The organism is Chitinophaga ginsengisoli, from assembly GCF_003014595.1.
Taxonomy (GTDB): domain Bacteria; phylum Bacteroidota; class Bacteroidia; order Chitinophagales; family Chitinophagaceae; genus Chitinophaga; species Chitinophaga ginsengisoli.
The window spans coordinates 173,015-634,387 of sequence record NZ_PYGK01000004.1 but is presented as its reverse complement, the minus strand read 5'-3'; the positions used below and the strand labels follow the sequence as shown (position 1 = coordinate 634,387).

Here is a 461,373-nt window from a genome sequence, read left to right as displayed (position 1 = left end):
TGCTGTTATCCTGGTATTAAACTCCTTCACCATATACATCACCTGTAATAAACAAAAGACCACAATACCCAAAGGGGTTGCTGTGGAAGATATTCACTGGATCTTTTATTATATATGCTGAACTACCACTCCATGGCATAGCATCCCAAGCTGAAGACAGGAGAGGATCATTCAAATATTACGTTTTATGAAAAAAGTCACAACTCAGAAAAAACTCCAACTGAAAAAGGTGAAGATTGCAAATCTCAGCAAATTAAGAGAGGACGCACTAAAAGGAGACCGCATCTGTTTAACCTCCCTCGCTGAGACCTCCTGCCCTACCTGCTCCCGTGGAGAAACCCTTTGTGATTGCTAAACTCTGACTAGCTTCCGCGTACAAACACGACACGGCAAGCGTAACGTTACAATTCATAAAAATGCTCCGTTACAACGGAGCATTTTTATTATACCCAAACTTATTTGACAGCATTTCTCATGGCTTGCTCCTGCTCATACGTCGGACCATACATGCCCGGAACAACATTTCCCGTCGCGCGTAGATAAACCATCATTTCACCGCGATGGTGATAGATATGATTAAAGAGAAAGCCCCTTAAAACACCACCACGGGGAAGCGGCCCCAACACGGTACGTTCGCCTACTTTCATCGTCCATTGTGTTTGCAGACTTTCCTCCGTCACTGTTTTCAACGCGGCCCTTGCCTTCTCAACATTCGCTTCGAACAAGGCAAGCGTTGCCTGGATATCGGCTGGATCACCACGCTCCAAACGATCAGACGCCATATCATAAACATCTTTAGTGAGCGCACCGACATACCAGTAGTAAATAGTTGCAATATGCTGTGCCAGTTGACCCATTGTCCACGAAATAGGCGAAGGTTTAAAGTCAATGTCCTTTGCGGGCACTGCCTGCAATAGTTTCCTGGTGCTGGTCACTTCATGCTCAAACTCCTGTAACAAGGCTTGTATAATCATATGCAAAATTTTGATGAAGATACAAAGTGATGGGGTAAAGATTTTTTAAACCGCGTGGCGGCTCCACTAAGATCATCCCCTGTTCTTGACTATCCGGGTGATTGTCTTTTTATCTATTCGTTGTAAGACGATCACCTCATAAGGCTCCCGCTCACCTGCTTCATACAGACAGACCACCTCGCCATGCGGCAGCAGGGCCATACAAGAGTAAGCAGAAGGCCCCGCATAAAGCAGCTGTACCTGTCGCCACATACGCCCCTCATCGGTGCTGGCCTTCAGCGTCATGTTATCCCGCTTATTCTTACTGGCGGGATTCAGGAACAACAGGCAACCCGCATGTTTCTTAACAGGCCATGTATAACGGATGATACTTGCCTGGCAAACAGGGTCCTCCAGCCCGGATACATCTTCAGGGGCTGACCAGTTACCACCTCCGTCGTGACTCACAGCATGTGTCCGACATCCATGGCCAAAATAAGAACGCATGTTCATCAATAAGCCCCCTTTGCCATCGGCCAGTTCAGTCACCTGGCATTCATTCACTTTCGGTCGTATTACACCACCTTTCTGCCAGGTAACACCATGGTCATCGCTGTAAATGACATGCGCGCCGTACTCATAGCCTCCTTTGAGCCTGCCATTAGCATCAGCATAGCCATGGTCGCAGGGAACGATCAACCGCCCCTTATACGGTCCGTACTGCACCTGTATGCCTATACCCGGGCCGGTAGCATACCATCCCCAGGAAGTGTCTTTCGCACTATTCGTGACATTGACGGGGACAGACCAACCGAGACCATCATCTTCGCTTTTAGCCGCCCATACAGTACGCGAGGATTGTGCCGTTCTACGGATAAGATCTCCCTCCTTGTCGGAACCCAGGTTGTGTGTCATTAAAAGCCAGATTGCGCCTGTTACGCCATCCACCACCGGACAAGGATTTCCGCAGGTATTGGTGCTATCGCTCCATATCACCATTACCTTACTCCATGTACGTCCTCCATCCGTCGACCGCTTAAGTACAATGTCAATATTACCCGCATCATGAGGACCATCCTTTCTTCCTTCACAGAAAGCTAGCAAAGTACCCTTTACCGTTGTTACAATAGCCGGAATACGGTATGTATGATAGCCACCCTCACCTGCGCTGAACAGGTGAAGAGTATCATTACCGGCCTGGGCTTTGAACGGCATAAAGACGGAAACAACAACCAGCAGCCAACTACCCAGCCATAGTAAACATGGCAGATGCTTACCTTTCATAACCTTGTGTAATTCCTTGTTAAAATACTATCAAAAAAGCATTATTCCCATACCCTTGAAGCGACTTCTGTTGTACTGCTGCTTGCAACAAATGGATATATCACCGGACAGACATTTAATGTAAACGGTGGCTGGTATATGAGCGCTTAATTATGAACCAAAATATGGTCAAAATATGGTTTCGTAAGACGCGAAACACGTAAACGGGTATCCCCTTGGGTTAGATACTTTACCCCTATCATGCGAAATACTGTATATGAATTATCTTATTAAGATGAGCACGCAAAGTATGTGAGCTGATGGCCACATGTGTTACTTTAAAAAGAGCAGCAAAGATTATACCTGCAAAACAAAAAGAGCACTGGCAGTGTTATCCTATTATTAACGCCGATATGAAGCTGAAGGCAGCGGCCATGGTGTATTGTCAATGAAACTGCCCAGTTGGGCATCCAATCCAGGGAAAGAACATGCTTCTTTTTTATGCACGTATCCGAACCACTGAGACTAAAATAACATATATGATACAGGATCTATCGAATATCGATAATATTAATTCAAAGGAATATTGGGATGATAGGTTTAGCTCAACTAACGGGAAGTCATGGCGGGCAAATTCGGGAGAAAATCAAACGAAGCTCTTTGCCTATGAAATAGTAAAAAGATTAAAGATGGATACCGATTTCCACGGAACTATTCTTGATTTTGGCTGTGCATTAGGGGATGCAATACCCATTTATAAAGAACGCTATCCTAACGCTCAGTTTATTGGCATCGATATTTCAACGTCAGCCATAAATATTTGCAATCAAAAGTTTGGGAACATCGCCACATTTCTGACCGAAGATGTCGATAGTATCCCTTCAGTAGATGTAATCGTTATGTCCAATGTATTGGAACATTTGTCTGATGATAAAGATTTTGTTAAAAGACTGCTGCGTAAATGTAAAGACCTGTACATTGCTGTTCCGTATGAGGAGAAAGCGCCTTTACATGAAGAGCATGTCAATTCATATAATCTTCACACATTCGATTACCTGAACGCTGAGAAGGAAGTTTACCTCTGCAGGGGCTATACCTTTAGCCAGATATTGAAATCGTATATCTACATTGAACTGAAAAACATAATACGCCCTTTTTTCAAAGTTCCTTTATATAAAGGAGGACTTAACAGGCAGATCTTATTTCATATAAAAAGTCAGGAAGCTTCCGTCTTACACTAACAAAGACGACCCTTCAATTAAATGATTACTATTCTCTTTGAGCCATTCAATATGTGTGCAGAACTCCCCTTTCTGCTGCAGGTACTGCAGAAAGCCATTTAACCGCTGTTGCATTTTGCTGCCGGAAACACGGCGGATATAGCCTGGCAGTGTATAGCCGCTAAGGTCAGCCAATTCCCACGGATGGAAGTAGCAGGCCAGCATACGATCCTTTCGCAGAATTGTGTTGCTGAAATGCCGGGTAACAAAACCAGGCATGTTCTTAATGCTTAGCCAGAAAACAGGATAACGGCACAGCGGTGACACGGAGGAGGGCATTACCCAGAGGTCGTTCTTCAGGAACGGCGTTCTTGGCTTATCCCAGTTATTATAACGTCCCGGCAGCCAGGTAGGGTTCAGGGAAGCGTCATACAGGTAGCCTGCATTTTTTAATGCTGTTGTGCTAACAGGCTTGAGGCGCGGCATACGGAAACCATATACGGGCATGCCCGTTATTTCCTGCAATGCCAGCCGGGAGCTTTCCAGGTGCTCCGGCTCGAATTGGCTATGGTAGTAGGTGTGTGATGCTATTTCATGCCGGGCCGCCAACTGGCGAATCAGCTCGGGGTACTGCTGCGCCCAGTAAGCTGTTACAAAAAATGTAGCCCGTACCTGGTACTGCTCAAACAGGTCCAACACCCTCATCAGGCCATCATGGGAAACAGACATTTGCTCTTGCAGCGGCACCTGCCCCCCAAATTCCAAAGGAATATCAAATTCCTCCACATCTACGCTTATCAATAGCCTGTTCACCTTACTCATAACTCATTTTTAAGATACTCAGATAGTTCCGCAACTCCCGCAGCAGTACCTTCAACCTGAAGGAAGAAAAGCTGATGCCGGGACGACAGATAATATCCAGTGATTCCATGGTAATCAGCGGGTCCTGCCCTGCCTTGTAAATAAATTCACTATCATACAAAAACCCGTCTATACGGGTAGACAGCAATACGCGGCGTCCCTGCCGGTTAAAACCTTTCAGACCAGCCTGCGCATCGTTTATCTTCAGCCCCAGCAGGAAACGGTTCATATACCGGCTTATCTGTGTGATGACCTTCCGCCTGGTGGGCAACAGCTTCAGGTAAGCAGCCCCCCTCTCTCCTGCCACAACATCTGTTCCCGTCAGTAGCTGTTCGTATACCCTTTTTATAACGGCCACACCAAAAGGGAAATCCAGGTCTGTATATATCTGGAGGTCAAAACGGGTCCTCTTTGAGCCTTCCCGTACGGCATGCCCCTTCCCGCAGTTCACCGGGTAGCTGACAATGATAATGTCCGGCACAGCCGACTGGAGCTGCGCAATATGCTGCGCTCCAAAGTTACGTGTAGATCCATCATTCACCAGTATAAGCTGTATCGGCGCTGGCGCCAGCATGCGCTTCACTTCTTCATAATGTTGTAGCAATGTTCCCACCCAGTTTTCGGGGGGATTGCAGCAGGGCAGAATAAGATCAAGACCGGTCGTTTCGGTCAATACCTTCCCTACCCTTATATTAACTGCGGCGGGAGTTAATAAAGGTTGTACAGACATATAAGCGGTTATGTTATGTATTGTAGAAAGTAACGCTGGATTTTCTCCATCCCCCTATGCTTGCCTGTAAAAAAAGCAATGCAACTGTACAAGGCAATGCTTTGATATGCCAGGCAATGGCATATTGATTAATAAACTTCGGTACCAGGTCTGTCGGTGAAAGGGACACTACCACTAACGTAAACCATAACAGGCCCTTGCGCCATCCCTGGGGTAACGGCATAGCATAGCATCCAATAGCTACACCGGTAACGGCCATAATATAGGTGGGAGATTCCGTGCTTTGATTAAAGACCACGATCCATATCAACAGGTAAGCCAACAGCATCCAGGGATACCCCTGCACGCGCTTTACCAGTCCACAGATCAATACATGCAGCAACAGCGCTACGGCTATCAATAATGCGATCTTGTCGAATAGCTCAATAACAGCTGGTTGAAGCCCGAGCATCACATGCAACATCCCGAGCAGAGAGCCATCCTCCTTAATGGTGGAGCTTGTCAGCAGCTGGAACCAATCAACATAATGCTGCCAGAGCAGCTGCGGGGAAATGAACAGCAGCGGGAGTGCGGAACCAGCTATGGTCCATACCAGGCCCCAACCGATAAATGCTCCTTTCCGCGGAAAGAACAGGAATGCCAGGCCTGTAATAGCTCCATACCCCTTTATGAAAAAACACAAGGCTGCGAACAGCGCGGCGCGCATTGACTGCTGCCGGTGCAGGCTTACTACCGTCAGCACCATTAATGCCGCCATAGCAGGGTTGGTTTGTTCGGATTGTATGGCGTTACTCAGCTCAATGAGCAGGAACCAGGCAATGACGTATTTAATATTGTCCGCAAATGGCAGCTGCCGGACCATATAGAGGAAAATGGCTGTACTGGCCAACAACCAACCCAATAGCCCCACCTCCTGTGGCAATAACGCAAAAGGCGCAAATAACACCGGAAACGATGGATGATACAGGAAATAATCATAATATTCCGCCGGGTACAGCTGGTATAACGGCAGCCCGTGTACGAGATGGTAAAAAGACGTACGGAAAATGATGAAATTATTATAGCGGCCCGTAGTAACCGCCTGTATGTATAATATAATGGTGGCAACAAAATATAGGGCGGCAATAACTGCCGGTTGTCTTAACCATCCTGGGATTTTATTGCGCCATAACGGGCTGGCGTCAGGTACAGCTGTTGTTGTCATAAATAAACTATAGGTATCCCCCAGATAAATATCTGCCTTATCGCGGTGTAGCGCTTAACAGTATTTAACACTATTTAACACTATTTAACGTGCAAATATGTATAATGTTACAATATGGTACAAAGGAAACAGAAAATTTAAGCCGTTTTTAATTCTGCTATCTTAGACGATTTTTTGGCCCATTACCCCTAAAACACTATCTGCAAACACACCTACAATAACAACTAACAAATTGATATACAAATATATAGCCCAGTGGAAAATATCCCTGGGCTATATATTTGTCTCTAACGGAGTATGTGCTAAACTGATCAAGTCCACCGATACGTCGGGTATACGTCGGGTATACTCCCGGTATAGAGCGTATATGAACTATATCTGTAGCCACTCGTTCTTTCCCATCCGACCTCCCTCCCGGGTGAAAGACGTGCTGTTTTGTTAATACTTAATAACCTTATTGTTATACGTCTTCTTACCAGCGGTGGTCTTGATAATATACATACCGGCAGGAAGATACGATAGACTCAGCTTTGCACCGTTCTGTACTCTCTTAGCCGGAAGCACCTGTGTCCCATTGCTGTTAAAGATCTCCACTATAACATGCTGATCTTTAATCCCTTCCGCCTTTACGGTAATATCCGATGTAAACGGATTAGGCGCTACCGTCAGACTGCTGCTACTTGCCAGCGCAGTAACGGTACATCCGGCGTCAAATGTCCATGCTCCGGAAGACACCCTGAATTTTACGTATTGCGCATCCTCTCCATAGAATGTTACACCCGGCACAGTGGTGACTGTCGAACCGTTTCTCCAGATAACAGTACCATTGACCCTGATCTGCTGTAACCCACAAGTAACGGCGCTCTTTAGAATGCCTACGATACCTGTTGTACCGGACGGCGATGTAACAGACTGTGTAAGACCGGCGCTACCACGGGCAAGACTTACACTGATATTGCCTCTCACAGTCGGGATCACGCCTGAGATGTTGGTAAGATCTCCTGGCTGCGGCAGGAAGAAATACTCCTCGTATGCAGGCAATGAAGGACGCACCCCGAGCACGTAAGCACTCATCACATACAGTGGTCCTGCGGCCCAGGCATGGTTATTACTATTGCTGGCAGGAAACTCCTCCCATAAGGTGGGTGACCAGCTATCGATCATGCTTGCATAGCGGTCTTTCATTCTTTTAATGCCAGCCGCCGGATCTAACTGCACCATCGCCTGTTCTACATACATTTCCTGGTACGGACTTGCATTGTACCTGGTCTTAAGCACATTCAGTATCCCCGCTTTCTGCGCGTCATTAGCTACACCGGCAAGGAAAGCCCAGGCATTGCTTCTGTCATCTATTATCTGCGATTGTGTACCATCGGCTGTACGATGATATACATAGGCGTTTGCACTGTTGTTCCAGAAATAATTATTATAGTTACTTCTGACCTTATTCAGTAATTGCTCGTAGTAACGTTTATCTGTCACGTATCCCAGCGAATTGGCTATACTGGCTGCCGATTCAAGGAACGTGATATAAATACCATTATAAATCGCATTAGCGGCTCCTGCAGGAGTGGCATCCTTGTTATCGCCCCAGTCAATCCAGTTCCAGGGGCCATCCTGCCATACAAGCATACCATCACTGTTCGAAGAGTTGACACAGTAGGCTGCAAATTTCTTTATAGAAGGATACAGCTCTTCTAACAAAGCTATGTCGCCCGTATAGGTATAATATTTCCCTAACATCGTGATCGCGGCCAGGTTCTGGTCAGGTAAGTGGAACGCAGTACCAGGGCCAGTAGTATATAATGAACCGTCGCTTTTCTGCGTCCGCAGCAACTCCCGGTAGCCTTTGCGGGCCAGCAGATTGGCGGATGCATCATAGAGGTACTGTGAGTAAAGGATCTGCTGGGATACATCACCCCACCATTGTCCTCTCTCCCGGTTAGGACAATCATAGAAGATATCTCTCATGCAAACACGGGAGGTGGCTTTGGATTTAGTCCACAATGAATTCAGCGATCCGTCATTGGACGAGAAGCTACCAGGTATGGTTGTATTATAGCTCGTTTCACGATACCTTAATATCATTACCTGTACAGGGCCTGTTACGTTGGAGAACTGATAACTCACCGTATCTCCGCTGGAATTCTGCCAGGCAAAGCACTCAAACTCCTGCTCTCCTGCCTTGGTAATGTATTCCTGCCAGTAAAACCGGTTCACTTCTATCCTGATCTTAACACCGGCTGGTGCATTCACTTTCAGATATGGCCTCAGCTGTATATTGGCACCGACTTTCCCTGTTACGATGCGATTGGAAGTGATGGTGGCAGGGAATGTGCCTGCATTGGTATAAGCGCCAAGGTCATATTCTTTCCACATCGGTATGGTTCTGGGTACCAGCTGATTCCATGGCGCTACACCTGCTACACCTTTCTGAACTGCAGATGACCAGCCGCTATCATCATAACCTGCAGACGTCCAGGCACCGGGTTCTGCCTGTGCATTATAAGAAACAGGCCAGGCGATCCATTTGTAGTCACTATTGTCGAGAATAAGTTGTGTAGTCGCATTAAACGAGGGATGTACCTTCGCCTTCCAGGAGGCATCTGAAGCAATCGACGAAGGACTGCTGCCATCCAGGGATGATTCAAACAGGAACCCACCATTGTTGGTTACACGCTGTGAATAGGAGTTATTCCCTCCTTTATGCCACACAAGCACGGCGATCGTATTTTCTCCTGCCGTGAGATAAGGGGCAAGATCTACTTCATCGTAATAAGTATTTAACAGATCAGGACGTACATCCAGTCCGCCGTCTTTTACGACCAGCTGATTATTAACATACAGCCAGTATTTATTTTCCGCAGCAATCTTCGTGAGCGCACGGCTTGGCTTAGCGGAAAGCGTTACCTTCTTTCTCAGTGAGAGCCATGTATTGGCCGGTCCTGCGGCAGATGTCCATATCCAGTTAGCCTGCCATGAGGAAGGATTGATCTTTGCTATGACCAGGGACGTCACCTTATCATTCCAGTCAGGGCCGATCCAGGGTTCTGATACGGTTCTCGTCAGGCTGCTGCCGGAGAAATTGTCATCCCAATATACCGTCACCTGATAACCAGCAGGTACAGTAAAGGAAGAAACAGCATCGTCAGGCAGACCATACGCTATCATTTGCACCCGTGTATAGTTACCCGGAGAAAGCGGGATCGCCTTGCCCTGGTAGGATGCATCTGTATAGAAGATGGCCTGCTCCTCTGGTGCTACTTTGGTAACGATGAGTGAGGTGACCTTATCATTCCAGTCAGGGCCGATCCAGGACTCTGATGCGGTCTTCGTAAGACTGGCGCCAGTGAAATTATCATCCCAGAAAAAGGTGACCTGGTAACCCGCTGGAATCACATAAGAGGTGATAGCATCATCCGGAAGGCCATTAGCAATCATCTGCGCCCGGGTATATGTACCGGCGGATAATGCGACAGCTGTGCCTCCATAGTTGAGATCCGTATAGAAAATGGCCTGTCCTCCCGGCGGTACCCTTGAAACAATAAGAGAGGTAACCTTATCATTCCAGTCAAGGCCAATAAAAGACTCTGATGCCGTCTTGGTAAGACTGGCGCCGGTGAAATTGTCATCCCAGAAAAACGTTACCTGGTAACCCGCCGGAATGGTGTAAGAAGAAATTGCGTCATCCGGAAGGCCATTCGCAATCATCTGCGCCCGGGTGTAGGTACCGGCAGACAGTGCAATGGCACTTCCTCCATAATTGATATCCGTATAGAAAACGGCCTGGTTTGAGGGATCATTACCGGCTGCTCGTGCGGATGTGTGACAGATAAACAGGAGGGATTGGGCCAGAAAGACAAGCATATGCCTTTTGAGCCACTTCATAGGTCGCTTTAATGGTCTCATACTGTGTGGATTAAATAGATTTGACTTAATAAATTCTACGCCTGTAATGGATTGGGTGAGTTAACTCGTCGTTATGACACACAATGTCATGCTTTTTGTGGTAAATAAAAATAATATGAGACAATTTTATTGCATTCAGCGTAATATATGAGCAAACTAAATGGTGTCGGGACGTATAGCCCTCAGCATCTCTCTTTTACGGGGAGGTCCGGGCACCTTCTTCTCCACAATAAACCCAACGGCTTTCATGGCGCGCCTGACATTCCCTTTACTGCAATAGGTTACCAGTATTCCTCCGGGAGTGAGACAATGATACAGCTTCTCAAAAATGTCTTCCGTCCAGAGCTCTGGCTGAGCAGTGGGTGCAAAGGCATCATAGTAAATAATGTCGAACGACCGGGTGAATGATACATCCTGTAATGCAGCATGCGTTTTATGCAGGCAGTAATAAGGATTTATCTGAACGTCTGTATTCCAGGGAACGCTGTGTAAGGTTGTCAGAACAGATTGTAAGATCGGCTCATTGAGCTGGTCAGCATAGTTGAGTGGGCCTACCTCTTTCCAGGTTAAAGGATATTGTTCAATAGTTTGATAATAGAGGTTCTTCCGTTCCCGGACAGCCTCCCGGAAAGTCAGTAACGCATTCAGCCCTGTACCGAATCCCATCTCGAGTATCGATAAAGTATCAGCGGGCTTTTTTGACTGCTGATACTTCAATCCTGCATCAATAAATACATGCACACTTTCCCGGATAGCACCATGAATGCTATGATACGTTACATTCCATGCAGGAACGCTCACCGTATGAGATCCATCTGCCGTGACTTGTATCGTTCTTTCCATCAGTACAAAGGTCGGTATCTTGCTATTACCGGCAAAGGGAGTATGCAACTTGTTCCTAGTATTTATCCCAGAAATACATCATCAATTTATTAAAGGAAAATAACGCTGCTGCAGATACTAATCCGACAGCTATAATGCCCGTTCTCTCACTGATCGGTTCTCCCAGCACATAAGCAAATGTCCGTAACAGTAACAGAAAATTGGCAATCAGCAGAATGATCAGTTGTGTCTTCTTGGATAATTTCATTTCACTATAGGTTTAGGTTATTAAACAAATAACTTTCACAGGCGAATATGATAACATACCTGCAAAGGCTTTGTCAATATACTTTTTTATTTCATTTATACTGATATAACTTCAGCCGTTGAATGCCCCAGTCATCAATAGCTGACCACTGTTGTTTCCACTGGCTTATCCGTACACGCTATTGAAAAAGGAGAAAAACCTATTGCCTGCCATCAACCAAAATAAAGACAATCCCTAAAATTGCAACCGATTGTGTTATTTATTTTCTAAAAAAGTTTACTTTAGCTGTACAGTACAATTACACAAACGATTGTGCTGTACTTTCCACGATTATGAGTGCCTTAAATTGCTCTCTCATTTTACATTTTATCGATACAGACATTTATGGCTAACGACAGAGAGGTGACCATATATGATATTGCCAGGGAGTTGAATATATCTGCAACTACGGTCAGCCGTGGCTTGCAGGATCATCCTACCATCAGCAAGAAGACGAAGAAAAAGATATTCGATCTGGCTGAACGGCTGGGCTATCGCAGCAATCATTTTGCCCGCAGCCTCCGTAACCAGAAGACGAATACCCTGGGCATCATCGTGCCCCGGCTGAATAGTCATTTTATGTCATCAGTGATTGCCGGCATTGAAAATGCAGCCAACGAACAGGGCTTCTCTCTGCTCATAGCACAATCTTCGGAATCTTCCGTAAAAGAGGCTGCCAGCGTCAGGACGATGTTCGACAGTCGCGTGGACGGCTTACTCGTTTCGCTGGCAGTTGATACCGCCGAACTCAGTCACTTCGAACATTTCTTCAAAAAGAACATTCCTGTTATCTTCTTTGACCGCGTAATGCCCCATGAGAACTCCGTCAATATCCTGATAGATAATCGCCAGGCAGCCTACAATGCAACCAGGCACCTGATAGAACAGGGCTGCCGCAGAATTATGCATCTCACGGCCCCTATCCTGCAGAATGTGTATAAGGATCGCCTTAAAGGCTATAAAGAAGCCCTTGGCGAGTATAAGATCAAGTTCCGGGAGGATTATGTCGTTATTACGAATTTAAGCCAGGAAGCAGGCGCAGAAGTGGCAAAAACGATTTTGAAGATGAAAACACTCCCGGATGGCATCTTTGCGGCTAACGACACCTGTGCCATAGGCTGTATGCTGGCCATGAAGGAACAGGGCATCCGCATCCCGGAGGATATTGCCTTCGCCGGGTTTAACAACGATCCGGTGACACAGGTCATAGAGCCTCACCTGACCACCATCAACTATTCAGGGTATGAAATGGGACAGGTAGCTGCCAGACACCTGATCGATCATGTCAGGGACGTCTCTTTCGTAAGCAGCACCAATACCATCATTCTGCGTTCAGAACTGATCGTACGGGCTTCTTCCCTGAAAAAAGGCCGTAAGTAGCTATTTAACACACTAAACATATGCGCTCATCACAATTACCCATTTTAACCTTCCCCGTTGCCCTGGCATGCATGTTCTGCAGCTGCGGACAGTCCGGTTCTACGAACACGACAGACAGCACCCAGGCTACCGTTACGGCTGACAGCAGTGCAAAGAAGTATCTTTCCCAGCCGCTCGTCAACCACATCTACACAGCAGATCCTTCTGCTCATGTGTTTAACGGCAGATTCTATATCTACCCTTCACATGATACCGCTACCGGTATACCCGAAGATGACCTGGGAAGCCACTTTGATATGAAAGACTATCATATTCTTTCCATGGACTCCATCGGTGGTAAGGTAACCGACCACGGTGTTGCGCTCGACATCAAAGACATCCCCTGGGCACATCGCCAGCTGTGGGCGCCAGACGCAGCATTCACCAACGGCACCTACTATCTTTACTTTCCTGTAAAGGACAGCCTGGATATATTCCATATCGGCGTGGCTACCAGCAGCAAACCGGAAGGTCCTTTCAAAGCGGAAAAAGCGCCTATTCCCGGCAGCTACAGTATTGATCCATGTGTATTCACAGATGATGATGGCAAATCCTATATGTACTTCGGAGGTATCTGGGGCGGCCAGCTACAGCGATGGAACAACAATCGCTACGATTCCACCAAGGGTAACAGAAAGCCGGAAGAACTGGCTATACAGCCAAGAATGGCTAAGCTGGAAACCAATATGAAGTATTTCGACGGACCAGTAAAAGAAGTACAGATACTGGATGAAAAAGGCCAGCCATTCCATGAAAAAGATAACGAGAAACGCTTCTTTGAAGCATCCTGGATGCATAAGTATAAAGGGAAATACTATTTCTCCTACTCTACCGGCGACACGCATAACCTGTGTTATGCCACCGGCGACAGCCCATATGGTCCCTTCACCTACAGAGGTGTGATCCTGACACCTGTTGAAGGATGGACCAGTCACCACTCAATCGTTGAAAAAGACGGAAAATGGTACCTGTTCTACCATGATGTACAGCTGTCAGGTAAAACCTACCTGCGCAACGTCAAGGTAACAGCATTGCATTACAATGAAGATGGCAGCATCCAAACCATTCATCCTACTTTATAACTTATCACACCCACATGTAAAAAGGGGAGCCTTGCGGTCTCCCCTTTTGTTTGTGCTACCATTTATCAACAACTAGTATTGTATTTCCGAACGCCTAATAGCCGGGATTCTGTGCATCTACACCTCCTGTTCCCAGTTTAGGGTTGTTATCAATTTCCTGCTGTGGAATAGGCAACAGTTCATCTCTTTTCGCCCTGAAATAACTGATCGGATCTGTAGTGAAATATCCCTTTTTCCTCCATCTGAGGATGTCACGGTTCCTGACTTCCTCTCCTCCCAGTTCCACCATCTTTTCATGCATAATCGCCTTCGTTACCTGATCTTTATTACCTACCGGGAATTGCATGGTCGGATAATGCGGCATCATTACAGAAGGCCTGTCCCTTATCTGGTTGAGATAACCTACCGCAGCTCCTGTATTGCCCAGTTCATTCTCGCATTCTGCCAGCATCAGCAATACTTCCGCATAGCGGATGATTCGCTGGTTATTTCCTCCGGGATGATAAGATGCAGTAGATACGCTCTGCTTATAGATCAGCATGAACTTGCGCCAGCTGATCTTTTTTGTTACACCTCGTACGGTGGAAGCATTGCCGTTCTGCAAAGCATCTGTCAGTACGTCTGCATCATTGTTGAACTTATCGCCGGTTTCATATACAGACCAATGATAGCGTGGATCTGTCTTGGCAGCACCACTCGCCGTATTTTCAAATTCATTGAGGTATTTGTCGGAAGGAATGAGGTTCCTCCACGCCAGCGGACAATACTCCTGATTACGGATAGTGGATTGAGCTGTACCTGAACCATCGCCGGTGCCATTCCAGTCAAAGCTGTTGTCACCCCTGTCGAAGTACACGGCTTCCCATATAGACTCCGCATTAAATTCTGTTTCTTCAATGAAGTTGTCGTTGTAATTATCCACCAGGCGATACAGCCCTGCACCCGTTACTTTCAACAATGCAGCCTTTGCAGCCGTATAATCCCCCTTTTGCATGTTCACCCTGCCCAGCATCGCATTCGCAGCACCGGATGTTATGCGGCCCAGGTCAGCGTTGCCATATGAAGGTTTTAATACACCAGCTGCTTCTGTCAGGTCTTTGATGATCTGCGTATAGACAGCATCTTCAGTAGCTCTGGCCTGAAACTGGTCGGGGCCACTTACAACATTAGTATACACCGGCACCGGCCCCCACAGGCTCACCAGCTCAAAATAAGCCCATGCCCTGAAAAACTTAGCCTCAGCAAGACATTGGTCCCTTACGGCATCATCGTCAGTCACATTAGGGGCGCTTCCAATCACAGTATTGGCGCGATGGATGACAGTATAAAGCCCTCTCCAAACGCTGTTCATCACTGAGTTATCTGACGTGGTTGCACCATTCAGCATCTGTGCCCTTGGCAATTCCAGCTGTCCGCCGCCGGAAGCAACGTCGTCGCTCCTGAGATCTTCCACGAAGAACCATTCACGGCCAACGAGATTACCTGCGTGAAAAGATGAATAAATGGCATTGGTCCCCTTCTGCATTTCAACACTATTCTTAAAGTACTTGTCCAGTGTGGCATAACTGGGATTTGTTTTATCCAGGTCCTTGTTACAGGCGGTGCTGAATACTGCCGCCATTACCGCGGCTATAATGATCTTATTGGAAATATGCTTTTTCATGTCTGATTTTTTTGCTGCTCATTAGAAACCTACCTGCAGGCCAAACTGGAAAGACCTTGCAGCGGGATACTGACCATAATCGATACCATTGGTGAGTGTTGTGTTCTTAGAACCAATCTCAGGGTCCCATCCTTTATAGCCGGTGAACGTCAGCAGGTTCTGGGAAGAAACATATACCCTGAAACTGCTGAACGCGCCATGAGCAAAGGTGCGCAGCGCTGAAGACGGGATAGTATAACCCAGGATCACATTTTTTAGTCGCAGGTAAGAACCGTTCTCGATCCAGCGGTCTGACACACGGGCATTCTGGTTAGGATCGCCACTGATAGCCCTTGGCATATCGGTATTGGTGTGCTGAGGCGTCCATGCATTCAGCACTTCTACACCAGCACCAAACAAACGGGCCATCCCCTCACGCAGTACCCTGGTACCATTGAAGATCTTGTTGCCCTGTACGCCCTGGAAGAAGAGTGAAAGGTCGAAGTTCTTGTAGTTGCCACTGGCATTGAGTGCATAAGTGAATTTAGGAATATAGGAGCCCAGGAATGTACGGTCAGCCGCCGTGATCTTACCATCATTGTTAAGGTCTTTGAACTTGATATCGCCCGCGGCAGTTGATTTAGCCGGATTAGTACCTGCTATCTGTACAGGGCTCTTGTTCACCTCATCCTGGCTCTGAAAAATACCGTCTACTACATATCCGTAGAATGACTGGATAGGCTGACCAGCTACCGTACGGGTGATGCTACCATTACCAAAATCAGCATCAGCACCATCATCGATAGTAGCGCCAGGCGTATTCAGACTCAGTATTTTGTTTGTGATGAAACCAATGTTACCAGTCACGTTCCACTTAAAGCTACCGCTTGTCTTGTTATACCCTAATTGCAGATCCACACCGGTATTTTTCATGGCGGCAGCATTCAGCTGGGAACCTGTTCCTCCGAAACCAAAACTGTAAGGAGTAGGAATAGTCAGGATCAGGTTATCTGTTTGACGGCGGTACCATTCTGCCGTAAAAGTGATGCGGTTATTGAACAATCCGAGGTCCAGACCCACGTTGATCTGTTTGGTCTTTTCCCATTCCAGGTTAGCGCTGGCCAGCTGATTGTAATAAGAGGCGTTACCCACAGTAATGGTATTCCCAAAAGGATAAGAAGCACCATTCGCCTGCACCACAGCCTGCCATGGATACTCATTTGGCAGCACAGCGTTTTGCAGGGCGGGGAAAATGCCGATCGCATTCAGCCCCGTGATACCCCATCCTCCACGCAGTTTTAACTCGGAGATGGCAGCCACCTGTTTGATAAAGGGCTCCTGATCCATCTTCCAGCCTGCAGACACCGAAGGGAAGTTCTCAAATTTCCTGCCGGGCGCCCATACAGAAAGTCCATCACGGCGGATAGCACCACTCAGCAGGTACTTACCTGCGAAGTCGTAACTCACACGACCGATATAAGATTGTATCAATGTAGCGGTGCGTGAAGAAAATGCTGTCACATTAGTAGCACCTACAAGGGTCTCTCTGTCGTTGGAACTCTGGTTACCCGTCTGCGACTCACCAAAGTTATTCGCCTGCTGCCGCTCATATACTGCTACTGCGTTGATGTGATGATTGCCGAACGTCTTGTCAAAGGTGAACTGTTCTGTGAACAGTAATGTCGTCATGTTCGTCCGCTGATCCGTAATGGTAGCGACAGTGGCATTCCTGCCCTTATCATTGTAGATAGGTGCAAATTGGTGCTGAAACTGCGTAACATAGTCAGCCCCGAATGTAGAACGGAAATTAAGCCAGGGAGTAAGGTTCACCTGTGTGTATACTGTGCCTAGCAGCTTAAAAGTCTGACGGTGCGCATCTCCCAGCAGCGTTGCATCTTCTACAGGGTTGGTAGGGTCTGCACCGTCCACACTGTTTTCCGCATTCCGGTAGCCACCGTTTGTGGTCGGATCATGTACCGGCAGGTAAGGTATCGCCCTGACTATATTCGCCAGGCGGGTCCTGTTGCCGGAAGTATTGTCATAGCGCTGTTTGGAATAAGAGAACAGGAGGTTCTCTCCTATCGTAAACACCTTGCTGAGATTATGCTCGGAGTTGATGCGGAAATTACCACGCTGATAATTCACACCCTGTGTAATACCGTCCTGTTTCAGATGACCGGCAGACAAATAGTACCGGGAATTATCATTACCGCCGCTTACAGACACATTAGACTGCGAGATCAGAGCTTTCCTGAAATAGGCATCCTGCCAGTCCGTATTTGTCTGTGCATAGGTCTGTGAAGTACCTGTATATAAAGGCTGATTGAAATTGGCATCTTCCAGGCGCGGAGGCTTCGCAATGCCGGCAGCGCCGTTCAGTGCACGCTCATACTGCAGGTATTGCTGGGTATTGAGCAGGTCAACGGTTTTCCAGGCTGACTGAACACCTACGTAAGAATCAAAGTTTACGTGTGGTTTACCATCTCGGGATCCCTTTTTGGTAGTGATGATGATCACCCCATTGGTAGCGCGGGAACCATAAATAGCGGCTGCACTGGCATCTTTCAATACCTCTACCGATTGTACATCCCTGCTGTCAAAATTTGACAGGTTAGAAGTAGGGAAACCATCTATTACATACAAAGGATCGGACGCATAGCTGATAGAGCTGATACCCCTGATCCTCACAATAGCATCAGAGCCAGGTGTACCATTGTTGGTAACAGTTACACCAGCTACTCTTCCCTGCAGGGCTTGTTGCACGCTGACAACCGGCAGTTCGCTGATGGTTTTACTGCTTACTGAAGCTACAGAACCGGTAAGGGAACTTTTCTTCTGCGCACCATATCCTATCACCACCATCTGTTCCAGTGACTGCATATTAGGAGCAAGGTTTACGTCATAATTGGCCCCACTGCCCACTGTCAGGTGGCTGGACGTATAACCGATAAAACTGAATTGTAATACTTCTCCCGGGGCGGCATTGATACTATAGGCCCCTTCGGCATTGGTCACCGTACCGCGGCTGGTATTTTTGACGGAAACAGTAACGCCAGACAGTGGCTTTCCGGTCTCGTCGATGACTTTACCTTTTATTGTCTGACCGTTCTGACCGTACACTACCGTAAACAGTAATAATGCCAGTACAGTCAGCAATGCCGGAAGTAAGCGCTGCCTCCTGCCGACAGCCAGACGTCTCCGGAAAAAAACTCGTAGAGCAAGTTTCATAACGCGTGAATTGATAGTTTTTTAAATGATTAAATGGTAACAAAACAAAAAAATGTCAATTTAACACCTATAAGTATTTCCATGACGGTGTAAAGCCAACTCCGGGGAACACAGTATTTCAAACGGGAATCAAATCAGGTCTTACTTATCTTGGTTTTTAAGCTAAATTGTAGCGTGAAGTACTTACATAATTATCAGATTTTTTGGTTTAAGCTTATCAATAATTGGTTGATATTTCTCAAATCACAATCGGTTGCGTAAATTGTGCCCGTAAACCCGGAAGAATAAACAAAAAGAATAAACAAAAGAATAAACAAAACGAGCAGGGAACAGAAACAAGTATCAGTAGTACTGATACATTAACTATTGTATTCATTTTACAGACCACGTATGCAAGACACACTATTATTAGTAGATGGTGATAAGGATAAACTGCAAGTCCTATCAGAAAACCTCGCTGAAGATTATCTTATTTTCACTGCAGATAACGGGCAACAGGCGCTCGACATGATAGAAAGACACTCGGTCCGCATGATCATTTCCGACAGCCACACACCACTTGTCAACGGCTTCGATCTTTGCACCCGATTGAAAACGAGCCTGAACTACTCACACATTCCTTTCATACTACTCACAACACCTATGCAATCCAGGCTGGATGCCCTGAAAGCAGGTGCAGATGCCTGTATTGAGACACCCTACTCTCCTGAACATCTGAAAGTCCAGATCAGTAACCTGCTGAATAACCATAAGAAGATCAGGGCGTACTATACCAGCTATCCTTTGGCACATATCAGTACGATGGCATACTCCAGGACGGACGAAGATTTCCTGATCGCGCTGAATAACCTGATCATGGAAAACATGGAAAACCCCGAACTGGATGTCGAGCTGCTGGCGAAACTGATGAACATCAGCGTACCTACTTTATATAGGAAGATCAAAACCCTGTCAGATCTTACCCCCAATGAGCTGCTGACAGTAACGAGAATGAAAAAGGCTGCGGAGCTGTTAGCCGGTACAGGCTATAAAATATTCGAGGTGGCCATTATGGTAGGATTTAACTCGCAGAGCAGCTTTGGCAAGGCCTTCTTAAAACAGTTCAATATGACGCCCACTGCATTCCAGCATATAAAAAAAGAAGAAAAATTTTCAGCAGGTAAATCTACCTTATAGTTATTTCCTCAACCATCTGATCATTGCGGGATATGGCTGCGCGCCATTTTTCTCTGCATTGCTGGCATCATAACAAAACCCGGCCCATTGCAATAGGGGCAGGTATAACATGTTTCCGGAACCGTATTGTTCCAGGTACCAGTCGGAGGAACCTTTGTAACCATAAGGATGAAAAACAATGGCGGGATCAATGTTGAGGTGAACACAGGCTGCATAACTCCAGGCAATAGCCATCATTTCCTCTCCATCTGATTGATTCTTCTCTGTCATTGCACCTATATCCCCATACATTACCTCCCTATCCGCAGGGAATGCAACGGCGATATGTCCTGCTTCATGTAAAAGGTCGCCCGGGTACAGCAACCGGTCTTCATCAACAACAAGGGTTCCTTTATTTATCAGGATGCCAGGAACGAAAGTTTCTGCTTTGATAGTTTCAAAAACTACCGGGATGCCAATAGATGCAATAAACTGAGTGATCGTATGAATAAGGTGTTCTGACATAAGAAGTGCTATAAAATCGCTGCAAATTACTTTTTTTGCACTAAGGGAAGGCTGATGGTCATAGCTCAGCAGCCCTCCCGACTTTCACAGTGATTTTAAGGCACCCGTATAAAACGGATGCCCTTGTTTCCCCTTTATATAAAACAATCACAGCAAACTTTCCAGTAATGGCTTCAACTCTGGCATGGAAGGCCTGGGAGCATCTACAGAAACGATATTACCCTGTTTATCAAATACCATAAAACGGGGAATACCTGTAACGCCATAGAACTTCGCCATATCAGACCAGCCACTGGCAAACAGCTGAATGCCTCCCAATTGTTTTTCCTTTACAAAGCTTTTCCATTTTTCCATATCTTTTGCCTCATCTACAGAAATGCTTACGAAGGCAACGTTTTTACCTTCCATAGCAGCTTCCAGCTCCTGCAGATATGGCAGCTCTTTTTTGCAGGGGCCACACCACGTTGCCCACATATCCACCAGCACTACTTTACCTTTCAGACTGCGAAGACTAACGGTGTCACCTGCCATATCCGGATAGGCAAAGTTATACCCTGCTGTGCCCCTTTTAAAAGTGCTAAGGCCCTTACGGGTATCAAAAAGCGCTTTCTGCATATTGGAGGTCATAAGATATTGCTGATAGAGAGTGAATACCTCATCAAATTTCTCCAGAGATTTGTAGGATTTGAAGTCATTGACCAGCCATACGCCCTTGAGCGTATCATTACAGATCCGGGAAATGGATAATTGGACACGGTTACCGAGGGTCATACTGTCGTGCGCTATTGCCGACAGTAACGCGTAACGTTGTATAATATCGCGCCCTTCTCCTAAAGCAAGAATATCTGCAGAACAGTATCTGCCAGGTTGCAGAATACCCGCGTAATAGCCGGGATAATACCCTTTAGGAGGCAAGGCACTACGGGGCACTAACAGTATGCTCATTGCGGTGAGTTCGAGATCTGCATCTACAGTCATTGTCAGCAGGCGATTAAACACAGCGTTCTTTGTCCGGATAGTCTTCTTAAAAGCGTCTGCCGATGGCCGGAATGCATCTAATGCCGGGAAGAAAGCCCGGTAAGTAGTAGTGTCATTCAGGCTTGTCTTATTCTTCAGGGGCGTGATCATCTGCTGCCAGCTATAAAGCAGCTGGTTCTCTGTACTGCCTTTGGTCAGAGAATAGCCTCCGCGATCATCGCGGATATCCAGTTCTATCTGCTCGCCCGCCTGCAAATAGACACGGATATAGTTTTTGCTGGCCTTGTCGTCAACAGACATAGCGAGGTAATAATAACCAGTTACAGGTACAGGGATAGCAAATGCAAAATTATGTTGTTCGTCAAGGCTGGTGCTGGCAAATTCCAGTAACCTGCCTTCTTTAACGTTATAAAGCTTCATGCCGGTAGCCTTCTCAGGTCCGCATTTACCGCTGATCGTAGCCGGTGAAGCATAGGTTGCCTGCATACCTGCCAGTATTGCCAGCAGGAAGAATATTTTTCTCATGTATAAAAGATTTAACGTTCTCTGTAAGTGATGCTTTTTATTTTACCGAAGCCGGTATATGATTCGTTCAGGATCAGGTTACCATTTACACCAGGTACTGTATATAGTTCAAAAGTTCCACAACTGTCCGCCGGTAATGATGGGTCATATACCCCCACCTGCAATTTGTTATAGTAGCTCTTTGCCCCTGTAAGACCGGTGGCCATGAAGCCGTCAAATTTGAGAAAGGTGACTGATCTCTCGCCGTAGTCGATCATCAGCTTGCTTTGTTTGGTGCTGGCATCGTATTCATACAGCTTCCCTCCTACATTGTAAAACACATATCCCATATCAGGGCTTACTGCAAAGTTTTCTGCCTGTGAAATAGCAGTAGCAGGCATCTCATCGTAATAAGTCTGTACTATATTGGCAGCGATATTAAATCTTGCGAGATAGTATTTCGCATGTGCAGAGTCGAGTATGGCATAAGTATCCCCATTATTGAAACGGGTAGTTTCCATATACACCAGGTCCTTCCCTGTTTTGTAGTTAAACATTGTTCCTGCAGGCATTTCCGTACAGTAGGCAGGCAGACTGTAAATATGCTTTACAAAGCGCTTCCCCTCCATATCATACAGAATATGTGTATTTGTAGAATTGGAAACATCGTTATAGTAAGCTACAAAGGGAGATACTTTGAATGGCATAGACTGTCCATACATCACATTAACAGGCAAGCCGAAGTAGATAGAGAATGTATACATATAGTAGTACATATTGCCATCATTGCCATGCAGGTATACCAGCGTTGCTGTACGGGAAGTAATTTTATCGGCATAAAAGCCGGCAGGCAAATCACTGAAGAAATCTGTCTGCAAAGGAGATTTCCATTTTAATGTTTCGCCATCCAGCCGGTGCGTGCCTGTCGTTGTACTTACATAAATGGTATGTCCGGAAGCTGCCGAAGTCAACCTGGCAAACTTCACCTCCACCGGTAGCCCGCTGAGCGTAAGACCAGCGCCGATAGTTCCCAGCAGGTCATAAGTGGGTTTATAACCTTCAGTACCTTTAGACAGCATATCCAGCCTGCTTTTGCCATTCACTTCCGACAACAGCAACCATCCTTCATATACACTGGTAACAACCGTCATCATAAAATGCCTGCCGAAAGTAACCCCTGTCTTTTTATCAGTCACACGATAAAAAACATCATATTTACCCGAAGTGAGGGTGATCCGCTCTTCCAGGTCCCGGCTGTAAGACAGGGTATCTACATTGGCGGTCTGTCCTGTATTGTCAAGGGAAGCCAGCCACATATATCTGTAAGCGCTTGTATCAGCACCATTGTCTTTTGTAAAGGCGAGTGTTGGTTTGACCGAGAATACGCTTCCGTAATTAACGGTATACAAGCTGTCAATGCCAGTAATGCTTACCTCGTTAATATCAACGTAGTCATAGTTGCCTTTGTCTTTATAACAACTACTCAATGCGAATACAGAGAGGATATATAAAAGTAGTTTCTTCATGTTAAGGAGATAAAATGATGATAAAAGTTTGCCCTATCCTATCCGGATCATTGTGATAAAGAACCCATGATCATTTCAGTGCCGTCTTCTTCGTAGACTGTATTACCACCAGCCATTTGCTGGTTAAGGTAACGCTGCATCGCCTTTCCGATGTAGATCACTTCTGCTACAGCTATTGTTGTAAAATCGTTCACCGTCATGTTCAGCTGACTGCAGATCAGCAGTATCTTTTTGCGGGAGAAAGTACCAAGATAGCCGTCCAGCCATCGGGTGGGCTTGGCAATCTGATCGTCGATATATAATGTGAACGTTGAGGTGGATATGCCTTTCTTGCTGTCGGGCTGTGTGATGGTCGTATCGAAGTCTTTGTTAGGCCGTAATTGCAGTTGCAACCTGTATTGCTGTTGCGACATGTCGTCAGTACGGTAAATATGCACCGGTATATACACCACCGACTGATGAGCCGGCAGTACATATGTCATTGCCAGTGGCTCATAATGTGTACCTGCCACCGCCGTAGTAGCACTATCTATCACCTGTATATTAATGGCTCTGTCGTGATCTGCCTGTTTACCCATCAGGGATATCTGTATATTGAATGTACTGTCAGTGACCTGTTCATTGGCCAGCGAAAAAGTAAACAGCGAAGTATCTATACGTTCAGGATTCCTTTGGTTGCTGGTATGCAATGAATAGTCAAAGTACAACAGCGACTTACCACTGTAAAGATCTATGGTTTCTTTTCTGCAGCCAAGTAGTGCGAAATAGCATAGAGCTGCGATATAAAATCCTTTCATGATGTCAGTAATAAGAAGATTAACGATAATCCGTTTCACTTTTAGGAAGCGGCATGACATAAGTAGCGGCAGTCATAGTAAAATTACCGCTGGTGGCTCCACCTTTCGGTATAGTGGCCTGGTTCTTCCTTTTATAGTAAAAGAACAGCTGTCCTTCCCCATAAAACTCTTTCTGATATTCTTTCCTGATCTCAGTTTCCAGTGTAACGGTTTCAGGCAGATCTGTCAGACCACGGTTATATCTGATTGTATTGAGATACCCCAACGCCAGCACCGGATCTGTTTCACACTCTGCGGCGATATAATACATTTCACTGAGGCGTAGCATAGGAACCCGGTAACGGAACATATCGGAGCTATCCTTGTTCGTTACATCGGCATATTTATAGAAGCAGCGATAGGTTTTATTACCTACAGTTGGAATGATCCAGCTTGGATTATACCGATAATCGCTTTCCAGTCCTTCAAAAGTAGCCGTGAGCCTTGTGGGATGCGCTGCCAGTATCCCTCTGTCGGCTACATCCGGAGAAAAATTGGTATTATAGGACTGGTATAATTTGGGACAATAAATATCAAACAGATGTTCTGTAGAGAATGTACGGTCGGGGAAATCAGCATTACCGCTGGCTTTTTTCAGGGTAGTCCAGGGAAACCAGGGCCCTGCGCCATCAATAACTGCCTTTGCCTGTAACAATGCATTTGCCTTATCTCTCCGATAAAGTAGCACCCTTGCTTTGAGGGCTTTCACTGCATAGTAATTGAGCCTTCCGTTACGCTGCTGATAAAAGAAATCCACCTCTTCAGCACCGGGAATACGCGATGGCCCGCCTGAGATAACAGGATCTGTTTGCAGGCACCTTTCCGCATGATCAAGGTCTGCCAGTATGCTGTCCATCACATTATTGGCGGGCAGCAACGGGCGGGTAGTAATATCTGCATGGGTAACATACGGGATACTCTTCGCAGCAGAATCTGTTGCATAAACCGGTCCATATAGCCGTAGCAGATCAAAGTGCATATATGCCCTGATAGCCAGCGCCTCTCCCCTGATAATGGAATCTCTGAAAGGTTTAAGCACCCCTGTATACCTGTCCATATTCTGCAGCAGCTTGTTGGTAGACATTACCACCTCGTAAGCATTTCGCCACACCTCTGCTATCGCAGGTTCCACCAGGGAGTTGGTATAGGCATAGTTTGCATGCTGATACCAGTCGTGAGAACTGTTGGCAGAGATATTGTACTCCTGCCCGAGTACGCTTACCAGGGTAAAAGTGAGATCTCCTCCATACAATGCCCCCTGCCCCATATCCAGGTAGATACCATTCAGGTGGTTGATGAACCCTTTCTCAGTGGCGTATACAGCACTTTCCACAAACTGGTCTTCTGGTTTTACGTCCAGGTATTTGTTACAGGAAAAAAGGCCTGCAGACAACATCGTTATAATCGCAGAGATCTGTAATGATCTTTTCATAGTAATACTTTTAGAAAGTTGCCCTTACGCTAAAGGAATAAGAATTGGAGAAAGGATATTCCGTTCCCCGCTCACTTTTAATCGTAGCCAGCCGGAACACATCGTTGGTATAACCGGAGAAACGTAATACCGACAATCCCGCATGACGCATCCAGGGCTTATTCAGCAGCTCGTAACTGACATTGATCGATTCTCCCGACAGGTAGTTATTCCGCTGTACGTACCTTGAAGTCATTTTAACTGTAGAGAAATTGTTGATTGCCTTGAACTGCGCCACATCACCCGGTTGTTTCCAGCGTTCATATAGCGCGCGTTTGTCAAGATTCTCTTCTGCTACTTTCCTGGTGGAGATATTCTCTATACGATCATAAAGAGCGGAATTAAAGGCATCTCCGCCATAAGTATATCTGATATTAGCGCCAAAAGAAAAGGCACTGACGCGCAGATTAGCACTTAATACACCTTCCATTTTAGGTTGCAGGTTGCCTACTACTACCTCGTCAGATGCGTCATAGTCAAAAGTCTGTGTACCATTCTTTTTGATGAATACTTCTGCTCCCGTACCAGGATCTATACCTGCAGAGCGTACCGCCCATATGGCATCCGGACTGTTTCCATCACGGAAGCGCTGCAGTGAATTACTAGTCCTTGCCAGCTCGTTCTGTTTCTCAAGCATGTTGTTAAACCCACCATATATACTTTCCTGGTAGCGGCCTGTAAAGCCGAGTACGAGATAGATATTTTTCTTTGCGTTGAATATAGGCGTCACTTTGAAATTCCAGTCTACGCCCTTTGTATGCTGGTATCCGATATTGAAAGGATAGGCTGAAATACCGGTGGAAGACGGTGTTGTTATCATCGCGATCAATGGATCTGTATTCTTCTTGTAATAATCAACCGTCAGGGAAATGCGGTTCTGCAGAAAAGCCATATCAGCGCCAATATCTACCGCGAGGGAATTCTGCCATTTCAGATTGGGATTACCAAGGCTGCTCACGTTGTATCCCTGTCCGAACTGGTTATTGGCAGCATTGATGGCGTAAATGGTTTCGGAAGACAGGTTCTGAAAATTCTGATTTCCTGTCAAACCGATGTTGGCACGTATCTTCAGCAGGTTGATCCACCTGTATTGTTTGAACATTATGTCATTGTGCAGGTTATAACCAATACCTGCCGACCAGAAAGGAGAATATTTATTGTTGGTACCAAATGAAGTGGAGCCATCTATACGCCAGGAAGCGTCGAGCAGCAGGCGGCGGTCAAACATATAACTGGCGGTTGCCAGGGCTGCTACGCTGCGTTTGGTGGTTTTTGAATATCCGGGAATACCATCTTTCTCATAGCCGTAAGCAAAGGCCGGATTACCCACTGCACCTACAGGAAAGCCGGTGGCTTTGAAGGAAGTAAGATTGTAGTCATCCTCCCTGATCTCTCCACGGGCATTCAGGTTCAACTGGTGCATATTGCTGATCAGCTTTCCGTAAGAGAACATCAGGTTACTATTGTAACCAAATGTTCTCTCATTGGTGTAATCATAAGTGCCCCTGCTCTCTGCCGTTTTTCCAATAAAAGCAGTGTTGGAAGGAGACAGAAAAGCAGTGGTGGTAGTATTGCCGCCGGTGATGTTCACCCCTCCTGTTATACGCATATCGGTATTGATATCGTAGATCAGCTGAAGGTTGTTGCTGATAGCCTGTTCCTTTGTATAATTATAACTATTGAGTGTTGCATTATACAGGGGGTTCCCTGCAGTATCCCGCTGGTTTTGGGACGTGATGTAGATATCAAGATATGGACTGATAGTGCCATCATCCTGCGTCTTCTTGAAATAAGGCAATACTTTCACCCAGTCGGAGAAAGAACCATAGGGAGATTCGTCTGCCCGGTAACCGTTGAGATATAATTTATTGCTGATATTGAATTTTCCTTTCCGGTATTGAAGGTCAACGTTCGCGCCCCAGGTATTACGCCCGGAACCTTTCATCACACCATCCAGGTCTTTATAATTGAGCCCTACGCCATAACGCATCTGGTTGTCGCCACCTTCTGCATAAAGTGCATGCCCATTGGTGATCCCTGTGCGAAGCGGTTCACTCAGCCAGTAAGTATTTACACCTCTTCTCACAGCAGCGAGGCGCTTTGCATAGAGTTCGTCCAGTGTATTTTGCGCATCAAACAGGACAACCGAGCTTTTATTGGCGATATATCTGCCTGCCAGTCGCTCATATTCGAGCTTTTCGGCGGCATTCATCATGTTATAACTGGTAAGGTCTGGCGCTTCTACGCGGAAGTCGTAGGTATAACTTACACGCATAGCACCTGGCCTTGGTTTCAGTGTTTCGATCACCACCACGCCATTTGCAGCACGGGCGCCATACAGGGCGGTGGAGGCAGCATCCTTTAAAACAGTGATTGCTGCCACCCGGTTCATGTCCAGGTCATTCACCACCTGCAGGGTTGTTTCAAAACCGTCTAATATAAATAATGGTTGGTTGGCATCAGTACCGGTCTGTGTTTGCACAGATATAAGGCTGCTCTTGCCACGCACTTCTATACTGGGCAGTGCGTTTGGATTGGCGCCTTTCACATTATTCTCCACTATTCTGAAAGAGGGGTCCAGCGTTTTAAGGCTTTGTAATATATTCTGGTTGCCCACGGTCTTCAGCTCGCCACCTGTGAAGCTGGCAGCAGCTCCTGTGAAGCTTTCCCTCTTCCGCGTGAACATCCCGGTCACCACTACTTCTTTTGTGTTGTTCTTTGCCGCCAGCGCTATACGTAGCGCGTTACGACCTTTTACGGGAATGACCTGCGGCTCCATACCGATATAGGATATTTGCAGCGTAGCATCTGCGGAAGTAGCTATCTCGAAATTGCCTTTTTCATCAGTGAATACCCCTATACGGGCTTTCAGGTCCTGAATAGTAACTTTTTCCAATGGCTGTCTATTTTCGTCGGTAACGGTTCCGTGGACGGTGAACTGTTGCTGTGCGGGTTGCTGAGGTGCCTCCGGCGTAAAGACCCGGCGTCTGATCATCAGCACACCGCCTTCCATGCTCCAGGAGAGCGGAGCGTTACCTAATATTTTGTTCAGTACATCATCCAGCGATGCGTTTTTCACACGCATTGATACAGGTGGTAGTTTTTTCAGCTCTTCCAGGTCGTAGATGAAGCGCAGCCCTGCCTGTTTACGGATTTCCTGCAGTACTGCAGGCACACTCATATTCCGCACATCGAGTGTGATACCGGGAGTTGCCGGCGACTGTGCATATACTCCCGAGGGCAACAGGGATAGTGAAGACAAAAACCCAGCGGGAGTGGCGGCGAGTAATATGCATACGGACGCCCGCCACAAATGACTCCCATAACAATACCTTTTTTTCATTACTTTTAAAGCGATTTTAGATAATAGAACCCCATCCCTTGTCTCCAACAAGGAACAGGTTTTATTAAGGCGGGTCTTGTTGCAACCAGGACCCGTCTTTCATTTTAGTTGATAAATGTTTTACTTGTTGACTACATACCCTGCTATTGTTCTCTCTTTTTGGTTGATGTTAAAATGAACATCTGTCATTTTCTCCAGTAATTGTAATATGGTGCTGATATTCTTGTATTGTGGCAAGTTGGCTGCTATTTTACGCTCTCTGACCTTTCCTTCGGGCAGCGTGATCGTATAATTATATATCCGCTCCAGGCGGTGGCAGATGTCTTCCAGTGTGGTGCCGGCAAAAACCAATTCTCCATCTTTCCATGCTGTATATATTTCAGTGTCCACTACCTGCACCTGTACATTATTGTAAGGCGCTCCACTGTTCAACTGCTGGCCGGGTTGCAGATAAGTACTGTCCCCCCCATGCAATACCATTATTTTTCCCTGTACCAGTGTGGCCGCAATATTGTTGTCGTAAGTATTAATATTGAAAGCTGTACCCAATACCTTTACAGATGCGTGCGCATTTTGCACGATGAAGGGCCTGGAGGCATCATGAGCCACCTCAAAATAGGCTTCCCCTTCTATGGTTACCAGACGGTCATCTTCCGAAAACCGGGAAGGATAGCGCAGACGGCTGTCTGCGTTCAGCCACACTTTTGTACCGTCTGACAGTACAAGGTGGTAAGTATAGCCTCTTGGTACGATCAGGGTGTTATAGGATACATGCGACATTGTTCCCTGCCCTTTTTCATATATCAGTTCCTCATTGCTGGCGGTGGTAGTCCCTTGTAAATGCCTGAGCGTGTCGAGTACTACTTCACTGCCTTCTGCAGTCAGCAATGTAATAGCTGAAGGGGCTTTCTTTTGCGTTATATCTGCAGCCATCCGTTCAGGATGCCTGCCCGCATCCCGGAAATAAAACCAGCCGGCTCCGGCCAGCAGTAATACAGCTGCAGCAGCCGCATAGCGCCAGATATGCAGTACCCGGGGTTTCCGGATCATTGCCCAGTCGGAATCCTGCCCTTCCAGTCGCTGAGAAAGCGTCTGCCAGCCTTCTTCCACATCAGCCTTCGCCCATTCTTTCAGATCCAATCCCTCTTTTATTGCCTGGTATTCACGCAACAACTCCTGCTCAGATTCATTCAGAGCGGCATAATCCGGTATCTGACCATTTTCCAGATAGCGGAGCAGTTTATCGTTGTCGATATGTTTTTTAGTGTTTCCCATGGGCTGCTACTATAATGACAGGTAAGGTTCAAAAAAGGGTGACTGGCTTGCGCTATTTTTTTTAAAAAAATAGTGATGTATAAAAGATCCGGAATATCAGCAGTGAGATGAGGAGCTTTTCCAGGCGTTCACGTTCCAATCTCAGCGTCTCGTAGGCTTTACGCAGCTGTGTTTTCACGGTATTGACGGAAATATTCAGCTTATCTGCTACTTCACTGTATTTATAGCCTTCACCATTACTGAGCAGGAATATTTTACGGCGTTGGTCGGGCAGACTTTGTATAGCGAGCAGGAGGCCCGCCTTCAGCTGGTCTTCCCGCTGAAGGGTGGATGCATCGCTCTGGGGATCGTACATATCGGCAGCGGTGGCTTGTACATTATGCCGGTTACGGGTGGCTGCGCTTTGCTGGTAATTAATAACACTGTTACGGATGGCGCGGAAAGCATATCTCTCAAAACTATCAGGCGTACGAAGAGCATCGCGCTTTCCCCAGTAACGGAAAAAGAAATCCTGCACTACATCTTTCGCAGCATCCATATCTTTCAGATAGCTGTAAGCAAAAAGGCATAATGGTTGATAATGGTCCCTGAACAATTGTTCATACCGTTGCTTGTCTGTCCACGACTCATGCATCAATATCGAATGTTGTAATCCTGACTTAGCGGAGGCACAAAATAAAAACAAAATCGGAATTTATTCCAGGAGAAAAAAATGTTCCTTTATCACCCGCCCTGGTGAAAATTATAGTTAAACACCCTCCATTCATCGATATTTATTGTCAATCTGACGAATGTTTATCATGATCACATCATATAACCGTGTATATCCCCTTTTTCAGTAGCTCTCCTTAAAAACATACATCGAATTATTAAATCATACTTAAAATTTCGCCCTTTTATTATTTAAGATAAACTTTCTGCTAATTTTGTTCCCCGATGACGAGGTTGTTAATAAATTTTTTCCTTTCACTCTGCTTTTTCCTGTTTAAAGGACATAGCCATCTATACGCGAGTGTAGATCAGAACTATGTATACAGGTCTATGCTGCAGCACTCGGAAAATACTGTACATATACGCATTGCAGATGTACGGAGCGACCAGGCTATGATCAATAACAAACCTGCCTCCGGCGCCAAAAAAGAAAAGATCAAGGCCACGGAAGTTGAAGACGAAGAAGAAAGTCTTTCAGGCAGAAAGCACTTAGAGATCAGCCACTACTACCATTTTGACCCGCTTGAACCCGCAGTTTATTATAACTATCTCAAGAACCCATTACCTTTCTGCAACCATTTTTCCTATCTGTTTTCTGACAAGTTCATTGTACACCGTGTAATCAGGGTGTGATCTTCCACTGTAGCTACGCAGGCAAATCATGATTGCCTGACCATTTGAAACATATTTCTGTCGCTTGCCGTCGTAGCACCTGCTATTGAGGTTACAGCGCTATACACTTTATAAACCACCATTACCCGGCAAACCAGCATCTTATTTAAAACATATAAACTACTATGAAGAGAATTGTCATGCTCATGGGCTTATGTGCCTTGTTGTGCCATATAGGCTGTAAATCAGCAAAAGAAGAAAAGGAAGGAGATACCAAACTGCTCGTTACCAGTCCTCTGAAAATGGACACGACAATCACCAGTGAATACGTGTGTCAGATTCGTTCCATGCGTAATATCGAACTGAGAGCCCAGGAGAAGGGCTATCTGCAAGGCATCTTTGTAGATGAAGGCCAGTTCGTAAAAAAAGGGCAGCTCCTGTTCAAGATCATGCCTACACTCTACGAAGCTGAGCAACAACGGGCAGAGGCGGAAGTGAATATCGCAGAGATCGAGGTACAGAATACAAAACCGCTTGCCGATAAAAACGTCGTATCAAAAAATGAACTGGCGATGGCGCAGGCCAAGCTGGTGAAAGCAAAGGCTGAATTAGCACTCGCTAAGGCACACCTCGCCTTCACAGATATCAAAGCGCCATTTGATGGCCTGGTGGATCTCCTGCACCTGAAACTGGGAAGTCTTGTAGAAGAAGGAGAACTGCTTACTACTTTAAGTGATAATAACAAAATGTGGGTTTACTTCAACGTATCTGAACCTGAATACCTCGCTTATAAAGCACAGGCCAATACCGGCAAGAAACTGGAAGTGAACCTCATCACAGCCGATAAACAACAGTTCAAATACCCTGGTGTTGTGGAAACCATCGAAAGTGAGTTCAACAATGAAACAGGAAACATCGCATTCAGGGCTACATTCCCTAATACAGAAGGCCTGCTCAGACATGGTGAAACAGGCACTATCCTGATCAAAAGACCGATCAAGGATGCACTGATCATTCCGCAGAAAGCCACCCTCGAGATCATGGATAAAAAATATGTCTATGTAGTAGGTAAGGATAATGTGGTGAAATTAAGACCCATCTCCATCGCTGCTGAAATACCAGACCTGTATGTAATAAAAGACGGAATAGCCGACGGTGACAAGATACTGCTTGAAGGATTGAGAAAGGTGAAGAACGACGATAAGATCGCATACGAATATGAGGAGCCAAAGACTGTACTCTCTCATTTAATCCTGGCATCCGAATAAAGTATCTAAAAAAAGAAAGAGAATGTTTAACATATTCATGAAAAGGCCTGTCTTTGCGATAGTGATATCCCTGATCATTGTCTTCATGGGCGTACTGGCCATTAATACTTTACCTACCTCACAGTTCCCGTCGATCGCACCTCCGAGGGTTATTGTGAGCGTAGCCTATCCCGGCGCCAGTGCGGATGTACTGGTCCAGTCCGTTCTCATTCCGATGGAAAAGGCTGTAAACGGTGTGCCGGGTATGAAATACATGACCTCCGATGCTACCAGTGCCGGTGAAGCCAATATACAGGTAGTATTCGATCTCGGTACAGATCCGAATCAGGCCGTAGTAAACGTAAAGAACAGGATCGAACAGGTAACGAGCAGGCTCCCGCCACTCGTACAACGTGAAGGTATCACGGTGAACATCCTGCAGCCAAACATGCTGATGTATGTGAACGTATACAGTACAGATAAAAATGCGGATGAGAACTTCCTGTATAACTACGCCAACATCAATATCTTAAATGAGCTCAAAAGGGTAAAAGGTATCGGTAACGCACAGATCCTCGGTAGCCGCCAGTATGCGATGCGTATCTGGCTGAAACCTGACCGTATGCGCGCTTACAATGTGTCTACAGATGAAGTGATGGAAGCATTGAGCAATCAGAGTATCATCGGCTCTCCCGGTCGTCTGGGAAGAAGTGATGGTAAACGTTCTGAGTCACTCGAATACGTGTTGACATACCAGGGCCGTTACAATAAACCGGAACAATACCAGGAGGTGATTATCCGCGCTAATCCGAATGGTGAGCTTCTTTATCTGAAAGACATTGCAGATGTTGAATTCGGAAGTGAGTTCTACGACATCTACTCCAACCTGAACGGTCACCCTTCAGCGGCGATCGTATTGAAACAGACTTACGGTAGTAATGCGAGTGATGTAATTAAAGCCATCAAGGCCAAACTGGAAGAAATTAAAAAGAGCTCTTTCCCTCCGGGAATGAATTATGAGATCGACTATGACGTATCCAGCTTCCTGAATGCCTCTATTGAAAAAGTAGTGCATACATTGGGAGAAGCCTTCATACTGGTGGCGATCGTGGTGTTCATCTTCCTTGGCGACTGGCGTTCTACCCTCATCCCGACACTGGCGGTGCCTGTGTCACTCGTGGGTGCGTTCTTCTTCATGCAGCTGTTCGGACTGACCATCAACCTCATTACACTGTTTGCACTCGTACTGGCTATCGGTATCGTGGTGGACAACGCCATTGTGGTGATAGAGGCCGTCCATGCGAAGATGGAGGAAGAACATCTGTCGCCTTATCAGGCAACGATAAAGGTGATACACGAGATCAGCGGGGCGATTGTCGCTATTACCTTCGTAATGACGGCAGTGTTCATTCCGGTGGCATTCATGTCGGGACCTGTAGGTATCTTCTACCGGCAGTTCGCGATTACCATGGCTACGTCCATCGTACTCTCCGGTGTGGTAGCACTCACACTGACGCCTGTACTTTGTGCAATCATCCTGAAGAATAACCACGGACAGCCAAGGAAGAAAACGCTGATGAACAGGTTCCTCGATGGTTTCAACTACCAGTTCGAGAAACTGACCGGCAAATATGCCAGCTTGCTGAAACTGATCGTGAACCGCAGAGTGATCACCTTTGGTATCCTGCTGGCTTTCGGCGCCGGTATAGTAGGCATCAACGGTAATCTTGCCTCAGGCTTCATTCCCAACGAAGACCAGGGTATGATCTATGCGATCATCCAGACGCCTCCGGGTGCCACACTGGAAAGGACCAATGATCTGGCCAAAAGAGTACAGGAAATTGCTGAACATATAGAAGGTATCCAGTCCGTATCAGCACTGGCAGGTTATGAGGTGTTGACAGAAGGTAGGGGTTCCAATGCAGGTACCTGTCTGATCAGTCTGAAAGACTGGTCTGAGCGTAAGCATAATGTAACACAGATCATCGAAGAACTGGAGGAAAAATCAAAAGATATTCCGGGAGCAACGATAGAGTTCTTCGGTCCTCCGGCTGTACCAGGTTATGGTGCTGCGGGTGGTTTCGCATTACGTCTGCTCGATAAAACAAACAGTGATGATTATAAGGAGCTGGAAAAAGTGAATGATCAGTTTATGGCTGCCCTGGGCAAACGCAAGGAGCTGACAGGTCTCTTCACCTTCTTCAGTGCCAACTATCCTCAGTATGAGCTGGTGATCGACAACAAGGCTGCCATGCAGAAGGGGGTATCTATCGGTAAAGCGATGGACAACCTCTCCATCCTGATCGGTAGTACCTATGAACTTGGTTTCATCAGGTTCGGTACTTCTCTCAAAGTGTATGTACAGTCATCTCCTGAATACAGACGACTGCCAGACGATCTGATGAAGCTGTACGTAAAGAACAACAGAGATGAGATGGTGCCTTATTCAGCGTTCATGTCTATCAGAAAAACACATGGATTGAATGAGATCACCAGGTACAACATGTACACTTCTTCAGCTATCAGGGGTGAGCCGGCAGCCGGTTACAGCAGTGGTGAAGCGACCAAAGCGATCCAGGAAGTAGCCAAACAGACACTGCCACGCGGATATGATATTGACTGGGAAGGTTTGTCGAAAGATGAGGTAGAACGTGGAAATGAAGCGCTTTACATCTTCCTGGTGGTACTGGCCTTCGTATACCTGATCCTCGCAGCCCAATATGAAAGCTTCCTGCTACCACTGGCGGTGATCCTCTCCCTCCCTGCGGGTATTTTCGGGGCATTCCTGCTCGTGAAGATAATGGGACTGGCAAACGATATCTATGCACAGGTGGGTCTGGTAATGCTTGTTGGTTTGCTGGGTAAGAACGCCGTATTGATCGTGGAATTTGCCGTGCAGAAACATCGTGCAGGTGCAACAGTAATTGATGCTGCGATAGAAGGTGCGAGAACACGTTTCCGTCCGATCCTGATGACATCACTCGCGTTTATTGCCGGTCTGATCCCACTGTTATTTGCAACGGGCCCGGGTGCTATCGGTAACCATACCATTGGTGCTGCATCAGCCGGCGGTATGCTGTTGGGAACAGTTTTCGGTGTGATCGTCATCCCGGGACTGTACTACATATTCGGCGGTCTTGCGGCAAAACGCAAGCTCATTAAAGACGAAGACGGAAACCCCTTAACAGAAGAAATCGATCACAATGTTTAGAAAAAAAGTATATAAGTATATAGGAATAACCTGTGTTTCCTTAGCTGCTGCGGCTTGTGGCGTACCGGCTTTAACGGAAAAGACAGAGAACAGAACAGTACCTGCGAGTTATAATAACTCGCAGGACACTGTCAATATAGCGAAGCTGAAGTGGAAGGAATACTTCACAGATCCTTACCTCGCTACGCTGATAGATACTGCTTTAAAGAACAACCAGGAACTGAATATCACCTTAGAGGAGATAGAGATCGCCAGGAATGAGATCAGGGCCAGAAAGGGTGAGTATCTGCCATTTGTAGGTGTCAGAGGCGCCGCCGGAGTAGAGAAGGTAGGTCGCTATACCAGCCAGGGTGCCGGTGATGCTACTACCGAGATCGAGCCTGGAAAGGAAATGCCAGACCCATTGCCAGATTTCCTCTTGGGCGTATATGCAAACTGGGAAGTGGATATCTGGCACAAACTGCACAACGCTAAAAAAGCAGCAGTGACCAGGTACCTCTCAACGGTGGAAGGAAGGAACTTCATCGTGACTACCCTGATAGCAGAAATAGCGAACTCCTACTATGAGTTATTGGCGCTGGATAATCAGCTGGGCATTGTAAAACAGAATATCGACATCCTGAACAATGCGCTGGAAGTAGTAAAACTGCAGAAGGAAGCTACCCGGGTCACCGAACTGGCTGTACGTAAATTTGAGGCCGAGGTGCTGAACACCAAAAGCCTGCAGTACGATATTCAGCAGAAGATCACCGAAACAGAGAACAGGATCAACTTCCTGCTGGGTAGATATCCGCAGCCGATCCAAAGAAATCTCCAGACTTTCGACAGTCCGATGCCGGAGATCATTCATTCCGGTATCCCCTCTCAGTTGCTGGCGAACCGTCCTGATATCAAACAGGCTGAACTCGACCTGGTGGCGTCCAAACTGGATATAAAGGTCGCTAAAGCCCAGTTCTACCCTTCCCTGGGTATTTCTGCCGGTTTTGGTTATAACGCCTTCAATCCGACATACCTGTTCAGGACGCCTAAATCGCTGATGTATTCCCTGGCAGGTGACCTGATCGCGCCGTTGGTCAACAAAAATGCGATCAAGGCCAACTATGCTACTGCCAATGCGAAACAGGTACAGGCGGCTTACAACTACGAGCGGACCATCTTAAACGCCTATGTTGAAGTGGCCAACCAGATGATCAAGATCGGTAACCTGGCTAAAAGCTATGAGCTGAAATCACAGCAGGTACAGACCCTCTCCGAGTCAATCGCGATTTCCAATAGTCTCTTCCAGTCAGCAAGGGCTGATTACATGGAGGTGCTGCTTACCCAAAGGGATGCGCTGGAATCGAAATTTGAGCTGATTGAGACCAAAAAGCAACAGCTGAACGCCATGGTCAATATTTACCAGGCCCTGGGCGGCGGATGGAATTAAGATACCCAATAAACCGAAGAAACGGGGAAAGATCGTCCTGATATTGGTCAGTGTTCGATCTTTTCCCGTTTCTTCCATATCACTATACCGTCATTTCCATATCACTTTACCGTCATCTCTATATCGAATCGATATAGAGATGACGGTAAAGTGATATGGAAATGACGTTGTAGCGATATGGAGATATAGGAATCAGACCGAAACCAGATCCTTATCAAGACCTGGTAAGTACTGACTGGCAAGGCCTTAGCCAGGTAATCCCATAAATACAAAAGGAATTCGACTGCAGCTGTGAAGTATCACCTTCATTTATTATTTTAGCGACAACCCGTTCATTATCATATGAGAAATCCACGTTTATTGCTTCTGTTCCTGTTATCCATTCATTCTCAGCTATTTGCGCAGCAACCCATCCACCGGCTTCCCGACTGGGCGCTGGGACCATTCGTGAGACCTCCAGGCGCCAATCCTATCATTTCGCCGGACTCAGGCAGTCGTTTTTATGATCCCATGCGGCAGCAACAGCTGGACTGGGAGAGCAATGATACCTTCAACCCTGCCGCCGCGGTAAAGGACCGGAAGGTATATGTGCTTTACCGTGCCGAGGACAAATCCGGCATAGGTATAGGCCACCGTACCTCCAGGATCGGGTTGGCAGAAAGCACAGATGGCATTGCCATGAAGCGTATGGGCAAGCCGGTACTCTTCCCCGGGAAAGACGACCAGCAGGAGTTCGAATGGACAGGCGGCTGCGAGGATCCCAGGGTGGCTGTAACGGAAGATGGCACTTATCTGATGTTATATACCCAATGGAACAAAAAAGTGCCCCGTTTGGGCGCCGCAACGTCAAAAGACCTGGTACACTGGAAGAAGCATGGTCCCATTTTCCAGGATGCTTATAATGGCAGGTTCCATAATATCCCTTCTAAATCAGCCTCCGTGTTAACGAAGCTGAAGGACGGACAGCTCCGGATCACGAAATATAAGGGGAAGTACTGGATGTACTGGGGAGAATACCACGTTTATGCAGCCACTTCGGATAATCTCGTTGACTGGGTACCGGTAGTGGATGAAAAAGGTGCCCTTAAACCGCTCATATCTCCCCGTAAAGGCTACTTCGACAGTAACCTGACCGAGTGTGGCCCTCCAGCAATTCTGACCGATAAAGGCATCGTATTGCTATATAACGGGAAAAATTTGGGCGGCAAGGACAGGGATACCAACTATACAGCCAATTCCTACTGTGCCGGGCAAATGCTGTTTAGTGCAGATGACCCGTCAAAGTTCATTACCCGGCTTGACCAGCCATTTATGGTTCCCACCGAACCATTTGAAAAAAGCGGGCAGTATCCTGCGGGAACGGTGTTTATCGAGGGACTGGTCTATTTTAAGGGCAAATACCTGCTTTATTACGGATGTGCCGACTCCAGGGTGGCAGTGGCGGTGTATGACCCTGCAAAGGCTAATTAGATGGATAGATTTCCTGATATTTGTTGCCTGCTACACAAAGGATCAATCAACGGAAACCATGGAAGAAATACTGGAGAAGAAGATACTGATCAATGCCCCTGCAGATAAAGTATGGGCATCACTGACTGACACCGCATCCATGCAGGCATGGATGGGAACCCCTGAAATGGGACTGGAAATTACCACCAGCTGGGAAGTAGGTGCGCCTATACTTGTCAAGGGGTTTCATCATGTTACATTTGAGAACAGGGGGATTGTGCTGGCGTATTTACCTGGTAGTGTAGTGAGTTATAATTTCCTGAGTTCTATCTCCCGGCTACCGGACGATCAGAAGAATTATTCAGTGCTCCGGTTTGAGTTAGGGCCAGCAGAAGGACATACGGCCTTATCTTTGACGATCAGTAATTTTCCTACTGAGACGATCTACCATCATCTGAATTTCTATTGGAATGGCACATTGGCCATGCTGAAACAGTATATAGAGGCTGGTATACCGTCTTAAGCGCCGTCTATTTTCCTACCAAAACATTCAAGCCATCACTATCCGGACTTTGATAAGTTACCTTGTCAACGCGATGATCTTTCATTGTAACAATCATCGGATAGATCTCTTTTTCCTTATCAGGATATTCAATCCTGTCAGCTGTATCCAGTAAGACCTTATTGCTGGCCATTACATCAGTCCCCAGTTTTATCTTCAGTAATTTGGCAGATTGTATCCGGGTGAAGATATACCTGATATTACCCGACTTACTGATATTATTCTTTACAAATGCTTCGGCTGTACTGATACAACCTTCACAACCCTGATTAGGAATAATAACATAACTGCCTGTGCTAAGTTTGTCTTTATCCAATACCCCTATGGTGTTGTTGAGGGTTGCATATTTGTCAGTACAGGATGTTATCAGTAGTGTAATGCATAGAAACAGCAGATTATAATTCAATCTTACATTGTACATATTGCGCGATGTTTTGGTCCTTGTTATTGGCATTCAGAAAATATACCCCTTCGTGTGTAACAAAGAAGTTGTCCAGTGCCAATGCATCAGGCAGGGGGGCTTCTCCCAGGTAAGTAAAGTCTTTATCAAATGCGATAAGGCTGGCTTGTTTTCCTCTTAATTTACCGGTGATCGATACATGATCAGCAGGAGGTAGTTCCAGTAGCCTGTAATACCTGTCATGGTACTGATCATAAATGATATTACGATAGGAAGGCGTACTGCTGTAATAGGCCAGGGCCAGATTCGGATCCAGTATTTGTTTATCATCTTTAGATAATGACATGGATGTGATACAGATGTTATTCCTGCTTCCGGCATACAACTCTTTCGTCTGCCAGCTACTGTCAATGACCTGTATGTTATGATCAGCCGGGAGACTGATGACCAGGTGTTTTGTCCCTTCATTATATGTGGCATATGGCGTGCGCATATGCGATCCTCCCCAGTTATGCTGCCAGTACACTTTTGAATACGATTGATGATGACTGATATTGCCTGCAGGCAGATCGATCGTTGTGCAGATAGTACGGCCCTTAACATGCTCTCCATCCTTCTCCCCCAACAGGAATCCCGTACCGATGATCCTGTTGCCCAGAAAGAAAACAGGTGATGCCGCATTGGCGTAAGGCCAGGCAGCGGCGGTCCCTTTCATACGGGGTGCTTCACGGTTGATGAAATCAATACTCCTGTATACAGTATCATGGATCAGGGAATAATAGGACAGCCTTGCACTACCATAGGTATAAAGAATAAGACTATCCGCAGAGAGATATTTCATATAAGATATCTTCTGCCTGATGTTCACCGGGTAGATACTATCCGGATGTACCGGTCCGGCTTTTCCAAGTGGATATTGCAGCAGGCGTTTGTTGTAGCTGTCAAATGCATACAATATATTTTCCGCTGCATGATAATCTATAGGTGTTGAAATACCCATTACCATGAGACTATCCAGGTAAAGATTCAGCGTATCGTTAGTGGATATGGTCAGTGGGATAATGGTACCGGCAGTATTACAATTAGACCAGGGCTTCTCCGTTTTGCTGTTACAGGCATATAGAGAGATAACGGCGCCCCATAATAATAACAAGGATCTTCCTGACATAGCTCCGTTTAGACTTGACAATAATAAAAATAAACAGGGCGGGTTACGCCCTGTTTATCATTCGCTATTCTACATAATACGTACAATTGGTTTCATCCGGATTAATGGCAGATACGCAGTCGTAGTGGTATACACCACCTACAACAGTGATCCTGCATTTTCCGCGCAGACCATGATGATCGTCCTGGCAGGCGCTTCCGGAAGATGAACCGGATACGAACAAAACAATTGCTGTAACAGCAATACCAAAAAGCATGAGGGATCTTTTCATCTTGTATTGTTTTAAATGAAGGAAAAGCAACGTAGCAGCACTGACGTTAACAAAATCACAACCGGGTATAACACATTACTGATTACAGGATATTGGCATCAGCGGGTATTCATAATTTTCAGTACGTGAATAAATTTAAGTAAAAAAACTTTAATTCATCACAACTGTTCTGAAATAGCTACGGCTTATTCTTCTAAAATTGTCAAGATGACATGTAGACAGTGCTTCGTTCTGCGTCCTTTTTCTTACAATCCCACATGGATGATAACGGATAGCCTTTATAGTACTGCTTTCTGCGCATTATCCAGTGCCGTGTCCCGGACGCCTTTGCTTTGGTGAATAGTAAATTGTTGTACCTGCTTTAAACTGATAAGCGACGCTTCCGGCATTTTTTGTGCGTCAATGTAATACATGGTTACCCCGCTTACATTATCCAATATAAAAGCTGGACGTAACTCATCTTTCATGAAACCGACCTTTACATCATGCATGTTTAGTCCTTTAACATGGCGGACGAAAAAACCATAGGCGGGCATCATTCCAAAGCGGTAAGGTTCAGGATAATCCTTTTCATATTCAGGCACGTCCCTTCCGGCCATTTCCCGGCTACCTCCACCCTTATAACTGATACTGATATTACTTAATTGCAGGTCTTCAATAGCATGTCCCGGAATTCCGCTGATGATAGCCCCATAGCGGGAGTCGGCATTAGACACCACAATATTGCTGAGGATGATCCGCCGGCAGGTTCCCACCGCAAGACTGTCCGGTCCTCTCATTCTTGCACCTAAACGGATAAAAATAGGTGCATTGACAATATCCCGCATGGTGATATTGCTGATGGTCACGTCTTCCAGCGGACCTCCATCCACTGTTTCCAGTGCAAGTCCGCGGGAATAATCAAATACACAATTGGAAATAGTTACATTCTTAAATCCACCGTTTGATTCTGTTCCCATCTTTATACGACCGGTGGTAGTATTATCTGAGTATTTCCTGTACTCTCTTTTGAAAGTACCATCCAGCAAGGTTCCCTCATCATACCCGCTTACCTGGCAATTGGTGATCGTCACGTTCTCGGTAGCCTTCGCATATCCCAGTGCAAAAGAGCTTTTCAGGCAGATACCATCATCGAAGGGAGAGTTCACCGTACAATCTGATATCCTTACATTTTTGCAGCAGTCTATATCAAAGCCATCCCTGTCTGTATCCACTTTCACACCGCGTATATTGAGGTTATCAACACCTGTTGCCAACAACCCGAAATGTCCGCCATGTAATATGGAAATATCACTTATCGTTACATTACGGCACAGTTTCAGCGCAATCGCTTTATTACCACCTCCCGGAGGTTGGTTTGTACTGCGTGTCAATCCTTTGCCCCATATCATCCCTGTACCGATAATAGCAATATCATGCAATCCTTCGCCATAGATCAGGCTATTTTGCCAATGGCTATGACCGAAATCCTGGTAAGCCTCATGGGGATTAGGTTCCGGCTCATCATAACCGATACCATTCACTTCTTTTGCTGCGATAATAGTAGCTCCATGATCAATATACAGGGCGATATTACTTTTTAACCGGATGGTGTAAGAGAGATAATTCCCTGCCGGGAAATAAACCGTTCCTCCGGTAACTGCAGCCGCCGTTATTGCATTGTTAATGGCATCTCCATCCAGCGCGTATCCATCTCCTTTTGCACCGAAATCGCGTACATTATATACACTCTTTTCCGGAGAGGACGCAAGGAACATCGCTACATACCCGCCACCCGGCGTCAGTTGCAGCGAGATCACATCTTTCTGTGTATAGGTTACTTCCTCCACCTTTACAGCACCTGTACTATCAGGAATGTCTTTCACTACAGACACCTTGTAATTCGTTTTCTGCAGGAAAGAGAGCGGGATGTTTATCTGCTGCGGCGTATCTCCATTCATCACTGCCAGGAACCAGGTATCACCTTTACGCCGGGCAAATACGGCCAGTTCACCTATTTCAGATGGCGGCAATACGATGGTTTCATCCCAGGTGGAAGGAATGCGTTTTATCAGGTCGTGGGCAGGGTTCTCAATGATATGTTGTGGTTGAGCAGCATAGGTAAGCAAAGGCGCACTCAGGATAGCGGCGCTGGCTATCTGGTGAGCCCAGGAAGTATTCTTCCTGCGTTCTCCGAAATGCACAACCGTATATTCTGCCGGACCAGCCAGAAAGCGTGTGAATGGCAGCGTAGTTTCATGTACGGCTCTATCAGCCAGCTTACTGGCTTCCATGCCTTTCACGGCTTCCCTTGTCATTTCATTGGGCCAGGTACGGGCCAGACCTGTTGGTTTGTTAGCCCCGTGGAAATCCGTTAACAGGTGATACACGGCCGTTTCCTGCAGAATAGCCGTATAGAGGTCTATCACTTCCTTTGCTTCACTATCAAAGAAGTCGATCTTGACACCTGTTATACCCAGGTCATGACAGCGTTTGAAAAAGGCCTGCCGTACCGTTTTATCACGCAATGCTTTAGAGTGCTTCCAGACCCAGATGCCTACATGATGGCTTTTAGCATCGTTGACCACATCCCTGATCTGATCGTCTGTCCATTTATCCCAGAAGCCTTCCAGGATATTGTGTTCAAATCCCAGCGCACCTGCTTCTGCGGAGAATTGCTTCATGACAACGGGTGTACCTTCTCCGCCACCATCAAGGTATTTCCATACTGCACGCCCGGGTCTGATCCAGTCAGTGTGTATGCCTTGAGGAAAGAGTTTCGGATCGGGCGGCGGACAAAGATTCTGCACCATGTCATTGTTGACCATTGTATTCAGGTCAGCGCCGACCATTACTACCCGCCAGGGAGTAGTAATGGTGCCACTGATCGCCGCAGGTTTGAGAGAACGTTGTACATCCTCTTCGCTGTAGCGTAGTTTATAGGGATAAGAAACCGGTTGATGTTGTGCCAGGCGTACCACCAGTCCCTGCTTGCCATTTGCTTCCAACGCCATGCCACTATAGTTCACGAGATCTGCTTCTGTAATGGACGCGTAAATACCCGTTGGCAATTTAACCGTAGCTGGTGGCGCTACCCACTCTCCTGCCTGTAAAGCGGATATCTCTTTTTTTGCATACACACTTTCATAGTGCATGCTCAGGTCATGATACCATATCTCACTTCCCGCAGGGATATTGAATACCGTTGCCTCATCAGGAACGCGATTAACACCTGCAGCGCCAGGCACTACTGTGCGGAAAGCGATACCGTTGTTAAATACACGTACATCCAGGGTATAAGCGGTGGAGCCTTGCTTCAGGGCTATACTGGCGCCCTGGCAGTTATTGACAGCCACGGCATGTACCCCATTCCAGGGATAACGTTCGTCAATGCTATACCGCTTTACCGTTCCCGTTGTTACGTCGTCAGTCAGCAGATGATCATCCACAGATAATACCATCGGTGATGCAGCAATAACCGGGGTATTCCGGCAGGTAACTGAATAGTATAACTGATGATGATCAGTAAATAACCTGAACCGGATCTGCCCGTCCGGACTGGTCACCAATGTAGTATCGGCAGCAAAAGCTTTTGCCGCCAGCAGCAGCGTGCAAAGAAGGGCCTGTATCTTCATAACATATCTTTATTGATGTAACCTATCTTAATAAGGCGGCAGCACACCATAACAATGGCGCCTGTCCATGCATATCGCCGGTAATACGTTTACGGTCGAGGTAATACTGCCGATCGTTCTTCTTGTTGGTGCCTTCACATACTTCACGGACATCACCATTGCCATCAATGTAAGTGACCAATGCCAGCCACGCCTTACGTGCGGCAGGTCCATACATTTTTGCGTCAAGCCATCCCTGCTTCACCCCTGTGATCATGGCAAAGGTGAACATACCGGTACTGGACGTCTCCGGCCAGGAAGCCGGATCATCTATCAGCTGCCGCCACATACCGTCTTCCGCCTGGTATTTCAGTAATGCCGCCATCATCTTTTTGTATCCTTCCATGATGCGTGGCCTGTCGGGATTATTGGCAGGCAATGAACGTAACAACTCACTCATACCTGCTGCCATCCAGCCATCACCTCTGCCCCAGAAGAAAGGAACATCCGGCGCATGATAAAACAGTCCGTTAGGCTGTTGCAGGGAATCGAGATAGACTACCATTTCCTTCGCAGCGCGATCTATGTATGCTTTGTTTCCTGTAGCCCGATAAGCCTGTGCCTGTACAGCGGTGATCATGAACATGTCATCGATCCACATACGCGTCTGCCAGCTAAGTCCCTGTTTGTAATGAGCAAGGCCTTCAGGTTTCACATGCGGTCCTTCCGGTGTTCCCCACTGTTTATCTGCGATCTTTTTTCCCATCTCCAGGTAACGCGGATCTTTCGTTTGCTGGTATAGCTCTAAGGGCACAGACCCAAACACGGCATGGTCCACGTGGTCTGACTTAGGCACCAGTGCCGTATCTGCCCCGAAAAGCGGTTCAAAGCGCTCAGCAAGTTTTGTCGTCAGTGCCTTGTCCTTACTTTCCTTTGCGAATGCCAATGCACCATACCAGGTACAGACCTCCGGATAGGTGATAACAGAAGGAGGCGTTGGCCTGCCGAAATTAGGATGTGGGGATGCAATGAACCGGTTGGCTACCCGTTTTCCTACCTCCTGCGGAGAGCTGCCGTTCGGAAAATTCTTTAGTGTGCTGGTTTGCGCATAAGCCACACTGCAATGGACTAAGACCGTCATGGACAGGAGCATGCCTGCAGGCTTTCTTTTCATATGTTTGTTTTTACGGTTAATAGCAATCATTTACCACCCCGGGTTCTGTGGGTACTTAGGACCAGTTGTTGTTGCATCTATCTGCGTTTGCGGAATAGGACGGAGTTTATGTTTCTCCTGTATATTCTTTTGTCCGTCTGTATTATGCAATCTTACCCGTGTCAGTAATTGTCCTGTTCTTATCAGGTCCTGCCATCTTGTTAGTTCTCCGCATAATTCACGTGCACGTTCATCCAGGATAAAATCAAGCGACAGATCTGACGCCTGTACTTCCATTGCCTGCGGATTACCTGTAGGATAAGCCGCCCTTCTGCGGATGGCGTTGATGAAGCCCACAGCATCGCCCGGCCTTCCATCCATGAGTGCCGCTTCGGCAGCTATCAGGTAGGTATCTGCCAGCCGGTATACAATGATAGGCCTGATGGATGGAGCATTCATATCAGTACGTTTGGTATCGAAATATTTCGTCAAAGTAGGTGCGAGAGCCGGCACATATTTATTGGGCGTGATGACCTGGTAAGGCTTCGCCTGTATTTGTGCATCAGGCATTTCGTAACCGGGCATAAATATCGCAGTATCTCCTGGTCCGAATTTTGGCTTTCCTGGCTGCGCATTAACCGGTGCTCCCGGTGGTAAAGGGCTAGGCCAGTTAGGGATCAGTTTTCGGGCATTACAGATCCAGGCAATCTGAAAGCTTTTATTATAGCGGGTATCATTGACCTTGTCGGCAAACACCGTATCTGTCAGCCAGCGGGTAGGAATCACCCGTATATAAGGTCGTCCATAGAAAACATCCCGTTGCATACCGGGTTGGTTCTCATACTGAGGTACCCACAGGTGGCATAAGAGGTTATCTGCATCACGGTTATCCTGTTTGGGAGAGCCATTGTAGGCAAGATTGGAAGTATGCTGCACCGTCCACAACACTTCCATATTCGCTTCATTTCCTTCCTGGAATACCTTTGCGAAATCAGATAGCAGCCCTACTCCTGCCGCACTGTTGCTGATCAATCCAGCGGCGGTTGTATATGCATTTTTGTAATCATCTGCTTTCTTAGCAAGGGAACCGGCTCTGGTAAGATAGACCTTTGCCAGGAGATGAGAGGCAGCAGCAGCTGTAGCCCGGCCTGGTTGTACACCGGCAGTAAGAGGACCTGGCGGCAGACTGGCTATAGCGGCAGTCAGATCTTCAATAATGAAATCATATACGTTCGCCAAAGGATCGCGTACCGCCGAGGTAGTGGGCGTGTTCTGGAAATGCTTGTTCAGTGTTACATCTCCCCACAGTTGTACGAGAATAAAATAATAATTGGCCCGCAGGAACCTGGCTTCACCTACCATCCTTTTTTTGATCGTTGAATCCATCCCTGGTATCTGCGAGGCATTATCCACAAGGCCATTGCAGGTATTGATATACGTGTAACAATACTTCCAGACATTGGTCACATTACCATTTGTGGCCGTATAATTACTGGAATAGCTATTGAGATCGCTATTGCCGTCCACTCCTCTTTTAAATTCATCAGTGCCACATACCGTCAGACTATAAAAGTCCTGCGGTCCCCATATCCAGCGGGTACCTGCATAGGCAGCATTCAGACCGGCTTCAAAGCCCTGCGCTGTGGTGAAGAAATCGGGTGTAAGCACAGAATGAGGTTCTTCTTCCAGCTTCTTCTGACAGCCATAAAACAAGCCTGTTATAAACAGGAGATTGATGATATATATACTGACCTTTTTCATAACTGATAGTTTTTGTAATTCTTCCGGAACTATTGTCCGGATTACACTATATGCATCACAGTGACACGTTGACGCCAAATATCATTGACCAGGTACCAGGTGTATCCACATTCAATGCTCCCTGGTTATTGGTGCCGGAACCTGAGTCCATCGCTGTTTCCGGATCTATCCCCTTGTATTTGTTCCGGTAGGGAGAAAAGAGAATAAAAGGATTCTGCGCAGTCGTATATATCCTTATGGCACCTACGCCCCATCGTTTCGCAATAGCGGGCGTGAGGCTATAACCAAGGCTGAGTGTCCTGATTTTCAGATAGCTTCCATCGAAATAACTTAACAGGGAACTATTGGGTGTATTGGTGTTGGCATGGTTGGGTTTAGGATAAAAATTCTCACCACTGCCGGGCGTCCAGTAATCTACATCCAGGTTGTTGTAATTACTCTGATAGGTGTTGATAAAACTACCGCTCTGGTGCATCTTGCTCACAATCATTCCGCCCATTCTTACGAAGGCAACGATGGTAAGATCAAATCCTTTAAAGCTAAAACGGTTGGTAATACCACCCTCCCATTTCGGCTGATTAGAGCCTAATATCACCCTATCGTCTGCATTGATCAGGGAATCTCCGTTTGTATTCGCCAGCCTTAACTGGCCTATTACAGAGCCGGGATTTGTTACGGTCAGTCCATATCCTTTGGCGATCAGGGAATCTTCTTTTGTATTCTGCCAGATCCCTTGTTTCTTATAATCGAAAATGACACCTATCGGATATCCTACAAACCAGTTGTTATTGATATCCCTGGTAACGCCATTCGCCAGTTGGGTGATCTTACCACGGTTAATGAATACGTTGAGGTTTGTCGTCCAGGTGAAGCCGCTACGGGCATCGCGGATGTTCACGGTGCTGAGCTGTAACTCGATTCCCCTGTTGGAAGTCTTTCCCACATTTGTCACAATCGCATTGGGAATACCGGAAGTGGGCGGCAAAGTTTGTGGTAATAACAGGGAGCGTGTTTGTTGTTTATACACATCTATTGATCCCGTTACACGATTGTCCCACAGGCCGATGTCGATCCCTGCATTTAAAGTGGCTGTGTATTCCCAGGTTAGGGCCGGGTTGGCCACAGTCGTAGGATAAGCACCGGTAACATTGCTGGAGCCAAAGTTGTATGTAACAGGTGATAAGGCTCCTAAAGTCTGATAAGGAGAGATGGCGGTATTACCTACAGAACCATATCCTACTCTTAGCTTCAGGTTGGTGAGTGCGTGTGCCTTTGACAGGAAGCGCTCCTTATATAGGTTCCAGGCGGCAGATACAGATGGGAATACATGGTATTTATTGCCTGGCGCCAGACGGGAAGAACCATCTGAACGCATGGTCAGCGTAAGCAGGTATCTTTCATCATAGTTATAGTTGAGTCTTGCCATGTAAGAGAGGATGTCCCATTTCTCATATTTGCCTTGTCCTGTAAGGTTGGCTGAATACTGTGGATTAAAGTACTGCAGGAAGTCTGCAAGGATGGTGTTGTTATTGAAGGTATTGGACTGTAATGCCGATTCCTGTAAGCTGTATAAACCGGTGAAGTTGATGTTATGTTTCCGGGCAATCGTCTTCTCGTAGATCAGCAGGTTTTCGAGGGTATAATCGATGTTCATTTTTGTCTGATTGCTGGAAGTAGACAAAGTACCCTGGTTGTACGTTGTTTTGCTGGCATAGAAGTTCCCGTATACATCATTCCTTATTTCTGCCCCTGCATTGAACCGGTATTTCAGACCTTTTGCCAGACTAACCTCTGCATATAAAGTCGTGAAGGTACCTGATCTTTTACGCGTCTCTACAGCTGCACCAGGCAGGAAATTAGACAATGGATTCCATACCTGGTTAGCAGTACCTGGTACATATGCATTAATCAATGCGCCAGTACTATCGTATGGCGATACCAGCGGATTAGCACGTAATACCTGCCCCATCGGATTGGCATTTTCTCCATTCGTGACGGAATAGGTGTTCAGTGTACTGAGCCCAACTTTGACTGATTTTCCAAGCTGCTGATCAACGCTCGCTTTCACGGAAAAACGTCCGAAAGACTGACCTGAGTAGATGCCCGTCTCTTTGTAATATCCACCTGACAAGGCGTATTGCGTCGTCTCTGATCCTCCGGTAATGCCCAGTTGGTGATTTGTTGTTATCCCGCTCTTATAGATCAGTTTCTGCCAGTCAACACTGCGCCCCATTTTGATACCCTGTACTTCTTCCTGGCTGAAGCTTCCGTTGGTATAAAAAGATGGATCGTCCAAACCGGTATATTTACCGGGTGTTTCATTAATAAGCGCCCATTTTTTAAAGTTGGTGAATTGTGGTCCGTCCATTACATCGTATTCACCTATATTCTTCACAAATCCGGCATAGGCACTGTAGGTAATAACGGGTCTGCCTGTTTTACCTCTTCGGGTACTGACGAGGATCACGCCGTTGGCACCTCTTGAACCATAGATAGCCGTAGCAGAAGCATCTTTCAATACTTCGACAGACACTACATCGTCAGGGTTCAGGTCGTTTATGTCCCCGTTAAAAGGAATACCATCTACAACGAATAATGGATCATTGGAAGCATTCACTGACCGGGTACCTCTTACCAGTATTTTGGGTTTTGCACCGGGCTTGCTGTTACCACCGTTTTTCTGTACGTCGATGCCGGCGCCCTGTCCCTGTAACGCCTGGCTCAGATTGGCCACAGGTACCTCTCTGAGGGACTGTTCTTTGATGGAAACGATGGAACCTGTTACGTCTGATTTCTTTTGGGTACCATATCCCACTACCACTACTTCATTCAGCCCCTTGTTATCCAGTTGTAGTGGAACGATCATCCCGGACTGATGATCATTGCCGACAATGATCTCTTTACGGATATACCCTGTAAAGGAGATGCTGAGTATAGATTTTTTCGGGACGGTGATGCTGAACTGCCCTCCGGCTGTTGCTGCTGTTCCATGAGTACCTCCTTTTACTCTGATGATAGCCCCAGGCAGGGATTCTCCCTGCTCATTGGTGACTACCCCTTTTATCTCTACCTCCTCTTTATCCTGTGCATATACACTCCCCGATAAACAAATGAAGTAATACCATATGGCAATAGCCCATATCTTCCTGCTGCTGCAACTATTGCATGTAATTGCAGTGATCAGATTTTTCATAACGGAATTTTTAATTGTTAGGCGGAACTTATACTGATGGAAGCTGGATAAACGCTAAGCGGCACTGACACTACCAGTCTTGATTGAATAATAGATACATGCAAACGATTGCACAAATAGAGAATAGAATTCCCTTCCCATATATTTCAATGAGAGTTACCAACGTTGACAATTTATTTCTAAATCATGCAAACGTTTGCATGTATTGACAATAAAAAACTGTTACAGAATAATTAAGCTCATATTTGATTAATTGGATTTTGGTGAAGAAGATGAGTAACGCTACCGGGCCAGGAACAGTCAAACTTTCATAACGGACTAACTTAAGAGACTAAGTTATCAACTGTGGAACACTGTTTTAAAGTTAAACAAAAGGCATTGAAAAAAAGCTTCATACCACTTGTCTAATTTTACCATTTACTTATACTTTTTTCTCATCATTGGAGGTATTCCGCTTATCAGAATGAGAATATCCTGTTGCCACTCAGAGTTTCTGCAGCTTCTTTGTGTCTGCTTTTCCGTTGTGGTGCAACTCCAGCAGGTACATACCGGCGGGGGTATTGTCAGCCTTATAGGGCACTGTGTATTTTCCTGCCGACAGATATGCATTAATCAGCACTGCAACCACTTTGCCGTTCATATCATATACTGCCAGGCGGGTCTTGCCAGCGTCTGGCAGTGTAAAGTGTATGGTTGCCTGGTCCGAGAACGGATTAGGAGAAGTATTTAAGGTCATTTCAGAGGCCGTACTACTCTTAACCGCTGCTAATGACTGCCGGCTGCTGCTACCTGTCTGTATCTTCACTTCTGTATAACTATTCCAGGCATTCACACTATTGCCATGGCCCAGTATCCGCACATATTTTGCCTGACGGGCAGTGAAGGTGAAAGTCTCCAGATTGAGGGAGGTACCACTGCTGACCCGGCCGGTAGAGGCATTCGTCCAGGTAGTACCATTGTTGCCTGTCTGTATATCAAAAGTGGAAGTACGGGTATTGCCGCTATAAAATGCGATCTGTACCCCGGAAACAGACACAGTATCGTCCAGACAAAATTGAATCCATTGTCCGTCGCCATTGGCTGACCAACGGGTGTTCAGGTTATTGTCCAGTACATTGGCGGGTACATTTCCGTCATCGCCACTGGCGGATACAGGTTGGCAGGCATTACCCGTGTCATTACTTCCATTAACACCTACCATATCTGGTGTAAGTATCCGTGCTGTAACGGCTGCAGTAGACACCTCGTCTGCTCCTATCTCCAGGGGAGCCGTACGTGCCTGCCCGTCCATATCTGTTGTTACAGATGGATAAGATCCGGTAGCGGCGCCTATCGCAGGACTGCCAGACTGCAAATGGAAGGTACCTGTTGCATCTCTTGCCAGTAAAGGATTCGCTGTGGTGTATCCACTGGAAGGCATGTCACCGTCACCGTTGGTATTATATAGCATATTACCGCTCCATACAGCGCCTGTGTAGGGCCCGGCGATGGTAGCTGCAGCTCCTCCACCTTGTATAATGTTGTTAGCGATGGTAATAGCCGTTGCACCCAGCCCATTGGTACGTCCCGCCTGGACGATATTGACGGTATTGTTCACCAGCGTATTAAAGGCAATCAATACACGGTCGGGACGATCGTGGACAGTCAGCGCATCTCCATTGGCTACTTCTCCGTCGCCGTTCCCCACATTGATAGCGGGATTACAGTTTTCAAAATGATTGCTGAAGACTTTATGATCATCTCCAAAGATGCGGACACCCGGCGTATTGATAAAATAATTACCGTAGATGACATTGAAATTACCATGCCGCAAGGTGAGATGCGCCGGGCAATTACGGATCGTGTTAAAGCGGAATGTGACTGCGGATGCTTTGATGGAAACCAGCTCGTTCTCTCCTGCGCAATCCTCAAAAAGATTATGTTCCACAATGCTATTGCTGGAAGATAAGCTATAACCGCTAAGGCCAAACTGTACTGACTCTGCCCCGTTGCCTGTCTGGGGATTGTGATCAAGGAAATAGTTGTGATGGATATTTATGCGCTGACAGATCTGGCTGCCGGTACCGCGCATCGCAATAAACCTTCCCAATGCATTCTTGTGCTGGAATGTATTGTAATCTATTTCATGGTCATTCCCGTTGACGGTCAGGTTCTCTCCTTCTCCGGGCGTTTCAAAGACATTACGCGTCCAGCGACAGAAACTCGTACCGCTGGCCATTGTTGCCTGAGAAGCATTAAAAGTAAATTTAAAGCCGCGGATGATGATATACTTCGCCGGACTCACAATACTAAAACCAGCAGTACCATTGATTGTAGCCCCTCCTATTGTCTGGGCAGCAATGGTGATAGGCTGGGTAGCAGTCCCCTGCTTACTGATCGTAATGTCGGTGCTGGCGGTATACGTACCATTAGCCAGGATGATCACGTCACCGGGAGCAGCGTTGTTGATAGCGGTTTGCAAAGCGGATAAGGAAGATACGTTAATGGTGGCCGCGTGCAGTTTCAGGTGTCCCGACAGACATAGGAAAAAAAACAGGGCCCAGGTTTTCAGGTTGCCCGATGGGCACGAAAAGGGTGCAAATAGCTGTTTCATTTGGAATGTTTTAAAATAATTGATTAAGGGAATGATGAAAACAGGTTATAAAATGTGGGAATTCTCACCTGCTTTTTTAGTAAGCGGAGTCAACGTGGTATTTGTAAGATAGGAATTTTTTGGTAACAAACAATCGGTGCCTTGCAATTTACCAAGGTCATGGCAGAATAAATAACTGGGATCACTCAGTCAGTAAAAGCTTACTGCTGATCCGTCTTATAATAACTCAATTTCACATGATACACCCCATCCCTATATTTACGTGTATAAGTCCCTGCAATATGATGATACGTCCCCGAACCACCGGTAACCGGAAAATCATGATCCGGCGCTATTGTATCTCCAGGAGTCAGATTAAATGACCCTATTGCTGAAATAGAACCATCAGGTAACTGGAAAACAGTCGTTGTAACACAATCATACTGTTTACTATGCAGATTGTAATACATGCTGGAAAATACATCTTGTGTAATAGCGCCTCCTTTGCCTGTGCTGTCGTGACATATGGCCAGCGCCTGCTCTATCAGACCGCTGTATACACCGGAATCTGCCTGCTGGTGATTATATAAGGTATCAAACTGTTTCTGTATATCTGTTTGTTGGTAAGTAAGATCGATGACCGCGGGATTTGGGTCCTTATGTTGTTTACAGGCGGTAAAGGCAAGTAATATTGTACAAACGACAAGAATGGGCTTCATAGCTGGCATTTTGGTAAATCTATGGCTAAAATATCGTATTTTCATGAACAGACTGATGCCTATTCCATGTTGATGAAACTACTACTGATTCCACTGCTTTTGCTGGTGAGCTATGCCTATCCACAACAGTCATCTTACCAGTTCTCTTCTTTGAATGTCAATAATGGCCTGTCACACAACCAGGTCAATTACATCTACAAAGACGCTAAGGGATTTATGTGGTTCGGAACAATGAGCGGATTGAACCGTTATGACGGATATTCCTTTAAAATATTCCGCCATAACGTAGCAGACTCTAATTCCATAAGCGATGACTATATTATGGGCATTTATCCTGCTCCGGATAATCGTCTGTATATCAAAACCCGCAATGGCGACGATATCTATGACCCTGTCAAAGAACAATTCTCGAGTGCTGCCAAATGGCTGCAAAAGAAAGGCCTGTCGGGACTCTATGTGAACAGTATTGCACAAACCGGCAATACCTGGTGGGTGTCTTATACAGGCGGCGGATTATATAAAATAGACAGTACCGGGCATGCTACTAAAATACTCATCCCCGGCTCCAGCAATATTCCTGTTTCAGATCTGAAAAAAGATGCACAGAACAGGCTTGTCATCCTTTATAATAATGGCCGGGTGGAGAAGCTGGATGTTGGCAGTAACAGGGTCATCTATCGCAATAATCATATCATCCCCATGATAGAAAGGCAGCCTGCTTCACTGCGCTTTTTTATAGATACACAGGATGATATCTGGATATATATGCCGGAGAATGATTTTGGCGTCATCTACCTGAATCCTGCAAAAGGGACGATAAGGCAGTTGTCAAGCCGGAATGGCGCCTTAAATAATGACATTGTCAACAGCATCGTACAGGATGATAAAAATATGATATGGATAGGGACTGACCATGGGGGCGTCAACCTTGTCAATAAAAGTGACTTCTCTTCCCACTTCCTGCTCAACAAGGAAGAAGACCCTAAAAGCGTTGCGGAAAATGCCATTTACGCGCTCTATAAAGATAACTTCGGCATCGTATGGTGCGGTACCTATAAAAGGGGCATCAGCTATTTCACAGAGAACATGCTGAAATTCCCCCTCTTTAAACATAGCACTACTGATAAGCAGAGCCTCAGCTACAATGATGTAAACTGCTTTGCCGAAGACAAAAAGGGGAATATATGGATCGGTACTAATGGCGGTGGTCTCATATATTACGATCGTGGCGCCGGTACCTTCACCCGGCTTCAACACAATCCGGCTGATGACAATAGCATCAGTAAAGATGTTATTGTCAGCCTGTATGTAGATGAACACGACAACCTCTGGATCGGATATTATTTCGGAGGAATGGACTACTACAACAAAGGCAGGATCACCCATTATCAGCACAATGACAAGAACCCCAACAGCCTCGCCAATAAGACTGTCTGGAAGATCTACAGAGATAAACGCAACAATTTCTGGGCAGGCACGCTCGGCGGAGGACTGGATAGGTTTGATCCCGGTAACAGCATCTTTTACCATAACAACGTCAATCAACCGGCCTCCGTTCACTCCAACTTCATCACCGCCTTTGCAGAAGATAAAAAAGGGAATCTCTGGATTGCCACTGCTTATGGTATTGATGTGCTGGACAACTCCAAAGGCATCTTTGTGCATTACCTGGCTGCCACCCACCAGCTGAGCAATGACAACGTGTTCTCCCTCCTGTACGACAGGAATGGGCACATGTGGGCAGGTACCCGGTCAGGTCTGAATGTATTTGATGAAACAACACAGACATTTAAGTCATTTACAGTAAAAGACGGGCTGCCGGACAACAATATCATCAGCATACTGGAAGACAACCAGGGATATCTCTGGGTCAGTACTTCCAACGGGCTGAGTAAGGTTACCGTGAAAGAGGAGCCGGAAGGACAGCTTAGTATCAGTTGCCGGAATTATGATGACAAAGACGGCCTGCAGGGCAATGCCTTCAACGTGAATGCTGCCTGTAAGCTCCGGTCGGGAGAACTCATTTTTGGCGGTGCTGACGGATTTAACCTGTTCAATCCTGCGTCGCTGCCTCAGAACACCAACAAGCCGGCGATTGTGCTGACAGGTTTGCAGCTGTCCAACAAAATAGTAGAGGTCAATGAAAAGGTAGGGCACCGCATCATCCTGCCTAGCTCCCTGTCCGAGATCAAAGAGATCGTGCTGAAATACAATGAAAATGATTTCTCCATTGATTTTGCGGCCTTAAACTTTACCAATACCGACAAAAACCAGTATGCCTACAAGCTGACCGGTTTTAACAAGGAATGGCTGACCACCGACGGTAAAACAAGGCGTATCACTTATACCAATATCAACCCGGGCACTTACACCCTGATGCTGAAAGCCGCCAATGAAGACGGCTACTGGAACGAAGAAGGTATCTCCCTGACCATCCGCATCAAACCTCCGTTCTGGAAAACGCCACTGGCCTATATCATCTACATCGTACTGGCGGTTTCCATATTGCTGCTGTTAAGAAGAAGGGTGATCAAACGCGCCCATACCCAGTTCGTACTCCAGCAGGAAAGAAGGGAAGCGCAACGCATGCATGAACTGGATATGATGAAGATCAAACTGTTTACCAATGTCAGCCATGAATTCCGTACACCGGTGTCACTGATACTGTCGCCCATAGAAGAGATCATCCAGCAGACGAAGGAGCAGGAAGATAAAAACAAGTTCCAGTTGATCTATCGCAACGCCAAACGCCTATTGAACCTGGTCAACCAGCTGATGGACTTCCGTAGAATGGAAATGCACGAACTGAAGCTGGACCCTGTCAGGGGAGACATTGCCGGTTTTATCAAAGATGTTGCCTGCTCCTTTACAGATCTGGCGGAGAGAAAACAGATCAATTTCTCCTACCAGAGTAGCTGCAGCCAGTTATATACCAGTTTTGACCACGATAAGATAGAGCGGATCCTGTTCAACCTCTTATCCAATGCTTTCAAATTTACGCCCCAGGGAGGCACGGTAAGCGTTGAAATGATTACCAGCTCCAGGGACGATAAAACATGGCTGGAAATAAGGGTTAAAGACACGGGAATCGGTATCCCGCCGGAGAGACATGAGAAAGTCTTTGAACAGTTCTTCCAGAGTGATATGCCAGGAGGATTTGTGAACCGGGGCAGCGGTATAGGGTTGGCTATCACGAAGGAGTTTGTAAAGCTGAACAACGGCACCATCACCGTAGAAAGTGAGGTGAACAAGGGGAGTTGTTTTATTGTGCAACTGCCCTTTGAGCCATCCGGCGAACCTGTTCCTCAGGCTGAACCAGTCCTGGTCTCTTCGCCGGTTCCTGCCATCACAGCGGAGGAAGAGGTCCTCCCCTCACCTGCCGGCTTACATGAACCTGCCACCGAAAAGCAGACCATCCTCCTGATTGAAGACAATGACGACTTCCGATTCTACCTGAAAGAGAACCTGAAGGCCTATTATAATATCATCGAAGCGGCAGATGGTGGCGCCGGATGGCAGAAGACATTGTCCGGTCACCCTGACCTGGTGGTCAGCGACATCAATATGCCGGTCATGGACGGTGTTGAACTGTGCGGCAAGATCAAACATGACAACCGTACCCGCCACATCCCGGTCATACTGCTCACAGCCATGGCGGGAGAAGAAGAACAGTTAAAAGGACTGGAAACCGGTGCGGCAGATTATATGGTGAAGCCTTTCAACTTCGAGATCATGCTGTCCAGGATCCGTAATCTCCTGGTAAGACAGACCCTGGTAAAACACATTATAGGCTCCCTGGAAACGGCAGATGAAGGGCATGTCCCCTCCCCGAACGAGAAATTCCTGGAGAAAGTGCTGGCCATCGTGGAAAAGAACCTGTCCAATGCCGGCTTCTCTGTGGAAGAACTGAGCCGGGAGCTCTGTATGAACCGGGTGTCTGTTTACAGGCGTATTTTCTCTCTCACGGGACAAACGCCGGTGGAATTTATCCGCACCGTACGTCTCAAAAAGGCAGCCCAGCTATTGTCTAAAACAGAAATGAACGTGACAGAGGTAGCCTATGAGGTAGGGTTCAATAATCCTAAATACTTCGCTAAATATTTCAAAATGGCCTATAATATGCTGCCTTCCGCATACGTTGCCAGCATGAGAAAATAGGTCCTGCAAAGAGCTATACCCATCCATGTAACATTTGATACCCCTGCTGCAACATTTTATCCTATTTAATAAACATTGTACGACCCTCGCTTTCCCCTCATAACGATAATTTTATCCCATCGTTATGAGGGACATCATGCCGTTATTTGACAAACCAAAATCAAACAATCGCGCATTAATTTAAACACTTAATCTCCACGCTATGAAACAAGCCAGTACGACTGGAAGATCATGCCTGATGGTATGGGTTATGATCTTCTTATGGGCTTTTAGTATGCCTACCCGGGCGCAGAACCAATCCGACAACGAGCGGACTGTTTCCGGCACAATCACTTCAAAGGAGACCGGCAATCCTGTTCCCGGTGCCTCTATTCTTATTAAGGGGACGAAAAAAGGAACCACAACTGATGACAAAGGACATTTTACTATTAAGGCTGCTCCAGGCCAGGTAATCAGTATTGCCTCTATGGGATTTATGCCCCGGGACTTTAAAGTCGGCAATGCCGGTAATGTCAACGTTGACTTACAGGACGATTACCGTAAGCTGAACGATGTGGTCGTAGTTGGTTACGGTACCATGAAGAAAAGGGACCAGAGCAGCGCCCAGGTATCCATCAGCGCTGCGGATGCAGACCGTACCATCAATACAACCATCGACCAGGCCATCCAGGGTCGTGCAGCTGGCGTATATGTTACCCAGAACTCAGGGCAACCGGGTGGAGGTATCTCTGTAAATATCCGGGGGGTCAATACCCTGAGTGGCACCAATGAGCCTTTATACGTAGTGGATGGAGTACAGATCCAGCCGTCTACCGTATCCTATGGCAACACCAGCTCTGTGAATGCGCTGGCTGGTATCAATCCGGCAGACATTGCTTCGTACGACATCCTGCAGGGACCTTCCGCCACCGCGATATATGGCTCCCGCGCTACCAACGGTGTGGTACTGATCACTACCAAAAGGGGAAAATCAGGTCAGGTAAAGCTGTCCTATAATTATCTCTATACCCTTCAGGACAAGCCTGACGACATTACCACTATGAGCCTCTCGCAGTTCGCTGAGATGAACAATGAAATTGCGAGACTGCTGAACCGCACCCCTACCCCTGAGTTCCAGAATCCAAGTGTGTTAGGACAGGGTACCAACTGGCAAAACGCACTCTTTAAAAGAGCTCCCCTGCAGAAACACCAGGTAAACCTGAGCGGAGGTTCCGACAAAACCACTTATTATATGTCGGGCGAATACTTCAAACAGGACGGTGTGGCTGTCGGCTCCAACTTCAACCGCTACTCTTTCCGCCTCAACCTGGACAACCAGGCATTCAAATGGCTGAAACTGAGCACTTCCCTGAACTTCTACCAGACAAAGGAAAAACTGTCTGCCACCAGTGAAGATGTAGTAAGGAACGCGATCAACCTGGCCCCCAACATCCCGGTAAAAAATCCGGATGGCAGCTGGGGTGGCGCTACGGAAAATGAATACGGCGGCAATGCAAAATACGCACCGCTCAATCCTGTAGCTATCGCCAACCTGGTACGCAATGATTATAAACGTACCGGCGGATTGGGAGGTGCTGCTGCAGAAATAAATATCATAAAAGGACTGACCTTCCGCACCAGCTTCAATGGCAACTTTGAATATGCGGATGGCAGCAAATTTACGCCCACCTACCGATTAGGGTATAATGTCAATGAGAAAGCCTCTTTAGCCATCAGCAATAACAGGAACTTCTACTGGAACCTGAACGAACTGTTACAATATAACAGGGACATGGGTAAACACAGCTTCAGTGTAATGGTCAGCCACGAAGCACAGGCATGGAACAACCAGGGCTTCTCTGCACAACGTGTCGGATTTGCCAGCAATGACATTCCTTCCCTGAACCTGGGCGACGCATTGGGACAAACTACCGGTAGCTATAAAAGTTCAGGCGCACTGGAATCCTACCTGGGCCGTATCAACTATACCTACGATAACAAATATATCCTGCAACTGGCAGGAAGGGCAGACGGTTCCTCCAACTTTGGTGTGGACAACAGGTGGGGATATTTCCCTTCCGTGTCTGTTGCCTGGAGACTGACCGGAGAAAACTTCATGAAGGAATTGCCATTTATCAATGAACTGAAGATCCGTGCGGAAATCGGTACTACCGGTAATAATGGCAGCGGAGGTGCACAATATTCCTCCCTGACTGCTGTAACCACTCCATGGGGAGCAGGCTTCCGTACCGGACAATATGGTAACGCCGGCCTCAAATGGGAATCGACCGAAACAAAGAACATAGGCTTTAACCTGAGTATACTGAAAGACAGGGTACAGTTGGAAGGCGACTACTACATCAAGAAAACAGACAACCTGCTGATGCCTAACCCGCTCCCCGCCTATATGGGTACACAGGGCGAAGGAGCTATCAATCCTCCGATAGTGAATATTGGCGCCATGCAGAATAAAGGCTTCGGCATCACGCTGAATACGGTGAACATTGATAACCGTAGTGGTTTCTCCTGGAGAACAAACTTCAACATCTCGTCCTTCAAGACCAAGATCACCAAGTTCTATTCTGATGCAGCCTTCCTGTCCCGCTCCGCCTGGTACATGAATAACTTCACCTCACGCTCTGCTATAGGCATCGCACCATGGCAGTTCTATGGTTACATTTCTGATGGCCTGTTCCAGTCGGTAGACGAGATCAATAACAGCGCTATTCCGGCACAATCGGATGGTACCCGCTTACCGGTATCAAAAGATGGTGGCGTATGGGTTGGAGATGTGAAATATAAAGACCTCAATGGAGACAAGATCATCGACTCACGTGACCAGACCTATATTGGTAATCCATGGCCCAAGCTGACATTCGGTTTCACCAATACCTTCTCTTACAAAGGATTTGATCTCAGCATATTGGTAACTGGCGTACAGGGTAATGATATTTTCAACTACCTGCGTTTTGAAACTACCAATCCTAATAACATCAACCTGGGCCGCAACCTGCTGCAGGAATCATTTGGCTATGCCCGTGTCTCCGACGATGGAAGCAAAACGGTATTGTTGAATCCTGGTACAAAGGTGCCGAGAATTGTAGGGAACGATGTAAATGGGAACGGCAACCGCTTTACTAACCTCTTCGTGGAAGACGGCTCCTATATCAGGATCAAAAATGTACAACTGGGATACACCATTCCGTCATCGCTCATCAGGCATCAGTCTGTTATAAGAAGTATCCGCTTGTCTGCAGGCGTGCAGAACCTTGCCACTTTCACAAAGTATAAAGGATATGACCCTGAAGTAGGCGCCTACCTGGGAAAAGAAGTACAGTTGAATAGTCAACTGATAGGTGTGGACGCTGGACGCTATCCTTTAACCAGGTTATATTCTGCCAGTGTTGCTGTTGATTTTTAATGAGCCTTTAAACTATCACCATGAAAAAGAGAAACTATAATAAATACCTGATCACGTTTATATGCCTGCTTGCGCTGTCTGCCTGTAGTAAGGACTTTCTGAACAGGCCACCGGAAGATGCGATCGTAGACGTGAACTTCTATAAATCGTCAGACCAGGTGCTGGCAGGTACTGCACCGTTGTACAACATCGTATGGTTTGCCTATAATGATAAAGCCTCTCACGGTATCGGAGATGGCAGGGCCGGTGTCCTGATGTCCGGGTCTTACCAGGTGGACAATATCAGGATGCAGACGACAGATGTAACGCCTGAAGTATATAGTTCCTGGACTGCCTTCTTTAATGTTGTGGCACAGTCCAATATGGTTATCGGCAATCTCGCAAAATATACCGCCTCCAGTGTGCCTGAATCTGTTAAACAGGCAGGTATTGCAGAAGGCCGTTTCATGAGAGGACTGGCTTATTCCTACCTGGTGCAGAACTGGGGGCCTGTTCCCATCATCGTTGATAACAATGTGCTGCTGACCGATACTTCCATTACCAGGAATACAGTAGCATCCGTATGGGAATTCATTATCCGTGATCTACGTTTTGCTGCGCAGAATCTGCCTGCTACACCACTACAGAAAGGACGATTAACCAAATGGGCCGCAGAAGGTATGTTGGCCAAAGCATTCCTCACACGCGCCGGTGTTTCCGGTTCCCGCAACCAGGCAGACCTTGACAGTGCCGCCTGGTATGCCAATGACGTGATCGTAAATAGCGGCGCTGCTTTAATGAGCAATTACGAAGACCTGTTCATGATGAAGAACAACAACAATCCTGAAAGCCTGTTTGCCCTGCAATGGAAATATGACGGCGACTGGGGTACACAAAACAGTGTGCAGGCATTCCTGGCTTTTGGTTCTGAAATAACAGGTTTCGGAGATGGATGGGGCGGTGACCTTGGCGCCTCTCTCTACCAGCTGCAGTTATACCGGGTGGATGATAAACGCCGTAAAGGTACATTCATGTTCCCCGGCGATCACTATTCCTACATTCATCAGTCAGTAGACGATCCAAACAATCCTGGTAAGAAGATCATCCAGGAACTGCAGGTACCCTGGAACTTTGTCGGTACAGAAAGATATAATACAAGGGCCTGGGTGAAGAAATATGTGGTAGGACGTCCTGAAGACAATGATGGCAAGGTTACACAGCAACATACGGAGATGAACACCTATATGCTTCGCCTGGCAGACGTATACCTGGTGTATGCGGAAGCAGTGCTGGGTAACTCGCCATCTACCAGTGACAACAAAGCACTACAGTATTTCAATGCTGTTCGTACCAGGGCCGGCGTGCCAACAAAAACCAGCATCACCTGGGATGATATCTATGTGGAAAGAAGACTGGAACTGGCTATGGAAGGACAGGCATGGTATGACATCGTAAGGCTGCATTATTATGATCCGGCAAAAGCGATCACTATACTGAACAACCAGAACAGGGGTACTTACAGGATCGTTGCTAATGCTGCCACCAATGCTACTTCCTGGACAGTGAGCTCAGATACGCCTGCATTCTACCCGGTAACGGAAAGCAATTTCCAGCTGCCCTACCCTGCCGCGGAAATGACAGCAGCGCCTAATCTGAGAAAACCACCGGTGCCATACAAGTTTAACTAAAAAAGAAAACGTTATGACTCACTATATATCAGCCACTATCAGAAACATGAAATGGATACTTTTTTTCATCCTGCCGGTGGCGCTTTCCCTGTTCGTATCCTGTTCAAAAGATGATAACCATGCAGGTGTACCTATTGTCAGCAGCGTTACACTACTGGATTCCACTAAACAGGACAGCGCCTTTGTAAGGGCCTTACCGGGTACACTGATACTCGTCACTGGTCAGAACCTGGGCGGTATAACCCAGGTAGCTTTCAACGGACAAAGCGCATATTTCAATCCGACATACAACACCGATACACGCCTGATCATTACCATACCGGACAATGCGCCGACAGAGGCCACTGATCCGAAGGTGCCAAATACGATCCGCATTGTGACCACTCATGGTGAAACATCCTACTCTTTTGTAGTGGATATACCGCCGCCGTCTATTGCCGTTATTTCAAACGAGAACGCACTTCCTGGCGATTCCCTGATCATTTACGGGTCCAGCTTATGGCTGATCGACAAGATCGTTCTTCCCGGCGGCAGAGAGATCACAGCATTTGCAGGGAATGAAGCGGGTACCAGGGTCGGACTGATCATGCCAGACCTGGGCACTGATACTGGTAGATTGGTTATTCATGCAAAGTATGGCACTACCATGTCTGACGGGCCGTTGAATGATCACGAGAGCGGCGACGTGATCAGCAACCTGACCAACGCCGGTGAAACAGGAGAGACACCGGTATTTAACTGGGCATGGTGGGGCGCTAACAGGACAAGCGATGCCTCGCTCTTTCCGGGTACAAGGGGCGGCTATCTGCAGAATATCTTCGGCGGTGTTGGTGCAAGCGACGGGGCATGGTGGAATGGCAACCGCTCCGGCAACTTCTCAGATATAACAAACATGTTCACCGCCGCCATCATGACACAGCAGGCATCCAACTATGTATTGAAATTTGAGATCAACACCAAGGAACCATGGACTGCCGGTATCAACGTGATCCGCTTTGGCGATAACTATGCTTACCGCTTTATGCCCTGGTCAGGAGCGCCTAACAACAAATTCGATACTGAAGGTAAATGGAGAACCGTTACCATCAATTTAGCGCTCTTTAAAGCGGTGGCAGATGGTAAAGAAGGTACAGGCGCAGGTGCTGTTACCATGGGAGATCTGTTAAAAACAGGCGGCGTAGTAGCCTTTGGTTATCGTTTCATAACAGAAGATGCACCTGTAGATGTGTACAATGCTGCCTATGACAATTTCAGAATTATTAAGATAAAATAGAAGACGTTAGTTTTTACGGGAAAAGATCAGGTCTGCGGAAGCAATTCTGCGGGCCTGTCTTAAAAATGTATCACTCAATAAAATTTCTCGGGATGAAGAGAATATCAGCTATCTGTTCGATATGTATGGGACTGTTGATAGCAAATGCATGCAGCAAGAACGGTACAGAAAAATATGATGATGAAAAGAACGGCAGTGATACAACAGATGTGGTCGTAAAACCTGATGATCCTTCAGTGGCAACCAGCATAGGTTTTTTCATGGATGCATGGACGCCAAAGAACTTCACAGCACCGTCTTATACTGAAGTTACACCGCCTGCATCAACAACATATACAGTGAACGTGGATGCTTCTGCTATACTGACAAAGATATCACCTACATTATTTGGCAATAATAGTAATCCCTACATGAGCCAGATCGTGACAGAGCCGGTGTTGTTGCAGCGTCTCACCAACCTGCATCCCCGTATTATCAGATTTCCCGGCGGCAATATCAGCAGCGTCTATTTCTGGAACAGACAGCCTGGCAATCCACCTGCTGATGCTCCTGCCAAGCTCCTGAATGGCGACGGTTACCAGACAGATCCCGGATACTGGTATGGAGGCAATACCGTTGACTGGACATTGTCAGTAGAGAACTATTACAAGATGTTACAGACCACGGGCAATGAAGGGATCATCACCGTCAATTACGGCTATGCAAGATATGGTACCGGCACTGACCCTGTTGCTGCTGCAGCTCACCTGGCGGCAGACTGGGTAAGGTATGACAACGGGCGTACCAAATATTGGGAAATAGGCAACGAAAGCAATGGCAACTGGCAGGCTGGCTACCGGATAGATGTATCACAGAATAAAGATGGTCAGCCGGAATATGTAAGCGGAGAGCTGTATGGCCGTCACTATAAAGTATTTGCGGACTCCATGCGTAAGGCAGCTGCTGAGAAGGGTAAAACTATCTATATAGGTGCACAGATGCTGGAACATGAACCAGCTTTCTGGGCCAATAATGTTGATAAACAATGGAACGCCGGCGTACTGCAACAGGCAGGTGCTGCCACGGATTTCTTTATCGTACACAGCTATTATACACCCTATAATACCAATTCTAATCCGCAGGAGGTACTGGCATCCGCGACCACTGTTACCAAGGCGATATACGACTATCTGTCCACTACTATCGGCACCGCCATGAAGCCGATAGCCCTGACAGAGTGGAACATCTTCGCAGTTGGCTCCCAACAGATGGTATCGCAGGTAGCAGGTATGCATGCAGTAATGGTATGGGGTGAACTCATGAAGAACAAATTCGGCATGTCCAGTCGCTGGGACCTTGCCAATAGCTGGGAGAACGGTAATGACATGGGGCTTTTCAGCCAGGGAGAAGCAGCTTCGGGCGAAACAAAATGGGCGCCCAGGCCTGCCTTTTATTACCAGTATTTCCTGCAGAAATTCCTGGGTGACAGATGTATCAATGCAACGGTATCTGACAGTAATGCCAATATCAATGCTTATGCATCCACCTTCACTTCCGGAGAGGTATCTGTAACACTGGTCAACAGAGCTGCTATGACGCAGAATGTGGTCCTTACATTCAAGAATTTCAACCCCGGCGCCCGTTTTTACTGGTATGTATTAAACGGTGGAGAAGGCAGTACCGGCTTCTCCCGCAAGGTATTTATAAATGGCGCAGGCCCTTCAGGTGTTGCAGGTGGTCCTGACGGATACACAACATTGAAGGCATATGCTGCCAATACCGGCAATGGCGTAAAGATCGCATTACCGCCTATGTCTGTCATCAATTTGGTTGTGGATAAAAAATAGGCATATCAAAAGCCGGTATCGTTTCAACGATGCCGGCCTTTTCTGTAATACCGCGGGAATGAAATTTGTAATAAACGCTGAAGCATGAAACACTAACAGCGGGCTTATGAATTTAAAACCGAAAGAAGTATTGACAGAAAGAGAAGTCCGGCGGGGAATGAGCGTAGTGATATGGGACGGGCTTGCTTCTGAAATGATGACTACTTTTACCGGTAGCGCCTTCCTCGTAGCAATGGCGCTTCTAATGGGTGCAAATAATGTGCAGATCGGGATACTAGCTGCATTACCAACATTCACCAATATATTCCAACTCATCTCTATATGGCTGGTCCGCAAGTTTAACAACAGGCGGGCCATTGCTGTTTTCTGTGCCTTTCTGGCGAGGTTTCCATTGGTATGTATCGGTCTCAGCGCCCTGTTGTTTTCAGGCAGTTCTATCAGCATACTTATTTTCTTCCTTTTTTTTTATTACCTGTTTGGATCTATTGCCGGCCCTGCCTGGAACTCGTGGATGAAAGACCTCATCCCTGAAAATATGTTGGGTGGGTACTTCTCCCGGCGCAGTCGTTATAACCAGATACTGGATGTGGTGTTTAGTATTCTGTTGGCTACGTTGCTGGATTTCGTCAAAAGCAGGTATCCGGAATATGAACTACACGTGTATGCCATTTTCTTTATCATTGCGGGTGTTGTCGGCACCATAGGAGGTTATGTGCTATCCTTTGCTCCCGAGCCACAGTCATACCTCTCCAATGCCAACATCCTTTCACTTTTTAAGCAGCCGTTAAAAGACAATAATTTCCGCAGATTGCTGATATTTAACTCCGCCTGGGTATTTGCACTGAATATCGCCACTCCTTTCTTTATTGTATTTATGATGAAAGCCATGGGACTGGCCATTTCCTACATCATCATTCTTTCTATCATCAGCCAGCTATCGAGTATTATGACCATACGTATATGGGGAACATTTGCCGACCGGTACAGCAATAAAACCATTATAGCGCTCAGCGCTCCGATATATATCACCTGTATCCTGGCATGGTGCTTTATAGGCGTCTACTCCTACCTGTATATAAACCTGATCCTGCTGGCGGGCATTCATATATTCACCGGTATTTCCACAGCAGGCATCAATCTTTCGCTCACCAACATCGGGTTGAAACTGGCCCCCAGGGAAGACGCCATTGTGTATCTGTCAGTCAAGAATATCATTACCGCTTTTTTCTCTTCTATTGGCCCACTGGTGGGCGGTGTACTGGCAGATTATTTCGCCAACAGAAGTCTGCTGATCACGGCACAATGGAGCTCCTCCGGGATTACCAAAGTGGGGAAGCTGGTAGCCTTACACCAATGGAACTTCCTGTTCCTGATAGGTGCGCTGTTAGCCCTGCTGTCAATGGAATTATTAGCCCATGTAAATGAAGTGGGTGAAGTGGATAAAGATGTCGTGAAAAAGGTCATGCGCAAAAGCATCAAAAGAGACCTCAAGGAGTATTTCCTGATTGGCAACATCATCAGCTGGCATGAGCAGTTACGGACGATTATCAAGCTGAAAAAGAGAAATGTCTAAACGCGTGTTTCCTTAAGGCTGATAAGGACCGCCGGGAACGCCCCAGCCCCATTTAGGCATTGGTTCATCTGTATTGATAGTCGGGTCATCCAGGTTGGAGTTGATCACTGCCAACCGGGTGCCCCATTCCAGGTAAGCCATGAAAGCAGACCTGAATTCAGGATCATCTGGCAGGCACAGTTCATCGGCCGTCTCTACCAGTAGTTTCAACCATTGTTTGCGGTGCTGTTCTGTCAGGTGTTTGCCGATGTGTTTCTGTATCATGCGGAAATGGCTTCCTTCATTGGTACTGTAAAACGCTGGCCCACCAAATACTTCGGCAATAAAATGAGCCACATGTAGTTGATGCTCTTTGGACATATGCCTGAATACAGGTTCCAGCAGCTCGTCCTGCAATACTTTAGCGTAAAAGCGGTCTGTCAGTTTTTCGAATACGGGCATTCCACCGGCCCATTCATATAACGTAGGTATATTACTCATAGTGATCGTTCCTTATTGTTTTTTCCAGTTTACCAATGGTGGATGATAATGTTTCATCTCAGCTATATTACTATAAAATGGTTTAACAAGCTGAAAAAAACCGGTAAACTGTTCACTTTTACGGAACTTTTGCAGATGATCTTCTTCTGACGTCCAGTAAATCGTTACAATGTAATGATCCGGTTCATCGCTGCCCTTGATAATATGATACCCTTTACAATAAGGGGATGCTTCCAATAACCTACCGGCTTCAAGATAAGCTTTTTCAAAAGTGTCATAGTCTGATGAAGGGATATTGTACCTGATAATTTCAATACTGTAGTACTGGTTGTCTTCCATATTTTCTTTAGTTTGTGCAAAGGATTGAACTGTTGTAAACAAGGTAAAAACAGCAATAATGAGAGATAACTTTTTCATGCCCTCAAGTTGCTACATTTTAACGGCACGGGCAATAACTTACCAAAAAGTAAGCCCGGCGAGTATCGTTTCATTATCTAATTTTATACACCTATGATCAAACTAAATAATAAAACATATACCTGTCCGGTTGATGTGACATTGAGCTTTATTGGTGGCAAATGGAAGATACTGATCCTTTCGCATCTCAACATTTTTAACGACAGGGGATTCAGTGAGATAAGGGACAATCTGCCGGGTATATCAGAAAAGATGCTGGTACAGCAACTCAAAGAACTGGAAAGAGATCAGCTCATTGAGAAGAAGGTGCTCTCGTTAAAGCCTTACCGGGTGCAATACAATATTACGCCAACAGGTAAGTCTCTATCGCCCTTGTTTGAGTTTCTGAGCGAGTATGGCATTAACTACCTCAAAGAGCACGGTATAGACTACATGAAAGATCAACAGCTGTATAAATAAAAGAGTCAAAGGATAACAGTAACTTAACATATCGCCACATTGATTTTTGCAAACTTGCCGGTTTATAATTGGAAACTATGAGGAATATTGTTGCTTTTCTTATTGCATTGTTACACGTCACATCCAGCTTTGCTCAAACAGCTGCACAACTGGAGTCAAGCGTTGTTCATTTACCCAATGGGTGGTCGCTGACGCCTGTGGGAGAACACTTACAACTGGGAGATCTTCCACTGAACATTGCCGTGTCTTCTTCTAAAAAGTACATGGCTGTTACTAACAACGGACAAAGCGTTCAGAGCATTCAGCTCATTGACGTAAAATCACAACAGGTAACGGACGCTGTGGTGATCCCGAAAAGCTGGTTCGGACTGAAGTTCAGCGCTGATGGTAATAACCTGTATGCTTCCGGCGGGAATGATAACCGCATCCTGCAGTATGGGGTGCGACAAGGTAAGCTGTTGCTGAAGGATAGTATTATCCTCGGACCTAAATGGCCTGAAAAGATCTCACCTTCCGGTATTGAAATAGATGACAGCAGGAAGTTACTATATGTGCTGACAAAGGAAAATAACTCCCTTTATATCATAGACCTTGCTACGAAGAATATCATCAAACAATTACCGCTCGGCGGGGAAGGGTATAACTGCTTATTATCTTCTGATAAAAAGCTACTGTATATCACCTGCTGGGGATGTGATAAAGTATTGATACTCGACACAAAACAACAGACTTTCCAGAGAGAGATTAAAGTGGGCGACAATCCCAATGATCTTTGTATGTCGAAGAATGGTAAATACCTCTATGTTGCTAATGCTAACGACAACGCTGTTTCAGTAATAGACCTGACTAAAAACGCGGTCATAGAAACCCTGAACACGGCGCTCTATCCTAATGCGCCTAACGGTTCTACTACAAACGGCCTGGCATTAAGCGAAAACGGGAAAACGATCTACATCGCTAATGCAGATAACAACTGTCTTTCTGTATTTGATGTAAGTACGCCGGGCGCCAGCAAAAGCAAAGGATTTATTCCTGTGGGCTGGTATCCTACCAATGTAAAAGTGATCGGTAAAAAGATCTATGTGGCTAATGGTAAGGGCTTCTCATCTATGGCGAATCCCTTTGGTCCTAATCCGATGCGGAAAAAGGAAGATGTGGAATACCAGGCGGGAGACAAGAACCGGCCAAAGGAAGTACAGTATATCGCAGGGCTGTTCAAAGGCACGATGAGCATTATTCCCGAGCCAACAGCACAACAGCTGACTGTCTATTCACAGCAGGTGTATAAGAACACCCCTTATACCAAAGAGAAAGAGAGTATTACGGCAGGCGAAGCGGGTAATCCTATTCCAATGAAAACAGGCGCCTCCTCTCCTATTAAATACGTGTTTTATGTTATTAAGGAGAACCGCACTTACGACCAGGTACTGGGAGACATGAAGGAAGGCAATGGCGATTCCAGCCTGGTGCTTTTCGGTGAGCGCATCACTCCCAACCTGCATAAGCTGGCAAGGGAATTTGTACTGCTGGACAACTTTTATGTGGATGCAGAAGTGAGCGCGGATGGTCACAACTGGAGTATGGCGGGTTATGCAACTGACTACCTGGAGAAAACATGGCCTACCAGCTATGGCGGTCGTGGCGGCTCTTATGATGCAGAAGGTAACCGGGCTATTGCCAATGCACCTAAAGGATTTATATGGGACCACTGTAAACGCGCAGGTATCAGTTACCGTACATATGGAGAATTTGCTGATAATTCAAGGCCTAACATCCCGGTGCTGAAAGATCATTATTGCCCCTACTATACAGGCTGGGATATGAACACATATGATACCACCCGTTTCTATCAATGGAGAAGAGAATTTGATTCCCTGTTGGCGATAGGTCAGGTACCACGTTTCAACACGGTGCGTATGGGCAATGACCATACTGAAGGATTACGCAAAGGTAAACGTTCGCCACTGGCACATGTGGCAGATAATGACCTTGCAGTAGGCCTGTTCATCGAATATCTCAGTAAGAGCCCTATCTGGCAGGAAAGCGCCGTTTTTGTGGTTGAAGATGATGCGCAGAACGGCGCCGATCATGTGGATGCTCACCGCAGTACTGCTTATGTGGCAGGAGGTTTTGTAAAGCAGGGATATGTGGATCACACGATGTACTCTACTACTTCCATGCTCCGTACAATGGAGCTCATACTCGGTATACCGCCGATGAGCCAATATGATGCTGCGGCTATGCCGATGTGGAATTGTTTTTCAGCGGATGCCCGTCATGCATCCTTCCAGTCAGTACCTGCACAGGTAGACCTTAAAGAAAAGAATGTGGCTGTAAATGAATGGCAACGCCGTTCCGAACATTTTGATCTTTCCAAAGAAGACAATGTACCTGACCTGGAATTCAATACGGTATTGTGGAGTGGATTGAAAGGCACTCCTTTCCCGGCACCTAAACGGGCTGCTTTTGTAAACCTGGTGAAGAAATCAGGTGATGACGATGATGATGATTGATCCTAAAGCGTAACTATTCAATTAAATAGTAAACAGAACCCTGATAAGGGCATCTTATGCTGTAAAATACCAGACAGAATAGGATGCCCTTTATCAATTTTTTTTATTTATTTTTATATTGTCATTGGAACACTTTTACATCCCGGTTTGCGCCCGTTAAAGATATCAATGACCCGCCCGGAAAATAACCCACGAGATAAGTGAAGCCCAAAATTTTGTATGTAAACAATCCACCGGATATTGAATATTAGTTATTTTATTATCGTTCATCAACCAAAGAAAACATTGTTATGACCTGATGTAATGCTACACAACTCATTCCATGTTATGTAGGGATAGCCCTATCAGTACAATTCCTGACCTGAAAAATAACGTGCCGGGTACGGCTCAGGGCACCGGTATGTATTCTTCCACCGTTTAATGAAAAACATATGAAACCAAACAAATGGGGCGCCCCGCTGTGCAAGGGACTGTCCTCAATCCTGCTGCTTATTTTGCTGATTTGCAACCGGATACCGGTCTATGCCAGGTATGTGCCTGTTGTCCATTCTTTTCAGCAGGCGGCCAACTTAAAAGGCATTATCAGAAACGCAAAAGGGGAATTCCTTGCCGGTGTAACGATCAAAATAAAAGGTAGTACAAGCGGCACGGTATCCAAAGAAGACGGTACTTTTCAACTACCGGTGCCCGAGCCGGATAAGGCCATCCTGGAGATCAGTTATATGGGGTATCAGTCGCAGGAAATTGCACTGGGAGGCCGTAAGACGCTGGAAATCACACTAACTGAAAGTGCCAGCGGATTGAATGAAGTACTGGTGATCGGATATGGCACACAGAAAAAAGTATCCTCCACTGCTGCCATCTCTACAGTGGGTGGTAAAGAACTGGCTAAATCAACAGTACCCAATATCTCCAACTCACTGGCGGGAAGAGTAGCAGGCGTCAGTATGCGACCGAATGGCGGTCGGCCGGGAGCTGACAATCCTGATATTCACATCCGGGGTATCGCTACTACCGGCAACAACGGAGCGCTCATTGTAGTGGATGGTATTATCCGCAATAACATCAACGAAATACCCGCCAGCTCCATAGCTTCTGTCACCGTCCTGAAAGATGCTGCTGCCGTAGCACCTTACGGCTTAGGTGGCGCCAACGGAGTGCTCCTCATCACCACAAAGAAAGGGGCAGCCGGCCAGCCCCAGTTATCGCTCAATGCCTATTACGGCGTACAGTCGCCCACCTATTATCCGAAGATGCTGAATGCACAGGATTATATGCGCCTGCACAATGAGGCCTATCTGAACGAGAACCCTACCGGTGCACAGTTACCTTATGCCCAGACCCTCATAGATCAATATGCGGAGCTCAACGCAAAAGATCCTGACAAATACCCTATCAGCAATACCAAAGACCTTGTACGGATGCATGCTCCTATGCAGAACTACTCCTTACAGCTGAGCGGTGGTGCCTCTTCGGTAAAGTATTTCGTATCACTGGGCTATCTGAACCAGGCAGGTATGTTCGACCCGGTTAAATATCAACGGTACGACTATGCCATAAACCTGGATATACAGGCCACCAAAACCACTACGGTGAATGTTTCTATGCTTGGCGCTTTCCAGCAGACCCGTTCTGTGGATGCCGCCACAACTGTCAACATACTTTTCCGCAGTGGCTACAAATTCATTCCTATCGCCAACCTGCGTTACAGTAATGGCCTATGGGGAGAATTTGCCGGTAACTCGCCTATCGGTATCCTGAAGGCAGGATATCAGCGGGACAATAAGAGCACTATGTTGTCGACCATTGCGGTAAACCAGGAACTGCCTTTTATACCCGGTTTAAGCATCAAGGGAAGCTTCAGCTTTGACCCTATGCAGACGACCCGCAAAGGGTGGCATACGCCGTTCTATTTCTATTCCCAGAACCTTTCTACAACACCCTATAGTTATACCAGGCAGGTCTCCACTTCGGAGGGTAATGCCGCCTCCTATACATGGCTGAACCAGGAGTATGCCCAACAAAGAACTTTTACTTATCAAGGCTATCTGAATTACAAACGCAGCTTCGGTAAACATGATATCACAGGCCTGGTGGTAGCGGAAGCACGCGACAGCGATTCCAGCGCCTTTTCTGCACGCAGGAATAATTTTGGAGTGAGCATCGATGAACTGAGTATGGGAAGCTCCAATAAGAACGATTTTGATAACAGTGGGTCTTCTTCTACCGGTAGCCAGATCGGCTTTGTATATCGTGTGGGATATAGCTATGCCAATAAATACCTGGTAGAAGCATCCGGACGTTATGATGGCCACTACTATTTTGCGCCAGGCAAACGCTGGGGCTATTTCCCTGCGGTGTCCCTGGGCTGGGTAGTATCAAGTGAAAACTTCATGCACAGGCTGCCGTTTATCAATTATCTGAAACTAAGAGGATCATGGGGTAAATCCGGTAACCTGGCGGGTACCTCTTTCCAATACTTACAGGGATATTCATTGTACGGCAATGCCTATGCCTGGGGCAATGGTACCATGGTGCAGGGGTCCTTTGTACCCCGGGAAGCCAACAGGAACATCACCTGGGAGATCTCTACCAAAACTGATATCGGTTTTGAAGCATCCTTATGGAATGGCTTGCTGGACCTTGAAGTAGATTATTTCCGTGAAAGAAGGACGGGCATGTTGCTCCCTCCTGCCGTTACTATACCTATCGAATACGGCCTCAGTCTATCTGACGAGAACGAAGGTATTATGCAAAACCATGGGATTGAAATTACTGCCGGTACCAATCACCAGTTTGCCAATGGCCTCCGCGTAGGCATCAGTGGTAACTTCAGTTATGCCCGTAATAAGATGCTGCAGATCTTCGAGACTTCCGCTACGCATAATAATCCTAACAGGAGCCGTACAGGCAGGGCATTGGGCACTCCCTTCGGCTATCATGCATTAGGTTTGTTCACCACTGCAGATGATAAAAATAATGATGGGGTTATTAATCCTGCGGATGGTTATAATGTCATACAGTTCGGTAACCTGCATCCAGGCGATATTAAGTATGCAGACCTTAGCGGTCCGGATGGCAAACCGGATGGGAAGATCGATGCCAATGATGAGATCCATACCGGCTATCCTACCTATCCGCTGATCACTTATGGTTTCACGCCAACAGCTTCCTGGAAAGGGCTGGACCTTAGCTTATTCTTCCAGGGCTCTGCCATGTCGAGCTTTAATATATCTGGCTTCCAGACCATTCCTTTTAATAATAACAACAGTAATTCCGCGTATGAATATTACAACCACCGCTGGACGCCCGATCACCAGGATGCGAAGTATCCAAGGGCGAATCAATCCCCCTATGCTAACAATACACAGACGTCTGATTTCTGGATGGCAAGTACTTCCTTACTCCGTCTGAAGACTGCTGTGCTGGGCTATACCTTGCCATCGCAATTGACACAGCGCTGGAAGATGCAATCTGTGCGTGTATATGTATCAGGACAGAATGTATTCACCATCAGCAAACTGAATTTCATGGATCCCGAAGTAGGCTATACTGATGGCGAAGTGGCTTACCCCAATCAGAAGGTATATGTAGCTGGATTGAATGTAACTTTTTAGATCACACGTTAACAGGACTTACTATGAAACGTATAATATATTGCATACTGCTCATCATACTGATGCCGTTTTTCTCCTGTACCAAAGACTTCCTGGAGAATACGGACAAAACAAAACTGACGGATGAAATGCAGTGGTCGTCGGAAGGTAACGCCGATATCTTCCTCAATGATGTTTATGGCGCTCTGCCCAATTACTGGAATCAGCCGGAAAACCTGGATAATTTCACTGATGACAATGATGCGGGTTTCTACTACACCTCCTATAACTGGAAGCAGGGTATTGTATCTCCTGCAGGCACAGACTATACAGTATGGGGTGGCATTACAGGATCAGGAGATCTTACCAACTGGCCTGCTACTTTTACAGCCATCAGGAAGTGTAATACCTTCATCGCAAAGGTGCAGACTTATGCCACCAACTTTTCCGAAACATGGAGGAAGAAACGCCTGGACGAAGCGAGGTTCCTGCGGGCATTCTTCTATAGTGAGCTCTGGATGCATCTGGGCGGACTTCCCATTATCACCACTGTACCTGACCGTAGCAACGGCGATAGCAGCCAGCTCTATTATCCACGCAGCACATTCGCAGAGACAGTAGATTTCATTACCAGTGATCTGGACACTGTCGTGCGTAATGGTAATCTGTCTGCTAAATACAACCATGGCGACGCCGATGCAGGTCGCGCTACACTGGGTGCGGCACTCGCTTTAAAAGGTTGGATACAATTATATGCTGCCAGTCCGGCGTTCAATACAGCGCAACCAGCCGTTGGCGTCGATCCGTATCATGTGGCAGGCTATGGCCAGTTTGATGTAAACAGGTGGGCTGTTGCAGCGGCTACGCTTAAACAGTTTATCGATCAATATGGTAATGGACATCCTTATAGCTTATTCCCCGATCTCTCAGCATTATGGTATGAGGCCAATGAATACAATAGTGAAGTACTGTGGGACAGGCAGGTAGTGGCTGTTACTATGGGTTCTTCATTCGAACAATATGGTGGTCCGGTATGGATCAATGGTGCTTATTATACCTGGGGTAATTACAATCCCACACAAGAGCTGGTAGACCAGTTCCGGATGGCTAATGGTAAGCGTATTGAAGACCCAGCATCAGGTTATAACCCTCAAAATCCGTATGTCGGAAGAGAACCCAGGTTTTATCAGTGGATCGTATATGATGGCGCTCCTTATAAAATGACCTGGATGGATAAACAGGATACGATCTATACCCGCATCGATAAGGTACATCCATCGAAAAACCAGATAGACTTTGGAACGGATGATGTGAGCAATACAGGCTATTATTTCAAGAAAAGGCTGAATCCATTGGTAAGACCTGGCGGCGGTACTATCAGCGGTGCCAACTTCATTTATTACCGTTATACGGAGATCCTGCTGGGATATGCTGAAGCACAAAATGAAGCAGTAGGACCAGATGCAAGCGTATACGATGCAGTAAACCAGGTGCGTGCAAGAGGTGGCCTTCCTGCCTTGCCTGCATCACTCAGCCAGGATGAGATGCGTACGGCTATTTCTCAGGAACGGCGTGTAGAATTATGTTTTGAGAACAAACGTTTCTATGATCTCATCCGCTGGAAAACAGCAGAACAGGTGCTGATTCATGACCGGCACGGCATGAAGATCACAAACACTGTTCCGGAGAATAACAGCGGCGTATGGAAATATGAGCCAGTGCTTTTGAACCATCCGCATGTATTTCTTCCGAAGATGTACCTGAATCCTATTCCACAGGATGTAATAGACCGCAACCCGCGGGTCACACAGAATCCGGGATATTAGGGAAATAACGAGGGCGTGTCAAAGCTGATCTGACACGCCCTTTTTTTGTTCTATATAAAACGATATTATCGTTTATTTCCCAGGCCGGCGATGAGTGTAAGTGCGGCTACCAGGTTACCATCTTTTGCGATGATACCATCGAAGTTCCGTCCAAATGAGAAAGTCAGTTTCTGGTTTCTGAAGATGGAATAATCTGCATTGAAGATCAATCTCCAGGAAGGATCGATGGTATTGGAAGATAGTACACTGCGGTACACGCCTTCAATGCTGCAGTTAAATCGTCCGCCATTCGGAGAATAGACGGCTCTGGCGCCTCCGTCAAGCGTAGAAATACTTCCCATTTTGTTCAACTCGTTATCCTTTGCAAAGATCTTTTCCGGATTATGGAGAAAGCGGACCAGGCCTAATATAGCAAGACCATTCTCTGTAGTGTAACCCAATGTTGTCCAGATGCCAGCATTGTGTACACGGGAATTGTTGAATTGTTTGTTTAAGAATTCGCCGCTTATACCACCGGCTACCTCCCAGGAAAAGCCGCTACGGGTACCATCGAAGGAGGCTGCTGTCTTTTGTAATTCTTCGGTAATAGCTTCCTTTGATTCTTCAGTCTCGATACCAAAGTTGGAAGCTGAATCAGCTGCCATTTTTTCCTTCAACTTTTCCCCTGCCATTTTTTCTACCTTGTGAAACTCGTTGGTAGAATCACTCAATAATTCAAGATGACCTGTCCGCACTGCTTCTCTTGCCAATTCCTCCATTTTATTCCTTAACTCACGTAACTCTGTATCTGTCTCCAACTGCTGGAGGGTTCTCATATTCTTCTTATTCAAACTTTTCTGCAAGACATGAATTCTTCTCAATGCCATATCTGCTTTGTAGCTATATTTTGGGCGTACCAACGAAAATTTAAATCCAAGACCAGCGTAAGTACTTGTGGACACAAAATCGCTCGCAGTAGAATCAGGGTTTCTAATAGCAACTGAAATGACAAAGGTCTGTCTGAACACATCGGCAAACTTTCCGGAGTTAAGTTCTGTTGTTGTAGTCCCACTTTTCTTGTTGATCAAAAAGTACGGCGCCAGATCGACCGCATAACTGGATGGCAATCTCATAAACGAACCGCTTGCCGACTGCAGTGACATCATCAAAGCAGAAATGTCGGTAGGTTTATCCACGTCAGAAGTGGCAAATCCGAGGAGATTAGAGGCAGGTGAACTGGGCGCCTTCAGGAGATCCAGCGTCGTACCTTCATTTTCATTTTCCTGTGCGTAACCCTGCGCGACCGCCATAACAGTGCAGAGAACGAGGAATAATTTTTTCAGGATCATACATTCAGGAATTTAATTCGACATGCATAAGGAACAGACTGATGATCTTCTTCAACTGTTTTAGACAAATGGAACTCACGGAAAACAAGTCCTCCTCTCAGGCGGATGATCATCTCCGTAAAATTTGACAATTCAGATGTATCCGTGATAGTCGTAGTGATAAACAGGACTTTATTACTCAACTCTCTGTTCGTCCCCAAAGGAGTTTCTGACAGGGAGCCTTCGTGGTCTTTAGGTTCCTCCTGATCAATTGCAATCAGGCTGCTGGCGGTCTGTCCAACATCGCCAATAATAATTTCCAGTGAAACATTTTTATCTGTATCACTCACCAGATAGAGGGTATCAAGCGTAGTTTGATCTGCCATAGTTTGGGGTTTATGGGGTTCGGGTAACTAAAGCAGTTACTTGTTCAAAGATGGCAGATTTGAGCTGGATGAAAAATACCAACTAGTTTGTATTTTTCATAGGGGGTGTAACTATATTCTCTTGTTATCAAACTTATATTACTTTCCGAGATGCATGTTGATAAAGGGCAGCCGTCTCAATCTTCTGGGATTATTTAAAGCCACATTGTATAATCCTATCTGTATACCTTTCAAGCGGGAGCTCTTGTTAACAGCACCGACAACAAGTCCATTATGGGCCTGAGCACGATTATATATGGAAATAGCTATTCCATTCATCTTGCCTACATCTATTCTGAAAACAGATACTACCACGCCACGGATAACGCTTCGCGCCGAATCCGCGAGATGTTTGTCCAATAACAAAGTATTCATTACCAATCCATTCAATGTATCGGGAATCAGCACGCTCCCAATTCCTATTCCATTCAACCTCCCTACTCTACTGATAACAGGGCCCACCATTATTCCGTTTGCTCTGTCCAAAGCATTAACGATACCGCCAATGGAAAGGCCATTATTCTGATGCTGTGTTTTCGCAATAATACCCACTGAAATACCATTACTCTTTCCATCCTCGTCATCGTCAAGCAATGTAAAATCGAACCCATTTAATGTTCTGATCCTTTTGTTCATCACATTAAATCTGAATCCTGTATAAGCAGGTGAATTACCGAAACAGATACCCACCTTTTTCGATCCAAGACTAAAATATCTTGCTGGTAATGAGTCAGTTTCTGCGAACGCCCGGACAGCGAACAACAGTACAAAAAGAAGGGTTAAGAAAGTGGACCTGGGCATAGTTATAGGTTTATTTTTATCAACGCCGTTACTTCCCAAAATGCATATTGATCAACGGTAGGCGCCTAAATCCTTTAGGATTGTTCAGCGCTATATTGTAAAATCCGATTTGTATTCCTTTTAATCGTTTTGTATTATTATAAACACCGATAGCCAGGCCCCTATGCTTATCAGAGAGATTCTCTAAGGAAACGGCTAATCCATTCATCGTCCCGGTTATCGTCCCGCCAATAGCCAAGGCCATCCCGTTGATAGCGCCTAATGAATCCATTCTGGCCACTTCCCATGCCCCTATGGCGAATCCATTCACCGTATCGCAGACAAAAAGTATCCCAGCCCCCATCCCGTTAAGCCGGTTGCCTACGTTATACAAAAGTCCCAGCATTATACCATTTTCACGGTTTACAGCGTTCAAAAGACCACCTATTGCAAGACCATTATTCTGATACTGCGCATTAGCGCCGACAGCAAGCGAAATACCATTAGACGCACTTTTTCCGTCCGCGTTAAGCAGCGTGAGATCGACCCCATTTAATCTGCTGACATTTTTATTCAATCCATTCAATCTAAACCCGGTATATACAGGTGAATTACCGAAACAGATCCCTGCCTTTTTCGATCCGATGCTTAAATATCTTGCTGGTAATGAGTCAGTTTCTGCGAATGAGCGTATAGGGAACAGTACCACAAACAGAAGAGTTAGAAAAGTGGGCCTGGGCATAGTTATAGGTTTAGTATCAAACTTAGCCCTTTTGGCCGGAAATTCAAATTTTTTGACATAGATCAAATCTTAACCCTTACGGCTAATGCAACTTTGCAGCGTTAATTAAAAACAACAACAATGAAACAACGACATTTCAAGTACATCAACACACTCTTCGTAGTCATTCCCATGACCCTGATCATGGCATTTGTAGGGCTGATCCGTAATTATGGTTTCGGTGAAGACTGGTTCATCAAATTCCTGAAAGCCTGGAGCATTATGGTACCTGTTGCTTATCTGGCGGCCTTCATCATCATTCCCAATGCACGTAAATTAGCTGAAAGGGTCACGGCAAAGTCGTAATTTGCGCAGGAAATACGATTGCATGTACGAACAACTGGCTAATTACATCAAAGAAAAGATCAAGGTTAGTGAAGAGGAATTAACGACTATCCTCTCTTACTACAAGCCATTGAAGCCGAAAAAAAATGAGCTCCTGTTAGCACAGGGACAAACCAGCCAACGATCTTATTTCGTTGGCAAAGGTTGTTTGAGGGTATATTTTATCAATGAAGACGGACAGGATGCCACCCGTTATATTGCATTTGAAAACCAGTTTACTACAGCGTTAATGAGTTTCACTACTGGTGAACCTTCTGAGGAATTTATTCAGGCCGTTGAGGATACTGAACTGCTCTATATCAGTCATAAGGATTTCTTTCATTTACTGGATATTATACCACAGTGGGAAAAGTTTTACCGGAGTTATTTAGAACATGCTTACGTTACTAATACCAGGCGTCTGATGTCATTTCTCACATTGGATGCTGTAGAGCGCTATCGCCAGTTACTTGAACGCAATCCTGCCATTGTACAAAGGCTGCCGAATAAAATGGTTGCTTCTTACCTCAATATCTCACAGGAGACATTAAGCCGTTTGAAGTCTAAAGTCTGATGGCTGTTTATCTTTTCGCCCCTGCAGTATAGGGACCGGAAAGGGACCTTTTGCTTTTACAGGGTTAGTCGGGATATACCCGAGACATACACGGCGCATACACGACGTATACACGACGCATCTCGGGAAAAAATACCCCTGTTGGCATTTAAAACACCGCTATCAAGCCCCTCTTTAGTCAACCAGATTAACTAAAAGCAGCCCGCCTAATCCAGGTAATAAAACTTTCTGATACTGCTCTCTTCCATTTTTCCCCCATCCACTATTCTATAGCTAATAGTAAACTCCAACTGCGACTTCTCATTATACTCATTCCGGAAAAACGCGCTGCCAAATGTCTCCCGGCTATGAGGATCCACATACTTAATTTCGGTTACGTTTCCCTTGTCATCATACTTTTCAATAGTACAACTTTGCGCATCAAATGTAGCAGTCTCCGCATACCTTTTGTCATATGTCGGGATAGCCCATTCCATACCTCTTTCTTTCAGCGTCTCGTGTAGTGCTGCCAGGTCATAATAACCAATCATATGCTCAATAGCTGAAACAGACGCTTCTTTTTTAGTCAGTGTATTTCCCTGACGGATGGCCTCTTCCCTTCTATACAGCACCATTTTGCCATCGTATCTGCCATAATACTCGGTTTTCTCCACCTCCTTTTGCGCATTGTAGAAGAATTTCTTCTGGGACGCCATATACTGCGTATCCTTATGCTTATAAAACCGCTGCTCTTCCAATAATACTTCGTCATTCCCGTAGACGTAAATGATCTGTTCGGAAAACCGGTTATTACTAAGCAAAAGCTTTGATTGCAGTATACCGTTCTTATAGAGATAGTCAGTTTTCAATACAGTACCGTCTTCCGTTACTTTAGTTTCCGATACTTTCAATCCATTCTGATAAGTGTAAGTCACAGACTCTTTCGTACCATGGCGGGCGTTATGATAATGCTCGGCCACCAGCAATTTATTTTCAAACTTATACTCATGTGTGGAAAATGCCTCATCAACAGCATACCAGTTACCTGTAGTTAGTATCGTATGGCCTTTGGCAATAAAAGCAGCATAACTTTTTGTTTCATGATCGTATTTAATTATACGGTAGTTATCCCCGGTATATGCATAGACACTCAAAAGACCATGTCCCCCGGAGGAGTTCTTTCCGGTCTCCAGTATGCCGGTTACCTGCTTTTTGTCGTTATAGAATATCTGTTTTGTATTGCTCGAATGATCATCGCGGTAAATTTCTTTGGATAAATGCATGGGTATAGATTTTATCATTATTGTCCGGCTAAAAACATTTCAATTGAGTAGTCAATATACAGTAAATCTGCGGTTTTAAGTAAATGCTGCCATTGATACAGGCGAAAAAAAGCACCGACTTCTGTCAGTGCTTTTTGAAATGCGTTACTCAGTATCTGGCCTGAAAGGCAAGGCTGGCAGATCAACAACTGTAGCCTTAGCAGCTACAGTTGTTCCAGGTATAAAAAAAGCAGTTAAAGCGTTCTTTAACATAGTGTGTTATCATCAGGACAAGTGAATTATTTCACCAGCGCAGGATCATACAATTTCACATTCGCCTCGTGCAGTTTGTCAACAGGCATTTTATCTACCTGACGGTCGTATGTCATAAAACCATTCACCTCTCCTTCAACATCGGTTGTCTGTGTGTATACAGCTGCAGATAAGCCCAGGGGTATCAGCTGAGCAATCCTTTCAGTGAAGGCCTCGTACTTTTTGAACATCTCTTCAGATGTTTTGAAAGACTGGTATCCCCAGTTTTTGTTCTTCTGCCAGGTATGGCCTTCCAGTGGTAATCCAAGTCCGCCGAATTCTCCCAATACGAGCACCTGCTTCTGACCAAACACGTCTGGTCTCGGCATAGCAGGATGAGGATAGTTGTGCAGATCAATGATATGTCCTGTAGGATAGAAGTTACCACCACTAGCACTGTTCACCAGTCTTGACGGATCTTTTTTCATCGTCCATTCGGTGATCTCTGTTGTTTTGAATTGTCCCCAGGCTTCGTTGAATGGTATCCATACTACAATACTCGGATAGTTATACAGCGCATCTATAATGGCATTCCATTCTTTGCGGTAATACCCTTCTGATTCCGGTGTACGGTTTTTGTCAGTTCCATGATCCAATATGCCCGGACGGTTCTCCCATCCGTTACCTCTGTCGCCACTGGGCATATCCTGCCACAGCAGCATACCCACCTTATCGCAATAGGCATAATAGGTAGCTGGTTCCACCTTGATATGTTTACGGATCATATTAAAGCCCATTTTCTTCAGCTGGTCAATGTCATATACCATAGCTTCGTAAGTAGGCGGTGTATACAGACCATCAGGCCACCAGCCCTGGTCCAGCGGACCATACTGAAAAAGGAATTTATTATTCAGCAGCATGCGCTGTATGCCATTAGCATCGGGCGCCATGGATATTTTGCGCATGGCGAAATAACTTTTTATCTCGTCTACGGGCCTATTATTACGTACCAGCGTCACTTTCAGATCATACAGGAAAGGAGCTGAAGGCGACCATAATTTCTCATTGTTAACCGTGATCACCGCAGTTTCTCTAGCGCCTACCTGCTGCTGCGCGACCACTGTAATACCGTCTAATACTTCAATTTTCAGGTTATCGCCTTCCTGCAGGTTCTCTACATCTGCAGCCACTGATATGGTGTGTTTATCGATATCAGGTGTATTTTTTGTAGATCTGATATATGATTTACCCACCGCTTCCAACCATACTGTCTGCCAGATACCCGTTACAGGCGTATACCAGATACCTTCAGGTTTTACCACCTGTTTGCCGGCAGGCTGGGGACCATCATCCGTAGGATCCCATACGCGTACGGTGATGTCCTGCTTTGCACCTTTCTTCAGATACGATGTAATGTTGATAGAAAATGGATCATAACCACCTTCATGTTTACCTGCACTCTTTCCGTTTACAAACACTTCTGTCTGCCAGTCTACCGCACCAAAATGTAACAGGATGTCTTTATTCTTCATGGAAGAAGGAATGCTGATGGTATTCCTGTACCACAGCAAACTATCTTTTCCAACGTTGCGGCCTACTCCTGATAAAGCAGATTCTACTGCAAAAGGTACCAGGATGTTGCCTTCATAATTGGTAGGTTCCGCCTGCGACTTCGGCGTAATAGCGTAACTCCAGAGACCATTTAAATTTATCCAGTTATTACTTCTTACCAGTAGCGGACGTGGATATTCTGGTAGCGGGGCTTTTGGATCGACCTGAGTTGCCCATCGGGTTACAATTCTTTCTTTAATAACGTGCCATTGTGTTCCCTGGGCGTTTGCAGCGGATGCTATGCCAAGAGACACAACAAAACAGGATAATAATTTCTTCATTTCTTGATTATTAGAGTTCGGTTGTTAGAAGCTTGAATTTACTCAAATGTTTGGTTAATCTATAGTGGTTTCCTTATTGCTTCAGTTCCTGCAAAAACTGTATAGGTGTTTTCCAAGGACATAGCATAAACCGCTTTCTTCAACAGGATAGTGTGTACGACATCGCCGGCTGACATTTCTGTCAGTTATCTGATCTTATGGTATAAATTTGTCTTGCCCATTCCCAGGCTGCTTCGCAGCAAACTGATATCAAATAGTTTTGCTGTCTATATCCTATCCTGGTAACCGTATTCTTCATCTTCTGCCAGTTCCCGGCCGGTGTATACGCCGTATTTCAATACGGTATACACCATCCATATAACCAGCAGCGGCGAGAAAAGGAACATACGGACAGCTATCCATTGTGTATGTTCGATCTGTAGCAGGATACAATACAGTAACAGGTACGCCGTGACGGCTATTACTGAGAAAGTGGAATTCGTAAGCATAACACCCGTTTAGCAGTTATGTCACAAAATATGCGCCAGCAATGGTCTGATCTTTTGAGGAAATTTCCGGTACTGTTTTATATCTTAGAGAAAACGTCGATATAAAACATGTACCGGTTCCTCATTTTATTCATGCTTCTTCCTGCACTGGCATTCTCACAGCAAGACCGCAAACTTGAAAAGGGATTGCAGGAACTCATTAAGGGCTTCAACGGAGATATCGGCATCTACGTCCGGAACCTCAAAACCGGCCGTTATGTGGGCATTCACGAAGATACCATCTTCCCCACGGCCAGTATTGTAAAGATCCCCATCCTGGTGGGTGTGTTTGATAAGATCGAGAAAGGGGAACTGACATACCATCAGCCGCTCATTTACCGGGATTCTATCAAATACGGTGGCTCAGGATTGATGCAGTTCTTCAAAGACAGTACTGAGACAGATCTCAGCGTATTGCTGGCATTGATGATGTCGTACAGCGACAATACCTCTTCTTTATGGAACCAGGCACTGGCCGGCGGCGGACAGCGTATTAATGAGCTGATGGCACAATACGGTCTTTCCGTTACCCGGGTGAATTCCCGTACACCTGGACGTGAGGATATCAGGAATGTATATGGCTGGGGCATGACCACCCCACGTGAGATGGCGGAGTTAGTAGTGAAGATCCGGCAGGGGGAAATTGTCAGTAAAGCAGCTTCTGCGCGGATGTACCGTCTTATGACACACGGATACTACGATGAAACAGGGCTTTCCCAGATTCCTCCCTATGTGCAGGCGGCACACAAAACAGGTTCTGTAGATGCTTCAAGGTCAGAGGTGATACTGGTAAATGCCCCGCATGGGGATTATGTGTTCTATGTAGGCACAAAGAATAACAAAGATCAGCGCTGGACAGATGAAAATGAGGCAGAGAATCTGATCAGGAAGATTTCGAAGTATTTATGGGAGTACTTTGAGCCTTCGGGACGCCCGAAGAGGTCCTAACCCATTTTGGCCTTAAAACGCCTCATTTAGACCAAGAAAGAACCCTCTGGCACCATATTGTCCCCAGGCATAGTCCAGACAAAGATTGGTACGCGTATGCTTGTTAAACAGTATCCGCAACCCGGCACCTCCTCCCGGACGGAATGTCTGGAACAATTTGGAGCCTATTTCATCGCTGGCAGTCTGTAGATGGAAGAAAGCCACACCACTGATAAAGTTATTCCTCAATATCGGGAAGCGGTATTCTACCTCTGAATAGTTGTAGTTCTCTCCTTTGAAATAACCTACAACATATCCCCTGCCACTGCGTGAGCCTGGGTCTTTGGCTGTACCGGGCAGTTCGAAATAAGGTATTGCTCCGCTGAGCAGGTAAGAGCCCCAGTTCCAGAATGCGATTACATGTGCCGGGTTCCGGGCGGAAAGACTGACGTACTTCCTGAAATCTGTTGTGAACTGCAATCCACTTCGCGTACTTCCCATCCAGGTCTGGTTCGCACGGAAACCAGCGTCTATATACATGCCTTTATATGCACGGTTCTGATTGTCACGGGTGGTATACTGGATGTTCAGCAGCAATCCGTTCGCCATATAGTGATCTCTTGGAAATCCGTGCCGATCGCTGTAAATATTGAATGGCGTCAGGTCAGTGGTAGTGTCTTTGTTTTCAAGTCTGCGCCTGATGTCAAATGACACCCCCATCCCTACGAAAAGGTTCTTGCTGACCTCTTTATAGACCTTCTCCCTGAAGTTATAAAACTGCCCTTTCACCGCACGGGGTTTGCGTGCCGCATTGGCGAGTATAATGTCGGCTTCACTCTTCCCTCCTTCATTCGCTATACCCAGTCCGAAATCGGGCGTCACGGTTCTGGCAGCGACCAGGCTTCCCTGCAGGTTCCACTTGTTGCCGGGAGTATACACATTGTGAGAGATGTAAAAATATATAATACCTTTTGTCGTAATGGATGCAGATGTTGCAGCTACTGAAAGAAGGGTCCTGGGATCACCGCCCAGCTTCTTTCCTGCAACAGCCTTAATACCGATCTGCGAGCCTATGCTGGGGTTAGAGGCTATATTGGGAATGACAATAATACCGGAACGTGTTCTTGCCGGCCCCGGCGGTCTCTTCGGATGTAAAATATATCTCGCCAGGTCTCCGAGATCAAATTGCTCGAACAGGTTCTCTTCTGCCCGTATTTGAGCGGGCGCTGGTACAGTATCCCGTTTTAGCGTGTCTGCAGGAGCTTGTACCTGGCTATAGGCAGTTCCATGTATAATGGCAAAGGCTGCCAATAATAAGATACGCCATAGCGCACGGCTATTTATCCGGATATGGGTTTCTCTACGGTTTAGCAAAGCTTGAAGTTGTTTTGTCTACAGATAGGATCAAAACAAATTTCAAACCAAGTATGCTCATTAAATGCCAGTGTCTGGTGCCGGGCCTGCTTTTTTCATGGCAAATTCTACTGACCATATTGCCATAAAATTTCTAATGCTGTCTTTTCTTCGTCTGAAATCGTTGAGCATAGAATCGCCTCAAGCCCACCATTATGATCGGCCTTTACACTGGCTACTTCGTGAAAGAGTCGAATGAAATGAGGAGTATTACAGTCGCTTATCTCCCTGCCTATTTCCGATTTACAAGAGCAGATCAGATTAGGTAATCCTTCATTGCTCGGACCACAACAGCCTATCATCCTATTGTCATCAGGATGATATTTCAGGCCATGCTTGTCAGTAATAGCGATGTAAAAATCGCCGTCTGAATCAATACAATATTGGCCGCTTGCCAACAATGGCTCACCTCCGAGTCCGCGAAAGTCGGGTAGGACAATGTTGCTTAAAAGCACGGTCACTCTTTTCCCACAGAATTTACAAGTAATAAAATGTTTCATTAGGACAGATTTTAAACTAACTCCATATCATACCTTCTCTCGACCAGCTCCTTATCAAACGTATTCGACTTCTTCTCTTCTGTTAATGTGAAACCATACCGTGAATATAATGCAATCGCTTCTTCCTGCTCATTCGTCGTCCACAGATATGCCTTAGTAATCCCAATCTCCTTCATATAACTGATGAATTCATTCATCAGCTTTTTCCCCAATCCTATTCCCCTGTACTCCGGCAAAAAGATAAAGTAGCGCAACTGCACACTATCTACCCTGTTTAATCCCATCAGGAAACCGATGATCTTCCCTTCATGTTCACAGATCCAGATCCTATCCTTTGACGGATCATACCGGTGGGCGAACTCCCCTAATCCATCCAGTACATAACCTTCAAAATTAAGCCCATAACCGCGTTCCTTTGCATACAATAACCCGTGGAGGTAAGCTACATAGCCAAGATCTCCCGGTAACAGCTCGTTACGCAGCCTGATATCATTTATACTCATTGTAGTTGTCATAGCATTCCCAATTATTTATGTTGTAATATCTCCTGTATTGCCTGCATATGATTTACCAGTTGCTCCAGCTTCCTTGGAGACAGGCTGCTGATCAGTCCATCTATCTGTTCGTCTGATGCTTTATTAAGTGTTTTAAACACTTTCAATCCCTCTTCTGTCAAAGAGATCAATGATGCCCTTGCATCCTCCTCTGATGGTGTTTTGGAGATCAATCCTTCCTGGGTCAGCTTTTTTAATATGCGGCTTAGATAACTCTTATCAATATGCATGGCCGTCATGATCTGTGAAGCCTGTACACTTTTACCTGTATATATTTCATACATGGTACGCACTTCCGACAGCGAATAAGCACTGTTCAGCAAATGCGCATCCAGCAGTCCGATGATGTCAGTATAGAAACGGTTGAACGCACGGATCTCCTGGACCGCTATTTTAGTGTCCTTCATTTTTTCTGATTATAAGTTTATCTGTGAATTCAATGCGAATATAGGATACTTAGTGGACAAAGTCCACTATTTAGTATTAAATAATTTAAGGAAGAATATAGGCAGAGAACAATTATTCCATTGACCTTTTAAACAAACCAATTTGACCCATTCAACAAACTGAAGAAGACCTAAAGTCGCGAACTTTGTGTTCTAATTTAAATCAATGGCAGCCGACAGATATATGAATAGCCTTAGTGGGCCCCGTATCCTTGTCAATAACTATGACAAGGAGTTATTGGAAAATGAGGCTTTTGTTACGGATCATATATTCAGTTATATCGTTGCCGGCTTCCATGAAGTATGGTCAGGTAATCATCTATACACTTTTAAAGCGGGAGACTATAGACTCTTTAAAAGAAACCAATTGACTAAATCAGCGAAACGTGCCGGACAACAGGGCTTCAAATCAATTGCCGTCCATATTGACCAGGGTACGTTGAAGGAAATGGCAACTTCCAGCCGTGGCGCTATACACCAGATCTACATAGGCAAGGACATAGAACTGCTAAAGCCAAATGGATATTTGGAAAGTTATATTGATAGTCTGACACCTTACCTGGGAGCAACAGGTAAATATAATGAAGAGATCATTGCGCTAAAGACGAAGGAGCTCACATTAATTCTCCTGCAAACGAATCCACTCTTAAGAGGTGCGTTGTTTGATTTTAATGATCCAGGCAAAATTGACCTGATTGCTTTCATGAATGCACACTATCGATATAATGTTGGATTGGATCGAATGGCGTTCCTTTCCGGCCGCAGTTTGTCCACTTTTAAAAGAGACTTCAAAAGAGCCTTTAATGCTACTGCCGGTCGCTGGCTTACACAAAAGCGACTGGAAGAAGCCCATTATCTGATCCATCAGAAAGGAAAAACAGCTTCAGAGATCTATCTGGATCTGGGGTTTGAAGATCTTTCACATTTTTCTTTCGCTTATAAAAAGGCGTTTGGCAACGCGCCTTCAAAAAAGACTGATTAATACTTAAACATTTATATTATGAATTACAAATTAGCGGGAAAGCGGGCCCTGGTAACAGGTTCCAGCGCTGGCCTTGGCGAAGCCATTGCAAAAATGCTTGCAGACGAAGGCGTACATGTAATTGTGCATGGCAGAAATGCAGATCGTACAACTGCAGTAGTAACCAGCATCATTGAAAGTGGCGGCAGCGCAGAAGCAGTGTTAGGTGACCTTTCTTCTGATGAGGGAGCTGATATGGTGGCAAACAGTGCGCTGAAATCCGGCCCGGTAGACATCCTGGTAAACAATGCAGGGTTCTATGCTCACACAGGCTGGTCAAATACAACATGCGTCGATTGGATGGAGGTATTTAATGTCAATGTAGTGTCTTATGTACGCATGATTCAAAGATTTGTGCCGGATATGAAAAAACAAGGATGGGGAAGGGTCATCAATATTGGTGGCGGACTAGGCATACAGCCTATAAATGATTTACCACATTATAATGCCAGCCTTGCTGCCCGTCACAATATGAGCGTATCGCTGGCAAGGCAACTTAATGGAACAGGCATCACTTCAAATGTTGTCGCGCCTGGCGCGATTATGAACCCTGGTGTTGAGCAATGGCTACGCAATGCCGCGCCCCAACGAGGTTGGGGAACAGATTTAGCAGCTATCGAACGTAATGCAGTTAAAGACATTGTACCGAATGACACCAACAGGTTTGGCCGGCAGGAAGAAGTAGCCGCTGCTGTCGCCTACCTCGCCAGTCCTTATGCGGATTATATCAGCGGGGCACTTCTACGTGTAGATGGAGGCACCGTTCGTAGTATCTAGTCAGCAACAGACAGACAATCTTAACATTCAGAATAATCAGAAGAGAAGGTACCATTCACAGCATACAACTTGTCAATCCTGATCTCTGTCTGATCTTCCAGCTTTAACCACTGATGACCATCGCGCTCAAAAAGACTTTCTATCAGACCGTTGGCACGGGTCACACCATTATCATCGTACAGAATGCCTGCCTTCTGTTTCTTTTCGAAGAGTTCTTTTACTATAGGGTAAAAAGTACCGCCGGTGGGGATTGTTTCTCTCTTGTCCATGGTTAATCATTTTAGAAAGACAAAGTTACAGGTTACGCTGTTCATTTACAATGATCCGCAAAACACAGCGGGCGCCTCCGTAGAGAAATGCCCGGTCACCAATGCTGATGCTGTACATATCATAGAAAAAGCCGCTTGTACAGCGGCTTTTCTCACATGTTCAATAGTTATATTATCAGGGGTATAAAGCCGATGCTGCCTGTTTATCTTTTGTAGACAATACAGTAGCACCACTGCCACACTGTCCGCCGTTCATGATGGAAGAAGCGTCAGTACCGCCTACGCCAGGAACAGGTGTAGCGCTGGACTCTCCAATAGCAGACCAGTTAGTATGTCTGAAGGACACGTTATGTCCCATTTCATGGCAGATGGTGCGCGCACGTTGTGCAAAGCTGTTACCTGCTATCTGTGCTTTGTTGATCCGGATCGTGTTACCTGCTCTTCCGCCGGAAGGGAAAGTACCCTGTCCGCAAACACCTGATCCCAGGTTACTGTTTGTGATCAATACATCGTAAGTGCCGGAGGTAACCACCGTCCAGTTAATGGAACAATTAGCTACACCATTCCACTGTGCAATAGCAGAGTTAATTTCTGACAGCATAGAAGTCATAGAGGCATCTACCATCAGGCGGATATTTGTTACATTACCTGATGACACCAGACTGCCGGTATAGAACTGTTCTGTTTTCACTTTCGCATCAGGTACCTGCATGTTTTTAGGGAATATGATATCCTCTTCTACAATAAATTCATTCGCATTTTCAACAATCTTGTCGGATGGGAATCCCAGGTCATGGATGTAGGCCAGTACTTTTTTAGCGTTGTCATATTCAGTTTGCGGATCACCTGCTGGTAAGTCGGCCGACTTCTTACAGGCTGCAAAACAAATACACAATAGCAATAGGGGGAAAAGCATGTTCTTCATGTTTCATTTGGGTTTTAAAGTGAAAGATTAGGGTAATGAATAAAGACGACAATAGTGCTCTCAGTACGTTTTACGTATATATAGGATTTTGAAAACGGATTTAGATTTTGGTTGACAGATCAGGGTTTTAACAATAATACAAATATTTCTTTATCATTAAAAGACTTTTAATTATCTCCCTGTGGCAGGATATCAGTAGAAATTATTACCGGCCGGTAATGCTAAATATTAAATCTCCGGAAGAATAGAAAAGAAGGAAGAAGCAGCAAACGATCAGATCAGTACTGCGCCGCCGTCAACCGTTAATATATGCCCTGTGGCAAACTGTTGTTTCATCATATAAAGAAACGCTTGTGCAATATCTTCCGCTTCGCCTACACGTTTTACCAACAGGGAATTTCCTACTGAGGTATACAGGTTGTCGCGGTCTTCTGCGGACATACTGTTCCACAGATTCGTCCTGATAACACCAGGCGATACCTGGTTCACACGGATAGGTGCCAGCTCTACCGCCATTGCCCTGGTGAAGCCTTCCATTGCACCACAGATGCTGGCGGCTATCCCCCATCCTGTATTGGGCCGCGGACTGGCAATGCCACCGATAAGATTGATAGAACCACCTTTGTTAATGTGCGGCGCGCTATATTTTACCGCCGCCAAAGCACCCCAGTAACGCAGATTGAAGAAGGAATGCGCCTGTTCCAGGTTGATGTCGCTCATGGTGTTCAATACAATGTTTTCACCGGCTGTATATACCAGGTGATCAAAGCTACCGATCTGTTCAAAGAAAGATTGAATGTTCCTTTCCTGCGACAGATCTACTGCATATCCTTCACTACCTGCTGGCAGCCCACTCAGCGCTTCATTGATACGCTGCTGATTGCCAGATACAATAACTACCTTAGCGCCTTCCGCAGCAGCCGCGATGGCTGTTGCCAGTCCGATTCCGGAACTACCGCCCAATACAATTACCCTCTTTCCTGTTAATGCCGTTTTGTTTGTTTGTTGACTTTCCATAATTCTTTGTTTTGAGACATCAAAGGTCCGAAGCCCGCAAACGGGACTATTTAACAAATGGTAAAAAACGATTTCAATTCCGATATTTGTTACATGGACAATCAGCTGCTCAATCATCTGCAACTTGGTAAATCACTGTCAGCAAGCGACCAGGGCGTGATCCTGGATGCCTTTGAACACCGCACATATAAAGAGGGAGCTACCTTGTTTCAATCAGATCATATCTGCAGACAATTGTTCTTTGTATGTAAAGGAATACTCCGGATACTGGTGCAAAATGAGAACGGCCATGAAGTAACACATTTCTTCACAAGCGAAAACCGTTTCTGTACTATCCTGAACAGCTTTATTAACCAGGTGATAGCACATGAAACGATCCAGGCTGCCTGCGATGCGGAAGTGCTTTGTATAGACCGTGCAGCACTGATGGAATTGTATGAGCAATATCCGGCACTGAAAACTGCTATCGACCAGTCCATCCAAAAGACCCTGCTGGAGAAGATCAATACCCGTAATGCCTATCTGGGGTATGATTCCAGCGAGCGATATCGTTTATTCCTGGAACGCCAGCCCGACATCGCCAGCAGGGTACCGCTGGGCGATATTGCCTCTTACCTGGGCATTACGCCCCAGTCGCTGAGCCGTATCAGAAGGAAACATTAATACCCCGTTGGTCCTTTTCAGGCGGCCGTTCATCTAAAATGAAATGTTAATATTTATCTCATTCTTGCTTATATATTACTCCTGTCTTAGATTGTTCCCGAAATGAATAATAGCCTCTTCCTGAAAATAGCCCTGTTTGTGGTATTGGTCCTGCTGGCCGGGATCACCAAAGCACAGGTCCGTACTATCTACGGAACGGTATATGAGCGTTCTGCCCGTTACGGACTGTCGGGAGTAAGCGTGATGAGTACTTCGGGCGCAGGCACTGTTACTGATTCTTTGGGACGCTATACTATCAGGCTGCCACTCACCGACTCTATCAGCTTTTCGTACCTGGGCAAAGCCACGATGAAGATCCCTGTAAAGGAGGCGCCGCTCAACCGTGCCTTTGATATGAGCCTGCATGTAGATGTCACTACACTCCCTACCGTAGAGATCCAGGAAAAAAGGAAAAGTTACCAGTTAGACTCTATCGCCAACCGGGAAGAGTACCGCAAGGTGTTTGATTTTTCGCCGGAATATATTTCCTCCGCAGGTGGTGGCGTGGGTGTTAACCTGGATGCCCTGTTCAGCATGAGAAAGATTAAAAGAATGGAGGCCTTCAGAGAACATCTTATAGTGCTGGAACACGAGAAATACGTAGATCACCGGTTTAACAAGGTGCTGATACAAAAACTGACAGGCTTACAATCGCCCGCCCTGGATAGTTTTATGGTAGAATACCGTCCTACGTATGAAATGCTGCAGAACTTCGACACTGAATACGAATACTACAAATACATCCGGGACTCGGGCAGCTATTTCCAACAGGTATGGAAACAGGATCATCCTCAATTATGATTCATCTCTTCGTCCTCTTTCATCAAAAAGCCATCTATACAGATTCGGGAGTGGATCAGCAGCTATGATCAAAATCATACATGCAGGCTTGCCATATATAGCGGATAGTCACTATATTTATGTACCAAAAGGGACTAAAGAATAATTACTACAGACTATGAAATGGCTTAAGAATCTCCTGGCCAGGTTGTACGCTACATATGCATTGCTTCTGTTTATTTGTACTATGCTAATCATGCTACTGCCTATGTGGCTGGTATCGCTGCTACCGTCTCCCCGTAATATCCGTTATTTTATGGCATTGGGCCGTGCCTGGATGCATGTTTACATGCCGCTGATATTCTGCCCGGTGCGTAGAAAGGGAGTTGAATATTTCAGATCAAAAGACCCCTATATCATCGTTTGCAATCATAACTCGATGATGGATATCCACACTACGACCTATGCCATCCCGGCAGGCAGCAAAAGCCTGGGTAAAAAGGAACTTGAAAAGGCGCCTATTTTTGGTATCATGTACAAGGTGGGTACCGTGCTGGTAGACAGAACTGATCCGGAAAGCCGTAAAAGAACGCTGCCTGAAATGAAAAAAGTGTTGCAGGAGGGGATACACATGCTGTTATATCCTGAAGGTACCCGCAATAAAACAGATCAGCCCCTCAAATCTTTTTATGATGGCGCCTTTATCCTGGCCGTTGAAACCGGGCGTCCCATTCTGCCGGCAGTTATTTTTAATACCCGGAAGATATTGCCTCCCGGCAAGTTTTTCTATGCCCTTCCGCACGCCATAGATATCCATTTTTTGCCTCCAATATATCCCGAAGGAAATAGTGAGGAAGATATGCAATTATTGAAAGAAAGGGTGTTTAAAACGATGTGGGAGCATATTGAGCAACATTAGTAACGAGCACCTATGCTGACATGTCAGCACTACTATGGTGATACTATTTTATCGCCTCTTCTATGCTTTGCCTGTGCGTCTTCGCTGCGTCTTCTCCGCTTCTTCTCTGCTTGTTCTCCCAGGAAAAAAGGGGGAATAAAAACATAATAAACTGTTAAACAATCAGTTAATACTCCAATCGGCGATCCGGGGCTAAAAATGCCTTGTTAAAAAAGTATCAGGTTGTTACATTCCTTCGGAGTTCATTCGCCCGACCTCTCCCCAACATTCGGTGGAGGCTATATCCTATAGGCTCTCTACTATAGCATTACAGGCACTTTGTATAGCCATCGCTATAGAATAGTGCCTGTAATGTAGGACTACAGTGCCTATAGGTAGGAACCTCCACTATAGTCGAAGCGAATGTCAACCGAAGCCAGACGGGAATAAAGATAGGAACACCTACCCTTTCAGGGGGCAATCTGGTCATTTATATTGGAGTGATATCGCTTAGATACTGCTTAGATACCGCTTATCCTCCCTTCATCCTCCCTTCGGAAGGGAGGATGAAGGGAGGATAAGCGGTATCTAAGCAGTATTAATACGGTAAGAGTCCCGGACGCTATAAGTCGTAGAACGTTCGCGACCTGTTGAGACGGAGGTCACGGAGGATACCTGATTTCGGACTGATCGTGATACTGAACTGACGGTAAGTACCGATCGGGATCAGGTTGATAGACATCTGCCAGCAATGGAGGTCGCGGGAGATGTATACATTCGTATAGGCCAGTTTATTATCAATGAAGTTATAACCACTGTTCACCCCTATCTTCCACTTAGGCGTCAGGCTGAAGTCACCGTTAAAGGCAAGGTACTGGGTAATAGTCTTTACCACACCTCCGGAATCGGGAATGATATTTTTACTATAGGTTAAGCTATAGGAAAGGTCCAGTTTCCATGGAATATCGAAGTCCACATATTCTCCAGGGTTCTTTCTGACAGCCTGTAGCTGACGCTGTTGCGCCTGGAAGGCAGCATCGTTACTCTGTTCATTCTCAATGTTCTGGATTTCCTGTTCTTTTTGTTTGCTTTTCTTGTCGGACGACTGGAAAGAGGTGCTCAACGCAATATTGGCGCTGGTAAGACGGCCTATGCTGAATTTACCATCCTGCCATACGTACTTCTCTATCCTGTTACCCCTGGCATTCACCACATAAGGATCGATAGTACCACCTGCCGTGATATTCAGTTTATCAAAGAGGTTTGTACGGGCATAGATATTAAAATTGGACAACTGGAAGCTGTCTGCCAGGAAGTTATAGGAACCATTGATACCAAAACCATCCAGTAGTTTGATCTTTTTCTCCTTATTGGCAGAGGTATCCTTTTTCGAGAACACCTTCATTTCGAGGTTGTTATCTATCCCAAAGGAAATAGACCCCGATCGTCCTTCCGAAGGCACCCCGACGGAGGAACTGGTGAAATATGACTGCCTTACTTTCTGGCTATCCCTGGTGTAATAAAGGTCATAGTAAGCGTTCTTCGCAAGATCAGGAGCGAGGGAGGCGCTGATAGTTGGCCTCATCACGTGCCTGATAGCCTTGATCTTTGAATCCTTGCCAAACTGGTACATACCATACAATGCGGTAGACAATGAAACGCCCGCACTGGCTTGTCTGGCAGAGAAAAAGCCTGACTGATAAGTTGTATCTATACCTCCCAGTGAGTCAATACTAACACGCTTATTCCGGTTAAATGTCCTTATCGTCTTCTTGGTAAACCAATATTCCGAATAGCTGATTGACGGAGAAAAGGTAAAGTTCTTAAATACCGGTATGGAGAATGAAATAGGAATAGCATGTTTCATACCGGACTGTAAGGCGTCAAACATCTTTGACTTACCGAACACAGAATCCTTAAAGGTGACACTGTTTTGCAATGTACCATTATAGCCTATCCCCAGTTTATGATACCACTTCGCCCTGCCTACCACTTCTTTTGGCTGGAAAGGATAGATGGTATTCATCGTAAAGGTGGCAGACGGGAATGATATATTGACGTCGCGGGTGGTCAGGTTCTGTGAGTGGGTAAGGCTGGAGGTAAAGTTGAACGGCTTTCCCTGCCAGGTTTTCGAGAAACTGATGGACGATCCCAGGTTATTGTTCACACGGGAAGAGTAATCATACACGTTGAACTTATTATAACTGGATGTACCAAAGTTTACACTGGCCCCGAAAGTAACGCCGGGACGCGCCTTACTGTCCATACTATGGTTCCACATGACGCGGAAGTCACGTGAGCGGCTAAACTCAGTTTTAACGGATGGATCGCCGAAACGGGTATTGGCAAAACTCAGCGTCATACCACCATTATAATGGTAGCGCTTCCGGTAGGTAGGGCTGGCCGTAAGGGACCAGCTACCGTAAGAGTAGACCTCACCACGGAGGGTCAGGTCGAAATTGTCGCCCAGACCTATATAATAACCGCCATTTTCCAGACCCATACCCTTCTGTGCATTCACTACGTAGCCAGGTACCAGGATACCGGATTGTTGGCCGTGGGTGATGGGGAAGATAGCAAACGGTATAAATAATGGCGTAGGCACGCCTTCGATCTCCAGGTTGGCCGGACCGGAGATAACCAGTTTATCCGGTATCACCTTGATCTTTTTGGCCCTGAACTGGAAGTGAGGCGTATCCAGGTTACAGGTAGTATATCCATTCCTGAAACCGAAGATGCTGTTATCCGGCTCACGTTTGGTCTGCTGGCTGGCCACAAAGCCCTCCCCATATTGGGAACGGGTATTGTAGATTTTTGCCCGCTGTGTGGTAATATTATATCTGAGCGTATCTGAGTCGAAGGCCTGCCCGTTATCGTCCAGCTGCGGACGGCCATAAGGCTTACCGGCAGTATCCTGGGCCGTGGTAGCTTCCATGATACCTGTAGACTGGGTATAATTCATACGTTCCGCAGAAAGGGTCGTTTTCTTATACTTGGTATTGGCGGTACCATAAAAATAAAAACGTTTATCCGGCACTACGAGAACGATCGAATCCTTAGCTTTATAGGTAATAGGCGCGTCCAGACTGTCTTTGGAAAGCTTAGGGACAAACATACTGTCGGTACCTGTATAATCTGTTGATACCGGAACACTGTCAGTCACCTCTTCCGCAGGTGCTGTAACTGGCCTTAATGTTGTATCTTTTCCCTTTGAGGAACTATCAGTTTTGGGAATAGGCACCGTATCTTTGGGTACGCCATCTGTGAAACTTTTGTTAAAACTCTCATAGGCATCCGGCGCAGGAGTAGCGACAGCTGTTATTATGAAGGGAATGACAATTAATATACCGGCAAAAACCAGGTATATCTGTCGCAAAAACTTTTTATAATTATTTTTGTGATTCAGGTGCATGTGTTAAGCGGGCACAAACCTACATGTTTTTAGACAAATTATTATCAATTGTAAAACGAAAATGAGTGCCAGGCCAAACAAAGCATACGGTCATTTATCAGGGCCAAAATACGAACGACATTTTAACGGTCAAAGCGGACGCTGCGATCTACGAACAATTTAACATACTACTAACGCCCACTAAAATATAATAAAAACTGAGTCATGCGCTGGAACCGATTTTGGATCTTTTTGGGATGTGCCATCTTTTTAGGGACTATCCTTCTTTATGCAACGAACCGAACTGTCATTGGAAAAAAGCAAAATCCTCCCCTCAGAACTATCATCATCGATCCTGGTCATAGTGCCCAGACACCGGGCGCCAGGGGTAAATATTCCACCGAAGAGGGAGTAGTGCTGGATGTGGCGATGCAACTTGGAAAGCTGATTGAAGCGAATATGAAAGACGTACGTGTAGTGTATACGCGTAAAACCAGGAATGCCCTGGGTTCTACCCTTCGTGCCGATCTGAATGAAAGAGCGATCATAGCTAACAGGGAAAAAGGAGATCTTTTTATTTCAATTCACTGTAACTCAGCGGGTCCGACCCGTCACGTTGTTGGTTACAAAACTGCTTACATCAAAAAAGGTAAACGTAAGGTACCCGTAAAAAGGGCCATCTATGCTACCTCTCCCAGTACCGCCCAGGGTACCGAAACCTATGTATGGGCTACCGGAAAGAACAATGCCAAGACCGAATCGCTGAAAGAAAGCTCCTCCGTGATCATGCTGGATGCCAACTCCGAAGATGCAAATTCCGTACTGGACATGTCTGATCCTGAAACCTTTATATTATTAAATACCCTCCGCAACGCCTACTTTGACCAGAGCCTCCGTCTGTCCACACTCATTGAAGACGAGTTTTCCAGCGTAGGCCGCATCAGCCGTGGTGCGCGCCAGCGTGATGAAAAAGGTATCTGGGTACTCCAGGCTACCGCTATGCCAAGCGTACTGGTGGAGCTGGGCTTCATCAGCAATCCTGAAGAAGAAGATTACCTGAACTCGGCCTCCGGCCAGCAGGAAGCCGCCAACTGCATCTTTAAAGCCATCAAACGTTATAAAGATGAACTGGGCCGTTACAGCACACCGGAAGAACGCCAGGCCACTCCTGCATCAGAGCAGTCTACCATGGAAGCAGCGCCGATCAGTTATAATTCCCCTAAGTCAAGGAACAAATCCAAGACGCCTGTTGTCGCTACAAAAACGCAGACAACTACCAGAACCGTTGCCCGGGAGGTAACTTTCTCCGGCAAATCAGCTAAATCAACAGCACCTACCAGTCAAAATCCATATAAATATGATGTACAGTTGCTGGTCAGCGATAAAAAATATACCCGCGACGCCTCCATTTTCAATAAACTGAGAGGCACCATCCGGAAGGAACAGGTCGTGATGAACAGTAAGAAAGTAAATAAATACAAATACATCTGGGGCAGTTTTAAGTCCCGTTCTGAAGCTAATGCTGCTTTGCGACAAGCAAAGCAGCTTGGCTTCAGGAAAGCTGCGCTGATGGGTCAGGGTGATGAAGAAGTGCAGCTGGCAGCGGCGAAAGCCCCCTCTCCTACCCGGACAACCGTCCCCAAGGTCAGCTTCAAATATGATGTACAATTGCTGGTCACCGACAAGAGATATACACGTAGCGCCCCTATTTTCAACGGCTTACGCGGCACTATCATCCGTGAAACCGTTGTGATCAACCGCAAGTCCCTTAATAAATATATATGGGTGAATTTCAAGACTGAGAAAGAAGCCAATGCTGCACTGACCAAAGCTAAAAAAGCAGGATTCTGGAATGCTTCCCTGGTATCCGCAGATAATATTGCCAGCCGCTAAGAGCCCCCCAACGGAACATTACCCCGTTATTACCCCGACCCCGTCGTTTCCTTTTAACATTTAATTACTTTACTTTTTCTGCTGAAAAGCTGCATATTTGTCTGCCGTTAAAAAACAGGCAACGGATTCCGTGTTCGCCCCAGGGGGCATGAGCATGATTGCCCGCAACCTTTTTTGATTATTTTTGCAGCAACGTATAACGTATTCTATGTTTAAAGTATCAAACGAAACCAAAGTAGGCATTCTTGCAGCAGTCTCGATTGCTATGCTGATTTTGGGTTTTAATTTGTTAAAGGGTAAAAGCCTTTTTTCAAAAACGAAGAAAATCTATGCCATATATAGCCAGGTAAATGGTCTTCAGCCCTCTAACCCTGTACAGGTGAATGGCCTCGTAGTCGGTAACGTGTCCAATCTGGAAATTATGGATAAGAATGCCGGCAAGATCCTGGTTGAGCTCAGGATCACCAAAAAAATCGATATTCCCCAGAACTCTGTGGCCCGTATAGCAAGCGATCTCTTAGGTACTAAATCTGTACAGATTGACTTTGGTAACGCCAATGCCTATCTTGAAGACGGCGATACGATCTATGCCGCTGTGGATGGCTCTATTACCGATGCACTCAAGGAACAGCTGAGCCCATTGGTAAAGAAACTGGAGGGAACACTCGGATCCGTGGACTCCGTACTCCTGACTGTCAACTCCATCTTCGATCCTTCCACTAAAGGGAATCTGCGTGAAGCCATCGCTCACCTGAACACCACCATGAACAATTTCACACGTACTTCTGCTTCCCTGAACAGTATGCTGGATCCTCAGCACGGGAACGTAAAAGCTACGTTTGATAACCTGGAGTCACTGACCGCCAATCTGAAAAATAATAACGACAAGATTAACGCCATCCTGGGCAATGCGGAAAAAACAACTGCCGCCCTGGCAAATGGCCAGCTCGATAAAACATTGCTGGAACTGCAGCAGATGGCAACACGCCTGAACGAAACAATTGCTAAATTAAACAGTACGGATGGGTCTATCGGCTTGATGCTGAACGACAAGAAAGTATATAATAACCTGCAAAATTCGCTCAATAGCCTGAATAAATTACTGGAAGACCTGCGCGTAAACCCAAAACGTTATGTGCATTTCTCCCTGTTTGGCAAAAAGGCCAAAGTACAGCCCATACCATCTGATACCGCAAAGACACTATGACCTTGAAAATGCAGCAATTAGTAAAATGCGGGCTTATCCTGACAGGGCTCTTTCTCGGCAGGCTATTTCCGGCTACCGCGCAGGAGGTACAACCCGCGGCAAGAGACTCGAACAATGTGATACATATCATTCAGTCAGATAAACTGAATGTACTCACCAAGGACAGCATCCAGCTGAACCGGTTCATTGGCAATGCCATTTTCCGCCAGGGTAGCACCTTATTTTATTGTGATAGTGCATTGATCAACAGGGCTTCCAATATACTGGACGCCTACGGTCATATTCATATTAACCAGGCAGACAGTATCCACATCTACGGAGAATACCTTCACTATGAAGGTAATACCAGGATGGCTACCCTGCGGGATAATGCCCGGCTGACCGATGGTAAGGTGACCCTTAGCGGGCCCGAACTGCAATATGACATGAATGCCAGGATAGGTACTTATGTGAAAGGGGGAAAACTGGTAAACGGCAGCAGTGTGCTGACCAGCCAGGAAGGCTACTACTATGCTGATACCAAGGATGTATATTTCAATTACAATGTACTGCTGGTAGATCCGGAATACACACTCAGCACCGATACCTTATTATATAATACCCAGACCAAAATAGCAACTATCGTGGCCCCTACCACCATCAATGATGGGAAGACAGTCATGTATGCTACTTCGGGAGAATATAATACCGAAACAGGACAGGGTAATTTCGATAGCAGGCCTACTATTGAAGATAGTACTGCTACCATTACTGCCGACAGGATCACGATGGACAAACGCACCGGACTGGCCTATGCTACCGGTAACATGGTGTATCGCGATACAGCGCAGCATATGACCCTCCTGTCCAACTACGGTACGGTAAATCAGACGGAAAAGACGATACTCGCTACCCAGCATCCGCTCATGATCCTGGAACGGGAAAAAGATACGCTCTACCTTGCAGCAGACACGCTCTTTTCGGGCGTACTGAAAAGGGACACTTTCACCGTAGCGCCGGTCCGTAGCTCGACAGACACCACGGTATCAGTAGACAGCACATCACATATCCCAGACTCCATACGGGCGCCATTACGGGATTCAACAGAAACCCTGCCGGCAGATACATCTGCCTTTGCGAAGAAACTGAAGAACGCACTGGCCCCGGGCGACAGCAGTAAATTGATCCCGGCCATGGTGGTGCCGAAAGATTCGGCACTTATTACACTCAAACGTAACGCCATCGGCATTATCAGCGATACTGCCAAGGCGATGGCCATTCTTCGGGATACTACCCGGGCATTAAAAGCTGACAGTATTCTATTGTCTAAAGATTCCGCAGTGGTCAGTCTGAAATCCAGGGCATTGGCTGCAAGAGATTCTATGCTGGCACAGCCACCTAAACTGGCGGTACAGACAGATACCAGCGCTACAAAAGATACCAGCGAAATCAGGTATATCCGTGCATGGCATCATGTACGCATCTATTCAGATTCCCTGCAGGGTGTAGCAGACAGCATCTATTATTCCAGTAAGGATTCTATCTTCCGCTTTTACAGGAACCCGATATTGTGGGCCAATGAAACACAGCTGAGTGGAGATACCATCTTCCTTTATACCAAAAATCAAAAGGCTGATAAACTGTTACTTGATCAGAATGCCCTGCTGGTGAAAGAATCCGATCCGCAGTTGTACAACCAGATCAAGGGTAACCAGATCACCGGCTATTTTGCAGGTCAGTCGCTGGACTGGATGCATGTGGATGGTAACGCAGAAAGCATCTATTACGTCCGGGATGATGATTCGGCCTATGTGAGTGTGAACAGGACCCTGAGTGGTATTATCAACATCTATTTCAGAGAAGGACAACTACATCATATTTCCTTTATTAAAGATCCGGAAGGAACGATGTATCCTTTCACGCAACGCCCGCTGGATCAGATGCAACTGGAGAATTTCCACTGGGATATCAGACGCAAGCCTAAGAGTAAATATGAGCTGATGGGCACTATGAGTGAGGCCAAAATAAAAGAAGAAGAAAAACCGGTACCAAAAGCGGAAGACGAGTTTTGATAAAGAAATTATTATCACCCATTTACGAGTTTTTACAGGATAGCCGGGCAGTAGGGATTGTATTGATCATCTGCACGGCTATCTCTCTTTTACTCGCTAATTCAGCCTGGCAACAGTCTTATGTTGCCAGCTGGGATACTGTTGTGCATATCCCAATCCCGCAGCTGCATCTGCCACATACTATCCTTCACTGGATCAATGATGGCCTGATGGTGCCTTTCTTTTTCCTGGTAGGGATGGAGATCAAAAGGGAAGTGACCATCGGTGAATTATCTTCTATCCGCCAGTCCATGTTACCCATACTTGCAGCCCTTGGTGGCATGATCTGCCCTGCCCTGATCTTTACGATATTTAATGGAGGAACCCCATACGCGAATGGTTGGGGTATTCCAATGGCTACGGATATTGCATTTTCACTGGGAATTCTTTCCCTGTTAGGTAACAGGGTGCCGCTATCGCTGAAGATCTTTCTGACGGCACTCGCCATCATTGATGATCTGGGTGCTATTCTTACTATTGCAGTTTTCTATACCGCCAGTATACAAGTGGGTTACCTGCTGGCCGCAGGTGTTATTCTTATCCTGTTGATCATCCTGAATCGTTGCAAAGTACGGCAGCTCTGGTGCTATTTTATTCCCGGCATTCTACTCTGGTATTGTATTTATAATTCCGGTATCCATGCCACCATTGCGGGCGTACTGTTGGCCGCGTGTATACCTTCGTCCAAAGTATCGCGGCTGATCCACCAACTGCATGATCCTGTCAATTTTGTGATCATGCCCATATTTGCACTATCCAATACGGCTATCGTTTTTCCACCGGACATGCTCCACACTTTCAACAGTAGTATCAGTTATGGTATAATGGCTGGTTTGGTGATTGGTAAACCCCTGGGGATCTTTCTTTTCTCTTATATAGCAGTGCGGTTTAAACTGGCTGCCTTGCCCGACCAGGCTACCTGGAAGCAACTGATTGGTATAGGGATGATTGCCGGTATTGGTTTTACCATGTCAATATTTATTTCGACCCTGGCTTATACCCATGCGGAGTGGCAGATTATCTCCAAAATAGCCGTCATTGCTGCATCTCTGCTGGCCGGCACCATAGGTTATTGCTATTTAAGGATAGCAAAATGACCAGTTATTTACAATACGAAAAATAATAATCTGTATCTTGGCATCGTTATTGCCATTGCATTGCAATAACTAATGAGAAAGCGCCTTTTCATATTCATAGCCCTGCTACTTGGAGTCGGTATTCAGATAGTGAATGCCCAGACAAAAAGTAATGCACAAGTGGGACTACGCCTTGGCCTGCCTTTGGGAGGCACCGTACGTTATTTCTTTGATGATGCGAATGCCGTCGAAGGTATTGCGGGCGTATATTCGGGGACCTTTACCGTGACTGGCCTTTATGAGCGCCATTTCGACCTTTCAGCGCTGACAACTGAAGGTTTCGCATGGTTTATCGGAGGCGGGGCACATATGGGAACACGGGAAACAGATGGGAATGTGAAATTTATCGCAGGCGTAGATGGTATCGGGGGAATTGACTATACCTTTCCAACGTTGCCGCTGAACCTAAGTCTTGACTGGAAACCGGCAATTCACTTCAATACCTCTTCCGACCTGACGGATTTCGCTGTGTCCGTGCGGTATACTTTTTGAAGATAACAGCATCGAAAAACCTAATCCGCAATTTCTAAACAGTAACAAATATGAAACAACTTGTGTTATTATTTAGCCTGTGTGCAATGATGGCAGTACAGGCAAATGCACAAAGACGTGGTGCTAGCGCATCATCCAACTATGAAACAGCTGTAGGTATACGCGTAAATCCCTGGCTGGTAGGTGGTACTATTAAGCACTTCATTGCAGGTCCGCATGCCATTGAAGGTTTGATCACCACAAACGTGAGCAACAGGAGTAACGTAACGTTCACAGCGCTGTATGAATATCATATTGCCCCATTCCCTAAACCAGAATTCCGCTTGTATTTTGGTGGTGGTGTACACCTGGGTATTTATGACCGTTTTGACTATGACCACGACCGCTGGCTCAGACATGGCAATGGTACCTATGTTACCCCAGGTATGGACGGTATCGTAGGTCTTGAATACAAATTCAAGAAAATTCCTCTAGTGGTGAGTGGCGACCTGAAACCTTTCTTCAACTTCACTGGCGAGACGAACTTCGTCGGAGAAGAGATCGGAGGTGCTTCTGTAAGATACACTTTCTAAACGGGGGGGACTGAAATATTAAAAAGCGATCATGCCTGACGGGGCATGGTCGCTTTTTTTTGCTTATATTTATAAGCTATGCCTCCGGCGGATATTGACTATGAAAATATTTACAGCCCAGCAAATACGCGACGCAGATGCCTATACAATAAGGCATACCCCCATCAGCAGCCTGGCACTGATGGAGAAGGCAGCCATTGCCTGCACAGCATGGATCTGCCGTCATTATAATGAAGATACGCCGGTCTATATATTCTGTGGAATGGGCAACAACGGCGGTGACGGACTCGCCATTACCCGGCTGTTGCGTAACAGGGGTTATAATGCAGTAGCCTACATCCTTCATCACAGTACTAAAGCATCTGATGATCATACTGCCAACCGGAATGCACTACAGCAGCAATACCATGCTGCGGTAAATGATATTCCTGACAACGGTCTCCTTCCCCAGTTAGACAGGAATGCCCTGATCGTAGATGCGATCCTCGGCACGGGACTGAGTCGTCCGGTGGAAGGCTGGATAGCGGGTATCATTCAGCAGCTGAACGATCTGAAACCACAGCACGAAATTGTAGCCATAGACATGCCTTCCGGATTACAGGCGGATGCTTCTTCCATAAATAATCCCGTCATAAAAGCTGATCAGACACTTAGTTTTGAGTTCTATAAGCTAGCCTTCCTTCTGCCTGAAAACGCAGCATTTGTGGGGGAAATATGCATTCTTTCCATAGATCTGTCACCGGATTATATTGCGCAAACGCCCTCCCGCTTCAATATTACAGACGCTTTCCAGGTACGGAGCATTTATCGGCCGCGTAAGCCCTTCTCCCATAAAGGCACATTCGGGCACGCCCTGCTGATAGCGGGTAGTGAAGGTAAGATCGGGGCGGCTGTATTAAGCGCTAAAGCCTGTCTGCGGGCCGGTGTAGGATTGCTGTCCTGCCATATTCCCCGATGCGGGTATCAGATCATGCAGATCTCAGCACCGGGAGCGATGTGTTTTATTGATGAACAACAGGACCATAGTTCCGGCTTCCATAATCATGTGCTCACACCCGAAGCAGCCGCTAAGTTTAAAGTCATTGGTATAGGTCCTGGGCTTGGCACTGCAGCAGGTACCTCCTGGGCATTGGAAAAACTATTGGACCATTACCGTCAGCCGATGGTGATAGATGCTGACGCGCTGAATATCCTTGCCTCCTCTCCTGCCCTGCTGAAAAAAGTACCGGCAGGTTCTTTACTGACGCCACATCCGAAGGAGTTTGAACGCCTTTTTGGTAAAACAGCCAATGATGAGGAAAGACTGAAAGTATTATCTCAGCATGCCGTTGAAAGACAACTGAATATCCTGTTGAAAGGCCGTTACACAGCCATGGCCTTTCCTGATGGTTCCATCTGGTTCAATGCCACTGGCAATCCCGGTATGGCCACCGGTGGCAGCGGGGATGTATTGACAGGTATACTCACTTCCCTGATGGCACAGGGGTATAGTTCGCAGGAGACCATGTTACTCGGCGTTTACCTGCATGGTCTTGCCGGCGATCATGCCGCAGCAGCCCTTTCACAGGAAGCCATGATAGCGGAAGATATTGTTGAGTTCCTCGGAAAGACCTTCCTGGAGTTACATAAACTAAAACCCTGCTGACCCTTTTTTTTACCCACAGTATGTCAGTAAAACCCCTCCTTTTATAAACCATAAAAGGTTATATTTATAGAATTGTTAAAATCACGTATATGAATATCGTTTACCTCGTTCCATGTTTTGGATTACTAGCTTTGCTATTTACCGCTATCCGGAGTTCCTGGGTATCCCGCCAGGAGGCCGGCAATGAAAAGATGAAAGAAATAGCCGCACATATTGCTGAAGGGGCAATGGCATTTCTCAAAGCTGAATATAAAATCCTCGCCTACTTTGTGATCATAGCCTCGCTATTGCTGGCTTATATGGGAGCAACAAACCATAACTCTGACTGGACCATCGCCCTGGCTTTTGTTGTCGGCGCCCTGTTCTCTGCCACAGCAGGTTTCATAGGTATGAAGATAGCCACCAAAGCTAACGTACGTACTGCACATGCGGCACGTACCAGTCTTTCCAGCGCATTGAAAGTGTCCTTTACAGGAGGTTCCGTAATGGGAATGGGGGTAGCCGGACTAGCCGTACTGGGTCTTGGCTCACTATTCATCATACTGAAATCATATTTTGGCGCCAACGCCAATACTGAAGAAATGATCCGTACCATTGAGGTATTGACGGGATTCTCTCTGGGTGCGGAAAGTATCGCCCTGTTTGCCCGTGTAGGCGGTGGTATCTACACCAAAGCTGCGGACGTAGGTGCTGACCTGGTGGGTAAAGTGGAAGCTGGCATCCCTGAGGATGATCCCCGCAACCCTGCTACCATAGCCGATAACGTGGGTGATAACGTAGGTGACGTAGCTGGTATGGGTGCTGACCTCTTCGGATCTTATGTAGCTACCGTACTGGCCACCATGGTACTGGGCAGTGAGATCATTTCCAATGACAATTTCGGCGGCGTCGGCCCTATCATATTGCCTATGCTCATTGCGGGCCTGGGTATTGTTTTCTCTATCATCGCTACTTTCTTTGTAAAAATATCTGATAGCGTAGGTTTAAGTACAGGCTCCGTGCAAAAAGCCCTGAACATGGGTAACTGGGGTTCTATCGTCCTCTCTGCTATCGCGAGTGCAGCGCTGGTATATTATATCCTGCCGGGCGAAGCGATCTACCTGAAACGTGACTTCGTAGCCGGTACCAGCGAACTCAAAGCCGGCACCAAAGCCATCACACAAAACGGTGTGGTGGGCGCCATCTTTGTAGGTCTTGGAGTAGGTACCTTAATGAGTCTTATTACTGAGTATTATACCGCTATGGGCAAACGTCCGGTGTTGTCTATCATCCGTCAGTCTTCCACTGGTCATGCTACCAACGTGATTGCGGGTCTGGCGATAGGTATGGAATCTACCCTCCTTCCCATCATCGTGCTGGCAGCGGGTATATATGGTTCATTCGCCTGTGCAGGTCTGTACGGTGTGGCGATTGCAGCCGCAGGTATGATGGCTACCACTGCTATGCAGCTGGCAATCGATGCTTTCGGTCCGATAGCTGATAATGCAGGTGGTATTGCTGAAATGAGTGAACTGCCTAAAGAAGTGCGTGAGAAAACAGATATCCTGGATGCGGTAGGTAATACCACCGCTGCCACCGGAAAGGGTTTCGCGATTGCTTCTGCAGCATTGACAGCGCTGGCACTCTTCGCCGCGTTCGTAGGTGTAGCCGGTATTGACGGTATTGATATTTATAAAGCCGATGTACTGGCAGGCCTTTTCATAGGTGCTATGATCCCTTTCATCTTCTCTTCCCTGGCTATCAGGGCAGTAGGTGAAGCGGCAATGGCGATGGTGGAAGAAGTACGCCGCCAGTTCAAGGAAATTCCGGGTATTATGGAAGGTACCGGCAAACCTGAGTATGATAAATGCGTGGCTATCTCCACACAGGCTTCTATCAGGAAAATGATGCTGCCGGGAAGTATTGCTATTCTGACGCCGCTCTTAGTAGGTTTCATCTTTGGACCAGAGGTACTGGGCGGATTCCTGGCAGGAGCTACTGTGAGTGGTGTACTGATGGGGATGTTCCAGAATAATGCCGGTGGTGCGTGGGATAATGCGAAGAAATCCTTTGAGAAAGGTGTGGAGATAAAAGGGCAGATCTATTATAAGAAATCAGAGCCGCATAAGGCTTCGGTTACAGGGGATACTGTGGGAGATCCGTTTAAGGATACTTCTGGTCCTTCGATGAATATCCTGATTAAACTGATGTCGATTGTGTCATTGGTGATAGCGCCTACGTTGGCGGGGATACATCATACTGGTGCGGTGGTTAGTAAAAAGACGCAGGCTACTGAGCAGGTGGCGCAGGTGAAAGTACGGCCTGTTGTACAGCACAATTGATTAGTTGTTTTTTATTTCGATAAAGAGGTGCATTCTTATTGGGAATGCACCTCTTTTGTTTTGTTTTACCTTGCTTTGCTTTTGCGGATCCGTGATTCATGCGCCGACCTTCTTGCTCGCGGTGCAGGTGGGATCGCTGGCTGAGTTCTTTGAAGTTCCCTGCTATCAGGCTTTGGGATGGCGGATCCGTGATTCTCGCGCCGACCTTCTTGCTCGCGGTGCAGGTGGGATCGCTGGCTGAGTTCTTTGAAGTTCCCTGCTATCAGGCTTTGCTTTTGCGGGTCCGTGATTATCGCGCCGACCTTCTTGCTCGCGGTGCAGGTGGGATCGCTGGCTGAGTTCTTTGAAGTTCCCTGCTATCAGGCTTTGGGATGGCGGTTTGGCTGTTGGATGTTTATTAACCCCCTGGTGGGGCGCGTCAGCAACTTCAAACAACTTAGGCCAGTGATTCCCACCTGCCGCGAGCTGCGTGCGGTCTCCAAACTAATGATAGGGCAGCCGCATTAAAAAGTATATTCGGTAGTATACATTTTTTATTGTCTTTTGTAATACTATAGCGATTATCGTCAGGATCTTCTCTGTATATCCATAAGCTAATTGTATAGATATGTAAGACATGTAGAACCTTTAGGCATGTAGGAGGTCTATGAACTAACAGTTGATTACTGCCTTGTGCTTTCTACTTATGCCTCAAATTAAGAACTGGGTTATTGAGGCCATTGGAGATAACTCCTGAAAATAAATAACTACAGAAAGACAGAAAGAAGAATCAGCCTGAAAAAGTAGCCGCTCTATTGTTAGTTTAGAGACCGTACGCAGCGAGCGGGCAGGTGGGAATCACTGGCCTAAGTTGTTTGAAGTTGCTGATACGCCCTCCCAGGGGTTTAATAAATATTCAACTGCCAAACCGCCTTCCCAAAGCCCCATGGCAAGAGACTTCAAAGAACTCAGCCAGTGATCCCATCCTGCACCGTGAGCAAGAAGGTCGGAGCATGAATCATTGCAAGCCAAACCGCCTTCCCAAAGCCCCATGGCAAGAGACTTCAAAGAACTCAGCCAGTGATCCCATCCTGCACCGTGAGCAAGAAGGTCGGCGCATGAATCATTGCAAGCCAAACCGCCTTCCCAAAACCCCATGGCAAGAGACTTCAAAGAACTCAGCCAGTGATCCCATCCTGCACCGTGAGCAAGAAGGTCGGCGCATGAATCATTGCAAGCCAAACCGCCTTCCCAAAACCCCATGGCAAGAGACTTCAAAGAACTCAGCCAGTGATCCCATCCTGCACCGTGAGCAAGAAGGTCGGCGCATGAATCATTGCAAGCCAAACCGCCTTCCCAAAACCCCATGGCAAGAGACTTCAAAGAACTCAGCCAGTGATCCCATCCTGCACCGTGAGCAAGAAGGTCGGCGCATGAATCACTGTAAGTTCGCATTCAATATAATAAGAATAACAAATGATCTCTATCACCTATAAAAACCGAAGGTAGGAATCAATACCCGAGCTCCCACTGGCCTATGTGCTAAAACATGGCAAAGGCGAAGGGGACAATTTGAGGCCATGTGAATGAAAGGCCCCTATCTGGTATTTCCTGTTATTTAATCTTGCTAGGACTGACGCCGAATTTCTTCTTGAAGGCGAGGCTGAAGTGTTGTATGGAAGAAAATCCCAGTTGCTCAGCTATTTCGGTCAGTGAATATTCCTGGGTGACAATCATCTTCCGGGCATAATCCATCCGGTGATCGTTCAGATAGCCAAATACTGTATTGTCAAAAACCTGGCGGAAGCCGTTCTTTAATTTGAACTCATTGAGTCCTGCCTGTCTTGATAACTCTGCCAGGGAGGGCGGGTTTTCCATATTTTTTAGTAAGAGGTCCTTCGCATAGTGGATCTTTTCTTTGTCGGCGGAGGATATTGCGCAGGAATCAGTCCGTACATGTTCTACACGCTCATATTGTTCACATTGCAGGGCCAGTAGCTCGAGGGCTTTGGATTGCAGGAACAACTTCTTGACGCCTCCGATGAACTGGCACTGGCGGATCTCTTCCAGTACCATCAACATACGGGTGGTGATGGGTGGATTGATCTTTTTGTTGAGGTAAGCACCTTTGCCTCCCGCTACTTCATTGGCCAGGCTATCCAGTACACGGCCTCCGTTTGCGGCGATGTCGAGGAAGCGGTCGGTGGAGAAAGCGAGAGCCATCAGTTCAAAGCCGCGCTGCTTGTCTACGTCTATATTTTCTGCCGGACTTGGATTAAAGAAAAGATTGTGTTCCAGGGATTGGTAGCGACGTTTGCCAAAATTGCCGGTAACCATATCGGGACCGGTTACAAACTGGCCGTTCAGCATGAAGATCAGGGATATAGTGGGGATATGCTCTGTGGTATAGATGTGCAGGTTCTCATAAACATGAACATCTCCAATGGCGATATGATATCCGTCGAAATAAATTTCCTGGAAATTAGCCTCTGCAAAATGGTAATTGAAGCGCTGTTTTTCCTCAATCAGGGAAGGAGACAGGAATTTCGGCATCGGAAATTTCATTTGTTCACTGAATATCAATTCGCTAGCATCATTTTTAATCTGGATGTCCATAAAAATCCTTTAAATATAAATTTTAATCCCTTTCATGTAACAGCTATCCGGATGAAGAGCAGCAATTTTGCACAAAAATATTCCTTAATATTTAATATCATAGTCATGGAGATCGGAATATTCCGTACAAATATATGCACCCATCAGGATAAGAAGGATGTCATACAGGCTATACAACAACACTTTAACGTTACTAATTGTAGTATCGATATTGAAGACTGTGATAAAGTAATGCGTATTGTAGCCGGTTCCGCCCCTGTAGCTGAGAATGATATTATACTTTTTATCCACTGCATGGGCTACCAGTGCGAAAGACTTGATTAATCCCCACTAAGTTATCCAGCCCAAAAAAATTCCCCTATAGCTTTATAGGGGTAACCCCTTCCCTCCACGTCATAGATGCGTAAATAAAAAATGTTATAGCAAGGCCAGCTATCCGCAATTAAAAATTACAAGAACCTTAACCTTATATGAAGACAAAATTATTTATGCTGCTTGGCGTATGCCTGCTGCTTATACAGGTCCGTCATGCTTGCGCACAACAGAAATATACTGTAAGCGGTTATGTAAAAGACCAACAGAATGGAGAAAGCCTGATTGGTATATCCGTATCGAAAGCAGGAACCAGCCTGGGCACAGTGACCAACGAATATGGCTTTTACTCTCTCACCCTGCCTGCGGGCGATCACGAAATCCAGTTCTCCTACATTGGTTATGCACCTATTAAAATGAGTGTATCGCTGAAGTCCAACAAGAACCTGGATATTAAAATGGAGAAATCCAGCAGCCAGTTAAGTACTGTAACCGTAACCGGCAACAAACAGGAAAAGGCGGTGAATACCTTGACTACAAGTCTTAACAGACTGGATATAGCCCAGATGAAGAAAATGCCCACATTCATGGGTGAAGTGGATGTACTCCGCTCTATCCAGACACTTCCCGGTGTGAATACAGTAGGTGAAGGCGCCAACGGCTTTAACGTGCGTGGTGGTGCGGCAGACGAGAACCTCATCCTGCTGGACGAGGCCCCTGTTTATAACTCTACACACATGATGGGTTTCTTCTCTGTGTTCAACCCGGATGCGGTGAAAAGTATCAATCTCCTTAAAGGCGGTTTTCCGGCCGAATACGGCGGTCGTACTTCCTCTGTACTAGATATACGCATGAAGGACGGAAACAACCAAAAATTCAACGTAAATGGCGGTATAAGCAATGTATTCAGCAGGCTGTCCCTCGAAGGACCGATTAAGAAAGATGAATCATCCTTCATTCTGGCGGCACGCCGTTCTTATATCGACATCCTGATGAAGCCTTTCCTGAAAGGAGACATGAAAGACACCAAACTGAATTTCTATGACCTGACCGGAAAGGTGAACTTCAAGCTGAATAAGAACAATACCCTGTTTGCCAGCGGTTATCTTGGAAGGGATGTGTTTGGTTTTGGTACCCGGATCAACATGAACTGGGGTAATAAAACAGCTACTGTACGCTGGAACCACGTATTCACCAACCGTACGTTCCTGAACCTGACCACCTTCTACAGTAACTATGACTATAGCCTTAAATTCAACAATGAAAGTGCGAAAGGCGCAGGGGAACAAAATCAGTCTTACGACTGGACTTCCAACATCATCAACTACGGTGTAAAACCTGCATTTACTTTCTACATCAATACACAAAACAGTCTGCACTTCGGTCTGCAGGGTATTTACTACACCTTCAAACCAGGTACCGGTACAGGTGTGGAAGGAAACGAAACCAGCGTACAGCAGCTGACACAGCAACATGGTCTTGAAGCAGCCGCCTACCTGGATCATGAGTGGAAGCCCAACGACAAGTTAGGTATCCAGTACGGTGTAAGGCTCTCCAACTATCAATACCTGGGTAAAGGCACTGCATACTACTACAATGACACAACTGCCGGTATCCGCAAAACACTTGTGGGAACAAAAGAATATGGCGCCAATGAGCTGATCAAGGCTTACAGCTACCTGGAACCAAGGATCACAGCGCGCTATGCGCTCACCCCGGACCATGCGATCAAGGCGTCTTATGCACGTACTACACAGTATATGCACCAGTTGTCCAACACCGCATCTCCTACTCCGCTGGATATATGGACGCCAAGCACCAACAATATACAGCCGCAGGTTGCTGACCAGTACACCGTAGGATATGTATATGATGCACCGTCCGGCATCTTTGAAATATCAGCAGAAGCTTTCTACAAAAAAATGGAGCATCAGCTGGATTATATCGACAACGCGAACCTGGAACTGAACCAGCAGATTGAAGCTGACCTGCTGCAGTCGCACAGCCGCTCTTATGGTCTGGAAGTGATGGCCAGAAAAGATATCGGCAGGACTACCGGATGGGTAAGTTATACACTGTCCCGCTCTGAAAGGCAAACCAATGGTATCAGCCTAAATGAATGGTTCCTGAACCGTTACGACCGTACACACAACCTGAACCTTGTTATTACACATGAACTGAACAAGCGTACCTCTCTTTCCGCCAACTGGGTTTACGCTTCCGGTACACCAGGTACATTTGCCGATAGCCGGCTTGAGTTCCAGGACTGGGACATTCCATACAACAGTACCGATAAACGCAACAACTACAGGCTGCCAGCCTTCCACCGTCTGGATATGTCTCTGACGCTGAAAGGAAAACAGCTGCGCCGCTGGAAAGGAGAATGGGTATTCTCTCTGTATAACGTATATGGTCGCAGAAATGCATATACCATCTACTTCAAACAGAATGATGATGATCCGTCCAAAAAAGAGGCCGTTCGTCTTTCCATCATCGGTTCTATCATTCCTGGTATCACCTACAATTTCAAATTCTAAACCATCCTTTAAAAAGAATACAGATGAAAAAGATCAGACTTAGCATATTAATAGCGATGGTAGCAGCTTTCACTGCCTGTGAAGATGCGATAGATATCAACGTTAAGAAGGGCACTTCCTATCCTGTACTGGATGCCTGGATCACCACTGAACCAGGTGTACAAAAGATTAAGTTCACCAAATCAGTACCATATACCGATCAGGCGCCGGCACCGGTTATAGACGATGCACGTATCACGCTCATCGATGAGACAGCAAACAAATCATATCTGTTCGCATTCGCCAACGGGGTTTATTCATATAATCCGGGAGACAATGAAACCCTCGGTGTGATCGGACATGCTTACAGATTAAGGATAGAATATAACACAGAAGTGTTTGAGGCGATAGATACCATCAAGAGAATAACACCGATCGATTCTATTTCTTACAAGTATGAAAAGCAAGGTGAGAGTTTTGTGGACAAAGATGGATATGTGGCAAAGTTCCATGCCATAGATATCAAAGGTGGCGTGGATTACTACTGGATGCGTTCCTACAGGAATGATCTGCAACATAAAGTAGGCGATGCCTTTTCTATAGATGGTTATTTTGATCAGAGCGTTAAAGATGGTTCAGCATTTATACTGCCTATCCAGGAAGCGGTGACTGACTTTGACAAACCATTCCAGAAGGGAGAAAAGGTGATCGTTAAGTTACGTTCACTCACTTCTCAGAGTCATTTCTTCCTGACACAGGTGGATAATCAGCTCAACTCAGGCGGTCTTTTCGCCAAAGTATTGGAAAATGTAAAATGTAATGCCATCAATGTTACGGCAGGTGGCGGAAAACAAAGGCTGTTAGGCTGGTTCGGAACTTCTGCTGTAAGCAGCAAAGAAAGGGTTATTGAATAATCTCTCACTATAATAACAAGCTGGCTAAAGAAACACGCTTTAGCCAGCTACACTCAAAACAACTTTAAGCAATTTTTATGAAAAAGATTTTATCAGCGCTGCTGGTGCTAGCTGCACAGCAGGCCTGGGCACAGCATGCCACCACCGAAACATTATTCTCTTCTAAAAGCGGTAAAAAAACAACTATCGGCGCATATGGCGCGCCTGCAGCCAAATTTACACCCATTGATGGTAAATTTGGATTGCTAACCGGTGGATACGGTGGTGTATTATTGAACGGCAAGATCATGCTCGGAGCAGGCGCCTATTCCCTGGTTAACAATGTAGATATGCCGGCTGTGAATGCCAATGCCCAGAAAGAATATCTGAATCTTTGGTATACCGGTTTTGTAGCAGAGTACATTCATAATTCCGATAAGCTGGTACACTGGACAGCAGGTGCTTTGATCGGCGGTGGTGCTGCAGGCAGGAGAAATAAGAATTGGTGGGATGGCGATGACCATGACCACACGTATGATAACCACGGTTTTTTCGTAGCAGAACCATATGCCAATGTTGAGCTAAATATTACAAAATTCCTGCGCCTGGATGTAGGAGCTTCATACCGTTATGTTGGGGGATCCAATACCACAGGCATCACTGACGGAAAGTTAGGCGGCCCGTCCCTTAATATTGGCCTCAAAGCAGGTAAGTTCTGATAGAACAGGTTTTACCGATGGCAGATCTAAACTGCCCGTCCGTTAAGTTGGCCTCAAAGCCAGTAAGTTCTAAGTAGTCATATTGATACAGGCATCGTTGCTCATCTCGCTGAACGATTTCATGCAGAGGAATAACATGCCTGTTTTTTTGTCCCCCGTTTACCCCTGATAATCACCGTTCCCCACCCTCCACTAAAAAAATATCCCCTCACATTTGGCAATTACGAAAACTGTCGTACATTTGTTACGAAAATATTCGTAGATCAATAATCATTGGAAATAAATGAGTACCGCCAAAAACATCAAGCCGACAGAAAGTGAGCTGGAGATCCTTGGGATTTTATGGGAGAAAGGTTCCGGTACTGTGAGGGATGTGCACGAAATACTGGAGAAAAGCAAAGATGCAGGTTATACTACTACCCTCAAGCTGATGCAGATCATGCATGAGAAAGGCTTACTAAAAAGGGATACCAGCAGCAAGACACATGTGTACGAAGCTGCCATTTCCCAGGAAAGTACACAGCAGCAACTACTCAACAAGATGATAGATACGGTGTTTAACGGTTCTGCCTCACAGCTTGTGTTGCAGGCATTGGGTAACCATCGTTCTTCGCAGGAAGAGCTGGATAAGATCAAACAGTATCTGAATGAGATAGAGCAGCAACAGAAAAAGTAAAACCGCGTCCACGCGTTTAATCTGTACAATCATGATTGCACAACTTCCTTTCACCGCAGACCTGATCCAGGCTTTCGGATGGGCCCTTCTACACTCAATCTGGCAGGCATTTTTCATCTTCGTCTGTCTGCGGATCGTTTTATTACTCTGGCCACAGGCAAGTTCCAGTATAAAATACAATCTGTCTTACATCTCTCTGGCAGGCATTTTTACCTGGTTCGCCGTGACGCTGTGGTTACAGATAGAAGCTGTAAGAAGAGTGCATCAGGCAGCTTATCTGATGATAGAAACCGGTATACGGCCGTCTGCAGCAGTCACCGTTCCGGCCATCTATAAAAGCCAGACAGAGCTTACAGATCTCTTCCCTGGCCTTGAAATGTGGTTTCCTGTATTAGTAGCCATCTACGTGGCCGGGGTTGCCGTCATGACCATCAAACTGACACTGGACCTGGTACAATTACAGCAGATAAAGAAGAAGCAGGTACTCCCTATTGACGAAGCATGGGAGAAACACCTGCAGAAACTTACTGCCCAACTCAGGATCCCACGCCGGGTGAAACTGTTGATATCACAGTACATCCAGGTACCGGTCATGATCGGGTTCCTCAAACCAGTCATTTTATTACCCGTAGCTATGTTCAACAACCTGACGGCAGAACAGCTGGAAGCTATCCTGTTGCATGAACTGGCACATATCAAACGTAATGATTATCTCCTGAATATTTTCCAATCCATTGTTGAAACCATCCTGTTTTTTAATCCTTTCGTGTGGTGGATATCAAAGAACATCCGTCTTGAAAGGGAACACTGTTGCGACGATCTTGTACTTACAAATCAGGTGCAACCGCTGCATTACGCCAAAGCCCTGGTAGCATTGGAAGAATACCGGTTAACAGTCAATGCTATGGCCATGGCGGCGGCAGACAATAAACAACATTTATTTCACCGCATCAAACGCATCATGGAAATGAAAACTAAAAATATTAACTATACGCAAAAATTATTGGCTGTCATGATCATTGCAGTAGGACTGGTGTCCATCGCATGGCTCAATCCCTCCAATAAAGAAGAGCAACGCGACAACAAAAAACCTGTTGTGAAGGAAGACGTCGCCAGTACTCCCATTGCGCCTGCTATAGTCACCCCAATTGTTTCACACGCACTCAGCATGGCGCGTTATTTCACAGACACCGTACCAGGAAGAAGTGAGAAAATCCGCGCTGAAAAATTAGCCGCTGAGAAGGCCGCACAAGAAGGTCTGGACGCTGCAGATGAAGCGATGAAAAACATAGACTGGAACCAGATCAATGCGGAGGTTTCCAATGCTATGAAGAATGTCGACTGGAAAAAGATCAACGAAGAGGTGTCCACCGCAATGAAAAACGTTGACTGGAAAAAGGTTAACGAAGAGGTCTCTACTGCGCTGAAGAATGTAGACTGGAAGAAGATCAACGATGAAGTTAAATCCAGCATGAAAAACATGCCAGACACACTGGTAGATCCAAAGATAATTGAAGAAAGTGTGCGCATGGGTATGGAAAGTGCTAAAGCTGCTATGGCTAACATCAATATCGATGACATCATTAAAAAGAGCATGGCGGAAGCCAGAGGCGCCATGGACAGCAAAGAGTATAAAGATGCCATGGAAAATGCCAGAAAAGAAATAGAAAAGGCAAAACAGGAAATTAAAGAAGCGCAGAGAAATGTCCGGAAAGAGATCAGTGTTTCTAAAAGAGCCCGTACATCTGATGAAATAAAATTAGATGAGCAGCATGTGGCCCTTGACAGAAAGATATCTGATAAATACAAAAATATGGTCAAAAGAATGGCCGAAGATAACCTCATCAATGTAGCAGAAGGATTCACCATAGAAAAGAAGAACGGTGTCCTCACTATTAACGGTGTGCAACAGTCTAACGATGTGTTAAAGAAATATGCTGACGCATTGGGCAAAGCCGATGAGGCCACCATCACAGGGAAGGGAGATAACCTAAGTGTCAACATCAACGAGAAATAACCTTCATTTTTCCGTCATTCTACGCGCCACTGCCGTTCATACAGCAGTGGCGCTTTTTATATGCCTTTACCCCTTATCTTTAGGAAGTAAATCTCCCTTTATATGAGATCATATCTAGTATTATCAGCGTTATTCCTCTGCTTACAGGTCCGTGCCCAGGAAACAAAAACCCTTGAAGAGATCCGGATCATCAGGAATAACCCAGTGACTTCAGTGAAAGACCAGGCGAATACCGGTACCTGCTGGTGTTTTTCCACCACCTCCATGATCGAATCGGAATGCCTCCATAAAGGCCAGCCAACGCTCGATCTTTCGGAAATGTTCACTGTGCGTAACATATACCTTGAAAAGGCAGAAAACTACATCCACAGGCAGGGATTTGCCCGTTTTGATGAAGGAGGGCTGGGGCATGATGTGCTTCACGCGGTAGCGGAGTATGGTATAGTGCCTGAAAACGTCTATAGTGGGCTGAGAGATGGCCATATGTCGCACGATCATGCGGAGTTGGTGTCTGAGATGAAAAGCTACCTGGATAGCATTCTGAAGCTTCCTAAGCCGATTCCCGCTGATTGGGAAACGGGGATCACTGCTATCATGGACAAACATCTGGGGACACCGCCGGCTAACTTCAGCTACAATGGACGTAACTATACTCCCAAAACATTTGCGAGGGATGTCATAAAGTTCAATCCTGATGACTATGTAAGCCTCACTTCCTTTACGCATCATCCTTTCTATAGTTCCTTCATCCTGGAGGTGCCGGACAACTTCTCCAACGGAGCTTATTATAATGTGCCTATCAATGAGTTGATCAACATTGCCAAAAGCACCCTTGAAAAGGGTTATACCGTGTTGTGGGATACAGACGTGAGCAACCGGGGCTTCATGGTTGGCAAGGGATATGCGATGCGCCCTATGGTAGATTCCCTGACGCGTGGCAACATCATCAATCCTGATCTGGAGGAAAAGAAATACACGCAGGATGAACGTCAGCAGTTATTTGACGGCTTAATCACCCAGGACGATCACCTGATGCATATCACTGGCATAGGAAAGACGGCGAAAGGAAAAGAGTTCTTTATTGTTAAGAACTCCTATGGCAGTAAGTCGGGACCTTTTGACGGGTTCATTAAAGTATCTGTTCCTTACTTTGCTATTAATACTATCACTATCATTGTACCTAAAGCTGCGCTGGACAAATCGTTCAACGGCAAGGTGGCGTTGAAGTGATCGACTTATAAGTGAACTATTATACAAAAGGGCAGCCCTGTGAACCCACAGGACTGCCCTTTTGCATGGTAATTTGTTTGAGGGAAAACACTTAGAGCCGCGGCAAATACTTGCTAACACTACCATTATTTGCAGTGGCTGCAGGTATTTGCAAACAAAAACCTATATGAAAGTTATTAAACAATAATAGCAGCAGCGGATCTTAATGCACTACATCAAACGCTTTGTAATCCTGTAAAGGGGCAACAGTAATAATAAGCTCAGTAACTTTAGCAAAAGGTGGTCCCTGTCTGCACCAGGCAATAAACGCCTCCATCTTACTCTCCTCTCCTTCTGCAGTGATCAGCACATTGCCATTAGGTAAATTCCTCACTTCTCCTGTAATGCCAAGATCATCTGCTGTGTGTTTCGTACTGGCTCTGAAATACACGCCCTGGACTTTTCCTTTTACCAGGATATGCTTATGTATCTTTTCCATATAACGCGGTGATGAAGGATGAGTAATTGTGTTTCTCAAATCTACAAACAGCCGTGTAAACGGAAAAATTAAAATCTGAATAAAAATGGGCTAACAAACATGGAATAAAAGCCAATAAGAAAAGTACTTTATGTATTTATGTTATATTGATAATACGGACTACGCAGTGTTATGCCAACTAACCGGCGCAGATTATGCTGTCTGATGAACTTATACAAACCTCGTCGCCTTCACAGACTATGCAACGTACACGGCTGATGCAGTTCGCAGAGCATATACATTCTACATAGCATTTACCACCTACACAACCGATGCAGTTTACACGGAATATGCAGTTCGCAGAGCCAATACAATCTACATCGCATATACAGCCTACACAACTGATACAGTTTACACGGGATATGCAGTTCCAGAGCCAATATAGTCTACACGGCATATACAGCCTACACAACTGATATAGCTTACACGGGCTGATACAATTGACACAGTAAATACAGCTTATATATTTTTAATACAATTTACGCGGCGTAATTAGCGTAGTTAAAGAGCGTAGCATCCTGCAGAACAGCTTCATCTCCGAATACAAACTCCTTCACGAGCTCGTAACTACCGCCACTGGCTGGCTTACGCAATAATGAAAAGCTCTTGCACTGGAAACTACGTACAAAAACCTGGTTGTAAAAGTGATCATATACTTTATCAAATTCAGGTGTACTGATAGCTCTTGCTATAGTGATATGTGGTTTGAATGAGGCTGGCTTTATATCAAACTCCTGTAGTACTTTTTTATGCAGCTCAACGAGAGGTTTGGGATTAGCTACATTGATATAAATGGTACGCTTGTCAGGACCATGTTCAAAATGATCAAACTTTGAGGTATATAACGTGAAGCCTGATTGTTTCTTTGCTACATCATCTAACAGATGAATGAAATCATCCTGAAATCTTGCAGGAAATACAGATCTGAAAAGACTGATATGGGCTTTGGAAAAGCGACTGCCATACATTCCCAATTCCTGGGCTACTAATTTCTTCAATGCTGTTACGTCATTGGTAATGTTAGTACCGGGACTTACTACCAACAAGTAATCATACAATGTTTCCTGTTCAAATGCAATGTTGTTATTTGTATGCATAACCAAGTAAGTTTTTAACTTAAGATGTATTGGTTATTTGAATATTGACAATACAAATATAAAGAAGATTCCCTGAAATACTAATTTTTTTAGCACAAAATACTAACTTTTTTTGCTCGCCGATATATCAAATTGGAACTGAAGCTGATAGACTTTCGCCATGCTTACCCGCGGTTCTCGTATGCATAAAAAAAGCAGCCTGCCTTCGGCAGACTGCTTTATAATGATATATTCTCTTACAATTATCCGAGCTTCTGAATAATAGCGAGGAAATCAGCAGCTACCAGAGAGGCCCCACCAATCAGACCACCGTCTACATCCGGACATGCGAACAGCTCTTCTGCATTGGAAGGTTTTGCGCTACCACCATACAGGATGCTGGTACGTAACGCTGCTTCCCTACCATATTTAGCAGCTATCTGTGCTCTGATGAAAGCATGCATATCCTGAGCCTGTGCTGCGCTGGCAGTCAGTCCGGTACCGATTGCCCAGATCGGCTCATAAGCGATCACCACATTCTTCAGTTGCTCTTCTGTTAAATGATACAGGCTTTCTTCCAGCTGTTTTGCTACATATTCATTCTGTGTTTCAGCTTTTCTCACTTCCAGTGGCTCACCGCAGCAGAAAATCGGTTTCAGGCCATTAGCAAGGGCCAGATCTATCTTCTTAGCCAGGGTAGCATTGCTTTCCTGGAAATATTCCCTTCTTTCGGAGTGGCCTAGTATCACATAATCAACACCTACAGACTGCAACATCTCAGCAGATACTTCACCGGTATAAGCGCCTGATTTTTCAGATGCGCTGTTCTGAGCTCCCAGGTAAAAACCAGGGGTATTTTTCAACAATGACTTTGCTTTCAACAGATATGGAAAAGGCGTGGCCATTACCACTTCCTGTCCATCCTTCAATCGCAGGCCAGCCTGCAATATGTCATTGATCAGCTGTTCTGCCTGGCCCAGGGTCAGGTTCATTTTCCAGTTTCCAGCAACGATTTTTTTTCTCATGTCTATCGCTATATTGATTTTTAAAAAGTGTTATTCACCTAAAATTGTAAAAAGGGTTTGCAGTATCTCTCTATCCACCTCTTCCATTTGCCGTCCTTTAAACTGCATCCACATGCCGGCATCTCTCATTGCCTGTTTCAGCCGGTAAGGTTCCAGTCCGGCTGCCCCACCCCAGGAAAAGGAAGGGATAAACTTAGGAGGCAGGCTTCCGCCAAAGATATTACAGGATACACCAATAACGGTTCCGGTATTCAACAGCGCCCCGATGCCACAGCGACTGTAATCACCCATTAATAGTCCACACTTCAGGCCAGCAGGCTCGGTCCTCTTATAGGCCTCTATCCATACTTTTACAGTGCTGGCATTGTTCTTCAGGTTGGAACTGGTTGCATTTGCTCCCAGGTTGCACCATTCCCCGATCACGGTATCCCCCAGATAGCCGTCGTGCCCCTTATTGGAATGGCCGAACATCACCACATTCTTGATCTCTCCCCCTCCTATGCTTCCCGGTCCCAGGGTTGTAGCCCCGTATACTTTACTACCCATCTTCAACACGGCTTTTTCTCCCAGTGCCAGCGCTCCCCTGATCAAACAGCCTTCCATGATCTCGGCATTTCTACCCACATAAATAGGGCCGGTACTGGCGTTGAGGATGCTATGCTCTACCACAGCCCCTTCTTCCAGGAAGATACGCTCTGGCGCCGTCACCTTATTCGTCTCGCTGATAGGAGCAGATACCCTCCCTTTTGTCAGCAGTTCAAAATCACTCCGGATAGCCTGATCGTTCAGTAAAAAGAAGTCCCAGGGCATCCTGATCCGTGAAACCGCACCAAGATACTCTTTTCGTTCTAGAGGTTCTGCATCCAGCTCATTTCCGGGAGTAACATTTGCCACCAGTTCATTGTCTTTATACAGCCCCTGACCAGGTTCCAGTTCATGAATAGCACGTACCAGCGCTTCATCAGGCAAAATACTGCCATCAACAAACACTGCCGGAACGGTCTCATTTTTTTTTAGTGGATATTTCCTTTGTAAGTAAGGAACGGTAAGGTGGCTGATACTGGCATTCAGCCAGTATTCCCATTTTTCTGCGATAGTCAGTATACCTGTTCGGCAGGCGGCGACCGGTCGTGTATGGGTGAAGGGATATAACAACTCTCGTGCAGGTGTGTCAAAAAGAATGTAATTCCGCTCCATAGGGGATAAAAATAAAAAATCCCACCGGAAATGCCGATGGGATTAATAAAATTATTTTAAAGGCCTTATTAGGCTTTCTTAGCGTAACGCTTGTTGAACTTGTCGATACGACCCGCTGTATCCACCAATACATTTTTCCCGGTATAGAATGGGTGGGAAGTATTGGAAATTTCCAGTTTAATTAACGGATACTCGTTACCATCTTCCCATTTGAGTGTTTCTTTAGAAGGAGCGGTAGAACGGCTCAAGAAAGTGTGTCCGTTAGACATATCTTTGAATATTACAAATCTGTAATTTTCTGGATGGATTCCCTGTTTCATCTGAATTTAAATTTTCTTTTTGTTACCAGATGCAACCCCGCATATTCATTCCTCTGATGCATGATGAATGCCATGCTTGGTTTCAACCAATATTATTAGACAGGGTGCAAAGGTAAAATAATTATTTCAAAAACAACAACAAAAGACTAAATATTTAGCTCTTCATGTTGGTGTATTGTAAAGGAATACCTAAGTTCGCTTCTTTGGTCTTTTGTATAACCTCTTGTAAATCATCTATTTTCTTTCCGGTTACCCGCACAATATCATCCATAATGGCGGCCTGCACCTTAACACCGGAATCCTTTATCAGTTTTACAATCTTCTTGGCGTCTTCCTGTTTGATTCCGTTTCTTATCGGAATCTCTTTTTTTACCACTTTCCCACTCTGATATGGCTCTTTGCTCAGGTCGTAGATAGTAGCATCCAGTCCATGGCGCATCGTACGGCTTATCAGTACATCTATGACCTGCGTCAGCTTCATTTCGCTTTCCACTTCCACATTTAAGGACAGGTCTTTTTTATTCAATTCCATGTTCACATGGGAATCTTTGAAGTCGAACCTGGTGGTAATCTCCTTTTTTACGGTATTTACCGCATTATCAAGTGTCTGAGTATCTACTTTGCTAACAATATCAAAGGACGGCATGATAAAATGTTTTATATCGTTAATCGCTTAAGGGAGACAAATATAAATCATACTGAGGAGTTATAAAAAAACCCCGGGACAATACCCGGGGTGTGTTAACGGAATGCCTTCCGGTAACCGGCTGCGTTGTATGTACAAGCAGCCAACAACTATCTTTAGTCTATTTTAGAGATCTTCGCCATACCGGAAGAAGACTGATTGATAACAGGTGATCCTTTATAGCGGACTTTACCCATTCCGGATACACTGAGATCCAGTTTTTTCTCAACTGCTATATCCAGCTTGCCAGAGCCTGAAATGGAGATATTAGCGTTATCAGCCTGCAGCTCCAATGCTTCCACATCAGCGGAACCGGATATGTCATACCTGGTAGCGGGAATAGTTCCTTTCAGGTTCAGATGGCTTGAACCGGATACTTCTACCTTCAGATCATTTGCATTCAGGTCCAGTTCAGTATTGGTAGAGCCGCTGAAGGAAAATTTCACATTGCCTCCTTTGAGTTTGCCTTTGCTATAGAAACCTCCGCTTCCACTGGAAGACAATTCTTCCAGCTGATCCAATGTCACATAAACATTAATGGTTTTGGAAGGCTTAATATCATATCCTTTTTTAGTATAGATCTCAAGATCATTGCCGCTCACTTTGGTGATGATCAAAGGCAGCAGGTTATCATCCGCCTCAATCCGTATATCGTGTTTCGCCCCCTGCGTGATGTATACATTGTATGAACCGGAAGTGCTGATACTTCTGAATGGTCCTTCAGTGCGGGCCTCTTCCTTAATGTTTCCACTCCCCCTTACTTTTTCATTGTTAATGATGGTGAATGCAGAAAATGTGAACACGGAAAAGACCAATAGTACTGGTAATAACCAGCCAAGACGTAACGTTTTCATAAATGAGATTTAGCGGTGAGAGTTTACATGTTTAACGAAGGAATTATATGCATCAACGGCTTTCGAAGTCAATGTCGCTGTATACCCCATTTACACTGATGGATGGAGATCTGTCGTCAGCTGAACTGGTAGAAGCCGTATATGTTAACTGTGAGTTTTTCTTGATGTTGACAACATTCTTCAATGACAGCTCTCCTGTTTTCACATCACCCCGGTTAAGCTGTACCTTTATGTGCAGGCCCAGCCGCTGCGGTACACCTAATTTCACATCTGTATATGTCAGCTGGAACTCTCCATTTTTAAATCCTGTACCCAATGTTTTGGCAGAGAAATCACCATACACCAGTTTTGAATTGATCTCTGTCTGCACTTCTGTAATACGGAAATTAGTGTATGTATTTTTGCCGCTGAAGGAACCTACTTTGTTCACATTATATTCATCGTAATTACCGGAAGTGCTCAGACTATTCACAGTTCCCAGGTTATATTCGCAATAGTTTGATCTGGTGACCAGTGATGAAATGGCATCACTTTTAAGATTGGAATAGTTAGCTCTTATGTTTACTGTTTCTGCTTTCCCTATACGGCCACGATCGCAATAATTCATACTGAGATCAAGCTGCCTCTCCGCCTCTTTAATGTCATAATTACAATAGTTCATACTGATGGATGTAGGAAAGGAAAGCACATCAGTGATAATATCTCCGAAATTATTCTCCAGCGATAGTCTGGCCAGTCTTTCAGGGATATACAATTCATAGTCTATGTTCACATAATCCTTAGAATCTTTTTTACCCCCCCAGGAGAACCATCTGTTTCCGGACGATGAAGGATTGTAGTCTGTTTGCAGGCTTGCGTTGTTCCCGCTATTGTTCATGGAAATATCCACCATATTGACAATTGCAGTAGCTTCTTCTACACTCTTACCGAAACCGGTAATTGTAATTGTTGCCTTCACTTCATTTTTCTGCCATGTGTGCACAACGATCTTACCGTATTTGTTAGAAATACTAAGGTTTGTACCGGGATTGGTGCTGAATTCTTTTACAATAACTTTTTTGAATTCACTATCGCCCTTTTTACCATAGGTAAGTATAGGTAACAATAAAAATAACAGAATACTAAATTTCTCTTTCATAATCAGATTGCTTTTGGCTTACGGGCTGTTTTTCTCTCAGCTCTTCTAATATTTTATCCAGCAGGTCCAGTTTAAGTTGATAGTAACGGACCATTGCTGCTTTAATTCTTTCATTACCTGGATTCTGTATCAGTTCGGCTTCGAGTACCTGATACGTATCATTGCGTAGTTCCAGTTCTTTACGCGCCATGCTGTCCAATCCCAGCAAAGCATCAGGATAGCTTTTGATAGTTTCCAGCCGCTGTTCGATCTGTGCAGTGTAATACATTTTGGCTTCCTGCATTTCGGGCGAAACATTTGTAAGATGTTGCGCTTTCTTCATCTGAATGAACTGGTAGATCATGACACTATTCACCATCAGCACCAGCACAGCTGCTGCCTTTAACCAGTGACGGCCCATCAGTTGTATTACTTTCCTTTTTTTACCGGGGGCAAGTTGCTGTTCTAACTGTGCCCATACTCTCGAATGGGGTCCGGCTTCTTCAAAATTCTGACGGTGTTGCCTGACAAAATCTTCAAAGCTACTTTCTGACATCAGCGTATTACTTTTTTTGTTTAATTATCTGTCTCACTTTATCCTTTGCACGCATATACTGTGTTTTCACTGTTGACTCAGAAATATCAAGCATGTTGGCTATTTCTTTATGCGAGTACTCTTCAAATATGTACAAGTTCAAAACGGTACGGTAACCAGGCGGTAAAACGTGTATGGCCTCTTTTATCGCTGCTACCGTCCATGCAAAATTATCTTCGTCTACGATTGCTTTATCTTCTTCTATGTCTATATTATCTACCTCTTCAAAATATACTTTCTTCCTCCTCAGGTGACTCAGGCAGTGGTTTACCACTATCCGTTTGATCCAGGCTGTCACACTTCCTGCATTTTCCAGGCGCTCAATGTTCCTGAATATCTGCATAAAAGCCTCCTGTAAAGTATCTTCAGCATCCGCCGTGTTCCCTGTCATACGCAAACAGATGTTATACATTGCACCAGAATAGGCATTGTATAGGTCACGGAATGCGTGCACATCTCCCTTTTTACACCGGGATACCAGGTGGTCTGTTATGGTTGTATTATTCAAGTTGTTGGCTGATGCTTGCATATTAAAGACATTATTTCAGAAAAAGGTTGCATACAAAGGGGTATATTTTTGGAGACAAGAGGGGTTAAAAACACTCAAAACATCACAACTATATAATTTTCAATAATTTACTAATTCAAGAAAGGACGCGACCCAAGAATAGGTCACGTCCCGTTCCATCCTTATATATACCTAAAAACAGGTCATATCAGTTTCCGTCTTTTACGCGGTTCTGTTCATCTTCCAGACCGGTCTTACGGGCGCGGGCAGCTTTGATGCTGGTATTTCCAAAGCGGTAGTTGAAAGTGAGCCTGAACTGCTGGCTTTCCCATTTGCTTCTTACAGCAGTATAGCGGCCTCCATTTTCAAAACTTCCACGGAAACGCTGCATATTAAAAACGTCGCCTACGTTGAATTTAATACTTCCCTTTTTGTGCATGATCTGTTTGGATACACCCATGTCAACAGCAGCCATCGATTTCATTCTGAACAGACCTTCATCAGCGATCTGTGGAGAGAGATAGAAGATGCTTACTTCAGCACCGATACCTGCGGGTAAAGTGAAAGTCTGTTGGGTACGTCCCATAAATCCACCACCCGAAACAGTTACCAGGCGGGAGTCAACCATAGTCTGGAATTTGTTGTAGTATGCTGACAGATAAGTAAAGCTGCTCCACCATTTAGTGATCGTCACCGGGAAAGAAACATTCAGGTTTACGATGTCAGATTTCGCAATGTTCAGGTATTTATAACGGAGTGTCAGTGTATCTCCTGTGATCACATCCTTATCGGCTTCAATGATCTGCGTGATCTTGTCTTTGGTATGTGTATAGCCAACTGAGGTAGTCAGGAAATGTTTAAATGTATGTGTCAGCTCAATATTGTTAGAGTAAGAAGGTTTCAGATAAGGATTACCAGCCACGATAGTATATCTGTCCAGGTATATCTGAAATGGATTCAGATCTTCATAATCAGGTCTCTGTAAACGACGGCTGTAAGAGATTCCCAGCTGATGATCCTTTGCTGCGTCATAGCTGACAAAGACACTTGGAAAGAGATTAAAGTAGCTGGTATCAGTCACCTGGTTGATGGTAATGGAATTACCTTTCACATTGCTTTGTTCAGCACGTAAACCTAATTGTACATTGACCTTTTTGAACTGTTTCTGGAAGTTGATGTACGCCGCATTTACATTCTCTTTGTAAATAAAATGATTGGAGCGGTTCTTATCATATATCCAGTTACCGTTGCGCAGTGAATCAAATTTCACGTCGTTGTCTGTTTTTACAAAGCTCAGTTTAACGCCGGCTTCGAATTTAGCCTGGTGAGGCAAAGGATGAATATAGTCAGCTTTGAACGTTTTAATATCGATCGTATTAGGCTGATTGTTACGTGACGTATCACCATGCATATAGTTCTTACCAGCTGCGTCCCAAATAGTAGAGTAAATGCTGTTTCCCTGTTTATCTGTATTGCGTGCATAGTCCAGGTCCATGTTCAACTCCTTGCCGGTTGTATCAAGAATAGCCCTGTAGTTCACATTGTAAGCCCATCTTCTCCAGGTTCCTTTATTGTATGTATGTGTCTTCAATGTTGAATCTACAGTTTCTCTACCTCCTATCAGGGTCGTAGATTCTGCGGGTTCATCGGAGTTCCTGAAACCTGCATCTACCATTACGCCAATCGTGTTATTTTTATTGAGGAAATAGTCCATACCAACTTTAGCGCCGTGATAATCTGATTTCCTGTCGCGGATATTCTGCTGATCGAATACGGTATACTGACCATCGGTAGTACCGGTGCGATATAATCCCAGATGCTGTTGATTCTCTCTATGATTATAGTTATAAGATCCGAAGAGATTGAACTTCTCATTGCGATGGTTCAGGTTCAATGATCCGCCCCATTTGGGAGTCAGACCATAGGCTCCGGATATTGACACGTTACCGTTGGTGCCGACTGTTTTATTTTTCTTCAGTTTGATGTTGATGATCCCGGCGTTGCCCGCTGCATCGTATTTGGCGGAAGGATTGGTGATCAGTTCAATTTGCTCAATATTGCTACTGGGCATACTTTTCAGCAGCTGGGCAACGTCCTGGGAACTCATGTTAGTGGGCTTGCCATCGATCATAATAATGACACCACTCTTATTTTTCAGGTTGATATTGTCATCTTTATCTATTGTAACACCGGGCGACTTTTCCAGTACGTCCATCGCCGTACCACCAGCACCGATAATACTGGCTTCAACATTCACCACCATTTTATCGGCCCGTTGCTCTACGAATGGCTTTTTAGCGGTTACATTTACTTCCTTGAGATTCTTTGCATCTGTACCCAGTGAAAGTGTCTCTATTGTTACCGGGGTACTTCCCTTAATCTCAAAAGGTTTGCTAAAAGCTTTTGTCATACCGACATAGGCAGCGGCGATCAGGTACTTACCTTGTTTCACCTGTTCGAATTCATACTTTCCGTTGATGTCGGCAATAGCTCCTTTCACCAGGGAGGAATCTTTTGCTTTTAATAAGGTAATGGTGGCAAATTCAACAGGCTTGTTCCCTGTTTGTGTTACGCTGCCAATGACTCTGGCAGTCTCAATGGTCTGTGCCTGGATGGTTTTAATGCTGCACATTAATAAGAAAGAGGCCAACAATGTAGTAGTCGATTTCATATAAGGATGATTTAAATTTATTATAAGCTTCTTTTCAATTTTTTGTTGTTATAGAACCGTTTTTAGTACAGAACCTTTCTTAAACAACTACAGTGTAAAGGTAGGTATTGTGCATTGCATAGTACATAGTTTTACACAAGCGGTATCCTGGCAGGGATGATTGGCAAAAGTTTAAGAAAGGTGACAGGGAGTTTTTTATAAAGACGATCAGAAAAGGATTTCGTTACAGGGTAAAACAATAAAAAAGGCATTGCCTCTAAAAAGCAATGCCTTGATAATTATAAGGTTACCGGGCTCAGGCCCATTTAATAGCTTCCAATACTTCCGGGAGTTCTGTCTGCAATTTCTCAAAGAATACCCTTTCCTCTTTTCTTATGTGCTCTTCCAGGCTCCTGGCCAGCACATCCATCGCGGAAATAAGGTCGGTATTCTCAGTGAGTGCACTATACATGCGGGAGATCTGCTGATGCTCCTGTATCAGTTCTTTTATGATGTCGTCTATCTCGGGATGGCGGCCGGCACATACTTCAAAAAGATACTCTTCTTTCTGGATGTGAGGGACCATTACTTCCTGGAAGACATTTACAATATAGGCGAGCTTCGCATTGGTTTCCAAAGGGAATCCTTCATAAGCTGCTGCATCTTTCTTTAAGTACCTGCACACGAACAGTAAACGCTTGTGTTCATGTGACAACGGTATCAGGACCGGGTGTCTTTGCATGTTCAGGCTACTGGTTTTGGCGCTTTATATATTTTACGGCAATACCAGACTAATGCGGCGCCACCTATTATCATTAAGGAAGAGATTATTTCGGCCTGGGTAGGACGAAATCCGAAGATGTCATATTTCGTGTTTACCCTGATCTTTTCGATGAAGAAACGCTCCAAACCGTTCATTATCAGGTAGACGCCAAAAATAACACCTGGAACGGTGATCTTTTTACGCAGGCTCCATAAAACAACAAAGAGTAAAAGACAGGCAATGATTTCATAGAGAGCAGTGGGATAAACGGCTATAGGCAGTACACTGCAGTACTTACCTGTGCAACCTGCCATCTGTATGCCTTCATTGATCACGTTATGAGGATATCCGTAGGCAAAGAACCAATCCGGCAGAAAGCTTAAGCCGCCTGGTTTAGCAAATGCCGCATGAGGTATATGCTCCAGGCTTCCATACTGTCGCATGAAAAACTGTTCGTTTGCTTTCAGTACTTCCTGGAACTTTGATGGATCCACAGAAAGCACCTTGCCTGTGGCATCTGTGATATAACCGCTGTTATAAATACCCCAGTCACCATCACCGGAAAAGTGACATCCCATACGTCCTACACCATAAGCCAGCATCAATGCGGGAGCAGCACTGTCTATCAGGTGCCAGATGTTGATCCCTTTTTTAGCGGCGTAGCGGATAATAACTATGGATGCGAGGATAAGTCCACCGTAGAATGTAAGACCACTGAAAGATAAGAGTGAGCCTATCGGGTCCTGTACAAAATCTCCCCAGTTCTCCAGGTTATGAAAGATCTTGGCACCCAGCAGACCGGCAACAGCTGCCATGACTGTAAAATCCGGTACCCGCTGATGGGGCATGATCGTAATAGTCTCTTCTTTCGGCTTGGGCAGCTCCTGTTTTTTAGCAGATCTGTATTTCAGGTAAGCAAAAAAGCCACCCAAGGCAATTCCTCCCAGCAGGTTTCCGCGGGAGGATAATATATATGACTGGAGATCCTGGGAAGCTTCCGCCCAGTCAGAGGCTAATCCTAATATCTTGTATCCTAACACAAAACCCAGCACACCATGGATCAATACTTCTGTCATGTTAACCGGCTTACCCGTTATCACTTTTTCAGGCACTCCTGTCAGCCATCCCAATTGCTCTCTTCTTTTTAGCTCGCTTGTCAATACATAAGCGGCCGCCAGAAAAGCAACGGCAACGAAAAAACCGAATGTCTGCAGAAGTTTAAGTAAAGGGATGTCTACACCGAATAGATCGTGAAACGCGTAATATAAATTAGGATACATAGCCAAAAAAAATTGGTGATCTGAATTTTCCTATGAACAAAGCCGAATTAGTCAAATGGAAAATCAAACCACCAAAGTAAGCTGTAAAAATCACAAATTCCAAATCATAATTCCTTTTTCTATTGCGCATACAATATGATAACAGTAGAAAAAAGAATTACGATCCGGATAAATTTTAGCAGTATTGCTCAAACGCGTCAACCAGGTTTGCAGCAATCATCTGTGCAGGACGACCTTCGATCATATGACGCTCAATAAAGTGTACCAACTGACCATCTTTAAATAAAGCGATCGCAGGTGAAGATGGAGGGTAAGGTAACAGATGTGAACGGATCTGTTGTACAGCAGCCATATCAAATCCTGCAAAGCTGGTTGTTAACCTGTCGGGTTTCTTCTCACTATGAGCTACAGCTAATAAAACACCCGGACGAGCAGTACCTGCAGAGCAACCACAAACTGAATTGATCATTACAAGTGTTGTTCCTTCCTGCTTTAAAGTCTCATCCACTTTTTGTGGTGTGAGCAATTCTTCAAAACCATTATCTGTCAACTCTGCCTTCATTGGCAGTACAAGTTCTGCTGGATACATATACTACAATTTTTTTTGTTCGATAGTTTTCACAAAGTTAATCATAAGCTGATAAATAGAAAAACATGAATGAATATGCCATAATGACATTTCAAAACAAATAGAAACGACAAAAAGTCCACTGTATAAGCCCATATTATAGCAAAATAGCAGGTTTAATGCCATGGTATTCTGTTTGCATATACCTCCACGAACAAATTTTTAAAACAAACACTAAAATTTATAAACTATGACATTCGTAAAATTCAATCAGGCACCTGCAGTAAAATCCTTTGGAGGCTTAGTAGAAGAAATTTTTAACAATGCCGGTTTCAACAAGGCCTGGAAAGACGATTTCCACACGCATGATTTTTATGGCGCTTATCCCCCTGTGAACATCACAGAGACTAAAGATGCCTACCAGGTAGACTTGCTGGTTCCGGGATTATCCAAAGAAGACTTTAAGATTAATCTTGAAAACAAGACCTTGACTATCAGTGCAGAGAAAGTTGCAGAAAGCAAAGATGAAAACCAGAAACAATTACGCAGAGAGTTCAGCTTCCGTTCATTCAAACGTTCCTTTACCTTGAATGAACAGGTAGATGCTGAAAAGATCCAGGCTAAATATGACAATGGAGTACTGAAACTGCAGCTGGCGAAGAAAGAAAATGTGCAGGACGCGGCTAAAGTGATTGTTGTAGAATAAGAGAAAGGTTGAATAAGTGTGATTCCCCTCCCTTCGCCGGGAGGGGATTTTTTATTTTAGCCCGTTCATTAAATTCCCCAATAATTCACACAAACGTTTAAGAACGAAACTGTTTTTAAAGGATAATTTGCCATACAACTATATGGGCCATGCCGCAACTGTTCAAAAAAATATCTACACTGGCAGTTAAAGTCTACCGCAACGCTGAAGATGCGGTGATTGGCAATGCGTTATATATTTGTACCGACTCCAGGGAACGATGCAATGTGCGGTTGTTATTTGATTATCTGTTCTTTCACCTGCTGCTTTTAATACCGGTTGCCCTCATTGGCCTGTATACACATAATACAACGGAACTGTTACTAATTGTTGCCTTTCTGATCTCCCTCGGGGGATGTCTTATAATGGTCCGGACGGGTGTACCAGTCAAAACCGTGAGTATCATCGCGGCCTTTGTTACATTTATCATTCCGGCAGCCTGTTCCTTTTTCAATAATCAGGACCTGTCCCTCAGATATTCCATGATCTGGGTACTGAGTCTTCTGTTTTGTTACATTACCACTAATATAGCTGCGACGCTCTCCCTCGGCGGATTGCTCTGCAGTTACCTGAGTCTGGTGGCCTGGATGAAAGTGAATAATGTAGCGACCTACGTAATGCCTGGGTTCACTCCGGAGCAAAGTTTTATTTTTACTCCGGTGCTCACCGGTTTTTATATCATATTTCTTATCAGGGTGTTAGGCGCCCATTACCGGAATATCTTCCGGTCAGAACATGAGCGTACGCTGCAGAAACAAAGACAACACTCCTCTTTGCTGAGCCAGCACCTGACTAAACAATTCATTATTCTGAAAGGACTTTCCCGCTCCGGGAAGTCCAAGTACCTCGATGGTAACAGGGAACTGCTGGAAGCCTGCCTGATAGAAATCGAAAAACAGTGTGAAAGCGCTATAGACTACCTGGATAATAGTCCGCACCTGGAAAGTTAAGGCCAAGTCCGGCGGGTACACGTCCGTGTGAGGGCTGTGAAATTATGGTAAGGAACCTATTGAAAAATTACAACTTTCGGGTATTTCCCACCTTACGGAACGCTCTTACCTTTGTTATGTAAACAAACAGGGTCCTATTCTCCCTATACACCGACTGATTCTTTTTCTCCCTATACACCACAAACCTTTTTATCCCTTCTCAGTCTTATTTTCCTATATGCTTTTGACGGTAAACCTATGCCATGGAATGACCCAGGGATAAAACCCCGGGCCGCAAACACACGATCCGCCACGGCGGGTCAAATGCCCAGGACATATAATTCGCTGCATTTCAGCCCGCCTCTGGCGGGCTGTGTGTTTTTTGGTACAATGATAACCGCAAAAGATATGGTAACAGCATATACCCGACACGCACCGGACGTATACCAGACGTATACCAGAGGTATACCAGACGCATCCCGGGACAAACACGAGATATATACGACGTATACACGGCGCATACACGACGCATCTCCGCTTAAAGACAATACCTAAATGGTATAAAATAAAAAACCCCGCGAGAAATCGCGGGGTGTGTCAGTGGATTACTAACCCATTTTTTTAATAACCCAAAATCTTTAACATACTCTGGGCGGTTTGCTCCTTGGCATACAGCCAGTCTTTCAGCTGCCCATTTTTGTCATATCCTACGATCACATGCTTCGGTGATGGTATCAGACAGTGCTTAATACCTCCATAACCGCTCAGCTGGTCCTGGTAAGCGCCAGTATGGAAAAAGCCGATATAGAGTGGCTCTTCTCCGGCTAACTTCGGCAGGAATACCGCATTTATGTGTTCTTCAGAAGTGTAAAAGTCATAACCGTCACAAGTCAGCCCCCCAAGGTGTACCTCCTGGTATTCCTGATCCCATTTATTGATCGGGAGCATCAGGAACTTCTCACCTATTCCCCAGGTATCCGGCAAGGTGGTAATGAAAGAGCTATCGATCATATACCAGTTTTCCCTGTCGTTCTGCATCTTTTCCCCTACCACGCTATAGATCACTGCACCGCTTTCGCCTACGGTAAAGGAACCGAACTCAGTATAGATATCAGGTACCGGTACCTTGTTCTTCTTACAAACGCTCTTGATGTTGGCAACGATCTCATTTACAATGTAGTTGTAATCGTAATCGAAGCCCAGGGAATGCTTGATCGGGAATCCGCCACCTATGTTGATGCTATCCAGCTCAGGACAGATCTTCTTTAACTGGCAATACAGGTTCAACACACGGTTAAACTGGCTCCAGTAATAGATATCGTCCTTAATACCCTTGTTCATGAAAAAATGGAGCATTTTCAGCTCAAATTTGTCATTTCCCTTCAGCTTGTCCACGTAGAACTCCAGCACATCGCGGGAACGGATACCTAATCTGGACGTATAAAAGTCAAAGGTAGGTTCCTCTTCAGCCGCAATACGCAGCCCCAGTTTCACCCTATCCTTTGAACGGATAAATTTCTGGTAATCTTCCAGTTCCTCTTTGTTATCCAGCACGGGGATCACATTGCGGAATCCGGAGTTGATCAACTTGGCGATCGCTTTTGTATACGGCTTGGTCTTGTAACCGTTACATATCACGAACGTGTCCTTATTGATCTTCTTCCTCTCGTACAACTTGGTAATGATATCAATATCATACGCGAAGGAGGTCTCGATATGTATATTATGTTTCAGCGTTTCCTCCATTATAAAGGAGAAATGCGAACTTTTGGTGCAATAACAATAATAGTAGTTCCCATCGTATCTGTTCTTCTTAATTGCATCCTGGAACATTTTCTTAGCCTTGTTTATCTGCATTCCGATCTTTGGCAAATAAGTCAGCTTGAATGGTGTCCCGTACTTGTCGATTAAAGCCTTGATATTAACCCCGTTAAACTCCAGGTAACTGTCCTGTACGTCAAATCCTTCCTGTGGGAACTCGAAGGTCTGGTTAACGAGATCTGTGTAGGTGCTGTTCATTTAAACCTATGAAACATTTTAAGGATTAGTAAAAAGCAATCACAACCCTCGCTGGAAAACTCCTGGTTTACACACCTACGTCAGTTCGAAACCCAGCAAAATTGGTTGCAAAGCTAAATATTTTGTCCAATTGGCCGGGCAAAAACTTTCAATTTTTTTTAAATGGTTAGATATTATGCTAAAACGTTACATATCAAGCAATTGATGCTAAATACATATGTCAATTTTATACTATCTGAGCAGCTCAATGCTTCGCTTTCCTTCACAGAAAATTAAGTCCAGAATACTCATATCCGGAAGGAAACCAGTCCTTTCCTGGAAGACCTGGGTATAACGAACGGTGTCTTCATCTACTTCCTTTGGAGAAGGCTGCATGGTATCCCTTGCATCAGTAATATCCTTACCGGCCTCATATATCTTATGATACTCATCCGTAAAGATGACAGGGGTAGTAATACCGATTATCTTATTAGCCCATTCCAGGCACATAAGGTTCCAGTCCAGGAGGTAAGTTACCTCTCTGGTGAAAAGCCTGCCCAGCTCATCCTCATAATATTCAAACCAGGGAGAACGACGGTAAGCAGATACTAGCGTCTTCCAGTGCAGGGCTTGCCACTTTTCATCGTTGCTGATTCTGACATCCTTCATGACAGTTCTCTGGTTCTTTCCGCGGGCCAGGGGAACACTCAACAGTATGCTTCCGTTCGGTCCGGCTATATAACACCGGTTACGAAAACTCACCTTCTGGTAGTGTTCATATCTTTCAATCAATAATATATCATGGTTAATTAAAGTTTTATAAAAGGAAATATTCGGAAAGTATTGTGATTCAATAAGTAGTGTTGTCTTATTTGTCTCAGCTGCCATATCGTCAAAAATTGGTGTTTTTAAGCTAAAAATGTATGTTTCAAGCAGTTGAAAGGTTTATCTTTAATTAACTGACAAACAGACTTAATTTCCTGATAAACAATTCATAGAAAAATTATAAATATGCTATTTTCATTAGCAATGAGGCATTTAAAGTAAATAATTAAATGCACGCAAATTTACTAAACTCTTTAGTAGCTTTTTCAGGCATTTTTATCCTTTTTTGGGCTTAAAGTAAAATATTAAGTTATGGTTTTGAGGCCGTTAAAACTTTCCTAATTCCTTTTTATCCCTTGGCGTTCTATTCAGTTTGCCGTAGGTTTGATAAAAATTTGTCATGAGATTTTTCAGACTGGGTATACTTATTATGACAATCTGGGGCGTAGTTAGTTCATGCGAAAAGGCAAAAGATCTGGAATTTGTCAGGGTTGCAGGAATCAATTTTGACAACCTCGGCTTTTCCAAAAGTGTCGTACGGCTGACCCTGGCTTACTATAATCCGAATAACTTTAAACTGAAACTGAAGGATGCTTCCTTCGATCTTTTCTTTGACGATACCCCAGTCGGACATTCCGTTCAGGATACCATGATCGCCATACCGGCAAGGGATACTTTTTACTTTCCGGTGAAACTGGAGGTGAACATGGATAACGTCTTTAAAAATGCTTTAGGCGCCCTCATGAATAAAGAGGTTACCATTAAGGCAACGGGAAATTGTAAAGTAGGTAAAGGAGGAGTTTATCTGCCGTTCCCGATAAAATGTGAAACAAAACAGCCACTCAAGTTTTTCTGATCATAACCGTGTAAAAACTAAAAAGGCCTCGTTGCGATGCAACCGAGGCCTTTTCGTTAATACGCTTTTCCAATGGGCTTAGTGTTTCTTGTTTTCACCACCACCATCTTCCGGCTTTTTACAGCAGGTAGGTAATTTGGCGTAAGCCTCCTCATTTGCAGTTACATTGTCTGCATCATACCCCGCATTCGCAATTGCCGTCTTCACATTTTCTATATTGGTACGATCACTGAAAAATTTCACGGTCGTAATACCTTTTTTGAAGTCCACTTTAGAGGATTGCACTCCCTCTTCTCTGGAAAGGTATCTTTCTATGCGATTTTTACATTGTTCGCACTGCACTGTCGGGGTGCTTATTTTGGCAGTTACCATGGTGCCTTTCTTTGTCTGGCCCATTGTAATACCAATACCCGCAAATAATAATACCATTACAAGTTTAACGATACGCATAAGTTACTTTTTACGATCCTAATATAGTAAATACTTGTTAACTGAAATATCTTTTGGTAAGAACGGCATCCTATATGGCAGGCGTTGCATTCCATTTATCAGGAGCGCTTCTCCAGGCTTCCAGGGTAGCCTGCTCTTCTGCTGATACCAATCCTTTTTCAACCGCCAGCTCGATCAATGCACTGTAATTGCTCAGGGAATAGAAAGGCACCTTTGCCGCTTCAAATGCTTTTACCGCCACATCAAAACCGTAGTTAAAAACAGAGACCATTCCGATCACTTCCCCACCAGCCGCACGGATAGCATTTACCGCTTCCAGGCTGCTCTTGCCGGTCGAGATCAGGTCTTCCACTACCACTACCGGCTGACCCGGCTGTAATACGCCTTCTATCAGGTTGCCCATGCCATGCTCTTTTGCCTTCGCCCTTACATAGATAAAAGGCAGCTTCAGCTGGTCAGCTACCAGTGCACCCAGAGGAATACCTCCTGTGGCTACGCCGGCCAGTACCGCTGCATCAGCAAATGTTTCAAATACCACATTACACATCTCGGATTTTACATAGTCACGTACATATGGATAGGACAAAATCTTACGATTGTCGCAATAAATAGGCGACTTCCAGCCGGATGCCCATGTAAAAGGTTCTGACGGACGCAACTTTACCGCCTGTATCTGTAGTAGCTTCTCTGCTATCTGTTTTTCGCTGATCTTACTCATATGAAGCAAAAATACTTAATTACGGTTTATTTTTGCCCCATGCAAAAAGATACAGTCATTTATCTCAACGAGCGTCCACTGGTCATTATGGCCACCCACCAGGGTATTCCTGCTAAATATAAAGACGCGACATTATATACAGAACCCGATACCACCACTATAGAGGCGATATTGCAATCGCTTGAAACGGGCAAAATGGAAGCGGCGATCTTTGTCCACCCGGATACTGAGCAGCTGCTCGAAACCATCAAAGGATATTTCCAGGTATTGGTAGCTGCCGGTGGTCTGATCACCAACCTGGAAGAGGAAGTGCTGCTGATGTTCCGCCGTGGGAAGTGGGACCTGCCCAAAGGCAAACAGGATGATGGGGAAAGCCTGGAAAGGGCTGCTGTCAGAGAAGTAGCGGAAGAAACAGGGTTACACACAATCACGCTTGAACATAAGATCGGGGAAACCTTCCATTTTTATACCTGGAAGGAAAAGAAGACCCTGAAACATACTTACTGGTACAAGATGAAGTTTACCGGTACAGAACTGACCGTTCCACAGATAGAAGAAGATATTATTGATATTCAGTGGATCAAACCCGAACATCTATCCAAATACCTCAAATTCTCTTACCAAAATATCATAGACGTATTTGAAAAAGATGGTTACGCTGTCTGATCCCCCAGGGCTTAATGCTATATGCTCATACCGGCATCCGGCATTAAGCCTTTTTATCTCTGATGGCCACTGTTAAACGACTGATACACACCAGTTTATTATCATCATCACAAATACGGATATCCCATACATGGGTGGTTGACCCGATATGCAGCGGCCTGGCGATGGCATGCACATACCCTTCCGTAACGCCTTTTATATGATTGGCATTGATATCCAATCCCACAGCTATCTGTTTCTTATGATCGATAATCAATGAAGAGGCCACACTACCCACTGTCTCCGCAAGGGCTGCAGATGCTCCTCCGTGTAGAAGTCCATATGGCTGCTTGGTCCGCCCGTTTACAGGCATGATCATCCGCAGATAATCGGGCCCGATCTCTGTAAACTCCATACCAAGAAAACTTGCCATGGTATTTGCGCCGGTTTCATTCAATTGGTCCAGGGAAACATCCAGAGAGTGCCAGATCGGTTTCATGGGTGATGACTCATTAAAGGTTTAAAATGGATTCTGCGAACTTACGCTTTCTTTAATTCCCTGAGAATATTTTCAGGCAATAACTGGGAGGCATCTCCGTCATATTTCAGCACGTCCCGTACCAGTGAGGAAGCCAATGTGGAATAACGGGGCGAACAGCTCAGGAAAATAGTTTCAATGCTACTGTCCATCATACGGTTTACATCAGCGATTGCTTTTTCATATTCAAAATCGCCGATACTGCGAATACCCCGTAATATAAACTGAGCGCCAACTTCCTTACAACTCTTAATGGTCAGTCCCTCGTAAGAGATCACTTTCACTTTAGGTGTATGACTGTAAATATCCCGGATCCATTGCATTCTCTGCTCCAGGGAAAACATAGGTGTTTTGGCTGAATTGACTCCTATCCCTACCACTATTTCATCAAAAAGGTCCAGCGAACGGTCTATAACATCAGTATGCCCCAGTGTGATCGGATCGAATGTACCGGGGAATAAACAAATACGTTTCATGCCAGTTTATTTTTTCAGCTCCTCTCTGTTTATAAAGATCGAAAAGATGGTGGTACCATAATTACGCTCTGTACGGTAGTACGCGTAATTTTTATAGTTATTGCGGGGAGTATGTTCCAGCACAAACCATCCTTCGGGCTCCAGCAACTGCCTTTCAAAAATGATCAGTGGCAACTGGTCTATGGTAGTCAGCGCATATGGCGGTCCCGCAAATATAAAATTGAACTTTTCTGTACACTGCTCCAGGTATTTGAACACGTCCATACGCTGCAGCTTCAATGGTACGTCAAGTGTCTTGGCTGTTTTCTTGATGAAATCGGCCATCTCAGGATCTTTCTCCACGATTGTCAGATCCGTTACTCCCCTTGATGCCAGTTCGTAACTGATGCTGCCTGTTCCGCCGAAAATATCCAGGGTTTTCAGTGTAGGAAAGTCCAGGTTATTCTCCAGGATGTTAAACAGCCCACCTTTTGCGATATCGGTTGTTGGCCGGGTATGCGGCATATGTGCCGGCGGCTGGAACCGCAATCCTCCCTTTTCTCCACCGATTATACGCATAATGCCATTGCATAAAGGTTATTGAAATAATAGCCGGGGATCTCTTCCATCTTGGGAATATATCCAAAGCCCGGCAGGCGCGGCATCCATTCCAGCTTGGGAATAAAGCGGCGTAATTCTTCATGGATCTGGGAATCGGAAGTGACCGCCCCTCCCACTTTCACTTTCACCAGCTGCTCATCCAGGCCTGTCTGACGCAGGATGTTCACCAGGTGATATACCACGTCCAGCCCTGTCTGGCTGGTTACGTCCTGTTGTATCAACAGTTTGCCGAACCGGAAGATGGTCAGCGAGAATTTATGCTGCTGAATGTCAACATAGGCCACCCCGTTCAGCTCCAGGAAGTCGCTGTCAAAACGGTATGACTTCAGTAATCCCGTGTTGGCGTGGATCACTTTATCAGTAGAAAATTCTTTTCTCAGGTATCCCATCACATCCTTGTCAACAGCGTAGATATTCACTAGTTGCTGGTCCGTCAGCACGTCTGCCAGCACCAGTTCCTGCGTTTGTTCAGGATAGATGACATGCAGGTAATCTTTCTTTAAGGATGGATTGTAGTGTTGCTCCGGTACCAGTGTGTTGTTGACTCCGTCAAACGCCAACTGTACCAGGTTAAAGTTGGTAAATAACAACTTGTCGGCATCGAATATCTGTTCGATCATCTGCAGGTCTGCTGTGGCTGTCTTCTGCGGCAGGAAGTGGTAAGACTTCAGGGCCAGGAACTTTTTAATGGCCGGATTATATACCACATAACTGAACGTTCCCTTTCCAATAAGCACCAGCAGCTGGCAGGAGGTAAGATCAGTTTCAAGCAGAGAAGTATCATCAGCTGCAAAGGCAGGATGAATATTGTACGTCACAGACATTAGTAATACATTAGATATGGCACAATAATAACCAAAAAACGTGACTTTTGCTGCTATGCAATTTGAAGTAACAACCCGACAGATCATAAAAATAGCTGCTCCTATATGCCTGGCTCTCATTATTCCACAAATAAATCACATGACAAATACCGCTTTCCTGGGACGCCTGGGGGAGTTTGAACTGGCTGCCAATGGCATTGCCGGTATTTATTATCTTGTCATGTACATGGTGGCCTATGGCCTTAATAATGGTTTACAGGTACTGATAGCCCGCCGTGCCGGACAATTAAACACCAAAGGCATCGGGCAGTTATTCTCCAACGGACTGGAACTCGGGCTGTGTTCTTCTTTCTTCGTGATTGCTATTACCTTGTTCCTGGCGCCCTGGTTTTTTGCCCATAGTCTTCATAACCAGCAGATCTATGAGGCAGCGGTGTCTTTCATCCGTATCCGGATATGGGGATTGTCCTTTCTGATGATGCTCAGTATGGCCAATGCCTTTTATATTGGCAGTGGCAACTCTAAAGTATTGGCTGTCACCTCCCTTTGCCAGGAAATGGTCAATATTGGCTTTGATTATGTGCTGATCTTCGGGAAGTTCGGACTCCCCGCCCTGGGACTGAACGGCGCAGCTTTTGCTTCTGTAATTGCAGAAAGTACCGGTATGCTGGTGGCTTACGGTATCCTTTTCGGGAAAGGGTTTCACAAACGTTTCCATCTCTTTGAATATCTCAAACCCTCCTGGCAGATCTTCCGCAGTATCCTGTCCATATCTGCCCCACTGATCGTTCAGTTCCTGTTCAGCATCGGCAGCTGGTTTGTGTTCTTCATTTTTATCGAGCACCTGGGAGAACGGCCGTTGGCCATTTCCAATATGCTGAGGAGCATCTTCGGGTTCTTTGGTGTATTCACCTGGGCACTGAGCGCCACCTGCAACACGCTGGTCAGCAATGTGATCGGTCAGGGGAAAGAGGACCAGGTATTCAGCGCCATCCGCAAGATAGCGACTATCAGCCTGTTATGCGCTTTTATAGTTTGTATACTGGTGAACCTTTTCCCATCCACTATCTTGCAGATCTATACAACAGACAGGGAGCTTATCAGGGAGGCCATTCCCTCTGTGCGGATCATCACCCTGAGCACCCTGTTGATGGCTATTTCGGGCGTATCGCTGAGCGGGGTGACAGGCACGGGCAATACCCGGGTGAACCTGGGTATAGAGTTCGCGGCAGTGATCGGGTACTTGCTGTATTGCAGTATTGTAGTAGAACGCTGGCGCAGCCCCCTGCATATCGCCTGGCTGGCAGATTTCATCTACTGGATCATTATTTTCGGATTGAGCGCCTGGTACCTGAAAAGTGGAAAATGGAAGGCAAAGTCGATCTGATCGACTATTCAAGATCTTCCAGCATCTTTTTACAAGATGATTTGATACCGAGATCGTCCTGGTAGATAGGACGTAAGGTTACTGCTTTGCGTAACACTTCGATGCACTTATCCAGTTCATCGTTCTCTTTATAGGCTTTGGCCAGTTCGAGATAATTAGGCAGAAAGGATGGGTCCATCTTACGACATTTCTCATAATTGGTAATGGCATCCTGTAAGGTGGCCGGGGGCATACCGCCAAACAGCATTTTGGCAGCGGCCTTTTCCAGGGCATTCATATTAGCCACTTCATAATTCCATTTGCCCAATACATGATAGGCCTTGGCATATTTGGGATTGAATTTGATGGCCAGTTCAGCATATCTTTTCACTTCCTTGGAAGCAGCTACTTTCTCTTTTGCCCCTGAAGACAGGGCTATACGACCAATGGCCACTGCCATTACATAGTTGGCGTCTGCATTTTCCGGCGCGAGTTTCAGCGCCTGTTCTGCGTAACTTTTTGCCTCGGTATAGATACGGCTTTTTTCTTCCTTCTCCGTGGCACGGAATCCTTCCCGTGAGCACAGTTCACTCGCGCCTGTCAGGGCGGCGATGTTGTCAGGTTGCACTTTGAGTGCGTCTTTATACATAGAAAGGGCAGCGTCGTCCTTCATTTGTTTTTCCAGTTGCCTGGCCTGTTCAACCATCTCGTCGGCAGTCTGGGCGAAAGATACAGCGGAGACAAGGAATAAAGCAGCAGATGCAAATACCTTAATAAACATAGGGCAGAAATTTACACATATTAAAATAACTAAATTTAATGCTTTATTGACACATAATTTATACCGGAAATCCGTGAATCTGTGAAAGAAGGGGCTATTACTATTTAGTAGTTCTTTTCGAGGCTCACCACCGAATTCCGGATGGAAGCACCCATGGGAGGGTTCATTTTACGCAGGGAAACGATAGACTTTTGGATTTCGGGATACTTGTTCTTGATGGCGTCGCTCATATTATATACCACCTGCTCGAGCAATGGCTGGGGAACGGCCATGATCTTCTTTACAATATTGTAAAGACCCTGATAGTTAACTGTTTCGGCGATACTGTCAATATGGTGCGTACCGGGGATGGTCACATACACATCTACAATAAAATCATTTCCGATAATTCTTTCTTCCGGGTATAAACCGTGGAAGGCATGAAAATGTGCTTGTTCTACTCCAATGGTAAGCATACAGATTAAAATTAGAAATCAGGAATGTACGGACTTGGAAAGATCCCGTCTGTTCATTCCTGATCCCTTATGAAGTATTTTGATTATTGATGTTCTAAGGCAGATAAATATCTTTCTGCGTCCAGTGCAGCCATACATCCGCTGCCGGCAGCAGTTACCGCCTGACGGTAGATCTTATCCTGTACGTCGCCGCAGGCGAATACACCCTCCACGTTAGTACGGGAGGTACCCGGTACAGTTATGATATACCCCTGCTCATCCAGATCGAGATAATCCTGGAAGATGCCCGAGTTGGGCTGGTGACCGATAGCTACGAAGAATGCGCTGACAGGAACGGTTGTTTCCTCGTTCTTGACAGTGTTCAGCAGGCGCACGGCTTCTACTTTATTTTCTCCCAGTACTTCCTGTGTTTCTGTATTCCAGTAAACCATGATATTGGAAGTTTTCAGTACACGGTCCTGCATTACCTTAGACGCACGCATTTCGTGGCGGCGTACGATCATATGAACGTTGGTACACATTTTAGACAGGTAGAGCGCTTCTTCGGCGGCAGTATCACCTGCACCTACGATAGCTACTTCTTTACCACGGAAGAAGAATCCGTCGCAAACAGCGCAGGCAGAAACACCGCTACCGTTCAGACGTTGTTCAGAAGGCATTCCCAGCCATTTGGCGGAAGCGCCGGTAGCAATGATCACAGCATCTGCGGTCATTACTTTTGATTCATCGATCGTTACTTTATATGGTTTGCTGCTGAAATCTACGGAAGTTGCCAGGCCGAAACGGATGTCCGCTCCCATACGGGTTGCCTGTTTTTCGAAGTCTACCATCATTTCCGGTCCCTGGATGCCTTCGGGATAACCTGGATAGTTTTCTACTTCTGTTGTGATGGTTAGCTGCCCTCCCGGCTGGATACCCTGGTACAATACCGGTTTAAGATTCGCTCTGGCGGCATATATGGCGGCAGTATAACCTGCCGGTCCGGAACCTATAATCAAGAGATGTACATGTTCCTGTTGGTTAGTTTCCATGCTTACTATGTAATGTTAGAATGATCGTTTATTAATTCCCGTATCCCGAATGCGTACATGACAAGCAAAGATATATGCGGAGTCATGTGGCATGCAAAAATACATATCCCCATAAAATAAAAAACACCGGCTATAAAATATACAGCCGGTGCGTCTATAGGAATGATATAGATCTATGATTTGAATGGCAACTGTGATTGCCTCTCTCTTCGTTTGAAGCCTTCCGGGGATTAACCCAGGTAAGATTTCAGTGCTCCGCTGTAGCGGGCTTTTTGCAGCCTTTTGATGGCGCGTTCTTTGATTTGACGAATTCTTTCTTTTGTAAGATCGTACTTCTGACCAATCTGCTCGATCGTTGCTCCGTTCTCACCATCCAGACCAAAGTATGCATTTACGATTTCCGCTTCACGTGGGCTGAGTGATTTCAGTACACGGCGAATCTCTTCACGCAATGAATCACGCATCACATCATCATCAGTAATATCTCCACCTTCCAGCAGATCACCCATGGCCACATCTTCTGCTTCGTGTACCGGAGCATCGAGTGACATGTGACGGGTATTGCTTTGGAAGATGTTATTGATTTCTGATTCTGACATTTCCAGGATCTCTGCTAACTCCTCAGTAGAAGGCTCTCTTTCATTCTCCTGTTCAAATGCCATATAGGCTTTGTTAGCTTTATTGTAAGTGCCGATTTTATTCTGCGGCAGACGAACCAGACGGCCCTGTTCTGCTAAAGCCTGTAGTATGGATTGACGAATCCACCAAACAGCATAAGAAATGAATTTGAACCCTTTCGTTTCATCGAATCTCTGCGCAGCCTTGATCAAGCCTAGATTGCCCTCGTTAATGAGGTCGCTGAGGCTAAGCCCCTGGTGCTGATATTGCTTTGCTACTGATACTACGAAACGAAGGTTTCCTGTAGTTAAACGTTCAAGAGCCTTTTGGTCACCCATCTTAATGCGCTGCGCCAAAACGGTCTCTTCCTCAGGTGTTAACAAAGGGATCTTTGAAATCTCCTGCAGGTATTTTTCTACCGCCTGCGAATCACGGTTTGTGATCTGGGTGGCAATTTTAAGTTGCCTCATATTGAAAGTTTATTAGTTTATAAATTGAATAACATCAAAAGATTTATTTTGTTGAGATATTTTAAATAATTATCTTACAACCTATTCCACTCTCTCAATATTATCGTTTTAACAAATTAGCCTGCAAAGATCGTGCTAATACCCCACACTGCCAAATACTTCTTAGGCTTTCTTTCCGTATAACAAAGTACTCCATATAAACGATATTTAATAGCCCTTTATTAGGTATTTTTACGGCTTTAGTTAAATTTTAACAATTGAAAAGTAATCTACTTCAAATTAGTAACTTCACTAATTTATTGTTCAATACATTGCAAATTCTTCAATGATGATTATCGATTTCAGGAGTGATACATTCACCCGGCCCACCCCCGGTATGCTCCGGGCTATGTCTGCTGCTTCTACCGGTGATGATGTATACGGGGAAGATCCAAGTGTAAACCAACTCGAAGCCACTATGGCAGCCTATTTCGGCAAAGAAGCAGCCTTATACTGCCCTTCAGGCACCATGAGTAATCAGATAGCCATTAAAGTACATACCCAGCCTGGCGATGAGGTTATCTGCAGCGATCTTGCTCATGTCTATATATACGAAGGCGGTGGTATCGCATTCAATGCCGGCGCCCAGGTACGCGCACTCGAAGGCGACCGCGGCATGATCACCGCAGCACAGGTAGCCGCCGCCATCAATCCCGATGATGTACACAAAGCCGCTACCAGCCTGGTTTGCCTGGAAAACACCTCTAACCGTGGGGGCGGTTGCTGTTATGATATGGAAGAGATCCACAGGATCAAAAATGTATGCCGCGACAATAACCTCAAACTCCATCTCGACGGCGCCCGCCTATTCAATGCACTGGTTGCAACCGGCGAGAACCCAAAGACTTATGGCGAACTGTTTGACAGTATTTCCGTATGCCTGAATAAAGGAATGGGCTGCCCCATGGGCTCCGTGTTACTGGGAAGCGCTGCCTTTATCAAGTCTGCCAGAAGGATCAGGAAAAAGTTAGGTGGCGGTTTACGTCAGGCTGGCTATATGGCAGCTACCGGACTTTATGCCATGGAACATCACATTGCCAGATTGGCAGAAGATCATCATAGCGCTAAACAGATTGCCAAATATCTCCTGCAGAAGACCTTCGTTGGACATATGCTGCCGGTAGAAACCAATATCCTCATCTTCGATGTACAGGACGGCTGGAGTCCAAAACGCTTTGCCGACTACCTGAAAAAAGAAGGTATTCTCGTAACACCGATCTCTGAAACACAGGTGAGAATGGTAACCCACCTGGATATCACCCCCGAGATGGTAGAAAAGACCTGTGCTGCTATTTCCCAGATGGAATAACAATAAGCGGATATCGTTCTAATCGGTTATTCTCTTATTTTTGCACACTTATATAAATGACATATCGCTAGCATGGAACTTTCAAAAAATTATACGCCTGCTGCTGTTGAAGGCAAATGGTACCAGCATTGGATGGACAAAGGTTATTTCCGTAGCAAACCGGACAACCGTCCCCCCTTTACCATTGTGATCCCTCCACCTAACGTCACCGGTGTGCTGCACATGGGCCATACCCTGAACGAAACCGTGCAGGATATCCTCGTGCGCCGTGCCCGTATGAGTGGCTATAATACCTGCTGGGTACCCGGCTCCGACCATGCTTCCATCGCTACTGAGGCCAAAGTGGTGAATATGCTCAAAACCGAAAAAGGTATTGAGAAATCACAGCTTACCCGTGAAGAGTTCCTCAAATATGCTTTTGAGTGGAAAGAGAAGTATGGTGGCATCATTTATAGCCAGATCAAGAAGTTAGGCTGCTCTTGCGACTGGGACAGGGTAACCTTTACTATGGATGATCATTATTATCAGGCAGTTATAAAGGTATTCGTTGACCTGTACAATAAAGGAAAGATCTATCGTGGCGCCCGTATGATCAACTGGGACCCGAAGGCTAAAACAGCCCTCAGCGATGAAGAAGTACAGTACAAAGACCTGCAGGGTAAATTGTACCATGTGCAGTATGCTATTACTGACTCAGAAGATCATCTGACGGGTGAATACATCACCATCGCTACACAACGTCCTGAAACCATCATGGGAGATACCGCCATCTGCGTAAATCCTGATGATGAACGTTATAAACACCTGGTAGGTCATTATGCCATTGTGCCACTGGTGAACCGCAGAGTGCCTGTCATCTTCGATACTTATGTAGATAAGGAATTCGGTACAGGCGCCTTGAAAGTAACACCTGCGCACGACATTAATGACTATAACCTGGGTCTGAAACATAACCTGGAAGTGGTAGATACCCTCAATGATGATGGTACCCTCAGCCCTGCTGCCGGTGTATTCATTGGCGAAGACCGCTTCAAGGCCCGTAAACTGGTTATAGCTGCTCTCCAGGAACAGGGTTTGCTGGTAAAAGAACAGGAATATACTACCCGTCTTGGTTACAGCGAACGCAACCCGGATACAGTAGTGGAGCCCCGTATCAGTACCCAGTGGTTCGTGAAGATGGCTGAACTGGCCAAACCAGCCCTGGATGCTGTGGTAAGTGGTGATGTAAACATACACCCCGGCGATCGCTTCCTGGCTACCTACAAATACTGGATGGAGAATGTGAAAGACTGGTGTATTTCCCGCCAGCTCTGGTGGGGACAGCAGATCCCGGCCTTCTACGCTCCGGATGGTACTTTTGAAGTAGCGCAGAACGTGGACGCCGCTATTGCACAGTTTAAAGCAAAAGGTGCTAATTACACGGCTGCCGACCTCCGTCAGGATGAAGACTGTCTAGATACCTGGTTCTCCTCCTGGCTGTGGCCGATGGAAGTATTCAATGGTATTTCCCAGCCCGGTAATGAAGACATTAACTACTACTACCCTACCAATGTACTGGTAACCGGACAGGATATCATATTCTTCTGGGTGGCCCGTATGATCATGGCAGGTTTGGAATATAAACAGGTAAAGCCTTTCAGTGATGTATACTTTACCGGAATGGTAAGGGATAAGCAAGGCCGTAAAATGAGTAAGCAGCTGGGGAACTCACCAGACCTGCTGGAACTGATCGACAAGTTTGGTGCTGATGCCGTTCGTTGTGGCATCATGATCTCCTCTCCTGCCGGTAATGACCTGCTGTTTGACGAATCCAGCTGTGAACAGGGAAGTAAGTTCTGTAACAAGATCTGGAACGCCCTGAAACTGGTGAAAATGTGGGAAAGCAATCAGGCAGCGAACACCAATGCTACTATCGATCATTTCGCGATACAGTGGTTCGAAAGCAGACTGAATGAAGTACAACAAGAGGTAGCAGAACTGTTCAAGGATTTCAAACTGAGCGAAGCCTTGAAAACCATCTACAGCCTGATCTGGGATGATTTCTGTAGCTGGTACCTGGAATGGGTGAAACCTGGTTTCGAACAGCCTTGTGATGCTGCCATCTATACTAAAACTGTTTATTTCTTCGAACAGCTGATGCAGCTGCTGCACCCTTTCATGCCGTTTGTGTCAGAAGAGATCTACCAGCAACTGCGTGAGCGCAGCGAAGGTGATGACCTGGTGATAAAACAGTACACCGCTCCTGCTGCTTCAGATGCCAACATCCTGGTACAGGGCAATTTGCTGAAAGAAGTGATCAGCAGCATCCGTGACTCCCGTAATAAGAATCAGATCAAACCGAAAGACGAAATAGTCCTGCATATCGATACATTGCAGGAAGCCACTTTCAAACAGATCGAAAGCATGCTGGGCAAACAGGTGAACGCGAAAGCCATCAACTATACCAAAGAACCGGTTGGCGGTTGCATTACCCTGGTGGTGCAAAAAGACAAGTTCTATCTCGAAACAGAAACAGCGCTGAACACTACGGTACAGAAAGAAGATCTGGAGAAAGACCTGGCCCGCCTGCAAGGCTTCCTGGCAGGAGTAGATAAAAAGCTGAGCAACGAAAAGTTTGTTCAGAATGCCAAGCCAGAAGTGCTTGAATTAGAGCGGAGAAAGAAAGAAGATGCGGAGGCCAAGATAGCAGCCATAACGGAAAGTTTGAAATCATTATAATTTTCAGGATCGCCCGGACGTTAACTATTCCGGGCGATTTTTTTATATCCCTTATTCTACTATGCGTAAATGTTATTTAATATCAGGTATGTTCTTGCTGTTTACCAGTCTTCCTGCACTGGCCCAGACCGGCAAACCTAAAACACCTGCTGCTAAAAAACCAGCTGCTGCTACAACGAAAACCACCACCACAGCACTTCGTTTCAGAAGCACCTGGGGCATTTTCCTGAGCGATTCCCTTCCCCGTCCGGAGATTATGAAACTGCTGGACTCACCACTGGTAGTAAGGGATCAGAAGAATAACAAATATCCTGTGGTATCCTTTGACTTTACTTATGAAAGAAAGGAACCCTACCTCAATGATACTACCGGCAAACCCGGCTTCTATACCGAATTTGTAGGCGACTCTTTTAAAGGGGATAAACTGCCTTCCCTGTGGGTAGAGCGTATCAAAGAAATGCTGGAAAGAAACGAGGTATTCTACTTTGATAATATCATCATCAACTATACAGGCGATAAGCTGTACAGGGCACCTAAATTAAAATTCAACGTTCGCTAATAATTGAACAGCTGCTGTAATGGCAGAATGAACGCAAACCTTTGGGTAGCATTATCCTGCGGATCTTTATCAAAGAGATGGCTGTAACGCACACCGAAGGTGAATGGGATTTCATTGCCTACTTTGGTATCAAAGAACAGTTCCCCGCCGGCAGATTTATACTGTGTATTTACCTTAGAGATAAAATTATAAGCCCTGCTGTAATCGTAGAACACGTTACCACGGATCCGCATGAAATACAGCAACTGCGCAAAGCCCCAGTCGGGATATGCGATAGGGAAATGATAGTTCACGCCCAGTTTATAGATATGCTCGTAGAACGGCTCATTGTACCCTCTTGCATAAGCGAAATTATCCGTAAAAGAATAATTCCTGGCCGTATCCCGTTGCTGCCAGGCCGCCTGCAATACAAAGTTATGATTGGCTGACAGGCCAGGCAGGTACAGATCCAACCGTGCAAACAGTTGCTCTGCAAACACCGTTGTCAGCGAGCGGTTGTACTGCAAAGCAATATATTGTCCGAAATGGGAATAGATATTTTGTCTTGCCTTGATGCGCTGGTTATTAAACACCAGCGTATTGCTGATGTATTGTACAGACGGATGGATAAAGCGGAAATTGCCTTGCGGATATCTTTCCAGGTAATGATACAGGGAAGACAATGACAGGCTGCGGCTGTACAAGCCGGATGACAGGTTCAGCGGAATATTGAATCCTCCGTGCAGATCCATTTCCTTCCAGTACAAGCGCCCTTTTCCTGCGTAAACATCTGAACGATCGAATGTATATTTTGCGCCTGCCTGCAGGTAAGGGAACCAGGCACCGTAAATGAAATCGCCTGTAAATCCAGAGCTTCCTTCATTACGGTTATACGTATACCCTATTGCGGTAGACGCCGTATTCAGGATATTATCTCCATACAAAGTGACGCTGTAATCAGGATCATCAAACGTGGGTAACCAGCTGTGAAAGTTGAACAGGCGGGTTCCCTTGGCGTATTTCTTTATGTCATATTGCTCTTGTGGTACCTTGTCGAGAATGTTGCCGCCCTCCTGAAAATCAGGCTTCAGCCAGGCGCTGTGGTAATTCCTGGCAGTATCGATCCGCTGCCAGCTATTCTGTGTCAGCGGTGTGGTGTACAAAGCATATCCTTTTGTACCAAAAGCACTGTATATAACCTGCTGTGATTGATTGTCAACAGCAGCATGCACAACACTATTAGGATGAGCTGTCACCTGATAGATCTGCTTGTCAGAGAGTGTAAGGGCATACACATTATCGACATCCCTATACGCAGCTGTGTAGTATACAGTATCATTTCTAACAATCGGAATGCCCAGCACGATATAACTGAAAGGTGTCAGCTCTTCTACTTCTCCTGTAACCAATGACTGACGGATCATAGCCATTTGTCCACGGTCATTGCGGACATTGCTGATCACCGATTGCTCATCCGCAGAAAATTTAGGATAGGTATAATACCAGTTATGCGGATTGGGCAATGTTGATATTACAGCGCCCGTCCGTCCGTCCAGCAACTGCAGGCCGTATTGCTCTGAAGTCAATGTCCTGGCCACAATGATCCGTTTGCCATCTGCACTGATATCAGGCGAGAAATAACGTGTCAGATGTGTCAGTGTGCTGGTATGACCCGTAGCCATATCATAGGTCTTCACCACCGAATAATCTTTCCATGACCAACGGGGATGGAAACGCGCTTCTGTCCATACCAGCCTGCCATTGCGGTAACTGAAGTAGTCGTCGAAGTTCATGCCGGGACGGGTCACCAGTTGTTGATTACCGGTGCTGTCCAGCAGATAGAACCCTGGTACTTTGTTATAAGCATCTTTGTATACGATCCATTCACCCTGCTTCACAGGATAAATATATTTGTAATTAGTAACCGTGTGAGGGGCTTCCAGTAAAGCTTTACCAGGTTTACTTTCCTGTGTGGCGTAAGTATTCCAGAGCGGCTGATACTCCTGCAGCATGGCTTTGTAAAAATCAGTCACATTATGCCCGGTACGTCTTTTCAGGCTTTGGGAGAATGGATAGAATATACCCCGGTAGCGTACTGCATCAGTGGTCACATCTTTCCAGAACGTGCGGCCATAATGTTCACGACCATATACAGACATCAGGTACCCCAGCGGATAATGATTAGGTGTGAAGTCTATATAAGAACCGTTCCTTATTTTCATGTAGCTATAGTTCCTGTGTTCCAGTGACAGGGCCCTGAAGCCGTCAAAGAAAGCAGGTAGCCTACCCCTGCCCTGCGCGCTTAAAGCCGTTTCCATGGTAACGGCATCTCCTTCCCAGAACCAGTTAGGCACTGCTATACTGGTAGCTGCTGCCAGTCCCATTTCTCCCAATACAACGGATACCACTTTGGATACTCCCTGGTTGAAGTTACGATTCTGTAATACGTGCCGGTATTCATGTATCGCCAGCTGGTCTTCCCATTTCAGCGATCCGAGATCGGAGGAGTTGGGTGGCGGTGTGAGATAAAACTCTGAACGGAAAGGACCGAGTTGTACATAACCGTTGGATTCCAATGTCTGGTTCTGTAGTACGATGCTGACTTTTTTATTTCTGTCCCCGATAGAATATCGGGTATATCGATCTATATAATGCACGAGATCTGCCACTCTCCGGCCTTGTTTTTCCAGTCCTTCCGGGAATATGATACGTGCAGTATCGTTATTGATCTGGCGCCATTTTAAAGAAGGAGGATTGCCTCCGAATGTTTGTGCCAAAGCAGTAAAGGGGAATACTAATAAGAGTAGGCACGTGAAAGTTCTCATAATCAATTGGAGGTATAATCAAACAAGATACGTAAATAATGCAGAACGCTGCATGCAAAACAAAGGATACTTTATTATTGCATGCAGCGCCGCCGGTAATCAGCATTCAGGCAGGCTGATTGGTATGTTTACTGCCAGTCCGCCGTCAGAGGTCTCTTTGTATTTGCTGTTCATATCCAGTGCAGTATCCCACATGGTTTTCACCACGGCGTCCAGGGAAACCTTTGCCAGTTCTGGGTTACTTTGCAGGGCCAGCTGAGAAGCAGTAATGGCCTTGATAGCACCCATGGTATTTCTTTCAATACAGGGCACCTGTACCAGTCCGCCGATAGGATCGCAGGTAAGGCCCAGGTGATGTTCCATGGCTATTTCAGCAGCCATCAGCACCTGTCGTTGTGAGCCACCGAGGCACTCTGTAAGGGCTGCCGCTGCCATTGCAGAAGACACGCCTATCTCTGCCTGACAGCCACCCATCGCGGCTGAGATGGTCGAGCGTTTTTTGAAGATGCTGCCGATCTCAGAAGCAGTGAGCATAAACTGCATGATCTTTTCCTCCTGATAGCCGTCGCAGAAAGTGATGAAGTACTGTAATACCGCCGGTATCACACCAGCAGCGCCATTAGTGGGAGCAGTTACTACTCTGCCGAAAGAGGCATTCTCTTCATTCACAGCCAGCGCAAAACAACTTACCCAATCCAGCGTATAGGCAAAGTGGTTGCCGCCCTGCCTGATAGCAGTGATCCAGGAATCGTAGTCTGTATAAGTATTTCCCTTTAATAATTTCTTGTTCAAAGCAGCAGCACGTCTTGCTACGCGCAGTCCACCGGGCAGTTCTCCGGCTGTATGACAACCACGGTAAATGCATTCTTTCATCACACGCCAGATGTTCATCACGCCAGCTCTTGTTTCTGCTTCAGAGCGCCAGGCCTGTTCATTCTCCATGACCAGTTCTGAAATGGAATAACCCGTTTTAATACACCACTGTAGCAACTGCCGGGCCGTGTCTATGGGAAATGGAAGATCTACCTGAGAAGCGGCACTGCCCTGTGTTTCGCCTTCTCTTACAACGAAACCGCCACCGATGGAATAGTAGGTGGCTGCCTGCTGCTCACCATCTTCAAAGGTGACGAGGAATGTAAGCGCATTCGGGTGAAAAGGTAAAGATTCATCATACAGGAAAGAGATATCCTGTAAGGGATCAAAAGGAATAGCATGACTTCCTCCCACTAACATAGTCTTGTTACGGCGGATATCATCCATTTTACTATTGATCTGGTTGACATCGAAAGTAACGGGATCATCTCCGCAAAGTCCTAATTGTACTGCGATGTCTGTACCATGGCCATGCCCTGTTTTTGCGAGGGAGCCATATAATAAAACGCTGACTTGTTTAATAGTACTGAGTTTTCGCCCTGCGGCCTGCACTTCCCGGAGGAACTGTAGCGCTGCCCGCCATGGGCCTAAGGTGTGTGAGCTGGAAGGACCTACGCCTATCTTGAAGATGTCAAATACCGATATGCATTCGTGTGCCACTACTTATAATTTGAGCAAATTTAAGGGATTCCACATATCCAAAAATCCATGCATGGGGGCTAAAAAACAAGTCCCGCCTGAGCTGGTCAGAACGGGACTTAATATAAGTGTAGCGTACAATACTATGGATTGGTGACGTCGGTCAGCTCGACATCGAAGATCAGTACGGAGTTGGCAGGAATGTCCTTATTCTCAGCCGGACCGTATCCGTAGTAGGAAGGAAGATACACCCTGATCTTACCGCCTTTGGTGATCCTTGTCAAAGCAAATTGAAATCCTTTGATCAGGCCACCTGCATATCCCAGGTCGCGCGGAGTAGTGCCGGTAGAATCGAACACCTTACCGGACAGCAGCTGTCCTGTATATAATGCTTTTATCTGGCTCATGGTGCTTTTAACACTGTCTACACCATTTCCGATCTTTGAAATGTTATAGAAAATACCTGAAACCGTATCCTGCTTGGCCACCAGGTTGTTCTTAGCCAGGTATGCTTTAATACTGTCCACGTCTCTGTTGAACTGTGGCACAGGATCATAAGTTTGGCTATCCTTACTGCAGGCTGCGAACAAAGCCATCATCAATACTGCTCCCAGCAGGAAAAATTTCCTCATGCTTACTTTTTTCATTGAAATGCTCAGATTTTTATAATAGTTCAGTGATAAGATACGGAAGGATTTTATTTAAAATCAACTAATTCAACATCGCATACCAGCACGGTATTGGCGGGAATGATGTTACCTACAGCGATACTGCCGAAAGCCAGCCGTGAAGGGATGATCATAAAGATCTTACCTCCCTTGCCTATTTTCTGCAGTCCGATCTGCCAGCCTAAAATATGATCTTTCAGGGCGCGGCCATCGAAGTCGGTATCTCCGAAAGAGGCGTCCAGTAAAGAGTCGTTCAGGTTGCTGCGGGTATAATTGAGGGTAGGTATAGAATTTAGGTCAGGATGGTCGGAATCGCCCGGTTCCTCTATTTTGAAATAGAGTCCGTTGAAGTCGTGTTCCATTGTGAGATTATGATCGCTGATATATTCCTGGATAAGGCTATCCTGTAGGATTGATTTTTCTACATCAAAGTTTACATCGGCGCCGGAATATTCATCCTTCGCACAGGCTGTGAGCAGGAATACTGGCAATAAAAAACAAAAGGTGGCGCGTAAAAAGGCGTTCATACAGTTATAACGGAGAAATAGGGCTAAAGTTACAGGAAAGGGAATAAAAAAGGAAAGGGTATCTGCCTTTTGGCAGACACCCTTTCGCTATATTTTTGGATACTATTTTTATTAATAGTCCATACCCATACCGTGACCACCATGCGGAGCAGGAGCAGCGGATTTAGGTTCAGGTTTGTCAGCGATCACACACTCGGTGGTCAGCAGCATACCTGCGATAGAAGAAGCGTTTTCCAGTGCAATACGGGTAACCTTAGCAGGGTCGATAACGCCAGCTGCCAGCAGGTTTTCATATACCTCAGAACGGGCATTGAAACCGAAATCACCTTTACCTTCTTTTACTTTCTGTACTACGATAGAACCTTCGATACCAGCGTTTGCAGTGATCTGACGCAGTGGCTCTTCGATAGCGCGTTTAACGATAGCGATACCTGTCTGCTCGTCTTCGTTCTCACCTTTCAGTGTTTCCAGGCTTTCGATAGCGCGGATGTAAGCAACACCACCACCTGGTACGATACCTTCTTCAACAGCAGCGCGGGTAGCGTGCAGGGCATCGTCAACGCGGTCTTTCTTCTCTTTCATTTCTACTTCAGTAGCAGCACCTACGTACAGTACAGCCACACCACCGCTCAATTTAGCAAGACGTTCCTGCAGTTTTTCGCGATCGTAGTCGGAAGTAGTTACCTCTATCTGGGCTTTGATCTGGTTGATACGAGCCTGGATATTATCTTTTTCACCTTTACCACCAACGATAATAGTGTTGTCTTTATCGATAGTTACGGATTCTGCACGACCCAGGTAGCTGAGGTCAGCATTTTCCAGTTTGTAACCTTGTTCTTCGCTGATAACAACACCACCGGTCAGGGTTGCGATGTCCTGCAGCATTTCTTTTCTTCTGTCGCCAAAGCCTGGAGCTTTCACTGCAGCAACTTTCAGCTGACCACGTAGTCTGTTCACTACCAGGGTAGCGAGTGCTTCACCTTCCAGATCTTCAGAGATGATCAGCAGCTGCTGGCCGTTCTGAACGATTTTTTCCAGGATGTGCAGGATGTCCTTCAGGGTGCTGATCTTTTTGTCATAGATCAGGATGTAAGGATTCTGCAGTTCAGCGTGCATTTTCTCGCTGTTGGTGATGAAGTATGGAGACAGGTAACCACGGTCAAATTGCATACCTTCTACTACTTCTACAGTAGTATCGGTGCCTTTTGCTTCCTCAACGGTGATAACACCATCTTTGGTTACTTTATTCATTGCTTCAGCGATCAGTTTACCGATCTCAGCGTCGTTGTTAGCAGAGATAGCAGCTACCTGCTCAATCTTTTTGTTGTCGCTACCAACTTTCTCAGCCTGTTTGCTGATGTTCTCAACGATAGCTTTAACAGCCTTGTCGATACCACGTTTCAGGTCCATTGGGTTAGCACCGGCAGCAACGTTTTTCAGTCCTTCGCCGATGATAGCCTGTGCCAGCACAGTAGCGGTAGTAGTACCGTCACCTGCGATGTCAGCGGTTTTGGAAGCAACTTCCTTTACCATCTGAGCTCCCATGTTCTCGATAGGATCTTCCAGTTCAATTTCTTTAGCAACGCTCACACCATCTTTTGTTAAGCTAGGAGCGCCAAATTTCTTCTCAATAACTACGTTACGACCTTTAGGACCCAGGGTCACTTTCACTGCATCTGCCAGGGTATCAACGCCCTTCTTCATCTTGTTGCGGGCATCAGTGCTAAAAAATATCTGCTTTGCCATAATAGCTTGTGTGTTTTTTTAATTTGTGTTTTGGTTTGCCTGTAATTATCAGCGTGATTGATTAAACAATAGCTAAAATGTCAGACTCACGCATGATTAAGTAATCGCCACCTTCAATGCTGATCTCTGTACCAGAGTATTTACCATACAATACAGTATCGCCCACCTTTACAGTCACCGGCTCATCTTTCTTACCAGGACCGGCAGCTACAACCGTACCTCTTTGTGGTTTTTCTTTTGCAGTATCAGGGATGATGATACCACCAGCTGTTTTTTCTTCTGCTGCTGCGGGTTTCACGATCACCCTGTCAGCTAAGGGTTTAATACTTAAATCTTTTGCCATATAATTATACTTTTTTAAAAAGGTAAGATGAAGATTTATTGTGTCATGGGACCTCGATAATTGTGCCAAGGCAGTTTTGATAGTCAAATTTTCAGTTACCAACAGATAGCTTATCGGGCACACTGACAAAAATGCCATTTTTTCAGCAAAAACATGACAGAATCTGTCGTAAGATAGGAAATAGGAAATTAAGAATTCCTAATTCCCCAATTTTCCCATAGCTTTGCGGCCTCATACAGTTCTTGATTATAAGATGATTAGCAGAAGAAATATCCGGGTAAAGGTCATGCAGACCCTTTATGCCCTGGAAACGATGGAACAGGGTGCCATTAAGCCGGGCACGGCTACCAGTTTACTGACCGAGAAACTGGACCAGACCAGTCAGATCTTTACATACTTATTATACTGCCTGACACAGGTAGCACAGTATGCAGAAATTGACGCTCAGACACGGGCATCCAAACATCTTCCCTCAGCAGCCGACCTGCAGGTAAATACCAAGATCGCCGGAAATGAATTTATTTTCCAGATAATCAACGACAAAGGCTTTCAGGTAAACCTCGAACAATGGAAACTCAAACACCTTCCTGAGCAGGACCTGATGCGTAAACTCTACAATACGCTCACCGCCACAGATATTTACCAGCACTACATAAAAGATCCTACCCGCAACAAAGCCAGCGAGAAGGAGATCATGGAATACGTCTACAAAGAGATCCTGTCCAAAAATGAGCTGTTCGTTCAGCACATGGAAGACAATTTCCTGCACTGGGGCGACGATGCAGATATGATGGACCTCCTGGTAGCCAATTACATGCACAAACCGCACCTCTTTAACTTCCTGCAGCTGATCAGCAAAGAGAAACTGGAATATGCCCGCGAGCTGCTGCTGACCGTAATGGATAAGAAGGAATACTGCCTGGAGCTTATCAAGCCCAAATTACAGAACTGGGATCCCGAACGTATCGCTGCAGTGGATATGTTGCTGATGGAAATGGGCGTATGCGAGTTCCTGTACTTCCCTACCATCCCTACCAAGGTGACAATCAATGAGTATATTGACCTGGCCAAGGCTTACAGCACCCCGCAGAGCGGACAGTTTGTGAATGGTATCCTGGACAATATATTGAAAGACCTGGATCAGGCGAATCTGATAAAGAAGGTAGACCGTACAAAAAAATAGCTATTTTTGGGTCGAACCCTTAACAATATGAAAAAAATATTCTTTTACCTGATAGCCGGAAGCCTCGTGGCAGGTGCCTGTAATTCAAAGAGCAGTAAAACTGCTGGCCAGGAAACAGCAACTGCTGCCAGTACTGACAACCAGAAAGGTACTCCGGTGATCTCTTTTGATGAAATGGTCCATAACTTCGGTAACGTTACAGAAGGTGAAAAAGTAGAATATGATTTCAAATTCACCAATACGGGCGACAAAGACCTGCTAATCACAGACGCTACCTCCAGTTGTGGCTGCACAGTGCCTGACTGGCCTAAAGAGCCGATCAAACCAGGACAGAGCAGCTACATGAAAGTGGTTTTCAACAGCGCAGGGAAAGAAGGATATACCGAGAAGGAGATCATTATCAGGGCCAATACGAAACCAGAACAGGTGCAGGGGCCTAAGATCCAGTGTACTATCCTGAAGCAGAAATAAGCTGACGGGACATTTGGAGGCCGGTATCAACATTGTGGGACAACAAGAACAAGAAACAACTAAACAACAAAATACAACTTAATACGATGTACACTAACATGCTGAACGTTTTACTGATGGGTGGTGGTGCAGCTGGCGCACAAGGCGGTGGCGGCTTCCAGTTCATATTTATTGGCGGTATGATCCTGGTGATGTGGTTATTTATGATCCGCCCTCAGACCAAAAAAGCAAAAGCGCAGAAAGATTTCATCAGCAATCTGCGTGAAGGCGACAAAATCGTTACTATCGCAGGTATCCATGGTACTGTGAAAAAGATCAACGAAGATGGTACCCTCAAAATCGAGGTGAGCGCTGGTACTTACTTAACCATCGAGCGTTCTGCTATAAGCATGGAATATACTACTGCTCAACAGAAAGCAGCAGCAACTCCTGCAAAATAATTGCTGTCTACAGATAGCGCATCCCAAATTCCCGACGGAGTTTGGGATTTTTTTTGGAATTTGGATGTATGTTAAAAATTGGTATTACAGGCGGCATAGGCTCAGGCAAAAGCACAGTAGCGAAGATCTTCGCACTATTGGGCGTTCCTGTCTATTATGCTGATGATGCAGCCAAAACGATCATGCAGACCGATGCGCTGCTGATCCAGCAGGTAAAAGCACACTTCGGCGACCATATGTACGATAGCAACAATGTGCTGGACAGGGCTGCATTGGGAAAGATCGTTTTTAATGACAAGGATAAACTGGAGTTGCTTAACTCCCTCGTACATCCTGCCACTATCCGGCATAGCGACGAATGGGCAGACCGGCAAACAGCACCCTATGTGCTGAAGGAAGCCGCCCTCCTGTTCGAATCAGGCTCATTTCAGTTCCTGGACAAATGTATCGGCGTATCCGCACCTCAGCCATTACGCATACTGCGGGTCATGAGGCGTGATAACATCAGCCGTAATGATGTACTGGCACGGATGTACAAACAGATCGATGATAACATCAAGATGAAACTATGCGATTATGTGATCCGCAATGATGAACAGGAAATGGTCATCCCCCAGGTGCTGGCACTACATAAAACACTGCTGCAACTGGCTGCAGAGGCTTAACCCGATCAATTTATAACCATATTATTTACATGGGGAAAACCATCACACAAGGCAATAACAACAAAAATAAAGCAACGCCTGTATTGCTGCTGGAATTACAGTCCAATCACCCTACCCCGGTGAAGATCAGTGCAGGCATACTGAAAGAAGACGCCGGCGGCCGTACCTGCCAGCGCATGCCCCTGAACGATAAAAAGTCATTGTCCATCTTCAACACCCTGCCTGCCGGTGTGCAACACCTGTTACAGCCCTGCACGCAGGAAGCGATGGTCTATAAAGAACTGCAACTCAAGGAGAAATTCCGGGACAATCCCGTGAAATCCCTTACCCTGCAACAATACGTGCAGGAAGGTATGCAGCAATACCTCTACCACACACTCCAGCAACTGCGGCCACTGACACCGGTATTACCCTGGTATACCATGATCACGGACGACAGTATGCTGCTGAAACATACCAGGCCAGCCACGGTGAACAACTTTCCACCAGTACTCTCCTTTGAACTGCAACGCAGCGCTACAGGCGCATTGAGAGTGCTTGCGCTGGTCACTATCAACGGACAGGCTTTTCCCCTTTCCGATTTTGAGCACTACGGATTTGTGCTCCGCAGCCGCGGAGAACTGTTCATCCTCCCTCCTGCCACAGCAACCACGCTGGAGCAGTTTCCCGGAGGATTTATGGACGTTCCATCCCATGAGGAAGCCGCCTTCATTGAACATACCCTGCCCGCCCTCAGTGAGCAGTACAGCGTGAATAAAAGCATCCTCCTGCAGAAAGAGGTTATTGATACGCCGCCGGAATGTAATATCTGGCTGAGCGAACTGAATAAATCCTTCCTGGTACTGACACCGCAGTGGCAGTACGGGAACTTCAGCATTGAGGATACCAATGAATCGGTCATCCTCAAAGCGGAAGGCGATATCCAGTACGAGATCAGGCGTCATGCAGAAGCTGAAAAGGAACTGATTGCCTTCATCCGCGCCCTGCATCCCCGCTTTGCCCAGCAACGGAATGGTTATTTCTACCTGCCTTTCGCAGATGCAGAAAAGAGCCAGTGGCTGGTAAAATGCTATCGCAAGCTGACTGACAGGAACATCGGTGTGTATGGCATGGACCAGCTGCAACATTTCAGGTACAATACCAACGTTCCCGTCATGGACGTTCGCTGGCACGGTGATGATAAGGATAGTTTTGACCTGGAAATAGACGTCCGCTATGGCGATATCCCGGTAGCACTGACAGATATCCAGAAAGCATTATTGCACCGGCAACCGCACCTGCTGCTGAAAGACGGTACCATCGGTGTTATTCCTGATGAGTGGCTGCACAGGTATGACCTGCTCTGGAAACTCGGCCAGGTCAATAAAGACAAGCTGAAACTGTCAAGATTGCACTTTACCCTGGCCCAGGAAATGATGGAGGCCAAAGGCACTGTGGTAAAGGAAAATGACCTGGAGCAATTACAGCGCCTGCAGGCAAAATCGTCCGAGCACTTCCCTGTGCCATCAGCCATTCAGGCACAATTACGTACTTACCAGCAGGCAGGCTTTGAGTGGATGTGCCTACTCGACGTTATGCGCTGGGGTGGCTGCCTGGCGGATGATATGGGTCTTGGTAAGACCCTCCAAACCATCACCTTCCTGCAGCATCTTTGTGAGAAATATCCCGGAGAAACACACCTCGTGGTGTGCCCTACCTCCCTTATCTATAACTGGCAGGCAGAACTGCAGAAATTTGCTCCCGGACTGCGTTATGCCGTGTATCACGGCGGCAACAGGCAGTATGATGCGGAACAATGGAAACAGCATCAGCTCATTATCACCAGCTATGGCACGGTGCGTAGTGATACCGCCGTTTTCACCACGCATGTATTCGGATATGTAGTGTTGGATGAAAGCCAGGTGATCAAGAATCCCTCGTCCCAGACCACAAGAGCCTTGCAGGTCATGCAATGCCGTAACCGCCTGATCCTAAGTGGTACGCCTATCCAGAACAACACGATGGACCTCTATGCGCAGATGAATTTTGCCAATCCCGGACTGCTGGGTAACCAGGCCTTCTTCCGCTCGGAATTTGCCATGCCTATTGACAAATATGCTGATGCCGAAAAGGCGGGCCGTCTGCGTAAACTGATCTATCCCTTCCTGCTAAGGCGCACCAAGGAACAAATTGCACAGGATTTGCCGGATAAGACCGAGATCATTATGTGGTGTGAGATGGGGGATGAACAACGGAAGGCTTACAACCGCATCCGCGACCTGTATAAAGCAAAGTTGATGCAACGCATTAATGAGGAAGGTATGGCAGCCAGCACCATCTATGTACTGGAAGGCCTGACCCGCCTGCGGCAGGCATGTAATGCCCCTCAGCTGATAGCGGAAGAATCGGATGTGACCAGCTCTGTCAAACTGGATGAACTCATGCGTGAGATCAGCGAGAACACCGGTACACATAAAGTGCTGGTATTCTCACAGTTTACCGGTATGTTGCAGCTTATTGCGAAGTCGATGGAAGGTGAAGGGATCCCTTTCTTTTACCTGGATGGCAGTACCAAAGCAGAGCACCGGCAGCAGCTGGTGAACCAGTTCCAGGAAGATGAAAATATCCGGGTATTCCTTATCAGCCTGAAAGCGGGTGGTGTAGGTCTCACCCTGACCGCCGCCGATTATGTGTATCTTGTAGACCCCTGGTGGAACCCCGCGGCAGAGCAGCAGGCTATTGACCGTACACACCGTATCGGGCAACAGAATAAGGTCTTCGCCTATAAGATGATCTGTAAAGACAGTGTGGAGGAAAAGATCCTGGCTTTGCAAGAGCGGAAGAAGATGATTGCGGATGACCTGATCAGTGAAGATACCGGTTTCGTGAAAAAGCTGACAGAAGAAGATGTGGCATTCCTGTTCAGCTAGTAACAATGCCTTTTCGCCTGAAAACGAGTTCCTTCGGGCGAAGCCCCTTGAACGTGAACACTAATTTTCGAATATTTGTACTATGTTAAATATCTACAAATCACTTGTTGCCACATTGCTCATTCTCATGCTGGCTGCCCCTTCTGCCATTGTTTTTGCGCAAGATGCACCCAGAATGCCTGAGGGATTTAACATTCAACGTGGTGTGAACATCAGTCACTGGTTGTCGCAATCCGGAGGTCGTAATGGTGTAGCCCAGGCTGATTATTTTACGGAAAAAGACGTATCCCTGCTGGCGGATAAAGGGTTTGACCATATCCGCATTCCTGTAGAGGAAGCTGAACTATGGGATTATCGTGAAGAAAAGTACAAAGATGCCTGGGCGCTTTTACATAAAGCGATCGGCTGGTGTAAACAATACCATCTGCGGGCGATAGTAGACATGCATATTCTCCGTAGTCATCATTTCAATTCCAAAAACATAGCACTCTGGGATCAATCTGCCGCACAGGAGCGTTTCCTGCAATGCTGGCGGGAGCTGAGCGCAGAGCTAAAAAAATACCCTTCCAATCTTGTTGCTTATGAGTTGCTGAATGAACCTGTGGCTGACAGTGCTTCCCAATGGAATGACCTCGCGGCACGCGGGATTGCCCTGATCCGGGAGCTGGAGCCCAAGCGGGTCATCGTGATCGGCAGCAACCATTACCAGTCCTATAGCACTTTTCCTCAGCTGAAAGTGCCTACAGGAGACAACCGCCTGATCCTCAGTTTTCATTACTATAATCCTTTCTACTTTACACATTATAAAGCCAGCTGGACCGCTCACAAGGACTACAGCGGCCCTGTACATTATCCCGGTGCTACCATTACATCCAAAGAGATCGCACAGCAACCGGCTACTATCCGTAACCTGTTGGCCGGTAGTTCGGAAGAATATGATGCTGACATCATCGAGCAACAGATCATGACCGCAGTGAGAGTGGCTAAGAAACTCAAATTGCCGCTTTACTGCGGGGAGTGGGGCTGTCTGAATACCGTTAACCGCAAGGACAGGCTGCATTGGTACAAGGATGTAAAAAAGGTCCTGGAAAAGAACGGCATCGCCTGGACTATCTGGGATTATAAGGGCAGTTTCGGCATCCTTGATGACAATGGTGAGCCGGATGATAAGCTGATAAAGCTGCTGACCCGGGATTAATAACCTTTTTTCACTATCATATAATTTCTGATCCCGCCAGGGATGGCTACAGTATTTCTTTCCAGAGGCATCTGTGTAGGGTGTTTTATCGCTTTGGTTTCGTCACTTCATCGGCATTTCCATATCACTTCACCAACATTTCCATATCATTTCACCGACATGTCTATATCGATTGGATATAGATATGTCGGTAAAGTGATATCTAGATGACGGTATGGTGATATGGAGATATAGAGAATCAATCGAACACAGAGTACGTTTGAGTCGATTTGACTGCCATGATGGAATGCATGAGGGCGCTGATTATGAATGATCTGGAAGATACAGGCTGCAGAAAGGTGCTTAAAATCCTCATTTAAAGTGTTTCCCTTCGCTTGTCTACCTGTAAGCACTTATCTACACGTTTAGCGGCGATAAGCCCTGTAAAAGGTTCCAAAGGGGCAGAAAAATAGATTTATGGGAATACAAACTAAGGATCAAACATCCCTAACAAAACACAATAGGACTCCGGCAGGAGTCCCGTTGCTTGTAGCCCTGGGTGATAACCCCGGGTCCAGGATGATCCCCCGTCCGAAGGGTAACAACCAGGGTCGAGGAGGTGCCCCGGGTTCATAAGGTCCCCCCGGGTCCAGATATAATCGCCGCGGAACCCAACATGTGAATGCCTCCCGCGTCCGACATGATACCCATAGATAGTTTACAATCCTATGCAACAAACCATACCACGACATTCCCACATGAAAAAAGCCCCTCGGTTGGACCGAAGGGCTTTTTCATTATCAAACATTTTAGTTGAACACTATTTTTTCGCAGTAGCCGGAGCAGCTGTTTCTTTTACAGGAACCACTTCGCTTTCGTTAGCAAGCTCGTTTTTCTTGTCGAAATCTACCAGTACCGGAGCCGCCACGAAGATGGAGGAGTAAGTACCGGTTACTACACCGATCAGCATTGCGAAGGCGAAACCGCGGGTTACTTCACCACCGAAGATGAACAGGATCAGGATGGTCAGGAACACGGTCAGGGAAGTCATTACGGTACGGCTCAGCGTATCGTTGATGGCTTTGTTGATCACCTGGTCTCTGCTTGCGCCTTTCATTACACCTGTACGGAAGTATTCGCGGATACGGTCAAACACGATCACGGTATCGTTCATGGAGAAACCGATCACGGTCAGGATCGCAGCGATGAAGTGCTGGTCAACTTCCAGTGCGAACGGAACGAAGTCACGGCAGTAAGAGAACACTGCCAGTGTTACCATCACGTCATGCAGCAGGGAGAAGATAGTACCGATTGAATATTGCCATTTGCTGAAACGCAGCAGGATGTACAGGAAGATTACGATCAGGGACAGCACGGTTGCTTTCACGGCACCTGCACGTAAGTCGTCAGAAATAGTCGGAGACACTGTCTGAGACGCTACGATGAACCTTGGTGAAGAGAATATCTCATAAGTCACTCCCGGATCATAGAATTTCTTCAGACCATTGTACAGTTTCTCAGTCACTTCTTTATCTACTGTTTCACTCTGCTCGTCAATCTTATAGTTGGTAGTGATGCTCAGCTGATTGCTGGTACCGATTGTCTTAACATAAGGTTCGCTACCGAATTCTTTTTCCAACGCGTTACGTACTTCATCCGCCTTCATTGGCTGTTCGAAACGCACAGTGAAGTTACGGCCACCGTCGAAGTCAACACCGTGACGGAAACCATGGAAGAAAGAGGATGCGCCTAATGCGATCATCACGAATGAGATGATATAAGCGTATTTTCTCTTTCCTACGAAGTCGAAGGAAGCGTGTTTGAAGATCTTTTTAGAGATCGGCGTGAAGTATTCGAAGTGTCTTTTCTTGTTAGTCCACCAGTCAGTAACGATACGGGAAACCATGATACCACAGAACAGAGACAGCAGCAAGCCGATGATCTGTGTGGTAGCGAAGCCCAGTACCGGACCGAGACCGAAGTAGAACAGGATGATCGCGGTGAGCAGGGAGGTAATGTGACCATCCAGTACAGGTGCGTAGGAGCGTTTGTAACCGTCTTCTACTGCCTGTTGATAGTTCTTACCGTGTGTCAGTTCATCTTTAATACGTTCGAATATGATTACGTTCGTATCCACAGCCATACCTACGGTGAGCACCAGACCTGCGATACCTGCCATCGTCAGCGTAGCGCCGAGGGAAGCGAGGATACCAAAGGTGAACAGCAGGTTGAGTATCAGTGCGATATTCGCCACCCAACCGGCAGAGTTATAGTACACCAGCATCAGGATGAAGATCACCACGAAGGAGATGATGAAGGATTTAGCACCTGCTGCGATAGATTCAGCACCCAGGGATGGTCCGACGATCTGCTCAGAAACGATCTTGGCAGGAGCCGGCATTTTACCGGATTTCAGGATGTTTGCCAGGTCATTTGCTTCTTCCAGGGTAAAGCTACCGGAGATAGAAGAACGGCCACCACCAATTTCACCCTGAATGGATGGAGCGGAATAAACGATGTTATCCAGTACAACGGCAACATAGTTCAGTGTAGCAGGATTGCTTGGATCTGTAGGAGCCAGTTCGCCGGTCAGTTTTTTCCATTCTTTAGCACCAATCTGGTCCATGGTCATGGAAATTTCCGGACGACCGCTCTGGTCGTAGTCCTGTCTTGCGTCCACTACCCTTTCACCACTTACACGTGGAGCCGGGTTGATCGGATTTATTTTGATAGCATATACCGGCAGCGGTGCATGTTTATTTTCTTTGTCTTCAGTACCGTATACAAACACCAGATCTTTAGGCAGTACATTTCTTACTGCAGGGATCTTGAGGTAACGGCTGAAGGTAGCAGTATCAGTAGGAAGGATATTACCTATAACCGGGCCATAAGCGATACCCTGCTGAGGATGATATCTTGGGGCAAAAATGCTGAAGAAAGGCTCAGCTTTTGCCAGTTCAGCCCTGCGCTCGGCTTCTGTCTTCAGGGAGTCAGCTTTGCCGGATTTTGCAGAGTCGTTTAATATAGAAGAGAGACTACCCGTAGCAGCGGTATCACCGGCAGTTTTTGCTTTTGCTACAGCAGCAGCGCTATCATTAGCCTGTTTTGCGGTAGTGTCGGCAGCAGCCTTTGCAGGCGTAACACCTACAGCGGCTTTGATTGCCTCGTTCATTGGCTGGAGAATAGTGGAGATGAATTGCTCATCATTCCTGTATACCTCACGGAATTCCAGGTTAGCGCTGGCCTGGAGGTATTTTCTCACACGCTCAGGATTGTCAACACCTGCCAGTTCAACAGAGATGATACCTTTGTTCTCATCCAGGCTGATGTTTGGAGATGACACCCCGAATTTATCGATACGTTTCTGCAACACGAGGTAGGTATTTTTGATGGCTGCGTTTGCCTCACGGCGGATCACATCCAGTACCTTGCTGTTGCTTGTATTAAAATCAATGTCTCTCTGGTATGCGTTGGCAAAGATGGTAGAAAGACGGCCTTGCGGCTGTACTTCTTCATATGCCTTCCCGAACAATGTAACGAAGTCAGACTGACTGGCTTTCTTGCGCTGTATAGCGAGATCCAGGGCTTTATTGAAAGCCGCATCCTGTGAATGGCCGCTCAGTGAACGGATCACATCTTCCACACTTACGTCCAGTACGACGTTCATCCCACCCTGAAGGTCAAGCCCCAGGTTCAGCTCTTTTTCTTTGGCTTTTTCATACGTTACATACCAAGGAAAACCCGCCATTTCTTTGTTACTGGTACTATCCAGAATCCGTTGTCTTCTTTCTTTCACCAGGTCTGCCAGTGAATCCTCATAAACAGCCTGCAGCTCTTTATTACCAGGATACTTCTGTTCAGCAGTCGGGAATGATTTGCTAATATCACTCTGGGCTTGTGCAGCTACTTTCTTCTCGTAGCCACGTACCAAAAACGTGAACGACAAATAATACACAGAGATAAGGATCAATGCACCGGCAAAAAATCTAACCAGTCCTTTAAGTTGCATATTGTTTCGGGTTTATAAAAATTTTTTAAGAGTTGCAAAGATAGAATTTAAATTGATATATTAAAGCCGTTCGAAGGTAGAAAAGGAAAAAGGTAGAAATAATTGATTATCAGCACATAAACTCTTTACTTTCCTGCCAAAAATTAATCTTTTTTTATGCGTCGTTCTATTTTTCTCTGGTTGATGCTATTCTTTGCAGCCTGCAATACTAATAAAAATATGGGAACAAGGCATTATCCGGTTAAAGACTCTTTCCTCTATACCCTTTTAAGTGCGCATGCGGACAGGCTGGGCCCTGTGTTCCAGCAACCGCAGGATTTTGGTTTACAGATCATTTACACACAGATAGACCGGGATGCGGCGAACCGGCCTCATTTCACCGACTATTATTACCGGGTGGATACCGGCCGGTATTTTTACCCGGCATCCACAGTAAAGCTGGCGGCAGCAGCCCTTGCCCTGGAAAAACTGAATGACCTGAACATCCGGGGGCTGGACAGGCATACACCTATGTTCACCGACAGCCTGCAGGATATTACTCCTGAAGTACTGTCAGACACTACAGCTTCCGACGGACTACCTTCAGTAGGGCAATATATAAAAAAAATATTATTGGTAAGTGACAATGATGCATACAACCGGCTTTATGAGTTCATCGGGCAGGAGACCTTTAATAAGAGATTGTGGGAGAATGGTTTCACGGATGTCCAGATAAAACACCGGGTGGGGATCACGGGAGTAGATCCCGAGGGCAACCGGCATACCAACCCGGTCACCTTCCGCCGGGGCGACCGGGTGATATACAGTCAGCCGGAAGGCTATAGCCGTCTCTCCTTCTCTCCCCGGCATGACCTGATAGGGAAGAGTTACTATAACGACGATGAGCAGCTGGTGAACAGTCCTATGGACGCCTCCCAGAAGAACAGGGTACCACTTGCAGACCTCCATGGGATACTCAGGCAGATAATTTTTCCGGAAGCTGTAACAAAAAAACATCGATTCCGTTTAAAGGGTAGCGATTACCAGTTTTTATATCACTGTATGTCTGCTCAACCGGAAGAATCCGTATATCCCCGTTATGATACAGCCGAATTTCATCACAATTATGTGAAATTCCTGTTATTCGGAGGGGTACAAAGCGACAGCCTTCATGCGAACGTACGTAGTTTCAATAAACCTGGCTGGGCATATGGATTCCTGACAGACGTGGCCTATATAGCGGACTTCACACATCATGTAGAATTCATGCTGTCGGCTACCGTATATGTAAATAAAGACGGCATTTTAAGCGACAAACATTATCAGTTCGACGAAACAGGGAAGCCATTCTTAAAAGCATTGGGCGAAATCATTTACGAGTATGAACTACAACGCGCGAAAAAACATCTTCCGGACCTGTCTAAATTCAGGTTCGATTATACCGGGCAACTTGAATAACCTTTTATAACCAAATCAACATTCGCACTAAAAGATAGAAAAATGACAACTAAAAAAACTCGCGTGTGGGCAATAGCGGCCCTTGTGACAGTGGTAACCAGCTTCAGCGCCTGCTTAAAAAGCGACAACGTAACACCTCAGCGGGATAGGGCTGCGGTAGCAATTATCAATGGTATCCTCACCAATGGTGACCTGGATTTCTATGATAACAGCACTAAAGTAAATAGCAACGCCCTTTCCATTGGTTTTACCTATATCGGATACCCTATTTACGGAGGCGTTCGTACGTTCAGCTTTAAAAAGGCTGGCCAGACTACTGACTATGTAGCCGTAACAAACCTGTATGATTCCCTGACATACAATACTGTGGTAGCTTATGGCGACTCCACTGCTCCGCAGATGAGAAGCATTAAAGACGATTTCACCGGCGCTAAAGAAACAGCTGTGAACATCCGTTTCTTCCACCTGAGCCCTTCTGCCGGCCCTGTTGACCTGTACATCGATGATGTAAAAGTAGACAGCAACCGCACATATGTGGGCACCAGTGGTTTCAGAACAGCTTTCACACCGCTGAGCAAACCAGTTTATACCAACAATATCAAGATAAAAGCTGCAGGTACAAGTACTGTGCTGGTAGAAAATTCTTCTCCAAGCGCCAGCTTCTCCAACGGCAGGGTTTATACTATTACCCTGATAGGTTCGAAAGATTATACCGACAAGAGAAAATTAGCTGTAAATAGTTTGTACAGCCTTTACTAGTCTGTAAAAACTGCGTATATACACACCCAGGCAGCCGGGATCAACAGCAAAGTTGGTCCCGGCTGCTTTTTTGTTACAGTGTATCTCTGTACATCGCATTTCTCCATTATAGCTTTCTTTTTTTTATACTATGACACTTGCAAATTTATTGTAGGTTTGTCTCCAAGTTAACCCTATAAAACAGTTATTGTATATGAAGGAAATGGAACTCGCCGAAAGGCTGTCGAGGATTTCCGAGCCTCAGACGATTAAGATGGCTAAATTAAGCCGTGAGCTGAAAGCCCAGGGTATAGACATTGTAGATCTGAGCATAGGAGAGCCCGATTTTGATACACCTGCCCATATCAGGGAGGCAGCAAAGAAAGCCATTGATGAAGGCTTTACACATTATACGCCTGTTGCCGGTATTCCGGAACTGCGTAAGGCTGTAGTGTACAAGCTGCAGCGCGATAACGGCCTGGAATATACGCCTGAACAGATAGTAGTATCAACAGGTGCCAAGCAGAGCATTGCCAACGCTGTACTGAGTATCATCAATCCTGGCGACGAAGTGATCATCCCTACCCCCTACTGGGTTACTTACTCAGAATTGGTGAAACTTTGCCAGGGTGAAGTGGTATTCGTTCCATGCAGTATCGAAAACAAATATAAAATCACGCCTGCCCAGCTGGAAGCAGCTATTACACCAAAGACGAAACTATTTATGTTCTCTTCTCCGTGTAATCCAACCGGCTCCGTCTATAGCAAGGAAGAGCTGAAAGCGCTGGCGGATGTATTTGCAAAGCATCCCCAGATCTATATCATGGCAGACGAGATCTATGAATATATCAACTATGTTGGTAAACATGAAAGCATTGCCCAGTTTGAAGGCATGCAGGAACGTACCATCATCATCAACGGTCTCAGTAAAGGTTTTGCCATGACCGGATGGCGTCTGGGTTACCTGGCCGCTCCGAAGTCAGTAGCTAAAGCCGCCGAGAATATCCAGAGCCAGTTCACTTCTGCCACCAGCTCCATCACCCAGCGAGCCGCTGTTACCGCGCTCAATGGCGATCTGAGCACTGCACATGCTATGGTAGACGAGTTCAGGAAAAGACGTGCCTTTGTTTTCGAACAGCTCAGCAACATTCCTGGTCTGCAACTGATCGAGCCGGACGGCGCCTTCTATATGTTCCCGGATGTAAGCGCATTCTTTGGTAAATCTTACGACGGTGAGGTGATCAATAATGCAGATGATGTCTGCATGTACCTGCTGCATAAGGTGAACGTATCTACCGTGACCGGCGCAGCATTTGAACAACCCAACTGTATCCGTCTCTCCTATGCCACTTCCATGGCGAAACTGGAGGAAGGTATGAAACGCCTGAAAGCAGGATTTGCACAATTAAGCTGATCGTTGAATCATCATTTATATTTGAAGCTCCGGTATCACGAATACCGGAGCTTTCTATTTTGGGAAACCCTTGCATATTAATTCATTTCCATATATTTGCACCTGTAATAATCAATCTGAATGGGCAACATTTCTAATAGCACTTTGCTATTTATCGTACTGGGCGCCGGCGTACTGGCCATCCTTTATATGACCTTAAAAGACATGATCCGCAAACCAGAGGCGACTCCTGCGCCAGGAGAAAAGGCATCAAAACCGGTTGTCGACAAATCTATCCTGCCATTACAGTTACAGGCCTATGAGCGCCTGGTATTGCTGGTAGAGCGTATTAATCTGCAGAACCTGATAGGACGTATATTCCAGCCGGGATTAACAGCCATTGATATGCAGGTGGGACTGATACAAACCATCAAAGCTGAATACGAGCATAACATCGCGCAGCAGATATATGTGTCTCCTATGGCCTGGGAAGCGGTAAAAACGCTGAAAGAACAAACCATCACCATTATCAATCAGGTAGCCAGCCAGCTTCCTCCTGATGCTACGGCAATGGACCTCAACAAACAGATACTCGAAATATTCCTGCAGGCGGAGACATCTCCTTCCGAACTGACTTCACAGATATTAAATGCAGAAGCTAAACGGTTATTTTAACCGCTTAGCTTCTGTACAATTACTTCTTTACCATCTGTACCCGCTGTGGCCTTATCACTTCATACAGCAGATACCCTCTTCCGTTAAAATGAATATAGCGGGGCGGCGACAAATACCAGGGTATACCCGGCACTTTAACATGCGCCTGTATATGTAAATGCGGTTCTGAACTGAATCCCGAGTTACCCACACATCCCAGGGGATCGCCCTGTTTTACCACATCTCCTTCTTTCACGATCACACTGCCCTGTTTCAGATGGGCGAGGAATACGTAACTGTTCACCGTTTCTATCAGTACCTGGTTGGTGTTGTGTGGTCCCCTGATCATATCCGGCGGAATATTATCAGGATCAGACCCGATAGCCTTGATAATACGGCCGGCACAGGGACTGTACAGTGTATCTCCGTATATTTCATAGTCCTCCAGACGGCTGCTGAATATTGCCTTCGCCCGGCTACCATTGGGCCTTAGCTTCACGATATCCATAGCATATATTGCGCCACGCAGGCTGAAGTGGAACAGGTTTGTGGGCAATCCCTTTCCTCCCTGCAACACAAAATACCGGCCTGTCTTCAGCGGGAAAGCCAGGTCTATGGCTCTCGCCTTTCCAGTCGTACCGGTAAAGTACAGAATGCTGAGCGTCAGGAACAATGCGGAAAAGAACATATTACCGATAAAACGCCATACACGAGGCACGGGCGTATCTTTCTTTTTTCGAAAGAAACCCAATAACAGGGTTAGCAGCAGACATATGCCAAATCCCCATTTGGCATCGACACTCAGATAGATCCAGGTGCCATAGAGATAAATGAACAAACCGAGAGAGAGGCCCAGGATAAACAGGGACCAACCATGCCGGAAAATCCTGCCGGATGCAACAAAGACCAGGAAAATGCTTAGCAGAGCCAGGGCGAATGTAAGTAGTAACAAAGCGTAAATAAACATGGCTTATCAGAAAAAAACTTTTTGCAAATTATCAAATTTGTGCTCCACCGCAATAACGTAATAATTATGTAACATTGCTTTTGCTACGACATCATTCCACGAAAATCAGAATATGAAAGATAGTATCAAAACAGATGCCGGTATCACAATAGCACCTGTATATACCGAACCAGTGCCGATGCAGGAGTTACCTGGTGAGTTTCCTTTTACAAGGGGTGTACACGCTTCCATGTACCGGGATAAGCTGTGGACAATGCGGCAGTATGCAGGATTCAGCACAGCGGAGGCCTCCAATGAACGTTATCACTACTTACTACAACAAGGGGTAATGGGCCTCAGCGTGGCGTTTGACCTGCCTACCCAGATCGGTTATGATTCTGATCACGCCATGTCGGAGGGTGAAGTGGGGAAAGTCGGTGTGGCTATCGACTCCCTCGAGGATATGGAGCGCCTGTTCAAAGGCATCCAGCTGGAAGAGATATCCACGTCCATGACCATCAACGCTACCGGCTTTATCTTACTTGCGCTATATATTGCCCTGGCGAAAAAGCAGGGCGCTGATCTCAAGAAGATCTCAGGTACTATTCAGAATGATATTCTCAAGGAATATGCTGCCCGGGGTACCTTCATCTACCCGCCCAAACCGTCTATGCGGCTGATTACCGACATCTTTGCTTATTGCAGTCGTGAGGTACCAAAATGGAATACCATCTCTATTTCCGGCTATCATATCCGCGAAGCGGGTGCCAATGCGGTGCAGGAGCTGGCATTCACGCTGGCTAACGGTAAGGCGTATCTAAAAGCAGCACTCGACAAGGGACTGGATATAAACGTCTTTGCCCGCCGTCTTTCTTTCTTCTTTAACGCGCATAATCATCTGTTTGAGGAAGTGGCCAAATTCCGCGCTGCCCGTCGCATGTGGGCGCATATTACCAAAGAAATGGGGGCGACGGATCCTAAGGCGCAGATGTTGCGTTTCCATACACAGACGGGCGGTAGCACGCTGACAGCCCAGCAGCCGCACAATAATATTGTCCGCGTCACGGTGCAGACACTTGCTGCAACACTTGGCGGAACACAATCCCTGCATACCAATGGTTACGATGAGGCACTGTCTCTTCCTACAGAAGCGGCGGCGCGTATAGCTTTGCGCACGCAGCAGATCGTAGGATACGAAAGCGGTATTGCGGATACAGTAGATCCGCTGGCAGGGTCTTTCTATGTAGAAGCGCTGACGAATGAAGTGGAGTCCCGTGCCTGGGAACTGATTGAGCGGATAGATGTGATGGGGGGCGCTGTTAGTGCAATTGAACAAGGCTTTATGCAGGATGAGATAGCAAGGAGTGCTTATCGTTATCAGCAGGAGATTGAGAATGGTGAAAAGATCATTGTGGGGATGAATAAATTCGCCGTGCGCGAGGATGTGGGCACGGAGGTGTTCCGGATCGATGATAGTATCAGGCAGGTGCAGACCGAACGGCTGCAGGCGCTGCGGGCGAAGCGGGATAATGCAGCGGTGGCTGTGTTGTTGCAGCGACTGGAGAATGCGGCGCAGACGGATGAGAATCTCATGCCGATTGTCGTGGAGGCTGTGGAGGCGTATTGTACGCTGGGAGAGATTGCGGATACGCTGAGGAAGGTATGGGGAGAATATAAAGGGGTTTGATGTTTTGTCGATGATATTGCTTCCAGACTATAGGGATGTTGATGGCATCGCTTTGGTTCCAGGTGGGATCACTGGCTCTTTCTACATTGACGTTCCGGGACCTTTGCTGACGTAACGTCAATACGCCAGGGTTAGTGCAATTATCATTTCGTTATCTGTAATTCATAATAGTATTGTATTTTTAGGCCATGTCTTCTATTTATTATAACGCCTGCCCGGTGTGTGGGGCAGGCAATATACACAAGGTACTGACTGCCAAGGATTATACTGTATCGGGCGAATCGTTTGACATCTATCATTGCGGGCATTGCAGCGGAAGGTTTACCCAACATGTTCCGGGCCCTGCGGAGATAGGCCGTTACTATCAATCACAGGATTATATTTCCCATTCTGAGACCCGCAAGGGATTGATCAACCGCTTATACCACAGCGTGAGAAAGATCACCATGCGCTCCAAACAGAACTGGGTGAAGGCTGCTACAGGACTCAAACAAGGTACGCTCCTGGATATAGGTTGCGGTACCGGCGCCTTCCTTCACTATATGAAACAACTTGGCTGGCAGATCACCGGCCTGGAACCTGACGACATCGCCAGGAATAACGCCAAGACACTTTATAATATTGAACCGCTGCCATCATCCGAACTGTTCTCCCTTCCGGCGCAACAGTTTGATGCGATCACCATGTGGCACGTACTTGAACATGTGCATTCCCTGCACGACTACTTAAGACAGATCCGCACTTTGCTGAAACCGGAAGGTTCCCTCATCATTGCTGTGCCGAATTATACATCTCCGGATGCAGAACATTATCAGGCCTTCTGGGCCGCCTATGATGTGCCGCGCCATCTGTACCACTTCTCCCCTTCCTCTATGGAAGTCCTACTGAAACAACATAAGATCCGGATCGTACGGAAGCATCCTATGGTGTTTGATGGATTCTATGTGAGCCTGCTCAGTGAGAAATACAAAACCGGTGGTAATGGTTTATTTAAAGGTTTCTGGAACGGATTTATTTCTTACAGGAAAGGACTGAAAAATGTAGATAGATGTAGTTCTGTTGTGTATGAGTGTAAAGCGGAATAGATAGCATCTTCAGTCATCTAAATTATCCATATAAAAAAAGCAGAGACGTAGTGAATAACTACGTCTCTGCTTTTTTATGGACGATAGTCACAGCAACAGTACCTGAAAGTATGCTGCCATGTACTATCGTCATTGCTCATGCTTCAGCTAATAAGTGATCTTATGAATTAATACAGATAGTTGAGTGCAATAAGGTCGTTTGCATTGAATGTACGATTACCGCCATTGGAACATGCCAGCATCCAGGAGTTGGCATCAAATCCTGTTGGTGTTCCGGGGATATGGATAGCACCTATACCAGCATCGCCTTCATTTACATTCTGATTACAGCTGACACGCGTGTCGTAGTCTGTATGACGGAAGCCTATACAGTGACCGATCTCGTGCTGGATCACAGATCCTACATACAATACATTCGGATTTGAACCATATGCCTGAGGATGTGTGTTCATCAGGATTGAGTTATATGGATTGCCTGCTGCTGTCGGGAAACCAGAAGATCCCAATGTGATAAAACCACCGCTGGGCCCCTGATAGAAACCCTGGATAGTAATATCAGCTGTACCACTGGTAATACGGGAGAAAGTGATACTCAGACCTGCTCTGTTATAACGGGCAATCGCCGTATCAGCACCTGTCTGATAAGCAGTGCCAAGACCGCTCACCAGCACCGTAATGTTACGGGTACCTGATACAGATACCAGGTTGGTAGTGCGATACTGCTCGCTTTCAGCGATCCTTAAAAAAGGGCTGTTGACTTTTGTATTCAGGTTTTCTTCTGTCAACACGATATCATTTTCCACGAGATAACCGCCTGCTACTTTCCTTACATTTTCAGTACCAAATCCCAGGGCATAGATCTTCGCTTTTGTTTCGTCAGAGATCTCTGATGCCGTCGTCGATTTTACCGCATCTTTTTTACAGGAGACCATCAATGTGCCTGCCAGCAGGCAGATGAAGGCGCCTATTACGTGCTTACGCATATCGTTTAAATGTTTTAATATTTTATACAGATTGTGCTCATGCATCAGGGGGTTAATGATGTAATACCAGTTTGCCTGATATCAAATGCTGTTCTCCTGATAGCGGGATTAATACAAATAGTTCAATGCAGTGATATCGTTCGCATTGAAGGTGCGGTTGCCACCGTTAGAGCAGGACAGCATCCAGGAGTTGGCGCTCAAACCGCTTGGTGTGCCAGGGATCAGGATCGCGCCTACGCCTGCAGAACCTTCGTTCGTAGCAGTACCTCCGCAGCTGAGTGCGCGGTTAAAGTAATCGGTATGACGGAACCCGATACAGTGACCAATTTCGTGCTGGATCACAGATCCTACATACAATACATTTGGATTGGAACCGTATGCTGCTGCGTTGGTGTTCATCTGAATAGAGTTGTAAGGATTACCACTGCTGGTAGGGAAACCGGAAGATCCCAGGGTGATGAAACCACCACTTGGTCCCTGGTTGAAACCAGAGATAGTGATATTAGCAGTACCGCTGGTGATACGTCTGAAGCTGATGGTCAGTCCTAACCTGTTATAACGTGCAATAGCGGTATCTGTACCTGCTACGAAAGCAGTGCCCAGGTTGGATACCTTGATGGTGATCACGCGTGGTAAACCGGTCACCAGGTTGTTGGTGCGATATTGCTCTTCTTTAGCAGTACGCAGGAAGGGACTGTTCACCTTTGTGGTAAGGTCGTTTTCGCTTAGTAAGATGTCGCCTTCTACGAGATAACCGCCATCTACTTTACGTACTTCAGCAGTGCTGAATCCGAGGGCACTGATCTGGTCGAGTGTTGTCTGTGACACACCTGCTTCATTAGTGCTCTTAGCGGGTGCGTTTTCTTTTTTACAGGAAACGATACAGGCGCTTGCTCCTGCCACCAGGCAAAAGAGGGCCGTTAATGTGTGTTTGCGCATACATTATAAGATTTAGATTTCGATAAAATGAAGATATTATTAGCTGATCAGCTGATGATAAATGTGCTGGCCACAGGCGACTTATTCAGCGCCGGCTGACGACAATTATCAGTGGCCGTACTACAGTGGGTGGGGCTGTGTACCGTCACGACATATCATCCCCCGGAGACCGAAGGCAAAAGATTAACTCTTTGTAGCGTTCATGGAATACGTACATTGTTCATCAGTAGATATAGCTAACCTGACAGATAAATTTGCTTAACTCATGCGTTCATTTTTGTAACTGCAAGACATGCGGCAACTCGCGATTTACCGCGTCATTACTGGATTTCCAACTCTTTGATTACTCGGGTAACACCGGGTGTGCCCGGTTGTAGATTTTCGACTTTTAGTGCTCGATTTTTAGTGTTTAGATTTCAGTTGCTCTATATCAATATTACAACTTTCCATGATACTCAGGAAATAAAAGTTAAACGGAAATTAAAGAACAGGGATTAACGAAGTTGGTGCCAGGATATACATGCAGAAAGGTGTGAAGGATTACGAATTGACTGCTGCTACTCGTGTATTGAGGGCTGTTTGATTATCTGCTTTGCGTGGTTTATATACTGAAGACTGTAATACATGTTTTGCTCATAGCCATACCTCGGTTTCAGGCTGGGATCACTGGCTGAGTTCTTTGAAGCTACGTGCTATTGGGCTTTGGCAATCGTATGGGCTTTGGAACATGTATTAAACCCCTATCAATCGTGGGGGCAGCTTCAAACAACTTAGGCCAGCGATTCCCACCTGAAACCTCGATGCTTATTGCCTTCCGCTTGTAAGTTGAGTGCTGTAGTACTTGTGTTTGGGATTAGTGATACTCACAATATTTAAGTACGGAAAGGATGAAAAATTAGTCGGCATAAATGAGTAGGAAGCTCCGAAGTAACGGCGGTTCCAGGTGGAGATCACTGGCCTAAGTTGTTTGAAGTAGCTGATACGCCCTACCAAGGGTTTAAAAGATATTCAACTGCTAAATACGACCTACTATCGCTCCATAGCAGGAAAACTTCAAAGAACTAAGCCAGTGGTCCCACCTGGAACCGAAGCAATGACAATCAGCAAATAACAATCAACAAAAAAGCCCTCCTGCAATGCAGAAGGGCTTTTCACTATAGGAAAGTTAATTATTACAGGTGAATCGCTTCGCCATAAGCAACCTCGATCGCGTCTTTTACAGATTCGCTCATGGTTGGGTGAGGATGGATAGAATTCAGTACTTCCTGATAAGTAGTCTCCAGTGTACGGGCAGTTACTGTCTGAGCAATGATCTCGGTAACGTTAGCACCGATCATGTGTGTACCCAGCCACTCACCGTATTTAGCGTCGAAGATCACTTTAATGAAACCTTCTGGCGCACTGGCAGCAGTTGCTTTACCGGAAGCAGAGAATGGGAATTTACCTACTTTCACTTCGTAACCTGCTTCTTTAGCAGCTTTCTCAGTATAACCTACAGATGCGATTTCCGGAGCACAATAAGTACAACCAGGAATGTTCATATAATCGATAGGCGCTGGTAAATGCGCGTATTTCTTTTCGTTGTAAGCGATCGCTTCTACACAAACGATACCTTCTTTAGAGGCAACGTGAGCAAGCGCCTGACCAGGAACCATGTCGCCGATAGCGTAAACACCTGCAACGTTGGTCTGGTAGAATTTGTCAACCAGAACCTTACCCTTGTCGGTTTTAACACCCAGTGCTTCCAGACCGAGGTTCTCGATGTTAGCAGCGATACCAACAGCGCTCAGTACTACGTCAGCTTCCAGGAAGATCTCGCCGGTAGCAGTTTTCACTTTCGCCTTCACGCCTTCGCCTGCAGCTTCTACAGCTTCAACGGAAGCATTGGTCATAATCTCAATGCCTTTCTTCTTGTAGATCTTTTCCAGTTCTTTAGAGATATCCTCATCTTCAACCGGAACGATGCGTGGCATGAACTCAACGATGGTCACTTTAGTGCCCAGGGTTGCATAGAAGTAGGCAAACTCAACGCCGATAGCGCCGGAACCTACAACGATCATGGATTTAGGCTGCTTTGGCAGTACCATTGCTTCACGGTAGCCAATTACCTTTTTACCATCTATTTTCAGGTTTGGCAGTTCACGGGAACGAGCACCGGTTGCCAGGATAACATATTTTGCTTCGTGTACGGCAACTTTACCGTCTTTATCAGTTACTTCTACCTGGCTTTTGGATTTCATTTTAGCCGTTCCCATCAGCACCTCGATCTTGTTTTTCTTCATCAGGAACTGAACGCCCTTGCTCATCTTATCAGCTACACCACGACTACGCTTGATCACAGCGTCAAAATCAGCACTACCTTCGCCTACGTTAATTCCGTAAGTCTTAGCGTGCTGTATATATTCCAGGACCTGTGCAGACTTCAGCAATGCTTTCGTGGGAATACAACCCCAGTTCAAACAAATACCGCCCAGGCTCTCTCTTTCAACGATTGCCGTCTTAAATCCCAGCTGAGAAGCACGGATAGCAGCCACATATCCGCCAGGGCCACTACCAATTACGATTACGTCGTATGCCATATTGCTTAATTTTAATTTAAACTTGCCAAAGGTAATAATAAAATGGAAAAAGCCCGGTCAAAAATAGCCGGGCTTTTATTGTCTCCGATTGTACGAAGACCCTTCAATATTTTAGCGGAGGTCTACCACTTCTACGCCAGGATACTTTTTAGGATCGAAGCTGAAAGTTGCGTCTGATACGTTTGTATTAGGCGTAAAGCTGGTGATCTCATATGTATAGTGATTGCCGTTCTTTTCAAAAACCTTCATTTTAGAGATGTTCTGGTTCTTTTTGTCGATGGAGACGATCACTTTAAATACGTTCTTGGACTTGTCTGTAGGCGTCATTTCAATGTTCTGCAGCACCTTACCTTTCTCGGTAATTTCTCCATCCAGGCGGTACAGATAGTCTTTATCGTAGAAATTGGTGAACAGTTTAGCTGGCGACAGGGTAGAGCTGTTAGGATCTACATTATTGATTGTTACCTCGTTAGCATCTTTCGCATATGTCCAGGAGGTTTTATTATCGCTGATGATTTCCTGACCATCCAGGTTCACTTTATATTTTGCACCTTTCAGGTACACGGTACCTTTCTTAGCATCTGTTACACTATTGTTAGCACCTTCTATTTTCAATACAAAATTGGCCACCACTGATTTCAACTGTGAAAATTTCTTGCTTACACCATCCAGGATCGCTTTCGCCTTAGGATCATTCTTTCCCAGGCTGTTCAGGTTTCCTTTGGACTGAGCCATTCCATTCGTTACTACTCCGCCTGCTAATATGGCCAATAATAAAATTCTCTTCATTTTTCGTAAGTTTTATTTTCTGCTGTTTGTAAAGACAAATGTTATGCCGATACCCCTTCGTTTTAAGTTAATATAAAGCCAAATGTACTACGATCAGCCGATATCGTTCAGGATCTCTTCAAGATCGGCCTCTGTCTTGACATTGACCTCCCTGGCCTTGCTTCCCATATTCGGACCGACGATGCCGGCTGCTTCCAGCTGGTCCATCAGTCTGCCGGCCCTGTTATAGCCGAGCTTCATACGGCGTTGTAAGAGCGAGGTAGAGCCCTGCTGATTCTGTACAATGACGCGGGCAGCCTCTTCAAAGAGCGGATCCCTGTCCTGCAGACTGATCTCTTTGCCCTCCATTTCTTTCTCGTCCACATATTCCGGTAACAGATAGGCTTCAGGATAAGCCCGCTGCTCGCCGATATATTCTGCCACTTTTTCCACTTCCGGTGTATCCACAAAGGCACATTGCAGACGTACCAGCTCACCGTTAAAGGAGACAAGCATGTCACCCTGACCGATCAGCTGTTCAGCGCCGCCGATATCCAGGATAGTACGGGAGTCGATCTTGGAAGATACCTTGAAGGCGATACGTGCCGGGAAGTTTGCCTTGATGGTACCGGTAATAATATTGACAGATGGACGTTGTGTAGCGATGATCAGGTGGATACCTACCGCACGGGCCAGCTGGGCCAGACGGGCGATCGGCATTTCCACTTCCTTACCAGCTGTCATGATCAGGTCGGCAAACTCGTCTATCACCAGTACCACGAATGGCAGGTAACGGTGTCCCCTTTGCGGGTTCAGCCTTCTCTGAACGAATTTGTGGTTGTATTCCTTGATATTACGGGTACCGGCCTCTTTCAGGAGGTCGTAGCGGAGGTCCATTTCAATACAGAGTGCATTGAGGGTATGGATCACCTTTTTGGTATCGGTAATAATGGCTTCTTCTTCACCCGGCAATTTGGCCAGGAAGTGTTTTTCTATCAGCTTATAAAGCGACAACTCCACCTTTTTAGGATCCACCAACACGAACTTCAGCTGCGAAGGATGCTTTTTATAGAGGAGGGATACAAGTAATGTATTGATACCTACCGATTTACCCTGTCCGGTAGCACCCGCCATGAGCAAGTGTGGCATTTTGGCCAGGTCTGCAATAAAGTTCTCATTATCAATCTTTTTACCAATAGCGATAGGAAGTTCCATGCTACTTTGCTGGAACTTTTCAGAGGCCAGCAGGTTCCTGAGTGATACGATACTCTTTTTCACGTTAGGCACCTCGATACCGATGGTACCCTTACCAGGTATCGGTGCAATAATGCGGATACCCAGTGCGGAGAGGCTGAGGGCGATATCATCTTCCAGGTTCTTGATACGGGAAATGCGCACACCGGCAGCGGGTACGATCTCGTATAAGGTGACGGTCGGTCCTACGGTAGCGCTGATCTTCTGGATCGAAATATCATAGTTCTTCAGGGTGTCGATGATCTGGTTCTTGTTCCGGTCCAGCTCACTGGCATCCTGTACGATCTTTTCGGTACTGTGGTTGTCCAGCAGCTCCAGGGATGGGTATTTATAATCACGCAGGTCGAGGGTAGGCTCGTAAGGGTCCATCTGAACGGGCTGTCTTACGGGTTCCTCTTCTGTTTCATCTTCTGCTTCTTCTACCGGCGGTTTGATTTCCCAGGCCACATCCTCCGTATTAGGTTTCTTTTTATTGCGGGAAGCGGTCTGTTCGACAGTTTCTTCTATATATAATAACGGCCCGGCCTCTTCTTCTTCCAATTCCTCCTCTTCTTCTACTTCTTCCTCACTAGCTGACATATTAGCAGGCGGGATCAGGGTAATGGAAGCGTCCGCACGCTCAATGAGCTGCATTTCAGGCAGTTCGCCATTATCCGCAGGGGGAGGTATCACAGAAACACCAGATTCCCTGAGTCCGTTTTTCCTTCTGGGTTCTTTTTCCTTTGTATTGGCTGGCTGTTGCGGTGTAACGGCAATAACGGCGGGTTCCGGAACGGCTGCAGGCGCTACGGCCGGCTTGGGTTTGGCTTTCAGTTTCTCTTCCAGCCATTTGAAGTCAAAGTTATACTTCCAGATCAACCAGGACAGTCCGGCTACGAGCAGGAGCAATGCAGCACCGGCTCTTCCGAGGAAGCCGATCAGCCAGTTATTGACAGCGTCTCCCATGGCACCTCCCCAGGGGAAGTCGGACAGCATGGAAACGAAAGCAGCGGTAGTACTGATAAACAGCAGTCCGAAGAGGATATATTTAATGTTACGCCAGATGCGGAACACACGACGGCCCACCACAGCATTGACGCCAAGGATAAAAAACAGATAACAAAACAGATAGGAAGCTATACCGAATCCTTTATAGAAGAACCAATGGGAGACAAAGGCCCCTAACCTCCCGAGGAGGTTTTCCACTTTCACGCTATCCATGTCCATCAGCAGCAGACTGGCTGAATAACGGAATACCTTATCCTGGTCTTCTTCCCAGGTAAAGAGATAAGATGTAAACGCGATAAAACAGTAGAGCGACAACAACAGGCATATTACTCCCAAAACCTTATGGGTCCTTTCGTCTTTTACCAGTTCTTTTACTTTTACCTCTACTTCCTTGTCCTGCTTAAGTACGTTGGGGTCGTTGCCTCGAGGTTTTTTACTCTCCGGTTTTTCTGTTTTCAGTTTATTTTTAGACATACATTATAGCGCTCCAAAATTACGGTCGCCAGGTGATATATTAAGAATTTATTTTCAATTAAGAATCAGTAACTAAGAACGGGTAATTCTAGTATTCCCATTTCGGTCCCCTGCATTCTCAATATGGGTCCAGGCATTAATACAACAACTGTACCCATCTTGTGATAAACTCCAATACAGCAGGGTTTATTGTCTCGTCCAGGGTACCATATTCCTCCAATGTACAGGATTCGCAATGCTGGAACAGGTGATTCAATCCTGGGAAGCTCCTGACCGTAACCAGTTCATTTCCACCCTTTACCAGTCCGCTTTCCAGTCCTTTCAGGTTGGTGGTAGCGTCTGTGATCACGTCTTCGCTGCCATTGATCGCTAATACCGGACATTTTATTTTGGCCAGATAAGGAGCGGGATCATACTGGAGGAGGGACAATGCTTCCGCTTTATTGTCAGCCGCATAAGTCGCTTCCATAAAGTTTTGTCTGCCAATGGCATTGGTACTGTCTCCGAAGTGATTGTAGAGGGCTGACAGTTCTGCATAGGCTCTCCGTTGTCTTTCGGCAGGATCGGCAGTGAGGGTCATGACATTCAGGTAACGCTGGTAACTACCGACGTAGGCCTCTATATGGTTGTCCTTTTCTCCGAGCATTTTGGCCACCTGTGTCAGTTTCCGGTTATAGTACTCCCTGCCGTCCAGGCCTGGGGTGGCCATATTGATCATAAAAGCGATCTTAGGATCAGCGGCGGCGACTATCTGGGCGACTACTCCCCCTTCACTATATCCCAGCAGTCCGATAGCGGCAGTATCTGCATCGGCTCTTTTGCGTAAATAGCTGACAGCGGCTTTGACATCTTCGGCGAAGTTGAAGATACCGGAAGAGTCGTAGTTACCGGTGCTCTCCCCTACTCCACGGTCGTCGAACCTGAGCGTAGCGATGCCATGTTTTACGAGGTAGTCGGTAAGCACAGCGAATGAGCGGTGGTCGAACTGTTCGTTATCACGGTTTTGCTGACCGCTTCCGGAGATCATGACGATAACAGGATATGGTCCTTTCAGGCCTGGTTTGGTGAAGGTACCGCTTAGCAGGACCTTGTCTACCGGGTTCACGAATCTCACATCCAGCATGTCATATGCCGGGTGTTCGGATGGATCCTGGGGACGGGTTACAGGCAGGTCTTTGATCTCTTCCCTGGAGAAGTTCAGGGGCGTGCGGTTGCCGACCTGTTCAAAGTATCCTTCATAACGGTTGCGGATACTGTTCCAGTAGCCGGTGTATTTAAAGCTGATATTTTTAATTGTGAATGTCAGGGTATTGCCTCTGACAGCTGCTGTATCCAATGTTATCGCATCGGCTGCAATGTCTGTTTTCAATTGTCCTTTGAGCTGATTTCCCTGGCGTTGGAGTTGTAATTGCAGGCGTTGTTTCTGGCCCTGCGGATTGGTGAAGACGCCATACCAGTTGCCATTAATTTCTTGTGCTGTCACTGTTCCTGCGAGACTGAGGCAAATGATAATCAGGTATTTGAACATGCGTGTTGTTTTATTGTTTCTGCGTTACTGCTGAGGTGTTCGTCTCCTAAAATTACAGGGGCTAAACCATAAGGCAGCCCCTGGATCATTAAATGATATGTTAATGTTTGTTACTATTTCCTGATCAGCGCCAGCAGCAGGCAGATCCATCCGGCAATGAAGAATAAACCGCCGATTGGTGTAACGATGCCTATTTTGCTTAGTCCTACGGTTTCGGTCGCCTTTATTGCAGTTAATACATACAAAGAGCCGGAAAAGAGTATCACCCCTATCACGAAGCAACGTCCCGCCCATTCCAGCAGATTAGCGCCTGCAGGGAACTGGGCAAATAAAATACCTACCGCCAATAAAGCGAACGTGTGATAAAACTGATAAGTAACGCCTGTCTGAAATGTGCTTACTGTTTCCGGAGGAACCAGTTCCTTCAGCTTGTGAGCGCCAAATGCACCGAGTGTTACGGCCAGTGCGCCCAGTACTGCTGCGATAATGAGAAATCCTTTATGCATTGGTATACTGCTATTTGATTATTTGATGCAACAAATTAATGACAACAAATTGATGCAAAAAATGATTGATATCAACAAATGAATATCCCGGGGCATCCGGTTCCCGGGGGGCACCGTCCCGGGGTTTCACCGTCCCGGGGTTTCACCCCGCGCTACAAACAATAAGACCCCTAAAGGGGTCTAATGCCGTGATGATCATTGACCCAGTTTGCTTCCATCCCCCGGGTTATACCCCCGCGTTACAAACAGAAACCCTAAAGAGGTCTAATACCCCGATGATCATTGACCCAGTTTGCTTCCATACCGGGGTTATACCCCCGTGTTATAAACAAGAAACCCTAAAGAGGTCTAATGCCGTGATGATCATTGACCCAGTTTGCTTCCATCCCGGGGTTATACCCCCGTGTTATAAACAAGAAACCCTAAAGGGGTTTAATGCCCCGATGATCATTGCCCCAGTTTGCTTCCATACCGGGGTTGTCAGTACAACAAACGCACCCCGCTGTGGCGGGCGTATTGCCGTTTTGTTGATGACTCATTGATTTCAAAGAAAATTATCAGGCTTTGATATCCAAGCGCTGCATAAACGAATCGAGGCTAATGGTCTCGGATTCTGCAATGGTGATCTGGGCCTGTTCGTAGAACGGTACACGTTCTGCCAGTTTTTTCTCTACGAAGTCGAGCAGTTCATCATCGGCCAGGTCCTGGATGAGCGGGCGTTTAGACTTCTTACGTTTCAGACGCTCCACGATCAGGGACAGGTTTGGATTGAGCCAGATGGTAGTACCGCTGTTATTCATGATATCCATATTATCCTGGAAGCAGGGAGCACCACCGCCACAGGATATGAGGAAGTTTTCGTTGCGGGAAAGTTCTTTGAGCCAGTAGTTCTCCTGCTGGCGGAAATAATCTTCTCCTTTTGTGGCGAAGATGTCGCTGATGGACATTTCCTCCGATTCCACGATCACATCATCAAGATCATAGAACGGCAAAGACAGGTGTTCTGCCAGTTGTTTTCCCCAGTAAGTCTTGCCGGCGCCCATAAAGCCGAGTAGAAAGATTTTCAAATTGACTGTTTTTAAACTTTAATGTCATGTGTGTGCTGAACGGGCCGCATCTGTGTTCTCTGCTCCGACAGTGGAAAGTTCCTCAGATCCGCTCGTCCAGGTTAAGCATAACCCGTCTTCCATCAGGTATTGCAAATATAACCGTGCAATTTTATCTGCTTTGTTAAAATTACAGGTTAGAAAGCCTTTCTGGTGGAATATGAAGGGTGCAAGTTGCATATTTTCTTTAAAATCAACACCTCCCAGTCCATACCACTTATAAACAGCCTCTTTGGCACTCCAGCAGATGGTTTTATGAGGTAACGTATGTACGCGATCGATAAAAGACTGTTCCTCCGGCGACAAAAACTTATGCGATACTGCCTCTATCTTGTTTTTTATCTCTTCAATATCAATACCCACGGCACTGTCGCTGCTAACAATGGCAGCTACATTGTCGCCGCAATGCGAGATGGAAAAATGCAGGCTGGGGCTATCCAGGTAAGGCTTACGGCTCTGCATCACCTGAATTTTCTCTACCGGAAAGCCGGGGTATAGTTCCTGCAGCAGGTACCGCCCCGCAAAGTGCTGTAAACGCTTATGCGGATGGTGGATAGCAGGGGAAATATTGACCTTCTTCCGGAAAAATTCCTCCTCTTCTTCTATTTTCCACACTCCCAGGCGGCTGCCGGGATTGATTTGTATGGTACGTATTAATGGCATATCTTGCCAAATTAATGCAAAAAGCTGAATGCAGAATGCATTAACACGGAAGCGCAATACTAACACAACTATTACTACAAACTAATTACACCCGATCTATGATCCTGTCAGACAAAAGGATATTGGAGGAAATTGAAAAAGGCACTATCGTTATTTCGCCTTATGACCGGAAGTATCTCGGCACCAACTCTTACGATGTACACCTTGGTAAATACCTGGCCACCTACAAGGACAGGATACTGGATGCCCGCGCCCACAATGAAATTGAACATTTCGAGATCCCGGAAGAGGGATACGTGCTGCAACCCGGCACCCTTTACCTGGGCGTAACCCTGGAATACACAGAAACACATGCTCATGTACCTTTCCTGGAAGGTAAATCCAGCACCGGCCGCCTGGGTATCGATATCCATGCTACTGCCGGTAAGGGTGATGTGGGTTTCTGTAATACCTGGACGCTGGAGATCTCCTGCGCTCAACCCGTACGCGTGTATGCAGGTATGCCAATCGGACAGCTGATCTATTTCGTGGTGGAAGGAGAAGTGGAGACTTTCTACAATAAGAAAGGTAATGCCAAATACAATGGCCGTACCATCAAACCAGTAGAAAGCATGATGTGGAAGAACCAATTCTGATCATTCTGAGAAAATACTATCAATAAATAGACAGAAAAAGGCCCCCGGAATAATTCCGGGGGCCTTTTTTTAATCATCTTAATATTGATCTTCAACCAGTTAATATAAAAACACTATTCCGGTTCATTCCTTAATATACCCTGGTATGCCTCATACCCGACGTATACCGGGCGTATACACGACGCATACCCGACGCATAGTTGGACTTGAACAGATCAACGTACGTTTTAAAGCAATATTATTTTAACTGCTTCGTCAATCTTCATCCGAAAGCCCAAAATGATCCGGCGTTATATTTTACTTCAATGAGTTGATCCAGTTCGCAATCTTCAATGCATCGGCACGTGGTACCTGTGGCATTGGTGGCATTTCTGTTGCGTAATCAGGCCAGTTCTGTGGCTTTGGATTAGCAAGCAGTTTCAGGATCTGCTCAGCAGAATATTTACGTTTGGCAACATCTACGTAGGCTGGTCCTACCTGACGTTTGCTGGCGTTGTGGCAGGCCAGACAGGTATATTTTGCCAGCAGAGGTTTTACTTCATCGTAAGTAGGCGCTTTTGCAGTAGCAGCTGTTTTAGCTGTAGTTGCAGCAGCATCTTTTGCAGCAGCAGTCTTTCCTTTATCTGCCGCAGCAGAAGCAGCTGCAGCGGATTTAGCGGAATTGAAGGTGCTGGCCTGGCTTAAAGGCAGTTTATCGCCTTCAGGCAGGTTGTGCAGTGTATAGTAACCGGTTGGGTGTATCAGTGAATAAGCGTTATCTTTTTCACGTACGCCTTCCAGGGTAATGTTGTGTACATAATCCAGGCGCAGGCTATCTACAATCAGTCTTACTTTCAATCCGTCTTCAGATACTTTCACACCTTTTACCGGACATTTTGCAATGTTCACCATCGGGCTTCCGTATATAGAGTGGTATTTGTAAGTAAAGCTCTCTACTGAGTAAGAAGCGAGATCTTCTGCAGATTTCTTATTTACCGGCAGGGTAAACTCGATCTCAAAACCATCAGGTTTAGATCTGATCGTCTTCATTTCAAAAGGCATCTTTTCATTCCACACCAGACGCTGTAAACCTTCATTGGCTTCACCGGCAGAACCCCAGCCACGGTTGGTTTCACCTACGAACAGGGTAGAACCGTCTTTCGCCCATGCCATGCGCAGTACACCTGACTGGAAACCGCTACGGAAGTCGAAGGACACACCCTGGTATTCACCTTTCACTTTCTCCATTACTACACGCATGATCTTACTCTGACCCTGGTCGCCCACCAGCAGCTGGCCGGCAAAAGGACCGAAGGAGCCTTCAGGGATCTGCACGATCTCGGAGTTGGAGATACCCTGTATACCGTGTGGCAGCACTACAGCAGGCAGACGCAGTTCAGGGATCTTCTTTTTCACATCCATCAGTGTTACGAAAGGAGCAGTAACACTGTTCTCTGGCTTGGTGTAGTTGCCATTTGCGTCTTTAGGACGGCCTTCATCCACCAGTGAGAAGAAACGTTCCTGGGTCAGTTTTACGGGAGAATTAGGTTCTTTCGTCCAGCGTAAACCAGCAGGATGGCCAATGAAATCGCCCTGTTTAACCTGCCATACACCACCGGAACCGAACCAGTCGCCCTGGTTATCTGTATAGAACAATTCACCGTTAATCATACCCAGACCGCATGGAGAGCGGAAGCCGGTAGCATATGGTTCCATATGTCCGTCAGGGAAGATGTGCATCATCCAGCCTCTCCAGGGCACACGGCTTTCACCGCGCCACCATTCCTGGTTACCGAAAGCGACGTTACCAGATACGAAGAAAGAGCCATCAGGCGCGATCTTCGGACCAAAGCTGTACTCATGGTAGTGACCGGACAAAGGCCATGCGAATACTGTTTCATATACATCTGCCTTACCATCCATGTTGGTATCTACCAGTTTGGTCAATTCACCACGCTGTGCACAATAGAAAGCGCCATCTTTCCAGACGAGGCCCAGTATTTCATGCAGACCGGAAGCAAACTTGCGGAAGTAAGGTTTGCGGCTGGTAGGATTCTCTACTACATATACATCACCACGACGGGTAGATACGCCCAGATCACCATTCGGCAATACTGTCAAACCACCCACTTCCAACAGCGTACCTTCAGGGGAAGATACCTTCAGGATCTTATAAAAATCTTCTTCTTTAGGCGTTTCCTGGGCACGTACCCCGGAAGTCACACCCGTTGCCGCGGCTATTAACAGCGAATACAACGTGGTCTTTTTTATGAATGCCTTATAAATGTTTTTCATTTGTAATAGTCGAAAGGAATTAGAAAAGGATGGAATAGCTCAGTTTACTGTGTACAGGGATGATCAGCTCTTTTGTTGCACCTGCTTCACGGATCACAGGTTTTTCACCACCTGCATCATCTACCTGGAGATAGTAAGATTTTCCATCTATAATATACAGATCCTTTGAAGGTGTTTCTATCGTAGTACCTTCTGCGAGTTTAGCATACAGTCCTTCAACAGGAGCAGCTACCGTCAGTTCACGACGTACGCCATGTCCTTCAGGAAGTACACGCACCACATCAGAAACAGATGTACCATATACCTGGTAACGGAAAGTAGGCAGGTCATTCTCATCCAGTACATAACCTTTAGGACGGTATCCAGAACCGGTCGTATCAGTCATCCAGGCTGCCTGTGGAGAAGAGAGTTTGCTCAAGGTAAAGAATGGTTCACCCAGGAGTTGTACCGCGCCACGAGGACGGGAGCAGCCATTTCCTCTGTCATGCCACATAGGTGTTGCATCGAGGAATTCACCACGCCAAACCTGTGCTACCATACCTTTATCGAGATCGTAGGTATAATGCACTTTTTCAGGAGAGCCTACGGAAACAGCGTGTACAACACGTTTGTTGTTCTTCACATCCATGAAGCTGCGCAGAACAGTGTTTACCGGCGCATCAATCAGGATAGGATCTACTGTTCTGTCCCTTTCATTGCCAGTATGTGCAGCGGAAGGCTTGTTAATAGTAATATTGCGGAAGGCAACAGCACCGTGATCGCCCTGTAAACGGAGCGGGCCGGTTGCTTTTTCATCGCCGCCACCAATAGAGCCACGGGTAGGTCCCATCAGTTCTACGTTCTCGTGGATGGTCACACCGTTCAGTTCTACCAGCAGCATACGCGCATTGGCAATCTTTTTACCGGCAGCGTCAAAACGAGGCGCCTGGAAGGAGATCTTCATGTGCTGCCAGAGGCCTGGAGCACGGCTGGCATTTACGCGGGCAGCGTGGCCATCGTAACCCTGCTGACCATCAGGACGACTATCATCCCAACGCTCGTAGATACCACCATTATCGCCTGGTTTAGGCACTTTGGTATTCCAGCTGTCCAATAACTGGATCTCATACCTGCCCTGCAGGTAGATACCTGAATTGGAACCGGGCGCCATCATGTAGTCCAGTTCAATATCCACGTCACCATATTCTTCGGTGGAGAAAAGGTCTTTACCGGGATGTTTTTTGTCCGGCATGTTGAATAACACCCCTGTACCAGCTACAGCATCCAGTACGTGAGGGTTATCGAGTTTTGCGGAGGCATCGCTGGTAATACTCCAGCTCTGTCCTGGCTCGCGGAAGGCAGATAGGTCCTGCAATGGCAATTTGCCTGACTGCGCGGAAACCGGATGGGCAACTGCCATTCCTATACCATAGAGGCACAGAAAACCCATCAGAGACCGGCTTGCATGATTCTTCGATCTAAGTAACATAACGTTCAAATAAGATTAAGTCAAAAGTGGAATAATAGAAAGTTGAGACCTTTTGACGCCCGCTAATATAGATATAGTTTATCGCGGACACAAGTTAATACGAGAGAATTTAGGATGAACGGAAATATTTTATAGCCGAAATGTTAAACGAATTGTTAAGCAAATTTTTATTTTTGCTGTTTGGCACAGTCTATATCCTCGAACTATTAACCAGTAACCAATCGACAAAATCCTATATGCGCAAGATCTTTACATTTATGCTCTCATGCTCTGCCATTGGTGTTTATGCCCAAAACTACAGTGGCACTGTGTATGATCGTGAAAGACGTCCTTTGCAGGATGCAACTATCTATGACCTGCGTACAGGCAGTCATACACATACCAATGAAATAGGCGCTTTCCGCCTGAAAGAAGGACAGCTGGGAGACACTCTAAAAATATCACATGTGTCCTACAAGACACAGCTTGTAGTACTTCAAAAACCATCACAGCAAATTATACTGGAATCGTCCAACCTCGAGCTGAATGAGGTGGCCATCACCTCTTCCATCAGGCATTTGAACATTATATCAGATATTGATCTCAAAACTAACCCGGTAAAGTCTTCGCAGGAACTGCTACGCAAAGTACCCGGCCTGTTCATTGGTCAGCATGCAGGAGGAGGTAAAGCTGAACAGATCTTCCTGCGTGGGTTTGACGTTGATCATGGTACTGATATCAACATCAGTGTAGATGGTATGCCGGTCAATATGGTCAGCCATGCGCATGGACAGGGGTATGCAGACCTCCATTTCCTTATCCCGGAGATCGTTGAGAGCATTGATTTCGATAAAGGGCCCTATCATGCGGATAAGGGCAATCTTGCCACGGCAGGTTATGTGGCTTTTAAAACAAAAGAAAGGCTTGATAACAGCAGCATCACCCTGGAAGGAGGTAAATTCAATACTTACAGGACCATGGGGATGTTTAATCTTGTGAACGATAATAAACAATCTGCCTATGTGGCGGCAGATTACCAGATGACAGATGGTTACTTTATTTCTCCGCAAAACTTTAACCGCATTAACGTAATAGGTAAGTACACCGCTTACATGGAGAATAATGATAAATTGTCTGTCGCCGTTTCTCACTTCAACAGTAAATGGGATGCCAGCGGACAGATACCACAGAGAGCCGTTGATGAAGGACTGATCACACGTTTTGGCGCTATTGACAATACGGAAGGTGGTCATACACAACGCACCAATGTGAACCTTCAATACCTCAAACATGTGGATGCGAATACCTTTGTAAGAAGCACTGCATTTTACAGTCGTTATAATTTTGAGTTGTATTCCAACTTTACTTTCTTCCTTGAAGATCCTGTGAATGGTGATCAGATCAGGCAGAAAGAAGACAGGAATATCTTTGGATTTGAATCTGAGTTGAACAAGAGTTTTTATCCCGGGGAAAATCCATTGGAATTAAAAGTAGCGGCAGGATTACGCAATGATGATGTGAATAACATTGAGCTGTCACATACTGTGAACAGGAAGACCACACTGGAACAATTAAAGCTGGGAGATGTGAATGAAACCAACCTGTATGCTTATGCGAGTGCGGAATACAAAGCAGGTAAATGGCTGATCAATCCGGCAGTACGTGTGGATCACTTCAAATTTGATTATGTAGATAAACTGGCGGCTGCTTATGCTACACAAACACAGGGCAAATCTATTGTGAGCCCTAAGCTTAACTTCCTGTATAATCCTAATAACAAGATCCAGTATTTCCTGAAATTAGGTAAAGGATTTCACAGCAATGATACCCGTGTCGTCGTTACAGAGAAAGGACTTAAAACATTGCCGGCAGCTTATGGCGCAGATCTTGGGCTGGTATGGAAACCTGTACCAAAACTGGTGTTGAACACGGCTTTGTGGTATCTGTTTCTTGAGCAGGAATTTGTATATGTTGGTGATGCAGGCATTGTAGAGCCAAGTGGTAAAACTACCCGTAAGGGAATTGATCTGGGCGCTCGTTATCAGTTAGGGAAATGGATCTTTATCAATGGTGATTTTACTTATACGCATGGCCGTTCTAATGAGGCAGCAAAAGGCGAAGACCGTATTCCGCTGGCGCCGGTAATTACCGCAGTTGGTGGGGTGAGTATTCATCATCCGTCTGGGATTAATGCAGGTATTAATACCAGATATTTAGGGCACCGTCCGGCTAATGAAGATAACAGCATTGTAGCGAAGGGATATTGTGTGACTGATGCAAATGTTAGTTATCAGCATAAACAGTTTACTATTGGATTGATCACGGAGAATATCTTCAATACGGCGTGGAATGAGACACAGTTTGCGACAGAGAGCAGGTTGAAGAATGAGGCCGCACCGGTGACGGAGATACATTTTACACCGGGTACTCCGTTTAATATCAGGGGGACGGTGACGTATAGGTTTTAATGACAGTGAATCGTATTTTTCAGGGGGTTGAACTAAAGTAAAATGTGCTTTAGTTTAACCCCTTTTTATATTTCTAAAGTTGTACTTCTCTCCTGTTCATTTTGTTCACTTCTGATAATCTCCAGCCATTACATTCGTTTTAGCACTGTTAACTAGCCATTAACGCAAGTATGAATAGAAAATTGGAATTTCGATTTTATATGGCATTGAATGTTGCCATGTAAAATTTGCATCTGTTCTGTCAATCTCTGGTATGTGTATTCACGTAGTTAATCCACACATTTAAACAGAGATAAATGGCAATAGCAGTTAAAATCAACTTCGACGATGTTTACGATATTAATACAACATCCTGCGAAATGAAATCGGCCAGTTTTGACACAGAACTTGCAGACGGAAATAAGAAAAAGCTAATGGTAGCAATAAGCGATCAAGCGCATGAATTAATGCCTAATGTCTATAATTTAGCATTTGGTCCGTTAAATGCAAACGGCAAGATCGACGATAAAGCGCAAATAAAACACAGGGACTATTCGAAAGCCTTTTCCACCATCCTTTTGCATGCGCGAACATATCTGGCCAAAAATCCCGCTCATTATCTGGGAATTGACGGTTCCAACAATTCACGGGCCTTGTTGTACTATAGAATTATCCTGGACAATTTCGAGTATCTAAGCAACTATTTCAATATAGGGGCTATGAAATATTATGTAAGAATCGCCAGATTTGGTAAACACCAATATGAGAATCCATTTGATTTTAAGGATGTCAAATCCTCTGTCGTAAAAATCACACGGGATAGTCCAAGGTACCCCGAATTCTTATATAACTATTTCATTTTTACAAAAAAATAAATTGCTTATCAACACTAATTCTATAAAAAAATAACTTTACTATCATGGAAGATGAAAAAGTAGAAGAAAAGATCAGGAGCTTAATTGAACAAGCCCGGACAACTGGCAAACCAACTAAGCCGCCAAGACTTGTAAGTGGCAAATCATCGCTGGCTCAGTTCATTAGAACCAAAGAACAGGCAGATGAACTTATGGAAGAGTTAGATAGAGTTTTTAACAAAGTTCCATAAAAGAATCATTGAATGTTGACGTATAGGTTTTGATGTAAACATTAATGAATCAATAGCAGCATTAATTTTTAGGAACTATTTTAGTTGTAGTTAATGCTGGTATTATCTTATTTAACTTAAAAAAGCAACAGGGGAATGTCTGAAACTCAATTTGAGGCTATAATGGCCGGTATTCAAGTATTAACTGTCAAGGTTGATTCATTTGATGCTCGATTTGATAAGGTTGAAAGTAGATTGGATAGAGTTGAGAATCGATTGGATAGAGTTGAAAATCGATTGGATGGAGTTGAGAGCCGATTAGATAAAGTTGAGAGTCGGTTAGATAATGTTGAAACGCAATTAGGTGATATCAATCAACATCTAAAAAGGATTGAACATTGGACACCATATCATGCAAATCACGACAAAATGGCTAGATTAGAAGCCCTTGAAAACAGTTAATTAAGTTATCTTTCAGAACATTATCTCTCCTAATGACTTGAACCTTATCAGAACCTGGTAAGGTTTCCTTTTACCTGCTCTTCTCCACAAACCTTTTCGTTGCCTCCTGATAGACATTCACAAAATGCGTACGCACCATATCCGCTTCCACGGTTGATTCATTCGCCAGCTTCAGGGTTATTTTCTTCGATGGTAACAAGGGCATATGACAGTCAACACAATTATCTGCCAGTATTATTCCTGTTGGTGGTTTATAGGAACAGGAATCATGGGCAACGCCATTTACATTATGACAGCTCATACAGCGCTGAGAAAATGCTGTCATATTCTGTCGCTCGCTGACATGTACATTATGACAGGAAGAACAGTCCAGTTGTGCCGTCATTTTGAAACATCTGCAGGCAGTCAGTAAACCATACTGGTTACCGTGCACGTCCAGATTTCCGACGGTATCGACATCATAATTTGGTGTAGAAAAGTCATCCAGTTTTTGTCCTACCGTAAAACTAAAAGCGGGCTGTGTATGTTTCCTTAATCCTGAATGACATTGGGCACAGGCATCCAGTCGTTGCTGACGGGAGAGGTTTTTCGCACTGATGATGTTACTGGCAGTTTTTGCCTCCGGATGTTGTGTATGGAATGCGACGTGTGCCGCACCGGGACCATGACATCTTTCACAATCGACACCATACAGGATCGATTTTTTGTTGAAAACAGTGCCTCCATCTTTCTTTTCTTTTGATTCCGCATAAGTGGAATGGCATTCCAGGCAGGTCGCAGGAATAGGCCTGTCAAAGCGGATGTAATTTTCCGAATAGCCCGGACTATTGCACCAATCATTCGCTGGTGTGTAATAAGATACCGGCAGTTGGTAAAGACTATTCTTATCCCAGTAAAGGTACGTCTGCCCTTTTCTTCCGGAGCCCACCACAATACCGAAGGCCCTTTGTTCCGTAGGGATACCGTTCATATAGGCTGTTTGCAGAAAGACGTCTTTCTTCTTTTCCAGCTCCACCACCATCCATTTATTGTACACAAACTGATTTTTACCGGGCATAAAGCTGCCTTTAATATGTTCGTCGTCTGGCAATGCGGAAGTCAGAAAATGAGCTGTATGGCGGCTGCTTTGGAAGATATCGCTATGGCAGGAAGCACATGCTGCTGATCCGGCGAAAGCCGGAGTGTCCCTGGCGGAGGACACAGGTCCGGGATTAAAGGCAGCGCATATAATACTGCCTGTGAATATCACAGATATGATTATTAAGAATATGAGCTCTTTCATTGTTACTGTATGATCATATAAGTAACAACAAGAAGACCGGTAAGGTTATACCTCCGGCCTTCTTTTCTCTAGCGCGCATGATAAATTACGGCATGTGCTTCAGTCAGATCAGGGATCTCCAGTTTGTTGATCAGCTTCTGCATGGCATTATGGGGTACGATTGCTTCACGGTTCCCATTCTGCCGGAATAGCTCCTTATAAGGCACTTCCACATATACGACGGTGACACCCGCGTCATACTGCATGCAGAGAGCAATCAGCTGTTCCCGCATCTGGTGGGTAGTATTGGTGGCGTTCCAGACAAATGAACGCTTATTTCTCAGGTACACCCTTGCCTGTTCTTTAGCAGCCTGTACTACTTTCCCTGTACCACTTTTATCCGTAGGGCTGATCTTCATCTGTATCCGGAGTTTATCCAGTGAGATGATCTCCCAATCCGGCTGCTGATAATGTTGCTGCACATAAGTATCCTTACCGGCGCCGGGCAGTCCACTCATGATCACCACCTGTACTGCCGGCGCTTTATAAGGCACATACCCCGGCGCAATATCACCTTTCCGCAAATAGTGCATACGGGCCTGTGCATTTTCGAAAGGCCAGGGTGTTCCCCAGCATTGATGCTCTTTACAATATTCCTCAAAGCAGTCAATGCGATACAACAGTTCAGCAGTATCAGGGGCCATCCGTCCGATCATATCAGCACGTGCCAGCAGGGCCAGGTGTGCTGTGTTTACCTGCAATGATGCATGAATGATCGTACGCAGCGGGTCCCTCCTTTCCAGCAACCATAAAGGCAGGCTGTGATATTTCACCAGTTGGGTGATCTGCTCGCGGATATGAAAAGGTGTTGGGATCTCCCTGTATAATATCTGCCTGGCGGTATCAGCGCCTTTTCTCGCATGACCTGCTGAAGTGATACGTCCATCCGGTTCCGTCACCGTAGTACTGCGTTTCTCCACGTCATGCAACAGCGCTGCGGCCCAGAGTATCTCTTTATCCTGCGGAGATAATGCCTGATAACCCGCTTGCTCCTGCAATGCAGCCAGCACCATTTGCGTGTGAATGGCTACATTCCCTTCTCCATGATGTATAGGATCCTGCGGTACATCCTGCATATCGCGTACCCAGTCGTAGGTCTGCTCCAGGTATGACCATGATTTATTTTCAGTGATTGTCCACATATTTACCTCCTTCATTTTTCAGGGCTGCCCGACGCCAGTTGCGCGTCCAATGTACGTCTGTTTTTACGTGCCCCTTTCTTACATATTTAAATACATTTTCTGCGAATGCCTGCATGGGGAAACCGGCGGCATTACGTGTAACGATCCCTTCCATTGTAGCAGGTGCGCCTGTAGCCGCATCATATGCATTCAAGCTGCCAGCACCTTTTACAATGTTCAAGATGTTACTTTCAAAATCAGCCTTCACCAATGGTGTGCGCAATTGTTGAATGACCGGCACTGTAGGGAGATCCAGCATAGCGGCATAAAAGCTGGTCTCTTCCCAGCTAAGCCAGCGGTCATGTTCTCTTACGGCGAACACATAGAAATGATGATCCAGGTTTTTGTATGCAATAGAGTGTATGGCATACAGGTTCTCGAGGAATATTTCCAGGTTGCCCAGGTCATTCTTTATCAGCTGCCAGTAACGGCGCAGGCTTTCCGTCCACGGAGAGGTAGTGGGCGCTACATGCGAGCGCGCAAACACACCATAGCGGGACAGGCAATTATTTTCACCGTCCAGTTTTTCCGTATGCATCAGCGATGGTATGGCAGAAATATGCTGCCAATAATCATGCTGAATGCGGTCATCGCTGGTAGTGCCCGGCGAGAACGGAAAATGATAGGTACGGCCATATTTTTCTGAAATAGCCATATCGGGGTATTTTCATTTAACAAAAAGGATTCACAGGCCATTCCTGCAGAACGCAGGTGGCGTAGTTAACAATTGTATGCCTGTGATATTACATGACGCAAGGTTTGTCAGTTTTTATAATTGTTCGCAAAGGTAAGTATTTCCTTCACATATTTTATGAAGTGCTATATATTCAAATGCAATCCTCAAAAAACAGTAAATTACGTTTATGAGAAACTCACTATTCCTCTGCCTGCTTGGAGCAATAGTTCCGGCAGTAATGTCGTGTGGCAGCCCATCCACTCATCAGTCAACGAAAGACAGCACAGCTGTTGATACCGCTGCCTTATCCACAGATTCTATTTTCAATATTGTTGAAGCGCATACGTTCCAGTATTTCTGGGATGGCGCAGAACCTGCCAGTGGTATGGCAAGAGAACGTTATCATGTGGATGGCGATTATCCGGAGAATGATATGAACGTTGTTACTTCAGGAGGTAGTGGCTTTGGCGTGATGGCTATCCTTGCCGGCATTGAGAGAGGTTATATTACGCGTCAGCAGGGACTGGAGCGGCTGACGAAGATCGTATCTTTCCTTGAAAAGGCGGATCGCTTTCATGGCGCCTGGCCACACTGGATGTATGGAGAGAACGGAAAGGTAAAGCCCTTCGGACAGAAAGATAACGGTGGAGATCTTGTGGAGACGTCTTTTATGGTGCAGGGACTATTATGCGTACGCCAGTATTTTGCTACAGGTAATGACCAGGAAAAAGCGCTTGCTGCCCGGATTAATAAACTGTGGGAAGAGGTGGACTGGAGCTGGTACAGGAATGGCAAGAATGTGCTGTACTGGCACTGGTCGCCTAACTATCAATGGGAGATGAATTTCCCGGTGACAGGCTACAATGAATGCCTGATCATGTATGTGCTGGCAGCCTCCTCTCCTACGCATAGCATTCCGGCGGAAGTATATCATGAGGGATGGGCACGTAACGGTGCTATCAGAGATAGTATCAAAGCTTATGGCTATACGCTCTCATTATCGCACAACTATGCGAAACAATACGGTGGGCCCTTATTCTGGGCACACTATTCCTACCTGGGACTCGATCCGCATGGCTTAAAAGACAGGTATGCCGACTATTGGGAGCATAATACCAACCAGACATTGATCAACCGTCAATGGTGTATGGAGAACCCTAAAAAGTACAAAGGCTACGGTCCTGACAGTTGGGGATTAACTGCCAGTTATTCCGTAAACGGATATGCGGCACATGCGCCGGGCGAGAATACTGACCTGGGTGTCATCTCTCCTACTGCTGCGCTGTCTTCCATACCTTATACACCGGAATATTCGAAGCAGGCGATGGTGCACTGGTATAAAGGCATGCGCGATAAAATATTCGGCAAATATGGCTTTTACGATGCATTCAGCGAAACAAACAATTGGTATCCCAAGCGCTACCTCGCAATAGATCAGGGACCGGCAGTAGTGATGATGGAAAACTACCGTAGCGGTTTGCTCTGGAAACTGTTTATGAGTTGTCCCGAAGTGAAAGCAGGGTTGAAGAAACTGGACTTTCAGAGTCCTTATCTGAATAAATAATATCACCGGGGCTGTGTATCGGCACAGTCCCGGCGATATTTTACCAGTGTCAATTAGCGTCAACGGAACGCTTGCCTGCCTTACGCTGCTGGTTGGAAAAGACCGGGCGGGATGTTGTAAAAAGCAGGATACGTTGCCTGAGTTTCAGGAACGGTTTTTCAATGATCCTGTTCAACAACAAAGCCGCCAGTACACAGGTAGCCATGCAAATAATAAACATCACTGTACTCTCCTGCCCTATCCCCATATTGCCCACCCATAACTGCGTCAGGTGTATAATACCTTTATGCGAGAGATAGATGCCATAAGACAACATGGCCAATGTTGCTGTGAAACGCAGCTTCTTTTTGTACAGGAAACTGTTTTCACTGACTGCTCCTGCTACCATGGCGCCATAACCGATCGCGATCAGCGGAAAGCCAAAGATGGATGCATAGAATGTAGCAGGATCTTCACAAAGAAACCAGGCGCCTGTCAGCAATACCAATCCTATCAGCAGTAATTTATTCCCCAATGCCATAATCTTCTGTCTGATAACAGGCAGGAATTGGAAAATAGCAGCGATGGTTACACCGGTAAGCAATCCGTCAAGGCGTGTAAATGTTGGATAATACATCCACCTATACCAGCTTACCCAGAAATCGTCTGCACCCATGACAGGTTTCAAGACTACGAACCAGCAGTATAACCGGATCGCAAATCCCGCGGTAAATAAAATACCAAGCAACCAGGGTCCGACCTTCAATGCCTTCCAGCGGACCAGCATAATGAGGATAATGGGCAACAGGAAGTAGAACTGTTCTTCAATACACAATGACCAGGCGTGTGAGAAGGTACCCCTGTCCTTCAGATGCAGACCGATATTCTGCGTAAAGGTGAGGAACTTCCAGAGGGGAGGCAGGGCTTCTCTTTCACGGAAATCAGGCACCAGGAAATACAATGCCAGTACGGTGAGATAAGCAGGGATGATCCTGAAGAAACGTTTGATAAAGAACTCACGGAAGGAGATCTGTTCATTGTTGCCGATCTGTGCAAACAACTGCGATGAAATAAGGTAACCACTCAATACGAAAAACAAGTCTACGCCTGTCCATCCGAAGCTGCCGATGGTATCTATCCATTCAGGATGTTTGAAGATGCGGTAATGATAAATGAAAACAAAGGAGATGGCGAAGGCGCGCAAGTGGTCTAATCCGGCAAAATGCTTACCGGTTCCTGGTATCTGTGACATTAAAAAGGGGGGCTGCGGATTTTATGTTGCAGACAGCAAATTTAATGAGATCCTGATATCTTTTTGGGGACATTTATAAGCGGCTTTATAGCAGGATGATCCGCTAAAGGCCAGTGATAGCAATGCTTCGGAACGGCATGCATTTTGTTTCTATAATAGTGGATTAAAACGAACAACATGAGACAGATCAGCACCTTGTTTGCAGTGTTGGGATTGTTGTTGGCGGGAGCAAGTTGTGTAACACCTCATCATCCTCCTGCACCACCAAGACCACCGAGACCCCCACGTCCGCCACATGGCGCCGTGCAATTTAATATTCCTGACACCAGCTTCCAGCAAGCAACGCTGGTAATGCATTAAAAAGAAAGACCGGCAACCAGGCATTCTATCGAAGACGGACTCGCATTCAATTCCTGGTTACCGGTCCTTTATTATTATCGTTACTATTTTTTCCTCTTTTGTAATTTCCTCAGTACTGCTTCCAGTTTTACGGGATCATTTACAAATGGTTGCAAGTCGAACAATTCTACCTTCCTGAAGTCAACAGGGTGACTTTCACTCTGCAGGGAAATAGACCCTTCATTCAATAAACGTCCTTCCACCGTCAGGGTACTATCCGCGCCCGACACATTTCCGCCGCCAGTCTGTGGTTTATTGTATACGATCACAGTATCGTTGAACACAAAGTGTTTAATCACAGAATCGCCTATTACCAACGCTCCGGCCCGTACCCACTGCTCACCGTGATAAGTTTTCGAAGTAGAAGAGATGCAATGCTCTGTGATCAGTTTTCCGTTCATGACCACATTGGTACCTGGTGTGCAGAGATTGGAGGTAGAACGCGGGTCTTTCCCATTGCCGCCTAACAACTGTTCTTCCAGGGAGATAGGGAAATCCTGGTCTTTGCCCATACTGGCGGCAGTTTGTCCGTGCAGCATGATCCCACTATTACGCAGCGCCCATCCGGGACCACCTGCTACCTGTTCTCCTACAAAGCGGTATTCCACCACGATCACGTAAGCCGAGAAGTTCTTGTTGTAAAAGATATGACCGTACTGTTCATTGAAGTTGGTGTACTGATCATAACGTACCTTCAGCAGTCCATCTTCCACCCTGAAAGTGTTGCCATAGTTCTCATTCAGGTCATGTCCTTTGATCTTAATGTCCCAGCCGGTCAAGTCTTTTCCGTTGAACAGCTGGAGCCATCCGTTTACCTTTTTCTGGGCCATTCCGGTGAGTGTCAGCAGCAGCAATCCACACGTGAATAGTTTTTTCATACGTCAGTGATTTATGGCTTTAAGATAGGGAGTAAACGGTAATTATTTATCCGGAATTTTTATAAGGTGCATCTGAAGGCAACAAAGCGGCGGCATTATCTGTTTCTTATACGTCGGGAAGGTTGGCATATATTTAGAAATACTCACTGTAAAGACTATTATGAGGGCATTTACTACATTTCTATTGGCATTGCTGACAACCGGCTTTGTGGTACAGGGACAGACCAACTGGGAGCAATCTCTCAAAGAAGAACTGGCACAACTTGATAAGACAACAGACTTTACTATCTGGCAACAGGGCGCTGAAAAGATCGGTAACCTGGCAGCGGCACATCCGGAGGAGTGGCTGTTACAATATTATACCGGCTGGGCTTATACGCAATCTTCCTTCAGAGCGCCCGATGGAGAGGCAGATCCCTCTACAGAGAAGGCAGAGCCTTATGTAAAGAAAGCCCTGGCCCTGCAACCAGACAATACAGAGACGCTGACCTTAATGGCGTACTGGCTGTCTGCCCGTATCAACGCCAAAAGTTCCAGGGGAATGTCACTGGGCCCTGACAGCCGTAATTATTCAGACAAAGCCATTAAGGCGGATAGTGCCAATCCCAGGGCATACCTGATGAAGGCGCTGGTGGTCTATCACACCCCTGTCCTGTTCGGCGGTGGTAAGAAAAAGGCAGCGCCCATAGTGGAAGAAGCGGGTCAGCGGTTCGCTGATTTTAAACTGAAGGATGAGCTGGAGCCACATTGGGGGAATGATATATTCAAGGAGCTGGAAAAGGAATTACAAGCGCAGGATTAGCTCATCCGCCTCACCCATCTGGGCAATTTTATACGCAATTCCACAATGATGGAAACAACATAACATACTAATTATCAATACATTATTATTCAAGCAGGATTTTCGCTTATCTGATAACAAAAACCCGTTGTTTATGAGTACATATCAAAGTTTGAATGGACACGGCGAGCCCCGCGCTACTATGCTCTATGAGCAGTCGAATGTCCTGAATGTAAGCAAGCAGGGGCGTATTGCATCTATCGTCGGTGGCGCTCTTCTCACAAATTCCGCGATCAACAACGTTACTAAACATCCCATCCGAAGCTTATTGAGACTGGTAGCTGGTGGTTACCTCTTATACCGGGGAATATCAGGGAACTGTCCTATCACTGCCTATGCCGGCAGGAGAATGGGTGAAAAACACAGTCGTACGATAAAGGTCAGGACGAAATTTACGGTCGACAAACCCAGGGATGAGGTATATCATTTCTGGAGAAGGCTGGAAAATCTACCTCATTTTATGCGGCATCTGGCATCTATTACAGAACATGACGACTTCCATTCCCATTGGGTGGTAAAAGGCCCCGGTGGTGTCGGTACACTGGAATGGGATGCTGAGATCATCAAAGACGAGGCGGGGGCTTTTATAGGCTGGCGTTCGGCTCCTGGTTCCAATATCGCCACAGCGGGTAAAGTGATGTTTGAAGATGCTCCGGGCGGAGGAACCGAAATATCCGTAGTGATTGCTTACCGTCCGCCTGCAGGTTATGTAGGTACAGGACTTGCCTGGCTGCTGAATAGTGCGTTCTACAAAATGGTGGAGAAAGATGTGATGCGTTTCAAGCACTATGTGGAAACAGGCGAGATCACGGCTTAACTGGCCCAATATTTGGAAACTCTTTACAGCCTTTTTATTACATCTTTAAAAATCTTTTATTATGAGCACTGCTAAAATTTTATGTGGAGCCCTTGTTGGTGTAGCTGCAGGTCTGGTCATTGGTATTCTGACCGCTCCCGATAGTGGAGAAGAAACACGCAAAAAGATCAGGAAATCTGCCCATCACCTGCAGGGCCGTGTGAAGCGGATATTAGGCAAAGGCGCAGACGGATTAACTGAGCTGAAATATATCGTGGAGCACGAGGTTACGGGCATAAAAGATGATGTAAAACAAAGGATCCTCACCATCATAGATGAGGCTATTGAAACCTTTCACGAGTTTAAAAAAGAAGCTGTATAAAATTACATATAACGGATGACCAGCAATAAAGGAAAGTGGCGGTAGCTTAAAAAGCTTTACCGCCACTTAATGTATTGGGTTAGTTAGTATATACTATTTCTCTGTAAGCAAACCGTCAACCAGGTCATTAAACTCCTTCTTGAAGGTTTCAAAATGCTCTCCTGTACCAGGACCGGAAAATCCGGTATGTACTTCCCGCACGTTTCCTTTTTTATCTACAAAGATAGTGGTTGGGAAGCCTTTAATCTTCGTTATCTGTGGTAAAGTTTTTTCTGTTCTTTCAGGATCGCTGGTAGTAACGCCTGTGATCAGTACCGGATAACGCACATCAAAGCGTTTCAGGAAACCCTGGAGGCTTTTCTGTGATTTTGCAAAGTCGGTGGTACGTTCATATGACAGTCCTATCACTTCTACTCCACGCGCTTTGTTAGCCTTGTACCACTCTGACAGGAACCCTGTTTCATCCATACAGTTCGGACACCAGGACCCCATGATGGTGATCACTACTACTTTGTTCTGAAAACGTTTATCCTTAATGCTTACTTTCTTTCCGTTGATATCAGGGAATGTAAAATCCAGCTGGCTATTACCGGGTTTTACAGAAGCGAGCGCTTTCTCATCAGGCAAAGCTGCCTTGTCATCTTTTACGGCTGTCCACTGTTCTTTGCCATCGCCGATACCGGCATAAAAGATCCCGTTTTCCAGGGTATTGTTTTTTACCAGCGCGGTGAAATAGTACGCATGAGATCCATCAAAGGTGGAGAGTTTCAGTGTATCACCATCTACAATACCTTCGAGGAAGCGATAGTCGCCGGTAGGTGTCAGGAAAGTACCATGTACAATATTCCCCTGCTGTTTGAACTCGCCTACTGCATAGGAAGAGTCATTTTTACCGGGTGTGGTGAACCAGGTGGACCAGCGTCCGCTCACGTTCCCTTTTGCCGCCTCATGCTGTACAAAGCGCTGTCTCACATTGTGTGCAGCTGTAAAAGGAATACTTACGTCCCTGTCTGCCAGGTGACGGATCCAATTGCCCTGGATACCGCCTTCTTTGGTAAACGCGGCCCTGAATTCAGAGTCGAAGAAAGGCATTTTAATGAAAATAGAGTCTCCCTGGATCTTTACGTCATCCACCAGCATACGGTCGTTGGCATTTAGTACATATACCAGTTTCTGGCGGGCGCTGTCTTTTACTTCGAAGTTAAAAACAATGTTTGCCCCGTCTTTTCTGTGCAGGCTGGCTTGCCATACACCGGGTTCCAGGTCCCATTTTTCAAGTTGTGTTCCAAATATAAATGCCGGAAGGCATAATAAAAGCCAAAGTCTGTTCATAATACTGTTTACGTCTGTCTGATCTGTTTACGCTATTTACTCTACCATATTTGTAGAGTATAGCAAAGATAGTAAAAGAATCCACTTTCTATTACTTTATCAAATTTTCTACCAGTTCGACCTTCCGGCCGTCGGCATCTTTCACCACTGCTACATATCCCCACTCTGTACTGGCGGGCGCTTGTACAGTTTCGACACCCAGTTCTTCCAGGGTCTTCAGGGTCTCGTGCAGATTTTCCACGGTAAAACCGAGGCGGGTGGTTGTATCGGCGGCTGTTGCATCTTTAGGTAAAGGGTAAATTTCGAAAGTTAAGCCGTTCAAATCGCCTGAATAGTGGTATGGGCCATTTCCATGGCGGTGGTGTGTGAATGTGATCCCTAAAGTACTGTAAAATCTTACCTGCTCTTCCTGTCTGTCGGTCCGGATCACTACCAGATTTAAATGTATCATCCTTCCTTGCTTCCTGTTAAAGATATTCCTAAAGTAAAAAACTTATTCAGCATTACAAACTATCACTATATAGCACTTACCTTTGGTAGCACGCGCTACATGAATCATCATCGTTATCAAGCGGTTAAAGCAACGTCATGAAAAAATATAAGTTAGCCTTTTCAATTATTGGCAGTATATCTCCAAGGATTGCGGCAAAAACATTCCTTCATTTTTTCAGCAAACCTCCCAAAAGATCCTTTCGCCAGCATCATCTGACACTTAAGGAATCTGCTATAGAGACAGATACGCCGCTGACAGCCTATGCCTTCAGTAAACAGCAGATAAAAGTGAAGACCTATACATGGGGTACCGGTGACAAGAAGGTCCTGTTATTACATGGCTGGGGAGGTAGCGCGCTTGACTTCAGTCATCTGATCAAAACACTGGTGGAGCATCATTACCAGGTTATTTCCTTTGACCAGCCGGCCCATGGATTTACAGAAGGTAAAAACAGTAACCTTATTCAGTGGATGCATGTGGTTACTGCCTTTCTGGATACCTATAAGGACCTTTATGCCATTATCGGGCACTCCTTCGGTGGACTGGCCGCTAGCCTTACCCTCGCAAGGGAACAGGTACACATCCCGAAACTGATCATTATGACGCCCTCTGTTTCAGCGCCTGTTATTTTTGACGACGCTTATAATATGCTGGGCCTTAATGATAAGGTACGAAAAGCGGTACCTGGCATCGTGCAGGACACATTAAAAGATGACCTGATGGAAATGGATATGCATAAACACTTCAAGTCGATAAAGGTAGACCACATACTATTTATTTATGATGAGAATGATGAGGTCATTCCTCCCGAACGTTCCAAACATTTCTTAGCACAACATCCTGAGGTAGAGGAATTTAAGATCCAGGGAGAAGGGCATTACCGTATCATCAGGGACCCGCAGGTACTGGCAAAAATACTGGCCTTCCTGGCTGCTCAATAATTTTTTTTTAAAATCCTGTCACGTTTTTATTTCCTGTCCTGTCATATTACCGTAAGCGATTCAATTAACTTTAAAAACTACGAATATGACACAGAGAATTTCATTCCAGGAACTGCCTAAAGACTTATTTGCCGGACTATTTAAAACCGGTATGTATCTGCAAAATAGCGACATCGATCAGAAACTGCTCGACCTGCTGTACTACCGTGCATCACAGATCAATGGATGTGCTATGTGCCTTGATATGCACTCCAAAGAGGCTATTCATCATGGAGAAACACATGAGCGGCTGCATGGTGTGATCGCATGGAGAGAAACACCTTATTTTGATGAGAAGGAACGCGCTGCGCTGGCCTTCACAGAAGCACTCACCAATGCCAATCAGCAGGATATCAGTGATGATATTTATGCAGCACTGGAAGAACACTTCACCACTGCTCAAATAGCTACGCTGACCCTGGCTGTTGGCACTGTCAATGTATGGAACAGGCTTAATAAAACCTTCAGAACTGTACCAGGTCATTACCAGGTTGCCCAACACGCTTAAAAAAACTATTCTTATTTTTAGCACTGATCACTCAATAAGATATATGCTGCAAGATTATCAACGTACATTGTTTCCATACGCCTATAACATCCTTGGTTCTGTAGAAGATGCAAAGGATACGATACAGGATGTGCTGTCCAATTATATTTCCACTCAAAGAGAAGGGATAGAGAATGAGAAAGCCTACCTCGTACGCAGTGTTATTAACCAGTCGATCAATGCTAAAAATAAGCGTAAGACGGTCAACTATGAAGAGGTCTGGTTACCCGAACCTGTAGCAACAGGAGAGGAAGCGGATAAAGCGCTTCACCTGCAGGATATTGGCTCATATACAATGCTTATATTGATGGAAGCACTCAACCCTAAGGAAAGGGCTGTATTTATACTGAAAGAAGGCTTCGGTTATTCTCATGAAGAGATAGCCGAAGTCCTCTCAGGTACCGTTGAACAATCCCGGAAACTGCTCAGCCGTGCAAAGGGAAAACTGGATGAACATAAACAGGGAGCTCCTCTCGGCAACAAAACAGTTTCTGCGGCCTTATTGGATCAATACCTGCATGCCCTCCGCAAGGGGGATGTGCAAAGGCTGGAGAACATGTTGTCGCAGGATATTGTGTTCTATGCAGATGGCGGTGGTAAGGTTAATGTAGCGAAGAAGTTCTGTACCGGTTTACACGATGTATCCCAGCTGCTGGTCTTTGTATTCAATAAATATCAGCAGGATTTCACTTTTGAATTCACCGTGATCAATCACGAGCCGGCATTGCTGTTCTTCCGGGGCGAAAAGCTGTTTGGTTGCCAGGTATTTTCTATTTCTCCCGAGGATCATAAAATACTGCGGATCTCTACCGTACTTGATCCTGATAAGTTAAAGAATATGGGTAGATGATGAAGGAGATCATTTTTAGTAACGCGCGCCAAACAACATGCTACCAATGCGTACCATAGTACTGCCTTCCTCCAGCGCAATGGTATAGTCGCCACTCATGCCTGTTGATAATTCAGTCAAGGCATCCTGATCAGGGAAAAAGCGGGATTTAAAACGTTGTCTGAGGGTATCCAGCTGGCGGAATTCATTCCTTACCTGTTCCATATTTTCGGTGTTGCTGGCCATCCCCATTAAACCGGCAATACGAATATTCGTAAGGCGGGATTCCTGCTGTTTATACATTTCCAGCAGTTGTTCCAGCTCTTCTTCATTCAATCCGAATTTGGTTTCTTCTGTAGCGATATGTACCTGCAACAGGCAATGAATAGTGCGGTTATTTTTAGCAGCGTGTTTATTGATCTCTTCGAGTAGTTTGAAGCTATCTACTGCGTGTATCATCGATACAAACGGGGCGATATATTTTACTTTATTAGATTGCAGATGTCCGATAAAATGCCACTGTATGTCTGCAGGAAGGATCGGTTGTTTTTCCTGTAGTTCCTGTACATAGTTCTCACCGAAAATGCGTTGCCCGGCATCATACAATGCCTGAATATCTGCGGGTGGTTTAATTTTGGAAACAGCTACCAGTTTTGCATGATAGGGTTTCAGTTGTTCGTTGATTTGCTGATAAGCTGGTAAATTCACTGACATCCTGCAAAAATAGGAATTAATCCCCACCACCGCAACCTGGGCCATAGCGGAAGCTGATGCATCCGCTATGGTTACAGGCTTTTTTTACGATCATATAATGGCGTTATCAGCTCAATATGGATCGCCCTATCACGATACGCTGCACTTCGCTTGTCCCTTCATAGATCTGGGTTATTTTGGCATCGCGCATCAGGCGTTCTACATGGTATTCTTTTACATATCCGTAACCACCATGTACCTGTACGGCCTCTGTAGTTACCCACATTGCGGTTTCGGAGGCGAATACCTTCGCCATTGAACCGCTGAGGGTATAGTCCATGTGCAGGTCTTTTTCCCTGGCAGCTTTGAGGCATAATAACCGGGATGCCTCTATACGGGTAGCCATATCTGCCAGTTTGAACTGGATGGCCTGGTGTTGACTGATCTCTTTTCCGAAGGCTTTTCTTTCTTTGGCGTATTTAACCGCCAGTTCATACGCACCGCTGGCGATGCCCAGCGCCTGTGAGGCAATACCGATACGTCCTCCGGCCAGTGTTTTCATGGCGAATTTGAATCCGAAGCCATCCTCCCCTATCCTGTTCTGCTTCGGTACTTTTACATCCTGGAACATGATGCTATGGGTATCGCTACCGCGGATGCCCATCTTATTTTCCTTCGCTCCTATTGTTACACCGGGTGAGTTCTTTTCGACGATCAGGACGTTGATACCCTTACTACCCAGCCCGGGATGGGTTTGTGCGATCAACAGATACACACTGGCGCTGTTACCATTAGTGATCCAGTTTTTGGTACCGTTCACCAGGTAATGGTCGCCTTTATCTTCTGCCGTGGTTCGCTGGGAGGTCGCATCGGAACCGGCTTCCGGTTCGCTTAACAGGAAGGCTCCTGTGATCTCTCCTTTGGCCAGGGGCACCAGGTATTGCTGTTTTTGTTCTTCCGTACCGTAAGTTTCCAATCCCCAGCAAACCAGGGAGTTATTCACACTCATACATACCGAAGTGGAGGCATCTATTTTGGAGATCTCCTCCATGGCCAGTACATAGGATACGGTATCCAGTCCGGCGCCTCCATATTTCGGGTCCACCATCATGCCGAGGAAGCCCAGCTCTCCCAGTTTTTTGATCTGTTCTGCAGGATATTTTTGCTTTTCGTCACGTTCTATTACGCCGGGGAGTAGTTCATTCACGGCAAAATCGCGTGCCGCTTTCTGTATCATGAGGTGTTCTTCAGTGAGTTGAAAATCCATGGAATCTTTTTTTACTTGTTTTGGTACATAACTGTAACCAAATCTATTTTTTAATACCCATGTAAAAAAATACCTTCCTTAAAATTCATTGTTATCCATCATTCCCATCAAAACATTAAAGAATATTTGAAGATACAGCGTCCTTATTGCAATTGTTTTATCGTTTATGGCAAGTGGATATACGCCTCAATAGTAAGGGATGAAAACGGTTCTGTTAAAATCCTGTAGCTTGTAGCAGGATAACTTTCTTTTATGAAGAATATCAAGATCATTGAGGTCAAGTCGGAAATTGGAGCTGGCACACGCGGGGCCAGCCTTGGAGTGGAAGCTATTAAAATAGCTGCTCTGGACTTTATGAGCAACTTTTTCGTGCATTTCCCTACAGAGGCTATAGAAACAGAAAATAAGCTGCTTTTTGAACCCATAGAATCACCCTATGCCAAACGAATCAAAGGAACGCTGACACTATACGAAAGGATCAGTAAAAGTGTCTGCGAAACCGTGAAAACGAACTGGTTCCCGGTCATTCTCTCCGGCGACCATAGTACTGCAGGAGCTACCATTGCCGGCTTAAAAATGGCCCATCCAAAAGCCAAACTCGGCGCCATCTGGATCGATGCACATGCCGATCTGCATACGCCCTACACAACTCCTTCCGGTAATATGCATGGCATGCCGGTAGCCATTTCTATCGGGGAAGATAACCTGGAATGTAAGGTGCATGACCTGGATGATAATACTATCAAAACATGGGAAGCGCTGAAAAATATCGGGGGTATTTCGCCAAAGATATTGCCGGAGGATATCGTATTCATTTCTCTGCGGGATTATGAAAAGGAAGAGGAACACCTGATCAAGACCTATGGCATGAAGGTGATCTCTACCAACGAGGTACGCCGTAAAGGACCGGAGCAGATCGCCCGTTCGGTATTCCGTTACCTGAGCGACTGTGAATACATTTATGTTTCTTTTGATGTGGATAGCCTGGATGCATCCATCTCCAAAGGTACCGGTACCCCGGTTACAAACGGGTTAAGGGAGCGTGAAGTGGAAGACCTGATCTCCAAATTCATGCAGCATCGCAAGATCTGCTGCTTTGAGATCACAGAGGTAAACCCTACCCTGGATAAGGAGAACTTAATGGCGGAAATAGCCTTTAATATATTGCAGCGCAGTGTGAATGTGCTGTTGCTGAACTAGCACTTTGATCAGGTACAATCGCCGTTCTGATCCCGTACAAGCGCCGTCTTAACAATGTTTCTCGTATGTTCATCCTACGTTCATCCTACGTTCAAAGACGTAGGATGAACGTAGGATGAACATACGAGAAACATTGTTTGTACCTTATTACATCGAAGATTGTACGGGATTTAATGCGCTTTACATCAGGGATTATTCTTCATTTTAATCAGGTTAGCTACTAAGCCAGTCCATCCTGTCTGATGGGAGGCGCCAAGGCCTTTCCCTGTTTCCCCATGAAAATACTCAAAAAAGAGGATATTATCTCTGAAGTGAGGATCATTCTGCATCTTCTCATTATTGCCGAGCACGGCCCTTCTGCCATTTTCGTCTTTCAGGAAGATCTTCAGCAGACGGCCGGCCAACATGGTACCCACTTCTTTCAGGGAATAGAACTTACCACTACGACTGGGGTATTCTAACCTGAAATCATCAGAATAGAAATAGTGGAACTTCCGCAGGCTTTCTATCATCAGGAAATTCATCTGCATCCAGACAGGTCCCCGCCAGTTGGAGTTACCTCCATAGGTATAACTATCGCTTTCTCCCGGCAGGTATTTCACCCTCAGTTCCACCCCATCCTGACAAAATATGAAAGGATTGTGTTCATCATACTTTTTGGAAAGGGAACGTACACCATAAGGACTCAGAAATTCTGTTTCATCCAGCATCCTGGAGAGTAGTTTCTTCATACGATGACCACGTAGCAGACTAAGCAGGTGTTTATTTTCCTTTCCTTCCTCACTCCAACGGGATACCAGCTGTGCCAGATCGGGCCGGTGACGCAGGAACCAGGACATCCTCCTTTCGAAAGCAGGGTTGTTTTTTAGTGTTTCCGTCGAGATGACTTCTACGGCAAAGAGGGGTATCAGCCCTACCATACTGCGCAGGCGCAGCCTCTCTACTTTATTGTCCGGCATACGGATCTGGTCGTAATAAAATTCGTCCTTATCATCCCACAGGCCATGCTTGACATCGCCCATACTGGCCATGGCGCCAGCGATGTACATGAAGTGCTCAAAGAACTTGGTAGCCATGCCTGTATATACTTTATTGTAGCTGGCCAGTTCAAGCGCAATATGCAGCATGTTCAGGGCATAAATGGCCATCCAGCTGGTAGCATCCGCCTGTTCCTGCCTGATGCCGCCTGGAAGGGGCATACTACGGTCAAAGGCGCCCACGTTATCCAACCCCAGGAAACCACCTTCGAAAATATTGCTACCGTTGCTATCCTTACGGTTCACCCACCAGGTGAAGTTGATCATCAGTTTATGGAATACCGCCTCCAGGAACTCATAGTCTTTGCGGCCTTTAATAGCGGCATCCTGTTTAAAGATCCTGTAGGTGGCACCGGCATGTACGGGCGGGTTGACATCGCCAAAAGCCCATTCATAAGCAGGAAACTCGCCGGAGGCATTCATATACCATTCCTCGGTCAGCATTATTAACTGCTGCTTGGCGAAGTCGGGGTCTACCATGGCCAGCGTCACACAATGGAAGGCCAGGTCCCAGGCAGCGTACCAGGGGAATTCCCATTTGTCGGGTACGGAAATGATATCATCGTTATTCAGCTGTTTCCAGTTCTTATTACGCCCATTTTGCCTTTCGGGGGGCGGCGGCGGACTTGCAGGATCTCCATCCAGCCATTGCTGCACCTTATAAGAGTAGAATTGTTTGTTCCACAGCATACCGCTCAGCGCCTGGCGTTGTACCAGCTTTTCGTCTTCATCTTTGATGGTGGATTGGATATCGGCATAGAATTCATCTGCTTCAGCCAGACGTGTCTGGAACAGCGTGTCAAAGTCTGCAAAAGGGCTGGCAGCCTGTTTGTCTGACAGACGTAGGCGTACCGTAGCAGATCCTTTGGCAGGTATGGACAATTTATAGTGTACGGCAGCTTTGGTGCCTTTTCTCTCCGGATTGACAGTATTGGAACCGTAGGCAATATGATCGTGTATACCGTCTTTCGGATAAGATGTATTGCCTGTTACATGATAGAGGCGGGGGTAGTTAGTTTCATTTTCACAAAACAACAGCTGGCCATCGCCTTCCTGGTAGAGGTATTGTACATCTATTTTTTCATGGTGAAGGCGGATGGTACGATCATCTTCGGCCAACAAGGTCGGTTTATAATCGTGACGGCCCCATACCCAGGTATTACGGAACCAGACGGTAGGCGCCAGGTGCAGGTCGGCGGCTTCATTTCCCCTGTTATGTGCCGTGATCTTTATCAGGATATCATCTGTGCCGGCTTTGGCATATTCAACGAATACGTCGAAGTATTTATCCTCATTAAAGAGGCCGGTATCTATTATTTCAAATTCCTCTTCATGCTTGCCCCTGCGTGCATTCTCGTCTATCAGCCATTGATAGGGAAATGCCTGCTGCGGGTACTTATACAGCATTTTCATATAGGAATGCGTAGGCGTGGCGTCGAGGTAGTAGTATAGTTCTTTTACGTCCTCTCCATGATTGCCCTGTGCATTGGTAAGCCCGAAAAGGCGTTCTTTCATGATGGGATCTTTCCCGTTCCACAGGCCCAGGGAGAAGCATAATAACTGCTTATCGTCCGAGATACCTGCTATGCCGTCCTCCCCCCATCTCCAGGCCCTGCTGCGGGCCATATCGTGGGTAGTATAGTCCCAGGCGCTGCCATCGGCGCTATAATCTTCCCTGACAGTTCCCCATTGTCTGTCACTCACGTAAGATCCCCATTTCTTCCATCCGGTCTGTTGTAGTCTTTGTTGTTCGTTCGTCATATTTATCTGATCTTGAAGTAAGCGATTAGCCACCCTACCACTTCACTGTAGCTGTGGATGCCTTTTTCCTGTTTATTAGCCTTAAGATACTGGTCGTAGATCATCGCGGTGTAGTCGTCTACCGGGCTGCGGTAGCGATCATAAAAATCTCTCATTTGCCGCATATCGGCCCTGATGCCTGGTACTGTTTTACGCCAAAGCTCTCCCGCCAATGTGGTGTCCTGTCTTCTGAGCTGGCGTACGCTATACATAAACATCTCAAAGTTAGCAGCGTAACGAAAGCGGACATCGGGATAATTGTCTGCTACAAGATAACCCACAAAATTGGCTTCTTGTTCAGGTGCGTATCCTAACTGATGGGCCACCTCGTGGCAGATCGTAAAAGGGTGCAGGAAACCGGGTGTGGTTACATTGACCTGAGCCTCGCCGGTGAAGGGGTTCAGGTAGCCCCCTACCCCCATATAGTTCAGCAGCTGGCTGTAGAGGGTGGGTTTGATGCAGGTATTTTTATACTGCAGGCTGGGCCACTGCTTCCCGGCCAGATCGTAAGCCATGACAGCCTGGCTGAACATGGCAGCGCTGTCGGCACCGGGGTGGGTAGCATTAACACTATCTCCCAGGGCAATCTTATATTGATTTACCCGCAGCCGCAGGGTGTCTGCCAGCTGGTATAACTGGTTGGTTGTATACTCATCTACGTCCAGGCGGAGGTCTTTTTCCAGGGAATTGCGGTCATAATTGTACCCCCAGAATAACATAAATATAAGATATACAGTCAGTAAGGACTGAATTCCCCTTAAAATCAGTATCCCCAGGTTCCCCCATTGTCTTTTTATAATTTTATAACATATATTTAACAAATAAACAATCAGAGTTATAATCCAGGCGCCATAAATTACGTCGCCAACACTGAAAGGTACTTTCCCCAGTACCTGGCGGAGGAGTAAACTGATCCAACTGTATAACCTATGAAAGTAATAACCAGAAAACCTGTCACTGAATGTAAACAGCGCTTGCAAGACACAAATGCACAAAACGGTTATCAGTATACGTACTCCAATACCCTTTATCTTTATTTTAAAATCCATATCTACAAAACAAATGACCGATGAATTATTAATGGGTGAGCTGACATCTGCACTTTCCCTCCAGTCGGGAATGAAAATACATATTAATTACGCAGAAAAGCTACCTGGTGGAGATATAAATGAAACTTTTAAGCTGAATACAGACAGCGGTCTGCTGTTCCTGAAAATGAACGATGCGCGCAACTATCCTGATATGTTCGAACGGGAGTTTATGGGATTGGAGACGCTTTATGCCACGCATACGCTGGCAGTTCCACGTCCGCTGGCTACAGGCCGTTCAGGCGGTAAGGTCTTCCTGGTCACTGAATTTATAGAGAAAGGTGGCGCCAATCCTGATTTCTGGGAGAATTTTGCAGCGGGTTTGTCACGTATGCACCGGCATACGCAGGCACATTTCGGGTTACCGCAGGCCAATTATATCGGCACGATCAAACAATATAATACACCTTATACCAGCTGGCCTGTTTTTTATGCGTTCAACCGTTTACAGCCGCTGACGAGGGTAGCGTACGACCGTCATGTTATTGACAAAGAGATGGTAACGCAGATGGAGAAATTGTGGCGGCAGTTGCCTCAGATATTCCCCGATGAGCCGCCGGCATTACTGCATGGGGATATGTGGTCGGGTAATTTTATGGTAGGACCGGATGGCAGGGCGCGTGTGTACGACCCGGCGGTTTACTATGGCAACCGTGAAATGGACCTGGCTATGGCAAGGCTTTTCGGTGGATTTGACACCCGTTTTTATTACACCTATCAAAGTATGTTCCCGCTGGCTGACGAGTGGCAGCAACGGATCAGTATATGCCAGCTGTACCCGCTGATGGTACATCTGCTACTATTTGGCGGCAGTTATTACAATAGCGTGAAAGAAGTACTGCATACTTTCTGATCACTCAGAGCAGTTCTTTCATTCTTTCATACTCCTGTTCAATGATCGGATAGAATTTATCCAGGTCGCGGGAGATGCCTGCGAAGACTTCATCCACTTCTTCGGGAGGCGTGTGTGTGTTATTGTTAAGCGTATTTTCCAGCTGTTGCATTTTACTGGTGATCCAGGTAAGTCCCACCATGGCAAAATTTGGTTTCAGTTTATGTACCTGAAATTTGAGCTGTTCCCAGTCACGGGTTTCCACCAGTTTCCTCAATTTTACGACTTCCTCCCGGATAGTTTTCAGGAAGATCTCAAAGAGATCTGCGGCATAAGAGATATTGTTTTCATATAAAGCATTCAGGTACTTTACATCCAGCTCATTGTGGAATTCAAATCCGGAAAAGTTTGTAGAATCCTCCATTATTAGTTCTGTTTCATCATCATTCAGATACTTGTTCAATACCTGTAATAATTGGTCTGGTGTATAAGGTTTTGTTAAGATATCAGTAATACCTGCCTGCCTTGCCTGCGTAAAAGTGCTCTCCATGGCCAGGGCAGTGGTGGCTACAAGGGGGGTAGCAACGTTTGGTTTGGCTTCGTCCTGCCTGATCTTTTCAGCAAGTTCCAGACCATTCAGACCGGGAATACGGATATCCAGCAAAATCAGGTCATATAGTCTTGAATCCAGGAAATAGAGGGCATCGGGCCCATTTGTGGCCAGCTGGTGTTGTATGTTGTATTTCTCCAGCAAACTGATAATATACCTGAGGTTCATAGGATTGTCCTCGATGACCAGTACTTTGGCTGTTGAGAAATTGGGTTGCCTGCTCATATTTCCGGACCTTAAGTTTGTTACTGAGGGTTTACGGGTATCAATAAAGGGCAGGTTAAATGAAAAACAGGTGCTGTAGCCATGAGATTCCTCCACGAGGATACTTCCACCCTGTAGTTCCACCAGCTGTTTGGATATGGCTAAACCTAGTCCTGTGCCACCATATATCTCCCTGATCTCCTGTTCTGCCTGTTTATAGTTCTGAAAAATAAGTTCCAGTTTATCTTTCTGGATGCCGATACCGGTATCGCATACCTGGAATCGTACCCAGCGTTTATCTTCCTGCCAGGATTCGAGCTTTACGTTAATGGCAATTTCTCCTTCCCGGGTGAATTTCTCTGCATTACCTAACAAGTTCATAAGTATTTGGTTCAGCAGCATATCATCGCCTACCAGCCGGTTCTGCAACTGAGGGTCGATAGTGGCAGAGATCTTCACGGGTCGGTGGCCCATTTTCAGTTCAAAAGTGTGCCGCAGGGATTGCACCAGTTCGGTCAGGTTAAATTCCCTTTGGTTGACCTGTAGCGCCCCCGCCTCTATTTTGGAAAGGTCGAGGATATCCGAGATGAGTCCCATCAGGATACCTGATGAGTGCTTCAGGATGTTGATATAATCCCGTTGTTTGGCATCGAGGTTTGTTTCTTCCAGGAGATGGGTCATACCCACGATAACGTTCAGGGGTGTCCGGATCTCGTGACTCATGCTGGCCAGGAACTCTTTCTGGGCGCCCCGGGCCTCTTCGGCCTGCCGGCGGGCCAGGTCCATTTCGGAGCGGGGCATTTTGTGCCTGGATACATCCACTATCTGCCAGATACTGCCGATAAAGCGGCGCTTCTCTATCAGGGGATTATAGCTTACTTCATATATACGTCCATCTTTCAGAATCAGTTCCCAGCCGAAATAAGGTTTCTTTTTCTGGCGGAGGTCTTTCATTTTTTCCTCAAAGGTGTCGGGACGTTGTACAAGGCGGCTAAAGTATTTAATAACAGCGGAAAAGGACATTCCGGTGATGTGGGAAATGTCGGCCCCGGCATTTTCTTCAAAAACCCTGTTGACCCAGATAACGCGGTGCATTGCATTGGTAACCAATACCCCGGCATTACTATTTTGCAGGAATACGCTGATGGGGAGTGAAAATATAGCAAGACTGTCCGCAGATAAACTACGGCCTGTGGGATGTTTTCTCGTACCTTTGATCCGGGCTTTGGCCATTCTGTTTAGTCCTGATTGGGAGTTGGCGCTCCGATACATAATTTTATACAGTAATACAATATATAAATATTATGTTGGGAATCAACAAAATTAGGAAATTTTTGCAATTGGAAATATTTGGTTACCTTTGCATCCCTCTAAAAGTGAGGATTTTATTATGAAAGCACTCCGTCAATTTGATATTGCCTTTGTGGGACTGAAACCCGGAGAGCATACATTTGAGTACCAAATTACGGATAGTTTCTTTGAAAACTACGGACCGCAGGATTTCAGTAATTGTAACGCAACTGTTAAATTGCTGTTAGACAAGAAGAGTAATTTTTTCCTGTTAAAATTCGAAATTGGCGGAAAGGTGACAGTCAACTGCGACCGTTGCGGACAACCATTTGAGTTACAGCTCTGGGATGATTTTGACCAGGTTGTGAAGATGGTGGATAATCCGGACGAGATGAAAGAGGATGAGGATCCGGATGTAGCTTACATCTCTAAGACGGAGTCTCATCTGAATGTTGCGGAGTGGATCTATGAGTTCATTAATCTAAGTATCCCGATGCAACGTATTCATCCTAATGATAGTACGGGCAAAAGTGGTTGTGATCCGAAGGTACTGGACATGCTTGACCAGATGAACCGGCAGGCGAACGAAAAGGGAAATCCTATCTGGAAAGACCTGGATAAATTTCGTGACAACTGAGTATGGTGCACCTTCAAAGGCGGCGACTGATATAACTTATTAAACATTAAACACGGACAATTAAAACTTAAATACGATGCCAAATCCGAAACGCAGACATTCTCAGCAAAGATCAGCTAAGAGAAGGACGCATTACAAGGCCTTTGCGGATACTTTAAGCACAGATAGCGCAACTGGTGAAGTGCACCTGAGACATCGTGCTCACTGGGTAGAGAACAAACTGTACTACAGAGGTAAAGTAGTATTGGAAAAACAAAGTAGCGCTAAATAATTTTACTAATTTTACCCCGACCAAACAGACAAACCTAAACGTTCATGAGAATCGGGCTTGATATGATGGGTGGCGACTTCGCTCCCCTGGAAGCAGTAAAAGGAGTAAAATTATATTTAGACACTGTTGCTACAGACGCGCACCTGGTGCTGATTGGTGATGAAGCAGCTCTCAAGCCTTTGTTGTCAGATGCGCAGTTAGACCAATCAAAATATTCAGTTGTTCATTCATCCCAGGTAATCGGGATGAATGAACATCCTACCAAGGCACTGAAGGAAAAACCTCAGTCCTCTATTGGCATTGGTTTCCATCTGTTACAGAATGGCAAGATTGATGCATTTATCAGTGCCGGTAATACCGGTGCGATGATGGTGGGTACATTCTACTCCATCAAAGCAATAGATGGTATACAAAGGCCAACGATATCCACTCCCGTTCCCAGGGAAGATGGATCTTTCGGGCTTTTACTGGATGTTGGTATCAACGCGGACTGCAAACCTGAAAACCTGCTGCAATTTGCCATTCTCGGCTCCCTTTATTCCCAGCACATACTGAAGGTCAATAACCCTAAAGTAGGGCTGCTGAATATTGGAGAAGAGGAAGGTAAAGGCAATCTCCTGGCACAGGCAACTTATCCTTTGCTCAAAGACAATCCATTACTAAACTTCATCGGTAACGTAGAAGGAAGGGATGTTTTGACTGATAAGGCAGACGTGATAGTGTGCGAAGGATTTACCGGTAACATCGTGTTGAAAATGGCTGAATCTATCCATGAAATTGCGGTAAGACGCAAGATCAATGATGATTACATGAACAAATTCGACTTCGAAAGTTATGGTGGTACTCCTGTATTGGGAGTTTCCCAACCGGTGATCATCGGTCATGGTATTTCTAAAGGCCTGGCCTTTAAAAACATGATCGCACTGGCTCAACAGATGATCGAAAGCAAGCTGCTGGATAAAGTCCGGGAAAGCTTTGTGAAATAGTTTACTTCCTATTGGAAATGAAAGGTATTGATACCGTCTCGTTGAGACGGTATTTTTTTATTATTGCCGGTCCTGGGGGGCCGTTCCCGAGGGCGCCCGTTTGGGGGGGCATCCGTGCCCGGGGTTGAAACAACCCCGGGCTACAAACAAAACGACCCCTAAAGGGGTCGACCGAAACGATTGATATGCGCGGATCAGACAACATATCCAAGCCCGGTTGATCGACCCCGTTAGGGCCATGTGTTTGTCCCACCAGGGTGATAACCGTGGGGAACATAATGCGGTGTCGAAACGATTGATATATACGGATCAGACCTTTTCCAAAGGTAACCGTACATAGAAGGTCGTCCCTACCGTTAGCTGGGTTTCAAACCAGATCTCTCCCCTCGCCTGCTCTACTATGTTCTTACACATCGCGAGGCCAAGGCCGGTACCGGAGTTTTTGGTCGTGAAATTCGGTACAAAGATCTTGGGCTGGATCTCCGGTGGAATGCCTTCCCCGTTATCCTCCACACTCACCACCACCCAGCCTTCTTCAACCTGTTCCATGGCAATTGTGACATGCCCTACCCGGCCTTCCGGCAACGCCTGTACTGCGTTCTGTAAAAGGTTGGTGAACAGGCGGTTCATCTGCGTTTTATCTGCAAAAATATAATATGCACGTCCAGGCGGCGTGAAAAGGATATTACAGTTCTCATGGCTCTGGTACAGGTCCTTCAACGAATGCAGGACCTCATTCAGTAACAATACTTCGCTATTGGCCTCATCAATGCGTGAAAAGGCGGAGAAGTCGGATGCTATATTCGCCAGGTGCTCTATCTGCTCTACCAGAGTATGCGCTACGTTATGCGACAACTGCTTTACATTTGGTGCGTCATTGTCTATTGCACGCTGCAGGTATTGGATGCTCAGCTTCATAGGCGTGAGCGGGTTCTTGATCTCATGCGCCACCTGACGGGCCATTTCCCTCCAGGCACCTTCCCTTTCACTTTTTGCCAGCCTCGCGGCACTCACTTCCAGCTTACGTACCATCTTGTTGTATTCTTTCACCAACGCACCTATTTCATCATCCTTCTCCCACTCTATCTCGTCATTCTGTTGTCCCAGGCTGACATGACGTAGTTTCTCCGTTACGAGGGAGAATGATTTGGTAATGGAATTAGTGATCAGCAAGGCCAGCAAACCGGCTATCAGGAAAATGAAAGCATTGAAGTTGATCAGTGCTACCAGGAAGTTGGAGATCTGCTGATTCAACTCCGTCTGGGTGGCAAAATAAGGGACGTTCAGATAGGCAAAGATCTCCCCGTTATTACGCAGCGGCGCATAGCCTGACAGATATTTCATGGAGCCGATCTTTTCCTTCTGTATCCACTGGATCTTGGGTTCGCGGTACAATTGCATGAAGGCATCGGGATTGATCTTCTTCGACAACAACCCTTTTTCCGTGATCAGGGGCTGTGTGGTGACCTGCAGGTTTCCATCTCTGTCATAAACGTTGATATCCAGTGCACGTTCATCTGCAATCTCTCCGATGGCAGAGGTCAGGCTGGCCTGGAAAATAGGATCATAAAGGTCTTCCAGGTCATCAAACATGCGCTGATCTGCAAAGACCTTTTCCACATCGTGGGACACTTCATTGATGGTGCGGCTCAGTCTTTCCTTGTTCTCTCTTTCAGAACGATCGATAAAGAACAGGATAGTGGTCAGACCCAGTATGATAAAGGCGAATACCACGATAAAAATGATAGTGCCATGTACTTTTTTACGGATGCTGATATTGATCAGTGCCTTGAGGTTACCGATACGCATCCTGGCTTTCACGAGCAGGTCAAGCACCCTGTATATCGCGATGATGAGTAAAAAGAGGCAGAACATGTAGGCAAAGAGGGTGATGAATTCCACGAAGCTCCTGTTCTCTTTCACTACTATCACTACTTTGTCTTTAGATGCCTTGTAGATAAGCCGGGAGAATCCTTTTTCGGATTGTACCGTGATGTCCTCTTTAGGCATGTCTACTCCATATAACTTCACCGGAAATGCAAAGTCGTTGTTATTGCTCACCAGTTGTCCCTGGTCATAGATGGCATAGGAATAGGCGGTGGAGGATTCCTTCTCCGGATCATAGATCTCTCCATCCACCAACAGTTCCGGATACAGGCGCTGCGTATTGATCACTGCCGGCGTCAGTTCATATATCAGGTAGCCTGAGGGCATCCCGTTGCTATAGAAATCTTTACGGCCGATATAGCTGTAGTCATTGAAACTCCGCTCATTGTAATACAGCTCATTACCTATCAGTTCTGAGCCCATCAGCATACGCCGGCTCAGGGCAGGGAAAGTGGAAGTGTCTCCGCCGTAAATAGGTTCGAAGTATTCGTTAAAGGCATAGAAGCTTACGTTAAAGCGTCCCAGATAGCCTTTAAAGTATTTCTGTTTCAGTTCATTCTCCAGGGTGGATCTTGGCATGCTCCGTCCTGTGCTGCTGGTGCTTTGCTGAAAGAACAGCTGCAACAGTTCGTCTTCTTCCATTTGCCGGGTCACATCTGTGAGCAGCATTTCCACATAGGGGTCTTTCTGTTTGGATAGTTCCACTGCCATACGTTCTCTCAGGCTCAACTCCTTCTGATCATTGTAATACACCAGTACAGCCGAGGTAGTGATGGTCAGCAGGAATAGCCAGAACAGGAAAGGAACAGTAGCCAGGCTGTTCTCAAAGCGGTAGGACAAGGCATCCAGCAACACCACGTAGATGATCAGCCAGATTACCATGGCCACCGAGTAGTATATCTCCGGATTCTGCAGGCGGAACGTTAACCATACTATGCCCACGGCAGCGAGGAATATGTATTTCGTACGATGCCGGAAATTGGTCAGTTCATTCAGCAGGTAGTTGATGATCTGCGAGAAGAACAGGAAGCTGAAGGAGATAAAACCCAGGATCACAAAACCGATGATACTGTATTCATTCAGGCTGAAAGGGTTGGCCACATCGAACGAGATCCTGGAGTCTATCACCAGACTGCGGATCAGTTCAGACAGGAACTCCCCTACGATGTACATAATGAAACTTGCGAGGATGATCACCAGGCGTTGCTGCCAGTGATTTTTTACAACGGGTGGTTTGATGGTTTTTACGTGTTCACGGAAGAAGAGCAGGAGCCAGAATCCGAGCAGCACATTTATCAGCAGGTCGCCCAGGGAGCGGAATACTTCATCCTTGGCGTAAATGAGTGGTGTAAAGATATTGAGCGCACGCAGGTTAAAAGGGAAGGGATAGAAATAACTCAGCATCCGGCAGCATAAAATGACGGCCAGCAGGAAGAAAAAGCCATACATGGGATTCTTCTGCCTGGCCAGCATAGCGGCAAACAGGTTGATGAAGATCAGTACACAGATGCACCCCAGCACCCGCAGGATGACACTGAGCAGGTTTGGCGGTCCGGCATCGAGCGTACGGTCATAGTACAGATAGAACAGGATCAGGTCCTGCCCGTTCAGTACGGGGATACCGGGTGGTTTGAGATGGACGGTATATTCCAGGCCCAGGGCCGGTTTATCGTAAAAATGGTCTACCAGGTAAGTGTTGCTGATGCTGTATTCCATCATCACGGGAATCGCGCCGACGATATACCGATCATGCCCTGGTTGCTTACCGGGTAGCTTTTTACAGATCACTTCATAATACCCGTTCTTCAGTTTCAGGAAGCGGACACCTGGGGTAAGTGGTTCCTGCCATTCTTCGGGCAGCACGAGGTTAGTGCTCCAGGATACCAGCCAGCGGCTGGCAGTACTGCTGTCGTAGGCAAAGATGTAGAAGTCCTTTCTGCCCAGCAGCTTTATTTCCTCTTCATTCTGATCGCGGGAAAAGAGGTGCTCGATCAGGGAGGTATCACTTATCACATCCTGGAAGGCCAGCTCACGTTGCCGCAGACTTTTCTCCAGGCTGCGTTTTACACCCTGGGGAGAGGAATAGTACGACCAGTAATTGCTGAAAAGGAATGAAAAAGTAAATAACCAGGCAGCAATGATCAACAGATATCCATGGCGGATGAAAAAAAACCTTATTTCTTTGATATCCAGCAACTTCTTTATTTTTCTGATTTTTTCACTTCATTCCAGAGTCCGTCCATTTCCGTCAACGACATTTCATCGAGCGTTTTACCCTGCGCTGTTGCCATTTTTTCCATCTGTTGGAAGCGGCGCATAAACTTCTTATTGGTGCGTTCCAGGGCATTTTCAGCGTCGACTTTCAGGAAGCGGGAGTAGTTTACCAGGGAGAACAAAACATCGCCAAATTCGTCCTCTATTTCGTCAGGCTTCCCCTGTTGTACCACCTCATGCAGTTCCTCCATTTCTTCTTTGACCTTGTCCCATACCTGTTCGATATCGTCCCATTCAAAACCAACGGTTTTGGCTTTGGACTGGAGGCGCATAGCTTTCACGAGAGCAGGCAGGGATACGGGCACACCGCTGAGTACGGAGGTCTTTCCTTCCTTCAGTTTCAGTTTTTCCCAGTTCTGTTTGACCTCTTCTTCATTTTCCACCTTTATGTCGCCATAGATATGCGGGTGACGGTAGATGAGTTTTTCACAGATGCCGTTAATGACATCGTCTATGGTAAATTGCTGCTGCTCTTTACCGATCTTTGCATAGAATACGATATGCAGGAGCAGATCTCCCAGTTCTTCTTTGATTGATTTCCAGTCCTGATCAGTGATTGCGTCTGCCAGTTCGTACAATTCTTCTATGGTTTGCTGACGGAGTGTCTGGATGGTTTGTTTCCTGTCCCAGGGGCATTTTTCACGCAAATCATCCATGATTTCCAGCAGGCGGTTGAAGGCCGAATTATTTTCCATCTGTCAAATATAAAGAATTCCCGCAGGGGGACGTCTGTATGGGATTTATGTTAATTTCTTTTTGTTGACAGAAAGGGCAATTTAGTTACATTTGCCGCCGGTTTTGGTTAACCGGAAAACTACTAATTTTTAATTCATGAATAGCAAACACATTGCGCTAATTTCAGGAGAACTGAACATCTCAGCGCGACAAGCGGAGAACACCATGAATTTGCTGGCGGAAGGGTCTACTGTGCCTTTCATCAGTCGCTACCGTAAGGAAGTGACCGGTAGTCTGGACGAGGTGCAGATCGGGAAGATCGAAGATCTCCAGAAGCGCTACAAGGAAGTGGATGAACGCCGCGCTTTCATTATCAAAACCATTACAGACCAGGAGAAAATGACGCCTGAGCTGCTGGACAAACTTGAAAACACCTGGGCACTTACCGAACTGGAAGACATTTACCTCCCATATAAACCAAAACGCAAGACCAGAGGTACGCAAGCTATCGAAAAAGGTCTGGAGCCACTGGCTAAACTGATCTTCGAACAACAGGAGCATGCACCACAGAGCGCCGCAGAGCAATTCCTGAATGAGCAGGTAGCCTCCACAGAAGAAGCACTGAAAGGCGCCCGTGATATCATGGCAGAATGGATCAATGAAAATGCTGAACTGCGTGATAAACTGCGTAAACTCTTTACCCATACTGCTGTACTGACATCCAAAGTGATAGAAGGTAAAGAAGAAGAGGGTTCCAAATACAAAGATTATTTTGATTTCAGCGAAGAAATAAGCGCTATTCCATCCCACAGGATATTGGCGATCCTGCGTGGTGAATCAGAAGGATTCCTGTACGCCACTATCAGCCCTGCAGAAGAAGAAGCAACAAGCATCATCGATAAACAGTTCGTGACCGGTAACAACGCCAGCAGCGAACAGGTGAAAAAAGCGGGAGCTGACTCTTATAAACGCCTGCTCCGTCCATCCCTGGAAAACGAATTCCGTGCCCTGGGTAAGGAACATGCAGACGCCGAGGCGATAGAAGTATTTGCGGAGAACCTGCGTCAGCTATTGCTGGCAGCTCCGTTAGGGCCTAAAGCGGTCATTGCTATTGACCCGGGTTACAGAACCGGTTGTAAAGTGGTAGCACTTGACGACCAGGGTAACATGCTGGATAACGACGTTATTTATCCGCTGGAGAAAAACTACAAAAGAGACGATGCTGAAGCCCTGCTGAGAAGATGGGTGGAAAGATATGATACTGCCGCTATTGCTGTAGGCAATGGTACTGCAGGCCGTGAGACTGAGGAATTTGTGAAGAAAATCGACTTTGGCAAAAAGATCAACGTTTTCATGGTGAATGAAAGCGGTGCATCCGTGTATTCAGCTTCTGAGGTAGCGAGAGAAGAATTCCCTGATTTTGATGTAACTGTACGTGGCGCTGTATCTATTGGCCGCAGGCTGATAGATCCGCTGGCAGAACTGGTAAAAATAGATCCAAAGGCGATCGGCGTAGGCCAGTACCAGCACGACGTGAACCAATCCAGCCTGAAACAGAGCCTGGACAGAGTGGTAGTAAGCTGCGTGAACAATGTAGGTGTGAACCTGAACACTGCATCCAAACACCTGCTGGCGTATGTATCCGGTCTGGGGCCATCCCTGGCGGAAAACATCGTGAAATACCGCAAAGAGAATGGTGCGTTTAAGAATCGTTTACAGCTGAAGAAAGTAACCCGTCTGGGTGAAAAAGCGTTCGAACAGTGTGCAGGGTTCCTCCGTATTGAGAACGGCGACAACCCGCTGGATAACTCCGCAGTACACCCTGAGCGTTATTCCCTGATCGAGAACATGGCGGCCAAGCAGCAGTGTACCGTGCAGGACCTGATAGCGAAAGAAGACCTCCGTAAGAAGATCAATCCGAAGGAATATGTAAGCGAAGAAGTAGGTTTACTGACCCTGGAAGACATCCTGAAAGAGCTAGATAAACCAAGCCGTGACCCTCGTGACGAGATCGCTATCTTCGAATATGCAGAAGGCATCCGTACAATGGAAGACCTGAAGGTAGGTATGACCCTGCCAGGAGTGGTGACCAACATCACCAACTTCGGCGCTTTCGTGGATATTGGTGTTAAACAGGATGGCCTGGTACACATTTCTCACCTCAGCAACAAGTTTATCAGCAATCCTAATGAAGCGGTGAAACTGAACCAGAAAGTAACTGTGACAGTATTGGAGGTTGATCCTTCCCGCAAGCGTATTTCCCTATCCATGAAGGACAATGAAGCGCCAGCTGCCAGCGGTGGCGGTGGTGGTCAACGGAAAGAAAGAAGGGATGGTGGTAAGCCTGCTAAACAGGGCGCACCTGCTCCACTGAATGATTTCCAGGCGAAACTGGCAGAGCTGAAGAAAAAGTTCAACTAAGAAAATGAGAAAATAAAGAAAGCGGCCGTACCAATACCTGGTGCGGCCGCTTTTTATTTGTAATCCGCCACGGCGGACTATGTTATCAAACAGATCAGAACCTATCTTCCCTTCCTCTTAATTCAACGAAGGGAACTTTAGTTTCCAGCGTAATAACTTCTCAGGAAAAGCAGAGTCGTTCCTTTCGCTGAACATCTTCACGGTGCCATTCACGGCGATGCCTATGTAAATGACATCCCGGCGCATATCGATGGCTAGCGCAGCTTCATCACCACCACAGTAGTGCCTGCGGCATCCCTGGTTGTACAAGATATCGTTTTCCAGTTCTACGGGAGGAGTAACATCGAAGCGTTCTGCAAAGGAAGGGCTTTCTGTAGCCAGTAAAGCCTTAATACGCGACTTCAGCGGTTCTCTCCCCAACATACCTGTTTCCGCTACATACTTGCCTTCAAACTGTTCAAAAGATTGCCAGGAAGCTACCTGGGTGGGTTCAATGTTGTCGGTTACGGTCATCATTGTATCAGTTGTGGGCGGAGGCGCAGCTCCTTTTTCTTTGCTGTTACTTACAGGTGATTCTTTACATCCTAAAATACAGGCAGCTACTACATATAATGCTGCCAGGTGCTTGTTCATGGTCATGGTCTCTATTACGAATTGCTAATTGTGTATTACGGGAATATCGTGAGCATGATCCCGTCCGCGATACACAATGTTATTGTCCTTTAAATACAGGTGTTCTTTTATCAACAAAAGCCTGCATACCTTCTTTCTGATCTTCGGAAGCAAACAGGAGATAAAAGTTTTTACGTTCAAAATGCAGTCCCTCTTCCAGGGAACTATCAAATGATTTCAGTACGGATTCTTTGGCCATTTTCACTGCCAGCGGGCTGAGTGCAGCTACTTCTGAGGCCAGTTGGATGGCTTCTTTCAGGAAAAGTTCTACAGGTACTACCCGGTTGATAAGACCTGCTCGCAGTGCTTCCTCTGCGCTGATAAAACGGCCTGTCAATACCATCTCCATGGCGAGCGCCTTACCTACAGCACGGGTAAGGCGTTGTGTACCACCGGCGCCTGGCATGACGCCTATCTTTATTTCAGGTTGTCCGAAGCGCGCTGTTTCACTGGCTACGATCATATCGCAAAGCATAACCAGCTCACATCCCCCACCCAGCGCGAAACCGCTTACTGCCGCTATCAACGGCTTCTTTGTTTTTTTTATTGTGTCCCAGGTGCTGAACTGGTCTGTGTTATACATATCCATTGCAGTCTTACCGGCCATCTGTTTGATGTCTGCACCTGCGGCGAATGCCTTTTCATTACCGCTGATAATAACAACCCTTACGTTGTCGTCCGCGTCCAATGCTTTCAATGCGTCCCTGAGTTCAGCCATCAGTTCAAGGTTCAGCGCATTCAGTTCTTTGGGGCGGTTTAATTGTATATGTGCCACATAGGGGGCCACTTCCTGGTGTATGATAATAAATTCTGGTTGCATTCCCTAAGTTACGCAATTAATAGTGTCATCGTAAGGACAAAACAGATAAATACGATCAACAGTGTGATCAGGTATGCAAATGTCACCAAAGCTCCTTTCAGCAGCGATTTTCCCCAGGACTGCCCATACATGTTCTTCAGGGATATCACCAGGTATGCAAATATGACGAGAAGTCCCCAGCTGGTAAAGACCTCTATATGGAAAAGTGTATCCAGCGCCGTACATACCAGGAAGAATAAGAAGAAAAATACGTGGATATGTACGGAGAAGATAGCGTGATCTGCATAGAACCATTTTTTCTTGTCGTACATCCATCTCAGATACAGGGCAAAAAGTGGCAACAGCACAAACATCATTTTAGGATAATTGTGTTGGAACAGTTCTTCCTGGGCATGACTTTTCCCTTCCTTGGTCTGACCATCCTCAGTCTTGCTGGCATTAAAAAAATACCGGGCCATTTTACGTTGCATACGGTTGTCACGGTATTCCTTGGGCAGCGCATCCTGCAGGGAATCGTACTGTTCTTTGGAATCAACGGCGCTCAACCTTCTGAACCAGTCTCCTGTGGAGAGGCTGCCGCTCTTGATGGAATCGGGGAGGCTTGCGAAAACCTCTTTGTTCTGCCGGCGGGCAGTCTCGACCTGTTCTTTGGTATTTTTATCAAGTGACTCATCGTTCTGATGTGCTGTCAGTGTAAAGTACAGGAAGAAAAAGACGAAGGAGGCGAAAATATATAGTTTGATAGGGTGTACGAATTTCACCCGTTTACCGGCAATATATTCTTTGGTAATGAAGCCTGGTTTGGTGAATAAATACTTGAATGTCAGTAGTGTTTTTGAGTCATAGTGTACAAGGTCAGCGGCGAATTCCTTTACCAGGTGACCGAAACTTTCGTGAGGTACAATGTTTTCCTGTCCGCAGTTTGTACAATATCTGCCCGGAACATCCGTTCCACAGTTGAGGCAATTCGTTTCTTTCCTTAGAGGCTGTGTTTTCAAGTAACTATAGGTTATAGAAGGTAAATATAAAAATTATCTTTACAGAAATGAACTACCGAATGTTCCTGAATCATTATTTTTGTAGTTAATATGTACACGAGAAAGACCATTTTATTGCTTTTCACAGCATTGTTTGGGTTAAAGCTGTCTGTTTCCGCCCAATACTATTACCAGGATATCGTCAATACCGCCCGTACCGAGGCTAATATGGACCTGTTAAAAGAAAATAAGATCACTGTACAACTGGTTCAGAGCTTTGACGCCAACCAGGAATCCGATAACGATTTCCGCTGCCAGCGTGAGATATTGGCCAATTACCGGCAGATCCGGTCTACGACCGTTTCCCGTGCTACCGGCTATTCCGTAATGACTTCCTACTTTTCTGCCAAGGGCAAGCTGACAAAGACCATCGACAGTACACGCAGCGTTATTACGACGGTCATTTACATGCGTAATACCAATGATTCCAGTGCGAAGATCAGGGAAGTCTATCTGACCTCTTACGAGCCCAAAACCAAGTATAAATTCACCGAAACAAGGCGTTATCAGTATGACAGCCTTGGCCGGCTATCGCAAATGGTTCATTTCCACGGAGATAGAGTAGAAGATTCTACAACGGTCAAATTTACACTGGATTCACTGGGGCTGGTATCTGAAGAGATGGAAAGTGGCAAAGGAGCCAGCGGCAGGCGCATCTATTACAAGTACAACGACCAGAACTTATTGACAGATATTGTGCGCTACTCTCCTACCCGTAAGAAAATGCTGCCGGACTATATCTTCGACTATGATGCCAAGAACAGGATTGGCGCTATGACCACCGTGAACGGAGAAACGGCCAGCTATACCATCTGGCGGTATACTTACGACGACAAAGGGCTTCCTTTGCAGGAAGAATGTTACGGGAAGAAAAAGGAACTGATGGGAACCGTGCGGTACAAGTACCGGAGGTAATATTAAAATACTCAGAAAGGCGTTCTGTAAGGCACAGGACGCCTTTTTTATTTCCGGGAGATATTTGTACCGCCTCAATACAAAACCTGGCAATTGGGGCAGTAAAAGGTGCGGCGATTGGTGGTACCCATATATTCCTTAATGAACGGAATATGACAGCGCGGACAGATCTTCTTCGTATGCGCCAGCCAATGCTCTCTCAACTTATATTCCTTTTTCCACTCCAGGAAGTCAAAACTATAGTTCACCGCTTCCTTCACCAGTTCCCGCTTCTTTTTTAAGGGTAAATTGCCCACTTTACTGGCAGGATGTACTCTTATGCGGAACAATACCTCGTTCTTGATAATGTTGCCGGAACCGGCGAAGATATCCTGGTTCAACAAGGCATCTGCTACCAGCGTATCTGGTATCTTCTTCAGCTTGGCCATTGCTTTCGCCGGGTCCCAATGTTCATTCAATACATCAGCGCTCCAGTCATATACCTCATCCAAAGGTTCTTCAATGATCCTTACTGAGCACGTATAAAAATTCAGCTCTCCGTTATCAAACTGTAAATGCAGGGCAGGATTACTGTTCTTTTTTTCGTTGATGCGGTAGGTACCGAACATTAGTAAATGTATCCTGATAGTAAAGCCCGGGAAACAGATAAGGAAATGTTTACCCCAGCTTTTAAAAGCGATGACCTTCTTATTGCGGATCCTCTCCAGGTCAATTTTAGCATATCCGGCCACATCAATGACCTTCTTCCCGGTAAAGGGTATTACCGCCTCTTTTAATATCACAATGGATGGTCCTTCCGGCATAATGTATCCTGTTGATTATGCTGAAAGGATACAATATCTGCGCCGAACCGGGTGTAACGTTGGGTTGACGTCCGACAAATTGTTAATGGCAGAATATTGTGGATAATGATAAGTCTTATGATGCGGTTTGTTGCAGTGTATAGAGGTCAAAATAATCATACAGCGCAGCCAGTTTTTCGAGGTGGGCTGTATTGTATGGGTCAAAGTTCTCTTTCTGAACAACGAGGATGTAACCGCCATCCGGAAGCTTTTCTATTACTTCAAAGGCGGCCTGTTTTATTTTTTCCTCGCCGACTGTTTTTACCTGGTCTTCATTCCAGTAATTGAACCAGTAAATGGCAGGCGGTATTTCCAGCGGATCAAAGAGTCCCGGAGACACCACCTTTCCTATGCGGGCCGTGAGATGTTCGGGCGTTTCTGTAACGATATCCGGAGTAGATATTTCCTCATCCATTTCCACTTCTCCGTAGAAGGATGCAAAGGAGATCAGTGTTTCCAGTTCCGTATCATATACGGCGGCATACCTGGCCTTATAGGCATTAATAGCGGTAACAAAGAAATGATGGAATTCTTCGTAGCCGAAGTATCCTTCTGGCTGCAGTAATGGTCTGCCGTTATTGAAGCTAAAGGCAGCGTTGTCTTCATTGGTATACTCGAAGGGGTCTGTATGTACCAATGAAAATAAGGGTGTATCCTTATCCGTTGACAAGATCAGATCCCTGTCAAAATCCCCGTCACTCCAGTGTTTTTCCAGCTCCGCGAAAGCCTGCTCCAATTTTTCTGCCGAGACATAATCATTGAACTGACCTCCATCGAATACATAACGCAACCGGGTGGCGTGGCTGTGATCATTACAGGCTTGTACAAGGTCCAGAAAACGATAAAGGGATCCGGATTCCCTGGGACGGAACAGTTGTAAGGTGCTTATTTGCGGTGACATGAATAATGGGGTTGTTTCCTGTAAATCTAAATAAAAACCAGGTACAAAAAAGAGGGTATAGAAAAGTTAACATATACCCTCTTTTTATGTATTTATAATACCAGTTGTTCATGTAATCTAACCAGCGCTTTCGCCGGATCGTCGCAGAAACCGGGATGCACCTTTCCTGCCTGTACCACTGTACTCCGGGTAGCAGTCAGCCAGCGGAAGCGGGAAGCAAGATCGAGCTGACCTATCGGACCGGCCTGCTTACCTCCTTTTGCAATGCATTCAAAAGCCTCCAGGTATGTCTTTACTTCACTGACATCTGTTTCCGGAGCAAAAGCACGCAGGCGGTCCTCATTCAGCGTAATAATAGCCTGCAGGAACCTGTGTTGTTTGCAATAGAGAATGACACCGGCATTGAGAAACTCCTCCCGTTCCACTCTCGGCATAACGCGGATAACAGCGTACTCAAATAAGTGTTTTTCTTGCATTTTGCGCTTCATTTACAAATATTCCGGAATTGGCTATCCGGGTGATTAAAAAACCGGCATATACGTCTCTGATCTCATCTGGCGTGCCATGATGGGATAATGTCAACAACCACTCGTCAGGCACCACGGCAATGATAGCACGGATCTGTTCTGGCGTCAGGATTTCACGGAAGGCCTCATCCACTTTATCTATCCCTTCAGCCTGGGCCAGCAATACATGATCTTTCACCTGTACGAAAGGACGTTTGGCCTGTTCCTGCCAATTATCCCAGGAGTGATGGAAATACAGGGCAGCGCCATGATCGATGAGCCATAGTTCTTTATGCCACATCAGCATATTTGTGTTACGGGCAGTGCGGTCAACGTTGGTCAGCAGACAATCCAGCCATACGATACGGGCCGCCGTCAATGGGTCAATTACCGCAACTGTAGGATCATAGGTAATAGCACCTGACAAGTAATGCAGGGCCAGATTAAGCCCTTCGCTGGCCTTTAACAGGTCCTGGATCTCCTCATCCGGCTCGGTACGGCCAAAGGCATTGTCGAGGTTAGCAAAAACGATCTCCGGCACTTTAAGGCCTAGTCTGCGGGCGATCTCTCCTCCAATCAGTTCAGCGATCAATGCCTTGATGCCCTGTCCTGCGCCACGGAACTTCAGTACGTACAGGAACCCATCATCTGCCTCTGCGATAGCAGGTAAAGAGCCTCCTTCACGCAATGGAGTCACATACCTGGTCACATTGACAGTTCTCAGTTCGGGTTGTTTACTCATCATTGAATTCATATTTAGGCAAATAATAACCGGCAGTTTTTGACGCTGCCGGTTATCAAAGTCGCATAAAATTAAGCCTATTTAAGGTGCTGAGCAAGGCGCATAGAGAAAGGCGCTCCTTCGTTATTTCTGAACGCGGGTTTTCAGATAGTTGTAAATCTCCTTTTCTTCCTGGGTTTCTCCTTTATACAGCTGGATATAACGTTTATAATAGCGTGTGGCCATCGCGTCGTTCTTCAGGTGAGCATCGTAGATACGGCCGATACTATATTGTTTCAAGGGCTGATGGAACAGATAATAGGCTGTATCCAGGTTGGCAATTGCAGGCTTGTACTGGCCCAATGCCTCGTAGTTGACGGACATACCTGTATAATAGTTCTCCAGGCTGGCCGACCTCGCCATGGTAATACAGGTCTGTAGCAGCTCATTACTGTCCTGGTACCTCTTCAGTTGTGTACAGGCCATGGCGGCATAATAGATGATATTTTCAACGCTGGCGTTCCGTGCATTGAGATATTCATGTACGGCGATACAATCATCATATTTTTTGAGGTTAAAAGCGGCTGCAGAGACATAGATAAAAGTATTGGATGATAAGATGTTCAGTTGTTTCAGCTTCTGTCCGATGGTCAGGGTACGCTGATAGTCTTTCATGAGATAGGAGATCCTTGCGCCCGTCATCAGAACGATGGCAGACGAAGAATCTGTTGCCAGGAAAGTATTTATCAATGTGTCTGCCGCGCCAAAGCGTTTCCTTTCTATCCATTCTTCCGCCAGACGGGATACGACTCTAGGATCATAGGGATTCAGCGTATACGCTTTATTCAGCCAGACGAAACCTGAATCCTGCTGAAGAGCGGCGAGCGCTGTGAAACTCAGCTGCTTCCAGGCAACAGCGCTCTGGGGACGGAGTGCTACCACCTTTTTATAGTGTTCCATTGCAGTTAAGGGCCGATCCTGCTGGAGACTGATAGCAGCCAGGCATTGGTGGGCGGTCAGGTGACTACTGTCCAGCCGCAATACTTTTTCATAATAATTTACCGTCTCCGGGATCTTTCCAGCCTGGTAATAGGTATATGCCAGCAGGGCCACCTGGCGGGCGTCGGTAGTATCTACTGTTGGCCTGAGATAGGCAATAGCTTCATCATATTGCTGGTCCTGCAGGTATTCCATTACGCGGTTGCGGTTCACGGTAGATTGAGCAACGATCCTCGTCGCGCTGCATAACAAAAAAAGCAGACATAATATCCTGTTCAGGTTGTTCATCTTGCATTACTATTTTACCATAAAACTAATTATTTAGTTTTAAAAAGAAAAACTTAGTTGATATACTCAGCAGCCCAATTAATCAATTGATATTGAACAGATAAGATAATCCATAAAGGCGATTATTAAGGCAATGAGCCTTACCATATGAAGGGACGGAACTGGAAACCGCTTATCTGGGAAAGTCTTATACATATCATCAAAATAAATGACAGTGTGAGGCAACCCAACAGCTAATCTATCCGTATTAATAGAATAGATTCTCCAAGCATTAAAATTCCGTTATGAGAAGAAGCAACTGGCTACCTGCAATGCTATTATCTGCATTTATGCTTTCATGCAGCAATAATGATAAGGATACTAAGCCAACCGTGGACCGAACGGCGCCTACAACTGGTACATGGCGGGTAACACAGTTCACTGAACGGGGCAATAATGAAACCAGCGATTTCAACGGCTATACTTTCGTCTTTGACAGCAATGGATCAGTAACAGCATCTCTAAATAGTACCAACAAGCACGGGACATGGAGTATTAACAACAGTGCCACCGGATTTACACTGGATTTTGGCGCAAAAAGCGATGCCAATAAACCGTTGGGAGAACTGACAGATGATTGGGAGATTATATCAGTAACGAGTACAGAAATCAAACTGAAAGAGGACAACGATGCCAGTGGGGAATTTTTGACCTTTAACCAAAATTAACCCCTGCCCTATTCCTATCCGCGACAGGCTATCTGTGTAAAACAGATGGCCTGTTTCTTTTTCTCCACGACAACGCTGGACTAATTTTTGGAGCCTTTAAAATAAACCATTGTAATTATGCATGTCATTCTTGGAGCTTCAGGACAAGTTGGTTCAGCTATTGTCAACCAGCTTATAAAAAATGGAGAACAGGTTAAAGGTGTTGTCAGAGATGAAAAGAAAGCCGGGAAACTGAAAAAATCAGGCGCCGCTGTTGCGATTGCCGATGTCAGCGACCTCCCCTCACTAGTTGCTGCGCTTCAGGATGGCAGTACACTCTTCGCTCTTACTCCCGAAAGCGGGCACGAGCGGAATGTAATTGGTGAAACAAAAGACATTCTTGAAAACTACAGAAAGGCATTAGCCAGTTCACCCATTAAAAAAGTAGTAGGATTATCTTCCGTTGGCGCTCAGTTTGAAACAGGAACAGGTAACCTGATGATGTCCTATCTGCTGGAACATGCATTCACCGGTATGCCTATAAAACAGATCTTCATACGTCCGGCCTATTATTTCAGCAACTGGATGATGCATCTCGGATCTGTTGTAGAAAAAGGGATATTGCCTACCTTTTTCCCGCCAGACCTCTCCATTCCCATGGTTTCTCCCCAGGAGGTAGCTACTTATGTAGCAAATGTGATACAGAAAGAGGAAGAAGATGGGAAAATATTCGAACTGACCGGAACTGCTTACAGTAGTAAAGATGTGGCTAAAGCGTTTTCTGACGCGCTCGGGAAGGAAGTAAAAGCAGTAGAGACACCAAGAGAGCAGTGGGAAAGTACTTTACATGAGATCGGGTTCACACCGGATGCTATCAGGAATTTTATAGAAATGACAGACGTAGTGATCTCAGGAAAAGTAAAACCGGAAAAGAACGGTACTGTTCAGGCAAAACTGAAAACGACCCTGAAGGATTATGTGCAGGAGCATGTTCCTGCGGAAGAACCTACTACTGCAAAAAACAAGTCTGCCGGCAAGGAGGAACCTGCCACGACAAAAGGCAAGACCAATAGTAAAAGAACTAAAAGCAAAGTTTGATATAACAGGCAAGGGGGCAGGCATTCTGCGCTCCCTTGCCTGTTTTGACAGCTGTTATTTTAATGTAAAACTACGCGCTTTGGCAACGGCGCTAAAGAGGTTCGCCTCATCCTCCTTCGCTTCAGCCAGCACTTCTTTCTCTGCAAACAGCGATTTTGTTACTGTAGGCCGTTTCAGAATAACTGTCTGCAAGCCATAGCGTACGTCCAGTGAATAGTCCTCAGCACTGGTATAAAGCTGACCATTCAGGTTAACACCAAATGCACCTCCTTTAGCACCTGCAGTGAACTTTGTATATTTCCGCCGGATGATATATTTCTGCACAAAACCTATTACTGCATACACGTAGCATACAGCGGGATCTTCCAGGACGGCGGCCTTATTATCAGCCATCCAGGATTGCACGCCCTTATTCCATGAATCACTATCACGGTTCACCAGTCCTGTTGCCTGGTCAAATACCATCAGACTAAAAGATGATTCCTGCTCAAATTCGGCTGTCAGGTAGTTCAGAAAACTTACCTCCACAGACAGTTTCTGATCCACCAGGATAGATTGGCGTTTAATAGGTTCCTTTATCTTGGAGGTTTCATCAATCTCAATACCCGGGATCTTAAACGCGGAGAATTCTATGGATGCATTCTCTGTATTGGCAATGGAGGGGCAATCAGCCTGTGTTTTCCTGATCTCCAGTACTGTTCCCAGCAGGGCATATGGATTACCGATATACGCATCTGCTCCAACGTAAAGCATGTTATTCTGTAATGCCAGCATCTTTTGTGCTTCTATTACAGACGGGATCTTCTTTGATTCGGCAACTTCGTTGTTCATTGCCTCATTAATGTGTTCTGTGGAATTATTTCCCATGGTAAACTGATTTAAGTAAGTATGTGTCAAAAGGGGGCCCGTTTGGAGGTACATTTTCAATTGGGGTATAACTAAAGTACGGTTTTCCGGGGAGAAAACAAATGAAATACAAAAGCTAAAACAGTCGACAGTGTTGCTGAGCGTTTACAGATTTCATAGGTTATTAAAATTACGGACACACAAAATATCCTAGAGCTTTTCTTTGCGCCTGAATTGTTCATCAATCTCATCTTCTACTGGATCATCTTTCAGCAGTTTTCTCCGGTCCCTGCGATTCTTTACAATCAGGAAAACAATGAGTGCTATTGCAATCAGGGCAACAATGACAATTGTGGTCAGATTAATGTATTGCATGTCAGATGGTTAAAGTAGTAAAAACAGACAGCCTGGTATCAATATATATCTTCCTGACTGTATTCCAAGGTTATCGTTTTGTAATGAACTGCTGGCTCCGCCCTGATAATTCTCTTTCTCCTAAATAAAGTTATTGTCCATTCATTACCTTCATAAGGTCCCTTCATCAATACCATTACCATGTATCCATTTGTAGTAGCCCTTTATTGTTTGTTGTCGACCTCTCTTTTTGCACAACAACCTGTTGACAGCACCCGTCTCCGCGCTGAGAAAATGAATAAGATCTTCGGGGAAGAAGTCATTCCATATCTTGAGTCCCGTGATAGTACACCCGACTGGGCAAGCTTCGGGAAACATCTGATATCGCTTTATGGAGATACAGGCGAAGAAGTCCTCTTAATGAGTCAGACCATCTACAGTATGCAACGCGATGATTGGGCCAATTTTTCCACTGCTATTATCCCTTATGCAAAGAAGTATGGAAATAATATTCCTGCGAAGCAGCGTCATGCATTTAGCAAATATATGAGCCAGAATGCCCAGCTCTTATATCAGTCGGGGCGCCAGGAGGAAGGTATCAGATGGCAGATATTGGCGTTGCCGCTGGCGGCAGAAACAGAGCATGCGGGCATGCTCGATACTATAGAGAAAATGAAGAGAGGAGACTGAAGTTACTTCTTGTCTTTATTATAATCATCAAGCTCAAAATCAATGGTGACAGCTACATATGCCGCTACCCTTCTTCTTGGCTCAGGCTTTTGCTCAATAATAGCAGGATTCCATTCAGGCATCAGGCTTACAATTCGTAAAGCCTCCTCGGGCAACCCGTAACCTAAGTCTTCACCTTTAACAATTTTAGGTTCTGTGATATTACCCTCCTTGTCTATTCTTATTTCCACAATTACTTTCCCCTCTTTCTTATGTTTCAGCGCTTTTTTAGGATAGATCAGATGCTCACTGATAAATTTCTTCATAGCAACTGGGCCGCCTTTATATTCTGGCGCTATTTCTATTCTGGTAAAGATGTCGTTGTCCTGGGATTTAGCAATATTAATAACGCTAAAAAATAAAATAGAGATGAGTACTAAATGCTTAGGCATAGGGGATATATTATTAGAATACGAATCTAAGCATAACTCACTTTTTTAGGAAATTTTGAAGTACCTGTGAGCATTAAACAGGCTTAATAAACAAATTCTCTATTTGACTTGTTATTTTATGGCTGTAAGCCCGGTATTTCGCGGACTTAATTGCAAATCTCCTGCTAAAATAGTATTCACTGTTCAATAAAACCTACATTCGATGAAAGCACTCATGTTTCTCCAGGTATTCACACTGCTTATTGGATTATCAGGCATTACCAGGGCCCAGTCAACAGACGAAATGGTAAAAGAATGGGAACGGGCTAAAGCCTACACAAAAGAATATCTTGATGCTATGCCGGATAAAGACTATAGTCTGAAACCAACTCCTGAAATGCGCTCATTTGCAGAGCAGATGCTTCACATTACAGATGCAAACTACGGCTTCGCATCCACGGCTACCGGCGAAAAAAGCCCTTATGGTATGGGAGAAATGGAAAAATCAGCTGATAAATCAAAAGCTGCTGTAACCAAAGCTGTAATGGATGGATATGACTTTGTAATCAATAATATCAAAAAACTGTCTGCGGATAAGCTGAATGACAATGTCAATCTCTTTGGCAAATTTGATATGACCAGGAGAGTAGCGTTTGAAAAAGCGTTTGAACATCAGACACATCATCGCGGACAAACTACTGTCTATCTGCGCCTCGCCGGTGTTAAACCACCTGAAGAAAAACTGTTTTAATCTATATATGCTGCTATGGCGTTTTCAGTCCTGTCAATCACTGAAGGTAATCAGCACACGATGCATTCAGGTACGATCCGGCAGGACTGAAAAATATTTATATTGCATAACGAAGGCAAACCAGCAATACCTGCTATATTGTCAATAGCCCAAATAAAAAGTTATGCAGACATACGAAAGAAAGACGCCTGAAGACCTGGATTGTGGCGTTACTGTATTCATGAAAGTACTCGGGGCAAAATGGAAACCCTGCATTGTGGATCTTATCAACAGGGGTTATAAGCGGCCCAGCGAAATACATAAACAACTCATTACTGCTACCCCAAGAGTAGTTGACATGCAGCTGAGGGAACTTGAATCATATGGTATTGTCGCTAAGAAAGTACATAAAGGCTTTCCTTTACATGTTGATTACGCCCTTACCGATATGGGCAAAAGCCTTCTTCCTGTGATTGTCTCAATGGACCAATGGGGAGCAGCCTATTCAGGAAAGGTAAAAAAAGTAGCTACCGGCCGACAAACTTCCCGGCAACAGTCGTCCTGCCTGGCTCCCGCCACCGAATAATTTTTCGGTTATTGATTACAACGATCTCCTTCATGAATTTTGTGTTCAATTAATGACATATTGAACATGAAAAATTTATCTGCTGTAGCCTCTTCATGGAGCATAAATGATGTCTTTAAAATATTGATCTGGGCAGTCATTGTAGCGATCACCTGGTATTTCATGCATGGCGCTGATCATTTTCTCCAGCTCACGCCTGATGCATTGGGCAAATACTTCAAACTAAAATGGGTATTGCTGCTACATATTACCGCCGGAGGGGGAGCGCTCATTCTTGGTCCTTTACAATTCTGGGAACGGCTGAGAACCAAAAGCTGGCAGTTGCACCGCGTCATTGGCACCCTTTATCTGCTGGCTATCCTGGCAAGCAGTACCTGTGCCGTGATCCTGGCTTTTACCACCGCTTATGCCATCAACTGGGCGTATGCATTTTCATTACAGGTGTGGGTAAGTGTCTGGATATCCTCCTCCTTTATTGCCTGGTGGACCATCCGCAAAAGACAAATTAAACTCCATAAGGAGTGGATGACCAGAAGTTATATTGTCACGTTGGCCTTCGTCATATCGGGGCTGACGGCAAGACTGCCAGTTGTTCAATCGCTGGGAAGTTTCGCTGATTTTTCACCCTCTCTTTTCTGGATGGGCTGGGCTGTTCCGCTGTATATCTATGAAGTGATATTATCCCTCCGGCAGAGAAGGGCCGGCAGGATATGACAAACGAAAAGGGATGGTCCGAAGATCATCCCTTTTGCATGAACCAAATGTAAGATTTAAGATTTGTAGTAGTTCCTTTTGGCTTCAAGGACAGCCTGGTCACGGTCTCTCTTGAATTCCCTTATCTGTGCACGTCTTTCTTTACCGGTAAGATCTTTATCCATTTTTACGGATTCAATCTTATCCGCATAATCGTTTCTGATATTCGCTATCTGCATGTCCAGCTTTGTTGGCTGGTAAGGCACAGCAGCTGTATATGGATACGGGTAGCCATAATAAAAAGGAGAAAAGTAAGGGTTGTAGAAACCACCGCCCACAACTACGGTTGTTCTGGGGTAAAAACCACCACCATGAAAACCTCTTATAGGGCCATTAGGAACCATTGCTGAAGCGCTTTGAACCGTTACTGCAAGTAGCAGTATTGCTATTATCTTTTTCATGACCTTTAATTTTTTTTCTAATTCTTTGACGCTGGTTTAATTGAAAAATTTAAAGGCGAAAGTATGTTTAGCAAACTATTAACAGTTCTCTTCTATGCCCGGTTTAATGCCGTTTCTTGGCATTATCTTCCAAAGGTGGGGATTGGGGCCTGGCGATTCCCCCCTGTTAATGCACTTTATTTGGCGTTTATATCTACGTCTGCTGACGCGGTAAAGCCGGCATATTTTGCATTGTCTTTTATGGCCCAATCAGCCATTGCCATCAATACTGGCCCTAATTCCTCACCGGATGGCGTAAGGCTGTAAATAACATGCGGCGGAACAATATCCTCTGCCTTTCTGTTTATAAGATTATCTTCCTGTAATTGCTTTAAATGCTGTATCAGCATTTTCTCCGTAATGGCAGGTATCAAACGTTTCAGCTCACCGTAGCGTTTAGGGCCACTTATCAGGTAGTAGAGAATGATCGATTTCCAGTGGCCACCGATCTTATTCATGACATAAGTAATAGGACAGGTCATTTCAGCAATGCCCTTATTATAATTTCTTGTTGAGCTTTCTTTCACTTTAGTCATGCTACTTACTTTGGGGTAGGTACTTGTCAAAAAGTTTGTACAAAGATAGTTTTGCGTTGTAAAACAAACAAACATTTTAAAGTATGAAAATTATAGTAACAGGCTCTCTGGGACATATCAGCAAGCCGTTAGCAGAGATATTGACAGGCGCAGGCCATGACGTAACTATCATCAGCAGTGACTCTGGCAAAGTAGGCGCTATCGAAGCCTTAGGGGCAAAAGCAGCGATAGGGTCTGTAGCAGACCTTGCATTCCTGACCAAAACATTTACTGGTGCAGACGCAGTTTACACGATGGTGCCACCGAATTTCGGCGCTACCAATTACAGGCAATACATTAACGACATTGGTAAAAATTATACCGCCGCCATCAAAGCGTCTGGCGTAACACGCGTGGTAAACCTGAGCAGTATCGGCGCTCATCTTGAGAATAGTACTGGGCCTATAACAGGATTACATGATGTGGAACTGATGCTAAACACGCTGGATAATGTGGCCGTTAAACATCTGCGTGCCGGATTCTTTTATGTCAACTTCTTTGCCAATATAGACATGATTAAACACCAGGGTATTCTGGGCAACAACTATAGCAAAGAAGCAAGACTGGTAATGGTACATCCACGGGATATTGCAGAAGCAGCTGCACAGGAGTTACAAGGTTCCTTCAGCGGCAAAAGCTATCGTTATGTGATCAGTGATGAGCAAAAGATCTCAACGCTCGTTAAAACGCTGGGTACTGCAATAGGCAAGCCTGAATTGCCCTGGGTTGAATTCAGCGATGAAGATAGTCTGGCCGGCATGACCGGAGCAGGGTTACCCCCTGCTATTGCAAGCACCTTTGTTGAAATGGGTTCTGCTGTAAGGAGTGGTATTTTATGGGAGGATTATGACAAGAATAAACCTGCCGCCCTGGGCAGGATAAAGCTGGATGATTTTGCAAAGGAATTTGCTGCTGCATATAACAGTTGATGCTTCAATAAAAATGCCTTCCGGTCTCTCAACCGGAAGGCATTTTTTATCTGATAGTCTGCATTATTAAAACTCCACGTCGTCAGCTATATTGCCGCCGTTTTCATCAGCAAATCTCTTTGCATACTCCTGCCTTTTTGCATCCATATAATTCACATATTCCAGTGTTTCTTCAGAGCTTTCGTCTCGCTGTTGTTCCATCCACTGCATAGCTACCTGCTGGAAATCGCCAAGAGAGATGCCATAATTATCCTGTATCCATTTGGCGCCATCCAGACCGGCTTCATATGCCGCTGTACGCGCACCACTCAGTTCCTCATAGAAGTAGCGGTCAGTAGCCAGTCTATCCAGGTTCTGTGCATTTCCTGCGCCTGCTACCGGCTGGAGATGGCCTAATTTAGGGTGTTCACTGGCTTGTCCGAATAAAACGCCCATTTCAGAGATTACGATAAATTCGGAATCTTCCTGCATACGTTGTACCCAACCCTGGCTAGCTTCTTCCCATACAGGTGTTTCTACGCCAAGCGCGCTACAGATGGCATCAACGGCAACACCATTCGCAATCTTTGCGTTGGCAGCGGAGTAATCGTACAGGCTGATGCCATGAATAGGTTCAAATAAGGGGTTTTGTCCCATGGTCTGTTGTTTTTATAGTTAACTATAGATTCGTGCTTCTTTTACTTTCATATCTCTGATAATTGGCCTGCAGAGATTTGAAGAACTTTTCATGGTGTTCTTCCAGATCAGGCAATAGTTTTGTGAGCTCGTCAAAGATGTTTCTGTAGTACCTGTCAAGTAATTCAGGCGCTTCGCTTTCAGCCTGCAATCTTTTTGATTCCAGTGAAAGGAGCTGCTCATATTTAGGCCCACTCCTCTTCACCCGTTCCTCCATACTGAGTGTCAGCTGCAATTCATGCATCTGCTGGTAAAGACTTCTTTCTTCTCTCTTTCGCCGCTCATGCGCATCCATGAAATGTTTGCTGCGCTGTTCAGCCAGTTTCCTGGCAGTATGTTCAATGTCGCGGGCTATTGTTCCCGGCTCGAAGATGTTTTGCGTCTGACAATGGGAGCACGCCACGTAAGCACTGTAATAGTAGACTTGTTTTATGTTCAGATTAGCGCCACACTGGCGGCAATTGATCAACTGACACTGCTGCCAGTAATCATTCATCATTTGCGCAAAAACCGGCTCATAATCCTTTCTTTCTACCTGTTCTGTAGCCTCATCTACACGATGCTGTAACTGTTCCTCCCATTCGTCTGCCTTCCTGGCGCAACGATGCCTCCATTCATGAAGTATACTATACCCTTCGCTTCCTGCAGAGAGTGTATCTGAATATCGACTATAGACTGGCTCAATCTGCTTTTCAAGTACTTCCCGTAACTTTTCGCGCATGCTGCCTGCCTGTCCCTTCATAGCAGAGGAAAAGCGATAATATGCCTGCCCAAAGCGATCATCTTCTGCCATTACAGAAGGCGCTTCTTCTATGAAGCCGCTAAGCAATGCATCCACACGTTCATTCAGCTTGGCCAGGAAAGCATCCAGCCGGTTTTCCAGGGTCGCTAGTTCACTTTTCAACGCCTCATATTCCTGCTTGTCCTCCTGTGATTGTCCCCAATTAAATAAACCCATAATTATGTATTGGAATTATCTGACTTTTTGATGTATTTACCGTCAGTAAGCGTTGTTGTAATAAAAGGATGTCCACAGTAGGCGCAGTGCGTCAATCCATCCTGTTTTGCACGGCCTGCGCCACAATTGGGACAGGTAGCATTCTCTGTGTTGGCTCCTGAATTTTCAGCTTGTCCACCGTAACTTTGCTGTGAAACAGCACGCTGTTTCATGCGCTCAATGAACGACAATTTCTTATTTTCCTCCTGCATATAGGGTATTATAATTTGGCGATGATCTCTGCTTTTTTGGCCTTGTATTCCTCCGCATCTATCAATCCGTTATCGTGTAAAGACTTCAGTTGCTTCAGCCTGGATTCAATATCGTCCTGTTTTTCCGCAGGCTTGCTTTCTGACTTTTGTGCATTCATGGCATTCATCATATAGGCCATAGCAGCACCCTGTTGTGCAGCATCATTCAGGGCTGTTCCCTGTTGACCGATAGCTGTTGCCTGATTGAATTTGAGAAATGCATCCATATCCCCTACCATGTTCATGTTGGTAACGGTATCAAAATGCTTTGCCACTTCATCCGGCAGGGTAACACTGCTTACGGTAAATTCTGTTACATCAATACCGAATGCGTCAAAATAGGGCTGGATAAGGGGTCTGATCTTGCTATTCAGCGCACTCAGGTTACCGGCAATGTCCAATACCTGTATTTGCGCTTCTGCCAGTGCTTCTCCAAACTTAGGTGCAATAAAATCACGGAGTTTGTTCTGCAATTCAAATGCAGACAGGAATGGTAATGTGCCTGCATATTCCCGGAAGAATTTTGCCTGATCCGAAATGCGTACATTATAACTGCCAAAGGCTCTTACACGTACCTGACCAAACTGCTTGTCGGGTATCATGATCGGTGTTGGCGTGCCCCATTTCAGATTTACAAACTGTTTAGAAGAGAGATAGTAAACATCCACTTTAAAAGGGCCCTGGAAACCGTATTTCCAGCCTTTTAATTTCGTCAGGAATGGGATATTCTCTGTAGCCAGCGTATGTGTACCAGGATCGAATACATCAGCTAGTTTGCCTTCGCTTAGCAACAATGCTTTTTCGGATTCACGAACAATCAGCTTAGCACCATTTTTAATGTCGGCTTCGGGATATGGAAACTTCCACATTAACAAATTGGGGTCTTTCTCAAACCACTCAATGATTTCAATAAAAGGTAAATGCATGGTTCTCAATTGTCACTATTAATCAGGGTTACCTTTGTCCATTAGGTTAACGTATATCACTATGCGTAACTGATAGTAAAGGATGCGGAAAATTAGTTATTTTTTGTTAAACCATTTAGCAAATTTTTAGTAGGTGCCTCTCTCTTGATCTGTACGCCATTCCGGACAATAAAATTATCATGAAAAAATGCAACCGAATGGCCGGGAACTATTTTTTTATATTTAGTATATGGAAAAGATTACACCCAATGACGTACGTTATTCCGATCTTGCCGGAAAGAGATTTAACAAACGTTTTACCGGAAAGCCTGAATATATTCGCCTGCCAACATCTACAAAAGATGTGATAGCGGCAGTACAGGATGCCGTGGACAGCAAACGGCGACCGGTAGTACGCAGTGGAGGACATTGCCTGGAAGGCTTCGTATCAGATCCAACTGTACAGGTACTTATCGATGTGTCCCTGATGACTGATATCTACTTTGACAATGAGAGAGCAGCCTTTGTAGTAGAGGCTGGCGCCACTGTTGGTGAAATGTATCGCAGGTTATTCCTGGGTTGGGGTGTGGTGCTTCCTGCAGGAGAACATCCGGGCATCGGTGTGGGCGGACATATATTAGGTGGGGCCTTCGGCTTTCTTTGCCGGGAATATGGGCTTGCGGCAGACTATCTCTATGCCGTCGAACTGGTCACTGTCGATGCATCCGGCAAGACGTATAGTGTCATTGCCACACGGGAGGCAGATGATCCTAATCGTGAGCTCTGGTGGGCACACACCGGCGGCGGCGGTGGTAACTTTGGTATTGTAACACGCTACTGGCTGCGATCGCCGGATGCCACAGGCGCTGATCCTTTTTCAGCGTTGCCCAAGGCACCGGCGTCTGTTACCACCTTCCGGGTGGCATGGGATTGGAAGGACTTTGATGAATCAGCGTTTTCCCGTCTGGTACGGGGTTTCGGAGCATGGAGCCAGCAGAATAGTGCACCCGATTCTCCTTATACACAATTGTTCAGCATACTCTTTCTAAATCACCGTAACATCGGAAAGCTGGAAATAAAAGGGCTTTCTACAGGATCAAATGCTGCACAGCTGATAGATGCACATCTGGCGGCCATCGCAAAGCCGGTAGGTTTGCCTTATAAATTGCAAATTGAGGAAAGCGCATGGTTACGCTTTGCGCTTAACCCTTTTCCTGAATTGTTTCAACCAGGCTTCGATAATGTACAGGCAAAAATTAAAGACGCTTTCTTCAGAAGCCCCTTCACTGATAGCCAGATAGCAACCGCTTATAAGTATCTCACAGCAGATGTACAAATAGGTGGGCTGTTGGGTATGGCCACCTATGGAGGTAAGGTGAATACAATATCACCTGATACCACTGCATCGGCTCAACGGGATTGCATCCTGGATGTTGCCTGCAATACCGGCTGGATTGATCCGGAAGGTGCAACCCCCAGTATGGACTGGGTACGCAATTTCTACAAGGACCTTTTCCCAGACTCCGGCGGTGTACCTGTACCCAATCAACAAACAGACGGAAGCATGATCAATCATCCGGATACAGATCTTGCCAGTGCAGAATGGAACCAGTCAGGCGTTCCATGGCATACCCTTTATTACAAGGAAAGCTATCCACGGCTGCAACAAGTGAAAGCTAAATGGGATCCTTTGAATATATTTTATCATGCCTTGTCCATACGGGCAGCCGATTAGGCAGCTCAAAGGAATATAAAAGCTGTTTGCTGATGGTGGTATGTTTTCGCCGCATACCGGAAGGCCTATTATCTGGAAGAATGTGCTAATTTTGCACCAGTCATATACTTCCTTATGAACGAACATGCTTTGCCTCTTAATACATCACCGGTACAACGAGATGCCGAATATGTTTCTATTCTCCGTTACCGCACCAATAAGCCCGCTCCCAGAGCAAGCATCATGCTGCAACAAAACCTGTTCACCTTTTTGCTTGAAGGTGAAAAAACCGTGCATTTTGCAGGCACACATATTACGGTAAAACCGCACCAGTTTGTAATGTTAGCCGCCGGAAATTGCCTTATGAGTGAAAAGATAGCGGCTGAGAATGCAGATTATCATAGTATTCTTATTTTCTTTGATAGCAAATTATTGTCTGATTTTTTTGACCGTCATGCTTCATTACTCGGTAAACAAACAAAACAATCCGGCAGTCATCCATTTTTGTTATTGGAAAAGGACGAGTTCCTGATAAATTTCACTCGTTCTCTTGATTGCATGCTTTGCGATGATAAGCCTATATACCACGATCTGCAAAAGGTAAAACTGGAAGAACTGTTCTTATACCTTGCAGTACAATATCCGGGACAGATACAGCAAATCAGGAACATGAGCTATGAAGCCAATGACGACCTGATAGTCCGCCAGGCAGTTACATCACATATAAACAGCAATATCACGGTTGAAGAACTTGCCTTTTTATGCAATATGAGCCTGTCCTCTTTTAAACGCAGGTTTGCCAGCATTTATGGCAATAGCCCTAACAGATGGCTGTTGGAAAAAAGAATGGAAAGAGCGGCTAAAATGCTCCGGCAGGATAACCGCAAGGCGAGTGAAATCTATTATGAACTCGGTTATGAAAACCTCTCCAGCTTCATTCAATCTTTTAAGCAGATTCATGGCATAACGCCTAAACAGTACCAGTTAACAAATTGAACGTCTGGCCATACTTTCTGGACGAGTACCTATTATTTGCCACCTGTCTTCGCATCTACCTTTGAGCCATCATTCAAACAAAAAATGGAAAAGATGATGGCAACAGAAAGCAGTGCTTTTGCACAAACATTTACATTAAAAAGCAAAGAGCTTGGCGGTCAGCTGACCAATAAGCAATATGCAAAGGGAATGGGGTTCAATGGTGAAAACCAATCTCCACAACTGTATTGGGAAAATCCTCCAAAGGATACACAAAGCTTTGCAGTAACAGTCTATGACCTGGACGCTCCCACGGGTAGCGGATTCTGGCACTGGATCGTTTTTAACATCCCGCAAAATACCTACGAGTTAGTCTCCGGTGCCGGTGATCCAAACAAAGACCTCCTTCCCGGAGGAGCGATACAAAGCAATACAGATGCAGGTGTACCCGGTTACATAGGTGCTGCTCCTCCCGAAGGCCCTGCTCACCGTTATCTGATCACGGTATATGCTCTCAGCAAAAAACTGGAATTGGATAAAAATGCCACGCCCGCTTTTGTAGGTTTTAACATGCACTTTGCGACATTAGCGAAAGCATCGCTGATTGTTTACGGACAAAAGCACTAGATGTAAACAACTTGCCCCGACACATAAAAAATGTCGGGGCAAATATATACCAGAGTACTGAACACTTTTATCAAGCAATGCACGCGATCAAAATGAGATAGCATCTTATGCCAGCCCATCCACATTTATTTTTTGTGGATTCCTTAATATTTCCTAGCTTCATCATCCCAAACCCCATATATCCAAACGATTCATTAAATGTTCTCTTGACCATAGCACGGGGTTTGTATACTTCTCATCTAAACTTAAATATCATTACTATTCGAATCTGCTGCTACCTCGGCAACAGATGGCATGTGTTGTAGCAAAGAATGAAAAACTTATTATTTATTTACCCCAAATGTTGATGCACGTCAACAAGTATTGGTTATTGCCCCTAACTCAGAAATGTTGCATATGCATTTATGAAAGAGCATATCATCATAAAAGTTGTCAAAGAAGTGCTGGATCAGCTACCTGCACCTATTCCATATTGGATGGACTTTATCAACGATAAAACTATTGTCGTTGAACGTTTCCATCCGGATGTGGACAGGTTGTTTGCTGAAGCGAACTATAAATTCTGGGTTACCAGAGAATATAAATCTCAATCCAAAGACAGGGTATGGAGTGCCGATGAAATGAATGCTAACCTGCATTGTACCTTCCGTCTTATTTTGCAGCGTGATGGGGCTTTACCTGAACAAATTATCAAACGCCTGGAACAACTTCCCTTCATTGCAGAAGTAAGGACATTGTTACTGGGCACTACTGAATTTCCCGGAGAAGTTGCCGGCGCTATGGCTGTTGTTTCTACTGATCCAGGCGAAATGATCTATCTCCCTTATGCTAAAGAATGGACCAAGGGCGTAAATAACGTACGTGTGGCGGTGCTGGATACCGGTGCAAATTTCAGTCATCCGGAACTGGAAAACAAAATCGTCCTCCGTAGAAATTTTGTAGATCTCCAGGGGCTTGATACTTCTTCCTTCATAGGAGACGTATTAAACATCAATGCACTCCCGGAAGACCAGGTGGGGCATGGTACTCATGTGTCGGGCATACTGGCTGCAAAAGGCCTGCGCATGAATGAAGGCGTTTGTCCTTCCTGTTCACTGATGGTAATCAGAGTGCTGGCTGCCATGAAGAGCGGCAACAAAGTAGTAGGTGCCGGTATCGTAGATAATATCAACAATGGAATAAAATGGGCGGTGGATAATGGTGCTGATGTGATTAATATGAGTCTTGGCATTAAACACTCAGGCGGTGGGCTTCCTCATGAAGATATTGTCAAATATGCAATCAGTAAGAACGTTACTATTGTAGCAGCCAGTGGCAATGATGGTAGTCCTGAGAAATATTATCCCGGCGCGCTGGATGATGTAATAGCCGTTGGTGCGGTAGACAATACCGGGCAGATAACCGGATTCTCCTCTTATGGCGCCAGTATCACGGTAGTAGCCCCGGGTACTAACATTTACAGCTCTTATCTGAATAATGGCTACGCACTTTCCTCCGGCACTTCCCAGGCATCTCCTTTTGTAAGTGGTGCTGTGGCACTGCTAAAGTCGTACGCCTATGAAAGGGGTAAAAAAATCACAAATACTGACATCACCCATATACTTCGGAACACATCAGACAGGCTCACCAGCAAAGTAAGGGATCAAAAAGCCGGATACGGTTTGCTCAACCTGGCAGATTCATTCAAACTGTTAAACGATATGTTATCATAAATTCTTTAAACATTATGTAATGGCAACGCTAAATTTCTTCCCTTCCACCAATGGCGTTAAAATACGCAGAACTAACATTACAACTAATGGTATCACTGCTGACATTGACAGTCATGTGAAAGAGCAGCTGACATACCTGAACGATTTGCTGGGTACTCCGATCTATATCAAAGAAGGAGATGACTTTCAGACCGTAGACGGCACGTCAATAAGCGAACTTGTTCAGCTGCCATTGAAAGCCAGAATGTATGGCAATAGCCATAGGAAAGAACAACAATGGCAGGAGGATAGTCTGCTGAATGTTATATACAAAACGATCAATAATTCCAAATATGATAAGATCTACAGCATTGAGGAATATATTGACGCGGAAGATAAGCTGTCATTACTCAAATTCGATTTTAAGGACCGGCTTAACAATAACTGGAACAACCTGGATCTGAACACCCGCAGCATCCTCAGTTATCCAAATATCGTCAACTACCTGCTGGCGTTTGGCTATAACGCAGGATATACTGAAATCAACGGGCTTACCAACTTTATCTTTGGTAATAAATACGGCAACCGCAATGTGATCATCTATACACAGATCAGTGCCTCCCGCCAGTATATCCATGAAGAAAGAGTGAGTGTAGAGTTTAATAACGAAAAAAATCCCGTTATTACGGATATTCTCAAAGGTAATCCCTCCTTCTCGTCTCTTTCTTTCGGCGCGTTCGTAAAGAAAACACTGGAAAACTATGTAGACAACAGTACCGAACTGGATATACTGAAAGATTCCAAATATTATCCGGTCATCCCACCCAGTATGATCCCGAAGCTGATCAAACAGATCAAAGCTTCTATTCTTCCCGTGACAGACAGCAATATTGACATCCTGCTGCCGATCTTTATGAATGAAATAGAAAACACCCCGGGGTGGGAAGACGATACGACCGACACAGACGGGAGCGCACCGGACTATAGTGTAACCTTCCTGGATGATGATGCCGCTACTGTACAGGTTGTCTCTGATAATATCCGCTGCGCTGCACAGATGTTCTACTCCATGACCCTGGGCGAAGAACTTGATATCTTCAGTGTGGTTAATTTCTTCACACATAAATTTATGGTGAGAGGAAATATCCAGATTTCAGATGCGCAGTTACGGGAAGATCTTCAGATGTATGTATTCTCCAACAAATTCACACATCCAAAAACCGGTAAGATCATTGAACGTACCCGTCCTGCAGAACGTCGTATGTTCTATAAACAGGTGTTCAACTACGGCAATGCTCCTGTAACAGATGATGTGGTAGTCAACAAGGAATTCCCTAAATACTGGCGTATACTGATCATGGAAGTAGCACGTTATATACAACGTGCACAGGACAGTCCTAATCCTGAAAGCTATGTATCCCGCCAGAACGTTATGCAGGCAGTGGAAGATCTGCAATACAACCTGTCTACGCATTGCTCTGGTATGGCCAATGTGATATCACCGATCATCTACGACGAATTGTACTTCGTTATCAAGCGTATACTGAACCACCCTGAAGTAGTGAAACAACTTGTTCCTGCTGGTGGTAACTGGTGGAAAGTTGTAGAAATGCTTTACGAAGGCATGAAACATCAGCGTCCGAAAACAACTATTCAATACAACAAGGCTAAACTGGGCTACGAAATCCTTAACTCCATCGCTGACTATAATCCTACTACGTTTGAAGATGATAAACGCTTCTCCGCATTTATCAGCAATGTGGATGCCTTCATCATCAGCCAGGCGCAACTGCAGCAGAAAGAAGAAGATGAGAATGAAGACAAGGACAACAGGGAATATCGTCGCAGGGAAAAGCGTGTTGAAAAAGAAGATGATGAAGAACCTGCTGAAAAACTACCTGCTCCTTCCCCTTCAGCAGGTAAAGATGAATGGGACTTTTAATTCAATTGCTAACTAACAAAACGTATTATCAGCTATGGCTATAAATGTAATACCTTCCAGGGCACAGATCAAAGAACTCGCCCGTGCACAGGCAAGAGAAGTGTTGGGTAGCAGTGATGTATTTAAGACGATGTCCCTCGATGATCAGAAAAGTATCTATCTGTCACTCATAGATGACTATACTTCCAGACAAATGAAAAAGCATGGACTGGAAGAAAGTATGGCAACCGATAGTGGCAAACAAATGGGATACAAAGGTTATGACCCTGGTTTCCAGGGTGACACCAGATCATTTAAAGAACTGGTGGATGCTGTCGACTTTCCCAAATTCGTGGCCGATCTGTTGAAAGCTGTATTTGATGCGAACCTCAAGGTGATGAAACAACAGACCGATAGTTACATCAAACTAATGAAGGAAGCTACCAAGTCTACCGCAGATTTCATCAAAAAGATAAAGGATGATGATGCATTTGCCACACTGGCGGAATCCCGTGGAGACAAGTATAATGTGGTCACCGAGAAACAGGCAGACGGCAGCTCCAAGCTGGCGCTCACTAACCCTGAAGGTGAAAAACATGACCTGGAAGACGCAGAAGTGAAGAAACACATACTGGAGGCAAAGATCAATATGGCGAAAGAACACCGTGCTGCATTGCGGGAAGTGCTGCTTATGGGTGTAACCCGTCTGGTTGTGGAAAAAGGTGAAATTGATGCGCAGGTGGAATTTTCCATTAAAGCTACCCGCGCCAGTACAGCCCATCATGATGATCAGAACATCAACACTGTTAATACCCACATTGAAGCTGACGGCGGCATACTGGGTGCTATATTTGGCGGCCCTTCCATGAGCACAGACATTACCAATACCAACATCCAGGTAAATACGTCTGATAAAAAGGCGACAGACGATATGACAGCTACCCTGAAGGGGCATGTCAATATCAAGTTCAAAACAGATTATTTCAAACTGGACAATTTCGCCAATATGTATGCTGATGGTGGTGTAGCCGCACTAAAACCGGCAGGTAATACACCAGGTATAGCCGCACCGGCAGCTCCTGTTGCAGCACGTTAATTAATAATTACTTGCTATGGCCCTGGCAATTTTACAATGGGAATCCGCAGACAGCCAAAACTATCGTTTCACGATAGATATTGGTACCAATAACTGGTATCGTTTTAAAATAGGCAGGCAGATAATTGACAGGGCAGGAATCAAGTGGGTGGATGAGATCCATAAGGTCACTCCTTTTCAACAAAAGAAAAAACTCACTTTTCTGGGCGACAGTCAGGAGGAAATCAGGATACCGAAAAACTACTTTGACGGCGAGAACTGTTACATACAATTGCTCAGTGCGAAAGACAGGGATGGGACTTCTCCTGCTGTATCTAACGTGATCAGAGTCCCGGTAGGATTCCAGCATGTAAATACAGGACGTCTTAATATTTCATCTTCAGCAAGTATTGATATGCAAACTACAGCCTTCAACCCCATCAGGAATATCTCTCATGAGCAGCAATACCTCTCTCAACAGGCGTCTATAGAAGATATACTGGGTAGTCTGGTGCGCGCGGTATTGCCTGCGGCAATCAGTCTGCTGACTCCCGCAGCTAATGCGGGAAGCAATACCCCTGCATCTGGAGGAAATGCTTCGCCACAGAGTCCTACCAATATGCTGACTGGCCTGTTGGGCGCCATCATGCGGGCTGTAGCTCCCACTATTCCCGGACTCAGCGGACAACAATCCATCAGCACAGCTCAAGCATACGACAACAGGTTTTGTGCTGATATTTGTTCTGATCGCGACAAGTCCCGGGGAGACAACCAATTTTCTAAACCATTTGTTTTCGGCATCGATGATGCCTTGCTGGCATCTCTGGCAGGGCCACTTATCCAGCAGGGTGTACAGCTGCTACCGCAACTGATCAATGCCGCGAATCAACATAAACTGCAAACATTGCAGGCGAATAATCAGCTCATGACCACCCTGGCAGGTGATGTGCAAAAACGGTTAATGCTGCAACAACTCCTGCAAAATCAGCAACCCGGAGCAGCACCCAATATTGATCCTGCGGTATTGGCCCAACTGATTGCACAATTGCAGAATGCACAACCTGCTGCTACGCCTGCAGCACCGCCTGCGGGAGTAGCTACCGCACATTCACTGATGCAGAACAACACGGCTTATACATTGAGCAATGGAGTCATACTTACATTCGAATCATTGAAACTTTCTTCTTACAATGGAAAGCAGCAGCTGCTGCTGCAACAGGCAGACAAACTGTTGTTTAAAATAAAGTTGAACGTCGGACAAGCACCGAAAAATCCCCTGCCCAAAGCAATCTATACTTTCTATTTTAAAGATCCCGTCAGCCATCAGCTGTTGCTGGAAAAAACTTTTAAAAAGAAAGATATTCAGGCCAATACAAGTGTGGATTTTGAATTCATGAAAAACGAGTTATTGAATCTGCCGCTTTATAAAGACCTGGAAATATTCGCAGAAATACGCTGGAGAACTTCCAGTGGAAAAGAATACAAAGCCATCGGCAATACTCCTGCCGTGTTCGTACAAAATTATTTTGTGCAGCAACAGGGAGAAGCAGTATCCGCAGAAAAAGAGCTGACAGACATGAAGGTCTACCGCTCCTTCTGGAACAAGATATGGCAGTCTCCTTCCCTCGGTAAATCAAAATCTCTTTGGGAATTAAATGCAGACACCCGTTATACAGTATCACTTTCCGCAGAACATACTGCGAATGGTATTACCGGTACTAAAATGTCGGTTGATACAAAAGATAAGGAAAGCCTGACGGATACTACATCCGGCAGAATGAAAGCTGGTATAGAACTTAGCATCACAGAATTAAATAAGCTGCTGGACGGATGGGATGGTAACAAACCACTGGACAATGAGCAACTGACAGCGCTTAAAAACACAGGCTTCGCAAAGTCTAATCTTGCGGAGATGATCTATAACATTAAGATGAAAGGCAGGACTTATGAACAGGGTATGGTATGGGTCGTTCCTGTCTTCAAACTGTTCGAGATCACACTGGGCAAAGTTGATTCACTTACACCGGACGGGTATGTAAATGAAATCAGCAGCACGAAAGTGAAATTCCCCCTGCCTGTCAGTGTAAGAATACTTGGTATTAAATCTAATAATCAATAACGCTTATGCAATATCCATTTTACTATGGTATGTCGGAAGACGACAGCGAAGAAACACCGGCAAAAGAAGCACATACAGCTCCTGATGTTGAATATGTATTTGATGGATATGATATAGAACTGAATGTCAAGGTTGTGCTGAATCCTGTTACCAAAACCAATCCGTCATGATGGATGAAGCCTTTCTGCCACTGAACAGTATCATTGATAAGATACTGGATATTCCTGGTGACTTCAAAGACGAGGATAGCGGGGTGCATAGCTATATATACGAAATAGAAATCGGTACTCCCATAGAACTGGACATCAGCACAAATGAGGATGGAACAGTGAGGATCGGTACTGTACCTCCCTTGTACAGGGTAGATACGAGCTTCCGTCCATCCTATCACAGCATTACTATAAATGCTGAAAAATATACAGCATCTGAAGATGGCGAATGATAACAAATACTGGAACCTGGAAGATTTTGTCGACTCTCTTGTAGTAGAGTTGGACAAAACGCGTGAAACACTGGCTATCAAAGCTATCAATAAACCTTTGACCTATACAGTCAAGGACCTCGCTATCGACCTTAATATCTTCCCCACCTTTGATGGAGATCAGATCAGGTTCATTACAGCCCAACCAGGTCAGGAAGGTGCATCCAAAGTCAACATCCAACTCGGCTCTATTACCGATCAGCAGGTAAGGGCCACCACCAAAATGTCAGGACTGAAAAACGATACCAAGATAGAAGAGATCGGGATAGATACTAAAACCCAGAAGAAGCTACGTAAACTGGGTGTGAGCTCTGTAGATGATCTGCAGGCTGTAGAGAAGAAACAGGTAGATATACAACGCGCTACCGACAACGAGATCGATTATAAAACACTGGCTAACCAGATACAGAAATCAAGAAGAAATCAAACACCCCCCAAAGTGACGGCGGTAAGTCTTTCGCTGGATGAAGATAAGAGGCCATATTTGCATGTGCGGGGAGAGAATCTGACGTTAGACAAACAGTATGCACCGGTAACCGTCATCAATAATACACTTGCTGAAGTGATGGAGTTCAGTGCCAATGAACTGAAAATATTGTTGAATAAAGATCACATCACGCAGCAGGAATCTGAACTGATCATGACTTTCGATCCTTACACCCTCGTGAAAATGAATATCAGACTTTAAACGTACAGGCATATGAAGAAGAAACATACTCCTTACTCCTGCTATGAAGATCTGCTCCGTGATTATTACGGCGGGCATCATCGTCCTAAAAAGAAAAAGCAGAAATCGCTGACACAAAGCTTTGACAACGGTGAAGTGCTCACCGTTAAAGACAATGTTCCGTTTGAAGAATATGTTGTGGCGGCATCTACAGATAGTAACGGAGAGATCTTCGAAGAGTATGTAGTACAGGCATCTGCTGTGAATGATGAAACTTATTTTGAAGAGTATGTGTTACAATCATCGACAGCCGAAGAGAATACATACGTTCCAGTATATACACCTCCTACTCCATCACCGGTGAGCGAGAATCAGGACCTGTTAACGAATGTACTCGACCCCTTCTCAACGGAAAAGGCTATTTCAGACCAGGCTGTTTCGTCGTCAACAACACCGGCTGTTTCAGGGGCAGATTATGCTGATGGAGCGCCGGATACAGCATCTTTACTGGAAGACATCAAACAAATGCGGGGGCATGACGCACCTGAATCACCGACGCAGGGCAGTGGTTCTCTTTCCTCAAGGGAAGAAGAGATCGTAAATGATCTGCAGGCCATTCTTTCCGGTAAGAAGGTCTATGATCCTTCCGCAAAGAAGACTGTCAACCGGGAAGATGTAGGTAAACAACAATCAATTGAGGAACCTTCAACGCCGAAAGGTAATGATCCCGCTTCTAAGAATGAACACGCCATATTTGACCGCATTGCGCAAAATATGAAGTTTGCCAATGCGTACAATCTGGGTACTATCCAGGTAGATGCACAGGAACTTACTAACCGGTTCGACGATTTTGACAAGATCCCGGAAACCCCACCTCCGCCTGCTCCTGCCAGAAAAAACGCTCCGGCGCCAGTCAATAAGAAAAGTGAAGAAGAACCAAACCCTTTGGAGTTTCTGAATGACCTTGACGATATCCACAGGTACCACAGCCAGCAACCAGTAGCTACCGTTACTCCGGAACAAGCGCCCAGTTTGCAGATGAGTCCTCCGGATACCAGTGGCCCCAACTGGCCGCCGCGGCCTACTAGTATCCGTCCGTTAACCACTGCGGAACGTGCCGCCACATTCGGCACATTCACTTATGAACCAGATCCTTCCACCTTCGGTGGAGACGGCATCCGGGTAACGAACAACTGGGCTGCAGATAACATTGTAAGGGTAAGCATCCCTCAATTGAATGGCAAAAAGATCGGCAACCAGGTCATCCAAAATGGCATCATCAACTTCCATAAAGCCGGAGAAGAAAGATTAAAAGCCCTGTGGGCGGCATGGGAAGCGGCAGGACTACTGGACAGGATCCTGACCTTTGAAGGAGGTTATGCTGCAAGATTTATCCGGGGCACACAGAACAGATCTCCGAGACCACTCAGTAATCATGCCTGGGGTACCGCTTTTGATATCAATGCAGGCACCAATGGCTTTGGTCAGGAACCTGCCCTGATGGGACAAAAAGGATGTGTAAGAGAGCTGGTAGCCATCGCTAATCAGCAGGGCTTCTTCTGGGGCGGGCATTTCAAAGGCAAGAAGGATGGGATGCATTTTGAACTAGGTAAAACACTGTAATTTTTTCACGATACTCAATCCGATCTAAAATGGAAAATCGTTTCTTCGAAGTAAGCAACCTACTTGGCGCCGGAAGACGCAGACAAAATGGTTATGCCAGATCTGCTTCTATTGTGGAAAGATTTGCTAATTCATTCGATGCAGTGGATTATGAGATCCCCGGCACAGTGGATGTCATTAAACAGCCTTCCGGGCTTGTTTGCTGGGCTACAGTGGCAACAATGATGATTTCCTGGCGGGACCACCGTTCTACTGCTATTGAGACTGCAATAGGCGCAATCGGGGCGACCTATCTTGCAAAGTTCAAAGCCAATCAGTGGTTATTGGCTACAGAAAAGGTGCCTTTTCTGAATGCAGCCGGCTTCGAATTCAAATATCCCCAGAGTTTAACCATTTCTGGCTGGGAACAACTTATGCGTAATGTTGGTCCCTTATGGGTCACTACCGCAGAAGGTTCTGATGCCAAATTTGGCATTCATGCCCGCATCATGACCGCTATCAAAGGCGATGGTACTCCTCAGGGTACTACGCTGACCATCATAGATCCAGCTACAGGCACTACCTATCCGGAGAAATTTGCTGACTTCCTTGTGAAATTCGAACGGGAGGTACGCGTCAGCCAGGACTGGGATGGCAGGATACAGATCGTACACTGGCCGGCAGGCGTATCCGCAGCTCATTCTCTCTCTGCTTTTAATACAGCCATATCATTCTCTACCTTGTCTACCAGTGGTGTTGATCTTATCAAAAGACTGGAAGGCTTCAGGGCAAGAAAGTACAATGATCAGGCAGGCCATTGCACCATCGGCTATGGTACGTTGATACATAAAGGGAACTGTAACGGCGCTGCTTCAGAACAGCCTTACGACAATGGTGTCACAGATCAGCGGGCGACCGAACTGCTGATGGATAGAGTAAGTGCATTCCAGACAACGATCAATCAACAGGTATCTGTAACACTGAACCAAAATCAGTTTGATGCACTTGTCAGCTTTGTCTATAATATCGGATCTGCTAACTTTAAGCAATCCACTTTACGCAGGCTGCTTAATGAAGGGAACTACGGTGCAGTTCCAACAGAAATGAGGAAATGGGTGAAGATCAGACAGAACGGGGCCTTGGTGGACTCCCAGGGACTGATTAACCGCCGTAATGCGGAGATAGAAATGTGGAACGGTGGCGCCAGCAGCTCACAATCATTCTCATTGGAAAACCGTGCATTCTTCTCCAATGATCTTACTGTGCAGGATGATTTTATACAGCAATATGCACAGAATGCAACAGACAGCATGCGACAGACCCGTGTACCTGCTTCAGTAACACTGGCGCAGGCCGCGCTGGAATCTGGCTGGGGCAGACATGCTCCCCGCTTTAATTTCTTCGGTATCAAGGCCGGTGCGTCATGGACCGGGGAAAAACAGCTCCTGACCACTACCGAGATCCATAGTGACAACGATCGGAGTCGTCATCCTTATCCCGAGATCATATCCATTGAACAATTTACAGATGGTAACGGCAACACACGCTATCGCTGGAGAGTAAAAGATAATTTCAGGGCTTATGCCAATGCAGTGGAAAGTTTCAATGACCATGGCAATTTCCTCGTCAACAATAGCAGATACCGCGAAGCCTTCAATCATACCGATGACGGACGTCAGTTTGCCCGTGAGATTGCACGTGCAGGCTATGCGACTGATCCTAACTATGCGAATGTTCTCATCTCCATCATAGAACATAATAATCTCCTGCGTTTCGATGCCGCTACTCCTGCGCCATCAGCAGCACAAAGCATCAATGGCTTTGCCACTGCCAAAGGACTTACCGTACAGGACGCGGCGGGGGATATACTGTCCAATCCCGGAAGAGTCCTTATTCCGGCCAATATCCGGCAACAACTGGAACAGATAAGGGCTAATGGCACATATACACTTAACAATAACACATTTACGCCGTCATTGAGCCTGCTGCAAAGTATTTCACAGATGCTCTATTTCTCTCTGGACCATAATAGCAGCGCCAATCCGGCCTTTGGCATTCTCAGTTATATCCGGCCGGCATCTTCTCATCATTCCAATGGCACTGCTGTTGATCTTACTCATATTGATGGCAAGCGAATTGACGTTCGTAATCAGCAGCAATGCCTGGATGCCGTAGTAGCAGCTATTAATAACCTGGCTCCGGGCAGTTATGCATTGGGATTGCCAAGACCGCCTTACGCGGATGGTGCAGGTGCAGACCATGACTTTGCTACCTATAACAGGCATATCACCGTATATGCCAATACGCAGCCGCCTACCCTTCTTCCGGAATACCAGAACCTGAATACCACCGGCAATTTCTTCCTGCCCAATCAATGGAATGAACACTCCCCTACCGGTAGCACAAACGGTGATCTCGGACATATTACCAATGAAACGTCCAGGAACACCCTGCGTACAGCTATCAGCAATGCTCAGGCAAGAGGTGCAAATATCAGGTACCTGTTTGCTGATGCGTTGGATCATTTGCATATACAGGCGTTGTAGCAATACTTTTCCACTGGAATTGATGCCATTGGCACCCGGCAGTATTTGCCGTTTATAATCTTTTTAAGCACATCTGACAGGAGGATTAATTTCTCATCCCGGGAATTTAATCCTCCAATTCTATTTTTAAATCACGACATGTTACATTGTGAGTGCCCTTATTTATATCATTGGCGTTTCCTAAAGACACGATTGATCAAGGCTGATCTTATTTTTAAACTGATACACTCAATAACGGCTACGGCTGACAACAACATTCAATAGCTTTTCTTAAATTGAACCGGTATTCAATCAACAGCTTATGACACGCGAGGAAATGATCACCTTTAAAACCAGGTTAAAAAAGACTGGAGAGCTACTGATAACAGAACGAATCACCATAGCGAAATCGGCTGTTGATAGTGCACAGGAGGCAGCTAATAGCGAAGACAAAAGTTCAGCGGGTGATAAATACGAAACTGGAAGAGCGATGGGCCACCTGGAAAAGGATATGTATGCAAGGCAACTGGCTGAAAACATCAGGGAGCTTGACAAATTACAGAAAGTAAATACAGATATCGTTTATACTACCGCTCAAACGGGAGCATTGGTAAAATGTCAGCAATATGCTTTCTTTATTGCAGCGGGATTGGGTAAACAGGTGATTGATGATCAGATTATTTTCTTTCTTTCACCGGATGCCCCGCTTGCGAAATTACTGTTACATAAGAAAGCGGAGGATACTTTCCTGTTCAATAAAGTGGATATGGTGATTGTTGAAATTTATTAATCCCTGGATGTTCCGTTAAAGAAATTATCTATAAAAAAAACTTTCAAGCATACCTTGAAAGTTTTTTTATAGGACTTCACTATTTTACAAACAAGTTGAAATCGACCATTCTTTTACCCTCTGACAATGTCCCGGGTGTTGGATCAAGCGCAAATCCGGATATTCTCATTGTATAACTTCCGTTCTGCAAACCACTAATTTGATACGCTGTAGTGTCTCCAGCTGTATTCAATACCGGTGTTTGCCGAAATCGAATATAGTGCTCATCCTTATCAACAATGCGGATGTCCTGAACAAAACCCTTTATTACATAGTTGGTCACACGAAGGCTGCCGTCGGTCGAAACTATTTCTTTATCACGAGGGAATGGTTTTTCTGAATAACTGAAGTAGTCAGGCCAAACCGGTGGAAATCTATCAACTTCGTCCCGCGTAGGATTTTTTTCGAGCAAAGTCCATTTTATATCATTCGGCAAATGCGAAGCGATTAGATATTCTGGTGGTGTCAGAAAGTAAAAATAATTTATCTTATTATAATTGTTCACCCCTCCCCATGTACAATCAAACAGGAACCATTTTCCCGACAGGTACACGGCATTCCAGGCGTGATCAAAAGGCCCACTACTAAAATAGGTTCTTGTTTCGCCATAAATGTCCTCACATTTCAATCCTGCCCTACCAAACATTTCTTTAGCAAGACTACTTATTTCTGAACAAATTGCAATTCTCCTCTTTAGTACCTCGTCTGGCATTTTAAACGGATAAGCTTCGGGATTCTCCAGACTTGCCTCAAATCCAGCATGATCGTAGTGAATATTAAGGCAAATCCAATCAAAAATAGCCCTTGCTTTACGATGCTCATCATTGAACGGCCGCGTAATCAGCTTAACAAGATTGTCCATCTTCATTGTAGTATCGACATTCATGTTAGCCACATAGTCGTCCACAGAAGAATAATTAACCTTTTGTGCTTTGGTCTCGCTGGCAATGAGAAGAAAGACACATAATAGTAAAGCGTATCCTTTCATAATACAAATATCACAAATATTTTGCTGTTAAATCATTGTATTGTCGCGTCATACCTATTACTAGAAGCATCCGGTACAAAATTGACTGTCGGCGTCATTCCTCTACTCCGGAGATAATTCGCCATTCTCACCGTCTGTTGGATCAGATTACTCCATCCATTAGTTCCATATTGCTGGTCAAGAACCATAGGCCTTGACCTGGATGGTCCCTTGTAGATTCGCATATTCTCAATGCGCAGTCCGGTTCGGGGATTAATGGTTTCTTCCATTGTTGCTCTTGGACTAAAATTAGTACCTATTTTCAGATTTCCTTCGCCCATAGTTGAATTGTAATTAATTGTAATTTGGGTTCTTCCTGCCGACCTTGCTATTGCGATTATCTGATCCAGCATAGTCACTTGCTCCTGAGACAATGTAATCCAGGCAGTTTGAGTAGGCCCGGGCGCAGCAAACGGTGGGAGTGTAATTGGTGGTAAGCGTCTGGGCCGGGGACGCACTACTCTTCTTGGAACGGGCGTTGTCATAGTACCCCCAGGTGTCGATGTCGGCCTTGGTGGCGCTTGTGGTGTTGCTGTCAACTGCACTAACGGCCGGACAGGCAACACCGGTATATTGATCAGCCCCATATCTACATTTATCCGAAGCCTTTCCGGCGCACGTTTAGGAATATAACTTGCTTTAAACCTGAACATCAGGTTGGACGCATCATCTATTCCTATTTCACTTCGTTCAAAAATCCTTTTTGCCGCTCCGCTTATTTTCTGAAAGAAATTTGGATCATCAATCCAGCGTTTTCCGAAATTATCGAAACATTTCAGCACACTGTTATCTCCGGAAAGAATTGACCCTCCATATTGTCCCCCAAGTCCGCCTAAAACCGCCCCTATAACAGCGCCTGTCGCCGTCACCGTCTTCTTATCATAGCCATTATTACTTGCAATTAGATAGCCAGCAGTTGCACCTACCACCATGCCTCCTGTAGCGCCCAGAAACGCACCTAATGGTGAATCTCCATTAGGGTCTGAAAAATTCACCGGATCGTTGAAGTTACTATTGTAAGGAGAATAATTCACCATGCTTTCCTGCAAAGGATCTGGCTGCCACCATCTGCCTATCTGTGGGTCAAGATTACGGTAAGCTGCGTCATAGATATCAAGATCAAACTCCGAAATCTTCTCGATGCCATTATAGAGATAATTATTCTCCAACCGGCTTAATGCCTGACTACTCAGGCCTCTTATCTGCAATCCAAAAGGATAATAAGAATCTTCCTGTAACAAATGACCACTGGTATGTTTTACAACAAGATCGTCAAAATAAACGTCTGTATTGCTTTCATTAGACAAATAGACGTACAGGTAACCATTCTTCTGAACATCCAGCTGCCCTACCAGCGGAACAATTTCACCGGGGACAGATACTCTTAGCGGGCTGCCATCAATCATCTTAAAATTGTCGTCAAACAACACATAGTTAAGGTATGCCTTGGGAACATCTGACGGCGGATTAGCCGTATTTTTATCCTGCAGGAAGGTCTTCATGTCATCCTTATTCAAAATAAGCCCGTTTCCCGTTCCCTGCAGAATATTGTCGTGTCCATTAGGGATTATCGCAACTGGTCCGAGCAAAGAGTTGATAAGCTGGTTTAAAATCAACTCGGGAAGATCATTTGGGGTGTTGTTGGATGAAGAGTTGTTTGCATAATAAGACTGTACGCCCACCTCCACTTTATCACCTGCCATTACTCTGAGTACCTTGGCTGTACCGATCTTTCTGTCAGGATCACTGTTATTTAATTTCACAAACTGTCTGTTACTACCAGCTCCCAGGTAGTCATAAAACTTATTCCCTGCCGGTATTCCATCCACGTATTTTGGAAAAATGAAACTTTCCTTTTCCGGAATAGCAGGTATTGGCTGAGGGTTAACCTCATGCGATGCTTTATAGTATACTTCATTCGTTTCTTCTGTAATTACAGTACGGATATTCCCTCTGTTATCAGCAATGAAATAGTCATACATCATTTGACCATTACTATTTACACGAACCCTACCTTGCGGCTGTGGGAACAACAGTAATTTATCATTTTTATAAATATACCCACTGTTGTATGTGTAGGTGTATGTATTAGCTCCATCTGTAACAATTCGCTGTAATCTTTCACCCTGGGCATTATATACAAAACTTATACTTCTGGTAGCATCATTATCGAAAGTGATCTTCCCCGGTTTATTCAGCCATGCATTATATACAATATTAATACCTTTATTAAGATCTCTGATAAGATTCCCATTTGCATCATAGATATACTCCGTTACCGTATGAGCTGCATCCTTAAAGTCGCCCTGCTGTTTGTCTCCATTGCCATCAGCTACGGCCAGCAAGGTATTACTCCAACCATTGTTGTCATAAGTATACTGCAGATCATCTATTCCTGATTTCACCTTTCCGAGTAACATACCGTCCTGCTTCATTTTTTCGACATTTCCGTTCTCATCATATTCCAGACCAGAAACCTTATAATCAACGTCTGCATTACTCCAGCTAATACCAGTATTCTGTGTGTAATCTGCTTTTGCTAGTCCTCCACCACTGTGATATCCAAAACCATAAGCATGCCATTCATCAGGATCACCTTTTCGACGCCAGGTCACACCAGATAATTTATCGTCAGTCCTTCCATTCTGGAATCCATTATCGTAGGAGAGCTCCATACCAAAGTAGTTAGCCGCTGACTTATCCCTTGCATACGCCGCATTAATACCCGTCAACCTTCCCTGAAAATCGTAGTCATACTGCAATGCTTCAATGCTCCCAAGTTTATTCTGTATGACGCGTCCCCATTCATCATAATCATACTCACCTACTAGTTTTGATACCGTCTGCCCGTTCATGATTTCGTGATATACCTGCTTTACCCTGCCATTTTCATATTCATTACGGACGCGCGTCCTTACTTCATTTAACGTAGCTGCCTGGGGATTTTTTACTATACTATATGCGGAAAGCACGTTGCCAGCAAAATCGTATTGTAATGTAAGGATATCTTTTCCGCCACTGATGTTGTCAGACTGGGACTGAATAGCATTTCCATATCGATCATAAAAGAATGTTGTTGCTAACCATTGATTTCTGTCTAGTACTTTCACCTTATACCCTGTGACTGTTCCCTTTACTGCATAATCGGGTTCTACGTTAATCGGGTATTTATTATTCCCCGCACTTACCTGAAAGTCAGAGCTAAATGCTGCGGCTCCGGACCACGTATAGTCATCATAATAAGCAATTACCAATGGTTCGTAATTACCGTAGTCAAAATTGGAGATTGTACTTACTGGTATAGATTCAATCGTTCCGGGTGCATTGGGATCTATAATAGTAGTGAATTCATCATTTGCAGTCGTTTCAAAGCCCTCGATAAACTGAATTGAGTTCTTTGCAATATAATTTAGTGTTCCTCCTTCACGCTTATCCACATATAAATCTGAAATTGCAGGTGTGGTAATAGATTGTGTTCTCGTAGAAGCAGTCGCAGCATCAATCTGGGATTGAAGACTTGCCCTTGTGGCACTTGTATTCTTATATATCGCCTGTATTATCTGGCGGTCAATGTTGTCATAAAAGAAAAGTATCCATTCACCTTTATTATTGGCGCGCAACTTAGCGTCCTGAGTAAATATCAGTCGGTCCCTGTTATCATAAACCATGTATGTTGGTTCACTAGCCCCAGGTTGTTGTATACTGATCACGCGGCCCTTGGCATCGTATAAATATCTGGTAGAAAGCTGATCCAATACAGTGCCTGCTCCTGAAAAATTCCAGCTGTTATTAGCTACACAATATGCAGTTGCCAATGGGGAAAGAATATAACGAAGATTGCCAATAACATCATACACGAAATAGGTCCTTGCACCCTCCCCAGGCTTATCCGACCCATCTCTTTGTATTGATTCGAGCACTTTACGTCCTTCATTATCAACATAGTTATACACTTTATTTCCTTCATCATTCGTATAAACACTTACAGTAAGCGCGCCAGCGTCATACATACTGCTGCTGGATGGCGCGTCGGCGTCATTATCCCCAATGGTCCATATTCTTACCTTGTCAGCAGCAGTATTCACTCTTAATTCAGATCTGGCGCCTTTATTTATTCCTGCAGATCTTTTACCCGGTCCACTTCCGATGCTGCTTCTTGGAGATACGGCATTCTCTTCGCTATACTGAGAGTAAAAATAGCCTTCCTTTCCCGCGGTCAACGTGTTATAATAGGCTGGTTGTTCTGCAGCAGCGTTGGTACGAAATTGACCTGCACTATTTGCATCGGTAGCGGCTACGTACGGTAAAGGTGTTATATTCTCAATACCAAATTTGTCGTAAACAGATACCGACACTATATCTTTTCCAGTCTTACTACGTTTGTAATACACCTCCTGTATCGGACGAGAAATGCCATCCTGATAAGTTATTTGTTTTCTGTAATCATTATCAGAAAGCGGCGAGTTAGGGTTCTCCCAGCTCACAACATTGGGCTTGAGGATATCCACCGCTGTTGTTTTCCGCAAATTAGCCGCCACAAGGCCACTGTATCCGGGCAAACTTGCAACCAAAGCCGTGGTATTAACCGTAGTAGTAGCTGGCGCATTCTGCGCGCTATTCTTATTAACAAAAATCTGTATCGTATTGGAATAACTTTCCTGATCACCTGAAGTTACCTTACGATGGTAATACTTCGTTGCAGTATTGGCTCCTGGTTGATAGGTAATTGCCGTGGCGCCATTAATAATTGTCCAGTTAGTTTCATCGTCGGAAGATTCCCATTGATAAGTATACCCACCAGCACCTCCGCTGCTACCCGTCACATTTCCCAATGCTGCAGGAGTACTGCCGGGAGTGATGTACTGTGCACCGGATATTTCGCCTCCCGTTAACCGTTCCACAACAGATATTATAACTTCATTAGAGTTCATGGAAAACTTTCTCCTGTAGTAAAAAGTCCCGGCAATGGTCGCTATCTCATGCAGTTCATTACTACCAGTTGCACTTGTAATTGTAGTCCAGTTTGTGCCATCAGTAGACTTTTCCCAGATCTGGACAGGCATAGGATTTTGTATACTTGTGGGAGACTTGATATTCTTTATATAGATAATATCCCCTTTTACAAAAACAGATTTTTCCTGGGCAATTGTACCTGGATCGACGCTTATAGTCTGCGCCTCTGATTTTAAAAGAAAAACGCACCAAACAGATATAAGGAGTAAAATAGCTTTATTTATAAATCGCATACTAATCTCATTAATTAAGGAACATCAATCAATAGTTATACTCATAGTGCTTCAGCATATTGCTATACTGGTCAAACAAGTTGGCAGGACGATTCTGACTGTCATACTGATAAATTAATATCTTGTTGTTTGCATCTATTGAAGAAATAACATTCCCTTTATTGTCGTAGTCATAGGTTTGCATGGTGGCATCAGACGGATACAGACGTAGATTGTCAAGCGTAATAGATCCCGAAAGAACAATATCTGATGTACCCATCGTAAACTCGTGTTCAAAATAGGTATATCCGTTATACGTATTAAGCTTTTTAAACGTATTGGCGTAATTCAGAGTGACGGGCTGCGGATCCTGTGCAATTGGTCCTGTTGTTACCCAGTAGCTTATCTTATATTTCTTTCCTGCTATAAGACCCGTTGCGCTTTTGGTAATGGTTCTGTTGGTAAGCTTATAATAATAAGTACCGGTCATTGGCTTAGGGGTTTGTATAGTGGAATTACTTCCATCTATGGCCATACCGGCCAACGAATATTGCCATGTTCCGTTTACAGATCGCTCAAATCCGGTATAGGCAGTTTCCAAATAAGCCGCATTCGTCGTGAGCGCCAGCATTCTACGCCAATAATCATAAACATAGCTGTTGACCGCTCCTTTTGTCTCGACCTGGGATACGTTGCCAAAAATATCGTATGCATATCTGACATCTTCTTTAAAATAGGCAGGCGCCCTGTTCAATACACCATTAAACACACCAATAGCACTTTCTGCAATTGGTTTATTACTAAAAAACCGGTAGGAAGATGATGGGAAAATATCTCCGTTGGACTGCACTGCAAAATCAGAGAATGTTCCATCTATCATCTTTCGTTCCGTACCATTTATTATCCAGTTTTCAGTAGCAACAGGAGTATTGATCTGGTTATTGCTGACCATAGAAGCAAGAACTGTATTAGAACTATAATCGTAAGGATAATAAATCCTTTTCTCGATGGTTTCGTTCATGCTTGTTGATGTCGTTACTTTCCTTAAATTGTAATAATTGGGATCATACTCATAATTGACAACATTTGTTTTAATATTTCCATTCAGATCAAAAAATCGTTCCGTTACTTTTACCAGTTCTGCTCTTCCTGTAACAGGATAATAAGTTTCTGAATAAAAATTGATCTTATTTCTCAAATCATCTTCCAGTGTCCATGGTGATACACTATTGTATTCATCACATTTACAGGAAACCAATACGGAATCAACGAATAACCTTGAGATGAATTTATATTCATTAAAAACATCCTTTACAACTTTACCCCCGGCATTGTATGTGGTAATGTTTCTTGGCAACCCTAGCGCCCAGTTCTGAACACGCTGTGCACCAGAATAAGGAGGATTCAGTTTAGTGGTAAATGGTTCCCGGTCACCGAAGTTCGTATATTGGTATACCACTTTTCCTTTGTTAACTGCGTCTGTACCTTGTATGATTTCAACCCTGCTGTAAAAAAATGGGAGCGGATTTATTTGAAATAAGGGATAAGCCGCCCATGAACGTGTATTATAGGTAACTGTCTCTGCCTTGTTGCCTATGAAAAAGGAAATAATATCATCTATCAGTTTAAGTAAACCCGATCCCTGAATAGCCATGCTCATAGCAGGGCTACCAGAATAAGAATAGACGGCACTATTAACTGCATAATAGATAATTTTGCTGGCCAGGTGAGTTCCGGTAGACACATAGTAAGATGAATTATCTTTCGTGTACAGCGCTGTTTCATATCCTGTACCGGACGAGGTGCCATCAGCATTCCTGTATTTATAGGTAACCACCTGGTCATTAGCATGGTCTATCCCATCGTACAACGTCGAACTGGCAACTCTCACTCCTCCATAATATTGTTCCGTGCCATTGCTGTAGTAGCTATTATTCTCATAATTATATTGCAGGTACCCTCCCGCTGCATAATTAACCCTATCAAGCATTCCAATTTGTGCACCCATCCTGGCAGTGGATGACAGCGGATTAGAGGCCGCAGGTAACCTGTACTGATCATTAAAGAAATCTTCCAGGTTACGCCCGTACGCGAATACACCTATGAAATAGCCGTACATATCCTGCCACATACTTCCCCGTCCCGGTACAAGTCCAGGCTTGTAATCAAAAGACATGAAAGGTTTCGGAGTCCCACCCATAATGTTCTCAATGGACATTAAAGACAATCGGAGATTGGCTTTTGTGGTAGATGTTGCTGAAGGTGCAGCTGCATAGTCCATAAAAAGAGCCAGATTATGATACCGGTAGTTGAATTTGTAATTGGCTATCACCGCGTCATCCTCAAGTGCCACTACTTTCAGCTCTGTCAGAGCGGGCTCCCCCGGGAGGTCCTGCCTTGTATTGTCATAAGTAAAGGTCACTACTGCATTACCACCCGCATATATGCTTGATAAGCGCTTCCTAACTGCCGCAAATTGTTGATTTATAACTGTATAGTTAATATTATCAACCTCATTAGCTGCATTCAGCGTAGCAGTTTTTACCGGCAGGTTGAGATAGGGATAGTCTACATTATAGCTATTATAAAAATAATTGATTGCCTTTAGTGTCCGTGGATTCTTAACCTCTGTCAGATACCAGTTGTTGACAATATATTTGCCAGTGTGATAGGGAGTAAGGGTCACCTGATCGGATTCCGGAACCGGATCTCCCGGCCGTACTATTATAATTGACCCTTCAAGTGGCGGTGGACTCACAGCTTCATCCCTATCCGTTGTGAATACTTCACTCAACTCTTTATCACTAAAAGTATATTGGATACCTTCTTCAGTAGTTATCTCAAACTTTGTAATTCTTGTAATGATATTTGATGATGACATATCCTCTTCAAACAACCTTACTTTCACTTTTGAATCACCAAGTACTGTTATCGGGTATTCCGTGTCTCCTGATTTCTTTCGGCCTATTACAAAGCTGCCCGAACCGCCACTAAAGTTAAAAGTAAAAATATCCGCCTCTCTGTCCCATCCATTGTATTCCCGTTTTAGTTTTGCAATATCACTATAACAGTCTGTCAGCAGCGACGTATAAGGCGCATACATTCTTCCGGTACCTATTTTATTGATCCCAAGGTTTCCGTACTGATCGTCAGGCTTCCCCATCGCAATCCTGCTAATGGATCCCCCGGTGTTTAACTTCCATCCAAGACCTACTTCCGAAGCTAATTCATTTACCTTCACACCATTTCCAGCTGTATAAGCAACATTTACATTTAATGAAAGCTTATCCCCATCGCTGTAGCTATACAACGGAATGCTGAGATCCACTGCCCCTGTAGCCGGGCCAACCTGCGCCCTTAGTTTAGTTGTGGAAAAAATAAGAATAAACAGGAGAACATGTTTCCATCCCCTTGACTTTGCCTTTTTACCGTAGTACATTATTTGACGCACTTTATTATTGAGACTTATTGTTCAGAACATTTGCAGATATACGATTACCTTTCTCCGGAGTCAGAATTGGACAATTCGGAACACCAGATTAAAAGTTAATTCCATTAAACCATTAAGAAGATACAGGATTTATAGCCACTATAAGGGAAAACAATATTAATAGGCATATAGGGAATCTAATATATTCTATATGTACAAATTTAGTGTTATAACAAGAAATACTATATAACACATTTGTTGTAGTAAAGGGCTTCGCGAAAGCAATTTAAAAATCATTGCCTACAAAGATTTAAAAGGATTGTTACCTGCAGGCAATAAGCTCGAAGCGCTGTATGACACATCTAAAGACAAAACTCAGTTTGATGAGAGTCTTTTCCCAGTTTTCGACGTCGATATAGAAAACAAAGAGCCTCAATCTTTTAATGAAATTTATTGGGGAGTTCATTACAAATATGTAAATGAAAACGAAAACCTGCGTCTATCCCAGGCGGTTGTATTAGGCAATGTATATTGCAAAGTTTTTAAGTTTTTATGAAGGGTTGATTGCAGGAAACGTCCAAACCCAAAATATGTGGACGCGATACCCTGACAAGAAAGACAACCTGGCCCAGATTACCGGTTGAAATCCATGAACTGATCGTGTGAGATCAGTACCAGGCTATCCCTGGAAATGACACAGTCCATTTCCAGGGTATTTACGCCCAGTTTTACAGCATTCATAAATGATAACATTGTATTGCAAGGCATCAACCCACAACCGCCCTGTGTGCTTCCAGGTCGGTTTGCCCTTGTTTTACAAAGGGAGTATGATTAACTTTCTTATATGCCGCAGGTTGTACGTATGCCGCATCTTTGGATTCAACCTTCTCCCCTTCTACGTTTATGTTACCTGCAGGAATATCAATCTTGATACCAGATATCTTATTACCAGTACGTTTGAATATTACCTGACCACCATACTGTTCTACGTTGAAGGTATCCGTTTTCTGACGGCTCAGATCTGCGCTGCCGGCACGACCACTAACGGTAAGGATACCATCTTTCAAAGTTACCTTTGCCTCATCCGCATCATCGCCAACGCCCAATTTATAGGTACCGACATATTCTGTCAGATCTTCTACACGGACTCCCTCCACATCGATGTTACCCGCAGGGATATTTACTTTAATACCTGAAATTCTTTTAGCGGAATTACGGAGGAAGATAACTTCACCACCGTATTCATCCACAGAGAAAGTATCGGCTTTTTGCATACTGAGATCAGCACTACCTCTGGTACCAGTGATAGTCAATTTGTCCTCTTTCAACTCCACTTTTGCATCTTCTGCGGCATCTCCCGTACCCAATTTATAAGTACCTGGATATTCTGTCAAGGACCTTTTCTGCGCATGCACAGCGAGTGTCATGAAAAGTCCTGCAAACAATAAAGCATGTTTCATAAAATGAATAGTTTAAACAGGAAAATTAGTCTGGTGGCATGATTCATGCAACAACCTGAATGTGAAATAATTGTTATAAAAGGGTCCTGCAAACATAAAACATGCCGCTGCACTGTATTCGCGGGGATAGACCAATAAACAGCGTCTCCACGTAACACTACTATTTATTTTAATAGTTATATATTTCAAGATATCAGACAACACATTATCGATCCCTTACTTTGGAATATCATTCTTTATAAAGCATTCAGGAAATCCAGGTATAGAGGAACGCTTCTCTCAATCCATTCCTTTGAGGAATTTAACTCAATCCCGTAATACGCAAAAAGTGGCTGATAATCCGCCTTAACATACTCAAAGCTTAATTCGAAAGGACGTGTTAATTCAGTCAAGGTGTATTTGTATCTTTCTGATCGGCTATATTCATGCTCATCCACTCCTACTGACATGGCCAGTGCAATTTTCTTTCCCGACATTTTGTAACCGCTTTTACTGCCATAGGCCCAGCCATAAGTCAACACCTCATCTAACCATTTTTTGAAAAGCGAAGGACAATTGAACCAATAATAAGGGAATTGAAACACGATCTTGTTATACTGCTCAACCAGCTTTTGTTCTGCCAACACATCAATTCTTTCATCAGGATACACTTCATATAATTGATGAACGACATATTTTTCAGGATACTTATTAAGCTCTTCAATCCATCTTCTGTTAACAGCCGAGCCTTTAATGTCGGGATGGGTAACGATTATCAATGTTTTCATCTCATTAAAATTTTCTGGTCGCAATATTAAAGTGCTTAGCCTAAATTTGGCGCATCAACGACCCATTGTGCGGTACTATAAAAAATGTCAGTATGTCAAAGGTAAAAGAAACATCCACCAACTTTGCCAACAAACAAGCCTTATCTGATGAATGCTCAGAGGTATATGCCGCTAACATTATCGGCGGACAATGGGCTTTGGCTATTTGTTCCTGGTTGATAAACGGAAAACTCAGGTTTGGAGAATTACGCAAATTACTGCCCAACATCACTGAGCGAATGCTAACGTTGCAACTGCGCAAATTAGAGGAGAATAAGATTGTGACGCGGACTGTTTATGCGGGAGTGCCACCAAAGGTGGAATATGAGCTGACGCCGATTGGGTATGAGCTGAAAGATGTTATTAAACACCTGGAGAAATGGGGAGAGAAACATAAGAAGTTGAAGTAAAAGAAGTTCCCTGACAAAGCAATTTCAACACCCGGCTTAGGGTCTGCCAGCAGGTCAACGCCGTTTTATTTTGTTTATCTTGCAAATTATGAAAAATGAAAAAACGTATGTTTTTGTTCCCGGAGGATGGCACGGTGGTTGGGCTTACGATCCAATATCTAACAAACTGGTGCAGCAAGGGAAAAAATGTATTTCGTTAACCTTACCAGGTCTTGAAGCGCAACCGGAGAAACAAGACAAGATAATAAATTTAGATACCCATATTCAGTTCGTAACAGACATTTTCGTAAAAGAGAATATCACTGACGCAATCTTATGCGGTCATAGTTATGCCGGCTTGGTTATTACAGGTGTAGCAGATAAAATTCCGGAGAGAATACATGCACTTGTTTACATTGATGCTTATATTCCTAAAGATGGAGATTCCTGCTGGAGTCTTACCAGTGAAGTATATCGGGATCGTTTTGTAACTGGGGCAGGTAATGATGGCTTTACTGTTGCAGTTCCACCGGGAGCAGATGATCGAAGAAGACCACATCCCCTGGCTACATTCATGCAAAGTTTACGCTTGAATGGGAGTTATGAACGAATTCTTAATCGTACATTCATCTACCTCAGTGGATGGGAACAAAGCCCCTTCGTTAAACAATATGCGGAACTCAAAGATTCTCCCGATTGGAATGTTGAAACAATTCATTGCGGGCATAATGTGATGAAAGAATGTCCAGATAGATTGGTTGATATTTTATATAGGCTAGAAGATAAATATAGTTAAATAACATTGTCCCCAATGCCCCTCCTTTTTGTCACAAAAGCCCCTCATAATATCCAGTGCCTCACTTATTTTTGGCATATAGGCTTGAAAAATAAAAACTAATAACATGAGAACTGTATCGTTCGGTATAAACATTAGCGTAGATGGCTATTGCGATCACACTGCTTTTAATCCAAGTGAAGAGCTGATGGATTATTTTACAGCAATGATGGATGACGTCGACCTGTTCTTTTTCGGCCGTGTCATGTACCAGCTCATGTTTCCCTATTGGAACGATGTCGCGAAAAATCAATCCGGCACAGCGGGTGAAAATAAATTTGCTCAAAGGCTTAGTGCTATCGATAACGTTGTTGTTTCACGATCATTGAGCAATGATGACGTGAATGTAAATACGCGGATTATCCGTAGCAGCCCTGCAGCAGAACTCTTGAAACTCAAACAACAGCCCGGTAAAAAAATTGCGGTTGACAGCGTAAGCTTGCTGCCAGAATTGATTGCAGCTGGCCTTATCGATGAGTTTAAGCTGGTTATCCATCCCGGAATCGTAGGAAAGGGAAGACCATTGCTCGAGGCCGGAAGCCTTCAGGAAAAACTTGATTTAAAGCTGGTCGATACCATAAGTTTTAAATCCGGATGTGTGGCTCTTCATTATTTGAAACAGTGAGGGAAAAACCATATTAGTATATATATTAGCGAATATATTTAAGCTCCAATGAAAATCCCGACAATACACGGATATATTGACCGTCGAATTTTAATAAACTTTACTGCGGATCCAAAAGCTGTAGAGAAAATTATCCCCTTTCCGTTTAGGCCTAAAATTTATAAGGGAAAAGCAATGGTTGGTATTTGCCTGATCAGACTGAAAAATATAAAGCCTAAGGGATTACCTTCATTTATGGGACTACATTCAGAAAATGGAGCGCACAGAATCGCAGTTGAATGGGATGAAAACGGCGAAACTAAGACAGGTGTTTATATTCCCCGCAGGGATACATCCCTGAGATTCAACGCATTGGTAGGCGGAAGGCTATTTCCGGGCAAACATTACCATGCAAAATTCAATGTGAAAGAGGAAAGCGGGAATTATCATATAGACTTTATTAGCTCAGATGGCACAGAAACACTGATTGACGCGATTGAAACGACTACCTTCAGCAACAAATCTGTTTTTGAGACCCTGGATAACGCGTCTGCTTTTTTTCGGAGTGGCGACCTGGGATATTCGCCTAATAAAGCCAAATTTGAAGGTCTCAGATTAAATACCTTTAAATGGGCAGTCCGACCACTTGAGGTACTAAACGTAAAATCGAGCTTTTTTGAAAATGAAACTATTTTTCCCAAAGGCTCAGTAGCTTTTGACAATGCGCTGTTAATGACCAACATTGAGCATGAATGGAACGCTGAAACTCACTTAAGCGCTATAATTCGGTAAACGTACTCCCTTATTTTGGGCCAAGTGACCAGCAGTTTATTTAGTTAACCGGCTTTATGGGCGGTGGTTGCATACCGCGCATACGCATTAAATTTATCACCTTTCTGCGCCAGCTGCTACGCGCCAATCTCCAATTTTTACTTGCAGGTAAGATATCGATTAAATCATGCGAGTGATTAGGTCTACGAGGCAATGCAGTATAATCTACCTCATCAAATGCGAGCAATAAGTTAATATCCTCAACAGGGCTATGCTCCCTGTCCAAATCAAATAATGATTTAAAAGTATCCTCTTTATATTTATTTTGTTTTTCTTCTAACATCACCATAAGACCGGACAATTCAATTTGCTCTGTAATAAAGTCCAGATCATAGATATCCTTCTTGGCTTTTCTGTTGCTTGCACTTACCAGCTTCAAAAGTCCGATATCTCTAAGGGACAGCGTTCGAATTCCATTATATTGTTCAAAAGGATCCAGGATGGCAATATTTTGAATTACTTCAACTTTAATTATTAACTCTTTAGATTTTCGGATAAATGCCCTTAGGAAATAAAATTGATCTCCCGCTTCCGGATCAATAATCTCTAAATGCATTAAGTCATTCCCATAGAATGTTTTAAGTTCTGAGATAATAGTTTCTAACCCAGCTTTACCAACTGCCTGATTTGAGAATAAATCAATATCGATTGACCTGCGATGATTGAATCGAAGAGCCAGGCTCGCACCTCCTGCCAAAGCAAATGCAGAAAGGCTTGGTAAAGATTGAAGTTCAACAATGGCATCTACAAGCTCTTGTGAAAGGGCTTGCTCAAATTGATCATCTAACATATATTAATTGGAATATCTGCGGAATACGGGTATATGGTATCTATGAGCAACCATTTCACAAACCTTATTACTGATTCGTTCTTTAGTTGTTTTGAGTGTATCAATAATTTCAGCGTTTGAATAAATCAACTCTAATTTTTCGATATCGTGAATAAAGGATTGTTCATCTGTCATGAAAAGAGCTCTCGGAATAATTAAATCCTGATCTACCTCAGCATCTAATTGCTCCATCCTTACATCCCAAAACAAGTGTTTAGGAAAAACAGATGATATTTTAATGGACTTATTCACACGATGAAGTTACTAAATAAGCCAAAAACAAAAAAGGCACAGCTTCTGCGATGCCTTTAATTCTTTCTGATCGTCTGCTCTTTCTGTACTCTGGAACGGACAATTATCTAACCAGTTTGTTCGGGATTTGCTGAATTTTAATGATTTTCCAGCAATCATTTGCAATTTCATTAGTTAACCGGCTTTACGGAAGGCGGTTTCATACCAAATAGGATCCAATATTTCGTCCGTTATTTAAACTCTTTTAGTTGTAACACACAAATAAATCCGGGTTACCATGGAGATCATTGACTATCGTAAATAAAAATATTTCCATCATAATGTCGTAATGTTTCTTGAAGTTCCTTTATATGGAAAAACATTTCTGGTGCAACATAATAATGCATTCTATCTCTTGATCTGCCATAGTTCGACTCTTTGCCTTCAATCATATCCTCGCGTTCATTATCCTCCCTGATCCAGATTAAGGCCTGGTTTGTTTGTTCATCTAAAATGTCATCTATGTCATTATCGTTAAGGGGTAATTCAGTCTCTGAAAAATAGGCGCGACGGCCCTTATATTGAGCATCCACACTTATTTTCCCTAGTAAAATCAACAGATAATTTAGATAATGTTTAAAAAAATCACTTGTATATAGAAAGTACGTGCCATGATATACATGATCTAAATCATTCATGTTTTCAAACTCGTGTATCTGATTTACATAAACCCAGCATTTATCTTTGGTGTAAAGTTCATAGATCGATTCAAACCCTAGATGGTCTAAAAGGGAATCAAAACCGTCTTCTGAATAATGGTTATCCCATATCCAATCAAAAACTAATCCCCAGGCAGTAACAGAGTAGTAGTCTATATGGCTACCTTGTAAAGTTTCAATAATTTCTAAAGGGTCAAATGGAGGATATCTATCTGGGTTTATTTTGTTAAAAATATAATTAGAAAAGGATTTGACATTATCCTTTTCATCTTTCAATCTTGGGAGCAAATTGTCTCTTATCTTATCTTTATTAATTTTATAGGTATATGTCTGCCTACTCATATATTGTCATTTTATTCAAAACTCAACTAATTAAATTAGTTATAAAACTAATATTTTGCAACGATTTATCTTTAGCTATATACCTGGAACTGCTAAAATTTGAGCGGACATAGCGTTAAGCTCTTTACTTAACTTTGATATTAATGAGTAAATGAGGAGAGAGAGAGAGAGTTATCCAAGAATGGCCAACTCACCGAGTAGTAACAAAAAAAGCACCGCCTTCGCGATGCCTTTAATTCTTTCCGAGCGTCATGCTCCTTTGTACCCAGGAACGGAGTTGAACCGTCACTCCCCTTGCGGAGAACAGGATTTTAAGTCCGGCGTGTCTACCAATTCCACCACCTGGGTATCCCGTAAACAAAAAATCCAAACTGCCTGGCAATTTGGAAGCTTTGTACTGAGCGGAAGACCGGGCTCGAACCGGCCACCCCGACCTTGGCAAGGTCGTGCTCTACCAAATGAGCTACTTCCGCTTGTATTGAAGAACTTTCCCGCTGATCAACAACCCGTTGTTTTTTCGTTGGGATTGCAAAGATAGGATTTGTTTTCAAATAACCAACGAAGCCATCCACTTTTTTTCAAATTTATTTAAAATTATAAATGTACATCCCTCTCCTGTAAAGAAACAGAAGAAGGATGTTGTGTACTATTCAGTACAATATAGGTTACGCGATATTATTCACAGTCAGAAAACGGTCTATCAGCCCAGCGATCTTCGTCCCCTCCTCTTCCAAAGCAAAGTGCCCCGTATCCAGTATATGCAGCTCCGCAGCAGGCAGATCTTTCAGATAAGCTTTCGCACCACTGGCAGGAAATATCTCGTCATTTGCTCCCCAGGTGATTAGCGTTGGCGGCTGATAAGTACGGAAATAATGCTGCCATTCGGCGTAATGCTCCGGGTTTGTCCTATAGGAATAAAACATGGCCATCTGTATATCCGCATTACCCGGGCGATCCAGCTTACTCTGATCGTGCTGCCATGCATCAGGACTGATCCTGCTGGGATCTTTAACACCTGTCAGATACTGCCATTTTGTGCCTTCCAAAGAAAGCATCCCTGCTACAACTTTCCTCTTCTCCTCATTGTCAGGGTCAGCCCAGAATGCATACAACGGTTCCCAGAAAGGAGACAGCCCTTCCTTGTACGCGTTACCATTCTGCACCAGCAAAGCCTGTACTTTCTCCGGATGTTTGGTCGCAATACGGTAGCCAACAGGAGCACCATAGTCCATCACATACAGGCTGTATTTTTGCAGCCCTTTCGCCACAATAAACTGATCCACTATCTCAGCCATATGATCGAAAGTATACTCAAACTGATTCACCAGCGGCATGCTGCTATTACCAAAACCAGGATAATCCGGCGCTACCAGGTGATACTTATCTCCCAAAGCGATCATCAGATTACGGAACATAAAAGAAGACGTCGGATAACCATGCAACAATAAGATCGTAGGCTTGTCCGGAGATCCCGCTTCACGATAAAATATCTCCTGTCCTTCAATGGTCAGTGTTTTATACTGCACCTGGTTAATATCAATACTCTTTGTCATTGTGATAGATTTTATTTGCTTATGATATTATGTACTAATTAGTACAAAAAGGAATAAAAAAATTTAATGGAGCACCTGCAAACTCATCTCCAGCACTTCCCTGAGATGTTCATACCCCGGATTGCTTCTCCTCGTCACATTCACACCATTCCAGAGATTGATCAGGTACTTCCCCAGCACCTCCGGCTTTGCTTTATTCTTCAGCTTCTTCTCTTCCTGTGCCTTCCTGATCACATCTGTGAAAATACTTTCCACACTTCCTAACAGTTCAGCTGCAATCAATTTAGTGTCGACATCTCCATCCGATAACTGCACCAGCGCATTCCCGATATAACACCCCTTCATCTGTTTGCTCTTAGGATCATCTGCAAGGGCCATAAAGAAGTCTTTAATCAGCTGTACCGGGTCTTTACTCACAGATAGATCATGCAGCAATTGCTTGTCAAAACGGTCAGCATATTGCCTTAATGATTTCTCATACAATTCCTTCTTCCCTCCTTTAAATGCCAGGTAAAAACTACCCTTACCGATTCCCATGGCATCAAGCAATTCATCCGCAGAAGCAGTTTCATACCCCTTCGTCCAGAATACATCCACCGCCTTTTCCACTACTTCCCGCTCGTCAAATATTTTCGGTCTTCCAGCCATCTTGTTATCATTTACAATACGAAGATACATACTGTACTAATCAGTACAAAATATATCCGCCTTTTTATTTCAAAAGAATTTCCGTACCTATTTATACAATGTGTAGTGCTTCCGTCTCCGCTATCAGCCGGGTGAAAATATCTGCTGATGAACGAATCTCAGCGCCTGCAGATGCCTGACCTGCCCATAAATTAGTGAACTCCTTCCGGTCTGCCTGCCGCGCATTAGCCCTTAAACCAGCTGTAAGAATATTCTGTATCGGGTACGGCGGAATAGTCAGACCAGACTCCTCCACGGCATCCATAAACTGATTCCTCAATCCCCTTGCCCACCGGCCTGAATAAACCCGGGTCACCGCACTATCAGTCGCCTGTGCCCGTTGTAAAGCAGTTTTATAGGAAGGAAATGCCAGACTCTCATTGCTTGCAATAAACGCTGTCCCTACCTGCACCGCCTTCGCCCCCAGCTGAAATGCCGCCCTGATAGTAACGCCACTCTTAATCCCACCCGCCGCTATTACAGACTTACCGATACGCCCCACCATCTCAGGCACTAATACAAAGGTGCTCACCTGTGGCAGCGGCCCGTCATCCAGGAAACTTCCCCTGTGCCCTCCTGCTTCTATCCCCTGTGCCACCACGGCATCTACGCCTGCCTTCTCCAGTAATACAGCTTCTTTCAGGCAGGTTGCGGTTCCCACTAACGTAATGCCATTTTGTTTAAAAGCGGCTATGGTTTCTTCATCAGGTATCCCAAACGTAAAACTGATCACAGGAATATTCTCGGCTATCAATATCTCCACCTGCTCCCGATAGTTGTAAAAACGTAAAGCATCTAACGACTGTCGCTCGAATACCAGCTGATTTTCTGCGCTGAACTTTTCCAGGAAGTCCTGCATCGCTTCTGCATCATCGCGGTTGTATTCCGGTACCTCATTAACAAACAGATTTACTGCGAAAGGTTTTCCGGTGATTGATTTTATTTTGTGAATCAGCTCCCTTGTTCTGTCCGGCGATAAACCACCAACAGGCAAAGAGCCTAATCCACCCTGCTCTGCCACAGCAGCTACCATCTCCGGAGTTGTTGTACCAAGCATAGGCGCCTGTATAACAGGATAAGTAATCTTCAGTAAGTCAGTTATTTCGTTTTTCCATTCCATAAACGATCTTTTGGGGAATTATAAAAGTACACCAAATAAAAAGGCGGATATCATCTTACTGATACCCGCCCGGATCGTCGATTGTTCTATTGTGCTATGATCTCTTTTCCTCTCTGTAAAGTACCATACCTGCATGATAAAGTACCCCCTCACGAAAATCCCCGTCTGCTGTAAATCCTGTATCATCTTTATAATCGATATGATCTCCGGTTAACTTGTAACTTCCCTGGTATGCACTCTTCCTGTTCCCTCTTGCTTCATCGTATCTTCCTCCTGGCAACAACTCATGACGGATATAACCATCAGCAGTTACCCATACCCCTACATATTTGTTGTTATCTTCCATTGTACCTTCCTTTTTTAAGTGCAAAATGAATTAACTCAGTAACATAATTCCTTAACAGATCGTATTTATACAAATAGTCTGAAGACAGCTCATCCAGCATACGACCAAAAATCCCACTCACCACTCCTTCCTGTTCCTTTGTCAGCAAACAGCACGGCTCTCCGCCTGCCATGAACATAGGCAACCTGTTGATATTCGCCTTCATCTTCTCTGTAAAAAACGGTTCCCTGAACATACATAAGAAACCAGTCTGCTCTTCTGATAATGTCTCGCATACATAAGTCACCTGCGGATTGAAAAAGACCAGTGTCGCTCCTGAAATACCGACACTTCTATCAGCATCACGGCAAAGATTATTTCCTCTTATCAGACCGATCTTATAATAGTCCGGGCGATAGGCTTTAACATGCGTGCGCTCCGATTGCACCACCTCCTCCCATCTTAATACATCAAAATGTTCACTCCCTTCCTCCAGACTATCGGCGCCACGCCTGTAAAACCTTTCCCGATCTGCCATAAAGCAACATATTATTGTTAATGATAGTGCTGCTTACGCTTCCACTCCTGTTGACACCGTCAATTCCTTCCAGCTTTCCAGTTCATTCTTCACCGCTTCCATTTTGGCGTAAGCCAGGTTATATGCATCTTCTCCCAGGTATAAATGCAACGGCGGCTGTTGTTCTCCCGCGATGCGGATAATAGCTGCTGCTCCTTTCTCAGGATCGCCGGGCTGGTTACCATTGTAAGAATGCTGGTGTACATGCAGTGCTTCACGAACATTGGTATACTCCTCAATAATATTTTTTGGTGTAACCAATGAATCAGCGGTCAGGAAGTCTGTTCTGAAATACCCCGGACCTACAATCGTTGTATGTATGCCCATTGGTTTCACTTCTACAGATAATGCTTCACTCAGTCCATCCAATGCAAACTTGGTAGCGCAATAAATACCAAAACCGGGGAAAGTACCAATGAATCCGGCAATGGAAGAAATATTGATAATATGCCCGGAACCTTGTATCCTCAGATAAGGTAACACCTTCCTGATCACATTCAATACGCCGAAAACATTCACATTAAAGTTCTCGCGGCTTTCTTCATCTGTCAGCTCTTCCAGTGCACCTGCTACGCTATATCCTGCATTATTCACAACTACGTCTATACGTCCAAACTTCATAACAGTTGCATCAATAGCATCTGACACACTTTTTTCTGACGTAAGGTCCACACTGAGTGGAAGGAAATTATCATCACTGCCTACTGCTTTACTAAGCGCGTCGATACTTCTTGATGTTGCTGCTACGGGCAAACCATTTGCCAGCAACTGTTTTACAATAGAGAGGCCTAATCCTTTAGAGGCGCCTGTTACGAACCAAACTTTTTTCTGTTCCATAGTTTCTTTTGTTTGATACAAAGTTACTGCGACTAACAGGTGCGCTCATTATACCTTTCAAAGCGATACTTATCTCTTTCAAACATCTGGTAAAAACTATACTGATCTATATGCAGAAGGTGTGGTATCCACCAGTCTCCTGAAGAACTTATTGAAGTGCGCAGGCTCTTCAAATCCAAGGCAGTAGCTGATCTCAGATATATTCCAGTCCGTATGTTTCAGTAATACTTTAGCTTCACTGACAAGGCGTTCAAAGATATGTTCAGTAGTAGTACGCCCCGTAGTTTCTTTCACTGCCCTGTTCAGATGATTCACATGAATAGATAACTGTCGTGCAAAATCATTGGCAGAACGTAATTCAAAACGTTGATCAGTCGACTCGATGGGAAACTGCCGCTCCAGCAATTCCGTGAATACAGACGTAATACGTGACTTGGCATCACTCTGATGATACAATTTCTCTGAAGGAGTTAACTTCAATGCATAATGAATAACTTCTGCCACATAATTTGTTAACAGATCATACTTATACACGTAGTCAGATCCGATCTCTTCCACCATCTTTCTAAAGATAGCACTCACTTCCGCATACTGCTTCTCATCCAGGAAATAGGCGGGTTTACCATCGCGCGCAAACATGGGAAAATCGCTAATACTCCCCCGCATCCTCTCTGAGAAAAAGCCCTCCTTAAAAATGCAGAAAAAGCCAGTGGTATCCCGGGATATTGAATTCCATGTATAGGGTACGTGTGGATTAAAGAACATCAGCGTAGGGCCCGACACTTCCGTTGTCTTATCTGCATAGTGATAGAAACCGTGACCACGGGAAAGACTAATTTTATAAAATGCCCTGCGACTATAACGGGGTGCATTTTCCCCCAAATGATCCTCTAAAGTAAACACATTAAAATGCCCCACTTCCTGTTTTAGATTAGCGGGTACTGCTATCGTCTTGCTCTGGTAAAATTCTTCCAACGTTTGTGTTTGCATAAGTTACATTATTAACTTAATAAATGATCTGAACTATCAAGGGGTAAATTCCACGCTACGAAATATTCATCAGTCCTTCCACAAATTTACACCTGCCATTTTTCCCGGTCGTTACACTAAACAAAGTGTTACTTGTAAAATTCAAACAATGCCCTTCCGGAAAAGCAAGTTCCGGGTTTTCCGGGGCGCCCTCCTGCCCTACTTTTGTCAAAAAACAGGATATGAAGACTATCATAGAACGCCTGCAGGAAAAGGACTGGCAGCAAGTAAGCAGCCATATGCATGAGCAGGGATATGCGCTCGTCAGCAGAGTGCTCAGCCGGAAAGAATGTGATGAACTGATCACTGCATATAATGCCGATAATACTTATCGTAAAACGATCTCCATGGAGCGCTACCGCTTCGGCGCAGGAGAATATAAATACTTCCGGTATCCCCTCCCGGATCTCATCACACAGATCAGAGAAACTGTATACAGCCACCTGGCGCCCATTGCCAATAAATGGATGGAAGTATTGCAGATAGAACAGCGCTTCCCCCGCACACATGAGGAATTGAAGCAGCAATGCCGGGAAAAACAACAGGATAAACCCACCATCCTGATATTAAAATATGGCATCGGCGGATTTAATACTTTACACCAGGACCTGTACGGCGATATATGGTTCCCGATGCAAGCCGTACTATTCCTCAATGAGCCGGGAGAGGATTATACAGGCGGTGAATTTGTATTGACAGAACAGATCCCCAGGGCTCAATCCAAGGCCAATGTAATGCAACCCAAAAGAGGCGACATGCTGCTGTTCACGACCAACTTCAGACCCGCAAAAGGCAGCCGCGGGTATTACCGGATAAACATGAAACATGGGGTCAGCCCTCTACATAGCGGCCACAGACACACCTTAGGCATCATTTTTCACGACGCCCTTAGCTAATACAAAACATCATTAACAAAACATAATAGGACTCCATAGGAGTCCCATTGTTTGTAGCGCGGGGTTGAAAACCCCGGGGTGTTTGTAGCGCGGGTTTTCAACCCCGGGGTGTTTGTAGCGCGGGGTTTCAACCCCGGGGTGTTTGTAGCCCGGGGTTTCAACCCCGGGGCGTTTGTAACGCGGGGTTGCCCCCCGGGAACGTTGGGGCGATAATCCCGGGGAAACGTTGGGATGCCCCCAATCAAAAAAGGGATCAGATGCGAATAACCACACCTGATCCCTTGTCTATAATTCTAATTAGACCTATATCTCCACTACAATCTTACCTGTCGCACTACGGTTCACAATCAGCGTATGCGCCTGTTCTGCGGTCTGCAGATGGAAGTGACGTGGATCCAGCAGTGGTAATATCTGACCTGCTTCCGCCATTCTCGTTGCTTCCCTTAAGATCGCTGCATGATGTTCTCTTCCCATCCCTGTCAGCATCGGCAGTAATGTGAAGATGCCCGAGTATGTTGCACCTTTGGAAGACAATGGCGCAAGACTATGTGAGCCCCATCCGAGAGAACTGATCACATGTCCGTCTTTAGACTTTACTGCTTCAAAAGATGCATCCAGTGTAACACCACCTACCGTATCAAACACAATGTCAAAACCAGCACCACGGGTGTACTTATCCACATATTCAGCCACGCTCATTGTTTCATAGTCGATATGTGTAGCACCCAACCATTCAATGACTGCCTTCTTACCATCATTATCCGTAGCATATACATCTGCGCCAAAGGCACATGCAATCTGTATCGCCATCTGTCCTACACCTCCGGATCCTCCATGTATCAGTACTTTCTGTCCGGCAAATACTTTCGCCTTATCTACCAGTCCTTCCCAGGCGGTAATGAATCCCAGCGGGATAGCTGCTGCTTCACGCATAGTTAAGTTTACCGGTTTCCTGGCAACGAGTTCCGCATCTACTGCCACATACTCCGCCAGAGAACCCTGTAATCCGGCTACTCCTCCGGTCATGCCATACACCCTATCACCGGGAGCAAAATCGGTCACACCTTCGCCGACTTCCATGACGATGCCCGCCATATCAATCCCCAAAACGGCAGGTAATGGCTGCTCCACAAGTTCTGCCTTTCCTGCCTTAATTTTCGCGTCCAGCGGATTTAAACCACTGGCCTTTACTCTTACCAGTACTTCACCATAATCTGGTCTGGGCCTGTCTATTTGTGCATATACAAACGGATCGCCATAATTCTCCAGAATGAGCGCGTGCATGTGATCTTTTTTCATAGTCTTAGCCGGTTAATCTTTTTTACTATCTGTTGTTTATAAACTCAAATTACGTGACACACCATCCGGAAGCTGCAGTTTTGGTTGAACAGGTTGGAAATGCTGCCTGACAGGCAAAAAGAACCGTCAAATGATGTAATAGCCATTCTCTATACTAAAAAGCGTTCCATTCATTAACTAATTGATCATCAGCAATTTAAAACCAATGCCAAGATGACATTATAACCATATATCGCGAATCTCCCGGTGTTTTAACGATATATAACATATCAGAAAGATCACTATCTTACCTGCATGAAACACCTGTTGCTTTCCCTCCTGCTGTTAAGTACTACCACACTGCTTTCCGCACAGTCGAAGACCAGTAAAAACACGGCCTATTTTCCCACAAAAGATAATTGGCAGCATCGCGCTCCGGCTGACATGGGACTAGACGCTGCAAAACTGGCAGCTGCCATACAATTCGCGAAAGACAATGAGACAAAAGCACCCCGCAATATGGAGATCGCGCAGGCACTGAGTTTCGGAAAAGAGCCTTTCAGCGCGGGTATCGGGCCTTTTTCAACAAGAGGAGATGCTACCGGCGTGATTGTGTATAAAGGTTATATCGTGGCAGAATGGGGCGAACCGACACGTGTTGACATGACACATAGCGTGACTAAAAGTTTTCTTTCTGTAGTCGTAGGACTGGCAGTGGATAGAGGTCTTATCTGCAGCGTACTCGATATCGTGTCACATTATGTGCCACCCATTGAAGTGTATAATCCGGCAGCCATTGGCCCGGGCGCTGAACAACTGGGACAACCACAGTTGCTGTATCCTTTTGCAGGCGCGCATAACAGTACACTCACCTGGGATGTCATGTTACGGCAAACAAGCGATTGGGAAGGTACATTGTGGGGTAAACCCGATTGGGCTGACAGACCAGAAGGAAATGCGTCAGAATGGATGACAAGAAAACGGAATATTCCCGGCACGGTATGGAAATATAATGACGTGCGAGTAAACGCCCTGGCCCTCGCCGCTACCAGCGTATGGCGTAAGCCATTGCCACAGGTGCTGAAAACAAATATCATGGACGAAATCGGCGCCTCTGATACCTGGAGATGGAATGGTTACCGTAATTCCTGGATAGTGCTGGATGGTGCTGCTGTACAATCTGTCAGTGGCGGCGGACACTGGGGAGGCGGTATGTTCATCCATGCCTATGACATGGCCCGTTTCGGACTGCTGACATTACACAGAGGGAACTGGAACGGAAAACAACTCATCTCCGAACAATGGGTAAAACAATCCCTTACACCTACTGCTGCAAAGCCCACATATGGGTATATGAACTGGTTCCTGAATACAGGAAAAGAGTTATTGCCCAGCGCCCCTGCAGATGCTTTTGTACATATCGGTAATGGTACAAACCTCATCTACGTAGACCCTAGTCATGAACTTGTTGCGGTAGTAAGATGGATAGAAAATAAATCCATGGATGATATGATCAGACATATCCTGGCCGCCTTCAGACAATAACGCGCATTACGCGTTTATTGCTTCCAGCGGAAAGAGCCGGCCTATACTGATCCGGGCAATCCTGAAATTGCGCCATTGCTGGCTATTGCATTCCAATGGAGAGATGCGATCAATGAAGGTTTCAAGCCGCTCAAAATATATTCTGTTGTTCGCTGTATTTTCTGCAAATGCAGAGATGATGCTTCCCACTTCTGTATCGCTAACGGCCTGTTTCAATTGCTCAATTACTAATAACGCCTGTTCGCTAATTCTCATTTGTACAGTTTTTATTACCTGGCTTACCCATCCTGCGAAAGCGGATAGATGTTTCATTTGCTGTAATTCCGGCCGCAAATATACCTTCTACAATTTAACATACCAACAACACATTAAAGAGAAGCTGAATATATTCATAAAAACTTTATATTTGCCCATAACACCAATCCTATACTTTATGAAAACCATCTTTTTCCTGCCTGTTCTCCTGATCAGCTTATGGTGCAATGCCCAGGACGGCCTATATCCTTATGCTGAAAAAGACAAATGGGGCCTCACCAATAAAAAACACACGGTTGTCATGGAACCTCAATTCGACAGTATACACCTGTTTGAAGGTGAATACGCCCGGGTTGAGAATAATAAAAAAGTGGGCGTGATACATTCTTCCGGTAGAATTGTATACCCCTGCTCCTATACTGATATTCCTTTTATATCTCCCAATGGCATGGCCATCGCTAAAGTGCAGAAAGGATACATTCTGTTGGATCCATCCACCGGTAAGCAAAAAGGAACGCTTCTATTTGAATTACCCGGTATGACGCCCATCTCAAAAACAGCTAACCTGCTGCTCGCAAAAAAAGAAGGGAGTGTTGGTATCGTGAATATGACCACTGGTGAACCTGTCTCTAAAAAATTCCCTTACGACGACGCAGAATTCTTTGATGAAAAATCATTAAAGGACTATGTGATCGTTAACATCAGCGATAAATACGGTGTAGTAGAAGCCCTGACCGGCAAAGAGATCATCCCCGCATCTTATAGTGAAATAAAGGGTGCTTCTGATGGTACACAAGACCTGATCAAAGCTACCACAGATGATGAACGTGTCGTTTATTTTGACGCCCGGGGTAAACAGGTATCGGCGGCAGTTGCCAAAGCAGCGAAAAAAGTGGAAGATGATATGGATAAAACCAGCAGTGAGGGCGGACTGAAAGATGACTCCAAAAAAGACCTGCACATTTATAAACTGGCAAATGAAAAGTGGCGGATCACACTGGAAGAACGCATATTCCAGCATCCGAAAGTGCTGGATAGTATCGACATCAACGGATATACAACGCTGGTGTATATGTCCTATCACCCACAGCTGGCTAAATACCCAGGTAAGATAAAAGCGGTGAAAAACGGAAAGGCAGGTGTGATCGATATGAAGGGTAATGTGCTTATCCCATTGATCTATGATGATGTGACCTACCGGGAAGACAACATCGGCCACTATGCTTTCGTAGAAACAAAAGTGGGTAACAGGGTCGGTGTAATCCCCGCTGAATCTATGAAAGAACTGAAAAAGCCGGTGCTGGCACGTGTAATTGACGAAGACGTAAACCGCCAGGCATTACTGATACAGGTAGCCAGTGGTACGAGAGGTTATATGGATAAAATAACCGGAGAGGTCTACATCCCGGGATATAAGGAATAGTTGCTTCAACAACGATACAAGGAAGCCGCCTCATCGATTTGAGGCGGCTTTTCTATTGCAGATACTTCAAGTCCCACCATCATCTGTTCCGTACAGGCTGCTGAAAGCGTCTCATTTCGCTCCGTTCTTTCCTGTTATTCATAAATAAACCATCGTCTACCCATATATAACCCATATATAACCCATACCTCTTAGATATGGATTATATATGGGTTGTATATGGCTTATATATGGGTTATATATGGGTTATCTCCCTGAATGCACTAGGATAGCGACTTCACAAGGAGTATATAAATATCTTATTGTGTATACCCTTAGTAAATAATAGTTTCTGAAATAAATAAAAGTATTATATCAGCCTTAAATGCCTGTTTTGAGGTTATTGAACATCTATTTTGAGGACTTCATCCTATGGCATATTAATCTTCCAGCAGTGATTTCACCAGCGCCTTCCATTGTAATTTTGAAATACCGATGGCTCCGCCGACACCTATTACGGCATTGCGGATCTTATCTTTCGTTTCCTCAGCCTCAGTATTTGGTACTTCATTCCTTCCATATACGGTAGCTGTCACCTCTTCCCCGTCCCTGGTGATCACAAATGAACTGGTCGCTTCATCTTTCAGGAAATGGGCTGTGCCGGCATGTTTCTGCAGCGGATGGCCTGTGGGCCTTGCCCGGATGAAAAATACCTGTTGCCGGTCGTTCAGCCGCACGTCTTCCATCTGCTCTATCAATACCCAGTCATAGCCCTTACCTACACTGTTGCCCGGACCGGGTATATCAATGCGGATGTGTAGTCCGGCATTGGCAGGGCCCTCTACTTCTTCTCCCAGTTTATCCACCAGCTGAAATTCTGAAGATAAAGCTCCACATAAATTTCCCCACTCGTTAACATGCTGCAGCCTGCTGACTGCACGCTCAAAAATTGCAATAGCGGCCTGTTCGTTGCCGGCCTGCCTTTCTGCGAACGTTTCCGTCTCCTCTCCTGTGTACTGTACAGGAATGAACGGCGCTGAAATATGATCTGGCATACAATTGATTTAAGGTAATATACTGTCAAAATTTTATGCCAGAACAAACACAGCTGATATGGACAATCCATCACCCGTTATTTTAACGATCAATTGTGGCTCTTCCAGTCTCAAGTTTGCACTTTTCGAGCTGTCTTCTTTGCGCTTGATCAGCCAGGGAAACATCCAGGACATTGGCGGCGAAAGCAGTATCCGCCTGATGGACAGAGCCGGTCATGAAGAGCGTGTCACACAGTCCGTTACTGACCTGGATGCGGCTATCACCTTCCTGGTGGAACTGCTGAAAGAAAGTTACAGCCCATATGCTATTCATGCCATCGGCCACAGAATTGTACAGGGGGGCAGGGAACACTATCTGCCTGAATTGATAACCACCCAGCTGCTGCAAACATTTGAAACACTGATCCCATTGGCCCCGGGTCATTTACCTGCAGAAATAAAGGCGATACATGCATTTGAAAACGCTTATCCCGGTACGCCGCAGGTAGCCTGCTTTGATACAGCCTTCCACAAAGACATGCCTTTCAGCGCCCGGCATTTTGCCATTCCCAGGCACCTGTGGAATGATGGTGTGATCAGGTACGGCTTTCATGGATTATCATATGAGTACATTTATCAACAACTGATGCAAGTAGCGCCCCAGGAAGCCAACGGAAGGATCGTTATTGCCCATCTTGGTAATGGAGCCAGTATGGCTGTGATAAAAGATGGCAGAAGCCTGGATACAACAATGGGACTGACGCCCGCTGGCGGACTGGTCATGAGTACCCGCTCCGGCGATCTTGATCCCGGCGTGATCCTTTATCTGCTGAAAGAAAAACATTTCATCAGTGAAAGAGCTTTGAACGAACTGCTCAACAAACAATCCGGATTAAAAGGCGTTTCCGGTAATTCATCAGACATCAAAACCTTACTTGAACAGGAGGCCAAAGATTACCGGGCTGCTGAAGCCATTCAGCTATTCTGCTACCAGGCAAAGAAATATATCGGCGCATTAACAGCAGCTGCCGGCGGTATCGATACACTGGTATTCACCGGTGGTATCGGGATACATGCACCGGTCATCAGAGAGAGGATCTGTGAGGATCTTGAATACCTGGGCATCGTGGTAGATCCTTTCCTGAATAATGACAAGAACGATATCATCTCTCCTTCCGGCAACCGGGTCACGGTTCGCGTGATGGCGACCAATGAAGAACTCATTATTGCGCAGCATACACAAGCATGCCTGCAGTCACATAAAACCATACAATATGGCAATACTCACACCTGAACAGATCCATGATATGCATGCCTATTGGGAGGCATCCAACTATCTCGCCGCCGCCCAGATCTACCTGCAAGCTAACCCATTACTGAAAGAGCCCTTGTTACCCGAACACATTAAACCCCGTCTGCTAGGGCATTGGGGTACTTCTCCCGGTCTCAACTTCATCTATGTACATCTTAACCGGCTGATCAGGGATACAAATGCCAGCATCCTGTTTGTATGCGGGCCCGGACATGGCGCTCCGGCCGTAATGGCCAATGTTTACATGGAAGGCACTTATACAGAAACCTATCCTGATATCACACAAGACGAGAAAGGCCTGAAACAATTTTTCCGGCAGTTCTCCTCTCCCGGCGGTATTCCCAGTCATGTGAGCCCGCATACACCCGGCTCCATACACGAAGGCGGGGAGTTAGGCTATTCCCTCGCACATGCTGCCGGGGCTGTAATGGATAATCCCGATCTTATAACCGCGTGTGTGGTGGGCGACGGAGAAGCGGAAACAGGACCATTGGCGGGAAGCTGGAAACTCAATAGTTTTCTCAATCCGGTACGCGACGGCGCGGTACTGCCTATACTGCATCTGAACGGTTACAAGATATCCGGGCCTACTGTAATGGGACGTATGTCAGACACCAGACTGGCTACACTTTTTGCAGGATATGGTTATATGCCCCTGTTTGTAAAAGCAAAAGAGACGGAGGAGGTTCACCAGGAAATGGCTGCTGCGCTGGATACTGCTTATCAGCAGATCAGGGAGATACAGGACAATGCCAGAAGCAGTAAGAAACACACGGAATCCCTTCACTGGCCAATGATCATATTACGTTCCCCCAAAGGATGGACAGGCCCTGTCATGTGGAAAGGGAAACGTATAGAGGGCACCTTCCGCTCCCACCAGGTGCCACTGATGGATGTAAAGGAAGACCAGGACCAGCTGGCCTTGCTGGAACAATGGTTGCGCAGTTATAAACCGGAAACACACTTCACCCCCGAGGGCCGCCTGCTGCCTTCACTGGCACAGCTGGCGCCTACAGGCGATAAACGCATGGGGGCAAATCCCTATGCCAATGGAGGAAAGACGGTGCAACCACTGGACATGCCCGACTTTAGCCTATATGCGGTAGAAGTGACAAAGCCGGGTGTTACTATTGCAGAATGTACAAGGGAACTGGGAAAGATGCTGAGAGACGTCTTTAAACTGAATGCTGAGAGTAGCAACTTCCGCCTGTTCTGTCCTGATGAAACCACCTCCAACCGGCTGAATGCTGTATTCGAAGCTACGGACCGCTGTTTTATGGAACCGCTGCTGGACGACGATGACCATCTCTCTCCTGATGGCAGGGTCCTGGAAGTACTAAGTGAGCACCTTTGCCAGGGATGGCTGGAAGGATATCTACTCACGGGCAGACACGGCATATTTCCCTGTTATGAGGCTTTTGTTACCATTGTGGACTCGATGTTCAACCAGCATGCGAAATGGCTGAAAATGTGCCTGGAAATCCCCTGGAGGAATGATCTCCCCTCACTCAACTACCTGATCACCTCTCATAGCTGGCGACAGGACCATAATGGGTACAGTCATCAGGGACCTGGGTTCATTGATACCGTCGTGAATAAAAAGAGTTCCGTCATCCGCATTTACCTGCCCCCGGATGCCAACTGCCTCTTATCGGTGATGGATCATTGCCTGAAGAGTAAAAATTATGTCAACCTTGTTGTGGCAGGCAAGCAACCGGCTTTACAATGGCTGAACATTGCCCAGGCTACAGCGCACTGTGCACAGGGAGCATCCGTCTGGGATTGGGCCAGCAATGACAATCATGAGAAACCGGATGTCGTGCTTGCATGTGCAGGTGATGTACCTACATTAGAAACAATTGCAGCCGCATGGTTACTTCGGAAGCATATTCCCGACTTAAAGGTGAGAGTGGTAAATGTGGTGGACCTGATGTCGCTTTCCCCGAAAGACTATCATTCGCACGGACTGGAAACTGCACTTTTCACGGAGTTGTTCACAGATGATGCGCCGGTAATATTTGCCTTTCACGGCTATGTGAGGATCGTGCACGACCTGGTACACGGACGGCCCGATCCGGCCCGCTTCCATGTAAGAGGATTTATCGAAGAAGGTACTACCACCACACCATTCGATATGGTGGTGCTCAACAAAATAAGCCGCTTTCATCTGGCCATCGCAGCCATAGAAAGAACAGAAAAGACGCTGGAAAAAGGTGATGCTGTGATCAGTCTTTTTGAAAATAAACTACGTATGCATAGTATCTACATCCGGGAATGCCTGGAAGACATGCCCGATATCAAAAACTGGAAGTGGGAAGATCTAAAATAAAAACACCGGAATAGGACTATTCCGGTGTGCTGCTTAAACCTACAACTGTTACATTATCTGTAATCAAATATTTTTCTGTTACAAAAGTAAGCGAGCATTTTTGTATCGTCACTGTACGAAAGCTGGATTTTATTGGACAAATCGCGGTTTTTTATCAAAACCATTTCATTCTCACAGATATTATGACCTTTTATAAATGAAAACACCGGAATAGGAATACTCCGGTGCACTACTTAAAACCTACAACTGTTACACTGTATGTAACAAAATCTTGAGATCATTATTAGTTAAACATTCAACTATTAGGTCAAAAAAAAGCTACTCTTCTTCGAGATTGCTTTTAATAACTAGTAATGATTTGGTTACGTTCCTGATATAGTCTGCAGACAGCCCTTTGCTGACTTGTGCATGTAATTCGTGAATGATAGGGATGAGCAGGTCGGTTACTTCCCGGCCTGCTTCCGTCATGTGTATAATTTTATTCCTTCTGTCGTTGGGATCTTCTACCCGCAGCACCAGTCCTCTTTTAGAAAGATTGTCGAGCAGGTAAGTAATACTCGTCTTATCCTTGTTCAACAGGTTCGCTATTTCCTGCTGATTGATCTCTCCACGCTCCATCAATGTGCTGATCACCTGCAGCATTTCAAAGGTGAGGTCAATATTCTGTTCCCGCAATCTACGTTGTACAAAATGCCGCATGGCGTCTCTTACAACCGATACAGCCTCTCCCAATGCCTTTATATGAACAATATCTTCAGGTGATTTCACATGCTAAAGTAATCATTAAATAGTTAAACCTACAACTATTTCTCAAAATCTTCCGCCACCATCTGCCCATTGCACATACCGCCTGCCTTGAGGCCACCTGCGGCCGCAGCCATCACCTGGTGAAACATGGGATGGGCCACATCGCCGGCAGCAAAAACACCCGGTATAGTTGTCTGCTGAAACTCATCTACTTTAACAGAGCCCGCTTCCTCCAGTTCACATCCCAGCTGAACAGCCAACGCTGTATGATACTCCATGCGAACAGCCCTGACATAAGCGCCATGCTTATGATGTACCATTCCATCTGCCAGTATCAACCTGATACCATCTGCAGCATCTTCCACTGCCGTTACGGGTGTTTCTATCAGTCCAATACCGCGTTGCTGTAACTTTGCCTGCTGTTCGGCAGAAAATGCGCATTGCCCGTTGGTAAATACAGTCAGGTCTTTGTTCAGATTATAGATCGTGGTAATCAGATGATAAGCCATATCATCATTACCGATCAGTGCCATAGGCGTATCCTTCATTTCCCACCCATGACAATAAGGGCAATGGACCACCTTATCTCCCCATAAAGCATGAATACCTTTTATCTCCGGCAGAATATCCTTTACGCCTGTAGCCAGAATCACCTTACGGGCGATATAGCTCTCTCCTGATGCAGTTTCCAGCCGGAAACCACCCTCTTCTTTCGCAGCCGAGATCACTTTGTCCTGCGCGATCGTAACAGATGGATATGCTTTCAGCTGTTCCCTTCCAATGTGAAGGATCTCTAACGGTGATACACCGTCCCGTGTAAATACATTATGTGCACGTGCTGCCGGTTTGTTACGTGGTTCACCTGTGTCGAATACTACTGTTTTACGTATAGAGCGACCAAGTATTAATGCGGCGGCAAGCCCCGCTGATGCTCCGCCTACAATGGCGACGTCTAATTGCTGTATATTCTTCATGCAATAAAAGTACGCAGGAAGCATTTTGCTGCAATAGGATTAACTGCGGATTTTATAGGACAAATCAAGGGTTATCAGAAATACCTTGGACATCTTGTATTGTCCACTTTATTATTGTGTGGAAATAAAATACCGATGGATAACTCATGAGAACCTCTCTGGTAGCTGGATATCCCATTTGTAGAAAGATCATAGGAATAACCCAGCCGCATATTATCTGATATGAATACTTCTGTCATCAGGCTGACAGCCGTACCTGGATCTACCGATGAGGTCAACGCAGGTTTTCCCCACAGGTTCACACCTGCACGATAGGAAGCGCCCAGCCACAGCCGCTCCTGCAATAATACAAACACGTTAAGGTCGATATTGGTAGGTCCCTTCAGGTCTTCTTTGATCATCAGTGAAGGCTTCAGTTTTATATCATCTGAAAGATATACCACAGTACCACCACTGAGATAGATATGCCGGGACTTACGTAAAGTTGAATACAGTGTGCCGTTACCAAAATACATCTTACCACCGGTATAGGCAGAGAACAGGTCCATAATGGAAAAGCCTATAAAGGTCCTGTAAGTATTGTAATAAATACCGAAACGCGCATCCGGTACAAGTGTACTTTGTTTACCCAGTGTCAATGCCGGATCGTCTGCATCTACATATTTACGCGAACTACCATCTACTGCATATTGTGTTACGCCCACACCCAGACCGATACACAAACGGCTGTCATTCGGCATAGGTATACGGTAAGCATAAGAGCCATACAGGGAAATAGACTCCTGCGGACCGAGACGATCCCATGTTGCCTGTGCGCCTAGTCCCACCCTTTTAGTGTATACATCAGTAACACCATCCAATGCAACAGTACCTGTTTGTGGTGCACCCTGGAAACCGGCCCATTGCTGGCGGTAGGTACTGTGCAGGTATAACTCTTCCCTATATCCTGCATAAGCAGGATTTACACTCAGACCATTAAAAACATACTGACTGAACTGCACATCCTGCTGTGCCTGTGCCATGCAGGTCAGTAGCAGAAAGATGAACAGTAAGCAACCACTTTTCATAACATTATTTTTGGATCAGCTCTATGTATCCCTTATATACTTTTACAGCACGGGACATATTGATCTTCAACACATAATAATAGATCCCTGCGGATAATCCTGCGCCACCCCAGTTGTTACTATAGTTACCGGAGTAATATACCTGATTGCCCCAACGGTTATATATTTCAAGTACAGAACCCGGATACTGTTCTATTCCTCTCACAATGAAATAATCGTTCTTACCGTCGCCATTGGCTGTTACCACATTAGGAATATAGAGATCAGGAGAAACCTCCACCGGCTTGGTGCTTGCAGTATTATTATCCGGATCAGGATCTGTTTCCTGACCGGATACAACGGCGGTATTCTCCAGCCATCCACCTCTTGTAATACGTGTAGTGAATGATAACTGCAAAGGTTTATTTACATAGACCGCATCAATCGTCCATACCACCTGTCGTGTACGGGTATTGAATGTAGTATTACCACCAGTAGTAGTAATGTTCACGACATCTTCCAGCATATTGGAAATGTCATCTGTCACAATAACCCGTGTAGCATGATCCAGGCCCTTGTTGTTCACCGTAATGGTGAAGGTCACTTCATCTCCTATTGTCGGTGCATCTGCAATGGCAATGCTCTTAATGATAGACAGGTCAGCAACAGTACTGTTGCTGTAGTGAATGCTTTTTGAGCAGGTGCCTTTTGTGTAAGGATCGGTTACCGCAATGGTAATTGTTCCTGTACCCACTACATCCGGAGAAAGTGTACTGAAATTACCCTTACTATCTGTATGTGTTGTAGTAATACTGCCATCAGGATAAGTCACCAGGATATCAGCACGTGGCATTGCCTTTCCTGTAATGGTCAGTAAACCGCCATCTTTTTTTACAGGAGCGTCGACAAGGAATACAGGAAATAACTCTGTCAGTGATACATTGACAGATGATGTACATCCGTTCTTATCTGTCACTGTTACACTATAGTTGCCGGCCGGCAGATTAGCGATCTTAATGCTGCTGGCACCGGTGCTCCATGCTATACGGTAAGGCGGTGTACCACCTACGGCATTCAGTGCAAGAGAGCCTGAATTTTCACCGTGGCAGGTGATATCTTTTGGTGTTACGATCAGCCCTATAGCAGCAGGGGCTGATACGGTAACGATTTCCGGCGCTGATATACAACTCTTCTCATCCGTCACCTGTACGCTGTAATCACCTGCTTTTAGATTGGAAAAGGTATTCTCTGTTTTCCAGTCGCCACCGTTCAAAGCGTATGTATAATTATTGCCTGACGATTGTACAATGATACTTCCATCACTACCATAACTACAGGAAGCGGGAGTGCTTGATGCAGTGAATGTCGGCAATGGCGGCATCACCATTGTGAAATCTGTTTTATTAGTGCAGCCATTGGGAGAAGTGATCTCATAGCTGACAACAGCTGTACCGGGTGCTATTCCGGTGGCATGCCCGACTGCATCTATCACCAATACACTGGCATCGCTGCTGCTCCATACACCACCGCTGGTGGCGTTGCTCAGGGTAGTGCCCCGACTATCAACACATATCATATTGACTCCCGTGATAGGCGCTACAACGGGCTTTCCTTCTACTGTCACTGTTGTTGTTGTCGTATTCGCGCATGAACCATTTGTGAACGCATAGTTTACTGTATACACACCGGGTACACTGGCAGCGAGATCCAATTGTCCTGTCCGTGCATCAATGGCCAGTCCGGCGCCGGCGCTGAATGTACCACCGGTAGTGCCGGTCTGAATGATATCAGCAGTACCTGTATAACAGTATACCGCACGTCCGTAGGCAATCGTTGCCCTTGGTAACGCGTTTACTATGATGCTGATATCTGTAGCGTTGGTACAGCCATAATTATCTGTTACGGTATAACTCACCACCGCTGTTCCTGCTGTTATACCAGTTACTGTACCAGCAGCATCTATTGTAGCAATGCCTGTATTGTCACTGCTCCATGTACCGGTTGCAGTAGTGTTGTTCAGGGTTATCTTTTGTCCTTCGCATACTACAGGACCACCGGTAATAGCGGCAATTAAGGGCAGACCATGAATATTGATAGTCGCAGTAGCTGTATTCGTACACTGTCCGTCAGTGAATGTATATGTGATAGTATGTATACCTGTTGTACTTTTCTGCAGGTCAATGATACCGGTAGCCGCATCAATGATCAATCCGGCAGTACCACTGTATGTACCACCTGTTGTACCGGTCTGGGTTACAGTAGCGATACCTGCGGCACAATTATCTGCCGGATAGCTGATAGTAGCAACAGGCAATGCATTAACAGTCACAAGGGCGGTAGCAGCTGAAGATGTGCATCCGCGCCCGTCAACCGCAGCAACAACATATGTATAACTGCTTCCGGCAGAAGCAGGAACTGCGGTAGTGTTCTGCGCCTTGTCATCGGTAAAAGTTCCACCGGTAGCAGGTAAGGATGACCATTGATAAGTATAAGGGGGCAGTGTATTACCCGCTGTTGCAGACAAGCTCAGGGAGTCTCCTGCGCAAATGCTGGTGCTGCCTGCTGTTGCAGTAACAGTTGGCCGCCCATATATTGTCATGGTAGTAATAGCGGTAGCCTGGCATCCTGTAGCATCTGTCACAGCATAGGTGATATCTGCATATCCTTCGCTTACCGCTGTTATTTTCCCTGTAGCATCTACAGTAGCTGCCGTGGCATTATTGGTGGACCATACACCTCCGGCGGTAGAATTCGCGATGATACAGGCCGTGCCTGCACATATACCCGGTGTTGCAGGTGTTAGCGTGCTGGAAGGCAGTACCCCTGCCATAGGAATGATGGAGATATCGTCCAGGGCGAGATCGTTCCCGTTGCTGCCACTGGCATTATTCTGCAGGAAGATATCAGCAGTATTGCCAGGCGCATTAAATGTAAATGTATATGCTGTCCAGCTGCTGCTGGTCACAGCTCCTGTGCTGAAAGAAGAGATCACAACACCATCTGTACCCGCCAGTCCAGCAAGGACATCCGGCTTAACAGGCGCCGCGGGATTGGTATTCGCCACCCAGAAACTCAGCTTGTAAGGTTGTCCGGGAAGCAGGTTGGTCAGCCTTTTTCGATAAAAAACTTCTTTCTGCGCAGTACCATTCACCAGCATCATATTACCCGTGCTGGTAGTATGGTCCGTCAGTGTTCCGGTATTGTCTGCTGTAGCGATGGCATAGTAACCATCACCAATATTGTTGTTATTCTGATAGTGATAAGATGTAGTAACAACAGGGGCTGTTGCTGCCGTACCAAAATCTTCTGTCGATATCACACCACAGGCCTGCGATATGGCTATTGGCGCCAGCAATGCTTCACGTACCACAACATGCACCACTTCTCCTGCTGTTACATTGATGTTAGCCTGTGCAGTGCTGATGGATGCAGTTGAATTATTTGCAGGATCATATAGTGTGATGCTTTCAAGGTTCCAGCCTGCAGGGGTTATTGCGGACAACGTATAACTACCTGCATCCACAGGCAGTATAATTCCATTTCCTTTATCAGGAAGACGCGGCCTTTCATCATCTATCCAGATACCCTGAGATGTGCGCGCATAAATTGTTCCCGCAGTATAAGTTGCTACAGATGTACACCATGCCTGGCCCGCAGGACCAGCAGTAATATGGCTGAAGAAGGTATTAACTGTTGCATCGGGTATCCAGGTAAAGCCCCCGCCCCATTTATAACCATTGGCATAGATGGTTCCATCATCGTCAAACGCAACATCTGTCGCACCAGGACTGCCAATATTAGTGGCTGCTCCTCCTGTAAATGGTAATGTAAATACAGTACCGCTGGTGCTGTAATAAACAAGCTGTCCGGACGAAGGTAATATGTCCAACCGGCTGGCACCAGTACCTGCAGACGCCAGTACTGTCCAGGCATCCGTATAAGGCGCTGCTACTGCGTCATTTTTCCAGATACTGCCATCGTCCGTCACGACTGCAATACGTCCGGCACCATACGTAATATCTGTTGCTTTCAGACCACCATGTGCAGTTGGCGTGTATATAAGTTGCTGATTACTACCATCAAAGAAGTATGCGTTGCCGTTAGGATCTACGCTAACAAACTGTCCGGGCCCTGCGCCATCCAGCGAGGTACCCGTCAATCCGGTGGCCGTCCACTGGCTGCTGCCAGCTGTCCTGTGATAAATATCTCCGGAAGTTTCCAATGAAGCCCATAACTCTCCGTCTCCCAGCCCGTTAGCAGTAATGCCATGACTGGCACCTATATCATAGGTACGGTCGGACATAAACGGCTGATCATTCAGGTAAAAGTCAGGAATGACCGTAGGGCCTCCATTCATAGTGAACTGAAAATCAGGAGACGATTCTTCATTTAATGCGCTGACATGTACGTAGATATATCCTTTTTGTGCTATTGCTGTTGATACAAAAAAAAATACCGGCGACAAAGTTTTCAATAATGCAATGGCAATTCGATTCATAAGTAATTGGGAACTAGATGGATGCCAACGTGTGGTCATCCACTAAAAAGCACAATCCTGTTCCTAATATAGAGATATTTACAATATAAATATAATATGATCGGAAATTAATATAGTTATAACCGGAATAGCCTACACGAAACCATTGAGTTATATTACTTTCTGTAAAAACAGGTAATTATAAAAGCCCGCCATCCCGTTGCAGGGAACGGCCTGAATATTGCAGTTATATATTAGCCGGTTTGACCGGTTTCCCTAAAACACTTTTTTAAACATTTAATGATGAAAAAGCTCACTCTTCTCCTGCTGATATTACTGGTTGCCACCGGCAGCATTTTCGCACAAACTAATGCGGGAGACAAGATACTTGGTACATGGTTGAACGAAGAAAAAGATGGTAAGATCGAGATCTATAAAAACGGCAGCAAATATTTTGGGAAGCTGATTTGGGGGAAGAACATGTATGAACCAGATGGCAGCTCCAGAACGGATATCAAGAACCCTGATCCGAAATTGAGAAGTCGTAAACTACAGGACCTGGTGCTGCTGACCAATTTCACTTACGACGATGGAGAATGGGAAGGTGGAAGGATCTATGATCCGAAAAGTGGAAAGACATATAGCTGTGTAATGAAGTTCAAAGGAAATATATTACAGATCAAGGGTTATGTAGGCATTACATTATTTGGCCGTACTACCGTGTGGACAAAGGCATAAACCCCTGAAAAAAGCCGGGCAGGCCAGGGAAGGCGGTGTCTGATGAACAACCGCTTTCCTCAACCTGCCGGCCAAACCCGTTGGCATAGGTTTGTTATTCTATCTGTCCCTGAATGGTATTCTCTTAGAACACGCTATGCTTTTAGCTGCCGTGAAGCAGTGATCAATTCCTTTCTGTTACTTTCTGAAGTTGAAATTCCTTGAGATATTGAATCCGAAGAAGATATCTCCTTTACCCCAGCTACCATTTGTTTTAGACAGATAATAAGGTCCGATCATTCCATTGGAGTTGGTGAATACCAGCTGAAATACGTGTCCGCCGGTCTCAATGTCCACGCCCATGGAAAGTGAATTATATACTTTAGTTGACACTACCTGGTTATCTAACAGATAGCTGTATTCGGCTGTAAAACTCATTCTCTTGGTGAACTTCATTCTGCCGCCTGCGCTGATGGCAAAGAGGTCATTCTTGTCCTGAGGCGTAGCTACCAGGTTGTAATGTGTCCATGATGGCGCCACCTGCAGAGAAAGGTTTCGTGAAAACTTCCTGGCTATGAGTAGCTGGGAAGTATAACTGGTACGGTAACGCGTATTCAGAAAAGATTTATCCGTATAACGCTGTGTATAGTGTGTTACAAGTTCATACAAACTGATGGAAACAGGAATGGCGCCTGCACCTTCCGTCTGACGTAATAGCTTGTACTTGATGTTACCATCAAATGCTTTGTCAACAGAACTTCTGCCTACGCCTACGGATAACCTGTCAGTTATGCCATAATCCAGTCCAAAGCGGATAGAAGCGTTGTCCAGTCCGAATAGCTCATAAGCGCCCTGATTCAGCTTACCAAAACGGTGCATAATGAGGAACTGCAGGTTTTGTTTACCAGGCGATTCTACAGTAGGCATATTGACCAGCTGTGTGGCTTTGAACGTACCGGTTACGATATGCGCCCTATCGGCAGCATTCTCCGAATTGTTCAACATATTCAGCAGACTTGTATCCTGCGCGATGGCAGCTACATTTCCAAGTAATAAACACAATATGATATAACAGGCTATCTTTTGCATATTCAAACTATTTTGCCGGCAGACACACCGCGACTATTTTTACATTTATTTGTGACGCAATCTTATCTTTTACCAGAGACGGGATCTTGATGTCGAAGTCAGAAGGTTTGACTGCAAAAGCAGATTTTGCAGTTAACTTTCCATCCTGTACTTCCAGCTCTCCAGGCACAGTAACTTGCTGGGTAACGCCGTGCAGCGTCAGTTGCCCGCTTACCTGCACCTTGTAGATACCAGGCTTAGTGGGCACGTCACCGGTAAAAGTACCGCTGAATTGTGCCTTAGGAAACTTATCGCTTTCCACATAGTTCTCATTATAGTGCTCCTGCATCAACTCTTTAGGAAACAGGAAATTCCGCTGCAACAATGTAAACGCTACGGATTTCTTTGTGAGATCTACAGCTGCGAAAGCCTGTGTGTTCTCAGCCTTGATATCCTCCAGTGGTGTTTTGGAGAAGAAGCTGACATTTCCGTTTCTGGTCATAAATGTCTGGGCCTGCATAGGCAGGTAAGACAGACACACCAGTACAATAAAGCATATGGTTCTCATCTTCACTACAGTTTTAGTTGTTCAATGCACCATGATTGATCCAGGATCTGATCTTATTGATATTACAATCAGACAGTTTAGAACCTCCCTGTGGCATAGCAGGATAACCAGCATCATGATTGATCACGTGCAGGAGATTACCATTATCGGCCTGTGTTTTCAGTCCGGCATAGTTGCCTAATGATACGCCACCGCTTACATTACCATTACCATGACAGCTATAGCAACTGCCGCTGATGATAGGCAATACGTCTCTTGTATACTGCATATTTGCGGTATCGCAGCTGTTATTACCGCCATCAGGAGGGTTAGGATTATTGTTGGTGATATCCTGTTCATTGTCTTTCGAGCAGGAAACGATGGTTGTTGTGCATGCAATAGCAATTGCAAATAAAGGGAACAGTAGTTTTTTCATGATCAGTGTTGTTACTTGTTATTTATAATAGTTGCGTCGACAATACTTACATCCATCAGCATTCCGGTACACAGTCCTTTAATGAGTACGGACTCTCCTATTTTAGGAAGCTGTTCCTCTTCGCCCGGTGCTATGCTACAATTCACACCACCATTTCCCTGTCCTGCGAGTAATACGGATATTGATGCGCCTGTTTTTTGTATATCAGTTACAGTGCCTTTTACTTCCACTACCTTATTCACATAATTGCTGTTGGCCTGCTGTTCATTACTGGAAAATTCCTCATACAGTTGCTGTGCACTGATATGTTTATCCGTATGGGACTCCGCTGCAGAAGTCCTTGGTTTGTTATACAAATAGTATCCTGTTCCCGCTGCTATAAGGCAAAGTAATGCCCCTGCGAGAATGATCAATTTTCTTCGCGTCATGTTATTAGTCTTATTAAGTACGGTTCTTATTTAAGCCGTAATGGCCGGGTGAGGCCAATGTTCATGCCTACACTCGTTACAGGCAGTTTTCCAACACCAATACCTTTTACAGGTATCATTGCATATGGTTCTACCCGCAGGGTTCCCAATATTCCCAGAGGGCGTTCATACCCCACGCCCAGGTGTACATTTGCGAACCAGTCTTTCGTAGCTTTTTTATACACCCAATCCCGGTCTCCATAAGTTCCATAGTATTCGTAACTATAGTTATAGCCCTGCTTTTTCATGATGTACGATGACATCCCTCCGTTGACATACCAGTTGCTCTTAGTACCGGTTGCAAAAGTATACCGCACATTCAGTGGTATTTCATACATATTACACCATCCGTTCACGTTTATCAGATTCATGTCAGTCGGCCATGGCGTCTTCTTTGTTTCGAAGTATTTACCGTCTGAATAGTAATATTTGCGTTCGTATATCACCCCGGTTTCCACTGCCAGTCGTTTACTGAACCGGTAACCTGCTATCAGCCCTACGTTATATCCTACATTGGAGGTACGCTGAAATTTCACTGTGGTAATATCGGGGCTTGCAATCAATCCATAATACAAGCCTTTTTTCAGCGATGCAGGTTCCTGTTTCACCTTTGGCGCCTGCACGGCAGCATTGCTGTCAGACTTTGCAAAAGCAGGTATCCTGATCCTGTTATTTGCATGCAGTATATGCATGTCAGCATGCATCTCCCTGTTCGCAGCTCCATGGATGCCATCAAGACTCAATGAAGTAGAATTAACAGCAGTTATCCCCCGCCTGGCAGCAGGATAACTGCTGGTGGGAATATCCTGTGTTACGCTGGCGCGTACAGTGTTATTCCCGGTGTTCCTGTTCACGGCGTATTGTTCACTGTTCTCTGTTGTTAACCGGTTGTGGCTATGTTGTGCTGTTTTTACTGTAACCTCCTGCCTATCATTCCTGACTACATGTTCATATGTGCCCTGATGATTACTACCGGTACCAACTTTGTTTACCGTTAACTGGCTTCCGTTTATAGCCTCTTTACTATGTTGATCTTTTTGTGTTTCGTTGTGATTTTCTTCCTGTACGATTTGAACACTGTCAGTGTAACTATCAACAGGCATCTGTTGCTGGTCAGGATGAAATAATGCCTTTCCCCCATCTCCTGAAAGAAGACGTTCCCCGTTATACAAGCCTTTAACAGCAGTAATCATCAGCATGGCGGTCATGATCCCAAAGAGACCATATCTGAACCACCAGCGACCCTTACGCTCGCCTGTAGCCGTCCCCTGCTGAGTATTCTCAGCCTGCTGCAATCTGTTCCGCATAGCTTCCCAGTCTCCTCCGCCTGTATTCAGGGGATAATCTGAGGCCGCATTGCGGAAAAGTTCGTCCATATCGTCGTCTAGGAGCTGCATACGTCTATTTCAGGTATATCTGTGTTTAATTTTTTCTGTAAATACGCCCTCGCTTTTGCCAGGTTTGACTTTGAGGTTCCAATACTGATATTGAGCTTATCAGCAATTTCCTGGTGGGAGAACCCATCTATTACATACATGTTGAATGCCACCTGATAGGATGGTGGTAATTCTTTGACCAGTACAATCAACTCCTTGTAATATAACTGCTGCTCTGCGGTCTGCCCTACGTCCGGCACTTCCCATACTTCTTCGGGTATGCCTCCGATCTCCGGTATCATATTTTTCCGTCTCAGTTCATCTATTGCTGTATTGACCATGATCTTCCTGATCCATCCCATCAACATCTTCTCCTGGTCTTCTGTTTCTTCACAACTGAACTTGTCAAAACGGGTAAATACCTTCACAAAGCCATCGTTGACCACATCCTTCGCATTCTCATACCGGTAAATGTACCTGAACACGATCTTAAAAGCATAGCCATAGTATTGCTCATACAATAACTTTTGGCATCTGGGCTGTTTATTAATGCACCCCTGTATTATGGTAGTCAGTTGTTCCAATGCTTATCAATCAATAGAGGCTCATGTGTGTCCTGTATACCTTCTAAATACGGAACCTTGAAAGAAAGGTTGCCTGAGGTATAAAATATTTTCCAGATAAGAATCCTACAGCTATATAAACAACTATAAACCAATGATTTTTAAAAGAAAATTATTCCTGGCTTTGGTATTATCTGGGGTAAAATTACGGTTTTATTGCCACCCGGGGGTGGAATCCCGCGTTACAAACAAAACGCCGATTCGGGGGGTGTGCCCCCCGGTTCCTGGGGTTGAAACCCCAGGCTACAAACAAAACGGCACCTACGGAGCCGATTGATGTTTTGTTGCTTAACGGGGTTGAAGCCCAATTATCAACCCGGGTGTGAAACCCCGATTATCCCCGCGGGTGAAACACCGTTTCCCGGGGTTGAAGCCCCGGGAAACAAACAAAACGGCACCTACGGAGCCGATGGATGTTTTGTTGCTACCGGGGTTGCCCCGCGCAGACACACGGTCGCGTCACCGGCGGACCGATTGACGTTTTGTTTTCCCTAACGGGTTCCCAATAATTATTTATTTGATTTCCTTTTTCCAGCTGGCAATAGCCGCTGTATCGGCCGGGGTGACCTTGAGGGGCCCCTCCTGGGTGATGTCTATCTGCTGACCCGACTGCAGGGACAGATCTTTACCTTCGGTCTGGACTCTGACCGTACTTCCCAGAGCGGTAATCACCATATGTGAAGGAGTGGTATAGGCATGTATATTAAAATGAGTCCCTGTTACGTCTGCATAAACCTCGTAACCGCGGATATGAAAAGGCTGCCCGGTGCTGGTGTTCGCCCGGAAGCTGGCCTCCCCTTCCACTTCTACCACCCTTCCTGCTACACTATACGTGGCGGGATATCTGACCGCACTGCCGGTATTCATCCACACTTCCGTGCCATCGGGCAGAGTACTCCTGGACTTATGCTGACCGGAAGAAGACATGGCCCTGAAAGAAGCAGATCTCTCTGACCGCATGATGATCAGATAAAGACCTGGCCCTACTATCAGGAACACCAATGCGACAATAGCGTACAGATAATTGAGGCGGTGAGAATAGAGCCGCCTGATCAGCGGGGTACTGTCTGCCGGTATGGGCCGGTCTATGGCCATAGCTTTTGATACAAACGGCATCCAATGTTCATTAAAGGGGGAAATAACCGGCGGGTACTCCTCCAGCAGCTTCGTTTTCTCTACCACCCACTGATTATGCCGGGATGATACGCTGCTGTGCGCCACCTCCTTCAAACATTGCCTTACTGACTGATGCACGGCATTGATAGCGCAAGTAACCGTATCTACAGACAACTGCATAGTGGCTGCTATCTGGGCGGACGACATTCCTTTCAGCCGGTGCATCTCATAGATCAGCCTCCGCTGCTCAGGCAGCGATAGGATCGTATCGTGAATCAGTGACTGGTAAGCTTTGTAATGCTGTATTTCAGGAGGAAGATCTTCCTCATACTGTGGTATGGGCAACAGCTCGGCAGAGGATGTATCCTGCAGATAATTATAACACTCCTGCAAGGTTACGGAGCGTAGATAAGCGTCCAGGTCTTTTACGAGCGGTAACTTATCCCTGTGCAGCCAGATGATAATGAAGGTTTCCTGCAATACGGCGTTAATACAACGGACATCTCCTTTCAGGACAACAGCCAGATCAGCATATACCAAAGGAGCCACCGCCCGGAAGAAGCGGACAAAAGAAGTTTCATTGCCATCTGCAATGTCCTGCAGCAGTTCTTTCTCGTGGTAATTTGTCTCCTCCATAACTCCAACGATAAGAACAGGAATATACGAAATATACAGCACCTGATCAAACCTCTTGCCTATTGCTGGCTTCAATGATCAATGGCAAATGTGTAGCTTTGCGGCACGGCCAAATCATCGGTAATATGAATTTCGAGCATAAAGTTATCTGGATCATTGGCGCCTCTTCCGGTATCGGGGCGGGCCTGGCGAAAGCACTAGCGGTACAAAAGGCACGCCTGATCATTACATCCCGTGAATATGCTGCGTTAAGATCACTGGAAGCGCAGCTGGAAGGCCACACAGGTTGTATGATACTGCCAGCTGATATGACTGACAACACAGCATTAACACAGGTGGTAGCGCATGCCATCAGCGCCTATGGACATATTGATATCGTTATTCATTCAGCGGGCGTAGGACAACGCTCCCTGGCCATCGATACACAGCTATCAGTATACCACCAGCTGATGAACGTTAACTTCTTTGGCCCCCTGACCATTACACAATACCTGTTGCCTCATTTCAAAAGGCAGGGACACGGACATGTAGTAGCCATTAGCAGCATGTCGGGCCTGATGGGCTTTCCTATGCGTAGTGGTTATGTTGCGTCCAAACATGCATTGAAAGGATATTTTGAAACGCTGCAGGTAGAGCATACCCTGAACAACTTTTATGTGACCATTGTAAGCCCCGGCAGGATCAAAACAGGACTATCCCTGTCTGCACTTACAGGAGACGGCGCGCCTTACGACAAGATGGATGAAGGCCAGCTGAATGGTATTCCAGTGAACGAATGTGCGGTCAAAATACTCACAGCTATCAGCCGTAAAAAGAAACATGTGATCATTGCCAGAAGCGAACGGCTGCTATACTGGCTGCGTATACTACTACCTCCTGCTTATTATCGCATTGCCAGAAAGAGAGGTATGGGTAATCAATAACAGCATATGCCATGTTCATGAGATTGCTGTAGTACATACTGGTAAGATCTTTGATCTTATCTATACATGCGTAAAAAGTCCTCATCTTCTACGCCTTCCGGACGTACACGGGCTCAATTCCCCGCTACGGTGTCACCCATGCTGGCCACACTGGTAGATAAACCAGTGGAGGAGCCGGGCTGGATGTATGAGGTAAAATGGGATGGGTATCGCGCAATAGCCTTGCTGAATAAAGGTGACGTACAACTCATCTCACGCAACAATAAACCATTCGATGAGAAATTCTATCCTGTTCATGATGCACTGAAAGCCTGGAACATCAACGCCGTAACAGATGGAGAAATAGTGGTACTCAATGAAAGCGGTACTTCCAGTTTCGGCGATTTGCAGAACTGGAGAAGTGAAGCGGATGGTGAATTGATCTATTATGTGTTTGATCTTTTGTGGCTGAATGGGTATGACCTTACACAGTTACCACTCATTCAACGCAGGCAGCTATTGGAAAAACTGTTTCCGGCGCCGGATATTATCCGGTTTAGCGCCGGCTTTACGACGTCTCCTACAGAATTCCTCGCAGCAGCACAATCACTGGGACTGGAGGGGATCATCGCTAAAAAGGAAGATAGCACCTACCATCCCGGCATACGCACAACTGATTGGTTAAAGATCAAGATCAATAAAAGACATGAAGTAGTGATAGGTGGTTATACCCGTAATGAAAACTCTTCCAAACCTTTCAGTTCATTACTGGTAGGCGTGTTTGAAGATGGTAAACTGCAATATACCGGTAAGATCGGTACAGGGTTTACTACCGCGAGACAGAAGGAGATGATGCAGTTATTCAAGCCACTGACCATCAAAAAATCTCCTTTTACCACTGTTCCCGATGTCAATAAACCTTCCCGCTTCAGGCCCAATCCTCCGAAGGCAGTAGCTACCTGGTTAAAGCCGGAGCTGGTATGTGAAGTAAGTTATGCAGAGATCACGTCGGATGGTGTGATGCGCCACCCCTCTTTCGAAGGGATGCGGGAAGATAAAGCAGCAAAAGACGTTATGAAAGAAGCGCCCCAGTCCGTTCAGAAAGCTGCAAAGAAAACAGGTACGGCTATTTCACAAAAGATGTTAACACCGGTAATTGGTGGCAACCGTAAAACATTACTCAATCCATCCGAAGATACACAGGTCAGGAAGATCAATAAACATGAACTGAAGTTCTCCAATCTAAATAAAGTATTCTGGCCGGAAGAGAAATTCACCAAACGGGACATGCTGAACTATTATTACCAGGTAGCGCCCTATATTATACCTTATCTGAAAGACCGGCCCCAGTCACTGAACAGGTTTCCCAACGGTATAAAAGGCAAGAGTTTTTATCAGAAAGATGTAACAGGCAAAGCACCCGACTGGATCAAGACCTTTCCCTATCATACCAGTGAAGGGGAAGACAAGAATTTTATGGTGGGTACAGACGAAGCCAGCCTGTTATATATGGCTAACCTGGGTAGTATTGAAATGAACCCATGGAACAGCAGGATACAAAAACCGGATCATCCGGATTGGTGTATTATTGACCTGGATCCAACAGAAAAGAATACCTTTGAGCAGGTAATACAAACAGCGCTTGTCACCAAAGAAGTTCTTGACAGTATCAAAGCCCCGGGATATTGCAAAACATCCGGTTCCACCGGCATACATATCTACATTCCTTTAAACGCTAAATATACTTACGATGAATGCCAGTTGTTCGGTAAGTGGATCGCTACACAGGTACATGCGGCATTACCTTCATTTACCAGTATAGAACGTATGACGCAGAACAGGCGGGGCAAAATATATGTTGACTACCTGCAGAACAGGCCCAAAGCTACACTGGCCGCCCCCTACTCCCTGCGACCAAAACCAGGTGCTACGGTGTCTATGCCGCTACATTGGGAGGAAGTAAAAAAGGGTTTAAAGATGAAAGACTTCAATATTACCAACGCTGTTGCCCGGATCAATGAAATGGGCGATATATTCAAACCTGTACTCGGCAAGGGAATTGATATGAAGAAGATACTACGTGATGTACAAGCATGAAGTATATTTATTAACCTTTAAATTCTACATTATGGCAAAGTATTCAAGAAAGAGCCAGGACAAAGTGGAAGAGAATATGCATGAAATGAAGGAAGGTAAACTGAAAAGCGGCAGAAGTGGTAAGAAGGTCACTAATCCCAAACAGGCTATCGCCATAGGCTTATCAGAAGCCAGGAAAGAAGGTGCTAAAGTACCAAAGAAAGCTGCTGCAAAGAAGAAAGCTGCACCTAAGAAAAAGGCTGCTGCAAAGAAGGCTACAACTAAGAAGGCAGCGCCTAAAAAGAAAGCAGCTGCAAAGAAACGGGCTACACCGAAGAAAGCGGCTGCTAAAAAAGCAGCTCCAAGGAAAAAAGCGGCTGCTAAAAAATCCACAGCGAAAAAAGCTACAGCGAAGAAGGCCGCACCTAAAAAGAAAGCGGCTGCAAAAAAACGGGCTACACCGAAGAAGAAAGCTGCTGCGAAGTCTTAAAATTGAAATCAGAGAGACTGTAAAATGTCTTGTAGCACTTAATTGATGGCAGCCATCAACTCATTTTATGGTCTCCATTTTATCAAACACAAGGATTAGCGTATAATCGGTATTGCTGGACATCAATTTGGACAGCTTTTCAGTTTAGTTCAATAACTGCTTTTGTTCCTTTCAAAAGAAATGTTACAATATTCCCAGCTAAGGGCGATTTTACGCTTAGCTCCAAACTCTCTTTAGCTCCTGGCGCAATCAATTTAGTTGCGGCTAAGGAAAAGTCATTTACCCCACCGACCGAATCTCGTATTTGGAGATATTGGCCAATATTAGTTTGATTAAAAACATACTGGCCATTAGACTTATTTTCAATCAGGATCGATAATACCAGCCCCTGATACTGAAGCGTGATTTGCAAATCTTCTACAGTTGTTTCAATTCCAATCCCCGACCAAATAAACACAGTTTCTATACCTAACAACCTTTTCACAAGTTTTCCCACGTTAGTATATGGATTCAGCTGATAAACGGGAGTATCAGGCAACAATCCGGAAGAGGTCTTTTGGTATTCCAACCATGCCGAATTTTCCAATGCAATTGCTGTTCTTTCCTGTAGTCGGGAAAAAGTATCAATATAAGTCTTCTTTTCGTACTCGGGAAAATATCCACACCCTGCTAATCTATCAATAATGTCTTTTGATTTAGGAAAAGCAGTATTTGACTTTTCAAAATGCAGCAGTACCCAATGTTCAAAAGAAATACTTGAGAATGCGATATTAACCTTCTTACCCAGCACCTGCTGATTGGCGAGATCAAATGCTTCGCGGTGTTTAGTATAACCATTTTTATCAAATACGGCCCAGACTTCATCAAATTCATCAATCCTTGATCTGGCCTCTTCAACTAAACCTAATGCGTGAGAAGAATGTGCTTCATCATTTTTATCTGGATAAATGGTTATCGCCAGGTTAAAATCCTCTTCGACAATTTCTTTTATCTTTTCAAAGTAGATAGGTTCGGTGTTTTTACCTTCACAAGCAATAAAAATTGAAGTAGGAGGAACTCTCTTTTTTTTACTCATGATCAAAAATAAATTCTATTTCTTTAATCTTTGGTTGTCCACCAAACTTTCCGTTCATATACCATTTATCAAAGGGAGTATCGTCCCTGACGCCCTCAAAGTCTTTCGCTGAAAAAAGATCAGTAACACCATATTTATTCTTTTCCGAAAACCAGATCTGATCTTTCCGAAATACTTCTTTATCCAATAAAGTCACTTCGTGTGTGGCAACGACAAGCTGGCTATTTTTCGGGTTGCTTATAGGATTATTAAAAAGTCTGACAAGGAACTTTGACAATCTTGGATGAAGACTGTTGTCTAACTCATCAAAAAATATTGCGCCCCCCCTTTCCAATCTTTTCAGGATAATTCCCCCCAATGCAAATAAAACATTTGTTCCGGCAGACTCTTCTCTCAAAGGAAGTTCTTTTACTCCTACCTCACTTCCATTTTTGTATACGGTGTGCTGCGCAGAAACTCTACTTCTACCTATGTTGTAGTTGGATTCGCTTGAATTATCATTTGCAAAATATACCCGATTATCATCTGAGGTCTCCCTGATGCTAATACCGCTGATTTTGGTATCAGCGATACGTAATAGCTTATTTATTCTTTTTCTCAAATTATCATTCTCAGGCAATAACAACTCATTGGCGATCTCTTCTCTTAAGCTATTTATTCTGATTACGTCAAGCGCATTCCAAACTTCTATACTATCAAAATATAGGTAAACCCCTGTTAACATTTCATGAGGCACATCCTTTCCAAATTTGGATAGCAGCAATTGGTTTTTGAAAACCGGATATTCTTTATATCCTAAATCTTTCGACAATTTTCCTGTATGTATAAACTCAATCTCTTTAACATTGCCTTTCTCCGGAGCAGTTCTTTTAAAGAGATTATGTTTCTGACCTTTAGGATAATAATCCAGTTCTTCTAACAAGACTTCTTGTCTCGTAAATTCAATTTGATACTTATACTTAATATAATTGGTTTCCCCTGGCAATGCAAATTCAATTGCCATTTTCGTTGGCGCCTGGTCTGTATCCTGATCGAATAAAAAAGGCTCATAATATCGGATACTACTTTCAACTCTTATATCCGTAGACTTTTTAATAAACTCCGTCAAATTGTATAGCGCCCTAATAAAATTAGTCTTTCCGGAAGCATTTGGACCATAGATCACTGCCGACTTTAACAACTTCACTTTCTGCTGATTAGCCAACTCAATTTCGAAGAAATTATCTGCTTTACTCTGACCTGATTCAGCCTCAAGAGTGAAGTCAAAAGTATCTTTAATTGATCGAAAATTGGTAATTGATACGCCTAAAATCATACCTAATATCTCCCATTTTTACGCAAAATACGCAAATTCGCCCAGTATTGGGAACAAAAACATAAAAAACACCTTATCAACCACCTGGCACTTTAGTTGTCCACGCACTATCTCCCAGCTTTAAGAACAAATTAAATAGCGTTGAACTAACAACAGATTGCGGGCAATTAAAGTCCCTTCTGGCATCTTTTACAATCCAACCTTGCGCCAAGGCTCGATCAGCCTTCCTCAATAATGTGCCTGTAAATACATTTACTGCCTGAAAATGTGGTATCCCCTTAACCGTTAAGGAATCTACCATATCCCGGACAGACTGCCATGATAAATTGAAGATTTGGGCAATAGAAAATTCCTCTAGTAATGCATCAAAGGCAGCTTTAGTTTTCTCCCCAACTTCTATCTCTTTAAAATGTCTGCTTTCCAAAAGATAAATTAAGTATTCAATGCACTCATCCAGAACGAGGGCCCGCCATAATACTTTACACTCAGTTTGCCAATGTTCCGGCCAATTACCAGAAACTATCATTTCCTGTAGCTTCGCGATATATGCTTTTTTCTCTTGAGCAGAGAATGAAGGTAAAAGCTCCCATTGAACTTCGGAAGGATAATAAGCAGTGATAGCTGTAACCTCTTCATTAAATGTAAAACAGTCTATTTTACTTTCAGGACTGACACTAATTAATCCACATTCTTTAAGACTAACTTGCATCTGCTTGATAAAATCGAAAGTAGGAGCAAGTTTTACCTGGGTTTTGTCGAAGAGAAAGAGAAATCTAAAATCCTCACTTATCGAATGCCTTGTCAAAGCCATTAAATAAACAGATGCTTCAAATGATAACTCCTGTACTTCATGTGGAGGGATAAATATTGAAGAGCATTTTTCCAATATAAGCGATCTTTGCTTATCTTTTTTCCTTTCCGCCCGTAAACGAGCATATTGTCGGCAGTTATCACACCGGCAATACTCGCCTGTAACATGGCCACAGCTTGGACAAAGGGGAGCTGACTTTATATTAAAACTATTTCTTGACTCATAATGGGAAATGAGGTTTATATTTTCACAATAGGGACAGTAAAGAGTTTCACATATCGTAGGAGGAAACAATTTATTGAGCATTGTAGTTTTCGTATCTATTCTAAATTCGGTAATAAGATCGCTCAACTTTTCCTTATTATAAAAACGTTGAATGAGCTGGCCAATTTCTTCTTTACTTAAATGTGATAATTTGGGATGCATAAACAAATCTCTTGAGGATAAATTTACTTTATACGAATTGTCGTCTCGAAATTCCTATGAATAAAATTACTATTATTTACTAGACATGCTTATTAACCAGATCTTTCAAATAGGATATTCGACATCAATGATGTCGACAATACCAACCCGGAATTTTAAACCCTAGCATTTCAAACACAACATTTTTGTAAGAAAAATACTTAAAAGAACGGACATGAAAAAATTGCCGTCTCCATTTACTTTCCCGACAACCAGGCGAGGAACTGAGGTGCTTTTTCTTTGCTGATGGTGATCACCTCTTTAAAAGGCACTGACAGGTTCACACTCAGCTTACGGGCTACATAGTGTGATGCGTCTTTTATAGCCTTACGGTTAACGAGGAATTGTCTGTTTACCCGGAAGAAATCATTACCACAAAGCTGCTCGGCTTCTTCAAGAGATTTCTTCAGGTAATAGTGTTGCCTGTCGAAGGTCATCAGGTATAAAGTCTCTTTCTCGATATAAAACAATACGATACTATCCAGCCTGACCGGCACTATCTTGTCTTTGTAGTATACCAGTATCGCCGCAGGTTTGGAGGTATGCTGCTGTACGGTTTCTGCGATTGTATTGGCGGGGTTGTCTGTGCCTGCTCCGGTGAACTGACGGCGCAGGTTATTATACTTTTTGATGGCATCTGCGATGGAGGCATTGGTGAATGGCTTCAGGATATACTCAATGCCATTGGTCTTAAATGCCTGCAGGGCGTATTCATCGTAGGCAGTACAGAAGATCACGGGCGCTGAGACTTCTACCGTTCTGTAGATGTCGAAGCTCTCTCCATCTCCCAGTTGTATATCACTAAAGATAAGATCCGGCATATCGTTCTGTTGAAAATAGGTCACGGCCTCTCTGACTGATTTCAGCATTGCTACAACTTCCACCGTATCATCCAGTTGCTGGATACTTTCTTTAAGATCCTCTGCCGTCAGCAACTCATCCTCTATAATCACTACCCGCATGCTGTAAGATTTTTATTTTTACGGTAAATGTTCTTCCATCGTCTTCAATCAGAATATCTTCTCCCGTCAGCATCTTATAACGTTCTGACAGGTTCATTAATCCGCTGCCGGTAGAAGCTTCTGTCTGATGTTTCACCTGCAGGTTATTCATCACTTTCAGATAATCACCTTCCTGGATCACATCGAGGTACAAAGGATCTTCACTGGTGAGTACATTATGTTTGATCGCATTTTCCAACAAGGGCTGCAATGAAAAGGCCGGCAGCCAGCGGTTGCCCAATGCCTGCTGATCGATATCGATGGAGAATTTCAGGGCTTCTCCTGCACGCATTTTCTGCATTTCCAGGTAGTCCACACTTAACTTTATTTCATCCTTCAGCGAAATAATATTCTTGTGTCCCTTCGAAATACTGGCGCGTAGAAAGTCTGACAAATGGATCAGGTATTCTTCTGCCTTATCCGGATGACGGCGTATGAGCGACTTCAAGGTATTCAGCGCATTGAAAAGAAAATGTGGATGGATCTGTTGTCGTAATAACTGATTGATAGCTTCTGTATTGGCAAACTTCAGCCGGGCATTCTCCAGTTCTGCATCATTTTTGGCATGTACCATGGTGATGTAGTTATGGACCATTAGTACAAAAGCGTTAAATACAGTGCCATGTAACATAAATAATAGAGGCCATATATCCCTGTTCCTCACCTGCTCATACCAATCAGGGATGACGAAGGTATGCAGGTTGGTAGATATTACCGTTCTGAACATCAGGAAATTGAAGAGCAATGCGCCTGAGAAACTGGCCATAAACCTGTAAAATCTGAACTGACGGGAGAAATAACTCCAACGCCTGGAAAGCCAGACCTGTACGCCCACATTGTACAAGCTAAGGAACAGAATAGCCACAAAGATCACGGTCGATTTGACCAGGACTGTAGTCAGTGAATATTCTTTGGCAGAAGAGGTCAGCCCCACCAGGATGGCGATACTTAGCGCTGCAATTAAACTTACGCGTACGAGACTTTTTACTGGTAATCTTTTCATGTGCTTCGGACTGCAAGTTAAGCACAAAGGTTGGGTAGCGTCAATTTTCGGGTGTCCATTTCAACCGTTATTTTGTCTGTTTCGGCCCCGCCACTTTTTGCATATCAGATAATTATTATTTGTTTCGCACTAAATTTTACACCTGATGAAATCAAAATTGTTGCTCATTGCTGTTTTGCTGACGGCCGGTAAAGCCATGGCACAGCAGAAACATACAATTAGCGGAACCATTAAATCCAAGGCCAAAGGAGAAACCCTCATCGGCGCTACCGTAAGAGTCAGCGGAGGCGGCGGTACTACAACAAATGAATATGGATTCTATTCCATTACCCTCACAGACGGCAACCACAAACTGGAATTCTCTTCTATGGGTCTCCAAACCAACCATTTAGAGTTTGTGCTCCGGAAAGACACCGTTGTTAACATCTCCCTGGAAGACGAATCTGTCAGCCTGGGAGCAGTCACCATTACCGGTACCAGTACCAAAAGAAGCCTTAGCACGCCTCAGATGGGACTGGAAAAGCTGACTACCAAAGAGATGAAGAATGTGCCCGTACTGCTGGGTGAAAGAGATGCCATTAAAGTCATCCAGTTGCTACCTGGTATTAAATCAGCGGGCGATGGTAACGCCGGTATGTACGTACGTGGTGGTGCTGCAGACCAGAACCTGATACTGCTGGATGAGGCGCCCGTATACAATGCCTCTCACCTGCTGGGTTTCTTCTCTACATTCAACTCTGATGCGATTAAAGACATCGCCGTGTACAAAGGTGGTATGCCTGCACAATATGGTGGACGTTTGTCCTCTGTGCTGGACATCAAGATGAATGACGGTAACAACCAGGATTTCGGCGTGAGCGGTGGTGTTGGTCTTATTTCTGCCAAACTGAACGTGGAAGGCCCTATTCAGAAGGATAAATCATCCTTCCTGGTTACGGGACGCAGAACATATGCTGATATGTTCCTCAAGCTGTCCAGCGATTCCAGCCTGAATAAAAATACACTGTACTTCTATGATATCAATGCCAAGATGAATTATGAGCTGGGTGAGAAAGATAAATTATACCTCTCCGGCTATTTCGGTAAAGATAAACTGGGTGTAGGCGATCTGTTCGGCCTGCAGTGGGGCAATACCACCGCTACCCTGCGCTGGAACCACATCTTCAATAATAAATTGTTCTCTAATACCTCCCTCATCTATAGTAATTACGACTATACTATCTCCATTAACAGCGGCTCTGTGAATGCAGATATTTATTCGAAGATCAGGGACTACAATCTGAAAGAAGAGTTACAATGGTACCCATCTTCCAGCCACAACATCCGTTTTGGTATCAATTCCATTTACCACACCATCACTCCGGGACAAGTCACTACTTCTGAAACTTCTCAGATCAACGCCAGGACATTGGAAGACCGTTATTCCTGGGAGAATGCATTGTATGTCACTGATAACTGGAAAATGTCTGACAAGCTGAGCGCGACCTATGGTCTGCGTGTGTCTGCTTTCAGCGTACTGGGTAAAGGCGACTTCTTTAACATAGACAAGGAGGGTAAGATACTCGATACCCTGCATTATAAGAGTGGTGATTTTGTAAAGACATACGTAAACCTGGAACCCAGACTGGCGCTCAGCTATAAGCTGAACAGCACCTCTTCACTGAAAGCATCTTATGTACGCAACACACAGAACCTGCACCTGATATCCAATAGTACTACCAGCAGTCCTACGGATAAATGGGTGGCCAGCACCAACATCATCAAACCTGAAATATCCGACCAGTACTCTATCGGTTACTATAAAGACCTTTTCGGCGGCGACTATGAACTGACTGTTGAAACTTATTACAAGTCTTTACAAAACCAGATCGACTACCGTGATGGTGCTGATGTGAATACTGTCAGCAACGCAATAGAATCGGAACTGCTGTTCGGTAAAGGACGTGCTTATGGTATTGAGTGGTTGTTCAAAAAGAGAGTAGGTAAATTCAGCGGATGGCTGAGTTATACACTCTCAAAAACGGAGAGACAGATAGATGGTATCAATAACAACAAATGGTACAATGCACGCCAGGACAGAACACATGATATAGCGATTGTAGCGATGTACCAGGTAAGTAAGAAATGGACATTATCTGCCAACTGGATCTATTACACCGGCGACGCCGTGACTTATCCTTCCGGTAAATACCAGATAGATGGTCAGACTGTATATTACTTCACCGGCCGTAATACTTACCGCATGCCGAACTATCACCGTCTGGACCTGGGTGCTACACTGCAGCTGAAGAAACGTAAACGCTGGTCATCAGAACTGGCCTTCAGTCTGTACAATGCTTATGGCAGAGAAAATGCATACACTATCACCTTCGAAGACAGTAAGGAAGATCCGAATAAGACGGTTGCAAAACAAACGGCACTGTTCAAATTCATTCCTTCTATCTCTTATAACTTTAAGTTTTAATGACCATGCGTAACAGTTTTATATATACCATACTAGGCGCGGCGCTGTTACTCGGCACCTCCTGTGAAAAAGAGATCGATCTTAATCTGAACGGCAATGACAACAAGCTGGTGATCGAGGCTGTGCTGACAGATACCAAAGGAGACTGTGTTGTGAAGCTCAGTCGCACCAAAGATTTTGCTGCAGACAACTCCTTTGCAGGCGTATCCGGCGCAAAGGTGCAGATCTATCATAACGGCGACACCACATTGCTGACTGAAACGTCAACAGGTGTATATGTTGCACCTGAACTATCCGGCACCAGCGGTAATACCTATGGATTGCTGGTTACCCTTGGCAATGAGCAGTATACCGCAACGTCTTATATGCCATCAAAGGTGCCGATGGATTCTTTGTCTATCGTAGAGGAAGATCTTTTCGGGGATATCACCAAAGTGGCCAATGTCAGCTTCAAAGATCCTGCAGGAGAAACAAATTACTACCGTTTCCAGCAGTTCATCAGGGGCACAAAAGTAAAACGCTACTATGTGCGTAATGATGATCTTACCAACGGTAACGATATCAATACCCGCTTGTACATCCTGGGGGAAGATGATGATGACCACGAGTATGACATTAACAGCGGGGATGAGATCACCGTGGAAATGCTGAATATTGATGCTGCGGTGTATAAGTATTTCTTCAGTCTTAGCAGCAGTGCTACCGGCGAGAGTGAGTCCGCTACACCTGCAAACCCTGTAAGTAATATTTCGGGGAATGCAATTGGGTATTTCAGTGCACAAACGGTAGAGAGGAAGACGATTAAAGTACCTTGATAACTTTTTTAGGGGCGCCGGCCACGATTTCTGTATGAGATCGTGGCCGGCGTCGTTTTTGAATGCAGGAAACAAACAAAGGCATCCCCGGTAATCGCCCCCTTTGGGGTCGTCTTGTTTGTAGCCCGGGGATAAATCCCCGGGAATCGATACGTTCCCCTCAAGTTGGTTTCCTGCGGGAATGTACCCGGTAGAGATCCAGTAGAGATTCGGTGGAGGCTATATCCTATAGGCCCATTACTATAGCATTATAGGCACTTCCTATAGCCACGGCTATAGAAAAGTGCCTGTAATGTAGGACCAGAGAGCCTATAGGATAAAGCCTCCACTGAATCTCCACTATACCTACAAGCCGCTGATCCCGGGTTGATTTATACTTTGTTATTTGTAAATTTGTGATCCGCAATCTGTTAACGTGAAGAAGACATCGCACCCAATACCCTTTTATTCGCTGGAGCCTTATGCCATTGGCGGAATGTATATAGAGGAACTGCCCGTAGATTTTCCGGAGGCCACCCAACCTCACCAGGATGATCACTACCTGTTCGTGTTACTGACGGCTGGAAAGGGTAAACTGGAAATAGAAAAGGAAACTTTTCAATGTGAAGCGCCGGCGCTGGTTGTGATTAAACCACTACAGGTCCATTTCTCAACGCGGCCGAGCGCACCGACTGGCTGGGCCATATCCTGTGCACCCTTTCTGATTCCCAATGCATTAGCCGCCGTTCTGCCGGGCCTGGACATCAGGCAGCAATATGTGCCACTGACAAATGCAGAAGACCTGTTCCAGATAGCTGCTGTGCTGCAGACAGCGTTCAACACTTCCTGTACAACCAACAAGCATAAACCGGCCATTCTGAAAGGATTGGGGGAGGCTTTCTTTCACCGCATCCTGCCGGAACTTGAAATGGCACAGGATAAGACGATACAACTGAAAGGACAACCAGCTGTTATTACCCGGCAGTTCATGCAACTATTGCAACAGCAGCCTACCGGACAGACGCCCGCCTACTTTGCCCGGCAGATGCATATTACAACCGCCCATCTGAATGACTGCGTGCGGGAGACTACAGGCTTCCCCGTTACCTACTGGCGCCAGTATGCCATGCTTCACGTAGCTAAAAGATTACTATACTATACGGATAAACCTGTCAAGACTATTGCCTGGGAGCTAGGATTTGAAGATCATACCTATTTTTCCCGCCTGTTCCGTAAACTGACAGGGGAAACTCCCGGGGCTTTCCGGAACAAATTCCACGAATAGTCCAATACCTTCCTTTTTGCCTCCAACTATTACCGCGTTTTCCGGCCTTTCTTTGCCCTAAAATCACAAGTATGGAAACACTACTTAGAAAGAGCTGTGAAGTCATAAAAGAAGCCGGAAAATCGCTCAAAAACGCACAGGTACCTTCTGCCAGAGCAGGAGACCGGGAGAAGCTGGTGCAGCAATTCAGGGCAATCAATGCATTTTCCACTCACATTATCCGTGCAGGACTGCTAACTATAGCACCCGATATTCCCTGGTCTGATGCGGAATTTGATACCACCAGGCAAAAAGATCCGGCCCTGGGCCGTATGTATTGGGTATGCGATCCCATGGACGGGGCCATACACTTCCTGCAGGGCTTTTCCCCCTGGTGCATCTCGCTGGTGCTCATGGAGAATGGCAGCGCTGCTTTTTCTATCGTTTATGATCCTGTAAGGGATGAAATGTTTACTGCCCTCCGGGGACAAGGCGCCTGGCTGAATGGAGAGAAGCTCAGGGTCAACGTCCGCAATACCATCCAGGACGCCATTCTGGCAACAGCTCATCCCAATCAGCCCCTGAAAGAGAAAAAGGAGACGACCCTGCTGCTGACCAGCCTGGGGAAACTATTGCCAAAAGCGGGTGCTGTCAGGATGCTGGGCCCCTCTTCCCTCCAACTGGCCTATGTAGCTGCTGGTAGACTGGACGCATTCTGGGAATATGGGGCGGATGTCTATGACTGGCTGGCAGGTGCCCTTATGGTGGAAGAAGCTGGCGGAAAGGTACAGACCATTGTAGGTGAGGCCTTCGGCTTGGAGACCAATACCGGTATACTGGCCGGCAATGAGGAGCTGGTAGGATTACTGGAGGAAGAAATGCCTGTAGAATGGGATATTTTCAGCTGTAAGATGTAACAAAATTAGCCCATTAACTATTACCGGGTCCTTGAAGCCTCCCAGCCTATCATTGCCAATTTACGGGTACTCCCCCAGTGATATTCACCAAATTCGCCATTGGACCTGATCACTCTGTGACAGGGAATGAGAAAAGCCACTGGATTATTTCCCACTGCTGTTCCAACCGCCTGGTAAGCCCGTTCTGCGTGGGCAGCAGCAGCCACCTGCCCATAGCTGGACAGTTCTCCCATAGGAATCTGCAGCAATGCTTCCCAGACCTTCAGCTGAAAAGGAGTGCCCTTCAGGTGCAGTTTCACCTGCTCCAGCGTATTCCAGTCCTGCGTAAAGAAGTACAATGCATTCTGCTGGATCAGATCCAGTATCTGCTGGAACCGGGCGTTGGGAAATTGTTCCTGCAGATGCCGGAAGGCCTGTTCCTGGTCTTCCTCAAATGCGAGGTAGCACAGTCCCTTGGGAGTGGCCGCCAGGATGAGGGGCCCAAAAGGGCTTTCGGCAAAACTGTAGTTGATGGACAGGGCTTCTCCCCCGTTTTTGTATTCGCCCGGGGTCATCCCTTCAATTTTCATAAAAAGATCATGTAACCTACCGGTTCCGGAAAGGCCTGTTTCCAGAGCAGTATCAAAAAGGGAAGCCTGTTTCTCTTTTAATAGCGACTTGGCATATTCCACACTGAGATATTGTGTGAATTTTTTGGGGCTGACACCTGCCCATTCGGTGAACATACGCTGAAAATGATATGGGCTGAGGTACACATTTTCAGCCACTTCCTCCAATGAAGGCTGGCTCTTAAAGTTCATTTTCAGGTATTCAATTGCCCTGGCAATCCGTTCATAATTTGTTAATTCCTGAGAAATCATATCTATTTCATTTACAATACAAAAATAGACATTCCGGTTTATGACATAAACCCGGTTCTTGCGGAGTTCATTACACTAATTTTACCGTAATTTTGCCCCCTGATTATGAACACGAACTTGCCAATATTCGATATTCCATCGACGATCCGCTATTACCTGTCGCTTGACAAAAAAGTGACACAGAGTTTCGGGATGGATAAATACGATGAGCTGCTTCACCCGAATAATTTTGCTGTACTGAGCAATGAGGGAAGCGTGAAGAGTGGTCCTCCCATCAGGACTGATCATTATGCGATTATTCTGTGCATCAGGGGCACCTGTCAGAAAACGATCGGCGCCTTTACTTTTGATGTAGGCCCAAAATCCCTGCACATCGTATCACCTAAACATACTACTTCTTTTGATAATGCTTCCGACGACCTGTTACTGTACATGGTGATGTTCAAGAAGGAGTTTATCACAGATGCTTTTATCAAGCAAAGCGCGCTTGATCCGCTGATAGATCTCAATCCTTCCTGTGCGCCGGTGTATACATTGTCAGAACCGCATTTCCAGAAGACAAAGTCACTCTTTGAAAGGATAGACCAGGAATACCGCGAAAGCAATCCATTCTTTCTGCAGATTGTACGCTTGCAGGTGGTGGAGCTGTTGTATGAAGTGAACCGCGCATTTGAAAAATGCCAGGAGAGCCGTCCTAACCATCAGCTGACAAGGCAGTATGCCACTTTTGTTAGTTTCCGGGACCTTGTGGAGGAGCACTTCCTGGATAAAAGAACGGTCCAGGAGTATGCTGATATGCTGCACATTACTGCCAAACATCTGAGTGAGATTGTTAAACAGGAAACCGGTAAAAATGCGTTGCAGATCATTCACAGCCGCTTATACCTGGAGGCGAAACTGCTGCTGTCTACTTCTACGCTCAGTGTGAAGGAAATATCTGATCAGCTGAACTTTGATACCAGCTCACACTTCAGCCGTTTCTTCAAGAAGTTTGCAGATGAGAATCCGTCTGATTTTAAAAAATTATCTGTCGCATAATACATCTTCTATCGCATAAAATACAAATAGGGCCTTTCAGACGAAAGGCCCTATTCCATTTGATTATAAACCCCTTAACAATTATGTCCTGTTTGTCCTATGCTTATCCTAAATTATCCTATGTTTCTGCTTATAATTTGAAAGTGTATGCTACTCTTAATCCTATCAGATTAGCTGCATCTCCCCCGTCAACAAACTTTGAGTTACCGTCAAACTTCACGCCTGCATCCAGGTAACTGCCTTTGCCAAGCGGGATCAGGTAACCAATTTGTGGGCTGTAGGTGAAGGCCGCTGTCTTATAACCGGTTGGACCATTTGTTATAAAATTGACACCGGCCTGTCCCTGTACATACAGATTATTACTCTGGAAAGGATAATACCTTAAGCCTGCTTTCACGGGAATCCACTGTAAATCATCGAGACCAGGTACATCATCCGCGAAGACATTTGCAAATCCTGCATTCAGGTTCACGTATAATGTTTTCTTGATGATGGCATAATCTGCCTGTACAGAACCGCCTAAAGACCACTTGTAAAAATCGCTAAAGTTCCCAACTGGTATTCCTGCTTCCGGACCAACACTCAAAGAGAATGAAGGTCTTTGTGGTTCACTGTTGCCTTTCGTTTGTGCCTTTACTCCTGCTGCTACTGCCAATACCAATGCTAATGTCGTAATGCCTGTCTTAATTATCTTTTTCATCGTCTTTCGTTTTAATCTTGTTCTGTTAATCTTTTGTTCTTCTATTGTTCTTCTGTCTATCTATTCTGTTTATCGCAGCGCTGTATAAATCTGATGACACAAAATTATGTCGCGATACATTGTGCATCAATCCCAAAAAGGCGGATAAAAAAACCAATTTTTCTGCTTCTAATAAAAATTTTAGATGAGCAGAAAAATTGGTTTCTTAAACCGTGATATTGGTTTTTAATATACCCTTCTGAGGTACTACATTTGTGACGCAAAACACGAAAAATAATTACAGTAATAAACAGTTGTAGGTTTAGGTAGAAACGGGTGTAATCATACATCCGTTTATTTTTTTTAGACGGTGTTATTCACCGGTTGGCACCGAAGGCTACGAACATACAGCCCTCCCTGAGGCGAGGCTAATCACCTGACCTTCTCTTCAGGTTTTAATCTCATCTTCATATGTAACGGTAATATCAGCTACTACCCCTATATCAATATGCTAAATTACAGGCCGTTATTCTTCCGGTCCTTTTCATCGTTCCCCTGGCGAGCACAATATTGATCTCTGCCAGTACTTCCTTTTCTGCAAAAAATCCGTCGACTTTCAGGGGCTGATAACCAGGCCGGGTAACAGTAAAGGTGTGTGTACTTTTCAGTCCCAGGTATAGGGTAAAGCTGCCTGAGGTGTCGGCAGTAACAGTCTTTGCTCCGTCTTCCATGGTGATGACTACCCCGGAAAGAGGCATAAGAGAATCTTTCCCCGGCAGGATCTTCTGTTCGAATACACGTCCTTTCAGAACAGCGATAGTGGTGTCCGGCTCCGGACCACAATTGAAAAAAGTTACCCTGCTTTCATAAACAGTTGAACAGCCAGGAAGGGTTGCCCCCAGGAAGATATAGGGGAGCAAGGAGCGAAATAGCATCATGACTTCATAAATTAATATACGAGGGCTTCCCTACGGTTTTTCCACCATAGCGTCCATTCCAAACGTAGAAGGGCGCACGCCTCTGTGCTTTGTTAAGATACGGTTGATGTGTTCTCTTGTCTACCGATTCCGGTTCACCTCCAGTCTCTCCGATAGCATATTACTGCGCAGCAGCCGGTTTTTTGATCAGTTTAAGCTTCTGGCTGATAATGTACTGCTGCCTTGTTTATTGGCATGTCTTTCAATTAGCTTTCTCCGTAGCTCTCCGAATGCCGGGCTACTGTTATAAAGGTACACTAAAAAGGATAACAAGGGGTCTTTATCTTTTCAGGCGGGAGGCTGCAAACAATATAAGAGCGATCACGAGCAGCGCCCACAATATTTCACGTAAGCTGCTTCTTTGCATGATGATCTGTTTTAACCTGGTCATTTTGATATTGCTGTTTGTTTGGGTGTTAAAAAAATAATGGTCTGGAAAAGGAGCGTCAGAAAGCTCCTTTCCCAGACCATCAAAATACATGTAAGCCATCAGATACTTGTCTTTACGGACTTATATCACAACCGAAATATCCGTACTTCTACGCAGCATCTTCAGCGTATCTACGCTTATTTAACTCATTATAAGAAAGTAATTTGCATACACATCGGACAGGAATTTCACTTTGGCAAGTTTCGCTCTGTGTATGTATGGAGCGGAACTTGTAAAGTGGAATTATCATTACCAGATAGTGATAAAAGAGGCGTTTCCGTTAGCTACCTGTGCATAAATGATACCCAGCTGGTTTTTGGGACCTGGAGCCTGATTGCCAGAGAAGGTATAAGGACCATAGGTCGTTCCGTTATTGGTGTACGTTACGGTTTGCGGAGCATTACCAATGTAAAAGATATGCCAGGCAATATCGCCATAAGGACTACCGGTTAGCACGCCATCAGTTTCATAAGCAAAAGGCTTTGCCGCTGCCTGTTTTGCAGGAACTTTTAATGAGTGGCTGTTGGCGGCATTCAGTCCGGAAAAAGAAAGGGTAAGGCACAATGAAAGTGCAAAGAGGAAAACTTTTTTCATAAGATAAAATGTAATTCGGGTTAAAAAATAATTCATATACAATATATGATTATTTCTTAATAATAACAAGGTTATTATATCAACAATACTCACATTTTTTTTTCTCCATTTCAGCTATATTTTTTCTTCGCTGCACTTGCAAGCAAAACGCCAATACCCACCACAGCAAGGACAACCGCAGCTTTCAGCAATGTATTTCTCTTAGTGGCAGCAGGAACAAATTCAACACCACTGATGCCGGCAACAGCAGGGTCCTGTGAATAACGGCCGCCTACCGGCACCGCTTTTTCCCTGAAATGATCTGCCAGTTCCTGCAATGCTTTCAGCGCTTCACCTTCCATAGGTTTTCCATGCCCGGTAGCTACAACTGATGGTTGTAAAGAGGCAAGCGTCTGAACGGATTTTTCTGCTGCGCCCCAGTCATACGTAAAGTAACGTGGAGGACCCGAAAGCTTCTTTTCCTGTTTCAGTACGGACAATAATGATTCCTGCTGTGTAGTCACGAAAGCATCTCCTGCCAGCAACACACCATCCTGTTCCCTGAACAGACTGATATGTCCCGGTGCATGGCCAGGTGTATGGAAATACTGCCACTCTTCCAGGCCCGGTATATTTCCTTGTTCCGGCAGCATTAGTAAACGGCCCCCAAGATCGATGGGGCCTGTTGGGTACAAAAACGAGAGAGTTGTAAACAATCCGCCGCCGGCGGTAGGATCTGGCGGCGGATAAGCAGAACGTCCGGTAAGGTAGGGCGCCTCCAGGTAGTGTGCATATACCGGGACATTCCATTCATCAGCAAGTTGCTTCACCGAGCCGGTATGGTCAAAATGTCCGTGTGTAAGGATAATAGCAACAGGTGTAGCCTGTGGCCAGAACAACTGCTTCGCCACTCTTTTGATCCTGCCTGCAGAAGTGGAGAGGCCCGTATCCAGTAGTACCCAGTGGTTGGTAGAGGCGTCATGTATAAAATAGACATTGACGATCTTGTCACGGAGTCCCCATACTCCCGGAGCTACATAAAACCATTCGTGCTTCGAGCATGCTTTGATTTTAACCAGCGTTTGTTGTTTTTTCATATTTAACGGAATTAACATGAACACTGGTTATTTCCTCTCAAAACTCATGCTGAGTCAGTCAGACACAGCCGTAATCAGTCCTCCGTACTTCCATCGTCCGCCATTCTCACCACTTTCGGGGAGAACTTAGCAACGATATCCACCAGGTCTTTCTGTGCTTCCATCACTACATTAATGTCCTTATAGGCCATAGGCGCTTCATCCAGACCAGCGCCGATCAATGTTACGCCATTGGCCTGCAATATAGCCTGCATTTCCTGTTGGGTAATATGCTGTATCGCGCTGGTACGGCTCATCTGCCGTCCGGCTCCATGTGAGGCGGAATTAATAGCCATTTCCTCTCCTTTACCTCTCACCAGGAATCCCGGAGCTGTCATTGATCCCGGAATGATCCCCATTACGCCCTTACCTGCCGGTGTGGCGCCCTTTCTATGCACGATCACTTCTTCTCCATTCCAGCTCTCTTTCCAGGCAAAGTTGTGATGGTTTTCCACTTTGGCCAACAGTTTACCTCCAATGGCCTTCGCCAGTTTATTGTGGATCACATCGTGGCAGGCGGAAGCATAATCACCGGCCAGATTCATTGCCAGCCAGTATTCCTGACCAGCCTGCGTATTCATATCCAGATAGGCAAGATTAGCTGCTTCCTTCGGTAGTTTACACAGTTCCTTGGCCAGCCGGGTATAATAACCGGCAATGGTGGCACCCATACCTCTGGAACCGGAGTGGGACAACAGTGCCAGGTATTTTCCTTTAGGTATGTTGAGTGGTTGATCGTCTGCTGCAAATTCAATGATACCCCATTCCACAAAGTGGTTACCTCCTCCGGAAGTGCCCAGCTGAGACCAGGCTTTATCTTTCAGGGTTTTGATGAAGGGGGTCATATTGAACTCATTCCGGTCCAGCACAGCATGTTCTGTCCTGTCCTTACCATGGTATCCGTGTCCTGCTCCAAAACGGGTATGGGCAATTAATTCCCGTTTATAGGTATCCGGGGTATGAAAGAAGTCTTCTTCAGTAATATCAAAGATGGACAAGGCCATACGGCAACCAATATCCACACCTACACCATAAGGGATCACCCCATTCTTTGTAGCCAGTACCCCTCCTATCGGTAACCCATATCCCTGATGCGCATCCGGCATCAAAGCCCCTCCTACCGTAACCGGCAGTCTCATGGCTGTTCTCATCTGTGTCAGCGCCCCTTCCGCAATATGTGCTGATCCATATACAGCGAATTCCTTCGCCGTATTGTTCAGAAAAATGGTTTCGTCAATCTCCTTTGCCTCTTCAATCATCTTTGTAGCCAGGTCTTCCAGTATCTCATGATCCAGGAAAGCTTCAGGTTTTTCAAGCAGGTCTTTCATCAGCGCCAGCACAGTTTCATATTCAGCTTCCTGATAATATTTTCCTATCACTTCAAGTGCTAAACCAAGTATTTTACTCTGCTGATAACCGATGGCCAACAGATCTTTACCGTTAATGCTGTTCATATGCATTTCTTATTAAGGTTATAATAATAATGCAATATTTGTGACTATATGCGCACTTTTTTTGCGCAGTTCCCAGCATTTTTGACATTCCTTTTAATCGATTTATTTTCAGCGCCTTATAGCAACTATATTCTGAAAGGCGAAGATCTCGAAAGCAGCCACATTATATTCTCCGAGGGCTTTCAGGCCATCGGGTAGCAGACGGTAGAATTCATATCCCGGCAATATATCTATGATATCCTTAAAGAAGGTGCGGGAAATCACATTCATCTCATTAAACTCAATTTGAATAACCTGGATCATTCCACTTTTAATGGCACGGCGGGCTCCTTTTAATACATTGAGTTCATTTCCTTCCGTATCTATTTTTAACAATGCAATCTCCGACAGCTGATAGTCTTCAATAAACTCATCAATAGTGGTCAGGTCAATGGTAATCTCTTCCACCTCACTCTTCCGAAAATCGGCGATCACCTCTTTATACATACTGGCATGCTCTGACCCCTTGTTCTCTATATAGTCGTAAATAAATGTGGTCTCAACATGCTCTCCCGCGCCCTTTTGAACAGGAATGAAATGGTGCATTGCCGCTGCCTCCTCCAGTTTATTATAAGCAACAGGATGCGGCTCAAACGCATATATAGGTAGCCGGACCTTTTTATTACGCAGCATGACAGAGTAATGACCAACATTAGCTCCTACGTCCAGGATCACACCTCTGCTGAACCGCCCGGTAGAGATCATATATTTCACAAAGGCATTCTCACCACTGATATGATCGTTTTCATGGTTCATGATACCCAGCCCTCTCATACTTAATTTATACAGTAGCAGGTTAATGGGATAAAGTGCCTTCCGGGCAAAAATAAAGACGTATACTTTTCTCAAAGCATCGGTAAATGGATTCATTGCTTAGTGTAGTTTTGTTGTGGTGGTGTTACAATTGTTCCTCCTGTCCTGTCATTATATTATATACAGGCAATCCTTTTATACATTCATATCTTTCAGATCCCGATAAGTAATTGAGGTTCCCTTTTCTATCCCGGCTTTCGCGAAAGCTGGAATAAACATACCCCTCTTCTGCACTGAGGGCCCTGAGAGCTCCCAGCCTGTTCTTCTTTACGAAATAAGCATTATTACCTATTGAATTGGAGCCTACAAAAGCATATCCCTTTTCTTCAGCTAATACGCATAATGCTTTCAGGGAGGCACCAAAATACAGGTGGCTATAATGGGCTTGCGCTCTTACAAAATCCGGTTTATAAGGCACCGTCACTGCTCTGTCAATACCGAATACACTATTATACTCCACTACGACTATTACAGGATCAACGATATTAATAGCCTTCCATACCCAATAGTCGTTACCATCAATGTCGACAGACAGTAGCCCTATTTCTCCCTTCAGCCCCTGCCTTTCGATCAGGTCATTGATATTTTCAGCTGTAATGAATGCCTGCACTGCTTTCAGGTCATGCTGATAATAGATATCATCAGACATGATATAACGGATACTCTTTCCCGATCCATCTATTACAAGCCCCGACCAGTTGTTATATTTTAACAGGAAGCGTGTATTGGACTCAACATAGTTTTCCACACCAAACTCAATAAAGGTAGTTTCGGGGATGTATACTTTATTAATGAGATATTGAATAATACCATCATCTCCTGTCTGGGAGAAGACTTTAAACTCAGCGGATGAAATATTGTCAATAACCGGCAATTCCTTATTCTGCCGGGCGAGTAGCGTACCTAGTAACAGCAGGTCTGTTTGTTGTGCTTTTCTGGAGGTGTATAGAAAATGGTGTAAGACATTCACCAATTTCGTCATTCGTTTCATCAGGAACATGGTATGAATTGAGTAAGCGGAGCGCTCTCCTAAAATTTATTACCACATAAATACATATAATTACAATTATTGTTCATTTCGCGATAATTCATAACATATGCGTTCAGGTGCTTCTTTTGGCATACTCAATATGACAAAGGAGTCGTTCTGCCCTGCTTAACTTTTTTCGCAATTTTGCGCATATGATATTTTTGATTTAACTTGCCTCAGTCTGAGAATGCCGTAATCAATAAAAATCTGCAAAACTTGTTTGCATATAATGGTGCCCCAATCATTATAAGGTGTTTTATTGTCTCTACTTGATTGCCATTCCATGATTTCTAACGCGTCTTCACCACGATATTTTTTCAGCCTGGATGCTATAAGAGGACTTGCTGCCCTTATTGTCGTCTTATGCCACTGGCAGTTCTATTTTTATTCAGATCAGACTTTACAGACCAAACCTCTGGAAGAACTAGGGCTCCCTTTATTCCCCTACCTGTCAATTTTTTACCACCATGCGTTTTATGCAGTAGATCTTTTCTTTTTGTTATCAGGATTTATCTTCTTCTGGTTCTATGCGGATAAAATAGCTGACAGGAGAACGCCTTTCAATCACTTCATCTGTTACCGGCTCACCCGCCTGTACCCTGTTCACTTTATCACCCTGTTATCGCTGATATTGCTGCAATACATTATGGTCAGCATGAACGGGCACACCTTTATTATTCAGAATAATGATGCCCGGCACTTTCTGTTAAATCTGTTCGTAATACATAGCTGGGGGTTTGAGAGCACACCAGCCCTCAACGGATTTAACGGTCCTTCCTGGTCAGTATCTGTAGAACTGCTCTTATATCTGCTGTTCTTCCTTATCAGCCGGAAAAGGTTACATCATCATAAAGGGCTACTGCTGGCTATCGTAGTGGCAGGCGCTATTATACAACATTTTTATTCTATGATAGGCCAGGGCATCTATTCATTCTTCATCGGGGGACTCGCCTATCATTTTTATGCATGGCTTATTAAAAGAAAAAACTTACGCAGGGTCACCACTATTGTAACTGTCACGGCTGTTATATTATGGACGATCGCGCTGACCGAATATGCATTCTCCTATATCAGGGATTTTTCACTGATATTGATGAAGAAGGTACTACCCGGTAAAGACGAAACATTTGACATGGCCTTGTACGACCTGTCCAGGAACACTTTCTTCAGAACGGTCATATCTCCTGTTACTATTCTAACACTTGCATTATCTGAAACCACAAGGGGAAGTCTGAAGGTAAAATGGGCGCTGGTATTGGGGAATGCCAGTTATGCATTATACCTGATCCATTTCCCGTTAATGGTATTCTTCTTTATTGCGGTCGATACGCTGGGGATTAGCAGGGAGGTCTTTCATTCACCGTTTACAGTACTCCTTTTTTATGCAGTGTTGATTCCACTAAGTATTCTTACTCATTATTATTATGAACTACCTCTACAGGAAATGTTCAGGAAGCGGCTACTAAGAAAACCAGCACCTGGTCTTATTACTGTTGTCAATAATCAGATCACTACATAACGCAGGTTATCCGTATGAGGTAGCAAACGTTACCACCTTGTTTTATTAATCGAAATCAGATATGATAGCTAAATTCTATTTATTGTTATTAATTACCCTGGTCCTTCTTACAAGCTGTATCAACACTAAAAAGATCACTTATTTCAATGACCTCGAAAAAGCAACCGGAACAGCATCTGCGAACAGGTTGCAGGCACTTCAAGTACAACCCGGAGATATATTACAGATCACTATTACAACGATCGATAAAGATATTTCTCTCATACTAAACCCCGCAGCGGTCAATTCATCTCATGTATCTCCCGATGGTATGGACGCCGGGTATATTGTAGACAGTACGGGTTATATAAACCTTCCCATGATCGGTAAAGTTTATGTAAAGAATAAAACCACCACTGAAATAAATGATATCATCACACAGGAGTTAAACAAAACGATCCGTAATCCTTATGTGTCGACCCGTATTGCCAATTTCCGCATCTCGGTATTGGGAGACGTGGCCCGGCCTGGATCCTACCGTGTATCCGGCGAAAGGGCGTCGGTGCTGGATGCTTTAAGTATGGCGGGTGATATGAATATAACGGCACTCCGGAACGATATCATGATCATCCGCGAAGTGAATGGAGAGAAAACATATGCATCGCTGAACCTGAACAATGGTCAAACGCTCGCTTCCCCTTATTACTATCTGCATAATAATGATGTAATATATGTAAAACCAGGTCCTAACAAACAGTTCAATACCTCTAAGATAGTACAGCTGTTACCTGCAGCTATCGGCATTCTGTCATTGATCACCACCATTGTTATTGTTTCCGTAAAATGATACCGCAAATGAACCGTAATAAAGACTTAAATAATAAAAATGTCATCATAGATCTTGGCGATCTGTTCAAAAAACTGTTATTCCACTGGCCACTGTATCTCATTGTACTACTGTTAGCAGCAGGCGGTGCATTTGCCTATCTCAAGTACGCACTGCCAAGATATATGTCGAGCGCCAAACTATATCTCAAAGATGAAAAGAAGAACGGTGAGGAAACAGATCTGCTGAAGTCTCTATCCCTCTTCAACAGTGGAAAAAACATCGAAAATGAGATGGAAGTATTAAAGTCTCCTATCCTTGTAGAAAAGGTAATCCGTGATAATCGTTTTAATGTACGCTATTATGTGAAAGGTACTTTCCGCAACGAGGAGATCTATGAACAGAACCCGCTTACCTTGAATTTCCTGGGCGATAGCACCAATATGGGCAATTATATTTTTGATGTCAGGGAAGACAACAAGCTCCTGCAGGTTAAGTGGGTGAACGAGCAGCACGATGACAATCGCAGCACTTTCAACGTCCATTCTGGCGAACCTTTTATGGTGAACAATAAACAGTTCAGCATTTCTTTCGACCCAACAGTGCCGGACGCCGCCAGGAATACTTACCGGATACAGATCGACTCTGTGGAGGAACTGGCTTATAAGAAAATAGAAGACATTGGTACTGCACTGGTCAACAGGGATGCTACTGTTGTGATGGTGACCTATGAAGACAGAATAGCCTCCCGCACTGCCCATTTTCTGACCGCACTGCTGGACACCTACAATGAATATACCCTTGATGACAAGAACCAGGTAGCGCTCAAAACTATCCGCTTTCTCAATGTACGTATCGACTCCCTTAAAGACGAACTGGGATTACTTGAAAAACAGGAAGAGCAGTTTAAGGTACAACGTGGCATCACAGATATAGAAGGTAGTTCCAAATTAGCATTGGATCAGGTAAAAGAAGCCGATCTGAAACTGAACGATGCCAATATGCAGCTGTCAGTATTTGATCAGGTAGAATCTTACATTAATGACCCAGGCACAGACTATCCCTTTGCACCGGTACTAGGCAATGTAGACCAGGCATTGACAGGTATGATCAACCGATATGAAGAATTGCTGAAAGAGAAGAAAAGGCTTTCTCTCTCCCTGCAACCGAACAGTATGATCCTGCAGAATACAGATGCCCAGATCGTTGATGCAAAGAACACGATCAGGAACTATATTTCCGGCTATAAACGTAACGCCGGTGTAGCGCAGAGCCAGATGCAAACCAAGGTGAACCAGATACAGGCCAAGATCGCCAATATCCCGGCTTATGAACGCGAGTACATCAATATCAAACGACAGCAGGGTGTAAAGGAGAACCTGTATCTGCACCTGTTGAAAAAGAAAGAGGAAGCCGCTATCTCCTACGCCAGTAATGTTACCGACAATAAAGTACTCGCCCCGGCATTTGTACCGTCCAAACCCGAATCACCTAAAAAGACACTGGTATATGTCGGTTTCCTTGCTGCGGCCCTGGTACTCTGTACAGTATACGTCTATATTAAATATTTCCTCAACAATAAAGTACTTGATAAATCAGAAATAGAACAAGCCTTTGGCAGGCCGGTAATGGCAGAGATCTACCAGGATGAGACACAGGGAAAAGATATGTCGCTGCATAACAGGTCGATATTGCTGGAGCAGATCTTTAATCTTCGTACCAACCTGCGCTTCCTGTTGAGTGAACATAACAGTTCGGCTACCATCATGATCACCTCCAGTATTTCCGGTGAGGGAAAGACCTTTATGACAGCACATCTGGGCAATGCGCTCACCGTCAACAATAAAAAGGTGGTGTTGCTGGAACTCGATCTGCGCAAACCGAAATTATCCCGCTCCCTCGGACTGGACAACCAGGTTGGCGTGACCAGTTACATGGTAGAAAGCAAAACAATAGATGAGATCATCAAAAAGGTACCCGGAACGGAGGGCCTACACCTGATCTCCTCCGGTCCTATTCCACCCAATCCTGTTGAGCTCATTGAAAGTAATCGTATGAAGGCATTGCTGGAAACATTAAAGCAACGCTTTGATTATATCATCATTGATACAGCCCCCATCGGCATCGTGTCAGATTCGAAGAGTCTTGCACCGTATGTGGACTGTACCCTCTTCATGGTACGCTACAACTTTACACTGAAGTCCAAGATGACTGCTGTAGCAGAAAATGTAAGGGAGAGCTTCTTCCGGAAAACGGGCGTTATTTTCAATGGTATTGAGCAGGACTCCTTCTATCCTTACTACTATTACGATCATTACTCTTACGCTGAGAATGGCAATAAAACTAAGGTATGGTCAACATTTGCTAAAAAAATGAAACAGCGGATTGCATAAGATATTTAAAAATAGCGGTTGGTTGCTGGTAGATAAACTTGCCAGGTTGTTCATAGGTCTCATCACTATCGCAACGATAGCCCGTCATATCGGGCCGGAGGCTTTTGGCATATGGAACTATGCCATTGCCTTAACGGCGATAGTGGGCAGTCTTGCCATACTGGGACTTGACAAGGTGGTCGTAAAAGAAATAGTATCCCATCCGGAAAGACAGGACAGCATCATTGCTTCTACACTGGCCATACGTTTCACAGCCGGCATTGTTGCCTTCCTTTTCTGCGCAGCTATCGTGTTTGCTACGAAACAGCATTCACAGGTATACCTGTATTGTACAATCATCACAGCATTGAATATTATCCTGCTGAGTTTCGATGTATTCGACTATTTCTACCAGGCGAAAAATGAAGTACAGAAGGTCATTATTCCAAAGGTCAGTTTCTTTGTAGCCTTCTGCATCATAAAAATTGTATTTGTCTACCTCGATGGCACCCTGCTTCATTTTGTATGGCTGTCATTTGCGGAATTGTTACTAACCTATCTTACCATACTGGTCTTTTACCTAAAAGAAGGACATCGCCTTTTTACGGCTATCAGTTTATCAGAGATAAAACACCTCTTCCTGCATAGCTGGCCACTGATGTTCACAGGTATATTGATCCTGCTGTATGTGAAGGCAGATCAGCTGTTACTCGATACATTGGGTACTTCTGTACAACTGGGAGAATATGCGGCAGCAGCAAGAATATCCGAGCTATGGTACGCACTACCTACAGTATTGGCAACCGCCCTACTACCCGGATTAATATCCAAAAGGCATGAGGACACCTCCTCTTATCTGCAAGCAATGGAAAGATGGTTAAGATTGTCGTTCTGGGTAAGCCTGGCCATTGCAGTAGTAATGACCTTTTCATCTGCCAGGGTCACTCAGGTATTATATGGCGCTCAATTTCCGAAGTCGGGGATCATTCTTTCCATTCATATCTGGGCCAACATTCCGGTGTTTCTGAGTACAGCTTTAATGCAATACCAGCTGATAGAGGGTGCATACAAAACGAACCTGTATGCCAGCTGTGCCGGACTTGTCGTGAACATTGCTATCAACATCCTGCTCATTCCCTCTATGGGAGGAGTAGGAGCTGCCATAGCCACCGTTGCATCCTACATGGTGGTGGTATCCACGCTGGTGGTAATAGACAAAACAGGACAATTGATAACACTCATACAAAGAATGTTGTCTCCCGCATTGGCACTGGCAGATACAAGATATATGATCGACGCATTGAAACTATTTGCAGACAATTTCCTAACCGTAATACGTGAAAAGCATTTGACCAAATGACGAGTGTAAAAAAAATAATTGCCACGCTAGCCTCAAGAGTTGCCCCACAGATCCGGTATCTCGCGCCTGCCTATAGTTCAGAGGGAGAAGATCTTATACTGAAGAGGATATTTGATAACAAGACCAATGGTATTTATGTGGATGTAGGAGCACATCATCCGTTCCGCGTATCGAATACTTACTTGTTCCATAAAATGAAATGGACAGGTATTAACATAGATCCCATGCCTGGTTCGAAAGCTTTATTTGACAGGTACCGCCCACAAGATGTCAACCTGGAAATGGGCGTATCTGCTACCAGGCAACAACTGACCTACCATATTTTCAATGAACCGGCTTTAAACACGTTCTCTTCACATAAGGTAGAAGAGTATACACAGGATCCGAAATATCGTGTGATAAAACAAAAGAAAATCGAAACATGGCCATTGGCAGACATCCTGGATCACTATCTGCCTGCCGGCAGGTCCATTGACTTTCTAACCATTGATGCTGAAGGACTGGATATGGATGTGCTGCGGTCCAACAACTGGAAAAAGTACAGACCCACCTACATACTGGTTGAGTCTGATCCTTTCCTGCTTTCTGACATGCAGCATTGTGAGTTGGGACAATTCATGCACCAGGCGGGATATGCCATTTTCGCAAAAACCTATTATACCTATTTTTTTAAAAACATGCATCATGAGTAAGTTATATGTCCAATATGGTTGTGGTCCTTTTTCAGCGCCCAAAGGCTGGAAGAATTTTGATGCATCGCCTACCCTCCGCCTTCAGCAGTTACCGTTAATAGGTAGTCTGTTAAAGAACAGAATGCACGTCGCATTCCCCGAAGATGTACTGCTGGGAGATATCCTGAAAGAACTACCCGGCATTGCCCCTGATTCCTGCGATGGCATATACTGTTCTCATGTACTTGAACACCTCGCGTATGATGACTGCCTGCTGGCCATCCGTAATACCTGGCAAATGCTGAAGCCCGGCGGCTACTTCCGTTGTGTGGTGCCAGACCTGGAAAGCGCCGCGAGAGAATATGTGCAGGACCTTACCAACAACGATCAGGAGGCCAATACAAAGTTCCTGGAGAAAACGATGCTGGGAAAAAAACAAAGATTACGTGGATTGAAGGGATTGCTGCAAACTACCCTGGGTAACCGGGAACACCTGTATATGTGGGATACGCCCTCCCTTTCCAATATACTACAACAGGCAGGTTTTAGTCATGTGCGGACCTGTCGCTTTAATGATTGTCCGGATGAAATGTTCAGGCTTGTAGAAGAGGCATCGAGATTTGAAAACGCAGTTGCACTGGAAGCTATAAAATAACTGAACTTGAATACACCGATCTTATTGCTGGTATTTAACCGTCCGCAACAGGCGATACGGATACTGGAAAGCATACGGCAGCAACAACCTGCCCGGTTATTTATTGCAGCAGACGGACCCCGTTACGACAAACCAGGGGAAGCCACCCTATGTAGGGAGACCAGGGATGCCATCCTGCAAAGGCTGGACTGGACCTGCGAAATACACACCTTATTCAGAGACCAGAACCTTGGTTGCGCCTTTGCTGTGAGCAGCGCCATCGACTGGTTTTTCTCACAGGTGGAAGAAGGGATTATACTGGAAGATGATTGTCTGCCTGATCCATCCTTTTACAGTTTCTGTGAGATACTGCTGGAACGTTACCGCGACAATATGCAGATAATGCATATTGGTGGTACTAACTATCAGGCCGGTATCACCCGTGGAGATGCTTCTTATTATTTCTCCCGTTATGCACATATATGGGGTTGGGCCACCTGGAAAAGAGCATGGAAGTACTATGACTTTACATTGCTCAGGTATAAGAATGTTCCCCCGGATGATCTTCCTCCGCAATTCAGATGGGACCTGGAATCCTTTCATGAACAAAAAATGGATACCTGGGACACTCAGTGGTTCCTGAGCGTACTTTTTAACAAAGGACTTGCCGTAACACCCAACACAAACCTGATCAGGAATATTGGCTATGGGAAAGAGGCCACCCACACCAGAACTGAACCGGTGTGGTTTAAAAAAATGGTATATGGCTCTATTTTCCACATCCTGCATCCGGCTGAGATTATTGCAGACCAGGAGGCAGATGCATATACGTTAGATACGGTGTTTAAATGTAGTCCCCTCTTCTATATGGTGAAAAAGATTGTCAAGAATAATACACTCCTGTATAACCTCTACAAACGCATATCATAAGTACTATGGCAGATACAATCTATGATATACTTGTAAGCAGCAATATCTATGTGGAGGTTTTCAAAGAAACCATGCCGCTGATAATTGCCGGCACATTACTGCATCTGCATTACCATAACCGTATTACTGCGCTGGAGGCCATACTGTACGCGTTTGCTACTGAGGCATACACTATGCTTAAAGTGGGTCCTACCTTTACCGCGACCTTCTTCGTGAGCGCCGCCTTTTTGCTTGAGCAGATACATCTCTTCATAAGGGGAGAGATCTATATACGCCGGAAATTCCTGTTACTACTGGTACTTCCTGCCTTGTCGAGCATTGTCATATTCCTGATCGTGCAGTTTTACAGGGATCCGTTCTATTATCCACCAGGTAAGCAAACAGCCTTCTATCTGCGGCCCGTTTATTTCTACATAAAAACATACCTGCCCCTATTTGCCATCGGCGCCAAGATCCTGCAGGATAAAGAAAAGATCTCATTTGATTTCTTCGCAGATGTAATGAAAAGGATCGCGAAATTCTCTTTTGTGATCGCCGCGCTGCAGATATTCTGCCAGATCATTTTACATAATGAAACGCTTGGAGAGATACTGGGCCTGCAACAACGGTATATGATGGAAGCATCCACATTCATCTTCAGCATCCGTGTACAGGCATTATTCGGAGAGCCTAAAGTGTTCAGCGCCTTCCTTTCTTTATGTATTCCCCTGTTCATGAGAGACAAAGAATACCGCATGGCGGCCCTCTCTGTACTGATGGGCATACTGACGGTGTCACAGACGTTCTGGATCAATATGCTGTCGGCTACACTGGTATTCATGGTAGTATCCCGGATATCTTCCACCCGGCTCAAAATAACCGGTACCCTGGGAATCATTATCGGGCTGTTCCTCGTCATCGCCGAGTCCAAAGACTACTTTATAAAGCTGTATGCCAAAAACCAGAACAGCACCATGTATCAGCTGGTATTTAAAAGATCGGTATACCGGTATGACAATACCTTCTGGCAGAAAAACAATGTTATACTGGGAATGCCCCTCCAGCGGGATATGGAGCTACCGGTAGTGGACTTCTTCAGAGATCAGCCATACCTGCTTTTGTCGGGCTATGGGGCAGGCAACAGCACTTTTATTCCGGCACAATACTTCTTCGGACAGATGAATTACGAGAACAGGTTGAATGGGATAGGCGGCCATAACCTCAACATGAGATGGTTCTATATAATGGCGGAATTTGGCATCTTTTCCCTGATCATCTTCTTCACTATACTGACACAAACCAGACGGGATATACCTCTTTTTCAGAGCAGCTATTTTGCTTTTATATGGGTGTGTTTCTTCTTCAGTCAGATAGATCTTTTCCTGATCATTACAGCGTTGCTATGCACTTATGATCCGGATGAATCACCCTTGTTGACAATATATAAACCTGATCATTCTTATTAGGGCTTATGCAGATATTTCTTGACAATATCGTTTTCACTATACAAAAAGCCGGTGGCGTATCTGTCTACTGGTACGAGCTGCTGCAAGGGATGTGCAATGCCGGTCTGGCTGTCAATTTCCTGAACGCGGGATTAAATCCTTCCAACATTTTTGAACAACAGCTGGATTATCATCGTCATCCCTGCTTCCGCGAAAGCTGGATTCCGCCAAAATACTTGCGCTATCTGCCTCTTCAATATTCCTTACCCCCCAATGCCATTTTCCATGGTGGTTACCTGCGTGTGTCACCACAAAAGGATATCGTGAATATTCTTACCGTACATGATTTCGCCCACGAACGAAAAATAGCAACTCCTTTCCCGCGTGGATTGGCAAACACCCGGCAAAAGGCCTACGGTATAAAACGGGCGGACGGTATCATCTGTATTTCTGACAGCACCCGGAAGGAATTGCTACATTTCTACCCTGATACCGATCCGGCGAAGCTGAAAGTGGTACATCATGGCATTGCAGATACCTTTTTTCCGCTGGATAAAAATAATCCTTCAGTTCCTGTATTACCTGTCCCGGTAGCCGCTCCCTACATATTGTATGTAGGCGGCCGGAACAACTACAAGAATTTCAACATTGCGTTGGATGTCATTGCACAATTACCGGCGCCATATAAGCTGGTGATAGCCGGTGGTGGCAGCTGGACAAAGCAGGAACAATTACTTGCTGAAGAAAAGATCCGTGGTCGTTATGTTGTCATGGAGCATGTGCTCCCCCGTGAACTGAATACACTTTACAATTATGCCTGGTGCCTGCTCTATCCCTCGTGCTATGAAGGATTTGGATTTCCGCCAGGAGAGGCCATGAAAGCAGGTTGCCCCGTTGTAGCCAGCAACTGTACATCCATACCTGAAGTAACCGGCAGTGCTGGTTTGCTTACCACTGAAATAACTGCAGCAACATTCGCAGAAAAAATATTACTGCTGGAAGACCAGACATTCCGGCAGCAGGTCATACAGGCTGGTTTAGCACAAGCAAGGTTGTTCACCTGGCAGAAGAGCGTAAGAGAAACAATACGTTTTTATAAAGATTGCTGGAACAATAAATTTTCGTCATGAACCTTATCTTCAAGTTAGCAGAAGCTGCTAAAGTTTTCTCACAATCCGGCAGGGGATTAACGTCATTACTGAAAAAAGGCGTATCCATTGCTTCCACACAACTGCTGCACAACTGTAAGCGCTACATTCCGGAAGTCAACACCATCCTGGATGTGGGCGCCAACAGGGGACAGTTTGCGTTATCAGCCATGCATTTTTATCCCAATGCCGGCATTCACTCCTTTGAACCCATACCAGCGGTATACTCTGCGCTGAAGCAGAATACCCGGAATGTACCCGGCATACACACTTACAACTTTGCACTGGGCAGCACTACGGGGACACTGGATTTTTACGCCAATCATTACTCACATGCCAGTTCGGCTTTGCATGTATCTTCATTGCAACAGCAACTCCTTCCCCAAACAGCAGCAGCTGATCAGATCAGTGTACCTGTAAAATGCATGGATGAACTGTTGCCTGAGATTGCTGTCAAACATCCGGTATTACTGAAACTGGACGTGCAGGGTTTTGAAAAAGAAGTACTCAAGGGAGCAGTACACTGTCTTGAGCAAATAGACTATCTACTGTTCGAGACTTCGTTTGTCCAGATGTATGACGGGGAGCCATTATTCGATGAAATGCATAATTATGTTAAAGAGCTGGGCTTCGAGTTTATAGCGCCAGTAGGATTTTTACAGACAGATGAATTACAGATCCTGCAGATGGATCTCCTGTATAAGAGAAAAAAGTAACACCACCGACATCATTCACCACAACAAAAGCTATTGCATTGTATTACCAATATCCCAAAAGCTTATCACCAGATGCAGGCTCACACATCATTGGATCCCGACGATTTGTCCCTAAAGCTTTTAAACCGACACTCATATGAAACAACATATTCATGCAAGTCAGTTTCTAAGGCAGACTGTTGATTATATCGTATTGGCTGCCGCGTTCTTATTAACAAGACAATATATCGCGTCAAAGGGAGATGTGTTCTTATCGAACTTCAATATATTTTTACTGGCGTTTAGTCTCTTTACGTGGACTATAACCGGTACGTCCCTGCACCTGTATGACGATTATCAGAAGACAAGCTCTTTCGCTTTTGAGTTTGTAGCTATACTCAAAAATGTTTTGCTGCATGTCTGCGTGTTTTCGTTCCTATTCTTTTACTGCTTCAAATTATATCCTTATCCACGTACCTTCACCTTACTGTATGGTGCCTATTTATTCATCGGCATTATTACGACAAAGTATATCGTGAAGAAGTTACTGCTGCGCTGGAGAACCCATCACACCAATCCCACGAATGTATTGATAGTTGGCACCGGTCAGACGGGTATGAATTTTTATGATACCATTACTGCCAATAATCATTTTGGTTATAACTGCGTAGGCTTTGTAGATGATCATAGCAATGCACAGATAAACGGCCGTTATCTGGGTAAGCTTTCTGAGCTGACACATATCCTCGAGTCCAATGAGATTGATGATGTAATAGTAGCATTACCGGAAACAGCAAAGGAACAAACAGCGGGAATTATCATGGCCAGTGAAAGAGCCGCCAAAAGAGTGAAGATCATTGCAGATGTACACCAGTATTGTACACCCACTACCAGTATGAATCTGCTGGGCTCTATCCCTTTGGTAAATATCCGGTCATTTGCGCTCGACGATCCCGGCCTTCAGCGCATGAAACGGGCCTTTGACATTTGCCTCACCCTCTTCATTTTTATAGCTTTCAGCTGGCTATTTATACTGATCGCTATCCTTATAAAAATGACATCCAAAGGGCCTGTACTGTTTAAACAGGAACGATGGGGCTATAAAAATAAAAAGATCACCTGTTATAAATTCCGCTCTATGAAAGTGGAAGCATCGGATGTGGATGAAAACGGAAAGTTCATGCAGGCCACACGCGATGATCAGCGGGTAACAAGCATTGGGCGTTTTCTGCGCAAAACCAACCTGGACGAGCTGCCACAGTGTATCAACGTGCTGATGGGTAACATGTCTTTTGTAGGACCGCGCCCTCATGCCACACCCCTGCATATTGAAGCAAGGGAAACGGTGGAACATTACATGCTCAGGCAAATGGTGAAACCCGGTATTACCGGCTGGGCGCAGGTAAATGGCTGCAGAGGGGAAACCCGTTTTTCCGGACAAATGCAGAAACGTGTAGATATGGATATCTGGTATATAGATAACTACAGCTTCTGGCTGGATTGTCAGATCATTTTCCAGACATTAATGAATATGATAAAGGGAGATAAAAACGCCTATTGATAGCCACTTATGTCCAAACGTTTATTATTGATAGGTGGAAATTTTGCACCAGAACTTACAGGAATTGGAAAATACAACGGCGAGATGATCAGATGGCTGGCGGACAATGACTATGATTGTACTGTTATCACATCGTTCCCTCATTATCCTCAATGGAAGGTGCAGGCGCCTTATCAGAAAAGCAGGTATTGGTTCAGGAAAGAGGTGACAGGCGACGCCAGGATCACTGTTCACAGATGTCCGCAATATATTCCCTCCAATCCTTCAGGGAAAAAGAGGTTGCTGATGGACTTCTCTTTCGCGCTGTCTGTAACGGCGAAATCACTGCAACAACTATTTACACGTAAAGCAGACATAGTAGTGGTGGTAGCGCCCCCCTTTCACCTGGGATTACTCGCTATGCTGTACAAGAAGATCCGCGGCGCGAGGTTTCTTTATCACATACAGGATTTACAGATCGAGGCTGCCCGTGATCTGCAGATGATCTCCTCCCCTTTTCTGATAAGATCATTGTTCCGTATGGAAAAATACATACTGCGCCATGCTGATATTATCAGCAGCATTTCAGACGGTATGATGAAAAAAGTACGGGAGAAAACAGAACGAGAGATATCTTTCTTCCCCAACTGGGTAGATGTTGTATTTTTCCATCCGCTGGCAAATCGGGAACAGATCAAGACCGAATATGGGTTTGCTGTTACTGACAAGGTAATATTGTATGCCGGAGCTATCGGAGAAAAGCAGGGATTGGAGGCCATTCTTCAGGTAGCTGATAGTATGAAAAAGGAGCGCCGTGTAAAATTCCTGATATGCGGAGCCGGGCCTTACCGGGAGCAACTCCGGCGGCAGGCGGTTAGTTTACAACTGGACAATGTTCACTTTCGTGATCCTGAACCTTTTGACAGATTTAACTGCCTGCTGAATATGGCAGATGTACACCTGGTTATCCAGAAAGCCAGTGCCGGCGACCTGGTTATGCCTTCAAAGCTAACCACTATTCTGGCAGTAGGTGGGCTTGCATTGGTAACGGCCAATGAACATACCAGTTTACATACACTTGTAAAGGAGAATAATATAGGGATCGTAATAGATGCAGATAGCCCGGAAGCCTTAAAAGAAGGCATCTGCCTGGCAATTAATAAAAAACAAGAGCACATTACCAGGAATGCCCGGCAATATGCTCTTAATTATTTGGCTATAGATAAAATAATGTCCCGCTTAGATCAGGTCATCAGGGCTTCCACATGATATTGGCGCCACCGGTGGTATTCGTTGCTCCGTTATTGGTGGAAGTGAACTGCACGTTACAGAAGCTCACCATCGTGGTGGTACCATTCAGCGCTACATATACAGTACCTTGACTTGCGGTAAAAGGCGACTGGGTGGTAACGTTGAAAGTTATCCTTGCTTTACCGGCAGGCACAGCACCGGTACCTGTTGTCACGGTATATTGCCCTTCGGTCGGAGGCTGATTGCCAGGGAACTCGAAGCTAGCTAAGGCCAGACCACCATTATCTGCTTGAATAAGATAGTTGGAGTTGGCAACCATTCCCTGCACCCTGGTGAAAGATACCTGCGTAACCTGGTTGATCTTTAATACGTTACTGTCCAGACCACAAGGGTTCCACGGACCAGTTACGATAATGGAACCTGAGGTAACTGTATAAGTACATCCACCATTGGTTACCACACTAAGTGTGTATACCTGATTCCCTTTGGGGGGATTAGGTATTTCAGGAGCCTTTTCGTGAGATACGAAGCCGTTTGGCCCTTCCCAGGTGTAGGTTTTAGGCTCAGCGATACCGAAAACAGATAATTTCAGGACGTCATTCTGGCCTAAAGGAGCGTTAGAATTTATTACAGGGTTCTGCGTAGGGCACGTGGTTTCTTTTCCACCTCCGCCGCCACCGCATCCCACTAATAACGCTGAGATACCAATAATTACTAATAAGAAATATTGCCGCATTGCTGAATATTCATCAAAACTCTTAATATTATTACTACAGTATTTCAAACAATATTTTGAAATAACATTTCGTTTAAATGGTCTCATAAGGATACACCTTCCGATTGCCGACCAGCTCCTGACATTCCTGATCGCGGAAAAATCTACTAAATCAGATAAAAACGACAATCTCAATGTTGGCATAATACTTGGAATAGGTGTATTTCGAGTAATAAATATAGTAAATACTTTATTTATTAATATTTTTTTATATTAATAATACAATAAGACCATATCAGAGAACCAGATAGAAAAACCATGTAATACCTATCATTAACAAGGACTTGTAAGCAGAAAAAACGCTTCAAACTTTTTTCACTTTTAGTGGACAGGGATACTCATTTCCGCTCAAAAAAGGTAAAAATTACCCCTTTTCAGACAAAAATGAAAAGGGGCCGGAATGCTATTCCGACCCCTGAAATTGTAAAAAGTTCTCAAGTTTACTTACTTGATGCTGATCGTTTGTTCAGATAAATTCCATCCGGAAACTGTCACAACCGCATTACTACTTTTCCCGATCGCTTCCCCACTGATTGTCACGATCTTCTCTTCACCTGGCAATACGGACACATAATTATCATTATAGAAAACAGGCAGGATACGTTGCTTTGTTTTGCTGTCCACCAGAGATACGCGGTTGAAAAACGCAATCGGGCCATTGGCTGGATTACTGATCTTCACCCTGATACTATCAGTACCAGCCTTTTGTGCCACTATCTGTACTTTGGCGGCCTCCATTTTCTGCAATCCAGAGTAATTGCCCGTGCTATCGGGGAACCAGTACAGGTTATCATCTATAATCTGCTGGTCCTTGTCCCTTAAACGTGCCAGCAGGAACATACCTTCCTTTGCACCCATTCTCTCAATAGCTCCTTTTACAGAAAGATACTTCTGCAATGATTTCGGGCTGATCTCCGTAAACACCTGGGTAAGCTGTTTTTTATGGCCCTGCATATCGTAGGCATCCAGTTCCAGCATTACATCAGTATGATACCTGAAAGTATTGTTTACAGTATATATATTACCATCTATAGGGTTACACATTACGTGCAGCGGAGCTGCCCCTGTGCGGTTACCATACAGACAGGCATTAGGATCGAGGTAGTAGTCATACATCTGTCCGCGCAAAGCCGTCCATGGGTTCTGGGTTTTCCAGATGATCACCCCGGTATACCAGTCCCACATATGTGAGCTGAAGCCTTCCATCAGGCCACGGTACTGATCGTAGTTCACGAGCTGCGCTTTATTGGCGAAATCCTTTACATCTTTTGGTTTGCCATATGGATCTACATAATCGAAGTAAGGGATATATTTATGATAATCCCATACGGAATCCACGCCACCTTTTACATTCTGAGGCACTTTCATATTCGCTGCCGGAATGAAACGCTCCAGTGATTCGTAGTCGCCTACCCCTACAGACCCTACTTCAGAGTTGAAAGGGAACGTTCTTTCGTTCCAGAAAACAGACAGTGGCTGTATATTGTAAGGACCATCTCCATTACCACCTAAGGTATTGTAAGACATACTATCTGTGTTGGAATAATGGAAGAAGAAACGGGTATTGTCCAGTGAAGGCAGCAGAGAATCTTTGATGGCCGCCAGTATATCCGCCGGAGGCGTAATTTCATTACCACCACACCAGAAAGCCAGGGAAGCATGGTTGCGTAGCATCTTAATCTGGTCAGCCACAGATTCGATGAACAGGTTATGGTCATCAGGATAACGACGACGTGTCCATTGATCTTCTTTCTTCATAGGATCAACCCATCTGCCGTTACAATCGCCTGACATCCAGAAGTCCTGGAATACCAGCATACCATATTTGTCGCAGGCTTCGAAGAACTCCGGCCGCTCGGTCAGACTTCCACCCCAGATACGGATCAGGTTCAGGTTCATATCCCTGTGAAAACGTATTTCCGCATCGTAACGCTCCTTGCTGAAACGGAACATCGCGTCAGAGGTGATCCAGTTACCACCTTTGATAAATACCCGCTGGCCGTTTACCGCTACTTCACGGCTGCTTGTATGTGCATTCCAATACGTCTGTATTTCCCTTACACCAAAGCTAACATCTTCAGTATCATCTACACCGGCGTTCTCTACGAACTCCAGCTGGAGCTTATACATATGCTGAGGACCATAACCATTTGGCCACCACAGTTCCGGCTGTTTCAATTCCATATCAGGCAGTTGCACTGTAGCAGTAGCATGCGCAGCCAGTGTTACCTTCCGGGAAACAGTATTACCAGCCAGCTTATAGCGCAGCGTACCTTCTATGCTTTTGTCTGTTGCATTCTCCACGGTGGCACCCACAAGAATATTGGCAGGCGCCTGGTTTCCTTCCGGCAGTCTTACGCCAGGTACTTTTGTAATGACCTGTGGATCTTTAATGCGTACAGCACCCGTCTTTTCAATGGTCACCTTGTCCCATATGCCGGTGTTACGGTCACGCATTGGCTGGATCCAGTCCCATCCTGCAGTATACTGAGGACCAACGTTCTTCGCAATGGTACCATCGCCACCTTGGCCGCCATTAGGATTTCCTACGACAGCAGGCGGATATACCACCACTGCCAGGCGGTTCTTACCGTCTTTGGCCAACCATTGTGTAATATTATAAGAATGACGCAGATACGTTCCAAAATGAGTATTTGGGTTCAGACGGTGACCGTTCAGATAAATATCGCAGCCATCATTTACCCCTCTGAAATGCAGCCAGACCTGTCCGTCGGCAGCAGGCTTCTGTTCAGTGAAATCCTTTACAAACCAGTAGGTGTAGTGATCTTTGCCGGTGGTATAAATATCCGGGATCTGCTGGTTGTTCATTCCATAGAAGGGATCAGGCACCAGCTTGTTGTTCAGCAGTGTTGTCAGCACCGTACCAGGTACAGTGGCTGGCAACCAGCCTGAAAGCTTGTAGGAAGGCGCAGAAAGCGCTTCTCCTTTTACAGTGACCTTGGCAATATTATTACATTGCCACCCACTGTTCAGTTCATATTGGCTTTGTGCTGCCAATGGTAAAAAAGGTGCTAATAAAAGACCTGTTGCATTCAGTAATTTCCGAACCATAATGTGCATGAGAGTTTATAGGTAGTGATTCCCCCTTGTTCACTAATCAGACAAAAATATGGGTTGAAAGTTCAAAATCAAAATACTGAAGGGCTAATATTGGATAGACGGCAACAGAAAAAAGCCAGGGGCAATAATGCACCATTAATTGTGAATTCCCTATTACCAGAAGGAGATATTTAAAAAAATGCTGGTATAAGACTAAACCAGCAACTGTTTAAACCTACAACTGTTATATTATGCGTTTAAGTGCATAAATAAACCTCGACAAAGATACAGCAATGAGCAACCGGAAAGAGGTTGCTTTCTCCGAGTATACCGCTTACCTAAAGGTTACCTGTTGACAGGCATAAAAAAAGGGGAAAAGTGATATGATCACCTTCCCCCTTTTTTATCAACTGCTATTTATTATGGAATAGGAGCCGAGTCTACAATTACAACCTTTGTCCATACTGTTGCACTTGGAGGATTAATGGTAGACCCATCAGCGCCCTGTACTTCGAGGAACAGGCTACCAGTAGTATAGCTATAAACGAAGGTAGATCCGTTAAACACGTCAGGTATAGCTTCGTAGGTCACTTTATCCGAAGAGATGTATACCAGTATGCCACTATTTTGATTTACATCATTATCTATTTCGTCGATTGGAAGTTCTGCAAAATAGGTTTTGGTTTGTGAATCATATTTCCATGATGAAGGTTTTACTTCAAAAAGAATAGTGCGGTTAGGCTGCACTACTTGCTGTTGAATAATTTCTTCTTTTTTGCAGCTGGTGAACAATATCCCCAACATCAGCATTGGCAGAAGCAAGAGTGATTTCATAATAGAGCCGATTGACAGTGATTTAATATAGATTGATATTATAAACTTTATTAGATATGAATTAAATATCAAATAGGATGCCACAAACGTTTTTTACAGTCCAATGGCCGCCAGCGTTGACTTTGCGGCCTGTGCAACAATGGGGTCAGGATTATTAAGCAATAGCCTGATAAACCGTTCCTGCCCTACCGCCTGTTTTTGCGCCAGCAACTGCAACAAGATAACCTGCACGTATGGAGGTGCATGTTGCATGGATACCGCAATATGACCAGGCACTTCGCTACTCCGAATGGTCAGTAGAGCATCTCCTATTGCTTTTGCGGTAGTAGTATCTGCTGTTTTCATTGCCACTAGCAGAGGGCTAAGCATTTCAATACTCTGTAATTGTCCCGCTGCATTGATCGCAGCCATTCTGACCAGTGAATCATTGTCCTTTAACACTTTGGTAAATAAGGATATTGCAGCACGTTGTTTACTATCTGCCAGCATGGTAATAATGGCCGCTTTTTTGCTGCCATCTACGCGCTCTGCTTTCTGTATCCAGCTTTCTGCATTTGCAGCGTTCATAATTCTCACAGCCAATGCCAATGCAGCCGCGCTATATTCACGATCTTTACTGTCTGATGCTATCATCAATGTATTGGTGGCATCATCATCCAGTACATCTGCCACTATTTTTAAAGCCGCAATACGGACATGTTCCAGGCTATCTCCCTTACATCTTCTCAATAAGTTAGTTGCAGCGGTCATCGCCGGAGTTGTAGGCCATTGGTGTCCCAGATTTGCGACGTACAATAAATACGCCGCTGTTGCTCCTGTTACATCATATCCGTATCCCACTTTCTCTGCAGCTGCTTCCAGTATAGGACCAGTATCTCCGCCTCTTATATTTGCCAGTGCAAACAAAACGGTTCTTCTCAGAACAGGATCTTCGGACTGTGCTCTTTTAATAATGGCACCTTCCGCAGCCAGATACTTTAAGTCGCCCAATGTTTTTATCAGGCTAATCTCACACGGGCCCTGTGCTTTTTCCAGTGCTGCTTCCATCGCTATCAACGCTTCTGAACCACCTATGTGTTTCAATACACGTACAGCAGGATCACAAAAAAGCGGCTGCAATAAATATTGCTTTAACACAGGCACTACGCTTTTATCACCAAAAAGCTGCAGCTGATCAATCAGGAATATTTTGTTCTCTGGCTGTGTAGTTAATTTCAATGCTTTTGTCCAGGCCTGCATAGCTGTTTTACGCGCATCCTCCCGCGCCGCTGCTGATACATAGGCGGCATAGCCGGATAATGCAAATTGTAAGCGGGTGTTATCGCCCTTACCGGGAGCATATAACATTAAGGCCATCTCAGTCAATCCTGCAGTTCCTAAAGCGTTTATCTGCATCATACAGCTATCCAGCTGCTGCTGGTTGCCTGCCGGCAATTGCCGTAAAATACGGTTAATCCCGGCGGCATAAGGATGCTGCACCTGCTGTGCATTCACGTTGATGCAAACCAGAAATAAAATTATGGATAGTAATTTCTTCATCATGTTCATATGTCAAACCTGCTATGACCAGCACGCACGCGCCGGTGGATCAATCAAACTGTTCGCGCCTTCATCATGCAGGAACAATTGTTTTTCGGGATCAAATTCAAGGGAACGTCCCATCTGCAATGCAATCTTCCCCATATTCACCAGTGTGCAGGAACGATGACCGTTTTCTTCATTCAGTGCAAACTTCCGTCTCTCCCGTACAGATGTAATAAAATCTGTTAGCTGCGGTGGCAGATCAGGGTAAGCAGCCAGTTTCTTCTCCAGGTCAGGTATGTCAGAACGGAAACCAGGGTATAACTTACCTGCGGGACCTTCAATAAACGCGGCCTTTTCATCCCGCCCTTCCCCATCGAGAATGATACGGCAACCATCTTTATAAGTATAGATGATACGTGACCAGGTACCCACCGCATCCGGATGCTGCTGTGGCGCCTCCACCTGCACAGATATCGGACTTGTATCGTCTTTGCCGAGTATATACTGTACAGGGTCCAGGTAATGTTGTCCCATGTCTCCCAAACCACCTCCGTCATAATCCCAGTAGCCCCTGAAGGTCTGGTGTACCCGGTGAGGATGATAAGGCTTAAAAGGCGCAGGGCCTAACCAACGGTCGTAATTCAGCTCCGGAGGTACAGGTGTAACAGGAAGGTCCGTCTTCCCGATCCAGTGTTGCTTCCAGTCGAAACCCGTATGGCGGCTCAGTGTGACCGTCAGTGGCCATCCGAGTAGTCTTGCATTCACTAGTTTTTTGATCGGCTTCACAGGTGTATTCATCCCGTAGAAATCGTCCGTAAAGCGGAACCACGTATTCAGGCGGAACATCCTTCCGAATTGCTGCACCGCTTCCATCACTCTCTTGCCTTCACCGATCGTACGCGTCATAGGCTTCTCACACCAGATATCCTTTCCGGCCCTGGCAGCCTCTATAGCAATAGTACCATGCCAGTGCGGGGGCGTAGCGATATGCACAATATCTACTTCCGGTAATTGTATTAGTTCCCGGTAATCATCAAAAGTTTTCACACCTTCTCCCAGCAACTGTTTCGCCTCCTGCAGATGCAGCTTATCCACATCACAGATGGCTACTACCCTTGTACCGCCATACCCAAAATGCACTTTTCCCATCCCACCGGTACCGATCACCCCTTTGGTCAGCTGATCGCTGGGGGCCAGGTAGCCGCGTCCCAATACATGACGGGGTACAATGGTGAAAGCCGCCACTGTACCTAGACTGTTCCTCAGAAACGACCTTCTGGACTGATTCTTTTTCTGCTCCATTTTATGGTTAAAATTGAATACTACGCGGCAAGATATAAAAATGATTTTGCAAGTGTGAATTTCTGTGATGACCGGGTCGTCCACTATCTTTTACCGCAAAATTTTTCTATATTCGTACAGGTGTCGAACTGTAGCATAACATAGTTAACCGTGACAAAGCTTTGTAATAACCCATAGACTATAGATTCCCTTAAATCTTTCACCATTAATACACAACCCATGCCGCCGCTTATCTACATCCCTGTTGTCAGGAAAAGTAAAGTCCGCAAAGGTGATTCCACTGAAGTGCAAACCGCAGGTATGCCTGTTTTCAAAACCCATTTTAAAGTCCATGCACCCTTTTACAAGACCGAAGCAGCCTACCGTCATTCCTGGTGGCCGTATAGTGACTATAGTGGAAAGCGGGACCGTTATGAAAAATTACCCGAAAAGTAATTCGCGAATCTGTATATCAGGAAAGTGTCTGAGGAACACCTAATACCAGTTACCACAAATATTGACTAGCTATGTTTAAAAAATTACTGCTTGAAATGCCGGCGGTATTGTTAACTATTCTGTTTACTTATGCCAGCATCAGCAAATTGCTACAGTATAACACCTTTCGGTTTCAGCTGGACCAGTCCCCATTTACTACGGGTTATTCGGGCCTTATTGCCTGGTTTATTCCGGCTATTGAAATAATCACCACCGCCCTGCTCCTGTTTCCGGTTACAAGGCTCAAAGGGTTTTATCTCTCCTACGGATTGATGCTGCTGTTTACAGTATATATTTATGCCATTCTGCATTACAGTTATTTCATTCCCTGTTCCTGCGGTGGCATATTATCAAAAATGAATTGGGAACAACACCTGGTATTCAATATCATCTTCACGTTGATTGCGCTTACCGGCATATTTACATTTCCTTTTAAGTCCAAAGCATAACACATATCCATTAAAGACACAACTCCTATGACAACTAGAATATCTATCGTATTACTCACCACGCTAGTAGTACTGGGTTTCATGTTTATAATCGTCCATGCTTCCCGTCAGCCGTACGAAAAGAAGCACGGTTTCAACAGGCTATTTCTTCCTGAAATCAAATTGCGGTTGATTAAAAAGATGCCGGTGCAGCATCCTCTTTATATTGCTGGAGCTGACAATGAGACGCTTTATTTTCATACTGAAGATCCCCGTATTATTGCCTATACAGATGCTGGATTCAATGCAATAAAAACAATTTCTCTTTCGATAAGCGACACTATTTGCAAGCATCTCATAAATGCTTTCAGTACCCATATCGGGTATCCAGACGCATTCATTTTCGCTTATAACATGGCAGCTATCCTATGCTATAATCTACAAACCGGCGAACATACCGTTATTTCCACCCCATCCAACTACAACAATGCAGTACAGGTCTCAGACTCCGTTTTCATCCTGAAATATTTTACCGGCGACTCAACAGATCAATCATTCTGTAAACTCAATATTCATACTAAGCAGCTTACCAAAACAAATTTGCTCACAGAGGATCTTACATCCAGCGGTACACTGCTTTATAGCAACAAGAATGCTTCCTGCTATTACATTCATCAGTACAATAACCGCATCACTATCTTTGACACTGCCTTCCATTCAATAAGGTCAGCTTATACCATCGACACCTTTACGCAAAGTCAGATCCAGTATCTCAGCAAGAACAAGACAGGCAGCAGTGATATACTGTACAAGTCCAGTGGCACCCGTATGCTCATCAACTATTTAAGCCAGCTGTATGAGGACCGTCTGTACGTCAACAGTCTGATCAAAGCGGATAATGAAACCTTACTGACAGATCAATCGGAAACAGTTATTGATGTCTACAGCACTAATATGGACAAGTACCTGGAAAGCTTTTATATTCCTGTCCCTAGCAAGCAGCATCTGAAATCGTTTTATATCTTTAACGGTAAAATACTAGCTACTTATACTAACCACCTTGCCCTTTATGAGTTTTCCAGCCTGAGCAAATGAGAATGCCCGAGTGGAATAGGATACTTGTCAGAAACGTCGTATCAGAAAAATTATAGTTCCAGATGAAACATCTTAAAGCAAACCACCTTTTAGTGGTTTTATTGCTGAGTGCTGCCGCTGCATTTGCGACCGGTAAACAAGCAACTGCGATTAGCCTGTGCGGCACAATTCCCACTACTTCCGGGCCAAGCATAAATGGAGAATGTCTTTATTCTGTTAGCGTCCAGTGCTGTTATATTGCTTCAGGTAGCTCCAGCGAATATGTGACACAAACTCAGAACGGAAATAATGTTATCATTAGGAGAAATATCTCATCTATGGTAACAATCTTTGGCATTAGGCAATAGCATCCAAAGTCCGGCTATTATCATCAGTCTTCTATTAACAGAACATCAATTAATCGCTCTCCTGCCAGGAGCGCAAGCCCATATTTGCTTAATTCGCTCCTCAGTGAAGGAATATCGTTCATTCGGGCAGCTATATTGATATCTACCCTGGATGTAAAATTGGTTTCATCTACTATTATGCCAGATTCCAATCCCTTATAGGGCACCGTTTTGCTTCCCTCATTATATGCCTGGATATGTTCGAACAACGAAGAAAAATCTGCATTCTGTAACTTTAAATAGTACATATTACCACTTACATATGGGTCTCCTCCTTTTGTTCTAAGCCGGCTGCTATCCACCAATGAGAGAATGTAACATCGTACTTTTCGTTGAACGATCCTGGCATTAACGCCAAAATACCTGTAGAGATCTTCTTTCATTTTCTTCATTAACAACTGCCTGCCCTTTCCAGCAATAATCAAGTCATAACAATACATATCCGAAGTAGTGTCAGGCGCCTGCCTGAAGTCAACCGTTAATTTGTGTAACAGGATCGTATCTCTGATACTTAAAAAAACTCTCGGTACAGGTACTAACTCCTGTTCCCATATTTCCCTGCCCATTTTTCCATATGCGATCCGTATCATCGTGGCCAATGGCAGGTTCCATGTACGAATCCTTCTCTCTGCATAGATGCCGGTATAGTCTATCGCTGAACTGGGAGGATACTTTTTGTTATATCCGCTTAACATGGAATATCCGATCAATCCCTTTATAGAGTCATTCAACATCATTTTCTCCGTGATATCAATGTCCTGATAGCTATACATAGCCGGATGCTCACCGGAAGATATGCGCACATCCTTGCTGTTTATTGCATCCAGCGATCCGCCACCGGTTAACAATGCAATGTTATCATCGTTCAATGCCTCATACCCGGTAATAGCTTTTAATACGCTGTTTTTATCTATCCAGACATAATGTGGAATATATTTATGAGGAAATGCAAAAAACAAACTATCATTCACTTTACTATTCCCCGTCCTGGCAACGGTCAATAAATTAAAGCCCTGATAGCGGATATTTTCAAATAAATCGATAACCTTCTCCAGGCTGTCATTTGTAATGGCAATTACCTGAAGCTCCTTTTTATATTTTTCCTGGATGCGTTGCAATTTCTGAAATTGTGCCAGGCAAGGCTGACAGAATATGGCCCAGAAATCAATCAATAAGGCCTTGCCACTAAATTCTGATAAACTAATTTCTGTCTTTTTGTAATTCAGCACTCCCAGCAGTTTGTAATCGGGCACAACTCCACCAATACTCAGAGGAGCATATGTTGTTGTATAACTGTAAAAAGGCTCTTTTTCCTGAGCCGGCAATAGCAAAGCACATAAAAGAAGTAGCCCTGTTAATAGGAAATATCTAAGCATCTCTCTTATCTGACATTCTGTTCTATACCACTATGTATTATTTCATCTGCAGGAATCGGATATACATAACGTGCATCATTGGGAAGCAATTGATATACGGAGCCTTTAACTATTCTCGTCAGCGTTTTGGCAAAACGGGCATCCTTATTCAATCGCCTCAGGTCAATCCAGCGAAGCCCTCTGAATAACAGTTCCTTTCTTCTTTCGGTTAATACCTTTTTCAATGCGTCGTCCGCATTCGCCGCTGTCATATCTGTATAGCTGCCGGACTTCCATCTTGTTCGTAACAGGGTATTCAAATCTTCCATGGCATGTACAGGGTCACTCAGTCTGGCATAACATTCGGCCCGGGTAATATACATTTCGTCAACAGTTATCCCTCCGAAATGATAAAAGGGGTTTCCAGAATACGTGCCTTTAAACAATTTTGTGTTTCCCATCCCATCTCTAAAAAAAAGGGACTTTCTGAGATCATTATCCTGATATTGTCTGTATAGCGCTGAATCAACAATTGTACTGCTCATTCTTAACAAACCGGTAGGAGTAAGACTTGCAAAGAATAATACTTCATCATTGAACATATCAAAAGGCAAGCTACTGGCAGTATCCAGCGTATTATAGTCCAGTAGTTTATGGTAAATTGCCAATGAGAGATTTACATAGTCCAGCGCCTCTCGGTAATTTTTTAAACTAAGATGGATCCTCGCCAGCAAGCCATATAGCGCCGCTTTAGACGGACGTGTTTTAGATGTAGCTATATCCGGCAAAAGTTCCGCTGCTACAGCAAGATCTGCCAACACTTGTTCATAGGTCGCCTTTATACTTGCACGCTGATAAATGATCTGTACGTCTGACTTCAGTCTTAGGGGAATGCCAGGATCTGTAGCGGCAGTAGCGCTATCATATGGCTTGCAGAATTCTCCGGCCAACGTGTAAAAAGACAAAGCCCGTAAAAACAGGGCAGCACCTTTTACATTATTGTATGCAGTGGTACCCATACCGGTGGTAATATGCTCAAGCCCCTCCAGTACAAGGTTACAATAATTCACTCTTACATAACCATAGGTCCAGTCTGCCGCAACATCATTCACCGGAAAAAGATCCTTGGCCCATATATAGGTATTTCTATCATTATTTGTTGAAAGTCCATTATAACGGGTATCTGTTATGTAATAATTATCGGCTCCCGCCTCTCCATATGAGGGGATGAAAGCGTTAATTATATCTGCATTGTCCAGCAATGCCTGAAAGTCAGCTATTGTTTCCGGAACATTCAATGACTGATCCGGCTTAATATCCAGTTTTTCCGTACATGCTGATAATAAAATTATAACAGCTGGAAAGAATATGCGCTTTATCATATTAAAGTCATTGACGATTAAAATTTTGCACTACATCCGAAGGAAAAAGTTCTGGGAGCAGGATATCCCATTACATAATCCGGATCCAGCCCGGCTTTGTTGGCCTTCCAGATAATGCCGATATTATTTGCATAGAAGTATAGCTGTATATCTTTGACGCCGGTTCTATTTAGCAGTGACGGACTTAGCGAATAAGCTATTCTCAAATCCTGCAAACGTATATGATCTCCCTTTTCAACAAGTACACTTGAATATTGATAGAAGTAATCCCTGTTGGGATCTCCGGGATAACTCAGAGATGGCACATTTGTATGCAATTCATCTCCAGGTTGCTGCCAACGGGATAGATAATCTTTATGCCCTCCCTGCCACGCGCTAAACAAATCATTGTACATGATTGACGGCCGTTTGAAATAGTATCTTAGTTTAAAAGCCAGGTTAACCGACAAAGTGATTTGCTTATAAGAAAAAGTATTACGTAATGCGCCAAATATGGTTGGACGCGCAGGGCCATTGTAGATAATACTATTTTCATCTTCACTGCTTACTATTGCATTGTAATCTTTACTAACCTTTCCGGCCAGGTAACCTTGCGGGTCACCATTTTCAGGATCCAGCCCGGCCCACTTATAACTATAAACACCATAGACAGGCCTGCCAACAAACGGGAACAAGGCAGAGGTTGTACCATCTCCGCTGGAAACAACACCGTTTATTCCCTTAAAATAGCTATACCTTGTTATTTCATCCCAGTTATAACTAAACAAGAAATCTGTCGTCCAACTAATCTTTCTATTAATATTATAAGTCGTTAAGTTAACATCAAGCCCTCCTCCCCTCATGTCAGCAAAATTTCCTTTAAAGACTGTCGCGCCAGTCTGCATGGCAATAGTTTGTTCTCCTATCAGGTCAACTCCTTTTTTCCTATAATATTCAATACTTCCACCTACTATCTTGTTCCTCGTTTCAAAATCTGCCCCAATGTTGAGTGTTCCGACCTTCTCCCACCGTAGCCTTGGGTTCGGACGATTAGCTACACTTGCATTTGGCAATCCCACTATATTCAAGGATCCATAGATGATCGCTAATTTCCCATAAAGACCTGGATCAAGATTTCCGTTGTACCCATATGTTGTTCTTATTTTTAAGTAGGGCAGCCAGCCAGACTTATAGAATGATTCTTTACTGATATCCCATCCTAACCCCGCTGACCATAAAGGCACTCCTTTCTGGTTAGTATTTATTCCCCATAGATTGCTCTGATCAAGGCGCATACTGGCTGATACAATATATCTTTCATTCAGTGTATAAGCAGCGTTACCAAAATAAGAAATGAACTCATTATTATAACGGGTTGCCGGGCCGGCATTAGGAATATATCCCGCGGCACCCAGGTATTGATAAGCATCGTAATATTTACTGAAATCAATCTGATTATTATAGGAAAGATTCTCCTTATTGTATCCATAATAACGATTATTGGTTTCCTTTGTAACCGTTTCTCTTTGCTCGACTCCTGCCACAGCGGCAATATGATGCCGCCTGCTAAAAGTTCTGTTGAAATTCAGCTGTGCCCTATAATTGTTAGTCGTAAGCTCGCTGCTAATTTCATTAAGAATGCCTCCGATGGGTACAGGATGTATTGCACCATTTGCATCAACCTGTGTAAACAGGTTATACAGGTTGCGGGTATAATATGTCTCAGCGCCGTTATAGTCTTCTTGTTTTCCTATTTGCTTCTCAAACTGATATCTTATTTCTGCATTCAATCCTTTGATGATATCTATTTTCATACCAGGATTAAACCTAACATGATATCTTCTTTCTACTTTATCAATCATTTTCAATTCGTCCAATGGCTTGTACGTCCAATCCAATAACCCATCCCCTTTTAGCTGACTGATAAAGCCATACCGATAATCCTTAGGCAGTGGTAATGCATTACCATTTGCGTCTGCCAGCTGTGCATATGGATAATAAAGGCTTTTACCACCACTGGGAGAAAGAGCAATGCGTCCACCATCTGCAGTTGTTTTATTCAACACAAACGAAACCCCTGAAGACAACTCTACCCTATCCCATAAATGAAACGTACTGTAATTATTAATCGTAAACCGGCTGGAAGCATCTGTCACCTTACTATTCAATATCCTGTCATATCCTACAGATAACATATACGCTGATTTATCCCCACCACCACTGACGTTCACTGCATATTGTTGGCTGACACTATTCCTGTAAAAGTATTTTTCATAGTCCTTCCTGATATCATTCTTCTTTAACTGATCAATGTCCGCGTCTACTTCAGCCGCAGATATCAGCCCACTCCTTTTTTTATCCAGCAGATCAACAACAGGGGATATAACGGGGTAGCTGTAATTATTAGAAAGATCCCCATCATAAAATCCTTTATCAAACAAATACTTTTCTACATCAATAAATTCATTGGATCCCAGAAAGGCGGGATTATAAAAAAGATCAGGCTTTGCACCGATAGTAATATTTGTATTTGCTTCTACTTTAAGTGGCTGATGCAGTTTACTTTTTTTTGTGGTAATAACAATCACACCATTGCCTGAAAAAGCGCCCCAGATAGAAGCTGCAGCTGCATCTTTGAGGATGGTAATATTTTCAACATCATTAGGGTTCAGGAGATTGATGTCGCCGGTGAAAGGAAAGTTATCTACGACTATGAGTGGCTGCGCATTGGCAAGAATCGTACTTCTCCCACGTATAGAGATATACGCTTCATTCGAATAAGGCGGAATATTCCTGTTAGGAAATAACACGCCGCTGGCAACACCTTCCAGCCGCTCAAGGATATAAGGCCCTACCCGCCGGTTCAGCAACTGGTTATTCAATTGTACAAAAGAACCTGTTGCCCTTTCAGCAGGTATTTTCTGATAACCATTGCTTCTTACCGCTACTACAGCCAGATCAGTGATCACAGGCTCTAATACAATACGAAGAACGGCCGTAGGTTTCACCCTGATCTCCTGCGTTTTAAAACCGGTAAAGCTGATCCTGACAAGACTATCGGCCGCCTCATTATTCAAAAAAAAAGCACCTTTCTCATTTGTTCTTGTACCTGCTTTACCTACGCCTGGTATATTTATAGTAGCGCCTTCCAGGGCTGTACCATCCGGCATGGTAACGATTCCCCTGATGAATAGTTCTTCTTTCTTTACCGGTGTTTCCACATTCGCTGTTTTCTCTTTTATGAAAACACCTATCCTGTTCATACGTACTTCCCAGCCATATCCCCTTGATTCAAGCAGTCTCTCCAGCACCTGCGTCAGCGGTACATTGCGCTCACGTACGCTTACTTTGATACGGTCGTTAACAGTTTGATTATTGTAGAAGAATGTATACCCTGTCTCTCGCGTTATGATATTGAAAAGATCAGCAAGGCTAATGTTCTCATATTGCAGGGATATCTTTCGCTGAATGCTTTTGTCCTGCGCCAGGACAGACTGAATAGTATATGGGAAAATAAGCAAAACAATGACCCAGAGACCATACTTCTTATGGTCCCAATGATGGTGAAACATAATCATCAATAATTATAGTGGCCAATAAAACGTTTACTACAATTGCACAATGCCTGAACCTGACTAACGTATAAGCGTTGTAATCGTACTGTGACATCTTATCCAAAAAAGCTTTAGTAATATGATTACCTTTTTTTGAAAATGAGAAAACCGGCGTTTACTTTTTAACGTATATGTACTCAGTGCCACAATAATCTTAACAAAGTACATCCACGACTAGCAGGCGCACTTAAGGACCTAAAAGACAAGCATTTACACCGCAGTAGCATTGTTTCATTACTTAACTTCAGGACGCGTTTACAAATCATTAACATGAGTACCCATAAGTTAATTTCAAAATAAGATTTATGTCTTTAGTACTTTCGCCCCACTTTTTTAACAACATAAACTGTATCTGTTACCGGGGGATTAGCATCACATTCGTAAATAGTAAAGGGTTATATAATGCGTCATGCGAATACTAACGATCTGCCTCTGGCAGACGATAATGTTACATACGAAAATATATTTCAGAACCATGCAAAGGCGCTCTGGGCAGAGGCCTACAGGTTATTGAAAGATAGCCAGGATGCCAAGGACATTGTTCAGGAGTTGATCATAGAAATATGGGAAAAGCGCTCACTGTCAAATGTACAAACCAATGTACGCTCTTACCTTTTCCAATCTCTCCGCTATAAATGTTACCGCTACATAAAGACGAAGGATACAGAGGAATGTAAAAAGGATGCCTGGTCATTCAGCCAGGACCTTTCTACCAAAGCGGAAACCGGCATCGAAAACGAAGAGCTGAAACGCTCTATCTCCGCTGCCATTAAAACGCTTCCTCTGCAGTCATCCAACATCTTTACGCAGGTTTTTATTGAAGGCAAAAAGAGAAAGGAAGTTGCCCTCGCTATGGGCCTCTCTATCAATACCGTCAACGTACACATTTATACTGCCTGCAAAAAATTGCAGGAGAAACTGAAAAAGATCCTGTAAGCACTAAAGCTTTTATACTGGTAATGTCACTATGAGAAGTACATGAAGAGCAGATCCGACATACACGAGTTATTAATGCTAAAGCTGACAGGTGGTCTGAATGAGGATCAGCAGGCAGAGATCGATGCATTAATTGAGAGAGACCCTGAAGTAAACAAAGCCTGGATACACCTACAGGAATATTACCTCATGCATGAAAAGCGCAGAGCAGATTTTGACAGTATCTCAGCTGCTGATATCATGACCGGGGTAAAAGACAGGATATTTTCACCCAGACCCGCCTTCCACACCGGAAAGTGGTTCATCGCCGCAGCAGCTGCCGTCATCGGCATCGGCATATTTATATACGGTATCACAAAAACCAACCATTCCTCTAAAGTCCTGTCTGCCGTTCATAAGAATATTCCAGCCAAAAGTGTTTATCTTGAACTGCAGAATGGCCAGATTATCGACCTCTCCGGCGGCGAACAATATCTTAAAACAGAGGATGGACAGGTTACACTCAATAACAGCCGGGATAGGCTTACGTTCATTGCGGACAAGGAAAACAGCGGATTGAATAAACTGGTAGTACCCGACGGTAAAGATTATTCCATAAGACTTTCTGATGGCACAGAAATCCGGATGAACGCCGGCAGTACCCTGGAATTTCCGTTCGGATTTGCCGGCAGCTCCCGGAAAATATCCCTTACCGGGGAGGCTTACGTAAAAGTAGCCGCAGGAGCAGACCAGCCTTTTACCGTAATTACACCTACCACTACCATACAGGTATTAGGTACTGAATTCAATGTTAACACATATAATCCGGGTAAAACCGCGATTTCTCTGGTTCAGGGAGCCGTGAAAGTAAGCGCCGGCAAGCGGGAAGTAGTACTTAAACCGGGATTCCAGGCAGAATATACTACTCAAAAAGGCATCAATACGTATCCATTTGACAAAAACGACGTACTTTCATGGCTGGAAGGCAAGTATGAGTTCAGGGAAACACCGCTCAGTGAGATAATACCTATACTGGAAAGATGGTATGATGTAAAGATTATCACAGACCATCCTGCTGTAGCTGATAAGACATTTACTATGCTGATTAAGAAACCCGAAGGTATCAAAGCCTTTCTTGAGATGCTGAAAGTAATCCGTGGTGCAGACTATTACTACAAAAATGATACTATACATATTAAATAGTACCGCCAGGCTGTAATACCGCCAGCGAATACTATCACCTTCGTTTACGAACAATGCAAAATGAAATACCGGTACTTTAGTCGTTTAGTGCCGGTTTTTTTTGTCCTGTCCTGTCGTAAACGGATATATCTTTTACTGATCCTAGTAAGCGGGAGGCTTTTTTGAGGTTTCCTTAGGATTTTCCAGGCGCTCGTCCAACTGTTCGTCACTCATTTCCCACTCTGCTTCGTCGGTAGCCGATTCGGTTTCATCAAATGCTCCTCCCGACCCGGTATGTACTATTTCTTCCTCTTTACCGGTATCGGATGACTGTTCATTGTCCCTGTCCTTAAATAAATAAAAATCTATCATACACATATTGAATGGACTATTCCTATCATTCAACATTTAATTTATGAATTTTTTCTTTTACCTGATAGCTTTTTATCGCCTCCACTGGAAATAAAAGACACTCCCTTCGCCCAGTTTTGACTCTACCCATACCTTTCCACCCTGCGTTTCCACCAGCAATTTCAGGATATTCAGCCCGATACCAGTGCCTTTGTCGTCATCATTGTCCACCTTTTCAAAGAGGCGGAAAATGCGCTCATTGTCCTTTTCCTCAATACCCGGACCATTATCCTTAACAAAAAATTCATAGAAATCCCCTTCAGGTTTTCCCCCTATAGAGATCTCCACGGCCGGCTTGTCACCATACTTAATAGCGTTTGTCAGGAGATTCTGGAATACCTGCTGCAATTTCTGCCTGCTGGTATGGAGGACCGGCAACCCCTCCTCTATCTCGACCCTGACATGTGCAGGAGGGAACAGGAATTTAATCAGGTGCTGCAACAGCTCTCCCACATCCACATCCTCTTCTATATGACGGAACTGGTGCTCCCGGCTATAATCCAGGATGGCCGTGATCATATCTGCCAGCTGAGACGTAGCATTAATGGCCATATCCGTATATTCGGTCAGGAAAGCCGACTGACTGATCTCCTCTTCTTCCTTCATCAGCATGAGCAAGCCGGTTATACCGGACAACGGCGATTTCAGGTCGTGTGCTACCACATGCATAAAACGCTCCAGCTGACCATTGATCAGCTCCTTGTCTTTTAATGCCAGCCTTAATTCATATTGATACAGGTAGAGCCGTTCAAAGACGTCTACCTTGGCGCGGGTCATGTTAATGTCTAAAGGTTTGTACAAATAATCTACCGCCCCTTTCTCAAAACCTTTTAGCATATGATATTCATCCTTATTGATGGCAGTTACAAAAATGATGGAAATATCCCGGGTTTTAGGATTCGCTTTTAACAGCCGCGCTACTTCAAAACCATCCATATCAGGCATCTGCACGTCCAGCATGATCAGCCCGATATCTTCATTCCTTAATACCTGCTTTAATGCTTCATTTCCGGACGTTGCATGCAGAAAAATCCGGTTTTCAGCAAGCAGCATCTGTTCTAATGACAGTAGGTTCTCCATTCGGTCATCTACCAATAGAATCGTAAATTTCTTAGTCATCTCTTATTCTTTTAACGGCTATGCTGAAGGTATATACGAAACAATCCTCATTTACGTTTCACCGATAATAATTTTCTTAATATCTTCAATAGATAATATCTGTACACCATCACACATCTGAATGGCTGATTGCGGCATCGCGTCAAATGCTGCTGTTTCTGGGTCCTGAACAATGCCCCGCCCTCCTGCAGCAATGATCTGACACAACCCTGCAGCGCCATCCTTATTAGCTCCGCTTAGCAAGATACCTAATGACCTTGGACCATATACATCAGCGATACTGCTAAAGGTCATATCAATAGATGGACGGCTATAATTGACCAGTTCGGAGTAATCCAGCATAAAAGTTTTCTCTGCTTCTATCAGCAAATGATAGTTCTGCGGAGCGAGATAAATACTGTGCTCCTTTACGGGCTCCTTATCTTCCGGCTCAATAATCCTTCTTTTAGAGGATAATAAGCGCCCCATTTCGCTCTGTACGTTACGAAGACGATGCAACACAATGATCACAGGAGCAGCAAGATGATATGGCACAACATCAAGGATGTCAGTCAACACAAGCAGACTGCCGGCAGAGCCTCCGATAGTAATAACATCAAATCTGTTCTTCATAAAGTGACTGTCAATAATAAAGCCCGCTACTCCTTACGCCGGTAGATCTTATGAAATGCATGCACCGTTTCAAATTTGCCATGAATGTCTGCAAAACGCATGGTCTCTTTGAGTCCCATTGCCAGGTACCCTCTTGATGACAAACTATCAAAGAAAAGTTGTAATACCGAGTTCTGAAGTTCCCTGTTGAAATAAATAAAAACATTCCTGCAGCAGATCAGTTGAAACTCGTTAAAAACTTTATCTGTAACCAGATTATGCTGAAAGAAGGCAATATGCCGCCGCAGTTCTTTTTTTATCAGCACATTATCATACCTGGCCGTATAGTAATTGGAAAAGTCTGCCAGTCCGCCCGATAAGATATAGTTCTGCGTAAAGTCTTTCATGTTATCCAATGGCAGAATGCCCATCTCCGCCCGTTCCAGGTTGGCGGGATTCAGATCTGTTGCGTAGATCTTTGTCCTGCTTAACAATCCGGCTTCCTGTAGCAGGATAGCCATAGAAAACACTTCTTCTCCCGTAGAACAACCCGCATGCCATATTTTGATATTGGGGTAAGCCGCCAGTTTAGGTAATACCTGTTCACGTAATGACTTGTAAAATCCCGGATCCCTGAACATTTCTGTCACGTTCACCGTGATGTACTGTATCAGCCGGGAAAAAAGATCCTGGTCATTGACCAACCCATATTTCAGTTCAAAAACGGAGTCCAGCCCTATATGTCCCATAAAGCGGAGCAAACGCCGTTTAATGGACGCCTGTGCATAGCCGGTGAAGTCATACCCGTACTGTAACTTAACTATGTTGATGATATCCAGGAAATCTGCATTTGAGATGACCTCCTTCATGACGAACAATAAGGTTTTACACCATCCATACACGTATTAAAGACAAAAGCTTGCTGCTATCTATTGGTTTTGCAATGTAATCGGACGCTCCTGCAGCAATACATTTCTCCCTGTCGCCAGCCATCGCTTTGGCCGTCAGGGCTATCACCGGCAGGTGTTTATGACGCATATCGGCCCTGATACGCCGCATGGCTTCATAACCATCCATCTCCGGCATCATGATATCCATAAGCACCAGGCGTACGTCTTTATGCTGCTCCAGCTTTTCAAGCGCCTCCTTTCCATCTGCAGCAGTGATCACTTCCACGCCCTGCTCTTCCAGTAACGCAGTGATGGAAAAGAGATTCCGCATATCATCATCTGCCAGCAGTACCTTTTGTCCGGACAGACTTTTTTCAGATACGTCTATAGTACCAGTCTGCCTGGGAGCTACCTCTTTCAGTTTATACAAAAAGAGTTCCAGCTCGTCCATCAGCCTGTCAGTAGAAAACGTAGAGTTCCTCACAATAGCCGCTGCTTCTTTTTTCAGCTTCAACTCATCCGCTTCTGAAATATCATGATCAAGATATACAATTATAGGCATGCCTTTGTTGCCTGCTACCTGTCTGAGCATGCTCAGTTTTCCGATACCTGCTTCAATATCCGTCCCTGCGTCCAGGATCACAGCATCATAATTTTTCTGCAATAGCTCGCTGGCCGCTGCTTCCTGGCCTTCTACATGGTTGTATTGTGTCTGTAACTGCCTTTTGTCGCTGAGCGACTGTAATGACGGATGGTGTAACAATACCCCGTCAGATACTACCAGTACCTTCTTAAAACGCGCCTGCAGCTGCTCGCTGATACCTGAAAATACTGACTCCATGTCAGTGGCCTGCAATGGCTTTTGCGTATAGCCTTCTATCTTATCCCTGACCTGGATCGATATCTCTCCTGCAGAGATAACGTGTACCAATATATGTTTCAGGTCTTCATTGCTCTTCAGGATCTTCAGAATGCTGTTCCCGTCTATCAAAGGCAGATTCATATCAAGCAGAATAGCCGCCGGTAGGTATTTACGGGCAAAGAACAGGCCATCATTACCGTTCAGGGCCACAATGGTCTTATATCCCTTCTGCCGGGCAAAATCCCGCAGGATGGAGGCAAAACTGATATCATCCTCGATGATCAACACCAGCTTATCCTGCTTACTGAGCCGCTCCCGGTCATCTTCTATCAGGCCGGTATCTGTAGCCGGCTGCTCAGGAATAGGGATAGGCTGTGTTTCTTGTATTACAGGTAATGTCTTCTCTGCGACCGCGGCTTTAACCGGCACCGGTAAGCCCTCTGGATTCATCACTACCGTGAATGTGCTTCCTTTTCCTTCCTCGCTCTGCAGCCTGATCTCCCCATCCAATCTCTTCATCAGCTCCTTGCTGATGGAAAGGCCAAGGCCTGTTCCGCCATATTTCCGGCTGGTAGAACCATCCGCCTGCCTGAAGGCCTCAAAGATAAGTTGTTGCTTTTCTGCCGGGATACCCGTTCCGGAATCGCTTACCTCAATATGCACCCCGTCTGGTTTAGACACCACGCTAAGCTTAATGGTGCCAGCAACAGGTGTAAACTTGAAGGCGTTGGACAGTAGGTTTTTGATCACCTGTTCCAGCCGCTGTTTGTCCGTCCGGATCTCCTCAGGTACACCAGGCTGTATTTCCGTCGTAAATTGAATATTCTTCTCTTCTGCCATCACCAGGAACAGTTGTTCCAGGTCACTTACCATGCTCTTTACGGATACCGGCTCTATGTGCATTTCCACCTTACCGGCTTCTATCTTGGACAGATCCAGGATATCATTGATCAGTTTCAGCAGGTCAGAACCAGATTTGTGAATAATACCGGCATACTCCACCTGTTTATTACTCAGGTTGTGGTCTTTGTTCTCTTCCAGTAGTCGCGCCAGTATCAACACACTGTTGAGCGGTGTACGCAGCTCATGAGACATATTTGCCAGGAATTCCGACTTGTACCGGCTGCTCTGCTCCAGTTCTTTCGCCTTCTCAGAAAGTTCCTCCCTGGCCATTTCCAGTGCATTGTTCTGCACACCCATTTCATCATTGACCTGCCGGAGCTCTTCCTCCTGTACCCGCAGCTCCTCTTCAGAAGCCTGCAGGATTTCGGACTGACGGGTCAGTTCTTCATTGGATTGCCGTAGTTCTTCCTGCTGCGTTTCCAGGGTTTCTTTCTGCTCCTGTACCCGTTCCAACAGTTGCATGATCCTGGTCCTGGCATCAGCAGCGTTGACAGCAACGGCTATGGCATTACTGCTGGAGCGTAATAACTCCAGCATGGCCGGACTTACCTCACCAAATACCACCAGCTCTATCATCCCCATCAGGGCTTCATGGTGCCATAAGGGAACGCATACAATCGACCCAGGCAAAGCGCTTCCGCTGCCCGCTTCAATATGCCAGTAATCCGCAGGTACATTTTCAATAACAGTTAATTCTTTTTTGGTAGCTGCATATCCGGTGATCCCTTCTTCCAGCGCATATTCCTGCTTCACGTTCGCCGGCAGGGCGATACCTGCACATAACTTCAGCAGACCGGCCTTTTCATCAAATGAATAAAGCGCGCCAGCGGGTATTTTCAGGTAATTGACCATTACATCAAGACATCGTTTTACCAGCACCACCATTTGCATCTCTCCACTAAGACTATCATTGATCTTCGACATACCGGTTAGTAACCAGTTTTTGTCTGTCGTTATCCGGTGCAGCTCTTCCACATCTTTCAGCTTAACACGTAATTCCTGCTGAATCCTCATTCTGCTGCTTAATTCGCGGAAAGACACCACCATCAGAGCGATGGCTACCAGCAGAATAAACAGATTATTCAGAAACACCGTATTCATGGCCCGGCTTATGGAGCTTTTGTTGGAAGCTGTCCGGTCCACCAGTAAGTTTCTTTCTTCCGAAATGAGCTCTCCTACAATATTATGTACCGAATCCACATATTTCTTCTCTTCCCGCGTGATCATCCCCTGATTCGCAAACAGGTAAGTGCTGTCCCTCACCTGGTACAGCTCCTGCCAGTAATTCAGCAATGCGATCACGCCGGTTTCCAATCTTCCGGCCCTTCTGTACTGTGTAATATTATCGGCTACCAGCTTGCGCAAGTCCTCTGTCACGGGCAATATTCTCGCATTGTTCTCGTAATATGGGTCGAGATATTTCTTTTCCTGCGTACTCCTGTAAGCAATCCCTGAAGATTCAATTTCATATATATACCGGTTCAGCCGCTGGACAGTGGTGATGACTTCGTAGGAATGGTCTACCCATTGCCCCTCTGTCCGCTGGTGCAGAAATGTCAGGTGCGAAAAAATACCTCCTGCGGTTACAAGAATAAGGGCGAGTGCAAAACCTAGATACAGGCGGCGTTTTAAGGCATTTTTCATTGATGATGGTTATACAGCGTGAACAGCCAATAGGATTTCTGACAACACAAGACCGGACAAATATAGCGAATTGTCTCTCGTCTGCAGCGAAGGCTACCATTGCCCACATATATTTCTAAGCCTAATATGGACAATCTTTGGAGTTGGCCCCTTAACTTTGGCAAAGAGTCGCGAAGAAGCACGGAGTACGTATTATACACCTACATTAAGTAATAATTATTTGTCATGTGAACAAGAAGAGAATTCTCTATAGCAATAAATCCCTGCAAGCGGATTTTCAGTATATATAGGATTGAAGCATTTCATACTATGAAAGGTTGTTCTTACACAAACTGATACAACTCAATGCATTCTTAACTTTCACGCTAATACCTTGCACCATGCTGAAAGACCGATCTTCCATCCGTGCTAATTGCACCAAAAAGCCAATTTTATGAGTAACAGGATCCTCCTCGTCGAAGACGATGAAGTAATGCCTAAAATAATGGAAAGGATACTTCATAAGGAAGAATACAAGATAGAACACGTCACCAATGGAAAAGAAGCCTTTCAGCGTCTCGAAGACACCAATTATGATTATGACCTGATCATTACGGATATCATGATGCCATATGCAAGTGGCTTTGAAATCCTCAGCAAGGTGAAAACAAGAACAACTGGTAAACCAATTCCCGTAATTATTGTTTCTAATGCAGGTAACGAAGAGATGATCCTCGAAGGTTTCAAACTGGGAGCGGACGACTTCCTTAAGAAACCGGTTATACCCGGCGAGCTACTCATACGAGTAAAACGTTTACTGATGCAGTACGGCGCCAGATAACCCATTGTTGTTACTTTCCAATGAACCTTGACCAATTGACCAGTCCTGTATGGAATATAACCTATATGGCTTCAGGGGGTCTTCCCTGAATATTCAGATCGCAATCATATTTATTATCATTGCGGTATCCTTTACTGTCCTGGCCTACCTGTCTATACTTACCGGCAGGTACCGGGCTTATAAGCGCGAAAAAAAACTCGCCAGCCTTTATCCCGTCATAGACAACCTGCTCATGGACCACATCCTGCTCAACGACGAGCTGGCCAGTGATGTGCCGGCAGACCATGTTGCCCTTCCCATAGAAGTATTCCGCTTACCCGTCTTTGAACACAAATGGGCCAGACAGGCTTTGATAGACCGGCTCATAGACTACAGGAATAATGTACGGGGCGCCATGGGCGAACAACTCCGGAACCTGTATATACAACTGGAACTGGACAAGGATTCCCTCAAAAAAATGAAGTCCCGTAAATGGGATAAAAAAGTACAGGCACTGGCAGAACTCAGCAATATGAATATGTCTATTGCCGATGTGACCATTCTGCCCCTTACCAACAGCAGCAATCGTGAATTACGCGCCGCTGCGAGACATGCATATATCAAGTTGAGTAAAAATGAGCCGTTCAAATTCTTCGATGTCGTAACAGAACCACTCCTGATGTGGGACCAGGTGGAGCTCTTTAAAATCATTTCCACTACCGAACACATTGCCATACCTAACTTCGCACAATGGATCACTTATTCTTCCAATAAAAGCATTGTCTCTTTCTGTCTCAAACTGGTCGTTCATTACAACCAGATCAGCGCTGTGCCAGCAGCAGTAAAACTACTGGATTCTAAAGATCGCTACCTACGTGCAGATGCGATCAATTGCCTTGGGAAGCTGAAAATGGAGAGTGTGGAAGACAAGCTACTCCAGATGTACGACAGTCAGCCGCTGAACTGTCAGCTGGAGATTTTGAAGGCCATAGGCCGCATCAGTAGTGGCAGGCATGTTGACTTCCTGCGACAGGAATTCCTGCACGCCACAGATTTTGACGTTCGTAAACATGCTGCTAAATCCATTATCAATAACCAATGGGCTGCCAAAGGCCTTATTGAAGAACTGGTAGAAACCGCTACTGCAGAGAATAAACTGATCCTTAAACATAGCATGAACCCTTTAATTAAATACTGACCGTGAGATGGGGAATATCTGGGAAACGATAGGAAGATTTTATGAAACCACTGTTTTTATTTACGGTACCGTACTGCTGATCACGTACGCGTTGCTGGCTATCTTTTCTATGATTTCCGTCCGCGCATATGCCAGAAAAGATAAATTCAACCAGGAAAATACCCTGCTCAGTTCCCCGCTTGCCCCCGGCATTACTGTACTGGCGCCCGCTTACAATGAAGGGCTCACCATCATCTTCAACGTACGTTCACTGCTCACGCTGAACTATCCAAAATATGAGATCATTATCGTCAACGACGGTAGCACCGATAATAGTCTTGAGCAGATGATCAGTGAATTTGAACTCGTGCAGGTTGACTTTGCCTACAATATCAAAATACAGACAAAACCTGTCAGGAAGATCTTCAAATCTACTAACCCCGCTTACGCTAAACTGCTGGTTATCGATAAAGTAAACGGTAAAAGCAAGGCAGATGCGGTTAATGCGGGCATTAATGCTGCTACATATGATCATTTTGTATGTACGGATGTAGACTGTATCCTCCACAAGAATACCCTGCTGGAGCTCATCAAACCGGTGATGCAGGAAGAGAAGAAACGTGTAATTGCCACAGGCGCTACATTACGTATTGCCAACTCCTGCGAATTTGACGAAGGTGTAATGACCCGTATGCGACCTCCCCGTCAGCTCCTGCCCCGTTTTCAGGAGGTAGAATATATCCGTGCATTTGTACTGGGTAAAATGGGATGGAGCCTGCTGAACTGTGTACCGAATGTATCTGGTGGTCTCGGATTGTTTGATAAGGAAATAGCTATCCGCTCAGGCGGATATGACCATAGTTCTTTTGGAGAGGACATGGAACTGATGACGCGTATGTGCCGTTACGCATATGACAATAAGATCGATTACGCTATCCGTTATATTCCCAAAACGCTTTGCTGGACGGAAGCACCATCCACCGTCAAGATCTTTAACCGCCAGCGTACACGTTGGGCTAGAGGGCTGGCGCAGCTGATGTATGCGCACTTCGGCATGTTCATGAATCCCCGTTATGGAAAGATGGGACTCGTTATTTTTCCTTACAACTTCTTCTTTGAGCTGCTGGCGCCACTTATTGAATTTACCGGTGTTATTTACTACATTGTTATGAGCTGTCTTGGCCTTATTAACTGGCCAACAGCACTCGTGCTGCTGCTTTTTGTATATACTTATTCTGTAATGATCACTACCATGGCTATCCTGTGGGACCAGCTTACGTTCAGGTATTATAAAACGTGGAAAGAGGTTGCCTTTCTCTGCATGACGCCCTTCATGGAATTTTTTCTTTACCATCCGATGATAGTAATATTCGCTATTCGTGGCTATTACTACTTCCTTACAGGTAAGAAAAGCACCTGGGGGAATATGCAACGGCGGGGCTTCCAGACTACGCAGAAGACGGCAGCTACTGTCGCAGCGAAGTAACAGCGGGCTTATAAAAATCATCATCTATAAAAACCAGGAGATACCGTGCAATTGTTCAGAAATGTTTTTGAAAGCTTTGTTTTTGTATATGGCAGTGCCATGCTACTGATGTATGCTTTGCTGGCCATTCTCTCCCTGCGTGGCATTATCAGGTTCCAGCGCAAGAACAGTTATGTGGACTATACTAAAATGCTCCAGTCGCCTTTAGCGCCTGGTATATCCATCATTGCACCTGCTTTCAATGAAGGTGTGACCATTATCCAGAATGTTCGTTCACTGCTGACCCTGAACTACCCCCGTTTTGAAGTGATCATCGTCAACGACGGAAGTACAGACGATACCCTTCAGAAACTGATCAACGAATTCCAGCTGCAGGTAGTCGATTTCGCATATAACGAACGTATTAAATCACAACCGGTAAAAAGGCTCTTTAAATCATCCAACTCTGCTTATGAAAAGCTGGTGGTGATTGATAAGGTGAATGGTAAAAGTAAGGCCGACGCCTCCAATGCAGGCATCAACGCCGCCGCTTATGATTACTTCCTTTGTACGGACGTAGACTGTATCATTGAAAAAGATACACTGCTGCGTATGATCAAACCATTTATGGATGAGGAACACAACAAGATCAAAGAAGTGGGAGCACCTTGTCCCGAGTGTGGTTACGTACACGTTGTGGAAGATAGTATCCGCGTAATAGCCACCGGCGCTACGCTACGCCTTGCCAATTCATGCGAAGTGGACGAAGGTGTGATCACCCGTGTGCGGCCTCCTGAGCAATGGTTGCCCCGCTTCCAGGAAATGGAGTACCTCCGGGCTTACGTACTGGGCAAAATGGGATGGAGCGTGATCAACTGTGTACCCAACGTATCGGGCGGTCTGGGATTGTTTGACAAAGAGATCGCCATCAAGGCCGGCGGTTACGACAGCAAGTCGTTTGCTGAGGATATGGATATTGTAACGCGGATGTGTACCTATATGATCGACAACAAACTGAAGTACGCGATCAGGTACATTCCTACTACACAATGCTGGACAGAAGGCCCTCCTACCATGAAGGTCTTCAGCCGTCAGCGTACCCGCTGGGGACGTGGCCTGGCAGAGATCATCACCATACACCGCAAGGTGATCTTCAATCCACACTATAAGCGGTTGGGGATGATCGTACTACCTTACAACCTGCTTTTTGAATTCCTCGCTCCTATCATTGAGATCACAGGTATTTTTTATTACATCTACCAGATCGTTACAGGCAGTATTAACTGGCACAATGCACTCATCCTGCTGGCATTTGTGTATTTCTATTCTGTCATGATCACCACACTGGCAATATTATGGGATCAGATCACTTACAAACACTATAAGACCTGGAAGGAAGTAATAGGCCTGGCTTTAATGGCCTTTCTTGAACCTTTCGTCTATCATCCCCTGATCGTGTTTTTTGCACTGAGGGGATATTTCCATTTTATCACCGGGCGGAAACACAGCTGGGGGAATATGCAGCGCCAGGGATTTGGCCAGCGGAAACCTGCAAATACATAAGATGATGTCGTTATTCAAATACATACTATCCGTTACCGTACTTGGCTTTTCATTGCAGGCACAGGCGCAGATCTTCAATAAAGAGAAAAATGCGGATGAACTGTATGAGGAAGCAGTAAAGGAAACACGGCTGAACCATTACCAGAAAGCAATACAACTGTCGAAAGAAGCCCTGCAGAAAAGGCCCGACTTTACTGATCAGGAGTTGTTGCTGGGAAGATTGTACATGCTGACAGGCAATACAGATCTGGCAAGACGTTATGTAAAAAAAGTGCTGGCGGAAGCACCTACCTACTACGATGCTTATCTGTATGCCATCAACATCGAATTGGGTGCAAAGAAGTATGAGGAGGCAGAATGTTATGTTGATGAAGGATTGTACCAATTCCCAGGAGATAAAACATTGATGTTGAAAAAACTTGGTATACTGGATGCTTCTGAACGCTTTTTCCAGGCGGGCAACTATGCGACTTCTTTACTGGAAAAATATAGTACGGATACCTCGGTACAAAGAGCTTACATCGGCCATTACCTACTGGCAGGACGCTACTATCAGCTAAGGAATAACCAGATACTTGCCCTGCAGAATTATGAAAAAGCCTTACTGCTGGATTATAGTAATGAGGAAGCTAAAGCAGCTATCACTGCTATGTATATCAAAAGCGGCAGTTATACAAGAGCGATTGAACAGGTGAATGCAGAACTATCTGGCAATCCCAACTCTTATGACCTGATGATGCGTAAACTGGGGCTGCTGCAGGAAATGCACGACTACCCCGGCGCCATTAATCAGTTGCAACAGATCCTGAAACGCTGGCCTTCAGATGCCAAAGCCCGCAGCATGGAAACGCCTTTACAGATGGACGCAGCGGCATGGTATGCCAATACAGATCCTTACCTGTTGTACCAGGGTGTACTGGAAAAAAATCCGGGGAACCGGGAAGCACTGGATAAAGTCATAGGCCTGAGCATGTCCCGGGGCGCCTATCGCGAAGCCCTTGCCTGGATCAACAGGGGCTTAAAGAATAATCCGAACGATCAGCATTTATTGTCGCTTAAACTGGATGTACTGGAAAGCGACAGGAAGTTTACAGAAGCTGCATTACTGGCAGAGAAGCTATATGCAGCCAACAGGTCCAATGCAGACCTGAAAAGCCGTTATACGGCCTTAAAAATAGCCAGCGGACGTGATTATCTTGCCCAGCAGCAATATGACCTGGCACTGGCGGAATTTGATAAGGCGCTGCAAACAGATCCACGGGATACTACTGCGCTGGATATGATGGCCAACACCTACATCAATCAGAAAGATAATGTACACGCACTACAGGTACTCGATAAAGCGCTGACGTCTTACCCGGACAATAGCCGTTTTCTCCTGAAAAAATCCAGCATACTTGCAGCCACAGGTCAATATGATGAAGCAGCTGTCATTGCAGAACAACTGTTACGCCGCTCCCCTGCTGATCCCAGGTATGCAGCTAACCTGACGGACCTCCGGCTTACAGCAGGCCGTACACTGTTGCAGGCGGAAGAATATGATATGGCCGCCAGAGAGTTCCGCGCAGTGCTGGCACAGTCGCCCGACAACCTCGATGCACTGAACTATCTCATCAACCTGCAGAATGCTGTAGGCCAGTCAGATAGTTCCTTGTTCTATGCCAACCAGGCATTGACATATCACCCCGATAACAAAGAACTGTTATTAAAGAAAGCGGGCGTACTGACCGACATGAAACGGTATAACGAAGCAAACGCCATCACTTACCAGTTAATGCAGCGTTATCCTTTTACGGCCAAATACAGAACAGCTTATACAGAAGGACTGATTGCCGCAGGTACTACCTATCAGCGCAATAATGCACCCGATAGTGCACTGGCCCTCTACCGGCAGGTACTGGGTCTGAATAGAAAAGATTCCCTGGCATTGCTCTACAGCATTAACCTGCTCAGCGACAAAAAGGAATACGACAGCGCATTGGTATATGCCAACCAGGGCATCCGCTTCTATCCAGACAATGCCTCTTTCATACAGAAGAGAGCCGTTTTGCTGGAGAATAAAAAGATGTATGCAGATGCCGCCATAGCAGCCGATTCCGTTGTAAAGCTGAACCGTAGTCCTGAGAATATAGACTATGCGGATTACCTGCATAGCAAAACAACGAAGAACCAGTTTGGCATGTATTTCCTGCATTCCAGCTACGACTACCAGGATAACACCTATAACATTGCGACCCTCGAATATCGCCACTTCTTCAAGCGGGGCTCTTATGCCGGCCGCCTGAACTATGCCGGAAGACAACAGGGTACCGGCTTACAGGGTGAAGCAGAATTGTATTACACACACAATACTAAGCTGTACTCTTATGCCCTCGCCACTTATTCCAATGAAATTGTCTTCCCAAAAACAAGGCTGGCTTATTCCCTCTTCAAGACATTCAAACACGATATAGAGGGTGAGCTGGGTATCCGTTATCTGAATGCAGACAGCACCAGCAGTGTATCAGGAGTAGCCTCCATAGCAAAGACATGGAAAGAGTTCTGGGTCAATTTCCGGGCTTATTTCATCAGTGACTCACCGGAGTTTTATACCTCTTACAATCTTACCGCGCGTTACTATATGAATCGCCAGCAGGACTATATTGCTTTCAACGCAGGACTGGGTACTTCCCCTGACGACAGAAGCCGGCTCATACAATTTCCTAAACTGGCGGGACTGCTGACCCGCAGTGTAGGCGCAGGATATCAGAAGACGTTTAAATACCGTACTACTGCAGGCATCTTCGGCACGTGGATCAATCAGAAGATCAGCTCCACCGTATTTCAGAACCAGTACGATATTTATGTAACCCTGCAACGCAAATTTTAATCACACTATTCATGTTCAGGATGATGCACACTTTATTATTAATAATGACCCTGCTGACTTATAACAGTTGCCAGTCCACCCGGGGGAATATTGATCTTGTAGCCAATGGCAGCTCCAGGTATGTGATCGTATTGCCGGATGAAGCCACGAAGCATGAAACAAAGGCAGCCAACCTCTTGCGGGATTACATGAAGCGAATCTCAGGTGCATCACTCAACATCATACAGGAAAAAAATTATAAAGAACAACCCGGTATTTTTATCGGCAACACTGAACATGTGGAACAGTTCAGGAGTGGCAAACTGAAAGGAGAAAGTTTTTTTATAGCCACCGATAATCAACACCTGTACATCAGGGGCGGCAGTGGTAAGGGCATTCTTTATGGTGTATATACATTGCTGGAAAACTACTTTGGTTGCCGTAAATATGCTGCCATCCCTGTCTTTGCACCTTCCAGTAAAAATCTTCAGATACCACAGCAGCTGATGGATAAACAGGAGCCAGCTTTTGTATACCGTGAAACCTATTACCCGGCAGCCTTTGATGATGAATACCTGGAATGGCATAAGCTACATCGCCTGGAAGATCTCTGGGGCGTATGGGGACATTCCTTTTTCAAGATCATTCCTCCGAAAACATATTTTGCTACTCACCCGGAATACTATGCACTGGTGAATGGTAAGCGGCAGGCTACCCAGTTATGCCTGAGCAATGAAGGTGTATTTAATACGATGGTGGCGTACTTCCGCAAGGCCATTGCTGATAATCCTGATGCCCTTTACTGGTCTATTGCCGCAGAAGACGGGGGCGGCTTCTGCACCTGCGATCAATGTAGTAAAGCTGCAGCAGAAGAAAGCGGTCCGCAGGGCCCACTGATCCGTTTTGTGAATAGGATTGCAGCGGTATTCCCTGATCAACAGTTCACAACACTGGCCTATCAGTATACGGCACATCCTCCACTTAAAACCAAACCTGCCGCCAATGTATACATCATGCTGAGCAGCATTGATGCTTACCGCAATGAGCCGCTAAGTACGATACCATCAGCAGCTGCGTTCAGGAAAGACCTGGAAGGGTGGGGAGCTATAACAGATCATCTTTTCCTGTGGGATTATACCACGCAGTTCACCAATTACCTCGCTCCTTTTCCCGACTACAATAATCTGCAACCTAATCTTCAGTACCTGTCAGCACATAAAGTATCAGGCATCTTTTTGCAGGGCAGTGGCGATACCTACAGTGATATGGCTGCGTACAACAGCTATCTGCAGGCCAAACTACTATGGAATCCGTCGTTAACTACGGAGGCAATTACCACAGACTTTCTGAATGGTTATTATGGCAAAGCGGGTCCTTTCATCGGGCAATATCTGCAGGCATTGATCACTACTCTACATAATACTAAAACCCAACTGGACATTTACGGTAATCCTGTCAACAACTATAAGAATTATCTATCGCCGGAAGCTATAGACCAGTACTCTGGCTTCCTCGATAAGGCTGAAAAGGCGGCAGATGGGAATAATGATCTGCTCGCGAGAGTATATAACACCAGGCTTCCTTTGGAATATACTGTATTACAGCAATCCCGCTTTTTCGGTACAGAAAAGTTCGGCTATCTTATTCCGGAGGGAAACGGCTATGTCGTGAATCCCCGCTGGCCGGAACGTGTCCGGAAATTTGTAGCGCAATGTAAACTGGCAGGCGTAAAGGAACTGTCAGAGAGCGGTGGTGATGCAGACGCCTATCAGCGTGAATGGGATACGATCTTCTCCCGCAAATGGATCAATAGTCTTGCCTTTAAAGCGAAGGTTACCTTAGTCAATCCATGGTCAGACGAGTATCCTGCCAAAAAGGAAAGGACACTTACTGATGGCCTGCAGGGCGATAAGGATTTCAGCATTAACTGGTTGTTTATTTACGGGAAAGACCTGGTAGCCACGATCGACCTGGGGGAAGAAAAGACCATTAATGAGGTACAGATGAATTTCCTGCAGGATGCCCGGCACTACATATTCAATCCATCTGATATTATTGTAGAAACGTCTGCAGACGGTGTCAACTTCAAACCTGCCGGTCAACAGCAACCTGCTCCTGCCACAGAAGAAGATTATACAGCAGCCGTACGCAATTACCGTTTCCATTTACCGGCCGTTCATGCACGCTTCGTACGCATTACCGGCCGTTGCCTACAGGAGGTGCCGGCATGGAGAGGGGCGCCTGCTGGTAAGAAAGTGGCTGTGTGTTGCGACGAGGTGTTTGTGCTGTAAAATAAAAAAGTGGCAACTGCAGTTTGTTGCAGTTGCCACTCAGATATATTATCAGGATATGTTATGCTTATTTCAGTTCCAGCACCACTATCGATGCAGGAGGCAGTTCCACTACAAGATTATCACCCTGTTTCTTTGCTCCTGAAAATTTCTCAATATGCACTTTATTAGGTTGTTCAAATGTATTGATGTCAGTTGTTTTGGCTGATGTCAGCACTTCGCCTGTCACCGTTTTCCATTTTGCCTGTTCGAAGCTGGTGCTAAGTGCAATTTTCTGGGAAGGGTTTAAGTTCACCAGGGAGATATGTATAGCACCGGTAGAATCCTGCGAAGCGGAAGCATTTACTGCCGGTATCTGTTCGTTACCAGAAGTATAGGCAGGGCTGTTCAGTTTTATAGGCAGGTATTGTGCATCGTGGTGTACCTTATACAAGTCAAACACGTAGTAGGTAGGTGTCAGCAGCATCTTCTCCTTATCGGTCAGGATAAGAGCCTGTAATACGTTCACCGTCTGTGCCAGTTCAGCCATTCTCACACGGTCGCTATGATTGTTGAAGATATTCAGTGTGCTGCCGGCTATCAGTGCATCGCGCAGACTGTTCTGCTGATACAGGAAGCCGGGATTAGTGCCTGGCTCCACGTTTGTCCAGATACCCCATTCATCCACTACCAGGGCTACACGTTTCTGAGGATCGTATTTATCCATGATAGCAGAATGCTTGGTCACCAGGGAATCCATAGCCAGGCATTTTTTCATTGTGGTGAAATATTCCTGCTCGGTAAAACTGGTAGCAGAGCCTTTATCATTCCATGTTTTAGGTACGGTATAATAGTGCAGGCTGAGCCCCCACATTTGTCCCAGTGGAATTTGTTTCATACAGGTCTCTGTCCAGTTAAAATCCCAGTCGCTGGCGCCGCTGGCAATCTTTTTCAGGGGAGCACCTGGGTAGTTACGTGCATAGGTAGCGTAACGACGGTATTGGTCAGCATAGAAAGCGGGCGTCATATTACCACCGCATCCCCAGCTTTCGTTACCCACACCCAGGAAGCTCACTTTCCAGGGTTTTTCGTGCCCGTTCTCTTTACGTAATTTGCTCATAGGGCTGATGCCATCAAAGTTGAAATATTCCACCCATTTGGCCATTTCCTCTACGGTACCGCTGCCCACGTTGGCAGAGATATAAGGTTCGGTTTGCAGCAGTTCACACAATTCCAGGAATTCATGGGTACCGAAGCTATTATCTTCTGTTACTCCACCCCAGTTGGTATTCACCATTTTAGGACGTTGTTCTCTTGGACCTATGCCGTCGCGCCAGTGATATTCATCAGCAAAACACCCTCCTGGCCAGCGCAGGTTGGGGATATGGATCTTTTTCAGTGCTTCTACCACATCCAGACGTATACGGTCCTTTTTAGCCACGTTCAGGGAAGGATCAACCCAGAAGCCATCATAAATGCAATGCCCCAGGTGCTCAGAAAAATGTCCATAGATATGACGGCTGATAGTATGATCAGACTTGGGCTGTACCACCAGGCTTGCCGTATTTTGTGCCTTTGCCGTGTAAATGAAAAGCACTAGTAACAGGAGCGATAGCTTCTTTTTCATAATTTAGAATTTATGTATAAACTGACTTATCAACATGTGTGCAGACGTGGAACAGGCACAAGATAGAAAAAATAACTGTCAATCATACAACTATTTTACACCTATTGCAATCCACGTTCCTGCTGCATTTCATCATTTACCTAATAACCAGCATTACGATTATCCTTTCAGTGTATTGAAAAGTGCCTCAACTTTTTTTGAAAAAAACAGTACAAATATTTTGCGATTTCGGACAATGTTGTACATTTGCAATCCCAATCGCGGACAGCGCGAACGGGCACAAAAAGTTCTTAACTAAAGAGGGCAGTTTAAACAGTCAATTACTGAATAAAATGTATCTCAGATATGCGGAAGTAGCTCATTTGGTAGAGCACGACCTTGCCAAGGTCGGGGTGGCCGGTTCGAGCCCGGTCTTCCGCTCCACAGAGAAGTCCTGCTGTAAATAACACCAGGACTTTTTTATTGCTCCAGCCTGCAACGTCCATTGCAGACAATACAAAAGGAGCATCAGAAGTTCTTACCTAAGAGGGCGGTTTAAATAAGCAATAACTAAATAAAACCGTATCTCAACTACGCGGAAGTAGCTCATTTGGTAGAGCACGACCTTGCCAAGGTCGGGGTGGCCGGTTCGAGCCCGGTCTTCCGCTCCACAGTAAAAGTCCTGGTGTTTATACATCAGGACTTTTTTTTGCCCTATACGGGGCTATAAGCAGCCCCTGATCCGTTTTCCTGATTACATCGATTCCGGAACCAGGTTTTCCCTGGGAACTACTAACATACAGCAGCGTTATATTTCTACCCTCGCTCACCAGTCCCTGCTATTTCAAGGGAATACCACCTTGAATGATGTTTTTCGCCTTCCGACCATCTTATATGGATTGAGCTTAATGTACATACTTACTGTTTATCAATTTTTTACAAAACAAGTATTTTATACAATCCTTGTAAAGGCGCTATCCTGGTGCATTACCTGAGATAACCCATATATAACCCATATATAACCCATATATAAGCCATATATGACCCATATATAACCCATATTTAAGAGGTATGGGTTATATATGGGTTATATATGGCTAGATGATGGTTTATCTATGAGTTACGAAGGCGAACGGAGCGAAGTAAGACCCTTTCAGCAGACCGTACAAGACGGCCTGAAGGCAATAAAAAAGCCCCCTGGTCAGACCAGGGGGCTTTCGCTAATATGATTTAAGTGGGCTTATTTATACTTCGGATTGTACAGGGTGTTATCCGGTACAACTACTTCAGGTTTACCCTGATAGCGATGTTTGAACAGGTTATAGCAACCGCCTAATACAAAAGACAGGATGCAGAAGATTGTCACATAAAACAGGAAACGGGAAGATGATACCCAGCTACCGGTAAAGTCATTCTTATTTTCAACAGTATTGTGTTCCATAGCTAAAAATTTCGCATTGCAAACTTACATCATGTCAAATAATATTGCAAGTTATTTTTCCAGTGTTCCGAAAGTCTTGCGATTCAGGAAATAATATCGCCAGATCATGATACCATGAAACACGCCGGTCATCTCCAGTAATCTTTTCTGTGGCAGGCGGTCTTTCGAGAACTGGTACTTGCTTCTCCAGCGGGAATAATCCCGGTAGGCTCGGAAAATAGCTTTCATATCCTTCGGCTTGCCTGCCACCAAGCTCTTCAAAGCTGCCAGCAGGTCCAGGAAAAAGCGCTGGAATAAGATGATCCAGCGGTCAGCCGGATGCAGGTTCTTCCAGAGCATCATCAGGTTATTCCGGAAGTTCAGATACAATTTACGGGGATTGCCCTGTGGCAGGCTTCCTCCTCCTACATGATATACAACAGATTTTGGGCAATAACAGATCCTGTACCCTGCCCTTTTCAATCGCCAGCAAAGGTCTACTTCCTCCATGTGAGCGAAGAAATCGGCGTCAAAGCCTCCTACTTCATGGAAACAGGCGGAACGGATGAATAAAGCGGCGCCGGTAGCCCAGAAAATGTCCTGGGCATCATCGTATTGTCCCCTATCTTCTTCGGTCGTATAGAGTATCCTACCCCTGCAAAAAGTATATCCCAATATATCCATCCAACCTCCCGCTGCCCCGGCGTACTCAAACTCGGTCTTTTTATCGTAAAACCGCAGTTTCGGCTGACAGGCAGCAATTCGCTCGTCCTCCATCATCTGGGCCACTACCGGCTCTATCCATCCGGGTTCTACTTCCACATCCTGGTTGAGTAATACGTATATATCGGCCTTAACGTGCTGCAAGGCCTCATTATAGCCTCCTGCAAAGCCGTCATTGGCGGGATTCTGAATAATCTTAACTTCCGGAAAATTAGTACGCACAAACGCTACACTGTCATCTGTCGAAGCATTATCTGCAACATACAACTGCAGATTCCCGTAAGTGGAACTGCATACCGACGGCAGAAACTTCTCCAGAAAATTACGTCCATTCCAATTCAAAATGACAACAGCTACCGATGGTAATACAGACAAAAGCAACTCTTTACGTGAATAATAATTTTTGCGCTACAAATATGCAACAAATTATAATAGCTTCGGAGCTCCTTCACACTAATTGCGGTTTATGCTTAATTTAGATGCCAGTATGTTTAAACAGGTTATAGGCTGGAAGTTTGTACTGGTATCCACGGCGGTGATCATCATTGTGGGTACGATCTGGTACGTAAGCAGCATCGCCGGCAAACTGGAAGAAGAAGAAACCAAAAAAGTGGCTACCTGGGTGGCCGCCAACCGGGAATTGCTCCAGGCTTCCAATGAAGCAAACCTCAACCTGGCCGTCGAGATCATTACAAATAATACCAGCATTCCCGTTATTATCACCAATGAAAACGGTCACATCATCGACTCGCGTAACCTCGATACCACCCGGCTTTCACGCAATCCCAGATACATGGAAGAAGAACTGGCTACCTTCAAGAACCAGCACCCTCCTTTCATTATGGAAATCGATGCAAAGAACAATCTTTATAATTATATCTATTACGGCGATTCACTGATCCTCAAGCAGGTACGCTACTACCCTTATATACAACTCATTGTAGTAGCGCTGTTCATCAGTATTGTGCTTGTAGCACTATCCAGCTCCAACCGCGCTATCCAGAACCTCTTATGGGTGGGAATGGCGAAAGAAACCGCCCATCAGCTGGGTACGCCCCTCTCTTCCATCGAGGCATGGATAGAGATCCTCAAAGATAATGAGGCCAATGAACTGGTGGCTACCGAACTACGGAAAGATGTAGACCGACTGAAACTCATTACCGAACGTTTCTCTAAAATAGGCAGCGTACCGCAACTTGAAGAGCGGGATGTGGTCAGCCAGGTGGAAGCCATGGTAACCTACATCCGGAAAAGAGCACCGCAGAAAGTAGTGCTGACCATGCACTGCCAGGAACATGAGATTCCCTCCATGATCTCTCCGGCGTTATTTGACTGGGTCATTGAAAATCTGCTGAAGAATGCGCTGGACGCCATGGAAGGCAAAGGCACCATTGATCTTTACATCGAAAATCACCCTGCCAATATCGTCATAGATATTACCGACAGCGGGAAAGGCATCCCAAAAGCCAATTTCGAAAAAGTCTTCAAACCCGGTTTCAGTACCAAAAAGAGAGGTTGGGGACTAGGACTTTCACTGGCAAAACGCATTATCGAAGAATACCATAAAGGCAGGCTGACAGTGCGTTCATCCGAGCTTAACAAGGGAACGACGTTTAGGATTTTGCTGAGAAAATGACAATAGTTATTAATTAAATTTGTTCATTATCAAAAAGCGCTTAAATTTGCACCCACTTCAGACCTGCGGAGGTGGCGAAATTGGTAGACGCGCTACTTTGAGGTGGTAGTGCCTGAAAGGGCTTGGGAGTTCGAATCTCCTCTTCCGCACTTAATTAGAGGCGAGAAATTACGAAAGTAGTTTTTCGCCTTTTTTTATTTGTTAACTTCTGGAAACCTGGCTGCTTTTTATTGATCCAATAATATTCTCCGTCATAAACCGGGAGTCGTTATAGATAAGTTTGTTGCTTCTTAATGAGCTGCAAAACAACAACTTTTTAACCTTCCCCCCCAAAGAATTCAACTTGATCCGTTATTAGCATATGACGGAAATAGCGCTCCAGATATTAATGTTGGTAAGAGGGTGCAGCATATTTTGACGAGTATCTATGATAATGTAATTGAGAGGGAGAGAGTAGTAATTTAGCCTGGGAGCTTCAATGTACGAATAATGATTCATACTCCGCATCAATCTGAAAATGCTTCACGCCTGCCGCTTTCAGTCGTTCCACTTGTGCTTTAGCCTGAGATATTGTATCCATACCATGAAATGCCCATGCATTGATCACCCCTATTACCAGTATCTTGTGACGACTGGCCCAATCATTATCATCCTTGCTGATACTATCTGAAAAGAGATAATAGTTTGAAGACTTATAATCAGGCCTGCGCATGTTATCCTCCAACTGCTGACGGGTACAACTCAGCTTAATTTTCCCGGTAAAAAACTCCGTGGATTCATCCGTGCCGATCATCAGCGCGTTACTGTAGAGGTTATACTTTTTCAATAGTGAGATTAATCGCATCCAGACAGCGGTATCATTACCATTCAGCTTATTATCGATCATGACACCCAGTTTTCCCTTACAATTTTGTAGTACCTCTTCCAGCTTCAATACCCGGTAGCCATTTGCATTATGCAGTTTACTAATAGCCTCCCAGGTCATGGAAGACACAGCAGCATCAAGCCCGAAAGAGTTTTTGAAGGTCTTATCATGATGCGTTACCAGTACACCGTCTTTGGTCATACGCAGGTCAATTTCTACCATCCAGTAACCTTTTTCGATTGCTTTGGTAAGAGCCTGCAGACTATTCTGCTCTGCAGTGCTGTCTACTATACCACCACGATGAGCAATCAGGCGGAAGTTTTTTGCAGATTGCGCCAGGGAGGAAATGCCAGTTAACAACAGACAACTTAACAGGATAGATACGATATATTTTTTCACGTCACAATACTTTAATCTCTGAGTTAAAGTTGTAATATTTTTCCTTCCATACAAAATTAAGAACAGCCTTTTATCTGTTATATTTTTGTTTCCTGCTACTATTCCATGAAAAGTTTAAGCAGACTTCGTAACAAGGGAAAAAAGCAGGAATTGATTCCTTAAAACACCACACATTTAAATAAAATATTATATTGCCGGCCAAATTCAAGGCAATGGAAAAACTACTAGCGAAAAAAGGGATAGAATTTCTATCCTATACTGATGAAGAAGGCTCTCAGATAAGCTATGCCTTCACGAACAACATGCTGAAACAGGGTATTATTGTCGTTTTGTCTGAATGGGAATATGAACCAGAGGAAGACGAGGAAGAATCCGAAGAATGGGAAGAAACAGCTGAAACTAATGGAGAGGAGCAGGACGGCTGGGAAGAAGACACAGACGATGAGGTTGTACCTGAGCAGCTTTTTGAAACAACAGTTTCAGTGTTATTAACTAAAGGCGGTGTTTCGTATGAATTCGGCATTTATGCAGATGACCGGGCAGTTGTACCAGTTATCTACCTCTATAGAGTTATTCTTGATCTGATTGACATTATCTCAGGTAGTGATGCCGACAGTCTGCTGGAAATCCTTGAATCGGTATCTACAACAGTTAGTTCTTCCGATGATTTTGCTGATGATCCGGAAACACAGCGTCAGATGAATATTCTGACAGCAGAACACCTGGAAAAAGCAGCGCGCTTATTAGCGGAAAAATAGTACCGATAAAAGTAAAGCCTGGCTGATGCCAGGCTTTACTTTTAAAACCCATGAGGGATATATTCATTCTCTACTCTCCCATCCGCATATAACGAAAGCAGTGCATACCCTGGAGGCGTCTCCAGGTAGTACCCCGGCCCGGCAGATTCCTTATCTCCCTTTCCCCACCAGAAACCACTCATCGCACCATTACAACAATACCATACATCATTGTACATCGTATGATCGGATAAATGATTATGCCCACTCAGACAGATCCTTACTTTATCCTTATGCTGATAGAACAGGTCTTTCAGTTTCTTATGATCAGAATGACCTCCTCCGACCAGCGTAGGCGTTATGCCTAAGATCGGATAGTGCGACATCAGCAGCACCGGTGTATTCTTTGCCAGTCCGTTCAGTTCCTGTTCCAGCCAGGTGAACTGTGCGGGATCAAGTGAGATATGCTCATTGTTACCATCCAGGATGATAAAATGCCATCCATTACGGGAGAAGCTATAGTAACGTGCCGGTATTTTAAGTCGCTTTACAACATAATCCTTGCCATACATTGGATCCTCTTTTGCCGGCGCCGCCCACCAGGTGTCATGATTACCAATACAGCTGTGTACTTCATAGCCATTAACAGTCTGCATACAATCGTCCCAGATCCTCCAGAGGTCAGTCACCTGTTCACGCTTCACATTATCATAAGATGCATCCATAATAGAATCGCCTCCATTAAGGAAGAAATCAACCTTCTTCCTTTTAATCTCTTCCAGACAACGTTTAAAACGTTCCGGTGCATTGTTATCCGCAGCAATATGCACATCAGTGATATGTGCCACACGCAATACAGGCTTCTCCTTTTTAGTCTTCTCAGCAGCGAAAGTATTGACCGGTCCCAATAAGGTTGTTGCTGCCAGCAATCCGGTTCCCTTTATAATATCTCTTCTGTTCATGATCTTCATTTATTGCCAGTCAAAAATTTGTGCCAATGCTGGATTCAGCAATACTTCTGTATAAGGCACAGGACGATAGTAATACTTTGGAGCGAGGAACTGACGAGGTGTATTTTCAGTTACGATCGCACCACCGCTGTTACCATTTTCCAGGTATACCGTTGCTGATTCTCCGAACGCACCTGTCTTGTAATACACCAGTTTTACGCCGAGCCCATTTTTTTCCTTCTGATCTTCAGCTGGAATGTTGCTATCCTTACTGATCAGGATAATATCCGGCTCACCGTCTCCTGTCAGATCATATTTACCCAATCCCTGAAAATACATGCCCTGCGGGATCTTTGTCAGTACGCTGCCTGCATGCCAGCGCATCAGGTCATCATAGCGATAGCCTTCCATCGCCAGCTCCACTCGTCTTTCACGACGGATCTCCAGTAAGGTACCAGTCATAGCACCGGATACATCAGGGTATTTGACTGCGAGCAATGGATCTATGGAAGCATTCGCAATAGCCATATTCAATGAAGGTAAACCAGCACGGGCACGCAACAGGTTCACAGATTGATCCAGATCGGTTTGGGTTAAGGTGCCCTTTTCAGCCAGCGCTTCTGCAAAGATGAGTAGTGTTTCCGCATAACGATATACAGGATAATCCACACTGCTAACTACGTTATTGTCTACATTGTTAACATACCCTTTCAGCTGATGGTAACCGGTAAAGTTTTTATTCAAACGTTGTACGTAGGGCGCTGTATCAGGCAATTTAATCCATCCGGGGTATACCAGCGTCTGAGTCATCCTGGGATCACGGTTTTTAAACTCATCTACAAAGCCCAGTTTATTATACCCTGCAACATCCGTAAAGCGTGTACCATCTTTCATCAGGTAAGTCTGTACAAGATCGCGGGAAGGAGACTGCTCATAATCTCCAAAGAGGTACGTGTTCTGGTTACTACCAACACCTTTTGCCTGATCGTAGGGATAGGCCAATATGACTTCTTTATTGGTTGACAGATCCTGCGAGTTGAATAAGACAGCATAATCCTGATCAGGTTTTCCAGTATTGTATATGCTGAATTTACCTGAACTGATCATTCCTTTACTTACTGCGATGGCTGTATCCAGGAATCGTTCTGCTGTGGATTGCAGGTTCAGTTCAGGATGATATTTCCTGTAGGTACCTTCATTCAATGCAAACCGTGCAAAGAACTGTTTTACTGCCCAAAGACCAGGTGTACCGGCAGTGACCGTTTCCCTTACATGTGATGCTGCAAACGAAAGATCAGCCATGATGCTGTCTGCTACCAGCGTGCGTGGATCGCGGGCTTTATAAAGATCTCCGTCATCAGGATTGATAGTATGTGAATACCATGGAACATCAGAAAAACGGCTGAGCATACCAGCATAAAAGACAGCTCTGTAATAGCGGGCAAGGCCAGCATAGTGATCCTTTACATCCTGGGCTACCTTCGCCTGATCATAATTGTCCATGAAATAGTTAATATTCCTCAGGCGCCCCCAGCTCCAACCGGTAGTAATAGTCTGTGAACTGGAATTACCCGTCATGATACTTTTTATTTCAATGGCACCAGTAGTCGCCATGTTATCGCTGCTCTGATCTTCAAAATATTCTCCTTTGCCCGGCAATGACAACAAACCATCTATATACAATGAAAGATCTTCTTCTGATTTAAAGAACAACTGAGGTGAAATGGATGTCTGCGGATAGCGGTCGAGGAAACCTTTTTTACAGGCGCTGACAGTTATCAGTAAACAGGCAAAAATGTATAATAAATGCTTCTGCATAATGTAGTTTTTATTTTGTTGATTACAGGTCTACGTTCAGGCCAACTGCATATTTACGTTGGTAAGGATACTCCCATCCGAAACCATCAGTGATGGATTCCGGATCCAGGTATTTCCTGATAGAAGAAAATTCAAAGAGATTTTCACCGGTTACATATATCCTCAAACGGCTGATCCTGTATTTCTTTGTCAGCGATGCAGGCAATGTGTATCCCAGTGTAACGTTCTTCACACGTAGATAAGCTGCATTCATCATGTATTTTGTCTGCGGAATATCAAGACCAGATCCATAGTTATTATCTGCCAGCCAGGATTGTAATACCGGGAAATAGGCATTGGTATTTGCATCTGCCAATCCTGCATTCAAAAAAGATTGAGAATGTTGTGCACGTTGAGCTGCGTCTTCTGATGTAGCTCTGTAATAGTCCAGGTTCCATGGATACACATTCGCATAAGGCTGCTGATAAGGCCCCCAGAACAGGTAGTGATGTGGATAAAAGTCCATTTTGGCAATGCCTTGCAGGAATATCGAACAGTCGATCCCTTTCCAGTTAGCATCGAAGTTGAATCCAAAGCGGTAACGCGGACTGCTGTTTCCAATCACGCTCATATCTTTAGGGTCTTTTGCAGTTACCCCTTTTTCTATCTTACGATCACCGTTCAGGTCTTTGTATTTGGGCCAACCTTCTACGATCTCCAGTGCTCCCCATGGAATGATCGCTGATTCGTCGAGGTTCTTGATCTCCTCCTGGCTTTTGAAATTGCCATCATTGGTGAGACCCCATATTTCACCAAGTGTCTGCCCTACTCTGTAATTATTTAATAACTGTTGTTCGTTTTTAAAACGGGTGATCTTTGTCTTATCGTCAGACAGGATAAACTTAGCGCCAAAGCTTAGGGGAGCAGCAGCTACCTGCGCTGTGTTCCTGTAGGCCAGCGTCAATTCCCATCCTTTTGTTGAGAGGTCAGCAGCATTTTGTTTGGGAGGATCTGTACCTAACACGCCGGGAAGCTGCACACCATTTGTCAGCATACCATTTGTCTTACGGATATAATAGTCGAAGGAAGCAATCAGGTGATCACGCATCACACCGATGTCTGTACCGATGTTGGTAGTGATTACTTTTTCCCAGGTGTAATTGTTTGGATCTACATTCAATGCAGGAGCTCCTTTAATAATTGGCTGCTTAGGTGTGCCATTGATCAGATAGCCAGACTGCCCCGTTGGCAGCGTTTGTAAGTATCCAAAATAGCTGACGTTCTGATTACCCAGGCTACCATAGGAAGCACGGAATTTCAGGGTAGACAGTTGCCTTGAAATGCCTTGCATAAAACGTTCATCACTGGCTATCCACGCACCAGAAATGGAAGGGAAAAAGCCCCAGCGGTTATTAGTAGGGAAACGGGAAGAACCATCATAACGGCCATTACCTTCTATGATATATCTGTCTTTATATGAATAGTTGATCCTGCCGAATAAACTTCTGATGGCATAGGAGCTATATGAGCTGCTGATACTCGGATCTCCGCTGGTAAGGCCTATGTAAGGCAGGGAGGCAGAGATGAGCTGTGTTTGTGTGGCGTTTACATATGGATCTTCATAGCTCTCCTGGTTGTAACCGGCCAGTAATTTAATGGCATGTCCGCCACCGAGTGATTTGTTATAGTTCGCATATAGATCATAGACGTTGTGTGTAACGTATTCGTTCGCTTCCGAAACAGAGCCGGGAGCCCCTTCTTCACGTACGTCATTTGGTCCGTAGCCTATCTGGTAGGCTTTTTTATCTACATGATATTTCCATAGCTCACGTTTAAAACTTGCATCTCCCACTATCTGTAATTCATTGTGTAGAAAACTGGCAGTACCACGGATCACGTCCTGAAAACCTATGCGTGTCTGCAGATTACGACCACCATCCACCAGTTGTGCTGCCAGCTTACCAGCTGCATTATTTCCCCATGTGCCATCAGGATTCTTTACCACATTGGTAGGCTGCAGATAGTACACATCTGTGATGTTGTAAGCAGGCGCATCACGTTGTGTTTGATAAACACTGAGGTTATTATCCAGCAGCAGCCATTTTACCGGACGAATATTCAACTTAGCCCTCATGCCGTATCGCTTCCAGTCGTCAGTAGTCAGTCTGTTCAATCCGTTTTCATTGGTATAATCAGCAGATAACAGGTAACCTATTGGCAGTTTTTTAGCCGTTTCTGCTGTTCCATTGATAGAGATGCTATGATACTGGGAAAAATTTGTTTTACTAAAGAAATAGTTGTTCCAGTCATTGCTGCCCATATATTCCCATTTGGTATTATCAAGAGGATTGATACGGGTATCAGGTAATGAAGGATTATCGGAGCGTTCTTTGGCCCATTTATAATATTCGTCAGAGAAATTCACATAATCCCAGGGAGTATTATCAGTAGCTGTTTCCAGTACCCTGGAGAAAATATATGGATCTGTCACTGCTGTAGGCAGGATAGTGCGTTTAGACCATGCAAAATAATTACTGTAGCTAACTACTTGCTTACCTCCGGCTGAGCCTTCTTTTGTAGTGATCAGCACTACCCCAAAAGCTGCGCGTGCACCGTAGATAGCAGCAGAAGCAGCATCTCTGAGCACAGAAATAGAAGCAATATCATTGGGATTGATACGTATCATATCATCCGTAGTGGCGGCAATACCATCGATAATGATAAGAGGTGCATTTGAATTGTCTGATGCCTGCGAAATAGGCGTAGTACTGCCGTTTGATTGATTAATGGAAGCAAAGCCACGCACATTGATGATAGGTGTTTGTCCCGGTTGTCCGCCTTTATAAGTAATATTCAGACCGGGGCTCACACCCTGTAATCCCTGCATCACGTTAGCGATGGGTCTTTCCACCAGTTGTTTACCAGAAATCTGATCTACCGCACCAGTTACATTTATTTTTTTCTGTGTACCATATCCTACTATAATCACTTCTTCCATAGAGTTTTTGGAAGGCTCAAGTACCACGGCGATTGTCTCCCTACCTGACACGCTCACTTCCTGCATATCGTAGCCTATGTAAGAAAACAGCAATATAGCATCGTTAGGTACGGTTAATGAGAACATGCCTTTTTCATCTGTAGTGGCGCCGATACTCGTATTTTTAAGACGTACACTTACACCGGGCAATGCTTCTCTATTAGTATTTACCACTCTTCCTGTTACCGTGATGTCTTTATTCACTGTAGTAACGGGGGCAATCACAATAAGCTTGTCCGGCATCATGCGAAAGTTCAGCGAGGTATTTTCCAACGCTTTTTCCATCACCTTGGCGATGGTCCAGTCGCTCGCATCAATGTTCACCTTATGATTAAAAGGGATACAATCATCATTATATACAAAACGATAACCAGACTCCTTTTCTATTACAGCGAGTGCTTTTTCCAGTTTAACCTGGGACAGCTTTACAGTCACCAGCGACTGAGAATGAACGTGTGCACTGGCATGTAAACAGGCAACTGATAATAAGAGGAAAAAAATCTTCATAAAAATTAACAGTTTATACAGCAGCCGCTTGCGCGGAAGCTGGTCTCCCTCTGTGTTTTTTTTCATAAATTTGTTTTGTTGGTGAAATGAATTGTTTTCGGAAAGTTGACGCAAAGCAATCCCCATTAGCCAATTCACGCGGGAAATGCTGGTACCATTTCCCGTTTTCATTTACGGCTATGATGGGCATAGAAAGTCCGTTACAGGACTATACCTGTTTTTAGAGTGTTATCGCATATTGTATGATTTAGATTTCCCCTTTGATACTTTTTTATTCTATCCAGATTACTCCGCTGCTATCTTTTGAGTAACGGAATGACTGTGTTGTTAATGACAAGACATTTAAGGCCTCTTCCAGGTCTTCTTTTTCAAATACGCCTGAAAAGTATAATGACTTCCTACTATCATTTTTAAACCGGATATCCGCATTGTACCATTGTTCCATGAGTGTTGCGACCTGTTCCAGTGGCATATGTTTGAAGGCCAGCTTGTTCTGCACCCAGGCTGTCTCCGTAACCAGGCTATCGCGCATAGTAGTAAGTGGTGCTTTGATCAGTGGCATAGTTGATTCTTCATTTTTCCCTTTTATGGCTGTTATGGCGGTACGAATAACAGGGATCGTTAGCTTCTCATTAGGTCTGAGCGGAATAGCCTGATCTTCATTTCCCTTTAACAGCACTTCTATTGATCCCCGGATCAATGCAGCTACTGCCGTATCTTCCTGCGGGTAAGCCCTTACATCGAAAGACGTACCTAATACCCTTACAGAAAATTCAGCGGTCCGCACCAAAAAGGGGCGGTCTGCATCTTTTATAATATCGAAAAATGCTTCCCCTTCCAGTTTCACGGTCCTCTCTTTTTTGCTGAACTGTTCCGGATATTCGAGCTTGCTGCCGGCATTGAGCCAGACAGCAGAACCATCGGGCAATACAATTTTCTTCCTTGGCGTCTTTTGCACCCGGGTCTCCGCTATCTCCATCTGTTTCACTGCTGGTGTAGTGCCTGACTTCCAGATGAACCACGCACCTATCAATATAGCGATAGATGCTGCAATAGCTACATAGCGCCAGAAATAGCGTCTTATTATAGTACCCCGGGCGGGAGCATCCGCTACGGATACTGCCTGCTCAAGACGGGCCATATGCTTTTCCAGCAGTGCGCTTACCTCCTTTTCACCATGGGCATGCGTAGCATCTTTCCATGGTTGCATCAGCATTTCTGTTACATAGGAAGCATAAGGATACTGTTGTAACAGCTGCTCCAGCTCCCTTTCTTCCTCAGGGCCTGATTCCTGCGCCATCTTACGGGCAAGAAGGTATGCTAGTCTTTCATTTTCCATAAACTACATAAGAAGGACATGTGGGATGATCATTATTCCCTAAAGGAAAGTAAAAAAATTTATTGCCCGATCTTATAGTAGGCATTTACCTGGTCGGTAGAGAGATCGAGCCGGATGGCCTGGGTAATCTTTTTTACAGCAATAGCCAATTGCGCATCCACAGTTTTGGAGGAGATTTCCAGGAGGGTAGCCACCTCATTGTACTTTAAGCCATCCAGTTTAACAAGGCGGAAGATGAGCTGACAACGAGCTGGCAGGCTACAGATGGCCTGTTCTATTTTCAGGGAGACTTCAGCAGAAATGAGGTTGTGTTCTGCGTCAGGAAGGATACTTAAGGCATTGACATCCAACATATCTAAAGTGGCGTGCTGGTGCTTTTTCTGCTGCTGTAATGAATTGAGAGAAAGATTCTTAGTACTCACATACAGGTATACAAGCGGATTTCTGACATGTTGCAGCTGACGGCGCTTCTGCCATAACATGACAAATACATCTGATACAATCTCTTCTGCAAGGTGATAGGAATAGACTATCGAGGCTGAAAAATGTATCAGCCGGCTACACAACAGGCTGTAAAGCGCTTTGTAAGCTTGCATCTCTTCATCCCGGCAGATGCGATCAAAAAGTATCCTGATCTGCTCGTTATTTACCATGCCTCAAAAATAGAAAAATGTAATTGTGATATGATATTAACAGAATGTTATGAAAGTTGTCTCATTACAAGACAGACATTTTCACTTTCCCTATTTTTTCAATATCCGGTTCAGTTGCTCACCGAGTACCTGATACCCTTTCTCATTCGGGTGCAAGCCATCATTCGTGAACAATTCATTATTCAACACATTACTATTCATAAAGCTTTTCGACAGGTCAAAATACTTGCATCCATTCGCCGCTGCCATTGTCTTTATCCTCGGATTCAATGCCAATACGCGTTGCAGCATATCCCTGCGTGGCAGGATACCACCTACAAAGACAGTGGCCGCCGGTTTTCTATATCTGACCTGTTGCAACAGGAAGGTAAGACCTTTCACAATATCCTCATCGGCATTGAGGCCCAGATTATTGGTACCTATCATGATAACGATCTTATTTCCTTTAAAATGATCCAGTTCTCCATGATACACACGCCAGAGTACATTTTCAATTCTGTCCCAACCAAAACCGGCATTCTGTACCTGCAGGGGTACCATATACTGCTGCCAGGCGGCTTCTCCGCGACCAGCTACTTTCTCTCCTTTAGGTTCTCCACCCCAATAGTTAATAATGGAATTAGCGAAAATAATTACCTCCGGATTGGTTTTCTCAATATTGGCGATAATATCCTCATGTCGTTTCCTCCAGTCAAAGCCATCGCGATATTGTTCAACGGGATATTGTGTGGATAGTTCACCCGTGGGTTCATGTAATATTTCACGTATCTTCTTCTCATAGGCTACGGCATATTGCATCATGCCGTAATCATTAGGATGCGTACCATCAGTGGTGCTGTTATTGTCAAAATTGATCTCCTTCTCCGTTAACATATACAGTTCCTTCACACCATTTTTCTTCAGCTCATTGAATATTTCTGTGATGGTATTGCTGGCTTCATGATATGCATTAATCATGGTTGTATCCATACCCAGGGGCATGTTGCCAGCTGCATGTTCCGCCAGTAAAATAGGCACACCAGGGTGTTGCTCCCGCAGTTTATTTATACCATATATCAGTCGCCGCCGGATAGTATCTACCAGGTAAGATTTTCTACCCACCAGATTGGGCATGCAATCCAGTATATATAGTTTTGCATCAACACCAGCCATCAGATCAAAGATAGGCGCATCAAAACGGCCATTCCCACTAAAGCCCAGATTGATCACTTTCCGGCTTAATTTTCTCTCCAGAATATTTGTCCATGCCATTCCTGCTCTTGAAGCCACTGCGCCCTGCATGATAGAGGTACCATATGCTACAATAGGTTGGTCTTTATGCGGTCCTGTATATTCAAATTTTTGATTGTCTGGCACTCCTACAGTAATCCACTGTAAACTCGCATATAAAGGCAGGTACAGGTAGAAGTCAGCCTGTGCACCTGCGGCAATTCTAAGATTGCGATACTCATACACGCAGGTATCGCCGAAAGAATATTTTGCTGGTGGGGACCAGTTCCAGTCACCATGCATATCTTTTCCATACAAGTCTACTCCACTTACACCGGTAGCGGGCATATGAGGAAGGGCATAGTTCTTTCCAGCCACTATATATTTTATAACAAAGCTGCGGGCGGTGGTTTTGAAATGAAGATATTCCCCGGCGCTGCTTACTGATTGTTTCCACACGCCGTTAGGTACTTTTCCTTCCAGCCTTGCAGGCAGGCGATAAAAGAGATGACCTGTATCCTGCTCACAAACACCTATCGTTCCTTTCGCGTCATGCCATTCATAACTGGTCTGTGCATAACCTGTTGTCTCAATACAAATGAATACCAGTAGGAAAAGTACATTTTTAAGCATGATATACTGATTAGTCGTTTTAATAGAACAGGTGGGATGCCCTGTACTGCAACCCGCCTGAACAAAATAATTCAAAAAAATCAACTCTCATACACCATCGCTAAAAACCGGCACCCCTCAATACCAGAAACAAAAATGCCAGACAGCCTAAACCCTGCCCGGCATTTTCTACCTTTTCACCTTTCTTAGTCACCACTAAGCGACCTTCTTACCTGATTATCACATGTTCCTAGCTATTGATCAATTCCTCTATTTTTTCACGCGCAGCTGCCAATGCGGTAGACGCTACATCTTCGCCATGCGCTGCACCATTCAATAAGACTACTTCTACATCATGAACACCCATGATACGGAATACGGTCTTCAGATAGTTGGTCTGAAAATTCATGTGTTCGAAATACTCACCTGGCTCATACCCTTTACTTCCACGTACGAGTAATAAGAAAGCCTTCTTATTCTTAAGAAGTCCGGTGTAAGGGTCCGTCTTTCCAGGCTCGATCAGTACTGTCTCATTTACGCGGAGCACCTGGTCTATATAAGCCTTCAGCGAACTGGGAATTGACCAGTTATACATCGGTGTACCTAAAACAATGATATCTGCTTCCTTCAATTCTCCTACCAGCGTATTACTAACGCTGAGTGCTGCTTCATTTTCTGCTGTACGTAAGTGCGGAGGTGTAAAAGCGCCCGCTATCCATGCTTCAGAAACATGCGGGATATTATCCTGTCCTACTTCACGATGCACCACACTATCCTCCGGATGCTTCTGCTTCCATTTATCAACAAATATTTCTGTTAAATTCCTGCTGAAAGATCTATCCTTTCTTGCGCTTGCGTTAATGACCAGTATCTTACTCATAGTCCTGTTATTTATCTAAGATTTGTTATTTCACTTATTCTCTATACTACATCCTCATCTTAACCATTTTCATTCTACGGGTGCAAAAGTATTACGCCTTGATATCTGCATGAGGTACCAGAAGTATATACCCAGGTAGTCCAGCATATACTGCAATTCCAATGACAATATTTTTGAACGTACGTTTAACGATATTTCGCCATTTTGATTTCATCTGGTCCGTGCCTATCTTCGATCTGTGCAATGAGGTGACAGATAAATTTTCCGACATGCTTCCTTATAAAAATCTCATAGTTATAGATAAAAAGAGTAATGTAGCCGTATACAAGCAACTTGCTCTTCAATTCATTAACCTGATCCAGGAAGGAAAACTATTGCCCGGTGCTGAACTGCCTAGTACCCGTACACTGGCGAATGACCTGCAATTGCACAGAAAGACCATCATGGCGGCTTATAATGCATTGGTAACGGAAGACTGGATAGACAACCTGCCCCGTAAGGGCTACGCTGTATCTCTCCGCCTACCGGTGGTTAGGCCAAGATCTTATAATACAAACAGGTTAGGGGCATATAAAGGGATCAGTAGTTTCGGATTTGAAAAACTGGAAACAGTAATTTATCCTTCGGTCTCACTTGCCCATTCACGTATTGTTGTAAATGATGGTTTCCCTGATATTTCTATTCTTCCTGCGGAAGCTATCATAAAAGAATACAGGAATGTCCTGGAGTATACTACATTGAACAGGATCGGTACAGAATGGCATGCAGAAGGCTCGCCGGATTTCCGGAAGTCGCTCTGTACCTTCCTGAACCAGACACGGGGGATGGACATTGGCATGGACAACCTGCTTACTTCCCGCGGTGCACAAATGGCTATTTACCTCGCAGCGTCATTGATCATCCAGCCGGGCGATAAAGTTGTAGTCAGTGATCCCAGCTATTTACTGGCCAGCATGCTTTTCGAACGACTTGGGGCAGAGCTTATCCGCGTACCGGTAGATGAAGAAGGAATGTGTACAGTACCCCTGGAAGAGATCCTTAAAAACAATGATGTACGCTTACTATATGTTATTCCGCATCATCATCATCCCACCACTGTTACATTAAGCGTTCAACGGCGGAATCACCTGTTGCAGTTGATAAAGGCCTATGACCTTGCTGTAATTGAAGATGATTATGATTACGATTTCCGGTACCAGTATGATCCTTATTTACCCCTGGCAAGCGGAGATCACGGCGGCAATATCATCTATATCGGATCACTTACAAAAGTGCTGGGGACGCCCTTCCGGTTGGGATATATGATCGCAACACAGGAGTTTGTACAATCGGCAGCCAAACTAAGAGCACTTATAGATTTAAGAGGGGAAGTGCTCATGGAACAAACTGTTACTGGTCTGATAGATAGCGGGGAGCTGGCGCGGCATATAAAGAAAGCCAACAAGCTGTATGCACAGCGTTGTGATTTTCTGTCTGATCTGATCAACGATGAACTAAGCGATGTTGTTGATTTCACCAAGCCTACTGGTGGCATGGCTTTATGGTTAAAGTTTAAGCCAACGTTTCCTTTATCTAAGATAGTTAAGAAAGCAGGCACTATGGGACTAGCATTCACAGGCAGTGTTTACAATGAGGATGTAAATGGCCGGTTCAATGCATGCAGGTTTGGTTTTGCTTCTCTGCAGGAGGAAGAAATGAAAGAGGCCATACACATTCTGAGAAAGTCTGCAGATAGCCTGGTAAAATAATTTGTGTGGTACACCCAATAATAATCATCTGGTCCCCGACACGCACTTTCTGCACTTTTAATTTTGCGTTGTAGCATTTAATACAACGCCATATGAAAATAGTAAAAGCACAAACAAAAGAAGACATCGAGCTTGCAAGGGAAGCGATCCTTCAGTTCAGACCAAACGTTAATCCGGCATCCTTAATAGAACAAGTTCAGCAAATGATGCGCGAAGAGCAATTTGAACTGGTTTACGTTTTGGCAGAAGACGGCAAAAAAGCTGCGGCTTTTACAGGTTTCAGGACATTGCATCACCTTATGACAGGAAAGATCATTTACATTGATGACCTGTTTACTTTGCCTGAATACAGAGGTCATGGTTATGCGGGAGCTTTACTGGACTATGTACATAGTCAGGCTAAGGAAAGAGGAATAGCCAACGTGCATCTGGATAGTGGGTATTCATTGCATCCGGCACATCGGTTATATCTTAGCAAAGGATATGTGATGGCATGCCATCATTTAGCTAAGGAGATAAAGTAATAAAGTTCCGATATAACATAAATAATCACGAACCCTGCGCATTACTGCACAGGGTTTTTCAATTAGTACGATGATCAGCGGATTTTCTCCCGCCGGTACCGATAGAGAATTTTGCCCTAATATTTCTTTTTATTAAAATATATAATATATTTGTTTGAGAATGAAAATCAAGCACCTGTACTTTTGTAGGTACAGCGATGTTATGTGCACAGCACGCAAGATATCGGCCAGGAGATTTTACAATACTGGAGACTTCAAAACAGTGGGGACCAGATCCGGAGATAGTAACAGATCAAACAAGTTGTTTACTCAGTTGCAATGTTGATATGCCTCGTGTTCGCACTGAATACGGGGCTTTTTTATTAACAAAAGACTATATTCATATAATATTCCCAACAATACCTACACTTTATGGCTGTATTTACCTTTATACTGCTGATCGTCATTCTTATAATGGTCATCATTACGAAGAATGATCTCACGGGTAAAATAGAAGAGATGAACCATAAATTGGATCTTCTCATCAAACATCGGGAAAGAGTTGCCCCAACAACAAACGAAGAAAAAACAGCTTCCCCTGATTACAACAGGCAACCAACATTGAAGCCCGAACCTGCGCCGCATATTCCACCAGTAGTTCCTCCGGTGATACCGGAAGCTCCGACGCCGCCCGTTATTGAGGTGGTTACTCCGCCGCAACCAGCACCTATAATACCTGAACCTGTTTCCGAACTGCCGCAACCAGCAAGAGAAGCGGCATTTACTGCTGCGGTAGCAGTACCGATAGCAGCGCAGGAATCAGCAAGACCGAAGGAACCCACTCCTACTTTCTGGGAAAAGAACCCGGATCTGGAAAAGTTCATTGGAGAAAACCTGTTCAATAAGATTGGTATCGCTATTCTCGTTATCGGTATAGGGTTCTTCCTGAAATATGCGATAGACAAGAACTGGATCAACGAGATCGGTAGAACTTTCATAGGTATCGTTGCCGGTGGTATCCTGATCGGCCTTGCACACCGTTTACGGAAAACCTTCACTGCTTTTAGTTCTGTACTGGTAGGCGGTGGCGTGGCAGTTCTCTATTTCAGTATCACGATTGCCTTTCAGCAATATCATCTCATTGGCCAGACCCTGGCTTTCATTATGATGGTGCTCATCACGGCTTTTACTGTGGTATTGTCGCTTAGCTATGACCGGAAAGAGTTAGCCGTACTCGCCATACTTGGCGGGTTCTCTGCTCCCCTGCTCATCAGCACAGGTGCAGGAAATGCAGCGGTACTGTTCACCTACATTCTTATCCTGAATATAGGTATGCTGATACTGGCCTATTTCAAGAAATGGAATATCGTTAATATCATCAGTTACATAGCGACAGTCATACTGTTTGGCAGCTGGCTGTCTTTCAGTATTCAACAGGAGGCTACCAGACCCGTTCCATACGTTACAGCACTGGTATTTGCCACGCTGTTCTATATTGTATTCTTCCTGATGAATGTAATCAACAACCTCCGCCAGCGCGTCAGCTTTCAGGCGGGTGAGATCCTGATCTTACTCAGTAATACCTTCCTTTATTATGCAGCGGGCATGATCATATTGTCACATATACATGCAGGTATTTTCCAGGGATTGTTTACCGCCTGCATGGCAGTGTTCAACTTTGCTTTTGCCTATTCGCTGTACCGCAATCAGCATGCTGACAGGAACCTGATCTACCTGCTGATCGGCCTTACATTGAGTTTCCTGAGCCTTGCTGCACCAGTACAACTGAAAGGCCATCATATTACCCTCTTCTGGGCTGCTGAATCTGTGTTGCTGTTATGGCTATACCAGCGCTCAGGCATAAAACTGATGCAATATGCTTCGGGGCTTGTATTCTTCATGATGAGCGTCAGCCTGATGGTGGACTGGCAACAGACATATGAAAATCTCCGTTATGCAGGTAGCGGACATATGCCGCCATTGCTCAACCAGGGGTTTGTTACGGGAATTGTATGCATCGCAGCCCTGTTCATCATAAGAAGATTACTGAAAAATGATCTGGGTAAGCAATACTTTATCGAGATCCCGGTATCAATGTTAAGAAAGGCATTGGGGCTTTTTGCTCTTGCTGTTATTTATATCGTGGGTATACTGGAACTAAATTATCAGTCAGGCATTTACTGGCTTTCCGTTGCGTTCATCAACGATGGTATTTACAATTACATTTTCATTTGCATCCTGCTATATCTCAGCAGGAAAGAACATGTTATATTCAGAATAATGTCTGTCGCAGTTGCTGCGCTCTTCATACTGCATTTCATGGTGGTGTATAACAGCCTGATCATCGACCTACGGGAGGACTATCTGGAAGATCATAACCGTCTGGCAAATTTCCTGCTTACCTATTTACTGATCGCTTCATTGCTGGCCATGCTCTATCAGGCATATCTGACGGTGAAAGTGATTCGTAATAAAAAATACATGCATATTTTCCAGTGGGCTGCGACATTTTCTCTGGTGTATGTATTAAGCGCCTCACTTGATAATATAGTAGCACTGAGCGCCGGGCAGCCGAATATCAATATGAGCGATATTATAAGCAGCAGTCAGCGTACGGGGTATACTATCCTCTGGGGAGCGTTTGCCTTTATGCTGATCTATCTCGGCTTCAGATGGCAGTCTAAACAAGTGCGTATTATTGCTATCAGTTTATTTGCTTTAACACTGCTGAAACTATTTCTGTTTGATCTGCATGATCTGTCAGAAGGAGGAAAGATCGCAGCATTTATTTCTTTAGGTATTATCCTGCTGATCATTTCCTTTATGTATCAGCGGTTGAAAAAAATATTACTAACAGATGAGAACCAGACGCCCCTTTAAATTCTTTCAATTATTCGCTTTCCTGTTCATCATCACAGGTATACTGCCTGCCAGCGCACAACAATTTACCTGGCAGGCAGGACTACCTGCTATTAGTGAAACAGGTTTTTATACTATCTCCCTACACCCGGAATTCATTGCCAAGAGTGATGATACTGCGCTGACCGATGTACGGCTCTTTGAGCGGGAAACAGCTGTTTCCTACATTCTGCGGCACGATACACCATATATCACGCTGCCCTCTCCCGTGATAACTACCCGGAATGATGCAGCCCACAGAAGAACGGTCATTCAACTGCAATTCAAAGAAGAATACCTTATTGAACAACTGAAACTGACGGTGGCTACTCCGGCTTATTTCAAACGGTATATATACATTACGAAGGATACCAGCAGCATGACGCCTGGTCAGGAATTTGCCCTTGTCTCCGGTCAGCCGGCTGCATTTAAGTTATACACACCGCTCAAAACAAGGCAGTGTTTTATCATTATCAAAAATGAAGATAATCCCGCCCTACAGGTGAAAGATATCAGCGCCCGGCAACAGCATATTTATCTTACTGCCTGGCTGGAAAAAGGAAAGAGTTATTTGCTGAAGACAGGTGTTCCTGACCTGCCTGCGCCGGTTTATGACCTGCCGTATTTCGCCAATAAGCTACCGGAAAGGATACCGATGCTGGAAGCAGGCAATATCACACCTATTCCGGCCGTTATAAAAAATATGCCTTCACCGGCAGCTGAAACGCATTCCTCCGTATTCACGAGTAAAAAGTGGATCTGGGTAGGGATATGCAGCATAATTGTGCTCATCGCCCTGTTAAGCATCCGTTTACTCCGGGATATGAGGGAGCGGAAATAACAGAATTTATTCAGGATATCTTATTATCTTGTAACAATTTATATTTTTCCTTAATCTATAAAATAGACTATCTTTATTCACATGAAGACCGCTGCTGCTAAAAATTATTCCAATCTCGTGTTTGATCTGGGCGCTGTGCTGATAGACTGGAATCCCCGTTATCTCTACAATAAGATCTTTGCAACAGCCGCAGAAACCGAGTTTTTCCTGACTAATGTCTGCACTTCTGCCTGGAACGAGGAGCAAGATGCAGGCAGAAGTCTGCAGGAAGCTACCGAGATGCTGGTAAACGAGTTTCCGAAGTTTGAAGCCGAAATACGGGCTTATTATGGCCGCTGGAAGGAAATGCTGGGCGGGCCTATCCAGGAAACCGTGGATATTTTACAGGAACTGAAAGAAGGCAACCAATATAAGCTCTACGCACTCACCAACTGGTCAAATGAAACATTCCCGCTGGCCCTCCTGATTTACCCATTCCTGCAATGGTTTGACGGTATTGTGGTATCCGGCAGGGAAAAGATCCGGAAGCCAAACCCGGCATTTTACAATTTACTGCTCGACCGCTATGAACTGGATGCCTCAGCAACCCTCTTTATTGATGATAACGAGCGCAATATACGCGGTGCTGCAGCCTGTGGTATAGATGGTATCCATTTTACTTCTGCCACGCAATTAAAGGCTATTCTGGAGGAAAAATCAATTCTGCCTATCTCCCTGTTTCATTCATAATTTTTTTCTATAACTGTCTTCGGCCATAAGCATCCCCGGGATTTATGAACGTCCGCGCGTTTAAAACCCAGGGCTGCGAACACAGTTCTCCTGACAGGGCTTGTGTGCGCAGGTAACAGCCTATACAACACAATTTACTGCACAATACGCTGTGTGGTGCAGCATTTACATCTTGCTACTACCGGATGATCTCTCCTATTTTAGGAATACCTTAACATTTCGCAGATAAACTTCATGTAACATCACCTGTTCAAATACGTTACAAGATTGTGCTACTCTGCATACCAGCTGTTGGCACATTTCCTGTTATTGATCATAACAGCCTGTCTTATTTTACTCCCTCTGCCTGCCTGAAATAGCAACAAAATAAAACCCGTGAATATGAAAAGAGTAATGTTATTAATGAGCGCAGCATTGGGCCTGGTAGTGTCATTCAGCGGTTGTGGGAAAGATCCACTCAAAGATATGACAGACGAAGAATCCAGGATCTATGTAACAAACCGTGCAGACAGTGTTGATTTTACTTCCTACAAAACCTTTAGTATTGTCGACTCCGTGGCAGTCGCCACTAATACCAATAACGATGAGCGTGCGTTGACGGACTATGACAAAAAGCTGATCGCAGACGTTACACAGTCATTACAGGCAAGAGGATATACACTGGTGAGCAGAGCTGCCAAACCAGACCTCGCTGTGAACCTTACCCGTATTGACAACACCTACAGCGCAGTTTATTATGATCCCGGTTACTGGAGCGGTATCGGAGGTTATTTTGACCCATTCTACTGGGGCTACCCAGGCTACGGCTATTATTGGCCGACGTATTACCAAGTGTACCAGAAAGAACGTGCAGTTTCCATCGACATTGTTGACCTGAAAAATCCGAAGAACAATAAACTGGTGGCCATATGGAACGCCATGCTACGTGGCAGCGGAGTATGGAACATCAGCAATGTTGACAGCATGGTATCTGCTGTTTTTGCACAGTCTACTTACCTGAAGGCAAACAGTTAATGATTCACTTTAAAAAAGACAGAGATGAAAAGTATAAAGCTTTGGATACTGACGATGATCGCTTTCCTGGGAGTACAATCTGCTTTTGCACAGGTACGCTCTCCTTTATCCATTAACGTAGATTATTCAATTGGGCAACCGCTTGGTTCGCTGAAAGATTATACTGATAAAACCAGTTTCCGTGGCTGGCGTGCAGGCATCCAGTACCAGATAAATGACCAACTGGCTGTTGGTCTCAGAAGTGGCTACCAGCAGTTCTATCAAAGACTGCCACGTGAAGTGTACCCTACAAAGAGCGGAGATATTTCAGCAGTGCAATCCCGCTCACTGGAAGTGACACCAATACTGGCTACTGTCCAATATCAGCTAAGGAAACCTGATGCTGCCATTATTCCTTATGTGGGATTAGGCGTGGGTACGGTAAATATGTTGTACAATAAATACTGGGGAGAATTTACAGACAGGGATAACAGCTGGCAATTTGCTGCTTCTCCTGAAGTAGGTATCAATATTCCTTTTGGCAAAGGATCTCCACTATTGTTTAATGCCAGTGTACAATATACCTATTCGCCATATAAGCTGCAGGAAATCACAAGTTACAATGTGCTGCAGGCCAATGTAGGTCTGAGGTTACATATCAACTAAGTAGGCATATTCTATAAAAACCACTTTTCCGGAGAAGGTCCTGTAGTGATACGGGACCTTCTTTTATCTGATCAGTAACTTTTCAAAGCCGGGAGAAAAACGTTCCTGTATTTTACCTTTTTCATCCTTGTAGATGAAATATGCTTCCAACCCGTATGCAGGATGTTGACTGATAAAAGACAGTCCTCGCTCCACTCCCATTAAGATCAGTGCATTGTCAAATCCATCCGCTGTAATTGCATCACGGGCAATGACCGTTACACTGATAATGTTACTATGTAATGCTTCACCGCTAATAGGATCTATGCTATGTGCGAAACGGGTACCTCCCTGATCGAAGAAACGCCGATAATTACCGCTGGTTGTGATAGCTTTATTATCCAGCGCCAGTAATGCCTGCACAGGATAAGCATTATCATCTGTGGCAGGACGTTCGATGCCAACCGTCCATACTTTGCCATGCTGATTATGCCCTTTACTGCACAACTCCCCACCAACATCCACGAGGTAATTCATAATCCCTTTCTGCTCCAGTAAGCGGCCCATTACATCTGAAGTATATCCCTGAGCAATACCATTACAATCAATCTCCACACCTTTTTTCTTCTTCGTCAGTTGTTGTCCGTGGACCTGTAAATATTTGTAACCCACATATTGCAGGATGCGCTGTAAAGTATCGGCTGCCGGTATCTTTTGTACTGTGGGTTTACGTACACCAAATCCCCAGATATCCACCAAAGGTTTTACAGTAATATCAAAAGCACCATTACTTGCTTTACTGATCTCTAATGACCTTTTCACAACTGACTGCATATGATGATCCATCTGCACCCTATTTCCGTTATTAAAACGATTGATAAGAGATCCTGGTTTATACAGGGACAGGGACTGATCGATATCTGCAAAAAGGGAATCTACTGCATGCTCCAGAGAAGTCGTATCATCAGAAAGATATTTGATGATATAGTAGGTGCCCTGCGCCTTTCCTTCCAGAGTTACCAGTCGTTGGGCTGCAGTGCTGGTACTGAAGCAAAGGACAAAAAACAAAATAACCAGCTGTTTTACATTTGCCAGTCTGTCCGTCATAATATACATGAATCTCGTAGCTGAAAATTTTATTTACGAAAGATAAGCAACAACATCAATGAAATGCATCCAGGCCGGTGATGTCCTGACCGGTGATCAACAGGTGAATTTCATGTGTACCTTCATAGGTGATCACACTTTCCAGGTTCATCATGTGGCGCATGATAGGGAATTCTCCGGTGATACCCATTCCACCCAGTATGCGCCGGGCTTCTCTGGCAATATTCGAGGCTATTTCGCAGGCGTTACGCTTAGCCATAGAGATCTGTGCAGGAGTAGCTTTTCCTTCGTTCTTCAGGACGCCCAGGCGCCAGTTCATCAGCTGGGCCTTGGTAATCTCCGTGATCATTTCTGCCAGCTTTTTTTGTGTAAGCTGGAAACCGCCAATAGGCTTATCAAATTGAATACGTTCCTTGGCATATCGTAAAGCGGTGTCATAACAGTCCATAGCAGCACCTGTTACTCCCCAGGCAATCCCATAACGGGCAGAAGAAAGACAACTGAGTGGCCCCTTGAGGCCTTTTACGTTTGGCAGGATATTTTCTTTGGGCACCTTTACGTTATCAAATACCAGTTCACCGGTAGCGCTGGCCCTGAGGCTCCATTTACCTTTGGTTTCCGGTGTGGTGAATCCCTCCATTCCGCGTTCCACGATAATGCCTCTTATAGCGCCCTCGTCATCCTTTGCCCACACCACGGCTATCTGTGCAAAAGGAGCATTGGAGATCCACATTTTGGAACCGTTCAGGATCACATGGTCGCCGGCATCCTTAAAATGGGTGATCATCCCGGATGGATTGGAACCAAAATCTGGCTCCGTCAGTCCGAAACACCCCATCCACTCTCCTGAGGCCAGTTTAGGCAGGTATTTACGCTTTTGCTCTTCGCTTCCGAAGGTAAAGATCGGGTACATCACAAGGGAACCCTGTACGGAGGCGGTAGACCTTATCCCACTGTCCCCTCTTTCGAGTTCCTGCATCATCAGCCCGTAGGCAATATGATCCATGCCTCCACCACCGTATTCCTGCGGAATGGTAGGGCCAAAGCAGCCTAGTTCGCCCAGGCCTTTGATAATATGTGAAGGAAAGGTAGCGTGCTGGCAGGCATCTTCAATAATGGGGGAAACTTCTTTTTTCACCCATTGCCGTACGGCATCACGCACCATTAAATGTTCTTCGGTCAACAAATCGTCTATGTGGAAATAATCGGGGGATTGAAACAGGTCTTTAAGCATGTGGAACACGTTTTATAAGTCTTTCTCAATTTAAGACTTCATCCACAAAAAAAGTCCATAGTCTGAAGAACATTCCCAAAAGGGACAATTCTACTGACTATGGACTGCATTATGATATCCAACAGCCCGTTAGCTGTTGGCCAATGTCTGTTTTGCTTCGAGGCACTCGGCCATTTCCTGTTGCAACTGCAGGGCCGCAGCGCGGGCATCGTTGGCAAAGTCTTCACCATTACCGGCGTAGATGATGGAACGGCTGGCATTTACCAGCAGACCGCAGTCTTTATTCATGGCCTGGGCAGAAATATCCTGTAGGTTACCACCCTGAGCACCGACGCCGGGCACCAGGAAGAAATGGTCCGGCACCAGCTGGCGGATATACCCTAACTGGGAAGTCTGGGTAGCGCCTACCACAAACATCAGATTATCAGGCGTTCCCCAGCTCATACCGGCCTTCATTACCTTTTCATAGAGGTATTCATCGCCTGATTGCTGTAACTGGAAGTCCTGGCTGCCCTCATTGGAGGTGAGGCCCAGCATGATGGTCCACTTTTCGTTGAAAGACAGAAAAGGCAGTACACTGTCGCGGCCCATGTAAGGCGCCACAGTCACTGCATCGAAATTGTATGTTTCAAAGAATGTTTTGGCGTATTGTGTGGAAGTATTGCCTATGTCACCACGCTTGGCATCAGCAATGGTAAACAGGCCGGAAGGGATGTACTCAACCGTGCGTTGCAGGCTTTCCCATCCGCGGATGCCCATACACTCGTAAAAAGCAGTATTGATCTTGTAGGATACGCAAAGATCCTTTGTAGCATCAATAATGGCTTTGTTAAAAGCAAATACGGGGTCGGGATGAGAGAGTAAATGGCGGGGAATCTTATGAAGGTCCGTGTCTAATCCCACACAGAGATAAGATTGCCTCTCCTTTATCAGATTCACCAGTTCCTGTCTGTTCATAAATGATTGATTTGGGGCGCAAAGTTAAGTAAAACTTAAGCAATGCCGTTTGAAATGAAATATTAGCTAATTCTGGAATATTGTTTCCGCTCTCATATAAATATAACAAAAGAATCTGAAAAGCGCCAGATAGGTTATCAAGATACCGCTGTAGCCCCGTCCATTTGGATTTTTAAAATAATGTTCCTAACTTTTAGGCACCGCGTTCATGAAAAAAATAATATGAAAAACTGTTCCCGACTTATCTTTTTAGCCCTCTTCCTTTGTGCTTTGCAATCGAATGCACAAATGAAGGTTCCCCTGGTTGGAGTTGCTACTTCCCGTACGAATGATAGTCTTCTGCATGCTGCCGGCTATGATTACATTGAAGAAAATGTACAGAAATTGTTGTCTCCCGCCATACCGGAAGATACTTTTCGCCTCCATCTTGCACAATTGCAGAAAATGCAGTGTAAAGTACAGGCATGTAATGTCTTTTTTCCCGGAGAGATCCGGCTCACAGGTAATAATGTCAACGAGCAGCAGGTATTGACCTATGTAGACGGTGTAATGGCCAGGGCCAAAAGGGCAGGCATCGGGGTGGTGGTATTAGGCAGCGGTGGTTCCCGTAGACTCCCGGAGAATTACAATAAAGACACCGCTACACTGCAGTTCATCAATCTATGCCGTAAAATGGCTGTTGTAGCGGGGAAATATGACTGTGTCATCGCCATTGAAAACCTGAACAGTACAGAGACCAATTTCGTGAATACCCTTGCGGAAGCCGATGCTATCGTAACAGCTGTAAAGCATCCCAATTTCAAGCTGACAGCAGATATTTATCATATGCTGAAAGAGCATGAGTCGCCCGATGTGATCAAAAAAGCCAGCAAGCACCTGGTGCATTGTCATATTGCAGAGAGAGAAAAAAGAACGGCTCCTGGTTCCACCGGCAATGATGTGGCACCCTATATCGCTGCACTCGCAAGTATCCGGTATACCGGCAGGATCTCCCTGGAATGCCGCTGGGAGAATATGGCTACACAAGGAAAACCTACACTGGACTATATGCGCAACCAGATAAAAATGGCCTATAAACAGTAAACCAATTAAATCTATATAGAAATGAAATCACGTCGTGAATTCCTGAAAGATTCCCTGCTCACCGGCGCAGGTGTTACACTCACCGCAATGGGATTGCCTGCCAGCAGCTATGCCCGCATCATCGGTGCCAATGACAGGGTCAATGTAGGACTCGTAGGATTTTCTGATCGTGCGAGACAGACCTTGCTACCCTGTTTCTTTAATAATAACAAGGAGCTGAACTTTGATATTATTGCCGTATCAGATATCTGGAATCGCAGACGTGAGGAAGGAAAAGCATTCCTGCAGAATAAAGCCGGACATGATATAAAAGCCTGCATCAACAATGATGAATTATACAAAATGAAGGACCTGGATGCGGTGATCATTGCGACTGCCGATTTTCAGCACGCTTTTCATACTATTGAAGCTGTGGGTAACAGAATGGATGTGTACTGCGAAAAACCATTCGCGGAAACTATGGATGATGCCCGTAAAGCACTGAAAGCCGTGAAAGCTTCAGGAAAGATATTCCAGGTGGGTACACAACGCCGTAGTGGCGACAGCTATCATGCTGCCAATAATTTCATCAAAGAAGGCAAATTCGGACCGATCACTATGGTGGAAATGACCTGGAACGTGAATCAACCCGGACGCTGGCGCAGACCTGCGCTTGTAAATGAGATCCGTGAATCAGACACTGACTGGCAACGCTTCCTGGCAGGTCGTCCGAAAGATAAATGGGATCCGCGTAAATACCTGGAATATCGCCTGTTCTGGCCTTATTCCTCAGGTATCTTTGGTCAATGGATGACCCACCAGATCGACACCGTACACTGGTTCAGTGGTCTGAAACATCCGCGTACCGCGGTTGCCAACGGTGGTATCTATATGTGGAAAGATGGCCGCACCAATGCCGATACCATCACAGCAGTATTTGAATACGGTCCTGAAAATGATCCTACCTCCGGCTTCCAGGTAGCTTACAGCTCCAGGTTCTCCAACTCTGCCGGCGGCACCAAGGAAATGTATTATTCCAACGGCGGTACGATCGATATTGACAAGAACAAGATCGCGCCTACCGGAGGTCTCACAGAAAGAGAGGCGCAGGAAATGGGGCTGCATGCCAACCTGCTGCCTGAAATGACACTGTCAACCAATGAAACCAAAGTGGCCACCTCTGCTAACATGGGAGGCGATCCGCTGACCAATGCACATATGCGCAACTGGATGCAGAGCGTACGTGACCGTAAACCTACCAATGCGCCTATAGAAGCAGCTTACTCCCACTCTATCGCGCTTATTATGGCAAATGCGGCTTTCCGTACCGGTCAGAAAGCTACTTTCGATGAAGTGAACCAGGAGGTAATAGTGGGTGGCAAACCGTTCTTATTGTAGTTGTTTCTCTTGCTATAATGAAAAAAGCCCTCTGCCAATGGCGAGGGCTTTTTCTTTGCATAATTATTTGCTTATACAAACACCTCTACAATCTTTGTAGGTGGTACGTTCGCATTTCTCATTGCAATGTTACGGGCTACCATGCTGGCAAAGCCCATAAATGCCAACTGAGTGGCATTGTCTCCGCCTACCATCGCCGGGATACCATCGTCGCCGCCTTCACGGATGCTCTGCACCAATGGTATCTGCCCCAGGAATGGAATTTCCAGCTGTTCTGCCAGACGTTTACCGCCTTCCTTGCCGAATATGTAGTATTTGTTGTTCGGCAGCTCCGCCGGCGTGAAATAAGACATATTTTCTACCAGGCCCAGGATCGGTACATTGATCTGAGAACCACCAAACATCGCTATGCCTTTTTTGGCATCTGCCAGTGCCACATCCTGTGGTGTGGTCACCATTACCACACCTGTTACCGGTACTGTCTGCACCAGGGTCAGGTGGATATCACCCGTACCGGGAGGGGTGTCAATTACCAGGTAATCCAGTTCTCCCCAGTTGACATCTGTAAGGAACTGTTTGAGCGCGCTGCTGGCCATAGGGCCACGCCATACAACTGCCTGCTTTTCATCTATCAGTGACCCGATGGACATCAGTTTGATACCATGTTTCTCCAGGGGGACTATCATGCCTTTACCTTCCACAGTTTCCATCATCGGACGTTCACCGCGTACACCAAACATAATGGGTACGGACGGGCCGTAAATATCTGCATCCATGAGTCCTACCTTGGCGCCGCCTTCAGACAGGGCCAGGGCCAGGTTAGCAGCAACGGTGGATTTACCTACACCTCCTTTACCGGAGGCTACAACGATGATATTCTTCACGTTTGGTAATACACTTCTGCCATCTTTCCTGTTGGAGTTTACGTTGGCTGTCATATTCACCTGAACTTCCGCATCCTTGCTAACAAGGTGATGTATCGCATTCACACAGGCATTCCTGATCAGATCTTTGAGCGGGCAGGCAGGGGTAGTGAGGACAACGGTAAATTTCACCTTATTACCATCAATCTCAATATCTTTCACCATATTCAGTGTTACCAGGTCCTTCCCCAGATCAGGCTCTTCCACATTGCTCAAAGCCTTCAATATCTGCTCCGTTGTGATCATAAATAGTTGTTAATTTTAATTCCAGAATGCAAAGTTAACCCAATTGCGACTTAATTTGTCAGCGCTGTCATAGTTTTTGTCGATCTCTCTTCCATTCATCATCTATATTGACTGGAACACAATCCTATGGCTCCTGTTTTAAAACAAATAATTTATCTTAGAGGCGGCATGAACAAAAAGAGTACCTACATACTGCTATTTTTCCTGTTTTTTCCTTTCCTGCTGAAAGCCCAACTCTCGCAGTTCAAAGACAGCATTATCCAGATTTCCGGTATTACCATGACGGCAGACAGCCTGAGAGCTGTGCCGGCGGTAAGTATCCTGGTAAGAGGCCAGCACCGTGGTACTATTTCCAACAGCCAGGGTGTGTTCTCCATCGTTGCGTTTAAAGGGGATACCCTTACTTTCAGCGCCGTGGGTTTCAAGCGAAAAGATTTCAAGATTCCCATGAATCTGCCCGGAAACAATTACTCCATGATACAACTGCTGGTGGATGACACAACCTATCTGCCGGTTACTATCATTAAACCTTACCCCACCAGGGAGGAATTTGAAAAAGCATTTGTCAGCTCGGACATTCCGGATGATGAATACGAACTGGCCCGCAAGAATACAGAAGAGGCCCGTATGCGCGCACTTTCACGTTATATACCTCCGGACGCCCGCGAAGCGACCAACATGTACATGAACAAACAGGCGCAATCACTCTATTATGCCGGGCAGCAGGCTCCTCAGAATATTCTGAATCCGCTTGCCTGGGCGCAGTTTATTCAGGCATGGAAACGAGGTGACTTTAAGAATAAGAATAACAATAACTACAGTTATGGTTTTTAACCTGGCTTAACTCCATCTCTTAAACATCACTACACCATGCAACAAATTGCTGTCATCGGCGCAGGTACCATGGGAAATGGTATTGCGCACGTATTTGCACAGAACGGTTTTAAAGTCAACCTCATTGATGTTTCTGCCCCGGCACTGGAACGTGCCCTGCAGACCATCGAAAAGAATCTTGACAGGCAACTGGCAAAAGGGTCCATTACTGAAGACGTCAAACGCCAGACCTTACAGTACATTACCACATTCACTGACTTGTCTGCCGGTGTAAAAACCGCAGAACTGGTGGTGGAGGCAGCCACTGAAAATGTGGACCTTAAACTGAAGATCTTCAAAGAACTGGATCTTCATACGTCTCCCGACACCATACTGGCCACCAACACCTCTTCTATTTCCATTACCCGGATTGCTGCCGTTACGCAAAAGGCAGGTAAGGTCATCGGTATGCATTTTATGAATCCTGTACCGGTAATGAAGCTGGTAGAGATCATCAACGGTTATGCTACGGAGCAGACGGTTACTGCTGCTATTGTGACTCTATCAGAGCAGCTCGGCAAAGTGCCTTGTGTGGTAAATGATTACCCTGGCTTTATTGCTAACCGCATCCTGATGCCAATGATCAATGAAGCCATTTATTCACTATATGAAGGAGTGGCCGGTGTAACAGAAATTGATACTGTGATGAAACTTGGAATGGCGCACCCGATGGGACCATTACAGCTGGCAGATTTCATTGGGCTGGATGTATGCCTTTCTATCATGCGTGTATTACACGATGGTTTTGGTAATCCTAAATATGCGCCTTGCCCCTTATTGGTGAATATGGTGACTGCGGGTTACCTGGGCGTAAAAAGCGGCGAAGGGTTTTACAAGTACGAAAAGGGAAGTAAAGACCTGGTAGTCAGTGAAAGATTCTCAAAAACAGTAAATATTTAATCGCCGGATAATAACATTACATGCAATTGGAAATACAGTTAATGCTGTTTTACCAATTGCATGTAAATGCTATAATTCCTGACTATATCTTTCTCATCTCCAGCCCCCGGATATCCTTCAACTTTAACAGCGTTAACTCCTGTACGGCCTTCGGAATACCGATTTCCATCTCACAAAACAGCTGCAGCTCCTGCATATATATCGTACAATTCTGCTGCTTCAGCACTGTCATGATCTCATTCATAATAGTATAGTCGAAGCTCAGGTGATATTTAGCCTCCACGTTTTTCTGTACCACAGGAATCAGCTGTAACACCATAGCTGTGGACATTTTATAGGCGTTAATCAGACCCGGTGCACCCAGCAAAGTACCTCCAAAATAACGTACTACCACCACCAGCACATCCGTCAGTTGTTTACTGTCTATCTGCCCCAGAATAGGTTTGCCGGCAGTACCGGATGGTTCCCCATCATCATTTGCCCTGAATTGTAGTCCGTCAGTACCAAGGCGGTAAGCAAAACAATGATGGGTAGCTTTGGGGTGTTCCTTCTTCACTTCCTGCAGACAGTCTTTTACCTGATCTGCCGTCTTTACAGGCCAGGCATATGCAAGGAACTTGCTGCCCCTGTCTTTGAATTCTGCGGTTGCTGTTTTTTCTATAGTAAAATAAACTTCCATGCTGTTATTGTTTGCCGGTGGTATCAGCCTCCGGCTCATAAATGATCAGTAGCATATTGTTCTGCTGCAGATCTGTTTTTATTGTCACGTATTTCCTTAATGTTCCTGCCACAATTCTCATTACTGCTGTATTAGGAGGAATGCTGCCAAGATTATCAGCCAGCATGATCAGCCTGTTCTCTCCCTGCTGCAGGGTCACTTTCAGTTGCTGCCGTTGCCGTTTTACCGGGAAACCGGTCACTACTTCCAGTCCGTTCATGCGTATTGAGATGCTGTCACCATCTTCTGCAGCATCATCCCACAACTCCAGCGTTACATCGGCCTGTTGTACACTGATCTTTTCTAACAAACTTGTATGCCGTTCCGCAATACGTTTGTCATCAATAGGTTTAAGCAACGAAGACCTGATGCTGTCCTTCACAGGATGACCGGAATTACGGCCCTGAATATGACTGATATCAGTCCTGGCAGTGGTTACCGCCTGTGGTCCGGTTACACCTGCGGACGCTTTCATTGCCCCACCAGCGCTATCCCTGACAGCGCTGCCGGTACCCGGTATGTCGTTCCGTTTCTCCGGTGTATTTACAGCTACCGCTTTCATCGTATCCTTAACGGGTTTACGTGGTAAACGGTTCAGTTGTGCTACCAGGAAAGTCGCATATAAATTCGGTCTGTCGGAGAAATCAAACATGTACGACCCGGTAGTCGTCTTTACTTTAAATGCACCGGTATTCGGTGGCAGACGACCATAGTTATCTGCGAACAGTGTTACAATATTAATACCACTATCCAGGGGAATTTGCAAAGTTCTTCCTGTCTCACTGATATATGACTTGTCCAGCAGTGGTTTACCATTCAGCAACAAGGTCACTGTATCTCTGTCAATAACATTCTCATCTCTGATCGACAATGGTACGATAGAATCATACACATCCACTTTATCATAAATACCAAAGTAAATGGAATCCTCTTCAGGATGTAACATCCGGCGTATATCCTTGTGCTGCCAGGGAGTATTATTCTGTTTCTTCAGTACAATATCTTTGCGGGAAAGCAGCTCCCTCAACAGGTCTTTCATATATGCATACATCTCATCGTCTGCATATAACCCTTGCATATATAACTGGTGCGAGTCTATCCACATCCGTTGCAAACCCAGCTCCGGCGATCCTTTGGCCTGATAATTTAAAGTACCGTTCAGGTAAAGCATCCAGGCACCCAGGTGGAACGGGTTCTCCTCTACCGGATATTTTGCCCGGCCAATACCCAGCTGGTTATCATTTTTTTTCGCTAATAGTACTTCGTAAGTGCCTGAAAAGGGAGAATAGGTCACTTTCAGTTGTGCCGGATAGAGCATATCTCTTTCAGGCTTGCCTATCTGTAACTGTAGTTTAATACCGTTTGTAGTAGGCCATGGTTTGTACTCCATCGTCCAGGTGCCTACCCATTTATCCGTCTGGCCATATACCTTCAGCATACAGCAACAGAACAGTATCAACATACACACAGGGAGCCTCAGCAAGTTCATTATACCGTTCCCTCCTTTCTGTTGCGGTAATACAATATCCTGTCGCCATCCAGCAAAGTCTCTTCTGTCAGCAAGCTATTTGCCAATACCGGCGATTTTACGCCTTCCGGCAGTGAATGGCTGCCAATGATGACACGGGCTTCATCCCAAAGACCTGCTGCTATAAATTCATTCAGCACATAAGGTCCGCCTTCCACCAGCACACTTAATATGCGTCTTTCATGCAATAGCTGCATTAACTGCGGCAGAAGTGGCTGCCCAAAATCGGCTGTGACTGTTTCCGTTTCCCCGTCCTTCGTAGCAACTTCCCCTGTGATAAACAATGTGGGCGTTGCGCCGTTCCATAAATGATAATGACGGGGCGTTTTCAGTGTGCAGTCTATGACTATTCTAACAGGGTCTTTACCTGTCCAGTAGCGGTTGTTTAAACGGGGATTATCTGCTACTGCCGTATTGGTACCTACCAGTATTCCCATTTCTTCACTACGCCAGCGATGTACCAATCTGTCAGTCAGCGGATTTGAAATACGCACAGGAGATCCATCCGCAGCAGCCATATAACCCGCCGCACTCTGTGCCCATTTTAATATAATATAAGGGCGTTGCTGCTCATGAAAAGTAAAAAAGCGCTCATTCAGCTGTCGGGAGGCGGTTTCCAGTACATGTGTCCTCACCCTGATACCGGCCTCTTTCAGGATAGCAATACCTCGTCCTGATACCTGGGAGAAAGTATCTACACAACCTATTACCACCTCTCCTATTTTCTGTGCAACGATCAGCTCTGCACAGGGCGGTGTTTTACCATAGTGAGCACAGGGCTCCAGACTTACGTACATAGTCGAAGCGGGAATCAGCGGCTGATCTTCCGGTTTTACAGATCTGACACAGTTTACCTCTGCATGCGCATGACCATACTGCTGGTGATAACCTTCACCGATAATACGGCCCTCATACACCAATACAGCGCCTACCATAGGATTAGGCGCTACATTCCCCGCTCCCAGCTTTGCCAGCTGCAGGCACCGTTGCATATAAATTTCATCAAAGGAGCTGTCCATGATAGCGTCTGATATTATACTTTTGTGTGCAAAAATATCGTTTCAGCAGGGATTTTCCCTGCACAGTACATTTTTATACACGCTATATGACAATACAGGCCGCCTTTACACAGCTCATCACCTCCCTGGCTCCTGGTCACGACCAGCGGGAAGCCGCCAATATTGCGCATATCGTGATGGAGCATATAACAGGCCTGTCAAAAATGGACAGGATCGTTTATAAGGACAAAGAGCTGACAGCTCTCCAGGCCATACAATTAGAACAGGCCCTTACAGCATTGCTGGCACATCAGCCGGTACAATATGTTACCGGCAGCAGCTGGTTCTATGGCATGGAGCTGCAGGTAAATGCCCATGTGCTCATTCCCCGCCCGGAAACGGAAGAACTGGTGGAATGGATTGTGCAGGATGTACGTAACAGTAAATTACCCAACCGGAGAATACTTGATATAGGTACCGGCAGCGGCGCTATCCCCATCGCCCTTAAGAAAGAGCTGCCTGCCGCCACCGTCTGGGCAGTTGATATCAGCGCAGGCGCACTGGAAACGGCACGCTCGAATGCGCAGCAGCAGCAACTGGATGTTCATTTTGAGCAGGTAGACATTCTGAATACAAACGCTTCAGCAGCATTACCTATGTTTGACATTATCGTTAGTAATCCTCCGTATATCTGCCAGCAGGAAAGTGCAGGTATGCAGGAACAGGTAGTGGCTTATGAACCCTCTATTGCTTTATTCGTACCGGATGATGATGCGTTACTGTTTTACCGGCAGATCGGGTTATTGGCGAAGGAGAAACTGAACCCCGGTGGGGTCCTGTATTTTGAGATCAATGAAGCATTTGGGGAAGAAACGGCAGACTTGTTACGCGGACAGGGTTATCTGCATGTGGAAGTGAAAAAGGACCTGTTTGGAAAAGACAGAATGGTGAAAGCCTTACTATAAAAAAATTCGCGGTTCCGTATAACATTTCAGCTGTTATATGGAACCGCGATCTATGTATTTCAGATATATTATCCTTTACTCTGCGGATTAGCCGTAGCCAGCACCACTTTTGCGCCTATTTCACGGGCAACTTCCATTACCTTCACTACATCTTCTACAGGCACACTTTTCTCCGCATTGATCACAATAGTAGGATCGACGGTTTCACGTCCAATAGCGGGTATCAGCATCTGTTTCAGGCTTTCAAAAGGCACTTTGTTGGTACCTACAAAGAACTCCCTTTTATCATTGATACTGATCACCACTGTCTGTTTGGCCTTGGTATTGCTTTTCGCTTTAGGCAGTGTCAGCTTGATCACGTTAGGATTAGCCAGTGTGGATACGATCAGGAAGAACAGCAGGAGAATGAACAGGATATCATTCAATGCCCCGTTGTGCAACTCTACATGCCGTTTATTTCTTCTATTGCGTAGGTTCATATTTTACAATTACGAATTATCAATAAATTATCTCGTTGGTTCTTGCAAAATATCAATGAACTCTGCTGAAGCGCCTTCCATTTTATTGATAACCTTATCGATCTGTGCATTCAGGAAGCTGTAACCGATGTAGGCCACCAACCCGATGATCAGACCAGTAGCGGAAGTGATCATTTTCACATAGATACCACCTGCGATAGTACCCAGTGTGATATCGGATGTGATGGAGATGTTGAAGAAGGTCTGGATCATACCGGCAATGGTACCAAGGAATCCGAACATAGGTGCAATACCCGCAATAATAGACAGGATCACTAAGTTCTTTTCCATCTTGTAAATTTCCAGTTTACCTACATTCTCCATGGATTTTTCGATACTCTCGATCGGTTTACCGATACGTTGTACCCCCTTATCGATCATACGTGCGATAGGACTGTTGGTGTTCTTTGACAAAGAACGGGCAGCGGAGATATTGCCGTTGGAGATGTGGTCCCTGATCATGGGCATGAAGTTATCTTCCAGCTTACCGGCCTTAGAGATAGTAAGATACCTTTCTACGAACGCAAAAACAGCGATAATGGAAAGTATCCCCAATGGGATCATCAGTACGCCCCCCTTCATCAGCAGGTCGAGTAATTTGATGTGCTGATCACCAGCTGCAACATTTGCAGCCGCATTGGCAACCGTATCTGCCTTTGGCTGTAATAGAGAATCCTGTAGTAATGTAACGAGTCCTAAGAGCATGAAAAAAATTTTAACCTTGCAAAAGTATTAAATTCAGATGCAACAAGGCCGGAAGATACCAATAATATGGTAAACATTTAACGTATGTTCTGGCAAATTATTGCCAATCAACCAACTAAATCAGCTACGTTCTTCCCAAACCTGTGCCAGATATACAATAGTCTGCACGGCTTTATACATGTCCTGGATACTTACATACTCATATTTGCTGTGTAGGGCCATCTCTCCGGTGAAGATATTAGGACAGGGCAATCCCATAAAAGAAAGCCTGGAACCGTCCGTTCCACCCCTGATAATCAATCTTAAAGGCTCCACGCCGGCACGGCGGATGGCTTCTTCCGCATTGGCTGTTACCTGTGGATGCAGGTCCAGCACTTCTTTCATGTTGCGGTATTGCTGTGTAATGGTCAGCGTTGCAGTGGCCCGTGGATGACGGGCCATGACCATGTTCATAATATTCTGTAGAAAAGCCGCATGATCGTCCAGCTTTGCGGTAATAAAGTCACGAAGGATGAAGTCTATCTCCGCGTGTTCCACTATCCCCTGCATCCTCACTGGATGAATAAAGCCCTGGCGGTCTTCCGTTGTTTCGGGAGATAAGCCATCCTTTGGCAGAGCATCTACGATCTCACTGGCTATTTTGATAGCACTTACCAGTTTATCTTTCGCAGTACCCGGATGCACGCTCACACCCTGAATGACAATCTTAGCTGCATCGGCAGAAAAACTTTCTTCTTCCAGTGAACCACGTTCTCCCCCATCCATCGTATAGCCAAACTGCGCACCTAATCTTTTCATGTCCAGTTTTTCAACACCACGGCCTACTTCCTCATCCGGAGTGAAAAGGATACGGATATCCCCATGTTTGATCTCTGGATGCGTCAGCAGGAAGTGTGCAGCATCCATGATCTCCGCAACACCCGCCTTGTCATCTGCTCCCAGCAAGGTAGAACCACTGGCAGTGATGATGTCATCCCCTTTTTTGGACTGCAGGTATGGGTGTTCGGCTGCTCTGATCACGGTTCCTTCTTCCGGTAAGGCAATATCTCCTCCATCATATTGTTCATGGATGATGGGCTTTACGTCTTTACCACTACAATCGCTGGAAGTATCCATATGTGAACAGAAGCAGATCACAGGTACAGGCTTGTCCGTGTTGCCGGGAATGGTAGCAAAGACATATCCATGTTCGTCCATCACTGCATCTTTGATGCCCATTGCCTGCAGCTCTTCTACCAATAGTTTTCCCAGGTCCTTTTGCTTCTCTGTAGAAGGGAAGCTCTTACTCAGCGGATCTGATTGTGTATCGATCTGTACGTAGCGCATAAAGCGCTCTGTTACCGTGTATTTATAATTGTTGAACATAGTGCAAACGTAAGGAATTTCAGATTCCGGGAAATAAGCATCACATGATTTCCATGTTCAACAGAAAAAAACACTGTTTCTGCGCTAGTTTTATTCCAAAACAGCATATTTATCTTTATACACCTATAATAAAGTACAAAACACCAAATAAAAATATAATATCCATATTTTGTTCCACAATTATAAGTTTGCATAGAAAAGATACAGGGTTATTATCGTTTAAATCAGTAAGTATGCAAACCAACATTCTTGGCTACCCGCGTATTGGTAGCAACCGGGAACTAAAGAAGGCAAACGAAGCCTATTGGGCAGGAAAGATCTCCTTAGAAAAGTTACAACTCACCGCCAGGCAACTACGTCGCCAGAACTGGGAAACCCTTCATAATGCAGGCATAGACTTGATTCCCTCCAATGATTTCTCTTATTATGACCAGATATTGGATATGTGTATTATGACAGGTACCATTCCTTCCCGTTTTAAAGCTTTGATGGAAAGTCTCGTAACACCCGGCAGTCCTGAGTTATATTTTGCCATGGCCCGTGGTTATCAGAAGAATGGATTTGATGCTACTGCGATGGAAATGACCAAATGGTTTGATACCAATTATCATTACCTGGTACCGGAATTCGATAGCTCTCAAAAATATCGGTTGTTATACAACAAATGCCTGGAGGAATTTAAAGAAGCATTGTCCTTGGGTATACATACCAAACCTGTGTTGATAGGCCCTGTCAGCTTCCTGCTGTTGGGTAAGATCAAGGACGAAGAACTACAGGGGGCAGATCTGCTCGAACAGCTATTGCCTGTTTATATAACATTGCTGCAATCGCTGCAAGCGGCAGGCGCTACCTGGGTACAGCTGGATGAACCAACACTGGTGCTCGACTTAACACCCGCCCAACAGGAGTTGTTCCACTACGCATATACACAGATCCGGGAAGCCGTTCCTGCATTGAAGGTACTCCTGACCACCTATTTCGGCGGACTACAGGATAACACGCCGCTGGCAGTACAGCTTCCCGTAGATGCGCTACACATCGACCTGGTACGGGCACCAGAACAGCTGGATACCATACTGGCTTCCCTGCCCGATACGCTGCAACTCTCTGTGGGTGTGGTAAATGGCCGCAACATCTGGAAGAACAATTATGAAAAGTCGCTGCAACTGGTACACAAAGCCATCGCTGCACTGGGAGAAGAACGGGTATTGATAGCTAGCTCCTGCTCACTGCTGCATACACCTTATGACCTTGACCTGGAAACCGATGAAACAGTACTTACGCCGCAGATCAAGAACTGGATGGCTTTTGCCAAACAGAAAGTACATGAAGTAATTGCACTCAGAGATATTATTGCCGGCAACAAAGATCTACTAAAAGCCAACCAGGCAACTATACAGGAAAAGAGCACTGCCGCCATCATTCATAAACCTGCAGTAAAAGCCAGACTGGCTGCATTGACTGCGGCTGATGCTGAACGTAAGAACGCATTTCCCATCAGACAGAAAGCGCAGGAAGCCGTATTACAACTGCCTCTGTTTCCCACCACTACTATCGGGTCCTTCCCTCAAACGGAAGATATCAGGAAACTACGTGCCGATTTCAAAAAAGGAGTTATTACCTCTCAAGAATACGATGCTGCTATCCGCAAGGCTATACAGGATTCCGTACAACTGCAGGAAACCCTGCGCATCGATGTACTAGTACATGGAGAATTTGAGCGCAATGACATGGTTGAATACTTCGGAGAACAACTGGAAGGTTTTGTATTTACGAAGAATGGCTGGGTACAGAGCTATGGTTCCAGGTGTGTGAAACCTCCTGTAATTTATGGCGATGTGCAGCGCAGTGCGCCTATGACTGTCGAATGGAGCAGCTATGCACAATCGCTGACAGACAAACCAATGAAAGGCATGCTAACAGGGCCGGTTACCATCCTGCAATGGTCGTTTGTACGTGATGATCAACCGCGTGCTGATACCACCCTGCAGATAGCATTGGCCATCCGCGATGAAGTTGTGGATCTTGAAAAAGCAGGCATCCGTGTGATACAGGTGGATGAACCGGCAATCAGGGAAGGATTACCACTGCGTGAAGCCGACTGGCAGTCTTACCTGGATTGGGCGGTAAAAGCATTCCGCGTGTCAGTGTCCGGCGTGGAAGATGCTACACAGATCCACACGCATATGTGTTATGCGGAATTCAATGATATTATCAGCAATATTGCCGCTATGGATGCAGATGTGATCACGATAGAAACATCCCGCTCACAAATGGAGTTACTGGAAGTATTTTCCACCTTCAGATATCCGTATGAGATCGGCCCCGGCGTATATGATATACATTCACCACGGGTGCCCACGGTAGCTGAAATGACAGCACTGCTGGAAAAAGCCACACAACTACTGCCGGCGCGTAATATCTGGGTAAATCCTGACTGCGGATTAAAAACACGCAAATGGCCAGAGACAGAACAGGCATTGCGCAACATGGTGGCCGCTGCCCGCAACATGCGCATGGCTGTAAACGCAACAGTATAACCATACCCTCAATAAACATTTATCCGCCATTCAAAACTGCGGAAGTGTGGCAGAAGCATTTGCTTTTGCTACACTTTCTGTATTGCAACTGTTACGTGCCCAGCTATTTATGAAACAAATCCTGTTTCGTGATCCCTGATTCGTAACTTTACAGCATGGCTTGTCATGAAACCATCAACTGTCCCCGCTGTAATACAGCTTTTGAGTGCCGTGTTGGTTCTATCCTCCGCTGCCAGTGCCAGCACGTAAAGCTGACAGAAGAAGAGCGCATATTCATTGCTGGTACCTATGCCGGATGTCTTTGCGCCGGATGCCTGAGCGACATGAAGATATCCTACAGACAGACGCAATTTAAACAACGCCTGCTGCAACTGCGTATTCTGCGTCTAAAAGATAAAAACAGTAAATCAACAATATGGCATACGAAAAACAGATAGCCGATTCCGTTACCCGGATCTTCAAAGCAGTATTCCCTAACACAGTGAACCATTATGATACCCTTTTCGGCGGTACAGCGATGCAGCTGATGGATGAAGCAGCTTTTATCACTGCCACACGTTTCAGCCGTATGCGTATGGTAACAGTGTCAAGCGACAGAATAGATTTCAAGATGGCCATACCTCATGGCACTATCATTGAACTGGTAGGAACAGTAATACATGTAGGGACTACCAGCCTGAAAGTGGAGGTGGATATTTATGTGGAGCAGATGTATAATACACACCGTGAGAAGGCTATCTCAGGTACATTCACCTTTGTGGCGATTGACGAGCAGAAAAAACCAACCCGAATCGTATTGTCGCATGAATAATGCAATATTATAACATGGCTTTAAATGCAAAACGCTGATAACCTCTTAGGGCAATCAGCGTTTTACATTAAGAATTTTAGTTGCTGTTATTTGATCTCTACCAGTTCGATGTCAAATATCAGGTCTTCGCCTGCCAGTGGATGGTTAGCATCCAGCGTGATGAATTCAGCGTTTATAGCGGCTACTTTCACAGGGAATACCTGTCCCTGAGGATTGCTCATCTGCAGATCCATACCTACCTGAGGGTTCAGATCAGCCGGAATATTTTCTTTTGGAAACTCCATGATCAGCTCATCATTTTTCGGACCGTATGCTTCTTCCACAGGAATATTCAGTGTTCTTTTCTCACCCACTGTCATGTCCACCACACCATTATCGAAGCCTTTAATAACCATACCGGCGCCTACCTTGAACTCCAGCGGGTCCCTACCCTCGGAAGAATCAAATGTAGTTCCGTTGGTCAGGCGACCATGATAATGCACACGCACCGTATCTCCGTTTTTAACTGCTTGCATAAGAATTTAATTATAAGTGTTACAGGATTTAATTGTTGCAAGGTAAGAAAATAGTGAATAGATATTCAATTTAGCATAAATCCCGTAAACTACCAATCCTTATATATCTTCCTTTATTTAAACTATTTTTACGCCATGTATAAGATCATAATTCCTCTCTTATTATGGCTGGCAGTCACTACTGCTGCATGTGCCCAGGTTATAACAGGAGCTGAAAGGACCAGCGAATACCTGCCGCTACTGAAAGGCAAAAGAGTAGCATTGCTTGTTAATCAGACTGCTACATTGGGTAACTCGCACCTGGTAGATTCACTGCTGAAACTACATGTACATATCCAGAAAATATTCAGTCCGGAACATGGTTTCAGAGGTAATGCCGATGCAGGCGAGAAAGTAGGCAACAGTAAGGATGAGCGCACCGGGCTGACCATTGTATCCCTTTATGGTAAACATCGTCAGGCAACTGCAGCTGACCTGCAGGATGTAGACATTCTCATCTTTGATATACAGGATGTAGGCGCCCGCTTTTACACTTATATTTCCTCGCTGCAGGAGCTTATGGAATCTGCTGCAGAAAATCATAAACCGCTTATTGTGCTGGACCGTCCTAATCCCAATGGACACTATGTTGATGGCCCGGTATTACTCGACACGACATTGCGCTCTTTTGTAGGCATGCAGGCTATTCCTATTGTACATGGTATGACTGTTGGAGAATATGCTAAAATGCTGAATGGAGAAAAATGGCTGAAAAATGGGCTGCAGTGTGCCCTGACAGTAGTCACCTGTCAGCACTATGATCATCATACCTACTATCAGCTACCGGTAAAACCTTCACCCAACCTGCCCAATATGGCAGCCATCTATCTGTATCCTGCCACATGTCTGTTTGAAGGAACAGCGTTAAGTCTGGGCAGGGGAACAGATCTTCCTTTCCAGGTATTCGGGCATCCCTCCTATCCCAAAAACCTGTATTCCTTTACGCCGCGCAGCACTCCAGGTGCAAAGGAACCACCACTGAAAGATGTGACCTGTTATGGATATAATCTCACCGGTACACCAGCTGCAGTCAGGAAGGAAATGAATGACTGCATACAGTTGAAATGGCTCATACAGGCCTATCAGTTATTTCCCGAAAAGGATAAATTCTTTATTCCTTTTTTCAATAAACTGGCTGGCAATACTACTTTACAACAACAAATAAAAAAAGGCCTTAGCGAGGCGGAAATACGCAAAAGCTGGGAACCTGCTTTGACTCAATTTAAAACTACCAGGAAGAAATATTTATTATATGCAGAGTGAGTTAACGGATCAAAAGAATACCAGGATCATTTTCATGGGTACTCCCGATTTTGCGGTGGCATCACTGGATATACTGGTGCAAAACGGATACAATGTTGTAGGCGTGATCACAGCGCCTGACAAGCCTGCGGGAAGAGGCCTACAGCTGCAACAGAGCGCTGTTAAGCAGTACGCTGTATCAAAAGGCATCCGGGTATTGCAGCCGGAAAAGCTGAAGAACCCGGAATTCCTGGAGGAACTGCGTGCACTGAAAGCAGACCTGCAGGTAGTAGTAGCTTTCCGTATGCTACCGGAAGTTGTGTGGGATATGCCGCCTTTAGGTACCATCAATGTACACGCTTCTTTGCTGCCCAATTACAGGGGAGCAGCGCCTATCAACTGGGCTATTATTAACGGGGAAAAGCAGTCAGGTGTGACTACTTTCAAGCTGCAGCATGAAATCGACACCGGTGATATTCTTTTCAGTCAGTCAGTCGATATCCGCGATGACGAAACCGCCGGAGAACTGCACGATGACCTGATGGCCACCGGCGCAGGCCTGTTACTGAAAACTGTACAGGCGCTTGCTTCAGGCAATGCCAAGGGAACGCCACAGGCACATATCAAAGCGGAAGACATTAAACATGCCCCCAAGATCTTTAAAGAAGATTGCCAGATAAAATGGGAACAGCCTGTAGAACAGATCTACAACCTGGTACGTGGCCTAAGTCCCTATCCTACTGCCTGGACAACACTCAATGATAAAGGATTGAAAATCTTCAAAGCGACCAGGGAACATACTACACCCAGTGTAGCACCCGGACAAGTGATCAGTGATAATAAAACCTACCTGAAAATAGCAGCAGCAGACGGTTATCTTTCTTTACTGGAGATCCAGCTGGAAGGTAAGAAACGGATGGATATTGACGCCTTTTTAAGGGGGAACAAAATCAATTAAGGGGCAACCACATAATATTTAATCAGGAATTAAGCATCAGGAAATTATTCCATTCGCCTGACGCTTAATTCCTGATTTTTTATTTAGTCTTCGTAACTCAGCTGGCAATAGAACTTCGCTTCATTGGTGCCTAATGCTTCCAATGCTGAATCACTCAGTTTGATGATCAGACCTTCATTTTGTTTAATCTGCGGAATAGCTTCCAGCACTTTTGCATAGATGAACTTACCATTCAGCGGATTGGTCACTTTGATAATGGTACCTCTCGGTGCGGTGTTATGCAGCGCATAATACTTGCCGGGGCTCGCATTGCTCTTGAACCAGCCTCCCGGGCCCTTTTCAGAACTTACGTTTTTACCGTTACCTGTCTGCTGATTGTATAACTGTTCAAAAGAGGATCCTGCCGGTGCAGATGTTGCTGGTGGCTTGCTGGCATTATTGCTATCCGGAGTCTTTGCAGGTTCCGGAGGCGCTGGCTGATCCGGTTTAGTAACCGGAGGTGCCGGTGTTGTGCTTGCCGGAGGGGTTGCCACCGGCGTTGTTGGCGCAGGATTAGATGGTGCCGGATTAGACGGTGTTGGATTAGATGGCGTTGGTGTGGAAGCAGGTGGCGTTGCTGCCGGATGATTTGCCGGAGGTGTAGTTGCCGGTATGCTGGCCACAGGTGCTGAAGGAGTAGGCGATCCGCTACCTTTCAACCATCCAACTATCACATAACTGTCTTTCTGCAAACCATCACCGGTCATCTTGTTCCAATGGCGGATATTGTCCAGTGACACCTTGTTATGATTAACGCTCAGACGATAGAGGGTTTCTTTCTCCTCCACCTTATGATAGACAGGCGTACCACCAGCGTCTGATTTCTGTGAAAAGTTGGTGTTATTCAGCGGGACCTTTACTTGTTGTCCCAATTGCAAACCTTGTTCAAACGAAATATTGTTCTCACTTGCTATTTCCTTTGGAGACACACTGTAGGACCTGCCCAGGCTGTAAAAGGTTTCCCCCTTTTTTACAGTGTGCAATACATACAGATCAGGAGAGGTACCTTGTACCTGCAACCTGTCCTGTGCCTGTATTCCACCGGCTACACATAATACAAGTCCTGCAATTGTCATGAACGTTTTTACCATTACTACGCTGTTTATACCTTTCGGGTAACTAAATTAAAAATTATTTGCCTACACTTCTTTTAGAATACGGAGTTCTTTAGGATAGTAATTGTTGATACGGTTCGGTAATATTTTCGCCCATCCAAGCGCCATCCCTTCATACATCATCAGCGCCCAGCCCTTCACATTTGTTGATACTTCCGGATCTTCTTTTCTCAGATAACGCAAGGCCTGTTCTCGGGTCAACCCTATCTGTGGGATTGTTTCACTCATCATGGTGCTCATTGCCAGCTGGTGATCTGGTATCAGTTCCTTTGCTGCCAGCTGACCAGCCTTTATGCCAGCTTTCCGCAAATATAAGTGCTGTTGTAATAAAGAAACAACAGGCGCCATATTTTCCGGAAATATTAATACCTCTCCCTGATGGTCCATCAGGAAGAGATTGTCCATATCTTTCACCCATTGAGCTACCTTTCCTACCTCTTTTTTAGCGACCGCCGGAAGCGTATCACGTTGCCTTTTAGCGGTGTATACATCTCCTGCTGTCTTGCGGAAACAGGTGATAAAAAAGCCTTCCCCTTTTACTTTATCAGGATAAAAGCGATAGCCTTCTGCAGCCTGTGGTCCTGCTTTTGTCTTCACGATATGCCAGCTATCGTCAACCGGTATAGCAATATTCTCCACTGTAAAATTCTCCTGTATCCATTCCATGATCTGTTCATCCTCCTCTCTTGAGTAAGAACAGGTGGCGTAGATCATGATACCATCTTCTTTTAACGCATTCCATACATCTGCCAGTATGCGCTGCTGCCGCTGGCTGCAGAGGATCACATTCTCGGGCGACCATTCTTCCACGGCTTCTGGTTCACGACGGAAAAGACCAGAACCGGAACAAGGCGCATCCACTACCATCACATCAAAGTATCCGGACAGTTTCGCGAAGTCCCTCGGATCATTGTTCGTCACAACAACATTGGCAGCTCCCCATTTACTGATATTATCCGCCAGCAATGCAGCCCTGCTTTTGATCACCTCGTTGGATACAAGTACACTGTCAGGACTGAGCAGGGATTGCAACAGGGTAGATTTACCTCCAGGTGCAGCACACAGGTCCAGTACTTTCAACGGAGCATTCAGGTCGCAGACATGGCGCATTACATGTTCCAGGAACATAGAAGAAGCTTCCTGTACATAGTAAGCGCCTCCATGAAAAAAAGGATTGAAGGTAAACGAAGGCCTTGAAGGCAGGTAATATCCATACCGTGACCATGGCACCCGGCTTACGGTTTCTTCTGTCAGCGAGGCAAGTACCTTTTGTATTGTGCCTTCATCCTGTAACTTGTTTGGATTGATCCTGAGAGAAGTGACCTTTTCGCCTGCCTCATGTACACGCAAAAAGGCTGCCAAATCCATGCCTGGCAGTCCTGTGAGTGTATCTGTAAATTTTTTTGGTAAGAAATCCAACCCCTTATTTTTGCGGCAAAATACTGAAAAAAAGGGGGATGACCGATAATGTGGCACCGCGGCTACCAATTCGGTAATAGCAGCAGCACCCTGCCGGAAGGCTGTATTACTATAGGGAGTTCACGATTTCAGCCACCAGTTGCTGTAATACCTGTTTGGCGTCTCCAAACAACATAGACGTCTTAGGCTGGAAGAACAGGTCATTCTCAATACCCGCATATCCGGGTTTCATACTTCGTTTATTGACAATTACACTCCTGGCGTTTTCCACATCCAGGATCGGCATACCGTAAATAGGGCTGGCTGGATCCGTTTTAGCGGCGGGATTCACCACATCGTTCGCTCCCAGCACCAATACCACATCGGTCGTGTTAAACTGTCCGTTAGCCTGCTCCATTTCCAGCAGTTTCTCATAAGGTACATCTGCTTCCGCCAGCAGCACATTCATGTGCCCTGGCATACGTCCGGCTACAGGATGAATGGCATATTTCACTTCTACTCCCCTTGCTTCCAGCAAGGTTTCCAGCTCGTGGCAGGCATGTTGCGCCTGCGCCACTGCCAGGCCATACCCCGGCACGATCATCACTTTCCGGGCATAAGCCATGATAACAGCGGTATCCGATAAAGTGATCTCCTTGTACGCCCCCTGTTCCCTGCTACCTCCTGCCGCTTTCGGGCTGCCGAAAGACCCGATCAATACATTCTTCAGAGAACGGTTCATCGCCTTACACATCAGGATTGTCAAAATAGTACCGGCTGAACCTACCAATATCCCTCCTGTCAGCATCACCGGATTGTTGTACAGGAAACCACCACAGGCAGCTGCTACACCGGTAAATGAATTCAACAGAGAGATCACTACCGGCATGTCCGCACCGCCAATGGGCAAGACAAAACATATCCCGTACAAAAGCGATAACAAGAGTATTACTACAAAAAGTATAACCGTTACTGCTGGCAGGGCGGCTGTTACAACTACCGCCAGCAACAGGATAACAGCCAGTATCACCAGGTTAAAAATATGCTGCCCTTTAAAGGAAATATCTTTAATCCTACCGTTTAGCTTTCCCCAGGCAATGACAGAACCTGCAAAAGACACAGCGCCAATCACCATACCTGCCAGGATGATCACCAGCTGCATCCTGACTGGTGCACCTGTGAAGATCACGGCTGTCATATACTCAAATTCCACTATAGAGATCAATGCCGCACAAGCGCCCCCCATCCCGTTAAACAGGCTGACCATTTCCGGCATCGCTGTCATTTTCACTCTCCTGGCCGATACCAGTCCGACAACACCTCCTATAAGCAGTCCTGCCATGATCCATCCGTAATTATGCAATCCCTGCCCATGGTGCCTGTAGAGAAAAATAGTGCCCAGTATGGCCAGTGTCATGCCTCCCGCGGCAATGGCATTTCCTTTCCGGGCAGTAGCAGGATTACTCAACATCTTTAACCCTATGATAAATGTAACAGAGCCTATCAGGTAGATCAGCGGTAACATAGTGTAATGATTAGATACAATTATTTGGTCTTTTTTGACTTGAACATTTCAAGCATCCTGTCTGTCACAACGAAACCACCCACTACATTGATGGTACCCAGTATAACGGCAAGAAATCCCAATACCAGCGCCAGGTAATTATCAGCTTCGGCTTCTCCCATCACGATGATGGCGCCAATGATCACAACACCATGAATGGCATTGGCGCCGCTCATTAGCGGCGTATGTAGTACGGAAGGCACCCGCGATATCACCTCCACTCCCAGAAAGATGGAAAGAATGACTATATACACCGCTTCCAGGTGCTGTTGTAAAAAAGAAAAAATAGCGTCCATTATTGGGGATCGTTGATTTCAGTAATAGATGAACGGCCTTTATAATTTCACACTATCCGCTTGTCTGAGCCGCTCATTGGTAATAACACCGCTATGGGTGATACAGCCGCCCTGCACGATATCATCAGAAAAGTTCAGCACCAGGTCGCCGTCTTTTACGAGTAACTGCAAAAAATTAAAGATATTCTTTGCATAGAGTTTACTGGCATCTGAGGGCATGGAAGACGGCAGATTGGAATCACCGATAATGGTAATGCCTTTATGCACAACCGTCCTGTTATTTTCCGTAAACGCTGTGTTACCGCCGGTAGCTGCTGCCAGATCAACGATCACTGCTCCGGGCCTCATTCTGTCGAGCATCTCTTCAGTGATCAAAATGGGTGCTTTTTTACCAGGTATCTGTGCTGTTGTAATAACAATATCTGATTTGGCAATGCTTTCTGCGATTCTTTCCTGCTGCCGCTGTTTATATGCCTCCGTCTGCTCTACAGCATATCCGCCTGCGGCGGATGCATCTGCCGCACCCTCCACTTCAATAAACCTGGCGCCCAGGCTCATTACCTCTTCCTTCACCGCCGGCCGGGTATCAAATACCTCCACTACAGCGCCAAGGCGTCTGGCAGTGGCAATGGCCTGTAAACCGGCAACACCGGCTCCTAAAATCAACACTTTTGCCGGGGCAATACTACCCGCTGCTGTCATAAACATAGGCAAATAACGGCTGTAACTCCAGGCCGCCAGCAATACCGCCTTATATCCTGCAATATTCGCCTGTGAACTCAGCACATCCATACTCTGTGCACGGGTGGTACGGGGTATACTATCAAGACTGAAAGTGGTCAGCTGCCTGTCAGCCCATTGCTGCATGATTGCACTATTGCTAAATGGCTGGTAGATACCGGTCAGCACTTTACCTGCCGGTATGGACTTCCAGGATTGTTCATCGGGGATCTGAATGCTGAGGATAATATCTGCCTGTTGCAGGATTTCAGTAGCAGGCTTTATAACGGCGCCTGCCTGTACATAGGATTCATCAGGATAATATGCCCGGGTTCCGGCATCCGGTTCTATCCAAACCGTTACTCCCTGTTTTCCTAACTGCTTAACAATGTCCGGCACTAAAGAAACCCTGTTTTCTCCTGGCTGTTCTTTTAGGACGCCTGCAATCATCTAATGGAATTTATAAACTGAATTTACGGTAGTTTTTTTAAATATAACGTATAACGGCAAGTTGAACAAAAACTCCTCTTCGACTCATCAGGACACGCTTGGCAGGATATTGGTGTGCTGAAAATAGTATCAGTCCTTATTCAGGCTGAGCTTGACTTAGCAGAAATTTAAACTTTTATATTATGCCAAAAGATCAAAAGGGAAAATTTACGCCAATTAAAGGGAAGCCTTCTGGCAACGGCAAGGAAGGCCTGGGATTAAGGAGATCTATTTCTCCGGATGAACTGGAGTCTGATCTTGCAATGACCAACAAATACACGATGGGCCCCGATGAACTGCAACCCGCTGTTCATATGCGGCACCCGAACAGGGATACAGCTAAAAAGGCGGTGCAACAACAAAATGTCAGGGAAGCTCCTGCAGATAAAACCGTCGAAGAAACCTTGAGATTGCTATCCATGAAACCGAAGAGTAATGTAGCAGCTACATTGCGTTATCCGTAAATAAAAAGACTGACCAGCATCAACCCTGGTCAGTCTTTATTTTTGTCATATAGATTCGTTATGCGCCATTCGCCGCTGCATCGTCTAGGCGTTTGATGGGGTTTTGATTTTTAAAGGATAGGTGTTGGCTGTAACAGCATTTTCAGGTTTCACTGACAACAGTACCGTATCCTGGTCTTTAAGCACTTCCGGCAGCGTATAATCAAAGCTGATGCTATCCGGCTTCCGTTGCATAGTTTGTATCTTATCATCTCCTATAGAAATATCTACCTTCCCTTCGTCCATCTTCTCCCCTCGCAGCGTAATAACCGTTGATTGCCCCGCTTCCAAAGGATCCGCTTCCACGATAGTTATCTTTAATCCTTCGTTTTTCAACTGGTCTGGGCGATCGTCTTTGGGACGGAACAGCACCTCAAATACTTCTTTTAATTTTAGCGTGGTACGGTCGGTAAACAAACCTGAAAATATCGAAATGGTCATTAACCCATAAATATTAATATTCGAACTATCATCGCTCATGTTCAGAAATCCTCCGCGGAAAACGAAATAGACAGCTATCGCCAGCGCCGCTGCTGTAAAAGGTTTCACACAGTACCAGAGTATCCAGCTTTTCCTGAATTTCCCTGCCCCTATATAACTGGTGAATGAAGCTGAAATATGGATCATACTACCCAGAAAACCAGCTACACCTACCATGATCAGGAGCAAGGTGTTAATATGCATCAGCTTATCTCTACTTCCAGTATATACAACCGTAGCTCCAGTTTGTGGCTCCGGCGGAGGAACATCGCCTACGGGTGGGCTCATGCTGCCAATAGAGCTGTCTGACTTTTCCTGTGCACTATCTATCCCGCTTTGCGCCACCGGACTCACAACCTGCCTGCGCGAGCTGGTATCCGCCAGACTATCAATAAGCCGGACGTGAAACCATCTGAAGGTATAAAGTGAGGTAGTATTATCTTTCGGACCTGGTATTCTATCTGGCCAATGGCCAACAAGATAGAACGCACTGAAAAATGTAAAAAAGATGATAAGTAATCCTGCAAATGCTTTTCCTATGGGAGTTATTTCATTGCCATCATTGTCTTTGTAGGGAGGGCGGGGTGTTGCAGGGGAGGCATTTTGTGTTTCAGCCATAACAATGAATTAAATACTGTTGAATAAAGCGACAGCACTTTTTCCAGTCATCACGGTAATGCTATCCGGCCATTCATGTTGTAGTTTCAACACTGGTATAAACGTTCAATATAACCGGTATGTGAATATACGCTTTATTCAAATAGCTCCTGTTCATCCGTATAATAGGTCTTCCGGCTATTCAGTTCCTTCTGCGATATCGTACCTCCCGTAGGGCTATGGGTCTCCTTAGGCTGATGGATCTTTAAGAAATCCCGTATCTCGCCTGCAATAATATCAGGGTGTTCTTTACGGATATTTTTCTCTGCTTCTTTTAATACCTTAGGTATAGCGTGATGCAGGGTCTTGATCTTTGCCGCAGGTATCTTATTGCTGATAGAAAACGGCGATATCCCTGCTTCCCACAGGATCTCATCGGCATAGGCATTTCCTATACCACGAATGATATGCTGGTCCAGTAATATCTTTTTAACAGCTGTCTTCTTCTTACCTAACTGCTCTTCCAGGTATTTCACTGTGAGTTCGTCCGACAGCGCATCAGGAACATCTGTCTCTTCAGGATTCAGTGAAGGCAGTGCAAGTCCCTGGTAGTCGGTCAGTGCAAGCCCTGTCCCGTCTTCAAACAATAATTCGAGAATGGTATTTTTATTGGTATTCTTTTCTTCGAAGAAATAGAGTTTACCGTGTAACATGAGGTGTATGCCCAGCACTACGTCATTTTTAAATCTGAAGCGCAATTCCTTCCCTTCCCGGTACACTTTCTCCAACTTTTCCCCTTTAATGGCTTTCTTAAAAGCGGCAGGTGTATCTTTCGCCTTTTTCGTATTCTCTAATGCCACGTCTTTCACAACCTTCCCCGCCAGCTTCTTATCAAGATTATGGCTGAATATCTGCAGATCTGGTAATTCCGGCATATGTTATATTATTTGGGTGATGATTCAACTATTGCATTTCCTATGGCATCAACAAATTTCTTGTCTTCAATACCGTCTATCTTCCATCCTTTCTTCATTCGTCGGATAATACCCATACTGGCATCATTGAGAATAATATCATACTCCTCACAAAGACCGTCATGACAAGTTTGTCCAATTGGAATTGCTTCTCCAAGGTAATGGTTTTCGTTGTATGTAAAATCAAGCGGTGCAGGTTCTTTTTCCAGCTGGGCGATCATTTCCTGCAAGAATTCAATAAGGTGTTTACGTTGTGTTTTACCCGAAAGGCTCCACTTCTCCTTATCTGCCCGTTTATGCGCCAGCTTTAATTTCAGACCGGCCAACGATGTTGTATAATCATTCGCATTCAGTTTGCGGACATTCTGATGCGCCATAATATACCAATGATATTCTGTTCCTACAGGCACTCCTGATCCTTCCGGCGCATGCCCTGCCCTGCGTTTGGTTACCGCGTAAGAGATCTCCCACAGGTCGGGTGTGATCTTCGTCTCTTTCCAGACACCTGCATCATAATTCCATTTATGGCTCCTCCCTATCGTCATACCTGTGTACTGCTGTCCCTCAAACTCTTTGAACTCATTATATGTTTTAGACAGATCTTCTTTCACAGCTTTCTTCTGCGCCACTGCGCTTTTCTTTACCGGATTCTTTGTTACAGCAGTTCCCCCTTTGGTCGCTTTCTTCGCTGCAGGCTTTTTTGTTGCTGTTTTCATATGTTAAGCTTTTGTCAGTTCAATCAATGTCTTTGCATTCTCATTCGCATATCCATGCCCATCATTGTTAAAAAACACCCATATGGTATGTCCTTCCTCCTGCCAGGCCAGCATCTTATCTGCATATTCCTTCAGTACTTTATCAGTGTAAGCCTTTGCATAAGAGCCATCAGGACCATGGAACCTCACATAAATATGTTTCGCCGTTACAAATTCCCCATATGGCCATCTTTTCCCTGACTCCGCAATCACGAACGCAATTTTATATTTCTCCAGTAATGCGATAGCTGCATCCTCCAGCCAGGTATCGTGCCGTGGTTCCAGGGCAAACGTATACCCCTTATATGTTTTAAGTGTTTCAAAAAAGTGAGCTACTTTCTCTTCATTAAATGCAAGGTTCGGTGGGAGTTGTAAGAGTACTGGCCCCAGGTGCTTATGCACAGGATCAAAAATATCGAAGAACTTAGGCAGGGTTTCTTCGGGATCATTCAGTTTCTTGATATGGGTAATAAAGCGGCTGATCTTGGGACAAAACCGAAACTTCGCATTGACAATCTCCATCCACTTTTCGATAGTGGATGGCCTCGGCAGATGATAAAAACTCGTGTTGATCTCTGTCGTTTGAAAATGATCAGCATAATACGCCAGGTAGTCTGTTGGCTTTAGCGTTGCCGGATAAAATATCTCTCTCCAGTGTTTATAACTCCATCCTGACGTGCCTATATGTATTTTCCCTGCCATAACAATATGCAATGGAAAAGCGTGCCAAGACAGGCGTGCTCTGCGTGTTAGCCCCTTCTACAAGTTATCTATTTCGCCACAGATTTTGTAAATATGGTCCAGTCCGTACAAAGGGCAGCTTCATTGATAGCCGGGAATTGAGATATCTTGCCATTCGGATGATGGACATTGTCTAAATCCATTATTCTGTAATTAACTATACCCCTTCGCTGCCTGTATAATTGCCGGCACAGCCACGCCCGTTACATAATTCCCCGCCAGTCTTATCCCAGGATATCTTTGCTCGAAAAAGCGTATCTGCTGCCTTATCTGTGCATGCCCCACATTCAATTGCGGTATAGCCTTATTCCATTGGCTGAAACGCTGCATTTCGGGTAGTGTCTGCAATCCTAATAGCTCCATCAGTTCTTCCACTATTGTTTGTTGCAATTTTTCTGCTCCCAGCTGGTCAAACAATTGTTCCTGGCGGGCGCCACCAACCATAACGGTAAACAGCGTTTTCCCTTCCGGTACGCGTGCCGGGAACACGGCCGTATTACAGATCGCTCCCAGAAAATGTTTACCTGCTGCATGCGGCACGAGGAAACCAAAACCTGCTGGCGCTTTTTCCTTCGCTTCAGCACCAAATCCCAGGTGTAACACACCCATACGTGGATAAGGAATATCATGCAGCTGTGATGCCAGGGAGGCATCCAGGCCTTGTATAGCAACGGCGGTGCTGTAAGCAGGAGTCGCAAAGATGATACGTTCGGTGTTTAACATACCGGTGCTGCCGTTTTCGTTGTATTGTACGATATAGTCTGATGCACCACGGGTAACGCCTGTTATAGCACAGTTGAGTCTTATCTTACCTGTCAGCAGGGATAACAGTTTTTCTGTCAGTACCGCATTGCCACCTTTAAAAGCAATGATCTTACGGCCGCCCATCGCTTTCATATTCTTCATGAGCCCTTTGGTCACACTGCCATACTTCTTCTCCCACTGCGGCAACATCGGTAATACCTCTGCAATAGACATAAGATCGGGATTACCGGCATAGATACCTGACAAAATAGGTTCAAACAGATACTCATTGATCTCACGTCCGAAACGGCGGTTCACAAAAGAACTCACTGATTCTTCACCTTCAGCCGGATGGGGGCTGCGGAACCTTTCTGTAAACAAGCGCCATTTGGCGCCACCACTGATATAATTTGATTTCAGTATTTTAAGCGGATGGGGAGATACCGCGTGTAGCTGATTATTTCTGACCAGGAAGCGGTGTTTACTTGCGGAAGTTGCTTCCAGCACCTTGTCCCGCAATCCGAGTTGATCAATGTAGGCCATTACTTCCGGTGAAGCAGCAAAAGAATTCGGTCCGGCATCCAGTTCATATCCATCCACATGTAATGATTTGATCATACCACCTGCGTGAGATCCTGCTTCCAGTATCTCGTAAGGAATTCCTTTCTGCTGTAATTCATAAGCAATGCTTAAACCGGCGATACCGGCTCCGGCAATGATAACGGGTTGCGTTTTCATGGTAACGGCTATTTATAGAATAATAACTCAGATCAGGACTGCAGGCTCGTCATCCACTTCACGACAGCCTGTACCCACAAAGGATGCACGTTCATACAGGGGATCATCGTAAAACTGTCGCCTCCGCTGTTGATAAAAGTATGCTTGCCTTCCACTGCTATCTCTTCCAGCGTTTCCAGACAATCGGAAACGAACGCTGGACAGGCTACCAGCAGCCGCTTTACACCTTTCTTTGGCAATTCTTCCAACGTAGCGGCAGTATATGGTTTCAACCACTCCTCCCTTCCCAGACGGGACTGGAAGGTCACACTCCACTTCTCCCTTGGTATATTGAGCTTCTCCGCTACCAGTTCTGACGTCACATGTACCTGGTGACGATAACAGAACTTATGGGCAGGGGAATCCACCTTACAACAATTTTCTACCTGCAGACAATGCTTTCCGGTGATGTCGCCTTTTCGTATGTGCCTTTCAGGTACACCATGATAGCTGAACAACAGGTGATCATACTCCTGTGCCAGATAAGGGCGCATGCTTTCCGCCAGTGCATTGATATAATCAGGTTCATTATAATAAGGAGGAACGATGGACAGACTAAATGTATAGCCTTTCTTTTTATGCACCGCCTTGGCATGTTCTACCGCTGTTTCATAGGAAGACATAGCGTAATGCGGATACAAAGGCAGCAGGATCACCTCTTTCAGGTTAGGATTCTGTTTTAACAGGTTGTCATAGGCGGTCTCCTGCGACGGATTACCGTAACGCATAGAAATTTCCACCGGCATCTGCAGATCATGCTGCACAGCGTTTTGTAATTGTTTTGTCAGCACAATCAAAGGAGAACCCTCTTCCCACCAGATGGATTTGTATGCTTCAGCCGATTTAGGCGCGCGTTTAGGCACGATGATCCCTTTTATCAATAATAAACGGAACAGATACGGATAATCAATTACCCGTTTATCCATCAAAAATTCATTAAGATACCGCTTAACATCAGGTACAGCCGTAGAATCCGGCGAACCCAGGTTCATCAGAATAATTCCTTTATCAGATTTCGCTTCCATCCTTTACTTTAAATTGTTGCAAATGTAATAGCTTATCCAAGCTGCAAATGTCATACAATTGTTGAAATAAATTAATTATTCCTTATTGGATGATAGATAACACCTGTCAGTGTATAAACTGACAAAAATCATTTTTCTGCAAGCCTTGTTACCATGTGTAGAAATGACACACTAATGACAGCCTGTTGCCCTTTCTTGCGGTCTATGCAAGTATTTTTGCACCCGGAAGCTTATAAGAACAAAATGCAGGGTAGTCATTCAAAAGATATAGCCCATTTTCATATCGTTGGTATCAACTATAAGAAAACAGATGCTGCTATAAGAGGATCGTTTGCTATTAACCAGGTACAATACCAGCACTTAATTGATAGTGCAAAGTCTCAGGACCTGGATGATATATTTGTACTTTCAACTTGTAACAGAACTGAGATCTACGGGTTTGCCGATGATCCGCAACAGCTGATAGAACTCGTGTGTCATGAAACCGAAGGAGATTGCAACCTGTTCAGTCAGTTGTCGTACGTGAAATCCGGCGAAGATGCGATTAAACACCTATACCAGGTAGGAACAGGGCTTGATTCACAGATCCTTGGTGATTATGAAATCATTGGCCAGATACGTACCGCCACTAAATTCGCTAAAGCGAACGGATGCTTCGGCGGTTTCCAGGAAAGACTGGTCAACAGTGTCCTGCAAGTATCTAAACTCATCAAGAATGAAACAGGACTTAGCTCTGGTACCGTATCAGTAGCCTTTGCTGCCGTACGTTTACTGGAACATAAAGTACCTGACATCCTCAATAAAAAGATCCTGCTGGTAGGCGTCGGCAAAATAGGACGTAACACCTGCAAGAACATGATGGATTATCTGGGTGTTAACCAGGTAACACTCGTGAACCGTACAACCTCAGTAGCAGAGGATTTCGCAGCGCAACACGGCCTCCGCTATGCGCCATATGAGCGGCTGGCAGAGGAATTACAGGCGGCTGATATCATCCTGGTAGCTTCCAATGCACCGGAACCAAACATCTTACCCGCTCACTTTCAGCAGTCCTCTCCTAAACTGATCATCGACCTGTCTATCCCTTTCAACGTAGCGTCCGAAGTAAGAGAACTGTCGCATATTGAACTGGTGAATGTGGATGAACTGTCCAGGATCCAGGATGAGACCTTACAGATGCGTCTGCAGGAAGTACCCAAAGCACTCGCCATTATTGAAGAACACATGAATGAGTTCCTCTACTGGTACAAAATGCGCAAACACGCTGTAGTACTGAAAGCGGTGAAAGATAAGCTGACAGAGATACACACAAAGGAAATACAACAACAGAAGAACGGCAACCAGTACAATCTTGAAGATATTGAAGCAGTATCTTCCCGTATCATCCAGAAGATGATCAACCTGATGGCTGGAAAAGTACGCCGGGAAACAGATAAAAGTGATCAATATATCGCCATGATCAATGATATCTTTGAGACAGGCGTTAACCAGGAATAATTCATGAACAGAGAAATAAGGATAGGTACAAGAGAAAGCCAGCTGGCACTATGGCAGGCAAATAAGGTAAAAGGCCTGCTGGATGCGCAGGGATATACAACTACACTGGTACCTATCAAAAGCGAGGGAGATATCGACCTCGTCACTCCACTTTACGAAATAGGCGTTCAGGGTATTTTTACCAAAAGCCTGGACATCGCTCTCCTCAACGGCCGTATTGATATTGCCGTTCACTCACTCAAAGACGTTCCGACACAATTACCTAACAATATTATACAGGCCGCAGTCCTGGAAAGAGGTCCTGTAAAGGACCTGCTGGTATACAGACAGGATACCTCCTTTCTTGACCAGCCTGCATATATCGCTAATATCGCGACCAGCAGCGTAAGACGTAAAGCACAGTGGCTGCGTAAATATCCGCATCACCAGCTGCATAACCTGCGTGGTAACGTGAACACCCGCCTGCAAAAGCTGGCGGCTGAAAACTGGGATGGCGCCATCTTCGCGGCCGCCGGACTGGAAAGAATAGGTATACGTCCTGCTACCTCCATAGAACTGGACTGGATGCTGCCCGCCCCCGCACAGGGCGCCGTGGTAGCCGTATGCCGGGAAGATGATAATTTCTGTCAGCAGGCATGCTCACCCCTAAACGATCTGGCTACAGCCCTCTGTACCCGTATAGAACGCGACTTCCTGCGTACTCTGATGGGTGGCTGTACTACTCCTATCAGCGCTTATGCGACTGTAAGCAATGAAACACTACATTTCAGCGGAGAGCTGTGCAGCCTGGATGGCCAGCAGCTGTTCACCATTACAGAACAGGCGCCCCTACAGGATGCCGGCCATATTGGTAAAATTGCCGCAGAAAAGATCCTCGCACAGGGCGGCGATAAAATTGTTGCACAAATAAGGGATGCCATCAAATAAAAGATATCGCATATTAAGCACAAAAGCGGTCGATCAGGCACTGATCACAATAGCTGCGGAGCAACATATCGATATTGAGGCAAAGAGATTCATCAGCATACAACCGTTGGTCACAGATAGCCTGAAACAACGCATACACCAGCTGTTTCAGGAAAAAGCAACTGTCATCTTTACCAGTGTGAATGCAGTGGAAGCACTGCACGATCATTACCTGCATCCGGAAGGCAAATATTATTACAGCTCCTGGATGGCTTTTCCTCCTAATGTTACAGATGATGAAGTGGAAGCGTATAAGCAGGGAGGATTCTTCTCTCCCGGCTGGAAGGTATATTGCCTGGAAGGAGCGACGCAACAGGCTTTGAAACAACACGGCGATGGATTCAGACACACGATAAGCGGTACTGCAGCCAATGCGGCCTCACTGGCAGAAGAAATCATCAAAAATGAAGAGAAAGGTCCGCTGGTATTCTTCTGTGGCGACAAACGCAGGGATGAGCTGCCAGACCTGTTACGGCAACACAATATCCCCCTGGAAGAACTGATTGTGTATGAAACAACGGAAACCCCTGCCGAAACAGGGCAGGAATATGATGGGATCCTCTTTCTAAGTCCCAGTGCCGTAGAGAGTTTCTTTTCAGTCAACAGCCTGCCGCAACATACCGTTTGCTTCTCGATCGGCCCAACCACGGCCAGGGTCCTGCAGCAATATACCGGCAACAAGATCATTACCAGTACAAGTCCCAGCATGGAACAGCTTGTACTATCAACGATATCTTACTTTAACAACATTAACTGACAAAGAATGAGCGCTTTAAAGAATGACCTTTTACTGAGAGCCTTACGCGGAGAAACAACAGAACGTGTCCCTGTATGGATGATGCGTCAGGCCGGCCGTTACCTGCCCGACTATATCAAACTGCGGGAGAAATACTCCTTCTTTGAACGCTGCATGAATCCCGAACTGGCCACTGAGATCACCGTGATGCCCGTACACCAGGTAGGTGTAGACGCAGCCATCATCTTCTCTGACATCCTCGTAGTGCCACAGGCGATGGGCATGGAAGTACAACTGATAGAAAAGATCGGTCCTGTACTGCCTGACCCGGTAAAAGGTGCGGATGATCTGAAGAAACTCCGCGTGCCTGATGTGAAGGACACTCTCAACTATGTCTTTGAAGCGCTCGCATTAACAAAGAAAACACTGGATGGTGCCGTTCCCCTGATCGGCTTCGCAGGCGCTCCATGGACCCTGCTCTGTTATATGGTACAGGGTAAAGGCTCCAAAACATTCGATAGTGCCAAGGCTTTCTGCTACCAGCAACCGGAAGTTGCCCATCAGCTGTTGCAGATGATCACAGATACGACCATCGCCTACCTGAAAGAACAGGTGAAAGCAGGTGCTGATTGTATACAACTGTTCGACTCATGGGGCGGGTTGTTAAGTCCCCAGGACTTCGAGCTCCTCTCCCTCCAATATATGCGCCAGATCGTAGCTGCGCTGAAAGACGTTTGCCCGGTTACCGTATTTGCTAAAGGAGCCTGGTTTGCGCTGGAAGAAATGGCCGCTACCGGTGCTAATTGCCTGGGTATTGACTGGTGTATCCAGCCCGTCCGCGCAAGACAATTTGCAGGTAGTAACGTGACCCTGCAGGGTAATTTTGATCCCGCCAAACTACTGGCGCCTATTCCTGAGATCAAAAAAGCAGTAAAGGAAATGCTAAACGGCTTTGGTAAACATCGTTATATTGCAAACCTCGGTCATGGTATCCTGCCAAATGTGCCTGTTGATCACGCCAAAGCATTCATTGAGACCGTAAAGGAATTCTAAAGGAAACCAGCCATGAACATTAAAGACAACTTTATTTCCCTCATACATCGCCTGCAGAATGAAATCTGTACGGCGCTGGAAGATATTGACGGTAAAGCAAAATTCCGTGAAGATATCTGGGAACGTCCCGGTGGTGGCGGTGGTAAATCCCGTGTTATTGCCGACGGTAATGTATTCGAAAAAGGTGGTGTGAACACCTCTATCGTATCCGGAGAACTGCCGGAACTGATGGCGAAACAGTTTGGTGTGAGCCAGGCCCAGTTCATGGCCTGCGGCATCTCCCTCGTGATCCACCCGGTGAATCCCTTTGTGCCTACCGTACATGCCAATTTCCGCTATTTTGAGCTGTACGATGATAATGGTACACTGAAAGACTCCTGGTTTGGCGGCGGAGCAGATCTCACCCCCTACTATCTGGATGAGCAGGATGGTATCCATTTCCATCAGACATTCAAAAATGCCTGCGATCCTTTCGGTACGGAACTTTATCCGGCGTTTAAAAAACATTGTGACGAATATTTTGTCAATAAACACAGGAACAACGAAGCCCGCGGCATTGGTGGCATTTTCTACGATTACCAGCGCCCTGGTGAAAAAATGAGCGCTGAACAGTTGTACAATCTGGCTAAAGCCAATGGAGAAGCTTTCCTCGAAGCCTATCTGCCTATTGTAAGGAAGACCAAAGACATTCCATATACAGAGGCCCAAAAGGACTGGCAGGAATACAGGCGCGGACGCTATGTGGAGTTTAACCTGATCCATGACAGGGGTACGCTGTTCGGCCTGAAAACCAACGGACGTACAGAATCGATCCTGATGAGCCTTCCGCCCCGCGCGCGTTGGGAATATGATTATCACCCGACTCCGGGCAGCAGGGAAGCTGAACTGGTTGAATTCCTGAAGCCCAGAGAATGGGCTATCTGAACACATTAAAACACATTTATCATGATACGTAGAAACAGGATATTGAGAACTTCTCCCGCCATCCGTGCGATGGTAGCAGAAACAGTACTGACGCCGAGCGACTTTATTGCACCGTTGTTCATTGTGGAAGGAGAAAATGTGAAGGAAGAGATCATTTCCATGCCTGGCTATTTCCGCTATTCACTGGACCTCACCGTGAAAGAAGTGAAAGAACTATGGAGCATGGGTATCAAAAGTGTATTACTGTTCATCAAATGTGCTGATGAACTGAAAGATAATAAGGGCACCGAGGCAGTGAATCCCAACGGTTTGATGCAACGTGCCATCAGAGCGATCAAAGATGCTGTTCCGGAAATTGTAGTGATGACTGACGTAGCGCTGGACCCCTACTCCTCTTACGGCCATGATGGCATTGTGGAGAATGGAGAGATCGTAAATGATATTACGGTGGAAGTACTGTCCCGTATGAGCCTCAGCCATGCAGAAGCAGGCGCTGACTTTGTAGCGCCCAGCGATAAAATGGACGGCCGTATCCTTTCCATCCGCACCATCCTGGAGCAGCATAGCTTTCATAAAGTAGGGATTATGTCCTACAGCGCCAAATATGCGTCCTGTCTGTACGGTCCTTTCCGCGATGCGCTGGATTCAGCTCCGGGCTTCGGCGATAAAAAGACTTACCAGTTGGACTTTGCCAACAGCGATCAGGCCCTGAAAGAAACCCTGATGGATGTGGAAGAGGGAGCTGATATTGTAATGGTAAAACCAGCATTGTATTACCTGGATGTGATCCGGAAGATCAAAGATCATGTACACGTACCAGTAAGCGCTTATCATGTAAGCGGGGAATATTCCATGATCAAGGCAGCAGCTAAAATGGGCTGGCTCAACGAAGAAAAGGCCATTATTGAAGCGCTCACCAGTATCAAACGAGCAGGCGCAGACCTGATCGCTACCTATTTTGCAAAAGATGCGGTGCGATTATTGTAAACAACAGCAGATGCTTTTCAGTTAAAAATATTTATCACTACCACCATGTACACGCAAAGCAGATCATTATTTGAAAGAGCAAAACAACTCATTCCAGGCGGTGTAAACTCACCCGTTCGCGCATTCAAAGGCGTGGGTGGCTCACCCATATTCATGAAAAGTGCGAAAGGCGCTTATATGTATGATGTGGACGGCAACCGCTATATAGATTACATCAATTCATGGGGGCCGATGATCATGGGACATGCCTATGAACCGGTAGTGAAAGCTATCCAGGAATATGCCACCTACTCCACCTCTTTCGGAGCGCCTACCGAGCTGGAAATCAGCATCGCAGAGCTGATCATCAGCATGGTGCCCAACATTGAGCAGGTACGTATGGTGAATTCCGGTACGGAAGCCTGTATGTCAGCCCTGAGGCTGGCCAGAGGATACACCGGTCGTAATAAGTTCATCAAATTTGAAGGTAATTACCATGGCCATGCAGACTCTTTCCTGGTAAGCGCAGGTAGTGGGGTAGCCACATTAGACATACAATCTGTTCCCGGCGTTACGCAAACCGTCGCTGCAGATACGCTTACCGCTCCTTACAACAATTTACCGGCTGTGGAAAAGTTGATTGCAGCACATTCTGATCAGATAGCCGCTATCATCGTTGAACCAGTTGCCGGAAATATGGGCTGTATCCTGCCACAGGAAGGCTTCTTACAGGGCTTGCGCAATCTCTGCGACCAGCATAATATCCTCCTGATCTTCGACGAGGTGATGACAGGTTTCAGATTAGCACGCGGCGGTGCACAGGAACTGTTCGATATTAAAGCAGATTTGGTTACCTTTGGCAAGATTATTGGCGCAGGTATGCCGGTAGGCGCCTTCGCCGGAAGTAAAGAGATCATGGAACATATCGCCCCTGCCGGGAAAATTTATCAGGCAGGAACATTGAGTGGTAACCCGATTGCAATGATTGCTGGCTATACGCTGCTTAAAACGTTGAACGACAATCCGGATATTTACCGGCAACTGGCGGAAAAAGCTGCTTATCTGACCGGTGGATTGCAATCTGTACTGAGTGCGGCCGGGATTGTTCATCAGGTCAACAATCTGGGCTCTATGATGAGTGTTCACTTTGCAGAATATCCTATCATTAATTTTGAAGCTGCTTCGGGTGCCAACAATGAGTTGTTCAAACATTTCTTTCATGCCATGCTGGAACGCGGCATCTATCTGCCACCTTCTGCATTTGAAAGCTGGTTCCTCAGTACCGCGCTGACAATAGAAGATCTTGACGCGACCGTAGAGGCTGCAAAATCAGCCATACAGTCTATACATAGTTAACAATTCAAATCCTGTGCAGAGTGGAAAAACGCCCCGGTCATGTGCCGGGGCGTTTTTAGTTTCCTTTAAGTCCACCTCAAAAGCATGGCAAAGGCATGTCAGAAGTATAGTAAAGGTATGTTTCCGACACCCTATTTCCTTTTATGAGAAAAGAGCCATGGCAACAGATCGGGTTCAGCAAAAGCGTTATCCCAGCTGTTATGCCCCACACCCGGATATTCAGAATATTTTACATCTGCCTTTAGTTTCTTCAGCGCCTCCACATAATCTCTTGATCCGGAAACAGGTACAACATTATCCGCACCTCCATGGAAGATCCATAAAGGCACTTTTGCGAATTTCGCTGCAGTGCTCACATTCCCAATCCCACAAATTGGGAATGCCGCTGCCCACATCTTTGGGTAACGGGCCAGCAGGTCGTAGGTACCGATGCCTCCCAGGGATAATCCGCCGAGATATACCTGCTTACTGTTCACTTTCTCTATTTTTATCAGGCTGTCTACCAGCAGCTTCACCAGCAGTCCTGGCGTGGCTTGCCTGTCAGTACCGTCTGAAAATTCCCTTTTAATGGCCTTTCCAGTGCTATCCCTGGTCACTTTCATGGATGACCACATGGAATCCTGCGGACACTGCGGAAATATGACAAAGGTGGGGAACCGCTGACGCAGGGAATCTTTCAGGAACAGGCTGCCGCCATGCAACAACTGGGCAGCATTGTCAGCTCCTCTTTCACCTGAACCATGCAGGAATACTATCAGAGGATAAGGCTTCTGTGAATCATACCCAGCCGGCTCTAACATGCGGTAACGCAATGTATCGCCGTTATGTATGAATGTTTCATAACTATAAGCGCTGAAATCAGGGTTTGTCTGCGCAGCTGCATAAAGACAGAAAAACTGTACTATTAGCAGTACAGCCAGGGTCCGGCGTATTTTCATAATGGAATGTTGTTTGGATATATACAAAAATAAAAATTCCGGATAAAACATTAGTCTATCCGGAAGCTCTTATTTAAAACAGTAATGACGTTTAATACTTCAGTATAAAATGTTGTTTCACCTTCATATCAGGACGAAAAAATACCAACCCAATGAAAAACAGATCTACCGTAAAAGTCACCCTTGGGTTTTGCTGAATAATATGCCATGCGGCCTCCATATCAGGCGTCCAGTGAATATCGTCAAAGATGAACAGCGACTCATTATGTACTTTGGTCAGGCACTGCTCAAAATAGTCCAGCGTGGGTACAGAACGATGATTCCCATCGATATACACATAATCCAGCCGGGGCAATTCCTTCAGTAGATCCGGTAATACCGTATCAAAGTTTCCCACATGCTGTTTGATATTCTGTAGCTGTAAAGCCTTGAAATTTGCGCCGGCGCGGGCTGCAATATTAGGACATCCTTCAATGGTATGCACGGTGGCAGAAGGCGCTGCCTTCGCCATATAAGCGGTAGACATTCCCATAGAGGTACCTAATTCCAACAGATATTCCGGTTGAAAGTACTGTATCAGGCGATAGAAGAGCTGCCCAAATTTAGGAGGTTTGGCCGCATGACGGGTAATATCACTTACCCTACGTTCCCTTCCTGCATTAGTGAGGGATCCTGCTCCCAGGTCAGTGACCTGCAGGGTTTCCGCGCTGTGCAATAAAGACTTACGCACCTGTTCGATTTCCCGGAACACCGCCGGTTTTTTCTTATCTCTTAATACTTTCTCCACAAGGTCGAATACGAAGGGAGAATGTACATCATGCCGGTTGCCCGCTGTGAAATAATAATGCAGGTATTTTTTAGCTAATTCCCACTGTAGGCCCAAAATAGACAGTTTAATCAGTTATTTATCAGTTATATATTTTCGCTTTGATCCATCCCCACATATGCAGGCGGTGTTGCAGGGATACCCGTAGTACGCCCATACCGTAGATGCTGCTGCGTTTAAAGTTAATACTTGAGGCTTCCTCAAAGTATTTGGTGGGGCAAGTTACTTCACCTATTTCATAACCCTTCATAAAAATCTGGGAAACCATCTCATTATCAAAAATGAAGTCATCGTCATTGGCCATAAAGTCAATGCTTTTCAAGACAGTTCCTGAAAATGCCCTGTAACCAGTATGATATTCACTGAGTTTCTGATTAAGGAGCAGATTCTGCACCAGGGTCAGAAAACGGTTAGCAATGTATTTGTAAATCGGCATTCCTCCGATCAGGGCCCCCTTTCCAAGGATGCGGGAACCAAACACTACAGGATATACATCGTTCGCAATAATACTGCTCATAGCCACAATAAGCTTAGGAGTATATTGATAATCAGGGTGTAACATGATCACGATATCTGCGCCCAGGTCAAGCGCTTTATTATAACAGGACTTCTGGTTTCCCCCATATCCTTTGTTATTATCATGACGGATAATGTGCCTGATCCCCAGCTGCTTTCCGACAGCAATCGTCTCATCTTTACTCGCGTCGTCTACCAACACGACTTCATCAACAATGTCAAAAGGAATTTCATTGTAGGTTTTTTCAAGCGTTAAAGCGGCGTTGTAGGCTGGTAGTACCACCACTATCTTTTTATTATTTAACATGAAAGTGGGTAAATTTGCGACTAAGGTAATAAAGTGGTTGAAAGACTGGCAATTTCAACTTATTATAAATTGTTATCTTTGTGTAAACTCGTTTTTTGGCACCATATTTTCATGGGTTGCTAAAGAACGTAAACTATTTTGCATGCAAAAACAATTACAGGTCGCAACTGAAAGCGGACATCCTGACTGTCGGCTTGGTGGGAAGAACGTATCCTCTTGTGAATGTTTTGCATTTTTTAAATCAGTCAAGATCACGCATTTAAATTCTATGAGATATCTGACACTACTACTGATTTTACTTTCAAGTTTCCATTATGCGCTGGCACAGGAACCGGAAAAACCTAAGCCGCCGACTGACCAACCTAAGGCTGATCCGAATTCAGAACTGAAGAATGTGGTAATGCCGCAGGTAAGAACACAGGATACTACCATCCGCAGGATCATGGAAGAACTGCAACGTATCAACGACAGCGACAAACAAAATTCCAACGCTATCCAGGGCTTGTTGCAGGGACGTGAAATTGATAACATTACCAAATATGAACTGATCCGTAACAACATCGTATTTGCGAGTGAAACATATTACCTCCTCAATAAAAAGATCATTGATCTGAAGTCGCGTACTACTACCAACAATCTCGACGTATTCATCACCTCACTGAACAACCCGGAAAGTAAAGAGCTGGGCTTCTCCCTGAGTGACCGGATCGTAGAGCTGGTAGAGAAAGTTGTATTAAAAGGGAAGGCTGACAAAAACGAAAAGAACAGTAAGATCGTTGAATCTACCAAATCCATCATTGCCAGCCCTATCTTCCAGAGCTTCACCTCTTTAACACCTCCGCTGGCTATTGCCAACTCAGTAATGAACTTTCTGCACAGTATCAGCGTGAACAATAAAGAGATCAATCAGAATACACTGAAAGAATTCGAAAAAGAACTGAACAAATACGTTGTATACTATACTGCATTGAACGATGCAAACCAGAAATTCGAATATGGTTTGAACTTCAACAAAGATCAGCTGAACCTCCTGCAGGATAACCTGTATGATCACCTCATGTTCACTGCAAGTGCCCTGAAATATCAGCTGCCACAGCGTGGTAACAAATCTCTCGGAGAGACGCTGAACGACTTTTTCTTCGACTTCAAGAGAGACAAAGTAGTTACCTTCTTCAACGACCTGGAAACAAAATACACCAAGGGCAAGAAGGTTGATTATGAAGCGCTGCTGCGTGAGAATCCAAACCTGAAAGAAGTGAACAACCAGCTGGAAGACCTGGTACTGCAGACCAAACGTTTCGAGAACCTGTACAATGAATACTTTACCCTGTTGGATTCCTACTATGGTAAGGTGAACAGCTCTCTGAAGATTGCGCAGGACAATGGCCTGGCTGATAAGAATACCATTGATACCAAGCAGGCTGAGTTCCGTAATCTGAAAGATGAGGCAGTGAAAGAGATACAGGCTTCTATCAATATCAGGGAACTGTATAACAATACAGACAAGATCAAATACAGATATAGAATATTCTAGCAGATTATAATACTGCATAAATGAGAAAGGACGGATTACGTTAGTAGTTCGTCCTTTTTATTTTATGATGAATAAGTGTTGAATTTGACAGTTTGGTATGATTTCTTTCTGTTTACGCTAAGTAGCTTCGGTTTCAGTATGGGATGGCGGTCGGCGCCTCTCTGGAATGCTATTTGGCATTGTCAAGCGAATAGGGCATTGGATATCTATTGGGCAGCACCGGTCGTGTCACCGGAGAGCCGAAGGCCCGCCATTCCCATCTGAAACCGGTGCTACTTCCGCTCTATCCACAGTGATATACCGTGTCCGGCTTGTCAGGTAGATGCTGACAAACTGATAATAATTACAATAACAGTATGCAATAACTGTGCATTATGTTATGATCCTCAATACATTCAGTCAGATATTACAGCACGCAATTTATAAGCGGAAGTCACAAACTATAGCGGTTTCAGGTGGGAATCGCTGGCCTAAGTTGTTTGAAGCTGCCCACACGATTGACAGGGGTTTAATACATATTCAAAAGCCCACACGATTCCAAATGCTTAATAGCACAAAGCTTCAAAGAACTCAGCCAGTGATCCCAGCCTGAAAACCGCGGTATCGACCAACACGACTATATGCAGCACCTCAGCACATAAGCGGAAGTCAATAAACACAGAGGAAATCACTGGTCTGAATACCCCGGTATCGACTACCACGACAAACATGCAGCACCTCAGCATATAAGCGGAAGTCGCAAAACAGAAACACTGACACCCGTTATCTGAACCAGTCCGGAATTCCTGACTCAGATCATACATATTTCGTCATTCTAATTCGTAATTTTGTCGCATGACCACTGTTCAATTAGAATACATCGTTGCAGTAGACACTTACCGAAGCTTCGTCATAGCAGCCGAAAAATGCTTCGTCACGCAACCTACGCTCAGCATGCAGATACAAAAGCTGGAAGACGAGCTGGGGGTCAAAATCTTCGATAGGAGTAAATTACCTGTAATCCCAACGGAAATAGGTGTTGAGATCATAGCACAATCCCGCATCATCCTCAAAGAAAACGGGAAAATTAAAGAGATCATCGGAGAACATAAAAAGGAAGTACAGGGCAATCTACGTGTAGGCATTATTCCAACGCTGGCGCCGTATCTCCTGCCTCGCATCCTCACAGGTTTCATGAAAAAATATCCAAAAGTGAAACTGGAGATCTGGGAATATCCTACAGAGCAGATTATACAACTGCTAAAGCAGGAACAGCTGGACTGCGGCCTGCTGGCAACACCACTGCATAATCCCAACCTGGATGAACAACCATTGTTCTACGAGTCTTTTGTAGTATACGCAGCAAAAACCAACAGCCTGTTCGAAAAGAAATATATCAAACCAGAAGACGTCGATGTACGCGAAGTATGGCTATTGAACGAAGGTCACTGCATGCGCAACCAGGTATTGAACATCTGCCGCGATAAATTTACAATGGGCGAATATAAGAATCTGGAATATAACACCGGCAGTGTAGAGACGTTGAAAAGAATGGTAGACCTGAATGCAGGCTTCACTATTTTACCGGAACTGTCTCTCCAGGAGATGTCTGCCAGACAAATGAATATGGTGCGCTATTTCAAGGCCCCTGAGCC

The 461,373-nt window shown here is 45.3% G+C and carries 389 protein-coding genes and 5 tRNA genes (1 of these 394 running past the window's edge); 177 read left to right on the top strand and 217 right to left on the bottom strand.

Translation table 11 applies throughout. The features are described 5' to 3' along the window. Nucleotides 1-187 precede the first annotated feature (187 nt). Nucleotides 188-355 (top strand): hypothetical protein, encoded by a 168-nt coding sequence (locus CLV42_RS33910; protein ID WP_170117499.1) that lies wholly within the window; start codon nucleotides 188-190, stop codon nucleotides 353-355. A gap of 100 nt (nucleotides 356-455) precedes the next feature. On the opposite strand, the gene CLV42_RS13535 is transcribed toward CLV42_RS33910, so the two are convergent. Next, nucleotides 456-974, bottom strand: a complete 519-nt coding sequence (locus tag CLV42_RS13535) for a DinB family protein (protein ID WP_106602437.1) — start codon at nucleotides 972-974, stop codon at nucleotides 456-458. Nucleotides 975-1,046: 72 nt separating this feature from the next. Next, a complete protein-coding gene (locus CLV42_RS13530; RefSeq protein ID WP_170117498.1) occupies nucleotides 1,047-2,237 on the bottom strand; it encodes a sialidase family protein in 1,191 nt (396 codons plus the stop codon). A gap of 518 nt (nucleotides 2,238-2,755) precedes the next feature. Between CLV42_RS13530 and CLV42_RS13525 the strand changes: the two genes are divergently transcribed. Beyond that, a complete protein-coding gene (locus tag CLV42_RS13525; RefSeq protein WP_170117497.1) occupies nucleotides 2,756-3,457 on the top strand; it encodes a class I SAM-dependent methyltransferase in 702 nt (233 codons plus the stop codon). Here CLV42_RS13525 and CLV42_RS13520 read toward each other — a convergent pair. The 6 genes from CLV42_RS13520 to CLV42_RS13495 form a co-directional block, all read right to left on the bottom strand. Further along, nucleotides 3,449-4,258 carry a polysaccharide deacetylase family protein gene (locus CLV42_RS13520; protein ID WP_106602435.1) on the bottom strand — a complete coding sequence of 270 codons (810 nt, stop codon included), beginning with the start codon at nucleotides 4,256-4,258 and terminating at the stop codon, nucleotides 3,449-3,451. The genes CLV42_RS13525 and CLV42_RS13520 overlap by 9 nt on opposite strands. Next, complete coding sequence (locus CLV42_RS13515; protein WP_106602434.1) at nucleotides 4,251-5,027, bottom strand: glycosyltransferase; 777 nt, start codon at nucleotides 5,025-5,027, stop codon at nucleotides 4,251-4,253. Before CLV42_RS13515 ends, CLV42_RS13520 begins: the two co-directional genes overlap by 8 nt. Nucleotides 5,028-5,040: 13 nt before the next feature. Beyond that, nucleotides 5,041-6,231, bottom strand: coding sequence for a glycosyltransferase family 87 protein (locus CLV42_RS13510; RefSeq protein ID WP_106602433.1), 1,191 nt, complete (start codon nucleotides 6,229-6,231; stop codon nucleotides 5,041-5,043). A 438-nt stretch (nucleotides 6,232-6,669) separates the two neighbouring features. Continuing rightward, nucleotides 6,670-10,119 (bottom strand): alpha-L-rhamnosidase-related protein, encoded by a 3,450-nt coding sequence (locus tag CLV42_RS13505; protein WP_211303444.1) that lies wholly within the window; start codon nucleotides 10,117-10,119, stop codon nucleotides 6,670-6,672. 177 nt (nucleotides 10,120-10,296) lie between these two features. Beyond that, nucleotides 10,297-11,031 (bottom strand): tRNA (5-methylaminomethyl-2-thiouridine)(34)-methyltransferase MnmD, encoded by a 735-nt coding sequence (gene mnmD / locus CLV42_RS13500; protein WP_211303443.1) that lies wholly within the window; start codon nucleotides 11,029-11,031, stop codon nucleotides 10,297-10,299. Nucleotides 11,032-11,038: 7 nt separating this feature from the next. Then, entirely contained in the window at nucleotides 11,039-11,230 is a 192-nt protein-coding gene (locus tag CLV42_RS13495; protein ID WP_106602431.1) for a hypothetical protein, read from the bottom strand. A 384-nt stretch (nucleotides 11,231-11,614) separates the two neighbouring features. Here CLV42_RS13495 and CLV42_RS13490 point away from each other — a divergent pair, with 384 nt between their 5' ends. Then, a complete protein-coding gene (locus CLV42_RS13490) occupies nucleotides 11,615-12,649 on the top strand; it encodes a LacI family DNA-binding transcriptional regulator (RefSeq protein WP_106602430.1) in 1,035 nt (344 codons plus the stop codon). Nucleotides 12,650-12,669: 20 nt separating this feature from the next. Next, nucleotides 12,670-13,770, top strand: a complete 1,101-nt coding sequence (locus CLV42_RS13485; RefSeq protein ID WP_106602429.1) for a glycoside hydrolase family 43 protein — start codon at nucleotides 12,670-12,672, stop codon at nucleotides 13,768-13,770. Nucleotides 13,771-13,864: 94 nt separating this feature from the next. Here CLV42_RS13485 and CLV42_RS13480 read toward each other — a convergent pair whose 3' ends face one another. Continuing rightward, entirely contained in the window at nucleotides 13,865-15,433 is a 1,569-nt protein-coding gene (locus tag CLV42_RS13480) for a RagB/SusD family nutrient uptake outer membrane protein (protein ID WP_106602428.1), read from the bottom strand. Between the two features lie 21 nt (nucleotides 15,434-15,454). Next, complete coding sequence (locus tag CLV42_RS13475; RefSeq protein WP_106602427.1) at nucleotides 15,455-18,640, bottom strand: SusC/RagA family TonB-linked outer membrane protein; 3,186 nt, start codon at nucleotides 18,638-18,640, stop codon at nucleotides 15,455-15,457. Nucleotides 18,641-19,030: 390 nt separating this feature from the next. Here CLV42_RS13475 and CLV42_RS13470 point away from each other — a divergent pair, with 390 nt between their 5' ends. Beyond that, nucleotides 19,031-19,816, top strand: coding sequence for a response regulator transcription factor (locus tag CLV42_RS13470; RefSeq protein WP_106602426.1), 786 nt, complete (start codon nucleotides 19,031-19,033; stop codon nucleotides 19,814-19,816). Here the strand turns inward: CLV42_RS13470 and CLV42_RS13465 are convergent, their stop codons facing one another. The 8 genes from CLV42_RS13465 to CLV42_RS13430 all read right to left on the bottom strand — a co-directional run bounded on the left by CLV42_RS13465 (nucleotide 19,817) and on the right by CLV42_RS13430 (nucleotide 30,938). Then, nucleotides 19,817-20,320, bottom strand: coding sequence for a hypothetical protein (locus tag CLV42_RS13465; RefSeq protein ID WP_106602425.1), 504 nt, complete (start codon nucleotides 20,318-20,320; stop codon nucleotides 19,817-19,819). 147 nt (nucleotides 20,321-20,467) lie between these two features. After that, nucleotides 20,468-21,823: a TlpA family protein disulfide reductase gene (locus tag CLV42_RS13460; RefSeq protein ID WP_211303442.1), complete on the bottom strand. Its 1,356-nt coding sequence runs from the start codon at nucleotides 21,821-21,823 to the stop codon at nucleotides 20,468-20,470. A gap of 11 nt (nucleotides 21,824-21,834) precedes the next feature. Continuing rightward, nucleotides 21,835-23,328: a PKD-like family lipoprotein gene (locus CLV42_RS13455; protein WP_106602424.1), complete on the bottom strand. Its 1,494-nt coding sequence runs from the start codon at nucleotides 23,326-23,328 to the stop codon at nucleotides 21,835-21,837. A gap of 47 nt (nucleotides 23,329-23,375) precedes the next feature. Next, nucleotides 23,376-24,125 carry a DUF4843 domain-containing protein gene (locus CLV42_RS13450; protein ID WP_170117496.1) on the bottom strand — a complete coding sequence of 250 codons (750 nt, stop codon included), beginning with the start codon at nucleotides 24,123-24,125 and terminating at the stop codon, nucleotides 23,376-23,378. Between the two features lie 19 nt (nucleotides 24,126-24,144). Continuing rightward, nucleotides 24,145-25,596, bottom strand: coding sequence for a RagB/SusD family nutrient uptake outer membrane protein (locus CLV42_RS13445; RefSeq protein WP_106602422.1), 1,452 nt, complete (start codon nucleotides 25,594-25,596; stop codon nucleotides 24,145-24,147). A 10-nt stretch (nucleotides 25,597-25,606) separates the two neighbouring features. Beyond that, nucleotides 25,607-28,978, bottom strand: a complete 3,372-nt coding sequence (locus tag CLV42_RS13440) for a SusC/RagA family TonB-linked outer membrane protein (protein ID WP_106602421.1) — start codon at nucleotides 28,976-28,978, stop codon at nucleotides 25,607-25,609. 120 nt (nucleotides 28,979-29,098) lie between these two features. Beyond that, nucleotides 29,099-30,253: a FecR family protein gene (locus CLV42_RS13435; protein WP_106602420.1), complete on the bottom strand. Its 1,155-nt coding sequence runs from the start codon at nucleotides 30,251-30,253 to the stop codon at nucleotides 29,099-29,101. A 61-nt stretch (nucleotides 30,254-30,314) separates the two neighbouring features. Next, on the bottom strand, nucleotides 30,315-30,938 hold the full coding sequence (locus tag CLV42_RS13430) for an RNA polymerase sigma-70 factor (RefSeq protein WP_146154380.1): 624 nt from the start codon (nucleotides 30,936-30,938) through the stop codon (nucleotides 30,315-30,317). Nucleotides 30,939-31,189: 251 nt separating this feature from the next. Between CLV42_RS13430 and CLV42_RS13425 the strand changes: the two genes are divergently transcribed. The 6 genes from CLV42_RS13425 (at nucleotide 31,190) to CLV42_RS13400 (ending at nucleotide 39,432) form a co-directional block, all read left to right on the top strand. After that, nucleotides 31,190-31,597 (top strand): hypothetical protein, encoded by a 408-nt coding sequence (locus CLV42_RS13425; RefSeq protein ID WP_146154379.1) that lies wholly within the window; start codon nucleotides 31,190-31,192, stop codon nucleotides 31,595-31,597. A 164-nt stretch (nucleotides 31,598-31,761) separates the two neighbouring features. Beyond that, entirely contained in the window at nucleotides 31,762-32,844 is a 1,083-nt protein-coding gene (locus CLV42_RS13420; RefSeq protein ID WP_106602417.1) for an efflux RND transporter periplasmic adaptor subunit, read from the top strand. Between the two features lie 22 nt (nucleotides 32,845-32,866). Beyond that, entirely contained in the window at nucleotides 32,867-36,034 is a 3,168-nt protein-coding gene (locus tag CLV42_RS13415) for an efflux RND transporter permease subunit (RefSeq protein WP_106602416.1), read from the top strand. Further along, nucleotides 36,027-37,460, top strand: a complete 1,434-nt coding sequence (locus CLV42_RS13410; protein ID WP_106602415.1) for a TolC family protein — start codon at nucleotides 36,027-36,029, stop codon at nucleotides 37,458-37,460. The genes CLV42_RS13415 and CLV42_RS13410 overlap by 8 nt, the downstream gene beginning before the upstream one ends. A gap of 342 nt (nucleotides 37,461-37,802) precedes the next feature. After that, nucleotides 37,803-38,930 carry a glycoside hydrolase family 130 protein gene (locus CLV42_RS13405; protein ID WP_106602414.1) on the top strand — a complete coding sequence of 376 codons (1,128 nt, stop codon included), beginning with the start codon at nucleotides 37,803-37,805 and terminating at the stop codon, nucleotides 38,928-38,930. A 58-nt stretch (nucleotides 38,931-38,988) separates the two neighbouring features. Then, nucleotides 38,989-39,432, top strand: coding sequence for an SRPBCC family protein (locus tag CLV42_RS13400; protein ID WP_106602413.1), 444 nt, complete (start codon nucleotides 38,989-38,991; stop codon nucleotides 39,430-39,432). A 7-nt stretch (nucleotides 39,433-39,439) separates the two neighbouring features. On the opposite strand, the gene CLV42_RS13395 is transcribed toward CLV42_RS13400, so the two are convergent. The 9 genes from CLV42_RS13395 to CLV42_RS13355 all read right to left on the bottom strand — a co-directional run bounded on the left by CLV42_RS13395 (nucleotide 39,440) and on the right by CLV42_RS13355 (nucleotide 54,301). Further along, entirely contained in the window at nucleotides 39,440-39,892 is a 453-nt protein-coding gene (locus tag CLV42_RS13395) for a hypothetical protein (RefSeq protein ID WP_106602412.1), read from the bottom strand. Then, complete coding sequence (locus CLV42_RS13390; protein ID WP_106602411.1) at nucleotides 39,867-41,039, bottom strand: DUF4221 family protein; 1,173 nt, start codon at nucleotides 41,037-41,039, stop codon at nucleotides 39,867-39,869. Before CLV42_RS13390 ends, CLV42_RS13395 begins: the two co-directional genes overlap by 26 nt. A gap of 64 nt (nucleotides 41,040-41,103) precedes the next feature. After that, nucleotides 41,104-41,310, bottom strand: a complete 207-nt coding sequence (locus CLV42_RS13385) for a hypothetical protein (RefSeq protein WP_089836954.1) — start codon at nucleotides 41,308-41,310, stop codon at nucleotides 41,104-41,106. 278 nt (nucleotides 41,311-41,588) lie between these two features. Further along, complete coding sequence (locus tag CLV42_RS34305; protein ID WP_245901643.1) at nucleotides 41,589-44,924, bottom strand: rhamnogalacturonidase; 3,336 nt, start codon at nucleotides 44,922-44,924, stop codon at nucleotides 41,589-41,591. A 22-nt stretch (nucleotides 44,925-44,946) separates the two neighbouring features. Beyond that, nucleotides 44,947-46,077 carry a glycoside hydrolase family 88/105 protein gene (locus CLV42_RS13375; RefSeq protein WP_245901642.1) on the bottom strand — a complete coding sequence of 377 codons (1,131 nt, stop codon included), beginning with the start codon at nucleotides 46,075-46,077 and terminating at the stop codon, nucleotides 44,947-44,949. A gap of 30 nt (nucleotides 46,078-46,107) precedes the next feature. Next, nucleotides 46,108-47,817 (bottom strand): RagB/SusD family nutrient uptake outer membrane protein, encoded by a 1,710-nt coding sequence (locus CLV42_RS13370; RefSeq protein WP_106602410.1) that lies wholly within the window; start codon nucleotides 47,815-47,817, stop codon nucleotides 46,108-46,110. A gap of 55 nt (nucleotides 47,818-47,872) precedes the next feature. Next, the gene (locus CLV42_RS13365) at nucleotides 47,873-51,010 is read right to left on the bottom strand and encodes a SusC/RagA family TonB-linked outer membrane protein (RefSeq protein WP_106602409.1); all 3,138 of its coding nucleotides are present in this window, start codon (nucleotides 51,008-51,010) and stop codon (nucleotides 47,873-47,875) included. Between the two features lie 484 nt (nucleotides 51,011-51,494). Next, nucleotides 51,495-53,603 (bottom strand): chondroitinase-B domain-containing protein, encoded by a 2,109-nt coding sequence (locus CLV42_RS13360; RefSeq protein ID WP_106602408.1) that lies wholly within the window; start codon nucleotides 53,601-53,603, stop codon nucleotides 51,495-51,497. 200 nt (nucleotides 53,604-53,803) lie between these two features. Next, a complete protein-coding gene (locus tag CLV42_RS13355) occupies nucleotides 53,804-54,301 on the bottom strand; it encodes a hypothetical protein (RefSeq protein ID WP_146154378.1) in 498 nt (165 codons plus the stop codon). 21 nt (nucleotides 54,302-54,322) lie between these two features. Here CLV42_RS13355 and CLV42_RS13350 point away from each other — a divergent pair, with 21 nt between their 5' ends. From CLV42_RS13350 to CLV42_RS13325, 6 genes are all read left to right on the top strand, one after another. Beyond that, complete coding sequence (locus tag CLV42_RS13350; RefSeq protein WP_245901641.1) at nucleotides 54,323-58,459, top strand: hybrid sensor histidine kinase/response regulator; 4,137 nt, start codon at nucleotides 54,323-54,325, stop codon at nucleotides 58,457-58,459. A gap of 202 nt (nucleotides 58,460-58,661) precedes the next feature. Beyond that, complete coding sequence (locus tag CLV42_RS13345) at nucleotides 58,662-61,859, top strand: SusC/RagA family TonB-linked outer membrane protein (protein ID WP_106602406.1); 3,198 nt, start codon at nucleotides 58,662-58,664, stop codon at nucleotides 61,857-61,859. A 20-nt stretch (nucleotides 61,860-61,879) separates the two neighbouring features. After that, a complete protein-coding gene (locus CLV42_RS13340) occupies nucleotides 61,880-63,526 on the top strand; it encodes a RagB/SusD family nutrient uptake outer membrane protein (protein ID WP_106602405.1) in 1,647 nt (548 codons plus the stop codon). 13 nt (nucleotides 63,527-63,539) lie between these two features. After that, nucleotides 63,540-64,799, top strand: a complete 1,260-nt coding sequence (locus CLV42_RS13335; protein WP_106602404.1) for a glycan-binding surface protein — start codon at nucleotides 63,540-63,542, stop codon at nucleotides 64,797-64,799. Nucleotides 64,800-64,891: 92 nt separating this feature from the next. Continuing rightward, the gene (locus CLV42_RS13330; RefSeq protein WP_106602403.1) at nucleotides 64,892-66,625 is read left to right on the top strand and encodes an alpha-L-arabinofuranosidase; all 1,734 of its coding nucleotides are present in this window, start codon (nucleotides 64,892-64,894) and stop codon (nucleotides 66,623-66,625) included. 106 nt (nucleotides 66,626-66,731) lie between these two features. Next, nucleotides 66,732-68,198, top strand: a complete 1,467-nt coding sequence (locus CLV42_RS13325) for an MFS transporter (RefSeq protein ID WP_106602402.1) — start codon at nucleotides 66,732-66,734, stop codon at nucleotides 68,196-68,198. Nucleotides 68,199-68,210: 12 nt separating this feature from the next. On the opposite strand, the gene CLV42_RS13320 is transcribed toward CLV42_RS13325, so the two are convergent. Together CLV42_RS13320 and CLV42_RS13315 are read right to left on the bottom strand one after the other, a co-directional pair. After that, entirely contained in the window at nucleotides 68,211-68,678 is a 468-nt protein-coding gene (locus CLV42_RS13320) for a group II truncated hemoglobin (RefSeq protein ID WP_106602401.1), read from the bottom strand. Nucleotides 68,679-68,690: 12 nt separating this feature from the next. Further along, a complete protein-coding gene (locus tag CLV42_RS13315; protein ID WP_211303441.1) occupies nucleotides 68,691-69,095 on the bottom strand; it encodes an antibiotic biosynthesis monooxygenase family protein in 405 nt (134 codons plus the stop codon). Nucleotides 69,096-69,188: 93 nt separating this feature from the next. Between CLV42_RS13315 and CLV42_RS13310 the strand changes: the two genes are divergently transcribed. From CLV42_RS13310 to CLV42_RS13295, 4 genes are all read left to right on the top strand, one after another. Next, the gene (locus tag CLV42_RS13310) at nucleotides 69,189-69,554 is read left to right on the top strand and encodes a winged helix-turn-helix transcriptional regulator (protein ID WP_106602400.1); all 366 of its coding nucleotides are present in this window, start codon (nucleotides 69,189-69,191) and stop codon (nucleotides 69,552-69,554) included. Nucleotides 69,555-69,631: 77 nt separating this feature from the next. Next, a complete protein-coding gene (locus CLV42_RS13305; RefSeq protein ID WP_106602399.1) occupies nucleotides 69,632-72,067 on the top strand; it encodes a bifunctional YncE family protein/alkaline phosphatase family protein in 2,436 nt (811 codons plus the stop codon). Nucleotides 72,068-72,498: 431 nt separating this feature from the next. Further along, nucleotides 72,499-75,684 carry a SusC/RagA family TonB-linked outer membrane protein gene (locus CLV42_RS13300; protein ID WP_106602398.1) on the top strand — a complete coding sequence of 1,062 codons (3,186 nt, stop codon included), beginning with the start codon at nucleotides 72,499-72,501 and terminating at the stop codon, nucleotides 75,682-75,684. A 23-nt stretch (nucleotides 75,685-75,707) separates the two neighbouring features. Further along, on the top strand, nucleotides 75,708-77,489 hold the full coding sequence (locus CLV42_RS13295; protein ID WP_106602397.1) for a RagB/SusD family nutrient uptake outer membrane protein: 1,782 nt from the start codon (nucleotides 75,708-75,710) through the stop codon (nucleotides 77,487-77,489). Nucleotides 77,490-77,554: 65 nt separating this feature from the next. On the opposite strand, the gene CLV42_RS13290 is transcribed toward CLV42_RS13295, so the two are convergent. The 4 genes from CLV42_RS13290 to CLV42_RS13275 all read right to left on the bottom strand — a co-directional run bounded on the left by CLV42_RS13290 (nucleotide 77,555) and on the right by CLV42_RS13275 (nucleotide 80,743). Further along, nucleotides 77,555-78,817 carry a hypothetical protein gene (locus CLV42_RS13290; RefSeq protein ID WP_106602396.1) on the bottom strand — a complete coding sequence of 421 codons (1,263 nt, stop codon included), beginning with the start codon at nucleotides 78,815-78,817 and terminating at the stop codon, nucleotides 77,555-77,557. Continuing rightward, nucleotides 78,814-79,182 carry a hypothetical protein gene (locus tag CLV42_RS13285; protein ID WP_106602395.1) on the bottom strand — a complete coding sequence of 123 codons (369 nt, stop codon included), beginning with the start codon at nucleotides 79,180-79,182 and terminating at the stop codon, nucleotides 78,814-78,816. The genes CLV42_RS13290 and CLV42_RS13285 overlap by 4 nt, the downstream gene beginning before the upstream one ends. Nucleotides 79,183-79,320: 138 nt before the next feature. After that, complete coding sequence (locus tag CLV42_RS13280) at nucleotides 79,321-80,022, bottom strand: LA_2272 family surface repeat-containing protein (RefSeq protein ID WP_106602394.1); 702 nt, start codon at nucleotides 80,020-80,022, stop codon at nucleotides 79,321-79,323. 28 nt (nucleotides 80,023-80,050) lie between these two features. Continuing rightward, a complete protein-coding gene (locus tag CLV42_RS13275) occupies nucleotides 80,051-80,743 on the bottom strand; it encodes an LA_2272 family surface repeat-containing protein (protein ID WP_146154377.1) in 693 nt (230 codons plus the stop codon). A 120-nt stretch (nucleotides 80,744-80,863) separates the two neighbouring features. Between CLV42_RS13275 and CLV42_RS13270 the strand changes: the two genes are divergently transcribed. Continuing rightward, on the top strand, nucleotides 80,864-81,088 hold the full coding sequence (locus CLV42_RS13270) for a DUF2798 domain-containing protein (RefSeq protein WP_106602392.1): 225 nt from the start codon (nucleotides 80,864-80,866) through the stop codon (nucleotides 81,086-81,088). Between the two features lie 22 nt (nucleotides 81,089-81,110). Continuing rightward, complete coding sequence (locus CLV42_RS13265; protein ID WP_106602391.1) at nucleotides 81,111-81,680, top strand: Crp/Fnr family transcriptional regulator; 570 nt, start codon at nucleotides 81,111-81,113, stop codon at nucleotides 81,678-81,680. A 206-nt stretch (nucleotides 81,681-81,886) separates the two neighbouring features. Here CLV42_RS13265 and CLV42_RS13260 read toward each other — a convergent pair whose 3' ends face one another. The 3 genes from CLV42_RS13260 to CLV42_RS13250 form a co-directional block, all read right to left on the bottom strand. Next, complete coding sequence (locus tag CLV42_RS13260) at nucleotides 81,887-82,942, bottom strand: hypothetical protein (protein ID WP_106602390.1); 1,056 nt, start codon at nucleotides 82,940-82,942, stop codon at nucleotides 81,887-81,889. Between the two features lie 278 nt (nucleotides 82,943-83,220). Next, nucleotides 83,221-85,065 carry a glycoside hydrolase family 2 protein gene (locus tag CLV42_RS13255; RefSeq protein ID WP_106602389.1) on the bottom strand — a complete coding sequence of 615 codons (1,845 nt, stop codon included), beginning with the start codon at nucleotides 85,063-85,065 and terminating at the stop codon, nucleotides 83,221-83,223. Nucleotides 85,066-85,331: 266 nt separating this feature from the next. Beyond that, nucleotides 85,332-85,553 carry a hypothetical protein gene (locus CLV42_RS13250; protein ID WP_106602388.1) on the bottom strand — a complete coding sequence of 74 codons (222 nt, stop codon included), beginning with the start codon at nucleotides 85,551-85,553 and terminating at the stop codon, nucleotides 85,332-85,334. A 108-nt stretch (nucleotides 85,554-85,661) separates the two neighbouring features. On the opposite strand from CLV42_RS13250, the gene CLV42_RS13245 reads away from it, so the two are divergent. Further along, nucleotides 85,662-86,540 carry a serine hydrolase gene (locus CLV42_RS13245; protein ID WP_106602387.1) on the top strand — a complete coding sequence of 293 codons (879 nt, stop codon included), beginning with the start codon at nucleotides 85,662-85,664 and terminating at the stop codon, nucleotides 86,538-86,540. Nucleotides 86,541-86,552: 12 nt separating this feature from the next. Here the strand turns inward: CLV42_RS13245 and CLV42_RS13240 are convergent, their stop codons facing one another. From CLV42_RS13240 to CLV42_RS13225, 4 genes are all read right to left on the bottom strand, one after another. Continuing rightward, a complete protein-coding gene (locus CLV42_RS13240; RefSeq protein WP_211303440.1) occupies nucleotides 86,553-87,893 on the bottom strand; it encodes a BamA/TamA family outer membrane protein in 1,341 nt (446 codons plus the stop codon). 107 nt (nucleotides 87,894-88,000) lie between these two features. Continuing rightward, nucleotides 88,001-88,432, bottom strand: a complete 432-nt coding sequence (locus tag CLV42_RS13235; protein WP_106602386.1) for a hypothetical protein — start codon at nucleotides 88,430-88,432, stop codon at nucleotides 88,001-88,003. Between the two features lie 11 nt (nucleotides 88,433-88,443). Then, the gene (locus CLV42_RS13230; RefSeq protein WP_211303439.1) at nucleotides 88,444-88,947 is read right to left on the bottom strand and encodes a GNAT family N-acetyltransferase; all 504 of its coding nucleotides are present in this window, start codon (nucleotides 88,945-88,947) and stop codon (nucleotides 88,444-88,446) included. An 11-nt stretch (nucleotides 88,948-88,958) separates the two neighbouring features. Continuing rightward, on the bottom strand, nucleotides 88,959-89,393 hold the full coding sequence (locus CLV42_RS13225; protein WP_106602384.1) for a MarR family winged helix-turn-helix transcriptional regulator: 435 nt from the start codon (nucleotides 89,391-89,393) through the stop codon (nucleotides 88,959-88,961). A 205-nt stretch (nucleotides 89,394-89,598) separates the two neighbouring features. Here CLV42_RS13225 and CLV42_RS13220 point away from each other — a divergent pair, with 205 nt between their 5' ends. Then, nucleotides 89,599-90,414, top strand: a complete 816-nt coding sequence (locus tag CLV42_RS13220) for a helix-turn-helix domain-containing protein (protein ID WP_106602383.1) — start codon at nucleotides 89,599-89,601, stop codon at nucleotides 90,412-90,414. Nucleotides 90,415-90,432: 18 nt separating this feature from the next. Further along, nucleotides 90,433-91,230 (top strand): SDR family NAD(P)-dependent oxidoreductase, encoded by a 798-nt coding sequence (locus CLV42_RS13215; RefSeq protein WP_106602382.1) that lies wholly within the window; start codon nucleotides 90,433-90,435, stop codon nucleotides 91,228-91,230. Nucleotides 91,231-91,250: 20 nt separating this feature from the next. Here the strand turns inward: CLV42_RS13215 and CLV42_RS13210 are convergent, their stop codons facing one another. From CLV42_RS13210 to CLV42_RS13195, 3 genes are all read right to left on the bottom strand, one after another. Further along, a complete protein-coding gene (locus tag CLV42_RS13210; protein ID WP_089836878.1) occupies nucleotides 91,251-91,499 on the bottom strand; it encodes a hypothetical protein in 249 nt (82 codons plus the stop codon). A gap of 175 nt (nucleotides 91,500-91,674) precedes the next feature. Further along, a complete protein-coding gene (locus CLV42_RS13200) occupies nucleotides 91,675-92,424 on the bottom strand; it encodes a M57 family metalloprotease (RefSeq protein ID WP_106602380.1) in 750 nt (249 codons plus the stop codon). 273 nt (nucleotides 92,425-92,697) lie between these two features. Next, the gene (locus CLV42_RS13195) at nucleotides 92,698-93,441 is read right to left on the bottom strand and encodes an SDR family oxidoreductase (protein WP_106602379.1); all 744 of its coding nucleotides are present in this window, start codon (nucleotides 93,439-93,441) and stop codon (nucleotides 92,698-92,700) included. Between the two features lie 93 nt (nucleotides 93,442-93,534). Here CLV42_RS13195 and CLV42_RS13190 point away from each other — a divergent pair, with 93 nt between their 5' ends. The 3 genes from CLV42_RS13190 to CLV42_RS13180 all read left to right on the top strand — a co-directional run bounded on the left by CLV42_RS13190 (nucleotide 93,535) and on the right by CLV42_RS13180 (nucleotide 95,842). Further along, nucleotides 93,535-94,104, top strand: coding sequence for a Crp/Fnr family transcriptional regulator (locus CLV42_RS13190; protein ID WP_106602487.1), 570 nt, complete (start codon nucleotides 93,535-93,537; stop codon nucleotides 94,102-94,104). Between the two features lie 102 nt (nucleotides 94,105-94,206). Then, nucleotides 94,207-94,944: a peptidase associated/transthyretin-like domain-containing protein gene (locus CLV42_RS13185; protein ID WP_106602378.1), complete on the top strand. Its 738-nt coding sequence runs from the start codon at nucleotides 94,207-94,209 to the stop codon at nucleotides 94,942-94,944. Between the two features lie 157 nt (nucleotides 94,945-95,101). Continuing rightward, nucleotides 95,102-95,842 (top strand): lysophospholipid acyltransferase family protein, encoded by a 741-nt coding sequence (locus CLV42_RS13180; RefSeq protein WP_106602377.1) that lies wholly within the window; start codon nucleotides 95,102-95,104, stop codon nucleotides 95,840-95,842. Nucleotides 95,843-96,443: 601 nt separating this feature from the next. Here the strand turns inward: CLV42_RS13180 and CLV42_RS13175 are convergent. Continuing rightward, nucleotides 96,444-99,197: a putative LPS assembly protein LptD gene (locus CLV42_RS13175; RefSeq protein WP_146154376.1), complete on the bottom strand. Its 2,754-nt coding sequence runs from the start codon at nucleotides 99,195-99,197 to the stop codon at nucleotides 96,444-96,446. 240 nt (nucleotides 99,198-99,437) lie between these two features. On the opposite strand from CLV42_RS13175, the gene CLV42_RS13170 reads away from it, so the two are divergent. The 8 genes from CLV42_RS13170 to CLV42_RS13135 all read left to right on the top strand — a co-directional run bounded on the left by CLV42_RS13170 (nucleotide 99,438) and on the right by CLV42_RS13135 (nucleotide 110,568). Next, entirely contained in the window at nucleotides 99,438-101,105 is a 1,668-nt protein-coding gene (locus tag CLV42_RS13170; RefSeq protein WP_106602375.1) for an N-acetylmuramoyl-L-alanine amidase family protein, read from the top strand. Nucleotides 101,106-101,313: 208 nt separating this feature from the next. Continuing rightward, nucleotides 101,314-102,312: an MlaD family protein gene (locus CLV42_RS13165; protein WP_106602374.1), complete on the top strand. Its 999-nt coding sequence runs from the start codon at nucleotides 101,314-101,316 to the stop codon at nucleotides 102,310-102,312. 8 nt (nucleotides 102,313-102,320) lie between these two features. Beyond that, nucleotides 102,321-104,363 carry an OstA-like protein gene (locus tag CLV42_RS13160; protein ID WP_170117495.1) on the top strand — a complete coding sequence of 681 codons (2,043 nt, stop codon included), beginning with the start codon at nucleotides 102,321-102,323 and terminating at the stop codon, nucleotides 104,361-104,363. After that, nucleotides 104,360-105,499, top strand: coding sequence for a Na+/H+ antiporter NhaA (gene nhaA, locus CLV42_RS13155; RefSeq protein ID WP_106602372.1), 1,140 nt, complete (start codon nucleotides 104,360-104,362; stop codon nucleotides 105,497-105,499). Before CLV42_RS13160 ends, nhaA begins: the two co-directional genes overlap by 4 nt. A gap of 72 nt (nucleotides 105,500-105,571) precedes the next feature. Further along, nucleotides 105,572-106,030, top strand: a complete 459-nt coding sequence (locus tag CLV42_RS13150; protein ID WP_106602371.1) for a hypothetical protein — start codon at nucleotides 105,572-105,574, stop codon at nucleotides 106,028-106,030. A 50-nt stretch (nucleotides 106,031-106,080) separates the two neighbouring features. Further along, the gene (locus CLV42_RS13145; protein WP_146154375.1) at nucleotides 106,081-106,602 is read left to right on the top strand and encodes a hypothetical protein; all 522 of its coding nucleotides are present in this window, start codon (nucleotides 106,081-106,083) and stop codon (nucleotides 106,600-106,602) included. A 100-nt stretch (nucleotides 106,603-106,702) separates the two neighbouring features. Further along, nucleotides 106,703-108,247 (top strand): NAD(P)H-hydrate dehydratase, encoded by a 1,545-nt coding sequence (locus CLV42_RS13140; protein WP_170117494.1) that lies wholly within the window; start codon nucleotides 106,703-106,705, stop codon nucleotides 108,245-108,247. 89 nt (nucleotides 108,248-108,336) lie between these two features. Beyond that, entirely contained in the window at nucleotides 108,337-110,568 is a 2,232-nt protein-coding gene (locus CLV42_RS13135; RefSeq protein ID WP_106602368.1) for a sodium-translocating pyrophosphatase, read from the top strand. A gap of 837 nt (nucleotides 110,569-111,405) precedes the next feature. On the opposite strand, the gene CLV42_RS13130 is transcribed toward CLV42_RS13135, so the two are convergent. Beyond that, complete coding sequence (locus CLV42_RS13130) at nucleotides 111,406-112,002, bottom strand: hypothetical protein (protein WP_106602367.1); 597 nt, start codon at nucleotides 112,000-112,002, stop codon at nucleotides 111,406-111,408. A 159-nt stretch (nucleotides 112,003-112,161) separates the two neighbouring features. Then, nucleotides 112,162-113,163, bottom strand: a complete 1,002-nt coding sequence (locus tag CLV42_RS13125; protein ID WP_106602366.1) for a helix-turn-helix transcriptional regulator — start codon at nucleotides 113,161-113,163, stop codon at nucleotides 112,162-112,164. 105 nt (nucleotides 113,164-113,268) lie between these two features. Between CLV42_RS13125 and CLV42_RS13120 the strand changes: the two genes are divergently transcribed. From CLV42_RS13120 to CLV42_RS13090, 7 genes are all read left to right on the top strand, one after another. After that, the gene (locus CLV42_RS13120) at nucleotides 113,269-113,487 is read left to right on the top strand and encodes a hypothetical protein (protein WP_106602486.1); all 219 of its coding nucleotides are present in this window, start codon (nucleotides 113,269-113,271) and stop codon (nucleotides 113,485-113,487) included. Nucleotides 113,488-113,633: 146 nt separating this feature from the next. Next, nucleotides 113,634-116,012, top strand: a complete 2,379-nt coding sequence (locus CLV42_RS13115) for a TonB-dependent receptor (RefSeq protein ID WP_106602365.1) — start codon at nucleotides 113,634-113,636, stop codon at nucleotides 116,010-116,012. A 23-nt stretch (nucleotides 116,013-116,035) separates the two neighbouring features. Next, entirely contained in the window at nucleotides 116,036-116,905 is an 870-nt protein-coding gene (locus tag CLV42_RS13110) for a DUF4249 domain-containing protein (protein ID WP_106602364.1), read from the top strand. Nucleotides 116,906-116,982: 77 nt separating this feature from the next. Continuing rightward, nucleotides 116,983-117,603, top strand: a complete 621-nt coding sequence (locus CLV42_RS13105) for a hypothetical protein (protein ID WP_106602363.1) — start codon at nucleotides 116,983-116,985, stop codon at nucleotides 117,601-117,603. Between the two features lie 283 nt (nucleotides 117,604-117,886). After that, nucleotides 117,887-118,279 (top strand): BlaI/MecI/CopY family transcriptional regulator, encoded by a 393-nt coding sequence (locus CLV42_RS13100; RefSeq protein ID WP_089837250.1) that lies wholly within the window; start codon nucleotides 117,887-117,889, stop codon nucleotides 118,277-118,279. Nucleotides 118,280-118,310: 31 nt separating this feature from the next. Further along, nucleotides 118,311-120,296, top strand: coding sequence for a M56 family metallopeptidase (locus tag CLV42_RS13095; protein WP_106602362.1), 1,986 nt, complete (start codon nucleotides 118,311-118,313; stop codon nucleotides 120,294-120,296). A gap of 102 nt (nucleotides 120,297-120,398) precedes the next feature. Continuing rightward, nucleotides 120,399-121,526 carry a C1 family peptidase gene (locus CLV42_RS13090; protein ID WP_106602361.1) on the top strand — a complete coding sequence of 376 codons (1,128 nt, stop codon included), beginning with the start codon at nucleotides 120,399-120,401 and terminating at the stop codon, nucleotides 121,524-121,526. 202 nt (nucleotides 121,527-121,728) lie between these two features. Here CLV42_RS13090 and CLV42_RS13085 read toward each other — a convergent pair whose 3' ends face one another. The 14 genes from CLV42_RS13085 to CLV42_RS13020 all read right to left on the bottom strand — a co-directional run bounded on the left by CLV42_RS13085 (nucleotide 121,729) and on the right by CLV42_RS13020 (nucleotide 134,702). Next, nucleotides 121,729-122,004 (bottom strand): acylphosphatase, encoded by a 276-nt coding sequence (locus tag CLV42_RS13085; RefSeq protein WP_106602360.1) that lies wholly within the window; start codon nucleotides 122,002-122,004, stop codon nucleotides 121,729-121,731. Between the two features lie 518 nt (nucleotides 122,005-122,522). Beyond that, a complete protein-coding gene (locus CLV42_RS13080; RefSeq protein WP_106602359.1) occupies nucleotides 122,523-123,140 on the bottom strand; it encodes a 2'-5' RNA ligase family protein in 618 nt (205 codons plus the stop codon). Nucleotides 123,141-123,382: 242 nt separating this feature from the next. Then, nucleotides 123,383-124,144, bottom strand: a complete 762-nt coding sequence (tpiA, locus tag CLV42_RS13075) for a triose-phosphate isomerase (RefSeq protein WP_106602358.1) — start codon at nucleotides 124,142-124,144, stop codon at nucleotides 123,383-123,385. Nucleotides 124,145-124,174: 30 nt separating this feature from the next. Beyond that, complete coding sequence (locus CLV42_RS13070) at nucleotides 124,175-125,341, bottom strand: putative sugar nucleotidyl transferase (protein ID WP_106602357.1); 1,167 nt, start codon at nucleotides 125,339-125,341, stop codon at nucleotides 124,175-124,177. Nucleotides 125,342-125,409: 68 nt separating this feature from the next. Beyond that, nucleotides 125,410-125,661 carry a type B 50S ribosomal protein L31 gene (locus CLV42_RS13065; RefSeq protein ID WP_089836827.1) on the bottom strand — a complete coding sequence of 84 codons (252 nt, stop codon included), beginning with the start codon at nucleotides 125,659-125,661 and terminating at the stop codon, nucleotides 125,410-125,412. Between the two features lie 154 nt (nucleotides 125,662-125,815). Next, nucleotides 125,816-126,307 carry a YajQ family cyclic di-GMP-binding protein gene (locus CLV42_RS13060; protein ID WP_106602356.1) on the bottom strand — a complete coding sequence of 164 codons (492 nt, stop codon included), beginning with the start codon at nucleotides 126,305-126,307 and terminating at the stop codon, nucleotides 125,816-125,818. A 155-nt stretch (nucleotides 126,308-126,462) separates the two neighbouring features. Next, a complete protein-coding gene (locus CLV42_RS13055; protein WP_106602355.1) occupies nucleotides 126,463-127,200 on the bottom strand; it encodes a head GIN domain-containing protein in 738 nt (245 codons plus the stop codon). Between the two features lie 52 nt (nucleotides 127,201-127,252). Continuing rightward, nucleotides 127,253-128,338, bottom strand: coding sequence for a hypothetical protein (locus CLV42_RS13050; RefSeq protein WP_106602354.1), 1,086 nt, complete (start codon nucleotides 128,336-128,338; stop codon nucleotides 127,253-127,255). Then, the gene (locus CLV42_RS13045; protein ID WP_106602353.1) at nucleotides 128,322-128,873 is read right to left on the bottom strand and encodes a hypothetical protein; all 552 of its coding nucleotides are present in this window, start codon (nucleotides 128,871-128,873) and stop codon (nucleotides 128,322-128,324) included. The genes CLV42_RS13050 and CLV42_RS13045 overlap by 17 nt, the downstream gene beginning before the upstream one ends. Before the next feature lie 7 nt (nucleotides 128,874-128,880). Further along, entirely contained in the window at nucleotides 128,881-129,441 is a 561-nt protein-coding gene (locus tag CLV42_RS13040; RefSeq protein WP_106602352.1) for an RNA polymerase sigma factor, read from the bottom strand. Nucleotides 129,442-129,628: 187 nt separating this feature from the next. Next, entirely contained in the window at nucleotides 129,629-132,091 is a 2,463-nt protein-coding gene (locus tag CLV42_RS13035; RefSeq protein WP_106602351.1) for an outer membrane beta-barrel family protein, read from the bottom strand. 295 nt (nucleotides 132,092-132,386) lie between these two features. Then, nucleotides 132,387-132,812 (bottom strand): hemerythrin domain-containing protein, encoded by a 426-nt coding sequence (locus tag CLV42_RS13030; RefSeq protein WP_106602350.1) that lies wholly within the window; start codon nucleotides 132,810-132,812, stop codon nucleotides 132,387-132,389. Nucleotides 132,813-132,814: 2 nt separating this feature from the next. Further along, entirely contained in the window at nucleotides 132,815-134,113 is a 1,299-nt protein-coding gene (locus CLV42_RS13025; RefSeq protein ID WP_106602349.1) for a prolipoprotein diacylglyceryl transferase, read from the bottom strand. A gap of 175 nt (nucleotides 134,114-134,288) precedes the next feature. Next, nucleotides 134,289-134,702, bottom strand: coding sequence for a BrxA/BrxB family bacilliredoxin (locus tag CLV42_RS13020; RefSeq protein WP_106602348.1), 414 nt, complete (start codon nucleotides 134,700-134,702; stop codon nucleotides 134,289-134,291). 229 nt (nucleotides 134,703-134,931) lie between these two features. Here CLV42_RS13020 and CLV42_RS13015 point away from each other — a divergent pair, with 229 nt between their 5' ends. After that, nucleotides 134,932-135,387: an Hsp20/alpha crystallin family protein gene (locus CLV42_RS13015; protein WP_106602347.1), complete on the top strand. Its 456-nt coding sequence runs from the start codon at nucleotides 134,932-134,934 to the stop codon at nucleotides 135,385-135,387. Between the two features lie 149 nt (nucleotides 135,388-135,536). Next, nucleotides 135,537-136,376: a hypothetical protein gene (locus CLV42_RS13010; protein ID WP_106602346.1), complete on the top strand. Its 840-nt coding sequence runs from the start codon at nucleotides 135,537-135,539 to the stop codon at nucleotides 136,374-136,376. Between the two features lie 600 nt (nucleotides 136,377-136,976). Here CLV42_RS13010 and CLV42_RS13000 read toward each other — a convergent pair. After that, on the bottom strand, nucleotides 136,977-138,374 hold the full coding sequence (locus CLV42_RS13000) for a type III PLP-dependent enzyme domain-containing protein (RefSeq protein WP_106602344.1): 1,398 nt from the start codon (nucleotides 138,372-138,374) through the stop codon (nucleotides 136,977-136,979). Between the two features lie 231 nt (nucleotides 138,375-138,605). After that, nucleotides 138,606-139,241: a WbqC family protein gene (locus tag CLV42_RS12995; RefSeq protein WP_106602343.1), complete on the bottom strand. Its 636-nt coding sequence runs from the start codon at nucleotides 139,239-139,241 to the stop codon at nucleotides 138,606-138,608. 337 nt (nucleotides 139,242-139,578) lie between these two features. On the opposite strand from CLV42_RS12995, the gene CLV42_RS12990 reads away from it, so the two are divergent. Next, nucleotides 139,579-140,034, top strand: a complete 456-nt coding sequence (locus CLV42_RS12990; RefSeq protein WP_106602342.1) for an LEA type 2 family protein — start codon at nucleotides 139,579-139,581, stop codon at nucleotides 140,032-140,034. Nucleotides 140,035-140,112: 78 nt separating this feature from the next. On the opposite strand, the gene CLV42_RS12985 is transcribed toward CLV42_RS12990, so the two are convergent. Then, a complete protein-coding gene (locus CLV42_RS12985; protein WP_106602341.1) occupies nucleotides 140,113-140,484 on the bottom strand; it encodes a heavy-metal-associated domain-containing protein in 372 nt (123 codons plus the stop codon). A 70-nt stretch (nucleotides 140,485-140,554) separates the two neighbouring features. After that, nucleotides 140,555-141,202: an orotate phosphoribosyltransferase gene (gene pyrE, locus CLV42_RS12980; protein ID WP_106602340.1), complete on the bottom strand. Its 648-nt coding sequence runs from the start codon at nucleotides 141,200-141,202 to the stop codon at nucleotides 140,555-140,557. Nucleotides 141,203-141,241: 39 nt separating this feature from the next. On the opposite strand from pyrE, the gene CLV42_RS12975 reads away from it, so the two are divergent. After that, nucleotides 141,242-141,868 carry an NUDIX hydrolase gene (locus tag CLV42_RS12975; protein ID WP_170117493.1) on the top strand — a complete coding sequence of 209 codons (627 nt, stop codon included), beginning with the start codon at nucleotides 141,242-141,244 and terminating at the stop codon, nucleotides 141,866-141,868. A 43-nt stretch (nucleotides 141,869-141,911) separates the two neighbouring features. Here CLV42_RS12975 and CLV42_RS12970 read toward each other — a convergent pair whose 3' ends face one another. Genes CLV42_RS12970 through CLV42_RS12955 form a run of 4 tightly spaced genes read right to left on the bottom strand, consistent with a single transcriptional unit; the run spans nucleotide 141,912 to nucleotide 144,285 of the window. After that, nucleotides 141,912-142,346 (bottom strand): hotdog fold thioesterase, encoded by a 435-nt coding sequence (locus tag CLV42_RS12970; RefSeq protein ID WP_106602338.1) that lies wholly within the window; start codon nucleotides 142,344-142,346, stop codon nucleotides 141,912-141,914. A gap of 41 nt (nucleotides 142,347-142,387) precedes the next feature. Continuing rightward, nucleotides 142,388-142,861 (bottom strand): pantetheine-phosphate adenylyltransferase, encoded by a 474-nt coding sequence (coaD, locus tag CLV42_RS12965; protein WP_106602337.1) that lies wholly within the window; start codon nucleotides 142,859-142,861, stop codon nucleotides 142,388-142,390. A gap of 6 nt (nucleotides 142,862-142,867) precedes the next feature. After that, nucleotides 142,868-143,419 carry an RsmD family RNA methyltransferase gene (locus tag CLV42_RS12960; protein ID WP_106602336.1) on the bottom strand — a complete coding sequence of 184 codons (552 nt, stop codon included), beginning with the start codon at nucleotides 143,417-143,419 and terminating at the stop codon, nucleotides 142,868-142,870. Next, a complete protein-coding gene (locus CLV42_RS12955) occupies nucleotides 143,410-144,285 on the bottom strand; it encodes a DUF3822 family protein (RefSeq protein ID WP_170117492.1) in 876 nt (291 codons plus the stop codon). The genes CLV42_RS12960 and CLV42_RS12955 overlap by 10 nt, the downstream gene beginning before the upstream one ends. A gap of 55 nt (nucleotides 144,286-144,340) precedes the next feature. Between CLV42_RS12955 and CLV42_RS12950 the strand changes: the two genes are divergently transcribed. After that, complete coding sequence (locus CLV42_RS12950) at nucleotides 144,341-145,672, top strand: MATE family efflux transporter (RefSeq protein WP_106602334.1); 1,332 nt, start codon at nucleotides 144,341-144,343, stop codon at nucleotides 145,670-145,672. 4 nt (nucleotides 145,673-145,676) lie between these two features. Here CLV42_RS12950 and CLV42_RS12945 read toward each other — a convergent pair whose 3' ends face one another. The 4 genes from CLV42_RS12945 to CLV42_RS12930 all read right to left on the bottom strand — a co-directional run bounded on the left by CLV42_RS12945 (nucleotide 145,677) and on the right by CLV42_RS12930 (nucleotide 149,006). Beyond that, entirely contained in the window at nucleotides 145,677-146,432 is a 756-nt protein-coding gene (locus CLV42_RS12945) for a tetratricopeptide repeat protein (protein WP_106602333.1), read from the bottom strand. A 104-nt stretch (nucleotides 146,433-146,536) separates the two neighbouring features. Further along, the gene (locus CLV42_RS12940) at nucleotides 146,537-146,887 is read right to left on the bottom strand and encodes a dihydroneopterin aldolase (RefSeq protein WP_106602332.1); all 351 of its coding nucleotides are present in this window, start codon (nucleotides 146,885-146,887) and stop codon (nucleotides 146,537-146,539) included. Between the two features lie 83 nt (nucleotides 146,888-146,970). Beyond that, nucleotides 146,971-147,918 (bottom strand): thioredoxin-disulfide reductase, encoded by a 948-nt coding sequence (trxB, locus tag CLV42_RS12935; RefSeq protein ID WP_106602331.1) that lies wholly within the window; start codon nucleotides 147,916-147,918, stop codon nucleotides 146,971-146,973. 230 nt (nucleotides 147,919-148,148) lie between these two features. Next, nucleotides 148,149-149,006, bottom strand: coding sequence for a sigma-70 family RNA polymerase sigma factor (locus CLV42_RS12930; RefSeq protein ID WP_012793808.1), 858 nt, complete (start codon nucleotides 149,004-149,006; stop codon nucleotides 148,149-148,151). 328 nt (nucleotides 149,007-149,334) lie between these two features. Here CLV42_RS12930 and CLV42_RS12925 point away from each other — a divergent pair, with 328 nt between their 5' ends. The 3 genes from CLV42_RS12925 (at nucleotide 149,335) to CLV42_RS12915 (ending at nucleotide 153,631) form a co-directional block, all read left to right on the top strand. Further along, nucleotides 149,335-150,354 carry a threonine aldolase family protein gene (locus tag CLV42_RS12925; protein ID WP_245901640.1) on the top strand — a complete coding sequence of 340 codons (1,020 nt, stop codon included), beginning with the start codon at nucleotides 149,335-149,337 and terminating at the stop codon, nucleotides 150,352-150,354. A 72-nt stretch (nucleotides 150,355-150,426) separates the two neighbouring features. Beyond that, nucleotides 150,427-153,072 carry a valine--tRNA ligase gene (locus CLV42_RS12920; protein WP_106602329.1) on the top strand — a complete coding sequence of 882 codons (2,646 nt, stop codon included), beginning with the start codon at nucleotides 150,427-150,429 and terminating at the stop codon, nucleotides 153,070-153,072. Nucleotides 153,073-153,160: 88 nt separating this feature from the next. Then, nucleotides 153,161-153,631, top strand: a complete 471-nt coding sequence (locus CLV42_RS12915) for a hypothetical protein (RefSeq protein ID WP_106602328.1) — start codon at nucleotides 153,161-153,163, stop codon at nucleotides 153,629-153,631. Here the strand turns inward: CLV42_RS12915 and CLV42_RS12910 are convergent. The 6 genes from CLV42_RS12910 to CLV42_RS12885 all read right to left on the bottom strand — a co-directional run bounded on the left by CLV42_RS12910 (nucleotide 153,628) and on the right by CLV42_RS12885 (nucleotide 161,231). Beyond that, the gene (locus CLV42_RS12910) at nucleotides 153,628-156,435 is read right to left on the bottom strand and encodes a TolB-like translocation protein (RefSeq protein WP_146154374.1); all 2,808 of its coding nucleotides are present in this window, start codon (nucleotides 156,433-156,435) and stop codon (nucleotides 153,628-153,630) included. The two genes, CLV42_RS12915 and CLV42_RS12910, sit on opposite strands and share 4 nt — an antisense overlap. 99 nt (nucleotides 156,436-156,534) lie before the next feature. Further along, a complete protein-coding gene (locus CLV42_RS12905; protein ID WP_106602326.1) occupies nucleotides 156,535-157,968 on the bottom strand; it encodes an L-serine ammonia-lyase in 1,434 nt (477 codons plus the stop codon). Between the two features lie 122 nt (nucleotides 157,969-158,090). Next, the gene (locus tag CLV42_RS34180; RefSeq protein WP_211303438.1) at nucleotides 158,091-158,579 is read right to left on the bottom strand and encodes an FKBP-type peptidyl-prolyl cis-trans isomerase; all 489 of its coding nucleotides are present in this window, start codon (nucleotides 158,577-158,579) and stop codon (nucleotides 158,091-158,093) included. A 65-nt stretch (nucleotides 158,580-158,644) separates the two neighbouring features. Further along, on the bottom strand, nucleotides 158,645-159,142 hold the full coding sequence (locus CLV42_RS12895; protein ID WP_106602325.1) for an FKBP-type peptidyl-prolyl cis-trans isomerase: 498 nt from the start codon (nucleotides 159,140-159,142) through the stop codon (nucleotides 158,645-158,647). 111 nt (nucleotides 159,143-159,253) lie between these two features. Further along, on the bottom strand, nucleotides 159,254-160,888 hold the full coding sequence (gene groL, locus CLV42_RS12890) for a chaperonin GroEL (RefSeq protein ID WP_106602324.1): 1,635 nt from the start codon (nucleotides 160,886-160,888) through the stop codon (nucleotides 159,254-159,256). Nucleotides 160,889-160,949: 61 nt separating this feature from the next. Continuing rightward, nucleotides 160,950-161,231, bottom strand: coding sequence for a co-chaperone GroES (locus CLV42_RS12885; RefSeq protein WP_072356767.1), 282 nt, complete (start codon nucleotides 161,229-161,231; stop codon nucleotides 160,950-160,952). Between the two features lie 253 nt (nucleotides 161,232-161,484). On the opposite strand from CLV42_RS12885, the gene nusB reads away from it, so the two are divergent. The 6 genes from nusB to CLV42_RS12855 all read left to right on the top strand — a co-directional run bounded on the left by nusB (nucleotide 161,485) and on the right by CLV42_RS12855 (nucleotide 168,097). Beyond that, nucleotides 161,485-162,414 carry a transcription antitermination factor NusB gene (gene nusB, locus CLV42_RS12880; protein ID WP_106602323.1) on the top strand — a complete coding sequence of 310 codons (930 nt, stop codon included), beginning with the start codon at nucleotides 161,485-161,487 and terminating at the stop codon, nucleotides 162,412-162,414. A 27-nt stretch (nucleotides 162,415-162,441) separates the two neighbouring features. Then, a complete protein-coding gene (locus CLV42_RS12875) occupies nucleotides 162,442-162,885 on the top strand; it encodes a DUF1573 domain-containing protein (RefSeq protein ID WP_106602322.1) in 444 nt (147 codons plus the stop codon). 86 nt (nucleotides 162,886-162,971) lie between these two features. Further along, nucleotides 162,972-163,325, top strand: coding sequence for a preprotein translocase subunit YajC (gene yajC / locus CLV42_RS12870; protein WP_089836759.1), 354 nt, complete (start codon nucleotides 162,972-162,974; stop codon nucleotides 163,323-163,325). A 68-nt stretch (nucleotides 163,326-163,393) separates the two neighbouring features. After that, nucleotides 163,394-163,990 (top strand): dephospho-CoA kinase, encoded by a 597-nt coding sequence (coaE, locus tag CLV42_RS12865; RefSeq protein ID WP_106602321.1) that lies wholly within the window; start codon nucleotides 163,394-163,396, stop codon nucleotides 163,988-163,990. A gap of 29 nt (nucleotides 163,991-164,019) precedes the next feature. Further along, on the top strand, nucleotides 164,020-166,899 hold the full coding sequence (locus CLV42_RS12860; protein ID WP_106602320.1) for a DEAD/DEAH box helicase: 2,880 nt from the start codon (nucleotides 164,020-164,022) through the stop codon (nucleotides 166,897-166,899). 82 nt (nucleotides 166,900-166,981) lie between these two features. Beyond that, nucleotides 166,982-168,097: a glycoside hydrolase family 5 protein gene (locus CLV42_RS12855; protein WP_106602319.1), complete on the top strand. Its 1,116-nt coding sequence runs from the start codon at nucleotides 166,982-166,984 to the stop codon at nucleotides 168,095-168,097. Nucleotides 168,098-168,896: 799 nt separating this feature from the next. On the opposite strand, the gene secDF is transcribed toward CLV42_RS12855, so the two are convergent. After that, the gene (secDF, locus tag CLV42_RS12850; RefSeq protein WP_106602318.1) at nucleotides 168,897-172,085 is read right to left on the bottom strand and encodes a protein translocase subunit SecDF; all 3,189 of its coding nucleotides are present in this window, start codon (nucleotides 172,083-172,085) and stop codon (nucleotides 168,897-168,899) included. Nucleotides 172,086-172,241: 156 nt separating this feature from the next. Between secDF and CLV42_RS12845 the strand changes: the two genes are divergently transcribed. The 4 genes from CLV42_RS12845 (at nucleotide 172,242) to CLV42_RS12830 (ending at nucleotide 176,328) form a co-directional block, all read left to right on the top strand. Further along, nucleotides 172,242-173,522 (top strand): serine hydrolase, encoded by a 1,281-nt coding sequence (locus CLV42_RS12845; RefSeq protein WP_106602317.1) that lies wholly within the window; start codon nucleotides 172,242-172,244, stop codon nucleotides 173,520-173,522. Between the two features lie 42 nt (nucleotides 173,523-173,564). Then, nucleotides 173,565-174,281: a DUF4397 domain-containing protein gene (locus tag CLV42_RS12840; protein WP_106602316.1), complete on the top strand. Its 717-nt coding sequence runs from the start codon at nucleotides 173,565-173,567 to the stop codon at nucleotides 174,279-174,281. Nucleotides 174,282-174,474: 193 nt separating this feature from the next. Further along, a complete protein-coding gene (locus tag CLV42_RS12835; RefSeq protein ID WP_106602315.1) occupies nucleotides 174,475-175,674 on the top strand; it encodes a pyridoxal phosphate-dependent aminotransferase in 1,200 nt (399 codons plus the stop codon). 120 nt (nucleotides 175,675-175,794) lie between these two features. Further along, nucleotides 175,795-176,328: a DUF7935 family protein gene (locus CLV42_RS12830; RefSeq protein ID WP_106602314.1), complete on the top strand. Its 534-nt coding sequence runs from the start codon at nucleotides 175,795-175,797 to the stop codon at nucleotides 176,326-176,328. Between the two features lie 19 nt (nucleotides 176,329-176,347). Here the strand turns inward: CLV42_RS12830 and CLV42_RS12825 are convergent, their stop codons facing one another. After that, a complete protein-coding gene (locus CLV42_RS12825; protein ID WP_106602313.1) occupies nucleotides 176,348-177,274 on the bottom strand; it encodes a M23 family metallopeptidase in 927 nt (308 codons plus the stop codon). A gap of 112 nt (nucleotides 177,275-177,386) precedes the next feature. Between CLV42_RS12825 and CLV42_RS12820 the strand changes: the two genes are divergently transcribed. Both CLV42_RS12820 and CLV42_RS12815 read left to right on the top strand, forming a co-directional pair. Next, entirely contained in the window at nucleotides 177,387-178,940 is a 1,554-nt protein-coding gene (locus CLV42_RS12820; protein ID WP_106602312.1) for an acyl-CoA mutase large subunit family protein, read from the top strand. Between the two features lie 188 nt (nucleotides 178,941-179,128). Continuing rightward, nucleotides 179,129-180,025 (top strand): class I SAM-dependent methyltransferase, encoded by an 897-nt coding sequence (locus CLV42_RS12815; RefSeq protein WP_106602311.1) that lies wholly within the window; start codon nucleotides 179,129-179,131, stop codon nucleotides 180,023-180,025. Nucleotides 180,026-180,192: 167 nt separating this feature from the next. Here the strand turns inward: CLV42_RS12815 and CLV42_RS12810 are convergent, their stop codons facing one another. The 9 genes from CLV42_RS12810 to CLV42_RS12770 form a co-directional block, all read right to left on the bottom strand. Next, nucleotides 180,193-181,008, bottom strand: coding sequence for a M57 family metalloprotease (locus CLV42_RS12810; protein WP_106602310.1), 816 nt, complete (start codon nucleotides 181,006-181,008; stop codon nucleotides 180,193-180,195). Nucleotides 181,009-181,116: 108 nt separating this feature from the next. After that, nucleotides 181,117-181,947, bottom strand: coding sequence for a M57 family metalloprotease (locus CLV42_RS12805; protein ID WP_106602309.1), 831 nt, complete (start codon nucleotides 181,945-181,947; stop codon nucleotides 181,117-181,119). A 1,172-nt stretch (nucleotides 181,948-183,119) separates the two neighbouring features. Continuing rightward, entirely contained in the window at nucleotides 183,120-184,526 is a 1,407-nt protein-coding gene (gene lpdA, locus CLV42_RS12800; protein ID WP_106602308.1) for a dihydrolipoyl dehydrogenase, read from the bottom strand. A gap of 111 nt (nucleotides 184,527-184,637) precedes the next feature. After that, nucleotides 184,638-185,315 carry a LolA family protein gene (locus CLV42_RS12795; protein WP_106602307.1) on the bottom strand — a complete coding sequence of 226 codons (678 nt, stop codon included), beginning with the start codon at nucleotides 185,313-185,315 and terminating at the stop codon, nucleotides 184,638-184,640. A gap of 93 nt (nucleotides 185,316-185,408) precedes the next feature. Then, on the bottom strand, nucleotides 185,409-188,009 hold the full coding sequence (locus tag CLV42_RS12790) for an FtsK/SpoIIIE family DNA translocase (RefSeq protein WP_106602306.1): 2,601 nt from the start codon (nucleotides 188,007-188,009) through the stop codon (nucleotides 185,409-185,411). Nucleotides 188,010-188,145: 136 nt separating this feature from the next. Then, the gene (locus tag CLV42_RS12785; RefSeq protein ID WP_106602305.1) at nucleotides 188,146-189,537 is read right to left on the bottom strand and encodes an alpha/beta hydrolase family protein; all 1,392 of its coding nucleotides are present in this window, start codon (nucleotides 189,535-189,537) and stop codon (nucleotides 188,146-188,148) included. A gap of 113 nt (nucleotides 189,538-189,650) precedes the next feature. Further along, on the bottom strand, nucleotides 189,651-190,043 hold the full coding sequence (locus tag CLV42_RS12780; protein WP_106602304.1) for a DUF423 domain-containing protein: 393 nt from the start codon (nucleotides 190,041-190,043) through the stop codon (nucleotides 189,651-189,653). 557 nt (nucleotides 190,044-190,600) lie between these two features. Next, the gene (locus CLV42_RS12775; protein ID WP_106602303.1) at nucleotides 190,601-191,110 is read right to left on the bottom strand and encodes a shikimate kinase; all 510 of its coding nucleotides are present in this window, start codon (nucleotides 191,108-191,110) and stop codon (nucleotides 190,601-190,603) included. A 24-nt stretch (nucleotides 191,111-191,134) separates the two neighbouring features. Next, a complete protein-coding gene (locus tag CLV42_RS12770) occupies nucleotides 191,135-191,812 on the bottom strand; it encodes a 4'-phosphopantetheinyl transferase family protein (RefSeq protein ID WP_106602302.1) in 678 nt (225 codons plus the stop codon). 98 nt (nucleotides 191,813-191,910) lie between these two features. Between CLV42_RS12770 and dcd the strand changes: the two genes are divergently transcribed. Continuing rightward, a complete protein-coding gene (gene dcd, locus CLV42_RS12765; RefSeq protein ID WP_089836719.1) occupies nucleotides 191,911-192,447 on the top strand; it encodes a dCTP deaminase in 537 nt (178 codons plus the stop codon). Between the two features lie 297 nt (nucleotides 192,448-192,744). On the opposite strand, the gene CLV42_RS12760 is transcribed toward dcd, so the two are convergent. Both CLV42_RS12760 and CLV42_RS12755 read right to left on the bottom strand, forming a co-directional pair. Further along, nucleotides 192,745-194,721, bottom strand: a complete 1,977-nt coding sequence (locus tag CLV42_RS12760) for a hypothetical protein (RefSeq protein WP_106602301.1) — start codon at nucleotides 194,719-194,721, stop codon at nucleotides 192,745-192,747. Between the two features lie 19 nt (nucleotides 194,722-194,740). Next, on the bottom strand, nucleotides 194,741-196,189 hold the full coding sequence (locus CLV42_RS12755; RefSeq protein ID WP_106602300.1) for a 3-keto-disaccharide hydrolase: 1,449 nt from the start codon (nucleotides 196,187-196,189) through the stop codon (nucleotides 194,741-194,743). 236 nt (nucleotides 196,190-196,425) lie between these two features. Between CLV42_RS12755 and CLV42_RS12750 the strand changes: the two genes are divergently transcribed. The 4 genes from CLV42_RS12750 (at nucleotide 196,426) to CLV42_RS12735 (ending at nucleotide 200,161) form a co-directional block, all read left to right on the top strand. Beyond that, nucleotides 196,426-198,636, top strand: a complete 2,211-nt coding sequence (locus tag CLV42_RS12750; protein ID WP_106602484.1) for a TonB-dependent receptor — start codon at nucleotides 196,426-196,428, stop codon at nucleotides 198,634-198,636. Between the two features lie 296 nt (nucleotides 198,637-198,932). Next, nucleotides 198,933-199,490: a DUF6934 family protein gene (locus tag CLV42_RS12745; RefSeq protein ID WP_106602299.1), complete on the top strand. Its 558-nt coding sequence runs from the start codon at nucleotides 198,933-198,935 to the stop codon at nucleotides 199,488-199,490. Nucleotides 199,491-199,534: 44 nt separating this feature from the next. Continuing rightward, the gene (locus CLV42_RS12740) at nucleotides 199,535-199,720 is read left to right on the top strand and encodes a hypothetical protein (protein WP_106602298.1); all 186 of its coding nucleotides are present in this window, start codon (nucleotides 199,535-199,537) and stop codon (nucleotides 199,718-199,720) included. Nucleotides 199,721-199,855: 135 nt separating this feature from the next. Then, nucleotides 199,856-200,161: a hypothetical protein gene (locus CLV42_RS12735; RefSeq protein WP_106602297.1), complete on the top strand. Its 306-nt coding sequence runs from the start codon at nucleotides 199,856-199,858 to the stop codon at nucleotides 200,159-200,161. Nucleotides 200,162-200,231: 70 nt separating this feature from the next. On the opposite strand, the gene CLV42_RS12730 is transcribed toward CLV42_RS12735, so the two are convergent. From CLV42_RS12730 to CLV42_RS12720, 3 genes are all read right to left on the bottom strand, one after another. Next, nucleotides 200,232-201,443: a multiheme c-type cytochrome gene (locus CLV42_RS12730; RefSeq protein WP_106602296.1), complete on the bottom strand. Its 1,212-nt coding sequence runs from the start codon at nucleotides 201,441-201,443 to the stop codon at nucleotides 200,232-200,234. A 68-nt stretch (nucleotides 201,444-201,511) separates the two neighbouring features. Continuing rightward, nucleotides 201,512-202,624: an AAA family ATPase gene (locus CLV42_RS12725; protein ID WP_106602295.1), complete on the bottom strand. Its 1,113-nt coding sequence runs from the start codon at nucleotides 202,622-202,624 to the stop codon at nucleotides 201,512-201,514. Further along, nucleotides 202,608-203,318: an RNA ligase family protein gene (locus tag CLV42_RS12720; protein ID WP_106602294.1), complete on the bottom strand. Its 711-nt coding sequence runs from the start codon at nucleotides 203,316-203,318 to the stop codon at nucleotides 202,608-202,610. The genes CLV42_RS12725 and CLV42_RS12720 overlap by 17 nt, the downstream gene beginning before the upstream one ends. 208 nt (nucleotides 203,319-203,526) lie before the next feature. Here CLV42_RS12720 and CLV42_RS12715 point away from each other — a divergent pair, with 208 nt between their 5' ends. Then, the gene (locus CLV42_RS12715; RefSeq protein WP_106602293.1) at nucleotides 203,527-204,903 is read left to right on the top strand and encodes a glucoamylase family protein; all 1,377 of its coding nucleotides are present in this window, start codon (nucleotides 203,527-203,529) and stop codon (nucleotides 204,901-204,903) included. A gap of 49 nt (nucleotides 204,904-204,952) precedes the next feature. On the opposite strand, the gene CLV42_RS12710 is transcribed toward CLV42_RS12715, so the two are convergent. Then, nucleotides 204,953-206,134 (bottom strand): acyltransferase family protein, encoded by a 1,182-nt coding sequence (locus CLV42_RS12710; RefSeq protein WP_106602292.1) that lies wholly within the window; start codon nucleotides 206,132-206,134, stop codon nucleotides 204,953-204,955. A 177-nt stretch (nucleotides 206,135-206,311) separates the two neighbouring features. Here CLV42_RS12710 and CLV42_RS33695 point away from each other — a divergent pair, with 177 nt between their 5' ends. Further along, entirely contained in the window at nucleotides 206,312-206,494 is a 183-nt protein-coding gene (locus tag CLV42_RS33695; RefSeq protein WP_146154373.1) for a hypothetical protein, read from the top strand. A gap of 83 nt (nucleotides 206,495-206,577) precedes the next feature. Here the strand turns inward: CLV42_RS33695 and CLV42_RS12705 are convergent, their stop codons facing one another. Next, a complete protein-coding gene (locus tag CLV42_RS12705) occupies nucleotides 206,578-207,411 on the bottom strand; it encodes a 3-keto-disaccharide hydrolase (protein ID WP_106602291.1) in 834 nt (277 codons plus the stop codon). Between the two features lie 160 nt (nucleotides 207,412-207,571). Here CLV42_RS12705 and CLV42_RS12700 point away from each other — a divergent pair, with 160 nt between their 5' ends. The 3 genes from CLV42_RS12700 (at nucleotide 207,572) to CLV42_RS12690 (ending at nucleotide 209,430) form a co-directional block, all read left to right on the top strand. After that, on the top strand, nucleotides 207,572-208,213 hold the full coding sequence (locus CLV42_RS12700; RefSeq protein ID WP_106602290.1) for a tetratricopeptide repeat protein: 642 nt from the start codon (nucleotides 207,572-207,574) through the stop codon (nucleotides 208,211-208,213). A gap of 133 nt (nucleotides 208,214-208,346) precedes the next feature. After that, nucleotides 208,347-209,069, top strand: a complete 723-nt coding sequence (locus CLV42_RS12695; RefSeq protein WP_106602289.1) for an SRPBCC family protein — start codon at nucleotides 208,347-208,349, stop codon at nucleotides 209,067-209,069. A 61-nt stretch (nucleotides 209,070-209,130) separates the two neighbouring features. Further along, nucleotides 209,131-209,430, top strand: a complete 300-nt coding sequence (locus tag CLV42_RS12690; protein WP_106602288.1) for a YtxH domain-containing protein — start codon at nucleotides 209,131-209,133, stop codon at nucleotides 209,428-209,430. A 93-nt stretch (nucleotides 209,431-209,523) separates the two neighbouring features. Here the strand turns inward: CLV42_RS12690 and CLV42_RS12685 are convergent, their stop codons facing one another. Beyond that, nucleotides 209,524-210,762: a peroxiredoxin family protein gene (locus CLV42_RS12685; protein WP_106602287.1), complete on the bottom strand. Its 1,239-nt coding sequence runs from the start codon at nucleotides 210,760-210,762 to the stop codon at nucleotides 209,524-209,526. A 91-nt stretch (nucleotides 210,763-210,853) separates the two neighbouring features. Further along, nucleotides 210,854-211,213, bottom strand: a complete 360-nt coding sequence (locus CLV42_RS12680) for a VOC family protein (RefSeq protein ID WP_106602286.1) — start codon at nucleotides 211,211-211,213, stop codon at nucleotides 210,854-210,856. Between the two features lie 137 nt (nucleotides 211,214-211,350). On the opposite strand from CLV42_RS12680, the gene CLV42_RS12675 reads away from it, so the two are divergent. From CLV42_RS12675 to CLV42_RS12665, 3 genes are all read left to right on the top strand, one after another. Then, on the top strand, nucleotides 211,351-212,196 hold the full coding sequence (locus tag CLV42_RS12675; protein ID WP_106602285.1) for an alpha/beta fold hydrolase: 846 nt from the start codon (nucleotides 211,351-211,353) through the stop codon (nucleotides 212,194-212,196). An 85-nt stretch (nucleotides 212,197-212,281) separates the two neighbouring features. Then, nucleotides 212,282-212,743 (top strand): carboxymuconolactone decarboxylase family protein, encoded by a 462-nt coding sequence (locus CLV42_RS12670; protein WP_106602284.1) that lies wholly within the window; start codon nucleotides 212,282-212,284, stop codon nucleotides 212,741-212,743. Between the two features lie 43 nt (nucleotides 212,744-212,786). Further along, a complete protein-coding gene (locus tag CLV42_RS12665; protein ID WP_106602283.1) occupies nucleotides 212,787-213,632 on the top strand; it encodes a sigma-70 family RNA polymerase sigma factor in 846 nt (281 codons plus the stop codon). 15 nt (nucleotides 213,633-213,647) lie between these two features. Here CLV42_RS12665 and CLV42_RS12660 read toward each other — a convergent pair whose 3' ends face one another. Both CLV42_RS12660 and CLV42_RS12655 read right to left on the bottom strand, forming a co-directional pair. Further along, nucleotides 213,648-214,325: a YggS family pyridoxal phosphate-dependent enzyme gene (locus CLV42_RS12660; RefSeq protein ID WP_106602483.1), complete on the bottom strand. Its 678-nt coding sequence runs from the start codon at nucleotides 214,323-214,325 to the stop codon at nucleotides 213,648-213,650. A gap of 106 nt (nucleotides 214,326-214,431) precedes the next feature. Next, on the bottom strand, nucleotides 214,432-215,571 hold the full coding sequence (locus CLV42_RS12655) for an acyl-CoA dehydrogenase (RefSeq protein ID WP_106602282.1): 1,140 nt from the start codon (nucleotides 215,569-215,571) through the stop codon (nucleotides 214,432-214,434). A gap of 252 nt (nucleotides 215,572-215,823) precedes the next feature. Between CLV42_RS12655 and CLV42_RS12650 the strand changes: the two genes are divergently transcribed. Further along, nucleotides 215,824-216,771: an arginase gene (locus tag CLV42_RS12650; RefSeq protein WP_106602281.1), complete on the top strand. Its 948-nt coding sequence runs from the start codon at nucleotides 215,824-215,826 to the stop codon at nucleotides 216,769-216,771. Between the two features lie 185 nt (nucleotides 216,772-216,956). Here CLV42_RS12650 and CLV42_RS12645 read toward each other — a convergent pair whose 3' ends face one another. Together CLV42_RS12645 and CLV42_RS12640 are read right to left on the bottom strand one after the other, a co-directional pair. Continuing rightward, nucleotides 216,957-219,569, bottom strand: coding sequence for an MGH1-like glycoside hydrolase domain-containing protein (locus CLV42_RS12645; protein ID WP_106602280.1), 2,613 nt, complete (start codon nucleotides 219,567-219,569; stop codon nucleotides 216,957-216,959). 2 nt (nucleotides 219,570-219,571) lie between these two features. After that, nucleotides 219,572-220,657, bottom strand: a complete 1,086-nt coding sequence (locus CLV42_RS12640) for a DUF3810 domain-containing protein (RefSeq protein WP_106602279.1) — start codon at nucleotides 220,655-220,657, stop codon at nucleotides 219,572-219,574. Between the two features lie 13 nt (nucleotides 220,658-220,670). On the opposite strand from CLV42_RS12640, the gene CLV42_RS12635 reads away from it, so the two are divergent. Continuing rightward, a complete protein-coding gene (locus CLV42_RS12635) occupies nucleotides 220,671-221,549 on the top strand; it encodes a fructosamine kinase family protein (RefSeq protein ID WP_170117490.1) in 879 nt (292 codons plus the stop codon). A 4-nt stretch (nucleotides 221,550-221,553) separates the two neighbouring features. On the opposite strand, the gene CLV42_RS12630 is transcribed toward CLV42_RS12635, so the two are convergent. Beyond that, on the bottom strand, nucleotides 221,554-223,614 hold the full coding sequence (locus tag CLV42_RS12630) for a PAS domain-containing hybrid sensor histidine kinase/response regulator (RefSeq protein ID WP_106602277.1): 2,061 nt from the start codon (nucleotides 223,612-223,614) through the stop codon (nucleotides 221,554-221,556). A gap of 118 nt (nucleotides 223,615-223,732) precedes the next feature. Between CLV42_RS12630 and CLV42_RS12625 the strand changes: the two genes are divergently transcribed. The 3 genes from CLV42_RS12625 to plsX all read left to right on the top strand — a co-directional run bounded on the left by CLV42_RS12625 (nucleotide 223,733) and on the right by plsX (nucleotide 225,526). Continuing rightward, nucleotides 223,733-224,269, top strand: a complete 537-nt coding sequence (locus CLV42_RS12625) for a YceD family protein (RefSeq protein ID WP_106602276.1) — start codon at nucleotides 223,733-223,735, stop codon at nucleotides 224,267-224,269. 76 nt (nucleotides 224,270-224,345) lie between these two features. Continuing rightward, a complete protein-coding gene (gene rpmF / locus CLV42_RS12620; protein ID WP_072356725.1) occupies nucleotides 224,346-224,540 on the top strand; it encodes a 50S ribosomal protein L32 in 195 nt (64 codons plus the stop codon). Between the two features lie 44 nt (nucleotides 224,541-224,584). After that, nucleotides 224,585-225,526: a phosphate acyltransferase PlsX gene (gene plsX, locus CLV42_RS12615; protein WP_106602275.1), complete on the top strand. Its 942-nt coding sequence runs from the start codon at nucleotides 224,585-224,587 to the stop codon at nucleotides 225,524-225,526. 309 nt (nucleotides 225,527-225,835) lie between these two features. Here the strand turns inward: plsX and CLV42_RS12610 are convergent, their stop codons facing one another. Together CLV42_RS12610 and mazG are read right to left on the bottom strand one after the other, a co-directional pair. After that, nucleotides 225,836-229,609, bottom strand: coding sequence for a sensor histidine kinase (locus CLV42_RS12610; protein WP_106602274.1), 3,774 nt, complete (start codon nucleotides 229,607-229,609; stop codon nucleotides 225,836-225,838). 5 nt (nucleotides 229,610-229,614) lie between these two features. Then, entirely contained in the window at nucleotides 229,615-230,382 is a 768-nt protein-coding gene (gene mazG / locus CLV42_RS12605) for a nucleoside triphosphate pyrophosphohydrolase (protein ID WP_106602273.1), read from the bottom strand. Between the two features lie 136 nt (nucleotides 230,383-230,518). Between mazG and CLV42_RS12600 the strand changes: the two genes are divergently transcribed. Continuing rightward, on the top strand, nucleotides 230,519-232,783 hold the full coding sequence (locus CLV42_RS12600; protein WP_106602272.1) for a Tex family protein: 2,265 nt from the start codon (nucleotides 230,519-230,521) through the stop codon (nucleotides 232,781-232,783). Between the two features lie 117 nt (nucleotides 232,784-232,900). Here CLV42_RS12600 and CLV42_RS12595 read toward each other — a convergent pair whose 3' ends face one another. The 3 genes from CLV42_RS12595 to CLV42_RS12585 all read right to left on the bottom strand — a co-directional run bounded on the left by CLV42_RS12595 (nucleotide 232,901) and on the right by CLV42_RS12585 (nucleotide 235,273). Further along, nucleotides 232,901-233,422 carry a hypothetical protein gene (locus CLV42_RS12595; protein WP_106602271.1) on the bottom strand — a complete coding sequence of 174 codons (522 nt, stop codon included), beginning with the start codon at nucleotides 233,420-233,422 and terminating at the stop codon, nucleotides 232,901-232,903. Between the two features lie 73 nt (nucleotides 233,423-233,495). Further along, nucleotides 233,496-234,275 (bottom strand): enoyl-CoA hydratase-related protein, encoded by a 780-nt coding sequence (locus CLV42_RS12590; protein ID WP_106602270.1) that lies wholly within the window; start codon nucleotides 234,273-234,275, stop codon nucleotides 233,496-233,498. Nucleotides 234,276-234,283: 8 nt separating this feature from the next. Further along, a complete protein-coding gene (locus tag CLV42_RS12585) occupies nucleotides 234,284-235,273 on the bottom strand; it encodes a DUF3667 domain-containing protein (RefSeq protein ID WP_170117489.1) in 990 nt (329 codons plus the stop codon). 90 nt (nucleotides 235,274-235,363) lie between these two features. Between CLV42_RS12585 and CLV42_RS12580 the strand changes: the two genes are divergently transcribed. Further along, nucleotides 235,364-236,227, top strand: coding sequence for a hypothetical protein (locus tag CLV42_RS12580; RefSeq protein ID WP_106602268.1), 864 nt, complete (start codon nucleotides 235,364-235,366; stop codon nucleotides 236,225-236,227). A 74-nt stretch (nucleotides 236,228-236,301) separates the two neighbouring features. Here the strand turns inward: CLV42_RS12580 and CLV42_RS12575 are convergent, their stop codons facing one another. From CLV42_RS12575 to CLV42_RS12555, 5 genes are all read right to left on the bottom strand, one after another. Continuing rightward, nucleotides 236,302-237,030 (bottom strand): endonuclease, encoded by a 729-nt coding sequence (locus CLV42_RS12575; protein WP_106602267.1) that lies wholly within the window; start codon nucleotides 237,028-237,030, stop codon nucleotides 236,302-236,304. A 115-nt stretch (nucleotides 237,031-237,145) separates the two neighbouring features. After that, a complete protein-coding gene (locus CLV42_RS12570; RefSeq protein WP_106602266.1) occupies nucleotides 237,146-237,970 on the bottom strand; it encodes a hypothetical protein in 825 nt (274 codons plus the stop codon). Between the two features lie 92 nt (nucleotides 237,971-238,062). After that, nucleotides 238,063-238,446, bottom strand: coding sequence for a DUF3037 domain-containing protein (locus CLV42_RS12565; protein ID WP_106602265.1), 384 nt, complete (start codon nucleotides 238,444-238,446; stop codon nucleotides 238,063-238,065). Further along, nucleotides 238,424-239,221, bottom strand: a complete 798-nt coding sequence (locus tag CLV42_RS12560; protein ID WP_106602264.1) for a HipA family kinase — start codon at nucleotides 239,219-239,221, stop codon at nucleotides 238,424-238,426. The genes CLV42_RS12565 and CLV42_RS12560 overlap by 23 nt, the downstream gene beginning before the upstream one ends. A 120-nt stretch (nucleotides 239,222-239,341) precedes the next feature. Further along, nucleotides 239,342-240,484, bottom strand: a complete 1,143-nt coding sequence (locus CLV42_RS12555) for a tetratricopeptide repeat protein (RefSeq protein WP_106602263.1) — start codon at nucleotides 240,482-240,484, stop codon at nucleotides 239,342-239,344. A gap of 284 nt (nucleotides 240,485-240,768) precedes the next feature. Here CLV42_RS12555 and CLV42_RS12550 point away from each other — a divergent pair, with 284 nt between their 5' ends. Continuing rightward, on the top strand, nucleotides 240,769-241,191 hold the full coding sequence (locus CLV42_RS12550; protein WP_106602262.1) for a lipocalin family protein: 423 nt from the start codon (nucleotides 240,769-240,771) through the stop codon (nucleotides 241,189-241,191). Between the two features lie 117 nt (nucleotides 241,192-241,308). Continuing rightward, on the top strand, nucleotides 241,309-242,268 hold the full coding sequence (locus CLV42_RS12545) for an NmrA family NAD(P)-binding protein (RefSeq protein WP_106602261.1): 960 nt from the start codon (nucleotides 241,309-241,311) through the stop codon (nucleotides 242,266-242,268). A 54-nt stretch (nucleotides 242,269-242,322) separates the two neighbouring features. Here the strand turns inward: CLV42_RS12545 and CLV42_RS12540 are convergent, their stop codons facing one another. Together CLV42_RS12540 and CLV42_RS33905 are read right to left on the bottom strand one after the other, a co-directional pair. Further along, the gene (locus CLV42_RS12540) at nucleotides 242,323-243,135 is read right to left on the bottom strand and encodes a hypothetical protein (protein WP_106602260.1); all 813 of its coding nucleotides are present in this window, start codon (nucleotides 243,133-243,135) and stop codon (nucleotides 242,323-242,325) included. 189 nt (nucleotides 243,136-243,324) lie between these two features. Continuing rightward, entirely contained in the window at nucleotides 243,325-243,489 is a 165-nt protein-coding gene (locus CLV42_RS33905; protein ID WP_170117488.1) for a FeoB-associated Cys-rich membrane protein, read from the bottom strand. Nucleotides 243,490-243,669: 180 nt separating this feature from the next. On the opposite strand from CLV42_RS33905, the gene CLV42_RS12535 reads away from it, so the two are divergent. Further along, entirely contained in the window at nucleotides 243,670-244,158 is a 489-nt protein-coding gene (locus tag CLV42_RS12535; protein WP_106602259.1) for a hypothetical protein, read from the top strand. Between the two features lie 2 nt (nucleotides 244,159-244,160). Here the strand turns inward: CLV42_RS12535 and CLV42_RS12530 are convergent, their stop codons facing one another. Continuing rightward, the gene (locus tag CLV42_RS12530) at nucleotides 244,161-244,589 is read right to left on the bottom strand and encodes an energy transducer TonB (protein ID WP_106602258.1); all 429 of its coding nucleotides are present in this window, start codon (nucleotides 244,587-244,589) and stop codon (nucleotides 244,161-244,163) included. 202 nt (nucleotides 244,590-244,791) lie between these two features. On the opposite strand from CLV42_RS12530, the gene CLV42_RS12525 reads away from it, so the two are divergent. The 3 genes from CLV42_RS12525 to CLV42_RS12515 all read left to right on the top strand — a co-directional run bounded on the left by CLV42_RS12525 (nucleotide 244,792) and on the right by CLV42_RS12515 (nucleotide 246,598). Continuing rightward, complete coding sequence (locus CLV42_RS12525; protein ID WP_106602257.1) at nucleotides 244,792-245,319, top strand: DinB family protein; 528 nt, start codon at nucleotides 244,792-244,794, stop codon at nucleotides 245,317-245,319. Between the two features lie 163 nt (nucleotides 245,320-245,482). Then, nucleotides 245,483-245,884: a winged helix-turn-helix transcriptional regulator gene (locus tag CLV42_RS12520; RefSeq protein WP_106602256.1), complete on the top strand. Its 402-nt coding sequence runs from the start codon at nucleotides 245,483-245,485 to the stop codon at nucleotides 245,882-245,884. 66 nt (nucleotides 245,885-245,950) lie between these two features. Next, on the top strand, nucleotides 245,951-246,598 hold the full coding sequence (locus CLV42_RS12515; RefSeq protein ID WP_106602255.1) for a DUF2306 domain-containing protein: 648 nt from the start codon (nucleotides 245,951-245,953) through the stop codon (nucleotides 246,596-246,598). A 56-nt stretch (nucleotides 246,599-246,654) separates the two neighbouring features. Here the strand turns inward: CLV42_RS12515 and CLV42_RS12510 are convergent, their stop codons facing one another. Both CLV42_RS12510 and CLV42_RS12505 read right to left on the bottom strand, forming a co-directional pair. After that, a complete protein-coding gene (locus tag CLV42_RS12510; protein WP_106602254.1) occupies nucleotides 246,655-247,038 on the bottom strand; it encodes a hypothetical protein in 384 nt (127 codons plus the stop codon). A gap of 176 nt (nucleotides 247,039-247,214) precedes the next feature. Continuing rightward, a complete protein-coding gene (locus CLV42_RS12505) occupies nucleotides 247,215-247,613 on the bottom strand; it encodes a winged helix-turn-helix transcriptional regulator (RefSeq protein ID WP_106602253.1) in 399 nt (132 codons plus the stop codon). A gap of 83 nt (nucleotides 247,614-247,696) precedes the next feature. On the opposite strand from CLV42_RS12505, the gene CLV42_RS12500 reads away from it, so the two are divergent. Beyond that, entirely contained in the window at nucleotides 247,697-248,581 is an 885-nt protein-coding gene (locus CLV42_RS12500) for an NAD(P)H-binding protein (protein ID WP_106602252.1), read from the top strand. A gap of 66 nt (nucleotides 248,582-248,647) precedes the next feature. Here CLV42_RS12500 and CLV42_RS12495 read toward each other — a convergent pair whose 3' ends face one another. From CLV42_RS12495 to CLV42_RS12480, 4 genes are read right to left on the bottom strand one after another with little or no spacing between them, the layout of a single operon-like run. Next, entirely contained in the window at nucleotides 248,648-249,217 is a 570-nt protein-coding gene (locus CLV42_RS12495; protein ID WP_106602251.1) for a DUF6620 family protein, read from the bottom strand. A 22-nt stretch (nucleotides 249,218-249,239) separates the two neighbouring features. Continuing rightward, entirely contained in the window at nucleotides 249,240-250,214 is a 975-nt protein-coding gene (locus tag CLV42_RS12490; RefSeq protein ID WP_106602250.1) for a hypothetical protein, read from the bottom strand. A gap of 2 nt (nucleotides 250,215-250,216) precedes the next feature. Next, complete coding sequence (locus tag CLV42_RS12485; protein WP_106602249.1) at nucleotides 250,217-250,465, bottom strand: hypothetical protein; 249 nt, start codon at nucleotides 250,463-250,465, stop codon at nucleotides 250,217-250,219. Nucleotides 250,466-250,473: 8 nt separating this feature from the next. Then, nucleotides 250,474-251,430, bottom strand: coding sequence for an SPFH domain-containing protein (locus CLV42_RS12480; protein WP_106602248.1), 957 nt, complete (start codon nucleotides 251,428-251,430; stop codon nucleotides 250,474-250,476). A gap of 229 nt (nucleotides 251,431-251,659) precedes the next feature. On the opposite strand from CLV42_RS12480, the gene CLV42_RS12475 reads away from it, so the two are divergent. The 13 genes from CLV42_RS12475 (at nucleotide 251,660) to CLV42_RS12420 (ending at nucleotide 267,596) form a co-directional block, all read left to right on the top strand. Further along, entirely contained in the window at nucleotides 251,660-253,144 is a 1,485-nt protein-coding gene (locus CLV42_RS12475) for an FAD-dependent oxidoreductase (protein ID WP_106602247.1), read from the top strand. A 114-nt stretch (nucleotides 253,145-253,258) separates the two neighbouring features. Next, nucleotides 253,259-254,119 carry an AraC family transcriptional regulator gene (locus tag CLV42_RS12470; RefSeq protein WP_106602246.1) on the top strand — a complete coding sequence of 287 codons (861 nt, stop codon included), beginning with the start codon at nucleotides 253,259-253,261 and terminating at the stop codon, nucleotides 254,117-254,119. Nucleotides 254,120-254,212: 93 nt separating this feature from the next. Further along, nucleotides 254,213-254,725 (top strand): YbhB/YbcL family Raf kinase inhibitor-like protein, encoded by a 513-nt coding sequence (locus tag CLV42_RS12465; RefSeq protein ID WP_245901639.1) that lies wholly within the window; start codon nucleotides 254,213-254,215, stop codon nucleotides 254,723-254,725. Nucleotides 254,726-255,129: 404 nt separating this feature from the next. Continuing rightward, the gene (locus CLV42_RS12460) at nucleotides 255,130-256,437 is read left to right on the top strand and encodes a S8 family peptidase (RefSeq protein ID WP_106602244.1); all 1,308 of its coding nucleotides are present in this window, start codon (nucleotides 255,130-255,132) and stop codon (nucleotides 256,435-256,437) included. A gap of 19 nt (nucleotides 256,438-256,456) precedes the next feature. Next, nucleotides 256,457-258,358, top strand: coding sequence for a hypothetical protein (locus CLV42_RS12455; RefSeq protein ID WP_106602243.1), 1,902 nt, complete (start codon nucleotides 256,457-256,459; stop codon nucleotides 258,356-258,358). Nucleotides 258,359-258,392: 34 nt separating this feature from the next. Then, on the top strand, nucleotides 258,393-259,433 hold the full coding sequence (locus CLV42_RS12450) for a hypothetical protein (protein ID WP_106602242.1): 1,041 nt from the start codon (nucleotides 258,393-258,395) through the stop codon (nucleotides 259,431-259,433). A 16-nt stretch (nucleotides 259,434-259,449) separates the two neighbouring features. Next, nucleotides 259,450-261,531: a hypothetical protein gene (locus CLV42_RS12445; protein ID WP_106602241.1), complete on the top strand. Its 2,082-nt coding sequence runs from the start codon at nucleotides 259,450-259,452 to the stop codon at nucleotides 261,529-261,531. Nucleotides 261,532-261,536: 5 nt separating this feature from the next. Then, a complete protein-coding gene (locus CLV42_RS33900; protein ID WP_170117487.1) occupies nucleotides 261,537-261,701 on the top strand; it encodes a hypothetical protein in 165 nt (54 codons plus the stop codon). Beyond that, on the top strand, nucleotides 261,698-261,973 hold the full coding sequence (locus CLV42_RS12440) for a hypothetical protein (RefSeq protein WP_106602240.1): 276 nt from the start codon (nucleotides 261,698-261,700) through the stop codon (nucleotides 261,971-261,973). Before CLV42_RS33900 ends, CLV42_RS12440 begins: the two co-directional genes overlap by 4 nt. Then, the gene (locus tag CLV42_RS12435; RefSeq protein ID WP_211303436.1) at nucleotides 261,936-262,700 is read left to right on the top strand and encodes a hypothetical protein; all 765 of its coding nucleotides are present in this window, start codon (nucleotides 261,936-261,938) and stop codon (nucleotides 262,698-262,700) included. The genes CLV42_RS12440 and CLV42_RS12435 overlap by 38 nt, the downstream gene beginning before the upstream one ends. 12 nt (nucleotides 262,701-262,712) lie before the next feature. Continuing rightward, nucleotides 262,713-264,302: a M15 family metallopeptidase gene (locus tag CLV42_RS12430; RefSeq protein WP_106602238.1), complete on the top strand. Its 1,590-nt coding sequence runs from the start codon at nucleotides 262,713-262,715 to the stop codon at nucleotides 264,300-264,302. Between the two features lie 29 nt (nucleotides 264,303-264,331). After that, a complete protein-coding gene (locus tag CLV42_RS12425; RefSeq protein WP_106602237.1) occupies nucleotides 264,332-266,827 on the top strand; it encodes a glycoside hydrolase family protein in 2,496 nt (831 codons plus the stop codon). Nucleotides 266,828-267,128: 301 nt separating this feature from the next. Next, entirely contained in the window at nucleotides 267,129-267,596 is a 468-nt protein-coding gene (locus tag CLV42_RS12420; RefSeq protein WP_106602236.1) for a hypothetical protein, read from the top strand. Between the two features lie 79 nt (nucleotides 267,597-267,675). Here CLV42_RS12420 and CLV42_RS12415 read toward each other — a convergent pair whose 3' ends face one another. The 6 genes from CLV42_RS12415 to CLV42_RS12385 form a co-directional block, all read right to left on the bottom strand. Then, nucleotides 267,676-268,623, bottom strand: coding sequence for a transglutaminase domain-containing protein (locus CLV42_RS12415; protein ID WP_106602235.1), 948 nt, complete (start codon nucleotides 268,621-268,623; stop codon nucleotides 267,676-267,678). Nucleotides 268,624-268,655: 32 nt separating this feature from the next. After that, the gene (locus tag CLV42_RS12410) at nucleotides 268,656-273,725 is read right to left on the bottom strand and encodes a DUF6443 domain-containing protein (RefSeq protein WP_170117486.1); all 5,070 of its coding nucleotides are present in this window, start codon (nucleotides 273,723-273,725) and stop codon (nucleotides 268,656-268,658) included. A gap of 211 nt (nucleotides 273,726-273,936) precedes the next feature. Beyond that, nucleotides 273,937-277,326, bottom strand: coding sequence for an RHS repeat domain-containing protein (locus tag CLV42_RS12405; RefSeq protein ID WP_106602233.1), 3,390 nt, complete (start codon nucleotides 277,324-277,326; stop codon nucleotides 273,937-273,939). A 624-nt stretch (nucleotides 277,327-277,950) separates the two neighbouring features. Continuing rightward, complete coding sequence (locus CLV42_RS12395) at nucleotides 277,951-278,058, bottom strand: hypothetical protein (protein ID WP_245901638.1); 108 nt, start codon at nucleotides 278,056-278,058, stop codon at nucleotides 277,951-277,953. Between the two features lie 26 nt (nucleotides 278,059-278,084). Further along, nucleotides 278,085-278,777 (bottom strand): hypothetical protein, encoded by a 693-nt coding sequence (locus CLV42_RS12390; RefSeq protein WP_106602230.1) that lies wholly within the window; start codon nucleotides 278,775-278,777, stop codon nucleotides 278,085-278,087. Between the two features lie 236 nt (nucleotides 278,778-279,013). Then, nucleotides 279,014-279,544: an NAD(P)H-dependent oxidoreductase gene (locus CLV42_RS12385; protein WP_106602229.1), complete on the bottom strand. Its 531-nt coding sequence runs from the start codon at nucleotides 279,542-279,544 to the stop codon at nucleotides 279,014-279,016. 92 nt (nucleotides 279,545-279,636) lie between these two features. Here CLV42_RS12385 and CLV42_RS12380 point away from each other — a divergent pair, with 92 nt between their 5' ends. The 4 genes from CLV42_RS12380 to CLV42_RS12365 all read left to right on the top strand — a co-directional run bounded on the left by CLV42_RS12380 (nucleotide 279,637) and on the right by CLV42_RS12365 (nucleotide 282,203). Beyond that, nucleotides 279,637-279,993, top strand: a complete 357-nt coding sequence (locus CLV42_RS12380) for a winged helix-turn-helix transcriptional regulator (protein WP_106602228.1) — start codon at nucleotides 279,637-279,639, stop codon at nucleotides 279,991-279,993. Nucleotides 279,994-280,081: 88 nt separating this feature from the next. Further along, nucleotides 280,082-280,768, top strand: a complete 687-nt coding sequence (locus CLV42_RS12375) for an alpha/beta fold hydrolase (RefSeq protein ID WP_106602227.1) — start codon at nucleotides 280,082-280,084, stop codon at nucleotides 280,766-280,768. A gap of 106 nt (nucleotides 280,769-280,874) precedes the next feature. Next, nucleotides 280,875-281,432: a dihydrofolate reductase family protein gene (locus tag CLV42_RS12370; protein WP_106602226.1), complete on the top strand. Its 558-nt coding sequence runs from the start codon at nucleotides 280,875-280,877 to the stop codon at nucleotides 281,430-281,432. Nucleotides 281,433-281,480: 48 nt separating this feature from the next. After that, nucleotides 281,481-282,203 (top strand): DUF2071 domain-containing protein, encoded by a 723-nt coding sequence (locus tag CLV42_RS12365; protein WP_106602225.1) that lies wholly within the window; start codon nucleotides 281,481-281,483, stop codon nucleotides 282,201-282,203. A 40-nt stretch (nucleotides 282,204-282,243) separates the two neighbouring features. Here CLV42_RS12365 and CLV42_RS12360 read toward each other — a convergent pair whose 3' ends face one another. The 12 genes from CLV42_RS12360 to CLV42_RS12305 form a co-directional block, all read right to left on the bottom strand. Beyond that, the gene (locus tag CLV42_RS12360; protein WP_106602224.1) at nucleotides 282,244-283,032 is read right to left on the bottom strand and encodes a nucleotidyl transferase AbiEii/AbiGii toxin family protein; all 789 of its coding nucleotides are present in this window, start codon (nucleotides 283,030-283,032) and stop codon (nucleotides 282,244-282,246) included. A gap of 3 nt (nucleotides 283,033-283,035) precedes the next feature. Further along, the gene (locus CLV42_RS12355) at nucleotides 283,036-283,323 is read right to left on the bottom strand and encodes a DUF6922 domain-containing protein (RefSeq protein ID WP_106602223.1); all 288 of its coding nucleotides are present in this window, start codon (nucleotides 283,321-283,323) and stop codon (nucleotides 283,036-283,038) included. A gap of 284 nt (nucleotides 283,324-283,607) precedes the next feature. Then, nucleotides 283,608-284,363: a hypothetical protein gene (locus CLV42_RS12350; RefSeq protein WP_106602222.1), complete on the bottom strand. Its 756-nt coding sequence runs from the start codon at nucleotides 284,361-284,363 to the stop codon at nucleotides 283,608-283,610. 262 nt (nucleotides 284,364-284,625) lie between these two features. Further along, a tRNA-Leu gene (locus tag CLV42_RS12345) sits at nucleotides 284,626-284,711 on the bottom strand. Nucleotides 284,712-284,763: 52 nt separating this feature from the next. Next, nucleotides 284,764-284,836: transfer RNA gene (locus CLV42_RS12340), tRNA-Gly, on the bottom strand. 192 nt (nucleotides 284,837-285,028) lie between these two features. Continuing rightward, on the bottom strand, nucleotides 285,029-285,916 hold the full coding sequence (locus CLV42_RS12335) for an alpha/beta fold hydrolase (RefSeq protein ID WP_106602221.1): 888 nt from the start codon (nucleotides 285,914-285,916) through the stop codon (nucleotides 285,029-285,031). Nucleotides 285,917-285,979: 63 nt separating this feature from the next. Then, a complete protein-coding gene (locus CLV42_RS12330; protein WP_106602482.1) occupies nucleotides 285,980-286,564 on the bottom strand; it encodes a TetR/AcrR family transcriptional regulator in 585 nt (194 codons plus the stop codon). A 91-nt stretch (nucleotides 286,565-286,655) separates the two neighbouring features. After that, nucleotides 286,656-287,723, bottom strand: coding sequence for an NAD(P)H-dependent flavin oxidoreductase (locus tag CLV42_RS12325; protein ID WP_106602220.1), 1,068 nt, complete (start codon nucleotides 287,721-287,723; stop codon nucleotides 286,656-286,658). Between the two features lie 94 nt (nucleotides 287,724-287,817). Then, nucleotides 287,818-288,069, bottom strand: coding sequence for an Atu4866 domain-containing protein (locus CLV42_RS12320; protein ID WP_106602219.1), 252 nt, complete (start codon nucleotides 288,067-288,069; stop codon nucleotides 287,818-287,820). Then, nucleotides 288,059-288,586, bottom strand: coding sequence for a hypothetical protein (locus CLV42_RS12315; RefSeq protein ID WP_106602218.1), 528 nt, complete (start codon nucleotides 288,584-288,586; stop codon nucleotides 288,059-288,061). Before CLV42_RS12315 ends, CLV42_RS12320 begins: the two co-directional genes overlap by 11 nt. Before the next feature lie 33 nt (nucleotides 288,587-288,619). Then, the gene (locus CLV42_RS12310; protein WP_106602217.1) at nucleotides 288,620-289,462 is read right to left on the bottom strand and encodes an oxidoreductase; all 843 of its coding nucleotides are present in this window, start codon (nucleotides 289,460-289,462) and stop codon (nucleotides 288,620-288,622) included. A gap of 96 nt (nucleotides 289,463-289,558) precedes the next feature. Continuing rightward, on the bottom strand, nucleotides 289,559-290,452 hold the full coding sequence (locus CLV42_RS12305; RefSeq protein WP_106602216.1) for a helix-turn-helix domain-containing protein: 894 nt from the start codon (nucleotides 290,450-290,452) through the stop codon (nucleotides 289,559-289,561). 221 nt (nucleotides 290,453-290,673) lie between these two features. On the opposite strand from CLV42_RS12305, the gene CLV42_RS12300 reads away from it, so the two are divergent. Continuing rightward, nucleotides 290,674-291,387, top strand: coding sequence for a 2OG-Fe(II) oxygenase (locus tag CLV42_RS12300; RefSeq protein WP_106602215.1), 714 nt, complete (start codon nucleotides 290,674-290,676; stop codon nucleotides 291,385-291,387). 303 nt (nucleotides 291,388-291,690) lie between these two features. On the opposite strand, the gene CLV42_RS12295 is transcribed toward CLV42_RS12300, so the two are convergent. Then, nucleotides 291,691-292,686 carry a zinc-dependent alcohol dehydrogenase family protein gene (locus CLV42_RS12295; RefSeq protein WP_106602214.1) on the bottom strand — a complete coding sequence of 332 codons (996 nt, stop codon included), beginning with the start codon at nucleotides 292,684-292,686 and terminating at the stop codon, nucleotides 291,691-291,693. A 294-nt stretch (nucleotides 292,687-292,980) separates the two neighbouring features. On the opposite strand from CLV42_RS12295, the gene CLV42_RS12290 reads away from it, so the two are divergent. Further along, the gene (locus tag CLV42_RS12290; RefSeq protein ID WP_170117485.1) at nucleotides 292,981-294,210 is read left to right on the top strand and encodes a serine hydrolase domain-containing protein; all 1,230 of its coding nucleotides are present in this window, start codon (nucleotides 292,981-292,983) and stop codon (nucleotides 294,208-294,210) included. A 6-nt stretch (nucleotides 294,211-294,216) separates the two neighbouring features. Here the strand turns inward: CLV42_RS12290 and CLV42_RS33895 are convergent, their stop codons facing one another. Continuing rightward, nucleotides 294,217-294,465: a hypothetical protein gene (locus CLV42_RS33895; protein WP_170117484.1), complete on the bottom strand. Its 249-nt coding sequence runs from the start codon at nucleotides 294,463-294,465 to the stop codon at nucleotides 294,217-294,219. A gap of 178 nt (nucleotides 294,466-294,643) precedes the next feature. Between CLV42_RS33895 and CLV42_RS12285 the strand changes: the two genes are divergently transcribed. Beyond that, nucleotides 294,644-295,888 (top strand): WG repeat-containing protein, encoded by a 1,245-nt coding sequence (locus CLV42_RS12285; RefSeq protein ID WP_170117483.1) that lies wholly within the window; start codon nucleotides 294,644-294,646, stop codon nucleotides 295,886-295,888. 419 nt (nucleotides 295,889-296,307) lie between these two features. Here CLV42_RS12285 and CLV42_RS12280 read toward each other — a convergent pair whose 3' ends face one another. Beyond that, a complete protein-coding gene (locus CLV42_RS12280) occupies nucleotides 296,308-296,922 on the bottom strand; it encodes a hypothetical protein (RefSeq protein WP_106602211.1) in 615 nt (204 codons plus the stop codon). A gap of 58 nt (nucleotides 296,923-296,980) precedes the next feature. Between CLV42_RS12280 and CLV42_RS12275 the strand changes: the two genes are divergently transcribed. Further along, a complete protein-coding gene (locus CLV42_RS12275; RefSeq protein WP_106602210.1) occupies nucleotides 296,981-298,195 on the top strand; it encodes an acetate/propionate family kinase in 1,215 nt (404 codons plus the stop codon). Then, nucleotides 298,176-300,542, top strand: a complete 2,367-nt coding sequence (locus CLV42_RS12270) for a phosphoketolase family protein (RefSeq protein ID WP_106602209.1) — start codon at nucleotides 298,176-298,178, stop codon at nucleotides 300,540-300,542. Before CLV42_RS12275 ends, CLV42_RS12270 begins: the two co-directional genes overlap by 20 nt. Before the next feature lie 318 nt (nucleotides 300,543-300,860). Here CLV42_RS12270 and CLV42_RS12265 read toward each other — a convergent pair whose 3' ends face one another. The 4 genes from CLV42_RS12265 to CLV42_RS12250 all read right to left on the bottom strand — a co-directional run bounded on the left by CLV42_RS12265 (nucleotide 300,861) and on the right by CLV42_RS12250 (nucleotide 307,807). Next, nucleotides 300,861-301,310: a MarR family winged helix-turn-helix transcriptional regulator gene (locus tag CLV42_RS12265; protein ID WP_106602208.1), complete on the bottom strand. Its 450-nt coding sequence runs from the start codon at nucleotides 301,308-301,310 to the stop codon at nucleotides 300,861-300,863. Nucleotides 301,311-301,345: 35 nt separating this feature from the next. After that, nucleotides 301,346-302,263 (bottom strand): NAD(P)/FAD-dependent oxidoreductase, encoded by a 918-nt coding sequence (locus CLV42_RS12260; protein WP_170117482.1) that lies wholly within the window; start codon nucleotides 302,261-302,263, stop codon nucleotides 301,346-301,348. Nucleotides 302,264-302,337: 74 nt separating this feature from the next. Then, complete coding sequence (locus CLV42_RS12255) at nucleotides 302,338-303,330, bottom strand: PorP/SprF family type IX secretion system membrane protein (RefSeq protein ID WP_106602206.1); 993 nt, start codon at nucleotides 303,328-303,330, stop codon at nucleotides 302,338-302,340. Between the two features lie 4 nt (nucleotides 303,331-303,334). Further along, on the bottom strand, nucleotides 303,335-307,807 hold the full coding sequence (locus CLV42_RS12250) for a T9SS type B sorting domain-containing protein (protein WP_170117481.1): 4,473 nt from the start codon (nucleotides 307,805-307,807) through the stop codon (nucleotides 303,335-303,337). Nucleotides 307,808-308,089: 282 nt separating this feature from the next. Between CLV42_RS12250 and CLV42_RS12245 the strand changes: the two genes are divergently transcribed. Continuing rightward, nucleotides 308,090-308,524 (top strand): DUF2147 domain-containing protein, encoded by a 435-nt coding sequence (locus CLV42_RS12245; protein ID WP_170117480.1) that lies wholly within the window; start codon nucleotides 308,090-308,092, stop codon nucleotides 308,522-308,524. Between the two features lie 177 nt (nucleotides 308,525-308,701). Here the strand turns inward: CLV42_RS12245 and CLV42_RS12240 are convergent, their stop codons facing one another. From CLV42_RS12240 to CLV42_RS12210, 7 genes are all read right to left on the bottom strand, one after another. Further along, nucleotides 308,702-309,592 (bottom strand): DUF5777 family beta-barrel protein, encoded by an 891-nt coding sequence (locus CLV42_RS12240; RefSeq protein WP_106602203.1) that lies wholly within the window; start codon nucleotides 309,590-309,592, stop codon nucleotides 308,702-308,704. A gap of 7 nt (nucleotides 309,593-309,599) precedes the next feature. Further along, nucleotides 309,600-310,139, bottom strand: coding sequence for a YceI family protein (locus CLV42_RS12235; RefSeq protein ID WP_106602202.1), 540 nt, complete (start codon nucleotides 310,137-310,139; stop codon nucleotides 309,600-309,602). Nucleotides 310,140-310,152: 13 nt separating this feature from the next. Continuing rightward, entirely contained in the window at nucleotides 310,153-310,554 is a 402-nt protein-coding gene (locus CLV42_RS12230; protein ID WP_106602201.1) for a c-type cytochrome, read from the bottom strand. Between the two features lie 11 nt (nucleotides 310,555-310,565). Then, nucleotides 310,566-310,982, bottom strand: a complete 417-nt coding sequence (locus CLV42_RS12225; protein WP_106602200.1) for an OB-fold protein — start codon at nucleotides 310,980-310,982, stop codon at nucleotides 310,566-310,568. A gap of 26 nt (nucleotides 310,983-311,008) precedes the next feature. Then, nucleotides 311,009-312,418: an outer membrane beta-barrel protein gene (locus tag CLV42_RS12220; protein WP_106602199.1), complete on the bottom strand. Its 1,410-nt coding sequence runs from the start codon at nucleotides 312,416-312,418 to the stop codon at nucleotides 311,009-311,011. Next, nucleotides 312,406-312,918, bottom strand: a complete 513-nt coding sequence (locus CLV42_RS12215; RefSeq protein WP_245901637.1) for an RNA polymerase sigma factor — start codon at nucleotides 312,916-312,918, stop codon at nucleotides 312,406-312,408. The genes CLV42_RS12220 and CLV42_RS12215 overlap by 13 nt, the downstream gene beginning before the upstream one ends. Nucleotides 312,919-313,533: 615 nt before the next feature. Further along, a complete protein-coding gene (locus CLV42_RS12210) occupies nucleotides 313,534-314,772 on the bottom strand; it encodes a sigma factor-like helix-turn-helix DNA-binding protein (RefSeq protein ID WP_106602197.1) in 1,239 nt (412 codons plus the stop codon). A gap of 125 nt (nucleotides 314,773-314,897) precedes the next feature. Here CLV42_RS12210 and CLV42_RS12205 point away from each other — a divergent pair, with 125 nt between their 5' ends. The 3 genes from CLV42_RS12205 (at nucleotide 314,898) to CLV42_RS34300 (ending at nucleotide 318,240) form a co-directional block, all read left to right on the top strand. Then, nucleotides 314,898-315,695 (top strand): SDR family oxidoreductase, encoded by a 798-nt coding sequence (locus CLV42_RS12205; protein ID WP_170117479.1) that lies wholly within the window; start codon nucleotides 314,898-314,900, stop codon nucleotides 315,693-315,695. 66 nt (nucleotides 315,696-315,761) lie between these two features. Continuing rightward, nucleotides 315,762-317,771, top strand: coding sequence for a DNA ligase D (gene ligD, locus CLV42_RS12200; RefSeq protein ID WP_245901636.1), 2,010 nt, complete (start codon nucleotides 315,762-315,764; stop codon nucleotides 317,769-317,771). Between the two features lie 31 nt (nucleotides 317,772-317,802). Beyond that, nucleotides 317,803-318,240, top strand: coding sequence for a DUF6496 domain-containing protein (locus CLV42_RS34300; protein WP_106602481.1), 438 nt, complete (start codon nucleotides 317,803-317,805; stop codon nucleotides 318,238-318,240). Between the two features lie 139 nt (nucleotides 318,241-318,379). Here CLV42_RS34300 and CLV42_RS12190 read toward each other — a convergent pair whose 3' ends face one another. From CLV42_RS12190 to CLV42_RS12165, 5 genes are all read right to left on the bottom strand, one after another. Continuing rightward, nucleotides 318,380-319,315, bottom strand: a complete 936-nt coding sequence (locus CLV42_RS12190) for an RloB family protein (protein WP_106602194.1) — start codon at nucleotides 319,313-319,315, stop codon at nucleotides 318,380-318,382. Then, nucleotides 319,308-320,630 carry an AAA family ATPase gene (locus tag CLV42_RS12185; protein ID WP_106602193.1) on the bottom strand — a complete coding sequence of 441 codons (1,323 nt, stop codon included), beginning with the start codon at nucleotides 320,628-320,630 and terminating at the stop codon, nucleotides 319,308-319,310. The genes CLV42_RS12190 and CLV42_RS12185 overlap by 8 nt, the downstream gene beginning before the upstream one ends. Before the next feature lie 76 nt (nucleotides 320,631-320,706). After that, nucleotides 320,707-321,867, bottom strand: a complete 1,161-nt coding sequence (locus CLV42_RS33690) for a hypothetical protein (protein ID WP_146154370.1) — start codon at nucleotides 321,865-321,867, stop codon at nucleotides 320,707-320,709. Nucleotides 321,868-322,103: 236 nt separating this feature from the next. Next, the gene (locus CLV42_RS12170; protein ID WP_106602190.1) at nucleotides 322,104-322,868 is read right to left on the bottom strand and encodes a LytR/AlgR family response regulator transcription factor; all 765 of its coding nucleotides are present in this window, start codon (nucleotides 322,866-322,868) and stop codon (nucleotides 322,104-322,106) included. Next, complete coding sequence (locus tag CLV42_RS12165; protein WP_106602189.1) at nucleotides 322,843-323,910, bottom strand: sensor histidine kinase; 1,068 nt, start codon at nucleotides 323,908-323,910, stop codon at nucleotides 322,843-322,845. The genes CLV42_RS12170 and CLV42_RS12165 overlap by 26 nt, the downstream gene beginning before the upstream one ends. 145 nt (nucleotides 323,911-324,055) lie before the next feature. On the opposite strand from CLV42_RS12165, the gene CLV42_RS12160 reads away from it, so the two are divergent. The 4 genes from CLV42_RS12160 (at nucleotide 324,056) to CLV42_RS12145 (ending at nucleotide 329,349) form a co-directional block, all read left to right on the top strand. After that, the gene (locus tag CLV42_RS12160) at nucleotides 324,056-326,374 is read left to right on the top strand and encodes a TonB-dependent receptor (protein ID WP_106602188.1); all 2,319 of its coding nucleotides are present in this window, start codon (nucleotides 324,056-324,058) and stop codon (nucleotides 326,372-326,374) included. A 5-nt stretch (nucleotides 326,375-326,379) separates the two neighbouring features. Next, nucleotides 326,380-327,189 carry a DUF4249 domain-containing protein gene (locus tag CLV42_RS12155; RefSeq protein WP_170117478.1) on the top strand — a complete coding sequence of 270 codons (810 nt, stop codon included), beginning with the start codon at nucleotides 326,380-326,382 and terminating at the stop codon, nucleotides 327,187-327,189. A gap of 415 nt (nucleotides 327,190-327,604) precedes the next feature. After that, nucleotides 327,605-328,453 (top strand): AraC family transcriptional regulator, encoded by an 849-nt coding sequence (locus CLV42_RS12150; RefSeq protein WP_146154369.1) that lies wholly within the window; start codon nucleotides 327,605-327,607, stop codon nucleotides 328,451-328,453. Between the two features lie 71 nt (nucleotides 328,454-328,524). After that, on the top strand, nucleotides 328,525-329,349 hold the full coding sequence (locus tag CLV42_RS12145; protein WP_106602185.1) for an inositol monophosphatase family protein: 825 nt from the start codon (nucleotides 328,525-328,527) through the stop codon (nucleotides 329,347-329,349). A 20-nt stretch (nucleotides 329,350-329,369) separates the two neighbouring features. On the opposite strand, the gene CLV42_RS12140 is transcribed toward CLV42_RS12145, so the two are convergent. After that, nucleotides 329,370-330,209, bottom strand: coding sequence for a methylated-DNA--[protein]-cysteine S-methyltransferase (locus tag CLV42_RS12140; protein ID WP_106602184.1), 840 nt, complete (start codon nucleotides 330,207-330,209; stop codon nucleotides 329,370-329,372). A 105-nt stretch (nucleotides 330,210-330,314) separates the two neighbouring features. Between CLV42_RS12140 and CLV42_RS12135 the strand changes: the two genes are divergently transcribed. After that, on the top strand, nucleotides 330,315-331,247 hold the full coding sequence (locus CLV42_RS12135; RefSeq protein WP_106602183.1) for a helix-turn-helix domain-containing protein: 933 nt from the start codon (nucleotides 330,315-330,317) through the stop codon (nucleotides 331,245-331,247). A 130-nt stretch (nucleotides 331,248-331,377) separates the two neighbouring features. Here CLV42_RS12135 and CLV42_RS12130 read toward each other — a convergent pair whose 3' ends face one another. The 8 genes from CLV42_RS12130 to CLV42_RS12095 form a co-directional block, all read right to left on the bottom strand. After that, nucleotides 331,378-331,947: a hypothetical protein gene (locus tag CLV42_RS12130; protein ID WP_106602182.1), complete on the bottom strand. Its 570-nt coding sequence runs from the start codon at nucleotides 331,945-331,947 to the stop codon at nucleotides 331,378-331,380. A gap of 482 nt (nucleotides 331,948-332,429) precedes the next feature. Next, nucleotides 332,430-332,864: a carboxypeptidase-like regulatory domain-containing protein gene (locus CLV42_RS12125; protein ID WP_106602181.1), complete on the bottom strand. Its 435-nt coding sequence runs from the start codon at nucleotides 332,862-332,864 to the stop codon at nucleotides 332,430-332,432. 319 nt (nucleotides 332,865-333,183) lie between these two features. Continuing rightward, complete coding sequence (locus CLV42_RS12120) at nucleotides 333,184-333,393, bottom strand: hypothetical protein (RefSeq protein ID WP_106602180.1); 210 nt, start codon at nucleotides 333,391-333,393, stop codon at nucleotides 333,184-333,186. Nucleotides 333,394-333,582: 189 nt separating this feature from the next. Continuing rightward, nucleotides 333,583-333,927, bottom strand: a complete 345-nt coding sequence (locus CLV42_RS12115) for a hypothetical protein (protein ID WP_106602179.1) — start codon at nucleotides 333,925-333,927, stop codon at nucleotides 333,583-333,585. A gap of 110 nt (nucleotides 333,928-334,037) precedes the next feature. Next, a complete protein-coding gene (locus tag CLV42_RS12110; protein WP_106602178.1) occupies nucleotides 334,038-335,003 on the bottom strand; it encodes an MBL fold metallo-hydrolase in 966 nt (321 codons plus the stop codon). A gap of 74 nt (nucleotides 335,004-335,077) precedes the next feature. Beyond that, nucleotides 335,078-336,496, bottom strand: coding sequence for an RtcB family protein (locus CLV42_RS12105; protein WP_317047993.1), 1,419 nt, complete (start codon nucleotides 336,494-336,496; stop codon nucleotides 335,078-335,080). 108 nt (nucleotides 336,497-336,604) lie between these two features. After that, nucleotides 336,605-337,405, bottom strand: a complete 801-nt coding sequence (locus CLV42_RS12100; RefSeq protein WP_106602176.1) for an FkbM family methyltransferase — start codon at nucleotides 337,403-337,405, stop codon at nucleotides 336,605-336,607. Nucleotides 337,406-337,433: 28 nt separating this feature from the next. Next, nucleotides 337,434-338,339, bottom strand: coding sequence for a hypothetical protein (locus CLV42_RS12095; RefSeq protein WP_245901634.1), 906 nt, complete (start codon nucleotides 338,337-338,339; stop codon nucleotides 337,434-337,436). Between the two features lie 322 nt (nucleotides 338,340-338,661). On the opposite strand from CLV42_RS12095, the gene CLV42_RS12090 reads away from it, so the two are divergent. From CLV42_RS12090 to CLV42_RS12035, 12 genes are all read left to right on the top strand, one after another. Beyond that, nucleotides 338,662-339,897, top strand: a complete 1,236-nt coding sequence (locus tag CLV42_RS12090; RefSeq protein ID WP_106602175.1) for an acyltransferase family protein — start codon at nucleotides 338,662-338,664, stop codon at nucleotides 339,895-339,897. Between the two features lie 61 nt (nucleotides 339,898-339,958). Continuing rightward, nucleotides 339,959-340,723: a polysaccharide biosynthesis/export family protein gene (locus tag CLV42_RS12085; protein WP_106602174.1), complete on the top strand. Its 765-nt coding sequence runs from the start codon at nucleotides 339,959-339,961 to the stop codon at nucleotides 340,721-340,723. Nucleotides 340,724-340,731: 8 nt separating this feature from the next. Next, nucleotides 340,732-343,095, top strand: coding sequence for a GumC family protein (locus tag CLV42_RS12080; protein WP_170117477.1), 2,364 nt, complete (start codon nucleotides 340,732-340,734; stop codon nucleotides 343,093-343,095). Then, nucleotides 343,088-344,434, top strand: a complete 1,347-nt coding sequence (locus CLV42_RS12075) for a flippase (RefSeq protein WP_106602172.1) — start codon at nucleotides 343,088-343,090, stop codon at nucleotides 344,432-344,434. Before CLV42_RS12080 ends, CLV42_RS12075 begins: the two co-directional genes overlap by 8 nt. Next, on the top strand, nucleotides 344,431-345,126 hold the full coding sequence (locus tag CLV42_RS12070) for an FkbM family methyltransferase (RefSeq protein WP_106602171.1): 696 nt from the start codon (nucleotides 344,431-344,433) through the stop codon (nucleotides 345,124-345,126). Before CLV42_RS12075 ends, CLV42_RS12070 begins: the two co-directional genes overlap by 4 nt. Beyond that, nucleotides 345,119-345,760: a class I SAM-dependent methyltransferase gene (locus CLV42_RS12065; protein ID WP_106602170.1), complete on the top strand. Its 642-nt coding sequence runs from the start codon at nucleotides 345,119-345,121 to the stop codon at nucleotides 345,758-345,760. The genes CLV42_RS12070 and CLV42_RS12065 overlap by 8 nt, the downstream gene beginning before the upstream one ends. A gap of 6 nt (nucleotides 345,761-345,766) precedes the next feature. Continuing rightward, nucleotides 345,767-346,669, top strand: a complete 903-nt coding sequence (locus tag CLV42_RS12060; protein ID WP_106602169.1) for a glycosyltransferase family 2 protein — start codon at nucleotides 345,767-345,769, stop codon at nucleotides 346,667-346,669. Between the two features lie 5 nt (nucleotides 346,670-346,674). Then, on the top strand, nucleotides 346,675-348,114 hold the full coding sequence (locus tag CLV42_RS12055) for a hypothetical protein (RefSeq protein WP_106602168.1): 1,440 nt from the start codon (nucleotides 346,675-346,677) through the stop codon (nucleotides 348,112-348,114). 5 nt (nucleotides 348,115-348,119) lie between these two features. Then, complete coding sequence (locus CLV42_RS12050) at nucleotides 348,120-349,223, top strand: glycosyltransferase family 4 protein (protein WP_106602167.1); 1,104 nt, start codon at nucleotides 348,120-348,122, stop codon at nucleotides 349,221-349,223. Further along, nucleotides 349,220-349,957, top strand: a complete 738-nt coding sequence (locus tag CLV42_RS12045; protein WP_106602166.1) for an FkbM family methyltransferase — start codon at nucleotides 349,220-349,222, stop codon at nucleotides 349,955-349,957. The genes CLV42_RS12050 and CLV42_RS12045 overlap by 4 nt, the downstream gene beginning before the upstream one ends. A 136-nt stretch (nucleotides 349,958-350,093) precedes the next feature. Then, the gene (locus CLV42_RS12040; protein WP_106602165.1) at nucleotides 350,094-351,497 is read left to right on the top strand and encodes an undecaprenyl-phosphate glucose phosphotransferase; all 1,404 of its coding nucleotides are present in this window, start codon (nucleotides 350,094-350,096) and stop codon (nucleotides 351,495-351,497) included. Nucleotides 351,498-351,506: 9 nt separating this feature from the next. After that, nucleotides 351,507-352,745: a WcaI family glycosyltransferase gene (locus CLV42_RS12035; RefSeq protein ID WP_106602164.1), complete on the top strand. Its 1,239-nt coding sequence runs from the start codon at nucleotides 351,507-351,509 to the stop codon at nucleotides 352,743-352,745. On the opposite strand, the gene CLV42_RS12030 is transcribed toward CLV42_RS12035, so the two are convergent. The 5 genes from CLV42_RS12030 to CLV42_RS12010 form a co-directional block, all read right to left on the bottom strand. Next, complete coding sequence (locus tag CLV42_RS12030; RefSeq protein ID WP_106602163.1) at nucleotides 352,729-353,463, bottom strand: hypothetical protein; 735 nt, start codon at nucleotides 353,461-353,463, stop codon at nucleotides 352,729-352,731. The genes CLV42_RS12035 and CLV42_RS12030 overlap by 17 nt on opposite strands. A 483-nt stretch (nucleotides 353,464-353,946) precedes the next feature. Next, on the bottom strand, nucleotides 353,947-356,574 hold the full coding sequence (locus CLV42_RS12025) for a glycoside hydrolase family 2 protein (protein WP_245901632.1): 2,628 nt from the start codon (nucleotides 356,572-356,574) through the stop codon (nucleotides 353,947-353,949). Between the two features lie 408 nt (nucleotides 356,575-356,982). Next, nucleotides 356,983-357,396, bottom strand: coding sequence for a hypothetical protein (locus CLV42_RS12020; protein ID WP_146154368.1), 414 nt, complete (start codon nucleotides 357,394-357,396; stop codon nucleotides 356,983-356,985). 93 nt (nucleotides 357,397-357,489) lie between these two features. Then, nucleotides 357,490-358,938, bottom strand: coding sequence for a HEAT repeat domain-containing protein (locus CLV42_RS12015; protein ID WP_170117476.1), 1,449 nt, complete (start codon nucleotides 358,936-358,938; stop codon nucleotides 357,490-357,492). Nucleotides 358,939-358,956: 18 nt separating this feature from the next. Further along, on the bottom strand, nucleotides 358,957-360,222 hold the full coding sequence (locus tag CLV42_RS12010; protein ID WP_106602159.1) for a Gfo/Idh/MocA family oxidoreductase: 1,266 nt from the start codon (nucleotides 360,220-360,222) through the stop codon (nucleotides 358,957-358,959). Nucleotides 360,223-360,441: 219 nt separating this feature from the next. Here CLV42_RS12010 and CLV42_RS12005 point away from each other — a divergent pair, with 219 nt between their 5' ends. From CLV42_RS12005 to CLV42_RS11995, 3 genes are all read left to right on the top strand, one after another. Then, on the top strand, nucleotides 360,442-360,657 hold the full coding sequence (locus CLV42_RS12005; protein WP_106602158.1) for a hypothetical protein: 216 nt from the start codon (nucleotides 360,442-360,444) through the stop codon (nucleotides 360,655-360,657). Between the two features lie 71 nt (nucleotides 360,658-360,728). Further along, nucleotides 360,729-361,145, top strand: coding sequence for a MauE/DoxX family redox-associated membrane protein (locus CLV42_RS12000; RefSeq protein ID WP_106602157.1), 417 nt, complete (start codon nucleotides 360,729-360,731; stop codon nucleotides 361,143-361,145). Between the two features lie 27 nt (nucleotides 361,146-361,172). Further along, complete coding sequence (locus CLV42_RS11995) at nucleotides 361,173-362,219, top strand: hypothetical protein (RefSeq protein ID WP_146154367.1); 1,047 nt, start codon at nucleotides 361,173-361,175, stop codon at nucleotides 362,217-362,219. Nucleotides 362,220-362,589: 370 nt separating this feature from the next. Here the strand turns inward: CLV42_RS11995 and CLV42_RS11985 are convergent, their stop codons facing one another. The 3 genes from CLV42_RS11985 to CLV42_RS11975 are packed head-to-tail and all read right to left on the bottom strand — an operon-like array spanning nucleotide 362,590 to nucleotide 368,893. Further along, nucleotides 362,590-363,981, bottom strand: coding sequence for a TlpA family protein disulfide reductase (locus CLV42_RS11985; protein ID WP_106602154.1), 1,392 nt, complete (start codon nucleotides 363,979-363,981; stop codon nucleotides 362,590-362,592). A gap of 5 nt (nucleotides 363,982-363,986) precedes the next feature. Further along, nucleotides 363,987-365,342 (bottom strand): RagB/SusD family nutrient uptake outer membrane protein, encoded by a 1,356-nt coding sequence (locus tag CLV42_RS11980; RefSeq protein ID WP_106602153.1) that lies wholly within the window; start codon nucleotides 365,340-365,342, stop codon nucleotides 363,987-363,989. A gap of 17 nt (nucleotides 365,343-365,359) precedes the next feature. Then, nucleotides 365,360-368,893, bottom strand: coding sequence for a SusC/RagA family TonB-linked outer membrane protein (locus CLV42_RS11975; RefSeq protein ID WP_170117475.1), 3,534 nt, complete (start codon nucleotides 368,891-368,893; stop codon nucleotides 365,360-365,362). Between the two features lie 444 nt (nucleotides 368,894-369,337). Between CLV42_RS11975 and CLV42_RS11970 the strand changes: the two genes are divergently transcribed. Continuing rightward, a complete protein-coding gene (locus CLV42_RS11970) occupies nucleotides 369,338-369,871 on the top strand; it encodes a sigma-70 family RNA polymerase sigma factor (RefSeq protein WP_106602151.1) in 534 nt (177 codons plus the stop codon). 42 nt (nucleotides 369,872-369,913) lie between these two features. After that, nucleotides 369,914-371,053, top strand: a complete 1,140-nt coding sequence (locus CLV42_RS11965; protein ID WP_106602150.1) for a FecR family protein — start codon at nucleotides 369,914-369,916, stop codon at nucleotides 371,051-371,053. A gap of 141 nt (nucleotides 371,054-371,194) precedes the next feature. Here CLV42_RS11965 and CLV42_RS11960 read toward each other — a convergent pair whose 3' ends face one another. From CLV42_RS11960 to CLV42_RS11940, 5 genes are all read right to left on the bottom strand, one after another. Next, nucleotides 371,195-371,404 (bottom strand): hypothetical protein, encoded by a 210-nt coding sequence (locus tag CLV42_RS11960; protein WP_106602149.1) that lies wholly within the window; start codon nucleotides 371,402-371,404, stop codon nucleotides 371,195-371,197. Between the two features lie 72 nt (nucleotides 371,405-371,476). Next, nucleotides 371,477-372,562 carry a sensor histidine kinase gene (locus CLV42_RS11955; protein ID WP_106602148.1) on the bottom strand — a complete coding sequence of 362 codons (1,086 nt, stop codon included), beginning with the start codon at nucleotides 372,560-372,562 and terminating at the stop codon, nucleotides 371,477-371,479. A 51-nt stretch (nucleotides 372,563-372,613) separates the two neighbouring features. Continuing rightward, nucleotides 372,614-373,174, bottom strand: coding sequence for a chemotaxis protein CheB (locus CLV42_RS11950; protein ID WP_106602147.1), 561 nt, complete (start codon nucleotides 373,172-373,174; stop codon nucleotides 372,614-372,616). A 26-nt stretch (nucleotides 373,175-373,200) separates the two neighbouring features. Further along, nucleotides 373,201-374,022, bottom strand: coding sequence for a CheR family methyltransferase (locus tag CLV42_RS11945; RefSeq protein WP_106602146.1), 822 nt, complete (start codon nucleotides 374,020-374,022; stop codon nucleotides 373,201-373,203). A gap of 16 nt (nucleotides 374,023-374,038) precedes the next feature. Next, entirely contained in the window at nucleotides 374,039-377,452 is a 3,414-nt protein-coding gene (locus CLV42_RS11940; RefSeq protein WP_106602145.1) for a response regulator, read from the bottom strand. Nucleotides 377,453-377,885: 433 nt separating this feature from the next. On the opposite strand from CLV42_RS11940, the gene CLV42_RS11935 reads away from it, so the two are divergent. Genes CLV42_RS11935 through CLV42_RS11910 form a run of 6 tightly spaced genes read left to right on the top strand, consistent with a single transcriptional unit; the run spans nucleotide 377,886 to nucleotide 387,595 of the window. Further along, entirely contained in the window at nucleotides 377,886-378,272 is a 387-nt protein-coding gene (locus tag CLV42_RS11935) for a response regulator (protein WP_106602144.1), read from the top strand. A gap of 49 nt (nucleotides 378,273-378,321) precedes the next feature. Beyond that, the gene (locus tag CLV42_RS11930) at nucleotides 378,322-379,449 is read left to right on the top strand and encodes a HEAT repeat domain-containing protein (protein ID WP_106602143.1); all 1,128 of its coding nucleotides are present in this window, start codon (nucleotides 378,322-378,324) and stop codon (nucleotides 379,447-379,449) included. A 7-nt stretch (nucleotides 379,450-379,456) separates the two neighbouring features. Next, nucleotides 379,457-380,914: a glycosyltransferase family 2 protein gene (locus CLV42_RS11925; RefSeq protein WP_106602142.1), complete on the top strand. Its 1,458-nt coding sequence runs from the start codon at nucleotides 379,457-379,459 to the stop codon at nucleotides 380,912-380,914. Between the two features lie 45 nt (nucleotides 380,915-380,959). Continuing rightward, nucleotides 380,960-382,456: a glycosyltransferase family 2 protein gene (locus tag CLV42_RS11920; protein WP_106602141.1), complete on the top strand. Its 1,497-nt coding sequence runs from the start codon at nucleotides 380,960-380,962 to the stop codon at nucleotides 382,454-382,456. 1 nt (nucleotide 382,457) lies between these two features. Further along, nucleotides 382,458-385,325: a tetratricopeptide repeat protein gene (locus tag CLV42_RS11915; protein ID WP_106602140.1), complete on the top strand. Its 2,868-nt coding sequence runs from the start codon at nucleotides 382,458-382,460 to the stop codon at nucleotides 385,323-385,325. A gap of 11 nt (nucleotides 385,326-385,336) precedes the next feature. Then, a complete protein-coding gene (locus CLV42_RS11910) occupies nucleotides 385,337-387,595 on the top strand; it encodes a DUF4838 domain-containing protein (protein WP_106602139.1) in 2,259 nt (752 codons plus the stop codon). A 67-nt stretch (nucleotides 387,596-387,662) separates the two neighbouring features. Here CLV42_RS11910 and CLV42_RS11905 read toward each other — a convergent pair whose 3' ends face one another. Further along, entirely contained in the window at nucleotides 387,663-389,201 is a 1,539-nt protein-coding gene (locus CLV42_RS11905; protein WP_106602138.1) for an alpha-N-arabinofuranosidase, read from the bottom strand. Nucleotides 389,202-389,548: 347 nt separating this feature from the next. On the opposite strand from CLV42_RS11905, the gene CLV42_RS11900 reads away from it, so the two are divergent. After that, a tRNA-Gly gene (locus tag CLV42_RS11900) sits at nucleotides 389,549-389,624 on the top strand. 151 nt (nucleotides 389,625-389,775) lie between these two features. After that, a tRNA-Gly gene (locus CLV42_RS11895) sits at nucleotides 389,776-389,851 on the top strand. Between the two features lie 569 nt (nucleotides 389,852-390,420). Here the strand turns inward: CLV42_RS11895 and CLV42_RS11890 are convergent. Next, nucleotides 390,421-390,621, bottom strand: coding sequence for a hypothetical protein (locus CLV42_RS11890; RefSeq protein ID WP_106602137.1), 201 nt, complete (start codon nucleotides 390,619-390,621; stop codon nucleotides 390,421-390,423). A gap of 51 nt (nucleotides 390,622-390,672) precedes the next feature. After that, nucleotides 390,673-391,698 carry a glycosyltransferase family 2 protein gene (locus CLV42_RS11885; RefSeq protein ID WP_106602136.1) on the bottom strand — a complete coding sequence of 342 codons (1,026 nt, stop codon included), beginning with the start codon at nucleotides 391,696-391,698 and terminating at the stop codon, nucleotides 390,673-390,675. Between the two features lie 91 nt (nucleotides 391,699-391,789). Between CLV42_RS11885 and CLV42_RS11880 the strand changes: the two genes are divergently transcribed. Further along, nucleotides 391,790-392,959: a sensor histidine kinase gene (locus CLV42_RS11880; protein WP_245901629.1), complete on the top strand. Its 1,170-nt coding sequence runs from the start codon at nucleotides 391,790-391,792 to the stop codon at nucleotides 392,957-392,959. A gap of 65 nt (nucleotides 392,960-393,024) precedes the next feature. Continuing rightward, nucleotides 393,025-393,108, top strand: a tRNA-Leu gene (locus CLV42_RS11875). A gap of 326 nt (nucleotides 393,109-393,434) precedes the next feature. Here the strand turns inward: CLV42_RS11875 and CLV42_RS11870 are convergent. Further along, complete coding sequence (locus CLV42_RS11870) at nucleotides 393,435-394,223, bottom strand: glycerophosphodiester phosphodiesterase (protein WP_170117473.1); 789 nt, start codon at nucleotides 394,221-394,223, stop codon at nucleotides 393,435-393,437. Between the two features lie 212 nt (nucleotides 394,224-394,435). Between CLV42_RS11870 and CLV42_RS11865 the strand changes: the two genes are divergently transcribed. Beyond that, a complete protein-coding gene (locus tag CLV42_RS11865; protein WP_146154366.1) occupies nucleotides 394,436-394,981 on the top strand; it encodes a hypothetical protein in 546 nt (181 codons plus the stop codon). Between the two features lie 41 nt (nucleotides 394,982-395,022). Here CLV42_RS11865 and CLV42_RS11860 read toward each other — a convergent pair whose 3' ends face one another. The 7 genes from CLV42_RS11860 to CLV42_RS11830 form a co-directional block, all read right to left on the bottom strand. Then, nucleotides 395,023-395,922: a metallophosphoesterase family protein gene (locus tag CLV42_RS11860; RefSeq protein WP_106602478.1), complete on the bottom strand. Its 900-nt coding sequence runs from the start codon at nucleotides 395,920-395,922 to the stop codon at nucleotides 395,023-395,025. A 9-nt stretch (nucleotides 395,923-395,931) separates the two neighbouring features. Then, nucleotides 395,932-397,728 (bottom strand): RagB/SusD family nutrient uptake outer membrane protein, encoded by a 1,797-nt coding sequence (locus tag CLV42_RS11855; RefSeq protein WP_106602133.1) that lies wholly within the window; start codon nucleotides 397,726-397,728, stop codon nucleotides 395,932-395,934. A gap of 22 nt (nucleotides 397,729-397,750) precedes the next feature. Next, a complete protein-coding gene (locus tag CLV42_RS11850) occupies nucleotides 397,751-401,251 on the bottom strand; it encodes a SusC/RagA family TonB-linked outer membrane protein (RefSeq protein WP_245901627.1) in 3,501 nt (1,166 codons plus the stop codon). Nucleotides 401,252-401,522: 271 nt separating this feature from the next. Then, nucleotides 401,523-402,590 carry a FecR family protein gene (locus CLV42_RS11845; protein WP_106602132.1) on the bottom strand — a complete coding sequence of 356 codons (1,068 nt, stop codon included), beginning with the start codon at nucleotides 402,588-402,590 and terminating at the stop codon, nucleotides 401,523-401,525. Between the two features lie 59 nt (nucleotides 402,591-402,649). Further along, on the bottom strand, nucleotides 402,650-403,243 hold the full coding sequence (locus CLV42_RS11840) for a sigma-70 family RNA polymerase sigma factor (protein ID WP_106602131.1): 594 nt from the start codon (nucleotides 403,241-403,243) through the stop codon (nucleotides 402,650-402,652). Between the two features lie 90 nt (nucleotides 403,244-403,333). After that, on the bottom strand, nucleotides 403,334-405,085 hold the full coding sequence (locus CLV42_RS11835) for an SGNH/GDSL hydrolase family protein (RefSeq protein WP_106602130.1): 1,752 nt from the start codon (nucleotides 405,083-405,085) through the stop codon (nucleotides 403,334-403,336). Nucleotides 405,086-405,314: 229 nt separating this feature from the next. Next, complete coding sequence (locus tag CLV42_RS11830) at nucleotides 405,315-405,944, bottom strand: FMN-dependent NADH-azoreductase (RefSeq protein WP_106602129.1); 630 nt, start codon at nucleotides 405,942-405,944, stop codon at nucleotides 405,315-405,317. Between the two features lie 269 nt (nucleotides 405,945-406,213). On the opposite strand from CLV42_RS11830, the gene CLV42_RS11825 reads away from it, so the two are divergent. The 7 genes from CLV42_RS11825 to CLV42_RS11795 all read left to right on the top strand — a co-directional run bounded on the left by CLV42_RS11825 (nucleotide 406,214) and on the right by CLV42_RS11795 (nucleotide 414,322). Continuing rightward, entirely contained in the window at nucleotides 406,214-407,692 is a 1,479-nt protein-coding gene (locus tag CLV42_RS11825; RefSeq protein ID WP_170117472.1) for an aminotransferase-like domain-containing protein, read from the top strand. A 92-nt stretch (nucleotides 407,693-407,784) separates the two neighbouring features. Further along, nucleotides 407,785-408,216: a GNAT family N-acetyltransferase gene (locus CLV42_RS11820; RefSeq protein WP_106602127.1), complete on the top strand. Its 432-nt coding sequence runs from the start codon at nucleotides 407,785-407,787 to the stop codon at nucleotides 408,214-408,216. Nucleotides 408,217-408,627: 411 nt separating this feature from the next. Continuing rightward, nucleotides 408,628-411,075: a DUF2339 domain-containing protein gene (locus tag CLV42_RS11815; protein ID WP_106602126.1), complete on the top strand. Its 2,448-nt coding sequence runs from the start codon at nucleotides 408,628-408,630 to the stop codon at nucleotides 411,073-411,075. Then, nucleotides 411,053-411,934: a hypothetical protein gene (locus tag CLV42_RS11810; RefSeq protein ID WP_106602125.1), complete on the top strand. Its 882-nt coding sequence runs from the start codon at nucleotides 411,053-411,055 to the stop codon at nucleotides 411,932-411,934. Before CLV42_RS11815 ends, CLV42_RS11810 begins: the two co-directional genes overlap by 23 nt. Before the next feature lie 81 nt (nucleotides 411,935-412,015). After that, on the top strand, nucleotides 412,016-412,663 hold the full coding sequence (locus CLV42_RS11805) for an HAD family hydrolase (protein ID WP_106602124.1): 648 nt from the start codon (nucleotides 412,016-412,018) through the stop codon (nucleotides 412,661-412,663). Nucleotides 412,664-413,044: 381 nt separating this feature from the next. Next, nucleotides 413,045-413,677 (top strand): DUF4136 domain-containing protein, encoded by a 633-nt coding sequence (locus tag CLV42_RS11800; protein ID WP_106602123.1) that lies wholly within the window; start codon nucleotides 413,045-413,047, stop codon nucleotides 413,675-413,677. Nucleotides 413,678-413,701: 24 nt separating this feature from the next. Beyond that, on the top strand, nucleotides 413,702-414,322 hold the full coding sequence (locus CLV42_RS11795; protein ID WP_106602122.1) for an outer membrane beta-barrel protein: 621 nt from the start codon (nucleotides 413,702-413,704) through the stop codon (nucleotides 414,320-414,322). Nucleotides 414,323-414,385: 63 nt separating this feature from the next. On the opposite strand, the gene CLV42_RS11790 is transcribed toward CLV42_RS11795, so the two are convergent. The 3 genes from CLV42_RS11790 to pyrF form a co-directional block, all read right to left on the bottom strand. Continuing rightward, nucleotides 414,386-415,408, bottom strand: coding sequence for an FAD:protein FMN transferase (locus CLV42_RS11790; protein WP_170117471.1), 1,023 nt, complete (start codon nucleotides 415,406-415,408; stop codon nucleotides 414,386-414,388). Nucleotides 415,409-415,463: 55 nt separating this feature from the next. Continuing rightward, nucleotides 415,464-416,642, bottom strand: coding sequence for an acyl-CoA dehydrogenase family protein (locus CLV42_RS11785; protein ID WP_106602120.1), 1,179 nt, complete (start codon nucleotides 416,640-416,642; stop codon nucleotides 415,464-415,466). A gap of 129 nt (nucleotides 416,643-416,771) precedes the next feature. Then, entirely contained in the window at nucleotides 416,772-417,599 is an 828-nt protein-coding gene (pyrF, locus tag CLV42_RS11780) for an orotidine-5'-phosphate decarboxylase (RefSeq protein ID WP_106602119.1), read from the bottom strand. Between the two features lie 288 nt (nucleotides 417,600-417,887). Between pyrF and CLV42_RS11775 the strand changes: the two genes are divergently transcribed. Next, nucleotides 417,888-418,682: a sugar phosphate isomerase/epimerase family protein gene (locus CLV42_RS11775; RefSeq protein WP_170117470.1), complete on the top strand. Its 795-nt coding sequence runs from the start codon at nucleotides 417,888-417,890 to the stop codon at nucleotides 418,680-418,682. A gap of 21 nt (nucleotides 418,683-418,703) precedes the next feature. After that, the gene (locus CLV42_RS11770) at nucleotides 418,704-420,059 is read left to right on the top strand and encodes a Gfo/Idh/MocA family protein (RefSeq protein ID WP_106602117.1); all 1,356 of its coding nucleotides are present in this window, start codon (nucleotides 418,704-418,706) and stop codon (nucleotides 420,057-420,059) included. Nucleotides 420,060-420,130: 71 nt separating this feature from the next. On the opposite strand, the gene CLV42_RS11765 is transcribed toward CLV42_RS11770, so the two are convergent. Beyond that, nucleotides 420,131-421,228, bottom strand: coding sequence for an Mrp/NBP35 family ATP-binding protein (locus CLV42_RS11765; RefSeq protein ID WP_106602116.1), 1,098 nt, complete (start codon nucleotides 421,226-421,228; stop codon nucleotides 420,131-420,133). A gap of 168 nt (nucleotides 421,229-421,396) precedes the next feature. Here CLV42_RS11765 and CLV42_RS11760 point away from each other — a divergent pair, with 168 nt between their 5' ends. Together CLV42_RS11760 and CLV42_RS11755 are read left to right on the top strand one after the other, a co-directional pair. Next, nucleotides 421,397-422,062, top strand: a complete 666-nt coding sequence (locus CLV42_RS11760; RefSeq protein WP_245901625.1) for a carboxypeptidase-like regulatory domain-containing protein — start codon at nucleotides 421,397-421,399, stop codon at nucleotides 422,060-422,062. Nucleotides 422,063-422,098: 36 nt separating this feature from the next. Then, on the top strand, nucleotides 422,099-423,001 hold the full coding sequence (locus CLV42_RS11755; RefSeq protein WP_106602114.1) for a 3-hydroxyacyl-CoA dehydrogenase family protein: 903 nt from the start codon (nucleotides 422,099-422,101) through the stop codon (nucleotides 422,999-423,001). Between the two features lie 82 nt (nucleotides 423,002-423,083). Here CLV42_RS11755 and CLV42_RS11750 read toward each other — a convergent pair whose 3' ends face one another. The 3 genes from CLV42_RS11750 to ribD are packed head-to-tail and all read right to left on the bottom strand — an operon-like array spanning nucleotide 423,084 to nucleotide 426,266. Next, nucleotides 423,084-423,680 (bottom strand): IMPACT family protein, encoded by a 597-nt coding sequence (locus CLV42_RS11750; protein WP_106602113.1) that lies wholly within the window; start codon nucleotides 423,678-423,680, stop codon nucleotides 423,084-423,086. 4 nt (nucleotides 423,681-423,684) lie between these two features. After that, a complete protein-coding gene (locus tag CLV42_RS11745) occupies nucleotides 423,685-425,157 on the bottom strand; it encodes a hypothetical protein (protein ID WP_106602112.1) in 1,473 nt (490 codons plus the stop codon). 50 nt (nucleotides 425,158-425,207) lie between these two features. Next, nucleotides 425,208-426,266, bottom strand: a complete 1,059-nt coding sequence (gene ribD / locus CLV42_RS11740; protein ID WP_106602111.1) for a bifunctional diaminohydroxyphosphoribosylaminopyrimidine deaminase/5-amino-6-(5-phosphoribosylamino)uracil reductase RibD — start codon at nucleotides 426,264-426,266, stop codon at nucleotides 425,208-425,210. Between the two features lie 86 nt (nucleotides 426,267-426,352). Between ribD and prmC the strand changes: the two genes are divergently transcribed. Continuing rightward, nucleotides 426,353-427,210: a peptide chain release factor N(5)-glutamine methyltransferase gene (prmC, locus tag CLV42_RS11735; RefSeq protein ID WP_106602110.1), complete on the top strand. Its 858-nt coding sequence runs from the start codon at nucleotides 426,353-426,355 to the stop codon at nucleotides 427,208-427,210. 68 nt (nucleotides 427,211-427,278) lie between these two features. On the opposite strand, the gene CLV42_RS11730 is transcribed toward prmC, so the two are convergent. From CLV42_RS11730 to pepT, 3 genes are all read right to left on the bottom strand, one after another. After that, on the bottom strand, nucleotides 427,279-427,689 hold the full coding sequence (locus tag CLV42_RS11730) for an ExbD/TolR family protein (RefSeq protein ID WP_106602109.1): 411 nt from the start codon (nucleotides 427,687-427,689) through the stop codon (nucleotides 427,279-427,281). Nucleotides 427,690-427,716: 27 nt separating this feature from the next. Then, on the bottom strand, nucleotides 427,717-428,433 hold the full coding sequence (locus tag CLV42_RS11725) for a MotA/TolQ/ExbB proton channel family protein (protein WP_106602108.1): 717 nt from the start codon (nucleotides 428,431-428,433) through the stop codon (nucleotides 427,717-427,719). A gap of 120 nt (nucleotides 428,434-428,553) precedes the next feature. Continuing rightward, nucleotides 428,554-429,798: a peptidase T gene (gene pepT / locus CLV42_RS11720; RefSeq protein WP_106602107.1), complete on the bottom strand. Its 1,245-nt coding sequence runs from the start codon at nucleotides 429,796-429,798 to the stop codon at nucleotides 428,554-428,556. 233 nt (nucleotides 429,799-430,031) lie between these two features. Between pepT and metE the strand changes: the two genes are divergently transcribed. The 3 genes from metE (at nucleotide 430,032) to CLV42_RS11705 (ending at nucleotide 433,149) form a co-directional block, all read left to right on the top strand. Then, nucleotides 430,032-432,338 carry a 5-methyltetrahydropteroyltriglutamate--homocysteine S-methyltransferase gene (metE, locus tag CLV42_RS11715; protein WP_106602106.1) on the top strand — a complete coding sequence of 769 codons (2,307 nt, stop codon included), beginning with the start codon at nucleotides 430,032-430,034 and terminating at the stop codon, nucleotides 432,336-432,338. A 155-nt stretch (nucleotides 432,339-432,493) separates the two neighbouring features. Continuing rightward, nucleotides 432,494-432,775 (top strand): cysteine-rich CWC family protein, encoded by a 282-nt coding sequence (locus CLV42_RS11710; protein WP_106602105.1) that lies wholly within the window; start codon nucleotides 432,494-432,496, stop codon nucleotides 432,773-432,775. Continuing rightward, entirely contained in the window at nucleotides 432,754-433,149 is a 396-nt protein-coding gene (locus CLV42_RS11705; RefSeq protein ID WP_106602104.1) for an acyl-CoA thioesterase, read from the top strand. The genes CLV42_RS11710 and CLV42_RS11705 overlap by 22 nt, the downstream gene beginning before the upstream one ends. A gap of 86 nt (nucleotides 433,150-433,235) precedes the next feature. Here CLV42_RS11705 and CLV42_RS11700 read toward each other — a convergent pair whose 3' ends face one another. Beyond that, on the bottom strand, nucleotides 433,236-433,664 hold the full coding sequence (locus tag CLV42_RS11700; RefSeq protein WP_106602103.1) for an FKBP-type peptidyl-prolyl cis-trans isomerase: 429 nt from the start codon (nucleotides 433,662-433,664) through the stop codon (nucleotides 433,236-433,238). A gap of 135 nt (nucleotides 433,665-433,799) precedes the next feature. Between CLV42_RS11700 and CLV42_RS11695 the strand changes: the two genes are divergently transcribed. Beyond that, nucleotides 433,800-434,966, top strand: a complete 1,167-nt coding sequence (locus CLV42_RS11695; protein ID WP_106602102.1) for an exo-beta-N-acetylmuramidase NamZ family protein — start codon at nucleotides 433,800-433,802, stop codon at nucleotides 434,964-434,966. Beyond that, entirely contained in the window at nucleotides 434,956-435,903 is a 948-nt protein-coding gene (fmt, locus tag CLV42_RS11690; protein WP_106602101.1) for a methionyl-tRNA formyltransferase, read from the top strand. Before CLV42_RS11695 ends, fmt begins: the two co-directional genes overlap by 11 nt. An 83-nt stretch (nucleotides 435,904-435,986) precedes the next feature. On the opposite strand, the gene CLV42_RS11685 is transcribed toward fmt, so the two are convergent. From CLV42_RS11685 to CLV42_RS11665, 5 genes are all read right to left on the bottom strand, one after another. After that, nucleotides 435,987-437,033 (bottom strand): LysM peptidoglycan-binding domain-containing protein, encoded by a 1,047-nt coding sequence (locus CLV42_RS11685; protein WP_106602100.1) that lies wholly within the window; start codon nucleotides 437,031-437,033, stop codon nucleotides 435,987-435,989. Between the two features lie 48 nt (nucleotides 437,034-437,081). After that, entirely contained in the window at nucleotides 437,082-438,476 is a 1,395-nt protein-coding gene (locus CLV42_RS11680; protein WP_106602099.1) for a methyltransferase RsmF C-terminal domain-like protein, read from the bottom strand. Between the two features lie 109 nt (nucleotides 438,477-438,585). Beyond that, nucleotides 438,586-439,980, bottom strand: coding sequence for an NAD(P)(+) transhydrogenase (Re/Si-specific) subunit beta (locus CLV42_RS11675; RefSeq protein ID WP_106602098.1), 1,395 nt, complete (start codon nucleotides 439,978-439,980; stop codon nucleotides 438,586-438,588). A 20-nt stretch (nucleotides 439,981-440,000) separates the two neighbouring features. Continuing rightward, nucleotides 440,001-440,315: an NAD(P) transhydrogenase subunit alpha gene (locus CLV42_RS11670; protein WP_106602097.1), complete on the bottom strand. Its 315-nt coding sequence runs from the start codon at nucleotides 440,313-440,315 to the stop codon at nucleotides 440,001-440,003. A 39-nt stretch (nucleotides 440,316-440,354) separates the two neighbouring features. Beyond that, a complete protein-coding gene (locus tag CLV42_RS11665) occupies nucleotides 440,355-441,485 on the bottom strand; it encodes a Re/Si-specific NAD(P)(+) transhydrogenase subunit alpha (protein WP_106602096.1) in 1,131 nt (376 codons plus the stop codon). 182 nt (nucleotides 441,486-441,667) lie between these two features. Here CLV42_RS11665 and CLV42_RS11660 point away from each other — a divergent pair, with 182 nt between their 5' ends. After that, the gene (locus CLV42_RS11660) at nucleotides 441,668-441,988 is read left to right on the top strand and encodes a hypothetical protein (RefSeq protein WP_106602095.1); all 321 of its coding nucleotides are present in this window, start codon (nucleotides 441,668-441,670) and stop codon (nucleotides 441,986-441,988) included. 84 nt (nucleotides 441,989-442,072) lie between these two features. Here CLV42_RS11660 and CLV42_RS11655 read toward each other — a convergent pair whose 3' ends face one another. The 6 genes from CLV42_RS11655 to hemH all read right to left on the bottom strand — a co-directional run bounded on the left by CLV42_RS11655 (nucleotide 442,073) and on the right by hemH (nucleotide 448,120). After that, nucleotides 442,073-443,125 (bottom strand): hypothetical protein, encoded by a 1,053-nt coding sequence (locus CLV42_RS11655; RefSeq protein WP_106602094.1) that lies wholly within the window; start codon nucleotides 443,123-443,125, stop codon nucleotides 442,073-442,075. Nucleotides 443,126-443,259: 134 nt separating this feature from the next. Continuing rightward, on the bottom strand, nucleotides 443,260-444,039 hold the full coding sequence (locus CLV42_RS11650) for an Fpg/Nei family DNA glycosylase (protein WP_106602093.1): 780 nt from the start codon (nucleotides 444,037-444,039) through the stop codon (nucleotides 443,260-443,262). Between the two features lie 8 nt (nucleotides 444,040-444,047). Continuing rightward, nucleotides 444,048-444,794 carry a hypothetical protein gene (locus CLV42_RS11645; protein ID WP_106602092.1) on the bottom strand — a complete coding sequence of 249 codons (747 nt, stop codon included), beginning with the start codon at nucleotides 444,792-444,794 and terminating at the stop codon, nucleotides 444,048-444,050. A gap of 3 nt (nucleotides 444,795-444,797) precedes the next feature. Further along, nucleotides 444,798-445,535 carry a DUF72 domain-containing protein gene (locus CLV42_RS11640; RefSeq protein WP_106602091.1) on the bottom strand — a complete coding sequence of 246 codons (738 nt, stop codon included), beginning with the start codon at nucleotides 445,533-445,535 and terminating at the stop codon, nucleotides 444,798-444,800. 192 nt (nucleotides 445,536-445,727) lie between these two features. Further along, complete coding sequence (gene hemG, locus CLV42_RS11635) at nucleotides 445,728-447,056, bottom strand: protoporphyrinogen oxidase (RefSeq protein WP_106602090.1); 1,329 nt, start codon at nucleotides 447,054-447,056, stop codon at nucleotides 445,728-445,730. A gap of 32 nt (nucleotides 447,057-447,088) precedes the next feature. Then, entirely contained in the window at nucleotides 447,089-448,120 is a 1,032-nt protein-coding gene (gene hemH, locus CLV42_RS11630) for a ferrochelatase (RefSeq protein ID WP_106602089.1), read from the bottom strand. A 204-nt stretch (nucleotides 448,121-448,324) separates the two neighbouring features. Between hemH and hemA the strand changes: the two genes are divergently transcribed. Genes hemA through hemL form a run of 7 tightly spaced genes read left to right on the top strand, consistent with a single transcriptional unit; the run spans nucleotide 448,325 to nucleotide 455,618 of the window. Beyond that, nucleotides 448,325-449,617, top strand: coding sequence for a glutamyl-tRNA reductase (hemA, locus tag CLV42_RS11625; RefSeq protein ID WP_245901623.1), 1,293 nt, complete (start codon nucleotides 448,325-448,327; stop codon nucleotides 449,615-449,617). A 3-nt stretch (nucleotides 449,618-449,620) separates the two neighbouring features. After that, nucleotides 449,621-450,544: a hydroxymethylbilane synthase gene (gene hemC, locus CLV42_RS11620; protein ID WP_106602087.1), complete on the top strand. Its 924-nt coding sequence runs from the start codon at nucleotides 449,621-449,623 to the stop codon at nucleotides 450,542-450,544. Further along, on the top strand, nucleotides 450,531-451,340 hold the full coding sequence (locus tag CLV42_RS11615; RefSeq protein WP_106602086.1) for a uroporphyrinogen-III synthase: 810 nt from the start codon (nucleotides 450,531-450,533) through the stop codon (nucleotides 451,338-451,340). Before hemC ends, CLV42_RS11615 begins: the two co-directional genes overlap by 14 nt. A gap of 6 nt (nucleotides 451,341-451,346) precedes the next feature. Beyond that, nucleotides 451,347-452,372, top strand: coding sequence for a uroporphyrinogen decarboxylase (gene hemE / locus CLV42_RS11610; RefSeq protein ID WP_106602085.1), 1,026 nt, complete (start codon nucleotides 451,347-451,349; stop codon nucleotides 452,370-452,372). A gap of 12 nt (nucleotides 452,373-452,384) precedes the next feature. After that, nucleotides 452,385-453,296, top strand: a complete 912-nt coding sequence (hemF, locus tag CLV42_RS11605) for an oxygen-dependent coproporphyrinogen oxidase (RefSeq protein ID WP_106602084.1) — start codon at nucleotides 452,385-452,387, stop codon at nucleotides 453,294-453,296. A gap of 21 nt (nucleotides 453,297-453,317) precedes the next feature. Then, entirely contained in the window at nucleotides 453,318-454,283 is a 966-nt protein-coding gene (gene hemB / locus CLV42_RS11600; RefSeq protein ID WP_106602083.1) for a porphobilinogen synthase, read from the top strand. Nucleotides 454,284-454,328: 45 nt separating this feature from the next. Beyond that, entirely contained in the window at nucleotides 454,329-455,618 is a 1,290-nt protein-coding gene (hemL, locus tag CLV42_RS11595) for a glutamate-1-semialdehyde 2,1-aminomutase (protein ID WP_106602082.1), read from the top strand. 131 nt (nucleotides 455,619-455,749) lie between these two features. On the opposite strand, the gene CLV42_RS11590 is transcribed toward hemL, so the two are convergent. The 3 genes from CLV42_RS11590 to CLV42_RS11580 form a co-directional block, all read right to left on the bottom strand. Further along, nucleotides 455,750-456,556, bottom strand: coding sequence for a carboxylesterase family protein (locus CLV42_RS11590; RefSeq protein ID WP_106602476.1), 807 nt, complete (start codon nucleotides 456,554-456,556; stop codon nucleotides 455,750-455,752). A 91-nt stretch (nucleotides 456,557-456,647) separates the two neighbouring features. Then, a complete protein-coding gene (locus CLV42_RS11585; protein ID WP_106602081.1) occupies nucleotides 456,648-457,439 on the bottom strand; it encodes an O-methyltransferase in 792 nt (263 codons plus the stop codon). Between the two features lie 25 nt (nucleotides 457,440-457,464). Continuing rightward, nucleotides 457,465-458,205: a glycosyltransferase family 2 protein gene (locus tag CLV42_RS11580; RefSeq protein WP_106602080.1), complete on the bottom strand. Its 741-nt coding sequence runs from the start codon at nucleotides 458,203-458,205 to the stop codon at nucleotides 457,465-457,467. Nucleotides 458,206-458,473: 268 nt separating this feature from the next. On the opposite strand from CLV42_RS11580, the gene CLV42_RS11575 reads away from it, so the two are divergent. Both CLV42_RS11575 and CLV42_RS11565 read left to right on the top strand, forming a co-directional pair. Further along, the gene (locus CLV42_RS11575; protein ID WP_106602079.1) at nucleotides 458,474-459,739 is read left to right on the top strand and encodes a hypothetical protein; all 1,266 of its coding nucleotides are present in this window, start codon (nucleotides 458,474-458,476) and stop codon (nucleotides 459,737-459,739) included. Nucleotides 459,740-460,573: 834 nt separating this feature from the next. Next, a protein-coding gene (locus CLV42_RS11565; RefSeq protein ID WP_106602077.1) for a hydrogen peroxide-inducible genes activator crosses the window boundary here: on the top strand, nucleotides 460,574-461,373 show its 5' portion. It continues 148 nt past the right edge of the window; the window shows 800 of its 948 coding nt (coding positions 1-800); the start codon lies at nucleotides 460,574-460,576; its stop codon lies off the right edge, out of view.

Excerpts from the sequence above, each read along its gene's own strand:
- CLV42_RS33910 (WP_170117499.1), top strand. The coding sequence starts at position 188 with ATGAAAAAAGTCACAACTCAGAAAAAACTCCAACTGAAAAAGGTGAAG.
- CLV42_RS13535 (WP_106602437.1), bottom strand. The coding sequence starts at position 974 with ATGATTATACAAGCCTTGTTACAGGAGTTTGAGCATGAAGTGACCAGC.
- CLV42_RS13530 (WP_170117498.1), bottom strand. The coding sequence starts at position 2,237 with ATGAAAGGTAAGCATCTGCCATGTTTACTATGGCTGGGTAGTTGGCTG.
- CLV42_RS13525 (WP_170117497.1), top strand. The coding sequence starts at position 2,756 with ATGATACAGGATCTATCGAATATCGATAATATTAATTCAAAGGAATAT.
- CLV42_RS13520 (WP_106602435.1), bottom strand. The coding sequence starts at position 4,258 with ATGAGTAAGGTGAACAGGCTATTGATAAGCGTAGATGTGGAGGAATTT.
- CLV42_RS13515 (WP_106602434.1), bottom strand. The coding sequence starts at position 5,027 with ATGTCTGTACAACCTTTATTAACTCCCGCCGCAGTTAATATAAGGGTA.
- CLV42_RS13510 (WP_106602433.1), bottom strand. The coding sequence starts at position 6,231 with ATGACAACAACAGCTGTACCTGACGCCAGCCCGTTATGGCGCAATAAA.
- CLV42_RS13505 (WP_211303444.1), bottom strand. The coding sequence starts at position 10,119 with ATGAAGTGGCTCAAAAGGCATATGCTTGTCTTTCTGGCCCAATCCCTC.
- CLV42_RS13495 (WP_106602431.1), bottom strand. The coding sequence starts at position 11,230 with ATGAAATTATCCAAGAAGACACAACTGATCATTCTGCTGATTGCCAAT.
- CLV42_RS13490 (WP_106602430.1), top strand. The coding sequence starts at position 11,615 with ATGGCTAACGACAGAGAGGTGACCATATATGATATTGCCAGGGAGTTG.
- CLV42_RS13485 (WP_106602429.1), top strand. The coding sequence starts at position 12,670 with ATGCGCTCATCACAATTACCCATTTTAACCTTCCCCGTTGCCCTGGCA.
- CLV42_RS13480 (WP_106602428.1), bottom strand. The coding sequence starts at position 15,433 with ATGAAAAAGCATATTTCCAATAAGATCATTATAGCCGCGGTAATGGCG.
- CLV42_RS13475 (WP_106602427.1), bottom strand. The coding sequence starts at position 18,640 with ATGAAACTTGCTCTACGAGTTTTTTTCCGGAGACGTCTGGCTGTCGGC.
- CLV42_RS13470 (WP_106602426.1), top strand. The coding sequence starts at position 19,031 with ATGCAAGACACACTATTATTAGTAGATGGTGATAAGGATAAACTGCAA.
- CLV42_RS13465 (WP_106602425.1), bottom strand. The coding sequence starts at position 20,320 with ATGTCAGAACACCTTATTCATACGATCACTCAGTTTATTGCATCTATT.
- CLV42_RS13460 (WP_211303442.1), bottom strand. The coding sequence starts at position 21,823 with ATGAGAAAAATATTCTTCCTGCTGGCAATACTGGCAGGTATGCAGGCA.
- CLV42_RS13455 (WP_106602424.1), bottom strand. The coding sequence starts at position 23,328 with ATGAAGAAACTACTTTTATATATCCTCTCTGTATTCGCATTGAGTAGT.
- CLV42_RS13450 (WP_170117496.1), bottom strand. The coding sequence starts at position 24,125 with ATGAAAGGATTTTATATCGCAGCTCTATGCTATTTCGCACTACTTGGC.
- CLV42_RS13445 (WP_106602422.1), bottom strand. The coding sequence starts at position 25,596 with ATGAAAAGATCATTACAGATCTCTGCGATTATAACGATGTTGTCTGCA.
- CLV42_RS13440 (WP_106602421.1), bottom strand. The coding sequence starts at position 28,978 with ATGAAAAAAAGGTATTGTTATGGGAGTCATTTGTGGCGGGCGTCCGTA.
- CLV42_RS13435 (WP_106602420.1), bottom strand. The coding sequence starts at position 30,253 with ATGGGAAACACTAAAAAACATATCGACAACGATAAACTGCTCCGCTAT.
- CLV42_RS13425 (WP_146154379.1), top strand. The coding sequence starts at position 31,190 with ATGACGAGGTTGTTAATAAATTTTTTCCTTTCACTCTGCTTTTTCCTG.
- CLV42_RS13420 (WP_106602417.1), top strand. The coding sequence starts at position 31,762 with ATGAAGAGAATTGTCATGCTCATGGGCTTATGTGCCTTGTTGTGCCAT.
- CLV42_RS13415 (WP_106602416.1), top strand. The coding sequence starts at position 32,867 with ATGTTTAACATATTCATGAAAAGGCCTGTCTTTGCGATAGTGATATCC.
- CLV42_RS13410 (WP_106602415.1), top strand. The coding sequence starts at position 36,027 with ATGTTTAGAAAAAAAGTATATAAGTATATAGGAATAACCTGTGTTTCC.
- CLV42_RS13405 (WP_106602414.1), top strand. The coding sequence starts at position 37,803 with ATGAGAAATCCACGTTTATTGCTTCTGTTCCTGTTATCCATTCATTCT.
- CLV42_RS13400 (WP_106602413.1), top strand. The coding sequence starts at position 38,989 with ATGGAAGAAATACTGGAGAAGAAGATACTGATCAATGCCCCTGCAGAT.
- CLV42_RS13395 (WP_106602412.1), bottom strand. The coding sequence starts at position 39,892 with ATGTACAATGTAAGATTGAATTATAATCTGCTGTTTCTATGCATTACA.
- CLV42_RS13390 (WP_106602411.1), bottom strand. The coding sequence starts at position 41,039 with ATGTCAGGAAGATCCTTGTTATTATTATGGGGCGCCGTTATCTCTCTA.
- CLV42_RS13385 (WP_089836954.1), bottom strand. The coding sequence starts at position 41,310 with ATGAAAAGATCCCTCATGCTTTTTGGTATTGCTGTTACAGCAATTGTT.
- CLV42_RS34305 (WP_245901643.1), bottom strand. The coding sequence starts at position 44,924 with ATGAAGATACAGGCCCTTCTTTGCACGCTGCTGCTGGCGGCAAAAGCT.
- CLV42_RS13375 (WP_245901642.1), bottom strand. The coding sequence starts at position 46,077 with ATGAAAAGAAAGCCTGCAGGCATGCTCCTGTCCATGACGGTCTTAGTC.
- CLV42_RS13370 (WP_106602410.1), bottom strand. The coding sequence starts at position 47,817 with ATGAAAAAGGTCAGTATATATATCATCAATCTCCTGTTTATAACAGGC.
- CLV42_RS13365 (WP_106602409.1), bottom strand. The coding sequence starts at position 51,010 with ATGAAAAATCTGATCACTGCAATTACATGCAATAGTTGCAGCAGCAGG.
- CLV42_RS13360 (WP_106602408.1), bottom strand. The coding sequence starts at position 53,603 with ATGAAACAGCTATTTGCACCCTTTTCGTGCCCATCGGGCAACCTGAAA.
- CLV42_RS13355 (WP_146154378.1), bottom strand. The coding sequence starts at position 54,301 with ATGAAGCCCATTCTTGTCGTTTGTACAATATTACTTGCCTTTACCGCC.
- CLV42_RS13350 (WP_245901641.1), top strand. The coding sequence starts at position 54,323 with ATGGCTAAAATATCGTATTTTCATGAACAGACTGATGCCTATTCCATG.
- CLV42_RS13345 (WP_106602406.1), top strand. The coding sequence starts at position 58,662 with ATGAAACAAGCCAGTACGACTGGAAGATCATGCCTGATGGTATGGGTT.
- CLV42_RS13340 (WP_106602405.1), top strand. The coding sequence starts at position 61,880 with ATGAAAAAGAGAAACTATAATAAATACCTGATCACGTTTATATGCCTG.
- CLV42_RS13335 (WP_106602404.1), top strand. The coding sequence starts at position 63,540 with ATGACTCACTATATATCAGCCACTATCAGAAACATGAAATGGATACTT.
- CLV42_RS13330 (WP_106602403.1), top strand. The coding sequence starts at position 64,892 with ATGAAGAGAATATCAGCTATCTGTTCGATATGTATGGGACTGTTGATA.
- CLV42_RS13325 (WP_106602402.1), top strand. The coding sequence starts at position 66,732 with ATGAATTTAAAACCGAAAGAAGTATTGACAGAAAGAGAAGTCCGGCGG.
- CLV42_RS13320 (WP_106602401.1), bottom strand. The coding sequence starts at position 68,678 with ATGAGTAATATACCTACGTTATATGAATGGGCCGGTGGAATGCCCGTA.
- CLV42_RS13315 (WP_211303441.1), bottom strand. The coding sequence starts at position 69,095 with ATGAAAAAGTTATCTCTCATTATTGCTGTTTTTACCTTGTTTACAACA.
- CLV42_RS13310 (WP_106602400.1), top strand. The coding sequence starts at position 69,189 with ATGATCAAACTAAATAATAAAACATATACCTGTCCGGTTGATGTGACA.
- CLV42_RS13305 (WP_106602399.1), top strand. The coding sequence starts at position 69,632 with ATGAGGAATATTGTTGCTTTTCTTATTGCATTGTTACACGTCACATCC.
- CLV42_RS13300 (WP_106602398.1), top strand. The coding sequence starts at position 72,499 with ATGAAACCAAACAAATGGGGCGCCCCGCTGTGCAAGGGACTGTCCTCA.
- CLV42_RS13295 (WP_106602397.1), top strand. The coding sequence starts at position 75,708 with ATGAAACGTATAATATATTGCATACTGCTCATCATACTGATGCCGTTT.
- CLV42_RS13290 (WP_106602396.1), bottom strand. The coding sequence starts at position 78,817 with ATGATCCTGAAAAAATTATTCCTCGTTCTCTGCACTGTTATGGCGGTC.
- CLV42_RS13285 (WP_106602395.1), bottom strand. The coding sequence starts at position 79,182 with ATGGCAGATCAAACTACGCTTGATACCCTCTATCTGGTGAGTGATACA.
- CLV42_RS13280 (WP_106602394.1), bottom strand. The coding sequence starts at position 80,022 with ATGCCCAGGTCCACTTTCTTAACCCTTCTTTTTGTACTGTTGTTCGCT.
- CLV42_RS13275 (WP_146154377.1), bottom strand. The coding sequence starts at position 80,743 with ATGCCCAGGCCCACTTTTCTAACTCTTCTGTTTGTGGTACTGTTCCCT.
- CLV42_RS13270 (WP_106602392.1), top strand. The coding sequence starts at position 80,864 with ATGAAACAACGACATTTCAAGTACATCAACACACTCTTCGTAGTCATT.
- CLV42_RS13265 (WP_106602391.1), top strand. The coding sequence starts at position 81,111 with ATGTACGAACAACTGGCTAATTACATCAAAGAAAAGATCAAGGTTAGT.
- CLV42_RS13260 (WP_106602390.1), bottom strand. The coding sequence starts at position 82,942 with ATGCATTTATCCAAAGAAATTTACCGCGATGATCATTCGAGCAATACA.
- CLV42_RS13255 (WP_106602389.1), bottom strand. The coding sequence starts at position 85,065 with ATGAAGAAATTATTATCCTGTTTTGTTGTGTCTCTTGGCATAGCATCC.
- CLV42_RS13250 (WP_106602388.1), bottom strand. The coding sequence starts at position 85,553 with ATGCTTACGAATTCCACTTTCTCAGTAATAGCCGTCACGGCGTACCTG.
- CLV42_RS13245 (WP_106602387.1), top strand. The coding sequence starts at position 85,662 with ATGTACCGGTTCCTCATTTTATTCATGCTTCTTCCTGCACTGGCATTC.
- CLV42_RS13235 (WP_106602386.1), bottom strand. The coding sequence starts at position 88,432 with ATGAAACATTTTATTACTTGTAAATTCTGTGGGAAAAGAGTGACCGTG.
- CLV42_RS13230 (WP_211303439.1), bottom strand. The coding sequence starts at position 88,947 with ATGACAACTACAATGAGTATAAATGATATCAGGCTGCGTAACGAGCTG.
- CLV42_RS13225 (WP_106602384.1), bottom strand. The coding sequence starts at position 89,393 with ATGAAGGACACTAAAATAGCGGTCCAGGAGATCCGTGCGTTCAACCGT.
- CLV42_RS13220 (WP_106602383.1), top strand. The coding sequence starts at position 89,599 with ATGGCAGCCGACAGATATATGAATAGCCTTAGTGGGCCCCGTATCCTT.
- CLV42_RS13215 (WP_106602382.1), top strand. The coding sequence starts at position 90,433 with ATGAATTACAAATTAGCGGGAAAGCGGGCCCTGGTAACAGGTTCCAGC.
- CLV42_RS13210 (WP_089836878.1), bottom strand. The coding sequence starts at position 91,499 with ATGGACAAGAGAGAAACAATCCCCACCGGCGGTACTTTTTACCCTATA.
- CLV42_RS13200 (WP_106602380.1), bottom strand. The coding sequence starts at position 92,424 with ATGAAGAACATGCTTTTCCCCCTATTGCTATTGTGTATTTGTTTTGCA.
- CLV42_RS13195 (WP_106602379.1), bottom strand. The coding sequence starts at position 93,441 with ATGGAAAGTCAACAAACAAACAAAACGGCATTAACAGGAAAGAGGGTA.
- CLV42_RS13190 (WP_106602487.1), top strand. The coding sequence starts at position 93,535 with ATGGACAATCAGCTGCTCAATCATCTGCAACTTGGTAAATCACTGTCA.
- CLV42_RS13185 (WP_106602378.1), top strand. The coding sequence starts at position 94,207 with ATGAATAATAGCCTCTTCCTGAAAATAGCCCTGTTTGTGGTATTGGTC.
- CLV42_RS13180 (WP_106602377.1), top strand. The coding sequence starts at position 95,102 with ATGAAATGGCTTAAGAATCTCCTGGCCAGGTTGTACGCTACATATGCA.
- CLV42_RS13170 (WP_106602375.1), top strand. The coding sequence starts at position 99,438 with ATGCGCTGGAACCGATTTTGGATCTTTTTGGGATGTGCCATCTTTTTA.
- CLV42_RS13165 (WP_106602374.1), top strand. The coding sequence starts at position 101,314 with ATGTTTAAAGTATCAAACGAAACCAAAGTAGGCATTCTTGCAGCAGTC.
- CLV42_RS13160 (WP_170117495.1), top strand. The coding sequence starts at position 102,321 with ATGCAGCAATTAGTAAAATGCGGGCTTATCCTGACAGGGCTCTTTCTC.
- CLV42_RS13150 (WP_106602371.1), top strand. The coding sequence starts at position 105,572 with ATGAGAAAGCGCCTTTTCATATTCATAGCCCTGCTACTTGGAGTCGGT.
- CLV42_RS13145 (WP_146154375.1), top strand. The coding sequence starts at position 106,081 with ATGAAACAACTTGTGTTATTATTTAGCCTGTGTGCAATGATGGCAGTA.
- CLV42_RS13140 (WP_170117494.1), top strand. The coding sequence starts at position 106,703 with ATGAAAATATTTACAGCCCAGCAAATACGCGACGCAGATGCCTATACA.
- CLV42_RS13135 (WP_106602368.1), top strand. The coding sequence starts at position 108,337 with ATGAATATCGTTTACCTCGTTCCATGTTTTGGATTACTAGCTTTGCTA.
- CLV42_RS13130 (WP_106602367.1), bottom strand. The coding sequence starts at position 112,002 with ATGCGAACTTACAGTGATTCATGCGCCGACCTTCTTGCTCACGGTGCA.
- CLV42_RS13125 (WP_106602366.1), bottom strand. The coding sequence starts at position 113,163 with ATGGACATCCAGATTAAAAATGATGCTAGCGAATTGATATTCAGTGAA.
- CLV42_RS13120 (WP_106602486.1), top strand. The coding sequence starts at position 113,269 with ATGGAGATCGGAATATTCCGTACAAATATATGCACCCATCAGGATAAG.
- CLV42_RS13115 (WP_106602365.1), top strand. The coding sequence starts at position 113,634 with ATGAAGACAAAATTATTTATGCTGCTTGGCGTATGCCTGCTGCTTATA.
- CLV42_RS13110 (WP_106602364.1), top strand. The coding sequence starts at position 116,036 with ATGAAAAAGATCAGACTTAGCATATTAATAGCGATGGTAGCAGCTTTC.
- CLV42_RS13105 (WP_106602363.1), top strand. The coding sequence starts at position 116,983 with ATGAAAAAGATTTTATCAGCGCTGCTGGTGCTAGCTGCACAGCAGGCC.
- CLV42_RS13100 (WP_089837250.1), top strand. The coding sequence starts at position 117,887 with ATGAGTACCGCCAAAAACATCAAGCCGACAGAAAGTGAGCTGGAGATC.
- CLV42_RS13095 (WP_106602362.1), top strand. The coding sequence starts at position 118,311 with ATGATTGCACAACTTCCTTTCACCGCAGACCTGATCCAGGCTTTCGGA.
- CLV42_RS13090 (WP_106602361.1), top strand. The coding sequence starts at position 120,399 with ATGAGATCATATCTAGTATTATCAGCGTTATTCCTCTGCTTACAGGTC.
- CLV42_RS13085 (WP_106602360.1), bottom strand. The coding sequence starts at position 122,004 with ATGGAAAAGATACATAAGCATATCCTGGTAAAAGGAAAAGTCCAGGGC.
- CLV42_RS13080 (WP_106602359.1), bottom strand. The coding sequence starts at position 123,140 with ATGCATACAAATAACAACATTGCATTTGAACAGGAAACATTGTATGAT.
- tpiA (WP_106602358.1), bottom strand. The coding sequence starts at position 124,144 with ATGAGAAAAAAAATCGTTGCTGGAAACTGGAAAATGAACCTGACCCTG.
- CLV42_RS13070 (WP_106602357.1), bottom strand. The coding sequence starts at position 125,341 with ATGGAGCGGAATTACATTCTTTTTGACACACCTGCACGAGAGTTGTTA.
- CLV42_RS13065 (WP_089836827.1), bottom strand. The coding sequence starts at position 125,661 with ATGAAACAGGGAATCCATCCAGAAAATTACAGATTTGTAATATTCAAA.
- CLV42_RS13060 (WP_106602356.1), bottom strand. The coding sequence starts at position 126,307 with ATGCCGTCCTTTGATATTGTTAGCAAAGTAGATACTCAGACACTTGAT.
- CLV42_RS13055 (WP_106602355.1), bottom strand. The coding sequence starts at position 127,200 with ATGAAAACGTTACGTCTTGGCTGGTTATTACCAGTACTATTGGTCTTT.
- CLV42_RS13050 (WP_106602354.1), bottom strand. The coding sequence starts at position 128,338 with ATGAAAGAGAAATTTAGTATTCTGTTATTTTTATTGTTACCTATACTT.
- CLV42_RS13045 (WP_106602353.1), bottom strand. The coding sequence starts at position 128,873 with ATGTCAGAAAGTAGCTTTGAAGATTTTGTCAGGCAACACCGTCAGAAT.
- CLV42_RS13040 (WP_106602352.1), bottom strand. The coding sequence starts at position 129,441 with ATGCAAGCATCAGCCAACAACTTGAATAATACAACCATAACAGACCAC.
- CLV42_RS13035 (WP_106602351.1), bottom strand. The coding sequence starts at position 132,091 with ATGAAATCGACTACTACATTGTTGGCCTCTTTCTTATTAATGTGCAGC.
- CLV42_RS13030 (WP_106602350.1), bottom strand. The coding sequence starts at position 132,812 with ATGCAAAGACACCCGGTCCTGATACCGTTGTCACATGAACACAAGCGT.
- CLV42_RS13025 (WP_106602349.1), bottom strand. The coding sequence starts at position 134,113 with ATGTATCCTAATTTATATTACGCGTTTCACGATCTATTCGGTGTAGAC.
- CLV42_RS13020 (WP_106602348.1), bottom strand. The coding sequence starts at position 134,702 with ATGTATCCAGCAGAACTTGTACTGCCAATGAAGGCAGAGTTGACAGAT.
- CLV42_RS13015 (WP_106602347.1), top strand. The coding sequence starts at position 134,932 with ATGACATTCGTAAAATTCAATCAGGCACCTGCAGTAAAATCCTTTGGA.
- CLV42_RS13010 (WP_106602346.1), top strand. The coding sequence starts at position 135,537 with ATGCCGCAACTGTTCAAAAAAATATCTACACTGGCAGTTAAAGTCTAC.
- CLV42_RS13000 (WP_106602344.1), bottom strand. The coding sequence starts at position 138,374 with ATGAACAGCACCTACACAGATCTCGTTAACCAGACCTTCGAGTTCCCA.
- CLV42_RS12995 (WP_106602343.1), bottom strand. The coding sequence starts at position 139,241 with ATGGCAGCTGAGACAAATAAGACAACACTACTTATTGAATCACAATAC.
- CLV42_RS12990 (WP_106602342.1), top strand. The coding sequence starts at position 139,579 with ATGAGATTTTTCAGACTGGGTATACTTATTATGACAATCTGGGGCGTA.
- CLV42_RS12985 (WP_106602341.1), bottom strand. The coding sequence starts at position 140,484 with ATGCGTATCGTTAAACTTGTAATGGTATTATTATTTGCGGGTATTGGT.
- pyrE (WP_106602340.1), bottom strand. The coding sequence starts at position 141,202 with ATGAGTAAGATCAGCGAAAAACAGATAGCAGAGAAGCTACTACAGATA.
- CLV42_RS12975 (WP_170117493.1), top strand. The coding sequence starts at position 141,242 with ATGCAAAAAGATACAGTCATTTATCTCAACGAGCGTCCACTGGTCATT.
- CLV42_RS12970 (WP_106602338.1), bottom strand. The coding sequence starts at position 142,346 with ATGAAACCGATCTGGCACTCTCTGGATGTTTCCCTGGACCAATTGAAT.
- coaD (WP_106602337.1), bottom strand. The coding sequence starts at position 142,861 with ATGAAACGTATTTGTTTATTCCCCGGTACATTCGATCCGATCACACTG.
- CLV42_RS12960 (WP_106602336.1), bottom strand. The coding sequence starts at position 143,419 with ATGCGTATAATCGGTGGAGAAAAGGGAGGATTGCGGTTCCAGCCGCCG.
- CLV42_RS12955 (WP_170117492.1), bottom strand. The coding sequence starts at position 144,285 with ATGTCTGTGACGTACAATATTCATCCTGCCTTTGCAGCTGATGATACT.
- CLV42_RS12950 (WP_106602334.1), top strand. The coding sequence starts at position 144,341 with ATGCAATTTGAAGTAACAACCCGACAGATCATAAAAATAGCTGCTCCT.
- CLV42_RS12945 (WP_106602333.1), bottom strand. The coding sequence starts at position 146,432 with ATGTTTATTAAGGTATTTGCATCTGCTGCTTTATTCCTTGTCTCCGCT.
- CLV42_RS12940 (WP_106602332.1), bottom strand. The coding sequence starts at position 146,887 with ATGCTTACCATTGGAGTAGAACAAGCACATTTTCATGCCTTCCACGGT.
- trxB (WP_106602331.1), bottom strand. The coding sequence starts at position 147,918 with ATGGAAACTAACCAACAGGAACATGTACATCTCTTGATTATAGGTTCC.
- CLV42_RS12930 (WP_012793808.1), bottom strand. The coding sequence starts at position 149,006 with ATGAGGCAACTTAAAATTGCCACCCAGATCACAAACCGTGATTCGCAG.
- CLV42_RS12925 (WP_245901640.1), top strand. The coding sequence starts at position 149,335 with ATGATTATCGATTTCAGGAGTGATACATTCACCCGGCCCACCCCCGGT.
- CLV42_RS12920 (WP_106602329.1), top strand. The coding sequence starts at position 150,427 with ATGGAACTTTCAAAAAATTATACGCCTGCTGCTGTTGAAGGCAAATGG.
- CLV42_RS12915 (WP_106602328.1), top strand. The coding sequence starts at position 153,161 with ATGTTCTTGCTGTTTACCAGTCTTCCTGCACTGGCCCAGACCGGCAAA.
- CLV42_RS12910 (WP_146154374.1), bottom strand. The coding sequence starts at position 156,435 with ATGAGAACTTTCACGTGCCTACTCTTATTAGTATTCCCCTTTACTGCT.
- CLV42_RS34180 (WP_211303438.1), bottom strand. The coding sequence starts at position 158,579 with ATGAGGAAATTTTTCCTGCTGGGAGCAGTATTGATGATGGCTTTGTTC.
- CLV42_RS12895 (WP_106602325.1), bottom strand. The coding sequence starts at position 159,142 with ATGAACGCCTTTTTACGCGCCACCTTTTGTTTTTTATTGCCAGTATTC.
- groL (WP_106602324.1), bottom strand. The coding sequence starts at position 160,888 with ATGGCAAAGCAGATATTTTTTAGCACTGATGCCCGCAACAAGATGAAG.
- CLV42_RS12885 (WP_072356767.1), bottom strand. The coding sequence starts at position 161,231 with ATGGCAAAAGATTTAAGTATTAAACCCTTAGCTGACAGGGTGATCGTG.
- nusB (WP_106602323.1), top strand. The coding sequence starts at position 161,485 with ATGATTAGCAGAAGAAATATCCGGGTAAAGGTCATGCAGACCCTTTAT.
- CLV42_RS12875 (WP_106602322.1), top strand. The coding sequence starts at position 162,442 with ATGAAAAAAATATTCTTTTACCTGATAGCCGGAAGCCTCGTGGCAGGT.
- yajC (WP_089836759.1), top strand. The coding sequence starts at position 162,972 with ATGTACACTAACATGCTGAACGTTTTACTGATGGGTGGTGGTGCAGCT.
- coaE (WP_106602321.1), top strand. The coding sequence starts at position 163,394 with ATGTTAAAAATTGGTATTACAGGCGGCATAGGCTCAGGCAAAAGCACA.
- CLV42_RS12860 (WP_106602320.1), top strand. The coding sequence starts at position 164,020 with ATGGGGAAAACCATCACACAAGGCAATAACAACAAAAATAAAGCAACG.
- CLV42_RS12855 (WP_106602319.1), top strand. The coding sequence starts at position 166,982 with ATGTTAAATATCTACAAATCACTTGTTGCCACATTGCTCATTCTCATG.
- secDF (WP_106602318.1), bottom strand. The coding sequence starts at position 172,085 with ATGCAACTTAAAGGACTGGTTAGATTTTTTGCCGGTGCATTGATCCTT.
- CLV42_RS12845 (WP_106602317.1), top strand. The coding sequence starts at position 172,242 with ATGCGTCGTTCTATTTTTCTCTGGTTGATGCTATTCTTTGCAGCCTGC.
- CLV42_RS12840 (WP_106602316.1), top strand. The coding sequence starts at position 173,565 with ATGACAACTAAAAAAACTCGCGTGTGGGCAATAGCGGCCCTTGTGACA.
- CLV42_RS12835 (WP_106602315.1), top strand. The coding sequence starts at position 174,475 with ATGAAGGAAATGGAACTCGCCGAAAGGCTGTCGAGGATTTCCGAGCCT.
- CLV42_RS12830 (WP_106602314.1), top strand. The coding sequence starts at position 175,795 with ATGGGCAACATTTCTAATAGCACTTTGCTATTTATCGTACTGGGCGCC.
- CLV42_RS12825 (WP_106602313.1), bottom strand. The coding sequence starts at position 177,274 with ATGTTTATTTACGCTTTGTTACTACTTACATTCGCCCTGGCTCTGCTA.
- CLV42_RS12820 (WP_106602312.1), top strand. The coding sequence starts at position 177,387 with ATGAAAGATAGTATCAAAACAGATGCCGGTATCACAATAGCACCTGTA.
- CLV42_RS12815 (WP_106602311.1), top strand. The coding sequence starts at position 179,129 with ATGTCTTCTATTTATTATAACGCCTGCCCGGTGTGTGGGGCAGGCAAT.
- CLV42_RS12810 (WP_106602310.1), bottom strand. The coding sequence starts at position 181,008 with ATGCGTAAGCACGTAATAGGCGCCTTCATCTGCCTGCTGGCAGGCACA.
- CLV42_RS12805 (WP_106602309.1), bottom strand. The coding sequence starts at position 181,947 with ATGCGCAAACACACATTAACGGCCCTCTTTTGCCTGGTGGCAGGAGCA.
- lpdA (WP_106602308.1), bottom strand. The coding sequence starts at position 184,526 with ATGGCATACGACGTAATCGTAATTGGTAGTGGCCCTGGCGGATATGTG.
- CLV42_RS12795 (WP_106602307.1), bottom strand. The coding sequence starts at position 185,315 with ATGAAGAGAATTTTATTATTGGCCATATTAGCAGGCGGAGTAGTAACG.
- CLV42_RS12790 (WP_106602306.1), bottom strand. The coding sequence starts at position 188,009 with ATGTCTAAAAATAAACTGAAAACAGAAAAACCGGAGAGTAAAAAACCT.
- CLV42_RS12785 (WP_106602305.1), bottom strand. The coding sequence starts at position 189,537 with ATGTTCAAATACCTGATTATCATTTGCCTCAGTCTCGCAGGAACAGTG.
- CLV42_RS12780 (WP_106602304.1), bottom strand. The coding sequence starts at position 190,043 with ATGCATAAAGGATTTCTCATTATCGCAGCAGTACTGGGCGCACTGGCC.
- CLV42_RS12770 (WP_106602302.1), bottom strand. The coding sequence starts at position 191,812 with ATGCCATTAATACGTACCATACAAATCAATCCCGGCAGCCGCCTGGGA.
- dcd (WP_089836719.1), top strand. The coding sequence starts at position 191,911 with ATGATCCTGTCAGACAAAAGGATATTGGAGGAAATTGAAAAAGGCACT.
- CLV42_RS12760 (WP_106602301.1), bottom strand. The coding sequence starts at position 194,721 with ATGAAAAACATTTATAAGGCATTCATAAAAAAGACCACGTTGTATTCG.
- CLV42_RS12755 (WP_106602300.1), bottom strand. The coding sequence starts at position 196,189 with ATGTTACTTAGATCGAAGAATCATGCAAGCCGGTCTCTGATGGGTTTT.
- CLV42_RS12750 (WP_106602484.1), top strand. The coding sequence starts at position 196,426 with ATGCGCAAGATCTTTACATTTATGCTCTCATGCTCTGCCATTGGTGTT.
- CLV42_RS12745 (WP_106602299.1), top strand. The coding sequence starts at position 198,933 with ATGGCAATAGCAGTTAAAATCAACTTCGACGATGTTTACGATATTAAT.
- CLV42_RS12740 (WP_106602298.1), top strand. The coding sequence starts at position 199,535 with ATGGAAGATGAAAAAGTAGAAGAAAAGATCAGGAGCTTAATTGAACAA.
- CLV42_RS12735 (WP_106602297.1), top strand. The coding sequence starts at position 199,856 with ATGTCTGAAACTCAATTTGAGGCTATAATGGCCGGTATTCAAGTATTA.
- CLV42_RS12730 (WP_106602296.1), bottom strand. The coding sequence starts at position 201,443 with ATGAAAGAGCTCATATTCTTAATAATCATATCTGTGATATTCACAGGC.
- CLV42_RS12725 (WP_106602295.1), bottom strand. The coding sequence starts at position 202,624 with ATGTGGACAATCACTGAAAATAAATCATGGTCATACCTGGAGCAGACC.
- CLV42_RS12720 (WP_106602294.1), bottom strand. The coding sequence starts at position 203,318 with ATGGCTATTTCAGAAAAATATGGCCGTACCTATCATTTTCCGTTCTCG.
- CLV42_RS12715 (WP_106602293.1), top strand. The coding sequence starts at position 203,527 with ATGAGAAACTCACTATTCCTCTGCCTGCTTGGAGCAATAGTTCCGGCA.
- CLV42_RS12710 (WP_106602292.1), bottom strand. The coding sequence starts at position 206,134 with ATGTCACAGATACCAGGAACCGGTAAGCATTTTGCCGGATTAGACCAC.
- CLV42_RS33695 (WP_146154373.1), top strand. The coding sequence starts at position 206,312 with ATGAGACAGATCAGCACCTTGTTTGCAGTGTTGGGATTGTTGTTGGCG.
- CLV42_RS12705 (WP_106602291.1), bottom strand. The coding sequence starts at position 207,411 with ATGAAAAAACTATTCACGTGTGGATTGCTGCTGCTGACACTCACCGGA.
- CLV42_RS12700 (WP_106602290.1), top strand. The coding sequence starts at position 207,572 with ATGAGGGCATTTACTACATTTCTATTGGCATTGCTGACAACCGGCTTT.
- CLV42_RS12695 (WP_106602289.1), top strand. The coding sequence starts at position 208,347 with ATGAGTACATATCAAAGTTTGAATGGACACGGCGAGCCCCGCGCTACT.
- CLV42_RS12690 (WP_106602288.1), top strand. The coding sequence starts at position 209,131 with ATGAGCACTGCTAAAATTTTATGTGGAGCCCTTGTTGGTGTAGCTGCA.
- CLV42_RS12685 (WP_106602287.1), bottom strand. The coding sequence starts at position 210,762 with ATGAACAGACTTTGGCTTTTATTATGCCTTCCGGCATTTATATTTGGA.
- CLV42_RS12680 (WP_106602286.1), bottom strand. The coding sequence starts at position 211,213 with ATGATACATTTAAATCTGGTAGTGATCCGGACCGACAGACAGGAAGAG.
- CLV42_RS12675 (WP_106602285.1), top strand. The coding sequence starts at position 211,351 with ATGAAAAAATATAAGTTAGCCTTTTCAATTATTGGCAGTATATCTCCA.
- CLV42_RS12670 (WP_106602284.1), top strand. The coding sequence starts at position 212,282 with ATGACACAGAGAATTTCATTCCAGGAACTGCCTAAAGACTTATTTGCC.
- CLV42_RS12665 (WP_106602283.1), top strand. The coding sequence starts at position 212,787 with ATGCTGCAAGATTATCAACGTACATTGTTTCCATACGCCTATAACATC.
- CLV42_RS12660 (WP_106602483.1), bottom strand. The coding sequence starts at position 214,325 with ATGTCAGTGAATTTACCAGCTTATCAGCAAATCAACGAACAACTGAAA.
- CLV42_RS12655 (WP_106602282.1), bottom strand. The coding sequence starts at position 215,571 with ATGGATTTTCAACTCACTGAAGAACACCTCATGATACAGAAAGCGGCA.
- CLV42_RS12650 (WP_106602281.1), top strand. The coding sequence starts at position 215,824 with ATGAAGAATATCAAGATCATTGAGGTCAAGTCGGAAATTGGAGCTGGC.
- CLV42_RS12645 (WP_106602280.1), bottom strand. The coding sequence starts at position 219,569 with ATGACGAACGAACAACAAAGACTACAACAGACCGGATGGAAGAAATGG.
- CLV42_RS12640 (WP_106602279.1), bottom strand. The coding sequence starts at position 220,657 with ATGGATTTTAAAATAAAGATAAAGGGTATTGGAGTACGTATACTGATA.
- CLV42_RS12635 (WP_170117490.1), top strand. The coding sequence starts at position 220,671 with ATGACCGATGAATTATTAATGGGTGAGCTGACATCTGCACTTTCCCTC.
- CLV42_RS12630 (WP_106602277.1), bottom strand. The coding sequence starts at position 223,614 with ATGTATCGGAGCGCCAACTCCCAATCAGGACTAAACAGAATGGCCAAA.
- CLV42_RS12625 (WP_106602276.1), top strand. The coding sequence starts at position 223,733 with ATGAAAGCACTCCGTCAATTTGATATTGCCTTTGTGGGACTGAAACCC.
- rpmF (WP_072356725.1), top strand. The coding sequence starts at position 224,346 with ATGCCAAATCCGAAACGCAGACATTCTCAGCAAAGATCAGCTAAGAGA.
- plsX (WP_106602275.1), top strand. The coding sequence starts at position 224,585 with ATGAGAATCGGGCTTGATATGATGGGTGGCGACTTCGCTCCCCTGGAA.
- mazG (WP_106602273.1), bottom strand. The coding sequence starts at position 230,382 with ATGGAAAATAATTCGGCCTTCAACCGCCTGCTGGAAATCATGGATGAT.
- CLV42_RS12600 (WP_106602272.1), top strand. The coding sequence starts at position 230,519 with ATGAATAGCAAACACATTGCGCTAATTTCAGGAGAACTGAACATCTCA.
- CLV42_RS12595 (WP_106602271.1), bottom strand. The coding sequence starts at position 233,422 with ATGACCATGAACAAGCACCTGGCAGCATTATATGTAGTAGCTGCCTGT.
- CLV42_RS12590 (WP_106602270.1), bottom strand. The coding sequence starts at position 234,275 with ATGCAACCAGAATTTATTATCATACACCAGGAAGTGGCCCCCTATGTG.
- CLV42_RS12580 (WP_106602268.1), top strand. The coding sequence starts at position 235,364 with ATGTACACGAGAAAGACCATTTTATTGCTTTTCACAGCATTGTTTGGG.
- CLV42_RS12575 (WP_106602267.1), bottom strand. The coding sequence starts at position 237,030 with ATGCCGGAAGGACCATCCATTGTGATATTAAAAGAGGCGGTAATACCC.
- CLV42_RS12570 (WP_106602266.1), bottom strand. The coding sequence starts at position 237,970 with ATGTCACCGCAAATAAGCACCTTACAACTGTTCCGTCCCAGGGAATCC.
- CLV42_RS12565 (WP_106602265.1), bottom strand. The coding sequence starts at position 238,446 with ATGCAAGAAAAACACTTATTTGAGTACGCTGTTATCCGCGTTATGCCG.
- CLV42_RS12560 (WP_106602264.1), bottom strand. The coding sequence starts at position 239,221 with ATGATGAGTAAACAACCCGAACTGAGAACTGTCAATGTGACCAGGTAT.
- CLV42_RS12555 (WP_106602263.1), bottom strand. The coding sequence starts at position 240,484 with ATGAACAACCTGAACAGGATATTATGTCTGCTTTTTTTGTTATGCAGC.
- CLV42_RS12550 (WP_106602262.1), top strand. The coding sequence starts at position 240,769 with ATGAGAAGAAGCAACTGGCTACCTGCAATGCTATTATCTGCATTTATG.
- CLV42_RS12545 (WP_106602261.1), top strand. The coding sequence starts at position 241,309 with ATGCATGTCATTCTTGGAGCTTCAGGACAAGTTGGTTCAGCTATTGTC.
- CLV42_RS12540 (WP_106602260.1), bottom strand. The coding sequence starts at position 243,135 with ATGGGAAATAATTCCACAGAACACATTAATGAGGCAATGAACAACGAA.
- CLV42_RS33905 (WP_170117488.1), bottom strand. The coding sequence starts at position 243,489 with ATGCAATACATTAATCTGACCACAATTGTCATTGTTGCCCTGATTGCA.
- CLV42_RS12535 (WP_106602259.1), top strand. The coding sequence starts at position 243,670 with ATGTATCCATTTGTAGTAGCCCTTTATTGTTTGTTGTCGACCTCTCTT.
- CLV42_RS12530 (WP_106602258.1), bottom strand. The coding sequence starts at position 244,589 with ATGCCTAAGCATTTAGTACTCATCTCTATTTTATTTTTTAGCGTTATT.
- CLV42_RS12525 (WP_106602257.1), top strand. The coding sequence starts at position 244,792 with ATGAAAGCACTCATGTTTCTCCAGGTATTCACACTGCTTATTGGATTA.
- CLV42_RS12520 (WP_106602256.1), top strand. The coding sequence starts at position 245,483 with ATGCAGACATACGAAAGAAAGACGCCTGAAGACCTGGATTGTGGCGTT.
- CLV42_RS12515 (WP_106602255.1), top strand. The coding sequence starts at position 245,951 with ATGAAAAATTTATCTGCTGTAGCCTCTTCATGGAGCATAAATGATGTC.
- CLV42_RS12510 (WP_106602254.1), bottom strand. The coding sequence starts at position 247,038 with ATGAAAAAGATAATAGCAATACTGCTACTTGCAGTAACGGTTCAAAGC.
- CLV42_RS12505 (WP_106602253.1), bottom strand. The coding sequence starts at position 247,613 with ATGACTAAAGTGAAAGAAAGCTCAACAAGAAATTATAATAAGGGCATT.
- CLV42_RS12500 (WP_106602252.1), top strand. The coding sequence starts at position 247,697 with ATGAAAATTATAGTAACAGGCTCTCTGGGACATATCAGCAAGCCGTTA.
- CLV42_RS12495 (WP_106602251.1), bottom strand. The coding sequence starts at position 249,217 with ATGGGACAAAACCCCTTATTTGAACCTATTCATGGCATCAGCCTGTAC.
- CLV42_RS12490 (WP_106602250.1), bottom strand. The coding sequence starts at position 250,214 with ATGGGTTTATTTAATTGGGGACAATCACAGGAGGACAAGCAGGAATAT.
- CLV42_RS12485 (WP_106602249.1), bottom strand. The coding sequence starts at position 250,465 with ATGCAGGAGGAAAATAAGAAATTGTCGTTCATTGAGCGCATGAAACAG.
- CLV42_RS12480 (WP_106602248.1), bottom strand. The coding sequence starts at position 251,430 with ATGCATTTACCTTTTATTGAAATCATTGAGTGGTTTGAGAAAGACCCC.
- CLV42_RS12475 (WP_106602247.1), top strand. The coding sequence starts at position 251,660 with ATGGAAAAGATTACACCCAATGACGTACGTTATTCCGATCTTGCCGGA.
- CLV42_RS12470 (WP_106602246.1), top strand. The coding sequence starts at position 253,259 with ATGAACGAACATGCTTTGCCTCTTAATACATCACCGGTACAACGAGAT.
- CLV42_RS12465 (WP_245901639.1), top strand. The coding sequence starts at position 254,213 with ATGATGGCAACAGAAAGCAGTGCTTTTGCACAAACATTTACATTAAAA.
- CLV42_RS12460 (WP_106602244.1), top strand. The coding sequence starts at position 255,130 with ATGAAAGAGCATATCATCATAAAAGTTGTCAAAGAAGTGCTGGATCAG.
- CLV42_RS12455 (WP_106602243.1), top strand. The coding sequence starts at position 256,457 with ATGGCAACGCTAAATTTCTTCCCTTCCACCAATGGCGTTAAAATACGC.
- CLV42_RS12450 (WP_106602242.1), top strand. The coding sequence starts at position 258,393 with ATGGCTATAAATGTAATACCTTCCAGGGCACAGATCAAAGAACTCGCC.
- CLV42_RS12445 (WP_106602241.1), top strand. The coding sequence starts at position 259,450 with ATGGCCCTGGCAATTTTACAATGGGAATCCGCAGACAGCCAAAACTAT.
- CLV42_RS33900 (WP_170117487.1), top strand. The coding sequence starts at position 261,537 with ATGCAATATCCATTTTACTATGGTATGTCGGAAGACGACAGCGAAGAA.
- CLV42_RS12440 (WP_106602240.1), top strand. The coding sequence starts at position 261,698 with ATGATGGATGAAGCCTTTCTGCCACTGAACAGTATCATTGATAAGATA.
- CLV42_RS12435 (WP_211303436.1), top strand. The coding sequence starts at position 261,936 with ATGCTGAAAAATATACAGCATCTGAAGATGGCGAATGATAACAAATAC.
- CLV42_RS12430 (WP_106602238.1), top strand. The coding sequence starts at position 262,713 with ATGAAGAAGAAACATACTCCTTACTCCTGCTATGAAGATCTGCTCCGT.
- CLV42_RS12425 (WP_106602237.1), top strand. The coding sequence starts at position 264,332 with ATGGAAAATCGTTTCTTCGAAGTAAGCAACCTACTTGGCGCCGGAAGA.
- CLV42_RS12420 (WP_106602236.1), top strand. The coding sequence starts at position 267,129 with ATGACACGCGAGGAAATGATCACCTTTAAAACCAGGTTAAAAAAGACT.
- CLV42_RS12415 (WP_106602235.1), bottom strand. The coding sequence starts at position 268,623 with ATGAAAGGATACGCTTTACTATTATGTGTCTTTCTTCTCATTGCCAGC.
- CLV42_RS12410 (WP_170117486.1), bottom strand. The coding sequence starts at position 273,725 with ATGCCTGTCCAGATCTGGGAAAAGTCTACTGATGGCACAAACTGGACT.
- CLV42_RS12405 (WP_106602233.1), bottom strand. The coding sequence starts at position 277,326 with ATGTACTACGGTAAAAAGGCAAAGTCAAGGGGATGGAAACATGTTCTC.
- CLV42_RS12395 (WP_245901638.1), bottom strand. The coding sequence starts at position 278,058 with ATGAATGCTGTAAAACTGGGCGTAAATACCCTGGAAATGGACTGTGTC.
- CLV42_RS12390 (WP_106602230.1), bottom strand. The coding sequence starts at position 278,777 with ATGAAACATGCTTTATTGTTTGCAGGACTTTTCATGACACTCGCTGTG.
- CLV42_RS12385 (WP_106602229.1), bottom strand. The coding sequence starts at position 279,544 with ATGAAAACATTGATAATCGTTACCCATCCCGACATTAAAGGCTCGGCT.
- CLV42_RS12380 (WP_106602228.1), top strand. The coding sequence starts at position 279,637 with ATGTCAAAGGTAAAAGAAACATCCACCAACTTTGCCAACAAACAAGCC.
- CLV42_RS12375 (WP_106602227.1), top strand. The coding sequence starts at position 280,082 with ATGAAAAATGAAAAAACGTATGTTTTTGTTCCCGGAGGATGGCACGGT.
- CLV42_RS12370 (WP_106602226.1), top strand. The coding sequence starts at position 280,875 with ATGAGAACTGTATCGTTCGGTATAAACATTAGCGTAGATGGCTATTGC.
- CLV42_RS12365 (WP_106602225.1), top strand. The coding sequence starts at position 281,481 with ATGAAAATCCCGACAATACACGGATATATTGACCGTCGAATTTTAATA.
- CLV42_RS12360 (WP_106602224.1), bottom strand. The coding sequence starts at position 283,032 with ATGTTAGATGATCAATTTGAGCAAGCCCTTTCACAAGAGCTTGTAGAT.
- CLV42_RS12350 (WP_106602222.1), bottom strand. The coding sequence starts at position 284,363 with ATGAGTAGGCAGACATATACCTATAAAATTAATAAAGATAAGATAAGA.
- CLV42_RS12335 (WP_106602221.1), bottom strand. The coding sequence starts at position 285,916 with ATGACAAAGAGTATTGATATTAACCAGGTGCAGTATAAAACACTGACC.
- CLV42_RS12330 (WP_106602482.1), bottom strand. The coding sequence starts at position 286,564 with ATGGCTGGAAGACCGAAAATATTTGACGAGCGGGAAGTAGTGGAAAAG.
- CLV42_RS12325 (WP_106602220.1), bottom strand. The coding sequence starts at position 287,723 with ATGGAATGGAAAAACGAAATAACTGACTTACTGAAGATTACTTATCCT.
- CLV42_RS12320 (WP_106602219.1), bottom strand. The coding sequence starts at position 288,069 with ATGGAAGATAACAACAAATATGTAGGGGTATGGGTAACTGCTGATGGT.
- CLV42_RS12315 (WP_106602218.1), bottom strand. The coding sequence starts at position 288,586 with ATGGCAGATCGGGAAAGGTTTTACAGGCGTGGCGCCGATAGTCTGGAG.
- CLV42_RS12310 (WP_106602217.1), bottom strand. The coding sequence starts at position 289,462 with ATGGAACAGAAAAAAGTTTGGTTCGTAACAGGCGCCTCTAAAGGATTA.
- CLV42_RS12305 (WP_106602216.1), bottom strand. The coding sequence starts at position 290,452 with ATGCAAACACAAACGTTGGAAGAATTTTACCAGAGCAAGACGATAGCA.
- CLV42_RS12300 (WP_106602215.1), top strand. The coding sequence starts at position 290,674 with ATGAAGACTATCATAGAACGCCTGCAGGAAAAGGACTGGCAGCAAGTA.
- CLV42_RS12295 (WP_106602214.1), bottom strand. The coding sequence starts at position 292,686 with ATGAAAAAAGATCACATGCACGCGCTCATTCTGGAGAATTATGGCGAT.
- CLV42_RS12290 (WP_170117485.1), top strand. The coding sequence starts at position 292,981 with ATGAAACACCTGTTGCTTTCCCTCCTGCTGTTAAGTACTACCACACTG.
- CLV42_RS33895 (WP_170117484.1), bottom strand. The coding sequence starts at position 294,465 with ATGAGAATTAGCGAACAGGCGTTATTAGTAATTGAGCAATTGAAACAG.
- CLV42_RS12285 (WP_170117483.1), top strand. The coding sequence starts at position 294,644 with ATGAAAACCATCTTTTTCCTGCCTGTTCTCCTGATCAGCTTATGGTGC.
- CLV42_RS12280 (WP_106602211.1), bottom strand. The coding sequence starts at position 296,922 with ATGCCAGATCATATTTCAGCGCCGTTCATTCCTGTACAGTACACAGGA.
- CLV42_RS12275 (WP_106602210.1), top strand. The coding sequence starts at position 296,981 with ATGGACAATCCATCACCCGTTATTTTAACGATCAATTGTGGCTCTTCC.
- CLV42_RS12270 (WP_106602209.1), top strand. The coding sequence starts at position 298,176 with ATGGCAATACTCACACCTGAACAGATCCATGATATGCATGCCTATTGG.
- CLV42_RS12260 (WP_170117482.1), bottom strand. The coding sequence starts at position 302,263 with ATGAAGAATATACAGCAATTAGACGTCGCCATTGTAGGCGGAGCATCA.
- CLV42_RS12255 (WP_106602206.1), bottom strand. The coding sequence starts at position 303,330 with ATGAAAAGTGGTTGCTTACTGTTCATCTTTCTGCTACTGACCTGCATG.
- CLV42_RS12250 (WP_170117481.1), bottom strand. The coding sequence starts at position 307,807 with ATGAATCGAATTGCCATTGCATTATTGAAAACTTTGTCGCCGGTATTT.
- CLV42_RS12245 (WP_170117480.1), top strand. The coding sequence starts at position 308,090 with ATGAAAAAGCTCACTCTTCTCCTGCTGATATTACTGGTTGCCACCGGC.
- CLV42_RS12240 (WP_106602203.1), bottom strand. The coding sequence starts at position 309,592 with ATGCAAAAGATAGCCTGTTATATCATATTGTGTTTATTACTTGGAAAT.
- CLV42_RS12235 (WP_106602202.1), bottom strand. The coding sequence starts at position 310,139 with ATGAGAACCATATGCTTTATTGTACTGGTGTGTCTGTCTTACCTGCCT.
- CLV42_RS12230 (WP_106602201.1), bottom strand. The coding sequence starts at position 310,554 with ATGAAAAAACTACTGTTCCCTTTATTTGCAATTGCTATTGCATGCACA.
- CLV42_RS12225 (WP_106602200.1), bottom strand. The coding sequence starts at position 310,982 with ATGACGCGAAGAAAATTGATCATTCTCGCAGGGGCATTACTTTGCCTT.
- CLV42_RS12220 (WP_106602199.1), bottom strand. The coding sequence starts at position 312,418 with ATGCAGCTCCTAGACGACGATATGGACGAACTTTTCCGCAATGCGGCC.
- CLV42_RS12210 (WP_106602197.1), bottom strand. The coding sequence starts at position 314,772 with ATGGAGGAGACAAATTACCACGAGAAAGAACTGCTGCAGGACATTGCA.
- CLV42_RS12205 (WP_170117479.1), top strand. The coding sequence starts at position 314,898 with ATGAATTTCGAGCATAAAGTTATCTGGATCATTGGCGCCTCTTCCGGT.
- ligD (WP_245901636.1), top strand. The coding sequence starts at position 315,762 with ATGCGTAAAAAGTCCTCATCTTCTACGCCTTCCGGACGTACACGGGCT.
- CLV42_RS34300 (WP_106602481.1), top strand. The coding sequence starts at position 317,803 with ATGGCAAAGTATTCAAGAAAGAGCCAGGACAAAGTGGAAGAGAATATG.
- CLV42_RS12190 (WP_106602194.1), bottom strand. The coding sequence starts at position 319,315 with ATGAGTAAAAAAAAGAGAGTTCCTCCTACTTCAATTTTTATTGCTTGT.
- CLV42_RS12185 (WP_106602193.1), bottom strand. The coding sequence starts at position 320,630 with ATGATTTTAGGCGTATCAATTACCAATTTTCGATCAATTAAAGATACT.
- CLV42_RS33690 (WP_146154370.1), bottom strand. The coding sequence starts at position 321,867 with ATGCATCCCAAATTATCACATTTAAGTAAAGAAGAAATTGGCCAGCTC.
- CLV42_RS12170 (WP_106602190.1), bottom strand. The coding sequence starts at position 322,868 with ATGCGGGTAGTGATTATAGAGGATGAGTTGCTGACGGCAGAGGATCTT.
- CLV42_RS12165 (WP_106602189.1), bottom strand. The coding sequence starts at position 323,910 with ATGAAAAGATTACCAGTAAAAAGTCTCGTACGCGTAAGTTTAATTGCA.
- CLV42_RS12160 (WP_106602188.1), top strand. The coding sequence starts at position 324,056 with ATGAAATCAAAATTGTTGCTCATTGCTGTTTTGCTGACGGCCGGTAAA.
- CLV42_RS12155 (WP_170117478.1), top strand. The coding sequence starts at position 326,380 with ATGCGTAACAGTTTTATATATACCATACTAGGCGCGGCGCTGTTACTC.
- CLV42_RS12145 (WP_106602185.1), top strand. The coding sequence starts at position 328,525 with ATGGAAACACTACTTAGAAAGAGCTGTGAAGTCATAAAAGAAGCCGGA.
- CLV42_RS12140 (WP_106602184.1), bottom strand. The coding sequence starts at position 330,209 with ATGATTTCTCAGGAATTAACAAATTATGAACGGATTGCCAGGGCAATT.
- CLV42_RS12135 (WP_106602183.1), top strand. The coding sequence starts at position 330,315 with ATGAACACGAACTTGCCAATATTCGATATTCCATCGACGATCCGCTAT.
- CLV42_RS12130 (WP_106602182.1), bottom strand. The coding sequence starts at position 331,947 with ATGAAAAAGATAATTAAGACAGGCATTACGACATTAGCATTGGTATTG.
- CLV42_RS12125 (WP_106602181.1), bottom strand. The coding sequence starts at position 332,864 with ATGATGCTATTTCGCTCCTTGCTCCCCTATATCTTCCTGGGGGCAACC.
- CLV42_RS12120 (WP_106602180.1), bottom strand. The coding sequence starts at position 333,393 with ATGGCTTACATGTATTTTGATGGTCTGGGAAAGGAGCTTTCTGACGCT.
- CLV42_RS12115 (WP_106602179.1), bottom strand. The coding sequence starts at position 333,927 with ATGAAAAAAGTTTTCCTCTTTGCACTTTCATTGTGCCTTACCCTTTCT.
- CLV42_RS12110 (WP_106602178.1), bottom strand. The coding sequence starts at position 335,003 with ATGAAAAAACAACAAACGCTGGTTAAAATCAAAGCATGCTCGAAGCAC.
- CLV42_RS12105 (WP_317047993.1), bottom strand. The coding sequence starts at position 336,496 with ATGAACAGCATTAACGGTAAAGATCTGTTGGCCATCGGTTATCAGCAG.
- CLV42_RS12100 (WP_106602176.1), bottom strand. The coding sequence starts at position 337,405 with ATGAATCCATTTACCGATGCTTTGAGAAAAGTATACGTCTTTATTTTT.
- CLV42_RS12095 (WP_245901634.1), bottom strand. The coding sequence starts at position 338,339 with ATGAAACGAATGACGAAATTGGTGAATGTCTTACACCATTTTCTATAC.
- CLV42_RS12090 (WP_106602175.1), top strand. The coding sequence starts at position 338,662 with ATGATTTCTAACGCGTCTTCACCACGATATTTTTTCAGCCTGGATGCT.
- CLV42_RS12085 (WP_106602174.1), top strand. The coding sequence starts at position 339,959 with ATGATAGCTAAATTCTATTTATTGTTATTAATTACCCTGGTCCTTCTT.
- CLV42_RS12080 (WP_170117477.1), top strand. The coding sequence starts at position 340,732 with ATGAACCGTAATAAAGACTTAAATAATAAAAATGTCATCATAGATCTT.
- CLV42_RS12070 (WP_106602171.1), top strand. The coding sequence starts at position 344,431 with ATGACGAGTGTAAAAAAAATAATTGCCACGCTAGCCTCAAGAGTTGCC.
- CLV42_RS12065 (WP_106602170.1), top strand. The coding sequence starts at position 345,119 with ATGAGTAAGTTATATGTCCAATATGGTTGTGGTCCTTTTTCAGCGCCC.
- CLV42_RS12055 (WP_106602168.1), top strand. The coding sequence starts at position 346,675 with ATGGCAGATACAATCTATGATATACTTGTAAGCAGCAATATCTATGTG.
- CLV42_RS12050 (WP_106602167.1), top strand. The coding sequence starts at position 348,120 with ATGCAGATATTTCTTGACAATATCGTTTTCACTATACAAAAAGCCGGT.
- CLV42_RS12045 (WP_106602166.1), top strand. The coding sequence starts at position 349,220 with ATGAACCTTATCTTCAAGTTAGCAGAAGCTGCTAAAGTTTTCTCACAA.
- CLV42_RS12040 (WP_106602165.1), top strand. The coding sequence starts at position 350,094 with ATGAAACAACATATTCATGCAAGTCAGTTTCTAAGGCAGACTGTTGAT.
- CLV42_RS12035 (WP_106602164.1), top strand. The coding sequence starts at position 351,507 with ATGTCCAAACGTTTATTATTGATAGGTGGAAATTTTGCACCAGAACTT.
- CLV42_RS12030 (WP_106602163.1), bottom strand. The coding sequence starts at position 353,463 with ATGCGGCAATATTTCTTATTAGTAATTATTGGTATCTCAGCGTTATTA.
- CLV42_RS12025 (WP_245901632.1), bottom strand. The coding sequence starts at position 356,574 with ATGGTTCGGAAATTACTGAATGCAACAGGTCTTTTATTAGCACCTTTT.
- CLV42_RS12020 (WP_146154368.1), bottom strand. The coding sequence starts at position 357,396 with ATGAAATCACTCTTGCTTCTGCCAATGCTGATGTTGGGGATATTGTTC.
- CLV42_RS12015 (WP_170117476.1), bottom strand. The coding sequence starts at position 358,938 with ATGATGAAGAAATTACTATCCATAATTTTATTTCTGGTTTGCATCAAC.
- CLV42_RS12010 (WP_106602159.1), bottom strand. The coding sequence starts at position 360,222 with ATGGAGCAGAAAAAGAATCAGTCCAGAAGGTCGTTTCTGAGGAACAGT.
- CLV42_RS12005 (WP_106602158.1), top strand. The coding sequence starts at position 360,442 with ATGCCGCCGCTTATCTACATCCCTGTTGTCAGGAAAAGTAAAGTCCGC.
- CLV42_RS12000 (WP_106602157.1), top strand. The coding sequence starts at position 360,729 with ATGTTTAAAAAATTACTGCTTGAAATGCCGGCGGTATTGTTAACTATT.
- CLV42_RS11995 (WP_146154367.1), top strand. The coding sequence starts at position 361,173 with ATGACAACTAGAATATCTATCGTATTACTCACCACGCTAGTAGTACTG.
- CLV42_RS11985 (WP_106602154.1), bottom strand. The coding sequence starts at position 363,981 with ATGCTTAGATATTTCCTATTAACAGGGCTACTTCTTTTATGTGCTTTG.
- CLV42_RS11980 (WP_106602153.1), bottom strand. The coding sequence starts at position 365,342 with ATGATAAAGCGCATATTCTTTCCAGCTGTTATAATTTTATTATCAGCA.
- CLV42_RS11975 (WP_170117475.1), bottom strand. The coding sequence starts at position 368,893 with ATGTTTCACCATCATTGGGACCATAAGAAGTATGGTCTCTGGGTCATT.
- CLV42_RS11970 (WP_106602151.1), top strand. The coding sequence starts at position 369,338 with ATGCGTCATGCGAATACTAACGATCTGCCTCTGGCAGACGATAATGTT.
- CLV42_RS11965 (WP_106602150.1), top strand. The coding sequence starts at position 369,914 with ATGAAGAGCAGATCCGACATACACGAGTTATTAATGCTAAAGCTGACA.
- CLV42_RS11960 (WP_106602149.1), bottom strand. The coding sequence starts at position 371,404 with ATGATAGATTTTTATTTATTTAAGGACAGGGACAATGAACAGTCATCC.
- CLV42_RS11955 (WP_106602148.1), bottom strand. The coding sequence starts at position 372,562 with ATGACTAAGAAATTTACGATTCTATTGGTAGATGACCGAATGGAGAAC.
- CLV42_RS11950 (WP_106602147.1), bottom strand. The coding sequence starts at position 373,174 with ATGAAGAACAGATTTGATGTTATTACTATCGGAGGCTCTGCCGGCAGT.
- CLV42_RS11945 (WP_106602146.1), bottom strand. The coding sequence starts at position 374,022 with ATGAAGGAGGTCATCTCAAATGCAGATTTCCTGGATATCATCAACATA.
- CLV42_RS11940 (WP_106602145.1), bottom strand. The coding sequence starts at position 377,452 with ATGAAAAATGCCTTAAAACGCCGCCTGTATCTAGGTTTTGCACTCGCC.
- CLV42_RS11935 (WP_106602144.1), top strand. The coding sequence starts at position 377,886 with ATGAGTAACAGGATCCTCCTCGTCGAAGACGATGAAGTAATGCCTAAA.
- CLV42_RS11930 (WP_106602143.1), top strand. The coding sequence starts at position 378,322 with ATGGAATATAACCTATATGGCTTCAGGGGGTCTTCCCTGAATATTCAG.
- CLV42_RS11925 (WP_106602142.1), top strand. The coding sequence starts at position 379,457 with ATGGGGAATATCTGGGAAACGATAGGAAGATTTTATGAAACCACTGTT.
- CLV42_RS11915 (WP_106602140.1), top strand. The coding sequence starts at position 382,458 with ATGATGTCGTTATTCAAATACATACTATCCGTTACCGTACTTGGCTTT.
- CLV42_RS11910 (WP_106602139.1), top strand. The coding sequence starts at position 385,337 with ATGTTCAGGATGATGCACACTTTATTATTAATAATGACCCTGCTGACT.
- CLV42_RS11905 (WP_106602138.1), bottom strand. The coding sequence starts at position 389,201 with ATGAAAAAGAAGCTATCGCTCCTGTTACTAGTGCTTTTCATTTACACG.
- CLV42_RS11890 (WP_106602137.1), bottom strand. The coding sequence starts at position 390,621 with ATGGAACACAATACTGTTGAAAATAAGAATGACTTTACCGGTAGCTGG.
- CLV42_RS11880 (WP_245901629.1), top strand. The coding sequence starts at position 391,790 with ATGCTTAATTTAGATGCCAGTATGTTTAAACAGGTTATAGGCTGGAAG.
- CLV42_RS11865 (WP_146154366.1), top strand. The coding sequence starts at position 394,436 with ATGGAAAAACTACTAGCGAAAAAAGGGATAGAATTTCTATCCTATACT.
- CLV42_RS11860 (WP_106602478.1), bottom strand. The coding sequence starts at position 395,922 with ATGAACAGAAGAGATATTATAAAGGGAACCGGATTGCTGGCAGCAACA.
- CLV42_RS11855 (WP_106602133.1), bottom strand. The coding sequence starts at position 397,728 with ATGCAGAAGCATTTATTATACATTTTTGCCTGTTTACTGATAACTGTC.
- CLV42_RS11850 (WP_245901627.1), bottom strand. The coding sequence starts at position 401,251 with ATGAAGATTTTTTTCCTCTTATTATCAGTTGCCTGTTTACATGCCAGT.
- CLV42_RS11845 (WP_106602132.1), bottom strand. The coding sequence starts at position 402,590 with ATGGAAAATGAAAGACTAGCATACCTTCTTGCCCGTAAGATGGCGCAG.
- CLV42_RS11840 (WP_106602131.1), bottom strand. The coding sequence starts at position 403,243 with ATGGTAAATAACGAGCAGATCAGGATACTTTTTGATCGCATCTGCCGG.
- CLV42_RS11835 (WP_106602130.1), bottom strand. The coding sequence starts at position 405,085 with ATGCTTAAAAATGTACTTTTCCTACTGGTATTCATTTGTATTGAGACA.
- CLV42_RS11830 (WP_106602129.1), bottom strand. The coding sequence starts at position 405,944 with ATGAGTAAGATACTGGTCATTAACGCAAGCGCAAGAAAGGATAGATCT.
- CLV42_RS11825 (WP_170117472.1), top strand. The coding sequence starts at position 406,214 with ATGCTTCCTTATAAAAATCTCATAGTTATAGATAAAAAGAGTAATGTA.
- CLV42_RS11820 (WP_106602127.1), top strand. The coding sequence starts at position 407,785 with ATGAAAATAGTAAAAGCACAAACAAAAGAAGACATCGAGCTTGCAAGG.
- CLV42_RS11815 (WP_106602126.1), top strand. The coding sequence starts at position 408,628 with ATGGCTGTATTTACCTTTATACTGCTGATCGTCATTCTTATAATGGTC.
- CLV42_RS11810 (WP_106602125.1), top strand. The coding sequence starts at position 411,053 with ATGAGAACCAGACGCCCCTTTAAATTCTTTCAATTATTCGCTTTCCTG.
- CLV42_RS11805 (WP_106602124.1), top strand. The coding sequence starts at position 412,016 with ATGAAGACCGCTGCTGCTAAAAATTATTCCAATCTCGTGTTTGATCTG.
- CLV42_RS11800 (WP_106602123.1), top strand. The coding sequence starts at position 413,045 with ATGAAAAGAGTAATGTTATTAATGAGCGCAGCATTGGGCCTGGTAGTG.
- CLV42_RS11795 (WP_106602122.1), top strand. The coding sequence starts at position 413,702 with ATGAAAAGTATAAAGCTTTGGATACTGACGATGATCGCTTTCCTGGGA.
- CLV42_RS11790 (WP_170117471.1), bottom strand. The coding sequence starts at position 415,408 with ATGACGGACAGACTGGCAAATGTAAAACAGCTGGTTATTTTGTTTTTT.
- CLV42_RS11785 (WP_106602120.1), bottom strand. The coding sequence starts at position 416,642 with ATGCTTAAAGACCTGTTTCAATCCCCCGATTATTTCCACATAGACGAT.
- pyrF (WP_106602119.1), bottom strand. The coding sequence starts at position 417,599 with ATGAACAGACAGGAACTGGTGAATCTGATAAAGGAGAGGCAATCTTAT.
- CLV42_RS11775 (WP_170117470.1), top strand. The coding sequence starts at position 417,888 with ATGAAGGTTCCCCTGGTTGGAGTTGCTACTTCCCGTACGAATGATAGT.
- CLV42_RS11770 (WP_106602117.1), top strand. The coding sequence starts at position 418,704 with ATGAAATCACGTCGTGAATTCCTGAAAGATTCCCTGCTCACCGGCGCA.
- CLV42_RS11765 (WP_106602116.1), bottom strand. The coding sequence starts at position 421,228 with ATGATCACAACGGAGCAGATATTGAAGGCTTTGAGCAATGTGGAAGAG.
- CLV42_RS11760 (WP_245901625.1), top strand. The coding sequence starts at position 421,397 with ATGAACAAAAAGAGTACCTACATACTGCTATTTTTCCTGTTTTTTCCT.
- CLV42_RS11755 (WP_106602114.1), top strand. The coding sequence starts at position 422,099 with ATGCAACAAATTGCTGTCATCGGCGCAGGTACCATGGGAAATGGTATT.
- CLV42_RS11750 (WP_106602113.1), bottom strand. The coding sequence starts at position 423,680 with ATGGAAGTTTATTTTACTATAGAAAAAACAGCAACCGCAGAATTCAAA.
- CLV42_RS11745 (WP_106602112.1), bottom strand. The coding sequence starts at position 425,157 with ATGCTGAAGGTATATGGCCAGACGGATAAATGGGTAGGCACCTGGACG.
- ribD (WP_106602111.1), bottom strand. The coding sequence starts at position 426,266 with ATGGACAGCTCCTTTGATGAAATTTATATGCAACGGTGCCTGCAGCTG.
- prmC (WP_106602110.1), top strand. The coding sequence starts at position 426,353 with ATGACAATACAGGCCGCCTTTACACAGCTCATCACCTCCCTGGCTCCT.
- CLV42_RS11730 (WP_106602109.1), bottom strand. The coding sequence starts at position 427,689 with ATGAACCTACGCAATAGAAGAAATAAACGGCATGTAGAGTTGCACAAC.
- CLV42_RS11725 (WP_106602108.1), bottom strand. The coding sequence starts at position 428,433 with ATGCTCTTAGGACTCGTTACATTACTACAGGATTCTCTATTACAGCCA.
- pepT (WP_106602107.1), bottom strand. The coding sequence starts at position 429,798 with ATGTTCAACAATTATAAATACACGGTAACAGAGCGCTTTATGCGCTAC.
- metE (WP_106602106.1), top strand. The coding sequence starts at position 430,032 with ATGCAAACCAACATTCTTGGCTACCCGCGTATTGGTAGCAACCGGGAA.
- CLV42_RS11710 (WP_106602105.1), top strand. The coding sequence starts at position 432,494 with ATGGCTTGTCATGAAACCATCAACTGTCCCCGCTGTAATACAGCTTTT.
- CLV42_RS11705 (WP_106602104.1), top strand. The coding sequence starts at position 432,754 with ATGGCATACGAAAAACAGATAGCCGATTCCGTTACCCGGATCTTCAAA.
- CLV42_RS11700 (WP_106602103.1), bottom strand. The coding sequence starts at position 433,664 with ATGCAAGCAGTTAAAAACGGAGATACGGTGCGTGTGCATTATCATGGT.
- CLV42_RS11695 (WP_106602102.1), top strand. The coding sequence starts at position 433,800 with ATGTATAAGATCATAATTCCTCTCTTATTATGGCTGGCAGTCACTACT.
- fmt (WP_106602101.1), top strand. The coding sequence starts at position 434,956 with ATGCAGAGTGAGTTAACGGATCAAAAGAATACCAGGATCATTTTCATG.
- CLV42_RS11685 (WP_106602100.1), bottom strand. The coding sequence starts at position 437,033 with ATGGTAAAAACGTTCATGACAATTGCAGGACTTGTATTATGTGTAGCC.
- CLV42_RS11675 (WP_106602098.1), bottom strand. The coding sequence starts at position 439,980 with ATGTTACCGCTGATCTACCTGATAGGCTCTGTTACATTTATCATAGGG.
- CLV42_RS11670 (WP_106602097.1), bottom strand. The coding sequence starts at position 440,315 with ATGGACGCTATTTTTTCTTTTTTACAACAGCACCTGGAAGCGGTGTAT.
- CLV42_RS11665 (WP_106602096.1), bottom strand. The coding sequence starts at position 441,485 with ATGATTGCAGGCGTCCTAAAAGAACAGCCAGGAGAAAACAGGGTTTCT.
- CLV42_RS11660 (WP_106602095.1), top strand. The coding sequence starts at position 441,668 with ATGCCAAAAGATCAAAAGGGAAAATTTACGCCAATTAAAGGGAAGCCT.
- CLV42_RS11655 (WP_106602094.1), bottom strand. The coding sequence starts at position 443,125 with ATGGCTGAAACACAAAATGCCTCCCCTGCAACACCCCGCCCTCCCTAC.
- CLV42_RS11650 (WP_106602093.1), bottom strand. The coding sequence starts at position 444,039 with ATGCCGGAATTACCAGATCTGCAGATATTCAGCCATAATCTTGATAAG.
- CLV42_RS11645 (WP_106602092.1), bottom strand. The coding sequence starts at position 444,794 with ATGAAAACAGCAACAAAAAAGCCTGCAGCGAAGAAAGCGACCAAAGGG.
- CLV42_RS11640 (WP_106602091.1), bottom strand. The coding sequence starts at position 445,535 with ATGGCAGGGAAAATACATATAGGCACGTCAGGATGGAGTTATAAACAC.
- hemG (WP_106602090.1), bottom strand. The coding sequence starts at position 447,056 with ATGAAAACGCAACCCGTTATCATTGCCGGAGCCGGTATCGCCGGTTTA.
- hemH (WP_106602089.1), bottom strand. The coding sequence starts at position 448,120 with ATGGAAGCGAAATCTGATAAAGGAATTATTCTGATGAACCTGGGTTCG.
- hemA (WP_245901623.1), top strand. The coding sequence starts at position 448,325 with ATGCAAGTATTTTTGCACCCGGAAGCTTATAAGAACAAAATGCAGGGT.
- hemC (WP_106602087.1), top strand. The coding sequence starts at position 449,621 with ATGAACAGAGAAATAAGGATAGGTACAAGAGAAAGCCAGCTGGCACTA.
- CLV42_RS11615 (WP_106602086.1), top strand. The coding sequence starts at position 450,531 with ATGCCATCAAATAAAAGATATCGCATATTAAGCACAAAAGCGGTCGAT.
- hemE (WP_106602085.1), top strand. The coding sequence starts at position 451,347 with ATGAGCGCTTTAAAGAATGACCTTTTACTGAGAGCCTTACGCGGAGAA.
- hemF (WP_106602084.1), top strand. The coding sequence starts at position 452,385 with ATGAACATTAAAGACAACTTTATTTCCCTCATACATCGCCTGCAGAAT.
- hemB (WP_106602083.1), top strand. The coding sequence starts at position 453,318 with ATGATACGTAGAAACAGGATATTGAGAACTTCTCCCGCCATCCGTGCG.
- hemL (WP_106602082.1), top strand. The coding sequence starts at position 454,329 with ATGTACACGCAAAGCAGATCATTATTTGAAAGAGCAAAACAACTCATT.
- CLV42_RS11590 (WP_106602476.1), bottom strand. The coding sequence starts at position 456,556 with ATGAAAATACGCCGGACCCTGGCTGTACTGCTAATAGTACAGTTTTTC.
- CLV42_RS11580 (WP_106602080.1), bottom strand. The coding sequence starts at position 458,205 with ATGTTAAATAATAAAAAGATAGTGGTGGTACTACCAGCCTACAACGCC.
- CLV42_RS11575 (WP_106602079.1), top strand. The coding sequence starts at position 458,474 with ATGAGATATCTGACACTACTACTGATTTTACTTTCAAGTTTCCATTAT.